The 461,373-nt window shown below is 38.8% G+C and carries 458 protein-coding genes, 5 pseudogenes and 12 riboswitches (2 of these 475 only partly in view); of the genes and pseudogenes, 71 read left to right on the forward strand and 392 right to left on the reverse strand.

Features of this window, described 5'->3' with window-relative positions:
* From gatB to FR7_RS14735, 12 genes are all read right to left on the reverse strand, one after another.
* A protein-coding gene (gene gatB / locus FR7_RS14680) for an Asp-tRNA(Asn)/Glu-tRNA(Gln) amidotransferase subunit GatB (RefSeq protein ID WP_007931758.1) crosses the window boundary here: on the reverse strand, positions 1-266 show its start. The gene continues 1,171 nt to the left of window position 1, outside the view; 266 of the gene's 1,437 nt are visible here — the first part of the coding sequence; it begins with the start codon at positions 264-266; its stop codon lies beyond the left edge, outside the window.
* A gap of 3 nt (positions 267-269) precedes the next feature.
* Complete coding sequence (gatA, locus tag FR7_RS14685) at positions 270-1,733, reverse strand: Asp-tRNA(Asn)/Glu-tRNA(Gln) amidotransferase subunit GatA (RefSeq protein ID WP_007931759.1); 1,464 nt, start codon at positions 1,731-1,733, stop codon at positions 270-272.
* A gap of 11 nt (positions 1,734-1,744) precedes the next feature.
* Positions 1,745-2,035, reverse strand: a complete 291-nt coding sequence (gene gatC, locus FR7_RS14690) for an Asp-tRNA(Asn)/Glu-tRNA(Gln) amidotransferase subunit GatC (protein WP_007931760.1) — start codon at positions 2,033-2,035, stop codon at positions 1,745-1,747.
* Positions 2,036-2,216: 181 nt separating this feature from the next.
* Positions 2,217-3,500, reverse strand: a complete 1,284-nt coding sequence (locus FR7_RS14695; RefSeq protein WP_007931761.1) for a SpoVR family protein — start codon at positions 3,498-3,500, stop codon at positions 2,217-2,219.
* On the reverse strand, positions 3,500-4,684 hold the full coding sequence (gene yhbH, locus FR7_RS14700; RefSeq protein WP_007931762.1) for a sporulation protein YhbH: 1,185 nt from the start codon (positions 4,682-4,684) through the stop codon (positions 3,500-3,502). Before yhbH ends, FR7_RS14695 begins: the two co-directional genes overlap by 1 nt.
* Before the next feature lie 28 nt (positions 4,685-4,712).
* On the reverse strand, positions 4,713-6,641 hold the full coding sequence (locus tag FR7_RS14705; protein WP_007931763.1) for a PrkA family serine protein kinase: 1,929 nt from the start codon (positions 6,639-6,641) through the stop codon (positions 4,713-4,715).
* Positions 6,642-7,084: 443 nt separating this feature from the next.
* Positions 7,085-7,756 (reverse strand): DUF1638 domain-containing protein, encoded by a 672-nt coding sequence (locus FR7_RS14710; protein WP_007931764.1) that lies wholly within the window; start codon positions 7,754-7,756, stop codon positions 7,085-7,087.
* A gap of 72 nt (positions 7,757-7,828) precedes the next feature.
* Positions 7,829-9,499 carry an ASKHA domain-containing protein gene (locus FR7_RS14715; protein WP_007931767.1) on the reverse strand — a complete coding sequence of 557 codons (1,671 nt, stop codon included), beginning with the start codon at positions 9,497-9,499 and terminating at the stop codon, positions 7,829-7,831.
* A gap of 3 nt (positions 9,500-9,502) precedes the next feature.
* Complete coding sequence (locus tag FR7_RS14720; protein WP_007931769.1) at positions 9,503-10,525, reverse strand: methylcobamide--CoM methyltransferase; 1,023 nt, start codon at positions 10,523-10,525, stop codon at positions 9,503-9,505.
* Between the two features lie 31 nt (positions 10,526-10,556).
* Complete coding sequence (locus tag FR7_RS14725; protein WP_007931771.1) at positions 10,557-11,597, reverse strand: uroporphyrinogen decarboxylase family protein; 1,041 nt, start codon at positions 11,595-11,597, stop codon at positions 10,557-10,559.
* A complete protein-coding gene (locus tag FR7_RS14730) occupies positions 11,597-12,259 on the reverse strand; it encodes a corrinoid protein (RefSeq protein WP_007931773.1) in 663 nt (220 codons plus the stop codon). Before FR7_RS14730 ends, FR7_RS14725 begins: the two co-directional genes overlap by 1 nt.
* A 41-nt stretch (positions 12,260-12,300) precedes the next feature.
* Entirely contained in the window at positions 12,301-13,380 is a 1,080-nt protein-coding gene (locus FR7_RS14735) for a uroporphyrinogen decarboxylase family protein (RefSeq protein WP_007931774.1), read from the reverse strand.
* 586 nt (positions 13,381-13,966) lie between these two features.
* Between FR7_RS14735 and FR7_RS14740 the strand changes: the two genes are divergently transcribed.
* A complete protein-coding gene (locus tag FR7_RS14740) occupies positions 13,967-14,527 on the forward strand; it encodes a nitroreductase family protein (RefSeq protein WP_007931775.1) in 561 nt (186 codons plus the stop codon).
* 122 nt (positions 14,528-14,649) lie between these two features.
* On the opposite strand, the gene metA is transcribed toward FR7_RS14740, so the two are convergent.
* The 24 genes from metA to hisG form a co-directional block, all read right to left on the reverse strand.
* Complete coding sequence (gene metA / locus FR7_RS14745; protein ID WP_007931777.1) at positions 14,650-15,603, reverse strand: homoserine O-acetyltransferase MetA; 954 nt, start codon at positions 15,601-15,603, stop codon at positions 14,650-14,652.
* 107 nt (positions 15,604-15,710) lie between these two features.
* The gene (gene ligA, locus FR7_RS14750; protein ID WP_007931778.1) at positions 15,711-17,747 is read right to left on the reverse strand and encodes an NAD-dependent DNA ligase LigA; all 2,037 of its coding nucleotides are present in this window, start codon (positions 17,745-17,747) and stop codon (positions 15,711-15,713) included.
* Between the two features lie 135 nt (positions 17,748-17,882).
* A complete protein-coding gene (gene pcrA, locus FR7_RS14755; protein WP_007931780.1) occupies positions 17,883-20,108 on the reverse strand; it encodes a DNA helicase PcrA in 2,226 nt (741 codons plus the stop codon).
* Between the two features lie 147 nt (positions 20,109-20,255).
* A complete protein-coding gene (locus FR7_RS14760; RefSeq protein WP_007931782.1) occupies positions 20,256-21,893 on the reverse strand; it encodes a putative manganese-dependent inorganic diphosphatase in 1,638 nt (545 codons plus the stop codon).
* Positions 21,894-22,012: 119 nt separating this feature from the next.
* The gene (locus FR7_RS14765) at positions 22,013-22,678 is read right to left on the reverse strand and encodes a TVP38/TMEM64 family protein (RefSeq protein WP_007931784.1); all 666 of its coding nucleotides are present in this window, start codon (positions 22,676-22,678) and stop codon (positions 22,013-22,015) included.
* A gap of 159 nt (positions 22,679-22,837) precedes the next feature.
* Positions 22,838-23,455, reverse strand: coding sequence for a DUF3793 family protein (locus FR7_RS14770; RefSeq protein WP_007931786.1), 618 nt, complete (start codon positions 23,453-23,455; stop codon positions 22,838-22,840).
* Between the two features lie 33 nt (positions 23,456-23,488).
* Positions 23,489-23,779, reverse strand: coding sequence for a DUF2325 domain-containing protein (locus FR7_RS14775; RefSeq protein ID WP_007931788.1), 291 nt, complete (start codon positions 23,777-23,779; stop codon positions 23,489-23,491).
* Positions 23,780-23,890: 111 nt separating this feature from the next.
* On the reverse strand, positions 23,891-24,046 hold the full coding sequence (locus FR7_RS23925; RefSeq protein WP_007931789.1) for a hypothetical protein: 156 nt from the start codon (positions 24,044-24,046) through the stop codon (positions 23,891-23,893).
* Between the two features lie 107 nt (positions 24,047-24,153).
* On the reverse strand, positions 24,154-26,538 hold the full coding sequence (gene feoB / locus FR7_RS14780) for a ferrous iron transport protein B (RefSeq protein WP_007931791.1): 2,385 nt from the start codon (positions 26,536-26,538) through the stop codon (positions 24,154-24,156).
* A gap of 69 nt (positions 26,539-26,607) precedes the next feature.
* Positions 26,608-26,820: a FeoA family protein gene (locus FR7_RS14785; RefSeq protein ID WP_007931793.1), complete on the reverse strand. Its 213-nt coding sequence runs from the start codon at positions 26,818-26,820 to the stop codon at positions 26,608-26,610.
* A gap of 19 nt (positions 26,821-26,839) precedes the next feature.
* On the reverse strand, positions 26,840-27,070 hold the full coding sequence (locus FR7_RS14790) for a FeoA family protein (protein WP_007931796.1): 231 nt from the start codon (positions 27,068-27,070) through the stop codon (positions 26,840-26,842).
* Positions 27,071-27,636: 566 nt separating this feature from the next.
* Positions 27,637-28,860 (reverse strand): divergent polysaccharide deacetylase family protein, encoded by a 1,224-nt coding sequence (locus tag FR7_RS14795; protein ID WP_007931798.1) that lies wholly within the window; start codon positions 28,858-28,860, stop codon positions 27,637-27,639.
* A 32-nt stretch (positions 28,861-28,892) separates the two neighbouring features.
* Positions 28,893-29,570, reverse strand: a complete 678-nt coding sequence (locus tag FR7_RS14800) for a response regulator (protein WP_007931801.1) — start codon at positions 29,568-29,570, stop codon at positions 28,893-28,895.
* Positions 29,571-29,829: 259 nt separating this feature from the next.
* On the reverse strand, positions 29,830-31,086 hold the full coding sequence (locus FR7_RS14805; RefSeq protein WP_007931802.1) for an NAD(P)/FAD-dependent oxidoreductase: 1,257 nt from the start codon (positions 31,084-31,086) through the stop codon (positions 29,830-29,832).
* A gap of 186 nt (positions 31,087-31,272) precedes the next feature.
* Complete coding sequence (gene dcuS / locus FR7_RS14810; RefSeq protein WP_007931803.1) at positions 31,273-32,874, reverse strand: DcuS/MalK family sensor histidine kinase; 1,602 nt, start codon at positions 32,872-32,874, stop codon at positions 31,273-31,275.
* Between the two features lie 165 nt (positions 32,875-33,039).
* Positions 33,040-33,777, reverse strand: a complete 738-nt coding sequence (locus tag FR7_RS14815; RefSeq protein ID WP_007931804.1) for a SagB/ThcOx family dehydrogenase — start codon at positions 33,775-33,777, stop codon at positions 33,040-33,042.
* A 186-nt stretch (positions 33,778-33,963) separates the two neighbouring features.
* Entirely contained in the window at positions 33,964-34,620 is a 657-nt protein-coding gene (gene hisIE / locus FR7_RS14820) for a bifunctional phosphoribosyl-AMP cyclohydrolase/phosphoribosyl-ATP diphosphatase HisIE (RefSeq protein ID WP_007931805.1), read from the reverse strand.
* Positions 34,617-35,375 (reverse strand): imidazole glycerol phosphate synthase subunit HisF, encoded by a 759-nt coding sequence (gene hisF / locus FR7_RS14825; protein ID WP_007931806.1) that lies wholly within the window; start codon positions 35,373-35,375, stop codon positions 34,617-34,619. The genes hisIE and hisF overlap by 4 nt, the downstream gene beginning before the upstream one ends.
* A 4-nt stretch (positions 35,376-35,379) precedes the next feature.
* Positions 35,380-36,108 carry a 1-(5-phosphoribosyl)-5-[(5-phosphoribosylamino)methylideneamino]imidazole-4-carboxamide isomerase gene (hisA, locus tag FR7_RS14830; protein WP_007931808.1) on the reverse strand — a complete coding sequence of 243 codons (729 nt, stop codon included), beginning with the start codon at positions 36,106-36,108 and terminating at the stop codon, positions 35,380-35,382.
* Positions 36,105-36,713: an imidazole glycerol phosphate synthase subunit HisH gene (gene hisH / locus FR7_RS14835; RefSeq protein ID WP_007931810.1), complete on the reverse strand. Its 609-nt coding sequence runs from the start codon at positions 36,711-36,713 to the stop codon at positions 36,105-36,107. Before hisH ends, hisA begins: the two co-directional genes overlap by 4 nt.
* 11 nt (positions 36,714-36,724) lie before the next feature.
* Positions 36,725-37,312: an imidazoleglycerol-phosphate dehydratase HisB gene (gene hisB / locus FR7_RS14840; protein WP_007931813.1), complete on the reverse strand. Its 588-nt coding sequence runs from the start codon at positions 37,310-37,312 to the stop codon at positions 36,725-36,727.
* A gap of 39 nt (positions 37,313-37,351) precedes the next feature.
* The gene (gene hisC, locus FR7_RS14845; RefSeq protein WP_007931814.1) at positions 37,352-38,410 is read right to left on the reverse strand and encodes a histidinol-phosphate transaminase; all 1,059 of its coding nucleotides are present in this window, start codon (positions 38,408-38,410) and stop codon (positions 37,352-37,354) included.
* Positions 38,400-39,749: a histidinol dehydrogenase gene (hisD, locus tag FR7_RS14850; RefSeq protein ID WP_007931815.1), complete on the reverse strand. Its 1,350-nt coding sequence runs from the start codon at positions 39,747-39,749 to the stop codon at positions 38,400-38,402. Before hisD ends, hisC begins: the two co-directional genes overlap by 11 nt.
* On the reverse strand, positions 39,746-40,411 hold the full coding sequence (gene hisG, locus FR7_RS14855; protein WP_007931816.1) for an ATP phosphoribosyltransferase: 666 nt from the start codon (positions 40,409-40,411) through the stop codon (positions 39,746-39,748). Before hisG ends, hisD begins: the two co-directional genes overlap by 4 nt.
* Positions 40,412-40,619: 208 nt before the next feature.
* Between hisG and FR7_RS14860 the strand changes: the two genes are divergently transcribed.
* Positions 40,620-41,570 (forward strand): D-2-hydroxyacid dehydrogenase, encoded by a 951-nt coding sequence (locus FR7_RS14860; protein WP_007931817.1) that lies wholly within the window; start codon positions 40,620-40,622, stop codon positions 41,568-41,570.
* 6 nt (positions 41,571-41,576) lie between these two features.
* Here the strand turns inward: FR7_RS14860 and FR7_RS14865 are convergent, their stop codons facing one another.
* From FR7_RS14865 to FR7_RS14875, 3 genes are read right to left on the reverse strand one after another with little or no spacing between them, the layout of a single operon-like run.
* Positions 41,577-42,104, reverse strand: coding sequence for an HDIG domain-containing metalloprotein (locus tag FR7_RS14865; protein WP_007931818.1), 528 nt, complete (start codon positions 42,102-42,104; stop codon positions 41,577-41,579).
* A 15-nt stretch (positions 42,105-42,119) separates the two neighbouring features.
* Positions 42,120-43,316, reverse strand: coding sequence for an ATP phosphoribosyltransferase regulatory subunit (gene hisZ, locus FR7_RS14870; RefSeq protein ID WP_007931819.1), 1,197 nt, complete (start codon positions 43,314-43,316; stop codon positions 42,120-42,122).
* 52 nt (positions 43,317-43,368) lie between these two features.
* The gene (locus tag FR7_RS14875; RefSeq protein ID WP_007931820.1) at positions 43,369-43,677 is read right to left on the reverse strand and encodes a YerC/YecD family TrpR-related protein; all 309 of its coding nucleotides are present in this window, start codon (positions 43,675-43,677) and stop codon (positions 43,369-43,371) included.
* Between the two features lie 148 nt (positions 43,678-43,825).
* A riboswitch (SAM riboswitch) is annotated at positions 43,826-43,929 on the forward strand.
* An 80-nt stretch (positions 43,930-44,009) separates the two neighbouring features.
* On the opposite strand from FR7_RS14875, the gene FR7_RS14880 reads away from it, so the two are divergent.
* The 4 genes from FR7_RS14880 to FR7_RS14895 all read left to right on the forward strand — a co-directional run bounded on the left by FR7_RS14880 (position 44,010) and on the right by FR7_RS14895 (position 47,412).
* Positions 44,010-45,068 carry a methionine ABC transporter ATP-binding protein gene (locus FR7_RS14880; protein WP_007931821.1) on the forward strand — a complete coding sequence of 353 codons (1,059 nt, stop codon included), beginning with the start codon at positions 44,010-44,012 and terminating at the stop codon, positions 45,066-45,068.
* A complete protein-coding gene (locus FR7_RS14885) occupies positions 45,037-45,690 on the forward strand; it encodes a methionine ABC transporter permease (RefSeq protein WP_007931822.1) in 654 nt (217 codons plus the stop codon). The genes FR7_RS14880 and FR7_RS14885 overlap by 32 nt, the downstream gene beginning before the upstream one ends.
* A 68-nt stretch (positions 45,691-45,758) precedes the next feature.
* A complete protein-coding gene (locus FR7_RS14890; protein ID WP_007931823.1) occupies positions 45,759-46,577 on the forward strand; it encodes a MetQ/NlpA family ABC transporter substrate-binding protein in 819 nt (272 codons plus the stop codon).
* Between the two features lie 19 nt (positions 46,578-46,596).
* Positions 46,597-47,412 carry a MetQ/NlpA family ABC transporter substrate-binding protein gene (locus FR7_RS14895; protein ID WP_007931824.1) on the forward strand — a complete coding sequence of 272 codons (816 nt, stop codon included), beginning with the start codon at positions 46,597-46,599 and terminating at the stop codon, positions 47,410-47,412.
* A gap of 72 nt (positions 47,413-47,484) precedes the next feature.
* Here the strand turns inward: FR7_RS14895 and FR7_RS14900 are convergent, their stop codons facing one another.
* Entirely contained in the window at positions 47,485-48,255 is a 771-nt protein-coding gene (locus tag FR7_RS14900) for a histidinol phosphate phosphatase (protein WP_007931825.1), read from the reverse strand.
* Between the two features lie 449 nt (positions 48,256-48,704).
* Between FR7_RS14900 and FR7_RS23930 the strand changes: the two genes are divergently transcribed.
* Positions 48,705-48,875, forward strand: a complete 171-nt coding sequence (locus FR7_RS23930) for a hypothetical protein (protein ID WP_007931826.1) — start codon at positions 48,705-48,707, stop codon at positions 48,873-48,875.
* Between the two features lie 126 nt (positions 48,876-49,001).
* Here FR7_RS23930 and FR7_RS14905 read toward each other — a convergent pair whose 3' ends face one another.
* The 6 genes from FR7_RS14905 to FR7_RS14930 all read right to left on the reverse strand — a co-directional run bounded on the left by FR7_RS14905 (position 49,002) and on the right by FR7_RS14930 (position 55,074).
* A complete protein-coding gene (locus tag FR7_RS14905) occupies positions 49,002-49,628 on the reverse strand; it encodes a TetR/AcrR family transcriptional regulator (protein WP_007931827.1) in 627 nt (208 codons plus the stop codon).
* Positions 49,629-49,650: 22 nt separating this feature from the next.
* The gene (locus FR7_RS14910; RefSeq protein ID WP_007931828.1) at positions 49,651-50,586 is read right to left on the reverse strand and encodes a dipeptidase; all 936 of its coding nucleotides are present in this window, start codon (positions 50,584-50,586) and stop codon (positions 49,651-49,653) included.
* Between the two features lie 348 nt (positions 50,587-50,934).
* On the reverse strand, positions 50,935-51,873 hold the full coding sequence (cysK, locus tag FR7_RS14915) for a cysteine synthase A (protein WP_007931829.1): 939 nt from the start codon (positions 51,871-51,873) through the stop codon (positions 50,935-50,937).
* A 237-nt stretch (positions 51,874-52,110) separates the two neighbouring features.
* The gene (locus tag FR7_RS14920) at positions 52,111-52,452 is read right to left on the reverse strand and encodes a YezD family protein (protein WP_007931830.1); all 342 of its coding nucleotides are present in this window, start codon (positions 52,450-52,452) and stop codon (positions 52,111-52,113) included.
* Positions 52,453-52,694: 242 nt separating this feature from the next.
* The gene (locus FR7_RS14925) at positions 52,695-53,831 is read right to left on the reverse strand and encodes a trans-sulfuration enzyme family protein (protein WP_007931839.1); all 1,137 of its coding nucleotides are present in this window, start codon (positions 53,829-53,831) and stop codon (positions 52,695-52,697) included.
* A gap of 79 nt (positions 53,832-53,910) precedes the next feature.
* Positions 53,911-54,013, reverse strand: a riboswitch (SAM riboswitch).
* 164 nt (positions 54,014-54,177) lie between these two features.
* Complete coding sequence (locus FR7_RS14930; RefSeq protein WP_007931840.1) at positions 54,178-55,074, reverse strand: YegS/Rv2252/BmrU family lipid kinase; 897 nt, start codon at positions 55,072-55,074, stop codon at positions 54,178-54,180.
* 325 nt (positions 55,075-55,399) lie between these two features.
* Between FR7_RS14930 and FR7_RS14935 the strand changes: the two genes are divergently transcribed.
* Positions 55,400-56,059 carry a C40 family peptidase gene (locus FR7_RS14935; protein WP_007931842.1) on the forward strand — a complete coding sequence of 220 codons (660 nt, stop codon included), beginning with the start codon at positions 55,400-55,402 and terminating at the stop codon, positions 56,057-56,059.
* A 116-nt stretch (positions 56,060-56,175) separates the two neighbouring features.
* On the opposite strand, the gene FR7_RS14940 is transcribed toward FR7_RS14935, so the two are convergent.
* The 7 genes from FR7_RS14940 to FR7_RS14970 form a co-directional block, all read right to left on the reverse strand.
* Positions 56,176-56,646 carry a pyridoxamine 5'-phosphate oxidase family protein gene (locus FR7_RS14940; RefSeq protein ID WP_007931844.1) on the reverse strand — a complete coding sequence of 157 codons (471 nt, stop codon included), beginning with the start codon at positions 56,644-56,646 and terminating at the stop codon, positions 56,176-56,178.
* Positions 56,647-56,681: 35 nt separating this feature from the next.
* Positions 56,682-57,293: a GNAT family N-acetyltransferase gene (locus tag FR7_RS14945; protein WP_007931846.1), complete on the reverse strand. Its 612-nt coding sequence runs from the start codon at positions 57,291-57,293 to the stop codon at positions 56,682-56,684.
* Positions 57,294-57,471: 178 nt separating this feature from the next.
* Positions 57,472-61,014, reverse strand: a complete 3,543-nt coding sequence (gene nifJ / locus FR7_RS14950; protein WP_007931848.1) for a pyruvate:ferredoxin (flavodoxin) oxidoreductase — start codon at positions 61,012-61,014, stop codon at positions 57,472-57,474.
* A gap of 243 nt (positions 61,015-61,257) precedes the next feature.
* Entirely contained in the window at positions 61,258-61,506 is a 249-nt protein-coding gene (locus tag FR7_RS14955; protein WP_007931850.1) for a hypothetical protein, read from the reverse strand.
* Between the two features lie 212 nt (positions 61,507-61,718).
* A complete protein-coding gene (locus tag FR7_RS14960; protein WP_007931851.1) occupies positions 61,719-63,158 on the reverse strand; it encodes an NAD(P)/FAD-dependent oxidoreductase in 1,440 nt (479 codons plus the stop codon).
* Between the two features lie 215 nt (positions 63,159-63,373).
* Positions 63,374-63,700, reverse strand: a complete 327-nt coding sequence (locus FR7_RS14965) for a DUF1904 family protein (RefSeq protein ID WP_007931852.1) — start codon at positions 63,698-63,700, stop codon at positions 63,374-63,376.
* Positions 63,701-63,734: 34 nt separating this feature from the next.
* Positions 63,735-64,922, reverse strand: a complete 1,188-nt coding sequence (locus tag FR7_RS14970; protein ID WP_007931853.1) for an MFS transporter — start codon at positions 64,920-64,922, stop codon at positions 63,735-63,737.
* Between the two features lie 181 nt (positions 64,923-65,103).
* Between FR7_RS14970 and FR7_RS14975 the strand changes: the two genes are divergently transcribed.
* Positions 65,104-65,802 carry a YetF domain-containing protein gene (locus FR7_RS14975; RefSeq protein ID WP_007931854.1) on the forward strand — a complete coding sequence of 233 codons (699 nt, stop codon included), beginning with the start codon at positions 65,104-65,106 and terminating at the stop codon, positions 65,800-65,802.
* Between the two features lie 17 nt (positions 65,803-65,819).
* On the opposite strand, the gene FR7_RS14980 is transcribed toward FR7_RS14975, so the two are convergent.
* Positions 65,820-66,344 (reverse strand): DUF456 family protein, encoded by a 525-nt coding sequence (locus FR7_RS14980; protein ID WP_237769532.1) that lies wholly within the window; start codon positions 66,342-66,344, stop codon positions 65,820-65,822.
* 160 nt (positions 66,345-66,504) lie between these two features.
* Between FR7_RS14980 and FR7_RS14985 the strand changes: the two genes are divergently transcribed.
* Complete coding sequence (locus tag FR7_RS14985) at positions 66,505-66,939, forward strand: universal stress protein (RefSeq protein WP_007931858.1); 435 nt, start codon at positions 66,505-66,507, stop codon at positions 66,937-66,939.
* A gap of 79 nt (positions 66,940-67,018) precedes the next feature.
* On the opposite strand, the gene ddlA is transcribed toward FR7_RS14985, so the two are convergent.
* A complete protein-coding gene (gene ddlA, locus FR7_RS14990) occupies positions 67,019-68,113 on the reverse strand; it encodes a D-alanine--D-alanine ligase (protein ID WP_007931861.1) in 1,095 nt (364 codons plus the stop codon).
* Between the two features lie 139 nt (positions 68,114-68,252).
* On the opposite strand from ddlA, the gene FR7_RS14995 reads away from it, so the two are divergent.
* Entirely contained in the window at positions 68,253-69,176 is a 924-nt protein-coding gene (locus FR7_RS14995; RefSeq protein WP_007931863.1) for an AraC family transcriptional regulator, read from the forward strand.
* An 83-nt stretch (positions 69,177-69,259) separates the two neighbouring features.
* Here FR7_RS14995 and ygiD read toward each other — a convergent pair whose 3' ends face one another.
* The 3 genes from ygiD to FR7_RS15010 form a co-directional block, all read right to left on the reverse strand.
* On the reverse strand, positions 69,260-70,063 hold the full coding sequence (gene ygiD, locus FR7_RS15000) for a 4,5-DOPA-extradiol-dioxygenase (protein ID WP_237714794.1): 804 nt from the start codon (positions 70,061-70,063) through the stop codon (positions 69,260-69,262).
* A gap of 58 nt (positions 70,064-70,121) precedes the next feature.
* The gene (locus tag FR7_RS15005; protein WP_007931867.1) at positions 70,122-70,979 is read right to left on the reverse strand and encodes a Cof-type HAD-IIB family hydrolase; all 858 of its coding nucleotides are present in this window, start codon (positions 70,977-70,979) and stop codon (positions 70,122-70,124) included.
* Positions 70,980-71,064: 85 nt separating this feature from the next.
* Positions 71,065-71,676, reverse strand: coding sequence for a LysE/ArgO family amino acid transporter (locus tag FR7_RS15010; RefSeq protein ID WP_007931869.1), 612 nt, complete (start codon positions 71,674-71,676; stop codon positions 71,065-71,067).
* 128 nt (positions 71,677-71,804) lie between these two features.
* Between FR7_RS15010 and FR7_RS15015 the strand changes: the two genes are divergently transcribed.
* Entirely contained in the window at positions 71,805-73,256 is a 1,452-nt protein-coding gene (locus FR7_RS15015) for an aminotransferase-like domain-containing protein (protein ID WP_007931871.1), read from the forward strand.
* A 122-nt stretch (positions 73,257-73,378) separates the two neighbouring features.
* Here the strand turns inward: FR7_RS15015 and FR7_RS15020 are convergent, their stop codons facing one another.
* Entirely contained in the window at positions 73,379-73,921 is a 543-nt protein-coding gene (locus FR7_RS15020; protein ID WP_007931874.1) for an HDIG domain-containing metalloprotein, read from the reverse strand.
* Positions 73,922-74,288: 367 nt separating this feature from the next.
* Between FR7_RS15020 and FR7_RS15025 the strand changes: the two genes are divergently transcribed.
* Both FR7_RS15025 and FR7_RS15030 read left to right on the forward strand, forming a co-directional pair.
* Entirely contained in the window at positions 74,289-74,708 is a 420-nt protein-coding gene (locus FR7_RS15025) for a C-GCAxxG-C-C family (seleno)protein (protein WP_007931875.1), read from the forward strand.
* 502 nt (positions 74,709-75,210) lie between these two features.
* On the forward strand, positions 75,211-75,681 hold the full coding sequence (locus tag FR7_RS15030) for a MarR family winged helix-turn-helix transcriptional regulator (RefSeq protein WP_007931877.1): 471 nt from the start codon (positions 75,211-75,213) through the stop codon (positions 75,679-75,681).
* A gap of 7 nt (positions 75,682-75,688) precedes the next feature.
* Here the strand turns inward: FR7_RS15030 and FR7_RS15035 are convergent, their stop codons facing one another.
* The 13 genes and pseudogenes from FR7_RS15035 to FR7_RS15095 form a co-directional block, all read right to left on the reverse strand.
* Positions 75,689-76,477 (reverse strand): HipA family kinase, encoded by a 789-nt coding sequence (locus FR7_RS15035; protein ID WP_007931880.1) that lies wholly within the window; start codon positions 76,475-76,477, stop codon positions 75,689-75,691.
* 87 nt (positions 76,478-76,564) lie between these two features.
* Positions 76,565-77,143 (reverse strand): hypothetical protein, encoded by a 579-nt coding sequence (locus FR7_RS15040; RefSeq protein ID WP_007931883.1) that lies wholly within the window; start codon positions 77,141-77,143, stop codon positions 76,565-76,567.
* Between the two features lie 171 nt (positions 77,144-77,314).
* On the reverse strand, positions 77,315-78,127 hold the full coding sequence (gene larE, locus FR7_RS15045) for an ATP-dependent sacrificial sulfur transferase LarE (protein ID WP_007931888.1): 813 nt from the start codon (positions 78,125-78,127) through the stop codon (positions 77,315-77,317).
* Positions 78,128-78,229: 102 nt separating this feature from the next.
* Positions 78,230-78,550, reverse strand: a complete 321-nt coding sequence (locus tag FR7_RS24230; RefSeq protein ID WP_237714795.1) for a hypothetical protein — start codon at positions 78,548-78,550, stop codon at positions 78,230-78,232.
* A riboswitch (SAM riboswitch) is annotated at positions 78,513-78,613 on the reverse strand. (Overlaps the previous gene by 38 nt.)
* 166 nt (positions 78,614-78,779) lie before the next feature.
* Positions 78,780-80,047, reverse strand: a pseudogene (gene purD / locus FR7_RS15055) (phosphoribosylamine--glycine ligase).
* Positions 80,048-80,101: 54 nt separating this feature from the next.
* Positions 80,102-81,643: a bifunctional phosphoribosylaminoimidazolecarboxamide formyltransferase/IMP cyclohydrolase gene (purH, locus tag FR7_RS15060; RefSeq protein ID WP_007931894.1), complete on the reverse strand. Its 1,542-nt coding sequence runs from the start codon at positions 81,641-81,643 to the stop codon at positions 80,102-80,104.
* Positions 81,644-81,662: 19 nt separating this feature from the next.
* The gene (purN, locus tag FR7_RS15065) at positions 81,663-82,271 is read right to left on the reverse strand and encodes a phosphoribosylglycinamide formyltransferase (protein ID WP_007931897.1); all 609 of its coding nucleotides are present in this window, start codon (positions 82,269-82,271) and stop codon (positions 81,663-81,665) included.
* Positions 82,264-83,313, reverse strand: a complete 1,050-nt coding sequence (purM, locus tag FR7_RS15070) for a phosphoribosylformylglycinamidine cyclo-ligase (protein ID WP_007931899.1) — start codon at positions 83,311-83,313, stop codon at positions 82,264-82,266. The genes purN and purM overlap by 8 nt, the downstream gene beginning before the upstream one ends.
* A complete protein-coding gene (gene purF / locus FR7_RS15075; protein WP_007931901.1) occupies positions 83,310-84,749 on the reverse strand; it encodes an amidophosphoribosyltransferase in 1,440 nt (479 codons plus the stop codon). Before purF ends, purM begins: the two co-directional genes overlap by 4 nt.
* Complete coding sequence (purC, locus tag FR7_RS15080) at positions 84,746-85,456, reverse strand: phosphoribosylaminoimidazolesuccinocarboxamide synthase (protein WP_007931903.1); 711 nt, start codon at positions 85,454-85,456, stop codon at positions 84,746-84,748. The genes purF and purC overlap by 4 nt, the downstream gene beginning before the upstream one ends.
* Positions 85,457-85,477: 21 nt before the next feature.
* The gene (purE, locus tag FR7_RS15085) at positions 85,478-85,969 is read right to left on the reverse strand and encodes a 5-(carboxyamino)imidazole ribonucleotide mutase (protein WP_007931905.1); all 492 of its coding nucleotides are present in this window, start codon (positions 85,967-85,969) and stop codon (positions 85,478-85,480) included.
* Positions 85,970-86,116: 147 nt separating this feature from the next.
* A complete protein-coding gene (locus FR7_RS15090; protein WP_007931907.1) occupies positions 86,117-87,484 on the reverse strand; it encodes an NCS2 family permease in 1,368 nt (455 codons plus the stop codon).
* A 256-nt stretch (positions 87,485-87,740) separates the two neighbouring features.
* Positions 87,741-87,842, reverse strand: a riboswitch (purine riboswitch).
* Between the two features lie 101 nt (positions 87,843-87,943).
* On the reverse strand, positions 87,944-88,591 hold the full coding sequence (locus FR7_RS15095) for a TerC family protein (RefSeq protein WP_007931909.1): 648 nt from the start codon (positions 88,589-88,591) through the stop codon (positions 87,944-87,946).
* A 423-nt stretch (positions 88,592-89,014) separates the two neighbouring features.
* Here FR7_RS15095 and trxB point away from each other — a divergent pair, with 423 nt between their 5' ends.
* Together trxB and trxA are read left to right on the forward strand one after the other, a co-directional pair.
* The gene (gene trxB, locus FR7_RS15100; RefSeq protein ID WP_007931911.1) at positions 89,015-89,935 is read left to right on the forward strand and encodes a thioredoxin-disulfide reductase; all 921 of its coding nucleotides are present in this window, start codon (positions 89,015-89,017) and stop codon (positions 89,933-89,935) included.
* A 23-nt stretch (positions 89,936-89,958) separates the two neighbouring features.
* Positions 89,959-90,288 carry a thioredoxin gene (trxA, locus tag FR7_RS15105; RefSeq protein ID WP_007931913.1) on the forward strand — a complete coding sequence of 110 codons (330 nt, stop codon included), beginning with the start codon at positions 89,959-89,961 and terminating at the stop codon, positions 90,286-90,288.
* A gap of 235 nt (positions 90,289-90,523) precedes the next feature.
* Here trxA and thiC read toward each other — a convergent pair whose 3' ends face one another.
* The 14 genes from thiC to FR7_RS15175 all read right to left on the reverse strand — a co-directional run bounded on the left by thiC (position 90,524) and on the right by FR7_RS15175 (position 105,128).
* Positions 90,524-91,822 carry a phosphomethylpyrimidine synthase ThiC gene (gene thiC / locus FR7_RS15110; protein WP_007931915.1) on the reverse strand — a complete coding sequence of 433 codons (1,299 nt, stop codon included), beginning with the start codon at positions 91,820-91,822 and terminating at the stop codon, positions 90,524-90,526.
* Entirely contained in the window at positions 91,822-92,472 is a 651-nt protein-coding gene (gene thiE / locus FR7_RS15115; RefSeq protein ID WP_007931916.1) for a thiamine phosphate synthase, read from the reverse strand. The genes thiC and thiE overlap by 1 nt, the downstream gene beginning before the upstream one ends.
* A gap of 27 nt (positions 92,473-92,499) precedes the next feature.
* Positions 92,500-93,603, reverse strand: coding sequence for a 2-iminoacetate synthase ThiH (thiH, locus tag FR7_RS15120; RefSeq protein WP_007931918.1), 1,104 nt, complete (start codon positions 93,601-93,603; stop codon positions 92,500-92,502).
* Positions 93,604-93,613: 10 nt separating this feature from the next.
* Entirely contained in the window at positions 93,614-94,384 is a 771-nt protein-coding gene (locus FR7_RS15125) for a thiazole synthase (RefSeq protein ID WP_007931920.1), read from the reverse strand.
* Between the two features lie 5 nt (positions 94,385-94,389).
* Positions 94,390-94,590, reverse strand: a complete 201-nt coding sequence (thiS, locus tag FR7_RS15130) for a sulfur carrier protein ThiS (protein WP_007931921.1) — start codon at positions 94,588-94,590, stop codon at positions 94,390-94,392.
* A 69-nt stretch (positions 94,591-94,659) separates the two neighbouring features.
* A riboswitch (TPP riboswitch) is annotated at positions 94,660-94,762 on the reverse strand.
* Positions 94,763-94,825: 63 nt separating this feature from the next.
* Positions 94,826-94,926, reverse strand: a riboswitch (TPP riboswitch).
* A gap of 47 nt (positions 94,927-94,973) precedes the next feature.
* Entirely contained in the window at positions 94,974-95,675 is a 702-nt protein-coding gene (gene deoD / locus FR7_RS15135) for a purine-nucleoside phosphorylase (RefSeq protein WP_007931922.1), read from the reverse strand.
* A gap of 112 nt (positions 95,676-95,787) precedes the next feature.
* Positions 95,788-97,332: a DUF3369 domain-containing protein gene (locus FR7_RS15140; RefSeq protein ID WP_007931923.1), complete on the reverse strand. Its 1,545-nt coding sequence runs from the start codon at positions 97,330-97,332 to the stop codon at positions 95,788-95,790.
* The gene (locus FR7_RS15145) at positions 97,325-99,436 is read right to left on the reverse strand and encodes a sensor histidine kinase (RefSeq protein ID WP_007931924.1); all 2,112 of its coding nucleotides are present in this window, start codon (positions 99,434-99,436) and stop codon (positions 97,325-97,327) included. The genes FR7_RS15140 and FR7_RS15145 overlap by 8 nt, the downstream gene beginning before the upstream one ends.
* Before the next feature lie 264 nt (positions 99,437-99,700).
* Positions 99,701-100,750, reverse strand: coding sequence for an AI-2E family transporter (locus FR7_RS15150; protein WP_007931925.1), 1,050 nt, complete (start codon positions 100,748-100,750; stop codon positions 99,701-99,703).
* A 255-nt stretch (positions 100,751-101,005) separates the two neighbouring features.
* Positions 101,006-101,371 (reverse strand): GNAT family N-acetyltransferase, encoded by a 366-nt coding sequence (locus FR7_RS15155; RefSeq protein WP_017531281.1) that lies wholly within the window; start codon positions 101,369-101,371, stop codon positions 101,006-101,008.
* Between the two features lie 248 nt (positions 101,372-101,619).
* On the reverse strand, positions 101,620-101,781 hold the full coding sequence (locus FR7_RS15160; protein WP_007931929.1) for an aspartyl-phosphate phosphatase Spo0E family protein: 162 nt from the start codon (positions 101,779-101,781) through the stop codon (positions 101,620-101,622).
* A 367-nt stretch (positions 101,782-102,148) separates the two neighbouring features.
* The gene (locus FR7_RS15165; RefSeq protein ID WP_007931931.1) at positions 102,149-103,231 is read right to left on the reverse strand and encodes an acyl-CoA dehydratase activase-related protein; all 1,083 of its coding nucleotides are present in this window, start codon (positions 103,229-103,231) and stop codon (positions 102,149-102,151) included.
* Entirely contained in the window at positions 103,228-104,136 is a 909-nt protein-coding gene (locus tag FR7_RS15170; RefSeq protein ID WP_007931932.1) for an acyl-CoA dehydratase activase-related protein, read from the reverse strand. The genes FR7_RS15165 and FR7_RS15170 overlap by 4 nt, the downstream gene beginning before the upstream one ends.
* A 29-nt stretch (positions 104,137-104,165) precedes the next feature.
* Positions 104,166-105,128, reverse strand: a complete 963-nt coding sequence (locus FR7_RS15175) for an acyl-CoA dehydratase activase (RefSeq protein ID WP_007931934.1) — start codon at positions 105,126-105,128, stop codon at positions 104,166-104,168.
* Between the two features lie 207 nt (positions 105,129-105,335).
* Between FR7_RS15175 and FR7_RS15180 the strand changes: the two genes are divergently transcribed.
* On the forward strand, positions 105,336-105,629 hold the full coding sequence (locus tag FR7_RS15180; RefSeq protein WP_007931941.1) for a hypothetical protein: 294 nt from the start codon (positions 105,336-105,338) through the stop codon (positions 105,627-105,629).
* A gap of 295 nt (positions 105,630-105,924) precedes the next feature.
* Here FR7_RS15180 and guaA read toward each other — a convergent pair whose 3' ends face one another.
* The 32 genes from guaA to hydE form a co-directional block, all read right to left on the reverse strand.
* A complete protein-coding gene (gene guaA / locus FR7_RS15185) occupies positions 105,925-107,466 on the reverse strand; it encodes a glutamine-hydrolyzing GMP synthase (RefSeq protein ID WP_007931949.1) in 1,542 nt (513 codons plus the stop codon).
* 55 nt (positions 107,467-107,521) lie between these two features.
* Entirely contained in the window at positions 107,522-108,343 is an 822-nt protein-coding gene (locus FR7_RS15190; RefSeq protein ID WP_007931955.1) for an MTAP family purine nucleoside phosphorylase, read from the reverse strand.
* 80 nt (positions 108,344-108,423) lie between these two features.
* Complete coding sequence (mqnC, locus tag FR7_RS15195; RefSeq protein ID WP_007931956.1) at positions 108,424-109,458, reverse strand: cyclic dehypoxanthinyl futalosine synthase; 1,035 nt, start codon at positions 109,456-109,458, stop codon at positions 108,424-108,426.
* Positions 109,455-110,294, reverse strand: a complete 840-nt coding sequence (locus FR7_RS15200; RefSeq protein ID WP_007931958.1) for a menaquinone biosynthetic enzyme MqnA/MqnD family protein — start codon at positions 110,292-110,294, stop codon at positions 109,455-109,457. The genes mqnC and FR7_RS15200 overlap by 4 nt, the downstream gene beginning before the upstream one ends.
* Positions 110,287-111,390, reverse strand: coding sequence for an aminofutalosine synthase MqnE (gene mqnE / locus FR7_RS15205; protein ID WP_007931964.1), 1,104 nt, complete (start codon positions 111,388-111,390; stop codon positions 110,287-110,289). Before mqnE ends, FR7_RS15200 begins: the two co-directional genes overlap by 8 nt.
* A 147-nt stretch (positions 111,391-111,537) precedes the next feature.
* Complete coding sequence (gene pdaB / locus FR7_RS15210) at positions 111,538-112,278, reverse strand: polysaccharide deacetylase family sporulation protein PdaB (protein ID WP_007931965.1); 741 nt, start codon at positions 112,276-112,278, stop codon at positions 111,538-111,540.
* A gap of 221 nt (positions 112,279-112,499) precedes the next feature.
* Positions 112,500-114,149, reverse strand: coding sequence for a chaperonin GroEL (gene groL, locus FR7_RS15215; RefSeq protein ID WP_007932107.1), 1,650 nt, complete (start codon positions 114,147-114,149; stop codon positions 112,500-112,502).
* Between the two features lie 27 nt (positions 114,150-114,176).
* Positions 114,177-114,461, reverse strand: coding sequence for a co-chaperone GroES (gene groES, locus FR7_RS15220; RefSeq protein ID WP_007932109.1), 285 nt, complete (start codon positions 114,459-114,461; stop codon positions 114,177-114,179).
* A 247-nt stretch (positions 114,462-114,708) separates the two neighbouring features.
* Positions 114,709-115,290, reverse strand: coding sequence for an ANTAR domain-containing response regulator (locus tag FR7_RS15225; RefSeq protein WP_007932110.1), 582 nt, complete (start codon positions 115,288-115,290; stop codon positions 114,709-114,711).
* 1 nt (position 115,291) lies between these two features.
* Positions 115,292-116,713, reverse strand: a complete 1,422-nt coding sequence (locus FR7_RS15230; RefSeq protein ID WP_007932111.1) for a histidine kinase N-terminal domain-containing protein — start codon at positions 116,711-116,713, stop codon at positions 115,292-115,294.
* A gap of 140 nt (positions 116,714-116,853) precedes the next feature.
* Positions 116,854-117,903, reverse strand: coding sequence for a tRNA (adenosine(37)-N6)-threonylcarbamoyltransferase complex transferase subunit TsaD (gene tsaD, locus FR7_RS15235; protein WP_007932113.1), 1,050 nt, complete (start codon positions 117,901-117,903; stop codon positions 116,854-116,856).
* A 137-nt stretch (positions 117,904-118,040) separates the two neighbouring features.
* The gene (gene rimI, locus FR7_RS15240; RefSeq protein WP_007932115.1) at positions 118,041-118,487 is read right to left on the reverse strand and encodes a ribosomal protein S18-alanine N-acetyltransferase; all 447 of its coding nucleotides are present in this window, start codon (positions 118,485-118,487) and stop codon (positions 118,041-118,043) included.
* Complete coding sequence (gene tsaB, locus FR7_RS15245) at positions 118,484-119,191, reverse strand: tRNA (adenosine(37)-N6)-threonylcarbamoyltransferase complex dimerization subunit type 1 TsaB (protein ID WP_007932117.1); 708 nt, start codon at positions 119,189-119,191, stop codon at positions 118,484-118,486. Before tsaB ends, rimI begins: the two co-directional genes overlap by 4 nt.
* On the reverse strand, positions 119,173-119,664 hold the full coding sequence (gene tsaE / locus FR7_RS15250) for a tRNA (adenosine(37)-N6)-threonylcarbamoyltransferase complex ATPase subunit type 1 TsaE (protein ID WP_007932119.1): 492 nt from the start codon (positions 119,662-119,664) through the stop codon (positions 119,173-119,175). Before tsaE ends, tsaB begins: the two co-directional genes overlap by 19 nt.
* Positions 119,665-119,692: 28 nt before the next feature.
* On the reverse strand, positions 119,693-120,691 hold the full coding sequence (thiL, locus tag FR7_RS15255; protein WP_007932121.1) for a thiamine-phosphate kinase: 999 nt from the start codon (positions 120,689-120,691) through the stop codon (positions 119,693-119,695).
* Between the two features lie 187 nt (positions 120,692-120,878).
* Positions 120,879-121,460 carry a GerMN domain-containing protein gene (locus FR7_RS15260; protein ID WP_007932123.1) on the reverse strand — a complete coding sequence of 194 codons (582 nt, stop codon included), beginning with the start codon at positions 121,458-121,460 and terminating at the stop codon, positions 120,879-120,881.
* Positions 121,460-122,614: an N-acetylmuramoyl-L-alanine amidase family protein gene (locus FR7_RS15265; RefSeq protein ID WP_007932125.1), complete on the reverse strand. Its 1,155-nt coding sequence runs from the start codon at positions 122,612-122,614 to the stop codon at positions 121,460-121,462. The genes FR7_RS15260 and FR7_RS15265 overlap by 1 nt, the downstream gene beginning before the upstream one ends.
* Before the next feature lie 264 nt (positions 122,615-122,878).
* Positions 122,879-123,835 carry a sugar ABC transporter substrate-binding protein gene (locus tag FR7_RS15270; RefSeq protein WP_007932126.1) on the reverse strand — a complete coding sequence of 319 codons (957 nt, stop codon included), beginning with the start codon at positions 123,833-123,835 and terminating at the stop codon, positions 122,879-122,881.
* 293 nt (positions 123,836-124,128) lie between these two features.
* Entirely contained in the window at positions 124,129-125,124 is a 996-nt protein-coding gene (locus FR7_RS15275; RefSeq protein ID WP_007932128.1) for an ABC transporter permease, read from the reverse strand.
* The gene (locus tag FR7_RS15280; RefSeq protein ID WP_007932131.1) at positions 125,114-126,625 is read right to left on the reverse strand and encodes a sugar ABC transporter ATP-binding protein; all 1,512 of its coding nucleotides are present in this window, start codon (positions 126,623-126,625) and stop codon (positions 125,114-125,116) included. The genes FR7_RS15275 and FR7_RS15280 overlap by 11 nt, the downstream gene beginning before the upstream one ends.
* 18 nt (positions 126,626-126,643) lie before the next feature.
* The gene (gene rbsD / locus FR7_RS15285) at positions 126,644-127,039 is read right to left on the reverse strand and encodes a D-ribose pyranase (protein WP_007932133.1); all 396 of its coding nucleotides are present in this window, start codon (positions 127,037-127,039) and stop codon (positions 126,644-126,646) included.
* Entirely contained in the window at positions 127,036-127,965 is a 930-nt protein-coding gene (gene rbsK, locus FR7_RS15290) for a ribokinase (RefSeq protein WP_007932135.1), read from the reverse strand. The genes rbsD and rbsK overlap by 4 nt, the downstream gene beginning before the upstream one ends.
* Complete coding sequence (locus tag FR7_RS15295) at positions 127,962-128,999, reverse strand: LacI family DNA-binding transcriptional regulator (protein WP_007932137.1); 1,038 nt, start codon at positions 128,997-128,999, stop codon at positions 127,962-127,964. The genes rbsK and FR7_RS15295 overlap by 4 nt, the downstream gene beginning before the upstream one ends.
* 176 nt (positions 129,000-129,175) lie before the next feature.
* Positions 129,176-129,403 carry a DUF3006 domain-containing protein gene (locus FR7_RS15300; protein WP_007932139.1) on the reverse strand — a complete coding sequence of 76 codons (228 nt, stop codon included), beginning with the start codon at positions 129,401-129,403 and terminating at the stop codon, positions 129,176-129,178.
* Between the two features lie 3 nt (positions 129,404-129,406).
* On the reverse strand, positions 129,407-130,279 hold the full coding sequence (locus tag FR7_RS15305; RefSeq protein ID WP_007932140.1) for a ComEC/Rec2 family competence protein: 873 nt from the start codon (positions 130,277-130,279) through the stop codon (positions 129,407-129,409).
* A gap of 145 nt (positions 130,280-130,424) precedes the next feature.
* Positions 130,425-130,775, reverse strand: coding sequence for a type II toxin-antitoxin system PemK/MazF family toxin (locus tag FR7_RS15310; protein ID WP_007932142.1), 351 nt, complete (start codon positions 130,773-130,775; stop codon positions 130,425-130,427).
* A gap of 3 nt (positions 130,776-130,778) precedes the next feature.
* Complete coding sequence (locus FR7_RS15315; RefSeq protein ID WP_007932144.1) at positions 130,779-131,084, reverse strand: CopG family ribbon-helix-helix protein; 306 nt, start codon at positions 131,082-131,084, stop codon at positions 130,779-130,781.
* Positions 131,085-131,351: 267 nt separating this feature from the next.
* Complete coding sequence (locus tag FR7_RS15320) at positions 131,352-132,905, reverse strand: bifunctional ADP-dependent NAD(P)H-hydrate dehydratase/NAD(P)H-hydrate epimerase (RefSeq protein WP_007932147.1); 1,554 nt, start codon at positions 132,903-132,905, stop codon at positions 131,352-131,354.
* Between the two features lies 1 nt (position 132,906).
* Positions 132,907-133,284, reverse strand: coding sequence for a holo-ACP synthase (gene acpS / locus FR7_RS15325; protein WP_007932150.1), 378 nt, complete (start codon positions 133,282-133,284; stop codon positions 132,907-132,909).
* Positions 133,285-133,423: 139 nt separating this feature from the next.
* Positions 133,424-134,182: a flagellar motor protein MotB gene (locus tag FR7_RS15330; RefSeq protein ID WP_007932156.1), complete on the reverse strand. Its 759-nt coding sequence runs from the start codon at positions 134,180-134,182 to the stop codon at positions 133,424-133,426.
* On the reverse strand, positions 134,182-134,967 hold the full coding sequence (gene motA / locus FR7_RS15335; protein ID WP_007932157.1) for a flagellar motor stator protein MotA: 786 nt from the start codon (positions 134,965-134,967) through the stop codon (positions 134,182-134,184). The genes FR7_RS15330 and motA overlap by 1 nt, the downstream gene beginning before the upstream one ends.
* A 123-nt stretch (positions 134,968-135,090) precedes the next feature.
* Complete coding sequence (gene hydE, locus FR7_RS15340) at positions 135,091-136,137, reverse strand: [FeFe] hydrogenase H-cluster radical SAM maturase HydE (RefSeq protein ID WP_007932158.1); 1,047 nt, start codon at positions 136,135-136,137, stop codon at positions 135,091-135,093.
* Between the two features lie 451 nt (positions 136,138-136,588).
* Here hydE and FR7_RS15345 point away from each other — a divergent pair, with 451 nt between their 5' ends.
* Entirely contained in the window at positions 136,589-137,158 is a 570-nt protein-coding gene (locus FR7_RS15345) for a xanthine phosphoribosyltransferase (protein ID WP_007932159.1), read from the forward strand.
* A gap of 79 nt (positions 137,159-137,237) precedes the next feature.
* Here FR7_RS15345 and FR7_RS15350 read toward each other — a convergent pair whose 3' ends face one another.
* The gene (locus FR7_RS15350) at positions 137,238-137,519 is read right to left on the reverse strand and encodes a ferredoxin family protein (RefSeq protein WP_007932162.1); all 282 of its coding nucleotides are present in this window, start codon (positions 137,517-137,519) and stop codon (positions 137,238-137,240) included.
* Complete coding sequence (locus FR7_RS15355; RefSeq protein WP_007932163.1) at positions 137,516-138,886, reverse strand: FAD-dependent oxidoreductase; 1,371 nt, start codon at positions 138,884-138,886, stop codon at positions 137,516-137,518. The genes FR7_RS15350 and FR7_RS15355 overlap by 4 nt, the downstream gene beginning before the upstream one ends.
* Before the next feature lie 146 nt (positions 138,887-139,032).
* Here FR7_RS15355 and FR7_RS15360 point away from each other — a divergent pair, with 146 nt between their 5' ends.
* Complete coding sequence (locus FR7_RS15360; protein WP_007932165.1) at positions 139,033-140,265, forward strand: hydrogenase small subunit; 1,233 nt, start codon at positions 139,033-139,035, stop codon at positions 140,263-140,265.
* Between the two features lie 5 nt (positions 140,266-140,270).
* Positions 140,271-141,674 carry a nickel-dependent hydrogenase large subunit gene (locus FR7_RS15365; RefSeq protein WP_007932166.1) on the forward strand — a complete coding sequence of 468 codons (1,404 nt, stop codon included), beginning with the start codon at positions 140,271-140,273 and terminating at the stop codon, positions 141,672-141,674.
* Here the strand turns inward: FR7_RS15365 and FR7_RS15370 are convergent.
* The 10 genes from FR7_RS15370 to pdxR all read right to left on the reverse strand — a co-directional run bounded on the left by FR7_RS15370 (position 141,671) and on the right by pdxR (position 153,210).
* Positions 141,671-142,291, reverse strand: coding sequence for a cytochrome b/b6 domain-containing protein (locus FR7_RS15370; protein WP_007932167.1), 621 nt, complete (start codon positions 142,289-142,291; stop codon positions 141,671-141,673). The genes FR7_RS15365 and FR7_RS15370 overlap by 4 nt on opposite strands.
* 97 nt (positions 142,292-142,388) lie before the next feature.
* A complete protein-coding gene (locus FR7_RS15375; RefSeq protein WP_007932168.1) occupies positions 142,389-142,586 on the reverse strand; it encodes a hypothetical protein in 198 nt (65 codons plus the stop codon).
* 218 nt (positions 142,587-142,804) lie between these two features.
* On the reverse strand, positions 142,805-143,977 hold the full coding sequence (locus FR7_RS15380; RefSeq protein WP_007932169.1) for an MFS transporter: 1,173 nt from the start codon (positions 143,975-143,977) through the stop codon (positions 142,805-142,807).
* A gap of 57 nt (positions 143,978-144,034) precedes the next feature.
* Positions 144,035-145,066, reverse strand: a complete 1,032-nt coding sequence (locus tag FR7_RS15385; RefSeq protein WP_007932171.1) for an ROK family protein — start codon at positions 145,064-145,066, stop codon at positions 144,035-144,037.
* A gap of 174 nt (positions 145,067-145,240) precedes the next feature.
* A complete protein-coding gene (locus FR7_RS15390; protein ID WP_007932174.1) occupies positions 145,241-145,729 on the reverse strand; it encodes a ferritin in 489 nt (162 codons plus the stop codon).
* Between the two features lie 105 nt (positions 145,730-145,834).
* Positions 145,835-147,865, reverse strand: a complete 2,031-nt coding sequence (locus FR7_RS15395) for a thioredoxin domain-containing protein (RefSeq protein ID WP_237769533.1) — start codon at positions 147,863-147,865, stop codon at positions 145,835-145,837.
* 121 nt (positions 147,866-147,986) lie between these two features.
* Positions 147,987-148,583 carry a DJ-1/PfpI family protein gene (locus FR7_RS15400; RefSeq protein WP_007932176.1) on the reverse strand — a complete coding sequence of 199 codons (597 nt, stop codon included), beginning with the start codon at positions 148,581-148,583 and terminating at the stop codon, positions 147,987-147,989.
* A gap of 897 nt (positions 148,584-149,480) precedes the next feature.
* Entirely contained in the window at positions 149,481-150,146 is a 666-nt protein-coding gene (locus tag FR7_RS15405; RefSeq protein ID WP_007932177.1) for a hypothetical protein, read from the reverse strand.
* Between the two features lie 53 nt (positions 150,147-150,199).
* Positions 150,200-151,063 (reverse strand): AraC family transcriptional regulator, encoded by an 864-nt coding sequence (locus FR7_RS15410; protein WP_007932178.1) that lies wholly within the window; start codon positions 151,061-151,063, stop codon positions 150,200-150,202.
* A 596-nt stretch (positions 151,064-151,659) separates the two neighbouring features.
* The gene (pdxR, locus tag FR7_RS15415; RefSeq protein ID WP_237715617.1) at positions 151,660-153,210 is read right to left on the reverse strand and encodes a MocR-like pyridoxine biosynthesis transcription factor PdxR; all 1,551 of its coding nucleotides are present in this window, start codon (positions 153,208-153,210) and stop codon (positions 151,660-151,662) included.
* Between pdxR and FR7_RS15420 the strand changes: the two genes are divergently transcribed.
* The 5 genes from FR7_RS15420 (at position 153,178) to tnpC (ending at position 157,122) form a co-directional block, all read left to right on the forward strand.
* Complete coding sequence (locus FR7_RS15420) at positions 153,178-154,092, forward strand: DMT family transporter (RefSeq protein WP_237714799.1); 915 nt, start codon at positions 153,178-153,180, stop codon at positions 154,090-154,092. The genes pdxR and FR7_RS15420 overlap by 33 nt on opposite strands.
* A 362-nt stretch (positions 154,093-154,454) precedes the next feature.
* Complete coding sequence (locus tag FR7_RS15425) at positions 154,455-154,652, forward strand: hypothetical protein (protein ID WP_007940649.1); 198 nt, start codon at positions 154,455-154,457, stop codon at positions 154,650-154,652.
* A 112-nt stretch (positions 154,653-154,764) separates the two neighbouring features.
* Positions 154,765-155,142 carry an IS66 family insertion sequence element accessory protein TnpA gene (gene tnpA / locus FR7_RS15430; RefSeq protein WP_007936746.1) on the forward strand — a complete coding sequence of 126 codons (378 nt, stop codon included), beginning with the start codon at positions 154,765-154,767 and terminating at the stop codon, positions 155,140-155,142.
* Entirely contained in the window at positions 155,136-155,492 is a 357-nt protein-coding gene (gene tnpB, locus FR7_RS15435; protein WP_007936745.1) for an IS66 family insertion sequence element accessory protein TnpB, read from the forward strand. The genes tnpA and tnpB overlap by 7 nt, the downstream gene beginning before the upstream one ends.
* 94 nt (positions 155,493-155,586) lie before the next feature.
* Positions 155,587-157,122, forward strand: a complete 1,536-nt coding sequence (tnpC, locus tag FR7_RS15440; RefSeq protein WP_064448913.1) for an IS66 family transposase — start codon at positions 155,587-155,589, stop codon at positions 157,120-157,122.
* Positions 157,123-157,394: 272 nt separating this feature from the next.
* Here tnpC and FR7_RS15445 read toward each other — a convergent pair whose 3' ends face one another.
* The 4 genes from FR7_RS15445 to FR7_RS24235 all read right to left on the reverse strand — a co-directional run bounded on the left by FR7_RS15445 (position 157,395) and on the right by FR7_RS24235 (position 161,331).
* Complete coding sequence (locus FR7_RS15445) at positions 157,395-158,543, reverse strand: MFS transporter (RefSeq protein ID WP_237769534.1); 1,149 nt, start codon at positions 158,541-158,543, stop codon at positions 157,395-157,397.
* 135 nt (positions 158,544-158,678) lie between these two features.
* On the reverse strand, positions 158,679-159,395 hold the full coding sequence (locus FR7_RS15450; RefSeq protein WP_007933041.1) for a helix-turn-helix transcriptional regulator: 717 nt from the start codon (positions 159,393-159,395) through the stop codon (positions 158,679-158,681).
* Positions 159,396-159,939: 544 nt separating this feature from the next.
* Positions 159,940-161,124, reverse strand: a complete 1,185-nt coding sequence (locus tag FR7_RS15455; protein ID WP_007933043.1) for an MFS transporter — start codon at positions 161,122-161,124, stop codon at positions 159,940-159,942.
* Positions 161,125-161,160: 36 nt separating this feature from the next.
* Complete coding sequence (locus tag FR7_RS24235; RefSeq protein WP_237715614.1) at positions 161,161-161,331, reverse strand: hypothetical protein; 171 nt, start codon at positions 161,329-161,331, stop codon at positions 161,161-161,163.
* Between the two features lie 754 nt (positions 161,332-162,085).
* Between FR7_RS24235 and FR7_RS15460 the strand changes: the two genes are divergently transcribed.
* Positions 162,086-162,925: a hypothetical protein gene (locus FR7_RS15460; protein ID WP_007933044.1), complete on the forward strand. Its 840-nt coding sequence runs from the start codon at positions 162,086-162,088 to the stop codon at positions 162,923-162,925.
* Between the two features lie 389 nt (positions 162,926-163,314).
* Here the strand turns inward: FR7_RS15460 and FR7_RS15465 are convergent, their stop codons facing one another.
* From FR7_RS15465 to FR7_RS15630, 37 genes and pseudogenes are all read right to left on the reverse strand, one after another.
* Positions 163,315-163,596, reverse strand: a complete 282-nt coding sequence (locus FR7_RS15465) for a type II toxin-antitoxin system RelE/ParE family toxin (RefSeq protein WP_007933045.1) — start codon at positions 163,594-163,596, stop codon at positions 163,315-163,317.
* Positions 163,589-163,927, reverse strand: coding sequence for an AbrB/MazE/SpoVT family DNA-binding domain-containing protein (locus FR7_RS15470; RefSeq protein WP_007933046.1), 339 nt, complete (start codon positions 163,925-163,927; stop codon positions 163,589-163,591). Before FR7_RS15470 ends, FR7_RS15465 begins: the two co-directional genes overlap by 8 nt.
* Before the next feature lie 822 nt (positions 163,928-164,749).
* Positions 164,750-165,376: an HXXEE domain-containing protein gene (locus tag FR7_RS15475; RefSeq protein WP_007933047.1), complete on the reverse strand. Its 627-nt coding sequence runs from the start codon at positions 165,374-165,376 to the stop codon at positions 164,750-164,752.
* A gap of 276 nt (positions 165,377-165,652) precedes the next feature.
* Positions 165,653-166,087, reverse strand: a complete 435-nt coding sequence (locus FR7_RS15480) for a MarR family winged helix-turn-helix transcriptional regulator (protein WP_007933048.1) — start codon at positions 166,085-166,087, stop codon at positions 165,653-165,655.
* 429 nt (positions 166,088-166,516) lie between these two features.
* The gene (locus FR7_RS24240; protein ID WP_237769535.1) at positions 166,517-167,296 is read right to left on the reverse strand and encodes a phospholipase D-like domain-containing protein; all 780 of its coding nucleotides are present in this window, start codon (positions 167,294-167,296) and stop codon (positions 166,517-166,519) included.
* Positions 167,266-169,419, reverse strand: a complete 2,154-nt coding sequence (locus FR7_RS15485) for a TOTE conflict system archaeo-eukaryotic primase domain-containing protein (RefSeq protein ID WP_237769536.1) — start codon at positions 169,417-169,419, stop codon at positions 167,266-167,268. The genes FR7_RS24240 and FR7_RS15485 overlap by 31 nt, the downstream gene beginning before the upstream one ends.
* Before the next feature lie 206 nt (positions 169,420-169,625).
* Positions 169,626-170,033 (reverse strand): HEPN domain-containing protein, encoded by a 408-nt coding sequence (locus tag FR7_RS15490; protein ID WP_007933052.1) that lies wholly within the window; start codon positions 170,031-170,033, stop codon positions 169,626-169,628.
* On the reverse strand, positions 170,023-170,358 hold the full coding sequence (locus FR7_RS15495) for a nucleotidyltransferase domain-containing protein (RefSeq protein ID WP_007933054.1): 336 nt from the start codon (positions 170,356-170,358) through the stop codon (positions 170,023-170,025). Before FR7_RS15495 ends, FR7_RS15490 begins: the two co-directional genes overlap by 11 nt.
* Before the next feature lie 78 nt (positions 170,359-170,436).
* Positions 170,437-170,640, reverse strand: coding sequence for a hypothetical protein (locus FR7_RS15500; RefSeq protein ID WP_007933056.1), 204 nt, complete (start codon positions 170,638-170,640; stop codon positions 170,437-170,439).
* Positions 170,624-170,971 carry a DUF6155 family protein gene (locus FR7_RS15505; protein ID WP_255348814.1) on the reverse strand — a complete coding sequence of 116 codons (348 nt, stop codon included), beginning with the start codon at positions 170,969-170,971 and terminating at the stop codon, positions 170,624-170,626. Before FR7_RS15505 ends, FR7_RS15500 begins: the two co-directional genes overlap by 17 nt.
* Before the next feature lie 612 nt (positions 170,972-171,583).
* Positions 171,584-171,775: a hypothetical protein gene (locus FR7_RS15510; RefSeq protein WP_017531516.1), complete on the reverse strand. Its 192-nt coding sequence runs from the start codon at positions 171,773-171,775 to the stop codon at positions 171,584-171,586.
* The gene (locus FR7_RS15515; protein WP_007933062.1) at positions 171,766-172,353 is read right to left on the reverse strand and encodes a hypothetical protein; all 588 of its coding nucleotides are present in this window, start codon (positions 172,351-172,353) and stop codon (positions 171,766-171,768) included. Before FR7_RS15515 ends, FR7_RS15510 begins: the two co-directional genes overlap by 10 nt.
* 119 nt (positions 172,354-172,472) lie before the next feature.
* Positions 172,473-172,847 carry a low molecular weight protein tyrosine phosphatase family protein gene (locus FR7_RS15520; RefSeq protein ID WP_017531517.1) on the reverse strand — a complete coding sequence of 125 codons (375 nt, stop codon included), beginning with the start codon at positions 172,845-172,847 and terminating at the stop codon, positions 172,473-172,475.
* On the reverse strand, positions 172,840-173,358 hold the full coding sequence (locus FR7_RS15525) for a hypothetical protein (protein ID WP_007933077.1): 519 nt from the start codon (positions 173,356-173,358) through the stop codon (positions 172,840-172,842). Before FR7_RS15525 ends, FR7_RS15520 begins: the two co-directional genes overlap by 8 nt.
* Positions 173,359-173,431: 73 nt before the next feature.
* Positions 173,432-173,980 carry a hypothetical protein gene (locus FR7_RS15530; RefSeq protein ID WP_007933079.1) on the reverse strand — a complete coding sequence of 183 codons (549 nt, stop codon included), beginning with the start codon at positions 173,978-173,980 and terminating at the stop codon, positions 173,432-173,434.
* A gap of 562 nt (positions 173,981-174,542) precedes the next feature.
* Positions 174,543-174,983 (reverse strand): hypothetical protein, encoded by a 441-nt coding sequence (locus FR7_RS15535; RefSeq protein ID WP_007933081.1) that lies wholly within the window; start codon positions 174,981-174,983, stop codon positions 174,543-174,545.
* Between the two features lie 90 nt (positions 174,984-175,073).
* Positions 175,074-175,433: a hypothetical protein gene (locus FR7_RS15540; RefSeq protein WP_007933083.1), complete on the reverse strand. Its 360-nt coding sequence runs from the start codon at positions 175,431-175,433 to the stop codon at positions 175,074-175,076.
* Positions 175,434-175,936: 503 nt separating this feature from the next.
* Positions 175,937-177,406: a nitrilase-related carbon-nitrogen hydrolase gene (locus FR7_RS15545; protein ID WP_007933084.1), complete on the reverse strand. Its 1,470-nt coding sequence runs from the start codon at positions 177,404-177,406 to the stop codon at positions 175,937-175,939.
* 214 nt (positions 177,407-177,620) lie between these two features.
* Positions 177,621-177,782: a DUF255 domain-containing protein gene (locus tag FR7_RS23290; RefSeq protein ID WP_007933090.1), complete on the reverse strand. Its 162-nt coding sequence runs from the start codon at positions 177,780-177,782 to the stop codon at positions 177,621-177,623.
* A gap of 172 nt (positions 177,783-177,954) precedes the next feature.
* Complete coding sequence (locus FR7_RS15550; RefSeq protein ID WP_007933097.1) at positions 177,955-178,260, reverse strand: hypothetical protein; 306 nt, start codon at positions 178,258-178,260, stop codon at positions 177,955-177,957.
* Between the two features lie 96 nt (positions 178,261-178,356).
* A complete protein-coding gene (locus tag FR7_RS15555; protein WP_007933098.1) occupies positions 178,357-178,722 on the reverse strand; it encodes a nucleoside triphosphate pyrophosphohydrolase family protein in 366 nt (121 codons plus the stop codon).
* A gap of 345 nt (positions 178,723-179,067) precedes the next feature.
* Positions 179,068-180,060 (reverse strand): saccharopine dehydrogenase family protein, encoded by a 993-nt coding sequence (locus FR7_RS15560; protein WP_007933099.1) that lies wholly within the window; start codon positions 180,058-180,060, stop codon positions 179,068-179,070.
* 125 nt (positions 180,061-180,185) lie between these two features.
* Positions 180,186-181,109, reverse strand: coding sequence for a helix-turn-helix transcriptional regulator (locus FR7_RS15565; RefSeq protein WP_007933100.1), 924 nt, complete (start codon positions 181,107-181,109; stop codon positions 180,186-180,188).
* Between the two features lie 168 nt (positions 181,110-181,277).
* Entirely contained in the window at positions 181,278-181,469 is a 192-nt protein-coding gene (locus FR7_RS23295; protein ID WP_202800301.1) for a DUF255 domain-containing protein, read from the reverse strand.
* Positions 181,470-181,549: 80 nt separating this feature from the next.
* Positions 181,550-181,966, reverse strand: a complete 417-nt coding sequence (locus FR7_RS15570) for a carboxymuconolactone decarboxylase family protein (protein WP_007940067.1) — start codon at positions 181,964-181,966, stop codon at positions 181,550-181,552.
* A gap of 227 nt (positions 181,967-182,193) precedes the next feature.
* Positions 182,194-182,619 (reverse strand): VOC family protein, encoded by a 426-nt coding sequence (locus FR7_RS15575; protein WP_007933104.1) that lies wholly within the window; start codon positions 182,617-182,619, stop codon positions 182,194-182,196.
* Between the two features lie 555 nt (positions 182,620-183,174).
* Positions 183,175-183,392: pseudogene (locus tag FR7_RS23300) on the reverse strand (helix-turn-helix domain-containing protein).
* 3 nt (positions 183,393-183,395) lie between these two features.
* Positions 183,396-184,196: a nitroreductase family protein gene (locus FR7_RS15585; protein ID WP_007933110.1), complete on the reverse strand. Its 801-nt coding sequence runs from the start codon at positions 184,194-184,196 to the stop codon at positions 183,396-183,398.
* Between the two features lie 179 nt (positions 184,197-184,375).
* The gene (locus FR7_RS15590; RefSeq protein ID WP_007933113.1) at positions 184,376-184,567 is read right to left on the reverse strand and encodes a hypothetical protein; all 192 of its coding nucleotides are present in this window, start codon (positions 184,565-184,567) and stop codon (positions 184,376-184,378) included.
* 144 nt (positions 184,568-184,711) lie between these two features.
* The gene (locus FR7_RS15595) at positions 184,712-185,410 is read right to left on the reverse strand and encodes a CTP synthase C-terminal region-related (seleno)protein (protein ID WP_007933114.1); all 699 of its coding nucleotides are present in this window, start codon (positions 185,408-185,410) and stop codon (positions 184,712-184,714) included.
* A gap of 370 nt (positions 185,411-185,780) precedes the next feature.
* Entirely contained in the window at positions 185,781-186,200 is a 420-nt protein-coding gene (locus FR7_RS15600; RefSeq protein WP_007933116.1) for a pyridoxamine 5'-phosphate oxidase family protein, read from the reverse strand.
* A 109-nt stretch (positions 186,201-186,309) separates the two neighbouring features.
* Positions 186,310-186,669 (reverse strand): winged helix-turn-helix transcriptional regulator, encoded by a 360-nt coding sequence (locus tag FR7_RS15605; RefSeq protein ID WP_007933118.1) that lies wholly within the window; start codon positions 186,667-186,669, stop codon positions 186,310-186,312.
* A 463-nt stretch (positions 186,670-187,132) separates the two neighbouring features.
* Positions 187,133-187,765: a LysE family translocator gene (locus FR7_RS15610; protein ID WP_007933120.1), complete on the reverse strand. Its 633-nt coding sequence runs from the start codon at positions 187,763-187,765 to the stop codon at positions 187,133-187,135.
* A 429-nt stretch (positions 187,766-188,194) separates the two neighbouring features.
* Complete coding sequence (locus FR7_RS15615) at positions 188,195-188,596, reverse strand: hypothetical protein (protein ID WP_007933122.1); 402 nt, start codon at positions 188,594-188,596, stop codon at positions 188,195-188,197.
* 599 nt (positions 188,597-189,195) lie between these two features.
* Positions 189,196-189,633, reverse strand: coding sequence for a DJ-1/PfpI family protein (locus FR7_RS15620; RefSeq protein ID WP_337453689.1), 438 nt, complete (start codon positions 189,631-189,633; stop codon positions 189,196-189,198).
* Positions 189,634-189,636: 3 nt separating this feature from the next.
* A complete protein-coding gene (locus FR7_RS15625) occupies positions 189,637-189,825 on the reverse strand; it encodes a type 1 glutamine amidotransferase family protein (protein WP_139181562.1) in 189 nt (62 codons plus the stop codon).
* A 174-nt stretch (positions 189,826-189,999) separates the two neighbouring features.
* The gene (locus tag FR7_RS15630) at positions 190,000-190,185 is read right to left on the reverse strand and encodes a pyridoxamine 5'-phosphate oxidase family protein (protein ID WP_007933128.1); all 186 of its coding nucleotides are present in this window, start codon (positions 190,183-190,185) and stop codon (positions 190,000-190,002) included.
* A 598-nt stretch (positions 190,186-190,783) separates the two neighbouring features.
* On the opposite strand from FR7_RS15630, the gene FR7_RS15635 reads away from it, so the two are divergent.
* The gene (locus FR7_RS15635; RefSeq protein WP_007933129.1) at positions 190,784-191,245 is read left to right on the forward strand and encodes a GNAT family N-acetyltransferase; all 462 of its coding nucleotides are present in this window, start codon (positions 190,784-190,786) and stop codon (positions 191,243-191,245) included.
* Between the two features lie 86 nt (positions 191,246-191,331).
* Positions 191,332-191,796 (forward strand): GNAT family N-acetyltransferase, encoded by a 465-nt coding sequence (locus FR7_RS15640; protein ID WP_007933130.1) that lies wholly within the window; start codon positions 191,332-191,334, stop codon positions 191,794-191,796.
* Positions 191,797-192,189: 393 nt separating this feature from the next.
* Here FR7_RS15640 and bioC read toward each other — a convergent pair whose 3' ends face one another.
* The 18 genes from bioC to FR7_RS15730 all read right to left on the reverse strand — a co-directional run bounded on the left by bioC (position 192,190) and on the right by FR7_RS15730 (position 212,300).
* Positions 192,190-192,870: a malonyl-ACP O-methyltransferase BioC gene (bioC, locus tag FR7_RS15645; protein WP_007933131.1), complete on the reverse strand. Its 681-nt coding sequence runs from the start codon at positions 192,868-192,870 to the stop codon at positions 192,190-192,192.
* Positions 192,867-193,565: an alpha/beta fold hydrolase gene (locus FR7_RS15650; protein WP_007933132.1), complete on the reverse strand. Its 699-nt coding sequence runs from the start codon at positions 193,563-193,565 to the stop codon at positions 192,867-192,869. Before FR7_RS15650 ends, bioC begins: the two co-directional genes overlap by 4 nt.
* Positions 193,566-194,045: 480 nt before the next feature.
* Positions 194,046-195,170, reverse strand: coding sequence for a radical SAM protein (locus tag FR7_RS15655; protein WP_007933133.1), 1,125 nt, complete (start codon positions 195,168-195,170; stop codon positions 194,046-194,048).
* A gap of 335 nt (positions 195,171-195,505) precedes the next feature.
* Positions 195,506-195,925, reverse strand: a complete 420-nt coding sequence (locus FR7_RS15660; RefSeq protein WP_007933141.1) for a MarR family winged helix-turn-helix transcriptional regulator — start codon at positions 195,923-195,925, stop codon at positions 195,506-195,508.
* A gap of 10 nt (positions 195,926-195,935) precedes the next feature.
* On the reverse strand, positions 195,936-198,203 hold the full coding sequence (locus tag FR7_RS15665; protein WP_007933153.1) for an ATP-binding cassette domain-containing protein: 2,268 nt from the start codon (positions 198,201-198,203) through the stop codon (positions 195,936-195,938).
* A 367-nt stretch (positions 198,204-198,570) separates the two neighbouring features.
* On the reverse strand, positions 198,571-199,026 hold the full coding sequence (locus FR7_RS15670) for an EamA family transporter (protein WP_237714832.1): 456 nt from the start codon (positions 199,024-199,026) through the stop codon (positions 198,571-198,573).
* 75 nt (positions 199,027-199,101) lie between these two features.
* The gene (locus FR7_RS15675; protein WP_007933157.1) at positions 199,102-199,482 is read right to left on the reverse strand and encodes an MmcQ/YjbR family DNA-binding protein; all 381 of its coding nucleotides are present in this window, start codon (positions 199,480-199,482) and stop codon (positions 199,102-199,104) included.
* A gap of 39 nt (positions 199,483-199,521) precedes the next feature.
* Positions 199,522-200,124 carry a DJ-1/PfpI family protein gene (locus tag FR7_RS15680; RefSeq protein ID WP_007933159.1) on the reverse strand — a complete coding sequence of 201 codons (603 nt, stop codon included), beginning with the start codon at positions 200,122-200,124 and terminating at the stop codon, positions 199,522-199,524.
* Between the two features lie 200 nt (positions 200,125-200,324).
* A complete protein-coding gene (locus FR7_RS15685) occupies positions 200,325-202,367 on the reverse strand; it encodes an OPT family oligopeptide transporter (protein ID WP_007933161.1) in 2,043 nt (680 codons plus the stop codon).
* A 561-nt stretch (positions 202,368-202,928) separates the two neighbouring features.
* On the reverse strand, positions 202,929-203,363 hold the full coding sequence (locus FR7_RS15690) for an N-acetyltransferase (protein WP_007933164.1): 435 nt from the start codon (positions 203,361-203,363) through the stop codon (positions 202,929-202,931).
* 91 nt (positions 203,364-203,454) lie between these two features.
* A complete protein-coding gene (locus FR7_RS15695) occupies positions 203,455-204,141 on the reverse strand; it encodes a class I SAM-dependent methyltransferase (RefSeq protein WP_007933165.1) in 687 nt (228 codons plus the stop codon).
* A 270-nt stretch (positions 204,142-204,411) separates the two neighbouring features.
* Positions 204,412-208,068 (reverse strand): dynamin family protein, encoded by a 3,657-nt coding sequence (locus FR7_RS15700; RefSeq protein ID WP_007933175.1) that lies wholly within the window; start codon positions 208,066-208,068, stop codon positions 204,412-204,414.
* Positions 208,069-208,386: 318 nt separating this feature from the next.
* On the reverse strand, positions 208,387-209,109 hold the full coding sequence (locus FR7_RS15705) for a sulfite exporter TauE/SafE family protein (RefSeq protein WP_007933176.1): 723 nt from the start codon (positions 209,107-209,109) through the stop codon (positions 208,387-208,389).
* A gap of 288 nt (positions 209,110-209,397) precedes the next feature.
* A complete protein-coding gene (locus tag FR7_RS15710; protein WP_007933177.1) occupies positions 209,398-209,757 on the reverse strand; it encodes a cupin domain-containing protein in 360 nt (119 codons plus the stop codon).
* A 27-nt stretch (positions 209,758-209,784) separates the two neighbouring features.
* A complete protein-coding gene (locus FR7_RS15715; RefSeq protein WP_007933179.1) occupies positions 209,785-210,324 on the reverse strand; it encodes a nitroreductase family protein in 540 nt (179 codons plus the stop codon).
* 76 nt (positions 210,325-210,400) lie between these two features.
* Positions 210,401-210,964, reverse strand: a complete 564-nt coding sequence (locus tag FR7_RS15720) for an acyloxyacyl hydrolase (RefSeq protein ID WP_007933180.1) — start codon at positions 210,962-210,964, stop codon at positions 210,401-210,403.
* 176 nt (positions 210,965-211,140) lie between these two features.
* Positions 211,141-211,617: a GNAT family N-acetyltransferase gene (locus tag FR7_RS15725; protein ID WP_007933181.1), complete on the reverse strand. Its 477-nt coding sequence runs from the start codon at positions 211,615-211,617 to the stop codon at positions 211,141-211,143.
* A 119-nt stretch (positions 211,618-211,736) separates the two neighbouring features.
* Positions 211,737-212,300 (reverse strand): CGNR zinc finger domain-containing protein, encoded by a 564-nt coding sequence (locus tag FR7_RS15730; protein WP_017531599.1) that lies wholly within the window; start codon positions 212,298-212,300, stop codon positions 211,737-211,739.
* A 118-nt stretch (positions 212,301-212,418) separates the two neighbouring features.
* Here FR7_RS15730 and FR7_RS15735 point away from each other — a divergent pair, with 118 nt between their 5' ends.
* The gene (locus FR7_RS15735; protein ID WP_007933183.1) at positions 212,419-213,336 is read left to right on the forward strand and encodes a 4Fe-4S double cluster binding domain-containing protein; all 918 of its coding nucleotides are present in this window, start codon (positions 212,419-212,421) and stop codon (positions 213,334-213,336) included.
* A 33-nt stretch (positions 213,337-213,369) separates the two neighbouring features.
* Here FR7_RS15735 and FR7_RS15740 read toward each other — a convergent pair whose 3' ends face one another.
* The 5 genes from FR7_RS15740 to FR7_RS15760 form a co-directional block, all read right to left on the reverse strand.
* Positions 213,370-214,527: an MFS transporter gene (locus tag FR7_RS15740; RefSeq protein WP_007933184.1), complete on the reverse strand. Its 1,158-nt coding sequence runs from the start codon at positions 214,525-214,527 to the stop codon at positions 213,370-213,372.
* A 112-nt stretch (positions 214,528-214,639) separates the two neighbouring features.
* Positions 214,640-215,356 (reverse strand): helix-turn-helix transcriptional regulator, encoded by a 717-nt coding sequence (locus FR7_RS15745; RefSeq protein WP_007933185.1) that lies wholly within the window; start codon positions 215,354-215,356, stop codon positions 214,640-214,642.
* Positions 215,357-215,544: 188 nt separating this feature from the next.
* Complete coding sequence (locus FR7_RS15750) at positions 215,545-216,375, reverse strand: arginase family protein (RefSeq protein ID WP_237714833.1); 831 nt, start codon at positions 216,373-216,375, stop codon at positions 215,545-215,547.
* A 128-nt stretch (positions 216,376-216,503) separates the two neighbouring features.
* Positions 216,504-217,541 carry a threonine aldolase family protein gene (locus tag FR7_RS15755; protein ID WP_007933187.1) on the reverse strand — a complete coding sequence of 346 codons (1,038 nt, stop codon included), beginning with the start codon at positions 217,539-217,541 and terminating at the stop codon, positions 216,504-216,506.
* 224 nt (positions 217,542-217,765) lie between these two features.
* Complete coding sequence (locus tag FR7_RS15760; RefSeq protein ID WP_007933189.1) at positions 217,766-218,686, reverse strand: AraC family transcriptional regulator; 921 nt, start codon at positions 218,684-218,686, stop codon at positions 217,766-217,768.
* Positions 218,687-218,852: 166 nt separating this feature from the next.
* Here FR7_RS15760 and FR7_RS15765 point away from each other — a divergent pair, with 166 nt between their 5' ends.
* Complete coding sequence (locus FR7_RS15765) at positions 218,853-219,599, forward strand: SDR family oxidoreductase (protein WP_007933191.1); 747 nt, start codon at positions 218,853-218,855, stop codon at positions 219,597-219,599.
* A 130-nt stretch (positions 219,600-219,729) separates the two neighbouring features.
* Here FR7_RS15765 and FR7_RS15770 read toward each other — a convergent pair whose 3' ends face one another.
* From FR7_RS15770 to FR7_RS23310, 3 genes are all read right to left on the reverse strand, one after another.
* The gene (locus tag FR7_RS15770) at positions 219,730-220,110 is read right to left on the reverse strand and encodes an MmcQ/YjbR family DNA-binding protein (RefSeq protein WP_007933193.1); all 381 of its coding nucleotides are present in this window, start codon (positions 220,108-220,110) and stop codon (positions 219,730-219,732) included.
* Between the two features lie 15 nt (positions 220,111-220,125).
* Complete coding sequence (locus tag FR7_RS15775; protein WP_007933195.1) at positions 220,126-220,938, reverse strand: amidohydrolase family protein; 813 nt, start codon at positions 220,936-220,938, stop codon at positions 220,126-220,128.
* 179 nt (positions 220,939-221,117) lie between these two features.
* Positions 221,118-221,225: a LysR family transcriptional regulator gene (locus FR7_RS23310; RefSeq protein ID WP_007933197.1), complete on the reverse strand. Its 108-nt coding sequence runs from the start codon at positions 221,223-221,225 to the stop codon at positions 221,118-221,120.
* 109 nt (positions 221,226-221,334) lie between these two features.
* Here FR7_RS23310 and FR7_RS15780 point away from each other — a divergent pair, with 109 nt between their 5' ends.
* A complete protein-coding gene (locus FR7_RS15780; protein WP_237714834.1) occupies positions 221,335-221,955 on the forward strand; it encodes a DJ-1/PfpI family protein in 621 nt (206 codons plus the stop codon).
* Positions 221,956-222,060: 105 nt separating this feature from the next.
* On the opposite strand, the gene FR7_RS15785 is transcribed toward FR7_RS15780, so the two are convergent.
* The 6 genes from FR7_RS15785 to FR7_RS15810 all read right to left on the reverse strand — a co-directional run bounded on the left by FR7_RS15785 (position 222,061) and on the right by FR7_RS15810 (position 225,180).
* On the reverse strand, positions 222,061-222,483 hold the full coding sequence (locus FR7_RS15785; RefSeq protein ID WP_007933200.1) for a C-GCAxxG-C-C family protein: 423 nt from the start codon (positions 222,481-222,483) through the stop codon (positions 222,061-222,063).
* Positions 222,484-222,508: 25 nt separating this feature from the next.
* On the reverse strand, positions 222,509-222,814 hold the full coding sequence (locus FR7_RS15790) for an NIPSNAP family protein (RefSeq protein ID WP_007933201.1): 306 nt from the start codon (positions 222,812-222,814) through the stop codon (positions 222,509-222,511).
* Between the two features lie 42 nt (positions 222,815-222,856).
* Positions 222,857-223,288: an Lrp/AsnC family transcriptional regulator gene (locus FR7_RS15795; RefSeq protein ID WP_007933202.1), complete on the reverse strand. Its 432-nt coding sequence runs from the start codon at positions 223,286-223,288 to the stop codon at positions 222,857-222,859.
* A gap of 354 nt (positions 223,289-223,642) precedes the next feature.
* Positions 223,643-224,269: a LysE family translocator gene (locus tag FR7_RS15800; protein ID WP_007933203.1), complete on the reverse strand. Its 627-nt coding sequence runs from the start codon at positions 224,267-224,269 to the stop codon at positions 223,643-223,645.
* Positions 224,270-224,507: 238 nt separating this feature from the next.
* On the reverse strand, positions 224,508-224,840 hold the full coding sequence (locus FR7_RS15805; RefSeq protein ID WP_007933204.1) for an aspartate/glutamate racemase family protein: 333 nt from the start codon (positions 224,838-224,840) through the stop codon (positions 224,508-224,510).
* Between the two features lie 115 nt (positions 224,841-224,955).
* A complete protein-coding gene (locus FR7_RS15810) occupies positions 224,956-225,180 on the reverse strand; it encodes a helix-turn-helix domain-containing protein (protein WP_081490012.1) in 225 nt (74 codons plus the stop codon).
* Between the two features lie 152 nt (positions 225,181-225,332).
* Here FR7_RS15810 and FR7_RS15815 point away from each other — a divergent pair, with 152 nt between their 5' ends.
* On the forward strand, positions 225,333-226,358 hold the full coding sequence (locus FR7_RS15815; protein WP_017531593.1) for a glycosyltransferase family 9 protein: 1,026 nt from the start codon (positions 225,333-225,335) through the stop codon (positions 226,356-226,358).
* A 134-nt stretch (positions 226,359-226,492) separates the two neighbouring features.
* Here FR7_RS15815 and FR7_RS23525 read toward each other — a convergent pair whose 3' ends face one another.
* The 5 genes from FR7_RS23525 to map form a co-directional block, all read right to left on the reverse strand.
* Complete coding sequence (locus tag FR7_RS23525; RefSeq protein WP_139181563.1) at positions 226,493-226,729, reverse strand: hypothetical protein; 237 nt, start codon at positions 226,727-226,729, stop codon at positions 226,493-226,495.
* The gene (locus FR7_RS24635; RefSeq protein ID WP_017531592.1) at positions 226,698-226,814 is read right to left on the reverse strand and encodes a beta-eliminating lyase-related protein; all 117 of its coding nucleotides are present in this window, start codon (positions 226,812-226,814) and stop codon (positions 226,698-226,700) included. The genes FR7_RS23525 and FR7_RS24635 overlap by 32 nt, the downstream gene beginning before the upstream one ends.
* A gap of 36 nt (positions 226,815-226,850) precedes the next feature.
* A complete protein-coding gene (locus FR7_RS15820) occupies positions 226,851-227,306 on the reverse strand; it encodes a MarR family winged helix-turn-helix transcriptional regulator (RefSeq protein ID WP_017531591.1) in 456 nt (151 codons plus the stop codon).
* Positions 227,307-227,486: 180 nt separating this feature from the next.
* Positions 227,487-229,298, reverse strand: coding sequence for an ATP-dependent zinc metalloprotease FtsH (gene ftsH / locus FR7_RS15825; RefSeq protein WP_007933207.1), 1,812 nt, complete (start codon positions 229,296-229,298; stop codon positions 227,487-227,489).
* 161 nt (positions 229,299-229,459) lie between these two features.
* A complete protein-coding gene (gene map, locus FR7_RS15830; protein WP_007933208.1) occupies positions 229,460-230,212 on the reverse strand; it encodes a type I methionyl aminopeptidase in 753 nt (250 codons plus the stop codon).
* Between the two features lie 256 nt (positions 230,213-230,468).
* Here map and FR7_RS15835 point away from each other — a divergent pair, with 256 nt between their 5' ends.
* Positions 230,469-231,338, forward strand: coding sequence for a class I SAM-dependent methyltransferase (locus FR7_RS15835; protein ID WP_007933214.1), 870 nt, complete (start codon positions 230,469-230,471; stop codon positions 231,336-231,338).
* A 415-nt stretch (positions 231,339-231,753) separates the two neighbouring features.
* Here FR7_RS15835 and FR7_RS15840 read toward each other — a convergent pair whose 3' ends face one another.
* The gene (locus FR7_RS15840) at positions 231,754-232,104 is read right to left on the reverse strand and encodes a hypothetical protein (protein ID WP_007933215.1); all 351 of its coding nucleotides are present in this window, start codon (positions 232,102-232,104) and stop codon (positions 231,754-231,756) included.
* 970 nt (positions 232,105-233,074) lie between these two features.
* Between FR7_RS15840 and FR7_RS15845 the strand changes: the two genes are divergently transcribed.
* Positions 233,075-233,635, forward strand: coding sequence for a CBO0543 family protein (locus FR7_RS15845; protein ID WP_007933216.1), 561 nt, complete (start codon positions 233,075-233,077; stop codon positions 233,633-233,635).
* Positions 233,636-233,774: 139 nt separating this feature from the next.
* Here the strand turns inward: FR7_RS15845 and FR7_RS15850 are convergent, their stop codons facing one another.
* The 4 genes from FR7_RS15850 to FR7_RS15865 all read right to left on the reverse strand — a co-directional run bounded on the left by FR7_RS15850 (position 233,775) and on the right by FR7_RS15865 (position 237,435).
* Entirely contained in the window at positions 233,775-234,494 is a 720-nt protein-coding gene (locus tag FR7_RS15850; protein ID WP_007933217.1) for a LutC/YkgG family protein, read from the reverse strand.
* 4 nt (positions 234,495-234,498) lie between these two features.
* Positions 234,499-235,920 (reverse strand): LutB/LldF family L-lactate oxidation iron-sulfur protein, encoded by a 1,422-nt coding sequence (locus tag FR7_RS15855; protein WP_007951580.1) that lies wholly within the window; start codon positions 235,918-235,920, stop codon positions 234,499-234,501.
* A complete protein-coding gene (locus FR7_RS15860; RefSeq protein WP_007933219.1) occupies positions 235,910-236,647 on the reverse strand; it encodes a (Fe-S)-binding protein in 738 nt (245 codons plus the stop codon). The genes FR7_RS15855 and FR7_RS15860 overlap by 11 nt, the downstream gene beginning before the upstream one ends.
* A gap of 539 nt (positions 236,648-237,186) precedes the next feature.
* Positions 237,187-237,435: a DJ-1/PfpI family protein gene (locus FR7_RS15865; RefSeq protein WP_007933220.1), complete on the reverse strand. Its 249-nt coding sequence runs from the start codon at positions 237,433-237,435 to the stop codon at positions 237,187-237,189.
* A gap of 144 nt (positions 237,436-237,579) precedes the next feature.
* Here FR7_RS15865 and FR7_RS15870 point away from each other — a divergent pair, with 144 nt between their 5' ends.
* Together FR7_RS15870 and FR7_RS15875 are read left to right on the forward strand one after the other, a co-directional pair.
* On the forward strand, positions 237,580-239,241 hold the full coding sequence (locus FR7_RS15870) for a PAS domain-containing sensor histidine kinase (RefSeq protein ID WP_007933221.1): 1,662 nt from the start codon (positions 237,580-237,582) through the stop codon (positions 239,239-239,241).
* A gap of 218 nt (positions 239,242-239,459) precedes the next feature.
* Positions 239,460-240,590 (forward strand): cyclic nucleotide-binding domain-containing protein, encoded by a 1,131-nt coding sequence (locus FR7_RS15875; RefSeq protein WP_007933222.1) that lies wholly within the window; start codon positions 239,460-239,462, stop codon positions 240,588-240,590.
* A 132-nt stretch (positions 240,591-240,722) separates the two neighbouring features.
* Here FR7_RS15875 and FR7_RS15880 read toward each other — a convergent pair whose 3' ends face one another.
* From FR7_RS15880 to FR7_RS15895, 4 genes are all read right to left on the reverse strand, one after another.
* Positions 240,723-241,985, reverse strand: coding sequence for an LL-diaminopimelate aminotransferase (locus FR7_RS15880; protein WP_007933223.1), 1,263 nt, complete (start codon positions 241,983-241,985; stop codon positions 240,723-240,725).
* 101 nt (positions 241,986-242,086) lie between these two features.
* Entirely contained in the window at positions 242,087-242,491 is a 405-nt protein-coding gene (locus tag FR7_RS15885; protein ID WP_007933224.1) for a MarR family winged helix-turn-helix transcriptional regulator, read from the reverse strand.
* 222 nt (positions 242,492-242,713) lie between these two features.
* Complete coding sequence (locus FR7_RS15890) at positions 242,714-243,451, reverse strand: DUF169 domain-containing protein (protein ID WP_007933226.1); 738 nt, start codon at positions 243,449-243,451, stop codon at positions 242,714-242,716.
* Between the two features lie 190 nt (positions 243,452-243,641).
* Entirely contained in the window at positions 243,642-244,067 is a 426-nt protein-coding gene (locus FR7_RS15895) for a MarR family winged helix-turn-helix transcriptional regulator (protein ID WP_007933232.1), read from the reverse strand.
* 318 nt (positions 244,068-244,385) lie between these two features.
* Here FR7_RS15895 and FR7_RS15900 point away from each other — a divergent pair, with 318 nt between their 5' ends.
* On the forward strand, positions 244,386-245,765 hold the full coding sequence (locus FR7_RS15900; RefSeq protein ID WP_237769537.1) for a VWA domain-containing protein: 1,380 nt from the start codon (positions 244,386-244,388) through the stop codon (positions 245,763-245,765).
* Between the two features lie 194 nt (positions 245,766-245,959).
* Here the strand turns inward: FR7_RS15900 and FR7_RS15905 are convergent, their stop codons facing one another.
* The 31 genes from FR7_RS15905 to FR7_RS23315 form a co-directional block, all read right to left on the reverse strand.
* Entirely contained in the window at positions 245,960-246,703 is a 744-nt protein-coding gene (locus tag FR7_RS15905) for a sulfite exporter TauE/SafE family protein (protein ID WP_007933234.1), read from the reverse strand.
* 240 nt (positions 246,704-246,943) lie between these two features.
* On the reverse strand, positions 246,944-247,804 hold the full coding sequence (locus tag FR7_RS15910; protein ID WP_237769538.1) for a helix-turn-helix domain-containing protein: 861 nt from the start codon (positions 247,802-247,804) through the stop codon (positions 246,944-246,946).
* Between the two features lie 69 nt (positions 247,805-247,873).
* Entirely contained in the window at positions 247,874-248,890 is a 1,017-nt protein-coding gene (iolC, locus tag FR7_RS15915) for a 5-dehydro-2-deoxygluconokinase (RefSeq protein ID WP_007933236.1), read from the reverse strand.
* A gap of 41 nt (positions 248,891-248,931) precedes the next feature.
* Positions 248,932-250,086 carry an iron-containing alcohol dehydrogenase gene (locus FR7_RS15920; protein ID WP_007933237.1) on the reverse strand — a complete coding sequence of 385 codons (1,155 nt, stop codon included), beginning with the start codon at positions 250,084-250,086 and terminating at the stop codon, positions 248,932-248,934.
* Between the two features lie 99 nt (positions 250,087-250,185).
* On the reverse strand, positions 250,186-251,757 hold the full coding sequence (locus FR7_RS15925) for an acyl CoA:acetate/3-ketoacid CoA transferase (RefSeq protein WP_007933238.1): 1,572 nt from the start codon (positions 251,755-251,757) through the stop codon (positions 250,186-250,188).
* A 184-nt stretch (positions 251,758-251,941) separates the two neighbouring features.
* A complete protein-coding gene (locus FR7_RS15930) occupies positions 251,942-252,787 on the reverse strand; it encodes a class II fructose-bisphosphate aldolase (protein WP_007933239.1) in 846 nt (281 codons plus the stop codon).
* Between the two features lie 27 nt (positions 252,788-252,814).
* Positions 252,815-253,570, reverse strand: a complete 756-nt coding sequence (locus FR7_RS15935; protein WP_007933240.1) for a DeoR/GlpR family DNA-binding transcription regulator — start codon at positions 253,568-253,570, stop codon at positions 252,815-252,817.
* A 299-nt stretch (positions 253,571-253,869) separates the two neighbouring features.
* Positions 253,870-254,889 carry an inositol 2-dehydrogenase gene (iolG, locus tag FR7_RS15940; protein WP_007933241.1) on the reverse strand — a complete coding sequence of 340 codons (1,020 nt, stop codon included), beginning with the start codon at positions 254,887-254,889 and terminating at the stop codon, positions 253,870-253,872.
* A 34-nt stretch (positions 254,890-254,923) separates the two neighbouring features.
* Entirely contained in the window at positions 254,924-255,751 is an 828-nt protein-coding gene (locus FR7_RS15945) for a sugar phosphate isomerase/epimerase family protein (protein ID WP_007933242.1), read from the reverse strand.
* 53 nt (positions 255,752-255,804) lie between these two features.
* Positions 255,805-257,268 carry a sugar porter family MFS transporter gene (locus FR7_RS15950; RefSeq protein ID WP_007933243.1) on the reverse strand — a complete coding sequence of 488 codons (1,464 nt, stop codon included), beginning with the start codon at positions 257,266-257,268 and terminating at the stop codon, positions 255,805-255,807.
* Positions 257,269-257,397: 129 nt separating this feature from the next.
* Positions 257,398-258,219 carry a sugar phosphate isomerase/epimerase family protein gene (locus FR7_RS15955; protein ID WP_007933244.1) on the reverse strand — a complete coding sequence of 274 codons (822 nt, stop codon included), beginning with the start codon at positions 258,217-258,219 and terminating at the stop codon, positions 257,398-257,400.
* A 126-nt stretch (positions 258,220-258,345) separates the two neighbouring features.
* Complete coding sequence (locus FR7_RS15960) at positions 258,346-259,419, reverse strand: zinc-dependent alcohol dehydrogenase (protein ID WP_007933245.1); 1,074 nt, start codon at positions 259,417-259,419, stop codon at positions 258,346-258,348.
* 85 nt (positions 259,420-259,504) lie between these two features.
* Positions 259,505-260,464: a 3-dehydro-scyllo-inosose hydrolase gene (iolN, locus tag FR7_RS15965; protein ID WP_007933246.1), complete on the reverse strand. Its 960-nt coding sequence runs from the start codon at positions 260,462-260,464 to the stop codon at positions 259,505-259,507.
* 30 nt (positions 260,465-260,494) lie between these two features.
* Complete coding sequence (gene iolM / locus FR7_RS15970; protein ID WP_337453688.1) at positions 260,495-261,685, reverse strand: scyllo-inosose 3-dehydrogenase; 1,191 nt, start codon at positions 261,683-261,685, stop codon at positions 260,495-260,497.
* Positions 261,686-262,450: 765 nt separating this feature from the next.
* Entirely contained in the window at positions 262,451-264,172 is a 1,722-nt protein-coding gene (locus FR7_RS15975; RefSeq protein ID WP_007933249.1) for a methyl-accepting chemotaxis protein, read from the reverse strand.
* A 76-nt stretch (positions 264,173-264,248) separates the two neighbouring features.
* Complete coding sequence (locus tag FR7_RS15980) at positions 264,249-265,286, reverse strand: sugar ABC transporter substrate-binding protein (protein ID WP_007933250.1); 1,038 nt, start codon at positions 265,284-265,286, stop codon at positions 264,249-264,251.
* 415 nt (positions 265,287-265,701) lie between these two features.
* Positions 265,702-266,958 (reverse strand): sugar ABC transporter permease, encoded by a 1,257-nt coding sequence (locus FR7_RS15985; RefSeq protein ID WP_007933251.1) that lies wholly within the window; start codon positions 266,956-266,958, stop codon positions 265,702-265,704.
* Between the two features lie 2 nt (positions 266,959-266,960).
* Entirely contained in the window at positions 266,961-268,499 is a 1,539-nt protein-coding gene (locus FR7_RS15990; protein ID WP_007933252.1) for a sugar ABC transporter ATP-binding protein, read from the reverse strand.
* A gap of 137 nt (positions 268,500-268,636) precedes the next feature.
* Positions 268,637-269,740 (reverse strand): sugar ABC transporter substrate-binding protein, encoded by a 1,104-nt coding sequence (locus FR7_RS15995; RefSeq protein ID WP_237714840.1) that lies wholly within the window; start codon positions 269,738-269,740, stop codon positions 268,637-268,639.
* Positions 269,741-270,291: 551 nt separating this feature from the next.
* Positions 270,292-271,149 (reverse strand): helix-turn-helix domain-containing protein, encoded by an 858-nt coding sequence (locus FR7_RS16000; protein ID WP_237769539.1) that lies wholly within the window; start codon positions 271,147-271,149, stop codon positions 270,292-270,294.
* 155 nt (positions 271,150-271,304) lie between these two features.
* The gene (locus FR7_RS16005) at positions 271,305-271,943 is read right to left on the reverse strand and encodes a lactate utilization protein (protein ID WP_007933255.1); all 639 of its coding nucleotides are present in this window, start codon (positions 271,941-271,943) and stop codon (positions 271,305-271,307) included.
* 310 nt (positions 271,944-272,253) lie between these two features.
* Complete coding sequence (locus tag FR7_RS16010; protein ID WP_007933257.1) at positions 272,254-273,696, reverse strand: DHA2 family efflux MFS transporter permease subunit; 1,443 nt, start codon at positions 273,694-273,696, stop codon at positions 272,254-272,256.
* Complete coding sequence (locus FR7_RS16015; RefSeq protein WP_007933258.1) at positions 273,686-274,147, reverse strand: MarR family transcriptional regulator; 462 nt, start codon at positions 274,145-274,147, stop codon at positions 273,686-273,688. The genes FR7_RS16010 and FR7_RS16015 overlap by 11 nt, the downstream gene beginning before the upstream one ends.
* A 188-nt stretch (positions 274,148-274,335) precedes the next feature.
* Positions 274,336-274,902 carry an NADPH-dependent FMN reductase gene (locus tag FR7_RS16020; protein WP_007933259.1) on the reverse strand — a complete coding sequence of 189 codons (567 nt, stop codon included), beginning with the start codon at positions 274,900-274,902 and terminating at the stop codon, positions 274,336-274,338.
* A gap of 81 nt (positions 274,903-274,983) precedes the next feature.
* Positions 274,984-276,561: a DHA2 family efflux MFS transporter permease subunit gene (locus FR7_RS16025; RefSeq protein WP_017531584.1), complete on the reverse strand. Its 1,578-nt coding sequence runs from the start codon at positions 276,559-276,561 to the stop codon at positions 274,984-274,986.
* A gap of 96 nt (positions 276,562-276,657) precedes the next feature.
* Positions 276,658-277,677 (reverse strand): HlyD family secretion protein, encoded by a 1,020-nt coding sequence (locus tag FR7_RS16030; RefSeq protein ID WP_007933261.1) that lies wholly within the window; start codon positions 277,675-277,677, stop codon positions 276,658-276,660.
* Positions 277,678-277,755: 78 nt separating this feature from the next.
* On the reverse strand, positions 277,756-278,115 hold the full coding sequence (locus FR7_RS16035; RefSeq protein WP_007933263.1) for a PadR family transcriptional regulator: 360 nt from the start codon (positions 278,113-278,115) through the stop codon (positions 277,756-277,758).
* Between the two features lie 265 nt (positions 278,116-278,380).
* A complete protein-coding gene (locus FR7_RS16040; protein ID WP_007933267.1) occupies positions 278,381-278,869 on the reverse strand; it encodes a GNAT family N-acetyltransferase in 489 nt (162 codons plus the stop codon).
* A 229-nt stretch (positions 278,870-279,098) separates the two neighbouring features.
* The gene (locus tag FR7_RS16045) at positions 279,099-279,860 is read right to left on the reverse strand and encodes a gamma-glutamyl-gamma-aminobutyrate hydrolase family protein (RefSeq protein WP_007933268.1); all 762 of its coding nucleotides are present in this window, start codon (positions 279,858-279,860) and stop codon (positions 279,099-279,101) included.
* A gap of 199 nt (positions 279,861-280,059) precedes the next feature.
* On the reverse strand, positions 280,060-280,791 hold the full coding sequence (locus FR7_RS16050; RefSeq protein ID WP_007933270.1) for an AAA family ATPase: 732 nt from the start codon (positions 280,789-280,791) through the stop codon (positions 280,060-280,062).
* A gap of 107 nt (positions 280,792-280,898) precedes the next feature.
* The gene (locus FR7_RS23315) at positions 280,899-281,534 is read right to left on the reverse strand and encodes a L,D-transpeptidase family protein (RefSeq protein ID WP_007933272.1); all 636 of its coding nucleotides are present in this window, start codon (positions 281,532-281,534) and stop codon (positions 280,899-280,901) included.
* A 168-nt stretch (positions 281,535-281,702) separates the two neighbouring features.
* On the opposite strand from FR7_RS23315, the gene FR7_RS16060 reads away from it, so the two are divergent.
* Positions 281,703-282,083 carry a hypothetical protein gene (locus FR7_RS16060; protein ID WP_237769540.1) on the forward strand — a complete coding sequence of 127 codons (381 nt, stop codon included), beginning with the start codon at positions 281,703-281,705 and terminating at the stop codon, positions 282,081-282,083.
* 44 nt (positions 282,084-282,127) lie between these two features.
* Here FR7_RS16060 and FR7_RS16065 read toward each other — a convergent pair whose 3' ends face one another.
* Positions 282,128-283,015, reverse strand: a complete 888-nt coding sequence (locus FR7_RS16065) for a LysR family transcriptional regulator (protein ID WP_007933277.1) — start codon at positions 283,013-283,015, stop codon at positions 282,128-282,130.
* Between the two features lie 145 nt (positions 283,016-283,160).
* On the opposite strand from FR7_RS16065, the gene FR7_RS16070 reads away from it, so the two are divergent.
* A complete protein-coding gene (locus tag FR7_RS16070) occupies positions 283,161-284,102 on the forward strand; it encodes a DMT family transporter (RefSeq protein ID WP_007933279.1) in 942 nt (313 codons plus the stop codon).
* A 345-nt stretch (positions 284,103-284,447) separates the two neighbouring features.
* Here the strand turns inward: FR7_RS16070 and FR7_RS16075 are convergent, their stop codons facing one another.
* The 5 genes from FR7_RS16075 to FR7_RS16095 form a co-directional block, all read right to left on the reverse strand.
* Entirely contained in the window at positions 284,448-285,101 is a 654-nt protein-coding gene (locus tag FR7_RS16075) for a bifunctional 4-hydroxy-2-oxoglutarate aldolase/2-dehydro-3-deoxy-phosphogluconate aldolase (protein WP_007933280.1), read from the reverse strand.
* Positions 285,102-285,305: 204 nt separating this feature from the next.
* Positions 285,306-285,476: a hypothetical protein gene (locus tag FR7_RS24245; protein ID WP_017531581.1), complete on the reverse strand. Its 171-nt coding sequence runs from the start codon at positions 285,474-285,476 to the stop codon at positions 285,306-285,308.
* Between the two features lie 216 nt (positions 285,477-285,692).
* On the reverse strand, positions 285,693-287,186 hold the full coding sequence (locus tag FR7_RS16085) for a cbb3-type cytochrome c oxidase subunit I (protein ID WP_007933282.1): 1,494 nt from the start codon (positions 287,184-287,186) through the stop codon (positions 285,693-285,695).
* Between the two features lie 19 nt (positions 287,187-287,205).
* Positions 287,206-287,646 (reverse strand): c-type cytochrome, encoded by a 441-nt coding sequence (locus FR7_RS16090; protein ID WP_237715611.1) that lies wholly within the window; start codon positions 287,644-287,646, stop codon positions 287,206-287,208.
* Between the two features lie 135 nt (positions 287,647-287,781).
* Complete coding sequence (locus tag FR7_RS16095; protein ID WP_007933284.1) at positions 287,782-288,243, reverse strand: pyridoxamine 5'-phosphate oxidase family protein; 462 nt, start codon at positions 288,241-288,243, stop codon at positions 287,782-287,784.
* Between the two features lie 252 nt (positions 288,244-288,495).
* Between FR7_RS16095 and FR7_RS16100 the strand changes: the two genes are divergently transcribed.
* Positions 288,496-288,840, forward strand: coding sequence for a winged helix-turn-helix transcriptional regulator (locus FR7_RS16100; RefSeq protein ID WP_007933285.1), 345 nt, complete (start codon positions 288,496-288,498; stop codon positions 288,838-288,840).
* A 235-nt stretch (positions 288,841-289,075) separates the two neighbouring features.
* On the opposite strand, the gene FR7_RS16105 is transcribed toward FR7_RS16100, so the two are convergent.
* The 6 genes from FR7_RS16105 to FR7_RS16130 form a co-directional block, all read right to left on the reverse strand.
* Complete coding sequence (locus FR7_RS16105) at positions 289,076-290,389, reverse strand: L-cysteine desulfidase family protein (RefSeq protein ID WP_007933287.1); 1,314 nt, start codon at positions 290,387-290,389, stop codon at positions 289,076-289,078.
* Between the two features lie 498 nt (positions 290,390-290,887).
* Positions 290,888-291,721 (reverse strand): PTS system mannose/fructose/sorbose family transporter subunit IID, encoded by an 834-nt coding sequence (locus FR7_RS16110; RefSeq protein ID WP_007933289.1) that lies wholly within the window; start codon positions 291,719-291,721, stop codon positions 290,888-290,890.
* On the reverse strand, positions 291,722-292,483 hold the full coding sequence (locus FR7_RS16115; protein ID WP_007933291.1) for a PTS sugar transporter subunit IIC: 762 nt from the start codon (positions 292,481-292,483) through the stop codon (positions 291,722-291,724).
* Between the two features lie 58 nt (positions 292,484-292,541).
* Complete coding sequence (locus FR7_RS16120; protein WP_007933294.1) at positions 292,542-293,318, reverse strand: SDR family NAD(P)-dependent oxidoreductase; 777 nt, start codon at positions 293,316-293,318, stop codon at positions 292,542-292,544.
* A 32-nt stretch (positions 293,319-293,350) separates the two neighbouring features.
* Positions 293,351-293,827, reverse strand: a complete 477-nt coding sequence (locus tag FR7_RS16125) for a PTS sugar transporter subunit IIB (RefSeq protein ID WP_007933296.1) — start codon at positions 293,825-293,827, stop codon at positions 293,351-293,353.
* A 24-nt stretch (positions 293,828-293,851) separates the two neighbouring features.
* The gene (locus FR7_RS16130; RefSeq protein WP_007933298.1) at positions 293,852-294,271 is read right to left on the reverse strand and encodes a PTS sugar transporter subunit IIA; all 420 of its coding nucleotides are present in this window, start codon (positions 294,269-294,271) and stop codon (positions 293,852-293,854) included.
* A 323-nt stretch (positions 294,272-294,594) separates the two neighbouring features.
* Here FR7_RS16130 and FR7_RS16135 point away from each other — a divergent pair, with 323 nt between their 5' ends.
* Positions 294,595-297,279 (forward strand): sigma-54-dependent transcriptional regulator, encoded by a 2,685-nt coding sequence (locus FR7_RS16135; protein ID WP_237714836.1) that lies wholly within the window; start codon positions 294,595-294,597, stop codon positions 297,277-297,279.
* A 182-nt stretch (positions 297,280-297,461) separates the two neighbouring features.
* Here FR7_RS16135 and FR7_RS16140 read toward each other — a convergent pair whose 3' ends face one another.
* From FR7_RS16140 to FR7_RS16220, 17 genes are all read right to left on the reverse strand, one after another.
* Entirely contained in the window at positions 297,462-298,685 is a 1,224-nt protein-coding gene (locus FR7_RS16140) for an ABC transporter permease (RefSeq protein WP_007933301.1), read from the reverse strand.
* Positions 298,660-299,376, reverse strand: coding sequence for an ABC transporter ATP-binding protein (locus FR7_RS16145; RefSeq protein WP_007933303.1), 717 nt, complete (start codon positions 299,374-299,376; stop codon positions 298,660-298,662). Before FR7_RS16145 ends, FR7_RS16140 begins: the two co-directional genes overlap by 26 nt.
* On the reverse strand, positions 299,376-299,912 hold the full coding sequence (locus FR7_RS16150; RefSeq protein WP_007933305.1) for a hypothetical protein: 537 nt from the start codon (positions 299,910-299,912) through the stop codon (positions 299,376-299,378). The genes FR7_RS16145 and FR7_RS16150 overlap by 1 nt, the downstream gene beginning before the upstream one ends.
* Positions 299,913-299,946: 34 nt before the next feature.
* Positions 299,947-301,761 carry an alkaline phosphatase gene (locus FR7_RS16155; RefSeq protein ID WP_007933306.1) on the reverse strand — a complete coding sequence of 605 codons (1,815 nt, stop codon included), beginning with the start codon at positions 301,759-301,761 and terminating at the stop codon, positions 299,947-299,949.
* Between the two features lie 239 nt (positions 301,762-302,000).
* A complete protein-coding gene (gene nadC, locus FR7_RS16160; protein ID WP_007933308.1) occupies positions 302,001-302,831 on the reverse strand; it encodes a carboxylating nicotinate-nucleotide diphosphorylase in 831 nt (276 codons plus the stop codon).
* A complete protein-coding gene (nadB, locus tag FR7_RS16165; protein WP_007933310.1) occupies positions 302,809-304,422 on the reverse strand; it encodes an L-aspartate oxidase in 1,614 nt (537 codons plus the stop codon). The genes nadC and nadB overlap by 23 nt, the downstream gene beginning before the upstream one ends.
* Positions 304,422-305,327, reverse strand: a complete 906-nt coding sequence (gene nadA / locus FR7_RS16170) for a quinolinate synthase NadA (RefSeq protein WP_007933318.1) — start codon at positions 305,325-305,327, stop codon at positions 304,422-304,424. The genes nadB and nadA overlap by 1 nt, the downstream gene beginning before the upstream one ends.
* A 336-nt stretch (positions 305,328-305,663) precedes the next feature.
* Positions 305,664-308,246, reverse strand: a complete 2,583-nt coding sequence (locus tag FR7_RS16175; protein WP_007933319.1) for a RyR domain-containing protein — start codon at positions 308,244-308,246, stop codon at positions 305,664-305,666.
* Positions 308,247-308,498: 252 nt separating this feature from the next.
* Positions 308,499-309,320, reverse strand: coding sequence for an HAD family hydrolase (locus FR7_RS16180; RefSeq protein ID WP_007933320.1), 822 nt, complete (start codon positions 309,318-309,320; stop codon positions 308,499-308,501).
* Positions 309,321-309,471: 151 nt separating this feature from the next.
* A complete protein-coding gene (locus FR7_RS16185; protein ID WP_007933321.1) occupies positions 309,472-312,180 on the reverse strand; it encodes a sigma-54-dependent transcriptional regulator in 2,709 nt (902 codons plus the stop codon).
* 159 nt (positions 312,181-312,339) lie between these two features.
* Positions 312,340-313,395, reverse strand: coding sequence for an Ldh family oxidoreductase (locus FR7_RS16190; RefSeq protein WP_007933322.1), 1,056 nt, complete (start codon positions 313,393-313,395; stop codon positions 312,340-312,342).
* Positions 313,396-313,446: 51 nt separating this feature from the next.
* Positions 313,447-314,277 carry a PTS system mannose/fructose/sorbose family transporter subunit IID gene (locus FR7_RS16195; protein ID WP_007933323.1) on the reverse strand — a complete coding sequence of 277 codons (831 nt, stop codon included), beginning with the start codon at positions 314,275-314,277 and terminating at the stop codon, positions 313,447-313,449.
* Entirely contained in the window at positions 314,277-315,038 is a 762-nt protein-coding gene (locus FR7_RS16200; protein ID WP_007933324.1) for a PTS mannose/fructose/sorbose/N-acetylgalactosamine transporter subunit IIC, read from the reverse strand. Before FR7_RS16200 ends, FR7_RS16195 begins: the two co-directional genes overlap by 1 nt.
* A gap of 24 nt (positions 315,039-315,062) precedes the next feature.
* On the reverse strand, positions 315,063-315,554 hold the full coding sequence (locus tag FR7_RS16205; protein ID WP_007933325.1) for a PTS sugar transporter subunit IIB: 492 nt from the start codon (positions 315,552-315,554) through the stop codon (positions 315,063-315,065).
* A gap of 62 nt (positions 315,555-315,616) precedes the next feature.
* Positions 315,617-316,054, reverse strand: a complete 438-nt coding sequence (locus FR7_RS16210) for a PTS sugar transporter subunit IIA (protein WP_007933328.1) — start codon at positions 316,052-316,054, stop codon at positions 315,617-315,619.
* Between the two features lie 29 nt (positions 316,055-316,083).
* Positions 316,084-316,740, reverse strand: a complete 657-nt coding sequence (locus FR7_RS16215) for a bifunctional 2-keto-4-hydroxyglutarate aldolase/2-keto-3-deoxy-6-phosphogluconate aldolase (RefSeq protein ID WP_007933329.1) — start codon at positions 316,738-316,740, stop codon at positions 316,084-316,086.
* 24 nt (positions 316,741-316,764) lie between these two features.
* Positions 316,765-317,724, reverse strand: coding sequence for a phosphoglycerate dehydrogenase (locus tag FR7_RS16220; protein ID WP_007933331.1), 960 nt, complete (start codon positions 317,722-317,724; stop codon positions 316,765-316,767).
* 328 nt (positions 317,725-318,052) lie between these two features.
* On the opposite strand from FR7_RS16220, the gene FR7_RS16225 reads away from it, so the two are divergent.
* Positions 318,053-318,898: a serine hydrolase gene (locus FR7_RS16225; RefSeq protein WP_007933332.1), complete on the forward strand. Its 846-nt coding sequence runs from the start codon at positions 318,053-318,055 to the stop codon at positions 318,896-318,898.
* A gap of 61 nt (positions 318,899-318,959) precedes the next feature.
* Here FR7_RS16225 and FR7_RS16230 read toward each other — a convergent pair whose 3' ends face one another.
* The 8 genes from FR7_RS16230 to FR7_RS16265 form a co-directional block, all read right to left on the reverse strand.
* Positions 318,960-319,859 (reverse strand): SDR family oxidoreductase, encoded by a 900-nt coding sequence (locus tag FR7_RS16230; RefSeq protein WP_007933337.1) that lies wholly within the window; start codon positions 319,857-319,859, stop codon positions 318,960-318,962.
* A gap of 393 nt (positions 319,860-320,252) precedes the next feature.
* The gene (locus tag FR7_RS16235; RefSeq protein ID WP_007933339.1) at positions 320,253-320,894 is read right to left on the reverse strand and encodes a hypothetical protein; all 642 of its coding nucleotides are present in this window, start codon (positions 320,892-320,894) and stop codon (positions 320,253-320,255) included.
* 239 nt (positions 320,895-321,133) lie between these two features.
* Positions 321,134-322,498: a (R)-1-hydroxy-2-aminoethylphosphonate ammonia-lyase gene (gene pbfA, locus FR7_RS16240; RefSeq protein ID WP_007933341.1), complete on the reverse strand. Its 1,365-nt coding sequence runs from the start codon at positions 322,496-322,498 to the stop codon at positions 321,134-321,136.
* Positions 322,482-323,303: a phosphonoacetaldehyde hydrolase gene (phnX, locus tag FR7_RS16245; protein ID WP_007933343.1), complete on the reverse strand. Its 822-nt coding sequence runs from the start codon at positions 323,301-323,303 to the stop codon at positions 322,482-322,484. Before phnX ends, pbfA begins: the two co-directional genes overlap by 17 nt.
* Before the next feature lie 3 nt (positions 323,304-323,306).
* Complete coding sequence (phnW, locus tag FR7_RS16250) at positions 323,307-324,392, reverse strand: 2-aminoethylphosphonate--pyruvate transaminase (RefSeq protein ID WP_007933345.1); 1,086 nt, start codon at positions 324,390-324,392, stop codon at positions 323,307-323,309.
* Between the two features lie 31 nt (positions 324,393-324,423).
* Entirely contained in the window at positions 324,424-325,413 is a 990-nt protein-coding gene (locus FR7_RS16255; protein WP_007933348.1) for an extracellular solute-binding protein, read from the reverse strand.
* Positions 325,414-325,456: 43 nt separating this feature from the next.
* Positions 325,457-327,091: an ABC transporter permease subunit gene (locus tag FR7_RS16260; RefSeq protein WP_007933350.1), complete on the reverse strand. Its 1,635-nt coding sequence runs from the start codon at positions 327,089-327,091 to the stop codon at positions 325,457-325,459.
* The gene (locus FR7_RS16265) at positions 327,084-327,836 is read right to left on the reverse strand and encodes an ABC transporter ATP-binding protein (protein ID WP_007933352.1); all 753 of its coding nucleotides are present in this window, start codon (positions 327,834-327,836) and stop codon (positions 327,084-327,086) included. The genes FR7_RS16260 and FR7_RS16265 overlap by 8 nt, the downstream gene beginning before the upstream one ends.
* A gap of 261 nt (positions 327,837-328,097) precedes the next feature.
* Here FR7_RS16265 and FR7_RS16270 point away from each other — a divergent pair, with 261 nt between their 5' ends.
* Positions 328,098-328,868 carry a DeoR/GlpR family DNA-binding transcription regulator gene (locus tag FR7_RS16270; RefSeq protein ID WP_007933354.1) on the forward strand — a complete coding sequence of 257 codons (771 nt, stop codon included), beginning with the start codon at positions 328,098-328,100 and terminating at the stop codon, positions 328,866-328,868.
* A 275-nt stretch (positions 328,869-329,143) separates the two neighbouring features.
* On the opposite strand, the gene FR7_RS16275 is transcribed toward FR7_RS16270, so the two are convergent.
* The 4 genes from FR7_RS16275 to FR7_RS16290 form a co-directional block, all read right to left on the reverse strand.
* On the reverse strand, positions 329,144-330,241 hold the full coding sequence (locus tag FR7_RS16275; RefSeq protein WP_007933358.1) for an ABC transporter ATP-binding protein: 1,098 nt from the start codon (positions 330,239-330,241) through the stop codon (positions 329,144-329,146).
* Entirely contained in the window at positions 330,238-331,920 is a 1,683-nt protein-coding gene (locus FR7_RS16280) for an ABC transporter permease (RefSeq protein WP_007933360.1), read from the reverse strand. Before FR7_RS16280 ends, FR7_RS16275 begins: the two co-directional genes overlap by 4 nt.
* Before the next feature lie 2 nt (positions 331,921-331,922).
* On the reverse strand, positions 331,923-332,960 hold the full coding sequence (locus FR7_RS16285; RefSeq protein WP_007933362.1) for an ABC transporter substrate-binding protein: 1,038 nt from the start codon (positions 332,958-332,960) through the stop codon (positions 331,923-331,925).
* 455 nt (positions 332,961-333,415) lie between these two features.
* Positions 333,416-333,619 carry a hypothetical protein gene (locus FR7_RS16290; RefSeq protein WP_007933365.1) on the reverse strand — a complete coding sequence of 68 codons (204 nt, stop codon included), beginning with the start codon at positions 333,617-333,619 and terminating at the stop codon, positions 333,416-333,418.
* A 154-nt stretch (positions 333,620-333,773) separates the two neighbouring features.
* Between FR7_RS16290 and FR7_RS16295 the strand changes: the two genes are divergently transcribed.
* Positions 333,774-334,739, forward strand: a complete 966-nt coding sequence (locus FR7_RS16295) for a 1,4-dihydroxy-2-naphthoate polyprenyltransferase (protein WP_007933367.1) — start codon at positions 333,774-333,776, stop codon at positions 334,737-334,739.
* An 83-nt stretch (positions 334,740-334,822) separates the two neighbouring features.
* Here the strand turns inward: FR7_RS16295 and FR7_RS16300 are convergent, their stop codons facing one another.
* Entirely contained in the window at positions 334,823-335,254 is a 432-nt protein-coding gene (locus tag FR7_RS16300) for a hypothetical protein (RefSeq protein WP_007933369.1), read from the reverse strand.
* 246 nt (positions 335,255-335,500) lie between these two features.
* On the opposite strand from FR7_RS16300, the gene FR7_RS16305 reads away from it, so the two are divergent.
* On the forward strand, positions 335,501-335,980 hold the full coding sequence (locus FR7_RS16305) for a hypothetical protein (protein WP_007933371.1): 480 nt from the start codon (positions 335,501-335,503) through the stop codon (positions 335,978-335,980).
* Positions 335,981-336,071: 91 nt separating this feature from the next.
* On the opposite strand, the gene FR7_RS16310 is transcribed toward FR7_RS16305, so the two are convergent.
* Entirely contained in the window at positions 336,072-336,575 is a 504-nt protein-coding gene (locus tag FR7_RS16310; protein ID WP_007933373.1) for a ferritin-like domain-containing protein, read from the reverse strand.
* A 202-nt stretch (positions 336,576-336,777) separates the two neighbouring features.
* Entirely contained in the window at positions 336,778-337,617 is an 840-nt protein-coding gene (locus FR7_RS16315; protein ID WP_007933375.1) for a Cof-type HAD-IIB family hydrolase, read from the reverse strand.
* Positions 337,618-337,774: 157 nt separating this feature from the next.
* Between FR7_RS16315 and FR7_RS16320 the strand changes: the two genes are divergently transcribed.
* Positions 337,775-338,266: a GNAT family N-acetyltransferase gene (locus FR7_RS16320; protein WP_007933377.1), complete on the forward strand. Its 492-nt coding sequence runs from the start codon at positions 337,775-337,777 to the stop codon at positions 338,264-338,266.
* 97 nt (positions 338,267-338,363) lie between these two features.
* On the opposite strand, the gene FR7_RS16325 is transcribed toward FR7_RS16320, so the two are convergent.
* From FR7_RS16325 to FR7_RS16375, 10 genes are all read right to left on the reverse strand, one after another.
* Positions 338,364-338,759: a pyridoxamine 5'-phosphate oxidase family protein gene (locus FR7_RS16325; protein WP_007933378.1), complete on the reverse strand. Its 396-nt coding sequence runs from the start codon at positions 338,757-338,759 to the stop codon at positions 338,364-338,366.
* A 145-nt stretch (positions 338,760-338,904) separates the two neighbouring features.
* Positions 338,905-339,843: a DUF1848 domain-containing protein gene (locus FR7_RS16330; protein ID WP_026084561.1), complete on the reverse strand. Its 939-nt coding sequence runs from the start codon at positions 339,841-339,843 to the stop codon at positions 338,905-338,907.
* Between the two features lie 272 nt (positions 339,844-340,115).
* Positions 340,116-340,811: an SIMPL domain-containing protein gene (locus FR7_RS16335; RefSeq protein WP_007933380.1), complete on the reverse strand. Its 696-nt coding sequence runs from the start codon at positions 340,809-340,811 to the stop codon at positions 340,116-340,118.
* A 112-nt stretch (positions 340,812-340,923) separates the two neighbouring features.
* Positions 340,924-341,580: a protease complex subunit PrcB family protein gene (locus FR7_RS16340; protein WP_007933381.1), complete on the reverse strand. Its 657-nt coding sequence runs from the start codon at positions 341,578-341,580 to the stop codon at positions 340,924-340,926.
* Positions 341,581-341,668: 88 nt separating this feature from the next.
* Positions 341,669-342,700, reverse strand: coding sequence for a hypothetical protein (locus tag FR7_RS16345; RefSeq protein WP_007933382.1), 1,032 nt, complete (start codon positions 342,698-342,700; stop codon positions 341,669-341,671).
* A gap of 13 nt (positions 342,701-342,713) precedes the next feature.
* Complete coding sequence (locus FR7_RS16350; RefSeq protein WP_007933383.1) at positions 342,714-343,271, reverse strand: RNA polymerase sigma factor; 558 nt, start codon at positions 343,269-343,271, stop codon at positions 342,714-342,716.
* Positions 343,272-343,949: 678 nt separating this feature from the next.
* Complete coding sequence (locus tag FR7_RS16360) at positions 343,950-344,870, reverse strand: glycyl-radical enzyme activating protein (RefSeq protein WP_007933384.1); 921 nt, start codon at positions 344,868-344,870, stop codon at positions 343,950-343,952.
* Between the two features lie 9 nt (positions 344,871-344,879).
* Complete coding sequence (locus tag FR7_RS16365) at positions 344,880-347,249, reverse strand: glycyl radical protein (protein ID WP_007933386.1); 2,370 nt, start codon at positions 347,247-347,249, stop codon at positions 344,880-344,882.
* Positions 347,250-347,274: 25 nt separating this feature from the next.
* Positions 347,275-347,934: a GntR family transcriptional regulator gene (locus FR7_RS16370; protein ID WP_007950308.1), complete on the reverse strand. Its 660-nt coding sequence runs from the start codon at positions 347,932-347,934 to the stop codon at positions 347,275-347,277.
* 231 nt (positions 347,935-348,165) lie between these two features.
* Positions 348,166-350,133 carry a methyl-accepting chemotaxis protein gene (locus FR7_RS16375; protein ID WP_007933390.1) on the reverse strand — a complete coding sequence of 656 codons (1,968 nt, stop codon included), beginning with the start codon at positions 350,131-350,133 and terminating at the stop codon, positions 348,166-348,168.
* A gap of 98 nt (positions 350,134-350,231) precedes the next feature.
* A riboswitch (cyclic di-GMP riboswitch) is annotated at positions 350,232-350,317 on the reverse strand.
* Positions 350,318-350,603: 286 nt separating this feature from the next.
* Between FR7_RS16375 and FR7_RS16380 the strand changes: the two genes are divergently transcribed.
* The gene (locus tag FR7_RS16380) at positions 350,604-350,957 is read left to right on the forward strand and encodes a hypothetical protein (protein ID WP_007933391.1); all 354 of its coding nucleotides are present in this window, start codon (positions 350,604-350,606) and stop codon (positions 350,955-350,957) included.
* 9 nt (positions 350,958-350,966) lie between these two features.
* Here FR7_RS16380 and crcB read toward each other — a convergent pair whose 3' ends face one another.
* From crcB to FR7_RS16400, 4 genes are all read right to left on the reverse strand, one after another.
* Entirely contained in the window at positions 350,967-351,341 is a 375-nt protein-coding gene (crcB, locus tag FR7_RS16385; RefSeq protein ID WP_007933397.1) for a fluoride efflux transporter CrcB, read from the reverse strand.
* Between the two features lie 111 nt (positions 351,342-351,452).
* Positions 351,453-351,515: riboswitch (Fluoride riboswitch) on the reverse strand.
* Positions 351,516-351,637: 122 nt separating this feature from the next.
* Positions 351,638-354,736 (reverse strand): efflux RND transporter permease subunit, encoded by a 3,099-nt coding sequence (locus FR7_RS16390; RefSeq protein ID WP_007933398.1) that lies wholly within the window; start codon positions 354,734-354,736, stop codon positions 351,638-351,640.
* 11 nt (positions 354,737-354,747) lie between these two features.
* Positions 354,748-355,845, reverse strand: a complete 1,098-nt coding sequence (locus FR7_RS16395) for an efflux RND transporter periplasmic adaptor subunit (protein WP_007933400.1) — start codon at positions 355,843-355,845, stop codon at positions 354,748-354,750.
* A 101-nt stretch (positions 355,846-355,946) separates the two neighbouring features.
* Positions 355,947-356,543: a TetR/AcrR family transcriptional regulator gene (locus FR7_RS16400; RefSeq protein WP_007933402.1), complete on the reverse strand. Its 597-nt coding sequence runs from the start codon at positions 356,541-356,543 to the stop codon at positions 355,947-355,949.
* Positions 356,544-356,790: 247 nt separating this feature from the next.
* On the opposite strand from FR7_RS16400, the gene FR7_RS16405 reads away from it, so the two are divergent.
* From FR7_RS16405 to FR7_RS16415, 3 genes are all read left to right on the forward strand, one after another.
* Entirely contained in the window at positions 356,791-357,372 is a 582-nt protein-coding gene (locus tag FR7_RS16405; RefSeq protein ID WP_007933404.1) for a TetR/AcrR family transcriptional regulator, read from the forward strand.
* A 128-nt stretch (positions 357,373-357,500) separates the two neighbouring features.
* A complete protein-coding gene (locus tag FR7_RS16410) occupies positions 357,501-357,812 on the forward strand; it encodes a DMT family transporter (RefSeq protein WP_071524676.1) in 312 nt (103 codons plus the stop codon).
* On the forward strand, positions 357,812-358,126 hold the full coding sequence (locus tag FR7_RS16415) for a DMT family transporter (protein WP_007933407.1): 315 nt from the start codon (positions 357,812-357,814) through the stop codon (positions 358,124-358,126). The genes FR7_RS16410 and FR7_RS16415 overlap by 1 nt, the downstream gene beginning before the upstream one ends.
* 173 nt (positions 358,127-358,299) lie before the next feature.
* On the opposite strand, the gene glpK is transcribed toward FR7_RS16415, so the two are convergent.
* On the reverse strand, positions 358,300-359,811 hold the full coding sequence (gene glpK / locus FR7_RS16420; protein ID WP_007933408.1) for a glycerol kinase GlpK: 1,512 nt from the start codon (positions 359,809-359,811) through the stop codon (positions 358,300-358,302).
* A gap of 300 nt (positions 359,812-360,111) precedes the next feature.
* Here glpK and FR7_RS16425 point away from each other — a divergent pair, with 300 nt between their 5' ends.
* Complete coding sequence (locus FR7_RS16425; RefSeq protein ID WP_007933409.1) at positions 360,112-360,678, forward strand: nitroreductase family protein; 567 nt, start codon at positions 360,112-360,114, stop codon at positions 360,676-360,678.
* A gap of 25 nt (positions 360,679-360,703) precedes the next feature.
* Here FR7_RS16425 and FR7_RS16430 read toward each other — a convergent pair whose 3' ends face one another.
* The 6 genes from FR7_RS16430 to FR7_RS16450 form a co-directional block, all read right to left on the reverse strand.
* Positions 360,704-361,348 (reverse strand): L,D-transpeptidase, encoded by a 645-nt coding sequence (locus tag FR7_RS16430; protein WP_007933410.1) that lies wholly within the window; start codon positions 361,346-361,348, stop codon positions 360,704-360,706.
* Positions 361,349-361,687: 339 nt separating this feature from the next.
* Positions 361,688-361,831 (reverse strand): L,D-transpeptidase, encoded by a 144-nt coding sequence (locus FR7_RS24250; RefSeq protein ID WP_237769541.1) that lies wholly within the window; start codon positions 361,829-361,831, stop codon positions 361,688-361,690.
* Positions 361,798-362,292: a L,D-transpeptidase gene (locus FR7_RS16435; protein ID WP_237769542.1), complete on the reverse strand. Its 495-nt coding sequence runs from the start codon at positions 362,290-362,292 to the stop codon at positions 361,798-361,800. Before FR7_RS16435 ends, FR7_RS24250 begins: the two co-directional genes overlap by 34 nt.
* A gap of 23 nt (positions 362,293-362,315) precedes the next feature.
* Positions 362,316-363,032, reverse strand: a complete 717-nt coding sequence (locus FR7_RS16440) for a 2-phosphosulfolactate phosphatase (protein WP_007933419.1) — start codon at positions 363,030-363,032, stop codon at positions 362,316-362,318.
* Between the two features lie 148 nt (positions 363,033-363,180).
* Entirely contained in the window at positions 363,181-363,807 is a 627-nt protein-coding gene (locus tag FR7_RS16445; RefSeq protein WP_007933421.1) for a LysR substrate-binding domain-containing protein, read from the reverse strand.
* A 5-nt stretch (positions 363,808-363,812) separates the two neighbouring features.
* Positions 363,813-364,067: a LysR family transcriptional regulator gene (locus FR7_RS16450; protein WP_007933423.1), complete on the reverse strand. Its 255-nt coding sequence runs from the start codon at positions 364,065-364,067 to the stop codon at positions 363,813-363,815.
* Between the two features lie 491 nt (positions 364,068-364,558).
* Here FR7_RS16450 and FR7_RS16455 point away from each other — a divergent pair, with 491 nt between their 5' ends.
* From FR7_RS16455 to htpG, 4 genes are all read left to right on the forward strand, one after another.
* Positions 364,559-366,226 (forward strand): ATP-binding protein, encoded by a 1,668-nt coding sequence (locus FR7_RS16455; RefSeq protein ID WP_007933425.1) that lies wholly within the window; start codon positions 364,559-364,561, stop codon positions 366,224-366,226.
* Positions 366,227-366,453: 227 nt separating this feature from the next.
* Positions 366,454-367,623: a GNAT family N-acyltransferase gene (locus FR7_RS16460; protein ID WP_007933427.1), complete on the forward strand. Its 1,170-nt coding sequence runs from the start codon at positions 366,454-366,456 to the stop codon at positions 367,621-367,623.
* A gap of 364 nt (positions 367,624-367,987) precedes the next feature.
* A complete protein-coding gene (locus FR7_RS16465) occupies positions 367,988-369,652 on the forward strand; it encodes a PAS domain-containing sensor histidine kinase (protein ID WP_007933429.1) in 1,665 nt (554 codons plus the stop codon).
* A 295-nt stretch (positions 369,653-369,947) separates the two neighbouring features.
* Complete coding sequence (gene htpG, locus FR7_RS16470; protein WP_007933436.1) at positions 369,948-371,909, forward strand: molecular chaperone HtpG; 1,962 nt, start codon at positions 369,948-369,950, stop codon at positions 371,907-371,909.
* A gap of 257 nt (positions 371,910-372,166) precedes the next feature.
* Here htpG and FR7_RS16475 read toward each other — a convergent pair whose 3' ends face one another.
* Both FR7_RS16475 and FR7_RS16480 read right to left on the reverse strand, forming a co-directional pair.
* Positions 372,167-372,442, reverse strand: a complete 276-nt coding sequence (locus FR7_RS16475) for a hypothetical protein (RefSeq protein ID WP_007933437.1) — start codon at positions 372,440-372,442, stop codon at positions 372,167-372,169.
* A 178-nt stretch (positions 372,443-372,620) separates the two neighbouring features.
* Positions 372,621-372,914 (reverse strand): hypothetical protein, encoded by a 294-nt coding sequence (locus FR7_RS16480; protein WP_007933439.1) that lies wholly within the window; start codon positions 372,912-372,914, stop codon positions 372,621-372,623.
* A gap of 159 nt (positions 372,915-373,073) precedes the next feature.
* On the opposite strand from FR7_RS16480, the gene FR7_RS16485 reads away from it, so the two are divergent.
* Positions 373,074-373,286: a DUF6471 domain-containing protein gene (locus tag FR7_RS16485; RefSeq protein ID WP_007933440.1), complete on the forward strand. Its 213-nt coding sequence runs from the start codon at positions 373,074-373,076 to the stop codon at positions 373,284-373,286.
* A gap of 127 nt (positions 373,287-373,413) precedes the next feature.
* Here FR7_RS16485 and FR7_RS16490 read toward each other — a convergent pair whose 3' ends face one another.
* The 7 genes from FR7_RS16490 to fabF all read right to left on the reverse strand — a co-directional run bounded on the left by FR7_RS16490 (position 373,414) and on the right by fabF (position 381,308).
* A complete protein-coding gene (locus tag FR7_RS16490) occupies positions 373,414-373,830 on the reverse strand; it encodes a PepSY domain-containing protein (protein ID WP_007933441.1) in 417 nt (138 codons plus the stop codon).
* A gap of 64 nt (positions 373,831-373,894) precedes the next feature.
* The gene (locus FR7_RS16495) at positions 373,895-374,476 is read right to left on the reverse strand and encodes a DMSO/selenate family reductase complex B subunit (protein ID WP_007933442.1); all 582 of its coding nucleotides are present in this window, start codon (positions 374,474-374,476) and stop codon (positions 373,895-373,897) included.
* A 20-nt stretch (positions 374,477-374,496) separates the two neighbouring features.
* A complete protein-coding gene (locus tag FR7_RS16500) occupies positions 374,497-376,872 on the reverse strand; it encodes a DMSO/selenate family reductase complex A subunit (RefSeq protein ID WP_007933443.1) in 2,376 nt (791 codons plus the stop codon).
* A 162-nt stretch (positions 376,873-377,034) separates the two neighbouring features.
* On the reverse strand, positions 377,035-377,730 hold the full coding sequence (locus FR7_RS16505; RefSeq protein WP_007933444.1) for a TorD/DmsD family molecular chaperone: 696 nt from the start codon (positions 377,728-377,730) through the stop codon (positions 377,035-377,037).
* Positions 377,731-377,986: 256 nt separating this feature from the next.
* On the reverse strand, positions 377,987-378,949 hold the full coding sequence (locus FR7_RS16510) for an AEC family transporter (protein WP_007933445.1): 963 nt from the start codon (positions 378,947-378,949) through the stop codon (positions 377,987-377,989).
* A gap of 204 nt (positions 378,950-379,153) precedes the next feature.
* The gene (locus FR7_RS16515; RefSeq protein ID WP_007933447.1) at positions 379,154-380,053 is read right to left on the reverse strand and encodes a helix-turn-helix domain-containing protein; all 900 of its coding nucleotides are present in this window, start codon (positions 380,051-380,053) and stop codon (positions 379,154-379,156) included.
* Positions 380,054-380,075: 22 nt separating this feature from the next.
* Positions 380,076-381,308 carry a beta-ketoacyl-ACP synthase II gene (gene fabF, locus FR7_RS16520; protein ID WP_007933449.1) on the reverse strand — a complete coding sequence of 411 codons (1,233 nt, stop codon included), beginning with the start codon at positions 381,306-381,308 and terminating at the stop codon, positions 380,076-380,078.
* A gap of 228 nt (positions 381,309-381,536) precedes the next feature.
* Between fabF and FR7_RS16525 the strand changes: the two genes are divergently transcribed.
* A complete protein-coding gene (locus tag FR7_RS16525; protein WP_007933452.1) occupies positions 381,537-381,866 on the forward strand; it encodes a tRNA-binding protein in 330 nt (109 codons plus the stop codon).
* A gap of 48 nt (positions 381,867-381,914) precedes the next feature.
* Here the strand turns inward: FR7_RS16525 and FR7_RS23535 are convergent.
* Positions 381,915-382,013 (reverse strand): annotated as a pseudogene (locus FR7_RS23535) (FosX/FosE/FosI family fosfomycin resistance thiol transferase); the annotation flags it as partial.
* A gap of 254 nt (positions 382,014-382,267) precedes the next feature.
* Between FR7_RS23535 and FR7_RS16530 the strand changes: the two are divergent.
* From FR7_RS16530 to FR7_RS16540, 3 genes are all read left to right on the forward strand, one after another.
* A complete protein-coding gene (locus tag FR7_RS16530) occupies positions 382,268-382,807 on the forward strand; it encodes a hypothetical protein (protein WP_007933456.1) in 540 nt (179 codons plus the stop codon).
* 377 nt (positions 382,808-383,184) lie between these two features.
* Entirely contained in the window at positions 383,185-384,174 is a 990-nt protein-coding gene (locus tag FR7_RS16535; protein WP_007933461.1) for a sodium:calcium antiporter, read from the forward strand.
* Positions 384,175-384,362: 188 nt separating this feature from the next.
* Complete coding sequence (locus FR7_RS16540) at positions 384,363-384,812, forward strand: acyl-CoA thioesterase (RefSeq protein ID WP_007933463.1); 450 nt, start codon at positions 384,363-384,365, stop codon at positions 384,810-384,812.
* Positions 384,813-384,956: 144 nt separating this feature from the next.
* Here the strand turns inward: FR7_RS16540 and FR7_RS16545 are convergent, their stop codons facing one another.
* The 10 genes from FR7_RS16545 to FR7_RS16585 form a co-directional block, all read right to left on the reverse strand.
* The gene (locus FR7_RS16545) at positions 384,957-386,714 is read right to left on the reverse strand and encodes a BamA/OMP85 family outer membrane protein (protein WP_007933465.1); all 1,758 of its coding nucleotides are present in this window, start codon (positions 386,712-386,714) and stop codon (positions 384,957-384,959) included.
* A gap of 58 nt (positions 386,715-386,772) precedes the next feature.
* A complete protein-coding gene (locus tag FR7_RS24255; RefSeq protein WP_157221797.1) occupies positions 386,773-386,919 on the reverse strand; it encodes a hypothetical protein in 147 nt (48 codons plus the stop codon).
* Between the two features lie 168 nt (positions 386,920-387,087).
* Positions 387,088-387,873: an alpha/beta hydrolase gene (locus FR7_RS16550; RefSeq protein WP_007933467.1), complete on the reverse strand. Its 786-nt coding sequence runs from the start codon at positions 387,871-387,873 to the stop codon at positions 387,088-387,090.
* A gap of 227 nt (positions 387,874-388,100) precedes the next feature.
* Positions 388,101-389,828 (reverse strand): sulfate adenylyltransferase subunit 1, encoded by a 1,728-nt coding sequence (locus tag FR7_RS16555; protein WP_007933469.1) that lies wholly within the window; start codon positions 389,826-389,828, stop codon positions 388,101-388,103.
* A 45-nt stretch (positions 389,829-389,873) separates the two neighbouring features.
* Entirely contained in the window at positions 389,874-390,674 is an 801-nt protein-coding gene (cysD, locus tag FR7_RS16560; protein WP_007933471.1) for a sulfate adenylyltransferase subunit CysD, read from the reverse strand.
* A gap of 10 nt (positions 390,675-390,684) precedes the next feature.
* Positions 390,685-390,999, reverse strand: coding sequence for a 4Fe-4S dicluster domain-containing protein (locus FR7_RS16565; protein WP_007933473.1), 315 nt, complete (start codon positions 390,997-390,999; stop codon positions 390,685-390,687).
* Positions 390,983-392,671, reverse strand: coding sequence for an adenylyl-sulfate reductase subunit alpha (locus tag FR7_RS16570; protein WP_007933475.1), 1,689 nt, complete (start codon positions 392,669-392,671; stop codon positions 390,983-390,985). Before FR7_RS16570 ends, FR7_RS16565 begins: the two co-directional genes overlap by 17 nt.
* 60 nt (positions 392,672-392,731) lie before the next feature.
* On the reverse strand, positions 392,732-393,526 hold the full coding sequence (locus FR7_RS16575) for an ABC transporter permease (RefSeq protein WP_237714838.1): 795 nt from the start codon (positions 393,524-393,526) through the stop codon (positions 392,732-392,734).
* Entirely contained in the window at positions 393,438-394,277 is an 840-nt protein-coding gene (locus FR7_RS16580; RefSeq protein ID WP_007933479.1) for an ABC transporter ATP-binding protein, read from the reverse strand. The genes FR7_RS16575 and FR7_RS16580 overlap by 89 nt, the downstream gene beginning before the upstream one ends.
* Positions 394,278-394,287: 10 nt before the next feature.
* The gene (locus FR7_RS16585) at positions 394,288-395,331 is read right to left on the reverse strand and encodes an aliphatic sulfonate ABC transporter substrate-binding protein (RefSeq protein WP_007933480.1); all 1,044 of its coding nucleotides are present in this window, start codon (positions 395,329-395,331) and stop codon (positions 394,288-394,290) included.
* A 432-nt stretch (positions 395,332-395,763) separates the two neighbouring features.
* On the opposite strand from FR7_RS16585, the gene FR7_RS16590 reads away from it, so the two are divergent.
* Positions 395,764-396,489, forward strand: coding sequence for an MIP/aquaporin family protein (locus FR7_RS16590; protein ID WP_007933488.1), 726 nt, complete (start codon positions 395,764-395,766; stop codon positions 396,487-396,489).
* Positions 396,490-396,605: 116 nt separating this feature from the next.
* Here FR7_RS16590 and FR7_RS16595 read toward each other — a convergent pair whose 3' ends face one another.
* The 32 genes from FR7_RS16595 to cobS all read right to left on the reverse strand — a co-directional run bounded on the left by FR7_RS16595 (position 396,606) and on the right by cobS (position 429,589).
* Positions 396,606-397,838: a serine hydroxymethyltransferase gene (locus FR7_RS16595; protein ID WP_007933489.1), complete on the reverse strand. Its 1,233-nt coding sequence runs from the start codon at positions 397,836-397,838 to the stop codon at positions 396,606-396,608.
* 54 nt (positions 397,839-397,892) lie between these two features.
* Complete coding sequence (gene lpdA / locus FR7_RS16600; RefSeq protein WP_007933490.1) at positions 397,893-399,290, reverse strand: dihydrolipoyl dehydrogenase; 1,398 nt, start codon at positions 399,288-399,290, stop codon at positions 397,893-397,895.
* A gap of 19 nt (positions 399,291-399,309) precedes the next feature.
* Positions 399,310-400,140, reverse strand: a complete 831-nt coding sequence (locus tag FR7_RS16605) for a lipoate--protein ligase family protein (RefSeq protein ID WP_007933492.1) — start codon at positions 400,138-400,140, stop codon at positions 399,310-399,312.
* A complete protein-coding gene (locus FR7_RS16610) occupies positions 400,121-401,095 on the reverse strand; it encodes a LipS2 family lipoyl synthase (protein WP_007933493.1) in 975 nt (324 codons plus the stop codon). The genes FR7_RS16605 and FR7_RS16610 overlap by 20 nt, the downstream gene beginning before the upstream one ends.
* Positions 401,092-401,964, reverse strand: coding sequence for a LipS1 family lipoyl synthase (locus FR7_RS16615; RefSeq protein ID WP_007950304.1), 873 nt, complete (start codon positions 401,962-401,964; stop codon positions 401,092-401,094). Before FR7_RS16615 ends, FR7_RS16610 begins: the two co-directional genes overlap by 4 nt.
* Entirely contained in the window at positions 401,952-403,403 is a 1,452-nt protein-coding gene (gene gcvPB / locus FR7_RS16620; RefSeq protein WP_007933496.1) for an aminomethyl-transferring glycine dehydrogenase subunit GcvPB, read from the reverse strand. Before gcvPB ends, FR7_RS16615 begins: the two co-directional genes overlap by 13 nt.
* Complete coding sequence (gene gcvPA, locus FR7_RS16625) at positions 403,400-404,746, reverse strand: aminomethyl-transferring glycine dehydrogenase subunit GcvPA (protein WP_007933498.1); 1,347 nt, start codon at positions 404,744-404,746, stop codon at positions 403,400-403,402. The genes gcvPB and gcvPA overlap by 4 nt, the downstream gene beginning before the upstream one ends.
* Before the next feature lie 2 nt (positions 404,747-404,748).
* Positions 404,749-405,138, reverse strand: coding sequence for a glycine cleavage system protein GcvH (gcvH, locus tag FR7_RS16630; RefSeq protein ID WP_007933499.1), 390 nt, complete (start codon positions 405,136-405,138; stop codon positions 404,749-404,751).
* Positions 405,139-405,140: 2 nt separating this feature from the next.
* Positions 405,141-406,241 carry a glycine cleavage system aminomethyltransferase GcvT gene (gcvT, locus tag FR7_RS16635; protein ID WP_007933501.1) on the reverse strand — a complete coding sequence of 367 codons (1,101 nt, stop codon included), beginning with the start codon at positions 406,239-406,241 and terminating at the stop codon, positions 405,141-405,143.
* A gap of 70 nt (positions 406,242-406,311) precedes the next feature.
* A riboswitch (glycine riboswitch) is annotated at positions 406,312-406,394 on the reverse strand.
* 3 nt (positions 406,395-406,397) lie between these two features.
* Positions 406,398-406,487, reverse strand: a riboswitch (glycine riboswitch).
* 131 nt (positions 406,488-406,618) lie between these two features.
* Positions 406,619-406,702: riboswitch (glycine riboswitch) on the reverse strand.
* 349 nt (positions 406,703-407,051) lie between these two features.
* Positions 407,052-407,603, reverse strand: coding sequence for a BMC domain-containing protein (locus FR7_RS16640; RefSeq protein ID WP_007933503.1), 552 nt, complete (start codon positions 407,601-407,603; stop codon positions 407,052-407,054).
* Positions 407,604-407,623: 20 nt separating this feature from the next.
* A complete protein-coding gene (locus FR7_RS16645; protein WP_007933505.1) occupies positions 407,624-408,955 on the reverse strand; it encodes an SLBB domain-containing protein in 1,332 nt (443 codons plus the stop codon).
* A gap of 158 nt (positions 408,956-409,113) precedes the next feature.
* Positions 409,114-410,556 carry an aldehyde dehydrogenase family protein gene (locus FR7_RS16650; protein ID WP_007933507.1) on the reverse strand — a complete coding sequence of 481 codons (1,443 nt, stop codon included), beginning with the start codon at positions 410,554-410,556 and terminating at the stop codon, positions 409,114-409,116.
* 38 nt (positions 410,557-410,594) lie between these two features.
* The gene (locus tag FR7_RS16655; protein ID WP_007933508.1) at positions 410,595-411,578 is read right to left on the reverse strand and encodes a cob(I)yrinic acid a,c-diamide adenosyltransferase; all 984 of its coding nucleotides are present in this window, start codon (positions 411,576-411,578) and stop codon (positions 410,595-410,597) included.
* 51 nt (positions 411,579-411,629) lie between these two features.
* Positions 411,630-412,445 (reverse strand): flavoprotein, encoded by an 816-nt coding sequence (locus tag FR7_RS16660; RefSeq protein WP_007933510.1) that lies wholly within the window; start codon positions 412,443-412,445, stop codon positions 411,630-411,632.
* Between the two features lies 1 nt (position 412,446).
* Positions 412,447-413,112: a phosphate propanoyltransferase gene (gene pduL, locus FR7_RS16665; protein ID WP_007933512.1), complete on the reverse strand. Its 666-nt coding sequence runs from the start codon at positions 413,110-413,112 to the stop codon at positions 412,447-412,449.
* 187 nt (positions 413,113-413,299) lie between these two features.
* Positions 413,300-413,587, reverse strand: coding sequence for an ethanolamine utilization microcompartment protein EutM (gene eutM / locus FR7_RS16670; RefSeq protein ID WP_007933515.1), 288 nt, complete (start codon positions 413,585-413,587; stop codon positions 413,300-413,302).
* Between the two features lies 1 nt (position 413,588).
* The gene (locus FR7_RS24555; protein WP_007933517.1) at positions 413,589-414,161 is read right to left on the reverse strand and encodes a BMC domain-containing protein; all 573 of its coding nucleotides are present in this window, start codon (positions 414,159-414,161) and stop codon (positions 413,589-413,591) included.
* Entirely contained in the window at positions 414,143-414,643 is a 501-nt protein-coding gene (locus tag FR7_RS16680) for a glycerol dehydratase reactivase beta/small subunit family protein (protein WP_237715608.1), read from the reverse strand. The genes FR7_RS24555 and FR7_RS16680 overlap by 19 nt, the downstream gene beginning before the upstream one ends.
* The gene (locus FR7_RS16685; RefSeq protein ID WP_007933521.1) at positions 414,627-416,450 is read right to left on the reverse strand and encodes a diol dehydratase reactivase subunit alpha; all 1,824 of its coding nucleotides are present in this window, start codon (positions 416,448-416,450) and stop codon (positions 414,627-414,629) included. The genes FR7_RS16680 and FR7_RS16685 overlap by 17 nt, the downstream gene beginning before the upstream one ends.
* 12 nt (positions 416,451-416,462) lie before the next feature.
* Positions 416,463-416,990 (reverse strand): diol dehydratase small subunit, encoded by a 528-nt coding sequence (locus FR7_RS16690; RefSeq protein WP_007933523.1) that lies wholly within the window; start codon positions 416,988-416,990, stop codon positions 416,463-416,465.
* Between the two features lie 15 nt (positions 416,991-417,005).
* A complete protein-coding gene (locus FR7_RS16695; protein WP_007933524.1) occupies positions 417,006-417,659 on the reverse strand; it encodes a propanediol/glycerol family dehydratase medium subunit in 654 nt (217 codons plus the stop codon).
* Positions 417,660-417,682: 23 nt separating this feature from the next.
* Positions 417,683-419,353 carry a propanediol/glycerol family dehydratase large subunit gene (locus tag FR7_RS16700; protein WP_007933525.1) on the reverse strand — a complete coding sequence of 557 codons (1,671 nt, stop codon included), beginning with the start codon at positions 419,351-419,353 and terminating at the stop codon, positions 417,683-417,685.
* Positions 419,354-419,371: 18 nt separating this feature from the next.
* On the reverse strand, positions 419,372-420,166 hold the full coding sequence (gene pduB / locus FR7_RS16705) for a propanediol utilization microcompartment protein PduB (RefSeq protein ID WP_007933526.1): 795 nt from the start codon (positions 420,164-420,166) through the stop codon (positions 419,372-419,374).
* Positions 420,167-420,192: 26 nt separating this feature from the next.
* Positions 420,193-420,468 (reverse strand): ethanolamine utilization microcompartment protein EutM, encoded by a 276-nt coding sequence (gene eutM, locus FR7_RS16710; RefSeq protein ID WP_007933527.1) that lies wholly within the window; start codon positions 420,466-420,468, stop codon positions 420,193-420,195.
* On the reverse strand, positions 420,465-420,908 hold the full coding sequence (locus FR7_RS16715; protein ID WP_007933528.1) for a EutP/PduV family microcompartment system protein: 444 nt from the start codon (positions 420,906-420,908) through the stop codon (positions 420,465-420,467). The genes eutM (FR7_RS16710) and FR7_RS16715 overlap by 4 nt, the downstream gene beginning before the upstream one ends.
* A gap of 1 nt (position 420,909) precedes the next feature.
* On the reverse strand, positions 420,910-421,251 hold the full coding sequence (gene eutS, locus FR7_RS16720) for an ethanolamine utilization microcompartment protein EutS (RefSeq protein WP_007933529.1): 342 nt from the start codon (positions 421,249-421,251) through the stop codon (positions 420,910-420,912).
* Positions 421,252-421,560: 309 nt separating this feature from the next.
* Positions 421,561-423,183: a response regulator transcription factor gene (locus FR7_RS16725; RefSeq protein WP_007933530.1), complete on the reverse strand. Its 1,623-nt coding sequence runs from the start codon at positions 423,181-423,183 to the stop codon at positions 421,561-421,563.
* A gap of 24 nt (positions 423,184-423,207) precedes the next feature.
* The gene (locus FR7_RS16730; protein ID WP_007933531.1) at positions 423,208-424,419 is read right to left on the reverse strand and encodes a sensor histidine kinase; all 1,212 of its coding nucleotides are present in this window, start codon (positions 424,417-424,419) and stop codon (positions 423,208-423,210) included.
* Between the two features lie 262 nt (positions 424,420-424,681).
* The gene (locus FR7_RS16735) at positions 424,682-425,716 is read right to left on the reverse strand and encodes a nicotinate-nucleotide--dimethylbenzimidazole phosphoribosyltransferase (protein ID WP_007933532.1); all 1,035 of its coding nucleotides are present in this window, start codon (positions 425,714-425,716) and stop codon (positions 424,682-424,684) included.
* 275 nt (positions 425,717-425,991) lie between these two features.
* Positions 425,992-427,401 (reverse strand): group II intron reverse transcriptase/maturase, encoded by a 1,410-nt coding sequence (gene ltrA, locus FR7_RS16740; protein WP_007937569.1) that lies wholly within the window; start codon positions 427,399-427,401, stop codon positions 425,992-425,994.
* 497 nt (positions 427,402-427,898) lie between these two features.
* A riboswitch (cobalamin riboswitch) is annotated at positions 427,899-428,095 on the reverse strand.
* 105 nt (positions 428,096-428,200) lie between these two features.
* Positions 428,201-428,812: an alpha-ribazole phosphatase gene (cobC, locus tag FR7_RS16745; RefSeq protein ID WP_007933534.1), complete on the reverse strand. Its 612-nt coding sequence runs from the start codon at positions 428,810-428,812 to the stop codon at positions 428,201-428,203.
* Between the two features lie 18 nt (positions 428,813-428,830).
* On the reverse strand, positions 428,831-429,589 hold the full coding sequence (cobS, locus tag FR7_RS16750; RefSeq protein ID WP_007933536.1) for an adenosylcobinamide-GDP ribazoletransferase: 759 nt from the start codon (positions 429,587-429,589) through the stop codon (positions 428,831-428,833).
* Positions 429,590-429,889: 300 nt separating this feature from the next.
* Here cobS and FR7_RS16755 point away from each other — a divergent pair, with 300 nt between their 5' ends.
* The 5 genes from FR7_RS16755 to FR7_RS16775 all read left to right on the forward strand — a co-directional run bounded on the left by FR7_RS16755 (position 429,890) and on the right by FR7_RS16775 (position 434,919).
* On the forward strand, positions 429,890-431,050 hold the full coding sequence (locus FR7_RS16755; RefSeq protein ID WP_007933538.1) for an iron-containing alcohol dehydrogenase: 1,161 nt from the start codon (positions 429,890-429,892) through the stop codon (positions 431,048-431,050).
* A 183-nt stretch (positions 431,051-431,233) separates the two neighbouring features.
* On the forward strand, positions 431,234-431,536 hold the full coding sequence (locus tag FR7_RS16760) for a EutN/CcmL family microcompartment protein (protein WP_007933542.1): 303 nt from the start codon (positions 431,234-431,236) through the stop codon (positions 431,534-431,536).
* A gap of 12 nt (positions 431,537-431,548) precedes the next feature.
* Entirely contained in the window at positions 431,549-432,499 is a 951-nt protein-coding gene (locus tag FR7_RS16765; RefSeq protein WP_007933543.1) for a magnesium transporter CorA family protein, read from the forward strand.
* A gap of 80 nt (positions 432,500-432,579) precedes the next feature.
* Complete coding sequence (locus tag FR7_RS16770) at positions 432,580-433,149, forward strand: DJ-1/PfpI family protein (protein WP_007933544.1); 570 nt, start codon at positions 432,580-432,582, stop codon at positions 433,147-433,149.
* Between the two features lie 318 nt (positions 433,150-433,467).
* Complete coding sequence (locus FR7_RS16775; RefSeq protein ID WP_007933545.1) at positions 433,468-434,919, forward strand: APC family permease; 1,452 nt, start codon at positions 433,468-433,470, stop codon at positions 434,917-434,919.
* A 14-nt stretch (positions 434,920-434,933) separates the two neighbouring features.
* Here the strand turns inward: FR7_RS16775 and FR7_RS24640 are convergent.
* The 11 genes and pseudogenes from FR7_RS24640 to FR7_RS16825 form a co-directional block, all read right to left on the reverse strand.
* Positions 434,934-435,089, reverse strand: a pseudogene (locus FR7_RS24640) (hypothetical protein); the annotation flags it as partial.
* Positions 435,090-435,346: 257 nt separating this feature from the next.
* Positions 435,347-436,768: a DASS family sodium-coupled anion symporter gene (locus FR7_RS16780; protein ID WP_007933548.1), complete on the reverse strand. Its 1,422-nt coding sequence runs from the start codon at positions 436,766-436,768 to the stop codon at positions 435,347-435,349.
* Between the two features lie 27 nt (positions 436,769-436,795).
* Positions 436,796-437,656, reverse strand: a complete 861-nt coding sequence (locus FR7_RS16785) for a fumarate hydratase (protein ID WP_007933550.1) — start codon at positions 437,654-437,656, stop codon at positions 436,796-436,798.
* Positions 437,657-437,666: 10 nt separating this feature from the next.
* On the reverse strand, positions 437,667-438,176 hold the full coding sequence (locus FR7_RS16790) for a fumarate hydratase C-terminal domain-containing protein (protein WP_007933555.1): 510 nt from the start codon (positions 438,174-438,176) through the stop codon (positions 437,667-437,669).
* A 15-nt stretch (positions 438,177-438,191) separates the two neighbouring features.
* A complete protein-coding gene (locus tag FR7_RS16795; RefSeq protein WP_007933557.1) occupies positions 438,192-438,896 on the reverse strand; it encodes an RraA family protein in 705 nt (234 codons plus the stop codon).
* A gap of 40 nt (positions 438,897-438,936) precedes the next feature.
* Complete coding sequence (locus tag FR7_RS16800) at positions 438,937-439,818, reverse strand: DUF1932 domain-containing protein (RefSeq protein WP_007933558.1); 882 nt, start codon at positions 439,816-439,818, stop codon at positions 438,937-438,939.
* A 243-nt stretch (positions 439,819-440,061) separates the two neighbouring features.
* Positions 440,062-440,925, reverse strand: coding sequence for a LysR family transcriptional regulator (locus tag FR7_RS16805; RefSeq protein ID WP_007933559.1), 864 nt, complete (start codon positions 440,923-440,925; stop codon positions 440,062-440,064).
* Between the two features lie 178 nt (positions 440,926-441,103).
* Complete coding sequence (locus FR7_RS16810) at positions 441,104-441,298, reverse strand: hypothetical protein (RefSeq protein ID WP_007933560.1); 195 nt, start codon at positions 441,296-441,298, stop codon at positions 441,104-441,106.
* Positions 441,299-441,602: 304 nt separating this feature from the next.
* Positions 441,603-441,905 carry a type II toxin-antitoxin system RelE/ParE family toxin gene (locus tag FR7_RS16815; RefSeq protein WP_007933561.1) on the reverse strand — a complete coding sequence of 101 codons (303 nt, stop codon included), beginning with the start codon at positions 441,903-441,905 and terminating at the stop codon, positions 441,603-441,605.
* Positions 441,899-442,078: a hypothetical protein gene (locus FR7_RS16820; protein ID WP_007933562.1), complete on the reverse strand. Its 180-nt coding sequence runs from the start codon at positions 442,076-442,078 to the stop codon at positions 441,899-441,901. Before FR7_RS16820 ends, FR7_RS16815 begins: the two co-directional genes overlap by 7 nt.
* A gap of 64 nt (positions 442,079-442,142) precedes the next feature.
* A complete protein-coding gene (locus FR7_RS16825) occupies positions 442,143-442,364 on the reverse strand; it encodes a hypothetical protein (protein ID WP_017531566.1) in 222 nt (73 codons plus the stop codon).
* Positions 442,365-442,696: 332 nt separating this feature from the next.
* Between FR7_RS16825 and FR7_RS24645 the strand changes: the two genes are divergently transcribed.
* The 5 genes and pseudogenes from FR7_RS24645 to FR7_RS16840 all read left to right on the forward strand — a co-directional run bounded on the left by FR7_RS24645 (position 442,697) and on the right by FR7_RS16840 (position 444,426).
* Complete coding sequence (locus FR7_RS24645) at positions 442,697-442,897, forward strand: transposase (RefSeq protein WP_139181579.1); 201 nt, start codon at positions 442,697-442,699, stop codon at positions 442,895-442,897.
* Positions 442,831-443,016 (forward strand): annotated as a pseudogene (locus tag FR7_RS24650) (IS5/IS1182 family transposase); the annotation flags it as partial. The gene FR7_RS24645 and the pseudogene FR7_RS24650, both read left to right, overlap by 67 nt.
* Positions 442,974-443,180, forward strand: a complete 207-nt coding sequence (locus FR7_RS23550) for a transposase (RefSeq protein ID WP_139181564.1) — start codon at positions 442,974-442,976, stop codon at positions 443,178-443,180. The pseudogene FR7_RS24650 and the gene FR7_RS23550, both read left to right, overlap by 43 nt.
* 98 nt (positions 443,181-443,278) lie before the next feature.
* Positions 443,279-444,013, forward strand: coding sequence for an MBL fold metallo-hydrolase (locus FR7_RS16835; RefSeq protein ID WP_007933563.1), 735 nt, complete (start codon positions 443,279-443,281; stop codon positions 444,011-444,013).
* A 224-nt stretch (positions 444,014-444,237) separates the two neighbouring features.
* Positions 444,238-444,426, forward strand: coding sequence for a hypothetical protein (locus FR7_RS16840; protein ID WP_007933564.1), 189 nt, complete (start codon positions 444,238-444,240; stop codon positions 444,424-444,426).
* Positions 444,427-444,739: 313 nt separating this feature from the next.
* Here the strand turns inward: FR7_RS16840 and FR7_RS16845 are convergent, their stop codons facing one another.
* From FR7_RS16845 to FR7_RS16920, 16 genes are all read right to left on the reverse strand, one after another.
* Positions 444,740-445,810, reverse strand: a complete 1,071-nt coding sequence (locus tag FR7_RS16845; RefSeq protein ID WP_007933566.1) for a 2-hydroxyacid dehydrogenase — start codon at positions 445,808-445,810, stop codon at positions 444,740-444,742.
* Entirely contained in the window at positions 445,807-446,502 is a 696-nt protein-coding gene (locus tag FR7_RS16850) for an L-ribulose-5-phosphate 4-epimerase (RefSeq protein WP_007933567.1), read from the reverse strand. Before FR7_RS16850 ends, FR7_RS16845 begins: the two co-directional genes overlap by 4 nt.
* Before the next feature lie 69 nt (positions 446,503-446,571).
* Positions 446,572-447,927, reverse strand: a complete 1,356-nt coding sequence (locus FR7_RS16855) for a sn-glycerol-1-phosphate dehydrogenase (protein WP_007933569.1) — start codon at positions 447,925-447,927, stop codon at positions 446,572-446,574.
* Between the two features lie 145 nt (positions 447,928-448,072).
* A complete protein-coding gene (locus FR7_RS16860) occupies positions 448,073-448,873 on the reverse strand; it encodes an HAD-IIA family hydrolase (protein ID WP_007933572.1) in 801 nt (266 codons plus the stop codon).
* Between the two features lie 28 nt (positions 448,874-448,901).
* Positions 448,902-450,323: a PTS galactitol transporter subunit IIC gene (locus FR7_RS16865; RefSeq protein WP_007933574.1), complete on the reverse strand. Its 1,422-nt coding sequence runs from the start codon at positions 450,321-450,323 to the stop codon at positions 448,902-448,904.
* A gap of 29 nt (positions 450,324-450,352) precedes the next feature.
* Positions 450,353-450,661, reverse strand: a complete 309-nt coding sequence (locus tag FR7_RS16870) for a PTS sugar transporter subunit IIB (RefSeq protein WP_007933592.1) — start codon at positions 450,659-450,661, stop codon at positions 450,353-450,355.
* A 44-nt stretch (positions 450,662-450,705) separates the two neighbouring features.
* Complete coding sequence (locus tag FR7_RS16875) at positions 450,706-451,155, reverse strand: PTS sugar transporter subunit IIA (protein ID WP_007933593.1); 450 nt, start codon at positions 451,153-451,155, stop codon at positions 450,706-450,708.
* Between the two features lie 36 nt (positions 451,156-451,191).
* Positions 451,192-454,068, reverse strand: a complete 2,877-nt coding sequence (locus FR7_RS16880; RefSeq protein WP_007933594.1) for a sigma 54-interacting transcriptional regulator — start codon at positions 454,066-454,068, stop codon at positions 451,192-451,194.
* 637 nt (positions 454,069-454,705) lie between these two features.
* Positions 454,706-455,665 (reverse strand): 6-phosphofructokinase, encoded by a 960-nt coding sequence (gene pfkA / locus FR7_RS16885; protein ID WP_007933595.1) that lies wholly within the window; start codon positions 455,663-455,665, stop codon positions 454,706-454,708.
* 166 nt (positions 455,666-455,831) lie between these two features.
* Positions 455,832-456,764 carry a transketolase family protein gene (locus FR7_RS16890; protein ID WP_007933596.1) on the reverse strand — a complete coding sequence of 311 codons (933 nt, stop codon included), beginning with the start codon at positions 456,762-456,764 and terminating at the stop codon, positions 455,832-455,834.
* A 28-nt stretch (positions 456,765-456,792) separates the two neighbouring features.
* Positions 456,793-457,608, reverse strand: a complete 816-nt coding sequence (locus FR7_RS16895) for a transketolase (RefSeq protein WP_007933597.1) — start codon at positions 457,606-457,608, stop codon at positions 456,793-456,795.
* Between the two features lie 169 nt (positions 457,609-457,777).
* A complete protein-coding gene (rpiB, locus tag FR7_RS16900) occupies positions 457,778-458,236 on the reverse strand; it encodes a ribose 5-phosphate isomerase B (RefSeq protein WP_007933598.1) in 459 nt (152 codons plus the stop codon).
* A gap of 18 nt (positions 458,237-458,254) precedes the next feature.
* Positions 458,255-459,313: a galactitol-1-phosphate 5-dehydrogenase gene (locus FR7_RS16905; RefSeq protein WP_007933599.1), complete on the reverse strand. Its 1,059-nt coding sequence runs from the start codon at positions 459,311-459,313 to the stop codon at positions 458,255-458,257.
* Positions 459,310-459,978 carry a ribulose-phosphate 3-epimerase gene (gene rpe, locus FR7_RS16910; protein ID WP_007933600.1) on the reverse strand — a complete coding sequence of 223 codons (669 nt, stop codon included), beginning with the start codon at positions 459,976-459,978 and terminating at the stop codon, positions 459,310-459,312. The genes FR7_RS16905 and rpe overlap by 4 nt, the downstream gene beginning before the upstream one ends.
* 48 nt (positions 459,979-460,026) lie before the next feature.
* Complete coding sequence (gene deoC / locus FR7_RS16915) at positions 460,027-460,710, reverse strand: deoxyribose-phosphate aldolase (RefSeq protein WP_007933601.1); 684 nt, start codon at positions 460,708-460,710, stop codon at positions 460,027-460,029.
* Between the two features lie 231 nt (positions 460,711-460,941).
* Positions 460,942-461,373, reverse strand: partial view of a zinc-binding dehydrogenase gene (locus FR7_RS16920; RefSeq protein ID WP_007933602.1) — the final stretch only. 597 nt of this gene lie beyond the right edge of the window; only the last 432 of its 1,029 coding nucleotides appear in the window; its start codon lies off the right edge, out of view — the gene reads right to left on this strand; its stop codon occupies positions 460,942-460,944.

Here is a 461,373-nt window from a genome sequence, read left to right on the forward strand (position 1 = left end):
TTTTTCGGCAAATCAGGATAATAATAATTCTTACGGTCGAACTTACTAAACGGCAGGATTTCACAATTGAGAGCCACCCCTGCTTTTATAGCAAATTCCACTACTTTCTCATTAATGACTGGCAATACTCCAGGAAGCCCTAAGCATACCGGACAAACATTGGTGTTTTGTTCTGAGCCAAATTTTGTGCTGCATCCACAGAAAATTTTTGAATTGGTCTTCAGCTCTGTATGAATTTCTAACCCTATTACTATTTCATAATCCATCGATTAAACCTCCCCCAGGGTTGCAAAGCCCTTGTGGTAATCATTATTCTGCTCAAATGTATAGGCAGCGCGAATGATTGTTTCTTCTCCCAGAGGCTTACCGATGATTTGCATACCAATAGGCATGCCAGCTGCAAAGCCACATGGAATGGAAATCGCCGGTACTCCTGACAAATTTACAGGAATCGTACATACATCCTGCAAGTACATGGCAAGGGGATCATTCGTCTTTTCACCCAATTTAAAAGCAGTAGTAGGTGCCGTCGGTGTAATCAATACATCCACTTGCTCAAACGCCTTGTCAAAATCCTGTTTCACCAAGGTGCGAACTTTCAACGCTTTTAAGTAATACGCATCATAATAACCGGAACTTAACGCATATGTACCAAGCATGATACGACGCTTTACTTCTGCGCCAAAGGCTTCACTGCGAGTCTTCTTATACATATCAATAATATCATTGCCTTCTACTCGATGGCCAAAGCTCACTCCATCATAACGGGCCAAATTAGAACTGGCTTCTGCCGGAGCAATCATATAGTAAGCTGACAAAGCATATTCCGTATGGGGCATAGATATTTCTTTATATTCAGCACCTAAGGCTACTAACTGCTCAATGGCCTTATTAATGGCTCTTTCTACTTCAGCATCCATCCCAGCAACAAAATACTCTTTTGGAAGACCAATTTTCAAACCTTTAATATTAGTTACCAATGATTTTGTATAATCAGGCACGCCAGCATTAATTGAAGTCGAATCTTTGGCATCATAACCGGAAATGATATTCATCACATGTGCACTATCCGTAACATCACGGGTAATCGGTCCAATTTGGTCAAGGGAAGAAGCATATGCTACCAGTCCGTAACGGGATACACGACCATAAGTGGGTTTTAGTCCAACTACACCACAATAGGCTGCTGGCTGACGGATCGAACCACCTGTATCGGACCCTAATGCCCAAATTGCTTCTCCTGCAGCCACCGCGGCCGCAGAGCCGCCACTGGAACCACCTGGTACCGTTTCCAGATTCCAAGGATTATGAGTAGGAAAAAATCCTGAGTTTTCTGTAGAACCGCCCATGGCAAACTCATCCATGTTAGCTTTACCAAGGATAACAGCATCTTCTGCTGCTAATTTTTCAGCAACGGTTGCATCATAAGGAGGTACAAAAGTTGCCAATATTTTTGAAGCACAAGTTGTTTTTATTCCTTTGGTGCATATATTATCTTTCAGCGCTCCTGGAATACCAGCAAGCACAGAAACCTTCTCACCACGCTTAATTTTACTATCCACTGCCTGAGCCTGAGCCAAAGCAATCTCACTCGTTCGGGTAATATAAGCTTGTACATCTTTATCGACAGCATCAACCCGTCCTAGCACAGCCTTTGTTAATTCTACAGCTGATATTTCTTTTGCTGCTAATTTTCCATGCAATTGACTCGCTGTATGTTTAAATAACTCCATGCTTATCCTCCTTATCCTTCCATGATCTTAGGGACTTTAAAATAACCATCTTCCTGTTCAGGCGCATTTGACAATGCTAATTCCCGAGACAGAGATGGCTTTGCTTCATCTGCCCGCATTACATTTCTTAGGGGCAACACATGGGCAGTAGGCTGTACATTATCAACATTTAGCTTATTTAAAACATCTGCATATTCCAAAATAGCATCCATCTGTCCAGTAAATGTCTCAAGCTCACTCTCAGAAAATTCCAGTCGTGACAATAAAGCAACATTCGCTACATCTTTACATGTAATCTTCACAATCTCACCATCCAAACTTAGTATTGTTAAGAAATTTCATAATAAACTATATTATACCATGTTTAAGAGAAATTCAAAAATAAAACATTTTGAACCGCAAAAATGCTAGGATTATATTTTTTCACTTATAAACAAAGATTGCTGCAACGCAGATCGGGCGTTGCAGCAATCTTTGTCTTTCTCAATCATGTACATGTACTATTTTACTTTCACTACAACTAATGATTTTAGGAGTATTATCGATCTTGATTCGCAGATCAACTTTTCCGCCCCAAAGGTCAACAACATATTTGATGGTTTCCTGGGCATAGTTTAATTCCAATTCTCGTTGATCACAAACATGCTCTAATAGTAAGGTACCATTTTCCACCTCTACAGGTCTAATAATCGGTATACTCCCTAAGCCAACAGCATTAGCCAAATTATCCCGTACGGTTTTCCAGCCTTCTTCATTGGAAACTTCTGTTACAACGATATCGTCACCTTGTATGCCATAGGAGAACAAATGCAGCTTTTCACACAACTCCTGATTTAAATAACGGCGAATAAAAGACTGATCCCGATCCTCAGACCGTATGGCCATAATCTTCTCTCGCCCACCAGGCTGCTGATCCAAATATTCAAACATCTTAAATCCTACAAAATAGGGATTAATCTGCCCTTGATGGGGACGTATTACCAGATGATGGCGTTGTAAAAATTCCAAGTGAAGTCCCTGTGGCAACTCAAGCTGATTTAAAATTTGATAGTGCCAGTAGCTGGCCCATCCTTCATTCATAATTTTAGTTTCCAATTGGGGAATGAAGTACATGGTCTCTTCCCGTACGATATGAATTAAATCACGTTCCCATTCAGCCAACTTTCCTTTCTCCGCCAGAAAAGCTAATAAATCATCCTTTAGCCGATTTGGTACAGTTTCTTGCTCTTCTTCAGGAATTTGCTTTCTTTCGCCATGCCGGCACGTTTGGAATTTAAGTCCGTGTGCCGCATCCAAAATACGCTCTACTTTATCCGGGCCGATGCTGGGATCTTGTATATATTCTCTGACACGATTCGCATGAGCCTTAAACATTTCCATTTCCAGATTGGCCCGCGTGTCACGCTTAAATAGACGATTATTCTTAAAAAAATCATTATGTCCGTATACGTGAGCCATGGTCAAAATATGAATGAGCAAGGTATTATCCCGCATTAAATAAGCAATGCAAGGGTCAGAATTAATTACCATTTCATAGGGTAATCCAACAAGATTGTATTTATAAAATGTTTTTTGCCTTTCATAAGCTTTACCAAAGCTCCAGTGAGGATAATGGGAAGGCATACCTACGTATGCCTCATAACACAACATGTCTTCATAACTGCATATTTCAAAATGCTGTTCATAACAATCTAATCCTGCATCCCCTACTAACTTTTCAATTTTATCATTCCAATATTCTAATTCGTCTAAGCTATAGGCTGCCATTAGCTGTTACCTCCAGATTCCGTATCTAAGATTTTCTTAAATGCCGGCCAAATATCTGTTTTATCGCCCATCATAACCATAATAAAATTATCCAAGTTTATTCGTTTTTCATATTCCTTGCTAATGGCACTGCCATACATGCTGCTGGTTGTTATTTCTCCATACCCAAATAAATTGCTGATCGTACAAAGCTGATTCACTAACGCAACAGCCTTTTCATTATCTTCACCCCAGTTATCACCATCTGAGCAGTGAAAGATATAAATATTCCAAATGGCTGGATTGTAACGCTGTTCAATAATTTCTAATGCTTTCTCATATCCACTGCTGATATAGGTTCCTCCAGTCTCACCTCGATGAAAGAACTCTTGTTCATTCACCTCTTTAGCAGTTGTCGTATGTGCAATAAATGCTACCTCTACATGTTCATATTTCCAGCGCACAAATTGGTACAGCAAAAAATAAAAACTGCGCGCTAAATATTTTTTGGTTTGATCCATTGATCCAGATGTGTCCATAATGCAAATCACTATCGCATTGGAATGCCTGCGGGTATCTTCTTTTATGCGGCAATAGCGCAAGTCATTTTCATGAAAAGGTATCCGTTCCGCACATTCGTCTTCCTCACTATCCGTATCCGTTTTATCTCGCTGCGCCATTTTTTGACGTTTAATTTTTTCTGCCAATGTTCTTTTCTTATTCAAGTGGGGAGGAATCCCTTTGCGCTGAAAGCTTGAGCGCTTAAACTTGCGTTCTGACTCGATTTGGGCAAACTTTTTCCTTTCCATATCCGGTAATTGTAAATCATCGAAAAGATAACTAGTAAGTTCCTCAATGGTTATTTCAGTCTCATAAACATCTTCACCGGGATTATTACCAGCTTGCCCCTGCCCTGGCTCCTGACCTGGCTGACCGTTCGCCTTGCCAATAACCTGCCCCTTTGCTTCCTGCCCTTCCCCGGAACCTGTGCCGCCGGCATTCTTTCCGTAAATGAATTGATATTCTTTAATTCCTCTGATGGGAATTTTTATTTTTTTATCCTTGCTTTGCCCGATAATACTTTCCTCGGCAATAATGTCACCTAAATTCTTTTTTATGCTTTCCTCTACCAGTTGACGATGCCTTTTGCGATCCCACGCTGAGCGATCTGAACTATTCGTATTTCCATCCTTAAAAATAGCCACAAACTGTCATCTCCCTCCTACCAATCCCTTAGTCCTTCCAAAGATTATTGGCCGCATATTTCAAGATGACATTACAACAATGGTCACAATAACCATTCGCCTTTAATTCCTCACCCATAACATTATATTTGGTATCTTGTTCTTTATCCCGTACTCTCGCCTTCGTAATGATACGTGAAATTTCTTTAACGGCTACCGTTAACTTCTTTTCAATGGCCTCCTTTAAAGGCTCATAACACTGGTAATCAATTTTGCCGCCATTACGCAAGACAGAAAACATATAAGCAGTCACGTCCTGACGAAATCCAGGTGCCGCAGTACTATAAATTCCAACCTGTTCTTCGATTGACTGAAGAAACTTAAGATCAGGTTCCAGTTCTTCGCCTGTATTTTTGTCTTTTATCTTAGTTGAATTAGCAAAAGCCTCCGCATGATCCAAATAGTTATTAAATAAGCTTTCTGCCTGTTCACTATACCCATGTATAAAAGCTCGTGTAATTTCTTTCTCTAAAATCTTATGATACTCTTTTTTAATGGTATCTTGTAAAAAAACTAAATACCGTTTCTTATCATCTTCAGCAATGGCCAATTCTTTAACTGCTTTCGTTAACGTATCTAAAATACTAATTGGGTTAATACAATTATTTTCTGATTCCGATAAGGCAACATCTACAGCCTTCATAATAAAGCGAGTAGAGATCCCGGTCATTCCTTCTCGCTGCGCTTCATCCCTGAGCTCAAAAATATCGATTTTCTTCGTAGAACCTTTTTCCACGATTTCCTCGCCATTATATAGTTTCAATTTTGTTAATGGGTCTACTTTAGCTGACGGACTTAACCGAGTTAAAATGGCAAACATGGATGCCATTTCAATCGTGTGAGGTGCAATATGAGCATCAAAACTGCTGCTTCTTAAAATTTTCTGATAAATCTTTACTTCTTCATCCAGCTCCAGGCAATAAGGAACTTCAACTTTAACAATTCTGTCTAAAATCGCTTCATTCGTATGATCGGATTTAAATTTATTCCATTCCGCTTCATTCGAATGAGCTAAAATGATTCCATCAAAATAAATCATAGAGCCCTTGCCTGGCGACGGTATCGACTTTTCCTGAGTAGCGGTAATCATCGTATGCAAATATTCCACATCATTCTTAAAGACTTCAATAAACTCAACCAATCCCCGATTTCCTACATTAAAAGCTCCGTTTAATGACAATACTCTAGGATCATCTTCGGGATATAAATCCATTTTAGAAATATCAACAGACCCAATCAATACAGAAGTATCTTGATTATTAGGGTCAACTGGGGGTACTGTACCTATGCCTTTACGGGACCGGATGGAAAACTCTGCAGTTTCTACAGGAAAGCGCTCAAACTCACCATGGTATTCATTTTTTAAACGATAGCGGCAGACAGGGCAAAGATCACCTTCAATTTTTACACCTAACAGCTCTTCAAATTGGGGACGAAGATGTTTCGGAATCAAGTGAAGCGGCTCTTCCCGCATTGGACAATCTTTTATGATATAAATAGAGTGGCTCATTTCCAGCATTCGTTTCAAGGCTTCCATTATAGAAGACTTACCCGCACCGACAGGACCAACAAAATAGAGAACTTGCCTAGATTCTTCTCCTTTCATCGCTGCAGAATGAAAATAACGCATAATTTTCATGAGTGTCTTATCGATGCCATAAAAATCATTTTTAAAATATGTGTAGCGCTTTAATAGATCATTACCATAAATTCGTTTTAAACGAGGATGCTCTTCCGTTTTTACTGTTTCTACGCCAGCAGCAATCAGCAAATCATACATGCGCTGATGCGCCAGCATGACGACCTTAGGATTTTCCTTAATGATTGCCAGATAATCAAGAAGCACACCATCAAACTGCCGATGCGTCTTTGCTTCCCGGTCTTGTTGTATAAGACTTGCAAAGTCAAAACTTTTCATAAAATTGCCCCTCCCCTTAATTTACAAGCGTACTCTCAGAAAAAACCAGATATAGCCGCAAACTAGCAAATGAGCATAAAGCGTGGATTAAGCAGCAGGTTCAAGATTTAGTTATGTGCTAATGGCGCTTTCCAAGAGACTATCCTACAATAAAAGATATTTAGAAACAGTTTCCTAGAGGCTTTCGAATAGAAGAAATCTATATTATAGATATGCAAATCCTTGCAAACATTATTACTATAGAATTTTTTAGCATAAGGGTTCTTTAACCTCTTACCTACTGATTTTCATTGAATGCTCCTGAAAAAGGTCAATAAAAACACCTAACTCCTTGGTATAACAAGGTTTCAGGTGTTTTTATCACTAATATGCTTTTAAACAATGTTGTTAGCTGCGATTTCATCATAGGGAGATATTCTTATTATGGATATCGTTGAACTCATTCACATTTCCAATTTCCCTTCATAAAATGCCCACTCATCGATGGATTCCCCAGAAGGAACAGTAATAAAATCCTTCGTATCCCAAGGTCCTTTTACAATCTTTTCAATAAAGGATATTTTCCCCTCTGTGATCTGATGGGTTAATCCCAGCAATTCTGCTATCTGATGTGATCTTTGCAAAAAAAATGCTTCTCTCTCACTGCCTGTTCGGATAAATAGTACCCGTCGATAGCTGCTATACATTCTGCTAAAAACAGCGGTCGCTTTTCTTTCGCCATATTTTTGATAAATGCGATCATATTCTGATAATATGGCTCGTTCACCATTCATCCAGCCGCCTGACAAATACAAAGTGCCTTTCTCTTCTAAACGAAATGTTTCATAAGATGCTGTGGAACCTAAAAGCAGGGGAATACAATCATGCACTTTGGGTATTGTCAACATAAAGCCAACAGCCTTTAAATTTCTAGCTGCTCCACCGCACAATCCAAAGGCTAGGATCACTCTAGAGTACCCTGATAAACCATCAAGAAGATGTTGCAGCTCTTCACCTAATTTTTCTGGATGCAGATGCAATCCCATGGAAATAAACTCGAAATCAATATCACAACCTGATGCTGCTCTTACTAATTCTTCTTTCATAACTTCACAGGCAATAATTTTTATCGTCATACGATCAGCTCCATACTGCGCTCTCCATACTAACTCATTTTATTAGAAAGCAAACTCATTCTATACAATGAGTTATACCGAACTAAATTCCAAACATTTAGCAAATAAGCGATCGAAGTTATCCACTGTTGCCAGCTCAATCACATGAATCGCCTTCACCGCTTCGGCCATCCTGCCTCTGACAAATCGATTCAATAAAAACGCCTGCCCACCAGATTTTGAAGTATTGCCTAAAAATTGAATTTTATTGTGAAAACTTTGAGGCAAAAGTCCGATATGAATCAAACTATCAGGATTGAGATGATAACCAAAAGAACCAGCAATAAATATACGATCAACCTCTTGTCCTGTCACGCCCTGACTCGTTAACAAGGCTTCAATACCAGCTCGAATAGCCCCTTTGGCCAGTTGAACCTGCCGAATATCCTTTTGCGAAAGATAGACATTTTCACCTAATGAAAATACGGTTTTCCCCTCGCGTTTGACCAAATGCTCCGCCAAGTATTCTGGTAGATTACCATCTTTAAGCTTGCCATTCTTACCAATTATGTCATGGACAACGAGTTCACCTACAACATCAATAAGACCGCTGCCACATATTCCAATTGCTGCCCCATCACCAATTGTTTTCATTTTCAGTCCTTCATCAGTAATGGTAAAAGCTTCAATCGCACCAGCCGCTGCTCGCATACCACAGGCAATATTCATTCCTTCAAAAGCCGGACCAGCCGCCGTAGATGTAACAGACAGACTACCGTCTTTACTCAGTGCCATTTCACCATTGGTGCCAATATCAATAAAAAGGCTGATGCCAGTAAGCTCCGTAAGTTGGGCTGCCAAAATACCGGAGGTAATATCTGGTCCTACATAGGCTGAAATAATAGGCGGCAGATAAATACCAGCCAAAGGGGAAGCTTGCAGTCCATGGTCAGCAGCATGAACCTGCTCATGTCCATATAACGCCGGTAAATAAGGGTATTTCCCTAGGCTGGCGGGGTTCACTCGAGTCGCCAGATGCAGCATGCAGGTATTGCCGCTAAACACAATTTCATAGACATGGTGACGATTAATCTTAGCCTTAGCCGCAGCTTCAATCAGCAGGTGATTTAGTTCATTGATCAAGGCAAAATACATCGTATCCAGCCCTTCTGAGGTGGATGCATACTTTATGCGGGAAAGAACATCCTGGGCATAACGGCTCTGAGGATTCAAAGCGGATACTGTCACAAGTTCCTGACCAGAGTGAAGATCAAATAAAGCAAGTACCACCGTAGTTGTTCCAATATCCACAACTGCTCCATAATTAGTTTGAACTGTATCTCCTTCTTCCACCCCTAGGAGTACCCCGTTTGCTATTACTTTTGTCTTACCAACTTGGTTATCATATACTTTTTGAATTGAACACGCCAATTCTACCATAAGATGTTGTCCCGTGCTTAGGATTTGCAGACTTTCGTTGTCAAGCCGATCTATGGTTTCTACTTCTACATCATCCTGCACTTCTGCGCAGCAAGCCAAAGCAATTCCCTGAAATTTTTCTATGTTAGAAAGTCCGAGATTTCCCCTTAATACCATTTTATTGGCGAAATCACCAGTTATTTTCACTTTGCATTTACCGCAGGTTCCATTCCCGTTGCAAGGTGAATCAATCATAACCTCCGCTAAACGCGCTGCTGCCAGTACTGTTGTCCCAGCTATTACGTCTACTACTTTATCATTGCTTTTAAAATACACTACCGGCATACTTCATTTCTCCTTCACAGTACCAGACATCGCTTTTATATTATCCAAAGGGGTTGAGGTACTCAAACCACAAGCTGGAGCAATAATATCAATGCCTTCTTGCAGCAAATGCCTAGTGTTATGGACTACTTTCTCCGGAGTCGCCATCTCTAGCAAATAGGTGCTAACATTCCCCATGGTAACCAACTTGGGGAACTCCTCTTTGAGCTTCCGCAAATTCACCATGGCATCCGTACTAATAGCATCAGCCTTCAATTCTGGTAAAGTATGTTTTACCGCGTTTATATTTCCGCAAATATGTACAATGACAGGTACGCCTTGAGAATGAATCGCCTCAACAATCTTGTTGATATATACCAGAGGGTATTCACAAAAAATGCGAGGTCCTAAGATTTCTCCAGTAGCTGTCGGATCAGCAATGGAAATAACATCCGCACCATTGTCAATCATTAATGCAGCATAAGCAATTAAAAAGTCACTTACATATTCCATTACTTTATGAGCAGCTAACGGATTGCGGCGCAAGTCCTTCAAAAAAACCATGGGATCAACAATAGAAGCCGCTGTACTGACCGGTCCGGTCAGATTGCCAATGACCGGAATATCAGGAAATCGCCTCGCCACACTATAAGTCGCCTGCATCACCGTATTAACCCGTCCTGTTTGGAGCATAACAGCAAATTCGCGGAAATCTACAGCCGATGACGATGAAAAAACTTCTTGCGTAATTTTAGGCTCACATTTCATGCTGCCATAATCAACTGCGCTGCCCAGTACCTCAGGCTCAACAGTCATACAAAAGGGAATACCTAGATTTTCAAAACCAGTGTTAGTAAAAACATCGACAGCCAATTCAGCCATTAATTTGTCATCACTATGAGCGATAGGCAGAACATGCCCGCCCCGGTTCATAACATCTACAATAGCCGCATTCATCATGCCACCAGGGCAAATGACCGGCGGTCTATCTGTCTTTTCTTTATGCAATACTTTCAATAAACGTTCCTTTGGTGTAAAATTGCTCATTCAAACCGCCCTCTTCTTACTCTTTTCACTATTAACTGGGGTCGCCTATTTTTCGCACCGCATCCATCATGGCGTCAATGTTGACAAACGGCGTTTCTGTAGGAAGACTGCAACCGGAAGCCACAATATATCCCTTCGGGCTGTCATAAGCTTGTTGTACACATTGATTCACTGCCACCCTTACATCATGGGGCGTGCCTTGCAGCATAACTTCTGATGGTGCAATGTTCCCCATAAGACGTACTCTATGACCTACTTTCACCTTAGCTTCCAATAGATTGGCGACATTGTCGATGCTAATGCTGTCTGCGCCAGCATCGACCATTAGATCCCACAATTTATCGGTTTTACCACAAATATGCAATGTGACTGTTTTCCCCCGAGAGTGAATGTAATGAATAAGCCTTTTAATATAAGGATAAGAAAACTCCTGAAATTGTTTTGGGCTAATGATGGTTCCCGAGGACATCGCATCTGTCAGGCTAGGCGTACAACCAATATCAACAATCGCCTTTGCATACCGCAGTGCCGTTTCTAATGACAGCTGACACAAGTCGTGCACAGCTTGTGGATTTCTTCCTACAAGCCGGACTAAGTTTTCCGTACCAATCAGAAAAGCTGCATTGGTGAAGGGACCAGTAATTGCCCCAGTAACGGGCACCTCCTTACCTACCGCTTCCAGAGTAAGTTTCATAGCTTCTAGATGTTGAGGCAAATTACCATCCTTATAAGGGTCCGCAGGTTGCAGACTACGAATGTCTGCAATATTGCTAATGGCTGGCACATCAAGATAAGCAGTCTCATCAGCCGGATAATAAACTTTGGCTCCCATTGCCTCAGCCTGCCCATACAAATCCGTAAAAATTCTGATCACATCATAGCGAAATCGACGATAGGCTGCAATTTGTGCCTTCGCTATTAATTTTCCATTTCCCTGGAATTCAGACACCTTGACACCGATTACTCTTGCCGCAGTATTCCCAACAATAGGTACGCAAGGCAATCGATCAATTACCGCTCCCTTATTATAAGCCGCCATTCTCTCTAATGGTGTCATCGCCTCAAAAACCATTAGGCCGCTCCTCCGGTAAGCTGCCGAGCCAAACGTACGGCAGTTGCCGCATTCACAGCGTAACTATCTGCACCGATTTTATCAGCAAAGGCTTGTGAAACGGGCGCACCGCCAATCATGACTTTAAACTGTTCTCGAATATCTTGCTGCTGCAGTAAGCGGATGACTTCTGCCAGCCCATCCATCGTTGTTGTCATTAGCGTGGAAATAGCAATAATTTTAGCATCCTGTTCTTTTGCTGTATCAATAAATTTCTGTGGTGAAATATCCCGCCCAAGATCAATTATCTCATAGCCAGAAGTTTCTAATAAAATCTTCACCAGATTTTTACCAATATCGTGAGTATCACCTTCAATAACTCCAATGACAATTTTGACTTTTTCCTCTGCAGCTCCTTCTTTCGCTTTAAGATGGGGTTTCAAAACACTAAGTCCGGCATACATAGCATCCGAACACATTAACAGTTCAGGAATAAAATATTCTTCCTCTTCAAACAGCCGCCCTGCCACTTCCATACCAGCAGAAAGCCCCTTTTCAATCGCTTCATAGGCATCAATACCTTCCGCTACGATAATTTGGGATAACTCCACCGCTTTTTCTTCATCCATGTCTACCACAGCATCAGCCAACTGTTTGAGTAATTCTTCTTTATTATTTGCCATACTATCCTTCTCCTTTGCTCATACATTCAATTTATATTTTTTTAGCTAAAATTGCTTAATCGTAGTGGATATCTGCCAAATTCCCGGGCTGCCTGAAATAATGCCTGTATGTTTTCCACTGGAGCACCCATCGGCAGCCCGCACCCTAAAGACAATATATAACCTTTGGGATTATCATAACCTTTTGCCAGACACTCTTTAGCATCCTGCCGTACGTCTTTTGGAGTTCCCAGGTACATGGTTGCTGTGGGTTTGACATTGCCAAACAGGGTAACCTGTTCACCAACTGCTTTCTTAGCAGCAGCCAAATCAATCGTATCGTCCAAGCTCAATATACCGGCACCAGTGGCGACCATATCCTGCCAGATCTTCGTAGTATTGCCACAAATATGCAGGGATGGAGCACTGCCAGTCAAATCTTTAATCGTCGTTGTAAGCTTTTGTAAATAGGGAAAAGCAAACTCACGAAATTGTTTTGGACTGATTAATGTCGGTGAAGCAGTGGGGTCAGCGATACTTACTTTAGCTCCCAACTTAGCAGCCTCTTTCACATAGGCAATCGTACTCTCTAAAGAAAACTGCAACAACCGATGTGCAAATTCCGGATTCCGATATAGCTCCCGCAAAAAAGCCTCTGTTCCTCTTATATTAGCTGCTGTAGTAAAGGGACCGGCTACATTACTAGTCACCGGAACAGAGTCACCCAGACGGTCAACTAAAATTTGTAAAGCCCCTAAATGTATGGGCAGCCTCCCATCGAGCCACGGATTGGGGATTTTCAGTTTATCCAAATCTGCTGGCTGTTTCACCGCCACCTCCGTAATATAAGGAGTATTCTCCTCTTTCGGATAATACACGATACTGCCTACAGCCTCAGCAATGCCCGGTAAACCTGGTCCAGCTGCCACTGCTTCAGCACCCAATATGTTGTGAGCGGCAATTTGAGTCTGCGCTGTTTTTTCGCTTGAAAAATAGCATTCCCAATGAGGAATTCCTGCTACTTTTCCCGCCTGATTATGAATCACTACTCCACAAGGCACCCGATCATAGGGTCTTCCTTTCAATACTGCTTCCAGACGTTCCTTCGGTGTCATTTCATCACGAAGACTCAAAACGGCCATCTCTCGCACCTCATTTCATCTTTTTACCTGACATACTAAAAACAAAAAGGCAAAAACTGATTCTACATACGCTAGAATCAATTCTTGCCTTCAGTTTCCTACTGATCGGTCACTATATACTATTTACATACTGTCATTTTAGCAACCTCACATGGAAATAATAAAAAAGCCTGCACAGAAATAACTCTGCCAGGCCTTCAGCTTTTTGCCAATCAGCTTGCTTTAATCACGCTATAGATACAATTATCTTTATTTAACATGATATTAGCACGTATAAATTACGTTGTCAATGGCAATGCAATTGTATCATTACATTTTTAAATGAACCTTGACAGCAGAATTGGTCTGTAGTACTATTAGTTCAATCACTTTCGTAAATAGCAAAATACCCTATAGCTGATCGGGAAAAGCTGAAGGCTAAGTATATTGATATAATATACTTAGCCTTCAATTTTTTTTGCTAAAATGTATCAGTTGTGCAGGTAGGAAAAAGATAAGACTTTCGGATTCATATTAAACAAGCTGCATATCCCAAAGAGAATTGCTATGTAACTTGTTAATATAAAAACAGTAGGAGGACAACAACATGAGTGAAATTGTAAAGGCAATCTTGCAGCGCAGGAGCATTAGAAACTTCAAACAAGAGCAGATTAAGGACAGTGAATTAGCGGTAATTCTCGAAGCAGGCCAATTTGCTCCCAGCGCCCGAAATGAACAATCCTGGCACTTTACTGTAATACAAAACAAGGATTTGCTAGGAAAAATCAACGAAGTCCTTCGGACAATTTTTTTTAATTCAGGAAACCCAGATTTTGCAGAACGAGCCAAAGCCGAAAATTTTAGCCCCTTTTACCATGCACCAACATTAATTATTGTTTCTGGTAATGAAAAAGCAATTGCTCCACAACATAATGGCAGCCTTGCATTAGGAAATTTATTTCTCGCTGCCCATGCTTTGGACATAGGATCTGTTTGGATTCACTCTCTACGCTCTTTGTTTGATATTGAAGAAGGACGATCCTTAAATAGGGAATTAGGTATTCCTGAGGGCTATTCAATCGTTGCTTCCGGAGCATTTGGCTACAATGCCGGCGAAAAACCAACTCCTGCCCCGCGCAAAGAAGGTACAATAACGATTATAAAATAGAAATACGATGGTAGTCATACTATAAATGGCTCCTATGAAAAAGTAGAGGCTGTATTCCATTCATCATGGAATACAGCCTCTACATTACTCCACAGCTGACAAATAACTAGAAAGTGTTTTAGTTAAATCCCATCCCCATCAATACCACGCAATTCATCTTCACTTAAGCGATTCAAATCAAAAGGAGTTCCTTGATATACATAATAATTAAGCCAATTGGAAAACAGTAAATTGGCTGCACTGCGCCAACGCACGATTGGTGTTTTTTGAGGATCATCATTGGGATAATAATTGACTGGAATATTAATAGGCAACCCTTCTGCCACATCACGATCATATTCTGTTTTAAGAGTTAATACATCATATTCAGCATGACCCGTAATAAATAAATGCCGATAGGTTTTGTCAATGACTGCATAAACACCCGCCTCTTCTGACTCAGACAGGATGGATAATTGGGGCACCTTCTCCACATCTTCTTTTTTTATATCTGTATGTCTGGAATGAGGAACATAAAAAACTTCATCAAAGCCCCGAAATAACATTTTTTCTTTCATATTTACAGTGTGAGGAAACACACCAAATAATTTTTGAGGTAAGTCATGTTTAGGAATACCGTAATAATGATACAAAGCAGCTTGAGCTCCCCAGCAAATATGTAGGGTAGAGTAGACATTCTTTCTACTCCAATCCATAATTTCACACAACTCACTCCAATAGACAACTTCCTCATAAGGCATTTTTTCCACTGGCGCACCAGTAATGATCATGCCATCATACTTACGATCTTTCACATCAGCAAAAGTCTCATAGAACTTAACGAGATGTTCATGAGGTGTATTTTTAGGTTCATAGGTCGCTGTGTAGATGAAATCAAATTCTACCTGCAGGGGTGAATTCCCCAATAACCGGAGTAATTGTGTCTCTGTAACAATTTTCGTCGGCATCAAATTTAATAATAATATTCGAAGTGGGCGTATATCTTGCGCATAGGCACGATCTTCATCCATTGTAAAAATATTTTCTTTCTCAAGAATATTTACAGCTGGCAAATTATTGGGGATTTTTATAGGCATATTCTTTGACTCCTTTTCACTTGAAAAATCATTAGAACAATTTACGTAACTTTTATTCTAATGCAATTCTCCAAAAAGTCCTAATATTCCTTTTCACTATTTTTAAATTATTCAACATTCCCAACCATTTTTAGAAAATCTTCTTCCTCTAGCACTTCTATTCCTAACTCCTGAGCTTTATCAAGTTTACTGCCTGCTTCTGTACCAGCAACTACATAATTCGTTTTTTTACTAACTGATCCGGATACTTTACCACCTAATTTTTGAATCATGTCAGCGGCCTGATTACGACTCATTTTATCTAAGGTTCCTGTTAATACAAACGTTTTCCCTGAGAAAAGCTGATTTTCCGTAATTATTTGCTTTTCTTCTGTCATATTTAACCCAGCAGTTTCAAGTCTAGCAACCAGTTCCAAATTTTCTTCAGCAGCAAAATATGCAACGATGCTTTCTGCAATTTTAGTGCCTACTTCATCCAGCTCCAGCAGTTCTTCTACTGAAGCTTGCTTTATATCCTCCATATTACCATAACGCTTTGCTACGATTCCGGCAGCTTTTACGCCAACGTGACGAATGCCTAAAGCAAATAACAATCTGGACAAGCCTGCCTGTTTGCTGTTTTCAATAGCAGTGAGCAGATTTTCTGCTGACTTCTTACCCATTCGTGGTACTGTAAGGACTTGTTCCATTTCTAATCGATACAAGTCTGCCACATCTTTAACAAGGCCAGTATCCACTAAGGCATTTAATACTGCTGGCCCCAAGCCATCAATATTCATAGCATCACGAGATACAAAGTGAATTAAGCCTTCCCGAAAAAGTGCAGGACAATGGGGATTTGTACACTTGTGAGCAGACTCCCCCTCTTGCCTTATTACTTTACCTTTGCATTCAGGACATTCCTCTGGCATAACAAAGGGGATCTCCCCTCCAGTACGTTTCTCCTTTACCACTGCAACAACTTTCGGAATGACTTCTCCTGCTTTATGAATAATTACCGTATCTCCAATACGAATATCTTTTTCTTCTATATAGTCTTGATTATGTAAGGTCGCTCGGCTAACGGTAGAACCGGCTACTCTTACAGGGCGAAGAATTGCTGTTGGCGTCAAAACTCCCGTCCGGCCAAGCCCGACAAAAATATCTTCTACCACAGTAATCGCTTGTTCCGCTGGAAATTTATAAGCAATCGCCCATCTTGGGTCTTTAGCTGTATAACCTAAGATTTGCTGACTGCTTAAATCATTTACCTTTATGACCATCCCATCAATCTCATAAGGAAGTTCATGACGCTTTTCAGCAAAACCCGTACAGTAAGCAATCACATCTTCGATCTGATTAAATATCTGATAATGAGGGTTGGTTTTTAATCCTAGCTGACTGAGATATCCTAGCACCTGTCCATGTGTAGTTAATTCAATACCTGTATAAGTACCAATACCGTATACAAAAACATCTAAGGCTCGATTAGCTGTCACTTTCGGGTCAAGCTGGCGCAAAGACCCTGCAGCAGCATTACGCGGATTTGCTAATAATGCTTCGCCTGCTTCTTCTCGTTCATGATTTAAACGCTCAAATTCCTTACGGGGCATATAAATTTCACCACGCACCTCCAGAAAAGAAGGAATTCCAGCATGATCACCACGCAGCATTAACGGTATTGATTTAATGGTTCGAATATTCGTAGTCACGTCTTCTCCCTGGGTACCATCGCCCCGGGTAACACCACTTACCAAATGACCGTTTTCATAGATTAAATTAATTGCTAAACCATCAATCTTTAGTTCTACTACATATTCAATATCCTGCTCTTCTCCCAGACCATTTTGCACTCGATTATGAAAAGCTAATAATTCATCTGCAGCAAAGCAGTTTCCTAAACTGCGCATGGGTGTAGCATGATTTACACGCTTAAAACCGCCTGCAACCATGCCGCCCACTCGCTGGGTAGGAGAATCCGCCGTGATCAGTTGGGGATAAGATGATTCCAGCTCGATTAAACTGCGCATTAACAGATCAAATTCTCCATCCCCCATTTCAGGATCATCAAGAACATAGTAACGATAGTTGTGATAATGGAGTTGTTCACGCAACTGGATGATTTTGTTTTGAATTTCCTGTATATCATCTAGCTTTTTTTCCACGGCTTTGCTATCACTCCCAAATTAGAATCAGGAAAGCTGCAGCATAGACTGCAGCTTTCTTATATTGTCACAAAGTATCTTTCTTTTATACCAGCTGCACTAACATACAGCCCAAGGCTTACTATTCCTTCTCTATTACACTTTGGTAATCGGCGCCATATTCGCAACGACAAGTTTGATGCCAAGGCCCGGAAACGCAATTTTAAGCTCCTGGCTGTCTCCGCTCCCCTTCACCTCAATGACAGTACCAACTCCCCACTTTGTATGCTGAGCCTTATCAGCGACTTTCCAAGTACCACGGCTTTGCTCTTTTTGAGGATGAGCTTTCACAATAGGAGCTCGCAGGGGACTTTGTACAACGGTGGAACTTGAAGCAGGTGGATTGATGGTCGCCTTACTTCCATTACTGGCAAAACCATAATGATTTTGCCTGCCTGAATATTTTTCCACCATGGCACTCGGAATTTCGCTCAAGAACCGGGATAAAGGAAACATTTGCGTCCTGCCATAAATGGTGCGCATGCGGGCATTGGTCATATATAATTTGCGGCGGGCTCTTGTAATACCTACATAGCAAATTCGCCGTTCTTCTTCAATTTCTTCTTCATTCATTAATGTGCGTGAATGAGGGAAAAGCCCTTCTTCCATACCAGCCATAAAAACGACTGGAAATTCCAATCCTTTTGCAGAGTGCAGTGTCATAAGTGTAACACGGGCCTCTGATATTTCAGCATTATCAATATCAGCAACCAAAGCAACCTGCTCTAAGAACCGTTCTAAAGTTTCTTCCCCGTCACTCTTGGCAAACTCCTTTGCAACACTTAGAAACTCTTTTAAATTGTCCAGCCTATTTTCATCTTGCAAATCAGTGCTCTTTTGCAACTCCTCTACATAACCAGAGTCATGCATTACTTTGTTCACTAATTCTACAACAGACAAGGAATGTACTTGAGCCATTAAGTTAAAAATCAGTTCCGCCAAAAATTCTAACGGAGCTTTTGCTCTTGCAGTAAGTCCTGGTACTAATTCAGGATTACTCACCACATCAAACAATGTCATATTATTCTCTGCAGCATAAGCTGTTAAGCGGCTAATCGTAGTATCTCCAAGTCCCCTCCTAGGCACGTTGATAATTCGCAAAAGACTGACACTATCTGCCGGATTAAAAATAACTCGCAAATAAGCTAAGATATCTTTGATCTCCTTACGGTCATAGAATTTTAATCCTCCTACAATCACATAAGGAATACCAGCCTGCATGAAAGCTTCTTCAATCGCCCTAGACTGGGTATTGGTGCGATATAATATTGCAACGTCACCATAAGACGTACGATACACTGTATTTAGCTTAGTAATAGTATCCCCAATGAACTGGGCTTCATCCTTCTCATGGTGAGCTAAATAGTGAGTAATCAGTTCACCTTGAGGATTTTGCGTCCACAATTCCTTCGGTTTCCGGGAGCTATTGTGCTCAATTACAGCATTGGCAGCATCTAAAATCACCTGAGTCGAACGATAATTTTGCTCTAAGGTAATCATTTTGGCTTCTGGATAATCTTTTTCAAAATCTAAAATATTACGAATATCCGCTCCCCGCCAACCATAAATACTCTGATCCGCATCACCTACAACACAAAGATTGCGATGCTTATCCGCCAGCATACCTGCCAACAAATATTGGGCTCTATTTGTATCTTGGTATTCATCAATCATAATATAGTGAAATTTACGTTGGTATTTTGCCAAAACCTCTTCATTATTCTGTAAGAGCCTCACCGATAACATGAGCAGATCATCAAAATCCAAGGCATTGTTAGTACGTAATTTCTGTTGGTATAACTGATAGATTTCTGCTATTTTTTGTTCATGAAAATTACTGGATAAGGATGTGAATTGCTGTTCATCTTGTAAGGCATTCTTAGCATTGGATATGGCAGCTAAAACACTGCTTGGCTGAAACTGCTTATCATCCAGATTTAATTGTTTTAAACAACTTTTAACGAGAGACTGGGTATCGGAAGTATCATAAATTACAAAATTACTTTTATAACCAGCCATTCCGCTAATCTCCATACGCAGTAATTTAGCACAAAAAGCATGAAACGTACTAAGCCAAATATCTTTGGATTGAGCACCGACCATAGTATGCACGCGCTCTTTCATTTCTGCAGCAGCTTTATTCGTAAAGGTAATGGCTAAAATATTATAAGGCGCTACACCTTGTTCCAAAAGATAGGCAATGCGGCAAGTTAATACCTTGGTCTTACCAGATCCTGCACCCGCCATAATGAGTAGTGGTCCATTGGTATGTAAAACCGCTTCTCTTTGCATGGGATTTAAGCCAGCGATAATATTTTGCATAGTTTCCTCCGTAGTAACACAACTTTTGAGTTTTAATAACCTTAATTAATTCGGCAAAATTGTGATAGTTCCTGTTAATTATAAAAAAATAGATTATATAGAGCATTTTAAGCTCTTCTATAATCTATTTATAGCCAAACCGCTGAACTATATTCTTGCGGCTTCTGACATGGGTGGAATAATCTGCTTCTTTCGCGACATAACGCCCGGGAGGTACAGAACTCGCTCCTTACCCTCGCTGCCAAAGGCTTGCTTTAACAAACTTACAGGCTGCCCAATGTATACTAAATGAGTGCCCTCATTCAAAATATCTGTAACCATTAATAAAACCATATCATAGTTTTCCTTCTGACGCAGTGCTTCCATACTCTGCTGCAATTCTTCTTTTATCGATAGAACTTCATCAGCATCCATAACAGATATTTGTCCAATCGTCATCCGATAATCGCCAATCTGAAATTCCTTAATGTCATTGGCAATAATATCAGCAGTTGACATTCCCTTAATACTAGCTCCTGCTTTTAATATACTCATTCCAAACCCATGAACATCTAGCTGGGCAAGTTCTGCTAATTGCTTAGCAGTTCGTTGATCCTTGTCAGTGCAGGTTGGTGATTTAAATAAAACCGTATCAGATAAAATAGCCGCTAATAATAAACCTGCAATATTTGAGGGTATGGTTATATTACGATGCCAGTACATGTTGGCAACAATTGTAGCTGTGCAGCCAACAGGCTCATGCCGGATAAAGATCGGTTCACTCGTTTGCAAGCCGCCTAAGCGGTGATGGTCAATGATCTCTATAATTTGGGCTTCTTCAATCCCTTCAACAGCCTGCCCGCTTTCATTATGATCTACAAGAATTACTTTTGTCCGCTCCTGCACAATCAATTTATCACGATGAATGGCTCCGACTAATTTTCCATTTTCTACAACTGGATATACCCGGTAATTCGTATCAGCGACTATTTTTTTTATATCAGTAACTAAATCTGTAGGTTTAAAGGTAATTACTTCTTTGCGCATGACCATTTCTAACGGAATACTTTGGTTTATTAAACGGGCACAAGTGTAGGTATCATGAGCCGATTCAATAACCAAAACACCTAATCTGGCTGCTTTTTGAATTACTTCTTCATCCACCTTAACATTGCCTGTAACTACCAGGCAGGAAATACCACAATCTAAACAGGTTAATTGTGCATTCTTGCGGTCCCCTACCAATACAATATCATTCGCACTAACAAATTTTTGTATTAAACTGTGGCTTCCAGCTGCAATATGCACTCTGCCTGCTACTTTACGTTCTAAGTTATCTCCGCAGAGCAGACTACCTTCTAAAGCCTTTAACACACCAGTAAAATCTACACCAGCTTGGCTTAAATCCTGCATTTGCAATTCATCAAAATATAAATTCGCTAAATCACCTACGGTAACAACACCCGTCATGAAACGCTTTTCATCTACAACAGGCACTGATTTCACCTTATGTTGTCTCATAATGCGCCCCAAATCCCGCAATGTATCTTTAGGACCCGCCGTTACTACTTCTGACTGCATAATGTCTTTAACTCTCGGATATAAATCCGTAATCAGTTCGGGCGGAACAAACCCTAGCGTTTCTAAAACAAACTTTGTTTCGCTATTTATTTTTCCAACTCTGGCCGCTACAGCATTTACCCCTCTAACTTGCTGAAAATAAGCATAACCAATTGCCGAGCATATGGAATCTGTATCTGGATTGCGATGCCCGACAACATAAGTCGGTTTAGAAAGTTCTGTCATGATAAGTCCTCCAGTGCTATTTCTTATACTGCTACAATTTTTCCACTTTATATTTTACCTTATTTATTGAAAATTGAATAGGCAAGTTATTAATAAAAATAGAAGGGTTTGCCCAAAAGTCAAACCCTTCTATTTTTATTAAGTAAATGATAGGCCAGCGGAGTAAAAAAAACAAGAGCTGCCAAGGCGATTCCAAATAAAAAGGTGGAAGAAAATATATCCAAAAGAGAATACCCTAAAACATTATAGGCAAAGGCACCAGGAATCATCCCAAGAGTCGTGGCCAAAACATAGTCACGAAAACGAATTTTAGATAATCCAGCTAAGTAACTGACTGGATCATAAGGGAAAATAGGTACAATTCGCATAAATAACATGGTACGAAAACCATTAGCCGCCATCTTGCTCTCAAATATCTGTAAATACGAAAATTTACTTAGGTATTTTTGCATTTTTTTACGCCCTAATAAGCGAGCTATTCCAAAGCACAAACATGCACCTAGTACTCCACCAACTACAACATAAATAGTACCCCACCAAGGGCCAAAAGCTAAACCGCCAGCTAACGTGAGAATAATAGCAGGAAATAAAAGCAAGGGTCTGATACTGTACATAAAAACGTACATTACAGGTCCCCACCAACCAAAAGATACTATTACATTACGAATCGATTCAGGCGTCAGGCGACTGACTCCTACAACATGTACAAATGATAAACCTAAAAAGACTAAAACCAATAAAAAACCAGCTTTCATAGCTGATTTCTTTTCACATAGCATCATCATTATTAAATAAAAACCTCAATTATAGTAAGAATAAAGCCCTAATATCGACTTACAGATTATAACTTTATTCTTACTATAATGTAAAGATAAAAATATTCTTTATAATCAAAAACTCCTTTTACCATAGAACTTTCACTAAACTGGGGAATGAGAAGAGATTTAAGCCGTTTGCGAATAAGGACCGCACAACACATCAGTCACTTTGTAACCTTGCATCATCCAACCAGCAACTTGACTTTTCATCTCTTCCATCCGCTGCATGATACCCAGTGAGGTTTCAGGATCACCATATACTTTCCACATACCCTGACAGGTATGACCTTCTTTACCCATGCCCATAAACCCCATAACATCTTTCAAAGGTATTCCCAATAAAATTCCCATTTCGTGGGGGCACATCGATTGAAAGCGTCCTTTAAAATATAGCAGAAGATCTTCTAAACTCATGCTTGTATGATAACCGAATCTTTCTAAAAAGCGTCGATTTTCTTCATCATTAACATAACTGTTTAATAAATCTACACGATAAAAAAGTATTTTCATGCTATGGGGCTCATTTTTAAGTACCAGCCACTCCACATTACCATTTGCTAATAACGCTTCACCATATTGAAGCCACATTGTCTTCATAAAGATTTTGGAGGAATCCATTAGATTAAGCAATGTACCTGGTTTTTCACCGTAAATTGTCGGTGCTAATTCAACCGCCAGCCACTTAAAGAAAAAGTCAGCATCATTCTTACTACCTTGAACTTGCAAAAATTCTTTCCAACACATATCCATTCCACCTTGTAAAAATAATAATGCTGATTAATTCATCACACCTGCAGAAACTAATTTTTCTTCAACAGACCCCCAAGAACGTTTGGCAAACACCAACGGTACATCCTGCGCTTTAGCAACGGCTTTTACCATCTTAGCAGTATTGTGATTCACATAATCAGTTAAGACTAATACAAACTGGGTTTTTTTAGGGATGCTTATTTTATTTTGATTTGAGACTCGCCTTCCATCAATATGAGTCAATTTAGTTACCCCTAACGAATACAGATTCTTTTCAATAATTCCTAAATAATCGGCTCCAATTACAACAATAGACATATTAATATCCCCTTTTCATTTTATTATTTATTCGTTACTTGTTATTGATTATCATTCTCATTAATTGTTTAAAAAATAAAGTTAGCCTAAAAGCTATCTTCATCCCTTTACCTATTTTTCATCATTATTCTTATCTGTACATTCACAGTCGTTACAACTCTCAGAACTGCAACATGATCCTCCTTTTCCTGTTACTTTTTTCCACACAGTTAAAGCAAAATAACCTAATGCCACTGCACCAATGCTATATAGTATCAGGTTTTCCATCTCAAATTCCTCCTTTTAGCATTACTTAAACTAAGTTTATATTGATAAGGTTTGGGTTTGCACTAAGTGAACTAGTGCAAACCAACAAACCAATATTAATTGTTAAACTAACTGCCAAAGCCTAATAATTTACCACCTTGGTATACAATAAATGTCACAACCCAAGCCAAAGCTGTCCCATAAACCAAGCTAAATGCCGGCCATTTCCATGAATTGGTTTCTCTCTTCATTACTGCAAGAGCAGCTAAACACGGAGAGTAGATTAGTACAAATACCATTAGACTGTAAGCGACCAGTGGATTTAAATTAGGATCTTGTGCTAGTGCATGTTTTAGAGATTTAGAATTTTCATCTGTCTCTCCTAAACTATAAATGGTTCCCATCGTACTTAAGACCACTTCTTTAGCTGTAACTCCGGCAACAAGACTAACACCAACTCGCCAGTCAAAGCCAAGAGGCTGTATGACAGGTTCAACAAATTTTCCCAATTGCCCCGAATAACTTTTTTCAAGTTTTTCACCCGTTTGTTCATTTTCCAAATGAGTCTTTTCTTCTTCCAAAGAAGCAGTAAGCTCAACATACTTTGCAGCACTGGCATATAACTCTGGGTTATCGGTTTCAAATTGTTGCATTTTTTCTGTTTTTGCAGTTTCAAGCTCTGCATACTCTGCACTATCTTCTTCTAATTCTGCTGCAGCTTCATCAAATTCTGCATTAGCGTCTTGAATTTCACCCACTAAAGCTGTAAGTTGTTCATTTTGTTCAATATCTTCAATATTTAGCGGTGCTAATACATCTTCGCCAACTTGTCGAGTATATGTTTCTTCAGCTTGTACTGCTAAAGCATCATAGTCTTTACTATATTCTACCTCACTAGGATAATTAGTCAAGAACCACATTAATATCGATGCTGCTAAAATTATCGTTCCTGCTTTTTTCAAATACAAAGAGCTGCGTTCCCACATATGAAGGATTATACTTTTAAGCGTAGGCACACGGTATGGTGGTAATTCCATAACAAAAGGTTCACTTTCACCCTTGAACAAGGTTTTTCGAAAAATACTCGCCATAATCATCAACAGTACAATTCCTAAAATGTAAATTGAAAATAATACATTACCAGCAACACTCGGATCAAAAAAAGCAGCTATTAAAACGGTATACACTGGTAACTTTGCACTACAGCTCATAAGAGGAGAAACCAATATGGTAATCATTCGATCTCTAGGATTCTCCAGCATCCTAGAGCCCATAATTGCCGGTACACTACAACCGAATCCCAACAATAAAGGAATAAAGGACTTACCATGCAAACCGAACTTACGCATCATTCTATCCATAATAAAAGCTGCTCTAGCCATATATCCCGTATCTTCCAAAATAGAAATCGCTAAAAACAATAGTATAATGCCTGGTACGAAGGTCAGAACTCCACCTACACCTCCGATGATACCATCAACCACCAAGGATTTTAAAGGACCATCCGACATAACACTTCCTATCAATTCACCAAGCTTGCCAAATGCGTCTTCAATCCACCCGGAAGGGACATCACCAATGGTAAATACTAAATTAAAAACAACCCACATCAAACCAAAAAAGATTGGCAATCCAAACAATCGATTTGTTAGAACTTTATCGATTTTATCTGAAGTTGTTATCGCATGTGCATCTCTGACATCTGCAATTTGTTGGTATACCTTTCCTACAAATTGATAACGTTGGCCGGCAACAAACAATTCAACATCTTCACCGATTTTATGACTCAATTCAATCCTGATTTTATCACATTCATTAACAACAGAATCAGAATTCGATAGTTTTGCAAGAGATTGTTTTATATTCGCATCATTTTCTAACAGTTTTAAAGCTAACCACCGCACAGGAAATTTGATTTCATTATGTAAGGCTACCAATAAAGGTTCTAATTTTTTAATCGCCTCTTCGACATCACTTCCATAATCAAGCTTAAAACCATTACTTTGTTTATTATCGCTGGCTTCTGCGGCAGCCAGCAGCATTGCATCGGTTCCTTCATTGCGTACACCTATCGTACGTACAACGGGAGTACCATTTAAACACTGAGAAAGTTTAGAATCATTAATTTTTACCCCTATATCTTCAGCTACATCCACCATGTTTAATGCTAATAATAAAGGATGTTCTAGTTCTAAAAGTTGTATGGCTAAATACAAATTCCTTTCCAAATTAGATGCATCCAGAATATCAATTACCACATCGGGCTTATCATTTACAATAAAATTGCGTGTTACAACTTCTTCTTGTGAATATGCGGTTAAGCTATAAGTTCCTGGTAAATCTATAATTGCAAATTCTTTATCGCCTAAATTCTTATAGCCTTCTTTTTTCTCAACCGTAACACCAGGATAATTACCTACATGCTGGCGTCCCCCAGTCACATTATTAAAGATCGTCGTTTTACCTGAATTCGGATTGCCAACTAACGCAGCCGTTATTTTTTTTCTTGTCATCCTCATGCCCCTTTCAATCAAACACTAAACTGTTAGGAATTAATTCTCATTATCACCTGTAAATGTATATTAACTCACGTGAATTTGATGAGCTAAACATTTTTCTAACATCACCCTAGCACTACCTACTTTCAGCAGCAGGGTCCCATTCATTGAATTCAATATTTCTATAGGACATCCGGGAAAGAGCCCCATGTTCACCATGCGCATACGTATCTCACAAGAACAGGAAAATTTTCTGATTATGCATTTTTGACCTACTCTAGCAAATACTAATGGCATGTTGAAATCACTCCTTTGCTTAAGCCGTTTCCATTTCTATCATTTCAGCTTCTTTTTTTCGTAAAGAAAGATTAAAGCCTTTTACTTTGACTTCCATAGGATCTCCCAAAGGTGCATATTTCTGGACTTCGATTACAGCACCTGCTACAACACCCATATCAATAATGCGTCGTTTGATCATACTATTGCCTGTTACTTTTTTAACGGTCCCTTTTTCCCCTGGCAAAAACTCACTCAGAACCTTGCTCATATTGTTCTCTCCCTTTCAAGAAATGATACCAATTATCATTATCGTGCTTGCATATATATTACCTGAAATTAGGTATAACTGTCAAGCATTCATATTGTATTTGTACCAATAAAATTCATGAAAACGGTGGTGAACATTTGTTATACTCTTTGATAAGCGCTTATATTTAACTTCCGTGACAACCAGAAATATCTTTTAAAAAATAAAGAGAGAAGGTTTTTAACCTTCTCTCAAAAAGCAACCATCCTTACATTAAGTTTCACTTAAAGACAAACCTCAACATCAACCTTTCAGGACGAACTACCTCATTTATTAACCTTTACCAACAGAAAGCAATTCTTACCAATCTTCTCTTACATACTTGGAAATTTCAAAACAAAAAACACTCTACCTCAAACCGACTAATTAACTGCTAAGACTGGGAATCTGGATTCCAATACTCTTTGCATTACCTAAGTCACTTGTAAGGATGGTGCTTGACTAAATAATAACATGGTCATTCTAAATTAGCAAGCTTTTTCTTATGGGTATTTATAACAGATCTTATAAATTTCGAATGAATTTCCTCATTGCAAAAGTTGAGAAACAAAAACTAACTGTATCCCTTGAGATTCAAGCTCCGGTATCATTTCCTTCACTGCTATAGCAGTATTCATCCGGGCATGTCCGATGACGGTTACTGTACTATGTTTGATTGCCATTTCTTGAGCCGTTCGCAATTTGGCTTTAACAGCACTTACCTCGTCTGTATTGTCAAGAAATAATTCATTTTCTCCTGTCTTTATTCCCATCTGTCTCGCGGTCTCAGCTGCTATTGATTGACTATTTGTACGACTATCAACAAAAAACAAATGATTTTCCTTCAAAACAGCAAGTACATCCTTCATCACTCGTCGATCAGCGGTAGCTCTTGAGCCTTGATGGTTATTAACCCCAATGATTCCAGGCACAGATTGAATGGCTTGTTTCACCATGCTTTGAACTTCTTCATCACTCATATTGACGGAGACTGTCAGCTCTTCCGATTGTGCACTTTGCGATAATGGTTCCATCGGCAAATGCAAAATAACCTGGTTCCCCGAACTTAAGCCTTTCGCTGCAGCCTCATTACTAAATGGACGATAGGGTATTACAGCAAAAGTAATCGGACGATTCAGCGCAGCAAATGCAGCAATTGATTCTTGATTATAGCCAAAGTCATCTATGATGATCGCCATTTTTCCTTTGATGCTTCCATCATATTTGGCGTCTATGTTATTTGCAGTCTTTGGACTAAGCGGCTTCCCTTGAGTCAGATAAACCCGATCACTGATGATCGTAACATCTTCTTTTGCTAATTGATCTTTTAAACCAATATCAATTCGAACTACAGCTACTCCTTGATAAGTATCTGGCTGAGAAGAAAAAACTTGACCATCCGCATTATGCACTGCGGATGCAAAGATCTCTTTTATCGATTCAGCAGATGCCTCCGCAGGAACTGTTATTAATAATTGCCTTGTATGCCAACGAATGGTGCCTTCAATATTTTTTCGTGGAACTTCTTTTGTGGTTTCTTTCGTTTCTTTTATAGAGAATCCATTCTTTGCTAAAACCGAGTCAACAGCAGAATGTATTTTTTTAGTCGCATCAGTAAAATCGATTACTGCTCCGGCACCAGTTTTCTCAAGATTGTGTTTGGGAGGAATCTGCTCATTGGAATCATGAAAGAACTTTATATATAAAGTCGTCATCACTAACGCAATAACGATTACTAGCCAAATACTTCTTTTATCATTTACTTTTGCCATATATAGTCTCCCTTCTTAATGCACATTTCCAATTATCGGTTACGATTGCAGCGATATCGATATACAGGTCTTCCTACAGCACCATAACTAATTTCCACATGCAGCAACTCCACGCTTTGGAAATACTTAAGATATTTCCGAATCGAAACAGGTGATAATCCTACATAATTCGCCATTTCCTCAGCCGTAAATTCATCTTTCTGTTCTAGTATATGCTCCCACACGCGCTTAATTGTATTACGATCTAATCCTTTAGGCAGCTCCCCTTCAATTTGAGAATGTCTTGCAAATATTTGCTGATCTAAAAGATTTTGTGACAAATTAGAAGCTTCTCGTATTAACTGAAGACGTTTTTTAAAATTAATTAATGCTGTTTGCATCCGTTCAAATTCAAAAGGCTTAATTAAATAATCAACTGCACCATTTCTAAGAGCCATTTGAATACTTTGATTATCTCGTGCGGCAGAAACTACAATAACATCCACACTATACTCTTGCTGACGAATAGCAGATAATAGCTCTAATCCATTCATATTCGGCATGAAAATATCTAATAACACCAAGTCAATATGCTTTTCCCGCAAAGCCGCTAAGGCTTCCTCGCCATTTTTTACGATACCATAAAACAAAAAACCTTCTACCCGTTCAACATAACGCCGATTCAATTCCGCAACCATAGGATCATCTTCTACAATTAAGACCTTTATCATTCTGATTCCCCTTTACAACGTCTCACTTTTACTTTGTACATCTATTTTCTCATGAATGCAACTATCATAATCACATTTTTTTAAAAACACTTATCCTATTGATAAATTTACAAAATATCTTTTGTCCCTATCGAAACAGAAAGACTTGTCCTATGCTTACCTCAATCCCTAAGCAAAAGTTCAAGTCTTATAACTCACATTGTATTAATTATAATACACTCTATTCTATTTGTATACTTGCAATTTTCTGAATGCTTTTTTATTGCCTAGTAATGATACGCACGACTCTTTCATAAACGAGATAATCCCACATCCATTTTACAAAGACAACTGCCCGATTACGGAAATCAATAAGACGCAAAATATGCACTAAAGACCATATCGACCAAGCAATAAATCCATGGGTTTTGAATGCTCCCATATGCACCACAGCTGCATTACGGCCAATTGTTGCCATATTTCCTACATCTTTGTACACGAACTTTTTAAGTTCTCTGCCACGAATTAAGTTTCGTATATTTTTTGCTGTAATATCAGCCTGTTGTATCGCTACAGGTGCTATCATAGGCAAGGGTCGTTCCCCTTGCACATAATGAGCTGCATCACCAATCACAAACACTTCGGGACGATTTGGCAGTTGTAAGAAATCATTCACAACAGCTCGCCGCATACTGGCTTGTTCAACCTCTAACGTATCCATCAAACCATTGGCTTTTACTCCTGCTGCCCAAATGACGGTATGGGTTGGAATGACTTCGCCACCTTTTAGACTCATTTTTTCTCCATCATAATCGGTAACCTGAACACACATACGCACTTCTACATGTTTGCGGATTAGGGTTTCTACCGTAACCTCCCGCAGCTCTTCTGGCATAGTCGCTAATAATTTGTCAGAAGCTTCAACCAACATAATACGTACTTCTTTAAAGTTCAAATGATGATATTCTCGAACCATTACATGATAAATAAGTTCAGATAAAGCACCAGCTGATTCTACCCCAGTAGGACCGCCGCCTACAATCACAAAGGTCAGTAAGGCTCGACGCTTATCAGCATCTTTTTCATGAGCAGCCAATTCAAACATACGTAGTACATGATTACGAATCGTAACCGATTCATCTAAGGTTTTCATACCAAAGCCATTGGCTTCCATCGATTTCATTCCAAAATAATTTGTCATTCCACCTACTGCGATTATCAGATAATCATAAGCAATATTCCCTGTATTCATGCTCACTACTTTATTATCAAAATCTACATTCGATACCTCCGCTAAGCGAAAGTCCACATTCTTTTGCTCTCTGAAGATGGCTCGGACAGGATAGGCTATGTCATCCACTGACAAACCAGCCGTTGCCACTTGATATAATAAGGGCTGAAATAAATGATAGTTATACTTATCAATAAGGGTAATTTTCACATCCTGTTTTGCTAATGCCCTTGCTGTGCGAATTCCTCCGAAACCAGCACCAATAATTACAACATGCGGCTTATTTACCACCGCTTCATTTTGCATATTTATACACCTCCACTATTTTAATTTGTATGCCCATTTATATAAAAACATTAATTTTTCTCAAAACCAACAATTGTATTGTAATGTAATGTAAAAAATAATTGTACATTATAAATATTTAATAAATAATAACTAACTTAAATAAGTATCTGGTTCTGTAACAACGATTTGTTTTTTAGAATCTATTCATGTTCCTTCTTTAACTTCATAAGGAATATTTACCATGAATATTGTACCTTCCCCTGGTCTACTTTCAAAATCAATAGTTCCTCCAAGACGTTCTAAACTGCGCTGCACTAGATGAAGACCAAATCCCCGGTTCCCCTCCTTGCTGGATATGCCTTTCTCAAATAAAGAACTGCTTACTTCTGGCGAAATTCCCTCACCCGTGTCACTTACGTGAATTGACAATATCCCTTTATCATAATACATATGCAGTTCTATTTCCTTATAAGGACTGTCGGTTACTGCGTCAAAAGCATTCTCTACTAAATTACCAATAATCGTTACCATTTCATGAATCACTTCATTATTCCAAGGCTTAGGAACATAGGTTTCTTCTGCTAGATGCATAATTACATTGTTTTCCCTTGATAAACTTAACTTACTTAGAATAAACCCTGCAAGAAGAGGTTCCCTGATACGTTTGGTTACGAAACTAATTTCTTCTTCATGCTCAGAAGCAATTTTATTAATGTAATTTGCTAATTGCGAGTAACTTTTCAATTTGACTAAACCCAATATAACATGCAACTGATTCATAAATTCGTGGGCCCGCGCCCTAAGAGCATCTACATAATCCTGAACACCTGTAAGCTGCTCTGCAAGATCTTTCACTTCTGTCTTATCCCGAAAAGTAGATATAGCCCCCACCACTTTTCCATTTACAATCATAGGGAGGCAGTTTGCAATAACGGGCGAGCCATGGAAATCTTGTTCTTGATCTACTTGCGCCACACCAGATTCAATTACTTCTAGTAAATTCGTATTTGGTACATAGTTTGTAATGGATTTACCTACCGGACTATCATCTATGCCTGTCAAGCCTAATATGCGAATAGTTTCAGCGTTAACCAACGTAATTACTCCGTGACTGTCGACAGCAAGAATTCCTTCATATACGGACTGCAGCATAGCATTTCGCTCTTCTAATCGATTAGCAATCGCCTCTGGCTCAAGACCAAATAAAATATTTTTTACATTTTTTGATAATAAATAAGCACCGATCATACCAATCATCATACCAATTATAATTGCTAAAAATAACGCCTTTTGCGTCCCTTTCTCCAATATTTTTATATTATCCATTAAGACACCAACGACTACCACCCCTACCTGCTTTCCCTCCGGAGTAAAAACAGGTACAAATGCCCGTAATGCATCTCCTAATGTTCCCTTAGCCACTGAAACATATTCTTTGCCTGCCAGCGCATCCGCCTCATCCCCACCAACAAATTGTTGACCAATCTTTTCAAAATCAGGATGGGATTTGCGAATCCCCTGCATATCTAAAATCACAATGTATTCAACTTCAGCTGCAATTCGACTCTCATTAGCATATGTCTGCATAGCGTCTATATTTTTTTCTTGTGCTAACCCTTCAATTACAAGAGGTGATTTCACAATAAGATGAGCTACACTCGCAGCTTTCCTGGCAGTCCCCTTTTGTGCATCAAATTCAATATTCTGGGATATTAATATATTGGTAATCAACAAGGCTGCAGCTACTACCGCAAATGTTAACAGCATAATCTTAGTTTGCAGCTTTAGACTTTTATTAAAGAACAAAAACACACCACCTTACTTTTCTCTACAGGCTATCTCTATTATAGAAATCTAACGTAGAAAAAACAAGAACAACAGAATGATTTCTAAAAAAATATCCAGAGAGAAAACTTTGTTCTCACTGGACATTTCTTGCTACTTATTATTTTACCCAAATAAGCTCTGCCACTATCTTTTACCCAAAGCAGCTACATATATAATAAATTGTTCCTCACCATCAAGTCCGATTACAGCATTTAGTTGTCCATCATCAAAGGCAGCAACAGCACATGTCCCACAGCCAACAACTTGGGCCGATAAATATAAATTCTGACAAACATGTCCTGCATCTAAATGCAAGTAACGATATCCTCTTTCCCCATAGCGCCATTTCATACGACTGGCTTGTGCCGCCCAAAGAAAGGTTACTGCACTCTTAGCAATAAACTTCTGCCCCAAACACGCCTTTGTTATTTCCGAGGAAATGTGTTCTGCCAAATTCACTTCCATTAATTTATGCTCAAGGGCTAAAAAACGGTATAAACCTGGCTTGATTCCTTCAACATTATGAATAAGTAAGTACGTCTCAAAGGCATGCCGCGCACCTGCTGATGGAACGGTTCGTAACGTAGCCTGATTTCCTAATATTTGCTTAACACCCTGAGTACACCATAATAAATAAGATAGTTCCAGTAAACTGATTGGCACATTCTGATAATCACGTATACTGGATCTGAGTTCAATTAGGGCCATAAAATCAATTGAAATCGGTGGAATTTCCTCTGGCATTGGTAAATCAATGATCTTGTTTTTTTCATCATAAGCCGCTTGCAAAAATGGCTGAGCTACTATACTCTCAGGGTCTTTCTGTTCCATATTCTCATAGCGGGTTTGCACCATAAATTCATTTCCGATGGATTTTAGCATGATCACACCTCTAACTTTTATATGAATAGTTTATTTTAGATACGCTTTTAAATATACTCTTAATTATTCTTTCACCACCTCTTAAAAAAATCCTCCCTGCTTCCAGTTTCGTAAAATAAATAAAACTGCCAACATCCTAATTGAGGATTGACAGTGTTATTTCTCCAAGGTAAACTAACCGTTTTACTATTTTCTTCTTTTTTGCAGCTCTTCCAATAGTTCACTGATACTTACATTATGATACGCTAAAAGCACTAAGCAATGATACCAAAGATCTGCCATTTCATATAGTAATTCTTCTTTGCTATTATTCTTAGAGGCGATAATGGTTTCGGCTGCCTCTTCCCCAACTTTTTTAAGTATTTTATCCTGACCTTTATCAAAGAGATACGTGGTATAAGAACCAACTTGAGGATTGCGCTTGCGATCATTCACTACATGATACAAGTCATGTAAAATAGTGGACACGGATTGTCCATAAACAGAAGGTATCGTTACCGCTGTTTCGCCTTCCACTTTCTGCTGGTCTATTGTACGCCTGAAACAAGACAATGTTCCTTCGTGACATGCAACCCCGACTTGTTCTACTTTGATCAAAAGAGTATCCCCATCGCAATCATAATATATCTGCTGCACCTTTTGCACATGTCCAGAAGTTTCACCCTTTTGCCATAAACTTTGGCGACTGCGACTGAAAAACCAGGTAACTCCTGTTTCTATAGTCTTTCGTAATGATTCCCTATTCATATAAGCCAGCATGAGAACCATTCCGGTTTGTTCCTGTTGGATAATGGCTGGAATTAAGCCATTATCATCAAATTTAATAACGTCTATATTGATCATAGCCGTACCTCCACACCTTTTGATTTTAGATATTGTTTTACCTGACCAACAGTAAATTGTCCAAAGTGAAAAACAGAAGCTGCCAACACGGCATCAGCCTTACCTACAGTAAGCACATCATAAAAATGCACCATTTCCCCTGCGCCTCCTGATGCAATGACAGGTACGCCTACAGCTTCCGAAACAGCCCTGGTCAGTTTAATATCATAACCATCTTTCGTTCCATCCTTATCCATACTGGTCAAGAGAATTTCACCTGCTCCCAGCGCTGTAGCCTGCTTTACCCAATCTAACACGTCCAGCCCCGTGGGAGTGCGTCCTCCATTAATATACACTTCCCACTCTTCTTCACCTCTTTGTCTGGCATCAACAGCCAAAACAATACACTGACGACCAAAGCGCTTTGCTCCTTCGGCAATTAACTCTGGGTTTTTGATGGCTGCTGTATTGAGAGATACCTTATCGGCACCGGCTTTTAACATTTTGCGAATGTCTTCAACTGTTCGAATTCCGCCTCCTACAGTAAAGGGAATAAATACCTGAGATGCAGTTTGCTCTACCATCTGTACCATGGTATCTCTCTGTTCACAAGAAGCTGTAATATCTAAAAATATTAACTCATCTGCAAATTCTTTATCATAGATAGATGCCAATTCCACCGGGTTACCAGCATCTCTAAGTCCTACAAAATTAGTACCCTTAACGACTCTCCCATCCTTCACATCCAGACAGGGAATAATCCTTTTTGTATACATGATTTCACTCTCCCCGCAACAGACGTAAGGCATCAGCAAGGTTCAGACTACCTGTATAAATGGCCTTGCCGACAATCACACCTTCAATACCATCACTCGCTGCCTTTTTTATCGCCTCAATATCAGATAAATCACGAACTCCTCCTGAAGCAATGACTGGAATCCCAGAGGCTTTAGCCACGGCTGCCGTAGCAGAAATGTTTACCCCTGACAAGGTACCATCACGAGAAATATCCGTATAAATAATTCGTGCTACACCAACTTTAGCCATTTTCTCAGCCAATTCTTCCGCCCCAATACCACCTGCGATTCCCCAACCATCTACAGCAACGATACCGTCACGAGCGTCAATTCCCACCACAATACGATCACCATATTTCTCACATGCTGCTGCGACTAAATCCGGCTGCTTAACGGCAACAGATCCTAAAATAACCCGTGCTACCCCAACTTCTAAAAATTGTGCAATCGTGTCTAAATTCCGTATACCGCCACCTAATTGCACAGGAATCCTTACATTTTTGGTTATGTCAGCAATCACATTTAAATTTACAGGCTTACCTGCTAAGGCACCATCCAAATCAACCAAATGTAGATATTCAGCACCTTCATTTACCCAACGAATTGCCATATCCAAAGGATTATCAGCGAATATAGTTTCTTTGTCGAAACGTCCTTCTGTCAACCGAACACATTTTCCATCCCGAATATCAATTGCTGGAAAAAGAATCATGATTTCAACTCCTTAAAGTTAGCCAGCATCGCTAAACCAATACTACCTGATTTTTCCGGATGGAATTGCACAGCCTGTATATTTCCCCGACCAACAGCGGCCGTTACAGCGCCGCCATAATCTGCCACTGCCGTAATCAAACTAGTATCTTCAGGCACAGCATGAAAACTGTGAACAAAATAGACATAAGATTCTTGAGGTATATTCTCAAACAATGGACTCTTAGCAGCAAAAGATAGGCTATTCCACCCCATATGGGGAATTTTTAAAGCAGGAGCCTGTATTTTACGTACCATACCAGGAAAAAGTCCCAGCCCTTTCGTTTCCGGGTCTTCTTCACTGCCTTCAAACAAAACCTGCAAACCCAGACAAATGGAAAGAAACGGTGTTCCTTTCGCAACTACCTCATGGATGGCATCAATCATGTGATAGGCGTTAAGATTCTCCATACAATCACCAAAGGCACCGACGCCTGGCAGTACTACTTTATCAGCTGCTGCGACGATCTTAGGCTCGCTGGTAACTACAACTTCTGCCCCTAACTTAACAAAAGCCTTTTCCACACTATATAAATTACCCATACCATAATCAATAATAGCAATCACAGTTACCCCTCCTATAGCATCCCCTTACTCGACATCACTCCAACAATTCTCTCGTCCATAGACGTGGCTTCATCAAGAGCCCTGCCTAACGCCTTAAATATTGCTTCTACAATATGGTGAGAATTTTTGCCTGACAATAGACGTACATGTAATGTTAATCCCGCATGTACAGATAAAGCCCGTAAAAACTCTTCTGTCAATTCACTGTCAAAATCACCGATTCTTTCCGAAGGTATCGCTACATCAAAAACGAGGAAGGGGCGTCCGCTAATATCTAAAGACACCATTGCTAAGGCTTCGTCCATAGGTACAAAAGCAGTACCATATCGTTTAATACCACTTTTATCACCTAAAGCTTTTGCCAGAGCCTGACCTAAGACAATTCCTGTATCTTCTACAGTATGATGTCCATCTACCTGCAAATCGCCTTGCGCAATGAGCTGCAAATCCATAAAGCCATGTTTGGTTAGCAGCAGTAACATATGGTCAAAAAAACCAATCCCTGTTGCGATTTCACTTTTACCAGTTCCATCAATATTTAATGTAGTTGAGATATTTGTTTCAGCGGTTTGCCGCTTCATTGTCGCAGTACGCATCATTTGGAACCTTCTTTCTTAATTATTTATAAATAGCTTATATTACTCATTCATAAATGTTTTAATAGCCTTATATACATTATCATTCTCTAAAGGCGTTCCAACTGTAATTCTAATGCAGTTGATAAGAAGAGGTGCTGTACTAAAATCTCTAATACCAATATTTTTCTCAGATAAGTAAGCGCTCAGCTTTTGTGCTTTCTCTGTTTTTATTAAAATAAAATTAGTCTCTGAAGGATAGACTGTAATACCTGCTATTGCAGACAGAGAATCCGCTAAGCGCTTGCGTTCCTCAATAATCTGCCCAATGATTGGCATAAACTCATCTCGCATTTGGTATACCACTTGGGCAGTAATCAAAGATAAGGTATTGATGTGATAAGGCATCATAACTTTATTTACCATAGATACACTCTGGGCATTAGACAACATATATCCTACACGAATTGCCGCTAAGCCATAAGCTTTCGATAAGGTTCTTGCTACAATTAAATGGTCGTACTTTTTCATAAGACTAATAGCTGATTTACCATAGAATTCATAATAAGCTTCGTCAACGACAACAGGACACTGTACTTTACTTAGAATATATTCGATATCCTCTTGTGGAATAATTGTACCTGTGGGGTTATTGGGATTGCATAGAATAATCAACTTAGCCTTGGACTGCTCTGCCGCTTCCACAACCTTTTCTGGTGATAGGGAAAAGTCTTCATTTAATGTTACTGGAACGGCTTGACTGTCCGTTAATTGAGTATAAATACCATACATGGAAAAAGAGGGAGTCGGAAAAATAATGCTCCTTCCTGGTCCGCCAAAAGTTTGGCATAGAGCCAATAAGATCTCACTTGATCCATTACCAATTACGATATTTTGAATCGTAGTCGCAAAAGCTTCTGCAATCAATGCTCGTAAATCTAACATTCCGATATCGGGGTAACGGTTAAATGCCATATATTCGATCTGGTTTATAACTCTTTCATGTACTAAAGGGGGCAAATTATTAGGACTTTCATTAGCATCAAGCTTACTATCCCATTCCTTTTCTTCTACTGAATAGGATTTTATATTTTCTAATCCTGGTCGATAATCAAACATCATTCTTTTCCCTCACTCTGATCGCATTGGCATGAGCCTGTAGTCCTTCTGCCTCTGCTAATGTAATTACTTGACTGGCTACTGCCTGCAGCGCTTTTTGGCTATATGCAATAATACTTGTTCTTTTCATAAAGGTTTCTACATTTAACACGGAATAAAAACGAGCTGTTCCCCCGGTTGGCAATACATGATTGGGTCCAGCCAAGTAATCCCCCAATGGTTCTGGCGAATAAGGTCCTAAAAATACAGCGCCTGCATTTTTTACATAAGGCAGCAAGGCAAAAGGCTGCTCGGTTATGATCTCTAAATGTTCTGGTGCTGATATATTAGCCAATTCGATTGCCTGCATACTGTTTTGCGTTATAATCATCAATCCATTTTTCTGCAGTGATGCTTCAGCAATTTCCCTGCGAGGCAGCTTAGCCAACTGGCACTGAAGTTCTATTTCCACTCTACTCGCAAGGTTCCTGCTATCCGTAATTAAAATACTGGACGCCAGTACATCATGCTCAGCCTGACTGAGCATATCAGCAGCAATATAGGAAGGGTCTGCGGTTTCATCCGCAACAATTAAAATCTCGCTTGGTCCCGCTAACATATCAATATCACAATGTCCATACACCGCCTTTTTAGCTAAAGTGACAAAGATATTACCAGGTCCTGTGATTTTATCAACCTTAGGAATCAGCTTGGTACCAAAGGCTAGGGCAGCAATAGCTTGCGCTCCTCCCGCTTTAAATACTCTGGTCACACCCGATTCCCGGGCTGCCGCTAAAATACTGGGATTAACGCTGCCATCCTTGCTAGGCGGAACTACCATAATAATTTCTTTTACACCAGCAACAGCGGCAGGAACTGCGTTCATAATAACAGAGGATGGATAAATAGCAGTACCCCCAGGCACGTACATTCCTACTCTTTCTAAAGGGATACAACTTTGTCCCAGCATCGCTCCATGCTCTCGATAGGTAAGCCAGGTTTTAGGCAGCTGCTCTGTATGGAAAGATCTAACATTGCCAATGGCCTGTCGTATCGCAGCCAATATCTGCTCATCGACCTTTGCCAAAGCCTCTTGAAATTCCGCTTCTGTAACTTCTAATGTTTCTTCACTTAAATTTATGCCATCAATTACCTGGGTATATTGAAGTACTGCTTCATCACCTTTCAGGCGTACATCATGAATAATTTTATCAACTACCTGAGAAGCTGTTAATTCACTGCCGAATACCTTCTTAATATGACTCTTCGCACCTTCTCCTAATATCACCTGATCAAAAGGCGGCTTTATTAATAGCTCGCTTAATTCCTCTAGCGTACTATCTTCTGCATATACAATTTTCATGGAATCACCACACCTTCCAGCAGGGTTCTTAATTCTTCAGTAATTCTATTAATACGATCAAACTTCAGTTTAAAACTTACCCGATTCGCAATAAAGCGAGCCGTAACAGGCTGGATGGTCGCAACCTCCAATAAATTATTCGCTTTTAGTGTACGTCCCGTCTCTACCAAATCTACAATAATTTCTGCTAAACCGACCATAGGCGCCAATTCGATAGAACCATTTAATTTAATAAATTCCATCTGAATGCCCATACTATGAAAAAAGCTTTCTGCTATGCGAGGATATTTAGTAGCTACTCGCATATGCGCATAATCACTTAATTTTTCTCGTTTCAAAGCTTCTGGCACCGCCACCATCATTCGGCACAAACCAAATCTTAAATCTAATAACTCATAAAGATCTTTCTCTTCTTCCAATAATACATCCTTGCCGATAATTCCAATATCGGCTGCACCATATTCAATATACGTTGGCAAATCTGCTGTTTTCGTGATAATAAAATGCAATTTTTCTTTTTCATTGGTGATTACTAATTTACGTGAGTTTTCACTCAGGTCTTCTGCTGTACATCCTACTTTTGCTAACATTTCGGCCGAAGGTGCAAATAGTTTTCCCTTTGGCAAAGCGATCGTAAGATAATCCATGTCACTTGATGTCATGAAGATCCTCCTAAATTACTTTAGTTGTTTAAAGCATTAACATAGTGCTATATTATCATTTGTTAAAATATTCGTCAATATAAATGTAGGATTTTTAGATGCATATGTAGAATCATCTCTCATAAGAATAGTAAAACTTTTATTTTGAACCAGTAAGTTATAGACCCTAAGATTCAGTTTTAAAATATACATAAAGGGGTGTCATCTTATGCCCAACTTAAATATTCTTGTAATCAACAACTTAGCAGACCGTCATATGAAAATAATTCAAAGTAGTGCTCCTAACAGCAACATCATAACATGTGATTATGAAAAAGCTGCAGAGCACATTCGAGACATTGATATTTTAGTTCCTTGGGGGTCCATGGATGTCCGTCCCCTCTACCTTGCTGCCCCTAAATTAACATGGATACATAGCCTAAGCGCAGGAGTTGAAGGTTTGATCTTTCCTGAAATTCAAAATGCCAACACGATAATAACCAATTCAAGAGGTATTCATGGCATTCCGGTTTCAGAACATGTTTTTGCTATGATGCTCGTTTTTACGAGAGGATTGGATGTATTTATTCGGCAGCAAGCAAAGCACCAATGGAAGCGGACAATCGTTGAAGAAATTCATGACAAAACCATCGGTATCGTAGGTCTTGGCAGTATCGGACGAGAAATTGCTAAAAAGGCCAAAGGTCTGGGAATGAAAGTTGTCGCCAGCAAACAAACCATGACAAAAGAGTTATTCGTTGATGAGCTCTATCCTCCTGAAAAACTCCATGAACTGCTTTCACTTTCAGATTTTGTAGTCACAGCCCTGCCTTTATTAAATGAAACGAAACATTTATTTACGATAAACGAGTTTTCCGTTATGAAACCATCTGCTTATTTCATCAACATTGCCCGAGGCGGTATCATTAAACAAGATGATTTGATAACCGCTTTAGAGCAAGGCTTGATAAAAGGTGCATGTCTAGACGTTTTTGATGAAGAGCCTCTTTCTGATTCTTCCCCTCTATGGGATATGCAAAATGTAATCATTACCCCTCATGTAGCAGCCCTATCACCAAGCTACCTGGACAGGGCTGTGAAGCTTTTCGCCGATAACCTGTCCAGATTTCAGCAAAACAAAGAAATGTTAAATATCATTGACAAGATAAAAGGATATTGACCTTTTTCAATGCATATTGTCAGACTCTCTAAGCAGCGTTAACTCCAGTGGATCATTTTCTGCTGGAGTTTTATGATGGTTAGCGATTATATCAATCATCTCAGGACTCTCACCAATTTCCCTCAACATACCAGCACTAATAGCCGCATGATGAAAATAAATATAAAACGCATGGCGAAGATTTGCGACCTTACTTCCTCGCCCCTGCTTTCCCCATTTTCTTAATTGATTTGGGAAAAAACAATCTCCTATAACAGTTATGATTTTATCAACTGTACTAACATCGCCTTTCACTTTTCCTACATCATGAAGTAAGGCGCATTTCACCAATAGATTAATATTTACATTTGAATGATGATCTGCTAAGCGCAGTGCTGTATATGCCACATTCAGAACATGCCGCTGATCTGGCACATTCATCGCCCAAAACAAACTTTGTGCTTTCAAGTTTAAATGCTGCTCAATAAAGTCTCTATCTTTTGGTGTAATCGAAGCGGTAAGTGCAGCAAACACCTGCTTTATTCTATGTAACATCTATTGAACCACCCATTATTCTACGTACACCAGCTTTGCATAGCCTTTACGTTTCTGACTCTCTTTTGCTTGTGCAGAAGATTCCGGAATAACGGCTAATTCTACGCTGCACCCTGAATCACGCAAAGTATCAGCCTGTTTTATTGCTTTCACCAGGTTTTCTTTATTCCATCCAATATAAACACCTTTACAATTTTGAGTACCGTCAATCCCCTGACGCTCTAATGCTAATAGTACTCGTTCAATACCTAAGGCAAAGCCAGTAGCCCCACAATTCATACCAAATGAATTTAACATAGTATCGTACCGCCCACCACCACAGATCGGAAATCCAAGTCCTGCCGTATACCCTTCAAATACCATCCCTGTATAATACTCAAAATCACGAATGATTCCTAAATCAAAGTCAACATATTTGGAAACACCATAGTTCTCTAATAGGTGATAAATATTGGCTAAGTTATCTAAGGCTCTGCGACTTTTATCATTTGTTACCATGCTATAGGCTTGTTTGAGCATATCTTCTCTGCCATGAAGTAATGGAATATGTTTCAGTAAAGTCTGATCACTTTGGCTAAGACCGCTCTTAACGAGTATTTCACCTAATCCCACTAAATCTCGCGTTACCATCGCATGTTTAATCTGCTGCCGCTGCACAAGAGAAAGTTCACTCTGCTCCATAATTCCATTAATAAAATCAACTTGCCCTAAACCAATTTGAAATTTCTGCAAACCAGATTTCAACATCGATTCCACTGCTAAAGCAATGACCTCCGCGTCAGCTGCCGGCTCTGATGCACCCATAATTTCCACTCCGGCCTGATAAAATTCACATTGCCTCCCTGCTTGAGCTTGTTCATAGCGAAAGACATTCGTTATATAAAATAGTTTCATTGGGCTTGGACTACCTTTAAATCGGGTAGCTGCCACACGGGCCATAGGAGTTGTCATATCTGGGCGAAGTGCCAATATACGATTATTTTTATCAAAGAATTTAAACATATGCTGATCTAAGTCGTTGCCTACTCCAACAGTCATCGTTTCCAAATATTCAATTGTGGGAGTAACAACTTCATCATATCCCCAATTTGCAAATAACTGAGCCAAAGCCCCTTCCACAGCACGTTTCTGACTAGCCTCTCTCGGTAAGAAATCTCTTGTTCCATATGGAACCTGAGGAACAAATTCATGTTGCTTCATAAATAGAAACACCCCTATCCCAGTAATTTAATGTTCTCTTAGCAGTACTTTGTATGCTGCTCTTTTATTTGTGATCTTCTTGACCTTCGAGTCTTTCTAACATAAACTTATACCCGTCAGCACCATAATGTAAACAACGCTTTACCCGACTAATTGTTGCAGTACTAGCCCCTGTTTTGTCTACAATGTCATCATACGTATGACCAGCTCTTAACATACGAGCTACTTCCATGCGTTGGGCAAGAGATTTCAATTCACTTACGGTACAAATATCTTCAAAAAATTGATAACATTCTTCTTGATTTTCTAACAATAAAATAGAACGAAATAACTGATCTGTTAGGTCATCTTTCAATTTGGGATTTGTAGGCATTTTTCTTTTCCCCCATTCTATTAAATCCTTTATTACTTTTAAGCTTTACTTAGTGAAATTATATCATTATGATTTCCCATTTGCAAAGTCATTTTTTTCTTGACACTATTTTATAGAACTGCTAATATATTCATTAGCAAGTTAATATCTTTCATCAAGAGCAGTTGAGGGAATGGCCCAATGAAGCTGCGGCAACCATTCACTTTGTGAAACGGTGCCAACTCCACAGGATTAATTCCTGGTAGATGAAGCGCGATTCAGTTCGATAATACGCTTCATTTATGAAGCGGTTTTTTTGTTATTTCAGCAAGAACAGGAAGGGAGCTATTCCATTGATTAAACTGCAGGATATAGAAAAAGTCTATCAAAGCGACAACGGTACCATTCATGCCTTACGAGGCGTTAATTTATCAGTGAAACAAGGAGAAATTTTCGGCATAATTGGAACCAGTGGTGCAGGAAAAAGCACATTGGTTCGCTGCATCAATATGCTAGAAAGCCCTACTAAAGGTATTGTTACAGTAGATGGTCAAGAATTAACTTCATTAAACGAGCAAGAACTCCGAGAACAACGTAAAAAGATTGGCATGATCTTTCAACATTTCAATCTATTATCTTCACGTACTGTATACCAAAACATTGCCTTTCCCTTGGAATTGGCGAAACGCAGTAAAGAAGAAATTGATAAAGAAGTATTGCATCTATTAGAATTGGTAGGGTTAAGTGATAAAAAAGATCAATATCCGGCACAATTAAGTGGCGGACAAAAACAGCGAGTGGGCATTGCAAGAGCTTTGGCTAACCATCCTAAAGTATTATTATGCGATGAAGCGACTTCAGCTCTCGACCCGCAAACCACAAAATCGATTTTAGAGCTCTTAAAAGATATTAATCGTAAATTCCAACTTACCATCGTCCTTATTACCCATGAAATGCAGGTCATTAAAGAGATTTGTAACCAAGTCGCTGTAATTGAGGGTGGTAAGATCATTGAGCAAGGTAAGGTCATTGATATTTTTACCCAGCCGCAATCCAATACCACAAAGGAATTTATTAGTTCTATTATTAATCATAACCTGCCTGACTTTTTTAAAGAGATTACTCTGGCATCGGAACCATCTGCTGACAGTAATTTAATATTGCGCTTGTCTTTTATTGGACATTCTACAGAAGAGCCGGTTATATCCAGCATGATTCGCCGCTTTGCTATTGATGCTAGTATTTTGTACGGAAATATTGATCATATTCAAACCATACCTTTCGGTACATTAATTGTAGAATTGTCGGGCGAGCAAGCCTCTTTGCAGCAAGCCCTTAGTTATTTAAAAACACGTGAATTAGGAATTGAGGTGATTGGCTATGTCGCAAGAAATGCTCGTGCTGTTGGCTAAGTCCTTATGGGAAACCACGTATATGGTTGCTGTGTCTAGTTTTATTTCTGCGCTATTAGGCATACCCCTGGGCATTATACTAGTTACTACTAACAAAGGACATATTTTAGAGAATACGCCTCTCAATCGAATCTTAGGTGCTATTGTAAACGCAACCCGCTCTACACCATTCATTATTCTAATGGTGGCAATTATACCGGTAACCAGGTTACTGGTAGGTACATCCATTGGAACGAATGCCGCCATTGTACCATTAAGTATTGCTGCCATTCCTTTTGTGGCTCGTATCGTAGAATCAGCCCTTAAAGAAGTGGACTACGGCGTAATCGAAGCTGCCCAAGCTATGGGAGCATCCCCAAGAGAAATCATTACAAAGGTTCTCATTCCTGAGTCCTTACCTGCGATTGTTTTAGGACTCACCCTCACTATTATTAGTCTGATTGGCTACTCAGCAATGGCAGGAGCAATTGGCGGCGGTGGTTTAGGTGATTTAGCAATTCGTTATGGTTACCAGCGCTTTCGTGCCGATATCATGTTAATTACGGTGGTTATTTTAATTGCTCAAGTACAAATTGTTCAATCCACTGGTGACTATATATCGAATCGTCTCAACAAGAAATAGAAGCAGCCTAATTTACTGATTTGGGCTTTCTATAAAAAACACCAAATAAACTTAGGAGGGTTATTATTATGAAAAAGCTATTTCTTGTTCTTATTGGAATTCTTAGTCTAGGACTATTAGTAAGCGGTTGCGGTCAAAAAGAAGCTCCTGCTGCTCCTGCTGCTAAAACTACTGTATTAAAAGTTGGTGCTACTCCTGTTCCTCATTCGGAAATTTTAAATGTAGTAAAACCAATCTTAGCTAAAGAGGGAATCGACTTACAGATTGTTGAGTTTACGGATTATGTAAAACCAAATATTGCAGTAGCCGAAAAGGAATTGGATGCAAACTTCTTCCAGCATATTCCTTACTTAAATAAATTCTCGACAGAACGTAATTTGGCATTAACCTATACTGCTGCCGTTCACATTGAGCCAATGGGAATTTATTCAAAGAAAATTAAAAATTTGAATGAATTGGCAACTGGTGCTAAAGTAGCTATCCCTAATGATCCTACAAATGGCGGTCGTGCTCTAGCGATCTTAGAAAAAGCAGGACTTATTAAATTAAAAGACGGCGTAGGCGTTAGCGCTACTGTAAGTGATATTGTAACCAATTCTAAAAACATTCAAATTAGTGAATTAGAGGCTCCTCAACTTCCTCGTGTACTTGAAGATGTGACCATTGCTGTCATCAATACCAACTATGCACTGGAAGCTAAATTGGTACCAACTAAAGATGCTCTCTTCCTCGAACCAAAAGATTCTCCCTATGCGAATATCTTGACCGTACGTAAAGGTGACGAAAATCGCCCTGAAATTCAGAAATTAACTAAAGCTCTAACATCTGACGAAGTTAAAAAATTCATTAATGAAAAATATCAAGGTGCTGTAATACCAGCATTCTAATCATTCTGGAGGGATCTTTATGGGGAAGCGGCTGCAAATCGTTACTACTTTTCTTATACTGGCAAGTATCGCGGCATTGCTGTCATGGCATAGTTCATTACATATGAGTCGTGTATACAGACCAATAAAAGTAGGGGTTTCAGCCGGTCCCCATTTTGCAATTATGAACCTAGTTAAAACGATCGTCGCAAAAGATGGTATTGATCTGCAAATTGTTGTATTTACTGATTATAGCAAGCTCAATGGGTCTTTACACCGCGGAGAAATAAGTCTTAATAGTTTTCAGAATCAACCTTATCTTGATAGAGTTCTTGATGATCACAACTATGCGATTGCTCCGATTGCTAAAACGTTTCTATTCCCGATGGGGATCTATGCTAAAAAAATTCATAATCTTAGCGCATTGCAAACAGGCAGTAAAGCTGCTATTCCCCAGGATTTATGGAATGGCAGTCGAGCCCTGCTGCTATTGGAAAAAGCTGGTCTTATTGTCTGCAGAAAAACAACAGATTCTCTAAGAACCCTTGATGATATTGTAGAGAATCCTAAGAATCTTAGTTTTATACAAATGGATGCCACACAGATCACTTCGGCGATCGATAAGGTAGATATTGTCCTTATCAATGCCAATTATGCTGCGGAAATTGACTTGCTGCCAACCAGAGATGCACTACTATTAGAAGATATATATTCACCATATATAAATCTTTTAGTCGCTGGTACTAAAGATGTCAATCATAATGACCTGAAAAAAATCATTACAGCCTATCAGTCACAGGAGGTTAAAACCTTTGTGGCTGAACATTTTCAAGGTACCGTAATAACAGCTTGGTAAAAGTATCCCCTCCATGAGTATATGGAGGGGATACTTTTACCATCTGGCAATTGGAGGAAGCTGCCCATTCGTTTATTTCTGAAACTGAGGCTTCCCCTCTTTGAAGTATACAACATTCAAATTGGAGCGTTCCGCAATTTCTAACCCTGCCTGTAGATCTCTGCCAACATCATTGACGTGGTGAGCATCGGACCCAATTGTTACAATACGTCCTCCCAGTTCATTAAAGCGCTTATAGATCGGCATTATCGTCTCTACTGCTGCTTTATTCCCCAAGCGTCTAGTATTAATCTCCAGGGCTTTTTCTTTCTGGGCTAAGACCGTTAGAATCTCATCAATACAATCGCTAAATTCATTATAGTAGATTTCTGGATCTGCAAAACGTGCATATCTGGCAATATAATCAATATGTCCTAAACTATGGATACCATCATAACAGGTCACACATTGTTTCATGGCATTAAAATAATGTTCATATGCTTCTTGTTTACTTCTTCCTTGATAAAATTCTGGAGTATATAGATCAATATTATCAATTACATGTACCGACCCAATCACATAGTCAAAAGGATACTTTTCCACTAATCGACAATTTTCTTCTAAACAATCCGAACGCATACCTATTTCTATGCCTAGCAGAACTTTTTCATTACGATACGCAGCATACTGGGAAAAATATTTTTCTACATCAAAAATAAACGCCATCGGTTCAGGATATGCAATATCCATATGTTCCGTAATAATAATTCCTATATTTAATTCCTCTGCCCTTGCTACAGCATCAGTCATTTTCATTTTTGAATCTGTAGAGAAACAGGTGTGCATATGACTATCAAATAACATTTTTTACCTCCTGGATTTTTACATCAATTTTATCTCATTTTCTTATTTTATACAAAAATAAAAAAAATCCTGCTTAGAACCTTTTTACTATTTATCCATAAATTTTTGAAAAATTAATCCACATTGTATCTCATTGTATTTTTATATACTATTAAAATATTTGTCATATATACATTCGAAACTCTTGAAGAATGTTTTTCTTTGTATTATACTTAAGACAAGCTTAATAAATACGCTCCTTTTTAACGTGACTGTATGATATTAATATAGGGGGTGATTCCATTGAACAATGAAGAAGATCTGCCAATGTTAGATGCTAGGGAGATGATTCCAATGTACAAGGTAATGGAATCCATAATTTCATATGTATAACATCAGCCAATGTGCTTGTCACATTGAATAGTACAATAAATATTGTACGGATAATACCACAGCAGGAGGTTTTCACTATGGCCAGAGAAAGGATCAGCGATCTCTTTTCCGCCTTCTGTATTTGGGTAGTTATTCCTTTATTAGCTGCTAGCTTATTATTTCTCTTAGTCCAAAGCGGAAATCCGTTGCTGCTGGTTATTTTCCCTTTATTAGCGGTTGTGTTTTTCATAACCAAACAACTTAATTAAAGCTTTAAGTGCCGCAGCAAAAATCATATAAAATAAGGACTTGCCCCTGCGGGTCAAGTCCTTATTTTTATTCTACCATAACTGCCTTAGACTCTTTGACTGTTCAGTCAATTATTTCCAAATTTTTTACCGTTCAGCTGCGCCATACAAAAAGAGTTCCGCAATGGTATGCGCCGTTTCACCAATATTTTCATCCACAAAATCGCGAAATACAAAGGTAACGATAACACTAAATAAACCATGAGCAGCCCGAGTAGCGTCACAGCTTTCACGAATAAATCCTTTACTTTGGGCTTCTAATAATACTTTTTCAATCATACCAATCGTCTCACAAAAACAGGCTTGATATTTATCTAATTGCTCTTGGGTAAAATTTGATGATCCGGCAGCACCAAATCCACGCACTTCATGCATCATAACACGCCATAAGTTAGCATGCTTTGCATAAAATTCCAGAAATGCTTTAATTATTGTTTCTACTTTTTCTAAAGGAGGCTCAGAAGAATTAACAATACCTTCAATAATGACTTGAAAAGGCATACTGCATTCCTTAATCAGCGTATAAAAAAGCTGTTCTTTATTAACGAAATAATTATATACTGTACCTTTACCAGTATCGGCTAAAGCAATAATTTCATCTACTGTAGCTCTATGATAACCTTTGCTGGAAAATACAGCATAAGCTGCCTCAAGTATCTGCTGTCGTTTATTTTGTGAATCATGGAAACCAATATTTTCACGAATATGCTTCATTTCTGCCTCCAAAGTACGAATTTCATAAACATTCTTTAATAATACTAATTGCATTCTTATAACAAATTTTTTCGATATCGCCTGTGGTAAACCCATTACAAACAAGTGCCTTTATTAATTTATCAATATTGCCAAGATGAGAGATTTCCAACTGGTATTCAATACCGTCGAAATCCGTTCCTAAAGCCACTATATCAATACCGCCAATCTTCACAATATGTTTAATATGGCGTACCATATCATCCACTCTGCTCCAATTTGATCCAGCCAAAAAGTTCCCTGAAAAATTGATTCCCATAATTCCCCCTTTTTGCGCCAGCAGAGTAATCATATCATCTGTCAAATTACGCCGATGCCCCCTGATTGCACGAGCATTAGAATGGGAAGCAACAAAAGGTTTGTTTGACAAGGCAGCAACATCATAAAAGCCTTGATCAGAAAGATGAGAGACATCAATAATCATACCTAGCTGATTCATTTGGACAACTACTTCTTTGCCAAAATCTGTTAAGCCCTGCTCCCCATACTGTTCTTCAATATTGGGATAACCAATCTCATTAGGATAATTCCAGGTCAATGTCAGCAGCCGCACACCCAACCGATAAAAATTCCGCAGATTCTCCAAGCGCCCTTGTAAAGCTCCCCCCTCTTCAATCGTAAGAAAGGCAGATATTTTTCCAGCTTGCTGGTTAGAAAGTAGATCCTGATAATTCAGCGCTAGGGCAATATACGGCTGCTGAATCTTCATTTCCCGATGGAAAATATCAACCATACTTAAACAATATTGTAATGGATTTTGTTGTTCTGCTAAATCAATATACAATGCAAAGAATTGTGCCAAAGCATTACCAGCCTGCAATTTTTCTATATCTACGCTTAGGTTATTATGATATAAATTCAAATGCGGTTGATCCATTAAGTGCAGTATTGTATCACAATGTAAATCAATAATTTGCATATTACATTCACCTTTCCTACATATACCCAAATGATGGTCAAAGCACTAACTTAAACAAAGCTCTGCTGTACGTAAGGCAGAGCTACTTTTAATTTAATTCATTATACCATTCCAAATGGTACCTGACAATGACGAGGAATTATATTTATGCACATTTCCTGAAAATTCTCCCATTTCACGTTTTTTCCCTTGGAATTCTAATTTCCGCGCAATACAAAATACCACAACTCATATCAAAGTATCCCAATGAATGATCATACAGAAATTGGGATACTTAACATGAACTGTGGTATTTCTCACTCTTTTTTAAATGACTAGCGAGCTAAATGGCTCTATCAAAGCTATACCTTAAGACTCTTGTTGGAAAAGTGCTGTAGATAAATAGCGCTCTCCTGAATCAGGTAATAAGACAACAATATTTTTCCCTTTATTCTCAGGACGTGCTGCGATCTGAACAGCTGCATAAACTGCTGCACCACTTGAAATCCCAACCAACAAGCCTTCTGTTTTAGCAAGTTCCCTGGAAGTCGTAAAAGCATCTTCATTATGAACACCAAAAATTTCATCTACAACATCAAGGTTAATTACAGCAGGAACAAATCCAGCACCAATGCCTTGAATTTTATGAGGACCTGGTTTTCCGCCTGATAAAACAGGCGAATCAAAAGGTTCAACAGCAACAATTTTAACACTTGGTTTCTTTTTCTTTAGTACTTCAGCCACACCTGTGACCGTACCGCCAGTACCTACACCAGAAATAAAGATATCGACTTCTCCATCTGTATCTCTCCAGATTTCTTCAGCAGTAGTCTGTCTATGTATTTCCGGATTGGATGGGTTTTTAAATTGTTGCAAAATAATGGAATTGCTATTTTCTGCAGCCAGTTGCTCTGCCTTACCGATAGCTCCTTTCATACCTTCTGCCCCAGGAGTTAAGACCAGTTCAGCGCCTAAAGCTTTTAATAGATTCCGTCTTTCGATACTCATTGTATCTGGCATACACAATACTAATTTATAGCCTCGTGCTGCAGCCACAAAGGCTAAAGCAATACCAGTGTTACCGCTGGTAGGTTCAATTATTATTGTGTCTTTATTAATTAATCCTTGCTTTTCTGCATCCGCAATCATAGCGTAACCAATACGATCTTTTACACTGCTGAGCGGATTGAAGTACTCTAATTTAGCAATTACTTTTGCAGCTAAGCCTTTTTCACCATTATATTTAGTAAGTTCCAGCAGCGGCGTATTGCCAATAAGATCAGTCAACTGTTTTGCAATTTTAGCCATGTTACACGACCTCCATTTTTTTATTTTTTATTTTTTTGACAGAAAAGAAAAAGGCTAAGGAAGTCCTACAAAAGAACGATTCCTTAGCCTTCAGTTTTCTGATCGGCTAACTAATGATATTATAAGTACATTTAATCATAAATACTCCGCTTTGTCAACTTAATATTTAATTTTAAAAAGTAAAATTGCGTTGAAATACGAGTCTTAACCTGTCAAACTCACCTATGTCACTTGCTTTTATATACCATCACCATAGACACCTTCTACCTCTGGGAAACGCCGTTTTTCTGTTTTCTCAATCTGTACCGCTTTACCATCCTTGATTTTTACAACTAGTTGACCATATTGTAAATGCGATAACTCTCCTAAAATTTTTTTACGAAGAAGGTTTATTTCTTCTGTATTCTTTTTCCCTTGCTGAAAGTTCTTCTGACTAGAAATAATAATTTTTTCTGTACGTTCAATTTGAATAATATGTCCGTCTTGAACAATTAAAACAATCTCACCAAAACTAATATTTTGTATACTCTGATCAATTACTGCTAATGCTTTTGCAGGAAATGAGATTTTTTCTTGCATACTCTTACTCCTCCATTGCCGATGTTAAATCTGCCAAAAGATCATTTGCATCTTCTAAGCCTACAGATAATCGCAATTATTTATATTCTTGTGGCTGATCAATAGGTGTACTCACCGCTCTCGTATAGGCATCTACTTCCACTTCGATATGCAATAATTTTGCAGAAAACTCCCTCTCTATCACCCTATTCACCTCTTAATGATTCTATGACTAGTACTTTTTTCTATAACAATGAGTGATTTTAATCCGCTAATGCTTGTTCTAAGTCATTAATGATATCACTGGCATCTTCGATGCCAATTGATAAGCGTAATAAGCAGTCGGATATTCCCAAACGTTCACGAACCTCAATCGGCACATCAGCATGAGTTTGAACCGCCGGTAAAGTAATCAGAGATTCCACGCCACCAAGGCTTTCGGCAAATCGAATCATTTGCACTTTACGCAGTACTTGCTTAACCCTTTCTGGATGATCTACTGCAAAAGACAGCATACCGCCATAACCAGATGATTGACTATCATGTATATCTTTACCTTGATGATCAGCTAATCCTGGGTAATATACTTTAACAACTTTTGGATGACGAGTCAGCCATTGGGCAATAATTTGCGAGTTTTGATTATGCTTTTCCATTCGCAATGCCAGTGTTTTCATACTGCGAATCAATAACCAACTATCATTAGGTCCGAGAATTCCCCCTGTTGAATTTTGGATGTAACGTATCGAGGCACCTAATTCGGCATCCCGAGCAACGACTAATCCGCACACCAAGTCATTATGACCCGCTAAATATTTACTGCCACTGTGAATGACCACATCAGCTCCCAACTCTAAAGGACGTTGAAAATAGGGTGTTAAGAATGTATTATCAACGATAACATGCATCTCATTTCCTTTGGCTAATTTTACAATGGCACGAATATCGACAATTTTCATTAGCGGATTGGTCGGCGTTTCTACCAATATTGCTTTAGTAGCAGGTGTAATACTCTGTGCTACTTCTTCTATATTACTGCCATCTACAAAACTTACTGTTAAGCCAAAATTACTAAATATTTTATCAATGACCCGATATGTACCACCATAGCAGTCTTCTACAACCACCAAGTGATCTCCTGTCTTATACAACATTAATATAGCCGTAATTGCAGCCATCCCTGAAGCAAATGCCAAACCGACTGCACCATTTTCCAGTGCAGCAATCCCTTCTTCTAATACTTTTCTTGTTGGGTTCTGGCTACGGGTATAATCAAACCCCGTGCTCTCACCAAGAGCGGGATGACGAAACGTTGCTGATTGATATACAGGAGTGCTTATTGCTCCCGTTTTTTCATCTGTACAGACCCCAATATGCACAATTTTTGAATCTAATTTCATAAATACCTCCTGAATCTTTATTTTTTTTAAATTAAATAAACCCCTTTCCGAGGAAAGAGGTTTATTAAAGACCATCTTCCTCTTATCTGTCAGGATTCTCATCCTGCTGGAATTAGCACCACTGCATTACTGCCGGTTGCTGGGTGTCATCGGGCCAGTCCCTCGACCACTCTCGATAAGAGTTTATTCATTTCTAAAATTATACCATATGGTATTCTATATGGTCAACATAATTTACATTTTTACAGGCTTTTTAGCGATTTTAGTTTTAATTTTGTTAATCAACTCAGCGAATAAAACATATAAAACGAATTGAACCACAAAGACGCAAAGGACACAAAGGGGTCTATATACTTTCTTGACTAGAACAAAAAACTTCAATTTTTCTGGATAGTATCGTAACATTAAGAGGCAATTTGGGACCCAATTCTCCATCTAAGTCGCTTTCTACTTCTTCAGCACATTCTATATAAATAGTTTCCGCCTGTAGACAAGTTACATATTTACTATTACAGTGAATGCCTTTTAAAAAACTAATAAACAAACTCATTAATTCAGGCAGGTTGCACTTTTTCACAATAAGTACGTCCAGCTTCCCATCATCAATTTTCGCATGAGGTACTAAATTAGGAAATCCGCCAACAGTACCACTATTCATTATTAAAAATAAAAAGACATCTTCCTCAATGACTTGCTGTTCTGTAATAATTCGCATTTTTAATGCTTTAAAATTAGGTAATTCTCCAAGTCCCTTTAAATAATATGCAATTTTCCCCAACGTGTTTTTCAGCATACTATCTGCATTATGAGCTACTGATGTCATCAATCCAGCACTAGCAACATTGAAAAAGTATTCATCATTGACTTTACCTACATCAATCCTCTTTCTCTGTCCCTTTGTAATTGTCTCTACACAAGTATCAATATTTTTATCTAACTGCAAATACACTGCAAAATCGTTAGATGTACCACTTGGAATAATACCTAGGGGCAAGTCTATTTCTTGTTTGAGCATATTATTAATTACACTATGAATTGTACCATCACCACCGGATACGATAATACCATCTACAGCAATTTCTTTTACCAGCATGATAAAAGCATCGCTCTCTTGATCATTGCTAACCCGGAGGGGAATTATGATACAATCTTTTTTTTGAAAAGCCTCGATTACATTGTCCAATTTAAATTTAAAACTAGCATCACCTGATATTGGATTATATACAAGGATAAATTTTCGCAATATGATTCCTCCTCCTTGCCAATCACGAATATGTATAATAGGATTCATATCTTATTATTGTAATTCATTTTTCAGCAGAAAGTCTATAAGAATTATTCAATAACTAAATGATTTGAACGACCTGGCCTATTAATTATAATCATCTGCAAAACCCTCCGAATCCCTCTCATCCTAATCCAATTGTAGATATTTCCTGTTTACATAACACATATTCTCTAGTATCATTATTCTAGTCAGTAACGTTGCCAGTTGATTAATAATTTCAGAGATTATTAGCTCCTGAACCGTCTCTAACAAATCGTACATTGGACTAGGAGGTCATTATATGAAAAAACATTGTATGCCTATTATACTTCTTATCCTTTTCACCTTTTCTTTTACACTGATTATGCCCACAACGCTTGCTATGGCGGCTTCGCCTTTGAATACACTCGCACAAACATCCTCTTCAAACTCAAAAAGCAGCAGTTCTTCCTTTAATCTTCTTAATGTTCTAATTGGCATGTTATTAGGAAATTTATTAGGAAAGAACAATACAACTGAAAATCCTAACGTTAACATTAAGCCGGTGCCATTTCAAGAAACGGCTAGCAATTCAACAACTAGTTCCTCAAAAGGAGATGCAATTATTGCTACTGCGAAAACCTATATGGGCGTTCCTTATGTTTTTGGCGGAGAATCTCCAACTAAAGGACTTGACTGTTCTAGCTTTACACAACTTGTTATGAAGAAAAACGGAATTACCCTTCCTCGAACAGCAGCTGAACAATATAGTAAAGGCACTGCTGTAGATAAAGAAAATCTACAAATAGGTGATTTAGTCTTTTTCACCACCTATAAACCAGGAGCATCTCATGTAGGATTTTATATGGGAAATCAACAATTCATTCATGCAAGTTCTGCGGCCAAACAAGTAACAATCAGTTCTTTAGATGAGGCTTATTACACTGAACACTATATCGGATCACGCCGTTATATTAAGTAAAACAAACCCTCAAAGTAAATTCCGTACCACATAAAGATGGTGCGGAATTTACTTTTACATTTAACAGTGATTATGTTAAGAACACTGTTGCCTTACCATAAGCGTCTTCCAGGAGATTACACTTTATAACCTCTTTTTTTACCGGTATAATTGTCTATTGTTATTTTGCACACAACTGTTTGATCTTTTGCTTTTTCAATATAAACATCACCTTCGGGCACAAAGTTAATACTATATTTCTGCACAAAACCTTTTAGGACTTTTCCCTTTTCGCCCTTTTCTTCTACTCTACTGACCGTCCCAAATACGACCACACTTTCATAATCAGTTGAAAACTGTTCTGGCACAATATTCGTTCTTCCCACCACAGTAAAACATACTTTAGAATTCAAAGCAATATTTTCTAGTTTATGACCATCCAAAGCACAATGAAAATAGATGGTATTGTCACTAACTACATAATTCAGAGGTATCGCATAAGGCTGTCCATCACAATCAACAGTAGCTAAAATACCATAATTACTTTGAAACAGGAGTTCATAGGCTTCTCCCTGTTCCATTTTTCGATCCTTTCTTCGCATCCCCATTATGCTTATCCCCCCTCCATTTTATTTACCTCAGATTACCGATCAGATGGCAACTCTTCTTTTACATCACTAACTAATAAATACACTCCACCTTTATGAGGAATTAGAGGATGCTCTTGTATATCAATGTGTTTTACGATTCTAAAGCCATTGCGTTCATAGGTTCTTCTAGCAACTGTATTATCAGCCATGACCATTAAACTCAATTGTCTGTATCCATTCGCCCTCGCTCTTTGCTTTGTTAATGTAATCAGCTTACTGCCGATACCTGTACCACGGAATTCTTCGTCTACATAAATAGAATCTAAGAACCAGCTATTATCAACCTTTGAATTATAGAATTCCTTTAAAACTGCAAGCTGGTCACTAGGAAAAAAACTTCTGGTACTATCAGTAATGCCATGGAATTTAGATGAATAAGAATAAACAATTCCTATAATATTGCCTTGATACTCTGCAACGGTTGCATTTTCATACGAATCAGTACCTTGTTTCTCCTCTATCGATTTTGCCATCACCTCGGTTCTTGTATGTTGACCTAGTAAATCGTGAAAGAGGAATTCCATAATTCCACCTGAAGCACGATCGATTCCCTCAGCAATTTTCAAACTATCTTCCAGCTTTCCTGTGCGATATACTATTTCCATAACACATATCTCTCCAATCTAGAATAATAGTATCATACTTCTATAAGAATTCAGTAAAGAAGCCTAATATTCATTATTATATTGGATATTATTATACAATATTTTGGTAATACAAGAAAGAGGCATTTGGCAGCTCGCTAGCGAGCTGCCAAATGCCTCTTTTAATTGAAATTACTATTTACGATTGTGCAAGTCTTTTATATGTTGCTAATCTTTCCTTAGCATCTTTTTCTGTTTTCGCAAATAAAGCATCTGCCAAATCTGGATATTGTTTCTTGAGAGACGCAAAGCGTACTTCACCCATTAAGAACTCTTGGAAGTCAGCTGTTGGCTCTTTGGAATCCAGAATGAATGGATTCTTATCTTCTTCTTTCAGTGTTGGGTTATATCTGTACATTCCCCAATACCCGCATTCAACGGCATTTTTAATTTCAAGCTGGCTAAAGCCCATGCCTTTTCTCAGACCATGGCTTATGCAAGGAGCATATGCGATGACAAGAGATGGACCTGGATATGCTTCTGCTTCAGCAATTGCTTTCAATGTCTGATTTTTATCAGCACCCATAGCAATTTGTGCAACATATACATAGCCATAACTCATAGCCATCATACCAAGATCTTTCTTCTTAGTGGTCTTACCGCTAGCAGCAAATTGAGCAATTGCTGCAGCTGGAGTGGACTTGGAAGCCTGTCCGCCGGTATTAGAATAGATTTCAGTATCAAGTACCAAAACATTCACATCTTCACCAGACGCCAATACATGATCCAAACCGCCGTAGCCGATATCATAAGCCCAGCCATCGCCACCAAAGATCCATTGTGATCTTTTCACCAAGAAATCTTTATTTTTATCAATTTCATTCAATAAAGCATTGTCGCCTTTTTCTGCAGCTACAAGACTAGCCACAAGGTTTGCTCTGGAACGGCTTGCTTCACCGCTATCTTTATGCTCCAACCAATCTGCCAATGCAGCTTTTAGTTCCGCACTAATATTAAGTTCAATAGCTTCTTTAACCGTACCCGCTAATTTTTCTCTTAGCGCTTTTACACCTAAATGCATACCAAGACCAAATTCAGCATTATCTTCGAATAAGGAATTCGCCCATGCTGGACCATGTCCTTCATGATTTGTTGTGTATGGTATCGATGGAGCACTGCCACCCCAGATAGATGTACAACCCGTAGCATTAGCAACCATCATACGATCACCAAACAATTGAGTAACAAGTTTAACATAAGGCGTTTCGCCGCAGCCTGCACAAGCACCAGAGAATTCTAACAACGGCTGTTCAAATTGACTGCCTTTTACAGTGTTCTTTTTCAGAGGATTTTCTTTTGGTGAAATATTAGCGAGATAATCCCATAATTTCACTTCATGTAATTGGGTTTCCAACGGTTTCATAATCAATGCTTTTTCTTTTGCAGGACATACCTGTGCGCAGTTACCGCAGCCAGTACAATCAAGAGGAGAAATAGCAAGTCTAAACTGCAAATCTTTTACACCAACGGCTGCTTTTGCAATAAAGCCTTCAGGTACATTTTTCATCTCTTCTTCATTCACCAAGACAGGTCTGATTACAGCATGAGGGCACACAAATGCGCACTGATTACATTGGATACATTTGTCCATTTGCCATTCAGGAACATTAATTGCAATACCACGTTTTTCATAGGCAGCCGTTCCAAGTGGGAATGTACCGTCTTCCATGCTGCCAGTAAAAGCACTAACTGGTAACGAATCGCCTTCTTGTCTATTCATTGGTATAAGGATTTTTTCAATAAATTCAGGTACTTGTTTTTGATTCGCATTGCTGCAAGCACAAGCAAAATGAGCTTCATCTTTTGTACTGTCAGCAGCAGTTTTCCAGCTTTCTGGAATAGTAACTTTGACAATGGATTCCACGCCTTTATCAATAGCAGCATTATTCATGTCAATCACTTTTTGACCTTTATTGCCATAGGAACCAACAACTGCATCTTTCAAGTAGTTAACCGCATCTTCAACTGGAATAATATGAGCAATTTTAAAGAACGCAGACTGCATGATCATATTAATTCTGCCGCCCAATCCAATTTCCTGCGCAATTTTAACAGCATTCAACGTGTAGAAGTTAATATTGTTTTGTGCAATATAACGTTTCATAAAGCCTGGCAATTTTGTTTCTAATTCTTCCTGATCCCAAATACAATTGAGTAAGAAACTGCCATTTGGTTTTAATCCAACTAATACATCATATTTATCTACATAGGATTGATTGTGACAAGCTACAAAATCAGCTTTGTTAATTAAGTATGGAGATTTAATTGGTTTTTTACCAAATCTAAGATGGGAAACTGTAATCCCGCCAGATTTTTTAGAATCATAAGCAAAATAAGCTTGTGCATACATATCCGTTTTATCACCGATAATTTTGATTGCACTCTTATTCGCACCAACTGTACCATCTGAACCAAGACCCCAGAACTTACAAGCTTTTGTTCCTTCAGGAGTCGTATCAACATCTGCAGCAGTTGGCAACGATTTGAAGGTTACGTCATCAACAATACCAATGGTAAATCCATCTTTAGGCGCATCAGCTTTCAAATTTTCATAAACGGCAACAATATGAGCAGGTACTACATCCTTTGAGCCAAGTCCATATCTTCCGCCTACAATCACAGGGTGAGTTTCACGATTATAGAAAGCTGTTTTTACATCAAGATATAAAGGTTCAGCCAAAGAACCAGGCTCTTTTGTTCTGTCAAGAACAGCAATCTTTGTTACTGTTTCAGGAATATACTTAAAGAAGTGTTCAATGGAGAATGGTCTGTACAAATGAACATTCAATAAACCAACTTTTTCACCATTTGCATTCAAATAATCTACCGTTTCTTCAATCGCCTCACAGGCTGAACCCATAGCAATAATCATTCTATCCGCATCTGGTGCACCATAATAATTAAAGAGATGATAATCCCTACCGGTAATTTTATTAATTTCAGCCATGTAATTTTCTACGATTTCAGGTAACGCATCATAGTATTTATTAGAAACTTCTCTTTCTTGGAAATAAATATCAGGATTTTGTGCAGTACCACGAAGTACTGGATGATCTGGATTCAATGCATTTCTTCTGAAAGTATCTACATCATTTAAATCTAATAACTTTGCCAATTCATCATATTCGATAGTTTCAATTTTTTGTATTTCATGAGAAGTTCTAAAACCATCAAAGAAATTGATAAAAGGAACTTTACCCTTTAATGCTGCTAAATGTGCAACAGCACTCAAATCCATAACTTCTTGTACGCTGCTTTCAGCAAGCAATGCACAGCCCGTTTGCCTAGCAGCCATAACATCCTGATGATCGCCAAATATATTAAGCGCATTGGTTGCCAATGCTCTGGCACTAACATGGAAAACAGCTGGAAGTAATTCCCCAGCAACTTTATACATGTTAGGAATCATAAGCAAGAGACCTTGAGATGCAGTGTAAGTCGTAGTCAAAGCACCTGCTTGTAAAGAACCATGCACTGCACCAGCAGCACCAGCCTCTGACTGCATTTCCATAACTTTTACGGTTTGTCCAAAAAGATTTTTCTTTCCTTGAGCCGACCATTCATCAACAGCTTCTGCCATAGGTGAAGATGGGGTAATTGGAAAAATCGCCGCTACATCTGTAAAGGCATAAGAAATATAAGCTGCAGCAGTGTTCCCGTCCATTGTCTTCATTTTTCTCATAAGTATCTCCTTCTTTCTCTTTATGTTACTAAATGCGACAAGTAATTTTGTATACAATATTCATAAATTTTCTTCATGATTCCATACAAAATTACTTCACCACAATTTTCTACTCAGTTATCATTCGACATTGAAATCAAAATTCCTATATAACTGTAAAAAAAATATTTTTTTTTTGCAAACTTTATTGACATTCGCTAAATTTTCTGATAAATTATAAGTTCTATTATTCACTTATTCTTTCTACAAATTGTGAATTCGTAAATTATCTAAGCCATTTTTGTCAAACTCTTCATGGTATTCCTGATGAAAGGCCATTTCTTTTTCAAATCGTTCGCTAATAGACATTTGTAAAATGGCCTCCTCACCATATTTTTTATAAGGCTTTTTTTCCTCCGTTCTTTTTTCTGAATGAGCATGTAGTACCCAGTCACTTAGGTATACCATATCCAAAAATAATTGATACTCTTTTTTAGTAATATTAATCTTCATATTTTTCTCCCTTTTTTTCAAAAAATACATAACTTATTAAATTAGCCATATTTATCTATAAATCCTGCTATAAGCAAAAACCTCTTGAACCCCGGCCTGTTCTTTGCATGTCTTCATGGCCTTCGCAATTCATTATTTTTATACATGCTTTCTATGTATAAAAAAGTAAATAGCCTAACTCTTAATTAGTTAAGGCTATTTACTCTCTGTGTTTACAATTTTATATACTTTCCTCGTTTTGCTCTTTCCGGCAGTCCAGGTGAATCCTTCCCTCGCTGTGTTACTTCCTCTACTGGTATATGAAGTTCACGAGCAATGATTTCCTTTACCCGCGAGCGACAGAATCCACTTTGGCATTTTCCCATACCTGCTCTTGTACGTCTTTTTATCGCATCAATTGATTTGATAGCAATATTACGGTGCAGAGCATCAATAATCTCAGTTTCAGTTACCTGCTCGCATCTACAAATAATATGTTCATCAGGATTTGTGGAATTTATATCACCTTTGAAGTTTTTATCTTTTACTTGAATGATAGGCTTACGATACGCCATAAAATCCTTCTTATTTCTCAGTTCCAAACCTGCCTGCTTTAGCAGCCCAGCGACTTTTAAAGCAATGGCTGGGGAAGCTGTAAGCCCTGGAGAGTCAATGCCTATCAAATTAATAAATCCTGCTACGCGGCTCTCTTCAATAATCCAATCTTTTTTACTGGAAATAGGACGATTCCCAGCAAAGGATGTAATTGCTTGTTTCATATCAAAATCAGGCACAGACATTCTAGCTGTTTTCACTATGTTTTCCAATACATCCTCCGTTGTACCTACGTCATCTTTATCACTTATCTCTTCCGCATTCGGCCCTACCATCAGATTTCCATGATATGTCGTCGTTACCAAGATTCCTTTTCCCAGTTCAGTAGGCACTTGAAAGATTACAGAATTCGCCAGATAATTTTGTTCTTTATCTAATAAAACATATTGACCCCTGCGAGGAATAATATGAAAATCATCAATACCAATTAAACTGGAAATTTTATCACAATATATGCCAGCGGCATTAATAATATATTGGGTTTGTATTTCTCCCTTATTTGTAATTACTTTAAAATAATCCTCTACCTTTTCAATTCCAACGACGGCAGTATTTAATTTTAATTCAACCCCATTTGTTATCGCATTTTCCGCCAAGGCAATAACAAACTCATAAGGAGAAGTTACTCCTGCATTCCTGCAATAAAGAGCAGCCTTTACCTCCTTGCTCACATAAGGCTCTAGCTCTCTTACTTTTTCTCCGTCAATAATGGCAAGCCCACCAACACCATTTTTTATACCATATTGATATAGTTTTTCTAATGTTTTCATATCCTCATCGCGAAAAGCCAATACTACGGAGCCTGTTTCTCGATAGCCGAAATTCAATTCTTTATTTAACTGTTCATACATTCGATTCCCTTTTACACATAACTCTGCTTTTAGAGTACCTGGTTCATCCGAGTAGCCACCATGGACAATCCCGCTATTTGCTTTCGATGCACCACAGCTTACGTCTTCTTCTTTTTCTACAAGACATACACGTATTTGATATTTTGATAATTCCCGCGCAATATTCGTCCCTACAACCCCAGCACCAATAATACATATATCATACATGCTACATCCTCCTCAATTGCTGAATTGTATGCTCTCCTGGATTTAGCAACTATTTAGTTTCTTTAACTGATTTAAACGCCATTTATATCCATTTAATTGTCTGAATAGTTTAATACTAACAAATGAGGCATTAATATGCAACATTCATTTTATTACCCTCAAAAACAGGTCTGCATTATTGCTAACAATAATGCAGACCTGCTTCTCAATGTAAATTAAAGATGTCTTCCATTCTCATAATATTTATTTCGCTCTAAGACAATAAAAAATATTTCTACTTGCTCGTAACCAGCTCGTTTAATATTTTCCGTTAAACTAGTAGCCACTTTATCTTGAATGTCTTGTCCTCTATCAAACCAATTGACCTGCACCATAGGACATTCTGCGATTATATCTCCATCTTTAATCAAGGTGGAATCCACACATTCAATTCTAAAATAATCACGGGGACAACCAATAATTTCTTCCAGTTCATTTACTAGTTGTGTACTGATATTTTGCACCTCTTTTACTTTCATACCTTTAATAAGAAATTGCGGCATTTCATTCTACCCCTTTCGTATTTATTATGTTCATTTATTTACTAACTTGAACGACTAATCCTACTGCTGCCTCCTCTGGTTCTTTCACAAATAAAGTTAATACAAATCCAATAACTGGCAAGCAGGCTAATACCGTAAAAATTAGAGGCATTCCCCAAACATCAGCCACTTTTCCCAATGCCAGTACTCCCATTGCACCTAATCCTACACTTAGGCCAATCGTTAATCCCGAAGCCATCCCTACATTATTGGGCATCATTCTTTGGGCTAAAATCAAGCTGCTGGTAAAGGTTGCAGATAATAATATACTAGCAAGAGACAGCACAACGAAGGCTCCAATATCACCAGCAATAGGGAATAGATACAATAGAACAGAGATGGGTAAAATCGAATAGATCATTACACGTTTACTGCCGTAACGATCACTCATCGCACCGCCCATCAGCGTCCCAAAAGCGCTCGTCGCTAAATACACGGTTAGCAAAGAACTCGCATAAATCTCACTGCCGTGTAAATAAGATACATAATATAGCGGTACAAAGGTACTAATACCCGCAGCTACTGTTGATCTTGACAGTACCATCCCTAAAAGTGATAGTAAGGGCCAATTGATAGATGCCCTGAAGCTTTTCAAGCTCCCAGGCTGTTTGGCTTCTGGTCTGACTAAATTCCGAGTCATTTGTATCAAAGGAATTCCCAGTAATACATAAGGAAAAATATACAGAAGCACTTTTATACTAAATCCGCCGTACAATAGTGTCGCTAATAGCAATGAACCTACGGCAAAACCCGCATTTCCTCCTACAGCAAATAAACTGACTCCTTTGCCTTTCGCTTTGCCACTTAATTGGCTGGCAGTCTTAGCCGCCTCTGGATGAAATGCTGCCATACCAAGCCCTGCAATCGCCGTAAATAACAATGTAAGATAATAGTGAGGAGCCCACAATGAAGCCAGCATCGCCACTCCTGAAAGCAAACAGCCGGCAGGCATAAGCCAAGGACGGGGACTTCGATCACTGAAATATCCAAATAAAGGCTGACTAGCAGAGGATGTTAAATTCTGCATAAGGGCAATCGCACTTACTTGGGCATAGGTTAAGGCAAACTTTGCTTTTAAAAAGGGTAACGCTACTAATAAAGCACCTGCAGACAAATCGGTAACACCATGAGCAATAGCAACAATCCACAAGGCTTTGGGAAGCTTGGAAACAATGGAAAACAATATGATCACTCCTAAAAAATATTAATATATTTTTCACAATTGGTCTACTCTATAATAAAGACCTAATTCTGGTGAAATTTTAACTCTTGTGAGATCTTACTATCATTCAAATAAACGTATCTGGAATAATTTGATAGATCTCTAGTATCATAAAACTTGGTGAATAAGAAGGAGATAGCGCATGATCTGGAATGATTTTTTACGAGATACTTGGCAAACAACTTTAATTTTTGTTACCTTATTGATTCTTACCCGCCTGCTTGACAAAACCCAAGTAGGACAGCTAACCCTTTACGAATACGTTAGCGGTATTACCATAGGATCGCTAGCTGCTACTATTGCTTCATCCGATCCTGACAAAGTATGGAGTGATTATTATGATTTACTACTTTTTGCGGCTCTTACTTACATAGTGTCGATCTGTACCATGAAGAGTCGCCCATTTCGAAAATTGATTGAAGGTTCTCCCAGCATTCTAATTGAAAATGGTCGTATCATCAAAGAAAATATGAAATCGTTGCGCTTTGATATGGATGAGTTGAACACCTTGCTGCGCGGCAAAGATATTGTGGATATAAGCGAAATACAATATGCCATACTGGAAACTACAGGAGAGATGAGTATTATCAAAAAATCAGGTTTCCAGCCATTAACTAAGAGTGATATGAATATTCATCTCCCGGACCCTCTACTTCCAGTAGAATTGATTATGGACGGCGAGATTATTGAAGAAAATTTAAAGAAACAAAATCTTACTCATATCTGGCTCGAAGAACAATTATCATCTCGAAATATTAAAAATGCCTCTCATGTCATGTATGGAGTCATTGATTCAAAAGGACAATTATTCATAAGCGCCAAAGGCAGCCATCAAGATTAACTGAAAACTCATTTGGATTACTGCCATTTTAGCTGATAGATTAATAGAATCGCCATGCCGACTGCAGCAGCTGACTTAATAATAACACCAAAAATTTGTCCTTTTACCACACTTTTAGCCACTTTTCTAGCTTGTGCTAAATCTTTGGTTTTACTATACTCTGCTAACACAGTAACAATGAACGCTCCTAATAAGGCTCCTAACAAAGAACCGATAATCGGCAATACGGCCGTTCCCCCTATCCCTCCCACAATCGTGCCGATAAAAGGAGCAAACATTGCCCTTTTCGATGCTTTTTCTTTTTTTGCACCAATTAACCCTGAAATAAACTCAATAATCTCTCCAATAATAAAAATACCAAATACAATCACCAAAACAGCATAATCCATCCTATCAAAATGATCATAATAGCCATATGCCAGCCCCGTCAATAAAATCAAGGTATTGCCAGGCAAGCCCATTATGGTCATGACAACTCCGGCTAAGATGAAGAGAACACATAGTATACTAATGATCAGCCCTGTATATTCCACAGGCCACACCCTTTCATTCAATGTTGTAATTTGTAGTATTCCCTCTTATCTTCTATTTTACCTTTTAACTAAATTATCGGACTTTTTCATACCACTTTCCCCTTCTTTATGTTACACTATAGATAAGTTAAGAATCACTCTTATCTTAACAATAAATGGGGGTGTAGTGATGTTTAATAAAATTTTAGTTCCTGTTGATGGCTCTGAAGCCGCTTGGCGTGCCTTGGAATATGCTACTGCCTTAGGAGAAAAGTTTCATAGTACCATCACTATTGTTCATGTTGTTCAAGCTCATTATACATTACCAACCGTTGGAATTAATGGAGAAATTCCTTTTATTTCACTTAACATTCAAGAGGTAGAAGCAACAGGTTACAAAATCATTGAATTAGCAAAAGAGCGGATTGGTGACTACCCTACATTCGAAACAAACTTAGAGTTTGGTCATCCAGCAGAACGCATATTATCTTTGGCATCAAATAATGCCTATGATTTAATTATAATCGGCTCCAGAGGCTTGAGCGGCATTAGTGAATTCTTTCTAGGAAGTATTAGCAATAATGTATCGCAATCTTCTCCTGTTCCAGTGATGATCATTAAATAATATACTATTTCTTGTAATAAAAGCAGTCAGGATGATTTATGTATCCTGACTGCTTATTATATTTAGGATCAAAAAATAATTAATAGGATTTTCTGATCCTTTTATCTTTTATATTTCTTTCCAAAGCCAATTGAATTAATCGATCAATCAGATCGGTATAAGAAATACCGCTAATTCCCCATAACTTAGGATACATACTTATTTTTGTAAAGCCTGGAATCGTATTAATCTCATTGATCAAAACATTATGTTCTTTCGTTAAGAAGAAATCAACGCGAGCCATCCCTTCACAGCACAATACCTGAAAGGCTTTGATTGCCAGCTCTTGTACCAATGCAGCTATTTCTTTTGGAATGTCTGCAGGAATTTGAACTGCAGCTCCTTGATCGTCAATATATTTTGCAGCATAAGAATAAAACTCTTGCCGGGGAATAATAGCGCCCACTGCAGAAGCAATCGGATTTTCATTGCCCAATATGGCACATTCAATTTCTTGCCCTTCAATACACTCTTCTATTATAATTTTGTGATCAAAGGCAAAGGCTTCTTTTATCGCCGCAAAAAGTTCATCTTGCTGTTTCACTTTGCTAATCCCCACTGATGAACCAAGACTAGCAGGTTTTACGAAAACTGGCAGTCCTAGCTGCTCCACCACAGTCTCAAAGTCTATTCCAGGCTGTTCCCAGTGCTGGTATGTCAAACTCTTCGCCACTGGAATGCCAGCATCTCTAAGAAGACGTTTGGCAACCTCTTTATCCATCCCAATTCCTGATCCTAAAGAACTTGGTCCTACAAAAGGTATATTGGCTAGAGTTAACAATCCTTGTACTGTACCATCCTCTCCATATGTCCCATGAAGAATGGGAAACACTACATCAATACTCTTCGTAAATGTTTTTTCTGCAAAACAAATAAGCTGTTCTGATTCCTTGCTCATCTGGAAAGCAGCAGCCACACCTTTGTGCTTTAACATAATGTCTTTAGGGCTATCCTCATTGATCAGAAAATCCTCTTGATCGCATAAGAACCATTGCCCTCTTTTATCAATTCCAATTAAAGTAAGTTCGTATTTTTCCTTATCAATTGCATGTATAATATTTTTGGCTGACTGCAAAGAAACTTCATGTTCTGTTGATTTGCCCCCAAACAGTAACGCCACATTGATTTTCATCATTTTTTCAGCTCCTAACTATTCTTTTCTCCTTAGTATAGTAATATTTTTCACTATAATGATTGCTAAAAATGCTCATATTATTGTAAAAAATGCTGTACAATAGTATCACAAGCGCTACACAGAAGAAAGGATGCTCTTTATGGAAATAGAAAGCAAGGAGATACATTATAAAAGGGGTTACTTAGATAAAGATTTTCAATTTTTCCATTTGAAAGATAACAAGAATATCCAGTTCGAATTTCACTACCATGATTTCAATAAAATTATTATTTTTATATCTGGTAAAGTAACCTACTTAATTGAAGGTAAGACCTACAAATTAAAACCTTGGGATATTCTCTTAGTAAACAACAATGAAATTCATAAACCGATAATTGATCAAGGTGAAACCTATGAGCGAATTGTGATTTGGGTAAATTCAGCTTTTTTATTACAACATAGTGATAATGAATGCAATTTGCAAAAATGCTTTGAATTAGCTGCTGAAAAAAAATTGAATTTACTACGGTTAGCTCCTGATGTACTCATTGGGATTAAAGGAATTTTATCTCAATTAGAGGACTCCTGCAAAAGCCGCGAATTTGGCAGTAAAGTGCTAAAGAACTCATTATTTTTGCAATATATTGTTCAGCTAAACAGACTGTATTTAGGCATTGACATTGACACTGAGTATCCAGACATTGAATATGATGAAACCATAGGACGCATATTAGAGTATATCAATACGAATCTTAAAGAAGATTTATCCATGGACAATCTAGCTTCTATTTTTTATCTGAGCAAATACTATTTAATGCGTAAATTTAAACAGCAAACAGGTTATACTGTCCATAATTATATTTTACAAAAAAGGTTAATTGTAGCAAATGCTCTGATTAAAAGAGGCAAGTCTATTACTACTACGTGTATTGAATGCGGCTTTGGTGATTATTCAAACTTTGTAAGATCTTTTAAAAAATCCTTTGGCCTCTCACCGAAAAAGCACTATAAAATGTTTTTAGAACAAGAAAAATCGGCGAATCAATATCATCAGCTTCACCAATCAGATATAAATGACTCATAACAAATCCTTCAATCACAAATAATAAGAGGAAAGTACTTGCTGATCCGCTCAATAAGTACTTTCCTCTTATTATATTAATTTAATTACACTCCAAAAGAAAGGCACCGCATAGACATGGATGCATTCTGAAAACCTTCATAGGTAAAAGCAAGCTCGTCATCTGTATCTTGTAATGCTGCAGCATATAAGAAAGGCAAATAATGATCATCGGTGGGTACGGACAATAAGGCTTCTTTACCCAGTTTTTTATATTCGATCAACGGCTGATGATTGCCAGCTACTAAATGTTCTTTGACTATATTATCAAAATGTACAGCCCATTCAAAAGCTTTGGCCTCCATATTCCAATCAATCAAACGCAAATTGTGCACGATATTGCCGCTGCCAATTATAAGGATGTCATGTTCCCGTAAAGGAGCAAGTTTCTTGGCTAATTCATAATGCTCCTGGGGTGTCTTTTGATAATCGAGACTCATTTCCATTACAGGTATATCCGCTTTAGGATACATATGCTTTAAAACAGACCATGCCGCATGATCTAATCCACGTTGCCCGTCATATTGAACAGAGGCATTCTCAAAGATAGCTGCTGCCTCTTCCAACTGTTTCGTAACTCCTGGACATGCATATTGAATATCGTACAATTCCTGAGGAAAACCATAAAAATCATAAATGGTTTCTGGCTGTTTCTTGGTTGTAATATAGGTACCTTTTGTAAGCCAATGAGCTGATACGACTAAAATCGCGTTTGGTCTAGGAAGAGACTGTCCCAACTGCACTAAACTCGCTGTATACTCATTCTCAAGAATGATATTCATGGGTGAACCGTGACCTAAGAATAATACGGGAGATTTTTTCATATTCAGCCGACCTCCAATTATGCTCATCCTTTGCCGTCCTAAATAAGACTTTCTAAGAAGTCATTAAAAATAGCACTCTTTCACCTTATATAGACATAAATTTTTCGATTGCATGGGCAACACCGTGTTTATCATTGCCATAGGTCACAAAACTGCATAATTTTTTGATATCCTCTTTTGCCGTTCCCATAGCTACACTAAATCCAACAATCTCCATCATAGAAACATCATTGTAGTTATCTCCAATTGCCATTGCCTTATCCAGGGAAATTCCTAAACGATCTGCCACTATTTTTAATGCATTGCCTTTAGAGGCATCCTTATTCCCCAACTCAAAATTATTCGTCATGGATGATGTCATTAAAAACTGCTTCATTCCAGCAAAGTTCTCAATCGCAATTTGCCTTTTTTTATCATCAAAAGAAAAGCAAAAAACCTTATACAGTGCTTCCTCGGCATCCATAGCCTCCTCATAGTTTTTCACAGGAGTCATACCGCTTTGACTGAAGATTTGTTCTACTATTTCTTCAAAATAAGTGGAATCCACTTCAAAGGCTGTGCCTTTTAACCGCTGTGCCTCCCTTTGCAATATTTCTTTCGCATGAAAAGAAATGTAAATTTTCTTATTGGTGGAAACTTCATAATAATAATCTCTTTCCTCCAACCAGTTTACCATATATCTCACGTCATCCCGCCCCATTGTTAAGGATGAAATTTCTTGACCGATCTTATCATGAATCGCCGCACCATTATAGGATATCAAATAGGTATTCAATCCAAATTTCTTACAAATCGAAACAGCATCAAAATAGGTCCTGCCTGTTGCAACAATTACTTCAATTCCCTGCTCTTGCGCACGCTGGATCGCTTTTATATTTTCTTTACTTACTTCATGTTCCTCATTTAATAAAGTTCCATCTAAATCTGTTGCAATTAATCTCATAGTAGTGTCACCTTTCTATATATTGGGATGAACGCTTATATTACTATTTCTTTTTATTTCTCTTCTTCTTTTCGATTATCCTTTTTTACAAAACACTATTGTATATCATATATACAGCGGATAACCACATAAAAATCGCCGATACCTTATTGATATATCCAAATAGCTGAGTAAAGCTCTTTTTCTTTCCCACATTCCATCCAATAGCAGCTAGAAGAAAAAACCAGCACCAAGATACAAGAATACAAGCCATAGTAAATACTATTTTTTCATTTCCTGTATAATGAATCGCACTTGTTCCAATAACACCAATTGTATCAAGTACAGCATGGGGATTGAACAAAGACACTGTAACAGCAAAAACAATCTGCTGTTTGACGCCAAGCCCCTTTCCTGCACCAACATCATTTCCTGCCCATGTGCTATTCCATGTCAACCAGCCCATATATGCCAAAAAACCAACTCCAATCATCAGGAAAAGGATCTTAATCCAGGCAAAACTTGCAATAAATAATGAAACTCCCTGAACTGCTAATACAATCAATACAGTATCACATAGGGAGGCTGTAATGACCACAGGCAATGCTCGTAAAAAGGTTGGCTGGGCTGCTCCTTGTGTAAAAACAAATAAGTTTTGAACTCCTAAAGGCAATATGAGTCCCATAGCCAGAATCATTCCATGAAGAAAAGCTTGCATTACTCTCGCTCCCTATACCGTTTTTCCTCAGTATAGTGAAATTAAACTGAAATGTCTTCAGCCAATTGGATTGTTTTTCTCCCAACCAATTTGTTATAATCAAGAAAACAGCCGGTAAGGAGAAAATTATGCTAACGATTGACTGGGTACCTAATCACAAAGATTCCATGCCCTTATATCGACAAATCATAGAGTATATAAAAAATAAAATCACTCTTGGCGAATGGCCAATTCACAGCAAATTGCCTCCTCAACGCAAGCTCGCTCATATTCTTCAAGTAAATCGCAGTACCCTGACCATTGCACTGGATGAATTAATCGCAGACGGACTATTGGAAACGCGGGCAGGAAGCGGCACTTGGGTAGCCAACAATACCTGGTCAGTGTTAGCATCTACTCCAACTGTGAATTGGAATTCTTACCTAGATAAGGGACTCTACCTTCCTAACCTTCAAATCATTCAAGAAATCAATCAGGCAGAGTTCAAACCCAATATGATCCGTTTAGGCACTGGCGAGCTTTCTCCAGAATTCTTCCCCAGGGACATGATGAGCACGATACTACGAAAATTACCAGAACGTATTCATTCTTTGGGTTATGAAGAACCGAAAGGATTGCTTTTTCTCCGGCAGCAAATCCGTCTTTATTTACGCTCTTTAGGGATTGATACCTCTGCATCATCCATTATGATCGTATCAGGCGCATTGCAGGCTTTGCAACTCATATGCTCAAGCTTACTGCCAAAAGACTCTACTATTTTGCTTGAAAAGCCCTCCTATCTTTTTTCCCTCAAATTGTTCCAATCCATGAATATGCAATTTTCTGGTATTCCTCTTGATGAAGAAGGAATTGAGCTGGCTCCCATTGCATTTCAAAAACAACATAAAAATGCAAATTTACTATATACCATTCCTTGTTTTCACAACCCTACAGGTATCATAATGACAAAGCAAAGACGCAGAGACCTTATCCATTTGTGCCAACAAGAACAATTACCTATTATTGAAGACGATGTATATCGGGAACTTTGGCTCGATTCACCTCCACCTATACCGTTAAAGGCTCTTGAAAGAGAAGGACTTGTGCTCTACATCGGCAGTCTTTCAAAATCACTCAGCCCAGGACTACGAATTGGTTGGATTGTTGGACCTGAGCCGGTTATTGAACGGTTAGCAGATGTGAAGATGCAAAATGATTATGGATCAAGCTCCTTATCCCAATGGGCTGCTGCAGAATGGTTTGCCAGCGGACTGTACCAACAACATCTAGAAGAAGTACGAAAGGCACTGCATATTCGTCGCGAAGCAGCTTGCAAAAGTTTACAAACCTATTTTGCAGATATTGCAACTTGGCAAGTTCCGACAGGTGGCTTTTATATTTGGCTCAGCTTGACCCATCCCCTTTCCATGCAAAAGCTTTTTAACCTTGCCCTGAATGAAGGTCTTTTAATTCATCCTGGAAGTATCTATGACTATTTTTCAAACCGCCATCTCCGCCTATCCTACTCCTATGCCTCATTATCTGAAATGAAAGAAGGGCTGTATCGACTTTCCGTGATTATCAGAACGTTAAAGACGTAGTTCATTATCTATTTGAATCACTATTTCATACCTGGCAGACCAATCAATACACATTTAATACATTGCCATTAAAGTAATAAAAGGTTTGCCTCTTCCCTTATTAAGAGGTAAACCTTTTACTACTATGACATGGAAAAATCTTTTGCTAATGCTGCTGCAACAAACTCAATGTGTTCCTGCAGCTCGATTTCTAACATTTGTGCGCCTTGTACAATGGTTTCACGGTTAACGGCCCTGGCAAATGCTTTATCCTTCATTTTTTTCATAACGGATTTTACTTGCAAATTTGCGATACTTTTATCGGGACGTACCAAAGCACAGGCAATAATAAAACCAGTAAGTTCATCAACTCCGAGCAACACCTTTTGCAATAAGCTTCTTTCTGGTGCCCAATCTCTAGCATGAGATTCTATATCAATGATAAATTGGTCTGAATAGCCGTGAGGCTTTAGCATATTTTTAGCATTGCCTGGATGCTCTTCAGGATATTTCTCAAAATCAACATCATGGAGCAACCCTACAGCTCCCCAGTACTCTACATCTTCACCATATTTTGCAGCATAAGCACGCATAGCAGCTTCTACTGCTAAACAATGATTTAATAGTGGTTTTTCTTGTACATGCTGTGTTAAAATACTCCACGCCTTTTCTCTTGTTGTATCCATTTCTTCTTCCTCCAATACATTTTGGGGTAAGCTTCCCCTTCATTAAGAAATGCTATTCATGATTCTTCTACAAAAGGATGATTGTTTTATCCCAAGATACTTATCGAATCATATCGTCCTATAATGTTGTATAATCATTTGATTATTATAACATAAATGAAGGAATAGTGAGTAGAAAAAATGAATCTGCTGTTAAATCCACTCACATCAATATTTACTGTTTTCATAATGTTACCATAAAAAAAAGAAATGTCTTGGCTCTTTGGAAAGATTTTCTTTATAATATAAGTATCTTTTCTATATTATAAAGAAAATCTTAGTCCATCTAAAAATATGACTGGGATGGAGCACTGGAGGGAAATGGATTATGTTGAGTACTTTGATTGAACAAGGTTATGGAGAACCAGAAGATCTTAACTGTGCCGAAAAAATACTATATGGTGCTAATGAAGTGTATCAATTAGGTTTGACTCCCGAGGCTTTGCGAATTGCATCAGGCTTTGGCGGAGGGATGGCCATTGGCAGTGTATGCGGAGCTCTGACAGCTGCTATTATGGTATTAGGTATCCTGTTTGTTAAAGACAGGGCCCACGAAAGTGACAAAATTAAAATCTTAACACAAGAATTATTTGACACCTATCGGGAACAAATGGGTGATATTGACTGTAATCCCTTAAAAAATCGTTATCGCAGGGAAGATATCAAATGCAGAGATGTAATTGCAAAAGCCGCCGCAGCTCTCGATACTATTATTAAAAAAGAACAAGAAGAAAGCCAACATGCATAAATGAAAAAGAGGAAGCAGAAAGCTTCCTCTTCTTATCGTCGTTACATTATTATCGTAATGGGAAGAGCAATATAGCGCTGCTCTGTTCCCAGTACAACACTAGTTGTACTCATTCGTATTATCGTAACTGACTATATATATAATTGTGGCTCACCCTTCATTAACTGCTGTAATCGAACCACCCCATTCCAATCTCATATTTCTTCCTTCGTACTTTTTACTTTTTATCCTCCTTTCTTGAATTAAGCTTATTATATTACAAATAAACTTAATTTTCAATCTATTTTTTAAAAATTTCATAGTTAAATTTCTACAGTAAATTGATGCTTATGCTTTACTATCTTTGAAATAAATAAACAGTATATATATTTCCATTACTGATAAAGTAACAATCTAAATTGTTTTTATGCATCATTTCTACAAAGAAATTTCAAATTATAGTTGCTCTCTCATTCCTAATGTCGCTATTATATATAGTATAATTGTCTTAAGGAGGAGCAGCATGCAGAAAATACCCTACATTGGAAAATGGATCTCTGGTTTATATAGAATTGGACAATCTTTTTTTGATCATCATTTAGGAACTTACAGTCTAGGAAGCGGTAATGGATATTACGCTTGCCTCACTTTCCTTTATCAGCAGGAAGGAGTTACGCAAGATACAATCAGCAAGCATGTAGCAATTGACAAAACAACCATTGCTCGCGCGATTATGAAATTAGAATCACTAGGATATATTGAACGGCATGTTGATAGACTCGATCGCCGCGCCAACCAAGTATATCTAACCGAAAAAGGCCGATCATTTCAACCGATTCTTGAATCCACGCTAACACAATGGACTACGTCTCTCACACGAGGCTTTACACCGGAAGAAATACAAATGACATATATACTTCTCGAAAAAATGACTCAAAATGCACTTCTCATCAAAGAAAATTTAAATTCTCAAGAAAAATCTTCGCAAAAATAATACTATACTACTCTTTCGATCCACCTCTTGACTTAGGAATTTGTTTATACAATGCTTGTTCAATATTCTTTACCATATCCCGGCGTAAGATCACATAATTGATCAATGCTTGCCGTTCACTATCATCTGGCAGCCATTCTTCTGGAATTTGAGCAACGATTTCACAAATGGATTCATAGCTCATTTCCTTTACTTTTCTCACATAGGGGGAAAAATGCGACGGTGAAAGCCAATCGTTAAGCAATAAGGCATAGGAATAACGATAATATGGTTGGATAATTCTACTGATACGATTAAGAAGAGCAATCGTCCATCTGGTAGTTCGAAATAAATGTGAATTATCAATCGCATATATTTTGTATCCTGATTTTTCCTTGTGCAATAAAAGATTTTTTCTATTATTAGTACGATCTCCATTGTGAAACATAGAATCAAATAATAAGATACCCGCCATTTCAGTAATGTTAACAGCGTTATGCAAATTGTCCTTTCCCACATATTCTGTATGATTCAGATACTGTGAGGCAAAATGCTGCCCTATAGGTGTACCCGCTGCTTGAAGCTTTGGACTTTGCCAGATAATGTCTTCCTCAATTTCAATACTCGAACTTACTGGAAAACATAAACCTAGCATTTCTCCCAGCTTTGCCGCTAAAAATTCATTTACCAATACTTTAGGCCCCAGTCGATTGTTCTGTAACTTAACAACATAAAACTTTCTATCATTAGCACGAAATAGTTGAGGCGCAGTGACTCCTATTCCCACGCTCCCAAAATGCTTCATCGCAATAAGCATATCCTCTACCTTCTCTCAACGTACTGCTAACTAAAAAAGACCCGGTACAAATGCATACCGAGTCTTTGACAATTAAGCATTATGAATTCAACAACATCGATCTCCAGAAACAGAGGTCAAAGCTTCAAGATTAACTACTGCAGATCGAATCCTTGAATCTGAAATCGGATCATTACTGCCCTGAGCAAAAATCTGTGAGTTAGAAATAATTGCCAAGCAATCATCGATGGCAATGAGCGTACCTTCAATAGCAAATCCACCAAGAGTTGTTATTACAACCCCATCACCGACCATACGGCATAATACTTTAACTAAATGGCGACTTTCCGTGCGCTCTGTTGCTTCTTCGGAATCAATTCGAGATGCCTCTGTGTTTAAATTTTCAAAAGGATCATCTACGATAGCGGTCCCTTTAGCAACTATGTTCCACAAATCTACCCGCGTGAAATCCACATGTAAGATTTCTCCCCCTGGAGTAAGAATTTCCACCGCATTGCAATCGGCTTCTATTCCTGGAGAAAGAATGGCAATACGACAATCTTCTACGGCCTGTAGATTACCAAAATATGCGAATCCATCAAAACCAAATAACACTATATCGGTATTTAATTCCCGTTCTAGTTCTCTAACGAGTGATTGATTCCGTAATTCTGTAAAAATGCTCATACACTATATACCCCCCTATGCGGTAATACTATTTAATTTAATTCTTACTATACTGTATGAGTAAGGAACTCATAGTGTTACTGTTTAAATCTGTTTTTAAAAAGTAATAAAAAATAGACAGGAAATTTTCTCCTGCCTATCATCAATATATTAGAATCATATATCTTACTATTAAACTAAAACTTCATTCATACTGCCACTTCGATATCCAGATAAATCAACAGCGACATATGTAAAGCCAATTTTTTTAAGTCCTTGCTCAATTTGCGCTGCTACCTCTGGAACCGTAATCATTCCAATATTTTCTGGTGACACTTCAATACGGGCAATATCTCCATGGTGACGTACTCGAACTTGCCCTGGACAAAACTTTTTTACTAATTCTTCAGCTTTTTCGATTTGACTAAGCCTCTCTGCCGTAATCGAAAGTCCATAAACCACCCTTGAGGAAAGGCAGGCAGCACTTAATTTATTCCAAGTCTGCAAGTTCCATTCCTTAGATATTTCTCGAATATCTTTTTTTGTTAAGCCAGCTTCGACTAAAGGGCTCCTTACATGGTCTAGTTCTTCCACCGCTTTAATCCCAGGACGATAATCGGATAAGTCGTCGACATTCGATCCATCCAATACCCAATTATAATTATTTTCTTTTGCCCATTCAACTAATACTGAAAATCGTTCTTGTTTACAGTAATAACAGCGTTGATTGTTATTCTCGACAAAATCCGGGCTATTTAATTCGCTAATATTTAAAAGTATGTGTTTAATACCAATTTCTTTCGCAATTTCAATTGCTTCTTTTTTTTCACTTTCCGGCAATGTCTCAGAATAAGCAGTAATAGCTATCGCCTTTTCACCAACAGCTCTTACTGCTGCTGCTGCTAAGAAACTGCTATCCACGCCTCCAGAAAAAGCTACGACAATACTCCCCAGTTCAGTTAATAAATGATTCAGTTTCTCCATTTTTTCAGTACTATTTCCCACTGTGATTCTCCTTTGTGCGCCAGTTTATAAGAAAATTCATATATCTTTTATTTACTTCTATATACCACGGCACTTTCCTTCCTGCCAATAAAATTTGATACCTTATATTCCATCCCCATCGACACCTTCCAAGGAAGGATAGTAAATATTCTGTACAAATTTAACCACAACACCGTTTCTTATAGTAATAATAATTTCTTCATTTCCCTGAGGAACTACTTTTATTTTCCTTGATGGTGGTATTACTATTTCTTTTCTATCTTCAACTGCAGCAACTGCAAGATGATTGCTCTGTGCCATTTGAATTCCTCCCTTATAATGCAAAAAAATGTTATTTAAATCTCCCATTTCATCTGAAAGGGGACTCAAATAACATTTTAGTCCTCTCTCATCTGTCAGGATAAATCCTGCTGGAATTAGCACCTCTGCATTGCTGCCGGTTGCCGGGTGTCATCGGGCCAGTCCCTCGACCACTCTTGATAAGAGTTTTCGTATTAAATTATTTATAAATATATCATGAAATAACACAGTTAGCAATCTTTTTCTCTGGCGTCAGTTTGTTTTTTTCATATATCAGCATAGACGTACTAACATAAGAAATGAATCATACTCCGCTCTGTTCTTTTTATCTCTTCGTGACCTTTGCAATTCGTTACTTTTTAATTGCCCGGTATGCAATGTCTTTTCGATAATGCATTCCTTTAAATTTTATAGATCCAATTGCCTGATACGCCTTATCTACTGCTTGTTTAATGGTCGAATCTGTAGCTGTTACACCAAGTACACGCCCACCACTCGTCAGTACCTGTCCGTCGCGGCTAGCGGTGCCAGCATGAAATACATAAGCACCTTGTTCTTCCGCTTTGTCGATACCGCTAATGATGTCACCCTTAGCATATTCTCCAGGGTACCCTCCTGCTGCTAACACTACACATACAGCAGCCTCATTCTTCCAATTAACAGAAGTATCTGCCAATGTACCAGCTATGCAAGCTTTCATAATCGTCACTAAATCGCTATCTAGCAAAGGTAGTACAACCTGGGTTTCAGGATCACCAAATCGGGCATTAAATTCAATGACTTTAGGACCATCTTCAGTCATAATCAGCCCTAAATATAAGCATCCACAATAGAAACATCCTTCACTTTCCATGGCAGCAATTGTAGGCTGCAAAATTTCTTTCAGAACCTGGGCACTGATCGCTGGGGTAATAATCGGAGCAGGTGCATAAGCGCCCATCCCCCCGTATTAGGTCCCTGATCATGATCAAAGACTCGCTTATGATCTTGAGCTGCCACCATCGGGATGATCGTCTTTCCATCAGTAAAAGCTAATATAGAAGCTTCCTCACCCACTAAAAATTCCTCTATGACCACCTGCCTGCCTGCCTGACCAAAGGCTCCGTCACACAGCATCATGTCAACCGCTGCTAGAGCTTCATCAATGGTCATTGCTACCACAACACCTTTACCAGCTGCCAATCCATCGGCCTTTACAACTACAGGCGCTCCTTGAGCGTTTATGTATGCCTTTGCCATATCAGCCTGAGTAAATACGGCAAATTTAGCCGTAGGAATATCATACTTCTTCATTAAATTCTTAGCAAAGGTTTTTGAACTTTCAATCTGGGCAGCAGCCTGGGTAGGACCAAAACAGGCAAGACCATTTGCCTGAAAAACATCTACGATACCATTTGATAAAGGAATTTCAGGACCTACTACAGTAAGTGTAACCTTTTGCTCTTTGGCAAAAACCACAAGGGCAGCATTATCCATGATATCAAGTTCTACGCACTCGGCGATTTTTGCAATCCCTGGATTGCCAGGGATACAGAATATTTTTTCTACATCTTTATTCTCTTTTAATTTAGACACTAATGCATGCTCACGTCCGCCGCCACCAATGACCAATAGATTCATGGCTAATCTCCCTTCCAATGGGCTGTTTGGCAACTGCCCCATAAATTGATATACTTAATGCTTAAAATGTCTTGTTCCTGTAAATACCATAGCAATTCCATGTTCATCAGCAGCTTCAATGGATTCTTGATCACGCACAGAACCGCCAGGCTGAATAATGACTTTGATTCCTGCTTTTGCTGCAGTATCCACCGTATCACGGAAAGGTAGAAATGCATCGGAAGCCATTACTGCACCGAAAGCTTTAGCACCAGCTTGTACTAAGGCAATGGCAGCAGCTCCTACACGATTCATTTGTCCTGCGCCAACACCTAATGTCTGATTCTCGTTAGCAATTACAATGGCATTGGATTTCACATGCTTTACCACTTTCCAAGCAAGCAGCAGCTGTTCCCACTCGTTTGTGCTTGGCTGAACTTTCGTAACAACTTTCATATCGTGACAACTCTCAACCGCTGTGTCTTTATCCTGCACTAACATACCACCTGAAACTGTTTTTATATCCACTTGTTTACTGCCCGCCTGCAGCCTTTCAGCCACGAGAAGACGAAGATTCTGTTTTTTCGTTAACAAATCCAATGCATCTTTGGTATAACCTGGAGCAATAACTGCTTCAGCAAATAATTTACTGATTTGTACAGCTGTTGCCACATCTACATCCCGGTTTAAGCCAATAATTCCACCGAAAGCAGATACGGGATCAGCCTGGTAGGCTTTTGCATAGGCTTCTGCCAAATCAACACCTACTCCCGTACCACATGGATTGGTGTGTTTTATAATCGTAGCTGCCGGTTTTTCAAATTCAGCGACAATGTTATAAGCAGATTCTATATCAACAATATTATTAAACGACAATTCCTTGCCATGCAGTTGCTGTGCATTTGCAACGCCTACAGCAGTAACATGTTTCTCCCGATAAAAGGCTGCCTGCTGCTGAGGATTTTCTCCGTAACGCAACGGCTGTACTTTTTCATAGACTACATGCACGGTTTCTGGAAAAGCTCCCTCTCCCAGCTGCCCTGCCAAGTAAGTTGCAATGCAAGCATCATATTCGGCAGTATGATGAAAAGCCTCTTTTGCTAATGCCATGCGATAGGCAGGTAAAATATCATTGTCTTGCGCCAACTGCTTTAAAATATCACCATATCGTGCTGGATTCACTACCACTGTTACATATTGAAAATTCTTAGATGCTGCACGAATCATAGCCGGACCGCCAATATCAATATTTTCTACAGCATCCTCCAGCAGCACATTCGGACGTTCTATCGTTTGGCGAAAAGGATATAAATTGACAACTACCATATCAATAGCTGAAATGTGATGTTTCTCCATGGCTTCTACATGAGCCTTATTATCACGAACGGCTAATATTCCACCATGAATATAAGGATTTAATGTTTTTACGCGACCATCCATAATTTCCGGAAAGCCAGTAATATCACTCACATATTTGACAGGAATTCCTGCTTCCCGCAATGTTTTCATCGTACCACCAGTAGAGATAATTTCCACACCATACTGATGTAATTGCTGGGCAAATTCAACAATACCTGTTTTATCTGAAACGCTAATAAGGGCACGCTTGATATTCATTTTTACTCCTCACTTGTAGCTATATAATTTTTACATTCCGGCCTTCGATACAAAGGCGCTGTTCACAATACAGACGAATTGCTTGAGGGTATAATTCATGCTCTACTGCCAAAATGCGTTCACTCAAGGTCTCTACCGTATCATCAGCAAGTATGGATACAGCCTGCTGCATGATAATCGGTCCTGTGTCCATACCTTCATCTACGAAATGTATAGTGCAGCCAGAAACTTTTGCTCCATAGGCAATCGCTTGTTCGTGAGCATCCAGCCCAGGAAAGGCAGGCAATAATGATGGATGAATATTCATAATACTGCCTGAGAAAAGATTAACGAAGTACGCACTTAAAATACGCATGAATCCTGCTAATACCACTAAATCTACATGATATAAAGTAAGCTTTTGCGCAATGGCTGCTTCAAACTCTTGTTTTGACGTAAAATTCTTGCGTTCAATGCATATTGCCGGAATGCCCTTAGCCGCTGCATGTTCCAGCACTTTGGCATTTGCCTTGTCACTAATCACTAGACCAACTTTAGCATCAAGCAGTCCAGCATCAATGCTATTACAAATGGCCTGCATATTGCTCCCCCGTCCGGAAGCCAATATACCCAGTATGGTTTTACTCACCAAAGATGCCACCTTTCAGTACCGTCTCCTTGGCTCCCTGCGTTACTTGACCAATGATAAAAGATGCTTCACCTCTTGCAGAAAGATCATCTTGAATCTCTTTGACGTCAGCTGGAGAAACAACCAATATCATACCAATCCCCATATTGAAGGTTCGATACATTTCCGTCCAAGCTACATTTCCCCACTGCTGCAATAGAGCAAATACAGGTGGCTTAGGCCAGCTTTCTGTATCCACCATAGCGCCGCAGCCTTCAGGCAATACGCGAGGAATATTTTCGTAAAAACCACCACCAGTTATATGCACCATGCCTTTTATTGCAAATTTTTCGATTAAAGGCAAACAAGCCTTAGGATATAACTTAGTAGGAATTAATAATTCTTCTCCTAAGGTCTTTTGTAATTCAGGAACGAATTGATTGATATCCATTTGCTTTACATCAAAACAAATCTTTCGTACTAAAGAGTAGCCATTGGAATGCAGCCCGCTGGAAGGCAGACCAATCAGTACATCTCCAGGCTCTATGGTTTGTCCCGTAATTAATTTAGAGCGTTCTGCAACACCTACGGCAAAACCGCCAATATCATATTCTCCATTTTTATAGAAACTTGCCATTTCTGCCGTTTCGCCGCCAATCAGGGAACATCCCGATTCCAGGCAAGCTCCAGCGATACCGCTGACAATAGCCGCTACTTGTTCTGGCGATAATTTGCCCACTGCTAAATAATCCAAGAAGAATAACGGCTCAGCCCCTTGCACCAAAATATCATTTACACACATTGCCACTGCATCCTGACCAATCGTGTCATGTTTATCAGCCATAAAGGCAATACATAATTTCGTACCAACACCATCTGTACCGGAAACCAATACCGGCTGACGATATTTAGCAACATCAAGGGCAAATAGACCGCCAAAGCCGCCAATATCCCCCAGCACTTCCGGACGATAGGTGGAACGAACATGTTTTTTCATTAAATCTACAGCTTTATTACCAGCATCAATGTCAACACCAGCATCACGATATGTTAATTGGCTCATAAAGGGCCCTCCTGTTCAAAGACATACTTATTACCACCACAATGCTGCTCACAAGGCGTGCTTCCTGGATATTCTGAATTAAAACAGGCATAGCACATTTTTTTATCTTGCACTGTTTTAAGAGACGTGGCCAATCCTTCAATCGTAAGATAATGCAGCGAATCAGCACCAATAAAGTCTCGTATTTCTTCTACACTCTTTGTCGCAGCAATGAGCTCTTTACGTACTGACGTGTCGATTCCATAATAACAAGGATAGATAATCGGAGGCGAGCTGACGCACATATGAACGGCAGTCGCCCCAGCTTCACGAATCATCCGCACAATCTTGCCACTGGTTGTACCGCGCACAATGGAATCATCCACCATAATAACGGATTTACCTTTTACTACAGACTTAATCGCATTGAGTTTAATTTTTACACTTCGATCTCTGTCTTTTTGATCAGGCTGAATAAAGGTACGGCCAATATAGCGATTCTTGATTAAACCTTCAGCAAATTGAACTCCTGATTCATGACTAAATCCCAATGCAGCAGTTGTTCCAGAGTCGGGTACAGAGATAACAAGATCTGCTTTAAGACCACTTTGGCGCGCCAAGGTTCGTCCCATTTCAAACCGAGCTTGATACACACTTTGTCCATCAATAATACTGTCTGGACGAGCAAAATAAATATATTCAAATACACACAGCGCTTGATTGGCCTTATCACCAAAACGTTCTGCAGTTATTCCTGTATGATCAATAATAACCATTTCACCTGGCTCTACATCTCTTACAAATTCTGCATCAACTGTATCCAAAGCACAGGATTCGGAAGAAAGGACAAAACCATCCTTCACTTTACCAATACACAATGGGCGAAGTCCATGAGGATCACGTACACCAATTAGTTTTTCCTCGGTCATAATCACTAGACAGTATGCACCTTCAATTTGAGATAAACTCTCTACAATTTTCTCTTCTAATGTAGCTTTACGAGACCTTGCTATCAGATTTACAATCACTTCACTATCAATAGTTGTCTGAAAAATGCTGCCTTGTTCTTCCATCTTCTCGCGCAGCACTCGTGCATTAGTCAGATTCCCATTATGAGCTAAACTAATGTGTCCACCTGAATACTTGACTTTTAAAGGTTGTGTGTTCATTAGAGAACTAGAGCCAGTGGTTGAATAGCGAACATGCCCTATGCCAATATGCTGGTCTGGTAAATCTGGCAGTTGGTGGCGAAATACTTCACTTACCAGCCCCATTCCTCTTGATACATCCATCCAAGAACCATTTGTTACCGCAATGCCTGCGCTTTCTTGCCCGCGATGCTGCAAGGCATATAATCCCCAATAGGTATTTAATGCGACATTATTTTCCCGGGAATATATGCCAAAGACTCCGCATTCTTCCTCCATTTTATCAACTTCCACGAGCCGGTTGATCATGCTTTTTCACCTGTTAAGCGGAACAAAATTTCTTTGTAAGCATCTTCTACGTTGCCAAGATCACGGCGGAAGCGATCTTTATCAAGTTTTTCGCCTGTTTCACTATCCCAAAAACGACAAGTATCTGGTGAAATCTCATCGCCTAATAATACTTGACCATTATGAACACCAAACTCCAATTTAAAATCAATCAGTTCGATTTTCTTTTCCCGTAAATAATTGGTCAAAATTTCATTAATTTTAAAAGCATACTCTTCTAATGTTTTCACTTGTTCTTCCGTAGCCAGTTCTAATATTTTAATATGATGCTGGTTAATTAAAGGATCACCCAACTCATCATTTTTATAATACATTTCAACAATTGGTGCAGGAAGTTTTCTGCCTTCTTCCCAGCCAATACGTTTTGCCAAACTACCTGCTGCAATATTACGTACTACTACCTCTACAGGGAGAATTTTCAAGGACTTAACAAGCTGCTCCCGTTCGCTTACTCTTTTGATAAAGTGGTGAGGAATACCATTTTTGCCTAATAAATCAAAGAAAAATGTTGTAATTTTATTATTGAGTACTCCTTTGCTATCAATCGTACCTTTTTTTAATCCATTAAAAGCTGTGGCATCATCTTTATAATACACTAACAATTCATCAGCCACGTCTGTACTGTAGATTCTCTTTGCTTTGCCTTCATATAATGGTTGCTTTTCCATAATTAACACTCTCCTAATATTTTATCCTAATAATTTAGTAGAAAGTCTAGCTGCTTTTTCTTCTACTTCCTCAGCCATCTTACTACGATTTTCCACTAATTTTTCAGCCAACTCTACATGTTTTCCAGCCATAATCTGTACCGCAAATATAGCTGCATTTTTGGCGCCATTCACTGCCATTGTGGCTACTGGAATACCAGCAGGCATTTGTACAATGCTAAGTAATGCATCAAGCCCATTTAAGCACGTACTATTAATAGGTATTCCAATTACCGGCAGCGTTGTATATGCTGCAATCACTCCCGGCAAATGAGCTGCTGCTCCAGCAGCGGCAATAATCACCTCAACGCCCCGTTCCCGGGCCCCTGCTGCAAATCCATGAACTTTGTCAGGTGTGCGATGAGCTGAAGCTACAACCACTTCTGTGGCTATACCAAATTCTTTTAATACCTCAACTGCTGGCTGCACAATGGACCAATCAGAATCACTTCCCATAATAATAGCTACTTTCATTAAAAGCTCCTCCTTTTTTGATCCTTATCGAAATTTTATATCATCCCTGCATACTTTCATATGATTAGAGAATGGAATATACGTTTTAATTACCGAATGGTAAACCCAGATACTTTTCCATGTTAGTATCTGGGTTTATTACTTTATCTACGCAAGAAAGAACAAGCGCACAACAACCAAAACAGCTAATATATATACAATCCAATGTACTTCCCGGCCACGGCCAGTAATTAATTTTAATAGTGGATATAACACTAGACCAAAAGAAATACCATTGGCAATGCTATAGGTAAAGGGCATCATAATAATGGTCATGAAAGCTGGCATAGCTTCTGTAAAATCACCGAAATCGATGTGTTTTACACTTTCCATCATTAATGAACCTACAATAATAAGAGCAGGAGCAGTCGCAGCATCAGGAATTAAGGCAACAACCGGAGTAAAGAACAATGCTAAAAGAAACAAAATCCCACAGACGACAGCGGTCAAACCAGTACGACCGCCTGCCCCTACACCAGCAGCACTTTCCACAAAGGCAGTAATGGTACTTGTCCCTAAAACAGCTCCAAGACTTACGCCTGTAGCATCTACCAGCATGGCTTTACCGATGCCAGGAATCTTACCATCTTTTTTCATTAAGCCAGCTTTGCTGGTAGTACCAACTAAGGTACCCATAGTATCAAATAATTCAACAAAGGTAAATGTGAAGATAATCGTTGTTAACCCCATACTAATAGCACCAGGAATATCCAGCGCAAAAAAGGCATTGTTGCTAAAGTCAGGAATTGCTACAGGAACAAATCCTGCCGGAACATTAACGATTCCCATTGCAATACCAACAAAGGTACTAATGAGAATACCGAATAACATAGCTCCTTTTACTTTACGTGCCATTAAAATGCTAATGAAAATAAGACCAAAAACAGCTAGTAAAACATGATGATCAGCCAATCTTCCCAGTTCTATAATCGTCTCAAAAGATAGAGGTGATCCATTCCCCTTAGCAGCAACAATTTTTTCCAAAGTCGGTGGAATTAAGGATAAACGAATATTCATAATACCAGAAAGCTTCAATCCAATAATTGTAATAAAAAGTCCAATCCCTACAGTAATTGCATGTTTTAAAGAGTTAGGCATGCCTTCAATTAACAATTGGCGGACTTGGGTTAATGTTAGAATTAAGAAAATAATACCTGAAATAAATACGGCTCCCAAAGCCACTTGCCAAGAAATTCCCATACCAATAACCACTGTAAAGGCATAAAAGGCATTGAGCCCCATACCAGGCGCTAAAGCGATAGGGTAATTCACAAATATCCCCATCATCATCGTAACAATGGCAGAACCAATCGCAGTTGCAAGCAATACTGCATTTTTATCCATTCCAGCAGATCCTAAAATGCTGGGATTGACAAATAATATGTATGCCATTGTCATAAATGTAGTAATACCAGCCATTACCTCCGTTTGTACATTGGTATTACGCTCACTTAACTTAAATAATCTTTCTAACATAGATGACTCTCCTTCAATCCCTTTTTTATATCAATCAACGCTATATGAAAATTTTCATCATTATTAATTTTCTTTTCTATTACTAGTATCACCTCCAACGTAAAAAATAACCCGGGCAGGGAGAATCGCTTCAGGTCATGAGCGAAACCTCCCCGCCCGGGTTTTTATCCCATCGGTGTAACACTGTCATAGTGCCTGTACCACTTGGTCACAGACCATAATAAAACAGAGATTCTCTGTTTTTGTTATGCGGAACCCTAGGTACACTTTCACTCGTAGTCAGACAATTTACGGTTATCTGGTAGAAACGCTTGAGCCTTATTCTCAAAAATATACGAGTTATATTCTGTTTACTGTCTTATTTTATAGCATATCAAAACACCTGTCAATAAACTATGAACATTTTTATTTTTTTATTGTATATTGTTCGGTTTTTATAATTATAGCTACTACGCACTGCTATTTTTTCCCTAGAATTTTACCAATAGCGACAACAAATAAGCCACTAATCCCAGAAATAAGATAATTCGTCCAGAAATAAGAACCCATTAAGAGAACTATATAGTGATCTGATAGGATCATCTGAGCAGCTGTCCACCCTAAAAAGAAGGAACCAAAGCTAATGATAATCGGCCACTTTTGCATTAACGCACAGACGAATTTGCTTCCCCAGATAATGATGGGTATGCTAATAGCGAGTCCGAGGACTAGTAAGCCTACATTGTCCTTTGCTACGCCAATAATGGCTAGTACATTATCAAGGCTCATAACAAAATCAGCAGTGATAATGGTCTTAATCACTCCGCTTACACTTTTCTTTCCGGCCAAACGCTGCTCACAGCCCTTTTGTTCTGCCATCAGCTTAATGGCAATCCATAATAACAAGATACCCGCTATTATCTGCAAATATGGTATTTTCAGTAAGAAAATGGCAATAAAGGTTAAGGCAACCCTAAGAACAATAGCACCAATACAACCATACAGCATAGCCTTTTTCTGCTGATGAAGAGGCAAATTGCGGCTAGCAAGCGCAATGACCAGGGCATTATCGCCGCTGAGCAAAAGATTAATGAGTACAATACTTAACAATTGCAATCCATATTCCATCTCGCCATCCGCCTTTTTATGTAAATTTTTTAATTATAGAGAGACAAGATTTCTTTACTTTGTGCCCCGAATATAATGTAAGAAATTCCTTTTGTAAGAAAGACACTTCGCGTCCTTTTAAAACGTACAGAACAGAATCGAACCGCAGAGGCGCAGAGAACACTGAGAAAAGATAGATAGGGTAAAAAAACTCTCTATGCTCTGTGCTCTCCGCGAACTCTGTGTCCTCTGCGTTCAACATTCCCCTTAAAACTTATACATTCTAATGTAAAAAACATGAAATATATCTTATTGATTAGTATTCCCTTATTATTTATTCCCATGTAGTTTTTAAAGACTCTGTACTACGCTAAATCTGCACATGTACAAAGCATAGTACAGTATTGGAATTTATATATTTTAATACTGCAAAGGAGATTTATCATGCAATCTTATGACGTCATCATTATTGGTGCAGGACCTGCTGGTTTAACCTCAGCCTTATATAGCGCCAGGAGCAAATTGAACACGTTATATCTGGAGAATCTAGGAGCAGGCGGTCAAGTAGCTGCCACAGATGAAATAGAAAATTATCCAGGATTTTCGCGTGGCATCAGTGGTTTTGACTTATCCCTGCAGATGGAAGAGCAAGCGCTGCGATTTGGTGCAAAATCTTTACTTACCAAAGTACTAGGTCTAGAGCTTGCAGATCCATATCGCATTGTTAAAACCACAAAAGGTGATTTCATTGGTAAAATTATCATCATCGCTTCAGGTGCTACACCAAAACCTTTAAACTGCCCAGGTGAGCTTACCTATCGCACTCGTGGCGTATCCTACTGTGCCACTTGTGATGGTCCTTTTTATGAAGCATCTGATATCATCGTCGTAGGCGGGGGAAATTCAGCCGTTGAAGAAGCCTGCTATCTTACTAAATTTGCTAACAAAGTTAGCCTAGTACATCGCAGGGATGCACTTAGAGCTACGAAAATCATCCAAGACAGAGCCCTGACAAATCCCAAATTAGAATTCATCTGGAATACTGTGATTCATGAAATCAGAGGAGACGACATGGTCCAAAACGTCATCCTTAAAAATTTACTAACTGAACAGCTTACTGAAATGCCCGTCAATGGTATTTTTATTTATGTAGGCAATGAACCAAATACCTCTTTTGTTAAGAACCTCATAGAACTTACAGAAGAAGGATATATCCAAACAGACGAGTTTATGCGTACCAATATACCAGGAATTTACGCAGTGGGTGATGTAAGACAAAAACTGTTGCGCCAAGTCGTTACTGCGGTCAGCGATGGTGCCATTGCTGCCTACCATGGAGAAAAATATATAGAAGAACATTTTTAAATATAAATTTAGGGAGGAAAGAAATGATGGACGAAATTATTGAAATCACCAAAGAAAACTTTAAAGAAGAAGTGCTTAAAAGCAAATTACCAGTAGTACTTGATTTTTGGGGCCCCAGATGTATTCCCTGTAAAAGGCTTATGCCAATCTTCGAAGAATTAGCAGCAGATTATTCAGGCAAAGTGAAGTTCTGCAAAATAAATACTTCAGAAAATCGCAGCCTAACTCAACAGTTCAACATAATGAGCATACCGACACTGCACTTTTACAAGGACGGCACAATTAAGAAAACAGTACGTGGCGCAATAAGCCGCGAAGAACTGGAAGAACATTTGAAAGTGATTTTGGATTAAGTAAGAAAAACATTGGGCGTCAAAAGATATTAAGCGAATTGAACCACAAAGGCGCAAAGGACACAAAGGATTTTATTTATATTTTTTGTGTCCTCCTTTGTGTGCCGCCTCAGCGGCATTGTGCCTTTGTGGTTCATAGATCACATCTTTTTCCCTTACAAAAGCTTATAACTTCTACAAAAAAGAAGACAGCTCACAGAATTCATTCTGCAAGCTGCCTTCTTCTCTTCTTTGTTTAAATGTCCACTTCTTCGCCATTCAGGATTTTTTTCATTGTTTTCATAGCGCACATTTTACCGCACATAGTGCAAGTGTCTTCGTGTTCTGGTAAGGATTCTTTGCGGTATCTTCCTGATTTTTCCGGATCAATGGACAACTCAATCATTTTATCAAAATCAATATCAGCCCGAGCCTGACTCATCTGATTATCCCACTCTTGTGCTCCTGGCACTCCCTTGGCAATATCAGCAGCATGAGCAGCAATTCGCGAGGCGATAATCCCTTCTTTCATATCCTCCATGGTTGGCAGCCGCAAATGTTCCGCAGGGGTTACATAACATAAGAAATCGGCACCAGCAGCAGCAGCAATCGCTCCCCCAATGGCACTGGTAATATGATCATATCCGGGTGCCACATCCGTAACCAAAGGTCCCAGTACATAAAATGGCGCACCATGACATAATTTCTTCTGCAGCATCACGTTACCTGTAATTTGATTCAAAGGCATATGACCAGGTCCTTCTACAATGACTTGTACATTCTTTGCCCAAGCTCGTTTAGTCAATTCCCCTAATACAATTAATTCGTGGATTTGAGACGCATCTGTTGCATCTTGAGTACATCCAGGTCTGCAGGCATCTCCCAGACTAATCGTAACATCATATTCAGCACAAATATCTAATACTTTATCGTAATACTCATAAAAAGGGTTCTCCTGATTATTTAATTCCATCCAGGCAAATAGTAACGAGCCACCCCTGGATACAATATTGGTGAGCCTTTTCTCCTGTTTAACTTTCTTTGCTGTCTCACGATTTAGCCCAGCATGAATGGTCATAAAGTCCACGCCATCTTCTGCATGCCTCTTAACCACAGATAAAAATTCTTCCGCAGTTATATGTTTCAGTTCCTTATCTAAAAAACCAACGGCATCATACATAGGAACCGTACCAATCATCGCTGGTGAAAATTCAATCAATCTGCGGCGAAATTCCCGTGTTTTGCCAAAACAGCTTAAATCCATAATCGCGTCTGCTTTTAATTCAATTGCCTTTTTTACTTTACAGATTTCCTGCTCAATATCGCAGCAATCTTCTGACACACCTAAATTAACATTGATTTTTGTACTTAGCCCCTGTCCAACGCCTGCTGGATTAAGTGAAGTATGATTCTTATTCGCAGGTATAGCAACTTTTCCCTGAGCTACTAATTGCAGCAATACAGCAACGTCTACGTTCTCCTTAAGAGCCACCGCAGTCATCTCTTTCGTTATAATGCCTTGTTTCGCTGCATCCATTTGCGTGGTATAAGCCATTATTTTTTCTCCTCTATGCCTTTTATTATTTTTCTGATCCCATTAATCTTTTTGCCAATATCTTGAGCCTGAGTGATTTCCGTTACCATGGCAATACATTTTGCACCACAATGAACAACCTCGATCACATTGCTTTCTTTGATTCCTCCAATCGCCACAAAAGGAATGGCTATATTGTCAACTACATATTTCAAATATTCTAAACCAACTGGATCACACACATTTTTCTTGGTGGAGGTTTTAAAAATGGGCCCTACCCCTATGTAATCAGCCCCGGCTTTGACTGCGCCTTGTGCTTGCTCCGGCGAATGAGTAGAAATACCAATGATCATTTGATCGCCAACCAGCTGTCGTACAGCTTCTAAAGGAAGGTCATCTTGGCCAATGTGTACTCCATCAGCCTGTACCATCATAGCCAAATCAATGTCATCATTTACAATGAACGTAACGTCAGCCTCTTTGGTTAGTTCCCGTATGATCTTGCATTCTTCATACTTTTTTTTCATATCTTTGTCTTTTTCACGATATTGAATTATTTTGATGCCCGCAGCAATCCATTGTTTTACGATCTCAATATTGCTGCGTCCTAATGAATAGTCTTCTGCTGTAATACAATATAAATCAGTAGGTAAAGGATTCTTCCGGTTCATGCCACTCACTCCCCTTTTGCTTCTTCTTTATATAGCTTGCCAATCTTTAAACACAGGCTGATATCCTAATTGCAGGATCGCATCTGACATTTCTTTTACATTGCGAGTGTCAGAGACAGCAAACTGACCAGAGTTTTCCTGACTATCGATATGTCCCCCTACGGCCGTCTGCACACCGGCAGACATTTTGGTAATACCTAATTTGATTGCGTGATTGCGGAATTCTGCATTTTCTCTGGTAGAAAGAGGCATACCCGCCCTTGGCATAAACAAGCGAAAAGCCGTCATAAATTGCACGATGCTTTTATCATTTACACTATTTCCCGTCTCGCAGTTCCCCATAGTAGGACGTATGCGAGGCAAGGAAATACTCACTTCGACACCCGGATATTTATTTTGCAAATAATTAGCATGCAGTCCTGTAAAGAAACCATCCCTCCGCCAATCATCAAGACCTAATAAAGCACCTATATTAACCCCTCTCATACCAGCCCTGCAAGCTCTCTCCGGTGCATCTAAACGGTAACGATAGTCCTTCTTAGGGCCTTTTAGATGGAGACGATCATATAGAAGCGGATTATACGTCTCCTGATACATCGTCATGCTTTCTACCCCTGCTTCCATTAATTCAGCGTATTCTTCTTCTTCCATCGCATAGACTTCGATCGCAATGGATGAAAAATAGCGTTTTAAGATTCCCACACACTCTTTCATATAAGGAACACCCGCAATGGCAGGAGCTTCACCTGTAAGAATAAGAATGTGCTGAATCCCTGAAGCTGCAACCGTTTGCGCTTCTTTTTCCACTTCTTCCATGGTCAATTGCTTACGAGTAAAGGTATTGGTTACGTTAAAGCCACAATACGTACATTTATTCGTGCAGTAATCGGACAAATACATTGGCGTGTAAAGTAAAATGACACGTCCAAAATTCTGTACCGTCAATTCATTCGCTTTTTGTGCCATCCATTCTAAATGTTCTTCTGCTTTAGGTGACAGTAAGGCTAAAAAATCTTTTGGAGTCAATCTGTCTTTACCAATAATCCTTTCAATGTCTGCAGAAGTTGTATGTTGAAAGACTGCTTCCATATCAGCATCTGAATACTGTAAAAACTCATCATAAAAACTCATATTCTCCCCCTCAATTATGTAAAAATCCTGTAAGAGGTGATGACGAACTAGCATATTTCTCAGAGCGGCCTAGTCCTGCTAAATACGCTTTTCGTCCAGCAGCTACAGCCATGCCAAATGCCTCTGCCATTAATTCTGGCTGGTTAGCACTAGCTATGGCAGTATTTAGCAAACAAGCTGCTGCCCCCATTTCCATAGCCTCACAAGCATCTGAAGGCTTACCAATACCTGCATCAACAATTACAGGCAAAGCAATTTCCTCTATCAGAATTCTCAGAAGTTCCTTGGTTTTTAATCCTCGATTACTGCCAATCGGCGCACCCAGGGGCATAACTGCCGCTGCACCAACTTCAACTAGATGCTTAGCTACCATTAAATCCGGACTGATATAGGGCAATACAACAAACCCTTCTCCTGCCAGAACTTCTGTGGCCTTAATGGTTTCATAACCATCGGGCAGCAAATATTTATTATCCGAAATAACTTCTATTTTAATCCAATTACCACATCCTGCCGCTTTTGCTAAGCGGGCAATCCGTATTGCTTCTTGGGCATTTCTGGCCCCAGAAGTATTAGGTAATAACTGCATACCCGAAGGAATATGATCCATCACATTCCCCATAGGAGAATTAAAATCAATCCTGCGCAACGCCACTGTTATAACCTCTGATCCAGATTTTTTAACAACTTCAGGAATCAGCGCATCTGCCGAATACTTACCTGTACCAATAAATAAACGACTCTGCAGGCTTCTACCGCCAATTACTAATTGATCCATCATTTTAATCAACCTCCGCCAACAAATTTCAATACTTCTAAACGATCTTGATCTTGCAGAATAATCGTTTTCCATTCTTGCTTTTTTACAATTACCTCATTATGTTCTACAATAATTGTTTCAAGATCCAGTTCTTTAGAAAGCAAAAACTCCCACAAATTCATCTCCTTATCTACATTCGCAACTGTTCCATTTAACACTACCTCCACCCCATTCACCTCCTCAATATAATAAAAAGCCTATCCAAAAGAGGATAAGCTTTTATCAATATTTATATAAAATATATAAAACAGCTTCCCTACGTTGGTACTAACCACATCAGGTTCAAAGGGTCAGGAATTTTCATTCCCGCTCTGCCAAACGGCTCCCCCAGCCAAGTATTCAATTGTTACCCTAAAATAAAAAAGCTCATCCCCAAAAAGGATAAGCTTATATCAATTGCTATAAATATAATATTAGCTTCCCTACGTTGGTACTAACCACATCAGGTTCAAAGGGTCAGGAATTTCTTCCCGCTCTGCCAAACGGCTCCCCCAGCATTATTATTCGATTGACTCAAGTATAATACAGGTATCTCTAATATGCAATGTTTTTATTCTGCCATCGAAAGAGCAATTTCCATCATTTGCGTAAAAGTGGTTTGACGTTCTGCTGCCGATGTAGCCTCACCTGTTACTAAGCTATCGCTCACTGTAACAATGGTCAAAGCATGTACACCATGTTTGGCAGCTAGAGTATATAACCCTGCCGTCTCCATTTCTACTGCCAAAACACCGAATTTCATCCAACGTTTCCAATCTTCCGGGTCATCATGATAAAACGTATCGGTTGTTAGCACATTTCCCACTTTTGCTTCAATCCCTAAACTCGCAGCAACATCGTATGCTTTTTTTAATAACTGAAAGCTGGCAGTCGGTGCATAGGTCATACCAGCAAAACGTTGAAGATTAATATTGGAATCGTGAGATGCTGCCATAGCCAGAACAACATCTTTGATCTTTACGTGTTCTTGCAGTGAACCGCAAGTACCAATACGAATAATATTTTTCACATCATAACTTGTCATTAGTTCACTAGCATAAATCGATATGGAAGGAATCCCCATTCCAGAGCCTTGTACTGAAACTTTTTTCCCATTATAAAATCCAGTGTATCCATACATGCCCCGAACCTCATTATAGCAAACTGCATCTTCTAAAAAATTCTCAGCAATAAATTTAGCCCTTAGAGGATCACCAGGCATTAACACTGTACTGGCGATTTCACCTTGTTTTGCATTAATATGTAGACTCATTTTCTTTTACCTCCATTTATTTAAGCATGTATTAGTACCTCATCTGCATTAAATACTCTGCTAAATTATCTATAGTTTTAGCACCGATGAGGTACTAGTATTCTGCCTATTTTTAGACATTTGTATGATGAAAATCATCTGCAAACTTTTCCTGCACCTGCAAGAATTCATCTAAATTGCTAAAAAGCAACTCTACCAATTCGGGATCAAACTGCCCTCCTTTAGCTTCCTGGAAATAAGATAATACATCTTCCAATGGCCAAGCTTTCTTATATACTCGGTCACAGCTCAGCGCATCAAACACATCCGCTATGGCTGTTATTCTAGCAAAAATATGAATCTCATTACCTTGTAATCCAGAAGAATATCCTCTTCCATCATATCGCTCATGATGCTCTTTTGCAATAATAGCTGCTGCCTGCAGCATATGCAAATGGGAACCCTTTAACATATCATATCCAATATTAGCATGAAGCTTAATAATTTCAAACTCTTCCGGCGTTAATTTCCCTGGCTTATTTAAAATTTCATCAGGTATACCTAATTTGCCAATATCATGCATGGGGGCCGCTAAGTGAAGAGTATCTACATCTTTTTCTGACAATCCATATTTCATTGCTAAAAGACGAGCATATTCTGCTACACGCCGTACATGATTGCCCGTTTCTTTGGATCTTGTCTCTGCCACCTCCGCCAGACGAAAGAAAACTTCCCGCTGTGTATCATACATTTCTAAATGCAGTTTTAAATTTTCAAAAGCAGAGGAAACATTCAGACAAAAAACATCCAATAGACGTCGGTCCAGATCACTAAGTCTTTGGTCGCCTTCCATGTAAATCAAATATACATGTTCATCAGCACTTTGCCAATATAAAATAAAATAGTCTTCTAAAAAAATACTTTGTTTTGCCGCTAAGACATAATCCAGCTTGTCATGTATATCTTGAGAAAGCTTCTCGTAATTTTGTATGTGAAAATCACCAGTAGCTGCCAATACTTTAATTTCACCATCTTTTTTCCGGGTAGCAGCAAAGCTGGATACTTTTAAATATAAACTGTTTTTGTTTAGCCTTAGCATAGCAATCAGCTGCATTAATACACCAGTTGCAAAATTCTGCATCGATTGCATGCGGAAAATTTCCGGTGAAGACTCAATAATCTTCTCTAAGCCTTTTTTATTCATGGCAATTGTCAGTAAATCTCGATGGGAACGCAAAGCAGAAATCAAAGTTGTCAGCAGCTTTTGTGCTGTCAGCTCTGTCTTTTCTTTATAATCATTAATATCATATTCTACAATGACTCTTGCCTCTGGTGCTTCCCCCGGCTGCCCTGTACGTAATACAATCCGAACCAGGCTATTGCCCATCACTTCCCGAATATACTTCACCAGCTGTAGACCAGCATCCGCCCTTTCCATAACTACATCTAATAAAATAAGGGCAATATCTTCATGCTTAAGTAATACGTCTTTCGCCTCACTGGCAGAGTAAACACTGAGCAGCTCAATCTTTTTTCCTTCAAAAACAAAATCATCTAATACGAGCTTCGTAACAATATGTACTTCTTCTTCATCATCAACGATTAAAACCTTTATCCTATCAACTATCTTTGGCTCTACTACATCGGTCTCATCTGCAAATAATAATTCGTCATACATGATTCGTTTCTCCTTTTCCTCGGATACGTTCAGGAAGCTTTACTGTAAACACAGTACCAACCCCTAGCTGACTGGTACATTCGATCGTACCCTCCATTTTGAAAACAACTAAGTTATATACGATATGCATACCAAGACCAGTACCGCCGGTACCTCGGCGAGTGGTGAAAAAAGGATCAAATATCTTCTTCTGCACCTCCGGCGTCATGCCTTTTCCATCATCTGCATAGGTTAAGGTGATAATCCCAGCTGAGTAGGAAATCTCAATAGTTATCGTACCAGCATCATCTGGCTCATAAGCATGCATGATAGAGTTATTTAACATATTCGAAATGATTTGCCAAAAAGCCCCAGGATACCAATAGACTTTAATTGCCTCTGGACAAATCACATTTACCGTGTGATGGGTCTTTTTTAATTGCGGTCTCAAACTTACCAATACATCCTGTATGTATTCTTCCAATTGAAAACTGCGTCGTTCTTCCACCAATTGATCAACTGCCACTTTTTTGAAACTGCGAATTAATTCAGCTGCCCGTTCCAGATTCGTAAAAATAATCTTACTTACATGATTGGAAGACTCTAAATACAATTGTAAATCTGATTTTTTCATCTGGCCATCTGAAAATTTCCGATCCAACTCACCTGTTTTCTCTGACAAATGGGAAATTGCCGTAATGCTATTCCCTACTGGCGTATTAATTTCATGTGCCACGCCCGCTACTAACTCCCCTAATAAAGCCATCTTTTCTACTTCTACTAAATGACTGCGAGTTTGCTGCAAATCTTCTAAGGTATGCCGCAGAGCAGAATTCGTATCCTGCAATGCCCTTGTTCGCTCGGATACTTGATTCTCTAGTTCCCTATTTAAATGACGAATTTCTTCCTCAACCTTTTTTCGACTGTTTATATTAATCGCCAATATGGCAACCAGCAATAGCAAGATCATGAATACCACTGTTAAGAACCATACTAAATATTTATATGTCTCATAGAAGGTAACAGGACTATTTACGACAACACTGCCTACAGGCAAGGATTCTTTTTTTATTCCAGCCTTGCGCAATGCATGATAATCAAACATATACTGCTGAATACTTTCCTTTATCACAGGCATATTAACTGGAGGAATTCTTTCGAAGACAACTTTCCGAGCTAATTCACCAGCTATTTTCCCTTGATTAAACCCGCTGGTTACCTTTCCGCCCAACATACCAGACTTTAAATAAAAATCCCAAAAACAATATACAGGCACCTTACTATTTGCTCCAATTAGTTCCCCTGCTTCTTCATAGCTAAAAATAGTTTCATCTTTATCCACATTGAAAGTCATTAGCAAGACTACTGTATCATCAGAAAGAGCAGCTATCTTCTCCAGCACTTCAGACATCGCCATTTTCTCTAGAAAAATAAACTGTATTTTGCTATCAAAACTAGGCATGATTTTTTCGAGTAATTGCTTATTGGCTTTGCCAACTGTCGTCTCATCGTTGATAACAACTATTTTTGTCACCTGTGGCTGTAACAATAAAGCCGCTTCAATCGTACTCTTTATATCCACGTCCTCAATGATACCTGTCACCCATGTTTTATCCTGTATAGCCGTCTCGTCAAAATAATTTACACCACAAAAAATGATCGGGGTAGAAGGAAAAAGTGTTTGCTGATATGCTAATGCAAAATCATAAGCTGCATCGTCCGTAACAATAACTGCATCAAATTTCTTTCCTTTGTATTTTTGCTCATAGAGCTTATATAAACTGTCTAAATAGTCAGAAGTAATATTCTGTTTCGTATCCATATAATCAAAATACAGCACTGCCTGTTTATCTTGCTGGAAGACCGACTTAATGCCCTGTTCTTCTAATTTTACCCAAGGCATTTCCGAATGATAGGAATGAAGTACTAAAATCTTTTTTCTGTCTTTACGATATAATTCCTCACGGTCATTAGCCTCGGAATGGACAATATTCCCATCCTTATATCTTGACCAAGGAATGATTTCTCCTGCTATTTCTTGCTTAATAAGCAGAATAAAAGTTCCACCTAATAAAAAAGTAATAATCAACACCGTTAGCAACGTAAAAGAAACTGCATATTTCACAGTTATTTCCCCCTGCGTATCAAACGTTTCAATCCTTTATACAACTTTCGCCATTTTTCATCCAGAACCTTCCTATTCGTTGGAAAATCTTCATATCCAGCCAATCTGTTTATGGCTAAAATTATCGTATTTTATATATGAGATCAGATCTTATTGGACTTTTGGAGAGGGCTTCATTCCCTTATTACTAAAAAAATGAGACTTATAACCTAATCATTAGGTTATAAGTCTCATTTTTCATTTTAAGAGCAAATCGCATAGAAATCACTCATGAAGAGTATTGGATTTATCCAGTAAATGAATTAACCATACTCTACCTACTGCAACCGTTGGTACGGCAAATAACATTCCTGTAATGCCAAAAAGATGACCAAAAAGCAAGATGGTAACCATGATAAATACAGGGTGAACCTTAATCGCTTTGCCGACTACTTTGGGATATATAATATTATGATTTATCTTTAATAAAATAATATAAAATAGCAGTACTTTAAAGGCTAGCAAGGGAGAATAGGACAGGGCAACCAAAGTACCTGGAACCGTGGCTACTATAGAACCAATAACAGGTACAAACTCCGATAAAGCAGATACTAATGCCAAGACATGAGCATAAGGCAGACCAAAGATATAACTTCCCAGGAACACGACAAAACCTGAAAAAATAGAAATTAACATCTGTCCTCTAATATAGCCGCCCAGCACAATATTAATATCACCAAAGAAAGCAGCAAAGCGTTTTACCTGTAAAGGCGGTAAAAAATCTGCAATAGAAGAGGCAATTTTTCGCCCGTCTTTTAATAAGTAAAAAGTTAAGAAAGGTACTGCAATCATTTCTGCAACTCCTGAAAAAGTACGAATTAAAGGTATCACCGATTCTTTTACCATATCCACGGCAAAAACAACCGTATCACGCAGCACCTGATTACCATACTCTGCAAATTCGGCGGGCAGCATATTAACCACAATAGAAGAATCAAAATGAATAATAAAGGCCGGAAACTCGCGGATAAAACCTGCTAAATCAGGTAATATCGTGCGAAAAATCACACTCATCAGCACTGCCAGCACACCAAAAAAACCAAACAATGCCAAGAGTACTGCTACCCCACGAGAAATTGAACGAGAAAGCCGAAGCACTATCGGATCGAGCAAAATAAACAATAATGCAGTAACAAGTAAAAGTATCAATAAGGATTTAGCATATATATATAACACCGATACCAAAACAATAAAAAATAAAAAAAATATAAAAATACAATCTTTCCAGAGAGTCCCCCACTGTAATGGAGTCATTCTCTTACTATCACTAATCATAATTATCTCCCCTTATCAGCATAGTAAAAATACCTATTTTTGATAATCACTGCTCATTTAGCATAAAGATGCATATTCATGCGTTTTAACATGCTGCTTCTTAGTATCCCTATCCTGCGTCTATTTTAGTCTTTCCCCTAATCTCTCAAACACCATTACGGTCTTTAGATTTCAGTGACGCTTCACATTATATAACAATTATTACTACCTTTCTATCTTAGCTATGAATAAAAACGCCACATCTGCTGTGACGTTTTAAAAATTCTTACTCATCTTCACATATTTCATTCCATCTTTTGTTGCAGCCTCTTCTATTTCTTCAAAGCCAAATTTTTTATAGAAATCGATTTTATTCACTCTTGCATTGCACCAAAATGATGTTGCACCTTGTTTTTCTGCCTCTTTTAATACATAATCCAATAACACGCTTCCATAACCTTTCCCTTGCAATTCTTGCAGGGTTGCAAATTTTCTAAATTGGACTACATTATTTTTTTCGAAAAGCGATATTACAGAAATTAGGTCATGATTCACAAATAAACCAAAATGTTTTCCCAATTCATCATCTTTTAATTTTATATATTCGATATCTTTTTCCGGCCACATTACTTTATGTCTCAAATACCATGTCTCTTTTGCAGAAATCTCTTTTACATCAATTTTACTCTCCCCCTTATTAGGCTCTTTTAACTATATCATATATGTCAGTTTTATTACAATTCAATCTCCCTTAAAAAGAATCTTTATAACGAAACAGCATTTTTTAATATGCTTCATAAAAAAGCACCTACAAATCCTTACTAAAGGTTTCTAGGTGCACTAATAAGTGTTTTCCCAACCATCACGCCAGGCAAACATTTAATTCATTCTTATCCAGCTTTTTGAGTTAGTTCAACATTATAAAATTTATTTATTGCCTCATCCAGCCTCTGACTAACCACTAAAACATCTGGATGTGATATTCCCTTTTTGAGTGCCATTACGTGCATTTCTTCCCGTAAGTGATCTATCATATACCATAAAGTTTTCATGACAATTTCCTTTCTATTTTTTATACATTAATCATTATAATGTATACATTAATACAAAATTTGTCGAAGTACAGTTCTCAGATAAACTTTATTTTTCTATTTACATTCAAAAAAACCTTTTCCATCATCATCGTATAAATAGACCTGCTACCCATGACCTTACAGGTATATCTTATACCAACATCTCCACCTTTCACCAGATGCAGCTTGCTCTTAATTATAGTATGCTCATAAAAAAAGCGCCTTGCAAAGCCTTATATCATAAAGGTTGCAAAGCATTTTATTTTATTCCCACTCAGTTTAACGGTATTATGTGGAGTTTATTTATCTGAAATGCTTAGTATTTCTGCTACTTAACCCCTGCTTTTTAAGCCAAATGATGTTTTACACGGCGGTATCTTAACAAGTCGATGAAAGCTTCCAATCGAGTCACTATACCGGCTTCACCAGATTGTTCATCAAAAGCTAAAGATAAAACCGGAATGTCCACATCATTGCTAACTTTAGGTAGAATATTTTTTGCAACAATTTCAGGCATACAGGTGAACGGGAACACATGAATAATGCCGTCATATTTTTCTTGTCCCATATTGACCGTATGAGCGATACTTTTTATGCCGTGGCCACCTACATAATGACCAAGATAGGGTTGAGCCAAATCGGCTAAATATTTAAATTTCTTGAGATATTCCCGCTTTCTAAACAAATGACCATTTATATAGTCGCTCAAATACATGGTTTTATATACTTCTACTCCCATATTTCCTAAACGCCAATCTAAGTTCTGGTTAATAGATGACTCAAGCATAACATAAATTTCACCAACTACACCAATACGCAGTGGTCTAGTTCCAGACTTGAGTTTAACTTCGTCCAGTTCGCTTTCACCCTTATGCCAAGCGGTTCTTAATGTAGAAAGATTTTCTGCGGCATCGATTACATCAACAGTTTGTCGCCAGATAAAATCTGATTCACCCACAGATACCTCCCGCGGTCGTATCATATTCACTTTTCGCTGAATACTATCCATCGCGTGTATTTTAGCCAAAGCCAAGCGAAATGCTAAATAAACCTCCCAAAAATTACGTTTAAAAGCAACCCGGTGTAATTGCTTTATAATATCAACAATATCGGGTTCAACAACTATCATATCAAAATTAAAGCCCAAATTTTTAAGGATGCCCTGCTGTATTTCAGCATAGTAACCTAATCGGCAGGGACCAACCCCTCCGCAAGTTACAATTGTATTTGCCCCTTGTTCAAGGGCTTCAATAAAATTCCCTAAATTGATTTTAAAGGGCAGACAAGCGGTCTCTGGAGAATATTTTATACCCAATTCCAACGTCCTTTTAGAAATGGGCGGAGGAAGCACCACTTGTCGTCCGAGACCGGTGAAAAGCTCCTTAAGGGCTATACTCATATCTCCCATATGGGGAAAAGTAACAATCATGACTGTTTCCTCCGAATTAACATATCCGTAAACGCTTCCAGCCTTGTCACAAAGCCTGCCTCAGCCGTATGTTCGTCTACTGTTAAGAGCATGCATGGGATATTAAGTGCTTGGGCGCGCTGACTGACCAATTCACCTATTAAAGCGTCAGGTCCACAGGTAAAAGAAGTGATAAAAATCAGCCCGTCAACTGGTTGTCCCGATTGTATTAAGGCTAATGCCGCACCTGCCATATGGTCGCCATTAGACCAAAAGATTTTTTTGCCAAGAGTTTTAGCAGCAATAGCAGCTTGGCGATTACTAATCATCTCAGGAGTTATAACATCAATACCAAAGTGATTCAATTTATCAATAATATTCATGCTAATTTGTCGGTCATAAATGATGTAGGGATGACCAATTAAGCCTATACGCTGCCCGTTAGGCTTACTATAGCGGATGGCTTGATCCATGCGCCGATACTGCCAAGCATGATACCATGCATAAAGACTGCTAATCGCATTTTTGCCCAGCATATGTCCTACAGTTATAATCGCCTGATACAAGCTGCGACTATTTTGGCGAAGATTCAAGTTGACATCAATAAGCGGCGGTAAGTTATCAATATTACTACGCAGCATATCCGGCATACCAATAATTTTGGGACATGTATATTGCCCAGCCGCAACGCTGATGATCCTTGGCGTAAATAGATAGTCAACTTGTTTGTATAAATCATTAATATGTCCAAAATATACTTTAGCAGGCAAGCATACCTCGTCCAATCCGCTTCCGCAATTCAGCGTCGCTTTAGAGGTATCGCCAGTAACAACTACCTCAGCCCCCAGTTCTTGCAAAAATTTTTCCCAGATTGATCCATATTGATAATATAGCAACCCCCGTGGTAACCCAATTCTTATCGTCAAGAAACATCATCATCCTTTTTAGCCTTTTCTCAAGCAACTGTTACACTATTACTCCATTTACCACATTGGTCCCCCCAACGCGCTGCTACATTACCGTTCATTTGAATTTCAACGACTTCACACATATTAGCACAGCCACTGCACTCAAAGCTTCGTGGTGTGTAGACAAAATCAATTACATCAAAACCTTGGAAAACAGTTCGTTTTGTCTGAGCAACTTCTTCCTTGGCTAATAAAGCAGAACCAATGGCTCCCATAACATTATGGTAGGGTGAAACCACGACAGGGCAACCTAACGCGTCCTCAAAAGCTCTTTTGATTCCCTTGTTTGCCGCTACCCCGCCTTGGAAGAGAATAGGACTTTGGATTTGCTTTCCTTTGCCTATATTATTGAGGTAGTTTCTTACTAAAGCCTGACATAATCCGTTAAGAATATCTGAAGTTACATGACCAGTCTGCTGTTTATGAATCATGTCAGATTCGGCAAAAACCGCACAGCGTCCCGCAATCCGGACTGGTGTTTTTGACTCTAAAGCCTTGTCGCCAAAATCTTCGATTCCTATATTAAGACGAGCAGCTTGCTGGTCCAAAAAAGATCCTGTACCGGCTGCACATACAGTATTCATAGCAAAATCAGTAACTACTCCATTACGAATAATAATCATTTTAGAGTCTTGTCCGCCAATTTCTAGTACGGTTTGCACATCTGGCATGATATGCATCGCTGCTACTGCATGGGCGGTGATTTCATTCTTTATGCTATCTGCTCCTACTATTACCCCTGTGAGATGCCGGCCACTACCAGTAGTGCCGACACCTTGAACCTTTATTTCAGGGTTACGCTCTTTAATTTGACGTAAGCCATTTTGCACCGCTTCAATCGGTCTCCCTTGCGTACGTATATATAACGTATCGATTACCTTACCAAATTCGTCAAGAGCAGCAACGTTAGTGCTTACTGAACCCACGTCAATACCTAAATATACATGCATCAAAAATGCCTCCCATATAGCGTTTACTTTGATTAGTATACCATATTTTTTATATTTTACCAATTTTAGTAAAATAAAATCAAATTTCGATAAGAAACAGTAATACTCATTTAGCTTTGTGCTTTTGGGACAAAACGTCTTTTACCTCCATTGTTTTACAGGTAATTAATGGTTCTTGTCGAATACTCACTTTAAAGAGGTGAAAATATGCTTAAAACTAAAAGCCCAGGAAAAAATATTAAAGAAGTTTTACGAAAACTTGGCAATAGATACACGATTAAAACAATTGACTTTGAAAATTGCATTTATCTTATGCTTGATAATGGTTATTTTTTTGAAGTAAGCGGCCTAGACAATACGAAAAAATCATTTGATGCTACTATCTACGTTTGGGGAAATACTGAAGGATCAAAAACAATAGAAACAATTCCTAATATTGATTCTCTCGATATGTTGAAAGACTGCTTACAAGAGGCTGAGGGGAAATATTTAAAGCTTTAAAGTAGATACATAATCTCATTGCTTTCCGTCACTAGCGTAGTGGCGGTTTTATTTTTCTCAGGTTGTGGACCACCTTCCTTTCGTAGTAATCCTGCATTCTGGCTTCACGATTACGGGATAAAATGTTCACTTCCTTTACTAAATCCCAGAGACGAGCGCTCCTCCATATCTCCCTTGAAAATACTATGCGATTAGCAAAACAAATGGCTAACAAAAAGTATGTTTTTAGTATGCTTGCATAAAAAAACGCCTTGCAGAACCCTTATAATATAAAGGTCGCAAGGCATTTTATTGTTTATTCCCATTCAATGGTAGAAGGCGGTTTTGATGTAACATCATACACAATGCGATTTACACCTTTTACTTCATTTACAATACGACGAGAAATCTGATCTAGTACTTCATATGGCATTCTTACCCAATCAGCTGTCATACCATCTTCACTGGATACGATACGCAATCCGACTGTATATGCATAGGTACGCTCATCCCCCATAACGCCAACACTCTTCATGGCAGGCAAGATAGCAAAGGATTGCCATACTTTGCGATACATATCCGCCTTCTTAATCTCCTCTTGAACAATTGCATCTGCTTCACGCAAGATTTCCAAACGTTCTTCTGTAATCTCGCCGATAATCCGAATCGCAAGACCAGGACCAGGAAAAGGTTGACGCCATACAATTTCTTCTGGTAAATTCAGTTCTCTAGCCAGCGCCCGAACCTCATCTTTAAATAAATCACGTAATGGTTCCACCAATGCAAACTTCATATCTTCCGGTAAGCCGCCTACATTATGGTGACTTTTAATGACAGCAGCCGTATCCGTACCGCTTTCAATGACATCAGGATACAAAGTACCCTGCACCAAAAAGTCTATGTCTCCTAATTTATTGGCTTCCGTTTCAAATACGCGAATAAATTCATCACCAATAATTTTACGTTTTGCTTCAGGCTCCGTGACCCCGGCAATACGATTCATAAAGCGATCAGGAACATTGGCGTATACCAAATTCATATTGAATCCATCGCGGAAGGTTTTAACCACCTGCTCCGATTCATTCTTACGCATAAAACCGTGGTTAACATATACACAAGTTAATTGATCACCAACAGCCCGATGCACTAGTACAGCAGCTACGGAGGAATCAATACCGCCACTTAAGGCACAAAGCACACGTTTATTGCCTACTTGTTTGCGGATGGCTGCAATCGCCTGATCCACAAAAGAACCCATATTCCAATCGCCACGGCATTGACAGATATCAAATAAGAAGTTCCGGATTATTTTCATTCCTTCTGGCGTATGTACTACTTCTGGATGGAATTGTACGCCATAGATGTTACGCACTGCATTTGCCATTGCTGCTACTGGAGTATTAGCCGTATGTGCTGTAACCACAAAATTAGCTGGAGGCGTTTCAATATAATCACCATGGCTCATCAATACTTGTGTTTCTGATCCTAACTCCGAAAAGATGTCTGTATTCTTATCAATTAATAAACGTGTATTGCCATATTCACGAGATTCAGAATGTGCAACTTTGCCACCTAAGGTGTAAGCTGTTAATTGCATTCCATAACAAATTCCAAAAATAGGAATATTTAAATCAAATATTTGCGGATCACATTTCGGTGCTTTATCCCCATACACACTGGATGGGCCACCAGAAAAAACAATACCAATGGGACTCATAGATTTTATTTTTTCAATTGATGTCTTATATGACACAATTTCACAGTACACGCCGCACTCACGAATCCGTCTGGCAATCAGCTGACTATACTGACCACCAAAGTCCATAATTAAAACTAATTGATTTTGCTTATTTTGCATAGTAAAAAAGATTCCTCCTACATGTAGATATTAAATCAAAATATAGCACACAATGCTACTTATTGTAAATGCCCTTTAGCAAAGTTTCCTTCCGTAAATCGCGGCAGGCACATTTTCCTGTTGCCGACAAATTTCGAATTGTATCTAAAATGATCCTGCTAATCATCGGAGCATCATCATAAAAAATATCTTTTAAATCCTGATGTGACCATTCTTTGACCAATCCTTCACCATAATTGACTACAAAGTAAAGTCCTGCATAACATGCCCCGATTTCCCTTGCCAAATACACCTCTGGGCAGATACTCTGACCAATAATATCAGCATGTCCTTTCATCATCGCAACCTCTGCCGGGCTTTCAAAGTGACGACCATCAGTATTTGCATAAATACCCCGAGTAAAAATCCGACCGTCATAATGCTTGCGAGTAGCTTTTACTAACGTACTGCGCACTTCAGCGCACAATGCTTCTCTCATGATAAGTAGATATTTGCCATCCAGCTCCACATCTTTACGCACAGATAGATCAAGATAATCATCTGGTATTACAAAATCACGAGGATCTAATAGGTGGTTTGCAGTACCTACACCACCTTCGCTGATGATACGCTTTACACCTACCTTACGAAATACCCAAAAGATTTGCCTTGAAGCATCTGCTCGACTTACCCCGCTGCGCCAACCATGCATTTTGCACGTAAGGACTGGGCAATCATCCACGCTAAACAAAGAGAAGATGGGGCTGAGTCCATAGGGTGTAGCAAACTGTACATGATCATCAATCATTACCACCCCCGGATCACTGCTCCCTAAAGGAAAATTACTCGACAAGGTTCCTGAGCCGCCAATTACCGCATAGTCTGCCTGTATATCCACACTAACCATCCTTACTATGTATTGACCTTTTTTTAAAATTACCAATACATATAGATTTTTTTTATTATACTAAAACACTCTTATTCAAAGGTTCGTATTATATTATACTGTGTATCACGCTGCGCTGGTAGTTTGCCAGTTTCACCAATGAGAGTTACCATCTTTTCAATTGACATTTGAAACGATGTCCCTGCAGCTTTAACCACATTTTCCTCTAGCATAATACTGCCTAAATCATTAGCGCCAAAAGCTAATGTCAATTGCCCAATATTCTGTCCTTGGGTCACCCAGGAACCTTGAATATGTTTAATATTGTGGAAATACAATCTAGCTACAGACAGTGTCTTTAAATAGTCCCAAGTAGATACTTTTTTCCCACCCATCTCTGTATTGCCAGGTTGATAGGACCAAATAATAAAGGCGCGAAAGCCTCCTGTTTTCTCCTGAAGATTCCTTATCTTTTCCATGTGCTCCATACGCTGAGCATAGGATTCTCCCATACCAATCACCATTGTCGCTGTTGTTTCAAGCCCTATCTTGTGGGCAGCTTCCATAACCATCAACCAATCTCCAGCGCTAATTTTTTTAGGGCTGACTCTTTGCCGCACCTCATCCACTAAGATCTCAGCACCGCCGCCTGGCAAGGAATCTAAACCCGCTGCTTTCAGCGCTTCTAATATTTCAATTACCGATCGTCCTTCTTTTTTTGCAATATGAACAATTTCTGCAGGGGAAAAAGAGTGAATGGCAATATTAAAATTCTTTTTGATATAGGTAAGTAATTCAACATAATAATCCAAACCTAAGGCTGGATTTAGACCACCTTGGAGCATGACCTGCGTACCGCCTGCTTCAATGGTTTCTTTCAGCTTATCAAAGATAGCAGTTTGAGATAGGGTATAACCGTCAGGATGCCCCTGCCTGCGATAAAAAGCACAAAATCGGCATTCACTTGTACAGATATTTGTATAATTGATATTACGATCAATTATAAAGGTAACTACATTTCCCGGATGCATCTTCTGCCGCATTTTATTTGCTGCCTGTCCCAGTTCTAAAATATCTCCACCAGATAACATTTCTACAGCTTGATTCGTTGCTAGTATCCTACTCATTTTACCACCTTTGCAAACTCAATCTCTGTTATGTTAGGACTTAAACCTAAATCATGAGCCATTCTATAATATGTCAATAAAGCCTGTTCATGAGCAGGGCTGAATTGATAGTTGAGCAAGCCAATATAATGAACAATTTGTGCCGCTGTTAAAGAGAACGTATCTTGTAAGGTACGAGCAGCATCCGCTATATGAGTTAGACCATATTGAAATCCGCCAGTCACTTTCTCATATACCATTTGTACATAGTCTTTATTTAGATCAGCAAACTTACGATTGAGTGCCCATACCGCATATACCATAGGAAGGCCGGTGAGTTTTTTCCACTCCCCTCCCAGATCATAATAATAGTAGCCAGCCAATTGATGATGATAAGCCATAAGAGCATCATCACCAATAAATAATACTGCCTCTGCATCCTCTAATACCCCTTCGTCAAGAGACAAGGGACTGACAAAATATTCCGGGGAAGCTTGATATGCATGATGCATAATGATTTTTAACAAGCCATGAGAAGTCGCTGATTTGGACGTCAGTGCAATACGAGCCTGCTTTAACTGCTCAATTGGATGTTTTGACACTAAGATAATACTCTCTAATGCGTTCTCTGCACTGATGGACACATTGGGCAGCACTACTAATTTCTCACTGTTTTGTGCATATATAATAGAAGACACAGGACTAATATTTAATTGTTCCGTGACTATTAGTTGATTAAGCTGGGCCGGAGTTGCTGAATAGATCGAAAGTTTTTCTCCAAAGCCGCCGTGAGATAACCCATAGTGCAGCGGCAAACAGTTAATAAATTTGATATTTCCTAAGCTTTGATTATCCATATGATTTCACTCCACTTGAGATTTTCAGTGGGCGGTAAAAAGTATCTCTTTCTACTGCAAGGTAACCTGTCTCTTCAACAAAACTGATAATCTCTTTTTTCGTAATTCCTTTTTTTGTAGTAGCACCAGCGGCATGAATGATCTTTTCTTCCACAACCGTTCCATCTAGGTCATCTGCACCAAAAGTTAACGCCAGCTGAGCAATCGGCAGTGTCAGCATCATCCAAAATGCCTTTATATGATCAAAATTATCTAATACCAATCGTGCTAAGGAAATCATCTTCAAATCTTCCCATGAACTTACTCGCTGCAAGTTAGTGAATCCAGTGTTGGCTGGATGAAAAGGAAACGCAATGAAGGCTTGAAATTTGCCTGTCCGATCCTGAATATCCCGCAAGGTAATTAAATGCTGTATCCGCTGTTCGATTGTTTCGACATGACCATAAAGCATCGTAGCATTAGTGGGCAATCCTAGAGAATGCGCCGCTGTAATTACATCAATCCACTCAGCCGTCGTAGCTTTATTGGGACAGATAATCTTACGCACGCTATCATCTAGAATTTCCGCGCCGCCACCTGGCAGGGAATCTAAGCCTGCTGCTTTTAGTTGTTCTAACACTGCCGTTATACCCAGTTGGGAGATGTTAGCAAAATGAACAATTTCCACAGGGGTAAAGGCTTTTAAATGCACTTGGGGTGCTGCCCTTTTCACTGCCGCAACAATATCCAAATAATAAGAAAATGGTTTATCGGGATGTAATGCACTTACCATGTGTATTTCACTAAGATCAGGCGTTTCTCTCATTGTCTGGCTTACAATTTCGATTACTTCCGATTTTTGCATTACATAGGCTCTCTGCTCCTCTGCTTTACAGCCAAAAGCACATAACGGACAACCTGATACACATATATTGGTTAAGTTAATATGCCGATTCACATTATAATACACATATTGTCCGGACTTACGCTCTTTAACCATGCGCGCTAACTCAGCCAGCTTAAGGATATCATTGTGCTGATAGAGTGCCAATGCCTCTGTAAAATTTAAGCGCTCACCTTTATCTATTTTTCTCGAGGCGATCTCGATACTATTCATTTTTTCCTGTCACCTCATTTATCGCATAAAGAAGACGCAGCCATACAATCCACTTCATTGGTTTATGAAACTTATATATCTTCGCGATATTATAACCTTTTCCCTGCCCCAGAATGCAAAAAAATAAGATTGCTCATAAGCAATCTATTAATGTCGTAGTATTCCATTTTCGGCATGCTCATTTAATAGCTGACCCACAGTAACAATTTCATAACCTTCTGCTTTTATTTTATCTAATAAGATAGGCAGAGCATCTGCAGTCTGCACAGGAGTATCTGAGGCATGCATAAGAATAATTCCTCCGGGCTTTAACCGTTTCATTACCCTTTCTATAATAACATCTCTGCCAGGATTTTTCCAATCCAGCGAGTCTATGTTCCAAATAATGGTTTTGTAGCCCAGATCCTCTGTAGCCTTTAGTGACTGCTGATTATAGTGACCGTTTGGAGGTCGAATCAGGGTAGCATCCACCCCTGTGACTTCTTTAATCAATTTATGTGATTTTTCAATATCCTCTGTTACCCATTCTCTCGTCCGATCTCCATAATTCTCATGACGATACCCATGGCTGGCTATCTCATGTCCATCCGTTACCATACGCTTTGCCACATCTGGATATTTTTGTGCCCATGGTCCCATGATAAAGAAGGTCGCCTTCTGATTATGCTGCTTTAAGGTATCCAATATGGACGGTGTAAATTTATTACCCCAAGAATGATCAAAGGTTAACGCTACAACCTTTCGTTCTGTTCGCGTACCAGCAATTGCTATTGGTCCACCAGAAATCAATTCTGCCACTTGTACATAAACAGCACCAATAGCAAAGAGACCCACCATGCCATAAAATAAATGCCGATGATGAAATATTCGCCGCAAATTGAGAACCATAATCTTCCCCCTCCCACCCCATACAATAGTATGTATGCATGCAAAGTGAAAATTATGAAGACAAAAATGAAAAAATACAGCAGAAGAAATATAAAAAGGCTGCCTACAAGTTTGATAGACTTGTAGGCAGCCTGATTTTTACTAATTATGGTAGCAGATTGGTAGCGTTTAATGCTTACCAGCGTTCAAGCCCGTTCCTGCAAAGGGGCTTGAGGCTGCTATTACATCATGCCGCCCATACCACCCATGCCACCCATACCGCCCATGCCACCCATAGCAGCAGCACCAGCACCACCGTCTTTTTCAGGTTTATCAGCTACTAATGTTTCAGTAGTTAATACCATTGCGGCGATACTAGCAGCATTTTGCAATGCAGAGCGAGTAACTTTTGCTGGGTCAACAATACCTGCAGCAATCATGTCAACATATTCTTCAGTTAATGCATTGAAGCCCATGCCTTTACCGGCTTTTTTCACGCCTGCAACAACGATGGAACCTTCAAGGCCTGCATTGTTAGCGATTTGACGTACAGGCTCTTCAATTGCACGTTTTACAATTTCAACACCTGTCTTTTCGTCACCAATTACTTCAATGGCATCAAGAGCTGATAAGATATCGATGAAAGTAGTACCACCACCGGCAACAATACCTTCTTCAACAGCAGCACGAGTTGCATTCAAAGCATCTTCAATACGGTATTTCTTTTCTTTCAGTTCTACTTCTGTTGCAGCACCTACTTGAATTACAGCTACACCGCCAGATAATTTAGCAAGACGTTCTTGAAGTTTTTCTTTATCAAAATCAGAAGTGCTATCTTCGATTTGTGTTTTGATTTGGCTAACGCGAGCTTTGATTAGAGTTACATCACCAGCGCCATCAATAATGGTGGTTTCTTCTTTGGAAACACGTACTTGACGGGCACGTCCAAGATCAACAAGCTCTACGGTGTCAAGTTTGCGGCCAATTTCTTCTGTAACAACAGTACCGCCAGTTAAAGCAGCAATGTCTTCAAGCATTGCTTTACGACGGTCACCAAAACCAGGAGCTTTTACAGCTACAGCTTTAAAGGTACCACGTAATTTATTCACAACCAAAGTTGCTAATGCTTCGCCTTCGATATCTTCAGCAAGGATTAAAAGTTCGCGACCTTGCTGCACCACTTTTTCCAATGTAGGAAGTAAATCTGCGATGGCACCAATTTTACGGTCAGTGATCAAAATATAAGGATCGTTTAAAATCGCTTCCATTTTGTCAGTATCCGTTACCATGTATGGGGAAATGTAGCCACGGTCAAATTGCATACCTTCTACTACATCAAGACTAGTTCCCATACCTTTGGATTCTTCAACAGTAATAACGCCGTCTTTACCCACTTTTTCCATAGCTTCTGCAATCAAATTACCGATTTCTTCGTCAGCTGCGGAAATCGATGCAACTTGTGCAATCGCATCTTTTGTTTCTACTTTCTTAGCAGATTTTTTAATCTCTTCCACTAAGGTTTTTACTGCTTTTTCGATACCTTTTTTAATGATCATAGGGTTTGCGCCTGCTGCTACGTTGCGCATACCTTCACGAATCATAGCTTGTGCAAGTAAAGTTGCAGTAGTAGTACCATCACCAGCCACATCATTGGTTTTGGTAGCAACTTCTTTAACAAGCTGAGCACCCATATTTTCAAACGGATCTTCCAAATCAATGTCACGTGCAATAGTTACACCATCATTTGTAACAGTAGGAGCACCGAATTTTTTATCCAGAACAACATTACGACCCTTAGGTCCAAGTGTTACTTTTACTGCATTTGCAAGTGCATTTACGCCTCTTTCTAATGCGCGACGTGCGTCTTCATCAAATAAAATTTGCTTTGCCATTATATGTAAACCTCCCAAATAATTTTATTATTGTACAACTGCTAAAATATCTCTTTCGCTTACAATCAGATATTCTTGCCCTTCATATTTAACTTCAGTACCTGCATATTTGGAGAATATAATTTTATCGCCAACTTTTACATCAAGAGCTACGCGTTGGCCATTGTCCAATACTTTGCCAGTACCGACCTCGATAATTTCACCTTCTTGTGGCTTTTCCTTAGCAGTATCAGGTAGTACGATACCACTTTTTGTTTTCATCTCGCCTTCTAAAACCTTAATGACGACTCTGTCACCCAATGGCTTAATCATTGAAATTTCCTCCTCCACGATATGTAATGATATTAATCTTGTTAGCACTCATTGTTAGCGAGTGCTAATCACATAATTTATGATATAAAATTCAGCAAGAAAAAGCAAGTGTTTAATAGGAAAAATCCATATTTTTTTCAAAAAAAATTTAGATTCACTTCTCACTGCGTATAATACGTGCAAAAGATAAACGGTGTTTTTGGCTGCTTATAAGTAGAAAAGTGCCCAATTAGGCACTTTAAGCAGGCTATGTTCTTTTCGTTGCTGCTTCTACAATGGATTCAGCAACATCTTTAATCGATTTGCGTTTACTCATACTATATTGTTGAATGCGACGATAGGCTTCTGTTTCGCTAAGATTGTAAGCGTCCATCAAAATCCCCTTCGCACGGTCAAGAATTTTTCGTGTCTCTAGGGATTGTTTCACATTCTCGAGTTCTTGCTCTAACTCAGCAAACTCTTGAAAGCGAGACAAAGCGATCTCGATAGCAGGAAATAAATTCACTTCTTTAACAGGTTTCACTAAATAAGCCAGTACACCTGAATCCTTCGCTTTCTCCACAATATCCTTCTGACTAAATGCTGTTAACAATAGAACAGGAGCAAGCTTCTCATTGGAAATTATTTTTGCTGCTGTAATACCATCCATCTCAGGCATCTTAATATCCATAATAACCAAATCAGGCCGATATTGACGAACTAAATCAACAGCCCTTGATCCGTCAGAGGCTTCTGCTACGACCGTATGCCCTGCCTCTTCCAAAAGCTCTTTTAAATCCATCCGAATAATTGATTCATTATCAGCTATAACAATCCGCAATGATTCCATTCTAAACTCCTCCTTTCGCCTTACGGGGAATGGTAATACAAGCATGAGTACCATTATCCGTGTATAATGCAAAACTACCGCCAACATCACTCTCAATCAGTGTTCGTACAATCTGCAATCCCAAACTGTTGGATAATTGGGGATTAAAGCTCGGTGGCATGCCAATGCCGTTATCATAGATTTCGATTTTATATTCATCTTCCAGGGTACTAATGTCAACCCCGATGATGCCTTCATGCCGACCTACAAAACCATGCTCGATGGAGTTTTGGATCAGCTCATTAATAACCAGAGCCAAACTGCTAGCCTGCTCCGAGGGAAATACCACTGTCTCACCATTAAAAATAGTTTGTAAATTAAAGTCTGGTTCCAGCATATTTTGAATAACTAGGTCGAGAATATTTCTAGCCACTTCTGCTACATCAATAAATTCTGCATCCTGCTGTGATAAAAATTCATGAACAACAGAAATACTCGAAATCCGATTCACACTTTCCCGTAGAGCAGCTTTTACTTCCTGGGATTTCGTACGCCTTGACTGCAGCCGCAGCAAACTGGCAATGGTCTGTAAATTATTTTTCACCCGATGGTGTATTTCTTGAATGACTGCTGATTTTATTAATAATTCTTTTTCTTTCTTTTTTACTTCGGTAACATCCGTTAAAATTACAACTGTACAGGCTGTAACTTGGTTTACAATAATAGGAATTGCCCTTTGTACCAATACCATATTGCCTGCTGACAATTCTGCCTCACAAGGCTCTTGAATGGTCATAGCCTTTTGGGCTAACCCCATATGGGCCTGGCGCTCATAAATGCGCCGTCCGACAATATTTCCTACAGCTAATACTTTATATATACTATCCGCGGTTGAATTAGCAAAAATGATTTTACCATGCTCATTCACAATGAGAATACCATCACTGGCAGACAAGGAACGATATTGCTTACTGCTGCTTGGTATTTTCACTGTCGATAAAAGAAGTTGTGCTGTTTCAACCAAGAGTTGATGCCCATGTACGTGAGCTTCTTCCATGCTAGATTCAAAACTGACAGCAGCAATTACATTGCCGCTAGCATCCCGCACAGGGTAGACCTGCATTTCCATCCACATACCCAGAGCCCATTCCCGTTGTCCATGAATCGCTTCTCCCATGGAGATACTTCGCCATATAAGCGGCTCCTCTAAGGCATAGACAGTTGACCCCAATAAGCTGGGCTTATGCTGCACATAGCTAGTATTGGGTTTTATTTGCGCTGCAATAACCAAAAAGTTCTCCATACGCGCTTTCGTATATAAGGTAACTTGGGCGTGGGCCAAGTCACTTGCTAATCCCAATACGGTGCAAATTGTGTCTAGCACTGCAATTTGCGCTGGGGCTAATGTAGTTACTTTTCGACAAATATCTCCAGCCACTCCCATTTGTACCTCCAACTATTACTTAAAAATAATTGCGAATACCTGCTCTATTACTTTGTTTATACTTATTCCACTTATTATATAAAAATTCCTTGTCGTGGAATTTTCAAACTTTTATTTTACATTTTACTCCATATGTTAAGTCACTGCTTCCCTGCGCCTAATTTTAAAGAAGGTTTTGCATTCAAATGCAAATCGGCATAATCGCCTATTTGATGCTGATAATAGGCCCTGCAAGCAATCATGGCAGCATTGTCAGTGCACAATATAGGATCTGGATAGTAGAAGGATATCCCTGCCTGTTGGCATTCATACCCTAATTTAGCTTTAAGACCACTATTGGCAGCTACACCTCCAGCAAGAACAATCTGCCCTACACCAGAGACAGCCGCAGCTTGAAGACTTTTACTAACCAGTACATCAATGACAGCTGCCTGAAAACTGGCTGCTACATCTGCTGTATTTATTTCTTCTTGTTTTTGCGCTGCACTATTTAAATAGTTTAACACTGCCGATTTTAATCCGCTAAAGCTAAACTCAAAGCTGTTTTTTCCTGATAGTGCTCTAGGAAAAGCAATAGCTTCCGGATTACCTTTAGCAGCCAAAGCATCAATATAAGGACCTCCAGGGTAAGGCAATTTCATCACCCTTGCGACTTTATCAAAAGCCTCTCCTGCCGCATCATCCCGTGTCTGACCCAATAATACAAATTCATTATACCCCTTCACATGTACTAGGGAAGTATGACCTCCCGATACTACTAAAGCCATGAATGGCGGTTCTAAATTCGGGTGAGCCAAAAAATTGGCAAAAATATGCCCCTCTAGATGATTCACGCCAACGAGAGGTATCCCTGCAGCAAAAGATAAGGCTTTTGCTACTGATACACCAACTAATAATGCTCCCACCAGACCTGGTCCGTAAGTAACTCCAATCGCTGAAATATCGGTTAATGCTACCCCAGCCGCCTTTAGTGCTTGATCGATCACGGGGAGTACATTTTCAATATGTTTACGAGAAGCAATCTCAGGCACAACTCCACCATATTTTTGGTGTACTGGAATCTGGGAAGAAATAATATTTGACAAAACAATGCGTCCATCAGCCACTACTGCTGCAGATGTTTCATCACAACTGGTTTCTAGAGCCAGTGTTAAACAAGGTTTTCTGGTTTCCTGCTGCGTATTTTTCAAAACAAAGGCCTCCATCTTTCTATCATTACAATCAATACAATAATAGTCACATTCTTACCCACTATGACATATTGTAAGTATCATCAATCACCCTATAAGCCACGAAAGTGGCTCTTTTTTTATTTATCGAAATTTCTTTATAACTTCTCGCACCACATAATGAGTGCATCTTCTTTGGTATCCGTATAATAATTACGCCGTCTTCCTTGGGATGTAAAACCAAATTTACTATATAGACCTTGAGCAACGGTATTAGAAGCACGCACTTCCAGGGTCATTCTAACCGCTCCCCTATTCTTCGCATGTTCAAGAAGAGCAGACATTAATTTTTCGCCTAATTTTTTCCCTCTATATGCGGGTAAAACCGCTACATTCGTAACATGTGCTTCATCTACAATAAGCCACATACCTGCATAGCCAATGATTTTACCAGCCTCTACCATCACCAAATAATAGGACAATTCATTGTTCATTTCATTAACAAATCCCTCGCGAGACCAGGGAGTCGTAAAGGATTGCTGCTCTACTGCAAGAACACCATCAATATCAAGCGTATTCATACGCCGTACCATCATTACGGTCATTTGGCAACTCCATGACGACACTCCCATAAAACCTCAGCTTCTGAACGTCTAATATATAAAGGTTCTAAACCCATTACATCATGTCGCACTCCTTGCTTGATCAGCTTATAACCTAAACCGGCAACACTGCTGGCTCGCTGGATAACCACATGAGGTGCAGCAAGTATTAGATTTTTTCCAATCTGTTCTATTTTGTCACGATACATGACCGCAGATTCTCCCATTACGATTACAGGTCTTTCCTGCTGACTCAAACTCTCTAAAGCAGCAGTAACCTCTGTCACAATCGCTGGCTGTATCTCTTTTAATTCTCCCTGATGCCATTCAAATAATGCCTGATAGACGTTTCCCTTTTGCGCATCCAGCATAGGAGCCAGAATCACTCCGGGAACCGGACAGCCGTAAGCCATGGCTGCCAGAGTAGGTACGCCAACCACAGGAATCTGTAAAGCATAGGCTAAGGTTTTAGCCGTAGATAAACCAATTCTAAGACCTGTAAAGGAACCAGGTCCAATACTGACAGCTACCCCCTTAAGATCCGATTTAGCCACCTGAGCCATATCCAGTAGTTTAGCAATATGAGGCATTAATAATTCAGAATGTGTTTTTTTTGTTTGTAATGTAATCTCAGCTAATACGTTGTCCACAGTTGCTAAAGCAACACTGGACACTAACGTAGCTGTATCTATCGCAAGAATTGGCATGTCTGTTTCAGCTCCTCACACAGTTGTTCATAAGTAGCTCCAAGTGCCCGTACCTGTAAGACTCTGTCCTCTACGCTACCTTCATTTTTCTCAAAGCTCGAACGTATCTCAATCCATAAATATTCATCAGGCAGCTCTTCAGGAAACTTGTCTGCCCATTCAATGATTGAAAGCCCATCTGCTTCCGTATATTCATAAAAACCAATATCAAACAATTCCTCAGCATTTTCTAATCGGTATAAATCAAAATGATATACAGGAAAGCGTCCTTCATACACATTTAAAATGGTGAAAGTGGGGCTATGTACGCTATCTGCTATGCCCAATCCTTCTGCTAATCCCTGTACCAATAAGGTTTTCCCAGTCCCGAGATCTCCAACCAGACATACTACCTTCCCTGCAGATAGTATCTTGGCCAAACATTTGCCAAACGCCGATGTTTCCTCCGGGGAAGTTGTTTTAAATTCCAGCATACGAAAAAATTCCTCCTAATTACCCAGCCTACTGGCGAAAATGATTATATCCTTTAGGCTCTAGCAGTGACTCTGCTCCTTCTTCATCCACCAATAGCACACCATATCTTTCCTCAATCACTTCTCCAATGACCGTCAGCTTGGTACCAAGGTCAGCTTGGGATACCAGTGAGAATTGCTGGGGTGGAATCGTAAAGACCAATTGATAATCTTCGCCACCATATAATGCGTACTCTAGACCCTCTTTCCCCAAAGCACGGGCTGCAGCGCAGACTTCTGCCGACAAGGGAATCATCTTAGCATAGATTCGCATCCCTACATGACTCGCCCTGGCAATCTCATTAACTTCACTTGCCAAACCATCACTAATATCATTCATACTTGTTGAACCAAAAGACGCAAGCATCGCTCCCGCTGTAACTTGCGGTCTTGGAATTACATGTCTTGTCACTAAAGGCTGAAAGAATTCATAATCAGTCCATTTTCCCTGCTGCAAGAGCTCTAATCCGCATCCCGAGTCACCTAATGAACCCGTTACCACCACTAAGTCTCCCACATCAGCTCCCGAACGCCGCTGAAGCTTCTTTGGATCGATTTCACCCATTGCCGTTACATTAATCACCAATCCATTAGGACTCGATACGGTATCCCCACCAACTATATTAACACCAAATTCATGGCAAATTTCCTTCATTCCCTCATATAAGGATACGACAAAGTCTACAGACAAATAGCTGGGCAAAGCGATAGATATAACAACATGGGTTGGATGTCCTCCCATTGCTGCAATATCACTTAGGTTTACTGCAATCGATTTATACCCTAACTGCCAGGCACTGGTAGTCGATAGATCAAAGTGGACCATCTCTACCAGCATATCAGTAGTAACCAATTGCAATTGATGAGGGGCTGGTATCAGAGCTGCTGCATCATCCCCAATGCCAATCACTACATTTTCCTTGTTATGAATCGTATCGACCTTAATCAGATCAATTAAAGCAAACTCTCCCAGTTTTTTAAATTCCATCTTGCACCTACCTAATCCCCAAACAGTATAAATGTATTAAAGTTCTGTTTTACAAGTTTGAAATCCTGCATATGCAACAATCTTATAAATATTTTTTTTATAGTCATTTGCCTTATTATTCTCCGTATCGATCTGCTAAAATACATAAAAGCAGCAATCTGACTTCAGATTACTGCTTTTAGAAGTATTATTTACTTTTTTTAATTATTTTCTCAGATCGGCTTAAAGGTTCTCCGATATCCATATGACCTGATATCGTATCAATCTTTTTGCCCTCTACCAGAATTTGCACTTTTTGTATATCATGAAACTCGGTTAATGTATTGACAATGGCACCTACCAGCAATATTTCTAAGGCTGAGCCACCCTTATTGTTCTTTATTAAACTATCATTAAAATCAACATAGGCAATATGATCCTTAACCGAAATATTCCGCAACTTGGTTCCTGCCGGAAATACAGCGACTAAATCAGGGTTCTTGGTTCCTGCTATCAATAACTCCATGGCAGTTTGCGCCGGATGACTATTCTTGGGAACCACATATTTCTCACTGATTAAATTCGCCGCATCTTTTGTTGCAAAATATACTGTCATAGTCATCGTATCTTGCCCTGGCTTCACTGTTTTGCCAGACTCTGTTCCTGTTTGGGAATTTTCATTTTGCGCATTCGGCACTGTCGGCGACTGAGGAGCGGCAGTATCGCAGCCCCCCAGCATTATGGACAGCATGAGCAACATGCTTACTAAAGCGATTCTTTTACCAAACACTATAAGCCACCTCCCTTTTTAGCGGCTTGAGCAAAAAAGTCATCTAATCCCTGCACAATCCCTTGCGCCATTTTCTGCTGGAATTGTGGAGTACTCAACAATTTTTCTTCATCAGGATTAGAAATAAAACCTAACTCAGCCAAGACAGAAGGCATTTTGGTTTTTTTAATTACATAAAATCCTGCGGCATTAATTCCACGATCTTGCAGTCCCCCGGTTTTAACCAAGTTGTCTTGAATACAATTTGCCAACAAGATATCGTAATTACTCTTCTGATAATAATAAGTAGCTGTACCGCCTACGCTGGGACTGGTGAAGGCATTAATATGCAGGCTGACAAATACGTCTGCCTTATTGTTATTTGCCCCCAACGTTCTAGCATTTAATTCATCAACGGCGCTAGCATTAGGTCCAAAGACATCTACATCTGTCTTTCTGGTCATTAATACTTTAGCGCCTGCCTTTTCTAGTAAAGCCTGTACCTTTTGTGCTACTGCCAAAGTCACAGTCTTCTCCTGCAATTTGTTGGGACCAATGGCGCCTGGATCACTGCCACCATGCCCAGGGTCAATAGCAATCACTTTATTCCTTAAACCAGCAGTAAAGTTATACTCAACCTTAGGTACGACTTGATTCACATCAATTACCACACGAAAGGTCTTATTATTAATTGCGTCACTTTTCAAAGTAAATACTTTGTAGTCACTATCCTCAATCATAGTAGATAAGTCCACTATAACTTGACTGTTGGTATTATCTTTTTTAATAAATCGAACCTTGTCCGCAATTTTGCCATCTAAATCTACTAAATTATTAACATTTCCCACTGCTGCACCATTAATATCAATGACTAACTGAGAGCCTTTTGTCCCATCCAGCTTGCTGCTGACTCTCACGGCATCCTTGGTATCAATTACTAAGCGTAATTTACTGGTCCCTTCCACAGCATCTTTATGTACTAGCCACCGAACATTGATTAACTGATTGTTACCAGAAAGTTTTGTCTGCGATAGCGCTGTTGCTTTCAGTGAAGTTATAGCTGCCGCTGGTTTAGCCCCTGGTTTATTATCATTTAACGCCGCCATACCAACCTGAGGCACCAAAAATAGCATCAAGAATAGCAGACTTAAGAAAGCAGAACGAAATCGACGCAATTTATAACACCTCCGTTTGTCACCACAAGTTTATTATTTTTATAGGCAAATCACTCTCAATACATATATCATACATAATGTTTCAAAAAAATGCACAGTATGATATATTGTTTTACAATTCGTGCCTACTAACAAAAATCCTGCAGGACTTTCGGGTATAAGGATAAAAAAAACAAAAAAATCTACTTTGCTGATTTTAAAGAGGGCCGCAGCTGCAATAAACCACAGCTACAGCCCTCTTTGTGACACAGGCATATTCTATTTTTATTTCGTGATATTTTCCAATTTAACCATATACTCCATAGGCACCTCTTTCTTATTGATCAAGTCAACGGCATATTTTACACCATAGTAACCTTGATCATCAGGTTTTTGATCCACAGTTGATGCCATTTTTCCTTCTTTAATGTATACTTTCGCTTGGTCTAAAGCATCATACGCTGTTACTATTATTTTCCCGGATTTACCAACGCCATCAATGGCTTGAATGGCACCGAAAGCCATCATATCATTAGCACAAAATACCCCATTAAGATCTGGATTCGCCTGCAGAATGTTTGTCATTACATTGAGACCTTCTTCAGTCTTCCAATTTGCAGATTGAGAAGCGACGATTTGGATATCTTTGTACTCAGCAAATGCTTTTTTAGCTCCATTCTTTCTTCCCTCTGCATTATCGACTCCCTGAATACCTTCTATGATGGCCACTTTCCCTTTCCCTTTCAGCTGCTCAGCCAAATATTTACCTGCAAGATAACCCCCATCAATATTACTGGCACCAACATACGGAATGGGTTTAAGTCCAGCCGCTTTCGCTGCATCCCCATCAATACGATTATCAATATTAATAATTGGAATTCCTGCATCCTGCGCCTTTTTCAAAACAGGTACGATTTCTTTCGAACCGCCTGGAGCAATACATATTGCATCCACTTTTGTCACAATCATATTTTCTACAATGGCAATTTGCTGTTCAATTGAAGTTTCTTCTTGACCTACCTGAACTTCCAATTTCACACCTAATTCTTTCCCAGCCTTTTGAGCGCCTTTCTCCATACTGATAAAAAACGGATTACTTAATGTCTTCATAACAAAGCCAATTTTTAACTCTTTCTTGTCCGTCTTCGCAGCAGGTTTATCGCCGCCGGAACTGCCGCATCCAGTTACTAAAGATGCCATTAGGCCTACTCCCACCAGAATCGCTAATGTTTTTTTGTACATAAGTTGATTCTCCCCCTCTTTTTAAACTCGCTGTGCTACCTGTTCTTGTAAGCAGCAAAGGACTCTTTTGCCGCTTACGATCCTTTTTTGAATCCTCAAAACAAATTGGCTAAATACTTTCACCTTCACAAGAAAGGCTGAGCGTGCCTTAGTCTGATGATTCAAACTCGACTAGGCTAAAATGACGCCAAGCATCATTCTAGTCTTGGCCTTTGGTGTATATAACAACCTTACAAAAGAAATGCAATAAGATTGTTTACCAACAAGGTCTACACAAATTATCTTATACGTTGTCATTGATATGGCTTTGCGGTCCCCATTGCTTGGCTTGGTCGATTCAGTCCCTTGGCTGCACTGCTGTCTTTTTTTGCTCTTCTATACTGATCAAAAAACACAGCACTAACAATAACGGCACCAATCACAATTTGCTGCAGAAAAGGCGAAACATTCAGAAGATTTAAGCCATTGCGCAGCATCCCAATCAGAACCGCTCCCATAAGTGTACCGCCAATAGATCCCTCACCGCCATTTAAACTGGTACCGCCAATGATAACGGCAGCGATGGCATCCAGTTCATAGCCGATTCCTGCAATAGGCTGTGCAGCATTCAAACGACCAGTCAAAATGACAGCACCAATACCGCATGCTATGCCGCAAATGATATAGGCCCATGTTTCTACATACTTCACATTAATTCCCGATAAACGAGCAGCTTCTTTATTTCCTCCAATAGCGTAAATGTGACGGCCAAATTTAGTATAATTTAAAATAAAGATCGCAATCACTACAATAACAAGAGCATAAATGACGGGAATCGGAATACTCATCAGATTTCCAGCACTTATGAAACGAAATTCACTAGGAAACATATGTATTGTCTGCCCGTTTGTAATAAATAAGGCGGCTCCTCTTGCCACACTCATCATACCCAGGGTTGCAATGAATGCTGGAATTTTAAGTTTGGCAATCAATATTCCATTCATAAAGCCTAGTAAACCACCAACTAAAATTCCACTCAGTATCGGTATACCAATACCAATATCTAAATGTAACGTTAAGCCGATTATGACACTGGAAAATGCCGTCAGCGGTCCTACGGATAAATCAATGCCAGAGGTGAGGATAACAAAAGTCATGCCGACGGCAATAATCGTTGAAATCGAAACTTGCAGCAAAATGTTGAGTAGATTGGCAATATCCAGGAAATGAGGACTGCTGACTGACAAAAATATAAACAATGCGACAATTGCAATTCCGATTCCGAATCGATCTGCAATCTTATGAAACATTTCCAACGCCCCCTAACATCAATGGCATAATTCCTTCCTGGGTAATCGTACCATCATTTTCAAATTCACCAGCAATTCTTCCCTGATTCATTACGATAACCCGATTACTGACTCTAATAATTTCAGGTAAATCCGAGGACACCATAATAATGCTTTTGCCCAACTGAGCTAACCCATTTATCAATTTATAAATTTCAGCCCTTGCTCCTACATCGATCCCCCGGGTCGGCTCATCAAAAATTAATATTTGACAATCTGTCAAAAGCCACTTTCCGATGATCACCTTTTGCTGATTTCCCCCGCTTAAAAACTTCACCAATTTATGAATAGAATCGGTAGCTACATTTAAAGCTTGTACGCTATTCTTAGCCTCCAATTGTTCTTTCTTGCGACTAAGGAAAAAGCCATTGCACACTCTGGGCAAATTTGCCATGGTAATATTTTGATCAATCCCCATGCTAAGTACTAACCCATCTCTCTTCCGATCTTCACTGAGATAGCCAATACCATAAGCAATCGCCTCCATTGGAGAAGGAATTTCCACCTGGACTCCCTGAAGCAATATTTTGCCCCCATCCATTTTTTCTGCACCAAAGAGCAGTCTCATCAGCTCACTCCTGCCAGCACCAACCAAACCCGCGAATCCCAAAATTTCACCCTTTCTTAAAATAAAGCTGGCGTTTTGTACAACATTACCCCAGCTAATATTTTTCACTTCCAGCAAGACCTCACCAATATGATCCCTGACTGGTTTATCCATTTTTTCTAATGTCCGTCCCACCATCATCGCAATCAATTGATCAATTGTCACATCTTTCATATTGACAGTTCCTATATCCTGACCATCTCGCATGACAGTGATGCGATCTACAATTTCACTAAGTTCCTGCAGTCGATGAGAAATGTAAATAATCGCCACACCTTGGCTTTTTAGCTTGCGAATGATCCGAAACAATTCATGGGTATCCTTGTCACTAATCGAGGAAGTTGGCTCATCCATGATGATAATTTGACGTTTTTTCACTAATGACCGGGCAATTTCTACCATTTGCTGCTGGGCTGTACTCATTTCCTTAACCAGTCTTTTGGGATTGATGTCGATATTCATTTCACGAAAGATTTCTTCTGCCTGCTTTTCCATTTTTTCTTTATCAACTATATAGAAGGGAGATTTAACAATTTCTTCTCCCAAAAAAATGTTTTCTGCCACACTCATTCCCGGGATTAAACTCATTTCCTGATAAATCGTGCTAATGCCAAGATCACGAGAAATGTGAGCATCTTTAATGTCTACTTCTTTACCGTGCAATAGAACTGTACCGCTGTCTTTTTGATGGGCGCCGCTCATAATTTTAATCAAGGTCGATTTACCTGCTCCATTTTCTCCTAATAAGCAATGAACTTCTCCTTTACGGAGTTCAAAGTTAATATCATTCAAAGCCTGCACTCCAGGAAAAGCCTTATTGATATTCTGCATACGTAAAATAACTTCATGGTCCATACCGTAAATCACCCCCAGTTAAAAGTTGACACCTGAATGCAGTATAATGTTGGCGTAAGGGGTACACTCACCAGTGCGAATCACAGCAACTGCTTTCTGATTCTTTTTCTTAAACTCCTCGTGACTGCATCGATGAATAGGCACAGCCCCTAACAGTGCCTTCACCCCCTCATACATCTTAGGGCTGACAGCTTCCATCTCATTGGCTATCACCGCACTCTCTACTTCTAGTTCTTGCAATACTACACAGAGCGTTTCTAAAAATCCTGGGATACCAGGAGTCAAGGCGATATCAATCCGCCGTATTCCTTGCGGTATTGGCAATCCACAGTCTCCAATAACTAACTGATCTCCGTGTCCCATACCAGCAATCACTTCGCTGATCCCTTGATTTAATACTCCAATTTTCTTCACTGCTGTCCCCCCTGTTTACGAATAAACGCGTCCACTTCATCTCGCCAAGGCAATGATGGCTGGGCTCCGGCCTTCGTCACTGCTATAGCCGCTACAGCTGCTGCAAATTTTGCACTTTCCAGTACTGTTTTCCCCTCTGCTAAGGCAGTAGCTAATGCGCCGACATAGGCATCTCCAGCAGCAGTCGTATCTACTGCGTCTACCTTATAGGGGAGTATCTGCTGCTTCTGTTCTACGGTACAGCATAAGGCCCCTTTATTCCCTAACGTAATAATGACGGCTGCTGCGCCCCTGTCTAACAGTATTTGTGCCGCTTCATCTTCTGCGCCAGCTTTTCCGCCCGTAAGCACTGATGCTTCGGTCTCATTGGGAATCAGAATATCGATCGTGGATAAGAGTTCCTCTGAAATCAAACGGGCTGGTGCAGGATTCAAAATGGTAGTCCATCCTTTCCCCCTGGCAGCCTTAATTGTATATTCCACGATTGTTTCTGGTATTTCATTCTGTACAAGAAGAATTCCAGGCACTTCTGCCGCTTCCAATGCTGAATCTATGTCTTGCTGGCAGCATGCGTAATTAGCTCCCGGCACTACCACGATGGAATTGGCTCCCCTTTGATCCACTGTAATTAATGCTGTACCAGTAGAAGTTTCAGCTGAAGCTATATAGGAAGTAGCTACTCCGCTTTGTGAAAGACTGCACCGTAACCTTTCACCAAATTCATCCCGTCCGACAGCTCCTACCATTGTTACCTTCGATCCCAATTTAGCCGCAGTCACCGCTTGGTTCCCGCCCTTGCCGCCAGGAAAGGTTGTAAACGTTTTCCCGAAAATAGTTTCACCCTTTTGGGGCAGCTCCGCAACGGTTACCACTAAATCCATATTTAGGCTGCCCACAACCAGTATTGGTTTTGTCAATGTGCTCATTTTGATTCCTCCAAACCACCTGAAGATTGACGAATCATCAGTTCAGGTACAAATATCTTTTCATACGAACTGCTTCGTTCACCTGTAATATGCTCTACCAAAAGCTTTATCGCATATTGTCCCATCTCATATACAGGCTGCCGAATCGTAGTTAATAACGGTTTATACCATGTCGCCAATCGTATATCATCAAAACCAACAACGGCTACATCCTCTGGTACCCGGATGCCATACTTGTTCAAACATTCAATTGCACCGATGGCCATGATATCATTCGATGCAAAAATAGCATCGAATTGGTGGCGGCTCAATAACAGATTCTCCGCTGCAGCATAACCGCTCTCATAGGTAAAGGCACCAATAAACGCCAACTTTTTGTCATACTGAATGCTATAGTGAAGAAGGGCATCCTGATAACCACTTGCCCGATCAGCTCCTGAAGAAAGTTTTGGAGATCCGCTAATAAAGGCAATCCGCCGCTTACCTTTCTCAATTAAATGCTTGGTAGCCATAAAGGCCCCTAAACGATTATCCGTACTAACACCACTGGCCTTCATTCCCTCTACTCTCCGATCCAGCAAAACAACAGGAATGCCTAATGAATCTAACAACGCAATATTTTTTTTGTTGTCAACACTTTCAGTAAATGCTATACCATCCACACGTTTACTATACAAAAACTGAATGTATTTTTTCTCTTCGTCTGTTTTTCCATCGGTATTACACAAGATAACAGCATAATTATGTATTTTAGCCGCATCCTGAACCCCCCTAACCAACGCAGGAAAAAAAGGATTTTCGATATCCGGAATAATAAGACCAATACTACGAGATTCTTTTATCTTTAACGCTCTTGCCACATCATTTGGCTGATATTGCAATTCTTTGGCTGCTAGCAAAACACGCTCTGCTAACAATGGTGAAACTCGGTCTTTTCCATTCAAGATTCGCGACACTGTTGCAATGGAAACTTCGGCCCTTTTCGCGACATCTTTAATTGTTACATTTCTAATGTTTTCTTTATCATATGCCATCATAAACTCCTAACCAGTTATCCTTGTAAACGTTTACTTCAGTCTTTCTATCTGATACAGTAAAACTCCTGCTTATTTCTATAAATTAATTGAAAATTTCGATTTATGTATTTTTTCAATTCCTAACTGGCGAACATAGTGAAGCAATGACAGATGCAAAAAAATCAGGAAAGCTTTTAACCTTCCTGATTTCTTTCCAGTATTTCTTTTAATAATCGTTCTGCTTCTGCCTTAGCTGCTATTGTTGCCTCACCATCTATCTGCAGCTCCATGGTTATGAAATCCCCTTCTTGAGCTTCACTTGGCAAACTCTGGCGGGGCCATACGACTTGAACTTCCTCATCACCTAACATCAATACTGCTTTTTTCCCTTCAAAGCGATCGATTACAGCTAAGACCTTCATTTGTTACCTCTCCTTTGTTATGGTATAGGTTGTACCATCGCTGTTGATTGTCACCGTACCATCTAAATCCGTACGATATATTTTCATTTTAGCCTCACCATATTTCTTTAATGTAGAAGGATGAGGATGATGATACTCATTATTCGCACCTACTGAAATAATGGCAGCCTCAGGATTTACGGCTTTTAAGAAGGAAAGGGATGAAGATGTATTGCTGCCATGATGTCCAGCTTTTAAAATCGTACTTTTCAGTTCTTTTTTATACTTTTTCCACATACGTTCTTCTGATTCCTTTTCTGCATCGCCTGTTAGCAACATGGAAAAATCATGATACACCAATTTTGCTACGATAGAGTTATTATTTAACTCTGAGTCTTTTATAAATGGTTTTTCTGGTGCTAAAATTTTTAGTTTTACATCATTTGTAATAGCAATTTCTGTGCCGGCAGTTAGAACTGAAAAAGGTATCTTCCTGCTTTGCACTAAAGATAAATATTTACGATACAATACCGTTGTCGTTGTTTGCCCGCTGTCATAAATTTGATTTACTTTAAAATTATCTAAAATAGCCGACATCCCGCCCAAATGATCCGCATGAGGATGCGTAATAATCACCTTATCAATGGTTGTAATTCCTTCCTTTTTTATGTACGCTGCTAATTTTTCTTTCGTACCAGTATCTCCCGTATCAACCAGTACAGTTTGTCCTGCTGTCCGAATTAAAATAGCATCTCCTTGCCCAATATCTAACACCTTTACAGTCAGAGGAGAAGTTGTCTGTCCTTGACTGACATTTGCAACTCTGTCTTTAACACATCCTGCTGCTACCAGCATAGCAAGGGTTACCAGGAGCACCCCAAACCATTTACGTCCCATCATTTTACCTCCTAAAATAGTACCGCTCCTTCCTTGCAGACATAAGAACGCCTATCTCTCATAACTAAAAAGACTTGGTTTACACCAAGCCTTAGCTGCATGCCGAAATGTTAAAAGAACCGTATCCTTATATGATACAAAAAAATTATACCTCAACCAACCCTAAACTTACTTTAATTGATTCATCAACCATAGACATGATATCTTCACTCAAATGAGAAACCTTTTCTTTTAAACGACGCTTATCAATGGTGCGCAGTTGTTCTAATAGAATCACAGAATCTTTTTCCAAATTCGATTGTTTTGAGTTGATTTCCACATGAGTCGGCAGCTTAGCCTTCGAAATCTGCGAAGTAATGGCTACTACGATAATGGTCGGACTATATTTATTACCAACATCATTTTGGATGACCAAAACGGGACGATGCCCTCCTTGTTCCGAACCCACTACCGGACTTAAATTGGCATAATAAATATCTCCACGTTTTACGACCATCTTTTATTCACGCTCCGCCAGTAGGGTAGGCATTTCAAATAGATCTGCATCAGCTAGCAAGCCTTCCTCTGCTAATGTCAGATTAATCCCAGCCATCTCCTGATATCCCTTACGCATTTTATCATATATTTCCTTACGTCTACGCTCTTCAATACACAGTCGCATGGCATCACGCACAAATTGACTACGGCTTAATTTTTCAATTGCAATAATACCATCTACTTCTTGAAGCAAGCTATTCGGGATACTAATCATAATACGCCTCAATTCTGCCACGCCTTCACCCCCGCCAGTTAACACAACATTCATATAGATAGATTATAGTTTCTTTATATACAAATGTCAATTTTTTTATACACGATTTTATCATCTGGCGAATGATGACCGGCTGCGCAACATATTTAAATAACCAAAGACTTGACTCAATTGGAGTATTAACTCCATCTGATCATAGTCACACTTATCCACCGAAATTAGCCGCTCTACCTGCTGTTTATCGAAAATGGGAGTCTTGAGCGACTTGTCATTGAATAACTCCACTATCATAAGTATGCATGAAACAAGAGAAATTTATGCCTAATCATTTTCTTGAATACCAAATATTGCTGCTGGCAATGCCTTAATGATATCACTTGCGATCATACCAATCATTCCATTTCTGGCGACAATATCTCCAGCTAAACCGTGAATATACACACTAGCCAATGCTGCTTCGTGACTTGACAAGCCTTGGCCCACAAATCCTGCAATGATTCCAGTTAGCACATCACCAGCACCGCCAGTTGCCATACCAGCATTACCACTACTATTAATATATACTTCACCATCTGGAAATGCGACTATTGTACGTGCTCCTTTTAAAATAATAATACTTCCCCACTCAATTGCCGCCTGACGGGCAATATATATGCGATCTTGATTGACCTCTTCGGCAGTTAAGCCGACAAGCCGCGCCATCTCTCCAGGGTGCGGCGTTAGTATCGGTACAGACTTAGCCTCGGTTAATAAAGAGGTATGGTCAATCAGTGCATTTAAGGCATCTGCATCAATTATTAAAGGCCTTTCAACTGTCGTAATCACACGGCGCACAAGTGACATGGTTTCTTCATGACGCCCTAGTCCAGGACCAATTACCACTACATCACTATGCAGGGAAAGTCTTTGAAGTTCAGGAAAAGACTCTTCTCCTAAAACACCTGGACTCACCTCAGCTAACGGACTGGTCATGACTTCTGTTACTTTCATTTCCATGATATCATGCAAGCTTTCAGCAATACCTAAATTTACTGTGCCTGCACCAGAGCGCATAGCAGCACTTGCCGACAGGGCAGCAGCACCTGTTAATCCTCTGGAACCTGCCACTATCAATACTTTGCCACAACTTCCTTTATGGGCATCAGGCTGTCTTTTGCCAAGCATGTTTGTCACATCGCCGCTGGTAATAAGATTCTGCTGAATTGCAATATTTTGTACCAATAATCTAGGAACACCAATATCAGCCACGTACAGTTCACCAACATAAAGAGCACCCGGATATAACAAAAGTCCTTGCTTTGGCAGAGCAAACGTAATGGTATAATTTGCTTTTACCGCTACACTCTGAATCTGGCCTGTATCGCCGTCAACACCTGTTGGTACATCTACGGCAATAATAACCTTATTCATTTTATTCATACATTCTACAACCTGGACCATGTGCTCCCTAAGTTTACCAGTAAAGCCTGTCCCTAGCAGCGCATCTACCAGACAGTCCGTAAAGGTCATAGCAATTTTTACTTTATCCCAGTCGTGCTGATTGATTACTTCTAAAATATCAATTCCCATATTGGTAATGATTTGTAAATTCGTTAATGCATCACCAACTACAGCCGTTTTGCTGCCAATTAAAAAAACTTTGACTTTCGCCCCTTGGTTATGAAGATGCCTAGCAACTACATAACCATCACCGCCATTATTTCCAGTACCAGCAAATACAGAAATCTTTTTATTATGTAAATTTCCTAGTATACTCTCAATTTGCCCAGCTACTTCTACGCCGGCATTCTCCATGAGAACAATACCAGGAATACCATATTCTTCGATTGCTGCCCTTTCTATATCTTTCATTTCAGCAACGGTTATTACTTTCATATTATTTTCCTCCCCATAAAATGACCTGGGCAGCCGCATATTCTCGCGCATGTGTCAATGATATATATGTCATACTAACCCCCATACTTTTAGCTAAAGCGCCAAATTGTCCGCTTAAATTTACATGCGGGCAACCTTTATCATCAAGAATAATTTCAATATCCTTAAGTCTTCCACCTGCCATTCCTGTTCCAAAGGCTTTCATGACTGCTTCCTTACCAGCAAATCGTGCTGCATAAGAAGACGCTTTTTGCATACCCCGACTTTCACAGTATTGCTGTTCCTGCAGGGTGAATACTTTGTCTATAAAAGATTGGCGCGTAATAGCATCTTTTATACGATTGATTTCAATAATGTCAATTCCAGTACCAATAATCACAGATTTCACTCCATATTACCTTTTACTATCATTCATTGTACCAGCATTAACTGTATTTTGCCAATAGATACGGGCAAAATACAAGAAATGAATATAGAAAAGAAAGACTTAGCCTAGGCTAAGTCTTTCTTTTCTATATTCATTTCCTAAAGTTTCTCATGATAAGTACTTCAACTCGTCGATTTTTCGCTCGCCCATCAATTGTATCATTTGCCTCAAGGGGACGATATTGCCCATATCCAATAGCACTAAAGCGCTCAGGCTGTAAACTTTTTTCACTAGATAGGATAAATTTCATAAAGTTAATCGCTCGTTTGGAGCTAAGCTCCCAATTTGAAGGAAATTCAGAAGTATTGATCGGTATACTATCTGTATGTCCTGAAATAACAATCTTCTGACTCAACGGAAGCAATACCTTAGCTATTTCCTCACCAACACGCAAAGATTCGGGACGTAAATCCGCACGTCCTGATGTAAATAAAGCAGAGTCTTTAATACGAATCATTAGCCCATCTTCCGTAAGTATTGTATTTAAATCACCAGTCAATTTATTCTCTTGAATATAATGGTCAATCTGTCTTTTTAATTCCGAAAGCTGCACAGTCTCTTGCAGCTGTTCCTGCCCCATAGTACCTTCAACGGCCTGCTGGTCAGGTATTGCAGTATTTAATTCAGGAGTAATTGCTCGATTATTATCGAAAATCGAAGGACTTCCACTAAAAGCAGTATTAAAAGCATAGGCCATATTATCAAATTTCTTTTGATCGACTTGCGCTGTGGCAAACAATACGATAAATAATGCCAGCAGTAAAGTTAATATATCAGCATAAGGAATGAGCCAAGATTCATCCATATGTTCTTCATGATGAGCTTCATGATGTTTCTTCCTTCTAGACATTATGCTTCCTCCGTTTTAGCCTTCATCTGCTCCCTTTCTGTTTGGGAAATAAACACCTTCAGCTTGGCTTCAATCGCAGTAGGAGAATCTCCTGCCTGCAAGGACAGTATTCCTTCAACCATCATTTTTCTTACATCAACTTCTTTTTTTGACATGATCTTTAACTTATTTGCAAACGGATTCCAGATTACATACCCTGTAAAGATCCCAAGCAAGGTAGCAACAAACGCAGCTGCAATAGAATGTCCCAGAGCATCGACGTCATTGAGATTTCCTAATGCAGCAATCAAACCAACTACTGCACCAAGTACCCCCAGCGTCGGAGCATAGGAACCAGCCTGAGAAAAGATCAACGCGCCGACACGATGACGTTCTTCCATTCCTTGAATCTCAGCTTCTAACACATCACCCACGAAATCTGGGTCAAGTCCATCAATTACCATGCTCAAACCAGTTTTGAGAAAAACATCCGGCACTTCTTCCACACGACTTTCCAAAGCTAGAATACCTTCCCGTCTAGCTGTTTGTGATAATTCCACAAACATCTTTAACATGTCACTTTTTGACATAAATTCAGGTTGTTTAAATAACATTTTAACAAGCGTCGGAAAATTTTTAAGAACTTCCATAGGAAAGGCATTCAATAAGCAAGCTGCCGTACCAGCAATAATAATTAAAAATGCCGCTGGATTTATTAACACTGCTAAACTTGCACCTTTAAGCACCATCCCTACGCCAACAGCCACAAATCCGAGTCCAATACCAATTATTGTTGATAATTCCACAATTCAGATCCCCCTAAACCTAACGATCAGTATAGTTACTTCTAGTTAGCATATATACTTGTAAAAATAAATCCACAATCTGCCTCTTACATATTTCTTTTTTTTTCTGCATATTCCTGCAAATTATTTGTTAATTTTTTGCTTTGGCCGAAAGCCAAATTCGGTAGAGATATGTCTGCCAATTCCTTGAATTTTTCCCGTAATACAGCCTACGCAGTGTTTTGGAGTATCATTAACACAAATTTTACCTGGATATAACATATACATTTTTCGATATTCACCTTCGGTAACATTAGGCATCACTACATTGGCGCCACTTTGAAGGGCAATAATACGTCCATTTTTATCTAATGTTTCCATAGCTGTAGTAGCTGGAATATTAGCATCAGGCAATAACAGCCTAGTAATCGCCATCACTTTTATACTTGTGTTAAAAGTACCCCCTCTCTCTTGCGCCAGCGGTGTATCAGCGTTGGGAATAAAAGGCCCTAACCCGATCATATCAGCATCTAATGATTTGAAAAACAAAATATCATCTGCTAAACATTCCATTGTTTGATTCGGAAGTCCTACTAAACAGCCTGTCCCCAGCTCATATCCAAGATCTTTTAAATCTCGTAAACATCGTAATCGATTTTCAAAACTCATGCCTGGATGCAATTCTTTATAGATCTTTGGATTCGTTGTTTCGATTCTAAGTAAATATCGATCTGCGCCGGCTTCTTTATAGATTTGATATTCATCTCTGCTTTTTTCGCCGAGACTTAGAGTAATGGCTAATCCTAAAGCCTTTATACTCTTAATGATGTATTGCATATCAGCCACAGTATAAGACTGACTTTCACCAGATTGCAGTACAACCGTCTTATAATTATAGCTTTTAGCCTTATTAGCAAGATCAATAATCGTATCTGGGGTCAATTTATACCGCTTCACCTTGGTATTTTCTTTTCTTAACCCACAATAAAAGCAATTCTGTTGACATATGTTTGAGAATTCGATTAAACCACGCAAGTGCACTTGATCTCCCACATATTGGCTACGCACTCTATCAGCGGCTAGAAACAATTGTTGATCATATTCATCACATCGCAGCAAATCCACAATCTCTTCTTTCGTTAAAGAATGGATGGTCTCAGCCTTATTGATTATATCTACTATTTTTGCCACGCTTCTATCCTCCTTACTGTAAAGTTAGCATTTAGTTCTTCATTTCCCCTGGCAATCCCTTTTTCATTATAATATAGTAGATATTCATTCGACATAATGCTATTTAATTTTTATAAATTGCTGATGTATGAACCAATTACTACTAACTATAGAATATTCTACTAATAAATGCCTCTATCTAAAGATATAGATTCGATAAAAATACGCTTTTATTCAACAAAAAAAATGAAAATATGCATCTATTGCCTATGTAATACCTAAAAAAAATCGCCTATCGATTGTTAGACCACCAAGAATGATAGAATCATTATATTTTCCGGGAAATAAAATGTAAAGCAATCTTTGATTTGCCTTTATGTTAATTGACAATAATATTTTAGACTGCTAGAATAAATGCACACATTAATATAACGTAAAAAGACGCAAAGGACAGCGGCATTTAGGAGGCTATATGGAATTATTAAAAAAACGGATTCAATCTGACGGACTGGTCCTAAATGATTCATTGCTCAAAGTGGACTCTTTCCTAAACCAACAAATTGATCCTGATCTTATGCTGAAAATAGGTGAAGAGTTTGCTCACCGCTTCCAAGGAGAGCAAATTACTAAAATATTGACGATTGAATCCTCTGGAATTGCAGTATCTGTGATGGCAGGTTTAGCGCTTAAGATACCAGTGGTTTTTGCCAGAAAGAAAAAATCGGTTACGATCAATGAAGATGTATATTATACAAAAGTTTATTCCTTTACGAAACAAGAGAGCAATGACATTATTGTTTCAAAGCAATTTCTGCAAGAAGACGATCATGTGTTAATTATTGATGACTTTCTAGCTAATGGAGAGGCTGCTGCCGGTTTGGCTGAGATTGTCCATCAAGCTAATGCAAGGGTTGTTGGAATCGGCATTGTAATCGAGAAATCCTTCCAGCCTGGCGCCAAAAAATTAATGGATGCTGGCTACCGAGTGGAATCCTTAGCCCGCATCGCCTCTTTTTCCAACGGCCAGGTATTATTTTTATAACGATTCATCGCATATTCACTAAAATAAGGTAGTCTATGAGCCTTGTATACAAGACTCATAGACTACCTTATTTTACTCTTCACCCTTCTAAAAAAGTAACCCCATACCCGCCTTTCGGATAAGAGAAATCAATATTATCACAAATTAAACGGCATCCACCACATTCTACACATTGTTTATACAAAACCATAAGAGGCTGTTTGGCTTCTGTACTTTCTCTAAATACACCTGACGGACAAAAGGTCAAGCATTGCTTTGCCCTGCATTTCTGGCAAATGGCATCATCTAGAATCAGCACATGCTGCCACTCTTCATCAGGCTGAAAACGAATCACTGCTAGCTGCTCATCGAATTGATTCATCCTCGAACCACCTTTATCACCTTCCAAATGTCACTCGCCATTTTAAGCAAAGGCTGCATACTGGTTATTTTCTTAAAGATAAATATGCGTTTTGCTTTTTTGGGCATCGTATATACTTTGGAAACCTGAAATGCAGTTTCATTTGCGATTTTACTATATAAATCAAATAAATACGGAAGATCCTGCTGTAATTTGGCAATCTTTGCATTCGCTTTTAGATCCTGCATGACAAAACTCTCATCCAGCAATGTACGGTACAAAAATAGTTTTTTTGCTGAGAAATCTCTCTTTTTTTTACTCTCATAAGCCGCCTGGGCAGCAAAGAATCCTGACCACATTGCCAGATTGATACCATGAGTACCGTTCACAAGGGAAGCTGCATCACCAATGATCATTAAACCAGGATGGACAATTTCAGGAATGGCATAATAACCGCCCTCGGGAATTACGGATGCACCGTATTCTACTACTGTCCCCCCCACGAGAAGCGGCCGAATAAACGGATGATTCTTGATACGGCTTAAAAGCTCATAAGGACGAATACCGGAAATGGAAAAATCAGAAATCGTCATTCCCACATTAATATTAATGCTATCTTGAAATGTATGTATAGAACTTGTGCCATTAAAGCCAGCAGTAGGATATCCTAGTAAACCAATTATACTGCCATAACCATAGGCTAGCTGAAATCGTTCTTCAATGACGTTGGCAGGTAAAACAATGGTTTCTTTCACATAAAGAGATATATTTTGAGGTGAGACTCTAGGGATTAGGTTTGATTTTTCAGCAACCATAGAATTGGCACCATCAGCTAAAACAATAATATCTGCAAAAAACTGTTTTTTTTGCGGTGGTGATATTTGTACTCCGATTGCCTGGCTGCCATCAAAGAGCACTTCTGAAACCTTATAGTTGCATTGAAAGGTTACACCGGCGGATATGGCTTTATCCACAAGCCATTGATAAAGAACTCTGCGTTTTACTGTAAAACGGTTATAGGGGGCAGCTGTAAATTTCAAACTTTGAAAAGAAGTGGATAATAAAGAATCCTCTGTCATAATCCAATATGCCTGCTGCATTACAATGCGCTCACATTGGCATTCATCCCAGAAATTTGGAAACAGCTTGTGAGTATGTTCAGCAATTAAAGAAGTTCCACCACAAATTTTTGCACCAGGAAATGGACCACGCTCGAGAAGCAGCACATCAAGACCTTGTTTCGCCATGAAGTAGGCAGCACTAGCACCTGCTGGCCCCGCCCCTACTACAACAACGTCATATTTTTTCACATTGCTAGTATCAATCTCAATATTGCTTTTCTTTTCGCTTTCTACTATTTTTTTAGCTTGATACCAGTGTTTTAACATGCAATCACCCTTGCTATAGTATCTCGCATCCTTATTGTTACTATTCTTGTAATACCAAAGGATTACATAGTACTTTCTTCTCGGATAAATTACCATAGATATGGTAAAACTAAGTGAATAGTACACAAAAAAGGAATGACTCGTAAATGCTTTCAAGACGTGAATTTATTCAACTGTGCATGTCAGCAACCGTTGGAATGAGCCTTACGGAGTACTTAATTCCTGTCATGCAGAGTGCATTTGCACAAAATAAAATTACAAAAGCACCTGTCATTTGGTTAGAACTTGGATCCTGCACCGGTGAGTCTGTGTCTTTGCAAAATGCCATCAATCCTTCTCTTGAACAATTATTAGCAGAATCACTCGATATACGTTATCATTGGCTGATAAATGTCGCCAGCGGGGATGATGTTACTAAGATACTCGAAGATACACTGAAAGAAGAAGAAGGCAACTTTTGGCTCATTGTAGAAGGGTCTGTGATGACAGCAGAAAACGGTCGCTATAATGAAATTTTTATGCGAAATGGAAAAATGGTCACAGGATTGGAAGCCGTACAAGAGATTGCTGAAAAAGCCAAATACGTGATAGCAGTAGGAGACTGTGCTGCTTTTGGCGGACCGGCAGCAGCCTATCCCAATCCTGGAAAAGCTAAAGGAGTATGGGAAGTAGTAAATAAACAAGTTATTAATATTCCTGGATGTCCCACTCATCCAGACTGGATGAGTGGAACCTTTACTCACCTACTGCTCTATGGCATCCCACAACTGGATAGTTATAATCGTCCACTCCTTTTCTTTAGTAAAACCATTCATGATCTATGTCAGCGCCGTCAGCAATTTGAAGACGGCATCTTCGCCGATTCCCCTGGCAGTACAGGATGTTTGTATAAAGTAGGCTGTAAAGGTCCAATCACTCATGCGGACTGCCCTCTGCGGCAGTGGAATCATTCCGTGAACTGGCCAGTGAAAGCTGGTGCTCCTTGCATTGGTTGTGCCAGTCCTCATTTTCCTGATGGAACATCGCCTTTTTATAAGCATTTGCCGGACACTCCAACCTCATTTGGCAGGTTGAACATCAAAAAAATCAGTGCCGGCCTAGTAGCTTTTGGCATTGGAGGCGTCGGTACCCACTTTGCCTTTGCAGTAGTAAAGAAACGAATTCATAAGCATTACATAAAAGGAACAAAACCCCTTGAGACCATACCGCCTGAAACCTTAGAGCAGGCAAAGCAGGAATTAAAAGAATTAACAAAGCAAAATCAAGCTTTGCTTTCCATCACCACAAAATCCGATGCCAAACAAGCGCTGCAGCATCGTAAATGGTGGCGACGTAAATTAGCTGCATTTTTGCATCCCAAAAACAAAGATGGAGAATAATAACGATGACAAAAAAAACAATCTTCCCAGTATCAAGAGTACATGAACCCCTTCGGGCAGATGTAGAAATAGAAAATGGTCAAGTAGTCGATGCAACGGTAGGAGCTACTTTATTTCGAGGATTTGAAAATATAATGATAGGAAGAGATCCCCGTGATGCAGCACTGCTCACTCAGCGCATTTGCGGAATTTGTTCAAGTGCTCATGCCATTGCTGCTGCACTTGCCCTGCAGGAGGCTTTTCATGTAGAGCCTACACCAAATGGACAGCATCTCATGAATTTAATTTTTGCAGCGGATATTATTCAAAATCACCTTCGTCATTTTTATATACTAGCGATTTATGACTATGTCAAAGGTCCTAACATGCCGCCCTACGCCCCCCGCCCAGAAGGTGATTATCGTCTCCCTCAAAAACGCAATGAAGAACTATTGGCACATAGCAAAGAAGGAATGTTAAAAGCAATGCGTGCCCATGAAATGTTAGCAATATTTGGTGCTAAGATCCCAATGCAGCAGACCATTCTAGTTACAGGCGTGACTGAAAGAGCAACTGTTGATCGCATTAGCGCTTACAGAAGCATCCTCCACGAGCTTATAGAGTGGGTAGAACAAGTTTATTTATACGATGTAGCTGTAGTAGCTGATTACTATAAGGATTACTATTCCATTGGCAGTACGACAGGCAATATGATGTCCTACGGCATGTTTCCCCAGCCCATAACTGGAAAAAGAGAGTACGCTCCGGGCATTATCGTGGCAAAAGGCAAAACAGAGCCTTTTGACGTTGCTAAGATAAGCGAAGATATTAAATACAGCTGGTATCAGACCGATATCATCCCTCGCAATCCGCAAGAAGGGACAACAACACCACATCGGGACAAAAAAGATGCCTACTCCTGGATAAAAGCCCCACGGTATGCTGGAAAAGCCTTTGAAGGAGGTCCATTGGCAAGGTCCTGGATTAGCGGTGAATACCAGCGAGGTACAGGGGTTATGGACCGCATCATAACCCGTGCCCAGGAAACCTTAAGCATATGTAAACTGGCAGATGGCTGGCTATCCCAGCTTTCTCTCGATGGTCCGACTTTTTCCAACTACACACCGCCAATGCAAGGTGAAGGCATTGGATTGACAGATGCCATGCGAGGAGGCTTAGGTCACTGGCTGAACATAAAAGATGGTAAGATCGTCCATTATCAAATCGTCACACCGACCACCTGGACCTTTTCCCCTCGGGATGAGCAAGGGCAGCGCGGCCCCGTAGAAGAAGCCCTTCTCGGAACAGCAGTAGAAAATACAGAAGACTTAATCGAAGTAGGGCGGATTATCCGATCCTTCGATCCCTGCTTTACCTGTGCTGTGCATATGATAGATGCCCCTGCAGGTACTCCTTCTATGATTATCTAAGACAATAAGTCCTTTGGCTCATTTGTTTTAGCTTCGACTTCCATTTCTTTGTGAATATATCCTGTAAACATAGCCTGCAAGTTCGCTGGACTTTCTGTAAATACAAGGTATAAGTGCAGCGGAATAGACATCGCAAAAAAAATGGCTACACTATAATGAAGCATTCGAATGGCATTCAATCCCCCTAATTTCCACTGCAGCCACTGAGAACTTCCAGAATAAAGCATTGCGCTTCCAGTAATGGCGACTATGATTACTGCTAAAAACCATAAAGAAAATATTAGCTTTTGTCCTGGATTGTAACGTCCAAAATTAGGATGCCCTTCACTAATAAAGAAAACATAACGCATAAAACTAGGTACGTTCACCCAATCCCGGGGCAAAATTAAAATCTCAGTAATTCTATTCGTATAAAGATAATAATAAAGATGACCTACCAGATTGACAATTAGGATCGAACTAAAAAGCGTATGAGTTTTACGCACCGCTTCCATAGGAAGTTGCAGCCTACTCCAAGGATCATCCATATACAATCCCGTAAACAGCAATACGATTACTGCCGAAGACATGACCCAATGAAAAAGACGTATGGGCAACGGATACAAAAGCAGCTTCATTTTTACTACTCACTCCTAACGTTTTTTATTAAATTTTTCGCCTACTAAAAAAATAGTCTAAAAGCCTTATTAAAGCTTTCGACTATTTTAGATACTGTTAATATGGCTGATGCGTCTTTCCATTTTGTATTGCTTCTTCGGTAATAGCCTGTTCTCCACGTTTTATTGCCTCACGCACCATAGAACCCACTTCACCCGTGGTTACGTCGCTCCAGTCCCCATCTTCTACTTTTTCACCGAAGCCAAGGTCATGGGCTAATTTATATTTTGCATCTTCTGACATTACTTTTCCCATATACAACCACCTCCAGTAATTTTTTCGAGAACCAATTATAGTATTTGCAATACCATCAAAAGTCATTCAGTAAAAAAGTTATGTGCTAACTTCTCATAAATGCTTAGCACATAACTTTTCAACACTGTTATTATTTTCTACCAGCTTTATCGTCTTTAATGAAAGACAGCTAGTAATTTAATCAAATGACGTATACTACGCTACTTACGGCCACTCCTTTAGGATTCAGCAACAACCCGTGAACTGGCTGCCACAACTAACAGCATTGCTGCGACAACCAAAAAAGCAAAGGAAAGGCTCGTTGTATGAGCAATAGCACCAATGAGTGCCGGCCCCACCAGAATACCTGAATAACCAAGGGTTGTAACAGCTGATACTGCCAAGTTTGCCGGCATTGCTTTCTGCCGGCCTAGTACAGAATACAGTACTGGCACAATGTTTGAGGACCCTAACCCGACTAGCCCAAAACCAATAAGAGAAGCGATCCAAGTTGGAATGAATACAGCAATGGCAATTCCTGAGGCCGCACAGATTCCCCCGAATATCAGTATCTTTTTTCCTCCAAATTTTTGAACAATACGATCCCCACTTAACCTCCCTATCATCATCGTAACGGAAAACAGGGAGTAGCCAAGTCCCGCTTGAGAAAAATCAACCCCTCGCAGAGAAGTCAAAAATATGGCACTCCAATCCAACATTGATCCTTCTGCAAGAAAGACTATGAAACATAGAAATCCTATGAAAAGGACAATTCCTTTAGGAAGAACAAACAACGGTCCATCCTTATCTTCAGTTCCATAGGGCAGCAAATACTTTCCGAACGTTAATAAGAGCCCTATAATCACCACTACGACGCACACTACCGCCACTAGTGGTGATACCCCCATCCAAAGAAGACCACTAACACCACCTGCTCCAACAAAGCCACCAACACTCCACAGTCCATGAAATCCGGACATCATTGCTTTACCACTGGCTTTTTCTACAATCACAGCCTGAATATTGACTACCACATCGACAGCACCAATAGCAGCACCAAAGATTAAGAGCACAATCACGAGTGCTGGAACGCTTGCAGCTATTGCAAGAAAAGGCAAAGAAGCACATATAAGTAACGTTGCAGCCCCAATCATTAACCGACAGCCAAAGCGCGCCGCAAGCGCACCAGCGATAGGCATAGTAATAATAGATCCCGCTCCCAGACACAGCAGAAGAAGTCCCAGGACACCCTCATCAAGACCAAGGCGATCCTTAGCATAGGGAATAAGAGGTGCCCATGCTGCAATCCCAAATCCAGCAATGAAAAATGCTATCCTAGTGGAAATCTGCTGCATCCGACCTGGTACCGCCAGGGCACGCTGAGCTAGAAAGCTCTCATTCATTTTATCCATTTCATTACCTACCTATCATATGAATTAAAATACGTAAATCACATTGCGATAGAATCCTTACACTCGTTTTTCTATCAGTTGAATATCACAAGTCAGGCTTTCCAACGTAATCGAAACCAAACCATGAATATAATCACTCTGCATATTCTCTTGTATAATAATCTGCGGCATGTGTGCATGAGGTATTAATGTTTCACAAGAATTAGAAATATCCATCATCATGTCCGCCCTGATTAATCCTCCTGTCACTACAATTGTTTCCGGATTAATCACTGCAATAATGGATACAATTGTTTTCACTATTAAAGGAAAATAAACATCCGCATGATTGATCTGCATGATTTGCTCTTCTCGTAAATGATCAAAAGGCAGATAGGACACTTCACCTGCAAAGTTCGTATAACCTCTAATAATATGCCCATCGACAATGATACCTGCTCCGGAACAATTATCTTGGGGGAAAATTACAACTGCAATCGTCTTATCTTCATCATAATTCTGCCTTTTATAAAATCCATATGAGATTAGATTCATATCATTCTCAACTGTAACTTGCAGATCGTATTTAGCTTTTAACCTCGTGGCTAGCGGAATATCTACTAGTTCTTTAATATCACCCGGTCCAATTACACCTCTATGTATAACCCCTGGTATACCAATGCCAATCGCTTTGATATTCTCATAGCTGCAAATCAGTTGCCCAATCAGACTATCAATAACCTCATAGTTAATTACTTCCACTTCTATGGAATTTTCCTCAATAATCTCACCTGCTAAATTTGTAACTACATGAATCGTTCTATAGATTCCGCCTTCATTACTCACATAAATACAAGCAATATAAGAGTAATTGGCATTATACATAAAGCGGCGTGCTGGTCTTCCACCATTAGGCTGTTCTAAATCAGCTTCTATAACCTCTCCACGTTCTAATAGTTCATTTAGAATGTTGCCACAAGTTGCTACACTTAACCCGGTTGCATTTGCTATTGTTAATTTCGTTCCAAATGTCAAAGCCTTCAAAGCAGTTTTGACAAGCTCAACATTGACCTGTTTAACTCGCATTGTATTATTGATTATTGGAATCATAATGCACCTCTCAATACTTTTTATAATACTTATAAAAAGTATTATCTTTAATTAAGATATCACTTCCTCCTATTTTTTGTCAATCCTTAATATCACAAATACATTCAAATTTTTGCAAGCAGCAAAATAAAAAAGAATCCATCCCATGATTTGAGATGGATTCTTTCATTCTATTTACGCGCGTTTGCCAAGCTCTTTATCAATATAAAGAAGGGAACCGCCTTTATCACCAACAAATTTCAATCTTTCTAAAATAGCAGAAGCAGTTGCTTCTTCTTCTACCTGCTCAGCAATAAACCATTGCAGGAAGATTTGTGCAGCGTAATCTTTTTCTTCTAAGGCCACTTCATACAATTTATTAATTAAATTGCTGACATGTATTTCATGGGCCAATACTTTTTCAAATAATTCTACTGGCGTACCATATTCAGCAGCTGGTGCGTCAATCGCTTGCAGTTTAACGCTGCCGCCTCGTTCTAATAAATAATCGATTAATTTAAAAGCATGACTGTTTTCTTCTTGGTATTGAGCTCTAAGCCAGCTGGCAAAACCACTAAGATTTTTAGCTTCACTTTCTACAGACATTGCTAAGTAAATATGTGCTGAATACATTTCAGCTTGAATTTGATTATTAAATACATCTTGAAGTTTTGTACTAATCATTGATGTTCCCCTTTCATTTCAAAACAATTACATCTTTTATGAGGTTAATTTTAACATATTTCTCAACTCACATCAACAACTTTTTTTATTTATTGATAATAATTATTAATTAAATTCTTTCCCTAATAGATTACATAATTTTTCAGCATCAGTAATAGGTGGCTGACAAGCAAAATTTCTACAGATATAGGCAGTAGCTTTATGATCGATTTCCTTGTATTCAACATTTTCCTGAGAGTGTCGATCGTAAAATCGTATTGCAGAGGAAGGCAAGAAACAGCTGTTAATTACATCAAGCATAGCCTTCGTATCAGCAGCCTCTTTATCACCAGCAATAATAATTTTAGTATTATCAGCTACATAATAATCCACAGCCATCATAAAGTACGTATAACCCGCCGCATACCTACTGACTTCTCCAGCAAAAGAGCTTAGCAATCGCTCTGCTATATCGCTGAAACCTCTATCATCTGTTATATCCCCTAATTTTTGCAATGCTAAGGCTGCAACAGAATTGCCAGAGGGAATTGCACCATCATAGATTTCTTTTGGACGCACAATCAACTCTTCACCATCATTACCATAAAAATAAAAGCCGCCTTCAGTATTATCTCCAAATAATGCTTCCATATCCTTTGCTAATGTCACAGCTCGGTGCAAATACTGATTATTGCAGGTCGCCTCATATACTTCAATCAGAGCCATTAGCAAGAACGCATAATCATCAATATAAGCCTGATGAGCTGCTTCTCCTTCTCGGTAACGTGCCAGCAAACGTCCATCTGCTTTCATGAGTTTTTCATAAATAAACGCTGCCCCTTGCTCCGCCACATTAGCATACTTGCTTTGTTTCAGCACCTTTGCTGCTTTCGCAAATGCAGCAATCATCAATCCATTCCAAGCTGTAAGGATCTTATCATCCTTATGAGGATGAATGCGTTTCTCGCGCACGTGATATAGTTTCTCGCGTCCTTGCTCTAGTAACGCTGATAAAGACTCTACTGTCCACTTAACCTTCCTGGCGTATTCCTCCAGATCCCTTCCAATACGATTTGGAATACTGGTTCCATGTTCAAAATTTCCCTGAGAAGATATCTGATAAAAATCAGCAAAGAGTGTTCCTTCTTCTTCCCCAAGGATCTCTAATACCTCCTTTCTGGTAAAAACATAGAATTTTCCTTCTACACCTTCTGAATCTGCATCTTCTGCCGAATAAAAGCCACCGCTTTTGTCCATCATATCCCGCATCACATAGGTCAAAATTTCTTCAGCAATCCTGGCAAATTCCCCGTTGCCAGTACATTGATATGCTTCTAGGTAACTCGTACACAGTAACGCATTATCATATAACATCTTTTCAAAATGAGGCACTAACCATTTCTGATCTGTAGAATACCTGGCAAAACCATACCCTAAGTGGTCATAGATCCCCCCTTGCCACATAGACATAAGGGTTTTCTCCACCATGGCAAGTGCCTTTGGTTCTTTAAAATGCTGCCAATACCGAAGTAAAAAAGTTATCTTATGAGGCGTAGGAAATTTAGGTGCAGAACCAAAGCCACCACACTGAGAATCATAGCTATTTTCTAATTCCAAATATGCTTGCTTTAATAACTCCTCTCCGACCTGACCTTCTTCACTGGCCGGCTTTGGTCTCTGAAGGATACTGACAATTTCATTACCAGCTTTTATGATTTCACTCCGATTATTTTCCCAATGCTGATGCAATGTTGTTAAAAGCTCCAATAATCCCATCCTGCCCATCTTTCGATGTTTTGGGAAATAAGTTCCTGCAAAGAATGGCTTTTTATTAGGAGCCATAATAATCGTCAGCGGCCAGCCACCTTGCCCCGTCAGTGCCTGACACACAGACATATAAATCCCATCGACATCCGGTCTTTCTTCCCGGTCAACTTTAATAGCAATAAAATGCTGATTCAGTAAATCCGCAACTTCTTGATCTTCAAAACACTCTCTTTCCATTACGTGGCACCAATGGCAGCACGAATATCCACTACTGAAGAACACAGGCTTATCTTCTCGCTTCGCTTTTTCAAACGCTTCATCGCACCAAGGGTGCCAATCTACTGGATTGTAGGCATGTTGGAGCAAATACGGGCTTTTTTCCTTTATCAAACGATTAGGCTTTTTGTCCACGAAATCACCTCTAAATATTAGTTACATTACATGCTACATTCATAGTTAGTATGTACAAAAAAGTATCAGCATTACGCTAATACTTTTGACAAGATATGAATCAAATAATAATATCATACTCCATACGCTTTGCAGTCGTTTTCGCAACATCTTCACCCAATAGCCGCTTAATAATGTGAAATGACATATTTATTCCAGCAGAAATTCCGCCTGAAGTAATAATTGAACCTTCATCAATAAATTTGCAATTACGCTCTACTTTCACATCAGGAAATTCCCTTTCAAGACGGTCAATATCCATCCAATGGGTAGTAGCCCGTTTACCATCAATTAATCCTGCTTTTGCTAACAAAAATGCACCCGTACATACAGAAGTAATTAATTCAACTTTGTTACTTTGCTTTTTAATCCACTGTATTACTATTTCATTATTTATTTCTATTTCTTCTGCTCCATATCCACCAGGAACAATCACAATATCGAAATCAGGTGCATTATCAAAACTAAAATGCGGTTGCACCATCAACCCATTTCGAGTCTTTATCATTTTTTCGTATTGTGATACTGTTTGAACTAAAAATGGTTTGTCTGATTGTCCTGGAATAGAAACTATTGAAAATGCCTCAAACGGACCTGCAAAATCTAATACTTCAACCTCATTAAATAAAAATATCCCTATACGCCAAATTTTCTTCATTCGGATGCCCTCCATTCTCAGTATTCTCTAGATAACTATATTTAAATGCTGATTTAATCTTTTTGAATAATCCTTAATCTGTTATTCATATTATATTTTTCAGTTCGGTAGTGCAAATAACTTTACAGTATTCATTTTGAATATATATATATATTGTTATATCAATTCAATTAATACCTTATTTATCCTCTAAAAATTATAAAGCCAGCATACGAATGCTGGTTTCATTAGAACTAAGTATATTAAAAAATCAGTTCCATGAGGAGACATGTCACCAAGGTCACTTAAAACACTGTTTATAAGTTTTGAAAAGACAGTAAAACCAAGCCCTATAAGGGTCTATTATCCGTTCCATGACGTGCCATTTCTTATTCCATTACATGCCATTGAAAAAACAAAATCCTTTTAAGCGATGAGTCCATGAGCCATCTACTTTAGAGCCTCTTCCAATTCTCTTCTATAACATGTCATGGAAGGACAATCGTCTTGACTGGAGAAAGCTTCGATTCCATAAGTTAATTGGCTTTAAAGCAATTTACTTTCCTTCCATGACATGCCACGCAGTATAATAAAATCATAATGTAAACATTAGTCCACCATTCATGTCAGTGCTTTGATTCGACGAGCCAGAGACATTAATCTACTACAACAAGTATCCCTAATGTTGCAAAAACGATTATTCCAGCAATTTGTCTTACATCTAAACGTTCTTTGAGCATTAAAAATGAGACACCACCATAAAGTCTGGTATCGTGCTAGTTATCATACCAGCCTCCATTGCCTGTTTATGTTTTAGCCCTATCAATATAAAATTGAAAAATGAATTGTCCACAGAATGCCATTATAGAAAAAACAAGTCAATCTTTTCTTATAATTTTTCTTTATATAGAATAAGTTTCAAGTATAGACTTCCTGTCGTTCTACTTTGGCATCAGGAGATACTAATTTAGCATAGGAATATATGTCAGACAAATGCTTAAATATCACATCTTTGGAAATACCTGGTGGCGCATAAACTATAAAAGCAGCTTTTTGTGTTTCAGGTAAAAGTCGAGTACGTAAGTCAGGACCATGTATAATACTTGAAATAATCCCTACTGTATCAGAAACCATCATATCTCCCGGTTTCACAACCTGATCTTTTCCATTAATTAAAATATATTTTTCATTACCTACAGCTATGTCTAATTTTAAGGGAAGCTTCAATGCATCATAATCGTGCCCCGCAGTTAATAGACAATTTTTCAATTCTGCCATAAACATGGCCTCAACAAGTCCCGCAACATGAGGAATTTCTTTACCTTTAAAGATAATTGATTCCAGCTGCTGTAATACATGGTAAGTCTTTTTATACCGTTTGTAATAATCACTATAGACCGTGATTGGAAAATGACCAGATAATTCTTGTTTACTTATAAACCTTGCCCGAAGATCAGTTTCCAATTGTTTCTTGTAATTCTTCAATCCTTCGCATGGCTCTAGATTAAGCACGTTTCCTATCATCATATAGCCTACACTAGCCCCCGGATGCGTTTTCTTCCATAAATCTGTAACATACAACATACTAAACATCTCCTTCTATAAGCATCAAATACAACCACAAAAATTTCAGACGGTTATTTCATTTTACTTCTTTTAGGAGAAAAGTCTTGTATAATATTGCTATATTTATTAGGTGTGATTCCAGTAATTTGCTTGAATTGTTTCGAAAAGTGACTTTGATCTGTAAATCCTATTTCATTAGCAATAAACGAAAGAGAAAATCCTTGTGCCAAAAGAATTCTTGCTCGCTTAATCCGGACTTGTTTAAGATAGGCATGTGGAGGGATTCCAGTAGACTCTTTAAAAACGCGTATTAAGTGAAAAGGACTAAGATTGCAGAGATTAGATAAAAACTTAATAGAAATATTCTGGGTATAAGTATCCTCAATATATTCGCGAGCTAGCTTAACTGCTTGATTTTCTTTACCCACACCTCTTACTCTTAATCGTTCATCCCCATGACGATAAATAAATTCTGTAAGCATCGTTAAAAGATACGATTCCTGTTCCATTAACGGAATAGTCGAGTTCTCTAATAGGAAATGAAACTTCCTGATGAAGCCAGCTAATTTATCATCTTTGATTACGCCAGCTGTAAAAAACGGAGTTTGTTGTACTTTACCAGTTATCTCATGCGCAGCCTGTTCCAACAGTTGCGACTTAAGATAAAACATTCGATATGTCCAGCCTTCATTTGATACGGCAGAACCATCATGAGCTTCCCCGGGAATTACTAAATTGATGTGTCCTGAAGGAGCCACCACTTTTTCGCCTCGGTAAGAGAATTTTAGTGCTCCTTGCTCAATAACACCAATTGCAAAACAATCATGAATGTGTTTTGTAAAGGATTGATTGATGTAGGTTGCATGTAACAATTCAAGATTATTTAATTGCGGTATCATCCAAAAATTAATCTTTTCCGTTTTAGCAACATCCATGATCATCCCCTCCAAATAGCTACTTCCCCGCTACGTTAAATCAGTAAAGTTTTTTGATTGACTTCTTCTATCATAATGTAAAATCCTGCTAGTCCAAATTGGCTAGCAGGATTTTATGTTACTTTCCTTAGCTTATGGTAAACGAAAATGTTACTTTTATGAACATGGCACCAAAGTCACTTAAAACACTGTTTACAAGTCTTGAAAAGCCAGTAAAATAACCACTGCAAGGCTTCACTGTATGTTGCATGACATGTCATTTCTCATTCCATTACATGCCATAAAAAAATAAGATACAATTAAACGATGAGTCAACGAGTCATCTGCATTAGGGGCTCTTCCAATTCTCTTCTATAACATGTCACTGAAAGACAATCGCTCTTGATCGGAGAAGATCTGAGTCCATGATTTGCTTAGCTTTACGCCGCTTTAATCACTTCCATGACATGCCACGGTTTAATCAAACGTCAAGGTAGACATTAGTCAATAATTTGACCAATGTTATTTAAGGTGTAAATCAGAATTACCCAAACCTCCAATCTACACTTAATTCAATTAAGTGTAGATAAATACAATTCTATACTAACTTCTTATATCTACAGATCCAATTCTCTTCTAAGTATAGTTAACCCCCTATCCATTTCTTTTTGAGTAAGCTGAGCATATCCCAAGATGATTTGAGCGATATGTTTCCCCTTAATAATGGAGTGGTTTTCAACAGGTACAATATAAACTCCTGCATTTAGTAGACGTTTCACTAATTCGTCCGTAAAAGCTACGCCTTCAAAATCAGCAACAATATGCATACCAGCATCTCTGCCATATATTTTTACCTTTTCCGGAAAATAATTTTTTAGTAAATTCAGCAATTCATCGCGACGCTTATTGTATATTTTTTTCATCCGCATGATATGGTATTCTAATTCACCGCTTTCAATAAAACGCATTAACGCAAGCTGATAAATTGAATTTGAATGATGGTCTGCAAGACGCTTACATTCACGAATTTGCTTCACAAGCGAAAATGGTACAACAAGATAGCCTAAACGTAAAGACGGAAACATGACTTTGCTGAATGTTCCAACATAAATAATATGCTCTCTATCTAATTCAAACAAAGAATTAGCCGGAAAGCCGTCATATCGAAATTCGCTGTCATAGTCATCTTCCACTAGATAGCACCCTGTCTGTTTAGCAAATTGTACAAGTTCTATCCTTCTTTGAATGGATAAGATACCACCAATTGGAAATTGATGTGAAGGAGTTACAAAAATTATTGTTGGTTTTTTTAATGTTGGAAATTGTTTTGGCTGTATGCCTTCCTTATCAACTTCCACCGGCGTAATTTGATTTGTGTAATAGGAGAATATTTGCTTTACGTTATTATTTGATGGATCTTCTAACCACACTTCACTCTTTGCATTTAATAAGCATTTTGCAACAAGTGATAACCCTTGCTTTGCTCCCGCTGTAACAATAATCTGGTTAGGATGACAAATTATGCCTCTTGTTTTCATCAAATAATTGCATAAAACTTTTCTTAATTCTGGCCTTCCCTGTGGATCATCGTATCCAAGTGCTGAAATTGGAGCTTCTTTAAATGCTTTTGATACAGTCCGACTCCATTTATTTCGTGGAAACAAATCCAAAGCAGGAATTCCGCTATCAAAATTAATTGTGGTTTGCAAAATACAAGTATCAGAAAGCGAAGCAATACTATAATTACTGATTTTCTCCGATAATTGTAAATCGGGAAAATTTAGATTAACGTATATACCAGAGCAGGGAGAGCTATATGCAAATCCTTCTGCTACCAGCATATCATAGGCTGCTAAAACTGTATTTCTTGAGATGACCAGTTCTTTAGACAATTCCCTTGTGGATGGTAATTTTTCCCCTGCTTTCAATTCTCCACTCAGTACTTTAGTACGTATTTGACTATAAATTTGCTTCGCAATAGAACGCTTATGATCTCGTTCAAGTTCTATATATAGCATGATGCTTTTTGCCTCCACATCTGGCTCAATAAAATATACTATTAATTGGATCTTTAATAAACCAGATTTTTGTGTTTTAATTATAACAAATATACATAAGTTTACAAACCAAAGCAGGTGAGTGATTTGAAGATAAGAGATAGCTTTCATCCTTATGCAATGATTACAATTATTTTTTGGTCATTAGCCTATGTGTTAACACGGCTAACTCTGCAATATTTCACAGCGTTTTCTTTAGGTTTTTTACGCTATTTTGCTGCGTCCTGTTCTTTGGCATTCATCGCAATCCTATTCAAAATGAAACCACCGCGCAAAAATGATTTTCTATGGTTCTTATCCGCTGGCACATTTGGCTTTTTCTTTTACATGATTACGTTTAACAAAGGCATGGAAACAGTGACGGCTTCCACCAGTAGCGTTATTATTGCGACTGTCCCAATAATAACAGCCTTGATAGCGCGCTTTATATATAAAGAAAAATTAAATAACATTCAATGGATAGCTATTGTAATTGAATTTATAGGGGTAATTGCTTTAACGTTAATAAACGGAGTATTTTCAATTAATACGGGATTGTTTTGGTTATTACTTGCGGCATTGGCTTTGAGCATTTATAATCTACTACAACGTAAACTTACTAAAACCTATACTGCATTGCAGACTTCTGCTTTTAGCATTTTCTTCGGAACCATAATGCTAACAATTTTTCTGCCAGTTTCAATAGACGAGGCAATGCATGCCCCCTCTATTCAATTATTCTACATTGCAATTCTGGGGATATTCTCAAGTGCAATTGCCTATGTTGCATGGTCGCAAGCCTTTGCAAAAGCTAAACAAACGTCACTAGTCAGTAATTATATGTTCATTACTCCCTTTCTAACAAGCATTTTAGGATTTCTGATTGCCAATGAAATCCCTGATTTTGCAACACTTATTGGTGGAGGAATCATTATATTTGGTGTATTGGTTTTCAATTTTAGCGAAAAAATAAATGGAAGACTAAATCATAAAAATGTAAATTTGAAAAATTAAAGGTTGGCTCACTCAATTAACGTAGAAAATACTAAATGGTTATCTCTTAGGCTACTGATAAAACTAAAAAGTATAGCAAACAACTCAATACAAAATCCTGCTAGCCTAAATATTACACTAGCAGGATTTTTCGTCGTTTTTTCAGATTACCGCAAACAAAAATATTACTTTTATGGACATGGCATCAAAGTCACTTAAAATGAGTATTCCGGTCTCAAAGTCATCACCTGACCGGTGATTGGAAATCAGTATACCGACTAAATGGAAATCAGCATACCGGCAAACAGAAATCAATAATTGCTTGTCCTATAATGAATTTATACATCGAATGATGTAAATTCATTATTAGGAGGGTCAAAATTATGACCAAGTACAGAGAAATCCTTAGGCTGACAAGCCTAGGATTCTCACAACGTAATATCATGCAAAGTTGTGGTGTTGCTCAGAAAACTGTCGTAAAGATTCAACGCCGTGCTAAAGAGCTAGGAATAACATGGCCTTTAGACGAATCAATGACCGACAAATCTTTGGAAAACTTGATGTTTCCAAAAGAACAGTAAGCGTCAAACAACCAAGTGGATAGTTTTCAAGCTAACTCCATGAGATAATATTTCCAAATTAGAGTTTTTCAAGTTTTTAGAGTTGCTTGAAAAACTCCAAGGAGGAGTTATCTTGGATACTCAAAAAATCAAGCAGACTTACCGATTAAATCAATGGACTGACATTGTCCGGCAATGCCGTAGTAGTGGGCAAACTGTTGCTGCTTTTTGTAAAGAACAGAATTTGAAGCCCCAAAGTTATTACTATTGGTTAAAACTTGTTCGTGAAGCTGCCTGCAAAGCACTTCCTGTCATTAGCAACGATACAAACATGATTGTTCCTCTTACGTTTAGAGAACCACCGACTTGCTCAAGTAAGTCGGTGGTAACTTCAAAAATCACACTGCATTATGGAGATTTCTCCTTAGATTTGGAGGAAAATACTTCACCTCTTTTTATTGAAAATACAATTCGCACTTTGATGAGCCTTCAAGAAAAACAATCATGCTAGGAGATATCTCAAAAGCTGAACAGATCTATATTGCCACTGGCTATACGGACATGCGCAAATCGATTGATGGTCTCTGCGCTATTGTGCAACAAAATTTTCAAATGAATCCATTTCAGAAAAACCTTTTTCTTTTCAGCGGCAGAAAACATGATCGTTTAAAAATTCTATACTGGGAAGGCGATGGATTTTTACTTTTATATAAAAGGCTAGAAGGCGGAAAATTTCAATGGCCCAAAGATGCGCAAGCAGCTCGCTCAATCTCAATACAAGAATTCCGCTGGCTCTTAGAAGGCCTCTCTATTGATCAACCCAAAGCTGTAAAGAAAGTAACCATAGCTAAAGTTATATAAAATAAAACGTCGATAAACCCTTGATTTTACTGGGATTATCGACGTTTTCATGGTATAATAAGGATATAAGAAACGTGAAGGAATTATCATTATTATGAGCATAACGATACCAGAATCACCATTAGAAAATCGCATAGCTCAATTAGAATTAGAGAACAAACGTCTGCATGATACGGTTGCCTATTTGACACGCCAACTCTTCGGCAGAAGCTCTGAAAAAACAACGGCTTTATTTGATGGACAACTCTCTCTTTTTGATGAAGCAGAAATAGAGGCTAAGAAAAAAGCTCCTGAACCTGATCTAAAGGATGTCGAGAGTTACCGTCGTAAAACATTCAAAGGTCAGCGTGAAAAACTATTAGAAAATCTTCCCCATACCAAACGCCTTTGTACACTAGTAGCCGAAGACCGTTTCTGCGAAATATGTGAGACACCATTGGTATCTATTGGTGAAGAATTTGTACGTACTGAAATTGAATTCATTCCAGCAAAAGTTATTGTCATCGATTATTACCGTGAAACCTTTGAATGTAGAAAATGTCGTAAAGATGGCCGCGAATACATGGAAAAATCCCCGATGCCATCTCCTGTATTACAGCATTCCATGGCATCACCATCCACAATTGCTTGGGTTATGCATCAAAAGTTCGTCAATGCACTCCCACTTTATCGACAGGAAAAAGAATGGCTCTCGATGGGGGTCGCGCTCAGTCGTGCAACAATGGCAAACTGGATCATGGTTGCCTCGAGGGATTGGCTAATGCCAATCCTGAATCGGATGCATCAAGAAATGATTCAACAAACTCATTTGCATGCAGATGAAACTACCGTTCAAGTCATGAACGAAAAAGACCGGAAGAATACCACAGTTTCCTACATGTGGGTATATTCTACCGGCCAATATTGCAAGACGCCAATACGGATATTCGACTATCAACCAGGAAGACATGGGAAATATCCACAGAAATTCCTGACAGGATTCAAAGGGTATCTCCATACGGATGCTTATTCTGGTTACAATAAAGTACCAGGTATTACACGATGTTTTTGCTGGACGCACCTACGTAGGAATTTTGTAGATGCTCTTCCTAGTGATATCCAAAGTCCGGAATCAACGATTCCACAGCAAGGCATTTTATATATCAATAAACTTTTTGAATTGGAAAAGGGACTTGAATCCTTTAACTCCGAAGAACGAAAAGCACAGCGTCTGAAGCAGGAAATACCTGTTTTAGAGGCCTTTTGGTTATGGATTGATTCTATCAAAGGTCAGATTCTGCCTAAATCAAAGTTAGGATCTGCAGTGAATTATGCCTTAAACCAAAAGGATGGGTTGATGAATTACCTTAAAGATGGTAACTGCTCTATTTCTAACAATTTGGCTGAAAACAGTATTCGTCCCTTTACCATAGGACGCAAAAATTGGCTATTCAGTGGCAGCCCCAAAGGCGCAGCCGCTAGTGCTGCTGTTTACAGCATCATTGAAACTGCAAAAGCCAATGGATTAGATCCTTATAAATATTTGCACTTCATTTTAAAGAATCTTCCTGGAGCACAGTTCCATCGGTATCCTGAACTTCTAGAAGATTATTTACCGTGGAATCCAGAAGTTCAACAAATTTGTAAATAATGAAGCAACCACTAGAGTATATCTCAGTGGTTGCTATTTTTCTACCCACCTAGTTGTTTTACGCTTACCTTTAAAGCAATGATAAGTAAACTTAAAAAGCAATAGATTAAAAATTTTACATAACTATATTTCTTTAGAATAAAAAGAGTCTATCCTTATATCCGTAGAAACTCAGCTCCTATTACTCTTTAAACCATTCCCTTTTGTAGGGGTTCCATTACTTATATGCTATTGATTTTTTCTCCTATAGTTTTTGAAATCTTCTGTAATTCTTATAACACTTCTTTCGTTGCTTGAAAGGGATAAAACTTAGAAGCAAAAAGTACAATAGCTTGTATAACCAACATCTCTGAAAAAATATAGAATCCCAAGCTATAACTATTTTCTTCTATATAACTATTCAAAATCAGAGGACCCCAAAACATACCGATTCCCCAGAAAAGATAATATATTCCTGTAATGGCTCCTTTATTACCATCAGATACTTTTTCATTTAGAAACGCCATCGAAGCTAAGTAATAGGTTCCTAATCCGAAACTAGAAAAACATAAAGCTGCAGTAAGTGCAAAATGATCAAAATATAAAGATATTGCTAATCCTCCCGCTGCTGCTAACATGCCAACTATCATAAAGACTTGACGTCCCAATCTATCAGATAAGCAGCCAATCACTATCTGTGCCATACTAATTGCAATATAAAATAGTGAGAAAAATATGTTAATGTATGATTGACTATAGCCTTTTACAAGAATGAGGAATGCTGGAATTATTGTCATAAATATACCAAATCCCGCTCCATATAAGGCAATACCCGAAAGCACAGCCAGAATTTGTGGATTTCTCGTTAAAGCTAAGAGACTTTTTATTGTTATAGTTTCTGTAACTACATTTTGATTTTTTAGTTTATTTTTCATGCTGCAAGCAATAATAATAGCTCCTGCAACACACAATATAGCATAAAATAAAAAAATTTGGTTATCAGACCAAGTTTTGAATAATACCACTCGTAGAAATGGCCCTATGGTCATCCCTAAGTAAATTGAGGCATTATACACACCAATTGCCTTTCCTTTATTCTCCGGATATCGAAGTGATAACACAGCTGGAGCCAAACTTAGTATTGGTGCCTCACCAATACCTTGTAATATCCTTCCACAAAATATCAAATTCACACTATTAGTAGAGTAGAATAACAGTCCAGCAATAACGCTTAATATATATCCCATCAATACAAAAAATTTGAATCCCCACCGGTCTGCAAATACACCAATAGGAAGTTGTGATGCTACCTGTGCAAAAGCATATGTGGATGCCAAGTATCCAACTAATGAACTTGAATTAGCCAACGTTATAACCGTTTGTGGCAATAACGCAAGAACCATTCCATCTCCCAACATAAGCAAAAAGGCAGCAACACTCAATACTAATAACTGACTATGCTTAAACACTTTTATCCCCCCTCAAATCTTTGTTAATAATAAAAAAAGCAAGGCATCAGCCTTACTTAATTATAATCACAATAAAAATTGTACATTTAACCGCATATAAGATCATTTTTACTTATTTATGGAATTACTACGATAAACACTGGGGGTAATTCCTTCAAACTGCTTAAATATCCTTGTTAATGATGCTTGATGTTCATACCCGACTTCTTGGGCAATCTCCAAAATGGTATAATTCGTTTCTCGTAGTAATTGTTTAGCGCCTTCTATCCTTAATTTTTGTAGATATATCTGCACACTAACTCCCATCTTTTTTTGAAACCACTGGCTGTAATAACCAACATGATAATGTTCTAATAGGGCTAAAGTTTCAAGCGAGATACCAGTATGATAATTCTCATGAAGATAACGAATTGACGGATATTTGTGATTTTGCTGTATCAACTGAAAAGAATAATAAAGTAACTGATTAATCGCAGCCGTATTTGTCTGTTTGTTTTGGCATTCGCTCAGCATCAAAAAACGTAATGCACGCCAGCGTTCATCAAACTCTAAATGTTTCACTTCATCGACTCCATTATGTGAAAACATATTGCGAGGGATAAAAAACACTAAAAATTCATTTCGTTCCTTAGCATAATAACTATGTTCACATGCAGGAGGCAACAACAGGATATGTTGCTGGTCAACGATAATTGATTTCTGGCTCGCCTGTAAGTTTAATGTACCTCGAAGCGGCAGTATTAAATGCCCAAAAGCATGGATATGAGTATGTTTAATATCAATAAAACATACTTTTTCTGCAAATGAAGAGTTAACTTGCCGCACTGCACTAATTCCCCCTCCAATTAAACCGATTTTAAATATTCTTGTAACTCATTCAGATCCTCTTAAATATCAGAGTAAGCCTTTATCTATTACTAGACTTCTTGAATCATATTCTTTTAAACTGCTATTATAAACTTTCATCAATACGGATTACTGTCGATACAATTCTTTCAAGAAACTTTTTATTAATTATTGGATTAGCTATATAATATTATTAAATATTGCAAATAACAAATTCCATTTTTATTATTTTTAGTAATATTATGCCAGATAAAGTGGGAATATAATAAAATTGTCACTCTATGAAGCTTTCTTAGCATAATCCCTTTATTTTACATCGAATATTTTTATAATTAACAAATTGATAATATTTTTTCCACTATCACTGGACATCTTTAACATTCTTCTAGACTAAATGGAGTTTGGTAATATTTGTTTTCTTATAACTATACTTAGTTTAGAAAATTAATATTTTTAAACTAAGTGGAAAACGTCAATTTACATCCACAGTATCTTACCAAATTTATATAATTTTAAGTTTCCATTATTCTTTGACATAAGCTCTATTTGGTACACTTCTTTTAGAATTCATAATTATAGCCATTCCAGATGCAGTAATAATTAATATTACTGCATAAGCAACCAGTGCTAATTTAAAAGTAATATATTGAGCAATCATAGTTAAGACAGGAGGACCAAAGAACATACCGATTCCCCAAAATAAATAGTATGCTCCTGAAATTGTGCCTTTTAAAGATTCCGCCACAGTTTCATTTAAAAATGCCATTGATGCAAGATAAAAAATACCTAAGCCAAGACTAGCAAAGGTTAGCATAATCAATATCCATGATGAATCTAGTAGAGGAACTGAAAATATTCCAACAGCTGCTAAAATTAGCCCTATTATCATAAATAAATTAGGACCAAATTTGTCTGATAAAGAACCTGTAACAACCTGCGAAATACTTATAGCAACATAAAATAATGAAAAGAATATTCCAATGTATACTGAACTAAAACCTTTATCCTGTAATAAAAACGTAGGGATTGACGTAAGAAAAATACCATATCCTGCTCCATACAAAGTGATTCCTACTAGAGCTAATAATGCTTGCCTATCACTTATAAGCTTAAAAATATTATTAAAATCAACAGATTTATTTAATTTAATATCTCGTTTATTAGCACTATCAACAAATAAATAGATTATGACTGCGCCTAATAAACATAATATAGCATAAACGAGAAAAACCTCATTTGCCTTCCACACTTTAGCTAATAATACTCCTAATATAGGGCCTATGGTGAGTCCAAGGTGAATTACTGCATTATACATTCCCATTACTTTTCCCTTTGCAAGAGGAAATTTCAATGATAACAAGGCAGGTGCTAAAGCCCATATTGGTGCTTCTCCAGCCCCTTGAAGAAACCTTGATAAAAAAATCATAATCGAACTACTTGAGATATAAAAGAAGAAACCAGTGATAAAACATAGTAAATATCCAAGTATAAGAAAAGGCTTAAAACCTAACTTATCTGATAAAGTACCTATGGGTACTTGCAGTACAATGTAAGAAATTGCAAAGGTAGATGCTAAAAACCCTACTGACTGACCATTTCCATCCAAATCAATAATCCTTTGAGGCAATAATGCAACAATCATGCCTACTCCTACCATCATTAAAAAGACGGCAGATATTAATCCTAAGAGAGTTTTATCTCGAAACATGTAAATGTCCCTCCTTAGAAATAAAAAGTTATTAATCTACATCATCACAGGTAATTCAGCATACTCTGATACAGAGCATATGAGAAGTTCAATTAATTCACTATCCATAAATTGATAGTCATCGGGAATATTAAGACAGATAATCTTCTTATGGGTAAGACTATCTTTAAACCGTTCTTGCAGCCTTCTTACATGTTTCTTCTCCATTACAAAAATCAAATCTGCCCAACCAATATGCCCACTTGTTATTTTTATACGAGCTTTATCTTCCGTACCTGCTGATCTAACATCATAACCATTAACACCGTGAAATATTTTCTCGGCGGTTAGACTCCGCCACTTATTCTTACTGCATACAAATAATAGTTTAATATTCTCTGCCCCCCTTAATTAGATTAACACTCCTATTCATCCACCTTAGAATTAGCAAGTATATGAATACTCCCTTGGCTACACTATTTGACACTTGAGCCAATTAGCAATAAATAAGATTGTTTACCTGTAACATCATCAAAATTAGATAGATTAAATTTTATTGAAAGATATCCTTCTCCTAAATCAAATATAGGTGATACATACATATTTTAAATACTTTTCCTTTAATTTTCTCTCACGATGACATAGTTCTTCAATTTTGCAATCAAATTCTACATGTTTCGGGCGAATTTATCCATAAGTCATGACGTGAGTCATTTTCAAAAAAATCTTCTACTATTTATTGCTACTTCTTCTAGAAGTTATAAAATCCTTTAAAAAAGTAGCAGCCTACTACAGGTTACCTTAAAGGACATTAACTGATCTCTTTTAGAGTTTTGTGCTTCGTTCTATTACATTTGCTAACACATGGAATTGTTAAAAATTCATACTTATTATATAATTTTGTTGAAAATAGTAAAGACGTTTAAAATCAGAACTACTGGTATAGAATGAACCACTATACCATTGAAGTGAGGAAAGTGTGATGCATATTAAAAGATTGATTACTTTATACCTTTTAGCAACCTTACTTATACTCTGTAGCATTTCGTACGCACAAGAAGCAAGTAACGGTCATAAATTAATTACGGACAGGGATACAGAAAACCTTCTAGGACCAGTAAAAAAGGTTACTAATTTTTTTGGTGAAAGTTCATCTATTGCAAGCATATTTACATATAGAAGTAATGGATACCGCGAAAGTATGGAATTACCAAAATATAACTTGCTGATGACTTATGATGAAAAGGGCCGAATGCTCACAAGCGAAAAAATTACTCCTTCTGGGAGACAGGTGAGTATTAATACAGTTTACGATGATTCGAAGCATACATATACTGTTTATTCAAATTCAAGCAATCCTCCGCAAGTATCTGGCGAACTAACAGAAACCGGATATAGCAAAGGAAGCAGTCACTATAGCCCCACAGGTGATTTCATCGGCTACGGAGTCTATGAGTATGACAAGAATGGATTACTTGTTGGCTGGACCAACTATAACATAAATAGTATTCCTGTTAAAAGAAATGAGTTTGTCCATGACACTAATGGACACATCAAAGAAATAAATATTTATGAAGCCTCCGGTAAAGATCATCCTCAACTAACTCTCTCATCAAAGGAATGTTTCGTCTTTGGTGTTGATGGACGTTTACTAGAGATACGTGATTATAGGGGATCTGATCAAGTATTGTGTAAAATCATCCTTTATAGTGATTATGATAAATATGAAAATTGGTTAAAGCGAACGGAATCATATGTAGCTTATCCTGAAATACGCAGTATGTCTCCCATTCAGATAAGAAAAATTGAGTATCACGAATAAGTAATATTTCTAATTGAATGTATTTTAATCAAAATATTACTTTTATGGACATGGCACCAAGGTCACTTAAAACACAGTTTACAAGTTTTGAAAAGCTAGTAAAACCAAGCCCTGTAAGGCTCTATTGTCTATTCCATGACATGTCATTTCTCATTCCATTACATGCCATAAAAAAAAACAATATCCTATTGAACGATGAGTCCTTAAGTTATCTACCTTTGTGCTTTTTCAATTCAATTCTATTACATGTCACTAGCAGATTTAGATCGAAAACTAATGAAGCTCTAAGTCCATAAATTATCTGGATTTGTGCCTCATAAAACTACTTCCATGACATGTCATGTTGCATAATTTTCTCATTTAGCCACATTCGCTTGAAACTTTTTTAGTTAAACCCGCTTTTTTAGTTCTTCATAGAAATTTTCTCGCGTTCCAATCTGCATAATTACTATGATAATTTCTTGCTCTTTTATTTGATATGCTATCCGATATTCAACACTTGCTATTTTCAAATGATAAGAATAAATCGCTGTCAAATTACCTTTTAACCGCTCCCCAACAAAAGGGTTCTCTGCTATCTTTTCGAGAATTATAATAATTTTATTTTTAATTGGCTTGTCAAGATTTCTAAGTTGCTTTGCTGCCGAATTCAGGATAACTACTTCATACATTTTCATTCTCCTGTTTCAACTTTGCCAAGGATATATATTCTTTTCTACTATATTCCTGCTCGGTTTCAGCAATCATTATATCGAATGCCTTATTTAGCTTTGTTTGATACTTTTGAATGATTTCTTTAGTTATATCTTCACCATTTTTTACAATATCAGCAAGAACTAAGTCTTCTAGTTCATCCGCTATGGTACGCGGTTTAAGAGTAATCGTTTCTCCATCTACAATGATTTTGACTTTACTACCTGCAGATAGTTTAAATTTATCTCGTACTTCCTTAGGTAAAACAAATTGCCCTTTGCTGCTTATTGTTACATCATATTCTATCATAGCCACCTCCGTAAGAAGTAAGATTTCTTACTATAACTATATAACATCTGCGTCAATTTGTAAATAATTAGAGTTCTGCACATAAAAAAAATATTACTTTTATGGACATGGCACCAAGGTCACTTAAAACACTGTTTACAAGTTTAAAAAAGCCAGTAAACCAAACCTTATAAGGCTCTATTGTCTGTTCCATGACATGTCATTTCTTATTCCATTACACGCCATAAAAAAAACAAGCTCCTTTTAAACGATGATTCCACAAGTTATCTGTCTTAGAACCTCCTTTTATATACTTCTATGACATGCCACTGAAGGAGAATCGTTCTTAATTCGAGGAAGCTCTGAGTCCATAAGTTATCTAGCTTTACACCTAATTTCTTTCCTTCCATGACACTTCACATTGCTTGATAAACCTTAAAATAGACATTGGTCAATAATTTGACCAATGTCTATTAAAGTGTGAACCAGAATCACCCATATCCCATAGAAGCACTTTGGATGGCAGTATCCATAAAAATTATATTATCCTATAATTGATAGTCACCATACAACACATTCAATTTCCTGTCTACCATTTTACTTCTTTGCCAAAGCAGATAAACTTATATCCAGATATACTACTAATAATTTTTATCATCCGATTAGAATTAATAGTCATCTCTATTTTTTAGCAATTTCTCAACAACCTAAATACATCAACGCTTCACCTATTAAGCCGAGTTTGTAAAACACTTTACTCTTTTCATCAAACTTTAATTTTATTTTTTTGGTATGGATATTAGTATAGATTGAGGCATATTTATTAAATCCGTAACCACTTCTTCACTTTGCACTATAAGGTCCTAATTGTTTCTTTGTGAAACTAAATTTTGATTGTTCATCTTTCATCCACATGTTGTCTTTAACAATCAGAATATAGGTTGCTACAGCAAAATACGTAATTCCTAACATCCAATCGATAGCAGTCACTAAACCATGCATGGTAATGTAGTTGATATACCAAGTTCCTATTGGGACATGGAGCAATAAAACGGCGAGTAAACCAGGATTATAAATACCCTTTATTTTTATATTGGCAAACAGACCATGCCAGATCAATTGGAAGAAGCCCATAAGTACTGGTGCAAGACCTAGCCATATCTGATCTGTAAAAAAGATTGGGAGCAAATAGAAACCATAGGCAATCAAACCATTGATTACCATAGCCGATTGACCATTTAAAGGATACTTATCTGGAATGGAACTTTTAAATATTACAATATTAAAAATCCCTGGAAAAAAGCCTGGCCAGCGGTACTCTTCAAATTGATGAACGAGGATTGCAACAAAGCTCAGCCATAGAATCACGTTAATTTCTTGCATATTCGGATGGAAAATGAGTAATCCAATGCACACCGCCAAGGCTACTATCCCACCGATATCCTGCCAGTACTTTCTCAAATAATTCATATCCTACACCTTCTTCTTATATTTTTTAAAACTAATTATCCACTTATGTTTAAATACAATGCCCTTTTCTCATCATTTGAATAGAAAATGTGATATTTTTACAGTAGTCGCTACAGATATAATTGTCATTGACAATTATATCTGTAAAAATAATTAGCTGATTTCATCCCAGCTAATTATTGCCATGTACTGGTATATATCCTCAAAAAAAGCTGTTGTATTACATCTAATTGCCAAGCAATGTTCTTAGCATTGTAAAGTCAGCCTTTTCTAGGCTTAGCTGTGGGATTGAATATTACCATACATTTTATGCAATAAACTTTTAAGTTTCTCTACTTCTTTCTCGTCCATATTTTCAACCAACCATTCATTAATTTCATCAGCAATTGGGATAATTTCTTTTTTTATTTCCGCACCTCGCTTAGTCAGATAAATTAACGAAGAACGTTTATCATTCTGACTTTCCTCCTTAAAAATAAGATCATTTCCCTCTAATTTATCGATAAGCCGTGTAGTATAGGGTTTATCTCTAAGTGATACTAACGATAATTCTGTTGGTGAAATTCCTTCTTTTTCCGAAATTTTGGAAAGTAAAACCCATTGTTCAGGAGTAATACAATATTTTTTTAATTTTTTAAGGAATATGTTTTTCATTCTTGCGTATGTTCTACTGATTAAAAAACTAATTGCATCGGTTAGAATATAATTCATTTCCACCTCCATTTAATTGTCATTGACAACTTCTTTTTTAGTATATGTTAAATTATTCTAAAAGTCAACACCAAACGAGTGACATTAGTCTTATGTTATTTTTTATAATGCCACTATTGCAACTAGTCTAAAAAAATTTCAATGCGAAACATATTTATAAAAAACCTCACCAAACCATACTATTAGTTCTAAAAAACTTTTATAATCTATTTCCATGAGTCCAAAATGTTACTTTTATGGACGTGGCACCAAGGTCACTTAAAACACTGTTTACAAGTCTTAAAAGGCCAGCAAAGCCAATAAATTCAAGGCTTACCATATGTTCCATGACATGTCATTTAGCATTCCATTACATGCCACTGAAAAAGCAAACTCTCTTGAACGATGAGTCCACAAGTTATCTGCCTTAAAGACTCTTCCAATTCTCTTCTATAACCTGTCATGCTCTTGCCCAAATTTCTCAATATTTCTCATTAGTTCATTGGCGATATTACCGCTTTCAAGCCGCATTATGCTTTCCTCTGCATTTCCATAACTCAAAAGATTTATGCTTCCATACCATACTATTTTTTGATCAATAATCGCAAATTTCTGGTGTATATTGGACTTGAATAACATATTAATATCTACCCCTTTTAACATATCAAAAGTAGCGTGCAGAGTCTTTTGATCCTTTTCTTTAAAGTCTGCAGCAGGTCTAGTTATAACAGTTACTTTTACCTGTCTGCTTACTGTGGCAGCTAGATACTGAATCATCTGTACAATTCGCCTTTTGGTAACAAATGGACTGATAATGATAACCTCATTAACAGCATTCAAAATATCATTGCTATAAACTGGTAAGAAATTACTCTTGTCAAAAATTATTTCTGTGTGCTCTACTAAAGCACTTCCACTTTTCACTTTGTAACCAATTGCAGCATAGCCATTAAGCCTTCTATGATACATTTTTTCAAGCATTCTTACATGGATATCAACATAATCATATATTTGTACTTCATTCTTATTTTCGTATAATCGATGAAGCCTGCCTGCATACTGCTGCAATGTCCCTTTCCAAGAAATAGGCATCACTAAAAATAAAGTATCAAGGCGTGGCTCGTCAAAACCCTCACCTATATATTTTCCAGTCGCAATGATAGTCAATTGTTTATCAGAAGGTGTCGCAGATATTTCAGCTAGTCTTTCCCGCGTATCCTTAATTCCCATCCCCCTGTTAATACAATCACATCAGGAATTCTCTCACTCAATCTTTTTGCAAGCAATTCTACATGAGCAGTTCTTTCCGTTAACACAATTGAATTTCTATCGTTTTCATAAGCTTTTATTATGTCATCAATTATAAGCTGGTTGCGCATTTCATTAGAAACTACCTCAGCATAAATTTCTTGAATTGATATCTTTTTTTCATCTTTATCTATTGGGACTCTGAAACTGGTAAACCGCGGTATAACATAATGCTCAAAAGGTCTTTTTTCTGCTTGTTTTTTTGCATCAACTTGATACCTATTCGGTCCACAATGCATAAAAATAATCGGATGATGCCCATCCTTTCTTGTGGGCGTAGCAGTTAGTCCATATACATATTTGGCATTTACACTTTTAAGTATCTGTTCAAAACTAAACGCTGAAACGTGGTGACACTCATCAACAATGATCATTCCATAATTTTTAACGCATTCTTTTACTTCACCTCTGCTATTTAACGATTGCATAACTGCAACATCAATAATACCACTTAAATTATCCTTTCCTGCACCAATTTGACCGATTACACTTTGACTCTTTTTTCTGCCCCGCTTTGTTTCCAATACTACTGGCAATTCTTCGTTGATATGTAAAAACTCCGTTAACCTGTCTTTCCACTGAGATAATAACTGCTGCCTATGAACTAAAACAAGTGTATTTACCTTACGCTCAGCAATTAGATTTGCTGCAATAACCGTCTTGCCAAAAGCTGTCGTTGCTGAAAGCACACCGTTATCGCATTTGATCAGCTCATTTACTGCAAGTTGCTGTTCTTCTTTCAACTTTCCATCAAACTCAACATCAATATTCCTACCACAATTCGTTTTATCTACCCAATCTACATCAATTTTGGCTTCATTAAATAATTTGTTTACATCTGCTTCACAACCTCGTGGCAAACACAAATATTCCTCTGTTTCATCCGAACATGATATGATCCTTGGTTTGTTAAAAGTCGGCATACGCATAGCCTGAGCTTTATAAAATTCTGGATTTCTAAAAGCTGCCAACCTTTTTAAGTTATTTAACGCTCTCTGTGAAAAATCCATCTTAAATATATACAGCATATTAGCTTTAACAACTGTGACTTTCTGAGGGAAATCATTTTTTCCCAATTTTGCTAATACGATATTTGTTTCCCATGGTTTTGCCTTTTCTTCATCATCACTTTTCAATGGTCCCAATTCATTTCCTTGACATAAACTCGCAATCAAAGTTTCAATGATATCTTCAGATAGCTTTTTTATATCGCTCAAAAATTCCCATTGATCAACATATGGTGTAAAATTGTCATCGATAAAAACGCTATTACCATCTTTCCTTGCTGCCATTTGCAGTGGAAGCGCAATTAAATTACCTAATCCTCCTTTGGGCATGGTATCTTGATTAGGAAAAAGACGATCATACGATTTAAATGTTATTTCATGTCGTTGATTCATTGCATAGGTAAGTAAAGCTGTTCCAAATTTCCGTGCTAAAGTTGCAGATATTTGCTTTTCAAAGAAAAACCAGGCATGCGCGCCACTTCCGGAACGTGAACGTTCAATTGCAACAGGAATATTATGCTCTTTACATACACCTCTTAGCACTGCAACGTCCTCTTCCCAGCCATCATCATCAAAATCAATCGCTAAAAAATAACAAGTTTCATCAAGACACATCGGATAGATCCCCGCTACAATATTTCCCTTAAGATGTTGCTCAATAACTCTTTCATCTAGGCTCCCATAAGATTTATGAGAGCATTCTGAACATTTCACTTTTGGTTTACAGCATACGCCTGCTTTCCATTCATTCAAACAAACAGGAGTATACCCCGATTTCCCCTCTCTATTTTTCCATCTTTTAGCATAAACGTCATTCCTGCCTCTAAAGAGCGATCGATACAGTTCTATTTTTCGGTTAGCCTCGCTTCTTTGATTGATTACAGATGCAAGCATAGCCTCGGATATTTTATCAGAAATAACAACCGCTGGCTGCTCTATAATACCAAGTTGTCCCTTCAGTTTTTTGTTTTCAGCCCTTAAAGCATTGATTTCAACGAGCAATGACTGATATTTTTTGAACAACTCATCATAATCCATAGTTTTCTCCCTATTAGAGCATTATTATATACGCAACTATTCCAAGTCCACGCATTAATAATTCTAATGCTTTTGATCGTATATTTCCTATTATAACCAATTTTTCTATAAATCCAATTCATATTTTAAATCGAGTATTTTTAATGGAAATGTTTATATTTCATATACAAAAAAAGTATCAGCATTGCGCTAATACCTATTGCATTTTATTTTTTTGAAATTGATTGGTCTGAAAACAATTTTTCTTGCAAGAAAGTTTGTACTCGCTCAGCGCTCGTTATCGCTAATAAAGCATCACTTTCGTTTAGCTCTAAATTAAATGGATATCTTGCATGAACACCATAATCACTTAAGTTTAAGCAATCTTCTTCAATTACTAAAAAAGCGCTGTCATATTCGGAGCAACCTTTATTCAAATCAACCAGATCATGTGTTTTTCGAATGTTACCACCCTTTAGAGAAATAAATCCTTTTAAATATTTTTCAACACTTTGTTGACAATGGTAACAAATAATTTCAACAGGAATCGGCTGCATACCCTGCAAATAATTAGCTGAGGCTAAATCTTGCATAGCATAACGAAACCACTCACGAGCAATAGTCTCATTGTTCATACAGGAGTACTCCTTCTTTGACAATCTTATGCTCCATAGTTGTCGTAAGTATCGATCGTTCATTAAAATCATCATCATCATATACCAGTAAATCGATAGGCATATTTACATCGTGTACCATCGCTTTTCTAATTTTACGTAAAATATCAATTTTACGTAAACCCCGTAAAGAAGTAACGATGCATAAGTCAAGATCGCTTTCATCCGTATATGTGTTATCTGCATAAGAACCAAACAAATATATTTTCTGCGGGTTTACGCTGTTTTGAATAGCAATGATAGCATTTTCCAATGCATCTTTAGCATTTACTTTCTCTTGTCTCATATCAGCACCCCCTTATACTTATATCTTATCACATTTCTAAGGTATTTTACAAAAACTGTGCCTTATGAATTGTTTTTACTATTCTTCTTGCTCTTCAAAATAAGAATAGTATATTTCGGTTAATTCCTTGAAAATCCCCAACCTATTCCGTCCCTTTCTTTCATAACCTTGCGGAATCGTACTTGAAATACGTCTTCTAACGTTGCCTTTTACTACGTAAACGGCTGCACCTTCATACATTGTTAATATTTTATTATAAAAACGCTCATCGATATCTCTCATCGATATCTCCATAGGCATTCGTAAACTGAACACCAAACTCAACACACGAGATCATTAAATCCGCAATATGAGTTGTCGATTTTGAAATTTTTTTAAAACTATTAAGCGCCTTATTCATCTCAGAATACCTTAATTTACCGAATCCTCGTGCCGGAAAAAACTCATTTTCAATTATTTTCTTATATTTCTCTAAAGCTTCTTGTTCAAAATCAGGGACTATATTTGCTGCATAATATTCTTTTACATTCGGAAATATTTTGCATAATTCTAATACTTCTTTAATCAATTCTGTTTGATTTTTACTCGATAAATATTTTTTTAAATCTCCTATTTTAACTGCTGCATGTTAATTAATACCCCAATATAAATTTAATAAATGGCGACAAATTACTCCTATAGTAATATATTATACTTCTTCTTAAAAAAGTCAAAATCCTGCTAGTCAGAGTACTAAACTGGCAGGATTTTATGTCATTTTGTCTGACTATCATAATCAAAAATGTTACTTTCATGGACATGGCACCAAGGTCACTTAAAACACTGTTTACAAGTTTTGAAAAGCCAGTAAAACCAAGCCCTGCATGGCTCTGTAATCTGTTCCATGACATGTCATTTCGTATTCCATTACATGCCATTGAAAAAACAATATTCTTTTAAACGATGAGTCCATGAGTCATCTGGCTTAGAACCTCTTTTTATATACTTCTATAACATGCCACTGAAGGACAAGCGTTCTTAACCGGAGGAAGCTCTGAGTCTATTAGTTCTCTAGCTTTGCGTCTCATGTTATCACTTCCATGACATGCCACGTTGCTTGATAAACCTTAAAATAGACATTATTCAATTTGACCAACGTCTATTTTCACATCATTCTATAATCAATCAGTATCTCTATCTTTTTGCAACCAACCTATGTGTTAATTGATAATCTCTGCAACAGCATTCATATCAAGCTCTTCTTATCCAATATAATTTTTTCAATAGCATCATTAATATGCCGACAAGTTAATGAGTAATATTCAACATTGTTTAATAGATTTGCCAAGTATGATACTGCAGCGAAGTCACCAATTTCTCCAATAATAAAGGTGGCACTAATCCAAGCATCTTTGTCGCTTAATGCTTTTATAGCCAAATCATAGGCACTCTCCATAGATACTCTAAGGCATAGGCTTTTATAGAGAGGTCTCCAAATTCAGCTATTCTACGAATTTCCTCAATATTATCATTTTCAAATTTCTTTAAGACCCAATCAAAATACCATCTTGCTTCAATTCTAGCTGGCAAGTCTATTTTACCTTCCAGTTTTTCAATTGAAAATTTACTAAAAATTAAATCTAAAAAGCCATCTGCCAGTTGAATTCTAAGATGATAATGTTTTTTTCTTGTCCTTACAATAATCTGCCTAAGTTTTGCTGTATCTTTAAATCTTCCATTGATGTATTCAGCAGGTTTACCAACATTATCACGTTGATATTCAATATGTCTACAATTCCCAAATATCAATGTATATTGGTATTTCGTATCAAACATGTATCTTTTTCGTTCAGATTCCGGCCATTCCCGTTCACAAGACAACTCAATAGCTAAAGTTCTGCCGTTACTATATATATTTACATTGTGAATAATGCTGTCATGAAAGTAATCATAAAAAATATATTGCTTCAAATATCTATCATTAATGATCTTGGTTTCATGCTCATAATTTAACATTATTTTTTCTTCCTTTTTAGATAATCATAATACTCATTTGATTGCTATAGAGTTATGCTTCATTAGATATAACATCAATAGAACTACGCCAACAATCTACTATCCAGTTGGTTATTAATCTAAATCATCATAGGTAATTCAATATGTTCTGATACGGAGGATATAAGAAGTTCAATTAATTCACTATCCATAAATTGATAGTCATCCGGAATATTAAGACAGATAATTTTCTTATGGGAAAGGCTATCTTTAAACCGTTCTTGCAGCCTTCTTACATGCTTCTTCTCCATTACAAAAATCAAATCTGCCCAACCAATATGCCCACCTGTTATTTTTACACGAGCTTTATCTTCCGTACCTGCTGACCTAACATCATAACCATTAACACCGTTAAATATTTTCTCGGCAGTTAGACTACGCCACTTATTCTTACTGCATACAAATAATAGTTTAATATTTTCTGCCCCCTTAATTAGATTAACAATCCTATTCATCCACCTTAGAATTAGCAAGTATATGAATACTCCCTTGGCGACACTCATTTGTCAACCACTCTAAATTAACACTTGAACCAATTAGCAACAAATAAGCTTGTTTACCTGTAACATCATCGAAATTAGACAGATTAAATTTTATTGAAAGATATCCTTTTGCTAAATCAAAGATAGGGGATACATATCCTGGATACTTTTCGTTTAGTTTTCTCTCGCGAAGATATAATTCTTCAATTTTACAATCAAATTCTACGTCCAATATGTCTGAATGTCTATTGACCAAATCTGGAACATACCACTCAATATGACTTAGAAAATCGAATGTAATTTGTAGTTTACGCCACTGCCAATGAGAATTGCAATTCTCATTGTTTTCCCAATTATAATAGTCTATAAGCAAAATGCATTTCCGTTCGTTTCCATTACAAGTAACAACTTCGACTTTTCTAATTTCGCTATCATGAAAATTCAAATTCATTAGTTTGTCTTTTAAATTATTTTCAAGTTGCATATATAACCTCTCACATCCGCATTTTACTCAAATTGGAAATTAGCCAATAACCATAAATATTGTTTGGCTATTGCTATTGCATGTCCTCATCTCGTAAAGATGTTCTTTTCCATTCAAATTCATTGATGAGCTTAGATTCAAAGTTATCATACTGCGCATTATAGTTATGCACGTGAGGGGAGGGAATATTAATAGATCCTTTCTTTAAACCCATTTCTTCGATAATATGTATATGTCTCTCAGTAAAGCCATATAAGTAGATGCGATTATGTCGATCATATACGATTGTTGTATTTGTTTCGGGCGAATGTATCCATATGTCATGACGTGGGTCATTTTCAAAAAAGGCTTTGAACCGATTGAGAAGCGTACCGATTTCATCATAGGTAAGAGACGCGCTTTGGTATCTGCCTGGTTCATTATCGGTACGAGGAGTATGTAGAACGTATAGCATATAAAAAGGTTCGGAAAGCACTGACGTCAATTCTAAAACTGTATTAATATGACCTTGCGCTAGTCCAATAATAATCCTTTCATAACTACTACTTTGCTCAATATTATATACATCAGAGTAATTATACTTCTCTAATTTGTTATTTTTGTGATATCCTAATTTAAACATACATTCACATCCTTATAAGATTCAAATACTAATTCTATATTTTCTACTATATATTGCTATTTTCTTCTTGAAGTTATAAAAACCTTTAAAAACAGCAGCAGCCTACTACCCTTTCAAGGTAGTAGGCTGCATTTATTTTATCTTTTTCTCGAATTGCTATATTTTAATGGTGTGAATTCTACCAGACTAAACAAACGAAAAATGTTACTTTTATGGACATGTCACCAATGTCACTTTAAAAACTGTTTACGAATTCTGAGAAACCAACAAATCCAAGACCTGTAAGGCTCTACTGTCTGTTCCATGACATGTCATTTAAAAGCCTGATGTTCCATTACATGCCATTGCTAAAGATATGAAATATTCTTTGGTATCAGTTCCAAGTCCATATATTACCTGACTTTCAAGCTCCTCAATTTACTTCCATAACATGACACGCTGTATAATCGAATATCAAAATCACTCACATCACCCCAAATCATCTAGAAGAACTCGCAAAGTGTAACTAATAATATAGCCAGGATACTCCCACCAGACTCTTTAGATATATTAGTCCCTACTTTTAAATGATTTTACCGTAAATATAGGAATAGATGGAATTAGCACTCACAGTCCCCTCTCGACTAAAAAATTTAGAAGCCCCATTATAAGTTCGAAGTTCATCATATAAATGATCCAACGTCAATCCAATACATTGAAACCCAATACCATGTTCCATCATCTCATGCAATTTATTATCATCAGCTGGATCAAGCTCAAAATTACCTCTCATCGGGTGACGTTTTGCAATAAGTCTTTCAAAATTATCGACTAAAAAATATAACGAATCCTGTTCTGTAATCTTATATACACTTCCATTTTTAAAGAAGCTTCTTTCTAACATAAGTGACTGGAAATTCGTTAATTGAAAACACTGTCCTAATAAACGGTCAAGGGTAGACTTCTGCTCTTCATCATAACTAGTCATATTGAGAGGAGGCGTATATGTGTAATATTCGCGCAAATATTTAAAATCCACAAAAGTTCTACTGATTTCCTTCTCTACGATACATAAGTTGTCCGAGCAAAAAGTATTCTCAAACACGTTACAAACTTAAGTATGATTGATATCCACTAAATCTTCAATATCTAGATTAGAATCTAAACATAGGCTAGATAGCATTCCATGAAACAAACTGTAATATAATAGCAAATAATATGCCGTTATACATTTTGAGCTAAGCGCTAGCTCTGCCTCTTTAAAACATATTGCCGATGCAAATACTTCTTTAATAGCCCTCCACTGTCTTATTTCCCATTCAACCATAGTCAATTTATTATCATCTTTAAATATCAATGAATATTTTTGCATCCAGTTCTGATAGTATTTTTCTTGATCTTTTTCATTACTTAAATTCTGATCGAGAAGATCAAACCGATTAATTATGTATTTAGAGTATTTATTAAAGCTCATTTAATTACCGCCTTGTATGATTTATGGTTCTTGTTTAACATTTTATTAATTCAATATTGGAATAACCATGGAAATACACTATCTCATTATAACATTAATTATTATGAGACATGTTCTATGTTAAAATAGAAATCCTGCTCTACTTATTATAAGTAATGCAGGATTACGCTACTGTTAAAAGATTGGCATAAACAAATTTGTTACTTTCATAGACATCACCACTGTCATTTCAAAAACTGTTTACAAATTTTGAAATGACAGCAAATCCAAGCTCTGTAAGGCTCCATTGTCTGTTCCCTGACATGTCATTTCTTATTCCATGACATGCCATTACAAAAACAAAACGATGAGTCCTTAATTTATCTACCTTTGCATTATATCAATTCACTTCTATTACATGTTATGGAATGGTAATCATCTTGATTGGATAAGGCTTTGAGTCCATAAGTTATCTGACTTTACACTAATTTTCTTTCCTTCCGTGACATGCCACATTCATACTGCTAAGGTTTAGTCAGCAGTTCATTAGGTTTTCTAAGCGACAGAAAAAAACATAGTATAATAAAAGTCCCTAGACATATCCATGCAAAACTATCACCCAATTTGCTATATATTGAGTTTCCTTTCCCAAGCCTTACTTCACCTACTAAAACAGATCCACCATCCTCTACATCACTAGATACCATTTCTATAATACGACCTCTACTATCACTTAAGGTTAATAATCCCCACTGCCCAGCTCGTGCTACTGCGTAATTTCCTTCAACTCCCCGCATAATTGCAACACGCGCATGGCTCCAACCATCATCATGGAAATCCAGTGCAGGAACAAAGACAATATTTACTCCTTGCCTACTGTAATCCAGTGAAGGCTGTGTAAAATCCATATCTTTACAAATTCCAATGCCCCATTTATCTATGATTCCAAGATCAGTTCCTGGAGTATACCTACTTTCAAATGCAGATAGCAGATGTTTTTTATCATATTCTAAAAGCACTTCTCCTAACGGCGAAAAGACATAGGAGGAATTGTAAAGTTTCATTTTATCTTTTCTAGTTACTCCTACAATTAAATTTACTTTATTCTTTTGTGCTGCATTACTCAGGTGCTGAAAATTATCGTCATGAGTCTCTATAGTAATAATCTTTTCTGGCAGCAAGACAACTTCGGCCCCTGACTGTGCAAGAAGATCAATCTTTTGAATATATCGTTGAATAGTGTCTGCAACTTGTTGTTTATCCCTGTTTGTTGCCACGACTAAGTATTGTTCTAAATTAGTAGAGATAGAAGCAATACCGATTTTTATATTGGCCCCCTCAACAGGCGTATGCAAGCGGTAAAATCCAAATAGAATCACAAATAAAAGTAGACTTAATGAAATTAGATTCGCTTTTATGCTTAATCTTCGATTTTGAGGATAATGATAAGTTAAAGCAATACTTGAAGGGAGAAGAGCCATCAAAAAAGTAATTCCCCAGATACCTGTGATTGATGCAATTTGAATAAAAGATAAGTTAGATACTTGTGTATAAGCAATGCTATTCACAGCTCCATGAGGAGAATATAATGAAGCAATGAATTCGTAAGCAGTTAAACCGCTCGCAAAAACAAGGCTTGCATACCCACCTCTCCATCTGACAGCAATATGACGGAAAATAGCAAGTACACTTGCAAATGCAGTTGCATTAATAACAAGCAAAGGCCAGTAAACAGCAAGGGGAAGCACCGCATGAGGATTGCATGATCCAAATAAGTATGAAAAGAATCCCGTCAGAAATGTGGAAACTAATGATCCTTTCAATGCATATGTACAAAGAAGTAAAAGTGTAATCCAAGAAAAATACCAATACTCAGTAGACAAATAATATGAGACTGCACTGAGAAAAATTGTAAAAATACAATGTAGTAGGCTATAAAAATTACTCCACTTGTAACTATTTATAATATTTTTAAAGCTTTTTCCTAATTGCATAAATCATTTCCTTCTTCCCAAAGCTTTTTTCGTGTTACCTCTGATTCATTAATTCGAATTATATACCATATTTTCCCTGACAACAATAAAAACCAGCATATATAATACTGGTTCATACCTGCTTATATTTGCTTTTTATGGATCTAATTTAATACTATCAAAGTGTTACTTTTATGGACATGGCACCAATGGCATGTGCATAATCGACACCACGTCAGCTATACCCAATAGATAAGAAGATAGGTTTATCTTCCGCTTTAGCCTGTTGGAAAGCCTCATCCCCCCACGAGTACCAGTTCACCGGATTATAAGCATGTTGCAGTAGGTATGGAGACTTTTCCTGAGCTAATCTATTGGGTATCTTGTTGTTTGGCATATGACCACCTCCCCTGTATATGTTATTAACTTGGTATGATTATAGTTTATTAACGCTAGCATCTGCAATATCAAAATTTTGATTCACTATACACCTAGATAGGAAAAAACTTCTCAGAACAGCCTAGGCTAATGAGAAGTTTCTTTTCATGACAGGCACCGTCACCAGTCACTTATAAATTATACGCAGGATAACTACTCTCTACCTTGTCGCCGTTGGGCAAATTCATCAGCCGAGTATACACCGTCCTCATAACTGGTGTATACCCGTTTAGTGCCTTATCCTCCTGGCTAACCTTATCCATTTTCTGTCCTATCATAGCACGTAAATCTTTAATAGCAGCCTCGTCCTTACTTCCAGTAACTGCCGCGCTAACGTTAGATAAAATTCCATCAAAAAGGGCATCAAAGAAATCTTGGTCTAATCGTCGCCCCACTTGTTCACAATTCTGTCCATCAGGATATTGACGAGTACACAATAAGGAGATTCACGATGGGAAAAGCACTAAAAACATATTTCATATATAATGTTGTACAAGCTGACCTTGAACTGCTTTCCAGTCCAGTTTGGAAATTTAATATTGTTTTGTCGCGCTCCTTTCGAGCTCAATGTCGAGTCTATCTATGAATGACGTGAAAGCCTCGTTGACATCGATTCCAATGCGATCAGATAATACTAGAATCCACCAAAGACACTCCGCAAGCTTGCCTTTAAGCTCGGAATTCACATCTCCATTATATGCCCATCGCCCCTCAGAAGCCATAATCAGACGGCCGAGGACACCGACATCAGTAGAAAAAGCAAGCATGTCCTCTTCAGTTGTCCATACATTCTCATGGTATTGTTTTTCGAGTTGCTGGTAAAGCCTGCGCACACGCATAGCGCGTTCAGTGGCCTTAGTAAAATCAATTTCAATATGTCTTGGAAATTCTTTACTCATATAATCTCTCCTCCATAATTAAACGTTATTGCACCCTATAAAGTTCCTTTTTTGCGTTATTCTTCTCTGCTAGTGGATTTTTATGCGTTCAATACCCTCATGCGTTACTCCAGGTAACTTGCTATTCGCATTAAGTATTGTTATATAAAAATAGGCTCAATTCATAAAAATTGTTGACGAAGTTCAAAAACAGAAGCCGCCTGAAATGGACGACTTATTAGTGAACATCAACCCATTCACTTGGACTTGCTAAGTCAGCGTGGTCAGGAACAAACGATTCAGGAGCTGTAGCGACAAAGCCTTCAAAAACGCTGATCATCGATGATGATCAGTCTTGGCTTAGGGTCAACGGTCAATAATATGTGAATCAGGAATATCTCTCATGATATTTTCACCATAAGCGGAGCCTGCTGTTTGATACCCAGGCATTAAATCTCCATTTAAGATCCGGCAAGCAACTGCAACAACAGACAACGAAGTTAGTGTATACCCTGAAGGTAGGTCTGCAATTGAATAGGCAGAATCGCCATCGGTCCCAATCACTTCCACAGCTAATTTACTTCTTCCCCCAGCACGTTCTTCGGCTGTTGGCCCATCTGGAAGATTTTCAATATCTGTAGGATTAGTCGTCAGTACAGGTAATTGCAACTGAAAGTATTCTCTTATATTAGGAATTGATGTAGATTTATAGGACACGATAATCCCTCCTAGCGAGGTAGGAAAACACTCTTGCGGTCCTTCACCAAAATCAAAAACCTTTGCGCTAGCTTCGGTGATTTGTTTCAACTCTCCATTATCTCGAATCAGTAAGCCGAGGTCCACGATGTACTTAGAGCTTTTAACAGAGCCTTTCGAAAATCCGCCATAATGTCTAAATGCGACGAAAAGCTGCTGAGCACGTTTCACTCTTTTCGCTGTATGGACAACTAGGGCGTCGTAGGCAACAAACAGGCCCGCTCCGGAGATCATCATGATCCCAGCTTCCTTCGCTTGTTGATCCAGAGATTCAGCGAGTTGGTAAGTTGGCATTTCGGCGCTAATATCCAGATAATGAACTTTGCTTTGAAGGCAAGCATGCATTGCATTCTCGGCAGTAAGGGCAAAAGGTCCAGCCGCATTGATTAAGCATACCCCTCCCCTCAAAGCCTCTTGCCATGCCCCGAAATCACTGGTTTCAAACACGAAGTTGGGCACGTTTAATCGAGAGGACAACTCAGCTACTTTAGCTTTATCTCTCCCTGCAATAGCAAAATTGATATTAAGTTCCTTGAGCCTCAGACAAATTAGTTTACCAGTGTAACCAGTTGCTCCATAAACTAAGACTTTATGATTATCCATCAGTGCCACCCCCACATAATTACGTTTGCTATACTTTTTGCTTATTTTACCTCCATATATTATGTTCCAAAACCATTTTCTTTATTGTACACAAGGTAATAAGACAACAGTATGTCATATTATAATCAGTTTTCATAAATTTTTAATGTTTCCCTTATTCGTCTGACGATTGTTTTTCTGATATGTTCCGGTTCTAGTACCTCCACGAAATTACCAAATGACATAATATAGCTATAGAGCCATTCTCCCTCTGGAAGCAGCGCCACCAGTGTTATACTTCCATCCTCATTCTGGCAGAGAAGTGAATCATCAAAATATTCATAGATACGGTTTAGAACCTTCGTCTGAAAGCGGAGGTTTAATGAAATTAGCGGCTGCGAAGACTCATTTGTCTCTTTAGTTTTCTCTTTAGTTTTCTCTTTAGACGAACTTTTGCGTTCAAACGTTTCAGCCATTACTTCCAAATTTTTCAGACGTGATATCTTAAAAGTCCTCTGCACTTGCCGCTGCCGACAGTAGGACGCTAAATACCAGGCATTACTTTTGAAAATAAGTTTTTGTGGCTCTACCAGTCGATTGCTTTTCTGTCCTTCTCCATTTATATAGTCAAAGCGAATGACATTTCGCCGCAACATGGCCTGTTTAATGTTATCAAACTTGTTTTTTTCGTTCGAGGCACTTCCCCATGGAGAAAAGTCGACTTCCACCCAATCATGATTAGGTATATTTTTAAATAATGCTCCTAGTTTTTCCAATATTCTATCCAATTCTGGATAGTTTATTACCTGCAAAGTTTTAATCGCCATTAGCAAACTTTCACTTTCCTGCTCAGAGATAAGCGTTCTATTTATTGCATAGTTCTCCAGCAAATGAATGCCACCACCTTTGCCCTTGTTCATATATACAGGCACACCAGCCGACGAAAGCACATCAATATCTCGATAGATTGTCCGAGTCGAGACGCTAAAACGATCAGCTAATTCTTGGGCAGTAGCCGTCCCTTTATTAAGCAAAATAGTTACTATCTCAAATAATCGATTCATTTTCATGTTATCACCCAAATTAATTATAGCACTAAATACGACAATGCAATGTCATATTTAGTGCTATATTTTCTGGTGCATTAGCGATTATATTATTGAGTATAATCCAGCACCCAAACTACTTATCGTCAATAAGAAGGCATTCACTACTCGGTGTCGATTACGAACATGCCATCAATGGCAGCACGAATATCCACTACTGAAGAATACTGGCTTATCTTCTCGCTTTGCCTTTTCAAACGCTTCATCGCCCCAAGGGTGCCAATCTACTGGATTGTAGGCGTGTTGGAGCAGATAAGGACTCTTCTCATTTATTAACCGATTTGAGCTTTTGTCCACAAAATCACCCCTATTTTTCAGTTCCATTACATAACATATTCTTATTTATTATGTACAAAAAAAGTATCAGTAATATCCCTGATACTTTGGTTATTTTCTCTATTTAGTTATGCCATTAATTCTTGTAATTTATCAAAAGCAAATCTAGCGTTCGGATAAGTAATAGAACCTCCAGCAATTACACCAATTTTAATAGCTTCAACAATTTCGCTGAAATTTGCTTTTGCATTTAAACAACCTTCTAAATGGTATAAAATACATTCATTACATCTAGTTGCAAGTGAAATGGCCAAACCCATAAGTTCTTTATGCTTCTTACTAATTGCTCCATCTGCATACACTTTATCATCCAGCTTACCAAATTCAGCAAAGAAAGAATCTGCTTCAACCATCACTTTATTATATTGCAGTCGATATTCTTTCATTTCTTCTACCGTCAATATAATCCCCCCAAAAACCAATAATTCATTTATTATATTACTTATTATTCCACATACGTAACTATATCCCTCTTTTAATGCCATTTAAACTATTGGCTATGTTTAGATAATGTGACAATTTTAATGGAAGCCAAGATTAATTCCATTAATTTACATTTAATGAAGATTGTTTATTGAATCTATTCGCTTATAATGAAAATTGGCGAGGGGTTTAATAGTGTTGATTATGTTGTAGTAACAATATAGGTAAGACATCCATCAAACCCGTATTTACAGGAATATCGTGAATTTCCTCTCAATTTCGTGATTTTCTATAACAACGCAAAATGGGCACTCTCGATAATTGATTTCATTTGACATAAGCAAAAAGGGTGTCCGACGGGGTCAAGCATAACTCTCCAATTATTAGAAAATTGCTCATCTGCGATTGTTGCTCCACAATGGATTGCATATTGAACTGCTTTTTCTAAATCATTAACGGCGAAGTCTATATGTGCCATTTGCTGTTGAGCTTCAGGCTCTTCTGGCCACACAGGCGGTTTATACTCAGGATTCCGTTGAAACAATATACAAGGATATGTTCCCTGATTGGTTCCTGGAGCGTATACACATGCCCATTCTTCATCGATAAACATTATTTCCCACTTGAGCAACGCCGCATAAAATTTTGCTAATTCATGCGGTTCTTTGCAATCCACCGTAAATGAGTACATTTTGATTTTCAATTCATCATCCATAACGCTAATACCTCCTAATATAAATAATCTGCTCTACAAATTCCTATTTATCGCTCACAATTTTCTACTATTGTGTCTGTATTTAATTATACAACATAGTAGAGTAAATTTCATATTCATAACCCAATATAAATCAAGAGTCCTAATGACTAAAAAAAGGACTTCACCCCTAAAATTGCATCCCTCTAATTTATACGCCAGAGCAGGGTTATTCATCCTTATCCCCATTCCAACACAATTGTTCGCTTTAATTGACGTTTTACCATTAAAAGTGATTCACTACTTGTTGGCCTAAAGCATAAGCCAGAACAATCATCATCCTGAGAAGAATAAAGCTTTTTGCATATACCACATCTAGGAGTGACTGGCTTTACTTTCTGTTTCACACTATCACCTTCTAACATTATGTAAACTTCCCTATATTAATCGTATCCTCTTACTCACCCTGCGTAAATGGCTCTAGCGCATTTTTATAGAAAAAAATAACCTCCGTCAATCCATTGACAAAGGTTCAATACTGGTTCCTTATTTAATATTCATCCGGTAACAACCTCTTTACCGACTGTGAATATCACAATGAAGTACATCAACCTCTAAACCATCAGCAATAGCAAAAAGAACATCAGTGAGTACGCCTTAGTAGAATTAGGTGCTTCAATTTTACTAAGATAACTTTTGCTAATTGCAATCTTATCAGCTAGTTCATCCTGAGACAGTCCTCGTTTCATACGGTAGTAAGCAATTTTTTTAGCAATCTGTCGATAACGAAACATGCATTAACTTAAAAATGTAACATCTAATGGATTTCTATCTACTAATCGCTTATAACTATACTTAGGATATCCAACCATAACCGCAGCTGTTATCTTTTTTCCTTCTGGAATATTGAATAATTTAAGCATCGGTGAATTCTCAATAAATGCACAAAACTCAAAAATTCCAGCCCAACAGGATCCAAGTCCTAGTGAAGGAGCATATAATTCTAGATAAGTCAAATATGAAACAGAGTTATCTCTGGCACTTCGAAGATCTTTATCTGCAATAGTTATGATTAAGTTAGGAGCACCGCGGAAAATTGAATCAACTCCATCTTCCCTGTAACTTCTGATATCTTCTTCTACTAGATACCTTAATGGGGAATTTTCCATCATCTGAATAGAAATTTCAGTAGCTTTTTCAATTAATTGTTTATTTTCAACTACCACAAAGGATATACCTTGACTATTTTCTGCAGTAGGAGCTAGCCTTGCAATATCAATTAATTTTGTTAATTTCTCTCTAGATACTGACTCGTCTTTATAATTTCTTATGGAACGACGCGACCTTAAAAAATGCTCTACCTGCTGTGCATTTAACTTAGGAAAATCTTTTGTATCAACTTGTTGTATTAAAGGTGTTTTTTTATTATCTATAGCGGCATTAGGGCATATAGCAACACAATGTCCGCAGGCAATACAAGTGGTGTTTGCTATTTCTTCTGGTCCCTTTTCTCCCATTTTTAGAACATATACTGGACATTCTTTAATACAAAGTTCGCATTTAATACATTTCTCTTCATTTACAGTTATAAGTTTCATTTTAATCATTTCCTTTCAAAATAGTTTTTTAGCACTCATATGCTAAAATAAAAAGTGTTAATGCCTTTTTATTCAGTAAATTCAGTAATTTACCGCTGCGATTACTCCAGATATCTTTTTTACACATCATACAAATAATCTTTTGTGCTTTTCTCTGTCATAACTACCTCCTTTAACTACTAAATATTATTGCCCATCTCTTCTGCAAGGACAAGAGCTCTAGTAGATACTATATCTCCTTTACTGTTAACACCTGGAACAACCAAATAACCTCTATCTGACCATTTTTGATAATAGGCAATCTGTTTATATGTGCTAATAATACCGCTAAATACAGATTCATCATCCTCTTCTCCACAAACCAGAAGCATACTTTCCTTTATATTTAGCTTCTTCTCTCCAATTATAAATGAATAAGTTTTGTCTATGACTGCCTTAAGCTGAGTCGGAAATGCATCCGCGTTACTACTTCATTTTCTAATTAGTGCATTATTCATAATAACGATTTAAATTTTTCAGTTTTTTACATAAGATAAATATGCCATAATAAGAGGATGCGGAATTTCATATGTAGAACTTAATTGCGGTTGGAATAATGTTGCAACAAAGAAATTATTTTGTTCTAGAACCATGATACGAGCTTCACCTTCCCCATCAGTACCTATAACCTTGAAACCATTTTGGTCGAGTTTGGCTTGAAATTCTTTGTTCAATCCAAAATTGCAATTATATTTTTCTTCAATTTCTGTAGTACCATAGATATCGTATATTTTAGAGTTTTTAGCGATAAAGATATGCCGTGTTTGTCCTATGAGAGAACACGATAGGGCATTAATGAACATATTGGGCGAATAAGGGTCAAATTCAACATCTTGTATAGCTTTAATTTGCAATACATTCCTAGCATATTCGATGACTGCGTGCTGAAAACCGCCACAAGTCCCGATAAAAGGATAATTGTTTTCTCTTGCAAATCTAATAGCATTAATAGCACCAAGCATACTTTTATAAGGGCTTCCTGGTGCACACCATAATCCATCAAAACTATTTAATTTTTGTTCTACTCCTCCTTCCAAAGACTTCGTAGACAACCATTTTGATTTAAGAGTTAATCCAAATTTGACAGCACAATGTTTTATAGCTTCATCGGTTGCTATATGCGATGGACGTCCATCATAATCGCCAATTATACCTATTTTAATTACAGAACCCATTTCTCTTATCTCCTTAAAAAATTTATGTCAAAATCTCAACTACACAAATTATAAATTGAACGAAACATCTTGAAATAAGACTATATAAAGTTATTAAAATTCATCTACCATCTACCATCTACCAAAATTTCACTAATTATATCATACGCGGTAAATAGAACACTGGATGTATATTCTATATAGCCTTCCGTGTAGGGAGAGATTGCTAGTGATTTATACTTTGCAATGAATGCTTCAAAATCAAATGAAAAGCCAGTAAAACCAAGCCCTATAAGGCTCTATTGTCTGTTCCATGACATGTCATTTCTTATTCCATTACATGCCATGGAAAACAAGATCCTTACACACCCTCCGTTTTTTTAATAGTCATTTAATTAACTTCAAAATTTTCTGATTTAAAATTACTATAAAATCTTCCCTTTTGTGCTGTGAATTTTAAAACGCAATAATCAGGGTCTGATACACCTAAAGGATAATACATTGTATCTCCCTCACGCCAAATCATTTTTTTAGAATCACTATCTTCAAGTACTTCTATCGTTCCCTTTAACATCACCCCTCTGAAAAAGCGTTTATCACAAAAATATACACTTACGTTTGGGCATTCTTTATACTGCCTTACTCTCATAGACGAAGTGTTTGTAGTAAAATAAATATCCCTTATTCCTTCTCTTTTTCTTGGCGGTAGCATAGCTTTCATATTTGGAAATCCTTCACTATCTATAGAGCCTATAAAAGAAACATCTACTTTATCAATTAAGTTACCTACCGTATTCTCTACATCTTTCATCTTAATACCCTCCTTGTGAATTTTACTGCTTTGCCATTTATTACTCATGGTAACATTTAACAGATAGGTAGTAAATTACACACTTTTTTGTGGGTATTCTTACGCTTAATTAATCAATAAATCCTTTCGCCTTTAACACATCTTCCATTCCATTTTCCCGCATAAGCTCAATCCCTATATGTTGCATAATGGTGATGGCTTCAATCATCTTCTCTCCACGTTGTGTTAAAAAATATTCAACCTTTAGAGGGTAACCTTCAAAAACATTTTTATTTATCATGCCACAATCCAAAAGTTCTTTTATATGTTCTATAAGCATTTTTTGATTAATACCTTGTATGTTTTTTTCAAGGCTTGCAAGTGATGTATTACCAAGCCTTAGCTGCCATAATATAATCGGCTTCCATTTGCCCTTGGTAATGTCATGTGTCAGTTCTAATGGACAAGTGTAATCTCCTCTTACTTTCAATGTGTTCACCCCTAAAGAATAATAATTACTAAAAAGAGATTTATAACATAAATTACAATCCACTTCTTTATCAAACAAGAAAAGTCTTTGAAGAATGTACTTCAAAGCAATATTATAGAAACTTATAAACCTTTATCTTTTACCAAAATTCAATTCACCTCAAAATAAGCTCCTTCTGTTAATCGATAATCGTTTTAGTTAGCTTCTGCTGCAGAAATAAAAATCCTGCATCACCTATTACAAGTAATGCAGGATTTTACGTCATTTTCCTCAAACTATCGCAAATAAAAATGTTACTTTTATGGACATGGCACCAAGGGCATGTCCTTCTCCACAAAGGCTGGGGGCTACTACTTTATGATTAAACATACCTTCTTCTGTCCTGGGCGCTTTGAACGTGAGGCAAATGAGTTTGCATGGCAGCTGCTGTTTGATGAGGAGTGCTGTTCTTATAATAATTTTACTATTTTTCACTAAACGCGATTTTCACTCCGATAAACGCAAATAAGGTTCCTTGTAAATGGCTAATCTTTTTAGATATTACTGGATTTTTGCGGAGATACGCCCCTAGTTGCCCTGCAAAAATATTCATTAGACTAAAGATTAGTAAAGTTTGAAGAAAAAATAAAAAACCGTAAATAAGCATTTGTTCGGTAACATCGCTTGTCGAATTATCAACAAACTGTGGTAAAAAAGCTAGAAAGAATAATGAGACTTTTGGATTTAAGAGGTTCATAATTATTCCTCTTCTATATATCGATTTAAAACTAACCTCTATGACGCTCCTCTCTGTATTGTCATTGAGGTCTAAATCACCTTCGCGAAATGTTTTATATGCCAAAAATAATAGGTATGCGGCTCCAGCATATTTTATCAGTGTAAATGCCAGCGACGATTGATAAATTATTGCTGATATTCCAACGGTGGCAGCCGTAATATGAACAATAATACCTGTACACAGTCCAAGTAGCAAAGCCATACCTGCGTTTTTGCCTTTTGAAATACTTTGAGTTAGAACGCAAAGATTATCTGGTCCTGGCATTAGGGTAAGTAATATAGAAATACCCAGAAAAGACATAATCGAGTGTATGTCCACTTCTTATTCCTCCTTTCCTGCATTTTACAACATTATAGCATACAAAATTAAATCAATGTACTATGTTGAACATTGCCGCTTGGTGGCAGGAATGCCCTAGTTAATTGTCGAAGCAATATCGAATTACAAAATATTACCAAATAAACTATCGAAACTATGCATAAACCATACCTATCCTATTTACTCTTCTCATCACTATATCTCTCATTACTCCCGTCCTAGCGTCCTCATCCGGCACCCTCCATCTCAGCTGAGGTTGCGGAAAAAATGTTAATTGACGGCAACAAGCGTTTCCTCTCCGAGAAGTACGCTGACCAATTTATAATAGTTTTTCTCGAAGCCTCGTCTTTATAGCAAGCATGACTTTTTCTCAGTCCAATTGTTTACAATACTTCAACGCTAATTTGAGAATCTCTGTAGCATATCTGCCTATAAGTTCCCCATAACCATGCCAATCTTCATACCATCAAAGAAGCCCTTGTTATAGTGCATGTAGGTAGCCGTTACCATCATTAGAGTAACGGCTTCACTCACTTCCCCCGCCTGCCCTTCTAATAGTAGATCGACTTGCTCCATTAGCCTTGTATATTCACTTGAGAAGTTACTAAATTGCAACTTCTCCTCTGCTTTATCCTGACGCATCAGAATAAATTCCTGCCAATCACGCAGGGCATCCCCTTTATCCATCCATCGTCCGGTAAGCATACTTTTAATAGGTACAGTGATTTCTTCTTGCCCCTTTTGATCTGGGGGCAGAATCTCCTTCATTCTATCTGTCAATTTTCTTTGACAGCGCCGGCTTTTCCTCTTTCGCTTCGCTATTACTGACATCAATTTATATCCCCCCATATTCATACTGCATGGAGCTTCTTCTATTCCTCTAGCTACATATAGGAATAGAAGAAACCAACACACAGCTACTTAATGGGAGAAATTAAAAAGCCCATGCGAGGTTTTTTAAACCTACACATGCGCTTTGCTTCGTCTTGATTGCATGCAGACGCTCAGCTTCTGCCAGAACTACAATCTTACTATCCCGAACATACCATCCCTTGTTTTAAAGGAACGTTCACGGTATAATAAATTGTCGTCGTAGACAGGTAACTGTTACGTGTAGGTGCTTATGCCACCTGCTCGTGCCTGAGAGTGCTCTAACACTCTTAGGACACGGCGACTTTTTAATTTCCACCTATTTCTAATTATATTACTTTTCTTTGGGATTGCAAGCAAAAAGTACTGTGGAAAATCAGCTCTTACAGTAAGACTTAGGCTGCTACAACATGGAAACTAAAAATCCGATATCGTACATTATCTTAATTAAAATATAATCCTGCAAAGCCAAAGCTTTGCAGGATTTTTTTCAGGAACGTAAGTGACTTACGCCAATTATGCAAAATACTTGGCGACGTATTGATAACTCTCTAAAATTCCTATCCAAGAGATTGCATTAGTTTATAAAAATACTGGGTATCTTGTATTTTATGAAGCTGATACCAACAATCTAAGGTCTCATCTGAAAATACATCAAGTCGCTTAAAAACTTGATACGCTAGCTCTATCGGCGCTGTACCACTTGCAGTAATGAGATCACCATCGGTAACTGCACTTTGAAATTGAAAGTTCTCTTCCCCATGATAATTTGGACATTCCTTCTTGAGATATGCAAAATCATTACTAGTGTGCCGATATGTATCTAAAATTCCGGCTGATGCAAGTGCCATAGTAGCACCACAGATGGCGGCTACTGGAATACCTTTATCTAAACAATCTTTTGCCTTTCCTAATATCAAAGCATGACATGAATCCATCCACGTTTCACCGCCAGGTAGTAGTAGCAGAGCACAATCCTGAGTATTAATTTCATCTATACTTCAATCCGGTATGATTCGCAACCCTCCCATGGTTGTAATCGGTTCCTTACTTAAACTGACAGTTTTAATCGTAAATCCTGGTATCCCTTTTTTAAAAAACCGTCCTGTTTTCAATTCAGCGGTTATATAGCCCCACTCCCAATCCGCCATTGTATTGAGAATATACATAAATATAGTGTTTTTACTCATTGAATTGCCGCCCATAACGACCACTCCACTCTTATTGTATTTTTTCGTTTCATTATGTCCATATTATCAATTATCATACTGCTCCCCATGATAATATTCTCTGACTGCTCTATGCTCATCTACATATACATAATCCCGACACGGCGTTATGGAAACACATCGCTATATTGGGATTTATAAGATCTGTTTATACTTATCCAACAACGTTTCTGTCTGAAAATAAACATTTAATCCATCATTCACTATGCTCATAGAGCGCGCTGTTACCCGGTTATCTGCTGAGGTTGCCAATACCCAGTACTTATTGCTCCCTAATACATCCAAGATTTCTTGTTCCAACTGCTCATAATTAAGATCCATAAACTTCCTCCTTCTAGCATGGCTTTACATACATATAAGAACATTTGTTCTGAATACTGTATCAAAAATATAAATTATAGTCAACACTGACAACAAAATGTTACTTTTAAGGACATGCCCCCAATGTCATTAAAACACTGTTTACAAGTTCCAAGCCCATCAAGGCTCTATTGTCTGTTCCATGCCAATATATTTATTCTTCCTATATATTGAAATATAAAATCCACCTAGTTTTACAAGTGTAAATTAGGTGGATTTATTACGTTATCTTTTCAGAAAAATAACATTTAATAGCTGAAAATTGTCAAACTACAACCACATATCTATGATCGACTTCATACAACATTTTTTTATATTAACCTTGGTAATTTAAAAGCATCCCTTATTTTTTGATATTTGCTCTATTAGGTACACCTCTTTCAGAAAATTTTTCTTCACTAAAGAAATTATATTTTTCGATCTACAAACAATGATATCCTCTTGCTCACCCTGCGTAAACGGCTCTAGCGCATTTATATATATTTATTTGTGTATCACTTATTTCCCAAAATAAGGTTATAATGTTAGTCAAAGATAACTTTTAAATGGGGGAGTTAATTTGAAATTTGAATATCTAGTTGAAGACCAAAAATATATACCTTTAATAGCTACTTGGCTACACAAAGAATTTGTAGAAAACTTTAAGCCTGGCATATCATTAGAAAATGTAGTTCAGAAACTTTATAGTCACAAAAAATTAGAATTTCCTATAACTATTATTGCTAAAGAAGGAGATCAGTGCATTGGTACTGTATCGCTATTTGAAAATGACTTTAAAGGAATGAAAGTAAAACCATGGCTTGCTTCACTTATTGTTGACAAGCAACATAGAGGAACTGGTATAGGTAAAGGATTGATTAACGAGATAACAAATGTAGCTCTAAACATGGGCTATAAAAAATTATATTTAAGAACTGAGCATGCAGCAGAATATTATAAAAAACTAGGTTGGCTTTTTATAGATAAAAGAACCGATGACTCTGGGATTGAAACAGAACTTTTTTCAAAAGAAATCAACTAGATTATGTGTCCAATAAAATTTCATGAATAGACATTTCTTCTTTAAAACTAATTTTTAAAATATCATTATAGGAAGGGATTGATGATATGAAAATCATAATAGTTCCAGCCACTCTAAGTCATATAAATGAATGTAAAAACGCGATTATGGATTCAGAGTTAGGAAATCGATATGCTACAAATAATGAACAATCTTCTATACTTTTTACTAAGGGTATAAATGATGAGGAAATTTATATTGCTACTGATATGAATGGTCAGTTCTTAGGTTATATCTGGATTGACTTAGATGGCGTCTTTTCAAATTTTCCATATGTACGAAGTATTGCTGTAAGCAATAAATATCGTGGTCAAGGCATCGGAAGGAAGTTAATATCCCATTTCGAAGAACTAGGGTTCAAGCAAAGTTCTAAATTATTCCTATTAGTTAGCGATTTTAATACACGCGCCAAAAAACTATATACCGAACTCGGTTATCAGGAAATGGCTATTATACCAGATCTATTTAAACCCGAAATAAGTGAGTTCTTAATGATGAAAGTAAAAATATAATTGCTTTAAATTTCCTTAAATTAGTACTAGTAGGTAAAGGCTCTTATATCTTTTTACACCAAAGAACCTCCGTCAAATGATTGACAAAGGTTCAATACTTATTCCTTATTTAGTATTAGTATTCATCCGGTAACAGCATCATACATGAGTCCACTAGCCATCTGCCTTAGACTCTTTCATTTCTCTTCTATAACATGCCACTGAATGGTTATTTCTGAATAACCTTTTTGCTAAAGGTGTCTACCAAATCATAACGCAAGTATTGCCCCCAAAAAGTGCTCTATTTTTTTTTATGGCTGCCATAAATAATATGATATGTAGCAGGTATTTGCCCAAACTGCTCAAATGTATTTTTATAAAAATCCATCATCGATAACATAAGCCGTCGATGAATTAATATATTCTCCCCTTTAGAAGAATTGTTAGCTCCTTTTTTTTTACTGACGTCAAAAACTCCCGAACACCTTTGAACTTTTCTGTTATATTTTCCTCCTCAAGGTGAACTGAAAGCCCTAGACCACAAGTAATATCAGTTAATTTTCTCATAGAAATAAACTCAGGACCATGGTGCACCCTTTTAATTTCTAAAGACCTATGCGCAGCTTGAAAGGACTGATTTAATTCATAAAAAGTTTGTTCACCAAAAGTAGCATAGATAAGACACCCTCCAGGTAATAAATGACGCTCCATTTGCGTAAAAGCCTGCTGATAATCATTAAACCACTGAAACGCAGCATTAGAAACAATCAAATCAAACTTCTCAGACAACTTCAGATTTTCTCCATCTTCCAGCGCAAAACTTACATTCTCATATTGAGATAAGTTTTTAGTAGCCACAGTTAACATTTCTGACGAAATATCGCTCGCGGTAATTTTCGCCATAGGATACCTTTGTGCTAGAAGCGTTGTCAAAAATCCTGTACCGCAGCCAATTTCTAGGATATTCTGAAATACCCCGGCTTCTTTAACCAATTCCAATAAAGAATATCCCATGCTTTTTTGTACAACTGCATATTCATCATAAGCTTGAGACCTTCTGCCAAAATGACAGCTTACCTGGGTTTTGCTAATCATGATACCCCCTCCATTACTAGATCTTTTACATACTTTTCTTGCGTTATAAAGGGAACATGCCCTGTGCCATGCAGCAATCTTAGCTCGGCCTGCGGTAAATGCTGCAACAAGTATTGAGCAGCACTTGGGGGGCAAATCTTATCTTCCATACCATGGATAATGAGACAGGGAAGATTAACTTTCGCCAGTTCCTGCCGTAAATCTTGTTCCATTAAATAAGTAAGCCCTGCTTGCAAACTACTAACATTAATGTTAGAAAAATGAGGCGCTATGTAAGTAATAAATTTTTGGTGCCATTCTTTTTCCATTGGGGAAAACATTAAATGATAAAATTCCATTTGCGTCTCCCACGAATTACGAGCAAGCTTACGGCTTAAGTTTTTTACTACACTTCCAGGTAATCCCCCCTCATAATTCTGGCACAAAGTAAATCGCGGTGTAGTTGATAGAAGAATCAGCTGCGCAATTTTCGCGGTATACTCAGTTGCTAATTGCAACGCTAACATTCCTCCTAAAGACCATCCCACCAGTGTAATTTTTTCCTCTTCCTGCTTGCATATCTCCAAAAAAGTTTTTGTCAAGTGTTGATAATCAGGGTAGTTTGCACAATCATAGATATGCTTTTTCTTCCCTGTAAAGCTTTGCGGCCAAATGGCTTTATTAGTTGCCCAACCATGAATGAAAAGAACTGACATCTAGACACTCCTTTATGCAGTATTGTTAACCTTAAAATTCTTTTTGGTTAACAATACTATTATAGTAATAATTGGAAAAATAATCAAGCTATTAATTTCACACCTGATAATTCATTTTATTCCATAAAAAAAACCTCTCCCATTCTGGAAAAACGGGTATGCGCCACTCTATTCCACAAAAAAAAGAATCCATCCCAGCTACGGAATGGATTGTTGACCTTATCATCTTGCATGATCTCCACTTTTGACTCACCTGTAAAATAAAGACAATTAAAAACGGATCGTTCTAAATTATCTTTATTTATCAGTATGCCAACTAGAAGAGAAGCTACCCATAATAGCTAAGTTCTTATGGGTAGCTTCTCTTTATAAAGGCTAAATCCTTCTATATCTTCACATTATAAGTATAAAAATGTTACTTTTATGGACATGACACCAAGGTCACTTTAAAACACTGTTTACAAGTTTTGTCAACACTCTCTAAAAAATCATCTCTCCTGGTTTATAGCCGTCAGGCAATTCTTCTTCACTTAAAAATTTGAAATTGTCATCACGCAGTATTGGTAAAAATACTTCGTATGGAATCCTGGAAAACTCACCGGCATAATTACTGGCTCCGAACCACTTACCCTCTTTGCTGCTCAAATTTAAATCTCTAGCAAATTTTGTATTGTTTGAGCAATCATGTACTACTAAATCCCATTTATCTTCTTCGGCTATTTTCATGAATTTCATAGTTAATTCTCTACTCCAAATTGGAGATATATAGCCATGTCTGGAAATATACATATTTTCCCCATAATAATTGTCTATGTTATTCTCATTTAAATGTAATTCTGCACAGTTGATAAAATCGAGTTTTGTCTCTAAGATTGCTTGCTTTTTCTTAAAAAAAGCTTCAAAAAACTCAGGAGTCATTGGAGTTTCAATGCCTACATTTTCAATATATTTTTTCGCTATTCCTATATTTTCAATAACTTTGTCTGAACATCTGGCAGCACCCAAGTTGAAACGTATCTCATTAAGACCGGCTTCACCTAATGCTTTCAAGGTCTCTTCCGTAGCTAAAGTACCATTTGTATATAGATGTTGATGAATCTGAGCATCACTAAATTTCTTTATCACCGAATAGTATTTTTCTATTTCCATGAACGGCTCCAAATAAACGTAGGAAATGCCAGTGGGTTTCTGGTGGATGGAAAGAAGTAAATCAATATCCTTCTCATAAAATTTTGTTCCTCCTATTTCCCACATACCTTCGCCAACTGGAGGAATATCTTCTAGTTCTCCATAATTATAACAGAACTTGCACTCTATGTTACATTTGTTCGTTTTCCTAATTGCACTGAGTCCAGTGCCTAACAAACAAGAACGACAGCCTTTTGGGAATTTGTTTTCATTTCCCACAAAAAAAGTTCTATTCTCCAAAGTTTTTAAACTTCTAATTTCCGACATTAACGTATTATTTCTATGATCAATCGCTGCCTCAAGTTGCGCAAAAGTAGCGTAAATGATTTCTTGTTGTTTTATCATAAGTTCCTCTTCCTCAGGCAATATTGAAAAAAATTCAAACCATATCAATGCATCTTTCTTTGAAATTTTCATAATGTATCCTCCTCTAATTAATCCGTTAGTTTAAAAATTTTTACACTGTTTTTTAGATTTTTCTTTATATATCAAAGGTTGCAGAGTTTTTTTACAAAAAAAATAATGATCCCTTTTTTGGTATAATTGAGTTCAACTTACAAAACAAAACTATCTACTAGGATAAGTGTCATTGTTGAACGCAATTATATCATTTTTATTATTATATAATCAATATTTATTAAAACAGATATCTTTGTCGGTGCGTTTTGCCGCAGGATGGCTAATGCTTATGTTGACTGTGGATGTCGTGATTATGGTTCAAGAAGACAATTAAAGCCCTTCAACTCATACAACTAGTCCTCTACATACGAATCGGTAATTTTTTTGCATAACTGTATAAAACAATTCAGCTCTTTTTCTGTCAACGTATTCTCAATTAAATTCATGATTTTATTTCTGAACTTCTCTGATCTTACAAGAAAATCTTTACCATCGGGAGTAATGAGGATATCATAAGCTCTCCGGTCAGTCTCCTGTCGTTTTTGTATGATATAGTTTTTCTCTAAAAGCCTTTTTATTAGTTTAGACATTCCAGCTTGGGAAATCCCACGAATCTCTGCTAACTTCTTAGTGGTTTTAGAGCCTTGCTTATCTAAAATGTCCAATACATTATACTGTGCTGTTGTCACTCCCTGAATATTAAAGCGATTAATATTACTGATAATCATACATTGAAAAGGGATATAGTAATCTTCTAATTCCTTTTTTGCCAAAATAGTCTCCTTACTTAATATATTTTTTTAAATATTGTCCTGTAATGGAGTAATTACAATTTAATAAATCCTTTGATGATCCTTCAAAAATTACATTACCGCCATTTTGTCCTGCAAAAGGTCCTAAATCAATAACCCAATCCGCTTGACTAATAACATTTAAATTATGTTCTATCACAATTACTGTACTGCCTTTTTCAACAAGGTGATCTAAAATCTTAAGAAGCTTTGATATGTCTGACATATGAAGTCCAGTTGTCGGCTCGTCCAGCACATAGATATTCCCTTTGCTTTCCAGTTCAACAGCAAGCTTCACTCTTTGTAATTCTCCGCCAGATAAAGTATTTAATGATTGTCCGAGTTTAATATAATTTATTCCTACATCTGCCAGCCTTTTTAAGGTTGCTGCTATTTCTTTTTCATAGAAAAAGTCTAAGGCTTCTTCAACTGTCATGTTTAAAACATCGCTTATGCTTTTGCCACGTAATTTGTAACTTAATACTTCATCTATAAATCTATTGCCTTGGCAAACCTCACATACATTTACCACCGTATCCATGAATGCCAAATCTGTATATATTACTCCCAACCCCTTACAGTTTGGGCAGGCTCCTTGTGAATTGAAGCTGAATAAAGCAGGCTTTACACCATTTTTTTTTGAAAATAGTTCTCTTATTATATCAAATATTTCTGTAAAAGTAGCGATATTAGAACGCTTTGAGGTTTTGATTGGCTTCTGATCGATAAAAATTGTATCAGGGTAAAATTGGGGTAACACCTGATTGATTAGCGTACTTTTCCCTGAACCTGCAACCCCAGTTACTACCGTCATAACACCTTTAGGAATATTCACATCAACATTTTTAAGGTTATGCAAATGCGCATTTTTTAGTGATAACCATTCAACTGCGTTTCTTATTTTCTTTTTTAAATTTGTTTGATTGCATAAATATTTACCTGTAAGTGTGTCTATTTGCGCCAAGCCATTTAAAGCGCCTTGATATATAATTTTGCCACCATTTGTACCAGCTTTAGGCCCCATATCAATAATATAGTCTGCAATTTTAATAATGTCCGGATCATGCTCGACTATCAATACGGTATTCCCTTTATCACATAAAAGTTTTAATAGAGCATTAATTTTATTTACATCGTGAGGATGTAACCCAATACTTGGTTCATCAAAAATATAAGTAATATCTGTTAAACTGCTTCCTAACTGTCGAACCATTTTTATTCGTTGTGATTCACCGCCCGAAAGAGTTGAGGTTTCACGATTTAAACTCAAATAGCCTAAACCAATCGAAACTAGGTGTTCTAGCCGATTGGTTATAGCCATGACTATGGTTACTGATTTGGGAATATTAATGGTACGGATGAAATCTACCAAATCAGTAATTTGCATTTCAACGCAATCTGCTATATTTTTATTGTTTATTCTGCACTGAAAAACGGTTTGATTTAATCGAGCACCACCGCAAATAGGACATTTTTCTTTACCAACAATCCTAGCTACTTCTTTTTTATATTTGGTCGATTCTCCTTCCTCTTTTTTCAGAAAGCTTCTTGTAATTCTCGGTATAAGGCCTTCATAAAGTGAAGTCTTCGGCCATTCTGGATCAAGGGTGGTTACTTTAATATCTGATTTGTATAAAAGCAACTCTAATTCTTCCTCAGTAAAGTCTTGTATTTTCTTATCATTATCAAAAAACCCTGAATGGATATATCTTTTTAATCTCCATCCTCCCGGCTCAAAGGTAGGAAATAAAATGGATCCCTCATTGAGAGACTTATTTTTATCCAGCAACCGTTCAATACTTATCGTATCAATTTTTCCTAATCCTTCACATTTCGGGCACATTCCCGAAATGTTATTAAATGAGAAAACATCAGAATAACCAACAAAGGGTTCCCCTATACGCGAAAACAATAATCTTAGCAACGAATATATGTCTGTAATCGTTCCAACGGTTGACCTTGCATTTCCTCCGATTCGTTTTTGATCAATAATAATTGCAACAGATAAATTTTCAATAGCGTCCACATTTGGCTGTCCATAGTGCGGCAAGCGATGGCGAATAAAACTTGAATACGTTTCATTTAGCTGTCGTTGTGATTCTGCTGCTATTGTATCGAATACTAAAGATGATTTTCCTGAGCCTGAAACACCGGTAAAGACAGTTATTTTTTTCTTTGGGATTTTCACATCAATATTTTTAAGATTTTTTTCTCTAGCTCCAATTACATGTATATATTCTTCATCATTTTTCTTATCCATAAAATCACCTTTCAAAGCAGCTATCTTAAAGCAGATTGCATTACCGCGTAAATATATAACCGGGTTAAGTATATTTTACTACTTTTCTTTTTTGATTGCAAATTTATAGCACTTGCAATTTACAATCATTACAATAAATCATATTTTAGAAATGGCAACTCTATCTTGTTATCCACTTATAAAACTGAGTATTTATATATCATGACGTGGGGCATTTTCCAAAGAAGTCTTTAAAAACAGTAGCAGCCCACTACCCCATTAAGGTAGTAGGCTGCATTTTTTATCTAGTTCGCGAAGGCTATGAGTCTATAAGGCTACACACGCCAGAATATGGAAATATCCAAAGTGTGCGTTCTTTAAGATATGTCTAATACTTTAAAAGAACTATTCCTGAGGTAATTAGAAAAGCCGCAACAACTTTATAAAATGTCACCTTTTCTCCCAAAAACACGATACCTAAAAGCAGGGCAACTAGCGGAAATGCTGCAACAATCGGTGATACACGACCAACTTCACCTAATTTTAGTGCATAATAATAAGCCAGTTGCCCTAATAAAGCGGCGCAAATACCTTCAAGCACAATATATGTAGTATCTTTTGCTGTTACTTCGGCGATATTACCCCACTGCCCAGACACAGTCATCGTTATAAGAAGAATGACGCTAATAACCAGACTACGAATAGTGAGTGCAACCAACGGTTGCATTTCACCTAGCCCCAATTTCCCAAAGATCGGAGCAATACCCCAAAATACCATCGCCAGACCAGCCATTAGATAGGCATTGAACATTTCATCTCCACTCCCTGCTTCATTTACATTCAAACACTAGATGACTCTAAAAACCATTAGCTCCCGGACCAGGATTCTCAGCATCTTATTTTTGACCGTTAATGAAATTCACCAGTCTTCCTGATCTTCCATCCTCTTTCTCCGGGGAAGTGATTTATATACCAGTTCATAAGAATGATCAATTAAGCCTCTTATTTCTTTTTCTGGAATACTACCGTCGAGCAGTAGCGTATTCCAGTGCTGTTTATTCAAATGGTATCCGGGTGTTATGCTTGGATATTGTTGTCTTAATAGCTCAGAATAGTCAGGATCACATTTCAACGAAAGAATATCCAGACCGTGCCTACGTGATATTAGTGCAAATATCTTGGATGCTACTTTAATAACAATCACATCGGCGCCGAAAGGATAATCCTCAATTGATCCGGGTTTAGTTAGACAGTATAAATACAGGTCTCTTGAATTCAAATTAAGTCTCTTTTCTTCCATACATTCCTCACATCCAAAAAATTTAGTAACATGATATTATTACTTTACAATAATAATATCATACTCCATACGCTTTGCAGTCATTCTCGCAACATTTTCACCCAATAGCCGCTTAATGATGTGAAATGACATATTTATTCCAGCAGAAATTCCGCCAGAAGTAATAATTGAACCTTCATCAATAAATTTGCAATTTCTCTCTACTTTCACATCAGGAAACTCCCTTTCAAGACGTTCAATATCCATCCAATGGGTAGTAGCTCGTTTGCCATTAAGCAATCCTGCCTTCGCTAATAAGAATGCACCTGTACATACAGAAGCAATTAATTCCACTTTATCTTTTTGTTTCTTAATCCACTGTATTACTGTTTCATTATTTATTTCTATTTCTTCAGCTCCATATCCGCCTGGAACAATAAGAATATCGAAATCAGGAGCATTTGCGAAACTAAAATTTGGGTGCACCATCAGACCATTTCGAGTCTTGATCATCTTGCCGTACTGCGATACCGTTTGTACTAAAAATGGCTTATCCAATTGTTTTGGAACAGACGCGATAGAAAAAACCTCAAACGGGCCTGAAAAATCTAATACTTCAACCTCGTCAAATAACAGTATACCTACACGACAATTTTTTCCCATTTGTTTACCCTCCAATTTCAATGTTCTTTAGATAACGATTACACTCTTATCTTCCCTTTACCTTCTATTCATTTCCGACCAAAGACTTTACTTTTTTCAAGAATCTCATATCATACTTTATTTTAATTAAAATACAAACTCCTGCAAAGCTAACTTTGCAGGAGTTTTCACTATTATAGATGATACAGCTCCCTGATTCATTAATTAGTTTTAAATTTTACACTAACAATGCGATAAATAAATATAGCAATCATCGCAATAAATACGAGTAATCCGAGCCAATCGGCTGTGGGGCCAAAGTCTTTACCTACGATTGCCAGCGGCGAATCACTGCCACCGCCTGTTACTGAAAGTACAATAATAATGGCAATGATGACTCCCATTATACTTTCGCCAACTATCAGCCCAGACGCAAACAATACACCATGGCGGTTGCACTTCTCCACATCTTCTTCTATGTTTTTCGGACTCCGCTCAATCGCCCGATTACGTAGATAACGATTCACAAAATAACCCATGACAGCACCTATGATAAGGGGCACTTCCAAAGTAGGCGGCAAATAAATACCCATTCCTACAGCTAACGGCGGCAGACAGTATTTTGCCGAGTTCTTTTTCAATAGTACATCTACAATAATGATTGAAATCCCAACTCCCACGCCGAAAAGAATATAATTCCAATCCAAATTATGACTGAAAATCCCTTGGGCGATCGTAGTCATCAAAGTCGCCTGCGGTGCAGATAGGACTTGGCTTTCGTCCATTCCAGTGCGTGGCATAGCCCCGACAAAACCATACGCCTCATATAATAAATTCAATACCGGTGCAATGGCAAATGCTCCGACGACGCAGCCCACCAACAGAGCTACTTGCTGTTTCCATGGCGTAGCGCCAACAAGATAACCAGTTTTTAAATCTTGCAGATTATCGTTCGAAATAGCAGCAATACTGACAATCACGCTCGTCATGAATATAGCTAAAGCAATGGCGAATTTACTTCCTATTTCTGTGTCAAAAAGATTGACTGCAGTACCTATTCCAAGTACCACAAGAGAAGATACAATAATTCCTAAGATGCCGATCCCCGAAATCGGGCTGGCTGATGTTCCAATTAGTCCGGCCATGTAACCACATGCAGCAGCTACAAAGAATCCCATGCAAATAGAGATAGCAACACCTGTAACAACAAAAATCCCTGTGGTACCTGCTGACAGGTTCGCATCTGCAATAAAGGAATAAAATGTTCCCAGCAACCCAATAACAATAATACTCAAAACCATGGATGTCGTTTTCGGAGACAAATCAGTATCCATGCGGTGCAAACTTTTTCCGGTTTCTGAACGACTCATAGCTTGTATCGAAATGCGCATGCCATCTATGATTGGTTTTATAAGCGTAATAAGTGTCCATATTGCAGCAATCCCTATGGCACCAGCACCGATAAGGCGCACCTTTTGTGCCCATATAGCAGATGCAAACGCACTGGCACTCTGCCCAGCTGCCGGAGACATAACAGATGTAAGATAGGGCACAAATACACCCCATGACAAAATAGTCCCTGCTAACATTGCCATACCACTGGCAATACCTATTAAATAGCCAGCTCCTAATAAAGCAGAAGAAAAGCCGAGAGGCAGCTGCGAAGTAACTTTGCCGAAACTGAACCAATAGTGCACTCCCGACGAAATAGCGTGAAAACCCTCTGCACATAAACTGACAATAGCCGAGAAAATACCACCAAACATAATATCTTTTATACCATTATCTTTGGATCCCGCAGCATTACTACTGCCTACTTTCAAAATTTCTGCAGCTGCGAGCCCCTCAGGGTAAGGCAAATCACTATTGACAATCATAGCACGGCGCAGTGGGATTGTGAACAAAACGCCAAGGCCGCCGCCGCAAGCACAAATCATCAAAGTTTGCCAGAAAGCAAATCCTTGCCAATACCCGAGCATCAGCAAGCCGGGAATAATAAATATAACTGCTGAAAGAGTGCCTGCTGCCGATGCCTGGGTCTGAACCATATTATTTTCCAAAACATTGGAATCTTTAAACATCTTCAAAATTGCCATAGAAATAACAGCTGCAGGAATAGACGACGAAAACGTGAGTCCTACTTTTAAGCCCAAATAAACATTGGATGCCGTAAAAATGACCGTAATTATCATTCCCAGCAATATTCCCCGAAGCGTAAGCTCAGGAACATTTAGTTCATGACTCATAAAATCTACTTGTTTCATACCTATACTCCTCATCTAATAAGTTTTTATCCATCTGGATTGATCACACTTTCCTATAAAAAATTCAAGGGCATTCCCCCAATCTATTACTGCGTTATCATACAAGTTCCTTGTTGAGGGTCGCAGTAAATTGCAATATATTCTCACAAGGCTTATTTTACTCATTTTCTATATTTTTCCACAGAATCCTTCATTATTTTTATGTAACCGCGGCAATTCAATGTAAAAATATGTATAAAATTGTTCAAATCTAAGTCGAGGGAACCTAAAACGCACCTAGTCATTACTATTTTCAACTTCTATCTATATATATTCGAAATCGAAAAAACTAGTATTACATATTAAAGACGAATCTAGAAAAGAAATTTCTTCCTTTGTTCGCGCACAAAAAAAAGTATCAGCATTACACTAATACCTCATAAGATTCAAATCACTGTGCATAATCACGAGACCGACAATAATAGCTAGCGGCAGTGATAACATGATAGAAAAGGGATCAATATAGCTTTTTAACATAGTGTAGAAGATAGCCCCTGTCAAAATGGGGCATGGAACTATCACCTAACTCATTCTATTCCAGAACATTATATACTCTCTAAATGCAGAATCTTCATTGACCTGCTCTGTTTGAAATTCAAAGCCACACCGCTTATAAAAGTCAACTGCACCAATATTGTCTACATAAACGGCTAATTCTAATTTGGGATATAAAGATTTACAGTGATTGATTAGCTTTAAGCCTATCCCTTGGCCCTGATATTCTTTCGCAACAAATAACGCTCCAATAAAAGAGTTGTTAATGATACTGATAAATCCCTTAATGACACTATCCTCTTTATAAACAAAGGTTTCCGATATCGGCAGGTATTGCTCTTTAACAACATTATAGTTATCTATCCAGTATTTCTCTGGCAAAAAATTGTGAGCATTAATATTAGTCGCAAGCCAAATATTCATAACTTCATCTATTTCAGATTTCTCAAATTCTTTAATCATACTTCTCCTTATATATCCTTACATGTCATGTTCGTATTCAGTATGTACAAAAATCATTTTCAGCATTACGTGATACTGATTTAACATGGCATTAATCTTTCTTTTCGCCTATTGCATATATGCGCGAATTACTAATCTCAAAATCATATGGCTTTCTAGTCTCCAGAAACCTAATCGAAAAACCATTATTACTTAAGTAATCTCGAATTTCATCTTCACTAAAATGAGCAAACCATATTTTAGTTTCAAAACCAAGTAATTCTTCTATTTCCGCTTCACTATCCCCCTGCTTCACAACAATCAAGAGTTTTCCGCCCTTTTTTAGCGTTCTATTGAACTCTCTAAAAATCGAGCTTTGATATCGTTTAGGTGTATGAATTATTGAATAAAAACTGATTATGCCATCTAATGAATCATCAACAATATTCATATCTGCCATGTTACCTACTTCAAATCTCATTCCTGGATTTACTTTCCTTGCTATATTTATACACTCTTCCGATATATCTAAGCCCAAAACATCTAATCCTTTATCAAATAAGTAACGTCCTATATGTCCAGAAGGACCACATCCTACGTCGCAGATTAAAGACTTACTCGTAAAACATGTCGCAAACTGATTAAGAAGTTCACAATCATAGTCTTTCTTGCTCATTTCATCATGAAATAATTCATGATATTTTTTTCCCACAATGTTATATGTCCTTCGAACTTCATCCCAAAAATGCAATTTTGTTTTTCGAATGTCTAATTCTAGTTCTAAAGTTGTACGCTCCACCAAAATCCACTCCCATTATATCCTCAATAATAGATGCCTACATCTATATCTTACAAAAGAACTTTCAATTCATTTTTTACTATTTTTGAAATATTTCCCGTAAAAGCACAAAATTCCTGCCACCTTCAAGTTTTCCCTATAAAAAAATTCAAAGTAAAAATTGTCTCATAGAAAAGAGCAGACCTAATAAATCAGTCTGCTCTTTGTTGTGTATTGTATATTCTCCGAGCCTTGACAGCCAAAATTGTTGTTCATTCCTGCTTTCATCCTTTATCTAAGTTCTGTTAAGCTTTGCTGTATTTTCATTAGCTGTTCGGCTGGAACTCCACCATCTAGAGCTGAGAGCAGACTCAAATAAAAGTCATCCGTCTGTTCCGTCATGTGCGAGATTAATTGTTCAAACTCATCTTCCATGACATTTCCATATAGCGTCTGTATCCGTTTTTGCTCATTCTGTAAATACTCATCTGCTGCAGAGCTCAGCACGCGATACATCTCTTCACTCATTAATTTACTTTCATTTTTTTCGAAAAATGATTTTGGATTTTTAAAATAAGTCATTGCTTTGGAAAATAACCCGTATTGAATCTCTTTAAAAGCGACTTCAAAATCAATTTGTGCTTTATTCTCAAATTCAAAAAGGGAAAAAGATAAATCCTGATTCATCTCAAGAATTCGTTCGACAAGCATTGCCTGATACTCTGCTGTTATTTTTTCAGCAAAGCGATCCAGTCTTACCGTCGTTGCTCTCATTTCCTGGGCAAAGTCAAATCCAATTTGTTCGAGTAATTCCTCCAGTGCATTCTGTAAAACTTTTTTCAGATTACGACCATCGTCGCGTAACACTGTAGGATTGAATGCTTCTTTAAAGAAATCATTAAAACGTAAAAATACCCGCTGCTTGATATAATAAATTAATTCTTCTGTTTCCTGATACAGGCGATTTTTTAAATCTTGTGCCGTCTGCTGCACAAGAATTGCATTTATACCCGCTTTCTCTGCGACCATATTTTCCCGTTTCTGCTTTTTAACTGCAGCATCTTCTCTGGTACTATCAATGAGCTTCGCTACCAAACGAGAAACACGGCTTAGTTCATTTTCGGATGCTCGAGCCGCCAAGTTGGCCAAATCATTGGTAATAAAATGATAAAAAGCTTCCTCAAAAGCTGGCATTCCTGATATAGGAAGGGTTGTCCTTTCCTCTTTTTCTTTCAGTGCCTGTAAGCTTGATAATGGATATAAGTGAGGATTTCTGACTCCATATTTTATTAGCTGCTCATGGACATATAGAGTAACGGTTTCCTTATCTTCCTCGTTATCAGCCAGATCAATGGCATTTATCATAAAAAACATTTTATCTAATTGAAAGGAATCTTTTACACGCCCCAGCTGAATTAAAAACTCTCGATCCGCTTTTGAAAATGCATGATTATAGTAGGTTACAAACAAAATCGCATCTGAATTTTTGATAAAGTCAAAGGCCACTCCTGTGTGACGGGCATTAATGGAATCCGCTCCCGGGGTATCGACTAGAGTAATTCCACTCCGGGTTAAGGGACAATCATAATAAAGATCAATCCATTCGACAAAGCAGGATTTCTCTTCTATTGCAACATAATCACTAAATTCTGTTACCGTTTTTTTGATTACTGTACCTAGCTGTTCACTAAAAGCAGCATATCCTCGAGTAAATGCCTGCAGAAAAGCATAATTTGTCTTTTCGGCTGCCCCCTGCTGGCCCAAATGTTCATTGATCTTTTCTACTTTTGTCCTTGCATCGGCTAAGCTCTCCCCATGAAAATCAAATAGCTTCAAGGCATGATTGACCTCTTCGAGCATCGCACTTTCATCTTTAAGCTTAATAAGAACAGTTCCATGTGAATAAGATTCATTAATCGGCTTAATTTTGTTTATTGCGGCCGTCATTGGATTTGGTGAAACAGGTAACACTCTTTCTCCGATTAACGCATTCGCAAAAGAAGATTTACCAGCACTAAATGCCCCGAATAAGGCAACAGTAAAACCTTTATGATCTAATCGCTCCGCTTTTTCCTTGAGTTCACCTGCCAGCTTCTTAAAGCCCGGTAAACCCTGAACAAGCTGCGCTGTCTTCTTTAATTTTTCAGCTGTCTGTTTCATCCGATCTGAGGCGTTAGCGTGTAAAGGAGTTTTTTCTTTTGGGATTGGCTTGTCCATCGGGAGACTCGATTTTTTCTGCACCTCTGGAGCCTGCCTGTTTTCCCCATAAACGACCTCAAATTCCTCTTCTTTCAGATCAAATAAATGAAAACGGTCATCCTCCACTCCATTTGCCTCGTTAAGCAGTGTTTCCAGCAACCTTTGCTCAAGACTCTTTGCTGACTCATATTTTTTCACCTGCTCAAGTGCGGTAATATACCGCTCTAGGCTTGCTGATTTTTGGCTTATTCTTGCCTGGAGGGCTGTATTTCTATCCTGCAGGGCACTGAGTATTTCGATCTTAAGCTCCGCTAAAGCGCTTTTAGCTAAAAGTTTAATTTCAGTTGCCACATTATCCGTGTAATTTATAACAGAAGTGTCTGATAAACGAGCCCCTGTTTTTACAGCGGCAGCTAATAATTCACTTGAAAAATGAACAGTAAAGCTCTGGATTTTGGCAAGCAATTCTTTATTGTCGATCCGTTTCTCCTTTAAAAATCGTAACAGAAAATCACGCAGATGCCACTCTATCTGTGATTTTGTTTTTTCGAGTATTCCCTGGTAAAAGAGATTCAGTCTTTCCTCTCTTGCAGCTAACGTTTTTTGTTTTGTAAACAGCCATCCAACTTTAAATTCGCTCTGACACGATTCAAGATATCCTTGCGCAAGCGCCCTGGTTTCAAACGGCATCAAATAAGCATTTGCCATGATTTTATTGACCTGGGCATCAAATAAGCTTTCTGCCTTTTCCGGCCCCTCGCCTAAAGCGTTTTTCTCTTCACTCAGACTGTTGTAGTTATCTGTTAACTCTTCCTGCTCCTTAGCGGATAATTCATTTAAGGTATCCTTGAACGGCTCTAACTCCAGTTCATTCTTTTTATTTGTTACGTCCAAATGGTCTTTGATGATTTTTTGCAGGGAATGAAAAATAGATTGAAGGAGTAAGCTATCTTTCTCCTTTAATCGCTCCGCCAAAAAAGCCTGCAACTCTAGAAATTGATTATATTCATGGTCATCTTGCTTTAAAGAGGTATAAAAAATATCAGCTGGTTTTACGCCCCATGATGAGAAGGATTCAACCACACTTGTTTTAAATTCCGCAAAGGAAAGTTCCTGATTGGAATGCTTATCAACTTGGTTAATAACAAGATAAACCTCTTTGCCGGCCTCTGTCAGCTCTTTTGTAAACATAAAATTCAATTCGGATTGAACATGATTATAATCCATTACATAAAAAATCAAATCAGCAAGATGAATAGCAGATTCTGTGGCAATACGGTGGGCATCATCTGCAGAATCAATACCGGGAGTATCCATAATAACGGTTTGACTTGGCAGCTGGGAATCCGAATGGCTAATTTCAATTGACTGGATTTGATCCCCATCCTTGCAATAGTTTTTTACCATATTATAATCATAGGGAGCGAGATATAAACGCGGTTTGCCCTTTTTAAAAAATACCTTTACATACTCTTCTCCCGCTTTGACTTTTACAAGATTGGCACTGGTTGGAATCGGGCTTGACGGCAGTAAATTTTCCCCCACCAGGCGATTAATGATCGTTGATTTTCCTGCAGAAAAATGTCCGCAAAATGCAATGGCAAATTCCTCATTTACTAACTTATCAGCTAATTGTTTAACTTTTCCAGCATTTTCTTGATCATTGTATTCTACTAAATATGCATAAACCGCTAAAAGCTTCCCTTTTAATGATTGAATTTTCATTTGCAGATTCGCAGTTTGGATCATAAATAATTTCCCCTTATAACAAACTCTGTAATTCGTTTATTTTACACTATATAGTGACGTATAGGCAATGTTATGTTATCACTACATACAGTATCCCTAGATTAATTATAAAGACCCATATAAAAGAACCCGCGGAATTCACGGGTTCTTGATGATATATAACAATGTAAAATTTTCATAGAAAATGGATTCCCTACAGTCCTCTATCGCCTACGCCAATTGATTTGAATAACCAATTGGCGTAGGCGGCTTGACTATGACCGTTACATAACGTTCAATCTCTCTTTACTAAATTTAGGTCAACAATCATTTAAACTTTTATATTATTCCATTAATAATACTAATTACACCACACAAAAAAATAATCGTTATAGAAATCTTGCGAAAAACACTCATACTAATTTTTACAAAAACTTTTTCTCCTATCCATGCCCCAATTAAAACTCCTGGAACAACGTAAATACTCTCTCTAACTGCATTGATATCTAATGTTTTCATTAAATACATGATTATTAGCGTTGCAATATTAGCAAGGCAAAAGTAATGTACTATATTTTTGCGTAAAGTTTCTTTTTCCTGCTGTTGATTCATAAAAAATAATGCAACAGGAGGGCCGTTGAGACTTGTTGACCCTCCTAGAAAACCGCTTACAATTCCAACAATAATTGCTGCAAGTCTTATCCTTTTAATTTTAATTACATAATTGCCCGCCATAAACATCGCCATAAGCAAAATCAGAATTCCAATACATAATTTAAAAACAGAAGCATCTACTATTTTAAGTAAGTATACACCTGGCAAAATACCAACAAGACTTGCAATAAACATCGGCCATACAAGCTTAGGATCTGATTTTCCTTTTGTTTTATATATAACCCAAAAATTAGATAGTAAAGCTCCAAAAACCGTTAATCCCACAACATAATTGGGATTTATAAAAAATAGCAACAATGGAGCACTTACTGCTGCAAACCCAAATCCCGTTATCGATTGTATAAATGATGCAAAACAAATAATAAAAAAAATAATAATATAATCCATGAATTTCTATTCCTCCATCCTCCAAGTTTCGAGATGATTACTCTTGTTTGTCGGAGTACTATGGGTCTCCCACTGAAACCTCACCAAAGCTTATTATAAACCGGCACTACTAGTAATTCAATGTCGTAAATTTTCAGTAAAGAAAGGGACACGGGGACAGGTTCCTTGTCCCATATAAAGGGTTTTCTGCTCTTGATATTTTCACTTTGTGTCACATAAAAAGCTCCTCCTTGTAGTAAACAGTTTTATTATTTATACTGTCTACCACAAGGAGGAGCATATCAAAAGCTATATTTGATTCAGGTTTTCAACTGTTCTCTCATTTATTATATTACCAGTATTTAAAGTTGTTTTAGGCTCGATAAGCATCACATGTACTTCTTGGTCTGCAACTGGAAGATGCTCAACTCCTTTTGGAATAACAATAAATTCCCCTTCATCCAACGAAACATCTTTATCCTTGAACTTTATTAATAGTTTCCCTTTTACAACAAAAAATAGTTCGTCCTCATCATCATGGTGATGCCAAACAAATTCTCCTTTTAATTTGGCCAGTTTTATGTATGAATCATTTAATTCACCGACAATTTTAGGACTCCAGTGCTCCGCAAAAAGGCTAAATTTCTGTGAAAGAACAACTTTCTCCATATCTCACACTCCCCATTATCTTTTCATTTACCAGTTCTCATAATGGATTATTTCCTCAAGTTCTTTACGTGGACGAGGGGTCGGTTTTTCATCTGTATAGCCAACCGTAATAACACCAACTACATACTTGTCAGAAGGGATATTTAGAATTGGTCTGATTTCCTTTTGGGTAAACCAAGCAACCCAGCAAGTACCTAAATCCAGATTGCTGGCTTCAAGTAAAATGTGCTCTATTGCAATTGACGTATCTCTTATAATTTGCTTAACTTCTTCCTGTGGACTATTTTCATCCAAGGTTAGGTGTATATCACCATTTATTCTGGAACAAATATCTGCAACACAAACAATAAACACTGGAGCGGATAGCATCCATTTTTGGTCATGGGATACTTCAGCTAGCTTTTGTTTGGCCGATTCAGATTTTACAATGATAAAATGCCATGGTTGTGTATTACTTCCTGACGGGGCGAGTCTTGCGCTCTCAATTAATTGAATGATTGTTGCATCCTTTATTGATTTATCAAGATATTTTCTTATACTTCTACGCATCTTAATCTGTTCCATCATATACAGTTACTCCTTTCTATTGTTACTCTATGGTTCTCCCCCAAGGCCAAGACGCGAAACTAGAATTTTTATCGGTTTAAAAATTTGTCACAAAACCTAATGAAACTCCGTGAGCGTTATAGGAAGGATTATGACCTCCAACACCGCCATTAGAAACATGCATTAGCATATACCCGATATTCGCTGAAGAGTTTTCACTGATTTTATAAATGAATTGAGGCCCGACCCGCCACATAAAATTATAATGTCGTCCGCCAGCCGGAAATGTCTTATCATATAGGATAAATCCGCCGCTCATATCGAATGCTGCTGATAGCTTACCGGAGAGTTCTTTCTCCTTGCGAATCATATAAACAGGCCCGATGCCGACTGCAGAGCTGTCTTGATTCTGTTGCTTGTAATCTATACTTCCATACGGCCGTGTGATTGTAATACCTCTATATACAGACTTATTATTTTTTTCGGAAATTTTCTCAAGTATATGTAGTGACACCGTATCAATATCGCGGTTGCTGGTAAATGGAGTGAAGTAGTCCCAATCCAGTTCAAGCTTGGAACCGTCCGCATAACAGTATGACTTTCCCGGCATGAAAATCAGCAAAAAGTTAATGACAATGACTAAACAAATGAATCTACGCACAATACCGACGCCCCCGTATGATTTTTTTATTATTAACCCTATTGTTATCATTGTGCAAAAAATTAACCATAGTTTTCGTTTCAAGAGATAGCTTTTGCGCTAAATAAAATTGTTAATTTGATGATGTTGAAAATAAAACACTTTTACATCCATGTAAAGAGAAAAGGATATTATAATTAGCAGCTTATATCTTTTTTTAATCTGGGCCCAATGGGAGTAAAATTTTCTCGAATATAAAAATCAATGGTACGCTGCCAATTATTTTCATTAGGAGCACCAACTTCTATTCTATGCCATTCTTTGCTTTTACCCAACTTAACAGTTTCCTCTATTAGCAAATTCCCAACCCCACAACTACGATATTCTGGCAACACATAAAACTCATTTATAATGCCAAATCGCCCTCCTGCATATATAGCCATAGATTGTACAACTGTTATTACGCCTATTACCTTTCCCTTATCTAACGCAATAAAAATTCTATTATCATCATTTTCTATGATCCTGCTGCACACTTCAACTGAGCATTCCAGGTTCAAGTCTACGTCCTTTTTATGCAATTCACTAAGTAGACTCTGCACTAAAATCACAATACTATAGGAATCTTTTAACTCAGCTCTTTTTATCTTATAATTCAAATTGACTATACTCATCAATATTTCCTCCTTATTGGTTATCGTTTGTACCCATTTACTATGGAATCCTTAGTCAACATTTTATAACATGCTCTGATAATACTTCAATACAAATTTCTAGAATAAATTTTAGATACTTACTCCAGAGTCCCTGCGGTTTTGGCAATTATCTTTTTTTTGGCCCGAAACTTTCTTACCTTCATCAAACTCGCACATTTATCATCGCACCATCGCTTTGTGCGACTTTTCGTTTCATCATAAAAAAACCATTTGCAATCTGGATTTTCACAAATTTTAATACGATTGTTGTCACCATATTCGATTAATTCGACAAAGGAGGCGGTTATTTCAGCTATAATCCAATTCCAATCAATCGATAACGGCTGTATTGTTATGCGGATTCCATGTTCCCCCTGTTCCACTACCCTTCTACAGGTTGATATTGCTAGATAATGATTTATCCTCTTTATAGCCTCTAACGATATTGAATTCTCTCTCGTATAATCCTCTAGAACTTTTGCCAGAAATGTGCGCAATTCTAACAAACTCTCTATTGTACCAAATGAAAGTGGTATTTCTACTTGCAACTGACGTACTTCCAGAAATTCCTTAAATAATATAGGGTCTGTCAATATCTCCTTATTAAGTTTATGAGTAAGATACCACCGCGTATTTAAAAAATCCAAACTTAATTCCCTCATCATTGTAACTCCTTATCGCATCATTGACAGTTACAAAACTAACCACTATACTTAGTATATCACCGTAACTCTCATTATTCAAATTAAACGTTACACAATGCATTTAGGAGGAATTAGTATGAAGGCACTGACAGCTACATTACTCACAAAGCTAGATCAGAATGGCTGCAAAGGAACACTCGTACCCATCCATCATCTTCATAGCCTACAGCAGGAAATGCTAGAATTATATCAATCCAGGCTTCTGAATAATGAATTGATACACAACTATTTAAATGACTTTCAATACGACTACTCTACAGTACTGCCAAATGCACAATCAATCATTATTGCAGCAGTACCACAGCCAATTACAAGACTTCGCTTTATATGGCGGGGAAAAGAACAAGACATCATTGTACCACCCACTTACATCTATACGGAAGCGGAAAAACTAGTATTACATATTGCTGAAAGTGAATTAAAAAAAAGAAACTTTTCCTTAGTCCGCGCAAAACTTCCTCTGAAACTCCTTGCAGTTAGAAGTGGACTCAGTCAATACGGCAGAAACAATATTTCCTATATTGGCGGTATGGGAAGCTTCTATCGACTGATTGCCCTAGTATCCGAGATGCCTAGCGATTCAGATTCCTGGCGAGACATACAAAGAATGCCGGCTTGTAACAATTGCTGGGCTTGTTTAAATAGTTGCCCTACAAAGTGTATTGACATAAATAGAACTATTATCCATGCTTCAAAGTGTCTTACATATATCAATGAATCTTCTGAAATATTCCCTGACTGGGTTGACTGTACCTGGCATAACTCTTTAGTAGGATGTATGCGCTGCCAGCTAGCCTGCCCTCAAAATCAAAATTACATTCTAACAGCAAATCTCAAAAATATTTTGACTGAATCTGAGATCGATCTTTTATTAAGCAAGAATGATTTTACTGGACTTCCAAAGACCACCTGGGACACGCTTGAAAAATTGAATCTAACTGAATATGAGCTCACTACTCTTCAAAGAAATCTCAAAGCATTGCTTCTACGCTAATCCACCTTTTTTTCTATGTAAGTTATACTTTCGTTACTTGAAAGGGAGAAACTTTGCAACAAAAAGTACAATAGCTTGTACAGCCAGAATCTCTGAAAATATATCAAATCCCAAGCTATAACTATTTTCTTCTATATAGCTGTTCAAAATCAGAGGCCCCCAAAACATACCGATTCCCCAGAAAAGATAGTATATTCCTGTAATGGCTCCTTTATTAGCATTAGATACCTTTTCATTTAGAAATGCCATAGAAGCTAAGTAATAGGTTCCTAACCCGAAACTTGAAAAACATAAAGCTGCAGTAAGTGCAAAATGATCAAAATATGAAGATATTGCTAATCCTCCCGCTGCTGCTAACATACCAACTACCATAAAGATTTGACGTCCCAATCTATCAGACAAACAGCCAATAACGATCTGCGCCATACTAATTGCAATATAAAATAGTGAGAAAAATATGTTAATGTATGATTGACTATAGCCTTTTACAAGAATGATGAATGCTGGAATGATTGTCATAAATATACCAAATCCCGCTCCATATAAGGCAATGCCCGAAAGCACAGCCAGAATTTGTGGATTTCTCGTTAAAGCTAAGAGACTTTTTATTGTTATCGTTTCTGTAACTACATTTTGATTTTTTATTTTATTTTTCATGCTGCAAGCAATAATAATAGCTCCTATAGCACACAAGATAGTATAAAATAAAAAGATTTGATTATCAGACCAGGCTTTGAATACTACCACTCGCAAAAATGGTCCTACAGTCATTCCTAAGTAAATTGAGGCATTATACACGCCTATTGCCTTTCCTTTATGTTCAGAATATCGAAGTGATAACAGGGCTGGAGCCAAACTTAATATTGGTGCCTCACCAATTCCTTGTAATATCCTTCCACAAAATATTAAAGTCACACTATTAGTAGAATAGAATAACAAACCAGCAATGACGCTTACTATATATCCCATCAATACAAAAACTTTGAAACCCCACCGGTCTGCAAATACTCCAATAGGAAGTTGTGATGCTACCTGAGCAAAAGCATACGTGGATGCCAGGTATCCAACTAATGAACTTGAGTTAGCTAACGATATAACCGTTTGTGGCAATAACGCAAGAACCATCCCATCTCCCAACATAAGCAAAAAGGCAGCACTACTCAATACTAATAACTGACTATGCTTAAACACTTTTATCTCCCCCCCTCAAATCTTTGCTAAAAAATAAAAAAAGCAAGGCATCAGCCTTACTTTAGTATAAGCACAATAAAAGTTGTACGTTTAACCGCATATAAGATCCTTTTTACTTATTTATGGGATTACTACGATAAACACTGGGAGTGATTCCTTCAACCTGCTTAAATATCCTTGTTAATGATGCTTGATGTTCATACCCAACTTCTTGGGCAATCTCTAAAATGGTATAATTCGTTTCTCGTAGTAACCGTTTAGCTTCTTCAATCCTCAACTTTTGAAGATATATTTGCACACTAACTCCCATCTTTTTTTGAAACCACTGACTGTAATAACCAACATGATAATGTTCTAATGAAGCTAACATCTCAAGCGAGATACCAGTATGATAATTCTCATGAAGATAACGAATTGACGGATATTTGTGATTTTGCTGTATCAACTGAAAAGAATAATAAAGTAACTGATTCATCGCAGTCGTATTTGTCTGTTTATTTTGACATTCGCTCAGCATCAAAAAACGTAATGCACGCCAGCGTTCATCAAACTCTAAATGTTTCACTTCATCGACTCCATTATGTGAAAACATTGTGTGAGGAATAAAAAACACTAAAAATTCATTTCGTTCCTTAGCATAATAACTATGTTCACATGCAGGAGGCAGCAGCAGGATGTGCTGCTGGTCAACGATAATTGATCTCTGACTCGCCTGCAAGTTTAATGTACCTTGAAGTGGCAGAATTAAATGCCCAAAAGCATGGATATGAGTATGTTTAATATCAATAAAGCATACTTTTTCTGCAAATGAAGAGTAAACTTGCCGCACTAATTCCCCCTCCAATTTAAAGCTATTTTCTCTACATACTTATAGATCATTCTTTTTGAGCTGCTATTGTAAATTTCCATTAATACGAACCACTCGCCGATACATCCGGCTATAATTTAAGTCTCATTATAATACCCTCCTGTTTTAAATATGTCGTTGATTTATAAAGCATCTTTTTCTAATCTATATTAAAGAGCAACTCCCATGTTTATAATCTTCTCCAAAATTTGAAATGTTGGTTTTCCTGCAGGTTGATATTCAACAAGAGATAAACCTAAAATATTAAATTCTCTATCCAGTACTTTTAAGAAACTAGAAAGTGTTTCAATCTTTAATCCACCTACAGCAGGAACTGGAACAAAGGGAAATACTACGGGGTCTATGACATCCAAGTCCATATGAATATAAATATTTTCCGATCCTTTTGATTTAATTGTCTCTAACACATTATTTATATTTGATTCAATATCCTCTACTGTTAATAGTTTAATATTTTTATCTTCGATATACTGTACCTCAGCATCATCAAGTTCTCTACTTCCCAATAATATAATTTGTGAAGGCAGCAGTATAGAAAATGCCTGACTTAAAAGTTTGGAGTCCCCTTCCCCAAGCAGCATTCTAAGTGGCATTCCATGAAAGGCTTTACTATAAGAGGATTCGGGAGTATTGAGATCTCCATGAGCATCAAACCATAGAATCGTAATATCCCCTTTTATTTTGCTATTCAAATAAGATACGGGAACAATGCTAATATCACAGCCACCACCAATAGTGAAAATGGTTGTGGGCTTTTCTTGCATGATCAATTTCTTACATTCCTCTAGCTGCTTCATAATTGATTTATATCCAATGATATTATTTTCGATAAGATAATCATCTTCTAGACTTACTTCAACATCAATAAACGGTTTTGCACTTAGGTATTTCTTTTTGATTTCAATTGCACCTTCATATGTTGATTTATCTTGACCCCCACCTTGCCATTGGGGAAAGAAAATATTCAAATGTTTTTTCATAATCATGCTTCCTTTCGTCATTAAATACATACTAAAGCCCGCCCCTGCCAAAAAGACTACTAGTGAAGCCAGTACCAAAAATTTAATTACACCTGCAATATAACAAAGAAGGATTGATCAAAGGTCCTTTATTGTAATGCCTCAATATCCTTTATCAGAATTTCAACATTTTTCTTCTTCGTAGCCCAGCTGGTGCAAAATCTTACAGCACTGTGTGCAGCATCGACTTTTTCCCAGAAAGAGTAAGAATACTTTTTACTCAATTCCATTAACACATTATCCGGCAAAATTGGAAACTGCTGATTTGTTGTAGAATCATATCGAAAAGAAAAACCTTTTTTAGCAAATGCCTCCCGTATCATAATCGCCATATCCACGGCGTGCTTAGAAATTTCATAGTATAAGCCATCTTCAAATAAGGTCTCAAACTGAATCCCCAATAATCTCCCTTTAGCCAGCATTCCTCCATTTTGCTTGATAAAATACCGGAAATCTTTTTTCAAAGCATCATTTATAATTACTACTGCTTCACCAAATAATGCTCCAATTTTCGTTCCCCCTATATAGAATACATCACATAACCTTGCAATATCTGCCACAGATAAATCATTGCCTTTGGAAGCCAGACCATATCCTAATCTGGCGCCATCCATAACAAGCGGCAAACCGCATTCCCGGCAAACTTTACTTAATGCTTCCAATTCGGATTTACTATAAGTGGTTCCATTCTCGGTAGGATGGGAAATGTAAACCAAACCGGGCTGTACCATATGCTCATGATTAACATCATTCCAATGAGCATCATATAATTCTTTAACCTGTTCTGCCTGAATTTTTCCATCATCACTCGGCAAAGTAAGCACTTTATGGCCAATAGCTTCAATCGCCCCAGTTTCATGTACTGAGATATGTCCAGTAATGGCAGCAACTGCGCCTTGATGCGGGCGCAAAATGGAAGCGATAATAGTAGTATTAGTCTGTGTTCCCCCAACTAAAAAGTGTACATCTGCATTCTCTGCATGACACGCTTTTCTAATATAAGCTCTGGCTTTTTCACAGTGTTCATCCATACCATAACCGGGTGTTTGTTCTTCATTGGTTTCTAATAACCGTTTCATAATTCGCTCATGAGCACCTTCTGTATAATCACTTTCAAATCGTATCATCTTATCTCTTCTCCAATCCATCTAATTTCTTTTGAATTACAACATAGAAGCATGTATTTCTGGTAATTGGAATAAAAACTTTATTTAGTAAGTATAAATGTAAGCCACTTGATTAACAATTATAATCATAAGCACAATCATGAAGGAGATCCTTATGCAAAAAATGGAGAATGCGTTAGGGAAATCATAATAATTCAGCTTATTGCAGCTTTCCCAAATAGTGTTCAAATTAAAGAATCTCGAAGCTGCTTGACATCGCTTATAGGGGGTAAACCAAACTTACGGGCGTATTCCCGGCTAAATTGAGACGGACTTTCATAGCCGACCTGAAATCCAGCTTCTGCTGCACTCAAGGATTCGGTTAGCAGCAAGCGGCGTGCCTCTTGCAATCTTATCAGTTTTTGATATTGCAAAGGACTCATGGCTGTAACTTTTTTAAACTGATTATGCAATGATGAAATGCTCATATTTACGCTTCTTGCTAGCTCTTCAATTCGCAGTGGCTTAGCAAAATCACGATTAACCATTTGAATTACTTTGGCAATGCATTGCGCGTGACTGCCAATCAAGGCAAAGGATTGAATGAGATTGCCCTGCTCATCCTGTAAAATCCGATAAAGGATTTCACGAATAATCAAAGGAGAAAGAATTGAAATATCCTGAGGTGTGTCTAAAAGGCGAACAAGCCTTATCACAGCGTCAAGTAACTCAATTTTAGTCTTATTTACCAACAGCCCTCGCCCTACATCCGTTCTACTTCTCCACATATGATCGGATTCCTTGATGATAGCAAAAATTTGCTCAGAACTAAAACTCAGTTTCACACATAAAAAAGGCGTCTGAGGAGTGGCCTGGATGATTCGTCCTGAAATAGGAAGTCGAACAGAAGCAACCAGATAGGCTGTCGGATCATATTGATAAACTTCACCTGCCAGCATCACAATTTTGGAGCCTTGTGCAATTACTACTAAAGAAGGTTCATAAATAAAATGACGTAACGTTTCAGTTACATTGGATACACGCGACAAACGCAAAGAAGCGATAGCGGTAGTATACGTCCCATCTGAATTGACAAGCCGGCCAATGCGCAAGGCCAATTCTTTTTGTCCTTCTGAAATCTTATCATCTGTTAAGTCGTTATTCATTTTCAAATTCCTTTCAGTGTGGCATTTGCTACTAAAATAATACAATCTTTTGTAGGATCAGGCAATGATAAACGATAAATGGACTACATGGTAACCCTATTCTTAATATATAATGATCTCATAGATATTGGTATGTTACATCTAAAAAACTAAGGAGGATTGTTATATGCGTCTAACGGGGAATACAGTATTAATTTCAGGTGGAGCTTCCGGAATTGGACTCGCTTTAGCCGAACGATTTTTAAGAAATGGTAACAAGGTAATCATTTGTGGCCGCAGGCCGGAAAAGCTGATGGAGGCTAAAGAGAAATTTCCCGAATTACATACTATCGTTTGCGATATATCTGCCGAAGAAGGACGGAAAGATTTATATAATCGGGTTACAAGTACATTTCCAACAATGAATGTGTTAGTCAACAATGCAGGAATCCAGCAACGGATCAATTTATTGGATGCCAGTATGGATTGGGACTACTATCGCCAAGAAATTACCGCAAACTTAGAGGCTCCCATCCATCTGTCAATGCTTTTCATCCAACACTTAACTCGTCAGCAAAAAGCGTCAATTATTAATGTTACATCCGGATTGGCCTTTACTCCTCCTGCCTGGGTTCCTATCTATGGTGCAACGAAAGCTGCCCTGCATTCTTTCACGATGAGTCTAAGATTGCAGTTATCGGATACTGATGTTGAGGTTATCGAAGTGGCCCCGCCTGCAGTTAATACCGATTTAGGCGGTGTGGGACTACATACATTTGGAGCGCCAGTTGATGATTTCGCCCAAGCTGTTTTTAAAGGTTTTGAAGCTGAAGAGAAAGAAATCGGCTTCGGATCGAGCCTAAATGTACTCCGTGCCTCAAGAGATATGTTAGATACAATCGCACAACAAAATTGGGATTCTTTCAAAAAATAACTAATCAATCAGTAGTCTGAAAATAATTGAACCTCCGTTGTCAGTTACAGAGAACCTGACAACGGAGGTTTTAACTATATGCTTCTTCTATTCTTAAATGCAAATAAAAATCCTGTACCGCTTAAATAAATCACCAGTCTTCTTGATATTTCACTCTCTTACTCCGAGGAAGGGATTTATATACTAATTCATAAGAATGATCGATTAAGCCTCTTATTTCACGTTCTGGAATACTACCATCAAGCAGTAACGTGTTCCAATGGCGCTTATTCAAATGGTATCCAGGTATGATGCTTGGATATTGTTGTCTTAATACTTCAGAATAGTAAGGATCACATTTCAACGAAAGATTATCCTGACCAGTTCTGCGTGACAATAGTGCAAATATCTTGGATGCTATCTTCATAACAATGATATCGGGACCAAAAGGGTAATCCTCAATTGATCCAGGCTTCGTTAGGCAGTATAAAAATAGATCTTTCGAATTCATAGTAAGTTTCTTTTCTTCCATGCTATACAACTCCTGTCAAAGACCAAGATCATAAATCCTGTTGGCATTGTCAAAAAACACTTTGTCATGATGCTTTGCGGGAATAATATGTTCAACAAACTCAATATAATTGGAGATGTTAGCCAAGGGCCAATCTGTTCCATACAACAGGCGCTCATAGTTATCCAGGTATTCCAGCCATACTTTTATGAAGTTAATATAGCCTTTCTTTCTTTCAAAAAAATCCGGCATACTATCAATCCGGCCTTCCAAAATTCCCGAAAGGTCGGCAGCTACATTTTCATTTTTCTCAATAACTGCAATAGCGTCTACTAACCATGGATTACCAATATGACACATAACAAACTGAACCTGGGGATAGCGCACCGCTACCTCATCCAAGGTCAAAGGATGACTGTATTTCAACAGGCCATTGCTGGAAGCTGTCAAACCAGTATGGATAGCCACTGGTTTTTTATATTGCATTGCCAGCTGGTAAAACGGGTCAACCACCGAATCGTAAACATAAAAATGATTGTAGCCCGGATATAACTTAATACCGACACAATTTTTTCTTTGCAAATGTTTCTCTACTAAGTAAGCCTGCTGCACCACCTCATCCACGTTAAAGCAGGTGCTATCCAGCCCGATGCAATAGCTAAGATAGTCAGGATACTCGTGTTCGCCCAGCTCCAGACCCCGGTTTCCCATGACCACACCATGAACGATGTTATGCGCAGCATATTGATCTTTCAGATGCGCACCAGTATTTTTATGACCCGCCAATTCTGCAATCTGGTCAAAGTAAGGCTCCCGGCAAAAATGGATGTGGGCATCAATAATCTTCATTGGGCATTAGTCCTTCCTCAAATGTTTTCTTATGCACATATTCCCAGCCTATATTATCCTGCAGTCTATCTTTTAAAGAGTAACCCATATATATTCTTATCATACCATCGTATGCTGCTAATGAGAAGTAGTATCATATAGGTTTTTTTACAGGTACATTGTTTTTTCCTGCCCTTGTCTTATCCTGCACTTATATACTGGAGGCAATATCCTAACCGATCTGCCGCCTGCACAAAGCTGCCCAGTTTTGCGATGAGCGCAAACGTTTTGAGTTGACGAAGTTCCATAAGCCACCTTCTTTAATTCAGTAATATCGAATCTTAGATTCTAAACATTCAATTTTATATTTACTTGCGTCTATGATACGATAAAACATAAGAAAATACAATTAAGGCGGTGATCTTATTGAAAACCAAAAAAATATTACTCTTACTATCCAACGGTTTTGAAGCTTATGAAGCCAGTGTTTTTACCGATGTGATGGGCTGGAATAAGCTAGAAGGAGATGGTTCTACTGAAGTAATAACCTGCGGTCTGCGAAAAGAGTTGAAATGTACCTGGAATTTTACCATAATTCCCGAGATGCAGCTTTCCGAGGTTGATGTAACGATGTTTGATTCCTTGGCTATCCCAGGTGGTTTTGAAGAGGCAGGTTTTTACGTCGATGCTTTTAGCGAGGAATTTCTTTCTGTCATCCGGAAATTTGATCAGGAGGAAAAAATCATCGCATCTGTATGCGTTGGAGCTTTGCCGTTAGGCAAAAGCGGCGTATTGAAAGGTCGCAAAGGTACAACCTATCATTTAAATAATGGCTTGCGTCAACAGCAATTAGCTGCTTTCGGAGTACAAGTAATGAATCAACCTATCGTCGTTGATAGAAATATAATAACATCATCGTGTCCATCTACTGCCTTGGGGGTAGCCTTTACTTTACTTGAAATGCTAACATCCGCAGATAACTGCCGTAGTATCAAAAATCTAATGGGCTTTTACCCACCATACAGTAATACAAATTAGCATGAGTTAAATTGCGGATAAAAATAGGCATTAGTCAATATTTTGACCAATGCCTATAATGGCTTACCAGTTTTCAGAATGGAGCATTTCCAGTCTTTTAATTTACTATCTCATTTTTCTCTCCAAATATTCAGCAGTAAATTTTACAGCTTGATTTGTTAGTCCCTCACATAAATGAGGTGGATTATCTGCCTTAAAACCTTGTGGGCGCAATTGTTGGCATGATAAGCTGCCAAATTCTCCTTCAAATTCTTGTACAAAGCAATAACATACATTAATTATTTCTTCTGCTGGTACCCCTTTCTCTTTTCCCAAAATACCAATCAACATCAAAGAGCCTTCTACCAAGCCACACTGCGCACCAAAACCACCAGCACCATGCATACCGATAGCAGAGTGAATTACTTGCCTATCTAAATCTATTTCATGTAACTCCGCCAATGTGTTTAGCATGGTTGTCGCACAATTAACATTTTCACGCCAATAATAGTCAGATACTCTTTCCTTAATGTACTCCTCTATTTTCATTCCACATCCTCCAGTAAATGAATCATTATTTAAATACAGGCTTTAAAAAACTGCGTTCATAGCTCAAAATACAGCGAGTTGTTTCTGCAAAATCAAAAGCAATCTTGCATGCATCATCAGTTTTAATGATTTCTCTATATCGCTCATATTCAGCAAGACTTGAGAAGCTAAATAAAGCATAAGCAACATTGTTTGCTCCTTCATGAGGCAAAAAGTATCCATGATGAACACCACCTAGTTTATTTACAAGTGGTATCCACATCTTTCCGTATTCTTCAAACTCTGCGACTTTATAAGGATCAATAATATATCGCAAATAACAAGTAACCATTAATTAATCCCCCTTTTAAAATTTGAGAATGCCTGGGATTCATTATAAAACAGTATCAATAACAAAAGTTGTTGATGTTTCTATTATCCCATCAAAATTCCAAACACGATCTAGTATCTTTGTCGCATCTTCCGGTGATGAAATTCTCGTTTTTATTAGCACACACCATTCTCCTGCCAAACGGTGACACTCCTCTATGACTACTCCGTCCATGTCCATGCCAGCTATTTCATCCGCAATTTTGGCAAAATAGCTTCCGTTTATTTTTAGAAATAGTAAGCATCGAATACATGGTGTAACTTTTCGCCAATCAATTAATGCCTTATACCCAGTTATTATCCCCTCTTGTTCTAACTTTTCAACTCGTTTATGTATAGCTGGTCTAGACAAGTGTAATCTTTTAGCAATTTCTTCGTGACTTACTCTACCATTTTGTTCTAGCATTTTAATAATCTCGTTATCAATTTGATCCATAAGTATCCTCCTCGTATAATTGTATCATATTTCATCCCATTACAAACTATAAGTAATTATATGTAGTAAATATTCTACTAATAGTAATCAAATCCTTTAATACTCTATTTTCATTCCATTAAAAGTGGTAAAATCGTAATGAAATAATTAATCTTCATTACGATTCGTAAAAAACATTCAAGAATTATTACGCTTCTTAAACCAAAATCCAGGATTTCGCAAAAATGCTTGAAATCCTGGATTTTTTAGTAATTTTATACTCATACATGCGAATTGAGTTTTAATGACAACCTGCCTTTGACTGGTATCATCTAACATATTTAAGCCCATTACTTTAATTAATGCAGTTTAGTTTTATCGTTCAACCGTTAGAATTTTTACCCCCAAGAGCAAATAAATTCCCCCGCATACTTTGTTCATCATATGGGTCGCTCGACTTCTTTGCCGAAGGAAATTTGTCATACCAGATGAGAAAAAAACGAGTAGTAGGCACCAAAGAGTACCGGTTGTTACAAAAGTAACGCCAAGAAGTATAAAAGGTAAAATACCATAGCTATTCTCTAAGACAATAAACTGGGGAAGAAAAGACAGAAAAAACAGGGCAACCTTGGGATTAAGTACACTGGTTAAAAGCCCCTGTAAATATAAATCTTGATTCGACATGGCTTCTCCATTAGATGAAACGAGTGTACTATCTTTAGCAAGCAAAGTAGTAATACCTAAATAAGCAAGATAACAAGCACCGGCTATCTTGATAATGGTAAATATAAAATAAGATTGAGCTAAGATGACAGATAATCCCAATGCTGCAAGCAGGGTATGAACTAAACCTCCTGTACTAATACCTAATGCAGAATAAATACCCGCCCTATGACCTTGTGAAATGCTGCGACTCAAAACGTATATGGTGTCAGGACCAGGAGTCAAATTCAATATAATACCCGCAAGTAAGAACATCTCATAGTGAACAATTCCAAACATGATTATTCCTCCTTTATCACTTCTTTATTCGTTAGGACATTCGAATTATTACACTAACAGTATGCTTTCATAGATTCTCAAAACCAAACTGCTAATGGTAATAGTTAAACATCTAAATATAGAACTCCTGCCAAAGCAGCACAGATACCAACGACTGTACACAATTAGACGATTATTAGTATTTCGGATCATGGCACCACTGTTATTGAAAAACCTTACAGCACTAAAATTCAGCTAATCAATTTTCAACCGCATACCTTACCACTTCTTTAGCCAAAAGCAAGGTGGGATCAATAGGATTATAATCACCTTCCAGATGTTTAAATAGAAGGGGTATCTCTGTACAGCCCGCAATAAATGATCGTACCCCCATGTTGCAATACCTAGAAATCATATTGCTCATTTTGCCGAGTAATTGATTCTTTTCGATATACCCTGCCTTTACTTGCTCAATGGCGAGGGAAATCAACTTTTGCTCGTCAGTACTAGGAGTAAGGATTTTCAAACCTTTAACCGAAAATCCTTTTTGGTAAATTTCAGTTTTAACCGTAGCATCTGAAGCAAATAACATAATTTTCTCAGTCTTTTTACACCAATTTTTATGTTATCTTCACTGCAGCTAAAGCTATGCATAGAATTTTGGGCTTCTTTATATAAACTCACAAATCTCTCGGCATAATTGATCATCATGATACCAGCATCGTTAAGGTCAATCTCTTTCCCGTTCTCTTGAATAACTGCACATGGAAAGCATCTTCCAAACTGCAAATCTGCGCTGTTATAGCAGGCTGCGAAAAACTAAGCTGTTCCGCCGCCTTTGTAATATTTAAAAGTTTAGCCACTAGAAGAAATGTTTTGAATAGCTTAATTTCCAGACGTACCACCTCACCTTCGTTAATAAAATCAGCCAACCTGGATTTTGATAATTCTGTCGTCTTTTAATTTTTTTGATCATCTTGTATGGACATTGCAGCCAGATCTTTTCTGGTTATAACATCCAGGGAAATTAGGACAGATTATTGGAATAATATTATCAAACAATCCTGGCGGGGTGATATATTTGTTGCTAGATCAATTTCTTAGTCATCAAAAGTTCCCAAGAATCCTAATCCTTCGTTTAAGTTCTATTGGTGATGTCCTGCAGGCTTCCCCCGTCGCTCGTGAACTCCGAAAGGCTTTCCCTTCTGCATATATATCTTGGCTGATAGAGTCGAAATCACAAGAAGTCATTCAAGATAATAGTAATCTTGACAGCGTTTTTGTGTGGCCCCGCAAGGAGTGGAACGCCGAGGCTAAAAAAACAGGTGACTATCATGCTTTAGTCAGAAAAAATCTGGCCTTCGTTAAGCAAATACGAAAGGAGAAGTTTCAGATCAGTATTGATCTGCACGGAATGTTTAGAAGTGGGTTACTAGGTTATCTCAGCGGTGCTAAATACCGACTATGTTTACCCAACTCTCGGGAGTATGCCGAACACTTTGCTAATGTTAAAGTAAAGACTGGAAATTTTCCTACCGTGTTCTCACGGTATTTGAGTGTTCTAAAAGAATTCGGCATTCATAGAACTGAGCCCGAAATGGAGATGCAGATTTCATTATGCGACGAACGATTTGCTATGGAATTTATGGCGAATTACGGCCTTAAGAAGAAAGGTTTCTTTATACTTAATCCTGCGACAAGTCAGCCAAATAAATGCTGGTCTACAGATAAATTCGCAAAGTTAGGAGATATGCTGGTGGACACATACCAGTTGCCAATACTACTCCTTGGTGCTAAAAGCGATCGCCCTCTTACTAAAAAGATAGTAGATGGAATGAGACACAAACCCATCGATGCTACCGGGTTAGTTAATCTAAAGCAGCTGGGAGCCATAACAAAGCAAGCACGTACATTTATCTCCGGTGATACAGGCCCACTCTATATCGCTCAAGCGGTGGGAACACCTACTGTTGCTATATTTGGGCCAACTAATGCCAACTATTATAGCTTAGAAAAGAAAAATCATATTTTCATTCAGGGAAGGGATGCATGCACGAATAATGTAACTATTATTGAACTTTATCGTGCCGTAAGACAGTTAATGCCTTAAAAGTATTTTACTAACTCACTTTCGCTGAGAAAAAAGAGATGACATTTCATCGATAGTTAAGGACCTGTTTGACAAAACCCTGCCGAAAATGTTGAACGCCGAGACTAAGCTACTTTACAGGAGTTTGTCATATATTATATTCCTTTAAATATTCTCGCTATTACGCTAGCGGTGTGACTAATATCGTCTTTCTCTATGCCGTGATGGGTAACAAAACGTATGCTGTACTCTCCAAATACAGCAACCTTAATTCCCTGCTCTCCTAATGATGCTGCCGCCTGCTTGGCCGTAATACCGAATGGAGAAACATCTCCGATAACAATATTGTTTGAACTGTTTTTATATCGATATCCATTCCAATGATACGTCATCACCAACTTCGGCTTGGTACATGGCTTGCCGCATTTCCGAAGTAGGCTTGGTTACTGTATCACTACGTAAATCAACAATTTTCAAAGCAATTCCCCCAATTAAATCTTGTATATACTATCTTCATTCTCGTTCTTCTTTGAAATTCTTTAGTTCTTTCCAATCCTGTTCAATATTTTCACGCATTTTCTTTAATAATCGAAAAACAGCTTCTCTTTCTTCTAAATTAAATCCATGAAAGCAGCTTTCAATATTCTGATTTTCTTCTTGAATAATATAGGAGTAAGCCTCCTTAGCTTTTGCTGACGGAAAAAGGTGCCACATCCGTTTATCATCATTACCACGTTCTCTTTGCACATAGTTCTCATCCATCAGCTTTTGAACCGCCTTGGTTGTTGTTGCTTTGTCCACTTTCAATATATTAGAAAGTTCAACCAGATTAACACCAGGGCACTCGCAAATACGAGTCAGGAAAATAAATTGCCCTCTTTGTAATTTTATTTCTCGGAATTTTATATCACTAATGGACTGAATGCAGCGTGCGAGCATCCCAACTTCCCGTAAGACCTCATTGTTCAATATGTTAATCAGTCATTCCCCCTTTAGGAAATTAAATTTCAATAGCTATAACATATATTTTTTTAGTTGAAATGTCAACTTCTATGCAGCTTATGGAGTCTTTCTTCCGGCAAAATAAAAATAGCCTAAACCCTAATAATAAAGGATTCAAGCTATTAACATCATGGGATCAAACCGATATTAAGACATTGAAGTTACAATACGGGTAAGATCATCTCCAGAAATAGCTTCCTTCTCTTTTAAAAACTGTGCAACTTCATGTAAAACCGCAATGTGTTCGGTTAGAATCTGCTTAGCTGTATTTTGTGCTTCATCCAGCAACCGATGAATTTCTTGATCGATATGTAAAATGGTGGCAGGGCTTAAGTCCTCTCGTCCTGAAACACCACTTCTTAAGTAGGTTCCTGTAGTATTCGCATAACGAACCGGTCCTAGCTTTAGGGACATCCCGAACTCAGTAATCATACGCCGTGCCATTTCTGTCGCACGTTCAAGGTCGTTGGAAGCACCAGTAGAGGCTTCCTGAAAAACAATGAGTTCTGCCGCCCTTCCGCCAAGCATTACGGCGATACGTGCCTTAAGTTCATTCTCTCCGATAAGATAGCGATCTTCTTCCGGCATCTGCATGGTATAGCCCAGCGCACCTTTTGCAGTTGGGATAATGCTGATTTTGTGAACTGGGTCGGTTCCAGGAAGATAATAAGCAGTAAGTGCGTGGCCGACCTCATGATAAGAAACTTTAGACCGAATCGCATCAGAAAGGGGCGTTTTTCGCTGCAGCCCGGCTACAACCCGCTCGATAGCTAAATCAAAATCAGCCATAGAAATTGTCTTAGCCCCTTGCCGGATGGCTAGTAAGGCAGCTTCATTGGCAAGATTGGCTAATTCCGCTCCTGAAAAACCGGCTGTTATCTTAGCGAGACGTTCGAGATTTACATCATCGCCAAGGGGCATGCTGCGAGTATGAATGGTTAGAATTTCAAGACGACCTGGCTCAGTAGGTAAATTTACTTGAATCTGTCGGTCAAAACGGCCTGGTCGTATCAATGCAGCATCCAGGATTTCCGGCCGATTGGTGGCTGCCATGATGACCACACCAGAATTAGCCGCAAATCCGTCCATTTCCGCCAACAACTGATTCAGAGTATTTTCCTGTTCGCTGTTTCCGCCTATCCCTGCTACACTCGTCCGTGCTTGTCCAATGGCATCAATTTCGTCAATAAAGATAATACAGGGAGCCTTCTTTTGTGCCTGTTCGAAAAGATCTCGTACCCTTGCAGCTCCTACCCCGACAAACATTTCAACAAAACTTGAACCGGTAAGAAAGAAAAATGGAACTTCCGCCTCTCCCGCTGTCGCCTTAGCAAGAAGCGTTTTTCCTGTTCCAGGTGAACCAGCAAGAAGCACCCCTTTGGGCAGCTTCGCTCCCATTTTGCTAAACTTCTCTGGATTTTTCAGATATTCAATGATTTCCCGCAATTCAACTTCTGCTTCGCCGACCCCGCCGACATCACTGAATTTAATACCAATCATTTCTCCGCTAATCTCATGCGCTTTACTTTTTCCGAGAGACATGGCGTTAGGCCCCCCGCCTCCCATCCGCTTAAAAATGAAGTACCAGATTAAGAATAAAGGTAGTAGGGGCAGAATAAAACCAAATAGGGTTGAAAGCAAACCTTTCGTTGGAGCTTGAGCCGAAAAAGCTACTCCCGAGGCAATCAGGCGATCCACCAAGTCTGGATCAGTGACTGCCACAACATTAGCGGAAGTTTCTTTTTGATTTTCCGTGGCTTTCAACGTAAAAACAATACGGTCGCCACTCAAAATAACCTCATTAATCTTGTTCTCCTTTAAATCCTGGAGGAAAACATTGTAGCTGACCTCTGTTTCGCGGATAATGAATGGTTTATAAACAAGATCGTTAAAGAGCCAAGTTGCCAGCATGGCGATAATAAGATACCCTGCGGAAAAACTTCGTTGTTTGTTATCCATATGATCCTCCTTTTGGACTTTTCTTATTATCATGTACATGATCGGGGGAAATTATGATTTATTGGGCAAGACTAAAAACCCGCAAAATTCGCGGGTTTAATCAGATTCAACTTGTAATTGTATGAGTCACTGCCAGCCCAGACTATCTATTGGCACAGATATTAGCATGATTGGTTTGTTAAAATAAGTGGTCCATTACTCGTAATAGCAATCGTATGTTCATATTGAGCGGAAAGCTTACCATCAACCGTTCTGGCAGTCCACTCATTCTCATCAATTTTACATTGCCACACACCAGCATTGACCATTGGCTCTATTGTTATCACCATACCTTCTTCTAATCGAATACCTTTACCAGCTTTACCGTAATGAGGGATAGAAGGCTCTTCATGCATATGCGGTCCGACACCATGCCCTGTAAAATCTCTCACAACAGAGAATCCTTCCTTTTCAACAAAGGTTTGAATTGCGTATCCAATATCTCCCACCCGGTTACCAATCTGTACTTGTTCAATACCTTTGTATAAAGACTCTTTAGTGACTGTAAGCAGATGCAGTGCTTTATCTGAGATCGTACCAACTGCATAGCTCCAAGCGGAATCAGCAAGCGCACCATTATAATTAACCACCATATCAATTGTTATAATATCGCCATTTCTAAGTGGTTTCTTATTCGGAAACCCATGGCAAATCTCATCATTAACAGAAGCACAAATCGCATAGGGATATCCCCGATATCCTCTTTGCTCAGGTGTAGCTCTCCATGTGGCTAAATAATCTTCAACGAAGGTATTGATTTCTAAGGTACGAATACCAGGCCTAATAATTTTCTGAATTTCTTTATGACAAGAAGCCAAAATTTCACCTGCTTCCTGCATCATTTTAATTTCTCGTTCACTTTTTAGCACAATCATGCGTAAACCCCCAGTTCTTTACTGCGATTAAAAACCTTATTATGCCTTTCTTCAACCACAAAAATACAAATTCCTGCAAAATTCCACGTAAGTATCCATAATACGATAGATTGTCAACCTATCGTATTATGGATACTTTGCTGGAGTGGCGTAAAGGGAATGGCAAAGCTTTGGCGTAACTATATAGTAGTTAAGCCAAGTCTATTTTTGAGTATTCTATAATACGTTATGCTAAATAGAGAAAGGATGATACCTGATGTCCAGTAACCTAAGTTGGAAAACTGCCTTTCTAGTGGCATCCATGCGATTGATTGAACAGTACCAGCCAAAAGAGACGCAACTGTTTTATGATCCAGTTATTAAACACTTTTTTAGTAAAATCATTCTTTTCCAGATGAAATTCAAATTCATCAGGGATATGGAAATTCTATTTTCTGAACTCATGACAAAAGGTGCTTTTGGCGCATTAATCTGTAGAACTAAATATATTGATGATTTACTTAAAACGGCAATGGCAAATGGCATTGACCAGATCGTTATATTGGGAGCCGGCTTAGACACACGGCCATATCGAATCCCAGGCATCGACAAGCTGAAGGTAATTGAAGTTGATTTACCGATTATGCAAGATATAAAGAAGGAGAAGATACAAAAATTTCTTAGTGCAATGCCTCCCCATGTCACCTTTACCCCCATTGATTTTAATCACCAAACTCTTGATGAAGTATTGAATATTCAGCAACTAGATTTCTCAAAACCAATCTTCTTTATCTGGGAAGGGGTTACTCCCTATATTTCTGAAGAAGGTGTAGTAAGTACACTCGAATTTATTTCAAAAGCCTCCTCAGGAAGCATAGTAGTCTTTTCATACATTTTGAAGAGTATCATCAATCAGACCTCCGATATACCCGGAGCAGATAACGTGTTAAACTATTTCGAGTCAAAATCTCACCCTTGGATTTTTGGACTTGATCCATTAGGTTTAACTGATTTTCTAACGCCATTTCATCTTACCCTAGTCGAGGATATTGGAGCTTCCTATTATCAAGAAAACTATTTAAAGCCTCTAAATAGGAATTTGGCTGTATCAAAAATCGAGCGGATCGCCTATGCAAAAATCATGTAATCATAGTAATAAAAAATTCTTGTACATGGGGGAATTCATTTGAAATTTGAATATCTATCTGAAAATCAGGAATATATCCCATTAGTAGCCACTTGGTTGTATAAAGAAGGGATTTATAATCATACAATCACCTTCTCAGCATGATTATTACCGCAATTATATCTTCATATGCGTAAAATAACAACTATACCGTCAGAAATCACTTATATCTTCATTTTAAAATGCTTTCCCTGTGGTTCACAATATCCGCCTTAAGAACATTGAGCGTCTTTTTGTCATTTGCGAACAGAGTGAAGCAATCTCTGAACAAGTTGGGGATTGCTTCGCCATGCTCGCAATGACAGGCTAATGGTACAAAAAAATGAACCGCTGTCACATTGGCAGAGGTTCATTCAATTCCATTCGTTATATTTTACTATAATTTCTCCATAGCTGTTCCAATCTTCATACCATCGAAAAAGCCTTTGTTATAGTGCATATAGGTAGCTGTCACGACCAGTTGAGTAACGGCTTGACTTACTTTTTCCGGCTGCCCCTCTAGTAGTTGATCGACTTGGTTCATGATTGTTGTATATTCACTAGAGAAGTTACCAAATTGCAACTTTCCTTCTAATTTTTCTTGGCGCATAAGAACAAATTCCTGCCAATCGTGCAGTACATCGCCTTTATCCAGCCATTGCCCAGTGACTATACTTCTAAGGGGTATGTTCATCTCCACGATCCCTTGTTGATTGTGGGGCTGAATGCTCTCTGTTTTCGCTGTCAAATCTCTTTGATGCCGCCGGCTGTTCCTGTTTCTTTTACTTCTTCTTATTGATACCAATGTATATCCCCCCATATTCATACTGTATGAGGCTTCTTCTTACTAAGATACCAGAAGAAGCCAGCACACAGCTAGTGTAATGGGAGAAATTAAAAAGCCCATGCGAGGTTTTTCAAACCTACACATGCGCTTTGCTTCATCTTGATTGCATGCAGACGCTCAGCCTCTGCCAGAACTACAACCCTACTATCCCGAACATACCATCCCTTGTTATCAGGGAAAGATCACGGTATAATAAATTGTCGTCGTAGACAGGTAACTGTTACGTGTAGGTGCTTAGGCCACCTGCTCGTGCCTGAGAGTGTTCCTGCACTCTTGGGACACGGCGACTTTTTAATTTCCACCTATTACTAATTATAGTACTTTTCCTTTGGATTGCAAGCTAAAAGTATAGGGGAAAACTCAGCCTTTTACAGTAAGAATTATGTTCCATTGACACAGAGCTGGGTGAAAGTTTCATGCCAGTGTTAAGCATCATCTGTGACTGGGTAAAAATTACTTGAATCTTCGATTGAAATCTGCCGTTATGTAGCCACTGCCCCATCGATATAACAAGGAAGCTTTTTTTGCCTTAATCAGCAAAGAGAGCTTCCTTATTATATTCCATATGAATTGTGAAATCAAAGAAAAACTTCTGATTTATCTTCGGAACAACAGACAACCATTCTTAAGAGCGCATAAAATCATTTGGCGGTGGAATACTGTTGGCACTATTGCCGGATTCAAATACACTTTTTCGGCATACCGAGCGAATTATCGGCAATTGGGATTACTGGATTATTTTCTAATATTCTATATAACGTACTGGTAAAACAATGGTATTTTAGGATATATCCGGTAGATACTGCAGTCGATATCGGGCTAAAAAATTGGGTTAATCGCTGCCTATTCTACTAATAGGAGAAAAATTCACATGGAAGAGTCACTACACTTAATCAATGAAATTATGGAAGTACATGCCAAGTTTATTCAGCTCAACTATGATCATTGGCTTCATTATGAATTTTATACTTGGCAATGGTGGGTACTTATGTTCATACTGATCGTACCTTGGTTTATATGGTTAGCTGTGCTAGATAAAAAGAAAGTAGTTGAAATCTTTCTTTACGGTCAAATGATTTTTTTATTTACCACAGGTATGGATGCTATCGGTGTAACGTATCGGTTATGGTATTATCCTATTAAAGTATCTCCTAAGTTACCTCATATTTTTCCGTTGGATAGCACGGTATTACCGATCATCTACATGATTATTTATCAACATTGCCCGAGATGGCCTTTATTTCTTAAAGCAACCATTGTGATGGCTGCCGTATTCGCCTTTATTGGAGAACCACTCGTTGAGCGAATGGGGTTTTATACTCCACTAAACTGGTTAATTATCTACTCTTTCCCCATATACATTATAATAGGTGTAGTTTGTAAAAAGTTTATTGACTGGCTCGTTTCGATTCGCCAAAAGCATGAGCGTTGAAAGCCAGTGCAGTATTAGGTTTGAATACTCTAGATCTATCCTATTGTCCTAAAGATGTAATCATTGCAAAATAAAAGACTTCTCAATAATGAGAAGTCTCATAAATAGTATAAGTTGGGGTCAATACCTTCCGTATTCTTTACGCCTCATCCAGGATCAAAGCATAGACATATCTGGAACCATGGACTCCAATGGTTAACACCATTTCTATATCGGTAGTCCGGCTAGGACCAGAAATAAAAGTGGTTGTGGTAGGCAGATTGGTTCCATACCGTTCTTTAAACAACTTCACCACGCCAGTAAATCCATCCACTAATTGAGCTGTTGTAAAGATAGCAATCAGGGTAATTGGCAATACACATACGGTGGTAGGCTGACCGGGCGATGACGAGGGCAATACAAGAGTACCGGTTTCGGCCATTGCAATATCGCTCCAAACAATGCCGGCTTCCATAGAAGCAGCTTTGCCAATCCAATCACTATAGTTTTTTTCTAATGGCCACCGCGATAATGAAGCCTGTGTATCTGAAAATATTTCTTCTAATTTTAGTTTTTCAAGTTCAGGATGATCCCAGCACATTGCCTTTTGAAGCTGTCTCTCTTGAATGATTTGTTTTATTGCTTGTGCTAACTCGACTCGATCCTTAATATTGAAGGCTTTCCCGCCCAAAGTGGTCCATTCCTGAATAAATCGTTCCCGCAGCTCTCGCCGATCTTCAACCGTTGTTTCACGCTGGGTAAATAAGCCATCCATTGGGTTTTCTACGCGTGGAGCTTTCCCGCCAGGCGGAGTTTTTATATTCTGGCGTATGGTAGAAAAGAACGCTTCGCGATTACCTGTTACGATTCCATTTGCCATTTTGCTACTCCTTTCCGTCGTTTTTCATTTCCCGCCATATTTCATGAAAGAATTTCTTCGGAAGGGCTGGCATATCACGATGCTTTAACCAATCAGAAATTGGCGGTGGACCATAGGCAATTTTCTCCGCCTTGACCAGTGGGAATTGAAAGCGCCTAGCCATTCCTATTGAGAAACGATAGCGGCTCATGCTAGCAAAAGCAGCACTCCATCCTTTGTAGGTCATATCTTCGACAAGTCCGCCTGTTTTTTCAAGCTCGACCTTGTCGTTGCGCAGGGCGTAGAGCATATCATGTAATGGAATTTTGACCGGACAGGCAAAGGTACATGCGCCGCACAGTGTTGTCGCATATGCCAGTTCACCATACTTATCCATACCTTGATACAAGGGAGATAAAACTGCTCCAATTGGTCCTGGATATACCCAGCCATAGGCATGACCGCCAATATTCCGATACACCGGACAGGCGTTTAAACAAGATCCGCAGCGAATGCAGTTCAGGATTTTTTCGTATTTTGTCCCTAACTGTTTAGAACGGCCGTTGTCGACAATAACGAGATGAAATTCTTGAGGTCCGTCCAGTTCTTCCGGATTTCGCACTCCCGTAGAAAGGGTATTATATACGGTTAGTTTCTGTCCGGTAGCGCTGCGGGCTAATAGAGAGAGCATCACTGTAAGCTCTTCTAAGCCAGGCAGAATTCGCTCCATTCCCATGATTGTAACCAGCGTGGGAGCTAGTGTGGATATAATACGGGCATTGCCTTCGTTCGTACACAACGTTATCGCTCCCGAATCCGCTAATGCAAAATTACAGCCTGTAATGCCAATATCAATTCCTAAAAACTTTTCCCGCAAATATTTTCTGGCAAAGCCGCATAAATCAGCAATTTCAGTAGAAACTTTTTCTTCACTCACTGCGTTGAAGAGATCGGCCACCTGAAATCTGTTTTTATGCATAGCCGGTGCTATGATATGGGAAGGTGTTTCACCTGCCAGCTGAATAATCCATTCTCCTAAATCAGATTCAATTACATTGCAGCCCTGCTGTTCTAAAGCCGGATTAAGGTGAATTTCCTCCGATACCATTGACTTGGATTTCAAAATGGTCTTAGCATTTTTCTTTTTGGCCAGTTCAGCGATATACTGAACAGCTTCCTCACCTGTTTTTGCAAGGCATACATGCCCGCCATTTTTAATGACGTTATCAACTAGCTGCTCCAAATATTGGTCCAAGTGCTGAATGACATGCAGACGAATCGCTTCCGCTCGATTGCGGAATTCCATCCAGCGATCCGCCCCCACTCCTTCAATGGCCGTAGCCCGCTGTCCTCTTAAACGTCCAGTGCCATTTTTCACGGCTTTTAGCATTGCCGTATCACGCAGTGCCTTGTGATAACGCTTGTGAAAACTCGGTTCAATATGCATTTTTACCACCTCCCTGATCCAGGACTTGTGCCAGATGCATGACTTGCACGGGAACACCCCGGCGGCTTAGACGTCCACCTATATTCATTAGGCAGGTCAAATCAGAACCAACCAATACCTCAGCACCAGTCCCAATGATATTTTCGACTTTTTCTTCGACTATCGCACCGGATATGTCGGCCATTTTCATGGAAAAAGTTCCCCCGAAGCCGCAGCAATCAAAGGAATAGGGCAATTCGATAAAATCAATTCCTTTTACATTCTTAAGTAATGTTTTAGGTTGCTCTTCTACCCCTAGAATACGAGTCATATGACAGCTAGAATGATAGGTTACCTTCTTAGGGAAAGTGGCTCCCACATCAGTAATACCTAGTATATCGACGATAAACTGTGAGAATTCATAGCATTTCGCAACAAATTCCTCTGCCCGTTTTTTCCATATGGGATCATTGGCAAATAGAATTGGATAGCCATGATGTATCATAGCCGCACAAGAGCCAGAGGGAATAACCACCTTTTCGCTCTTTTCAAAAACCTCAATCATCTTTTTGGCTACAATAGCAGTTTCTTTATAGTACCCACTCGAGAAGGCGGGCTGGCCACAACAAGTTTGTCCTTCCGGAAAGTCAAGATCTACCCCGTTGCGTCTTAATACTTGAACTACACTTTTGCCAACGTCTGCGTACATCATATCGGCAATGCAAGTTACAAATAACGATGCTTTCAATTTACTCCCCCCCTGCATACTTTCTATTGTCTGTCTCAATATTATGCCAAAGAACGGGTTCCTTTTATTCTTAGTTGCTTATAAATTGCAAGTAATTTTTTAAAATTTTCCTTTAATCCACAAATGTACTTTTAGCGATCTCCATTCTATAGGCAAAATCTCCTGACAAAATAAAGATGTCGCCTATAGAGTAGACGATAAAAACTGTCTACTCTATAGGGGACATCTCACAATCCCTTAATGACAATAACTCTATGCCGAAAAAAATAAGTCATAATATCATCATGACTTAAATTAAAATCCATATATTCGCCTGCAAAATTCTATCTACATGCATGGAGATCCCTTAGCAGCTGAACTTGGAATGTTTAAATCTTACCACCAAGTTCTCTTATTTGTTGTTTAGCACTTTCGATATTAGGGGTCCGCAGAAGGTGCATGGCGTATAAATAAGCTGTAAGCCTCTAGTGCTTGACCATTAACAAATTTTCACGCAATGGAATGCCATTGACTATGGCACATCAAAAGTAATATCCATTTCATAATGCATCAATATCTACAGCATATTCGATTTTATTGGCAACCTCTTTGGCGAGAGTATTACCAAAAAGAATTTTAAGAATATAAAAGTCAAGTTCTAAGCCTGAGGTCACTCCTGCAGACGTAATTATGTTACCATCACGTACAACTTTGGCTTTTTCTACAGTAATTGTATTATAGGCTTCTAATTCTGCAAATGCAGAGTGATAAGTAGTCGCTTTTTTACCATCAAGCAATTCATCCCGCATATTTTACCAAGTCCTGTAATTTTTACTCGTTCATTTCGTAAAGAAATGATAAATCTTATAGATATTTATGATTTTAAAAAGGAAAATTTCAACTTTTGTGATATAATTCAACTGCAAATAATTGTATCTAAATTAGGAGAAGTTATGGATTATTTTCGCATTATGATAATCGGCGCAATCGCAGGAACACTTTCAATGATACTTGTTTATATTTATTTATATTTCATGTATCGTGAACGATATATTGCGATTTGGACAATTGCTTGGTTTATGCTCTTATTGAGAAATATCTTTTTTGACTCTGGGATATTCGATTGGAAACACTCTATCTTCCCCTTTATGATCTATCAACTATTGTTTATAGGCTGTAGCTTAACATTTGTATGGGGTACCTCGATCTTTGTTGGTCGAACTTTCAAGAAATGGTGGGTGTATGGAGCCGTTAGCGCTTCACTATTAAGTATTGTATCTTTTTTATTGGAATTTCCTATCCTCTATAAATTAATACCGCCTACTTGGTTTGCAGGCATAGTGTTAGCATGGATAGCCATAGCTTTCATTCGTTATGTGGACTTAATCGGAATCGGTAGAATCATAATTGGCATTGCCTTCGCCTTATGGAGTATTCTGACTATAATTATGCCATTTTTCTTTGAAACCTTTCCTTATTTGATTGCTGTCACCGGTGGTATTTTAAGACTACTTATTACCATTAGTACTGTAATGGTCTTTTTAGAAAGAAGTAGCAGAGATTTAATTAATAAGGAAGCTCGTTATCGCTTCTTGATGGAAAACGCTATTGATGTCATTTATTATTATCGTCTACTGCCAATCGCAAAACTGGATTACATCAGCCCAGCGATTTTTCCTATTACAGGCTATACTTCCGAAGAGTATTATGCAGACGAAAAATTAGTTTTCAAATTAATATATCCCGATGATCGTCAAGTATTCGATAATTTTATGAATAATCCTTCCCAGGCTAATAAGTTGCCTATCACATTGCGCCTCATTCGAAAGGACAATACCATATTATGGATAGAGCAACAATGTATCTTAATTTATGATAAAATAGGTAATCTGGCAGCAGTGGAAGGTGTTATTCGCGATATTACCTCTCGAAAAACGTTGGAACAAGTTGCCGCAAGTCTTGATCGTATGAATATGGTAGGAAATATGGCCGTTACTGTAGCTCATGAAATAAGGAATCCAATGACTACCATACGAGGATATCTACAATATCTGGAAAAAAAGAAAGAATATCAAGGCGACAAAGGTACATTTAATTTGATGATTGAAGAAATAGATAGAGCCAATGCTATTATCCGTGAATATCTTGCATTGTCGCGAGAAAAACTAGCCAATTTAGAACTGTGCTCCTTAAATTATGCTATCGAATCATTGTTCCCCTTAATAGAAGCGGATGCTATTGCCTCGAAAGTATCTGTAACTCTTAATCTTACTACCATACCAAAATTATTATTAGATAAAAATGAAATACGTCAGCTTTTACTAAACCTTGTAAGAAATAGTATCGAAGCGATGCCCTTGGGAGGTAAACTAGTTATAAAAACATTCCAAGAGAATAATGATGTTATTCTTTCTATATGTGATCAAGGTTGTGGAATTCCCTCACATATACTCGATAAATTGGGAACGCCGTTTATTACGACTAAAGATACTGGCACTGGTCTTGGCCTTCCAATATGTTACCAAATTGCACATAGGCATAGTGCTTCAGTTGATATCCAAACCAGTATACAGGGAACTATAATTTCTATCTATTTTAAAATTCATACTACCTAGAGTATAAACCCCTTTCCAGAGTATTTTACTCCTGGAAGGGGTTTTTAGCATTTATTCCAGAAAAATCCTTAATTATCTACAAATTAATACATTTTTTGCAAGGGTTAATTGCTGTTTCTCCGTATCCCCCTAATTAGGGGGTGATAGTTATGAAAACGTAACGCTATTTTACAAATCGTCTTACGCTAATGACTATTATTAAAAGGGAGAGACAAATTATGACAATTAATCAATCAGAAACAGTAACTTTAGGTATTGCCACGACTCCAGAGGAAAAACTAGAAATTTACCGTTTACGTTATCAAATTTATGCTGAAGAAATGTCCAAGAGTTTCCCTAATATGGATCATTGTAAAAAATTATTATTTGATGAGCTAGATGATTGGGGCGTACTCCTATACGCTAAGTCCGGATCAGAACTGATCGGCACATTAAGAATCAATATAGGGTTACTTTCAGATTTCTCCCCATTTTGGGTACAAGTTCTTTCCTTAAAAAGGTTTGCACAATTTAGCAAAAACAATCAAAAATTTGCATACACCTCAAAATTTATGGTATCACAATCTTATCGAAACTCAACTGTATCTTATTTGCTTTCATCAAAGAGTTATGAACTTTGTTGCAAAGAGCAAGTACCGTTTAATTTTGGTGTTTGCACGTTCCATTTGTTGCGACTCTACGAACAATTTGGCTTCCGCCGTTTTGGAAGAAATTTCGTTGATGATGGTTATGGCTTGCTAGCTCCTTATGTCTTATTGGTAGATGACATTGAACATTTACGAACGGTACGCTCTCCTTTTTTTCGTCAGGCACGGAAAAGAAATTGCTTGGACAATCAAGCCCTAAAATGGTTTAATACAGAATTTATCGAAACTTCAAATATAATAAACAGTCAACTAGTCAACCAAGAAGATTTATGGATGTTTTTACATGCTCGTTTTGGAGCTTCACCTAATCAAACGATCCCTCTATTACAAGGATTATCTGAAGAGGAGGCAATAAAGTTCATACATTGCTGCGGCATAGTCGTGCAATGCCATCCAGGCGATCATCTTACTTTTCAAGATGATACAAGTTATGCACTCAATATCTTGATTTCGGGCAATCTAAAATCACTACATGCATCACAGCCAGATAGTCATGTCATCTTACCCGGACAATCCTTCGGCGCAAACGGTTTAGTTCATCATCCAATGCACACGGAAGATATTATTTCAGTCACAGATACAGAATTATTGGTATTATCCAGCTTGGCTTTCCCCAAATTCCTCCATTCTTATCCCGATATTGCAAATAAAATAATACAAAACCTAGAATTGGACAATAAAGCTAGATACAAAAAACGTTAAATAACTAATTTTATCTAATCACTTCTCTATAAGCAATCACAAATAAAATTACCGCTACACTTGATACGAGGAATAGTTCAAGTCGTAGCGGTAATTTACTAATATTAATTAAAATCCTTGCTCCACCATGTATTAAAAAGCAAAATTTACTTCACCTAAGCGCTCTGTGATCTCATTAATGATCTTTTTCTCTTCCTCTTCATTCTTTGCTTCAAAAGTAACGGAAAATCGAATATATGCTCCTGCGTCATCCCATGGAACTGTCGAAATTAGTTTTTCCCGAATTAAAAAATCTGAAAAATCTGCTGCTGATACAAAACATCTTCCATCTTGAGTACGTTTAGGAATGGCGACATACAGGTAAAATGATGCTTTAGGCTTCCTGACTGAAAAACCGATACGTTTTAGTGCATTTACTAATAATGTATGTCGACGGGAATATTTCAAAGCAGTTTTTTCCGTTATTTCGGGATGCTGCAAACAATAAACGCCTGCCTTTTGGATTGCAGCGAACTGACCGGAGTCATTATCATCTTTGATCGTTGCAAAACCTTTAATCACGATTGGATTGCCACATACAAAGGCCAGTCGCCATCCCGTCATATTGAACGCCTTGGATAAGGAATGAATTTCTACTCCCACATCTTTAGCGCCTTCCACAGACAAAAAGCTAAGCGGGCGCTCTCCTTCAAAAGTAAGTGCTGCATAGGCAGCATCGGATACAACAATGATCTTGTTTGTTTTAGCAAACTGTACAACTTTTTCAAAGAACTCTTTAGTCGCTGTAGCTCCGGTTGGATTATTCGGATAGTTAATATAGAGCAATTTCGCTCTACGGCGTTGTTCTAAGGTCAAGGAATCTAAATCAGGCAAATAATTGTTAGCAGCTAAGAGTGGTAAATTGACTACCTCTCCCCCTAAGCCTTTCGTCATCGTTCCCATAACAGGATATCCAGGCACCGTCATAATCGTAATATCACCAGGATTAATAAAAGCTAGCGGCAAAAGTGCCAAAATCGACTTGGAACCAATTCCATGATTTACTTCATTAGCTGAATTAAGGCCATGCACTTGATAAACATTCTCCATATACTGAACAGCAGCATCTTTAAATTCTTGGATGCCATTATCAGTATACCCTCTATTTTCTCTCAACTTGGCTTGATTGTATAGGACTTCTACAACGTCATCCTCTGCCATCCAATCTGGTTCACCCACTCCAAGATCAATCAATCTCACATTAGGATTGTTTTTACACGCCTCTCTTTTGGCTCGTTTTATTTTTTCAAATTTGTATAGGACTGCATCGTTCCCAAAATTACTTCCACCGATTCGCTCCGCGAATAATCGCTGAATAAAATTCTCCATCACACTCAATCCCTTCCTTTTATTCAAGTAATTGACTCCTGTGTCATTTACTTCATTTCCTACAGATGTATACTATTTGTATGATACAAGTATCCTACAAAACCTCTCTAATGCATTCCCTTTGCCTATTAATACTTAGCTTTTTCTAAAGCGGTTACAAGCAATTCTACCGCCCCCATGACTTCGCGGACATGACCACGCGGCAGGTTCGATATGATATCTTTATAATAATTTTCAATGCTTTTCTGCAATTGCAGCGCAATCTCTTTACCTTTCTCTGTAAGAACTGCCTCTACAACTCGTTTATCAGATACCCCTCTTTTACGAAGGATAAGGTCATCCCGAACTAAATTGTTCATAATTCTAGTAATTGTACTAATTTCAAGGTGCATTTTTTTACTAATTTCATTAATGGAAAGGCTCTGGTGTTTATATATTTCTAGTAATATATAACATTGAGAGCTGGTAAAACCAGATATTTTAATCTGTTCTCTCTCCAAAATTTGAAACGTTCGTACCGTCTTTTGCAGCAACTCACCTATGTCTTCTACACAACGATTGTATTTTTCTTCTTCACTAACTATTTCTTTTCACTCCCCATCGTTCTTATAGTTATTTGTATCATACAAATAACTATTTGTCAATTCCAGGATATACTAAATATAATTCTAACAGCGAAGTTCATCATTAGTTTTTACACTAACTTGAACCTCGCTGTCTCTTTTAGACTTACATTATTTTTTAGATACACCCATTTACTTTTTTTCTATTCTCGCCGCTACTCTGTGCCACAAGTGTTTCTCTAGGAAACTTCCTTCTATATTTTCTTCTAGATCCAGAAACATCTTATATGGAACAGAAAATGACAGCATGTCAGCTTCGACCATGGGGCGCACTGTAATATCCGTCAAACCCACTACCGCTCTTGGATTTTCCTTCTGTGCTTCCGCGTAGGGTACAAGAAAAACAGACTGACACCCTGAGCTAAAAGGTATCATCACATTTTCAATTCCCGGTCTATAATAGTTTGCAAGTACCGTAAGTGCCGATAACTGATCTGTATTCACATAAAATATGATTAACTCAGGTACTTCCGTCGTCACCTCAACTTGTGACAAAGGCTTAAAGATGACATACTGATAGGGAATGTCAGTTATTGGTAAGCACTCAACGAAATTTCCCCCTAGCTCTGGATCTTTTAAATATCCTTCTCCCTCAAATAGTCCACTTTTACCAACTGACAAAAAATATTCAATCCCATCTGGATAATTAGGAAATTGACCAAATCCTAATCCTGCTTTGCCCCCAAGGCATCCTGTGGTTTTACGTTCAAAAACAGATGTTTTTCCTTTGGCTGCCGCAATCAATAACGGAATAATACAGCTCCACTTTCCTTCTTTACTTTGAAGCGCCCCTTCTGGTTTTTCATTACTAAGCAAAACAGCTACTGGTTCATAACGCAAGCTCAATTCTTTCACTAAACGACTCTCCATGTTCTTTACCTCACTTTATTTTATATTTCTATAATGGCATTCTAAAAACAGTACTTGTCTTTACTAGGATATCTGTATAAGTGTGATTTTAAACAGTCTATCTGTCTAGGAAGCTGCGTTTCTAATGAGCCGGAATGATTACCGTAATATTTAATTTAGTTGTCACGGCAACTAAATTGATAAAAAATAACTACGTAAGATTATCATATATTTGATTTAACAGTTTTTTCATTTCTAGTATTTTATGTTTTTCGATTCCTATTGCTGCCGTCTCTAGTAATTGCATAACTTTAGGAATTAATTCCTTCTTTAATGCCCAGCCTCGATCCGTCAGAAAGATTTGATAAGCTCTTTTATCGATTGGATGAAGTTTTCGTACAATCAATTCTTTCATTTGCAACTTTTCAAGAATACGGTTAGTATTTGGCTTATCTTTAAAGATACGATCTGCCAACTCTTTAGGGGTAACACCTTCTTGTTCCCATAAACAGTTGAGAACAGCCCATTGCTCTGGCGTAACATCATATTCTTTGAATCGCTGAAATAATTCATTCTTAAGTTTTGTATTTGTCTTATTTAGAATAAATCCCAATGAATCATCTAATTTAAAATCCAATTTATATCACCACTTTAGTTGTCTTGACAACTTTATTATACTCACATAAGAATAATAGGTCAATAGGTAATTTCCTGGAAATATATCAGAATTGATAGTGTCAAAATCGACCTTTTTCGTTTTCTAAAAGAACTCTCATTTAGTATAACGAATTTTCATCCAAATTATTGACCACACACAACAATTTTTCATCCTATGCCCATTCGCAAATGATTAAAATTTCTGTAATATTTACAAAGAACGATAAAGGATAAATCAATTACATTGTATAAGTAGAAGTTGGAAAAGGATTGCTTTTTGATAAAACAATCAACGTAAATGATGAAGGGAGGTTGCGTATACCTGTTGGGAATACGCTCAGAAATGATGAGACTACTCATTACTGGAGAAAGGATACAAGTACCGGATAGTATGCTGTCATCACAGTTAGAAGTCGAGGTGCAGCTGCAATCCCAGCAATTGATTGATATCGCTTGTTTTGGACTAGATGACCAACGGAAGCTATCGGATGATCGTTACATGATTTTTTATAACCAAACAAAATCCCCAGGAAATGAAATTTGTTTGCAAGGAACAAATAATCAGGCAGTAAGTTTTGTAATCAACCTAGCCAAAATGGCGCCTACAGTGCATAATTTGGTATTTACGGCAACGATTGATGGCGAAGGGACAATGTCAGAAATATTACCGAGCTATATTCGCTTTAAAACCCAGGGACAAATACTCTTTTCCTATGAGTTTACCGGTAATGATTTTAAAAATGAAAAGACAATTATCCTATCTGAAATCTATTATAAAAATATGTGGAGAATTAATGCCGTAGGAAAAGGCTTTAACGGTGGATTAGGCGTTCTCCTTGAGCACTTTGGCGGAGAAGTTTCTGCAGACTCAGTCTCCAATCAAAGTGATTCTGTAAAGAAAATCGAGTTAGAGAAAAAGTTAGAAAAGCAAGCGCCTCGATTGTTAAATTTAGCTAAAAAAGCAAAAATATCCTTAGAAAAAGTTGGATTGAAAAATCATGATGCAAAGGTTGCGCTGTGCTTGGATATTTCAGGTTCGATGAGCAGCCTATATAAGAAGGGCAAGATTCAGGAATTCGCCGAGCGAATTCTCGCGCTGGCAACGCGCTTTGATGATGATGGAGCAATTGATATTTTTTTGTTTGGCCAAAATGCACATAATGTCGGAGAATTGACAGTTGATAATTTTAGTGGATTTGTCGATCGGATGAACAAGAAATACCCATTGGAGGGAGGAACCTATTATAGCAAAGGCATGAAGCTGATTCGTGAACATTACTTCAAAGAAGCACCATCTCGCAAAACACCCTTTCCCCAAGCCTTACCAGTATATGTCATGTTTATTACAGATGGAGCGACTAGTGACGAAAATAAAACTCGTGCGCAAATAAAAGATTCCTCTTATGAGCCGATTTTTTGGCAGTTTATGGCCATCGGGAAATCCAAGAAAGATCGTAAGAAGCGGAAAGAGCTTGATAGATCCCAATTATTGGCTCGCACGAGCTTTACTTTTCTAGAAGAATTGGACGAGATGGAAGGGCGATTCATCGATAATGCGAATTTTTTCAGTGTCGAAGATCCAGCGCAGATCGCAGATGATGAACTATACGATTTACTCTTAGAAGAATACCCTGAATGGGTGAAAAAAGCTGTTAAGAACAAAGTTCTGGTCAAATAAGCAGCTTGTTCGGTTCGATAAAAATTTGCGTTAGTTTTAAAGAAGTGACACCTTATGATGGGGTGTCACTTCCTGCTTCTGTAGTTCTTATAATGAAAATATTGCTAGAAGATCATATTTCTTCTCTTAGAGCCAGTTCTTCAATTAAGCAGCTCTCTTTAGTATTTTTATCAAGTACAAATATTTTGAAGCACTTACTCTTTAAAGATAAGAGCTTTAACAAAAATACTAAAACCACCCAAAATAAAAGTAGTAATCACCAACTTATTTATAATTTTTTCATCTACTTTTTTATCAATTTTACTGCCCACAAGCACTCCCAGTACTGCTGCAGGTATCGATATGGCAAAAATTTGAAAAACGATTGGTTGAAATACTCCTGTTACTGCATAGACAAAAAAGCGAAATACATTTTCAAAGAGAAATACAAAGCATACATTACTGCGAAATTCGTTTCGATCTATAGCAGTTCGTTCAAAATAAGTTAAAAATAGCATATTAATGCCAAACAAACCTGCCATGAAACCAGAGGAAATGGATATGATGATCTTTAGAACTCTGTTCGATTTTATTGTTTGACTGCGATCCCTAATGACCATTTCTATACCCAACCCAATAATAAATACACCGAGTAATACTTTAATGATCCACGGAGACCCCATTTTTAAAAATAACGTGCCCGGAATGACCCCCAACATAATGAGAATGACAACAGGCATGGTTTTCTTTATGGAAAAAGCTTTGCGATTTTTCCATACAATCCAAGCATTAATCGGTGTATCCAGTAAAAGGTTCGCAGGTGTAATGACCTTATTGTCTAATTGCATTGCCATTAGCGGATTAGATAAAAGAGGGTTTCCAAAACCAACTAGTCCCTTGATAATAAAAGACATAAATTGTACTATAAAGATGTAAATAGCTAGTGTAATAGACATCATGTAAGGTTCTTCCTTTGCATTAATATATTAACTAACGATCTCCGGAAAAGAGTTCTTTAAGATAATGAATGGATCGTATTGCTGTCGTTCCACCACCAGGATAAAAGAACTGTAAAATTCGTCATGAAAAATCGGTTAATTATCAAACAGCAACGAATTTTTCTTTATAAAAAAATAAGAGACTATTTCTAAATGAACCAGTCTCTAAGCATAAAATCAACGATTATATAGCAGATCCTTTTATTTATTTTTTTCCTTGGTATATAAATTGCGATATTTGCTGGGAGGCATACCCACGTATTTCGTAAAGAGAATATTAAAATGATTTGGATTATCATAACCAACAATATTAGCAATCTGTGTAACGGAGTATCGTGTAGTAATCAGCAGGCTCTGCGCTTCACCAATGCGGCGGCGCATGGTGTATTTCATGGGAGAATAGCCGATTGTATCTTTAAATACATGTGCCAGATAATATGGATTGATACGCATTGCATCACTGATGGATTGCAGCGTAAGCGGTTCATCGTAATGAGTGTCAATATATTGCTTGATACGAATGCCCAACAGTTCATAGGTGCTTTTTTTCTTAGCCGGGTCTTCCATTTCAGTTTTGTGGATGATTTGCATTAACAGTGCTACTAAGGAAACAGCAAGATAAGAGCAAGTTTCTTCCATTTGCTCTATGTCCGATGCCAGCAAAAAGTAAATCATACCCATCAAATTGCCCATCGTTTCAAACAATTCATTACTGTGAACAACCGGGCAAGCTGCTTTGTGAATCAAACAGTTTTTATCAAATCCCGTGATCTCTACATTCGTCAATGTACAGCAATAAGTATTCAAGTTTTTGCTCTGAGTAGGGTCCTCATCATGCAGAACATTGCAATTGCAAATGATGATATCGCCTTTTTGAATGGAATAGCGCTTTTCATCCACAATGTATACGCCACTGCCACTGCGTACTAACAGGATTTCCAGCATGTCTTCATGTTTATGCAAGATACGTGGATACACGCTGTAACTAGCATCTATCTTGCTGGCTGAAAATAGACGAGGCAATTTCCCATTTTTAAAATGGGAAATATAATCTGGTTTCATAAAACATTGTATCATAGCAACACCTTCTAACACTTTAAAGAATTCCTATGTAATTTTCAATAATCTCTACTACATTCTTGCTACCATGTCACCGTATTTTTCCTTGCTTTCTCTGATAAATTCTTTTACTTCATCTGCTGTCGGCATTGCTTCTGAGCAGCTATGACTTGCCACCAACATAGCAGCCGATGCACTGCCAAATTCTAAACAGTCAATCATGTCCCAACCTTCCAGCAGTCCATAGATAAAGGCTGATGCATAAGCGTCGCCTCCGCCAAAGGATTTAAGAAGTTTAACGGGAAATGGTTTAATATTATATTTTTTTCCATCTGTCGTGTAAGCGGTTGAACCATCTTTTCCATGCTTAATCACAACAATTTTATTTCCATATGCAAGCCATCGTTTCGCAGTCTCTTCATCACTGCTTTCTTTGGTCATCAGTCCTTGCATCAGATCAAACTCTTCTCTTGATCCTATAATTAAATCACTGCTCTTACCAACGATAGAATAATAAATGGCAATCTCGTCTTTATTCAGCCATGAATATGCACGATAATCAACATCAAAAATAACCACGGTGTTGTGTTTCTTCGCATATTCCAAAACCTTTAATACGGCTTCCCTGGAAGGGCTTTTTGCCAATGCAGTTCCGGATACAACAATTGCTTTCACATTTTTTATATACTCTTCATCAATTTCTTCTACTGCTAAACTTAAATCAGCAATGTCATTTCGATACATGAGAATGCTACTTTCCGTAGGGCTCAATATTTCCGTGAAAGTAAGACCTAATGATTCACCATTTTTTGCCTTATAAATTTGTGATGTATCGATTCCTTCTTTATTAAAATAATCAATAATAAATTCGCCAAATCGATCTTTTGATACTTTTCCTATGAATCCTACTTTTTTACCTAATCTAGCTAAACCTACTGCTATATTAGCTGGCGATCCACCTAGGTACTTTTTAAAAGTTGTACTTTCGGCAAGGGTTCTATTTATATCCACAGGATTAAAGTCAATTGCGGCTCTCCCTATCGGTACAATGTCAAATTTTCTGCTGTTATCAAATTCAAGATGTTTCATTTTATCCTCCTTTTTTTGCTTTGTATTTATCTTTTATCAATTTACTTCCATAACGATTTGTAAATATTGATTATGTCTTCTTTTCCAACGTTTCTTATTGTATTTTGCGGGCTGCCGCTCTTTAAGGCATCTTCCGCCATCTTATCTAACTGATCAAAGAATTTTTTCTTATCTACGCCAAACTGTTCCGGTGTGCTAACCTGCAATTGAGCGCATAATTTTTCTACTTCTGTTATAAAGGCTTGCCCGCCTTGCAAGTCACTCATATTGTTTTCATAAATTCCCGTTGCTCTTGCTAAATCACAAAACCGTTCCGGAGTTCCAGCCAATGCAAATTTTAAACATTCTGAAAGCAGCATTGCATTTGATAAACCGTGAGGCACATGAAAAAGTGCTCCTATAGGCCTGCTCATTCCATGGACGATTGTTACGGAAGAGTTATTAAAAGCAATACCAGCTTCAAGTGCAGCTATGGACATTTCTTTCCTTGCTTCCATGTCCTTGCCATCTTTATATGCTGTTAACAAATTTTTAAAAACCCTTTTAACTGCTGACACTGCAAAAGTATCTGACATCGGCTGGGATTTCTTCGATGTATAGGCTTCTATGGCATGAGTTAAAGCATCAATGCCAGTCGCTGCCGTAACGTTGGGCGGTGAAGTAAGGGTTAACTCTGGATCTACAATCGCTAATGCAGGTAATAAGGGGGCTCCTTTTAGCAGCATTTTTACCTCAGTTTGTGTATCTGATATGATGGTGAATTGGGTCGCCTCTGAACCAGTTCCAGCCGTTGTTGGTATGGCAATTAACGTAGGGGGCAGCGTAGTGATTTCTTTTCCCATATAGTCGGCTAATGTTCCTGGATTTGTCAGCATGGCACCAATTGCTTTCATCGTATCAATCGGACTGCCCCCGCCTATAGCGATCAGAAAATCACATTTCGTTTCTTTATACGTTTTAACCCCTTGATAAACCATTTTATCGGTAGGTTCACTATTGATTTCTGCAAATATTTCATATTCAATATTCTGTTCATTCAATATGTTACTTAATTTCTGTACATTTCCAATCGTAACCATGATTTTATCAGTAACAATAAGTGCTTTTTTCCCAGACCTTTTTAAATAAGAAGCCGATTTTGCCAATGCTTCTTTCCCCGTAATAATCGTACGAGGAATTAAAAATACATTTGCCATAATTATCATCCCTTTGTGCATTCACATGCTTAATTATTATTTTCATTACATTTTCAATCATATTTTTACATTACTTTGGCCCTGTAAGGCGAATTTTTATCACTTTCCACATCTGGACACCATCTCACCAAGCCCCATTTTTTCATTTCTGAAAATGCGATAATCCATCGTTTTCAGCTCAGGAGAGATAATCGGTTTAAAGTCCATATGGGCTAATACATCCGTTTCCAGATTGATCCCCGGAGCGATTTCAGTCAACACCATACCAGCAGATGTTAAGCGAAATACAGCACGTTCCGTAATATACATGACAGATTGTTGATTATCCTGCGCATATTTACCACTGAAAGTAATCTGCTCCACATGATCTAGAAATTTTTTATTTCGTCCTTCTGTAATGATGTTTAATTTACCATCCGCAACCTTAATCTTTAATCCTCCTGCCATAAAGGTTCCAAGGAAAATTACTTCTTTTGTATTCTGGGTAATGTTAATAAAACCACCACAGCCAGCCACACGGCCCTTAAATTTACTTACATTAATATTGCCATGTTGATCGGCTTCAGCTAATCCCAGAAAAGCTAAATCCAGACCGCCACCATCATAAAAGTCAAATTGATAAGGTTGGTCTAATATGGCCTCCGAATTACTAGAAGCGCCAAAATTTAAACTACCAGCAGGAATCCCCCCCACTGGACCAGCTTCAACGGTAAGGGTCATAGTGTCCCCCATACCTTCTTCGTTTGCTATCATTGATACCCCTTCTGGAATACCAATGCCAAGATTCACAATCGCATTGGGAATCAGCTCCATAGCAGCACGACGGGCAATAACCTTGCGTTCGTCTAAAGCCATAAAACAATTATCTGACAAGGATGATACACATATCTCCCCTGAATAAGCAGGATTATACTGTTCAATAAAGGTCTGCTTGTGATTGGCTGGTTCTGATACCACAATATAGTCAACAATAATTCCTGGGACTTTTACATTCATTGGATGTAAACTACCAGCTTTAACGATACGCTCTACTTGTACGATAACAATGCCACCCGAATTTTTAGCAGCTTGGGCGATGGAGAGAATCTCTAATGAAACAGCTTCCTTTTCAATGGAGATATTGCCCCTTTCATCTGCAGAAGTTCCCCGGATTAAAGCCACATCAACTGGAAAAGGCTTATACCATAGCCATTCTTCGCCACCTAATTGAATAACTTCCACAAGATCCTCTGTGGTTTTTTTGTTTAATTTCCCGCCTTCAATTCTTGGATCAACAAAGGTATTCAAACCGACTTTCGTTATAACACCTGGCTTTTTGCCAGCTACGTTACGAAACCAATGGGTAAGCGTCCCTTGAGGAAAATTATACGCTTCAATCTTTTCATCAACGGCTAATTGGCTCAACTTTGGAGCTGTATTAAAATGTCCGCCGACTACCCTTTTCATCATATTCTCGTGACCAAAATGATTGGCACCGCCATCCTTGCCATCACCTTGTCCAGCACAATAAACAAGGGTTAAATTACGCGGTTTTTCTTCTTTAAGAAATCGTTCTTCCAACGCAGCAGTTAGCGCCTCAGGAATTGCACTGCCAACAAAGCCACTTGTAGCAACGGTAGCAGCATCTTTAATGAGGTTAGCCGCTTCTGCCGCACTTATTATCTGGACCATAACACACCCCTCTCTCTATATATAAGTAAAATTATACCTAACATAAACAAATATGATGATAAACTTTACTCATTTTACTACAGTCTATTGGGAAGGAAGCCCAAGTAATATTAGTGGAATAAGCATTCCCACCCCAAGTTTTATTGCAATACTCCTTATCTACGATTATCGAAGTATCATAATTTTAAGCTTGATTCTCACTTTGAAACGCTTTAATGTGATCGGTCACACTTTCATAGGCAGATTGAATTGTCTGTTGATGATAGGTAAAGTAGTCTACCTTTGGATTTTTTTCTAATAACCTCCTGGAACCTTCCACCACTTTGTTAAGCGTAGCTGTCATTACATTAATCTTTACTATTCCATATTGAATGCACGCTCTAAAATCAGCCACAGTAATACCAGAGCCACCATGTAAAACTAAAGGAGCCTTTACTATTTTATCGATTTCCTTTAATCTATCAAACTGCAACTGAGGTGTACTTTTATAAATGCCATGAGCATTACCGATAGCTACTGCCAAAGCATCTACACCAGTGCATTCATAAAACTGTTTTGCTTCTTCTATGGATGTTGCCATGATTTCTAAATCTTCCGAATCGTCTTCACTACCACCAACAAGACCTAATTCCGCTTCCGTTACAGCACCATATTGTTTAGCTAATTGCATAACTTCTATGGTTTTCTTAATATTTTTCTCCACTGGCAATTTTGATCCATCAAACATGATCGATGTAAAACCTAAATCCAGTGCCTGCTTGATCGTTTCTATCGTTAGGCCATGATCCAAATGCACAGCAACTGGCACTTTTGCTTTTTTAGCAGCGTCTATCATAACTGGCCCAATTAAATGTAGCGGTGAATATTTCAACCTACCTTCGGCAATTTGAAGAATAATCGGTGCATTTAATTCTTCTGCTGCTTGTATCGTTCCCATTATCATTTCTAAACTGGCAACACTGAAGGAACCAACTCCATACTTGTGTATATCTGCTTTTTTTAAAAGATCATCCATTTTAACAAGTGCCATTAATTCTCCCCCTCATCATATAAAGTTCTACTCAATAATTAATCTAACGTTATTGGCAGAAAAAAAATCACAATACTTCTTAGATGGCCGTTGATCAGTAACAAAGTAATCCAACTCATCTAATCTGCAAAAAGTTTTCAAAGACACAACATCTACCTTGGAGGAATCTAGTAATAAAATATTAGTTTCTCCTCTCTCAATCAAGTAGCGTTTAATTTCATATTCTAATGGAAAAGCACTCGTAACTCCATTGGTAAGTGAGACACCAGAAGAGGAAAAAAATCTCTTGGAGATATTGTAGTTTTGCAGAAAATTTATAACAGCGGACCCGACAAAAGCATTGGATGGCCGATGAAGGATACCACCAGTAGAGATAATATTTAATTGAGGATACTCTAACGCTGCGCTGATAACGTATAAGTTGGCTGTTATTATTGTCAAGTTCATACGCTTTGACAAGAAAGGAATTAAATACATATTTGTAGTACCAGAATCAATGTAAATAACATCACCATTCACTACTAGGTCACTGGCTAATTTCGCAGCATTTCTTTTGCATTTTATGCTTTTTTCGCTGAGTTGAAAATGTTGCTGTGAGTCTTTTTGACTAAGCATAATACCGCCGTAAATCTTTTTGATAGAACCATGTTTTTCTAACTCATTAACGTCACGACGAATGGTAGCTTTTGACACCTGAAATAAGTCACATAATTTATCCAGAGACACGATTTCCTCTTCCCGTAATAATTTTTCAATTTCATCTATCCTCTTAAGTTTTATCATTGTCCTCACCTATGGAATTTTCTTACTATTTTTTTCATCAGGTACAAGTACTTAAAGCCTTTGCTCTTTTAAAATAAGCGTTTTTATCAAAATACTGATACCACCTAAGATAAAAGTAGGAATTACCAATTGATTTACTCTTTAGAGCGGTGTTAGGTTTTATATTTTTCAATCTTTCAATCCCATATCATAAAACAGATGTCACTGCAAAAAGCTATATACAAATGAATATCAATACCTCAAAAAACTTTCGCAGTGACATCATCATTACAATTGTATTAACGAAAACGAATCATTGATTAAGCGAATTCTGTTAATTTGACAGTGCGGCCTTCATCCAATGATTTTTGTGCGGCTTTGGCAATCAATACAGGCATTAGCCCATCTATTCCTGTAACAGAAGGCTCGGTATTATTTAAAACCGCAGCCGTAAATTCTTGTGCTTCGGCGATAAACGCTTGATTATAACGTTCGAGGAAAAACCATTTTGGCCGTTCGCTGCGAACCCCGTCCTTCGTACTGATTATCGTCGTATCAATGAGATCATTGTAATCTTGTACGCAGCCTTTGTCGCAATGCACCTCAACACGCTGGTCATAACCATAGCGAGCAGCGCGACTATTATCGATTACTCCAATAGCACCGTTCTCGAATTTAAGCAGCACAATCGCCGTATCAACATCGGAAAATTCTCGGATTCTTTCGTCAATTTTAATAGCACCGATTGCCGTGACCTCAGTTACCTCACTACCAGAAAGATAACGCACCATATCAAAATCATGTATCATCATGTCGAGAAAAATGCCACCTGATGTACTTACGTATTCTATGGATTGCGGCTCAGGATCACGAGAAGTCACTTTTACGATATGGGGAGCTCCCATTTGTCCTGAAGCTACAACATCTCTGACTTTTTTGTGGTTATGATCAAACCGGCGCACAAAACCAACTTGTAGTTTAACGCCTGCTTTTTCTACAGCATTAAGCGCCTTGCGAATCTGATCGGCATCGGTATGAATTGGTTTTTCGCAGAAAATGTGTTTTTTTGCTGCTGCCGCTTGAATAATTAAGTCGGCATGCGCTTCTGACGATGAGCAGATGAATACTGCTTCAATTGCCGGATCAGAAAAAATCTGTGCCGGATTATTATAAATTTTCTGTACTCCCAGCCCTTGAGCCCAAGCGCGCATTTCATCATTTAGAAAGAGATCGGCTACCGCTTCAATTTTTGAATTAGGCACAGAAAACGCTAAATTGTTACCATGCAGCTTACCAATTCTGCCCATTCCGATTATGCCAATTTTTAACTGTTTTGTCATTTGCTTTTCCTCCTAAAAATATATTAATTATTTATTATAAAAATTGCTTTGTTTTCTCCGCTGCCAATCGGAAGACATCATCCGGATCCATCGCCCAATATTCTGGCCGGAAAAGCTCTACCGAAGCAATGCCATCATAACCTTTTTCATGAAGTTTTTGTGTAATTGCCGCAAGAGGGATAACACCGTCACCGGGAAACAATCTGTGGCAATGATCTAACACTGACAACGGCAAGTCTTCACTGTCATCAATGTGATAAACAAAGATCTTTTCTGCCGGAACGAGTTCAAGGGAATCAATATTCTGCAGCTTATTGTAAAGAAAGAGATTAAACGCATCCAACGCCACACCAACATTCTTTCGATCTACAGCATTGATAATATCCATACATTGTTCTAGATTTCGGACACACCAACGGGAATTTCCGATAGGCTCAAACGCCAATTTCATTTCATACTGAGTGGCGATATCGGATAACTTTCGCAGTGCTTCAACACTATCGTCAAATATTTCCTTTTCCGTCTTTTGCATCATATCGTCACCCATTGTGGGGACAACAACAATATAAGGATTGCCAATTTTTTGCCCCATCTCACAAGCGAAGGTAAATAGTGCAACTACTTCTTCCCATTGTCGCTCTGTGCGAAAATTAATATCTTCGATAGAATTAAATGCATACGGTTTGACATGACTTGTTTTAAAAAAATTTTGCAATTCTTCGATTGAATGTCGCTGCAAATAATCTTTTAGCATATCCAGCCTAATTTCGATATAACTATAATGATACTTTTCACAAAGCAGTAAGTCTTTTTCCAATGTAGAATTTTCTTTGCAGGTAGCTTCATTTATACCGAGTTTCATAGCTATTTTCCTCCTCCTAACTGTATTAAAATTTGCTTTTTTACTCCAATTCTCTACAATAATTTTCTACAATCAATATTTTTGTAATCTCGGAAACATTGTTCCAATTGTTCAAGAGAACGTCCCTTTGTTTCGGGAAGCCATTTAGCAACAAATATGATAGCCATTAATCCGCCAAAGGCAAATGTAAAGAAGGTCTGTGACAAACCAATGCTACTCAATAAAACAGGAAAACCTAATCCGACAGTAAAATTAGCTATCCATGAAAAAAACACTACCGTACCCATTCCCAGCCCCCGTAGACGCAAGGGAAATATTTCCGACATAATAAGCCAGGTAACAGGCGCGCTGCATCCTTGCTGAAAGGCCATAAAGGTAACTGTCATCGAAAGAATAAGATAAGGAAAATAAGATTGATCAGATAATGTCATTGAAAAAATGCCAATGAGACATTGTGTAATAGTCGTCATTGTAAGCCCTATGAGGAAAATTTTTCGTCGACCGAGTCTTCCCAATAACCACATACCCACTAAAGTCGCCGTTACTGAAATAGCACCATTTGCTGTATTGGCAATCAAAGCTGCCTGCATAGTAAAGCCAGCCTCTTTCAGAATTTGCGTTCCATAATAATTAATAGCATTTACACCCGTAATTTGTTGAACAATTCCAACTCCAATTCCAATAAATAAAAGCCGACGAATCCAAGGTGTTACAGCAAACTCCTTTGCACTTGCTTTTTCTAAATGCGCTTCAGCATCAGAAAGATCTTTAATCTCCTTTAATTCAACAACTGCACACGCTTCATCCCGTACGCGTTTTAATACATTTAAAGCCTCGCTGATCTTTCCTTTTGATACCAGCCAACGCGGACTCTCTGGCATTGCAAGCATACCCACCCACAAAATCACAGCGGGTATCGTAGCAATAGACAACATATAGCGCCAAATATGACTGGTTGATCCAAAAAGATTCCCCAGAATCGCATTCATAAGAAAGGCTAAAAATTGTCCTGTTACGATCATCAATTCATTTTGTGTAACCACGCGACCACGATCTTCCGCTGGAGACATTTCTGCTAAGTATGTTGGCACTGTAACAGACGCACCACCTACAGCCAAACCAAGTAAAAAACGAAACCCAATCATGACATCCGAATTTGGAGCTAACGCACAGCCGACTGTCGCAAAGAAAAATACGATAGCCAGATAAAGAATATTTTTTCTCCGACCATATTTATCGGATAGACGCCCCCCCATTACAGCTCCAATAGCCGCTCCAAAAAGAAGAGAGCTTGCCACAAGCCCTTCCATAAAGGGATTAAGATTTAATTGATCCGGGCGTGCCATATATAGCAAAGCACCATTAACAACACCTGTATCATACCCAAAGAGCAATCCTCCGAATGTCGATATAAGTGTTATAATCCTTAAATTTGATTTTGGTGTGGGTTTATTTTTATTTAATGTTTGATCTGTTGGTTGTAACGCTATCTCTTCTTTTGTATTTTGATTATCCATGAGCTTTATCATCCCCTTCTACTACTTGATAAAACTTGACCTAGCGGTCATTTTTTTTGCATTGTAATCAGCTATGTTGTCATCCTATTCTGAATATTTTAAATGATTTTTTTAAAAAATTATATAAAGTCATTCTTTAAATAATTTTTTTAAAAAAACAGAGGCTTTTTCTGCCGCAGTCTGCCCATCCGGCTCTGGCAGGCATTCTACGGATAAATACCCCTCATAACCGATTTCGTCTAATGTTTTTAAAATCCTCTGAAAATCAAACTGCCCACTTCCGGGATAACGCCGCGAATTATCAGCAAAATGCATATAACCGAGCTTTCCTTTACACCTTTGAATTGCAGTGACCGGATCACATTCGTCAATCCCCATATGGAAGGTATCCAAATGCACATAGCAGTTGTCTATTTTATAGTGTTCTAAAAAACCCATTGTTTCTTCAGCCGTTGTGAATACATTAACCTCATAGCGGTTAATGACTTCAAGATTTAATTTCACATTACGCTCTGCTCCATAATCCACAAGTTCCCTCAAATGCTTTGCCAATCTATCCATATATTTGTCACGTTTACCGCCAGGTGGAATATTACCTTTGACCCAGCCAACCACAAGATCAGCATGAAGTTTTTGTGCCATATCAATATACTGTTTCATACCTTCCATCGCAGCTTTGGTAATATAAGGAGCATCGTCAATCAAATTGCAGCGACCTTCCGTGTTCAGTCGCCCTGTAATAACCATACAAATTTTTGTGCCGCACTCCTTTACGGTTTGTGCAATTGCAGAATAATTTAAATCTGCGGTTTCTCTGGTATGTACTTCAATCGCATCATAGCCTAAACGAGCTGCCTCTCGTAGATTGTTGCAAATATCACCCTGTAGTAAAATCGGCGCAGTATTCGGTGCTTCGTCAGCAGAAGATACCGCAAGTTTCCACTGTTTCAACCTTATCCCCCCCTTCTTTAAACGTTGATTGCTTGAGTAGTCAGAAAGAGTGAAGCATAACACTCACCCTTTCCAATTTCATACTCAAATTTTGTATTTGTAGAAAATCAGGTAAAGTAGATACCTTTAATCTTTAAAGGTCAGCATAACTTTGCGGGCGATATCTTTATGGTGGCAGGCAAGATCCATAGCCTTATCCAGCTCAAAGAAATCATAGTGATGAGAATTCAAGGCGGCAAAATCATATTTGTCTTTAATACGTGACATAAAGCGAATTGTTCTAGGGAACCATTTATTCGTACCGCCGGAACCAGAAAGACGGAGAGTTTTCCAGATGGTTTTGCCGATTTCTACGGGAACTTTGCGCCCAATAGAATGTCCTACTACACCAACGCGGGCAGAATGACCAGCGATATCGAACAATGAGGCAATACCGATGTCATTACCGGAACATTCAATAACTACGGAGGGACCGCGTCCATTGGTCAATTCTTTTAATTTTTCTTCTACATTGCAAGTAATCGGATCTACCACATGATTTGCGCCATAATTCAAGATATTCTGACGTCTTTTTTCCAAAGGATCAATGGCGATAACATTAGCACCAGAAGCCGCACAAACCATTGCCGCACACATACCAATCGGTCCTGCACCGATGATGGCAATATCATCGGAAGCATCGGGACTGCAATCATTGCCCCATACACCCCAATAACCGACATTAAAAGTTTCCACCCAAGCTCCTAATTCATAACTCCAATCATCAGGAATTACATGGGTATATTGTTCTTCCAAAATCATATATTCACCCCAACCACCGGGGGAATCCGGACGAAAACCAAGTTCGCGCATATTCAGGCAGGCAGAAGGCATTTTGCCGTCTTTACAATTTGCACAATTGTTACAAGGCAGTACGCAGTCACCAACAACTTTATTGCCCACCTCTACTGAAGTTACAGCGCTGCCGATTTCTACAGCTTGTCCTGCCCATTCATGACCAGGCACATATGGCGCTATATCGTAACGCCCTTCAGCGGATTCACCTTCATAGCATTCAACATCGGAACCACATATACCGCAAGCTTTAAGTTTTATCAGCACCTGATAAGGTTGCAGCGGCGGCAATTCCAATTCCTCAATTCTTAAATCTTTAGGACCATACATAAACGCAGCTTTACATTTTGTTGGACGGTTTTTCATTCTTCCTATCTCCTTTTTTTATTCTTAATATAGAATGCTATTGAGCGATTCTAACTACCTAACTACTAAACGGAAAAGCCAAGTGTCAATAGGTCAACGTATAAATATGGCGACCGCCGTTAGTCGGTCCTTTGATAACAGCTTCGATGTCTTCCCGGTTGCGTTGGGTCATTTTTTCAATAGGTGGAAGCTCACCAGCTGGATATTTTTCTATAATATCATTAACTAATTTCTCCAAATAGTTTAATGTTCTTTCCACACCAACTCGTGCTTTTTCAGCATCTGCTAAGGTAGGATCACCGATTATCCCTTCTGGCGTGCAGATACACTCCATACCAACCGAACCGAAAGCATTGTACCACTTGATCGGACCTACGCCGCGTTCGGCCGAGTTGTTGATATGTCCCGGCGGCAGCATGGGCGCTGCTTTGGTTGCAACAGCATATTCTTGTTTGCAAAGCTCAGGGAATAATGCCAAGGACCATGATTGTTCCACCTCATCAGCGTGGATAAACGGTGTATCGTAAGGGCCGCCGTTTTCTTTGATATCAAGTTGTTCTTTTGCACAATTCCAGAAATGAACATATAAAACAATGCCGGGAACTTGAAATTTCTTACCAAACTTATGGATTGCCAATGGAATTACATAATCCTGTCCATGCCCGTTGACAACAATCATCTTCCGAAAACCAGTATTCCAGAATCCAGCGAATACATAGCAAAGATAGTCTGCCAGTGTTTCTTCCGGTATCATGATAGTGCCAGGCATTCCCAAATGATGATAGGGATGCGAGCCGTACCAGATTGGCTGCGCTACCGTGCAGCCAGTTGCTTTTGCCACTTGTTCACAAAGGCGAGTATCAAGATACGTGTCTTCACCGTAAGGGGAGTTCGGTCCATGATTTTCCGTGGAACCGACGGGAATTAAAATGACGTCATTCTTTTTGAGTCTCTCCGCCACCTCCCTGTTCGTCATATTCTGATAATAGATTCCGTTATCGGCTTCCATATTGCCGCCTTTTGCGGGAATTTGCCATTTTGACATTGTTACATTCCTCCTAAATTATAGTAATTTTCAGCTTCGTTTTTCATATGCTGTTGAAACCAGAACCTTTCCAGCAGTAATCTTCATTCCTTCTTCAATCTCTTCCAGCGGATAGCGTCCCGTGACCATTTTACGCATATCAATACGACCTGACGCCATTAATGCAATAACATCTGGATAAATCCCCTGACCGGATTGTCCGTTAGAGCCGCTGATGCTAGCTGCATTCCATTGCCAGTTAAAAATATCAACTGGTGTAAGACCAATGGTATGCCCAATTTGAATGGTTTTGCCACCGATGGCTAGTGACTTACCCATCACCGGATAGGTAAATTTCGTTGCGCCCGCACATTCGGCAAACAGCGAAATCCCAACTCCATTGGTAAGTTCCATGAGCATTTGTGCCTGATCGTCCGGCGATTTAAAATCTAGCGGATTGTAGACTGCGTCGGCACCACATTGTTTAGCCAATTCTACCCTTTCAGGAACGCTTTCAAAGCAAATCAATTTTGCCGCACCTGCTGTTTTCATCAGTGAAATTGCAGCAAGCCCAATTGGACCTGCACCAAACACCACCACATGCCCGCCAGGTCGAACACCACCACCGCGTACAAACAAGCCATTATATGCGACGCCTGTTGGTTCAATCAGCGCCCCTAACTCTAACGCCGTCATTTTATCGCCATAATAATTGACAATATCATTGAGCGGATAACAATATTTTGTTCTTACAGCAGCATACTCGGCAAACCCACCATCATAGGTAAGTCCTGGTTCCTCTAAATCCTTACATTGATTGAACATCCCGCGGCGGCAAGCGTCGCATTCGCCACACCAATGCATGGATTCCACACCGACTAAATCGCCCACTTTTAATTTTTTGACCTTTTTACCAACTTCAACGATTTCTCCCGAGAATTCATGTCCCGTGATAATCGGATACTTAGAATGTCCGTCATATTTGGAATAGCCGTTCTCATCCTGGCGCAGAAGATGTGCATCCGTGCCACAGATACCTGCTGCTCCAACTTTAATTAATACTTGATCGTCGTCGTATTTGGGTATGGGACGGTTAACTACGGATCCTTTAATATTCTTCCAAATGGAATTGCCCCTCAGTGCCCGCTTAGTGCTCAGCTCACGCTCGGACAACTGGTATCCCTCCTTGGGAGCCCAGTCTGCTTCAACATAAAAAGCTCTCATTTTTGTCCCCCTTTTCATATCCGATTTACACCTTAATCATAAATTTATTCTGCATTTCTTTCTATATAATTCTTGTTTTTCTTATAATTCTTACAATTCAGCTTTGTTTATAATATAGTAAAAAATTCAGTTAATTTATTGCTACAGTTTTTGTAATTTCTATACAATCTTGCTATTTATATTTTTATACTGTAAACTGGTTGGCACAATCTGTTAACTCAAGGCAAATAGTAAAAAAGTTATTCTGTTTATATGATTCTTGTTTTCCTATAACTCTTATTATACAAGTTTATCTGAAATGCACTTGAAAATTCAGCCACTTTTGTTTCTACCGTTTCTACACAATCTTGCGATTTATATTTTATACTGTAAATTTTGCAATCATAATTCGTTTGTACAAGTCAAGCTGCAAAAAAATTTCCATCCTATCAATTATTGTTTTTGTTATAATTGTTGTAATTCTTATAATTGGAATTTACTTGAAATATGCTAAATCTTTCAGCTACTTTTGCTTCTATAGTTTCTATATAATCTTGTGATTTATATTTTTACGCTGTAAAATTCGTAGTTAAAACCTAGTTATTCAAGCCAATCAAGAGAGGCATTGCAAAACCCTAACTTGGTTTTGCAATGCCTTCTTTGTTTGACGCTCGCTATAATAATTCTACTCTACACCTAAACTTATGAGTTGAAAAATGTAATTCATCAGCCAATTTTGCCAGTTCATTGCTTGCTGACAACATTTCATCCATGGTAGATGCTTGTTCTTCACTAAAGAACTGATCAAATGGAAAACTTTCTAATTGCCGCTTGAAGTTCCTCTGCCATTTTGGATAACGCTTGGCTAGATGAGGCGATTTCTTCTATAGCTGCCGATTGCTCTTCTGTCGCCGCTGATACAGTCTGTGCCTGCCCAGCACTATTCCGACTTTCCTTGTCAATTTCCTTCACAGCACTTACAACCTGTTGACTGCCATGATGTACCTCATTTATGGTAGCAGATATTTGATGAATTTGTTCGGATATTTCTCGAATCATTTTGAGTATTTCGCGAAAACTTCTTCCAGCCACATCTACGACATCTGTACCTATATCAACTTCTTTTTTGCTCTCTTTCATAAAAGCAACCGCATTATTGGTTTTCTGTTGAACTTCACCAATTAAGTTAGCAATTTGTTTTGCTGCTCCATTTGATTGTTCAGCCAGTTCACGAACTTCATCTGCAACAACTGCAAACCCCCTTCCGATTTCTCCTGCTCTTGCCGCCTCAATTGCCGCATTTAATGCCAAAAGGTTTGTTTGCCCAGCAATATTCGATATAGCCCCAACAATCTGACCAATTTGTTTTGATTTTTCCTCTAATTCGCCGATTACATTAGCGGTGGCATTAGTTTTTTGCTCAATAACGCTCATTTGATTTATCACTTGCTCTACTGCTTGTCCACCGTCATTTGCCACCTTTTCTGTTCTTTTTGCTGAATCGGATACTGTCATAGCACTTTCAGTAACTTGATTAATCTTATTAGACATTTGTCCGACAATTTCCGTTGTAGAATTCACCAGACTCTGCTGTTTTTCCGCTCCTTGTGCTACTTCCGTAATCGAACCGGCAACTTGGTTGGCAACCTGAGCGGATTGTTCTGCACTTGCGGTAAGTTCTTCAGAAGAAGCAGATACCGTCTCTATCGATTGAGTGACTTGCCTTACTAATTCGCGTAAATTTTTAGCCATATCATTAAAAGCCTTACTTATTTGACCGATCTCATCTTTTGAAATTGCATTGAATTCCTTAACTGCTAAATTACCGGCAGAGATTTTTTGTACCTCCAGAATCATAGCTTTAAGTGGATTAACAATTAACTTGGCAGTAAAACTCCCCAATACAGAAGCAACCAAAACCGAAAATACTGTAATAATTAGCATGATATGATTGGCAAATTCACTGACCTCTTTAGCTTCTTCTTCATTATAGTAAACTAAATCAGATAGTAAAATATTTACCGCACTAATATGTGGCGAAGCATTTCTGATAGAAGTAATGTAAGCTTCATTCAGTTGCTGTTCAGATAGCAATTTTACTATTGTCTCCCAGTTGGTTTTATAAATTTGCAGTTCCTCTTTGGCCCTATTATATTTCTCAGCCTCATATTCACTCATATTCTTTTTTTCGTATTTTTCTAATAAGAGATCGGCATCATTTATTCTCTGCGTCATTTCTAACTGTAAATTAAAAGCACGAGCTTTACTTGTATTAGGATGGATAATCTCCATATTTAGTGCTTCCACCGCTCGCAAATCACTTCGCACTTCGTTTAGCCAGACTACTGGAAGCAATTGTTCTTGATATAGGTCATTCATACCGTAATAAGCTACACAACCAACCACCATCAGTAATAATACCATTACTGACACAAGCCCGATAATTTTAACCTTTGTTGGCAGATCTTGGAACCATTGTAAATTGGTGTTGACTACTTGTTTTACTTTGGAACTATGTAAATGCATCAGAGCAAACTCCTTTTTTTCCTATTGGATTATAAATAAATATGTATACATCTTAAATAGACAAAGGTACTAATGATTAATTAGTAACAATATCCTCTTTGTTTAGATATCCACTGTAAACTAACATCTGCATAATATTCGATTTATCTACAAAATCCGGTGGCAAGAGAATGGATGGAACATCCATTTTGTTATTATTGACTTTGCCATTAGTAGTTGGAACTTGTCCTTTAGCGAGTTTAATAGCAGCAGAAAATGCAGTTTTACCCAGTTCTCTAGTATCCTTAAAAACGGTCATATTTTGCGTTCCGGCAATAATCCGTTTTACGGCCGCAGTTTCAGCATCTTGTCCGCTTATCGGCACCTTGCCTGCCATGCCATGAGCCGCCAAAATCCCTATAACTCCACCTGCAGTTTCATCGTTTGGAGCAAGTACTGCCTGGATATTGTTATTTTGGGCAGCTAATGCAACTACTATATGTTTTGCAGCCTCTTCATGTGAATAGTCTTTACATGCCTGATCGTATACGATTTGAATTCTCCCTTTGTCAACTAGTGGCTTAATAATTTTCATTGCACCTGCTTTATACAATTTGGCATTATTGTCGTTAGGATCACCGGAGAGTATTACATAATTACCGCTAGGCGCCTTATCCACTAAGTATTGTGCTTGTAGCTCACCAACTTTTTCATTGTCAAAGGATAAATATAAATCCACATCGCTGTCTATGATTAGCCCGTCATACGCGATTACCCTTATGCCGGCGGCATGTGCTTTTGACACAATTGCGGCACTTGCTTTAGCGTCACATGGCGCCAAAATAATAACCTTGACATTTTGTTTAATTAACTCATCACATTGCAATGCTTGTTTTACACTGTCATCACCGGCGACCTGCACAAGCAACTCAATACCAAGTTTTTTTGCTTCGGCCTCAATAGCCTCTTTATCTTTGTTCCATCTTTCCACATCTTTTGGTAAAGATACTCCAATTTTTACTTTATTATCATCGAAATGGCCGTTTATTGTCTTATTGCTTTTACAGCCGATAAACATAGATACTATTATACTAATCATTAAAATAAAGGTACAAATTTTTACTATCTTCTTCATTACTTGCCTCCTAAAATAGCTCTAATTAATTGCAATGATGTCATTTAGCCTGGTGACTAATTTGGCCATTCAGTAACAGTAGCCAGCATGTAGTCCATTTTAAGTTATATTATTTACAACTGGTACAACCATGCCCACAGAAAGTTGTCCTGTTGTCTTTGAAGGTACCTGATGGGAAATAAAGGCCTTCTTTGTTTGCATAACCTCTTCGCTTTCTTGTATATTTACTCATATTCAATGAAAATACAATTCCCCAGGCAGCCGGAGCATTCACACTATCGCAAATACTGCCACCCCGCCTAGGGAATGATTTACTAAGAAACAACGAATAACTTCGATTGTAATACCATTTTATATTTCAGATGATTTCACAGAACGGCTTTCTTTCAAAGGCTTGTTGACAGCCATTGAAACTTTAGATCTTAGCCTTTCCTATACAGTTTGTCTCTGTAATGCCATTACTATTTGAGCTGTCTGTATCTACTTTGACTTTTGAACTACCTTTTTTGGTCTTAATATCAAACCAAACAGCAGCACCCAAAATTAAACCTTTCACTATATACTGCCAATATGCATCTAAGTTCATCATACTCATACCGTTGTCGATAGTAGCCATAATTAAAGCTCCTAAAATCGCACCAACTACTTTACCAACACCACCTGTCATACTCGTCCCGCCAATAACCGCCGCAGCTATCGCGTCCAATTCAAGGTTTAAACCCGCCTCTGGCGTTCCTGCATTGAGACGCGCTGCTAATATTAAACCAGCTACTGCGGCCAGCAATCCGTTTAGAGCATATACGAAGGCAATATTTCTTTCAACATTTATTCCAGAATATTTTGCCGCATCAATATTGCCGCCAATGGCGTAAACCCTGCGCCCAAATGTTGTTTTCTCAGCGATAAATGTTACTATGATAACAAGCACTAACATGATTAGAACAGGAATAGGAATACCTCTATAACTGTTCAGTATTGCCACGGTAGCCACAACCAGTGCGCTGTAAACAATGCAACGCACTATCATCTTATTCAAAGGTTCATTTAAATTATTGTATTTTTCTTTAGTTTTGCGCCTTACAATTTCGCTGCCAACTAAAAACACTATAGCAACTACAGCAATAACAGGACTAATCACTTCACTTAAATACGATTGCCCAAAATAAACCATTGACTTTTGCAACGGTGCGACGGTAGTGCCATGTGTAATACCAAGAACCCCACCTCTAAACACAAGCATGCCGCCAAGTGTTATGATAAAAGCTGGTACCCCTGTATAGGCTATCAGGCTACCTTCAAGAAGACCAATTAAAGCTCCAAGAGAAAGGCATATAAAAATTACCTCTGTCGTACTCATACCATGCCATACTTGAAGCGCGGCACCAATACAGCCAACAAAACCCATAACTGACCCTACTGAAAGGTCAATTCCCCCTGTAACGATTACCAATACCATACCTGTCCCCATTATTCCTACAATAGCCATCTGACGGACAAGATTTGATATATTTCTTGATGTGATAAAGGAACCGTCCATATCCGTAAAACCCTTGCTCGTTAAATACGTAAATCCAATCCACATAAGTATTAGCGCAGCGATCATTGTATAAGTTCTTATATCGAATTTTTCTGCGCTAAACAGCTTTTGCCCACTTGAAGCTTTTTTCAACATAATTAACCCGCCCTTCCTGCCGACGCATGCATCAGTCTTTCCTGAGTAGCTTCACAAACATCAAATTCTCCAGTCACCATGCCATTACTCATCGTTATTATCCGATCGCTCATACCTAATATTTCTTCCATCTCCGAAGAAATCATAATGATTGTCACACCTTCATCTACCAGCTGATTCATAATCTTGTAGATCTCATATTTTGCGCCAACATCAATACCACGTGTGGGTTCATCCAGTATCATAACTTTAGGTCCCATCATCAAGCCCTTAGAAATAACAACTTTTTGCTGATTACCACCGCTCAACGTATTGACTAAAGCCTCAACACTGGGAGTTTTGATTTTAAGATCTTGAATATATTTATTTGCCTCAGAGACTGCTTGATCGTTGTTTATCACCCCAAGGCTGGATACTTTATCAAAGGAAGACAAAATAACATTTTCTTTAATACTCATAATAAGATTGAGCCCTAGCTTTTTCCTGTCTTCACTTAATAGAAACAGTCCGCTTTTTAAAGCATCTATGGGGCTTTTAATATCAACTTTCTTACCGTCAATGTAAACTTCACCTACGGCCGGTGCATTAAAAGCGCCATAAATCGCTGTAAACAATTCCGTCCTTCCAGCTCCAACCAGACCGATAATGCCTAGTATTTCACCCCGATAAGCTTTAATATTTACACCCTTTAGTAACATCCTTCCAGGAATATCCGGATGATGTACGCTGTAATGTCTAATTTCAAAAGAAACGTCGCCTCTAGTATGTGGCACTCTTGGAAACATATTTTTAAGTTCACGACCCACCATTAACGTTATCATGGTATCCTTGCTCATGTTTATTTTTTCACGGGTTTCTATCGTCTGACCATCTCTTAGGACCGTAATTGTATCACAAATTCTCATTACTTCATCAAGCTTATGAGATATATAAATACATGTAACACCTTTTTTTCTTAGACCATCAAGAATATTTAAAAGAATTTCAGCCTCAGCTTCTGACAACGCAGCAGTAGGCTCATCTAAAATCAACAGTTGTGCATTCGTAGATAGAGCTTTCGCAATTTCAACAAGTTGTTTATGACCAATCCCAAGATTTTTGATCTTATCATTGGGATTTACACAAACTCCTGAATCAGATTCTAAGCCTATTTCTTTAAGTAATTTTGCTGTCCTTTTGAACATCTCGTCAAAATTGACAATGCCATATTTACTCGGTTTACTATTTAAAAAAATATTTTCGGAAATACTAAGTTCGGGCACTAGGTTTAACTCCTGATGAATGCAAGCAATACCAGCATCCTCAACAGTTTTAATGGAATGAAACTGCTTCTCCTCTCCATGTAAAATAATCTGGCCTCCATATGAACCATAAGGGTATACGCCGCATAAAATCTTTATTAGTGTAGATTTTCCTGCGCCATTTTCACCAACCAGAGCATGTATTTCTCCTTTTTTGACATTAAGGCTCACATTACTTAACGCTTTAACCCCTGGAAACTCTTTAGTTATATTTTTCATCTGTAATAAATATTCTTGCACCCTTACACCTCCTAATCAAAGACAACATAAAACAAATATGCTGATATTGGAAAGCATATTGATGGTGTATAGAAGAAAACTAAACTCTATACACCGTCAATATCTTAAGAAATTAATATTTGAAAAATCAGACTATTTTATATGCTAGGCCATTTATCTTTAGGAACATTTTTGTAGACTTCTTCTACTTTTTGGAATTTATCTTGTTTGATAAGAATCTCATCTATATTATTTTTATCAATGGCGATAACATCAACAGAAAAACTATCAACATCCTTAGTTTTATTATTCAGTTTTGTCCACTGACCCAGCTTCGAATCAACTGCAGTCTTAGCATCTTTGCCGGTAGCAAGAGCAACAGCAACATCCATAGCCACTTGATTCAGTTTGGCAATAGGCTTATAAACAGTTCCTGTCTGAATACCTTCAACAATTCTCTGACAGGCAGCAAGGTCAGCATCCTGACCAGCGATTGGTACCTTTCCTGCAAGTCCTTGCGCAGCCATAGCCTGAATAGCTCCGCCAGCAGTACCATCATTCGATGCTATAATACCCTGAACATTATTTTGTGCTGCAGTAAGACCGTTTTCTACATGTTTGAGAGCCTCATTAGGATCCCATCCTTTACACCACTGTTCAAGAATTATCTTTATATCCCCCTTATCTATATAAGGTTGAAGTACATTCCTCTGGCCCTGTGCAACTAAGTGAGCATTATTATCTTCAGGACCGCCCTTCAACCAAATATAGTTGCCTTTTGGAGCCTTTTCCACAACGAATTTAGCTTCAACTTCACCAACTTTTACAGAATCAAAGGTAATATAATAATCAAGATCAGCGTTCATGATAAACCTGTCATAAGAAACAACCGGAATTTTAGCTTCATGAGCTGCGTTAACAATGGGAGCAGCAGCATCTGCATTAATGGACTGGATGACAAGAACATCAATACCCTGATTTATAAGGTTTTCGCACTGGGAAACCTGTTTTTGGGCATCGTCCTCTGCCGACTGGACAAGCACCTGGAATCCCTTATCTTTTGCATAAGTCTTAAACATATCAATTTCACGCTGCCAACGCTCCTGCTTAAGTGTACCAACTGAAACACCTATTTTAATATCCTTGATGTCTTTGGCTACTTTACTTCCTGAAGAGTTTGTGGAAGAACCGGTGTCTTTGCTACATCCAGCAGCAACAAAAACCATTACCAAAACTAGTAATAATGCCGAGATCTTTTTCATGATTTTCAATTAATAGCCCCCTCTAATTTTTTTATTATTCTATATCCGGCGTGACCGGATACAAAGAATAACCAAAATATTACCTTTTTAACTGACATTAAACTGACATTAAATTAAATAAATTATCAGGGAGGGAAATTTCTTTACAGACTGTCTCCTTTTCATTTCCATTTATACCTTTATCATAGATTTATTTCGCATAATTTTCTATATAATTGTTGTTTTCTTATAATTCTTTTAATTCACTCAATTCTTTTAATTCACACATTATTTGATATACATTGAAAATTTATGTTAATTTTCTTTTTTATAGTTTCTATACAATCTTGCGATTTATGTTTTTACGCTGTAAGAATCTACCGTCAAATCTGTTATTCCAGTCAAGCAGCAAAGAAGATTGTACTATTCGTCGTAAGGAGCTATTCCTAAAAGCTTTCAACGTACAAAAGCCAAGAGACCAGTTCCAAAGAACCAGTCTCTTGGTCTATATGCGCTTTAATGTCCATTGAAATTGTGGAAGATCGTCAGATAATACATCGTGAATCTTGCGATTATTTTTTTTCTTTGGTATATGAATTACGATATTTGCTGGGAGGCATACCCACGTATTTCGTAAAGAGAATATTAAAATGATTTGGATTATCATAACCAACGATATTGGCAATTTGTGTAACGGAGTATCGTGTAGTAATCAGCAGAGTCTGTGATTCACCAATGCGGCGGCGCATAATGTACCTCATGGGAGAATAGCCGATTGTATCTTTAAATACATGAGCCAGATAATATGAATTGATATGCATTGCATCACTGATGGATTGCAGCGTAAGCGGTTCATCGTAATGAGTGTCAATATATTGCTTGATACGAATGCCAAGTAATTCATAGGTGCTTTTTTTCTTAGCCGGGTCTTCGATTTCAGTTTTGTGGATGATTTGCATTAACAGTGCTACTAAAGAAACAGCAAGGTGAGAGCAAGTTTCTTCCATTTGCTCTATGTCCGATGCCAGCAAGAAATAAATCATACCCATCAAATTTTCCAACGTTTCAAACAATTCATTACTGTGAACAACCGGGCAAGCTGTTTTATGAATCAGACAGTTTTTATCAAATCCCGTGATCTCTACATTCGTCAATGTACAGCAATAAGTATTCAAATTTTTACTCTGTGTAGGGTCCTCATCATGCAGAACATTGCAATTACAAATGATGATATCGCCTTTTTGAATGGAGTAACGCTTTTCATCCACAATGTATACGCCACTGCCACTGCGTACTAACAGAATTTCCAGCATGTCTTCATGTTTATGCAAGATACGTGGATACACACTGTAACTAGCATCTATCTTGCTGGCCGAAAATAAACGAGGCAAGCTCCCTTTTGACAAATAGGAAGTGTAATCTGTTTTCATAAAACATTGTATCATCGTAACACCTTCCAACACTTTAAAGATTCCTATAGATTTATTTTAGCTTTATATGCAATAAAAATATAGTTTTTTATTTTTATAATCTTAAAGTATTAAAAAGTCTCCATGTCCTAAAAATCAGAATCGATCAACGGTTATCAATATCCAGCACTTTCTCCTACAACGACTACCGTTATATCTGTCACCATCGGTTTTTTTCTCATTACCGAGTATACTCTGCAAATTCTAGTTTTAGCTTGACAATTCATACAGGAACCTGTTCTCGTACAGGGATTTGGCATGTCAAGCCTTTTATTATTCATGGGTGCAGCAATACTTTCTAATCTTTCAAAAGCAGCTTTTTCATCTCTGCATATTTTATCTGTGCTAACGACTATCACTACTTTTTTAGGACCAAAAGTCATGGCACTTACCCGATTTCCCATTCCGTCTATATTGACCAGCAAACCATCTAAGGTAATTGCATTGCTGCTGCATAAGAATAAGTCACTTACCAATTCTTCCCGTGCAGTAGCGATCTTCTCTTCCATAGTCAGGCCTGCTGCACCATGATCGATCACCTTTCCGCCAGCAGCCTTTATCTGCTCTTGAATTGCCATGCTGTCGATTGTCATTGATCCGCCAAACCCCACCGTAGTCCCTGGTTTTACATGTTCCATAATAAAAGCTGCTGCCTCTTTTATCGTTGCAAAATATACGGCGTCGAACTCATTTTTCAGTAAAGCATCCACCGCTTTTTTCCCGATTGCTTCGTTATGCCAACTTTTTACTGCCAATTCCGATTCCCCCTAAAATTAATTTATTGCTGAGTGATTTTATTTTTCTCTTTAAATATACTCTTACATTTATAATAATAGATACTAAAGTTTAAATCAGCAAGTAGGCACTTAATTGTTTTATAGTATCCAATTTTATACTAAACTACTTCCCCACAGTCCGTTATAACCGTTGACATGGAGCCGTTGGCGGCCTCTCTTCAGCCAGAACATGCAAGGATAATCCCATTGTAAACAGGGATAAGAATAGACACAACGTAAAACAAATATATCGTTTCTTCAAGTGAAGCACCATCCTTTCATTCTTGTATTAGGTACAAATCGTATTTTTTCGCACAAACAATGCCAATATCAAACCGATAACAGACAAAATCAGAAAAACCATGAAATTCTGCTGGGTTCCAAAGGCAATCGACTGAGCGATACCATCTGTCGTCATATTGGAAAATCCTTGGGAATATTTTACACTGTTCATCGTTAAAATACTTGAGGCAAGTGCGGTTCCCACAGCGCCGGCCACTTGCTGCAATGTGCCCATAATGGCAGCTCCATCTGCATAGTATTCCTGGGAAAGCTGATTGAGACTATTGGTTTGCGCCGGCATTGCCAGCATAGAAGCACCAAACATGAAAACAGTATAGATAATGGTTAATTCGACGAATGTAATCGACACAAATGAAAAAAGAAGCAGGGTAATACTTAGCAGCAAGAAGCCTGTGGAAAGTAAAAGTCTGGGACCATGTGTATCGTAAAACTTGCCGGTAAGCGGAGACATGATCCCATTTACGGCCGCACCGGGCAGCATTGCCAAAGCTGCTGCAATGCTGGAATATCCTAATGATTTTTGTATATACAATGGCAGCACAAAGCCTGCCGCCAAGACACTCATCATGCTGATCATGACAATACATGCACCTATGGTAAACATGGAATTGGAAAATACACGCACCTGAATCAACGGCTTAGTCAATCGTAGCTGCCTATACGCGAATGCAGCCAGACTAAGCCCTCCCATCATAATATAGCCAAATACGGCAGGACTGCTCCAGCCTACGTCAGCGGATATACTCACTCCATAGACAATCCCCACAAAAGCAATAGTGGACAAAAGAACAGAGAGATAATCAACCGTTATTTTGTCTTTCGAATGAATGTCAGGAATATAGCTGCTGCCCATCATGAAGGAGACCACAAGTATTGGCAGCATACTGATAAAAATCCAGTGCCAGTTTATCCATTCAATAATAAACCCGCCAAAAGTAGGACCCAATGCAGGTGCAAAACTAGTGACAAGTCCAACGATTCCCATACATTTGCCTCGCTTAGCAATCGGAATTTTTTCTAAAATGATGTTCATCATTAATGGAAAGGAAATACTGGTTCCTATTGCCTGAACAATTCTTCCGAGGAACAGCATTTCAAAATTCAGTGTAAAGGCGCAAAGAAGTGTTCCAAAGGTAAAAATGGTGACTGCTGCCTGAAATAATCCTTTTGTCCGAAAATGCTTCACAAATAGTGGTGAAAGCGGCAGCAGGATGGATAACGTCAACAGATACCCTGTAGTCAGCCATTGAATGACAACTGCTGATACGCCAAATTCATTCATTAATAAAGCATAGGCAATATTTAATGCTGTTTCTGAGAGAATGCCGATAAAGGTAACAATCGCAATGGATACAACAGCGATCATTATATTACGCTCAGGCACGTGAGATTCTGTTGTCATTTCCATACCTTTACTCTTAGAATCCATCACTTTTTTTCTCCGATACCTCTTTCATCGATTGATAAATAAATTCTACCGTCTCTATCATGGAGAGGTATTTTCCCTGATCAAATTCAGAAAAATAATCCGCCAGCTTTGCATGATAATCTAAAACATACTTTTGTACACATTCTTTGCCAAAGGAGGTAGGTTCCACCAGTACAATTCTTTTATCATCATCAGCCATTGTTTTTTTTACCGTTCCTATATCAACTAGTTCGTTTATCAGCTTTGTAATGCTAGGCTTGGTAATCTGCATAGCCATACTTACATCAGTGACCCGAACGCTCCCGTTTTGATTGTACTTTTTATAAATCACATCCAGTACACGAATATGACTAGGTTTCATATCCTTAGGTAGTTCCGGCATACACTCTAGTGCTTTTTTCGCAAGCCACAACGCCTCTAATATTGGAATGACCATATCATCCTTAGCCATGCTATCCCTCTTTTCCTAATATTATAAATAGTTACCTATAGTAATTATTATATATAACTAAGTGTAATTTATCAAGTACTTATTAGGTATCAGGTCTTTGCGGAGACTGACTGCTGCAGCTACTAGAAAATAAAAGGCTCCATAGAGACTTACTCTCTACGGAGCCTTTTATCTTGTTTAGCATCTGCTCAAGACTTCTTCGATGTATGAGTCACAATCCAAACTGTAAAAGCATCTATAAACTTTTGCAAGAATTCCTGAGTTCTCTCATCTCTTAAAGTGCCCTTTTCATCAAGGAGTGTTGCGACATTTGCAATATAGGACTCGGGCATCGGCATAACGGGAACATTCAGAACGACAAGCGCTTGTCTCAAGTGATGATTTGCGCCAAAGCCGCCTAATCCGCCTGGGGATACACTGACCACTGCACCGGGTTTACCATTCCATACATTTTCACTATAGGGCCGCGATCCTATATCAATGGCATTCTTTATTACTGCAGGAACTGACCGATTATACTCGGGCGTTACAAAAAGAACCGCATCGTATTTTTTCATGCTGTCACGAAAAGCTGTCCAAGATGCAGGAGGAGTGCCTTCATCATCAAAATCTTGATTATACATGGAAAGTTCGTCGATCTCGACCTCCTCCATCTCAAAAGATGAAGGCAGCATCCTTGTCAATGCCTTGGCTATCTTCCTGCTAAATGAGTCCTTGCGAAGACTCCCTATAATGACCCCTATTTTCTTCGTCACGGTGTAAACCTCCCTTAAATTAAGTGTTGCTTATAGTAATACTTGATTTGATAAGATATTCCTTTATTAATAGGCTTGATTTCATTCCGGTGAATTAGAATGGGAAACAACTGTTTTCTTTTGAATGAACAGTGCTATGATGCCGCCGCATAAGCACAAGAATGCGATAGTATGAAAAACGTCCTGAAAGGACAGGATTGTCGCTTGTTTAGCCACCATTTGACTTAAGATTGCTTTTAGCATGACATATTGCTGAGGCAATAGTCCTTGCCCCGTTAGCCATCCATGAGCGGCTTCAGATAACATCGTACTATCCATTCCTTGATTTCCCCACAATCCACGCAGCAATTTAAATAGTTCTTGCGAGGAATGAGTCGCCGCATTTAAGTATTCTTTTAATATTGCGGTATGATAAATTTCCCGTCGAGTCAGCAGTGTCTCTGCAAAGACCACACCAATACTGCCGCCAATAATTTTCGCCAGATTAAATATTCCGGAACCAACCCCTATTTTGTCTCTCGGCAGCGATCCAATGGCACAGTTACTCAATGGTGACATGGTAAAACCAAGCCCCATGCCAAACAATGTAAGCCTAAAAAAGAAATCACGTGCCGAATAATCAGGACTGATTGTGTCAAGTGAATATAACGCACCCGAAATCATTAAAATTCCGACGAAGGCCGGGAGACGAGAGCCAAAACAGTCGGCTAACCGTCCTCCAATCGGAGCAAAAATAACCATGGTTGCCGTCATCGGGAGCATTACTAATCCTGCAGTAGTAGAACTATAATCCAGAATCGACTTCAGAAAAAACGGCATTAAAAACATGCCGCCATAAAATGCCACGAAGGAAATAAAGCCTACCAGATTGGCAATCGTAAAATTGATATTACGGAATAAATCAACCTCAATCATCGGATTTGCGACTTTTAGTTCAAAAGCAACAAATAAGACAGCAGAAGCAAAACTCAAGTAAAACAACAGCACGATATAAAGAGAATCCCAACCTTCTTTTTGTCCTTGATTTAGAGCAATCAAAAGGGAGCTGATGCTGCTAATTAAGAGAGCTGCGCCAAAATAATCAATTTTTGTTGCCAAATTGCGCTTTGATTTCGGTATAACGGCAAGGGCATAGCCGATGCTAATGATACAAAAAGGTATCACCGAAAAAAAGATGGATCGCCAATCAAAATTTTCGATTAAATACCCACCGATTGTCGGCCCCATTGCGCTCCCTGCGGCAGCCATTGCACTCCATATTCCTAAAGCAGCCCCCCGCTCGTGAGCATCGAAAGTCGCTGCAACAATCGCCATGGCATTAGGCAGCAGCATACCCGCTCCCACTCCCTGTACAATGCGAAAAAAGAGCATGCCCACTGAATTGGTTGCAATGCCACACAAAAAAGACGCAATTGTGAATATAATAAGTCCAATAATATAGACCTTCTTTGCCCCAAACTGATCTCCTAACTTACCAGTTAAAGGAAGTGTTGAACCATACGGCAGCATGTATGCTAATGAAACCCATACAACAGAATCCATGTTGAAATTCAATGCTGCCATTATATTCGGCAGCGCAATGTTCACACAGCTGCTCACATAAGCACTCAATATAGTTCCCAAGCAAACTGCACATAGAATAGCATATTTCTTAAACATCGAGCAACTACCTTCCTTTTTGAAAAAACAAAAACGCATCTGCATAAAGAAGACCTAATTTACATTTAGAGCTTAACCGTATAAGAGCACTTTTATTTACTTTGTACTAATGCTTATTACCGCAGACATCCCCGGTTTAAGAATATATTCGGATTCGTCAGCTTGTATTTTAATAGGCAGCCGCTGTGTAACTTTAGTGAAATTACTGGAACTATTTTCAGTTGACAATAGGGCGAATTGAGATCCTGTCGCTGAACCAACCTCTATTACATGACCGATAAACTTCTTGCCAGGAAAAGCGTCTATCGTAAATTCTACTGGTTGATCGACTTTGATTCGGCCAATATAGGTTTCTTCTATGTTAGCATTAATCCAAACATCTGCAAGGTTCGTTATACTAAAGAGCTGCTGTCCAGCAGAAACAACTTCACCATCTTCTACAGATTTTAAAGCCACAACTCCCGAGACAGGTGCCTTTACCGTTGCATTTGCCAATTGAATTTCAAGATTGGTTAGTGCCGCCTGAGCCTGACGGACTTGAGCCTGTGCTACTTGAATATCCTCTGGTCGTGAGCCTTCAGCAGACAAACTGTACTGCTCTTTGGCAGCAGCATACTGTGCCTGGGCAACATCTAAAGCAGTTTTAGCAGTTTCAAGCTGCTGGATTGATATAGCGCCTTGATGATACAGAGCCTCAGCCCGTTCATAGTTTTTCTGGGCATTATAAAGATTTGCCGCTGCTTGGCTAGCAGCAGCATTCGCTGCCGCAACCTCTTGGTGCCGATTACCTGCAATTACAGCTGCCAATTTTGCCTTTGTCATCTCCAAATTCGCATTGGCCTGCTCAACCTGAGCTTCAAATTCTTCCTTCTCTAATGTTGCTATGACCTGTCCGGTTTGGATACTATCTCCTTCTTTAACCAAAACTTTTTCCACTCTGCCAGATACTTTTGCGCTTACCGCGACAATAGTTCCCTTTACTCTGGCATCATCCGTAGAAACAATCCGCCCAGAACGAATCCACCACCATACTCCACCAACTACTAAGATCCCCACAAGCACACTTACAATGATCATCATGCTGCGATTACTTAGCCTTGAATTTGCTTGAGTCATCAACTTTCACCTCATTAAACTATCGAAATCAATATGTATTCTTTTTACTGTATCCACTATGCAAGCATCTACTGGATATTATTGTCTAAGCAAATCCGTCCGCAATATTCTCATCCTTCGTTCCACCTCAGTAATCCGTTCTTGCAGCATTATTTCCAATGCAGGTACGCGAGCAATACCAACATCTGTAATGGTGAAGATTCGTTTGCCGCGAGTCATAGGGCTATCCCATTCGCCGACGATATATCCCCTTTCTTCCATCTTCCGAAGAAGCGGATACAGAGCATTTGTATTTGGAGTATAGGAATCTTGAGTACGCCGCTTAATCTCCGCAGCTAACTTATTTCCATATGCAGGTTCCTGTTGAAGTATTTTCAGTATGTATAAACCAATAATAAGATTCATTAGTGTCTCATAATTGCTTTTTTTCTTTGGCATGTAATCCTCCTTATTTATATTAAAAATATCTTTATTAATTTTATCAAGAATAATTAAGAGTGTCAATTAACAATTGCGATTATAGATTCATAATCCGAACCATAGAATTCATTAAAAAAGGCTGTACTCCAAAATCATGGAATACAGCCTCTAGAATTAACTAGTCAGTTGATTAGTTAATTCTATTATATTTTTATAATTCTTGTCAAAGGTTATCTTAACAATAAGACCTTCAGTAAGGGGAAGGCATCTGTATAACATCTATTTAAAGCCTCGTCTTATAAAATCTTGTATCCACTTTCATAATCGGAAATGCATCTGGCAATACCTCTTTTGCTATTTGAACAAAATTATTTTTTTCATAAAAACGATGTGCAGCTACAAATTTCTCGGTGGTCCCCAGGTAAATTTCACGTATGTTATGCTCACTAGCCCATGACGTTAACTGTAATAGCAGCAGCTTGGCTATATTATGCCCTTTTCCTCGATAATCCGCTTTCACAAACATTTTTCTTAATGCGCCTTGCTGATTTCCAATAGCGATCAGCGCAATCGTTCCTACAATCTGCTGCTCATAAATAGCAATCCAAAAATTCCCCCCTCCAGACTGATAGAAGTTAGGTATGTCACTTAAATCCGGCTGATCTTCTTTGCTGATCGGAATGTTAAACTCACTTCGCTGAATGGTGAGAATTAAGTCAATCACTTCATCTTGATATTCTTTAGAATATTTCTCTACAATAACAGTTTCCAATTTTTATTCACCTCTTTATAAAATGACCTCTTTGCAGTATAAATTCCCGTACTTCTTGCTACGAATCAACTCCAATAGTAAGTATGCTCACTTCTCAAAGAGTTCGATATTTAATTTTGCCATGCAAAAGGATCCATTTAAGTAGTTGACATTTCAACTACTTAAATTCTAATACCAACTAGTTGAAATGTCAACCAGTTGGTATTAGAATATTTTTTATAAAATAATCTTATTTCTCGAAGCTAGATACAACAACTGTTTTCTTTGCCGCTTCGACGAAAGCTCTGAAAAGAGGCAACATATCAGGAGACTGGGTAATCATCATTTCCGGATGCCACTGAACCCCTACAATAAAGCTTCCTTCCCTTTTCTCAATTCCTTCAACTATACCATCTTTTGCTCTGGCATTCACAATAAATCCCGGTGCGATTTCCTTAACAGACTGATGATGAAAGCTGTTTGTCACAATGGAATCTTTCGGAAAAATTTGAGACAATACCGTATTTTGAGTCAATTCTACCGTATGAGTAGGCACATGTCTTTCTCCCTTTTGAAAATGCTTTAAACACTTGCTGGAACATTGAGCTGCTATATCTTGATACAATGTGCCGCCAAAAGCTACGTTGAGAACTTGTAAACCGCGGCAAATTCCTAATATGGGCTTTCCCAATGCAGCTGCAATGTTAGCACTTCGTATATGGTGATCATCCATCTCCGGAAAGATTGTATCTAATTCTCGCAATGGTTCTTCACCATATAGCAACGGATTGATGTCGTATCCACCTGATAATAATAAGCCATCTACCTGCTTTAACTGCGCTTTAATACTTTCTTCATCATCAATAGCTGGCAATAGAAGCGGTACTCCTCCAGCCGATACAATTGCCTGTACATAATCATGACTCACTGCTGCTTTCTTCATTCCTGAAAACAAACCATCCTCAAGAAAAAGTATAGAAACCAGTATACCTATAATGGGTTTCTTAATCACAATCTCCTCCCTCATAATAGATTAAAGGTCAAAAAAAGTGTCTATAATTCCACTTCTTTTGACCTTTAGTTTCAATCAGCTGTTTATGGTGATAGCTTAAACACAATATCTTGGTAAGATAATAACACCCCTAATCAGCATTGTCAATGAACTAAGAAAGCAGTAATAACAACAAATGAATGCTACGCAATTACTTCAATCATTCCATCAATACGTCTAACATTTTCTTACGATTATTTATAAATTCTTTCATTATGATATAATGCTCTGTTTCTTCATATGCAATCGCTTCAATCTTATTATTTGTTATTTGTAAAATCGTTGCACCCGGATACCCCATTATGATAGGCGAATGAGTTGCAATAATAAATTGGGATTGTTGATCCGCCAAGTCATGCATTCTTAAAATCATAGCCATTTGCCTCATGGGAGATAAGGCAGCTTCTGGCTCATCCAATAGGTATAGTCCTTTACCTTTAAATTTATTCATGAAAGTCGCAAAGAAAGCTTCCCCATGAGATTGTTCATGCAATGACTTTCCTCCGTAGAAATGACTCACTTGAAGCTCATCAATTTGCGTTGCCAGATTATAAAAGGTTTCGGCACGTAAGAAAAATTCATTCTTAGGTTTTCTTATACCTCGAATTAAACGAATGCATTCATGTAACTGAGAATGGGAATTTCTCGTAGAAAAATTAAAGTTGCGAGTTCCGCCCTCAGGATTAAACCCCCAGGCAATCGCAATTGCCTCTAGCAGTGTAGATTTTCCCGTACCGTTTTCCCCCACAATAAATGTCACTTGTGGATGAAATTTCAACTCATCTAAATCACGGAAAATTGGCAAGGAAAAGGGATATTGATCGAAGCTTTCAACTTGATCTCGCAATAATTTTATGGAACGCAAATAATGTTCTGTGCTTAATTTATCCATACGATTCTCCTACTCATTACCCATTCATTAATTACTTAACTACTATATTACTGCAGCAAGCTGTCATAATACAACTACATTTACTAGCAAACATACGAGTGATGATGTTATCGAATCATCACCGGTGTACCGACTCTGACCATTGCAAATAATTCTTCAGCATGATGGTTATGCATACGAACACAGCCTAGAGAGACCAATTGACCGATTGACCAGGGAGCACGGTTGCCATGTATGCCATAATTAGGATCAAAATTCAGTCCCATCCAACGTGTCCCCAACATACCTCCAGGATTTAAAATCTTAGTAGCAATCGCATAATCTCCTTCCGGTGTAGGTGTTGACGGTTTGCCGATAGCCACCGGATAGCTGCGTAATTGATTATTTCCGTTAAACAAGGTAAGCTGACGAGTTGGTTTGTGAATTAAAATCCGACCTCGTGCCAAGGTCAGGTCGGCTCTGTAGCGATTATCTTTTATTGGGTTTATTTCTACAATATCAGCACCATATAAACGACAATAAGTGATTGGATCTAAACTGCCTGTTGGGACCAACTTCTCTGATTTTTGAAACTGCAAAATGGCCCCGCCTATTTCATCAGTGTAGGTATTTTGCTCAATACCTTGATAGAAGCCCTTTATTTTGAGAAGGTGCTGAATCTGCCCTAGTATAGGCTGTCTGATTCCCCTTGAAAGATTCATTTCGGCCAATGAATATGGTAAATACATTTTTCTAATATTCATATAGTCGTCCTCCATATAACAATTCTGATCATGAACCATTATATGCTTGGACAAGTATTTCTGGTGTTTTTAAGAATGATCGTTCTTGATACTTTTGGCACTATTTTCTCGAAGACGATCTACTATTAATAGGAGTGATAGCATTAAAAATGGCTATAATAGTAGTAGATGATATCATCTTCGAATCATGTTGTTGGTGACAAAATAATAGGAATAATAATAGGGGTGAAGAAAACTATGCAGGCAATGAACCGTGTTATCTGTCCAAGCTGTAACGATGACCATCTTATATTAAAATATGTGGCTACATATGAATATTCATATATTCTGGATTCAGATGCTCCCGGGCTTAAAAATACGAATGAGCTTCTTCCCCATATGTACGATAAACGCGAACAAAAAGATACGCAGCAGTATATAGAATGCAGAACCTGTGGAATCAGCTATCCCTGCTATTTTGACAGATGGACTGAGAGAATGAATAAGAAAGCGCTGCAAGACGCTGTCAATTCCGCCTACTTGGCAAAACAGCATCTTGATAATACCTAGTTGATTTTAGGTTTTGCTTGCATAAGCCAAGCCTCCTTATATCATTAAAAATCTAACAGCCCTTGCCGACCTAACCAGGATTTGATACAAGTTAAAAATTTTCTTGCAGCAGGGGAAGCATTCTTAATAGAGTTAAGAGCAATACCAATGGTTCGATATGCAGGTTTTTCGAGATTTGCAATATGTACATCATGCAAATTGCGATATAGCACCATCTCAGGAAGAATGCTTATACCTAGACCATTTTGCACCATTGCAATAATAGCCTGATCTTCTATCACTTCATATTTGATTCTCGTTTTCAGATTATTTTCAAGTAAAATACGCCGTACGTCTCCAGTATTACCCCATTTAGGCATGATAAATGCCTCTTTTTTTATTTGTTCAAAAGAAATTTCATTTTGCTGCCCTAAAGGATGCTCCGTTGGCAGAATACAGAGCATTTTATCCTTTTTTAATGGTATAAATTCAAATGACTGAATTACGGGTAAAGACACAAATCCAAAATCAACAGCGCCATTCAATATCCACCGATGAATATCATCATAATACCCTTCATTTAATTTAATTTCAATGGCCGGATGCTGCTTATGAAATTCTTTTATAATACCAGGAAGCCATTGGGAAGACACGCTGGTAAAGGTGCCAATTCGTACGGTTCCAATTTCCAGTCCCTTAATTTCAGCTACTTTCTGTCTTAAGCGCTCATTGCACTGCAAGGTTTCCCGAACGTATTTCAATATCATTTCACCATTACTCGTTAAGGTTACACCTGCCCTGTCACGGGTAAGCAGTAAAAATCCCAATTCTGCTTCCAGACTGGCAATGGCATGACTAACACCCGATTGTGTCAGATTCAAACTTTCTGCCGCTTTTGTCAAACTCCCTAATTCAACCACTCCATGAAAAATCTCATATTTAGAAATCGTCATACTAATTATCTTCTCCTCTTACATGAGTAACTCTCATGAATCCCATTAAAAACATTCTCTTTTCTAATGGTAATTATATATTTATACTAATGATTAAACAATCTAAATCTTAAAAAACAGGATTTTGTTAAGTGGGGGATTCAATATGAAAACAAGGTGCACGGCAAATACAATGCTGCTGATAGTGACAATCTTCTGGGGCTTTTCCTATTTGTTTATGAAAATGGGCTTGAATTCGTTGCAGGAATATAATCTAATTGCATTACGCTTTGGTATCGCATTTTTCTTAGCAGCTGCTATCTTTCCAATGCGCTTACTAAAAGCAAATATAAAAACAATTCGTTATGCTTTTGTCTTAGGTTCGATTTTATTTTTAGTTTTTACTTGTATAACTTTCGGGATAAAATTTACTTCAACCTCCAATGCAGCGTTTCTCGTAAGTCTCACAGTTATTTTCGTTCCAATATTGACCGCCCTTATTGTTAAAAAGGTTCCTGAGACCAACGTCATCGTTGGAGTGATCTTTGCACTGCTAGGAGTAGGTCTGTTAACACTAAATAGTCGTCTCATGATTAACTTCGGTGATTTATTATGCGTTGCTGGTGCACTCTTTTATGCAACGCATATCATTGTTACCGAAAGGCTGACAAAAACGGTAGATTCGATTACGCTTGGGGTCATGCAGCTCGGATTTGCAGGAGCCTTAGGATTTATTTTCTCCTTACTTTTTGAAGCCCCCATATTCCCCATTACTGCTGGTGAGTGGCTGCCGATCTTAGTCTTGAGCATATTGTGCAGTGCCATAGGCTTTATCGTACAAACAGTTGCGCAGCAGCATACCACTTCTACGAATACAGGTCTCATTTTTTCCTTAGAGCCTGTCTTTGCAGCAATATTTGGCTTTCTGTTTTTAGACGAAATTCTTTCTGTTCAAGGTTGGATCGGTGCATTATTTGTATTATTCGGCGTAATCCACTCACAAGTGAATTGGGGAGCTATTTTCACACAAGACTTGCATTACACTCGTCTGATTCACTATCTGCACCAGATCAATAAAACCACATTTTCTACTAACAAAACGAAATAAGATTACCTCTAAACTTACGACCTCCATAAAGGAAATAATGAGGCACCTGCTGTAGACTCTGTTACTCCCATTATACGTTTCGTTACTGAAATGAACAGAGAAAAGAAGAGTCACGACTCATCAATCCAAATGATAAGTCGTGACTCTTCTTATGTTATAAAACCAGCTAGCGATCTACAACCGGGTATTTACGGAGAAAATCATCGAGTTCTTCAATACCTCCTAGGGGTACACCAATGACATCAACCCAAAATAGTATCGCAGCAATCCAGTTTTTAAGATGCTCAACCCTCGGCCAGTTACCAAATAGCCAGGTTAAATACACCTACATGGTGTAAACCAAAATTAATACTCCATTACTACTTTTGAAAATCCTTTAGCCCGTTCTGTAAATGTTTCAAACTCTCCTGTGGTGATAAGTTTTCGATCTGTAAGCCTTCCACCTATCCCGGCACCTGCAAAACCAAGTTTTAAATACTCTGGGAGTATTTCTTCCGTAACTCCTCCTGTAGCAATAAGCTTCACATGGCTGATAGGAGCCATAATGTTTTTTATGTAATCAAATCCAAGGTTTCCTGCTGGAAACAGTTTTACAAAATCAGCTCCGTTGTTATGCGCTGTTAAGATTTCTGATGGTGTCATTGCTCCAGGAATTGAAACAAGTCCTAATTCCTTTGTGTATTTTATAATCTCCACATCAACATTTGGAGAAATAATATAACTTCCTCCTGCATCTTTTGTCGCTCTTACCTGCTCTTTTGTAAGAACCGTTCCTGCACCGATTTTCATAGAGCTTCCGAAATTTTCAACTAACATACGGATCGCCTCAGCAGTCTTGTTAATGCAGTCCGGATCACTTTGGTCAAAGGTCACTTCGACCATGTTCATTCCACCTTGATGCAATGCCCTGACTAAATTAAGCAAATCCTGTCCATAAAGTCTACGACATATCGTAATTACCTTATGTTTTTGAATAAAATCTGCAATTTCTATACTCATTTCCGATTCCCCCTCATATTTATATTAACTTTTTTTGTTGTGCCCTTATGAATTATATCTAACGTTTTACTAAATGCAATATATCATTCCCATTCCATAAATTCAATCCTTTTTGTAATTTCATTCTATTTGATAAATCCATTCTTTTCAGCGAAATGTCGCAGCAATCATAAAAAAAGAGCCCTCAGGCTCTTATTGATCGATTTAGTATTTTCCAAGTGCTCCACGAACAAAATGTAAGACAGAGCATTTCGAAGTATTTTTATTTTCAGTAGGATGCTCAGAACCTCTTATTACAAGACCACATTGAGGACAGCGGGTAAAAAATTTTTTATCCATCATTCCAACGGGCGTAATATCCACCTTCTCAAACATAGTACTACCACAATAGCACTTGTTCTTGCCCAATTTACCACCTTCTTTATCTTTTTTTCATAGTATCATGACCCCAGCCTTCATTGCAAATCCTTATTGCTCCAAAATACACCGTGACAATCAACTATAGCTTATCCTATCTGCTTTTCCCTCGTTTTATGTCTAATATTAGCAGTATATGCATTCTATTCCTTTCATACTCCTTTTCCTTCTCTTTTATTTTTCTTTATCAAAGAGAAGCAGCCTCTGGTAAAGAACTTGAATTCTCTTCAGCAGCGGCTCTATTTTTTTTTCCTCTTGCAGTAACTCTTCCACTAACCCATGCATACGGTGCAAATCATCACACTTTACGATAGAAAGTCGCCCTTCACTTTGAAAGATTACCTGTATCTTCGGCCATATGCTTTTTATGACAACGAAGGTTAACGTTAAGCTTCCTATGGCGTATAAAAAACCGCCAAATGCCCTAATAAAAAGATAGGGTCTAATGAATTCATTTGTTTCTCCAATACTGAGCCCAATCACGCGCCAGAAATAAACTTGTAGTCCGCCAGCGATTAATAACCCAAGCCCCATCGTTAATAATCCGGCATTTAAAGAAATGATTGCACCCCAACACCAGCGATACATTTTCTTGCCAAGCATGATTTCTGTAAATAGGATGTGAAAGCAAACTGCTAACACTAAAAAACCAAATACACCAAATAATGCAAGGTGGGAATGAGCAGACGTAATATAGGTCCCATGTACATATCGGTTTAATGGTGGATAAGCCATGAGAAACCCTAAAAATCCAGCACCGAATATATGGTAGAACATACTGGAGCCGATGAGAAACATCGTTATTTTATCCCGATAGGACAAATCAAAAATACCCTTGAATGTTATCGATTTTACCGTCGTATACAATAGTACAATCGCGGGCAGTACTTGCATTGCGCTAAAAGTGCCGCCCAGCCAAAGCCAATATGATGGTACCCCGATCCAATAATAATGATGTCCTGTTGCTATAATCCCAGCTAAGACCGCGAATGTAATGTCTAAATATATAGCTGTTTCTACAGCCTGTCGCTTAACCTTTGTCACCTGAATCAGCAAGGCAGCCAATACCCCCGTGCCGATAAGCTCCAAAGACATTTCTTCCCATATATGTACCACCATAAATTTAGCGATTTCATCAACTGTCGGGTGAGCATAGGATACGATATTCGGCACGTAAAAAATGATTAATGTGACACTTCCTGTTACCATGCTAATTAATGTTGCCCTACTCCTAGGCATATCGGAAGCCAGATAGGTCGTAAGCAAATTAAAGCACAGCAGAATCGTACAAGCTGCCGTTGCTAGTTTCAAGGGCCAGATTGCCTCTAGATATTCTCTCCCTTCATTGAAACCAAGCAATAACGATCCTAATATTAGGCCTAGCGTGCCAGCCAGCATCCAAAAGTTAATGGTAATTAGTTTCAAACTGTAAAATTCCCGCTCCGCTTCTTGGCAAAAAAAGAAATACATGGCGCCAATCATTCCAATCAACGGCCAATAGATACTCACATTCAAATGAAAAGCTCTTCCGGATGCAAAGGGAATCGGATTGCCAAGATCAGGAAAGAGAAGATCAATTGCTCCGCCCGATGCTACCAACCCTTGAAGACCAAAGAGGAAGTAGGCAAATAAAGCATATTTATAACTCAGGTGCTGAGATCGAAACAACTTTTCTAACCCCTTTTCATTACTTTACTCCAGGTTCCTCTTTTTTATCATATACAGGTCTTGGCGGCCAATCCATATTAGGAATTGACTGCAGGAAACGAAAATATGCAGTAATTTCCTCTGCTTCTTCATTACTCAAGTAAATATGCCGTTTTTTCTTTGCTCCACTAAGCAATGGAGGCTGGGTTAAATATTCTCTTAATCCATTGCTTCCAAACTTTTCATATGCCTTAGTAAGATCGCCTCCGTAATATCCCCCGTTACCAAATACGGTATGACATTCAATACAAGCTCTTTTCTGAAATACCATTTTACCTTTGACTGCCTCAGAAGGTACATTTTGCAAATTATTACCTGCCATCGAGTCATATATAACAAAAAAGAATAACGCCAGGGAAAGAACTACGGTTGCTAAAAAGATTTTCAAGGGAAGCTGCATCGCCGACTCCTTACTAAACATTTCTTCTTATTATCAATTATGTTGAATGTTTCTATACATGTTCTACTAATAAAATCCAGAAAGCAACATAATGAGTTTGCTTAAAAGTTAGAGGTGGGAGGGAGTATGCTCCCTTCCACCTCTAGCTTTTCTCTGTTATCTTCGCTTCTTACCTGTAATATGTTCTACATCAATACGTATCACTGAACATTTATCTTTAAAAGCATCAATTACTTTCAACCCTTTATCATAATATTCAGGACTAAATTTTCTCACTAATGCCTTTAACATATTGATTTTTTCCGTTCCTTCTACCAAAGTCCCTTTTCCAAAAACGATAACACTTTCATAGTTTGCAGTAAAGGAACTAGGCAGCACTTGTGTATATCCAACAACAGTAAAGCACACTTTATCATTGTAAGAAAGATTGTCCAGTATATGCCCTTCCAAGTCACAATGCAGATAAATAGCATCATCTAACATAATATAATGTAATGGCAATCCATAAGGATATCCATCTTTATTCATTGTGGAGAGCACTCCATATTCGCCTTGTCCCAGCATCTCCATCGCCTCATCATGAGTGATCTGTTTGTTAATATCCCGAATACTTCTCATCGTTTTGCCTCCTATAAGATGAACGTTACATCATTTGCTATATTACTTAAAAGATTTTAACCTGTAATTTTCGCGATCCCTCGCTTAATAATCGGGGGAATAAATGTTGCATAATGTAATTGGCACTACGTATTGCCTACAAGTACATTTGTTACTATAATAAGAGCGAAAGTTACTTTTTGCAATAAGGCACTATTTCGTTCAATACAAACGGGATGGTAAGTATTATTGAATTTACTGGAGGCTGACACTTTGAATATTAAAGTCTGTCCTATCGAAGAAGCAATCAATTTAATAGGACATAAATGGAAAGTCCTTATTATAAGAAACTTACTAACTACAGATCATCAACGCTTTGGCTGCCTTCAGAAAGGAATAAACGGAATCAGTCAAAAAATGCTTACACAGCAGCTTCGGCAGCTAGAAAACGATGAGCTGATTTCCCGCAAGGTCTTTGCTGAAGTTCCCCCCAAAGTTGAATATTCTTTGACCGATCTTGGAAGAAGTCTTCAGCCAATCTTAGAATCCATAAGTACTTGGGGAAAAGGATATTTAGAAACCAAAGGAACGGATTCGAAAGATTTTATTGATGACTAAATTATTATTCCTTCCAGCTATTTAATCACTAGAAGAGACATATAACAATCTTTATTAACGTCTTTAAAGCATTTAGAACGGATCGAACCACAAAGACGCAAAGTACACAAAGGGATTATATTTTTGTGTTCTCCTTTGTGATTCATAAAATCTTATATACCTACAAAACTTATAGCTTCTAGTATTAGTAAAAAAGTATCAGCGTAATCATGCTGATACTTTTTTATGATGTATTTTATTGTTTATTCAGCATGATTTGCAAAATTTGTCCGTCGGTCTGAACCATTCCCTGGCAGGCTAATTGTCCCAAGTTGGCAATGGATTGATCCACATCTTCCGCGACAATCCCTTCATTTTCTGTAACACGAATTCCTTCAAGAGCCATTAACACAGCTTTATACCCAGACATCACCGACGTAGACACCTTCATGGCACAGCTATTGGATGCTCCATCACAAATAAGTCCTGCCACATCACCAATCATGTTGGAAATAGCCATGCTAACCGTCTTAAAATCTCCTTTCAGCAGCCAGGCCATTCCTGCTGCTGATCCCATTGAAGCGGTGGTAACAGCACATAATGCTGATAACTTGGGAAGTTTATCATGGATGTAGATTGCCATCATATGAGATAGCATTAATGCTCTTGTAAGAGTTTCTTCATTTGCCTTTACATGCTCGGCTACCACTACAACAGGCATCGTTGCCGATATACCCTGATTGCCGGAGCCAGAATTAGTCATGGCAGGCAATGCTGCCCCACCCATTCGTGCATCAGAAGCTGCCGTTGTACGCATCAGTATCTGGGTCAAAAGGCCATCGGATAAGAGTCCCTGATTTCTATGATGCTCCATCGTGGCGCCAATGCGCAGCCCATAATTCCCGTTCATCCCTTCCTGGGATAATGAACTATTTAGGATAGCCGCTTCGCGGATAAAATCAATCATCTCTAACGGTGCTTGAGTAGCAAAATCGAATACATCCCGTGCCTTTACTCCAGCTATCGAATATTCATCTTCCTTATCATCAGCGTTACAAACCTCAGGTTCTATTTGAAATACTACTTTGCCACATTCTTCAATTCGTATCACTTGTGTGTGGCTGTCGGCAATAGAAACCGTCACCCATTCTTCTCCGTGTATAACCTTTGCTTCCGAATACAAAATCTGAGGGACATCCGCGATCGTAATCTGAACCCGTCCCTGAGCAATCATCAGCTTACTCTCTTCAACCTGGGCTGCTGTCAGATGTTTTAGTACCTCCAGCTTTCCTTCCGGATCACCACCAATGGCACCTACAGCCGCCGCAATGAAAAGTCCAGTAGTACAAGTTCCTGGCACAGTAACCCCCATACCATTTTTCATCAAATTAGCCGATACTTTCGCTTTAATTTTCTCAACCGGTTTCCCTAGTCTCTGGGCTGCAATAGCAGCTGCCAATGCTAAAGAAATCGGCTCCGTACAGCCTAAAGCAGGTACTACTTCTTTTTTTACAATGTTGATGAATCTCAGCCACAAGGGGTTCACCGATTTCAAAGATGCATTCTTCATATTGAAACATTCCTTTCTGCCATATTCACTGGCGAAAACCGACTACTATACAATGAATCTCTGCTGCCTCAGATGATCCGTCAAATTCTCTTGATCCTTAGTATACACCAAAATTGCTGCCCATTGCGGTAAAAGATTTTGATTGAATCTGAATCTTTTGGTAATTTACTGCCAACTGCAGAGGGCGAGACAATCATGATCAGCAGATAATTGCATATGCAATAATGGAAAGGGTTTGCCCGTACCATTATTGTAGGACCTCAGGATATCTTCTTTTTCAGAAAACATGATCCATTCTATAATTTTAGTATTTACCGTTGAAATGTAAAACTCCTGCAGTATTATGAGAAAGCAGTTCTTGCCCTCTTGAGGTTTCAATCCGGTCTTCATAGACATAATATTTGCGTTATATATACATTTCAGATTTTTTCTATAAGCTTATAAAAAATCTAACAGCAGTAGTCATGAAAACTACTGCTGTCAATATGAACAATCTGTTTAGAAAATTCCTAACGCTGCACCTATACCTGAAATACCAGCAATTATGCATAATACTGTTGTTGACTTCATTTTCCTGTTCAATAAGTGAAGCGTAAATAATGTCATTACCAGTGGTAATAAGCCTAATAGCAATTTATCCAAAACATCCGCCTGCAGTTTCAATACAGATTCACCTAAGTGAAAGGAAACAGGAGAAGACAATGTAACAAAGCTTGCTGTAAGGCCGCCTAATACGATCCCCCCCATCGTTTGCGCTACTGTCATTACTTTTTGAATCATATTTCCTGCCATGAGTTTTTGCAGACCTTCACGCCCGAGGAAATACCCTTTCATCCATAAGTTATATGCAATCGTGAACATGATCAACGGCATTAGAATCATATATAAACCTACGCCTATCAAATTTCCCTGAGCAGAGATACTCAAGGCAAAGGACAAGAGAATCGGTGTCAATGTACCCTGCCATAACGTATCTCCGATACCGGCAAGAGGTCCCATTAAACCTGTTTTTAAACCATTGATCATCTGATCGCTAATGGGCTTACCTTTCGCTCGTTGTTCTTCCAGTGCAATCGTCATACCACCGATGATGCTGCCAAAATGTGGTTCTGTATTAAAAAATGCCAAGTGACGCTGCAATGCTGCTTTCATCTCTTCTTTGTCATGTCCATACAATTTTTTTAAAACTGGCGATAATGCATGAACAAAGCCATTTGCCATCAATCGTTCATAGTTGTAATTGGAAACGTAGAAAAACATCCAGAGCCAAAAGGATTTTACTACATCACTCTTCTTAAGCAAATTTTGTTCCATTTTTTCTTGCTCAGACATTTATCTCGCCCCCTGATCTTTCATTGAAAGTTCTGTATAAAGTATTGCAATGATAAATCCAATAATGGAAATCGTAATAATTGGAACATGGAAATATACCTGTAAGATGAAACCAATCAGAAAGAATAAGATGATGTACTTATTGACGATTGCTCTTAGGTTCATTGCAATCCCCAATGCTGGCAATACACCGCCAATAACAGTGAGTACGTGGAGCGGTGTTCCGCTGAGTGATTGAATAATCATCGTCATGATATCGGCGCCATAATATACACCTAGTGTTACAGGCACAATCGTTATAAATGCCAGGAATAATTGCGATGGTACAACATTAAAGAAGTTAACTTTCTTGTAATTACCTTCTGCTGCAGCCTTGTCTGCCATATGAACAAATGCGATATCTACCGTCATTCTCAACGTAAATAGCATCGTCCCTAATAATCCGATTGGTACTGCCAGTGATACAGCTACCTGAGGTGTTGCTCCCGCTGCCATGGCCAGCGCCGTTCCCATCGTTCCAGCTAGACCCGGATCCATCGGAACAGTACCTCCTGCAGAAATATAAGCCAGATAAGGTAAGTTAATAGCCGCACCAATAATGCATCCGGTAACTGGATCTCCGAGAATAAATCCGACTAAGGTCCCGGCAATTAAAGGTCTGTTTGCAATGGTTGCCCCTAAATTGGTCAACCATGGAGTTCCGTTAAAACCCAAATAGTATACCACGCCAATTAATATGGCCTGAAAAATATCTATGGACATTGAGCATCCCCCTCTTTTTTCATGTGGTGTGGATAGTTTGCTTTATACGCTTACGTTATTAATGCATTAAGCTGCCACCTGTTAGATTTAGCGCTTGGCCTGTCATGTATTCCGATTTATCACTAGCAAGGAAAATTGCCATATCGGTAAAGTTTTTATAACTGCAAACGCGTCCCATTGGAATGGTCTTGCAGAAATATGGCATAACGTCTTCTGGTTTCAAATTACGTTTACGCGCATAATCGGCAATCTGCTTATCCCACATTGGCGTTTGTACAACGCCTGGGCAGATAGAATTTGCACGTATTCCTTGTTGAGCGTATTCTAATGCAATGGACTGTGTAAGTCCGATCACACCGAATTTACTGGCGCAATATGCCTGATACTGTGCGCCTGCTTTTTTACCCGATTGGGATGACATGTTAATGATGACGCCACCGTTATTTTTGAGCATATGCGTTACTGCACTCTGGCAGCAGAAGAACATGCCTTTGAGATTGACATTAAGCGTCAGATCCCAGATTTCTTCTGTACAATCGAGAAATGGTAATATTTTCGATACTCCTGCGCAGTTCATCCAAACATCAATGCCGCCAAATGTATCAGCTGCTGCTTCGCCAGCTCCAAAAACCGAACCTTTATCTGCTACATTTACTTTTTGATACATTGCTTCGCCGCCTTCTGCGATGATTTTATCTGCTGTGCATTTGGCTGCTGCTTCATCAAGATCTAGCACTGTAATTTTGGCGCCTTCCTTTGAAAAAGCTATTGCTGCTGATCTGCCAAGGCCGCTGCCTGCACCCGTAACAACAATAGATTTTCCTCTCAATAACATTGAATACATCTCCTCTCTTTTGACTTGTAGGCTTATTTTAAATATTCTTCCACGCCAACAGCTTGCTGGTCAGGAATAATATGAATTACTAATTTTGTACCGTGAGCCGTGATCTTCTTAAAGGATTCTCTTTCTGTATCGGAAGCTGAAATATTCTTATAGAATTTCGTGCGTTTTGTATTTGCCCCCATGCCGCCGATAATGATCTTTTCAAGGGGAAGTCCTGTTTCGATTACAGTTAAGAAACTTTCCGGAACTTTTGCTAGGATCATGAGTTTTTCATCATCACTCATTTTTTTAATCTCTGCTGCTGCTTCCTCGCAATGGTAAATATGCAGCTTAATTTCTCTTGGAACAGCCATTTCAATAATGGATTTTAGAAAGTCATCGGATGCTGTTTCATCATCGATGATTACGATGTGATTTGCTCCTACATATTGCAGCCAAGCTGTCATTACCTGTCCATGAATTAATCTGTCATCAATACGTGCTAGCACAACTGTCGCCATTGTAACTCTTCTCCTTATAGCCTATTAGGCTTTCTTTTTGTTCAACTCGCCAATTAAATCTTTAATTCCATATTTTCCGGATTCTATAAGAGCATCTACCATGCTATCCAGATCTTCTTGTGCCATTCTTTTTCCAATTGCTTCTAGCAGCATCGGAAGGTTGACACCAGTAATTGCTTTGAATTTGTATTCTCTTAACAGAGGATAATTTAATGCTACCTGATTCGCCGGGCTTGCCGAAAACAAATCCGTAAATACCAAAACCCCATCACCATCATCCAATTCACCAACCTCCTTACAAATTAATTTTCCAAATGCTGTGATATCATCTCCATGATATAATCCTAATACTTTGCATTTTTCCTGCTTTCCTATAATCAGTTCAGCTGCATTTAAAAGCCCTGCTGCCAATTCTCCATGTGTTGCAATCAATATACCGACCATTCTTTCGCCTCCAAAATTTATAACAGCAACGATATCTACATATCCTCATTACATTGCTTCTCTGCTTTATATACTTGCAAGTACTGTGCCAATTCAAATAAACGTCTATGTGTGTTATAAAAACATAATTAATTTGATAAAAAACTGCATATTTTTCATTATAAAAATTCACGTGTGTCAAAAAGTCTGGTATTTCAAAATTAAGTATTTGTTTTCCCCATCTGTGTCAACAATATTATTATTTTATAGTCTGTGTCATTTTACTGTGTCACAAATATGGCGTTTCAGTTATAATGAAAAGTGAACTGTGTTGAAATGAAAGGGTGAAAAGTTTGCACTATGAGAAGAATTTAAAGCGAAAAGACCGAATTTATCAATTATTGAATAAAAATCTTGAAAAGCAAGAAATCCAAGAGACGGCACAGATCTTTAATTATGGTCTGCATGCCGGCAAAATTTCTACTGAGCTGCATATTGACCGCTCCAATGTCAGCAGAGAATTAAATCAACTGGTAAAAGAAACTTCTGTGATTAAAATCTCTGGCAAGCCAGTATTATATTTTTCAAGGAAAGTCATCGAGTGTCTTTTTCACGTAAAAATTTCACAATATGTATTTTATAGCAAAACCCTTTTTTTACAAATTCTAGATCCCCATGTTGATATAGTTACTTTGTCTGAGACAAAACAAAACAGATATTCCATGCCATCACTTCCAAAAAAAGATAAAATCGCAACAGAATCTTTTAAAAAGATTTTTGACACCCTTATCGGTACAGATTCCAGCTTAAAGAATCAAATCAAACAGGCTATCGCTGCCATCATCTACCCGCCTAACGGCCTGCATACTTTTTTGATGGGACCTACCGGTGTAGGTAAAACAACTTTTGCTGAGCTCATGTACCGTTATGCCGTCGCAATAGAAAAACTAAGATCAGATGCGCCTTATATCATCTTCAACTGCGCTGATTATGCAGGAAATTCTCAATTGCTTTTGTCTTATCTGTTCGGCCATGTCAAAGGTGCCTTTACCGGTGCTGACAAAGAAAAGCCAGGTTTAATCGACGCTGCTGATGGAGGCATTTTATTCTTAGATGAAGTTCACCGTCTTTCACCAGAAGGACAGGAGATGTTGTTTTCCTTGATGGATCGGGGAATTTTTCGCAGACTAGGTGAATCTGACAATCTTCATAAAGCCAATGTTCGCTTAATTTTAGCCACAACAGAAAATCCAGAAAAAGCGGTGTTAACAACCTTCTTGCGCAGAATTCCCTGTGTAATCAAAATCCCTAGTCTTTCCGAACGACCAATGAAGGAACGGATGCAACTCATTTGTGCCTTCTTCATCGAAGAATCAAAAAAAATAAAACTTCCAGTCACAGTATCAACAGAAGTTCTAAAGTTATTTTTATTATATGACTGTAAGGGAAACATCGGACAGTTGAGAAATGATATTCAAATTACCTGTGCTAATGCTTTTGTCGATTATCTCACCGAAAACAAAGATACAATCTATATCAAGCTCTCTCAGATGGCAAACCGATTCACAGAAGGTCTTTTTATAATGGATCAAAAACGTGAAGAGCTAGTTCAAAGTTTTGATTTGAATTCTATCGTTGACCTTACATTCAGTGCAGAAACGATAGAAGATGAAGACCCTTTAAAAAAAATCATATTTCACGATGATTATAAAACAGAAGAAGATTTTTATGAAAGCATCTTACACAATTCCAGAAAATATTTCGATGAAGGAAAATCTATTGCAGAAATTAAGAATAACATTAATTTACAGGTAGTAGAATATTTCAATAAATTTCCTCCACAAAAAATAAACAAAACGAATAACGAACATGATTCCATGTTATATAAAATTATCCAGGAAGAAGTAATAAATGTCGTCAGAGAAATTCTAGCTGAAGTTGCAGCAGATCTTAATATTTGTATTGATTCCAGGATTATTTACAGTTTGGCACTACATATAGAGACATTAATGGAACGGCTCAAAACTGGAGTTCATGTATATAATTCAAGTTTGCTAATGAATCAGACTCACCTAACGGATGAATATGAAATGTCATTAAGAATTAAAAACAAACTTGAAAAGAAACTTCATATAAAGATTCCAAATGAGGAAGCGGATTTCATTGCTATGTTCCTTTATGCCCTGAAGAATAGTGAACATCAGAATTATATCAGCGTCATTGTAATGACTCATGGAAATTCAACGGCAAGCAGCATGGCAAGCGTCGCAAATGAACTGCTCCAAACGGATCATATTAAAGCAATCGATATGCCCTTAAAAAAAACAGTAAATGATACCTTACAAAATGCTATTGAATTGGTACGGGACATCAGCCCTCAAAAAGGTGTATTACTCTTAGTAGATATGGGCTCTTTAGCGACCTTTTCCGAGTCAATTACGAAAGAAACAGGAATTTTAACAGATACGATAAAAATGGTAAGTACACCTATGGTGATTGAAGCGGCAAGAAAATCTATGATGCCAAACATGACATTGGAACTTCTAGTTGAAGAAGTAGAGAAAACCAGCATTTTCATTGGACAAAGTATGAGTATTTCGGCTAACAAAAGAAACAGCGGGATCGGCGCCAATAAAAATATTGCAACATCAGCCACTGAATTGGATTATTTTGACCATGACCATGATAAAATGATGACGCTGTTAGGTCGAGTACTTACTTTTTTAAATCCAGTGAAAGCTTATGATTTGCTCAATCAGGTATATACTGCTCTTTTGAAACAGTTAGAGATTGCACCTGACAGAGGACTAAAAATCAAATTTATGTTTCACAATATGGGTATGATTGAACGGCTTATATCAAAAGAAATATTTGAATATACAAAATTAAAAGATTTGAAAAAAAGGAAAAAATCGATTTTTATTACGATAAAAACCGAATATAAAATTATCGAAAATGCATTCGGCATCCATATTCCCGATAGCGAATTTGCCTATATTATAGAAATGCTGAGTCCCTATTATGAATAAACACAGGATACTGCCTTTAACCCAGCATAAAGCATCAGGCGGGATCGATCCATATTATGATCCTTTTTAATAAAGATAGTTCGCCTATCCGTTTTAGTATCATCAGAATTTTGTACAAAAAAAGGCTCTACAAGCAGGAAAATGCTGCAATGTTGAGCCTTTCTCTCTATCTATGGCAGATATCACAAATATTTTGCAACATCCATCTTATAGGTAAGTACTGCAGGAATCAGTCCAGCCAGGATACCAAATAAAGTACCGCCAATGATGATGTATATTTCTTCCAGAGTAACTCCTGATGTCAAAACAATTGCTGTTTTACTTTCCATAACCTTCACCAATCCTAAATAGATTCCATGTCCTGTTAGTATGCCAATCACGACGCCAAGAATCGTCAAAAGAGCACTTTCAGCCAGAATGACAGTAAAAATATCCCTGGCACTGGCTCCTAATGCCCGTAGGATAGACCGGTCCCGGGCACGTCCAAGAGCCGACCAATACACAGAAAGCGCCATAATCATTAATCCCATCACAATAATTACATAGGCGATACTCCTTAGCATCTGCTCCCCCTGCCCTAAGATACTAAATAGCTGAACAATAACCTGAGCAGGAAAAATCATCTGGGCTCCCTTTTCCTGCTGAAACTGCTGGTACAGGCGCATCGCTTCACTGTAGCCCTTGGGTTTTACCAGAATGGCAGTAACTTCATGTTCATGCTCGTGTTCATGTTCATGACTATCTTCAACAGCCTCTCCCTCATCCTTAGATTCATGCTTCTCATGTGCCAGCCAGATACTTTCAATCGGAACTAAAACAGCCTGATCATAGGGACCATTCACTGGCTGAAGTATACCCACAACCTGATACGCTTGGTCATGTGTATGGCCCCCAGGTATAAAACCATGAGCTGATTTAAACTCATCTCCTAGCTTTAGCCCCAGCTCCTGAGCAGCTTTTGCTCCGACAACAGCCTCAAATGGCACAGAAAAGGGACGTCCTGCCGCTAATTGCAGCCATTCTCCCTGACCAACCTTGGGTTCATGGGAAAAGATACCACTCCCGCTGCCTACTATGGTATATCCTTTATAGTTATCACCAAAGGCCAGTGGAATAGCCGAAGCCACTAGTGGATTCTCTGACAATTTTTCATAAATCTCATGACTCACATTGCCAATAGGCACATCCTTTAAAAAAACCGTATTTAAGACAAGCTGATTTGGGCTGCCTTTGGCCCCGACAATGAGGTCAAAAGGTTCTGTAGCTCTAACCAAGCCAGCATGAGTACCAGCGGATAGCAAGGTCACCACTGCCAGCATGGCGATGGTAGCAGCTACGATAAGTACGGTCAAGCCACTTTGAACCGGCTTTGCCAGCAAATTACGCCAGGCGATTAGAAGTCGCACTTCCAATCACCTCCTCTGGCTGTTTCCTTAGGGAACAAATTCGTTCAAATTGATTTATGATTTGTCTGTCATGAGTAGATACCACTAAGGTGCTGCCTGATTCTTTGGCAAACTGCCGCAGCATATCAAGTACCAGCAACCCATTATCCTGATCTAAACTGGCAGTTGGTTCGTCAGCCAAAATCAGGCTGGGCTTATTAATGACGGCTCTGGCAGCAGCCACTCGCTGTTGCTCTCCCATGCTGAGCTGGTGAGGAAACTTACCAAGTTTGTCGGATACCCCCACCTGGTCTAGCAATTGAATCGCCCATTGTCGCTGATCTTTCTTTGGAATCACATTTGCAAAACTCATAGCAACTAATAAATTATCCAAAACAGTTAGGCTGGAAAGAAGATTTAATTTCTGAAAAACGTAACCGACTGCCTTGGCCCGCCATGTATCCCGCCAAGTCTCCGGCATAGATGAAAGAACAATATCATTGAATTTTATCTCACCAGCAGTCGGTGTTAAGAGTCCTGAGATGAGATGTAACAGCGTAGTTTTTCCCGAACCGCTTGGACCAACCAATGCTATCTGCTCGCCAGTCTGTATCATAAGATGATCAACAGCAACAGCCGTTATTGTCTGCAAAACATCACGGTATTCTTTTCTAACCTGATTGAGTTCTAACATCTTCTCATCTCCATCCATTAATTAGCCTCTTCGATGTTATCGGCAACGATGCGCACCAAACTGACAAAACCAGTTTCCTCATCCATCTGATAACCTAATTCTAATTGCCCTGTCACGGTAATAGGTCGATCAAAAGGCAGTGCAGTGACCGCTTTTGAAAGCTTGATCAACACAATATCATCCGGCCAGTCAGCATCAGTTGAACAAAAAGGACAGATCGCCATAGGCACTTTTGTCAAAACAAAAAAGTTTAGCGTTGGTTTAAGAGGCGGTGCCATAAAGCCGCTTATTCGTACCTTTTTTCCTTTCAGACCTTCTAATTTCGGTGATAGCTCCAACCCCAGCGCCGAAGCACCACTATAAAATTCACTAAATTCAAGAGGGGCAGCTTCCTCACCAAACCATGGCAGCCATGCCGGGGCCGCTTGAGCACGAGTGCAGAACAGGGACGATTCATTCCGAATCGTCCCATTCTGCCCTAACCAGTTTAGTGGCACCCAGATTAACATCATAGCAATAATGACTCTGCTGATTCGTCTAGTTAATTTGTCCATATATTGCCTCCGGGTTATTTATTCATTTTTTTCGTTATTTCTTTTCTTTGCGACCGTCAAGTCCCAGGGCACGTACAATACCGTGAAACACTTCCGTATTATCCATAATACCCTTAAAGTAATCTGCCCCAGGACCTTCAGCTGTTAAGGGTACATCATCAGCGGAATGGACTTCTGACGGATCAGAAGCAGGAATATTACCCACTTTCAAATCCCCGCCTTGGGGAGCCCGTTTCGGATTGGCAATCGCTTTACCATCAGCCATAATAGCCGGTGAAGTAGGAACGTCCTGGAACTTTTCGTTCTCATAATAATCGGGATGATTGGCGAACTGAACTGCCAATGTTACATCCGGATTGGGATCGTCAGGAAAACCATCTCCGTCGGCATCAGCAAAAGTAGGCCAGCCAGCATTAGCATAAATGCGAACTGCTTCGCGGCCAGTTTTACCGTCTTTTTCATGGTAAGTGCCGGTAATGCTGGCGCCATGAGCATGATCCGCTACGACAATAATCAGCGTATCGCCATTCTTTTTGGCAAACTCTTTAGCAATGCCTACCGCTTTATCCATTTCGATCGTATCATAGGTAGCTCGCTGCCAGTCCATGGCATGAAGTTGTTTGTCAATCGAAGCGCCTTCTACCATGAGGAAAAAGCCCTTCTGATTCTTACTTAATACGTTAATGGCAGTCTTCGTCATGTCCATAAGAGTCGGCTGATCCGTGAATTTGCCGAGAACGGCGGGATTTTTGGTTACCTCACGGTCAATATATACATCCATGTTATCCAGCTGGAAAAGGCCAAGTAGTTTATCCGGTGTGCCAGCCTGTTTTAATTGCGTCTTATTCGTTGCGATAGGATATCCCTGCTCTTTAAATTCTTCTATTATATTGCGTTCATCGCTCCGTTTGGAACCTGGTACACTTTTCGGTAAAAAGTGACGAGAACCGCCTCCTAAAATAACATCCGGCCGATGCAATGGATTCAGCATTTCCTGCGCAATGAAATTCTGTTCACTTCGTTTGCGGGTATGAGCTAACATAGCTGCCGGAGTTGCATCCGTTATATTGGCAGTCGAGACAATACCAGTCGACATACCGCGAGTGCGTTTTACCAATTCAATAATATTTTCTACTTTGGGATCATCAAAAGGATCTTTGGTGCTGTCCGCATATACTCCCATAGCATTTACAGTACTTTTATGACCAGTAGCATAGGCTGAAGCACTGTTGGCGGAATCCGTTACCAATGAATCATTACCTGATGTTGTGATTAAAGCCAAATTTGACATTTTTTCCATTTCAAGAAGGTCATTATATTTGCCTTCGGTAATACCTTTAGAAAGAATACGGGCCATTTGCCTTGCCTGCAGACTCATTCCATCTCCTACAAAAAGGATGACATTTTTCGCAGGTTTTTTAATCTTATCAGCAGGAACCTCGTAGTTTACGGTACGTTTTTCGGTACCTTTTTCGGTTTTCACGGTCACTGTCACAGTTACTTTTCCCGTTTGCGGAAAAGCAACTTCGTTAATGCGGTACGTACTCATGTTGTCAAACTTAACAACTGCTTGCTTGCCAAAGAACGTTTCAGCTTCTTTACCATTTACCAGAACTTCAATAGCCCTGGCAGGAGCATCTGTTTTTGCTTCAATGGCAAAATCAAATTTTTGACCGACAAGAAATTTTGCCCGGTCAATGGGCATAATGTTGATGTTTGGTACTTTTGGCGCACTGTAAGCAGCATAGGATACTGTTACGCCAGACATAAGAGATGTTGCTACCAGCAGTGCCACTAACAATCGAAAACACCGTGACAGGCATAAAACAGACATTTTAGGATTATACACAAGACACCTCCAACATATTTTATATTTGACAGGCTCGGTCCTTGCTCTCATTATGGCACTAAATTAGGTACAAAGGATTAATAATTTGTTAACGTTGTGTTAAAGTATTCCATTTACATTTTTCCAGATTTGCGTACTTAAAAGGACTGCTCTTTACAGAACAGCCCTTTTTCTTATATTTTCAGATTTATTTGTCATCTATTAAGAAATTGATTAAATCACCTTCCAGTTTCTATATTTTACGATAATCTCATGCTAATGTCAGCTGTCTTTACCGAATGAGTCAGCTCACCGCTTGAAATAATATCCACTCCAGCAGCAGCCAGCTCTGCTATTCTTTCTAAAACCACATTTCCTGAAACTTCAACCAAAGCTTTCCCATCGACCATCTTTACAGCCTGCTCGATCATCCGAATGTGCATATTATCCAGCATAATAATGTCTGCACCCACTGACAAAGCTTCTTCTACCTGCTGCAAATCTTCAACTTCTACTTCTATTTTTCTAAAAAATGCACCTTGACTGCGCACACGTTGTACTGCAATAGCAATACCTCCTGCAGCCTGAATATGATTATCTTTTATTAGTACCATAGAGTCCAATCCATAGCGGTGATTTTTCCCACCGCCAACCGTTACAGCATATTTCTCCAACATACGTAAGCCAGGCGTAGTTTTACGTGTATCCACGATAACTGCAGGAAAATCCTTTACAGCTTCGACATAACGCCTAGTATGAGTTGCGATTCCCGACATTCGCTGCAGCAAATTAAGAGCAACTCGTTCTCCCGCTAATAAGGAACGAGTATTTCCTGCCAGACTTGCTATTTTCTCTCCTGCTGGAATTGCAGTACCGTCGGCATGACAGGGATTAATCTGGATCTGAGAATCCAGTAAGGCAAAAACTTGAGCAAATACCTGCATTCCTGCTAAAATGAGATTTTGCTTCGCCAGAAGAAACCCTTGGGATATATGGTCCTCAGGGAAAATCGCTTCACTGGTAATATCACCAAAGCCAATATCTTCCAATAAAGACCTGCGCAGCAGATCATCTAATGCTAACTTGTTCATGTAAAACACTCCCTTTTCCCCATTGCTGGACCACATGCTTAGAAAAATCTGCATCTTTTTTTTCAGGGTAATCCTCGCGGTAATGCGTCCCTCTGCTCTCACACCGCAGCAACGCTGCTTTTAGTACTAATTCCGCCAACTGACAAGCATTATACCCATGATACTCCTGAATACTAGTAACATAAGAACTATCTCTATTTTCTTCTTGCTGTAACACCTTCAGCGCTGAACACATAGACTCACCTTTGCGTACTACTCCTGCTACTTTATCTAAAGTGATTCCTAACTTCTTAGTATCACACCAATGACGCAATATTGTGCCGTCAATCATGGCTTTCCTGCGAATTAGGGAATGGATGGCAGGAAATCCTTGATTTATAGCCTGAGCCACTCTCCGTCCAAAGACAACGCCCTCCAGCAGTGAATTGCTGGCAAGCCGGTTTGCACCATGCAAACCTGTAGCTGCCACTTCCCCACAGGCAAACAAACATGGCAATGTCGTCTGCCCCCAAAGATTCGTAGCGATACCGCCAATGGTATAATGAGCTGCTGGTGCTATGGGTATTAAATCTTTTTCCATATAATAACCATTTCCCAGCAATTCCCCATAGACCTGCCGAAAGCGATCTATTAAAAATTCTTTTCCAAGATGCCGGGCATCTAGGAATACAACCTCTTGCTTAACAGACTGCAACTCGGTAACAATGGCGCGAGAAACTTCATCCCGGGGAGCCAGTTCACCGTCCCCATGATAAGAAAACATAAATCGTTCCCCTGCTGCATTACGCAGTATGGCCCCTTCCCCTCGAAGCGCTTCTGTTAATAAAAATATATCCCCTGATAATGTGGCAAAGGACGTCGGATGAAACTGGACAAATTCCATATCCGCAATGGCAGCTCCGGCTCGATATGCCGCAGCAATTCCATCACCATTTGCCGTGATGCTATTGGTAGAACGGGCAAATAAGCCGCTATAACCACCAGTAGCCATTACGACAGCATAGGCACGAAGTGTAACTAATTTTTCAGAATGTAGAACAATACAACCATAACACTGATCATTCTGCGTTAAAAGATCGACTACAAAACAATGATCAAGCATCTCTATATTTTCCTGCATTTGAATTTGTTTTGCCATCGTCTCTGCAATATGCCGCCCTGTTGAATCATAGTAATGTACAATTCGGTGGTGAGAATGCCCTGCTTCTTTACCCAAATACAGCCCGTCTTCCCCCCGGTTAAAATCAGCACCTAAAGACTGCAAGAAATCCAGTGAATTCGGCGCTTCTCTTATTGTGGTCTCCACTGCTGGTTCATGGCACAAACCTCTGCCTACCCGCAGTGTATCAGCAATGTGCTCTTCTAAGCTGTCATCAGCCCCTAAAGAAATCGCCATCCCTCCTTGGGCTTTATAAGTGCTGCTTTCCTCAAGATGTTCCTTACTAACAAGGGCTACCTTAAGCTTCGGATCTAAAGACAGGGCAACTGTCATGCCTGCAATTCCTGCACCAATAATGATAACATCATAATTTATGTCATCCAACTCAGCAATATTTATCTCAGGTGATACAATATAGCTTCGTTCTGCCATTACACTACCTCCAGCATTTTTTGCAATGTGATCTGTGCCCGTAAAGCATATTCCGACTCCACATGAATTTCATATTGCTGATCATTTAATGCTCGATAGATACTTTCCAGTCTAGTCTTTTTCATATTAGGACATATCAACCCCGGATGCAGTAAGAAAAAATGCTTGCTAGGCAAAGTCTCTTTGAGGGTACATACAACTCCCATTTCTGTGCCAATCACAAATGTGCTTTCCTCAGAGAGTTGTGCATAACGAATAATCTCGGATGTACTGCCAACAAAGTCAGCTAAAGCAGCTACTGCCGGATTGCACTCCGGATGAATTAAAATTTTTGCTGTAGGATATAATTCTCGAACCTGATGTACATCTTTAGGTTGTACTTTAGCATGGGTAACACAGTGACCTTTCCAAAGAATTAACTCCTTGTCCGGCACTTGTTTGGCAACATAATCGCCCAAATTCTCATCGGGAACGAAAATAACCTTACGATCAGGCAGAGAGGCAACAATTTTAACTGCATTAGCCGAAGTGCAGCATATATCACTCTCGGCCTTTACCTCTGCCGATGAATTAATATAGCAGACGACCGGTACACCAGGATGCTCAGATTTTAAAATACGTAAGCCTTCTGCTGTAATCATTTCTGCTAATGGACAGCCAGCATCCTTTTCTGGTAATAATACAGTTTTTGTTGGCGATACGATTTTGGCTGTTTCCGCCATAAAGCGAACACCACAAAACACAATTACATCCTGTTGGCTGTTAGCTGCCAATTTACTTAAATAAAAAGAATCTCCGACATAGTCTGCAACCTTTTGCACCTCTTCTAATTGATAATTATGTGCTAAAATCACCGCATTGCGTTCTTGTTTCAAACGCTGAATCTCCCTTGTTAACTCCAGCAATATTTTCACTCCTTATTCCCTAATTTATAATCTTCCTCTGTACTTCTTTCCATTTTAAAAACTAGATTCATTCTTACTATACCTACGATTTACTCAGTGACTAATTTCAAAGTCAGCCATTCGTCCAGATTAAGTCTTCTTCAACTCATTGTAAGCTATCGTCTTCACTTATGTCAATGCAGGTGTAAAGACACCACTGCCAAAAAAAAATATCTTGATACTCGAAAAAAGCCCCATACATCTAGAATCGTTTCTAATCGATTTTAAATGTATGGGGTCTTTTGATTGATAAGCAATTTGTCTATACAGTGTAATATACTATTTATTCTTAACAGATTACATTTCCGTCTCACAATCGCATAAAAATTTAAGTCGTTCCATCTTAAAATTTGCATTTGCCAGAATTTCCGGCCAAATCGTCACCATTTGGTAAATTTTATATTGGTTCTCCTTAGGCAGACTATTCCACTTGACAAGGGTTGGATCTGTTTTTTTCGTCTTGTCTTTTACATTCCCCTTTTTCCAGCCAGCCCCTTTACGATAGCGGCACCAGTGAGTATGTTCATATGCAGCAAGCATATCCAATTCTCTTTGTGTAAACTCTACAATAGGTGGAGTTTCCTTAACAGAAATAACATCATAGTTAATTGTCAGCAAAGCATTGGGAATATTTCTTGCCTGATTACGAGCAGATTCTTTAAGATCTTCATCAAGATCTTCCCATTTTTTTAGTAATTCAGAATCTACATTTGTATGATGATGATTGAGTTCTCTATATTTCTCATGAATGGCAATCGCCAGACTTTCAATTTTCTCACTAAAAAAAGTATCATGCATCAAGTGGCGCAGGAATTCCTCTTCATCAACATGTAATCTCAGCTGCTCTTGGGACGGCAAGTATGATTGTTCCCATTTTTTTGCATTGGTGAGCAGACTCATTTCCAGTATGGCTTCCATTGATCTTGATTCATGCTTATACCTTGGAATTTTAAGCATTGCCCGCAATACTCCATTATCAATTTGGGCTTCGCCTTTATCTTTAATAAGGTGAGGCACCTTTCTCTCTAACAGGGCACGCAGCAGCATCGCCCGGCGAATAATAAACAATTGATCGTTGTGCTGATTGGTCTGATTGGGACCCAATATATTGACATAGCCTCTTAAGCGGCTTAAGAAATCCGGCCCCTTTGCCCCTTTGAAATCTAGTAAAAATCGTTTACGTTCCTCTTCATCTTCAATATCTTCACCACAAAAGTCTTGGAGAGTACTGCTTGTGCCGCCAGCAAATACAAAGATCGCTTTACCAATCGAATGAAGAGAGTCCCCTTCCCTAAATACACCATCCTGCATAGGTGCTAAAAAGTATTTTAGCCAGCCCAGTTTTTCTCCAAAAGGAGAATCAAATTCATCAAAAAATACGAGGGGAAGCTTACCTTCCAAACACACATCCCTTACCTTGTGAAAGGCATTGATTAACTCTAAGGGAGTGCTTAGCTGGGATAGATTAAAATTCAGTTTCTTAATGAGCCTGGGTGCAATACTGGAGGCGATTTCTGTTACGCCAAAGGACTTTCCTGACCCGGGAGTTCCAAAGACTGCCATACATAGCGGACGAGGTGCATTATTCGTAGAAATATACTCCGTCATTAGGTTCTTAATACTTCTGTAACTTTCAATTTCTCCCCTATCCACAGTTTGTAAATTTCCAAACTGGGCAATCGGTATAAATTTAAGCGCATGTTGTACACCATTTTTGACAATGTTATATGCAATTTCTGCCAAGTTGGTTGAGCTGTTATCTTTGAGTATATACCAGCAAGATTGGCAGCTGACATTGTCTGCAAGCCGTATGACTACATCTTGTACATGTTCTTTATATATAAAGTCATCTTCGCCTTCTAAGAAGATGTCAGGATTAGGAAAGGGAGCAACTCCCATATTTTTACCGAACCCTTCGATAAAGTATTTCTGCGCAGCAACAATTCCTTCCCGTATTCCTTCACCTATTGACGCCGCCAACTCTTCGTTATTCTCATGCCCCATCACAATGCTGCGTGCAATTCCAGACACAAAGCATGAAGTAAAACCAGACATTTTTCCTTGACTATCTGTAATAAATTCTCCTTCAAACTCGTAAGGCAAAAAATACAAACACGATTCAGGCACACTCTCATTTTTATAATAAATGGCACCTTCCAGACCAAAAAGAACAACAAGGTGACGGCATTGCGTCAAAAAAGCAAGATTCGGACTATTGTTAATCTGCCACACGAAATCCTGTGCAGTCCTTTCCCATGAAAGACTTCTGCTAATGTTAACCCCTTTTGAACGTAAATCATCACTATTGATAATAACGATCGTTCTATCCATATGATTCTTCTCGAGATTTTTCCAAAGAAGAGTTGTATTGATTGGGTTACTCATTTTATATAAAATAGTTGGTGACTTATCAGGCATTTTTAAGGCTAGGGGCCAAAACTCTTCATTCGAATGATATCCGTTATTTTCATCATCAATAATAACCATCTCAGCATTTGCGTCATCATTGGCAATTGGCAGCAATTTAGGTACGCCAGAAGCCGGTCCTGCAAACCCCAGTAGACGTTTCACTCTGTACACTTTATCATTATTCTTTTTATTACCAAACACAGGAAACAGTTCTACTTCTGCCATTGCTCTTAGATATTCCTTTGATGCAATCGATTCAAGGTCATGTATGTGAGGAGAGAGTACACAAGACCCTGTTGCTAACGTTACTAGCTTCGCTAATAACAGTGCTTCACCGGGCATTAAAACACTATGTATGTTTAAACTGTTTTGCCAATTCAGCCCTTTACTATTTTGAGGATCTGTAGTCCAATATAGAGAGTTTATGCATATATCTCCAGAAATAACAATTTTTAAATTATTACATTGCATAGTCATTGCTCCTTGCAAGGTTATTTTTCTGCCCTTAGCTGGGCACAAATAGTCTATAGAAGGACTTATGTATCCGATAAATACATTATATGTTAATTATTATAGAGTATCCACTTATTTCGCATACATGAAAGACACTATTTGCATAATCAGCAAATAGTGTCTTTTATCGTATACGATATAATTCATTTAACCTTGCTAAAGGTTTGTTTTCCCTCTTACTGGTATTGAACAATCTCGAATTCACATCCATTAACCTTTACCAAGAATGTACTGGTGAATCGCATAGGCAACACCATCTTCATTATTAGACAGCGTCACATACTTCGCAGCCTGCTTCACTTGTTCTTCCGCATTGGCTACCGCTATTGGATAACCTGCCAGTTCCATCATGCTGATATCGTTATAATTATCACCAAATACCACTGTTTTAGCAAGATCAATGTCATATTTTTCAGTAAAAACCCGCAGCGCCTCTCCTTTGGAAGTACATTGCGCCATTATATCCAGACCATTTTTCTCAGATGAAACAATGGTAAGTCCTCCATCCGGGTTATGAAGCTGTACAAATTCATCGATCTGACTTGCATTAAGTTTCCATATAAATAATTTCAATAACTTTCCCAGAGGCATAGCATCAGGTTGAGTCATCTCTTTTAACGGTACCCGCAAGGCGGGCTGTACCTTTGCATTATATTGGTGAAACACAGCAACTCGTTCACTATTTTTCTGATGATAAATACAATCATAACTACTGACAGTAAAATCATAACCCTTTGCCATGCAATATTCAATGATTTTACGGTCAGTTGGTGAAGGAAGATGCTTACTATAAAGGACCTCTCCCGTATCTTGCCAGCGTACCAAGCCACCATTACAAGAAATAATCGGCGTGGATATCCCCAATTGACGGGCTATGTCTTTAACATAAAGATCATTTCGTCCAGTAGCCAACACCACAATAACCCCACGTTCCTGTAATATGCGTATGGCACTGATGTTTGCATCGCTAAGCGTCATCGATGAATGGAGAAGTGTGCCATCCAAATCACATACGCAGCATTCAACATTCATATCATTTCTCCTTCAAATAGGTTTCAGGTTTTACGTCTTCTGCGCTTATAATGTCATTTATTTATAACAGGAAGTGTACTTAGAAAATAGCAGGTTTCAGAATCAGGAACCTCTACCCTCAGAGTAATCGCAGCATAATCTACAATATTTTTTAATTGCTGAAAATCGATCTGTCTCTCGCTTTTAATCTGTTCACTCCAATCCGGAGGCTGCAATGCTTCACCAGCATGAATACGGTCAAACAGGCAGCATGCAAATAAATGCGAACGATGGCATCTTGTGATATTTTCCCATTGAAAAAATAATGTTCAATTTTTTCAACTAACTCTTCACAACAAGCTTTAACTTGATTTACCGATAATGTCTTTACAAATTTATTAAGTTGCCCAGCGACTAATGCATATGCCTCGCCCTTTGCATATTCATCCAGACTTATCTGATTTTCTTCTATTAAGTCCAACTTTAGCAAGGCACAAATACGATTAATGCCATCTTGTGAAAATAATTCGCTGACATGAACAAAAGGTATCCCTTCTAACTTTGGATCAATACTGCCAATAGCAATTCGCAAATTCTCTCCAACCTCTGCAGCCATCCCTTGTATGTCGCTCATGGCCCCCGCCGTAATAAAGTTCATATTGTGAGTTTCCGGAATATTGTCAAGCAATATTTCTTTAATTTTTTTAGCTACCCCTTCCCCGCTGGAGCAAGTCACTAAAATAATTCCTTTACCGTCTTTACCATCAACCTTAGACTGTCTTTTCTGCCTTAAGGTCAACGTATATTCATCATATGAGGTGTAAATATTAGTTACTGCCTGTTCTAGATTATCATCGGTTGTTAATACTCGTCTTCCTGCTTCCAAGACCAATGCAGTAGTAACATTAGGAATAATTTTTAGGGGAACACGAGTCGCCTTGGCAAGCATATTCTCCATTGTAACTAAGAAACCCATGTCAACCAGAATAATAACTCCGCGACCTTCATTGGCCTTTAATACAACCTCTTGTAATTCTTCCACCGTTTTTGAATTACTTTTATTTAAGGGAATATCATAGGATTTCACATGATCTGTACCTAATAAGTTATTAGCTACTTCCGCCATATTTTGCGCAGTTCCCCGACCATGAGCCACAATAATCAAACCGATTCTGGATGTGGCGATATCATCAGAGCCATGAATTAAAAACATGGCGATAAAACCAATCTCATCAGGAGACATCGTGATACCGAGCTTTCTTGTTAAAACTGCAACATTATCCTGTACTATGCTGTATGCCTGCCCATGCTCCGCTTTGATGGCTTTAAGATTGGGATTATAAACCACACGCCCTGACGCGACCCGTTCCTTAAATTGCTGCAAGTGCAGTGCTAAGGCCACTAATGTCTTTCGTCCATATTTCCGATTCAGCTTACCTGCTGCATCATTTAAAAGCAAATTTGCAGCTTCCCAGAAATTTTGCTGAATAATACTGATTGGCATATCGGAATGTTCAGGCTTGAAAAATGCCTGGACAACTGATTCAAAATATTTTTCTAAATCTTTTCCAACCTGATGTTCAACGTCTTCATCCGACATTTGCATCTGCCGGTGACTGGCAATTTTCTTATCAATAAAGCTGTAAAGGTCAATGGGCAAATCATAATTATTGGATAAATTTTGCGTTAAAGGCTGCCCTCCAGGTTCAACAGCAAGACCATCTTTAAAGAGTTTATTAATGGAAGCATCAATCACCTCTTGATGTCTGACCATTGAAAATATCCGTTGTGGTATCACATTCGTATCAATGGTTAGCTTATCCACTGCTGACGCCAAATAGGATAAATAGCTTCTTGCACAACATAATTGCAAATCATTGCGCAATTCACCAATATTGGCCGGGCAATTATAATATGTAAAGGTACGTAAAGCTTCCCCTGAAATCCAGATTGGCAAATCTAAACGTATGGCTTCTTGTTTTACAAACAGAACAATTAAAGCAATTCTTTCTTTTACCGGCCTTTCGCTAATTCTGGGCAAGGTAATTTGTACTGGTATACGACGCCGAAATGTCATCAACAATGAACTGGAAATATCCTCTGAAGTTGCGCAGATCAGCATTACTTGTGCTTTTCGCTCTTCTCGGCTCTCACCAAGTCTCCGATAGATTCCCTTGTCCACTAACGTAAAGAGCAGTTCCTGCCCCGCTGGAGGAAGCCTATGTATCTCATCTAAAAACAGGATGCCACCGCTTGCACGATCCACCAGCCCCTCGTGCTCTTCATTAGCACCTGTAAAAGCACCTTTGACATACCCAAAGAGTTGGGAAAGCAACAGTTGGGAATTATCCGCATAATCAGCACAACTAAAGGTAACAAAAGGAACCTTTGCATTCTCCTGTCCTCTTTGCGACCATATTTGAGCTGCATACCGCCACATTGCTTCCGCCATTAAGCTTTTGCCAACACCACTTTCACCGCAAATCAAAGTATGCAGACCATTAGGCGGATATACTACAGCGGCTTTCGCCAGCTCAATTTGAGCCTTGATACTGCCTTTACTTCCAATGATATTCGAAAAAGGAATCTCATGGTTTGCATTGTTATCCTTATTTTCTGAATTTTTCATACCTGAGGCTTGCGATTCTTTAGCCTGATTTTTTCTATTCCTAATTGAAACGTACATGACTGGCCGTGTACCATTTTTTTCAACATAACCTAATTTACATAATTTATTAAGATCTGCCGAGGCATCGCTGCGTTGAATTTCTAACTCCGCGGCAACGGCAGCAGCACTTACACCTGCTGTTTTGTCCTTTTCGCTACCTTCTTTTGTGATACGTTCCACATATTCCAGTACCCTATCCATTCTAGCAGCCATTACTTTCACTCCTTACCTAAAAGACGCAAATTACGATACTGCTCTTTTTCCTTTGGCCCGGATGATCGATCTCTTTGCAATTTCTCTTCTAATACTATAATAATGGCTGCCAACAATCAATGCTAACATCAACCATTGGCAACCATTCATACGTGCAGCCTATGCTCCAACCAAAGGCACTCCATACTCATGAGCAATGTCCTTTAATTCCGCAAGTAATTTGTTAGGAATTTCAATTCCTTTTACTAATAAACTTTTTTCTAAAATCTGCTCTCGTTCTCCCGGCAAATATATTTCACCAACACCAGCAGCTTTTTCGACAGCCTTGATTTCCTCACAAAATTTTTCAGTACGTTCATAATAGTCGGCCATGCTGATAAACCCATCGATTTTTATCACAATAATAAGATGTCCAACGTCAGCCTGATTATGTGTACCGCTATAGGATGCAACATCTTTGCCAAAAGCAGCTCCAGTCAGTACGCCGCTTAAATGATCAACAGCAAGTGCTAATGCGTAGCCTTTAGGTCCAGCCATTGGCAAAATCATCCCCAGCAGTGCTTCTTCCGCATTCGTGGTCGGACGCCCTTCTTTATCCAGTGCCCAGCCTTCTGGAATCGATAGCCCCTGTTTTGCAGCTGTAATAATTTTTCCTCTTGCAACAATACTAGTGGCTAAATCAATTATAACTGGATTTTTTGCTAACCGGGGAAACCCTATAGCAATAGGATTTGTACCTAGATAAGCTTCCTTGCCGCCCCAAGGGGGAATTGCCGATAACGCATTTGTGAAAACAATGGCAAGGTAATTACGCTTAGCTGCCAAATCACAATAAAATCCTGCCGTGCCAAAATGATTGCTTCCTCTGACGCCCACAGCACACAAGCCAAAGCTGTCTGCTGCTTTTATTGCCGCTTCCATCGCCTTGACCGCAACCACCGAACCGAGCCCATTATCACCATCCACGGCAAGTAGTGCAGGCCAAAGTTTGTTAATGGTAATAGCAGGCCGAGAATTGATCGATCCATCCTTTATTCTCATAAGATATCGGGGAAAACGGCTGATCCCATGTGTTCCAACACCCCACAAATCAGCTTTTAAAAGATTGTCAGCAACAATTTCACTGTCTGCAATAGGCACACCAGCTTTCACCAGTACCTGTACAACAAATTGATGCAGTGAACTAACAGAAAATATATTTTGCTCGCTGCTCATACAATAATCTCCCCTTAACTCTACTCAATTATGAATCCGCATGGTAGCAGTTTATTTAATAATGCCTAATGCCCCGCCAATCAATGCAAAAGCAAACAGGCATAAGAGTACGTTAATAACACGATACCCTTTCATAATCGCTCGCCAGCTAACAATAGTTAGGGCTAAAGGCAATGCTTTGGGCACAATCTGGTCAAATAATTCTTTAAAGACAATTTTCTTACCCGCTACCACCGTCTGCAAAGCAACATCAACGGTTATAAACTTACAAACCATGATCCCCAATACAAACAGACCCATGATGGAGAAGAAAGTTGTTAATTTTTTGAATAATCCGCCTTCCAGTATGGTTGTTACTGCAGTTGTACCCAGTTGGTAACCTTTTCGGATGCTTAAGCGAGTAATCGTGTAATCATACCCCAGCATACCAATTGCAAAAACCAATGGTCCTAGAAAACTGCCAGTCGATGCCCAGCCAAGGCAGATACCTAGTAATACGGGCTTATAAAGTGCCCCCGATATCGTATCGCCAATTCCCGCCAGAGGTCCCATCAAAGAACTTTTTAAATCTATAATCGTTTCTTCTGAGATATCCTCCCCCTTGGCTTTTTGTTCTTCCAATGCAATGGTTATGCCATGAATAACAGCTCCCCAGCGAGGTTCCGTATTGAAAAACATCATATGCCTTTTTAAGCCAGCAATTACTTCCTCTGGTTTATCAGGATATAATTTTTGCATGATTGGACCGATCATAGATGCAAAGCCTCCAGCCTGCATTCTTTGATAGTTATAGGATAAATGACTCATCAACCACCAACGCAATGTAGCCATTTCAATATCTTTTGGGGTTAAGGCGACTCCTGTCTCTACTTTCTCTGCCATTATATTTCATCCTCCTCTCTTGCATTAACGGTTACTTCTTTTGGCTGCAATGAAATGTAAATATACCCCATAGCAGCACCAATAAATGCCCCAAATAATAAATTATTCATACCCATATAAGCACTTACTGCAAAACCAAGACCGAAAAACACCAGTAAATCATTACGTGCCATATATTTTAACAACATGGCAACCCCCACAGCCGGCAACACTTTACCTACTGTGTTAAACCCAGCTATCCCCCAGGCTGGTACTGCAGCCAATAATCCGTCAATAACAGTTGGTCCATAAAAAGCCGCCAAAAAGGCAGGAACTCCTCTTACGAGTATTACGACAGCCTGAGAAGGTATAGCCTGAATCAGCATAATACCTCGAACATCGCCTTTTTCTGCATACTTATCCTGTATAGAAGGCAGCATTGAATTGATGGACATAAATAAAATCCAAGCATAATTGCCAATAACTCCAATGGAGACTGCCACTACAACGGCCTGCTCCGTACTCATATTACTTTGTATGGCCACTGCCGTACCCAGTAATCCTGCTGAATAAAGATCCGAGGGGTTGGCCCCCCCAGTACTGTTCCAACCTAAAAAGGCTACATTAATTGCCGCGCCGATAATCAGTCCTTCAACTGGTTTCCCATAGATCAGTCCTACCCAGAATCCCGCCATCAGCGGTTCTCTAATTAACCACCACCCCAAAGGGTTTGATGAAGATTGCGCCCAAGCCAGCAATCCTACTAAAACAGCTTGAATCATAATTTCTCCTCCTTATTTACGACTTTAAAAACTTACGCTTTCCATTACTTTTTCGTATTCCATCTGCTTGTCTTCAGGAGTCGCCTGGAAAAATACATTTACGCCTCCGCTGCTCATCTCCGTTAGCATAGCAGCGTCCTCTGGATTTAATGTCATATTGAGATAAACTGCTTTTCTCCCCGGTCCTGCACCCAGTCCGCCGATTTGCAGTTGTTCAATAGGAAAGCCTTTTTTCCAAACTTCAAGTGTGGTGTGAACATCTTTAAATAAAACCAATGCATTCCCTTCGCCCAGCTGATTTTTGTTCCATGCTGCTATGAACGTATCAATACCCACTACACTGCATTTCACATCAGCCGGTGTAGCCATTTTATAAATATTACTCATTACTGGGTCCTTCGCCAACGTATTATTGACAACAATGATCTTAGTGGCTTGAATTGTTTTTAGCCACTTCGCCACTACTTGTCCATGGATCAGGCGAAAGTCGATTCTGATTAAAGAAAGTTTAGCCATATATTTTCATCCTTCCTAACGGTTTTTATATTTTAACAACTGGGATGCTCCGATGATTGATCTCACAAACTATCTAATTCCTGCACTTCAACCAGGATGTTTTGACATCCTTCGCGTCCTGCCTGAATCACGGCCTTTGCCAATGCTTCCCCTCGCAGCCCCATCCGGGCCGTTACTGCTTCAATAACCATACCAAGACTTAAGCCAGCAACCGCACTCACTTTTCTGGTGGTTGAAATAGCTGCTGAAACATTAGCTGGAGTACCGCCAAATAAATCGCTGATCAGCAAAGATCCATCAGCCATGGGCTCTAATACCCGATTAATCTCAGCCATAAAATCAGCCGGTTCCATGCCTGGCATCAGAGATAATGCTCTCACACTTTCCATTGGCCCCATGATCATTTCAGCACTTTTTACTAATTCTTCGCCAAATTTTCCATGAGTCACAATAACGATACCTGGGATACGCTCTTCCAATTCGTTATTGGAATCTGCCACTATAATCGCCTCCTTATCGTACTATTTGCTTACTTACCTTGTTGACGCGCCTTTTGAATTGCCTCAACAAACTCTCTGGCAGCTAGTGTAACTTTGTTGTAGTCACCATCTTTTTTATGAGCTTTCGTCACGTAACTGCCTACGCCGATCGCATCGCAGCCTGCGTGAATCCACTCATGTACATTTTGCGGCGTTGCTCCGCCGGTAGGCACAATGGATGCTTGGGGAATCGGTGCTTTGATGGTTTTTACATACTGAACACCTAAGAAATCTGCAGGGAATAGCTTCACCATATCAGCACCAGCTTCCAGGGTTTCAATGACTTCTTTAGGAGTCATCGCACCAACGATGGAAATAGCCTGATAGCGGTTGCTTACTTTCACCATATCAACATTTAAATGAGGACTCACTAAAAGCTCAGCTCCAGCTAAAATCGCTGCTCTTGCTGTTTCTGCATCTAAAATAGTTCCGGCACCGATAACAACTTCACCATTTTTATAGGTTTGGGATAAAGATTCAATAATTTTTAATGCGCCAGGCACACTCATCGTAACTTCTACTGCCCCAACCCCGCCTTTAATGCAGGCTTCAGCAATTTTTTGCGCTTCCTCAGTATTATCGCTGCGAATAATAACTACAATACCACCATCAATTATTTTACGTAAATTTTCAAACTTTTTACTCATCGTTAATTCCTCCTAATTTTTATATTATAATTTGACAACTGAATATTTAGGCTCAGAGCCGGATAAAACTCGTACTACTTCTTCCGCTGCCATGACGCCAGCACCCACAATTGCCTCATTGGTATACGCACCAGCATGAGAGGTAAAGACTACGTTTTTCAGTTCCATCAAAGGAGAATCTTTGGGCGGTTCCTGAGCAAATACATCCAAAGCAGCGCCGGCAATTAATCCCTGAGTTAGTGCTTTATACAAATCATCTTCGACAATGAGTTCTCCTCTAGCCGTATTAATAATATAGGAGGTCTTTTTCATCTTGGAAAGCCGCTCTATATTAACCATGCCAACAGTTTGTGCCATTGCAGGTGCATGCAGGGAGACAAAATCCGCCTTTGCAAATACCTCATCCAGAGGTAAATAGGTTACACCATAATTGTCAATAAATTCTTGTCTGGGGTATACATCATAGGCAAGAATTTTCATACCAAAACCATAAGCACGTTTGGCTACTTCCCCACCGATATTGCCCATTCCAATGATGCCCAGAACTTCCCCCCCCAGCTCAACACCAGTATGACGATACCAGCCTCCATTTCGTATGGAAAGATCCATCTGGGGAATTTGTCGAGCTGCTGCCATGATCAACCCCATTGCCAAATCAGCCACTGACTTACTGTTGGCACCTGGTGTAATTGTAACCGCCACACCATGTTCTTTAGCAGCATCCACATTGATCGTGTTATATCCCACGCCTTGTTTAGCAATGACCTTAAGTGTCGGAGCCCCTGCAGCAATTACCGCTGCTGTGACTTTTTCACTTCCTGCAATCATCCCCTCGACTCCCTTAATCATTTCGAGGAGCTCGTCCTCTGTTAATGCACGATCATAAGGGTTTAATACTAGTTCATAACCTTGTGCATTCAAAATTCTCATAGCCTCTAGTGAGCGGGAACGCTCTCTTGATCCTATCAGGACTTTTTTCTTCATGCAAGCAACTCCTTTTTAGAAATATCTAACCTCTTGAGAAGTGTATTTCCCTACAATTAGAATTCAGCTATATTATTATGCAAGATCCATGCCACTACACTTCACTCCGGAATCCGCTCTCTGCTTTACATCATTCACTACAGAAAAGTAGAAAGTAGTGTAGCACTGCCACTACACTACTTTCTACTTTCCTGTATCTGGCTTATCAAATGTCACCATTAACAACCATTGCCAGTATATTTTTCACTTTAACGGAGGATACTCCCCTATAGTAGTACTCTTTAAGTTCTTAAATAAAAGAAATATTTACATTTTAGGAGATGACAAAATGAACAAGGCTATATTCATACTTTTTTCCATGGTATTACTATTTTTGCTCAGTGCTTGTGGTGCTTTAAATGCTCCTCAGGAAAAACCAGAGATAGAAACACCACCGCCGATTGCCAGTCAGCCATTGCCTGATCAAGAATCTTCTTTGCAGCTTATTAACGAATTGAAACAATTTAATGGCGAAATCGGCCTATATGCACGAAACCTTAAAACTAATCAAACGCTTCAATATAACGAAAATATGATCTTTCCCACAGCATCCACCCATAAATTAGTCGTTGCAATTGCGATCTATAAATATCTATATCCCAATGCCTCGACTAGCGAAAAGCAGCTCTATGATGAGAATATCAAACAAATGATGATCGTTAGCGATAATCCTGCTTTTTATGAACTTTTGGATATTATCGAAGCAAAGCAGCCGGATGCCCTTACTCGTGTGCTAAGCGACCTAAATCTTGTCAATACTAGAATCCATAGCCGTGAGGCCTTCAAGGAATATGGATATCACAGTGTTACAACCCCTTATGAGATGTCCCTAGTTTTTGAAACAATCTATAATGAGACCTATCTTGGAAAAGACTTTTCATCCATTTTAAAAGAAGAATTGAGCAATACCATATTTCAAGAAGAAATTCCCCGATTCCTGCAAGGCAAAAAAGTGCTGCACAAAGTTGGAGAGCTTCCGGGAGTCCAATGTGATGTGGGTATTATTGATGACGGACAGAACGTGATTCTAATCAGTCTGTATACTACAACTCAGCAGCCGCCACCCTATGCCAGTAATTTTATTGCAGATATTTCGGCTAAAACTTATAATGCACTCAAGCCCTCAACTCCTTAGGATTCTCTTTGGACAGTCCAGCAGCATGCTTGGTCATGGCACTTGGCTCCACTAGATACTATTACGACCCAGTAATAGTTCCACCATTGACATGCAATACCTGCCCAGAAACATAATATGAATCTTGGGAGGCTAGATATACATAGGTTGGTGCTAATTCAAAGGGCTGGCCTGCTCTTTTCATTGGAGTCTCCGTGCCAAAGGTCATAATATAATCTGCCGGCCAGCTTGATGGCTGCAGCGGAGTCCATATAGGACCTGGGGCCACTGCATTTACACGAATTCCACAGGATTGCAGTGAAAGAGATAATGAGCGAGTGAAGCTTACGATAGCACCTTTCGTGGCAGAGTAATCGAGAAGATACTTATTTCCCTCATATGCGGTTACAGAAGCGGTATTAATAATAGCACTTCCAGGAGGTAAATGAGGCAATACTGCCTTTGTCATATAAAAGAAACCATATATATTCGTACGAAAGGTATCATCCAATTGTTCTGCTGTAATATCCATTATGCTGCACTGAGGAAATTGTACTCCATGATTGTTAACCAATACATCAATTTTACCAAAAATTCGTATTGTCTGTTCAACTACATGGTACGAAAATGCTTCTTCTCGCAGATCGCCAGCAATTGTTAAACACCTCTGTCCGATTTCTTCAATCCGCTCTTGGGTTTCTCTTGCATCACGATGCTCATACAAATATACGATAGCAACATCTGCACCTTCTTTTGCATAAGCGATCGCAGCAGCACGTCCAATTCCACTATCTCCACCAGTAATAATCGCTACTTTACCTTCTAATTTCCCACTCCCCCTATACTCACAATTCTCCGAAATTGGCAGCGGGTCCATTAGGTATTCCAATCCTGGTTGACGCTCCTGGTGCTGCGGAGGAAAAGAGATTGGCTGTTCTTTACATTTTTGAATTTTATTGTAATAGGAATATTGTGGATACATAAAAATTCTCCTTATTATAATTTTTATAATATTCTATTCCATTTACTAATTTTATGTAACCAATCGCAGTAACAAAGAAAAACACAACCAGCAAGTGGTTGCGCTTTATACAGATACTTATTCAGATTTAGCTGCCAGAATTGGTGGAGCCTTCTTTTCAGCCTTTTTCTTCTTTTTTTCCTTGTTCTTTGGGCTTTTGTCTCCCATGTCGAACATCTCCTTTTTTATCGTAAACCTAGGTTTATTATACCATAGTCTACCATTTTACAGCGTGATTTATACAATCACATTCAGGCATACTTCATTCCATGGGCCGTTGAAACATGTAAATATTGTGTTTTTCATTAAATATCTTACTATCTCATGAGATACCTGTCTATTCTTCATTAGCGATCATTCCTTTTCATGACTCATTTCAACGGTTATATATACAAATCCGCCACCAAGCCTGGTGGTCTCCAGCCAAAGACCCAAATCAAAAGTAAGTAAACGGCCTCCGTCATAACAAGTAGCCAGATAACGATTCTCACTTTCTTTATAAGACAAAGACACCAGAACAATCCAATGCCAGCTTTCTAAGGATGCCACTCGTCCTTTTTGCAAATTCAAAAATGCAATAGGACAATCAGAGGTGAGACCTTTCTTCAAAAATTTTACAACCTCAGAAAGTGATGCCCGCTTAAATTTAAATGCAGAAAGGCTAAGCTCACGGCATTGCCAACTTAGTCCATAATGTGCTGCAAGAGCCTCTACTCCCCTGCAGAATTTCTTAGTACTATTGAGCCCTAACAACCACCCAGGAGTTACAAAATTCCAGACATCCTCCAATACTTGAGTTATAGAGGAAATACTGTCGCTTTGGTATGGCAGTGCTCCAGCTTCACGTCTATTCAGATATAAAAGCAGCATGGCAGCAGCTGTAGGTCCGCAGCCTCTCGTCTTCTGAAAAGAAGTCTTATACCACTCTTGATTGTAACCGTATAATATAGGTTTACTAGTTTTTATCTGTAACCATTCAGGATGCTTGATTTCCATCTTTCATTCCCCCTTTCATCGTTCAGCATAAAAGTATCTATCAATTATAGTATTATTATCTGCTAAAACAGTTAATTGCATAATTCCTCTTAAGCCTCTATTCTCACAAGAATTTAAGCCGTGTTCTTAGAAGAAGATACACTTATTCTTTAGTATATTTAATAAGCCACTCTTTTTATCCTGCAAATAAAAAAACAGCAGCAAAAAATGCTGCGCTAATATGCAAGAAAGGCATGTCTTTAATCATACAAACTACAATGCTTAATTGCCTCCTCAAATATATGAAAAGCAAAAGTTAGCTGCTCCTTTGTTACAATGAGCGGAGGATGCCACGTAATACAGTTACCAGATGATACCTTAAATGATAGCCCTTGTTTCAGACAGTAATAGAGTATCTTTTCAGCAAGCTCATCATGTTTTTCTTTTGTATATCGATCTTTCACTAGTTCAAAAGATAGTAAAAGACCAGCTATCCGATAATCTCCGATACACTCATATGTATCATACAGATTCTTTGAGCATTGTAAGGCAAATTCTGATTGTATTCTACAATTAGCTAGAAGTTTGTACTCATCAATATATTGAATGGCAGCACAGATTGCTGCACATCCCACGGTGGGCTTTTCATGAGTATAATGTCCAAGTGAGATATCCTGTGCCTTATCATATTTGGATTTAATGAGGATAGCTGCCTGGGGTATGACTGCTCCACCAAGCCCTTTGCCCAATATAAGCATATCTGGTTCAACGCCGAAATTCTGGTGCACATAAAACATCCCACTTCTGCCAAGGGCTGTTGGAATTTCATCAAAAATTAGCAATATACCATTTTGATCACAGATTTCACGAAGCCTTTCAAAATAAATGTGGGGAGGAATATGGGTATCAGTTGCTCGAATTGGTTCTAGTATAATTGCGCCTATATCGCCTTCATTTTTGATAATATATTCAATATAATCCACAGAAAACGCAGCAACCCTTTGTGGACAACTGCTATTTATAAGATTCCGATACGCATTATAGGGTATCGCTCTTATACATCCAGGCAGAAGCGGTCCCATATCCTTCCGAAAGACAGCCTCTCCTCCCACAGAAATCGCATCAAGCCCCGCCCCATGAAAGGATTCCCACATGGATATCACTTTATGCCTGCCTGTAATTTTACGGGCCATTTTAAGTGCAATTCCTACAGCCGCACTGCCTGATGGCGTAAATAAAATCTTATAATCTTTTGATATTGTTTTATCAATCAATGCTTTGCCTGCTGTTACGACTATTTCTGACGTATATCTTCTAGGTATGAAAGGCAGTGTATCTAACTGCTGCTTAACCGCTTTAATTACATACGGATTCTGATAGCCAACTTGATGTATACTGTTTCCATGAAAGTCAAGGTATTGTTTTCCATTCGCATCGAATATAGAACAACCTTCTGCTTTTATAATCACATTCATGCAAGGCGTTGACATAGATTGTTTTATAAATGTATCTTCATCTGCTTTTAATACTTCCATGCTTTTTTCATCAAGAGTATTGATCCATTTTTTTCTTTGCTGGCTGGAATTAACGTCACCTTCCCTATTTATTTCAATCGGATTTGACATTTGGTCTTTTTCCCCTTTCGAGCAGGGTATTAATCCTTGCAATTAACTGGGGAAGTTCTTTCATTGTCACTATAGTAAAATCTGCACCATAACCGCAAAATGCCTGTTTCGTATTTTTAATTGCTTGCTTTTTTTCGATTTCAGATAGACTTTCAAATTCATCATAATTAAGCCCCATCTGTGAACTGCCAACAATCACTCCTACAGACCAAACTCCAGCATTTAATCCTTCTTTAATATCTGCCGCCGTATCTCCAATTTTAATTACTTTCCATGGCGCAGACAATTTCAAAGCCTCCATATTCCTAAATATCATATATGGATATGGCCTTCCATGACAATTTGTAGAATCAGGCGTGATCCAAAAATCAGGTTCATAGCCCTTTTCTTTTGCACCCATAGTTACAATCTTCATCATAGAGTCAGTATAACCTGTTGTTGAACCAATTTTTAGCCCCTGATCCCTGAGCTTCTTCACAGTTTCTACTACATCAGGGAGAGGATTTGTATATTCTGCAAGAGAAGCGAGAAGTAAAGACTCAAAACTTGAATATAACTCATCAATATCTTTTTCATTAAAATATCTGTCATATTGTTCTTCCCATGCTCTGTTGATTCTTGGCATTTCCAGCATAGCCTTAATATGGTCTCTTTTCAGCATCCCCATTGGAACCCTTGCTTCATCGACAGTTACCTCTACACCTGCAGCTTTAAAAATCTTAATAAATACATTGACAGGTGCAAAGCATCCAAAATCAACAACAGTTCCAGCCCAGTCAAATATTACGCCATCAATTTTATTCATGACCTATGCCCTCACATATTCTTCAATTATATTGCATAGTTGCAAAATATCCTGTTTGTGTATTTCACCAATATTACCAATTCGAAAAGTATCTACATCTGTCAGCTTACCAGGGTACAAAACAAAGCCTCTTTCCTTAGCATGATGATAAAACGTGTTAAAGTCAAAATCCTCTGTTGGAAAACGGAATGTAGTAATGATAGGAGATTGAAACGCTTCTTTTATATAGGAAACAATGCCAATCTCTTTGAGTTTTCCTCGTAAAAGCCTATTATTACTTTCATAGCGTTTACTTCGTGCGAAAACGCCGCCCTCTTCTGCCAATTCATCAAGAGCTTTTGAAAATGCGGCAACTACATGTGTTGGTGAAGTATATCGCCACTTGCCATCCTGGTCCATGTGCTTCCATTGCTCATATAAATCTAAGGATAAACATCTTGCGTTACCTCGGCACTTTAAAAGTTTTTCGCGTTTAGCCACTACGAAACAAAAGCCAGGCACCCCCTGAATGCATTTGTTTGCACTGCTTATTAGATAATCAATACCTAAATCCTGAATATTCATTTCAATTCCGCCAAAACTACTCATAGCATCAACAATTAAAGTTTTTCCATACGCTTTAGAAATATCAGCTATATCTTGAATCGGATTTAGGATACCTGTTGTTGTTTCGCAATGAACCATTGCGATATGGGTAATACCCACATCATTTTCAAGAATATTTTTTATGTCATTAGCATTAGGAATCATATCATATTGAACACGATAAACAACATGATTCGTACCAATACATTTTGCCATAGATGCTATTCTTTCTCCATAAGCACCGTTAATAATGATAAGGCATTTCTCTTCCTTACTTATGCATGTCATTAATACAGCTTCTACGCCAAAACTTCCACTCCCCTGCATCAGCACTGCAGTATATGCATTGGGCGCTGCTGCTGCTATCTCAAGGAGTTGGCCTCGAATCTTTTGTGTTATGTTTTTATATTCATCATCCCAGGTACAGCGGTCAAAGAGCATTTCTTTTTTAACTCCACTTGTCGTTGTCAAAGGACCTGGGGTTAAAAGTTTATAACCTTTCATCTAACTTTCCCCCTCCATTTCTTGCTATTATTTATTTTGCAGCTTTGAAAAACTCTTGATGAGCTTCAAGAAGTTCTACTGTCAATGGTTTCTCAAAGTTTTTTAAATTACCAGCTTTATTTACATCCGTTACCACTTCTCCTTGATATAGGGCTACAGGATAATCTTTAATTAATTCAGGTCTGGCTTTTTCAATGATTATTTTTGCCATTTCCATAGCAAGTTGTGTAGTAGCTGTATCTGCCTTTTTAACGACTGCAATGGATTCTGTAAGCGTATAATTACCTTCTATTGGATCGATATAATCCATTGGCTTTCCGGCAACCTTATCTGCTACGGCTTGATGACGAAGTCCAAATCCTGCTGCAACTTCTCCAACTCTTACCTTTTTAATCGGACCTGAACCAGAAGTTTCAATATGGGGACCACAATTTTGAATAAGCTTATTGAGTACCATCTTACCTTCCACTTCTCCATATTCACTGATAATTGCCTGCATTAAAAGCCATGCCGTTGAAGAATTCATTATGTTAGGAATTGAAACTAACCCTTTATATTCATCCTTCGTTAAATCTTTTATAGATTTTGGAATAGCCAGTCCCTTATCTTTTATAACCTGAGTATTAATAAATATGGCGCCTGTATTTGCCAGTATCGGAGTATAATAAGCTGGATACTTTTCAAGTGCTTTCGTTTCAAAATTCAATTCAGCAAACATTTTATGCTTTTGTTGAGCACTTTCTACAAAGTAAGAACTCATTGTTACTAAATTGGCTTCAATTTTGTCACCTTCAGCCATAAGCTTGCCACCAAGTTCAGATGTGCCCATGCTTTGCAGCACATATTTCCCTTCATATCCTGCAGTATTAAGGCTATTTTGCATGGCTTGTACTGCTTCTTTATCTGCATTGGTATAGATAACTACTTTCTGCGGCTTGCTATTACTTGCGCATCCCACCAAACCAATCAACATCGAAGCTAACATGAGACATAGAATAAGATTCTTGAATATCTTTTTCATAATACGACCTCTCCTTTTTTGTTATAATCTTTTATTTATTATTTCATCCTCGTTGATTCATTAATGATAACTTTTTATGCAAAAACGTACTGAAAATTTTCATAGCTATATTGGTTAGAAAAATAAGTATCGATAATACAAAGATTTCATTAAAATTTGCAAAATGCTGAAGCTCTTTTATTTTGCTTGTTACAACTGACGTTCGTGCAGTAACCAAAAAAATAACCGCACTAATGGTAACCATGGAGTTTATAAAATAGTAGCCAAACATCTCCACTAATGTCGATATGGAATTGGGAATAATCACTCTAATGATCGTATGAATCCAAGTATCACCCATTAATTCCCCTGTAATCTCCCAAGATGGGTTCATTTTGGAAAGAGAATTTTTTGCCATAAGATAAGGAGTGGTAAAGAAGTGCACTATATTGCAAATGATGATTATGAAAAAGGTGCCCTTTAGATCACTGTTATTAAACAGCAGCAAATACGCCAGCCCTAAGACCATCCCTGGCACAGTATTCGTTACCATGGAAAACACATCAATACTCAATTTCATATGTTTACTCATCTGGGTACGAACATTTATGATGGCTGCACTATAACAAAGAGCTGTTCCAAGCAAGGCAGAAACGACTGCAACGAATAATGAGTTTTCGTATACATCCACTATTGATGAAGAAAAAAAAGTATCCTTAAAAAAGCTAGTGGTAAAACTCATATCATAGGGAAAGTTTTTTACAAATGGGGTTATGAACATTACTAGAAAGATCAGCATAATACTAAGGATTGTTGTCATGGAAATACTGGCTAAATAAACATCACGCATCCTATTCTTAATAATCTCGATATTCGTAAACTTGTCATAGTGGAAATTGAATTTTCCAAGATAATTTAAAAATAAAACACCAAATATTGCCGGTATAAGCATAATCATGGCTATTGCTGAGCCACTATTAAAGTTTGGAATGGCACCTAACATCACTTGATATAACTGAGTTGCAACAACGCTATAGGTTCCTCCTACCGAGGCAGGTATTCCAAAATCAGTGAAACTTAAAATGAAAGCGATGACAAATGCGCCCCCTAAAGTACCGACCAATGGGCGGAGGATTGTATTAGTAAAACTTCTAAAAAATCCATCCCCCATAAGTGTAGAAACAATAATGAATTTCTTATCAATATAGCCGAAAGAATTATCAATCAGCAGAAAAGCTGAAGGCAAGGTATAAATAACATATCCCATTAAAAGCCCGTTAAATCCATAAATCTGAAATAGTTCTCTGCCAAAAAGCTGTGTTAATAAGCCTTGTTTACCAAAAGAGTATATAATGGCAAAGCCATAGGTGATCGTCGGCAGCAGCATAGGTAATACGATTCCAATTTTTATGATTTCTTTTATCGCTTTATATATGTTTGTACAGTTTACGGCGTAAGCGAGGATAAAAGCCAAAATGGTTGTTATCAATGCTGTAAGCGCTGAAACATATATACTATTTTTGATTGCAATTAAAATATCTTGACCATAAATAATGGAAACGTAATTGGAAAAACCTATGCCATGCCCAGTTTTAACAGAATTCATCAGCAGTATAAATAAAGGAGCAAAGAGAAAGACAATGAAGAATATTGCAACTGTTATATAAATAAGTTGTGTTTCCAGTCTTTCTTTACGCATGGCAGCCTTCGAATAAATTATAAATGTTATCCCTTTTTATTCTTAGCTGACGCAAGATAAACTCCTCTACAAAGTTATTTTGAGGCTGATGAATTACCTGGTTAGGTGTGCCAAATTGCGAAACTTTTCCTTGATCAATAATTAATACTTTATCCGACATGGTCAAAGCTTCTTCTGGATCGTGGGTTACAATGATAGTAGTCAAATGATACTCTCTTGTAATGGCTTTAATTCTATCCTTAATGGTTTCCTTTATGACGCCATCAAGAGCACTTAAAGGCTCATCCAAGAGAAGTATTTTAGGCTTCGTAGCTAAAGTACGAGCAAGTGCTACCCTTTGCTTTTGCCCGCCGGATAGCTGACTAATCTGTTTGGACAAATGAGGCTCTAACTCCAAAAAATCAATTAGTCCATCCAGTTCCTCCTTGCTTATTAAATCAGGCCTATTTTTCACTCCATAAATAATGTTTTTATAAGCATTAAGATTGGGAAAAAGCGCATAATCTTGAAAAACAATATTAAAGCCACGCTCTTTCATTGATAGTTTGCTTATATCTTTGTCATTAAAAATGATTGTGCCGCTGTCCATTGATGTCAAACCCAATATTATATTCAGCAATGTAGTTTTACCGCTTCCGCTAGGTCCTAGCATAGAAACAATCTCACCATTGGCAATTTCGACATCAATTCCATTTAGCACTACTTTGCCATCAAATTGTTTCCGTATTTTTTTTAATACCAACAAAAAATTCACCCCCTATATGTCTAAAACAAATTCTTCTTGCCTCTTTACTATACATGCCTTTAGGCATACATATGTTATGGACATGTTAATATATAGTTAAAACATCGTCATTTTTGGTAACTTTATTACTATGTTTTTACTATATAATCATCATATCATGACTAACTCGTTATATTTAAATCATTTTCTTCTTGAACATTGTCATTTTTTCTATTATACTTTGTCTATGTTAACATATTAACTTTGATAAGGATGATATTCATGTTACCAAGTGAAAGACAAAAAAAAATGTTAGAGCTGTTAGCAACAAAAGATGTTGTTACCATTCCCGAATTTATTACCGAATTTAACATCTCCATCGAAACTGTACGAAGAGACTTAGGTATTTTAGAAAAGCAAGGCAGTATTCAAAAGGTTTATGGTGGGGCGAAACTCAATATTTCCATCTTTTCTGAGCCGACTATGGAAAGCAGAATGATTCATAAATTATTGCAAAAGGAATCCATCGGAAAGAAATGCTGTGAGTTTATTAATGATGGAGACTGTATCTTTATCGATAGCGGCTCCACGACATATCATATTGCCAAATACCTTATGAATAAGAAGAATCTCACTATCATTACCAACTCCATTCCTGTGGTGAATGAGTTAATGAGTACTGATTTTGAGATTATTATAATCGGAGGAAAAATAAGACATAATGAACGTTCTGTTGTTACCTATGATTACATCTTCAACTTTTCACAACTAAACATTCAAAAAAGTTTTATTTGTGCCGGAGGTATAACCGCAGAAAATGGAGTTTCTGATTTCAATATGCAAGAAGCAGTTACCAGAAAAATAATTATCGAACGATCAAAAGAATTATTTGTGGCAGCAGACAGCAGCAAATTTGATAGAGATGTCACCATAAGCATAGCACCACTGCATAAAATCAATTATATTATTACCGACTCATCCTTAAGCAAAAATGTGGCAAGCAGTTTTAAGAAAACAGCAACGATACTGGTCTTGGCAGAAAATGAAAATTAAATCTTTGTACCAAAAAGACCCAACAAACAGATGTTGGGCCTTCATATCTATTTTATCCTTCTCATCCAATATGCTGAGAAAGCTGGGCGCTGGGTTATGCAAGACATCCAGTACACGTTCACGCAAACACGTCTTTTCAACATTACCTGCTGATTCCAGCAAATAATGATAACTATCCTGTACAATTTCTGATGCTTTTGCCATATCCAAAGGCAGCATAGCTTGGCATTTTGCCAATGACAAAGTCATACATACTCTCCTTACATTTATATTTATCATTCACTTGTCTTTATACTCCAGGCATCTTTCACTTTCAGGAAGATGCTGTCACCTACTCTTTTGGAAATAGTGTTCTGAGTGGATACCCGCAAAGGTATACCTTGCCATTCTAGTGAATAATCTGTATAGGCTCCCATAAAGCGGCTGTCCGTAATACGCGCATTGGACATATCTTCTCGTTCCTGTATATCCACCCATGAGGGACGGATGAATACCCTCACTCTTTCCCCACTGGTCAAAGAAGATTGTGTCCGCGCCAAAATGAATATATGGTCACCAATTCTTATGCAGCATAATCCATTGCCCTGATTTTCGACTACACTGCCAACCAGTTCATTCACTTCACCAAAGAAATTTGCCACAAAAGAATTATTGGGAGAATGAAAAATATCATATGGCGTTCCTGCCTGCTGAATTTTTCCTTCATTCAGCACAATAAGACGATCAGCCAATTTCACCGCCTCATCTTGATCATGAGTAACATAAAGGACTGTCGGCTGCCATTCCTTATGCATAATCAACAATTCATCCTGAATCCTTTTGCGTAAAGCTACATCCAGACTGGATAATGGTTCATCCATTAACAATAAAGCCGGCTGCCCGACCAGAGCCCGGGCCAGCGCTACTCGCTGCCGTTGGCCTCCTGACAATTCTGCCGGGTATCGATGCTGATGCTCCTGCAATCCGAATTTCATAATTGCTTCATCCACTCGCTGCTCCCTTTGCAGAGCAGTAAACCGTTTTTGTTCCAGAGGGAAGGTAATATTGGCTTTGACCGTCATATGGGGCCACAAGGCATAGGATTGAAAAACAAAACCTACATCTCTTTCTTCAGGAGGTATACAAACACCGCCAGCAGTTGCTGCTATTCTTTTTCCAATAACAATTTCACCTTGCTGAAGCTGTGTAAAACCAGCAATCAATCTTAACAATGTACTTTTGCCGCAGCCGCTTGGTCCAATGATTACAACAAACTCCCCCGACCTGACAGCAAGATCGAAATCCTGCAAAACCCACTGTGACGAATTACTGTAACGCACCGCCAGCTTTCGTATGGTTAATGCTTGCTGCCGCTCTCGAAAATCTGCATTCATATCTTGGTCTCCTTTTCTTCCGAGTTTTTTTCGTCAAGCAAGTATTTGCAAACGCCAGCTGATAATCCTAGTGTCAGCAACGTCAGCACGGTACCTAATGCCGCACTTTCCAGAGCACGTCCTGCCGTTTCCATGCTGAAAACAATAACTCCTAATGTAGGAAACTGCGAGCCAGCCAGCAGCGAAGAAAGAGTCAACTCGGTAAAAGCTAACAAAAAAATAAGTGTACCACCGCCTAACGCTTCTTCACGAAACATTGGCAGCGTAATCCTACGGGTAACTGTCATGGGACCAGCCCCTGCCACATGTCCCGCCTCCTCCATGTGCAAAGAAAATCGCGCCCACGCCGTGGTCCACGTTCGGATGCCGAAAGTATAAAATCGGGGTATATAGGCCAAAAGCAAAATTGTCATACCGCCATACAAACTAAAGGATGTCCCGGGAATCGGATGAATCCAAGTCAGCAGTACAGCTAATCCTACTACCATTCCCGGCAGACAGTAAGGTACAGCTGCAATCCCATCCAGAAAAGTAACCAACGAAGAGGGAGCAAGTACAATTCTCCTTGCCAAGGGCCAAGCGAGTAATAAAACCACTACTGTCGATATTAGGGCCAGCAGCAGGCTATTTTTCAGACCTGCAGCCACCACCGGTGTTTCCGTCCACAAGGAAATATAGTGAGCAAAGGTAAGATTGCCTAAGGTCAAAGGAACGCCATAAGCAGGTGCCAGAGACAGCAACAGCATGGCTATGCAAGGTCCAATAACGGTTACCCCTTGCCATATGCCTATTAATAATACCAATAACCATTTCCACTTTCCCATAAGGTAGATTCTTTTTTCCCTGTTCCCCTCTTCCCGAGAATACTTCGGTCCATGAAAAATCTTGCCCTGAAAATATACAGGTATCATGGATAGCAGTCCTGTTACCACTGCCAAAGCTGCCGCCTGCTCAAATTGGCCGTTTCCCAGTCCAATGACTTTTTGATAAATCAGCGTGCTAAGAACTGTAATACCAGATGGTATGCCGATAAAAGCAGGAATACCGAAATTATCCAAAGCACTTGCAAAACATAATAAGGCAGCATTGGCCAGCGCTGGAACCGTTAATGGTAAGACTACAGAGGTGAATACTGTAACAGGCCGGGCACCTGCAATGCGAGCAGCGTCTTCCAAATGTCCGGGAATTGCATTAATAGCAGATCGTACCAGTAAATAAGCAATCGGCATATGAGAAATGGCCATTACAATGACAATTTCATGAATCCCCGCAAAATTCCATATTGTTGTCCCCAAAACATGCTGTAACCAGCCGTTTACCAAACCAACAGGACCTGCCCAGTGCTGCCAGGCAATGGAAATTACATAGGATGGTAAAAGCACTGGAAGGATAAAAACAAGACGCCAGCCCTGGCGTCCCGGTATATCTGTCTTTTCAGTAAGTATGGCAGCCATGGCTCCCATGAATAAGGAAGCGATTGTGGAAACAACAGCAATATACAAGGTATTTTGAATTACAGTCGGCAATTGTGGATCTTGGAGCAATTGACCGTATGCAGTTAAGGATATCCCTTGCTGCATAGTGGATACTCCCAAGGAAACAGTCAGCAAATTCCATAGGGGATAAATGATGAAAAGGATCGGTAGCATGAGCAGGCACCATGATACTATACGTTTCATGGCTACCCACCAAATAACACAGTGAAGTCTTTTTTGTCGGCATCTCGCTGTTCAACCAGCTTTTTAATTGGTGCATTTAAGATTTTCAAGGCAGCGGCGGCCGATCTGCCTTCTGGCGCATTCACATCCTTGTTGACTGGCAAATAGCCTTGCTGTACTGCTAATTGCTGACCTTCAGCAGAAAGCACAAAATCTACAAAGGCTTTAGCTGCTGCTGCATTTTGTGTGGTTTTCACAATTCCAACAGGCTCCGTAATAACGGCAGAACCAGTCTTAGGATAAACAAAGGCAACGGGTGATCCTTGTTTAGCAGCATTAAAGGCCATAAAATCCACCACTATGCCAAAACTTTTTTCCCCGCTGGCTACACGTTTAATGACGTCGCCATTGCCTTTTACCACCATCACCTGATTATCTTTTAGCTTTTCATAATAATTCCAGCCCAGTTCAGATTGATTTCTAAATATACCCAGATTATAGGCTGCTGCTCCCGAATACAAAGGGCTGGGCATAACTGTTTGTCCTTTGTTCTCAGATTCAGACAAAGTATTCCAGTCAACCTTGTCTAACTCCTTCACTTTATTGGTATTGATCACAATTCCGATAGGAATCATTTTGGTTGGAAAATACATATGATCAGTATCCAGCAGTTCTTGCTTCACGCCTTTAAGCTCGCCTGATTGATAATCCAGCAGCAAATTCTGCACTTTAAGCGCCTCAAATGTAGGAGCATCTGCTAAAAACAATACATCCGCTCCTATCTTTCCGGCTTTCATTTCTGTATTAATTCGTGCAATTACTTCTTCCGTACCCGATCGAAATACTTCTACTTGAACCTGAGGATATTTTTTCGTAAACCCAGCCGCTAATTTACTAATATCACTATCCGGCTGTGATGTATACACTTGTAACTTACCGCTTATTTCTCCGCTTTTTTCGGTAGTAGCCGCAGGCTGCTGCGCTCCACACCCTGCCAACAGAATTGTCGTCATAAAAAGTAACCATAGCAGCAGGGACTGTATCTTTCCTGGTTTGATCATGAAAAAATGCCTCCTTGGAGTTGTTATTTAGTTCAGTATAAAACAACCTGTCTGGCAGCTTGTTAAGGGAATGTTAATATCTGTTTAATTCTACTTTTCCACATGCCTTGCTGGACAAATGTAAAACCCCGTTCAGCTTATTGACTGAGCGGGGTTTTACATGAAGAGAATCTCTGCAGTTTTAGTCATTCAGTTTCTCACTTAGACGATATAAATATAATAAAAATCCAACCGTCAAAACAAGATGCAATACATTGTATAACCAGGACTCTATAACAAACATAACATCGTCTCCTTTTCGAAAATTCAAATATTTCCTATTATTACTATTATCGTAATAAATAGAAGATTTTCACACATGCAAAACGTCATAGTTTCCTAGGTCTTTTGTCCTTTTTTCTTGTATAATAAGGTCGTCTTACCTGCAAGGTCAGGCGACCTTATGTATCCATGGCCTAATCCATGTCATCACCAACGATCTCCAGTATTTTAGCATTATGATCTGAATCCATATCACAAATAACATATTTATCTTTATATTTATTACTATCTTCATTTGGTAAAACGACAGTTTTCTCAGTGTCATCCATAAAAACAATATTGATGATGATTGTATTTCCTTCCTCTACAACATTTGTGACTTTCCCTGTACTGACCATTCCTACACCTCCTTTCGGTTCATTGTATTTTTCATAAATAGGATTCTAGAATGCGATCTGTATATGTCCTATGAAGAATGAAGATAAAGGACTTTTCTCGATAATATGGAACTATATAAAAAAATGATAATAATATAGAAGAAGGTGTCAGAATATGCATACACCGCAACAAGTCAGACAACCGATACAGGCACTTACTCCAGTTATTAGACAGAAATGGAGTATTTGGTGGAAACTACTTCGTCCGCACACCCTAACAGCCTCTTTTGTTCCAGTAGCTATTGGCACCGTTTTAGCCCTGTCTTCTCATCAAATCCGTCTGGACTTACTCTTTATTATGCTCTTAGCAAGTATTCTCATTCAAGTTGCAACAAATATATTTAATGAATATTACGATTACAAGCGTGGTTTGGACCACGAACATTCTTTGGGGATCGGTGGTGCTATTGTTAGATATGGCGCTGACCCCCGGCAAATCTTAGCTGTTGCACAATGCACCGTGGCTACTGCGATCTTACTGGGACTCTATCTTTGCCAGGAAAGCAATTGGTGGCTGCTGCCCATTGGTCTTTGCTGTGCTGCTGTAGGCTATCTCTATTCCGGCGGTCCCTTTCCCCTTTCAGCAACACCTTTTGGTGAGCTGATTTCAGGTACTTGTATGGGACTCGTCATTATTGTGATTTCCTTTTATCTTCAAGCTGGTACTATCACTACCATAGCTGTCATGGGCTCTATATCTACTTCAACATTAATCGGAGCTATTTTAATGTCTAATAATCTGCGTGATTTAGAAGACGATAGAAGACATGGCCGACAAACGCTGGCGATTCTTTTAAAGCGAACCAAAGCAACCTACTGTTTAATCGGAATGTTTATCTTTTCTTACTTATGGATCTTATTCTTAGTGACGATTGACCTGCTGCCCCTTTGGTCGCTTTTATGTTTTATAAGTATACCCAGGGCCTTCCAAGCTTCACGAATTTTTCTTAAGAATACAACTCCAGAATCCCTAGCACCAGCTATGGTAGCAACAGCACAAACCAATACTCTTTTTGGCTTTGCTTTGGTTCTGGGGCTGCTCATCCAGTATTGGTCTTCCCACTATACTATGACTTTATAGCCTCTGCACCCATGAACAAAAAACTCCTGCAGCTCATATCTCACATGAGTCTGACAGGAGTTTTTCGTTTATCATTATTAGTTTTAGCAAAGTACGGCCAAAGCAATGATTTGATCGAGGCTGATCCAAACGATCTGTCCTGGGGTAAATGGAAACGACGGACATGTCAAAGACAAAATCACAAATTCTTGCGTTGTTTTGATTTCATCTTTAGGTTCCCCACAGTCCGTTTGATAGTAGGATTTCTGTTCTTCCCAGCCATGTTGTTGACAACAGCAGTTTTCTGCTTCCTTTTTACTATCATCTTGAAACGTACTTAAGCCATCCACAGAAACCAGTACCTGTTTGGGACTCCTGTTTAATCTGAGCTGAGATTCTTCAAGAACAACGCCAGTAAATACACCTTGCCCATTTACTCGCTTGCAATGTTTGGTGTCGGCAACGGCAGTCGTAAGAATTGTTACTGTCGAACCGAAATCAAGTTTAAATCCATTAGGACGCTGCTTTATCGACAAAATGTTCAACTCCCTAATCATATTTTTGTTTACTTTATTCTATTCAATAGAAATGGGAACGTGATGATTAGAATTTTTTTTGTAAAGAAATTAACACCATTGTAAGGCAGCATTAACCGTTCTTTGAAAATCATCTGGACAATAAAATTTATGTTGTCATATCTAGTTCACAAGTAACGATTACATAACTAGTTTCATATTATAGAGTAAGCAGTAAATTAAATTGTATAAAGGAGAGATATCAATATGGGATTCCCCAAAGATTTTGATTTCGGTGGTTGCCTTCATGTAACCTTAGTTCTTCGTGATTATCAGGTGCTGACTGGGCGTTTTAGAGGCTTAATCGGTGATCGTCCAGGACACGACTGTTGCGACAAAGAACACAAACATGAAGATGAAAAATGTAAAAAAGACGATAAGTACTGTAAACCGCCAAAATTGGATATCGATGTAAAAGTCGAAGAAGATTGTGAATTTATTCTATTAGAGTTGACAAGACCAGCTGCCGCTATCAATCTCAGCTCATTTACCTGTAATATTTTCGACGACATTATTACCGAAATCGATTTTGTTGTATCAGGCACAACATTCCCAGTGGGAACATGCGTTGCCATCAATGTTTGTAATATTCTATATGCAGGTCCGGGTGCCGATTTCTGTGATATACCTTTTACAATTGGTGGAGCCGCTGCTGGCAGCGGCCTAACGATATCACTGAAAAAGTAGTTAAATCATGATGATAGACAATATGCTTGCCAGATACGCTGTTATAAGAAAAGGCATGAAGAAAGGCACTAGCATGTAGTGCCTTTCTTTATTAATATGCATCTCTTTTAGGGTTGAACTCTGCTGCCTCTACCCAATCATTAACATGGTTTAGCATGTCAATAATATTTTCAATCACTTCTACATGTTTTTCTTCTTCCTGCATCAATTTTTCAAAAATAAGTTTTGCTTCTGGCTGTTTTGAATCCTCTTGTAGTTTTCTATAAAGTGCAACACTCTCTTCTTCTTTTAGCAGCGCTGCACGATAAACATCAGATTGCTCATCTTTCAGCTTTGCAATAAGGTCCTTTTCCGGAACAAACGCTTTATCTTTATTTCTAGAGAAAACATTGGGTATGCTGCTTAAAGAAGAATCAGCAATGGAATTAAATGTTTGACTTTGCGCTAACTGAATAATTTTATAATGACGCTGCTCATCCTCTGCAAGACCCTCCAAAACTTTTTTAAGATCATCATGTTTTACTTTCTCAGCCAAATCCCGATAATACTTTTCACCATCTAATTCCATTTGCAATGCGAAATCAAAAATATCCATGATCTATCCTCTCCTATTTTCAGATTATGAACCCATCCTAGGTGAGTAATTTTCCCTAATTTATCCTGTTATTATCCTTTTAAAATAAACTGTTATTACTCCTATTTACCATAAAATACAAAATTCCTGCAAGATGTTATTATTCTTTCTTTAAATGATCATTCTTAAATACCTTCTAGGCCAAGCTATATTTACGATTGATTCAAAAGCGATCATTTAAAACAAACTTATTAATGGCATTCGCTACGCCCTCATTGTCATTGGAATCGGTTATGTAATCCGCCTTTGCTTTTACGATATCCAAAGCATTTCCCATAGCAATACCCATGCCGGCAAATTCAATCATCGATATATCGTTTGCACTATCGCCTATGGTAATGATCTCTTCTCGCTTTAGTTTATAAAATTCCGCCAGCATTGCTACCGCTTTGCCTTTAGAAACTCCTTTGCGGGTAATTTCGATATTATATCTGGAAGAATCAACGATTTCTAATTGTGGCACATTCATTAATTCATTCCTTAAGGCAGAAACTAACGCAGGATTTCTATAAATAACCTCGCTTTTTACAATATTATCTTGCTCTTTATGTAATACCTTCTGCCACTGACCCCAGGAAAATACATACTGCAGGTCCAGTTTGTTGCTCCTTACACCCCATATTTGGCTTCCTAAATAGAAAAGTTTAAACATAATATTACCATAATAAAATTTATGGGGTGTACAGAAATAAGGCTTTATTTGATGTTTGCGAAAAATCTTCAGCAGTTCTAATGATACCTCTGAACCAAGGACATCCTTGTAAATTACTATATCGTTATTTTTTTCTTTTATAAATGCTCCATTTGATGCTATTACTGGAGACTGTACACCAAGAAGATTGGAGTAATATTCTGCATCCGTATACATTCGTCCAGTACTAATGACGATATGAACCCCCAGTTCATGTGCTTTCATGAGGATGTCTTTTGTTCTTTTGGTAATGGTATGCTTTTTAGTAAGAAGTGTTCCATCAATATCAATACAGACTAATTTATATGCCATATCAACACCCCTGCTCCTCTTATGCCTTCAATATTACATGTATCTATAGTATATACAAAAAGCATCCGCATTACGATTTCATTCTCTCTTTGCCTTTATAATCTATGGTATAATGGAGATCTCATTATTTATAATACTTGTTCTTAGGAGGATATGTATGATAGAAATAACAATTCGAAACGTTCAACCAGAGGATTTTGAGCGTGTAGCTGAAATAGAAACGATTTGCTTTCCTGCAGCGGAAGCAGCAACACGTGAGTCATTAAAGGCAAGGATTGCGGCCTTTCCCGAATGCTTTTTTATAGCTGAAAAAGAGGGAGTTATAATCGGCTTTGTGAACGGATGCATCACCAATAGTCCTGTAATCTATGATGAACTATTTTCCAGCACACAGCATCATATACCAAATGGGCAAAACCTAGCTGTTTTTGGTCTGGATGTAATTCCAGAGTACCGTCGCAAGGGAATCGCGGCTCAATTAATGAATCATTTGATCCTGGCCGCTAAGAATACAGGGCGAAAAAGCGTTATTCTGACGTGTAAAGATCAGTTAGTCCATTATTATGAATCATTGGGCTACGTGAACAACGGGCTTTCTAAATCAACACACGGCGGCTCCCAGTGGTTTGACATGACGCTTACATTCTGAGGATCTTACTGATATGTAAATTTAACAATAAGAAGCAATGAGGAAATTCCTTCATTGCTTCTTATTGTCTTTCTATGATAGATATGTAACTCTTGTATTAAAATTGAACGGTTTTAGAATCACCCTTCATCGTGCGAAATGTAGCCTCTGCTTCTTCAATATAAAATAATTCAAAGATAGCATCATCAACACTATAGATTTGGCTTAAAAAAGGTGCAGAATCGAAAGCTGCCTGCTTAGATTGCTTGTTCGTATTAAAAACGGCTTTACCTTTCAAACGCAGCCATTCACCGGTTTGAGATGTTGTAGATACTTCAAAATGTGGATTTGCTTTGAGCTGCTTGTACACATCTTTTTGGTTGCTGGTACCAAAATGCAGCTTACCTTCATAATTCATAACAAACCCGAAGGGCCGTACTTTAGGTATATTCCCATCAACAGTGGCAAGATAAAACGTTGGATTGTCTTTCAGAAAGTTAAGTACTTCATTCATCGCAATTACTCCTTTTTTCATTTTTTTGTATACTTATTATTATACTCCTAAATAATAGTATACAGCTAGTTTTTTCAAAAAATACTACCGTACTCTTAATTTCATTTAGTCTTTCACTCTTACGTGCAATATACGCTATATTTACTTAGAACAATGAAACTTGTCCGTTTTTCAGAGAGGTAACTATGCGATCCTTTACTTTATAATCCGTATAGGGTGGATCAAAGAGCAGAGGCGAATGACGGTCATGCCGCCGCATATTCTGGTAGATCCTATTTTCATTCGATGCAGCATAGCAATAAACACAGCCATGAGAGCAACAATCGTAGGCACCGATATCGATACTTTCGATACAGCCGCAATGCGGTCTTTGATTCAGATCTCTCTTTCCATTGATAGAATACCCGATAATAGTTTCAATTGTTGTTTGATTGATACAGGAAGAATGCATAATACCATAGTTACTAAGATCTATTTTTTCCGAACATGTTTCTAACGAAAGTTTGTGACCTTTTGCGATTTCAGAGAAAGCATAAGCGATCTTATTCCGCTTCTCAAAATCGACTTCCTGATCAATGATACCTTTTGTGCGCTTCTTTATTTTGTCATATAATTCTACAAAGCTGAAAATACATTTTGTTGTGTAGTCCTTAAGGGAACTGCACATGTTGTAAAATTGTTCAAGATGATATTCCTCTGAAAAGCTGCTACTTATAATAACAGGATCATAGCGCCAGATTACTCTCTGCCTGCCAATTTTCTCACTCAATGCCTTAAACCCTTCCGTAATTTTAGTTTTATCCGCCAAGTTCTGCTCTATCCTATGATCATAAGGAGTAATCGTAAATTGAAAATAATAGGAATAACCCATCCCATTGATGACATCCAGCTTATTTAATATCGGCTGGGCATTTTTTGTCCAAAAAACAATGCAATCCACAACATCGGCAGTTAGAGGGACTTTACTAACCTGCTTAGGATTCATTGGGCTCACCGTATATACAAAGCCTTCTTTTAAGCGATTCACAATCCAATCAGAATAGAATGCTGGAATATCGGTGCGTCTGCTGGCACTTATAATCAGTTTCTCTCACCACCAATAGCAAAATTTTCGTATATAATCAATCTTTCTATAACTATAAGTATTTGCCAAATGCTAAGATTAACCTGCTTCTATTTAGAAGCTTACTTTATCCAAAGTAAAAAGAGTACACAAGCAGCATTACGCTGTTGTGTACTCCTAGTAGTCGTCTCCTTACAGATTCCCGATTTGCGCGGCTTCTCCGCCTTGCTGGTCGAAAAAATCTTCACTAAATTATCTATAGTTTTAACGCAGACGAGGAACTAAATTGATTTCTATTCTAACTCAATCGTTACCTGTACAGTTGCTCCTACGGTTACCTTTCCAGCTGGAATATTCGGTGCTGCTCCGTCGCTAGAGGCTTTTAACATCCTGCTTTCCATCATGACCGGGCGATAAAATACACCTGATTCATTTACGAGTGTTACATTCGCAACTCTTTTATTCAATGCTGCGGCAATTACGTCTGCCTTTTTCAAAGCATCTCCAATAGCATCTCTCAATGCTTCATTTTTGCTGTCTGTTTCGTTTGCTGTTTCAAATCGAATGGAGTTTATTTCATTAGCACCTGCATTTGTAATTTCATTCACCAAAATTCCCACATTATCAATTGAAGTACGAATTTCAAGGGTATTGGTTACACGGTATCCTTCTAATTTTGGTAACTTTTCTTTTTCATAGTTATAAACCGGGTCAACTTGGTATGTATTGGTTTTGATTTGCTCTTGTGTAATTCCCTGCTCTTTTAAATTAGCAAATACTTGATTTGCAATTTGAGTATTATCATTCTTTGCTTTTTCCAGCTTGGCGTTCACCGAGTTGATGGAAAAAGTAATCCGCGCCACATCAGGATTAACTTCTTTTTGGCTGTTTCCTGTTACCTGTATCACTGTTTTGGGAGCCTCATTTGCAAAGACTGGGACGGCTATTAATACACTCATCGCAATTAATAAAATAATCTTTTTTAACATTTCATATACCTCCAATAATTTTAACCTTCTAAGCAGCAAAAGCCATTTCTTGCTGCCCTTCTATAATGTAAAACGTCTTACTCTGAAATAAGTAACGGCTTTTTTTCTACTATTATTCTTTTTTTATCTTCAGCTTGTCTTTGCCGATGATCGTCCCATTCTGGTCAATAAAGGTGATCTTCATCGTACCTTGCCCTTCAATAAGGCTGCGATCAATCGCAACGTAATCATCTGGATAGATGATATTCATCGTAATAAACTGGTCAGGATGCGGGCTTTTTGTATGGACATATACAGTCATATTCCTGCCGCTTACTGTTACTTTCTCAATGCCAATATCCGATTGCGCTGAAGACGCTCCCATATTTGCAAATAATATAAGCTTATTTGTAAACTTTGATTCTTTAAACTGATTTACTATTTCCTTTGAAATACGATTGTTATAAGTTAACCGTCCATTATGATTGTCAATGGCAGTAAAAGACATCTCTTGCGGATACTCAGACCGATAGAATTTCCAATCTTTATACTTGTTCGTTTTAAACAATACCTTTGTTTTTACCGATTTATCAGAGGTATCACATTCTGAAGGGCTAGCCAGCTCTATCTTGCTGGTATTTCGATTTATAGCTTCTGCACTGGCAAAAATGGATGATTCCAAATCAACTGTTTTCACAGCAGCATCGACATAACTGGGCATTAACATCTGCATTCCAATGGAAGTCACAATCGCTGCCCCTGCCGCAAATTGTTTTAAATTCCTGTTCATCTTTTTCCTCCTTATGACGATTTAGTCATTCATAGATATAAACGTAATATAATCCAAAAGGTAACGGATTGTATTACGTTTATTTACATTATGGCTTTATTTCTTTTACCGTTAAAGAATCGGCAATCTTTTGCAGTTCTTCTGCTGATTTTTTGCCTTCAATTGTAATATCATATTTGTCAACCTTCACTGTGATACTGTTCATACTTTCTCCTGCCTTTTTCATAAAAGGTTCCATTGCTGCACTTTCTACAGTATCCTGGGCTGTGCCTTGTTTTATCTTCGCTTTACTCTTTATCTGATTATCATCTGACATTTTTTGAGTAATGATAATTTCATCATTACTCCCTATATGATAGACTTGCTGCACAACTCTGCGGACATCATCTATCTTTATAGACTGTGCTTCCAGGTTCGGGATTACCACCATTGTATCAATTTTAGACTGATTCTGCTCTTCTGCTTTAGGAGAATCAACTATCTTCTCATCCATGAATAATCGTCTTTGCCTGGCTATCTCTTGAGGTGCATCTTGCTGAAGAGCAGCTATCTGATTCGATTTGTCCTCTTTGGGCGGTGCTTCTGTTCCTTGGAATATTTCTGCAATTACCTTCGGCAGCGAATCAGCAGCCTTTTTGTCTGTCATATTAGAGTTGGAAGATTCCTCCTTCTGGTCTGCTTCCACCTGTTTGGAAGTACTTTCCTCCCTCGGTTGTGCAATATCCAAATTAGCAGCTTGATCCGTAATCGCTGCGAATTGCTGCTTTTCTATGCTATCGTCTGTTGTCTGTGCACTATTAGAATTAGGTGTCTGCGGCAATAAGAATTGTAGAAAACCAGCTATAAATACTGCAGCTACAGTACCAATAACACCACCATACAGCCAATTTTTGCGCCGTTTTATCTTTTGTGCCCCTAATTCTGCCGACAACGTATCGGCCATTTCACCAATTAATCCTCTTGGCAGCTCCTCTTGCTGATAAGACTGTTTAACAGCAGCAGCTAGCTTTATCAATTCCTTCACTTCCTCATCCTGTAGAGCAGACTGTTTACCATCATGTAACTGATCTAAACCTTGTGAAAGTTCTTCTTCCTGATCATATTCTTTATCTTTTAACATCCGCTCCACCTCCTCATTGTAGTATGCCGACACGTAAACACATTTTTCGTAAATTTTTCAAAGCTCGCTGCTGAAGCATCTTAATTGCTGACTCCGTCTTATTCATCTGCATGGCAGCATCATGAATGGATAATCCTAAAATAATTCGTAATTTTATCGCCTGACGCTGCTCCTCTGGCAAACTTTCAACTAAATTGACAATCTGCTCTTGTCCTTCCATACGCAAAATATATTCTTCAGGATTCTCCCTGCTATCAATAATGGCTTCCTGAAATTCAGTAAGGTTAACAATCTGAGGTGCTCGCCCATTCTTACGCCAAAAATCAGTCACTGAATTTATGGCAATTCTCGCCAGATAGCTTTTAAATGGTACATCAAGGATTTTATATCGAGGTAATGAGCGAAATGCCTTCATAAACGTTTCCTGGGTCAAGTCCCTTGCATCATCCTCATTACCGGTCTTACTATATATAAGTCTATAGACCGGCTGCCAATAATGTAAAATCAATGTATTTAGGGCTTCCCGATCTCCATCTTTTGCTTTTGTAATTAATCTGTTTTCATCGGTCACGTAACAATCACCATCTCCTAAGTAAAAAACATTCCCTATCTATCCTAACGTTATAAATGCCCAAAAAGTAACGCCATCTTTTAATACTACATTTCCCCAATCCTACTTATCGTATAAAAAACAGCTGCATTAAAAGAAAAGACATCATCTCTACTACCATATACTCCAAATTCTATTCAATCCCTGCACACCCTTTTGTCATTGCATACGGACTGAAGGAATTGGGATTGCTTCGCTATGCTCGCAACGGCCATGAAATAAATCATAGGAGTGTCAGAAAAGACATCCGATACTTTTTTAAGGAGCTTTTTTGATAATGACAAACAGAGCAAATAGAACGATTTAACCGCAGAGACGCAGAGGGCGCTGAGGAAATTTTTAACCCTATCTATCTTTTCTCTGTGTTCTCTGCGTCTCTGCGGTTCGATTATTTTTTTCCACGCATTTTCTATACCCTTTTTAAAGGGCTTTTCTTGATAATGACAAAGAGAAAAGAAATCTAACCACAAAGACGCAAAGGACACAAAGGGTTTTATTTTTTGTGCACTCCTTTGTGGTTCATAAAATCTTTTCTACCTATAAAACTTATACATCCAAATAGATACTATAATAAAAGTGCCTACAGTATTGAACTGAAGGCACTTTTATATACGGTTCGTAATGAGCTGCACAATAAAGTCATTTAAAATCGATATTCTGAATGCTGTATTCTGCTATGATTTTTTTTACCTGTTCCATTTTTTCTGCATCAGGTGTGCTGAAGCTTTCCCATCCCTCACGATCTAAGGCATTCATCTTACTATGCCCAAGCGAATGATAAGGAAGAAGCTCTACACCAAGAATCCTGGTATTTTCCTGAAGAAATTGGCACATTTGTTCAATATTCTTTCGATCATCATTCACCCCGCTGATTAAAGGTACACGAATGATAACCTCGTGATGTTTCTGAGAGATTCTAAGGACATTCTCAAGGATTTTCCGATTACTAACGCCAGTCAGCCTTTTATGAACTTCTTCATCCATATGTTTAATGTCTATAAATACAGTATCTAATTCTTTAATACTATCTTCTGCATCTTTCCACTCAAAATATCCGCTGGTTTCAACCGCAGTATCAATTGCAAGCCTTTTACAAGCTAGAATCAGTTCTCTCAAAAACTCACTTTGAGCAAATGGCTCTCCTCCAGAAAAGGTAACTCCCCCTTTCGATTCCCGATAGAAAATGCTGTCTCGCTTAAGGATCTTGATGACTTCCTCTACTGTCATTAATGATCCGATCATCTTCTTTGCGCCATTGGGGCAGACTTCACAGCAATCACCACAACAGCAGCATTTCTCTCTGGCAAAAGAAAGAGGAATGCCCCCATCCATTGGAATTGCCTGATGATTACAAGCCAAGGAACATTGTGCACATCCTGTACATCGATCCCGAAAGTATAAGATTTCAGGATTGATATTCCAGGATTCAGGATTAGCACACCATTTGCATCGTAAAGGACATCCTTTTAGAAAAACAGTACTTCGAATTCCATCACCATCGTGAACTGACCATCGCTGAATTTGAAATACACTGCCAGCAATCTGATCACTATCCTTCATAGGATCACGCTATAGACTTTCATAGGTTGTTCTTTCGATAATTGCATCTTGCGCTTCCCTGGAAAGATTAACAAATTGTGTACTATAACCTGCCACCCTAACCAGCAAATCTTTATAATCATTTGGCTGTTCTTGTGCTTTTCGTAATATTTCCGTGGAAATAACGTTAAATTGAACATGAAATGCACCCAGAGAAAAATAAGCGCGAATGATAGAAGCAAGGTTCTTTTTGTTCCTCTGCGTTTTTAACAGATCTGGCGAAAATTTAACATTCAGCAGAGTACCTCCGGAATGTACATCATGATTGATTTTAGCAGCAGACCGCATCGCAGCCGTTGGACTGGTAATATCCGTGCCGGCATGCGGCGATACCCCTTCTGTTAAAGGAGTCATGGATTTCCTGCCATCAGGGGTTGCACCAATAATACTTCCTGCGGGGATGTAATTGGAAATCCCCATGAATGCAGAGTTAAATGGCGATCCAAAATAATCCTTATAGGATTTAATTTCTTTATTATAAAAATCAGTAATTTCTACAGCAATACTGTCAACTTCATCTTCATCATTACCATACTTAGGACAAGCCAGTACGTCTTTTCTCATCTCTTCATACCCCTTCCAGTTGACAGCCAGTGCTTTACCCAACTCTTCTAAGGTATATTTCTTTTCTTCAAAAATCAACTTTTTGATAACGATCAGAGAATTAGCAGCATCAGCCACTCCGATTCCAGTAATGACTGGACCAACATTATATTTGGCTCCCCCTTTACTCAAATCAACACCTTTATCCATACAACCATCTACGAGCATAGAAAGATAGGGGCGAGGCACCATTTCTGCGTGTATTTGCTGGGCGGTTACCGTTCCGATGACAGAATGCTTAATCAAATGAGAAAGCTGCCGCAAAAAAGCCTCTTTAACCTCATCATAACTCTTAAACGCAGCAATATCTTTTTCCAGAAGTCCCATCACTTTGCCGGTGATCCGGCTTTTTCCGCTGTTTAGGGCATATTCAACAGCAGCAGCTAAATTTAGATTAACTGCTGAGGTCCATTCGCCAACTTTTCTAAAATGAGGTACTACGCAGCCGCAATTACTCCAGTCCCGTGCATCCTCCGGCGATAATCCTGCAGCCAAGAGCATCTGGGAACCAACCCGATCATTGTGAACTGCCGGAAATCCAGTTCCGACACTAATAAGATCACATACCGCCAATAAAAATTCATCAGGACTGTCCGGATGAATGCGCACACTAAGTCCAGGCTGGTGGGTTTTCACATTTTCCGTAGCTTTTAAGCACATATACGAAAGTTCGTTGGTTGCATCTTTTCCATCTCTCGTTCTTCCGCCAATGGTTAAATTTTGAAACGAATTGTAGCCTGCAAAAAATTGAGCCGTATTGCTTGAAATTGCCCAGACCCATTCAGAAAGTTTCAACCAAAGGGATTCGATTAATTCTTGTGCCTGCGCTTCATTAATAATCCCTGCTTTTACGTCATGAGTAAAAAAAGGATACATATATTGATCAAATCTGCCCAAATTGAGAGCTAATGAATTCTCTGACAGTATAGAACCTAGCTGTGTAAACCAAACCATTTGAATTGCTTCATGGAAGGTCTCAGGAGGATACTGCGGAACTTTTCTGCAGATCCGTGCCACTTCCAAAAGTTCGTTTTTCCGTTTGGAATCCCTCTCCTCTTCTGCCAATTCCAATGCGTTATCGGAATAGCGGTGAGCAAAAGTAATAATACCGTCACAAACTAAGACAGCAGCCTTGTAAAAATCAATTTTTTCCAGTGCCTCTTTGGTGGTAGGCTCTAATTCTTGTATACAATTTATTGCATGCCTCTTTAGCTCCTCAAAACCTTTTTTGAAAATAATATCTTGATAGTCCGCAGTAATTTCACCAACTGCACTTCTCCACTTAGAATCATTATCGATAACACCTGTATCAATTAAAAGTTTGGCTGTTTCGTCGTTAATTCGTAATAGGAATGTTTCTTCCAGTGATTTGCCCCGCCAGTAAGGAAAGATCTCCCTTCGAAGGATCTCTTTGTCTCCTTCGTTAATCTGATATTGATCCTGGCTCCGAGTACTAAAAGAATCCATTTCCTGCTCAACCCATTTCCAGGAATATTCCGGGCAGACAATTCCTGATCTTTGAAATTCGCCAATTGATCCTATAATGAGTTCATTATCAAAAATAGTGATTGGAATACTGCTGCATACAGCATGAAATGCTTTTGCTCTTCGAATAATCACCGATTGCCCCTCTGTTTCCTTGTGGGATTGAGTAAAAGCAACCGCCCGATGAATACTGATCGAAGGTTTAGAATGAATATAGGATTGTTTAAACTTTTCAATTCTGTGACTGGACATTTTGCTGCCTCCTATCAAAAAATAGTTAGGATAGAAACTCCGATAAACGCTCACTGGCATCAGCCATATGCTTCTTTAGTATTTTCTTAGCTAATTTAGCATCCTTGTTCTTACAAGCATTAAGTAAATCCCAATGCTGTTTTTGAGATGTGAGCTGATAATTCATTGATACAAGATACAAGCGCATATAGCGCTCAACATTGTTATGCATGACTTGAATTAGTTTCAGTAAGCGGGGCCGTCTTGCCTGCCGATATAAAATTTCATGAAACTGTTTATTTAACTCGCCCCATTGACTGCTATTCCTCTCATTCTCTAGCTGCTTTAAAACTATCGCTGCTTCTTCTAAGTCAATTGTGGTCAACTGAGGAACCGATAACTCTAATGCACCGATTTCAAGAAATTGACGAATATCAAATATTTCTCTTGCTTCCTCTGCGCTCAGTTCACTCACAATAGCCCCTCTGTTAGGATAGAATTTTACTAAATCCTCCGCTTCCAAATTTTTTAATGCTTCTCGCAGGGCACTCATGCTTACATTGAACTGCAGAGCTAATTCTTCTTGTTTTAACTGTATTCCCCCCTGCAGATCACCATTTAAAATTCTTTCACGAAGAGCTTCTGTAATAGCAGTAGGTATACTGCGGTGTGAGATTGTATTCGTTTTATAATTATTATTTTTCATAGCATTATTATAACATGTAACAAATTTAATTTCGATTTTCGAAAATCTTTTCTTTATTATACGCTTCCCTGCCAATACAGTAAATAATATTATCGATTGTATACAGTATATATTCGATAATTATTGTTACTTTCATCTTCTAAAACTATTGATTCTGCACTATAAAAATGGGATATTTAGATTCTCACAGAATCTAAATATCCCTCTGGTGCTCTAGTTTTTTATAAAATCTTATATGGAGAACTTTCTTATTTCTTGTTGCAATTCTCCTGCCATGTTAGCTAATGCATGACTGGAAGAAGCGATTTCCTGCATGGATGCGGACTGTTCTTCTGTCGCTGCTGAGATGCTTTGTGTTTCGCCGGAAGTATTTTTCATAATACTTTCAATATCCTGTACAGCAGTAACAATTCTTTGACTGCCAGTCTTCATTTGTCCGATGGAATCGGTTATCTGATATACTTGACTGGCTACCTGACCAATAAGCAATTCAATCTGTTTAAAAGCTGCACCTGCAGCGCTTACAACTTCATTGCCAATCTCAACTTCTCTTGTACCATCCTTCATTGTTACTACAGCTTCATCTGTATCTGCTTGAATTTCATTAATCATATCCGCAATTTGTTTAGCCGCCTGCTGGGATTGTTCTGCTAATTTCCGCACTTCTTCTGCTACAACAGCAAATCCGCGTCCTTGTTCACCTGCACGTGCCGCCTCAATAGCCGCATTTAAGGCCAGCAAGTTGGTTTGCCCTGCAATTCCTGAAATGGTATCTACAATTTGTCCAATTTCTTTTGATCGTTCCCCTAACTTGGCTACGACTCCTGCAGATCCTGAAATTGTCTTTTCAATAATATTCATTTGATTTACAGCATTGAAAACAGCCTTACTTCCCTGACCTGCAGCCGCTGCGGCCTCTTCTGAAGTCAAATTAACGGTTGCAGCATTTGTGACAACAGACTGTATACTAGCCGACATATCCTCTACAGCCGCAGAAGTTCCATTGATTGCTTGCAGCTGCAATTCTGCCCCCTGTGCTACCTCCGTAATTGAAGCAGCCACTTGAGTAGATGCATGGGCAGATTGTTCCGCGCTGGCTGTAAGTTCTTCTGATGAAGCAGCTACATGTTCTGCTGTTTGAGCGATCGCCCTAATTAGATTACGCAGATTTTCTGCCATAGTAGAAAAATCTGCAGCAAGTTGGCCAATCTCATCATTTGTCTGAATCGTAAGGTTTTGTTCCGAAAGATCTCCTCCAGCCATACGTTGTGCAGATTGAGATAAGATTGCAACATTTTTGGTAATTCCGCTCGACAATCTCCAAGAAGCAGTCGCTGACAATAAGATGCCAAGCAAAGCAGTTAGTCCAAATTGATATCCTAAAGCCGTGACCTGACCATATACATCTTTTACGTCAACGGTGATCCCCATTGTCCAGCCAGTAGCAGGAATCTTGGTATAAATCATTAACTTCTCTGCTCCGTTTGCCTCATAGGTTTGCATACCTTTATCCTGGGCCAGCATTTCTTTTGCAAATTTTTGCAATACAGGATCTTCATGAATGTTCTTTGAAACTTGGACAGCATCCGGATGAGCTAAAATAATCCCCTGCTGATCAATAATGGTGCCATACCCTTTTCCATTTACCTTAACGTCTTTAATCTTTTCACTCAGCAAATCTAGGGCTATATCAATGCCAACAACACCGCGAAAATTTCCTGCCTCACTTTTTAATGGTACCCCTGCGGACACAATATATTTTTTGGTAAATGCATCAACATATGCATCCGTAAAGACGAGTTTATTTTTTTCTTTTGTCTGCTGATACCACCCACGTTTACGGGGATCATACCCTTCAGGCAGTGTCGTTCCTGAACCATCAATCATTTTACCATCTTCTAATCCGGCATATAGATCCAGTAAACTAGGATCTGCTTTGTAGTTTTGTACAAAAGAAACCGGGATTTCCCTATCACCTAACACAACTCGAATATTCTCACTTGTTGTCACTGCGGTTTGCGCCTTCGCCAATAACCAGCCGTCTAATTGAGTTGAATAGGTATTGGCAACTGAGAACATTTCATTCTTAATATTTTCCTCTACCTGACTTTTCGCATAAAAATACCCCATCGTCGTAGCTACTAATAAGACCAGACTCGTAATCGCCATCATCATTAAAAATTTCATTTTTAATTTCATATATACGCCCTCTCCTCTCTCCTAACATTCCAATAAATAAAATACTGAAATAAGTGCCTCAATATAAAAGATTGCCAAGTTACATCATAATCAACAAACGATGCAACCTGGCAATCATAGATGTAACATCCTTAGACCCATGGCTTTGCGTCCCCACCTTTAGGTTGGTTTGCTCATTATGGTATTTTCTTCTATGTTTTTCGACATTTTTCTTCAATTTCCTTTCGCTTTACCAAAAAAATAATAGAACCTCCCAATTGAAGCGGTCTGCTATGTACCATATTTACCGTTCGTTCATACTATAAACAGCCTAGTACTTCATCTGCATTAAAAACGCTGCTGCTTTAGCAGTCTTTTTCCGTACTGCTTCGTTGTCTCCGCCTTGCAGATCAAAAAAAATCCTCGCTAAATTATCTATAGTTTTAACGCAGATGAGGTACTAGAATGCTTAATGTAAGGGAAGTGTTATCTTGGTTTTAAAATCTGATTTTCAAGATACCTTAGAGTTTTTCATTTTCTCAAATCTTCCCATCCTTATGAACCCAGGTAACGCTATGAATGTAGTTGTTTCCAATGAAATCATTCCTACAGCTCCCACTCCTCCTCTTACTCCTACATCTGCGGTTCCAACTGTCGCCACAGCACCTGTACTTGTTATTACACCAGAGACGTTAAAAGCATTGCAATCGTATACGATAAACAATTATCCCGATATAGGACTTCCTCAGGATATTGCCCAAATCGCCAAAGATTTCATTGCAAATCTTCCCCCGCTCATCCCCATTACCCAAACTACAGCTGTTAGCACAGCTGTAACTATATAAGATATCGTATCAAACAAGTCTTGCAACGCCAATTCCGATCCATGTAGCTGCAAATCCAAGCAGAAGATTAAGCCCTATATTATATAACGCTATTATCACATTAGAGTCCTCCAGTACACGAAAGGTTTCGTAACTAAAAGATGAAAACGTAGTTAAACCACCAACAAAACCAACGGTAACCAGTAGCCGCCAATAGGGATTTACAATGAAACGTTCTGTCGTCAGCGTCATAAATATGCCGATAATAAAACACCCTGCCACATTTACAATAAGTGTTCCATAAGGAAAATCAGCTCCAAACCGCTCAGAAGCCCATAGGGAAACTAAATACCGAGCTGTCGCTCCAATACTTCCTCCAACGGCCACCGCTATGATTCTCAACATTCTTATCACCACCTCATCCTTTACGCATTATACTTTTATCCACGACCTCCAGCAAAAATTAAAAAGGATCTTTCTCTGCGTTTATTTACAAAAAAATAGACTCCTACCAATATGTTGGTAGGAGTCATTACTGCATCAGCAGATTTAATGGCGAACCCCATCGCCCCCAGTAACTTATCAGCACAAAATCAGTGAATACTGACGCAAGGTACTAGTTTATGAATTTTGCTGCTTTCATTATAGCAGACCTCTTAAATCGGCGTCAATAGGACACTTTTGTTGTCCATTTCTATTATTCAAATCGGTTCTTCTTTTGTTACTTTTTCCAATGGTGGAATTGTAACATCTACCTTTACTCTTCTTTTCATAAAATCATCCAATAATGAATATACAACTGGTACAACCACTAAGGTCAAAATAGTTGAGGTAACCAAACCGCCAATAATCGCATGAGCCATAGGAGCACGTGCTTCAGCTCCTGGTCCAATTCCTAATGCTAGTGGAAGCATCCCAAAAATCATTGCTGCAGTTGTCATCAGAATCGGACGCATCCGAACTACAGCCGCTTCTACTAATGCCTGATTTCGTTCGATTCCTTCTCCCATACGTTGTTTGGCAAAGTCAATCAGCAAAATCGCATTTTTGGTTACGAGACCCATCAACATAATAATCCCAATGAGAGACATCATGCTAAGCATACTGCCAGCAATTAGGAGACCCAATATTGCACCAATGATTGCCAGCGGTAAAGCCAGCATAATAGCGAAAGGCTCAATATAGCTTTCAAATTGAGCGGCAAGTACAAAAAAGATGAAGAGCACCGCAGCAGCCAATGCCATTAAAATACCGCTAAAGGCATCTGCCATCTGCTGTGATTGTCCGGTAGTTACAAACTTGTAGCCTTCTGGCAATTTAACCTCTGCTAACCTTTTGTCTAGCGCTGTGTTGAAATCCCCAAGAGAGACTCCACTTAAATTTGCGGAAATAGTAATTTGTCCCTGACGGTCATATCGCTTGATTTGGGTCGGACTTGTGGCATATACCATCTTAGTTACCTGTGACAGAGGAACCATAATCGCCTGCCCATTTTTATCTCGATTCGAGCTTGCTGCATAGATATTGTTTATATCTGCTAAACTCGTACGGTCACTATGTGCTAAAATAAGCCTCACGTCGTACGAATCATCTTCATCTCGGTACTGTGTTACCACTGTTCCGTTAAACATAGTTTGAAGAGTAGTCGCAATATTGGAAGTAGACACACCAAGATCAGAAGCCTTATCATGGTCTACTACGATTTGCGCATCAGGTTTTCCAGCTTCATAGCTAGAAGTAACATCAATTGCACCATGAGTGCTTGCTACAATTTGCTCTACTTGTTCTGCAATGTCTGCTAATGTATCCAAGGATGTTCCCTGGATAACAAGGGAGACTGGTTTACCGTTGGACATACCTGATTTTTTTGAAACACTGACTTGTACTCCCGCAATACCGCTTAATTTTTCACGAAGCACAGTTACAATTTGATTGTCACTCACCTTACGTTCACTTTTCTCCGTTAACTTCGTCAAAATGTTAATGTTGTTTATATCGGCAGTACTGTAAGTTAACGTTACCTCTGGTATGGTGCGGATAATTTGTACCATATTGTCGGCAATTTCCCCGACAGCTTGAGGGCTCTTACCTGGATCAACACTTGCAGACACTGTAATTTCACCAGCGTCGGAATCCGGAACAAAGGTCGAACCAAGGAAAGGTATCAGCATTAAGCTGCCCACAAATAATGCACCGGCAAGTACCATAATTTTCTTGCGATGTCCTAACGCATATCTTAAAAATTCGCCATAGCGCCCTGTCCAATATTCAAATTTTTCGTTCCATTTATTCCATTTTTCTCCTAATTTACTGGTAGATTTCTTATGTTCACCGGATAAGTATTTGGCCGACAACATAGGAGTCAATGTAAATGCAACAAATAGGGAAACCAAAACACTGACCGCCACCGTTATACCAAATTGTTTAAAAAATTGTCCTATGATACCAGTCATCATACCGACTGGCAAGAATACAGCAACTAAAGTAAGAGTTGTTGCGGTAACAGCCAAACCAATCTCCGCAGTTCCTTCAGAAGCGGCTTTAAATTTGTCCTTACCCATCTCAAGATGACGGACTATATTCTCGATGACAACGATCGCATCATCAATTAACAAGCCGACTGCTAGGGACAAGGCTAATAAGGACATCGTATTTAACGTAAAGTCTAACATTTTCATTGCTAGAAAAGAGGTAATAATAGAAGTCGGAATAGCAATCGCCGCAATCATTGTGCTGCGCCAATTACCTAAGAACAAGAATACTATGGCAACAGCCAATAAACCGCCGATAACTAAATTAAACAATACATCATGAATGGATTCATTAATATTTTTGGAATTATCCCGTACCAATACCAATTCAACGCCGGCTGGTAAATCTTTTTTGATATTCTCTAGTTCTTTCTTGGCGTTTTCCACAACTTGTACGGTGTTACTACCTGACTGTTTCATAATATCCAAGCCAATAGAGGTTTTATCATTGAGTTTTGTAACAGCAGTAACATCTTTTGTTGAATCTTCTACCGTAGCAATATTTTTGACATACAGTTGTACTCCGTTTCTTTGAGCAATAGGGAGATCTAACAACTGATTGGGAGAAGTAAGATTACCTACTGATCGTAAACTAGTTTCCCGTTTGCCATCCGTTACCTTACCTCCAGGGGTATCCATATTTTCACTGCGTATACTGTTCATTACTTCTGAAACACTCAGATTATAGGCAGCAACTTTATTACTATCCATATTAATTTTGATTTCACGATCCACCCCACCCTGTACATTTACCGCTGCAACCCCATTGATTGCTTCTAATCGTTTAACAACGATATCATCAGCAACAATGGTTAATTCCCTTGGGCTGAGGCTACCTGTGACTGCAATGGAAGCAACAGCTGTATCCGATGGATCGAACCTTGTAACAATAGGATCATCTGCCTCATCTGGCAATACACCTTGCATTCTGCCAACTTTATCACGAACATCCTGAGCAGCAGTTGCTGCTGAAGTTTCAATGGTAAATTGGATAACGGTTGTAGAAACCCCTTCTTTTACCGTAGACGTTACATGTTCTATCCCAGGCACAACGCTTACAGTTTCTTCCACCTTTTGGGTAATTTTTGATTCAACCTGCTCCGGAGAAGCTCCTGGATAAGTTACTGTAACAGCTACAACCGGAATTTCAACGTTTGGATATTCATCTACATTCAGAGAAATATAGCTAAATAATCCTAAAACGACAAGTGCCAGAATCGTTACTGTTGCGAAGACTGGACGTTTTAAGCTTATATCTGTCAGTATCATAGCTAACTCCTCTACTCTACAATTTGAACTACGTCACCATCTTTAAGTTGGCTCACATTACTTACGGCTAACTTATCACCTGGCTGTAGTCCAGATTTAATCTCAATACTATCGCCTGAAGTTGCGCCAACTTCAACTTGATGACGGATGACTTTATCATTTTCAACGACAAAGACGTAATAAATACCTTGTTTTTGAATGATAGCGGCTTGTGGTATTGTCAAAATTTGCGCAGCATCACCAGTAGCGAGCTGTATTTTGCTGAACATACCGCTTTTCAAAGAGCCATCTTCATTATTGATCTTTACCTTTGTACGGAACATTCGATTGGTAGAACCAGCCTCAGGGTTAATCATTTCAACAGTACCGGAAAATACTTTGCCGGCATAAGTATCAACAGTGACTTCTGCTGGCTGCCCCTGTTTAATCAAACCTAAATCTTTTTGTTCAACATTGACAACCGCATATACTTGACTAATATCTTGAACATTCATCAGCTCGGCACCAGGTGAAACAACCTGACCGACAGTGACAGTTACATTAGCAACCACACCATCTACTGGTGCTGTAATGACACCATAGCCATACTGCTGCTCAGCATTACTTTTGCTGCTCACTGCACTAGACAAGTCTGCTTGCGCAATTCTTTTCTTCCCCTCAGCATTATCTAATGTTTGTTGAGATGTAGCCCCTTGATCAAACAAAGTCTGATAACGATTATAATCTTTCACTGCCATTTCATAATTAACTTGCGCTTTACTTACAGCATCCTGTGCCGTCCGCACGGAATTTGCTAATTCAATACTTTCTAATCTGGCTAAAGGATCGCCAGCTTGCACCTGCTGCCCTTCTTGTACCATGACTTCTTCAATACGTCCCGCTAGCTTAGCACTAATCGCCGCTGCAGTTTTCCCCTCAATTGATCCATTCAGCATTAATTTGGGGATAGTGTCTATATATTGTGCTTCTGCAATTTTTACATTTACTCCAGTCGTATTGGTTTGCAATTGAGTCTTCTCGCTGGAAAATGCACCACTGCGGAATACAACAACTAATCCAATAAATATCACAACTGGTACTATCCAATATTTTAGTTTGAAGCCCTTCATCAAGCATATCCTCCTAAATCAATATCATATTTAAGTCTAAGTAAATACTCTAGCGCCTACACATACCGACTGGTCGGTATGTGTAGGGTAAAGGAACTCATTCATTCCTTTACATCGTTCACCCCAATAAGCTGCCAAAGACTGTCTATCATCTGCTGGTGCATATCTGGGTTAATTATATTCTTACCTAAAACATTCAGCCCGCTGGAAACAGAAAGTACAATGGTCGCTACGACCTTAGCATCTAAGTCTCCTCTGGTTTCGCCTGTTTCTTGAGCTGCCTGTAATTTTTCTTTTATTATATTACGCAATCTCAGCTGCCCCTGATCAATTTGTTCTTGGATTTCAGGAAAATTGTGCATGATCTCTAATGCAAGACTTGCATTATTAGCACGATAATCCCCTGGCTTAATATTGAGCAATCCTTCCATATAAGCGTCTTGTTCTCCGCTTAGCAAAAGGTTCAAGGTTCCTCGGAATGTTTTTTCTTTGCTTAAAAATTCGGTATATCTTCCTCCGAAATAGTCAAATAGATAACCAATACTTGCGCGAAATAATTCTTCTTTGCTTCCAAAGTAATGGTATATTCCACCTTTAGTAATGCCAATTTCATTTGCTACATCCATGAGAGACACATTCCTGTATCCACGTAATAAAAATAATCGTAAAGCAGCTACTATTATATTGTCTTTCGTCAAAATTTCTCCCCCTCGAAACGTACCTACCAGTCGGTATGTTTTTATTATCTATCAAATCATGCCCAGCTGTCAATATAAATTTTAATAATTCCTGCACTTCTCTAACATTGTAAAGTAAGTTATATGAAAAAACTTGATAATATCCATTTTCTAAAAATAGAGAATCGCCTGTTCAGACAAAATTGACAATATTTGAGAAATAAGTTATAATGAATGACAGTCAGTCATATATCGTAAGGAGAGAGTCGTGAAAGAATTGGATGATAAAAAAAGTCGTTTACTATCTGCTGCTAAGGAAGTGCTTGCTGAAAAAGGCTTAGAAAAAGCTACTATTTCTGACATTGTTAAAAGAGCTGGTATGGCACAAGGAACATTTTATTTATATTTTTCCTCAAAAAATGCTTTGATCCCTGCAATCGCAAATGATCTTTTGCAGACTATGCTGCATAAAATAAAAAAAGAGCAAGTACTCTCAGATGACATTTGGAGCTTTTTTCATAAAATGATTACAGTAACATTTCAAGTTACTAATTCATATAAAGAAGTACTATCACTTTGTTATTCTGGTTTAGCGATTGATAATACCCTTAGTGAGTGGGATCGTATATACAATCCTTACTATTCTTGGCTCGCGGAAATTATTGCTAAAGGTATTGAGCAAAAAGCCATTCGCCAGGATGTAGATCCTCTGGTTGCGGCTAGGATGGTGATTGGCTTGATTGAAAGCTCTGCTGAACAAATCTATTTATTTAATAAGCTAGATAAACCCCTTCCTGAACATCAACAAGATTTATTTACTTTCATTCATCATGCTTTAGAGCATAGATGATTTTTACAGCAAAATGACTGACGATCATTCATTGTTGAAATAAGACTAATTCAGTTGAGTTATCCCCGTCGATTTTTGGGGATGATTTTTAGACTAAAATTTTTTAAGGATGTGTTATTATGGGCTGAATTCTTGTCTTCGCGGCAGCAATATTAGAAATTCTATGGGCATCAATGTTGAAAGATGCCGACTCGGTAATGATGTGGATACTGATTTTCATTTTAATTGTCGCAAGCTTCTTGCTGCTGATTAAAGCTTATAAATTCATTCCTATTGGCATTGCTTATGCTGTTTTCGTTGGTATTGGTACGGTAGGAACCTATATCGTTAGCATAACGATTCTTGGAGAAGCAACTTCCAAGCAGCAAGTCGCATTCTTAATTCTCTTACTTATTGGAATCATTGGCCTAAAATTGACCACTAAGGAGGAGCGAGAATAATGGCTTGGATTTATATTTTATTAGCTGGATTGGAAGAAGTCATTAGTGTAGTTGCCATGAAATATGTTGATGGGTTTAAACATAAAAAACCCATTGCTGTGATGGGTGTTGGATTTATGGCTAGCTTTTATTTTTTGTCGCAAGCAATGCAGGAAATTGCAATCGGTATCGCATATGCTGCATGGTCTGGCATTGGCACCATTGGAATTGCAATTGTTGGTATTCTGCGATTTAAAGAAAAGATGAATATCCTGCAATTTATATTCTTAAGTTTGATTCTAGTTGGCGTAGTTGGGTTACAGCTTGCCTCATAACATAGATTTATAGCCCGAAAGGGCTTTTTTTATAGCTAGTTTCTTAAGTCTGCCCAGCGTCTTCTTCTTTTCTAATTCTTATCTTAACCTTTAATCTATCTAATCGAAATCCATGTACCCTTACTAAATTAGTAAGGGTACATGACTTGAGGTTTCTTAAGTGCTCCTTGGCTTTAATCGACCCAATCCATAGCACGTTTAACAGCTTTTTGCCAACCTTTATATAATGCTGTACTTTGTGCAGCATCCATCCTAGGCTCGAAGCGAGTATCAAGCTGCCAGGTTTCTATAAGTTCTTCTTTTGTTTTCCATATGCCAACAGCCAAACCAGCAAGATATGCTGCACCAAGAGCTGTAGTCTCTGTTATTTTAGGACGATCAACACAAACGCCCAAAATATCGGCCTGGAATTGCATTAGCAAGTTGTTCAGAGCAGCACTTCCATCGACTTTTAGCGTTTGCAATCGAATACCTGAATCGGCTTCCATGGCACTCAATACATCTTTAGTTTGATAGGATATCGAGTTTAATGTTGCACGAACAACGTGAGATTTACTCGTTCCGCGAGTCAGCCCTAAAATTGCGCCACATGCTTTCATATCCCAATATGGTGCACCAAGCCCAGCAAAAGCAGGTACTACATATACACCAGCTGTATCTTTTACTTTTTGAGCATAATATTCAGAATCAGGAGCAGCTTCTAATATTTTCAAATCATCACGCAGCCATTCAATGGCGGACCCGGCAACAAAAACACTGCCTTCTAACGCGTAGGTTACAGTGCCGTCAAGACCCCAGGCAATGGTCGTCAATAAACCATTTTTAGATTCAACTAATTTTGTGCCTGTGTTCATCAATAAAAAACAGCCTGTGCTATAGGTATTCTTCGCCATTCCAGGGTTAAAACAAGTTTGACCAAATAACGCCGCCTGTTTATCTCCTGCAGCACCTGCAATCGGTACGGCATTTCCGAAGATGTTGGGATCTGTTTTTCCGTATACTTCGCTGGAAGACTTGACCTCTGGAAGCATGCATACAGGTACGGTTAGATATTCCAGCAGTTTTTCATCCCATTTCAATTCACGAATATTGTACATTAAGGTACGAGACGCATTGGAATAATCGGTAACATGTATTCTCCCATCTGTTAATTTCCAGATGAGCCAGGTATCAATGGTCCCAAATAATAATTCACCTTTTTCTGCTTTTTCGCGAGCACCTTCCACATGATCTAAAATCCATTTTACTTTTGTTCCGGAAAAGTAAGCATCAATCACTAAACCTGTCTTTTGCTGAAATTCCGGTTCTAATCCTTTTGCTTTTAATTCAGTGCAAATGTCTACCGTCTGACGGGATTGCCAAACAATAGCATTATAGATCGGCCTGCCTGTTTTTTTCTCCCAGACTACTGCAGTCTCTCGTTGATTCGTGATACCAATAGCGGAAAGATCAGAAGCATTAAGACCCGCCTTTTCCAAAACCTGTTTTATCGCATCCATTTGGGTACTCCAAATTTCATCTGCATCATGCTCAACCCAGCCTACTTTTGGAAAAATCTGCGAAAATTCTTTTTGTGCCACAGCAATTATATTCGAGTTTTGATCAAAAATAATAGCCCTGCTGCTGGTTGTCCCTGCATCAAGCGCCAGTATGTATTTTCCAGTCAAAAAACCACCCCTTATCATTTTGGCATACTGTCATCCTCTACAATATGCCTCTTCCTTTTCGATCATACCATTTTACATTATATGCTCTTTTACAAAAAAACAAAAATACCTACAAAGAGAGCCAAAAGGCTTATTCTAGGAGTATCCTGCTATTTTAGTTATATTGCTTCTATTTTGGCTCAAATTTAATTGGTATCTCAATATTGGTACTTTCACCATGATTCCTCTTTCTTATTCTTTTCAATTGATCTTTTTTTGCAAAGTATATATGATGACAATATAAAAATGAAAAGCACATTAAAACCATGGAGGGATTTTGTGGATATCAAACAAGCAATCTTGGATAGAAGAAGTATTCGATCGTATCAGGACCGACCAGTTCCACGAGAAATGATCGAAGAATTATTAGAACTGGCTATCAAAGCTCCTTCAGGGAAAAATCGTCAGCCATGGAGGTTTGTTATCTTAGAACGTCAAAAGAAAGATATGTTAGTTACCATCATGACTGACAAAATTCATTCCCGAAAACAGCAAGGCTTGGATATTGGCAGTTGTGAGACAAGTATAAGTGCCATTCAACAAGCGTCATCAGTAATTTTAGTGTTTAATGCCTTCTCTAATTTTGAAAAGGATTATAATCACTATCGTTTATTAACAGATACCCAATCCATTGGGGCCGCCATTCAAACCATAATCTTAGCTGCACAGGATTTGGGGCTAGGAACGCTTTGGATCTGTGATATTTTTTATTCAGAAGGTGAGATATGTTCTTGGTTAGAATATAATGATGAACTTATAGCAGCGGTAGCTATCGGTTATCCTAATCAATCTCCCTATCCACGTCCTCGAAAATCATGGACAGAAGTCACCGAATGGCTGCGCTAAGAAGAAGAACAATTACAATGTTCGACTAGCCTTTACCTCGCTCCCCGATTTTGATTTCATGACGCACTTGATCATTGGGCAAATCCCAATTAGTAAGGAGTTTATACTTTTTAGCGTAAGGCTTAAATAGTTCTGAAACTTTTGCTTTGCTGGCGTCATTATTATGATAGATATCAGGTAAAACGGTAAGATAAATGGACTTATTGCGTTCTTTTAGAATCAAGGTCTGGTAAGTAACCGTTACAGGTGTCTCCACATCTACCAATTCATATAATTCTTCAACGTCAGTATTGTGCATGCGGATACACCCACCAGAAACAGGATATTGGATATCCCAATCTTTATTGGTACCATGAATTCCATAACCAGGGCTAAATTCCATCCATCGGCTGCCCAGAGGATTATCTGGTCCTGGAGGCACTGGGGTCTTATCGGAAAAACCAGAACCAGGAATCCATGTAGGATTTTGTTCTTTGTAAGATATCTTATAATTACCCACAGGGGTCTTTTCATAAGAGGTCCCCAGGGCAACAGGATATTCTTTGACCAACTTGCCATTATCGTATACCCTTAGCATCAGCTCAGGAATGTTAATACGAATTTCAGGCGAAGCCCAAACAACGGCTTGAAAGTAACTAAGTAACAGCGCAACCATCATCAAGATTCTCATTTAATTTCTCCTTTCGGGCAGCACCGATACTATGTAATACCAATCAGATCTGATTCGGTAACACATTCTTACTGCAGGTAGTAACGTCTTCAATGTCCATACGATACTGTAATCTTTTTATAGTGTAAAAGATTCTGCACGGCAGACTAGACATAACATATCTATTCGTCATAAATAAATTCCTTTCCTTGTAGAAATATTTAACAGTCATCATTTTCCCATATACTTCCAACACGTTGAATCCCTTGTTTTGAGCTTCTCCTTAAAAATCTGCAAAAAAATAAGAATCGTATAGTAATAACGACTCTTAAAAGACTTGCTCTCTATCAGCCCTGCTGCTTAAGCAACAATAATCACAGTTGTTCCATACTGAACCATTCTATACAGTTCCGTTAAATCATCATCCTGCAATGCCAGGCAACCTTCGGTCCAATTGATCTTCTTTTCTGTTAAATCATCTCGTCCCCATGAATTCCGATCCATCCTCCAAGTGCAGTATCTTGAGGCGGCTGCACCTTTTGCTCATTCGCCAAGATAATCTCCTGATACTGGCTTACACTAATCAAATTCTGCTCCATTCCTTTTTGAGCATGGACTGGGTCAGGATAACTTAAACCAATCCACTTACGCCCCAGGTAGGGGTCATCCTGTAACAGTTCTTTGTCCGTGATAAAAAACGTTCCTTCCGGTGTACGATTATCCCCTTGCCTCTGTTTGTCACCTTGTGTATTTACACCTGATACGCATAAGAACCTTTTCACAGGATTCCCTTGATAAAATACGGTCATTGCATTAGCAGCTTTCTCTACCAATACAACCACATCTTGCTGCATTGTGATTTCTTGCCATTGGGGCACAGGAGCTGCTTCAACTGCAGAAGCCCTGAGCAAGAAACCACTAAATAGTATGATTGCACTAAAGACAAGTACTACTTGCTTGTTCACTGGTCATTACACCAACTTTGTTATTATTTATTTTCCAGCACAATCTTTCCCGCTATATATTGAGGTACAATCGTAAACAAATCTGCGCTAAGACAATATTCTACATCATCCATACGACGCAAGTCGTATAATCGTTTGCCATTTCGACTTTGGACAGCAGTCTCAACTAGCGTATCCTTGGCTTGAGCATATAACAGTAAGGCTGCAAGAGCCGAGTCACTCAATGTAACTTCACATTCCGCTTTAAGCAGTTGAACTAACAATCCTGCGCAGAGGGTGTCTTCCAGTGAAAAAAGCCCATCTGTTCCAGCACATACAATTACAAGATCTTTGCCATGTTGTTTTGCCTGCCTACAAACAGCTTTCGCATTCACAAATGATCCGATGAATGTACGATATGCCTTTTCTGCTGCCTTTATGGCAATCGTACCATTCGTAGTTGTCATGACAATATTTCTACCCGTTACTTTCTCCTTACAAAATTCAAAAGGCGAGTTTCCAAACTCATACCCCTCAATCTTTATCGACTGCCGCTCACCGGCAAACAATACTGCCCCTATTTGACTAGCCAGTTTCTGTGCATCCTCAATGGATAAGGCGGGAGTAATCGCTTTGCACCCATTCGCAAGAGCAGTGACAATCGTGGTCGTTGCACGGAATATATCTAAAACGATACAAACACTATCAGAAAGATCCAGAGCAGCAGTCTCTTTTGGTAAAAGTATAACATCAATTTTCATTAATTTGTTCTTCTCCTTTATCTAAATCCTACAGATGTATAACAAACCCATTACTTCTTTGTATATCTGTAAATACTATTTTATCCCTTGCAGCTATATTTATCAACTCACCAATGTATTCACATTATGGATCTAGTGTATTTAAAATTCAACTACAGTCATAGTGCTTTTTAGCAAATAGTATGAACTCACGAGCAGCAAAGGATAAATATCTTCCCTTTTTCCAAACTAAAGCCAATCGCAGCCATGGCTTAGGATCTGAAAACGGTCGAGAGGCAATGATCTTAGCATCCAAACTTCTACATATTTTGCTCGGCAGCAATGCAATACCGAGATTGTCCATTACCATTTGCATCATCCACTCGCGTTGTGAAGTTTCCAAAATAACCTTGGGCTGAAATCCAGCTTGTTTACATGCATTGATGATCATGTCGTGTAAATGATACTCGTTATTGTATAAAATAAAGTGTTCATCAATCAGTTTATGATAATCCATAACCTCATATTGGGCCAGCCTATTTGTTGGGTGCATAACGACTTCAAGAGGGTCTTCCTCAAACCAAATCTTTTCGTAGATTTCATTATCTTCAGCAGGTGTAAATATACCAATATCTAAAAGACCGTCTTGAATTGACGCCTCTACCTTCTTAGGACCAAACTCGTACAATTGAATATGAATATTAGGATACTCTTTCCTAAAGGAATGGATCATCTTCGAAAAAGTCGTAATCGCAGTAATTTGAGGTAAACCAATATAGATTTTCCCTGATTGCATTTTCCTTAAGTCTCCGAGCTGAGAAGTGATATTTTGAAAAGATGATACAATTTGTTGTGCTGCTGCAAAATGATTTCTCCTGCATCCGTCAGCTCCACAGACTTCGTATCACGATAGAATAAAACAACACCAAATTGGCTTTCCAACTCTTTAATCGCCCTGCTAATGGAGGGCTGGGAAATATACATCATCTCTGCCGCTTTACTAAAACTTTTATGACGGGCAACTTCCATAAAACATTCTAAATTTCTTATATCCAAAGTTCTTCCTCCTATATTTTCTGTATATTTTTTAGAAGCAACTTTATTTGTACAAGTTAAGAGAATCTAATTAAGAACCATAAACTATGACTTTCCTATTTCTTCTTCAAAACATTTTTAAATGTGCATCATCATTTTTTTGAGAACATCTCTTTATAAATCATAGCTCTATTTATCTGTCCTAGCTAGCAACATATTTTCTGTAATACATTAACAGATTCTTGTCTGCTAATAAATTCCTCTACCACCAAACACTAGAAACATTCGTGATTGGTAAAATAATACCTCCCATTAATGGTATTCAAATTTTATAAAGATTTAAATAAACACTAAATATCTTTGACTTAGAGGCAATTAATTTTTAGCATAGATTGTCAATCTCTATATTTTTTATTAATTAAAATGTTAAATCGCTAAGTAAGAAGGAAGTTTTATACTTTTTGTAGAACGAATAGCTTGTATGCGTCAAATTAACCATCATAGGAGTACTTATGGATATTGTTCGTTTATCAGTATTGGCTTCATCAATTGGAACCATTGCGATCGTTTTTATTTACATTTATTTATATCTATTATATCGTGAACGCTACATGGGAATATGGTCAATAAGCTGGATCATCCTTCTTTCACGATATGTAATTTTTGATTCAGGGATACTCCCTTGGAAGCAGTCCGCCCTGGGCATGTTTATATATCAAATACTAATAATTATTAGCGTTCTAATGTTTGTATGGGGTACTCACAGCTTTATGAACAAACCCTTTAGTAAGTGGTGGTTATATGGTGCAGCTCTCGTCTCTATAGTAAGTACTATATTGTGCTTCTTATTTTCATCCTTGGTCTATAAATTAATGCTCCCTATTTTTATCTGCTGCTTTATAGGTATATGGACTGGCATAACTTTTATACAGCATTTACAATTAAAGGGAATTGGTTGTTTAATTACTGGTTATGCTTACATCCTTTGGAGCCTTCTCAATTTTTCTATGCCTTTTACAATTAGTATCTTATGGTTTGCCCCCTGGGGTTATGCCATTGGCGGAATATTACGCTTTGCTATTGCAATCGGTACACTAATGGTATACTTTGAAAAAACCAGAACGGATTTAACAAACAAGGAAACCCAATATCGTTTATTAGCAGAGAATGCTATTGATATCATCTTTTCTTATCAATTTTTTCCTGAAAGAAAAATTAAATATATAAGTCCATCTGCTTTGACAGTTACAGGATATTCTGCTGAAGAATATTACGCAAATAGTAACTTAATATTAGAGTTGATACATCCTGATGACATCTCTATATTTAATGAATTTATTACTAATCTTCCATGCTCCCTTGAAATACCTTTGACATTGCGTCTCGTTCGAAAAGATAATACTACTCTATGGATTGAACAAAAGTGTGTCCCTTTCTATAATGAAAACGGTTATCTCATAGCATTACAAGGTATTATTCGCGATATCACTTTGCGGAAGAAATTAGAACAAATGTCTTCTGTATTTGATCGGATGAATATGGTTGGCAGTATGGCTGCAACTGTTGCTCATGAAATTCGCAATCCGATGACTACGGTGCGCGGTTATTTACAAGTGATGGGAAGAAAGCACGAATATCAAAAGGATAAAGATAAATTCAAATTAATGCTTGAAGAAATTGATAGAGCCAACTCCATTATCAAAGAATATCTTTCATTGTCGAGAGAAAAGCTAGTTATTTTAAAACAATGTTCTTTAAACGGTATAATAGAAGCATTATTCCCTTTAATTCAAGCAGATGCTACTTCTTCAAAAGTATATGTCAATCTTGATCTTGCCCCTGTTCCCGAGTTACTACTAGATGAAAATGAACTGCGGCAACTACTACTGAATTTAGTACGTAATAGCATCGAGGCGATGCCTGCAGGTGGTGATTTATTAATTCGCACATTTCAGGAAGATTGTAAGGTTGTTTTATCCATTAGTGATCAGGGAGAAGGAATTCCTTCTCATATACTCGACAAGCTGGGCACACCTTTTATAACTACAAAAGACACTGGTACAGGTTTAGGTCTTCCTATTTGCTATCAAATAGCCCATCGTCACAAAGCTATAATTAAAATCAGTACCAGCCATGAAGGAACTACCTTTTTTGTTTATTTCACTCCACAAATATCATAAAAGCCATAATTAATACATAAGCCCTTTTTCAGTTTATATATGCTGAAAAAGGGCTTTTCATTTCAAAATTATATATATATCTACTTTTTATCCTATTTTTCTACATGTTTTTACAAGGATTAAAATCCCTTCTCTCCGTATCCCCTAATTAGGGGGTGATAGTTATGAACATATAAGATCCTTATAGCTAAAGTTCTTACTATAACTATTATGAAGGAGAGAAAAATATGACAACTACCAATCCAAACTCAATGACAAACATCACAGAATCACCAGAAAGCACAATCAAAATTAGTATAGCAGTTACCCCAGAAGAAAAAAGGGAAATTTACCATTTTCGTTACCAAACTTATGTAGAAGAAATGTCTAAGCATCTTGAAGATATAGACCCTGTGAACAAACTACTATATGATGAACTTGACAAATGGACTATTTTGTTATACGCAACTATTGGCTCAACAATAATTGCCACTACACGGCTGAATATTGGAACGCTTGAAGATTTTCCAGAAAAGCTAGCATTAACTCTATCTTTGAATGATTTTCAAGGTTCTTATACGAAAAATGTTGATCACAAATTTGCCTTTATCACAAAAGTAATGGTTGCTCCTTCTTATAGGAGTTCACCTGCACTATATCTTCTTATAGTAAAATGTTATGAGATTTGCTGCAATAATGAGGTCCAATTTGGTTTTGGTGCTTGCAATGTTCACTTATTGCGGCTTTATGAACAAATGGGTTTCCATCGTTATAGCAAAAATTTTGTTGACCCTGGCTACGGCTTATTGGTACCCATTGTCATGCTCGCAGATGATATACAACATTTTCGAACAGTAAATTCTCCTCTTTTTCGCATAGCTCGGCGTAAAAAAGGAACTGTAAACACTCAAGCCGTTGAATGGTTTCATAAACAATTCGTTAGAAAATCTCCAATTATAAATAGTAAACTCATTACAGAGGACGAGCTATGGTCTATTGTATGCAAGTTTCTGCATCATCCGCCAATGGAAGCAATCGCCATACTTCATGGATTATCAGAAACAGAAGCAAAAAAATTCCTTCATTCTTGCGGCAGTCTTGTGCAATGCGATACAGGAGATGTCATTACCAATCAAGGAGATATTAGCTATTCCTATAATATATTGCTTTCTGGAAAGCTAAAATCATTGACTTTTCATCACCCTATTAAAGAATATACCGTATCTGGACAACACTTCGGCGCAAATGGCTTAACAGAACACAATAAAAATACAGAGGATATTGCTGCAATTACTCCTACCCAAATCTTAATATTGTCTGGTATGGCTTTCCCACGCTTTTTCCACTCCCAGCCCGATATTGCTCATAAGATTGTACAAACTATGAGAAGTCTAACCAATAAGTTGGTTAATATGTAACAATAATCATCAATAACTCTTCTACCTCGCTTGAAGTAATCAATAAAACATAAAGACCAGAGGCCAGCTAATAAAAAAAGGGAAAATAATCTAGAGGATCTTATCTTCAGGTTAATTTCCCCTCTTTTTTTATATCATTTGATATTTTTTTATGACGTACCCTCTTTTACATGTCTTATGAAAAAAACCTTCCTCGCTATTAGAGTATAGAAAAGTCTTAGCCATTAATCTCTTTTACCAAAAAAGTCCTAAGACGACATATAATTATCATTTATTACATAAATTGTTAAACCATTGGAAGGAAGTTTGTTTTTTTTATAGAAAGGTAATTTATGTATATTTAATAGCTGATGTAGGAGTAATCATGGATATTATTCACTTATCGTTAATTGGTTCATCAATTGGAACAATTTCGATCGTTCTAGTCTTCATATACCTATATTTATTATATCGTGAACGATACATGGGCATATGGGTAATTAGTTGGCTCATCCTTTTTTCACGATATATTATTTTTGATGCAGGACTTCTGCAATGGAAGCAATCCACCTTATATTTAACTGCATATCAAGTGCTAATTTTTATCAGCGTTCTGCTGTTTGTATGGGGTACTTATAGCTTTATGAATAAGCCATTTAACAAATGGTGGATATATGGTACAGTTATGCTCTCCATCATAAGCGCCGGGTTAAACGTCTTTTTTTCCTCCTTGGTTTATAAATTACTACTACCTATCTACATCTGCTGCCTAATAGGTATATGGGTCGGTTTAATTTATATACGCAATTTACAACTGCAGGGAATTGGTCGTTATATTACCGGCTATGCCTACATACTATGGAGTCTTATCAATTTAACTGCACCTTTTATAATGAACGGCTCAAATTATCTTCCTTTAGCTTACACAATTGGTGGAGTAATACGCCTCTTCATAGCAACTGGTACTTTAATGGTATATTTAGAAAAAACTAGAGCAGATTTAATTAATAAGGAAACTCAATATCGTTTGTTAGCAGAGAATGCTATTGATGTAATTTATTCTTATCAACTACAGCCTAAAAAAAGAATTGAGTATATAAGTCCGTCTGCGTTAATGTTCACTGGCTATACCTCCGAAGAATTTTACGCCAACAACAATTTAATTTTCGATTTGATACATCCTGATGAACATTCACAGTTTAACGATTTCATCTATAATCTACCATACTCTATTGAATTACCATTAACTTTACGCCTGGTTCGAAAGGATAAAACAATTCTATGGATTGAGCAAAAATGTGTTCCTATTTATGATAAATCCGGTCAGCTCTCAGCCTTACAAGGAATCATTCGTGATATAACTTTGCGAAAAAAATTGGAACAAATGTCCTCCTTATTTGACAGGATGAATATGGTAGGCAGCATGGCTGCCACTGTCGCTCATGAAATTAGAAATCCTATGACTACGGTACGAGGTTATTTACAAGTGATGGATAGAAAGCATGAATACCAAAAAGATAAAGAAAAAATCAAACTAATGATCGAGGAAATAGATCGAGCTAATGCTATTATTCGTGAGTACCTTTCTTTGTCCAGGGAAAAGCTAGTCATTTTTAAACAATGTTCTTTAAATACTATTATTGAAGCTTTATTTCCCTTAATCCAGGCAGATGCCACTGCTTCCAAAGTATCTGTAAATCTTAACATTAGTGCAGTTCCCGAATTGCTATTGGATGAAAATGAAATTCGTCAATTGCTGCTAAATTTGGTACGCAATAGTATTGAAGCAATGCCAGCCGGCGGCAACTTGGATATTCACACCTTCTTGGAAGATCACAAGGTTGTTTTATCTATTAGTGATCAGGGCACGGGAATACCCGCCCACATACTTGATAAATTAGGAACACCATTTATTACTACGAAAGATACAGGCACAGGCTTAGGACTTCCCATCTGTTACCAAATAGCCCACAGGCACAATGCCACTATTAAAATCAATACCAGTCATGAAGGAACAACTTTTTTTGTATATTTTAATCTCGGAAATTAATATATATTGTCCTTTTCATCAAAAAAACCACTTTTTGAGAAAGGGCTTTTTTATATGCAAAGTAACTATATATTTTCAGTCTAAAAAGGGCGAACCACACAAAATATATAAATTCTATAGTAAATTCAATATAAATGGTAAAAAAATGCTATTATTGCCTAATTTTAATGAAAAAAAAGTATTTGATTTCAAATACTAATCAAGGTATTATAGAGAAAGAGAGTTAGCACTCACTTAAAGAGAGTGCTAATAAAAGAAAATGTACATATAAATTTTATAAAAGGAGACTTCTTACATGAGCCAAGAACCAATTAATAAGCAAACCAGAGAATTCCAAGCGGAAACTAAGCAATTATTAGACTTAATGATTCATTCCATTTATACAAATAAGGAGATTTTTTTACGAGAGCTGATCTCCAACGCTTCCGATGCCATTGATAAAATTCGTTTTGAATCCTTAACCAATCATGATCTATTAGAAGGACAATCCGACTTTGAAATTTTCATTGTCCCTGATGAATCGACACATACTCTAACAATCTCAGATAATGGTATTGGTATGACCTATGACGAAGTAGTCGAAAATATTGGAACCATCGCTAAATCAGGCACTAAGTCCTTTCTTGAAAAATTAAAAGAGAAAGAAACAGCAACCGATAATGAACTAATCGGTCAATTTGGCGTTGGCTTTTATTCTGCTTTTATGGTTTCTGACAAAGTCACCTTGATCACTCGTGCTCCTGGACAAGCCAAAGGGGTTAAGTGGCAATCCAGCGGTGATGGTACATACACCATTGAAGAAGTGGAAAAAGAAACACGAGGTACTACCATTATTATCACTCTCAATGATGAATTTACTACCGCTGACGGCTCCAAAGAAAATTTCTTAGACCGCTACACCATTGAAAATTTGATCAAAAAATATTCAGACTATATCCGCTATCCTATTAAAATGAGCTTCATCAAGGAAGAAAAGCCCAAAGATGAAGAAGGCAAGGTAATTGAAGACGCTCCAGCAACACAGACCGTAGAGGTTCGGACCTTGAATTCCATGACGCCTCTATGGACTCGCAATAAGAATGACATTTCGGCAGAAGAGTACCATACCTTCTACAAAAATCTCTTCCACGACTGGGAAGATCCTCTAAAACTGATTCATTCCAAAGCAGAAGGCACTGTAGAATACACAAGTCTATTGTTTATTCCTTCTCGTGCTCCTTTTGATTTGTACACGCAAAAATCATCCTCTGGAATCCGCCTCTATTCAAAACAGATTTTCATCATGGACAACTGCCAAGATCTCCTCCCTGAATATCTGCGATTTGTGAAAGGCTTAGTGGATTCTCCCGATTTTTCCCTCAATATATCTCGCGAGCTGCTGCAGCATAGCAAACAGTTAAAATTAATTGGAAAGAATCTTGAAAAAAGCGTGCTGAAAACCTTAGAAAATCTCCTCACTAATGAGCGACCTACCTATGAAAAATTCTGGAAAGAATTTGGCAAAGCTCTTAAAGTAGGAGCCTATACAGATTTCCAAAGTCGCGATAAATTAAAAGATTTATTACTATTCTCTTCCTCCCACGCAACGGAAGAATTGACAACCTTACATGATTACATCGAACGCATGTCAGAAAATCAAAAAGTCATCTACTATGCTACAGGTAAAGACCGTGCTTCCGTAGAGCGTTTACCACAAATGGAACTGCTGAAAGAAAAAGGTATTGAAGTTCTCTATCTGTATGATCAGGTTGATGAGTTTACGATTGATGCATTACAGGAATATAAAGAGAAGAAATTCCAATCCATCAGCCGCGGCGAACTAAACCTGGACGATATCGATTCCCCCGAAGCTAAAAAAGATACAGAAGCGATTTTGAAAGAAAATGAATCCTTAATCAAAGCAATCAAAGAGCATTTGAAAGGGAAAATAGCTGATGTTAAGATTAGTAATCGATTAAAATCCAGTGCGGTTTGTCTTGTTAGTGATGATAACGGCATCAGTCTTTCCATGGAGCAAATTTTATCAGAAATGAATAATACCATGTATAAGGCTAGCCGAATCCTGGAATTAAATCCAAATCATGATGTCTTCACTGTCTTAAAAGATTTACACGAAGCAACCCCTGATTCTGAAGCCTTCAAGGATTATTGCGACCTATTATACGTACAAGCAATGCTTATTGAAGGTCTGCTCCCAGAAGATCCAATCAGCTTTGCTAATAAAGTATCTAACTTAATGGCACGTAAGGATAAATAGTTCCCAAGGATACTATAAAAAGCTTGAACCATATTCAAAATGGTTCAAGCTTTTTTATGCACTAACGATATGCAATTTTTCATTCATAGTATAACCTCCTCTTATGAATAATGTGCTTTCACTACCTATATACTCCTAACCGTTTATCTTTTAACGAACTTTATAGTAATGACTATATAATAAATCTTTTTAAACTCATTAGCAAAAATTAAAGGAGCAACGGCAGGGTTCCATTACTCCAATTCATGCAAAAATATTCAAGCTCTTTTTTCTTTTACTCTTTCTAATCGGATGATCTTTGCCTCTTGTTTAAAAATTCTTCGATTTAACGCTTCAATGTCGTCACTTAACTCGGCTATGGACTCCTTAGTTGCTGTTCGTTCCAGTATAGCGATTATATCCTTTTGTTGTTCCGTAATGACTTTATCTAAATCAGCTTTGGTTGGCATATCGTCTAATCGTTGATTAATTTTTTCTATTTCATTAAATAAATTTCTTTGCCCTTCAAGTATTTGCAGTAATATTTTTTCCACATTTACCCCTCCAGATATTTAATCCCCGTTACATTTTAATTTATTCTATCACAAGTCCTTATTTATGAACAGTGCTAATCCTTGTTGTTCTGCTTAACCTGTTTGACGAACTAAAGAAGCTAGTTCAATCGCCCTCTGCCTTGAGTAAGAGAAACATTGCAACCACCGTTCCAAAAGCTTATCGTCTCGATGTCTCCCAGGATAATGCCTGCATAAAAAATCGTACTGAATCGGAAAATCCCTGCTTATAGCTAAGAGCTATACTTGCAGCTTCCATTTCATTATGTTTATCAATTAGTTGACATAATGTCCAATGTAAACTTTGAGGTAGCGCTGCACGTAGTTCGCCCTCATATTCCTTAGCCGCTATATTAGAATAATAATATTCGCTTGATACTTCCTGCAGCGGTATGTTTAGACTAACCATCTCCATCGATTCCATAGCACTTTCAAAAAGGTTTTTCTTTTTCACAATATCCTCTCCTCACTATTTATTCCTTATCATTCGCTTACAGTTTTTACACTTCATAGTTAAATATTAAACCAATAAGTTTAAACTGTCAAGTTTTATTTTAAACTCTTTTACTTATCTTTAAACCCTATGGTATAATCATTGCGAAGGAGTGATATCGTGGGAGTAAAAGAAGATATTAAAGCAATTATCGTACAGTCGGGCTGGACTATGAGCAATCTCGTTCAAGCTCTAAATGAAAAATTTGATCGCAATGACACTGTTCAAAACTTGAGCAACAAACTTTCGCGAGGCACATTAAAATATAAAGAAGCCTTGGAAATTGCCGAAGTTTTAGGACTTAAAATTGAATGGAGAAAAAATCCAGACTAAGCTAGCATACAGACAACTCCTGAAATTCAGTATTTCACTGATTTTCAGGAGTTATTTTTACCTTTAGGGATTTTTTCATCTGCAATTATTTAACAGATATGTAATTCATCTATTATCGTAACATGGTTTAAGTTTTATTTTTAAATTGTGCTTTTACTAATGGTATAGAAAGATAGAGACCGGTGAGCGTGAGGATTATAATCCCAATTGCTAAAACATTGACGATCCAGCGAAAGTTTTGGCTATTGATAATTCCCTGGTGTAGTTGCTTTATAAAGACTAGAGAGCTTACATCACCGGATATTTGTTTGGCATGTTCTTCTGCTTTTCTTGAATCTTCCGCTGTGAAGTTTTGATTCATATTGGCGGGGATTTTTCTTTCTTCAGTCGAAATGTGAGAATGCTGTACATGAGCTGTCTTTCCCGCTCCAATAAGAGTCGGTTCGGAAAGAATCAAACCAGTTACCGCCTCTGTTAACAAAAAAAGAGTCAGAGCTAGCCCCAGCCATAAATGCAAATTACGTACAACTTGAAAATATTTCATCTTAACCAATCCTTCCTTTCGCAGTGCACAAAATTCATTCTTTTGTTTTCAAGATAATTGCTCCTTACTTAGAAATCGCATCACGGTGAGGGGTAATCACCAGTGCCGGCTGAGTAATATCTGCACTCGGCATGCCATTGGTCTGGTTAAGTGCTCCATATTTTTGCCGCAGCACATCGAGTGTTCCATAGTCCAATACCCGCAACGGGCAGGAAGACACGCACGCTGGTGCTTTACCTTCACTTAGCAAATCACGGCAAAAGTCACATTTACCTACTTTTTGGGTAGCTGGATTATACTGCGGCGCATCATAAGGACAATAGTTAACACACTGTTGGCAGCCAATGCATCTATCTTGCTCAATATAGACGATCCCATCTTCTGACCGTTTCTGCAGCGCTGCCGTTGGGCAATGCTCCACACATACTGGATTCACACAATGGTTGCAGCTAATCGATAACCAAAAAGCATATATATTAGGAATAACAGCAGCACCTTTTCTTTCATAAGTGCCACCTTCGAATTCATTCACTTTTCGAAATAATTGTCCCACTGCCAAATCATTCTTATCTTTGCAGGCAATCTGACAAGTTTTGCAGCCTACACAATGTTTCTGTTCAAAATAAAATGCCAGCTGTTTCCCCATATCGTATCAGGCTCCTTTCTTCATGCCTTTGTAATTTGCACTAAATTTGTATGTGTTGGATTGCCAAAAGCTAATGGTGTAGGGTGATATTTAGTCAATGTATTGATACTACCCCGTCGATCTACGCCTTCGGCATCTGGAGTCCACCATGCGCCTTGCGGCACAGATGCTACTCCGGGCATGATGCGAGAGGTAAGCTTAACTGGCAATACAATAACGCCCCGGTCATTATAAACTTTTACCAGATCACCGTTTTTCAGATCCCGTTCAGTTGCGTCTAATGTATTTACCCATACTTCCTGCTTCCCGACTTCCTCCATCCAGCCCACATTATCAAATGTGGAATGCACCCTTCGTTTATAATGGTGTCCAATACATTGAAGTGGATAGGTCTCCTTGATCGGGTCTTCAGGTCCTTCCCAAGCGGCAACATATTTAGGGACAGCAGGAATTTCACGAAGATTTTTCATATTCCACAAACGGGGTGAAAAAATTTCAATTTTTCCTGAAGGTGTAGGAAACAAGTTATTTTTTGGATCTTCAATTTGCTTTTGAAAAGCAATGGCTGGCTCTTTGTGCTCCCAGCGATATACTCCCTTTGCTTTAAATTCTTCATAAGTTGGAAACCCAGGATTCTTTTTGGCTGTTTCCTCTACAAGATAACGCATCCATTGTTCCAATGTCCGGCCTTCTGTGAACTTCTCCTTAATATTCAGCCTAGAAGCAAGATCACTAATCCAATCATACCCATTACGGCATTCAAACACAGTATCAACTGCCTTATTCATATACAATACATAATCACCATAGCCCCAAGGTGTAACGATATCATCACGTTCCATCATATTATCAGCTGGCAAAAGAATATCAGCGAACTTTGCGCTGGGTGTAAGGAAATGCTCACTCACTACAAGAAGTTCTACCAGACTTTCGTCTGCCAATATTTTAGCAGTTCCATTATTATCAGCATGTTGTGTTACCAAACAATTTCCACCCAAATTAAATATCATTTTTATATTGGAGTTTAATTGTGCTACACCTTTCACACTCAGCTCAGGTCCCATCCCCTTACCACGCGTAATTGCATCAGGCCAGCTGAATACCGAAATTTGCGCTTTACTTAAATTTGTAGAAGGAATGGATGCCACAAAATTTCCACGTGCTTGATATCCATTACCCGATGCCCAGCCACCCTTTACACCAACATTACCAGTCACTGCCGCCAACACTGTTCCGCTGCGCACCACTTGCTCACCGTAGGCGTGCCGTTGTGGTCCATACCCTTCAATCAGCGCTCCCGGACGATTTGTGGCATATTCTCGCGCCAACTGGATAATGGTTTCCTGAGGTATGCCAGTAATGACCTCTGCCCAGGCAGGCGTCTTCGGTATATGATCTTCACTGTCGCCTAGTACATAACTTTTATATGAGTTTCCAGCTGGGACACCAGGTGGCATATGTTCTTCATCAAAGCCAAGGGAGTATGTATCCAAGAATTGTTGATCATGGAGATTTTCCATAATCATGACATAAGCCATGGCATCAAGTAAGGCACTGTCAGTTGTCGGGCGGATTGGAATCCACTGATCGGCTAAGCTAATTGCCGTATTCGAATAAATCGGATCAATACTTATAATTTTTGCTCCTGCTGCTTTTGCTTTTTTTAAATAATAGGACGTATTAGTCCCATGAATGGTTTCAGCAGGATTCCACCCCAATAAAATAATGATTTTGGAATTCACCCAATCTTCTCGATTGTTTCCGGTATTGGCAGTGCCATAAGTATATGGCGTAGCCATCTGGGTGCAGGCAGTGCTATAGCTTCCATAGTAGGATAGATACCCACTATACATTCCCATAAGCCGCCCCATCCAAACTCGTTCAGATACTTTCCCAGCATTTCCTGTGGCATATTGTAAATAGATTGCATCCGGACCATATTGCGGTACGATTCGCTTTATATGATTAGCAATGGTATCCAGGGCTTCATCCCAAGTAATACGTTCGAATTTACCTTCGCCTCGTGCTCCAGCCCGTTTCATTGGATATTTAAGGCGATCGGGATGATACAGCCGCTCCCGATAAGAACGGCAGCGCAAGCAGCCGCGCAACTGAGGTTTTTCTGGTGTATCAGCAATATCATCCTCTGTAGAAATGCGAACAATTCGCCCATCTCGAACATGTACCTGAATTAAGCATCGACCCCCGCAATTGTGACTGCCTGAGGTACGCACAATTTTTTCAGATATTACTTCTTCGCCAGTAACTGCTGTCAGGGTGAATCCATCTTTCCAAAATAAGTAACTCCCTGTTGCCAATCCGGCTACTGCTGCCCCTAATGTTAAAAATTTTCGTCGCGTGATAGGGTGCTTCCATAGTACTTCTGGGTTTGACATCCTCTTCATCCCTCTCATACATTTAAATCTATGGTTAAATAAAAATAAAAAGCTAAAGACATTTACGTCTCCAGCTTTTCTTCCGGTCAACCTACTGCAATATCGTAGTATCATTTAATTGAAATCATCATAGCAAAGTGTAAGCGAATTGTCAATATATATCTATTTTACCAATATCTTTAAAATACTTTCTGTTTCAACAGCATCCTCTTTAAGCCATTGAGTTGTTAGAAAAGCCAGACCGCGAAAAAATTCTGACTCGGCGGCTTTTTCTATATCATTACATAAGGCAGGAACCCATTCCAATAAATGCTCGTTTAAAAAACGAGTTTGTCCGGAAATATAAAGAATACGATCTTCCACGCTTATATGAGGGTCTGCAGCTTGTTTACAGAGCCAAGCCATAAATTCCAATTCTAAGCTAATATGATCATCAGGCTCATTATGATGTTTATTACTTTTTAAGCCAAAGGAACGGTAAATCTCTCGTACAGCTACTGTTTGTTCGCCAAACACCAGTCTCTCTTTAGAACGATATACCGACTCCCAGGGCGGCGCTTCCAAGTGACCAGGACCGACAAATAATCGGTCAAAATCAGCTTGTAACCCTTCCAGATAGCCAGCAAGATTGCTACTATTACTATCTAATTCATCCTGCATCCCTTTGAGGGCTGTATATAGATCGAATTGCTCCTGCTCTTCAATTCGTGCATACTCTTCACACCAACTAGCCAGTATTTGGTTTTGAGATAACGTTTTCAGCAAATCACTGGTAGGTGTGGCCTGGTATAGGCTGGTTAGCAAATAATAAGTTATTTGACGCTCTTGCAGCCATTGGATTAATAACTCTTTATTCATTACGATCCTCCAAACTTTATAATATTTCTACACTAACAAAAAAGGCTAAGATTATCGTAAAGATAATCTTAGCCTTCAGTCTATTCTGACCAGCCATTTAGCAAATTTAAATTCATGTCAAAAAATTAATTTTATATAAGAAATGAAAGGGGCACCGAATACGAAAGATAAAATACACATTATCATAACAGTAGCATAGACTCCTAATCTAGTCAATCGCTACACTCTTTTTTTCCGCAAACGCATTATTTTAAATTCAATGAACCAAACTGCTCGTTGTAATCCAAAAAAACAATATCGGATACACCAGCACTAAAAAGACTGCTGTAGTTAATACAAAGGCTGCACCAGAGACATGTAAATTCAGACCATACAGCCTGGCGGTCACAATGGCATTTATTCCTGTAGGTACACTGGCTAAAATCAAAATCGTACCAAGCAAAGCTTGATCATTAAAAACCTCCCGAGCTAACAGGTATCCGATTATCGGCGTAATTACAAGCTTTATCGGTACCAGATCAAAAGTAGAGCTATAATACTCTTTCATTCCTGAAAAGTTAATACTATATCCTGCTGGAATCAAAGCCGTCCAGGCTGCAATATGTACCAAAGGGTCGAATACTGCACCAAAAAAGACAGGACGCGGCACGCCACTTACGCAGAGGATTATGCCAATGATGAGTCCTACAACCGGTAACTGATTCCGATTCAAAAACATAGAAGCAAACGTAATTTTTTGTTTTTCTATTGCAGAGCAGCTTTGCTGCTGATAATACTGTGCCATAGGAAAACAAAATAAAAACAATACTAAATTTTGCGCTAAGCCAACGATCTGCGTGTAGGCAAAAGCCGCTTCTCCAAATATAATATAGGCACAAAGCCCGCCCAGGGTTCCAGAATTGGATAAAATCGCCGACGCTAAGTAGCTTCCTTTCTCCAGACAATTCGTATACTTGTTTTTTGATGCAAAATAGGCAGCAGTTCCAGGAATGATACTCAGCAGGATTCCAAAAAAGGGCAGCCACATTAACTCCCATCTCAAAGGTAAAGCCCAGAAACTAAGAATGGATAAAGCCGTAGAGATTACTAGAATATTAACTACGATCAATTTATCACAATTTTTCTCGCTCAAGTATTGCCTGCGTCGAAAAAAGTACCCCAGCATGAGGGGAAGTAAAAGATCCATAAAAACATATACCAATTTTAACTTTATATCCATGATCGAACCTCTTTTTTATCACTTATACACCATTTATGTTCTATTCTGCTATAAATTGTATTTTCCTTCCACTGATTTTTCATGTCATAAAATATTGACGCATCCTTTTGTCATTGCGAGCACAGCGAAGCAATGACAAATAGCTGGTGATTTAACTTTGATCACTACAAAAAATTGAATGCCCTTGATTCACATTCAATTTGATTATGATAACCCATTTCTGACATTTTCCATAATGGGCTGATATATATCGAGTTCACAATAATTATCTTTTGATATTGCGGTATCGATGTATTCAAAGCGAAAGGTATCGGCGAATTTAAAGCCGGACTTAAAAATCCATTTGGAATACATATGGACTAGCAATCGACCGACTTGCCTGCCATTAATATCATTGGGATGAAAAAATCCAACAAAACGAAAGGCTACATATTTATGGGCCGGTATTGTAATTCCCTTCATGCCTTCCGGTATATGGGATAAATCATGTACTTGAAGAGAGGGAATATAATAAATATATCCCTCATCATTCCTGCTCCAATCTGTATAGCCAAAATATACTTGCGGATTAACCGGATTTACAATTTTATGCTTATAGTTATAATAAAAATCATTCCCATAGCTATTGGCAGTCTTATCTCCAGATTTACTTACGATCTTATGTTGATTGCCAACCAAATAAATCTTTGGTTTATAAATGAAAAAGGGTTTGTAGATAATCGAATTATTAACGGACAAAATATCATGTATATTTAATTTTTCCTTAATGATGAGTGACAGATTATCCACACGTACTTTTAAGGGGGTATGCCCAAACTTTTTACGAAAAGCTCTGATATAAGACTGTTCATAATCAAAACCATACTCTAAAGCAATATCAATCATTCTCATATTGGTATGAAGAAGTTCGTTAACACTTGCTGAAAGTTTTCGCGATTGAACATATTCCATTAAGGATTCACCCGTTAAGGATTTAAACATTCTATGCAAATGATATTTTGAGATCCCTGCATGCTGGACAATATCATCTAAGGTGATCTTCTCATTCAGATTATTTTCAATATAATTTACACATGCAGCTACTGTCTCTTTCATATCAATCATCTGTTTGAACAGCCCCCAAACGTTAAAAAGCCTTTAATACCAGTGTTGCATTGTGCCCGCCAAAGCCAAAAGAATTTGTCAAAGCATAGGATAAAACTGCTTTTCTTCCTTCGTTTGGAACATAGTCAAGATCACATCCCTGATCGGGCGTTTTGTAATTAATCGTTGGCGGTAAAAATCCCTCTTTTAGGGCAGATGCCGTAATAATGGCTTCAATAGCTCCCGCCGCTCCTAATAAGTGACCCGTCATGGATTTTGTTGAACTTACTGCAAGCTCATATGCATGCTTTCCAAAAACAGTTTTTATAGCACTTGTTTCATTTTTATCCCCTAACGGCGTGGATGTGCCATGGGCATTGATATAACCAATATCCTGAGGCTGCACATTTGCATCCTCAATTGCCAGCTTCATGCATTCCGCCGCCCCTTCTCCACCTTCAGCAGGTGCAGTAATATGATATGCATCATTAGTGCAGCCATAGCCTACGATTTCTGCAATAATGGTTGCGCCTCGCTCTAAAGCATGATTTAGTTCTTCGACAACCAGGATGCCTGCACCTTCTCCCAGTACAAATCCGTCACGTTCTAAATCAAAAGGTCTAGAAGCAGAGGCGGCATCCTGATTCGTAGTCATTGCTTTCATGGCGCAAAAACCAGCCATTGCTAATCTTGTAATGGATGCTTCCGTACCACCTGCAATCATCACATCAGCAGCATTTCTTTGAATGATTTTATAAGCGTCACCAATTGCATTGGTAGAAGAGGCACAGGCTGAAACAGTACATTCTGCAAATCCCTTAAGACCGTATCGAATCGCAACCAACCCCGCAGCCATATTGGGCAGCATCATCGGTACCAAAAAAGGGCTGATTCTGCCGGTCCCTTTTTCTAAAAGCAAACTATGCTGACTTTCAATGGTTTCGATACCACCAATCCCCGTTCCAATCATAACACCAATCCGTTTTTTGTTTTCTTTAGCAAAGTCAATCTTTGCTTCTTCAACTGCCATTTGCGTGGCAGCTATGGCATATTGTGTGAATCGGTCCATCCGTTTTACTTCTTTCCTGTCTAGAAACGGATTGGGGTCAAAGTCCCTTATCTCAGCCCCAACTTGCGTAGGTAAATCAGAGACGTCAATTCTCTCAATTCTGCTAATGCCGGATTTCCCTTGTTTAATGGACTGCCAGAGAGCATCCGCGCCACATCCTAACGAAGATACGGCTCCCATCCCTGTAATTACTACACGTCTATTCATTGTATATCCTCCTATGCTCACTTTATACGTTTTTTCGTGTCACAAGACAACATTTGATCAGATATTTTTGTATTATACCTTACTAACTGTAACATATGTATTTTTAAATAATGAACAATTCTTGCTACTATCCATAGTCATGATCAAGCAGGATTCTAAGTATAAATTCGAGAAGACAAGGTAATAGATACATCTAAAATCAAAATTGAAAATAGGAGAATACAAAATATGGCTACAATTAATGATTTTATGGAACTAGACATTCGAGTCGGGGAAATTATTCAGGTAGAGATCTTTGAAAAAGCCAGAAAGCCAGCTTATCAGTTATGGGTTGATTTTGGTGATGAAATCGGCACCAAAAAGTCCAGTGCTCAAATTACACAATGTTATACCAAAGAGGAACTGATGGGCAAACAAGTCCTAGGAGTGGTCAATTTTCCGCCAAGAAAGATTGCTGATTTCACATCAGAAGTTCTGGTCTTAGGAGTATACGCACAGCAAGGAGTCATTTTAATCCAACCAGAGCAATTGGTCAAGAAGGGTGATAAGTTAGGATAGTATATATTCTATTATTCAAAAAGACTTACTAACAAGATAAGTCTTTTTTTATTTTTTATAACGCTTTAATCGCTCAGTCAGAGTTCCTGTATGCAATTCAAACAGGTGATTATCATAATCATAAAAATATAAAGATCGTCCTTCTCCTTCCATTACGAAGATCTCCTTTGTCAGAGATAAAATGACTATATAGTCATTTTTTTCTCTTTGTCATACTTTTGTCATACTTCCATGTTATTCTAAATCCATCAACTGATCGGCACAGCATCGGTTCACTGAGAAATCATATTACATCCTTTACCCAATAATCCGATGCAAAGCCGATCGTTTACATATATCAAATCAATGTTAGTCTTTTTTATAAAAGAGACACTACTTACGAATTTTTAGGGGGATTACTCATGAAAAAGAAAATATTCACTCTTATGGCAGGTACTATGTTGGCTACCAGCATTGGATATGCTGCACCGCTTACGGATCTTGCTCCAGGAGAAACCACAATTGGGTATAATCATTATAATTTGGATCAAAATGGACACGGTATAGACGATGACAGCGTATATATAGAACATGCTCTTTCAGATAAATTTACTGCAGGGATCGAAAGAAATGGTTATTCATCATACTATGGCGGCTCCCACACTACCGATGTATATGTTCACTATAAATTAGACAATAACGTACGCCTGATTGCCGGTGATAGAAATTATAGTGGAGAATCGGATAAATTCTTCTATGGTGTCGGCGTGAGTGCAAATTTAGCTCCTAGATTAGATGGCTATGCATCTGTAATCACAAGCAGTGCAGAGACTGGATGGCAAACAGGATTAAACTATGCGATGGATGGTAAAACCTCTCTTAATCTTGGATATAAATCCGATAAACACGACCATTCGTCAACGCGAGATGGTGTAGGCTTTGGTATTAACCACAAATTTTAAGACAGTATACGATCAGACTGACAACACTCCTGTTGCCAGTCTAATCTTTTTATATAGACTTTTGTCATCCCTAGTCCTCCTTATTTTCTTTTACACCATAGTTTCTGGAATTTCATGATAATTCCTGCTTTCTGGCTATGTTTTTATCGGATAACACTTCTTCTAATTTGCATAGCCCCGCTCAATCTTGACGATAATAAGAAAAAGCATTATACTTAGGTTTATCAAAGGGGAGTAATTAATATAGGTGCTGTCAACATAATGGTGTAACAACCTGGTAGTACCCGCTATTTGCGTAATGAGACTTTTGGTGCTTTTTAAGAGCACCAGAAGTCTTTTTTTATTTGCCCTTACATATCAAAATTGGAGGTAGTTATATGCTGAGTCTTTATGTAACATTATTAGTAGCTATTATCGTGATCTATTACAGCTGTGAATTGTTTGTCAATGCCATTGAATGGGTTGGCAGGAAATTTAACGTTGCACAATGCGCCGTAGGAACTATTTTGGCAGCCTTTGGGACTGCTTTGCCGGAAAGTGTTGTAACCCTGATGGCAGTCGCCTTTAATTCCAGTGCTGAGCAAAAAGATATTGGTATTGGAGCCGCTTTGGGTGGTCCTCTTGTACTTGGTACCATTTCTTATGCGGTGGTGGGACTCTGTATTATCTTTTTCCGCAAGAAGCGGGATTTAGGAGTCGAGATTGATATTGACAGCAAAAAATTGAGTCGAGACCAGCTATGGTTTGTATCCATCTTTATCTTTAAAGTATTAATGGGTCTTTTCATCTTTAGTCTCAAGCCCTTGGCAGGCATCTTATTTTTAGCAGCCTATGCATTTTATTTTTACAAAGAGATGGGAGCAGAGTGTGTTCTTTCAGAAGAGGTCATGGAGCCATTGACCTTTCAGCCCAAAAAGAAAGATCCAACTGTATTTTGGGTATTATCCCAGACCTTTATTTCATTAATGCTTATTTTTATCAGTTCTCATCTTTTTGTTAAAAATTTAGAAGCTCTTAGTGTCTCTTGGAATATGTCCCCATTAATTGTTTCTCTATTGATCAGTCCGATTGCTACGGAATTGCCTGAAATATTAAATGCGGTAATATGGGTAAAGCAAGGAAAAGAAACTCTTGCCTTAGGTAATATTAGTGGCGCAATGATGATACAGGCGACCATTCCAACTGCCTTAGGATTATTTTTTACTCCTTGGTTATTTGATTTTCATCTTATCTGGGCGGGCTGTATGACGCTGCTCTCTATTTTTTACTTATTACTAACTTTAAAACAGGACAAACTATCACCCCAGCGTTTAGTATACGCAGGCGGTTTTTATATCCTATTTTCCTGTATTTTCTTTATAAAATAAGGTATGCTATTCATAATTCACCGACTCTTATCAAAAATTACATAGCAATTCCAAGTAAATGGCTTTATACTCTAAGTAGAATTTCAAAAAATCTTTTGACACACAACTTCTTCCTATCCTATAAAAACAAAAAGGGGTAATGGCAATTGCAAACTAAAACAATTCATGATTCCGCGGTGGATATATCCATGGTTATGCTTCCACATCAAGCAAATGTTGCTGGAAATGTTCATGGTGGAGAAATAATGAAATTGATGGACAATGCAGCTTACGTAGTTGCCCACAGGCATGCCCGTTCTAATGTCGTAACGGCACGAGTCGACGAACTAACCTTCCATCAACCCATATATGTAGGCAATTTAGTAAATTGTCATGCATATTTAACCTTTGTTGGTAAATCTTCTATGGAAGTTTCCGTAATCGTTGAGGTAGAAGATCTCTTTAAAGATTCTCCGCGCAAATGTGCCTTAACAGCGCTTTTTACCATGGTAGCTTTAAATGCCGGAGGCCATACCTGTGCGGTTCCTCTTCTTGAACTTACCACTGATGCGGAACGAGCCAGATTCGAAGAAGGTGCACAGCGTTATAAAGTAAATCGCGCCAAGGCAAAAACATGCCCTATACCAGAAAGACTGTAGCTGGAATATTACATAGTCATCCAATTAAACTAACGTTTTATAAACCTAGAATATAACTAAGAGGATAGCCGATTTTAATTAAAATCGGCTATCCTCTTTAATATCTAACCACTATGTCGAACCACTTATATATTCCATAACAACTTAGAATTGAGTACCAAAGCTAAAATGGCACTTTCCGCCTTCTTTCCCATATCCATAATCAACACGTATTGGTCCTACAGGTGTGTTTACTCGTATTCCTGCTCCGATACTATACTTCAAGTCATTTAAGTTGTAACTACCACTCCAGGCGTTACCAGCATCTGCAAAAACAACACCTTGTACCTTGTTTGCTATTGGATAGCGATATTCGGCTGTAGCGGTAAACATTTTATCGCCTTTGAATTCATTATCTTCATAACCACGCAGCGTATCGATACCACCTACAGAAAATTTGCTGGCATCAGGCAGGTCTCCCGAACTGGTACCGGCTGTTACTTGTAATGCAACAACTTGCTGACTACCAACTTTAAAGTATTTGCGTCCGTCAAGGATATATTTATTGAAATCAAATTCACCGCCAAGAGCTTTTCCCGCAAATTCACTTGTTAGGGAAATACGATGTCCTTCTGTGGGACTAAAAATATTGTCACGAGTATCGTATACTCTTGCAAAGGTCACGCTATGTACTTCACCAAAATTCTTCTTAAGATAGTCTGCATTATAATCAGCGTTGTAGTCTGTATCCCCCACAGAAGCTGAATAGTCTACATCTCCAGACTCATGCTCGATATAAAGATCTTTTCGTTTGGTAAGAGTAATATAATTCTTTACATACTCACCCTCAGGCCGTCCTAATGTAATGTTAAAGCCTCGGGATCTGCGATAATAGGTAGAGCGAAGCTTTGTATTGTCGCCATCCAGACCATAGTCACTCACTTCATTAACTGAATTAAATAGGTCCACACTTAATGATGTTTCTTTTTTATCGATATAAGGATTCGTAAAATTGAGATTCCAGCCTGTACCGGCGATACTGGAGTAACCATGCTGGAAGTTCACATTGACCTTATTGCCAGATCCGTTAAAATTAGTATCTCCTACCCCGATAGCCGCTGTCACTCCATCACTTTCACTGTATCCTCCGCCAATCGTAAAGGTTCCGGTTTTTTGTTCCTTAACGTCTACCTGAACTACAACTGCATTCGGCTCTCTGCCAGGATTTAATTTCATATTTACATCTTCAAAGAATCCAAGATTATTCAGTCTTTGTAAACTCCGCTTTGCATCCTTGGAATTAAAAACCTCTTGTTCTTTTACCTTTATTTCACGAGTAATAACATGCTTTTTTGTTTTCTCATTGCCTTTTATAATAATACCTTCAACCATACCTTCATTGATGAAAACCTTAAGTATTCCCTCTTGATCCATCGTGATATTACTCACCTTGGCTAATATATATCCTTGATCGTGATAATACTGCTCAATGGCTTGTACTTTTTCATCGATGATTTGGTTATCGCTAAGATTGCCAATCATTCCCTTGGATAGATTCTGCAGGGTTTCATTTGAAACTGCTTTATTTCCTACAAAATCAATACTTTTTATCATCATTTTCTCAGTAACAACATATACCACTTTAATACCTTCTGGCACTTCAATAAAATTAGCCTGTACATCATAAAAACTGCCAAGATCATAAATGGTTTTTATATCCTGCTGAATAACCTCGACATTGAATGTGTCTCCTGGTTTTAGTTTCACCACAGAAAGATCGTGTAATGTTTTATTATCACTAATACTTACATCAACAATTTGCTTGCCCGTAAAATCCGCAGCATAAACCAAAGCACCAGGCAGACCTGTTATAATGGATATCGCTGCTATTACTACATACCGACTATACCATCTTTTTTTCATTTATTTCTCCTCAATTACGTTTAGCCAAACCATTCATCACTTTACCACAGCCTATCCCTTAGCCCCGGTCCATGCCGCCAAGAACCATAAAGAGGACCCCATCCCCACCAAAAATCATCATTATTAAATATAATCCGATTTCTTCCCTCCTATATCTTTTCCACAAATCAAGCTTACCAAGAAAAGTAACTTCCTTATTTTTCATATTATAAAAGAAATTTGTTACTGTTTTGTTACAATCTATCGACAATTATATATTCATTCTATTTGAATATTCTTTTTTATTTTCGATTGTTACGGAAAAAAGGATGTACCCAAATGTACACCCTTTTTATCTGCATTTATTCTATTAAGCAATTTACTCTATTTCTTGTCACAAAGCAGCATGGTCTTTAAGCCAATGTAAAATAAGCTCACTCAGTTCTTTTTTCCATGTCGCTGAGCAGTAACAATGATCCGCATCTTTTATAATCTTTAAATCACTATGTCCTTCTGTCCGTTGCTCTAATCTTTTTTGATATTGATATGCATTGTCCAAGGGTGTCTCCAGATCTTCACTTCCATGAATCAATAATACATTCTTATGAAACTTATGAATTTCAGCTAAAGGCCGCAGTTCGGCTAACGACAAAAATAACGTTCTCCCTAGTTCAAAGCCTTCAAAATTAACACTGCTTTCTTCTAAGCATTTTTGATACCGCTCTTGTCCTATAATTTTTACAATATCGTCAAAGGGATTTGCCACAGGTGATAGCAAAATCAATTGCTGAATTCTTCCATCTGACGCTGCCACACTCGTAGCAATCGCTCCTCCCAGACTATGCCCTAGTAATGTAATATTGGTAAGATCAATCTCAGGGTACTCCTCTAATGAGTCAATGACTTTAACGGCTTCTTTTATTTGCTGAGTCGTTGTAATATCCTGGTATTCCCCTGAGCTTTCCCCACATCCACTGAAATCAAATCGTAAGACTGCATACCCAGCCAGGCAGAGGTTACGAGCCAATGTTACAAAAAGTCTATGCTGCCCAACTTTACTGCTGATAAAACCATGACAGATGACGATGACAGGTCTCTTTTCATCTTTATTGCAATCGGGTATATGCAGCACACCGCTTAATTGCTGAGAATCTGTATGAATACTAACTTGTTTTTCCATAAATTATCTCTTCTCCTTACAAAATCATCCCCTCTAAATTACCTAGTACCTCGACTAAATTATCTATAGTTCTAACGCAGATGAGGTAGTAGCGGGTCTTTTTTTATAATAAACTAATTTTGTATAATACGTAGTATATCTTGTTTTGTCCATAAGAGAAAAGGACTAAGAGCATATCTTGACGATATGTCTTAGCCTTTGGTGTTCCAATCAGCAATTCGTTGTATCTATATTTGGTATTCAATTTCTAAAGACTTGGTTGCAGTCAAATAGCGGATTTGCCTAAATTTCATAAAATCAAACCATTGATTGGCAAAAGCTGCCGTCCTGCTGACTTCCGATTGTTGCAATTTTTCAAGATCTGCTGCAAAGTTGTTAAAATCCTCTTGAGAATGAATCTTAATAAAAGCACCTTGTGAATCAATGAAAGGACTCTGATCATAGGTTAAATGCTTGAGTGAGATGATATCCTGCAATTTAGATTTTCTAATGATTGCCGTAAGACTTGTTCTTATATCTACTACATTGAAATCTGCTGGATATTCATAGGTTACACCCGTGGAAGGTATAACATCCCCTATGTTAAAAGAATGAGGCACACCTTCAATTTTCTTAATCCCGCCTTCCGTAAATACATAGTAATATTCATCAAAGCACTTAGCTACGATTTCATCATCTTGTTTTACGAATTTGCTGGCAGATTGTCTTTCTTGTGCTAAGCCAGTAACGATCCCGCCGCCACAGACATCATAACCATCCACGATGACAAATCTGCCTGTATTTTGATTGTTTCTAAATTCATCAAAACAGATTTCTCTTTTGGTCTTAATTGTTACTTCCGCTACATCATTGGTTTTTGCCTGATTGGCATTTTCCAGGTTTTCTAATGTAGTCGCATCAATTACTTTATTAATCGCATAAATTTCACACTCTACTTCTTGTGTGGCTAATTTGAGCTTGTATTCCTTATTTTTTACTAAATCATTTTTCCCCATCCAAAAGAGAGAAACTTTAAAGGTATCAGAAGTAATTGGTGCATCATAGGTATGAGAGATAAATTCACCCCGTTGGTTAAAAAACTCATCCTCAACAGTAATCCCCACAGACATTCCCGCAGAGATCTGATCTACTTTATCTTTTTCCACCCAATACTCTATACTTTTCACTTTTGTTACCTTATTACTGGGAGAGATTAAAATTTCATCTCCTGTTCGTAAGGTACCGGCTTCAATTCTTCCTGCAATAATTCTCCGGCTATCAAACTTATATACATCTTGTATGGGGAAACGCAAAGGTTTACCTTCCAGCCCCTTATCCTTTTCAAATAAATCAATGGCTTTTAAAACGGGCTCTCCCTTATACCATGGCATTTTATCCGATGAAGCCGTTATATTTTCTCCATGAAAAGCAGAAACGGGTATATATTTTAATGGATAGACATGGAGACTCGTTAAAAACTCATTCATTTCCTGCTTAATCGCATTAAACTTTTCTTCGGAATACTGTATTAGATCCATCTTATTCACTAATACATAGGCTTTTTGAATTCCTAAGAGTGATAAGATATAACCATGCCGTTTGGATTGTTCCTGAATGCCTTCATTCGCATCAATAATTAAGAGTGCAGCTTCGGCACTGGCAGCTCCGGATATCATATTCTTCAAAAATTCCTTATGACCAGGCGCATCAATGATCACATAGTCTCGTTTATCCGTACGGAATTGAAGCTGTGTCGTATCAATTGTAATACCTTGTTTTTGTTCCTCTTCAAAAGCGTCCAATAAATATGCGTATTCAAAAGGTTTTCCCTTTTCCTTTGCAATTCTCTTGACCCGATCGATAGCACCTTCTGGAAGGGATTTTGTATCATATAGCAAACGACCGATTACTGTAGATTTCCCATGGTCTACATGTCCGACAACAACAATATTTAATACTTCTCTAGCAATATCCATTGACTTTCCTCCTACACGATTCTCTCATTACTCCACAGGCCGATCTTACATGTATCCATCTTTACGGAGTTTTTGCATGGCATATGAATCTTCCTGATCTTGAGCCCTGCCTGCTCTTTCGCCCACTTTCGTATTTTTCAATTCTTCAATAATTTGAGCAACGGTAACCGCATTGGAATCAATCTGCCCTGTACATGGAGCACATCCCAGACTTCTGTATCGTTTGCCATTTTTAGCGAAATATAAATCTACTAATTCGATTTTTTCCCTTTCAATGTAAGCCCAAATGTCCATTTCATTCCAGTGAAGAATAGGATGTACTCTAATATGATTCCCTTTAGGAAAGTCGGTCTTAAATTGATCCCATAATTCGGGTGCCTGATTTGTATAGTCCCATTCTGAATCTTTGTTTCGTTCACTGAAGACTCGCTCTTTGGAACGTGATCCTTCTTCATCCCGGCGAATCCCTAAAATTAGACCTTCAAATTCATACTTGGTAACGACTTGCTGCAGACCATCTGTTTTCAGTGCCTTACAACAGACCAATCGACCTTTGTCGGGCCCCATGCCTGCATCTAAAGCCTCTTGATTGGTATGAACAATCAATTCGATATTGTATTCTTTCGCCATGCGGTCACGAAAAGCGATCATTTCAGGTATCTTATGAGTCGTATCCACATGAATAAAAGGAAACGGACAATGACCAAAGAACGCCTTCTTAGCCAGCCACAACATCACCGTTGAGTCCTTGCCGATTGACCATAACATTCCCAGCTTACCAAATTTTTTATAGGCTTCCCGCAATATAAAAATACTCTGAGCCTCGAGTCTATCTAAATGATCCATACTTTTCCTCCTAATAGGCATTAGCCTGTCTCTTATCAATGGTGAGTATCTGCTTTCTGCCATCTGGTGCAACGATGATCCAATGTAAGAGTTGACCTTCTTGCTTTGTGTACAGATAACTCCCCTTGCCGCCCATATCCGCTCCCAGATAATACTGGATTGCATTAAAGTTGCATTCCTTGACACAGGAAGTACAGCCCCAACATTCTTTAGGATATTTGATCTGGGTTTTTCCTGCAGGATCTTCTGCTAACAAACTACCAGGACAAACCTCCCGACATTTTCCACAGCCGGTGCATTTATGACGATCAATCTTTATGCTCATAGATGTCATCCTTCTTTACTAAATCTCGCAGTATGATTTTAACTTCGCCTTCAGAAAAACGTGAATTTACATATTTCAGCCAATTGGCATCATCTCGCTCAGGATAATCAGCATTTTCTTGAAACGTATGCCATCGCGTCTCTTTTCTTGCGCCTAAATGCTGAATTAATGTATCACAAACATACAATCGGTCAATTACTTCGTAAATCAGCATCAGTTCGTGTAAATCATGGGCTTTAAGCTTATAACTAAGCTGCAATAAGTCTTTAATCTGTCTTTTTGCAACTTGCAGTTTACTAAGGTTAAAAACATAGCCGGAAGAAATGCCGCCTGCATATTGATCCATAACTTTTTGCATAGCCTCTTCGATTTGTTCCACAGTATAAAGACCTTGTTCGTTTGTAAAAAAAGCATTAACAGCTCTTGCTTTTCTTTCAACATCCTGTAATTCGGGTGAAGTGATTGCTTTACCTTGTATATAAGCTACAGCAGCAACGGCTGCAATTTCACCTTCGGCAAAACATCCTGTTACATATTTTTGAGGACTGCCTCCAGCCACGTCGCCCGCAGCATAAAGCCCCTGAATCGTTGTGGCCCTGTTCGTATCTATCCAATACCCACTTGCTGTATGACCGCCAACAATATAAGGTTCCGTTCCTTCAATTTCAACATTCTCATTAGCAGGTCCCTTGCCATTTTCCAGCCATGACAAGGTCTGGGCTGGAGCCATATTTAAATAGGCTTTATATAGGTCCTGTTCTTGTTCTTGACTAATCCCTGCTGTTTGCAAATAACAAGGACCTTTGCCTTTTTGGTTTTCCATTACGGTAGAGTACATCCGAATTGAAGTCTTTGGAATACCGTAGTTCTTCTCGTATTCTTCTCCCTTACTATTCGTCTGCTGTGCTCCAATTCCTTGAGCAATGGTTCCAGTTGGAGCAATGGTATCTTTACAGCGAAGTGCAATAAACCGCATTTCAAACGTTGTCATTTCAGCGCCAGCTCGAATGCCCATGGCATATCCAGCCCCTGTATTAAAGGGAGAGTACCACATTTTGTGTTTAGAAAATCCAGGATTATTGGGCTTATAAAGCCCTGCAGCCCCTCCCGTAGTACAGACAACAGCTTTTGCCGAAATTACATATAAAACAGCGGTATCAAGAGAAAATCCATATGCTCCTATAATTTTTCCATCCTGCAGGATATAGTCAATGATATTCATACGATTGATTACAGTAACGTTAGGAAGCTTACTCACCGCATCCGCCAGAATGGGTTTTATATTTTCACCATTTATTTTGATATTGCGATTGCCGCGGGAAACATACTCTCCAGCTTCATCCTTTAAAATAACAAGGCCCAAATCCTCAACCTTTTTTGTCACCTGATTCAATTTTTGGGCAATCGTATAAACAAGATCTTCCCTTACCACGCCTTCTGCATCATTTTTGGCATACGTAAGATAGTTCTCAGGAGTCTGCCCCTTTACAATGTAGGCATTTAGTGCATTGACCCCTGCTGCTAAGCAGCCGCTGCGTTTTATATTTGCTTTTTCTGCAATCATTACTTTCGCATCGGAATTCTCAGCTATGGTGATTGCAGCAAAACAGCCTGCTGTTCCGCCCCCAACGATTAGAATATCAGTCTCAAGATTCTTAGTTTTCAAATTCATCGATATGCTACCTACCTTCTCTTGACAGTACTTACCTTCCACATAGCTCTTTTCTTATTCTTACGCTTTATCTAAGCCCCATTTTTGTCTAATATTGATTTCCATTCTACCAAAGATCAGCTTATCTACCGCAACTCCCAGAATGACAATCACAATCATAATCGCCATAACCTGACTGATATCAGCTAAATCCCGTCCGACCATGAGAACCTGCCCCAGGCCTTTCGTAGCAGAGAGCATTTCTCCTGCCATAAGAGCTCTCCAGGCAAAAGACCAGCCTTGCTTTAGTCCTGAAATAATACTAGGAAGGCTCGCTGGAATAATCACATTCCAATAGAGACTAAAACCCTTGGCACCCATGGTTTTTGCAGCCCTCACAAACAAAGGATTTATATTCTTCATACCTGATTCGATGGCAATGGACACCGCGAAGGTTGACCCAATGGTGATAACAAAGATGATAGCGCTTTCATTTAACCCATACCAAAGGATAGAAAAAGGCAGCCAGCAAATACTCGGCAAGGTTTGTAGTCCTAAGATCAATGGACTTACATTTTCATCTAAATATTTAAACCGAACAATCGCCAGACCAACAAAAATCCCTATGATAATGGATAACATATAACCCAGAAAAATTCGCTTCGCACTTGCAAATACGGCAATACCCATCGTTCCATCTATGATTAAGCTCCATAAGGTGGTAAGTACGGCGATGGGAGAAGGAAATATATACGGCTTCCATAACCTGAGCCAATCTACTCCTATCTTATATGCCAGTTCCCATATCGCTATCAGAATCAGGTAAAATAAGATCTTTTTTACTAGTCCAATTAGTGTCGAATTCAGCTTTGGCAACCTTCTCCACCTCCTCTTTTAATTCTTTCATGATATCAGCTGCCAGATAAGCTAAATCAATATTTTCTGGCTGCCTTGGACGAGCAAGCTGGATATGAAACTCTTTTTTTATCGTTCCTGGGTTAGCTGACATAACAATAACCCGATCGGCTAAGAGAACTGCCTCTTCCACATTATGAGTAACAAAGATAATGTTTTTTTTCGTTTCCAGCCAAATCTGCTGCAATTCTAACTGCAGAATATTCTTCGTCTGGCTATCCAGTGCAGCAAAGGGTTCATCCATCAGCAGAATATCTGAATCAAGGGTCAGTGCTCTGGCCAAGGCTACCCTCTGCCTCATACCGCCTGATAATTCGTGTATATAACAGTTTTGAAAGCGGGTAAGATGCACCATTTTTAAATACTTCATGGCTTTTTCTCTTCGTTCATCCTTAGGAATACCAGCTAGTTTCATGCCAAATTCAACATTATCAATTACTTTTAACCAGGGAAACAGGGCCGGTTCCTGAAACATAACGACTCGATCAGGACCGGCTCCTTTGACTTCTTTCCCATTGCAAATCACTCTGCCTGAGGTTTCCTTCTCTAATCCAGCGATAATATTGAGCAAAGTAGACTTCCCACACCCGGAGGGACCTAGAATACAAACAAACTCTCCTTTATGAAACTCAATATTAATGTTACTAAGAGTATTTATCGTATCATTTTTAGTAATAAAGCTCTTACTGATATTTTCTACTACTACACTCATCCACAGCACCTCAGTCCCCTATTTCTTGCAGCCCTTTTTCTTTTAAAACTTTATTTAGAAGTGTAAGATTAAACAAATCTTTTAAATCCGGTGCAGTCTTGATAAAGCCTGCATCTACCGATAATTTTACAAAACCGATTACAGACTCTTTTTCTGGATCATTGGTGACGGTCAATCTTGTAAAGGAAGAATCTAAGACTTCTTTCGCCAGCGGTTTGCCAGTTAACTCTTTGATTTGGCTATTTACTGTATCCTTAGCCTTATCAGGATTTTTATTAATGTAATCGGTTAATTCCACATGAGTCCGCAGAAATTTTCCCACTAGATCCGGATGTTCTTTGATGAATTTTGAATTTGCTACTACAACGGCTGTAGTATAGTTTCCATCTCTCCAGACTTGTTTATGATCTAATAAGATATTGGCTTTCACTTCACTGACAAGACGAGCGCCCCATGGCTCTGGAACAAGAGCCGCATCAATGTCGCCTTTATCTAATAACGTTTTAATATCAGGATTGTCAGCCTGTCTTACTTCCACAGTGCCGCCTTTTGTAGTATCTTTCAAACCATTTTCCTGTAAAATATGCCGTAAAGATAAATCCTGGGTATTGCCAAACTGAGGAATTGCAACCCTTTTGCCGCTAAGTTCTCCTACATTCTTTAGCACTAAATCTTTTCTTGTTACTAAAATAGCTCCTGCATCAGTTGCCCCAGCAATAATTTGTAAATCACCATTTGATTTTGTATAACCATTAATAGCAGGGCCTGGTCCAATATAACCGATATCAACTTCTCCTGCAAATAAAGCCTCAATTTCCGCTGGACCTGCATTGAAAGTTTTCCAGTCAATCGGATTTTCATCCCCTAACGCTTTTTGAAACTGACCATCCGCTCTACCAACAAGAGCCTGAGAATGAGTAATATTAGGGAAATGAGCAACTCTAACTTTTGTACCTTTGTGTTCTGCAGTATTCGTAGTACTAGAGCATCCACTCAAGCCCCCTGCGACTGCAAGAACTAACGCCATAACTACACCAAACTTTACTAACTTCATAGTGACCCTCCTTATATTCTTATGCTATCTTATAAAATAAAAAAGACTAAGAATGCCTCTGCTAGAGAGGAGCATTCTTAGCCTTTGGTTTTCCAATCGGCTGTTCATTTAATTTTTCTCAGTATATCATCCGGATTTCTTTGTGTCAATAAGAATATTCTATTTTTCCCGAATCCCATTTTTGTAATCATACGATTCTATAGCATCTTTAAAAGTTTATTTTTGGTGAATGTCGGCAATAATATCCTATATTCTTTGTTTAAACCATAATTCTGAGGATTTCGGAAAATCACCTTGAATTTTCTAGGAATTACCACGGCAAGAATGTAATGGAAAGAAGCAATTTTTACTGCAGGTTGTTACAGAAAATTCGCAAATACAGATATATGTGAAAACAAAAAATATTGCAAAAAGAAGGAGGATTTTAATTTTATGGCAACTCCATTTTTAGGAGAATTTGTAGGTACCACAGTTCTTATTATTTTTGGTAATGGGGTGGTTGCAAATTCACTATTAAAAGGTTCAAAAGCAGAAGGCGCTGGTTGGCTGAATATCATTGCAGGCTGGGCAGTAGCTGTACTTATGGGAGTATTTGCATCTGTTGCTTTAGGTGGTCAGGGAGATCTCAATCCGGCAGTAACCTTTGCCAAGATGTTAAACGGCGGTTATGCAGCTGGCGAGGCAATCACCCTCATGCTTGTTCAAATCGCTGGTGGCGTACTTGGTGGTTGCATTACCTGGTTATTTTTCCGCGGCCACTGGGAAATTACAGAAGATAAGGGCGTAAAGTTAGCTGTTTTTTGTACTGGACCCGCCATTCGCAATTATTCCCAGAATCTGATTTGTGAGATTATAGCTACCTTTATGCTCATATTTTCCGTATTTGCTATGTTCTCCAAGAATGTAGGCGCAATGAGTCCCGGCTACGGCCCTTATATGGTCGCTGTTTTGATTTTTGGTTTAGGCGCCTGCCTCGGCGGAACAACAGGATATGCGCTAAATCCTGCCCGGGATTTAGGACCTCGTATTGCACATGCAATATGTCCCATTGCTGGCAAAGGAGATTCCGATTGGTCCTATTCCTGGGTTCCTATTGTTGGACCTATGATCGGTGGATTAGCCGCATTTGTTGTATCCAAAGGTCTTGGCATTATCTAAGATACTATGACAATTTTGGTTTTTCGTAAAAAAGGGGCAGCTATCGATTAAAGCTGCTCCTTTTTTGTTATGCTTTTTCCTATACTAACGTTTCAAGATGAATGACATTTTTACTCTTAATAAAGGGGAAATTCCTGGCAAAGTAAACGTACTTCCCCTTTAGCTCGCTCATGCACTTCTTTGCTTTCAGGATTTTCAAGTACTGCCCCTATGGCTTCCCCAATTTTCTTCATCGCTGTTTCTTCCATACCCCGTGTGGTTACCGCCGCCGTACCAATCCGAATTCCACTTGTTATAAAGGGACTTGTTGTCTCAAAAGGAATGGTGTTTTTATTCACCGTAATACCGACTTCATCCAGTAATCTTTCGGCTGCCTTTCCCGTAAGATTCTGCTTCCTAACATCGACAAGCATCAGATGATTGTCCGTTCCGCCAGATACCAGATCAAAACCTGTATTCTTTAGAGTTTGCGCCAATGCCTTTGCGTTACTGACCACTTGCTTTTGGTAGTCGCAAAATTCCGGAAGCATTGCCTCTTTTAATGCAACTGCTTTTGCGGCAATGACATGCATGAGCGGACCACCTTGAATCCCAGGGAACACTGCTTTGTCTATCGCTTTTGCATACTCCTCCTTGCAAAGAATAATACCGCCCCGAGGCCCTCTCAAGGTTTTGTGAGTCGTGGTAGTCACAATATCAGCATGAGGAATCGGGCTGGGATGAATTCCGGCTGCTACCAACCCTGCAATATGTGCCATATCTACAAACAGCATTGCGCCAGCTTCTCTTGCGATTTCACCAAACCATTTAAAATCAATCACTCTGGAATATGCACTTGCTCCAGCCACAAGCATCTTCGGCCGGTGAGTCAGAGCCAACTCCCGTACTTCATCATAATCAATCAGATGGCTGTCAGGATTAACTCCGTAGGAAACCACATTAAAGTACTTACCGGAAATACTGACAGGACTCCCGTGAGTCAAATGTCCTCCATGGGATAAGTTCATTCCCATAATGGTATCGCCAGGTTTTAAAAAAGCAAAATATACTGCGGTATTTGCTGTCGCTCCGGAATGAGGCTGGACATTGGCATGCTGCGCCCCAAATATTTTCTTTGCCCGCTCAATCGCCAGCCTTTCAACAATGTCTACATATTCACACCCGCCGTAGTAGCGATGACCAGGATATCCTTCCGCATACTTATTGGTCAATACCGTTCCCATCGCTTCCATAACCATTGGGGTTACAAAATTTTCCGAAGCAATTAGCTCCAATTTATTCTGCTGCCTGTTTTTCTCAAGCTCGATCGCTTCAGCAAGTTCAGGGTCAAATTCTTTCAATTTGATCATTGCTTTTCCTCCACCTTCTATATTTACTGGCTTTTCTTCAACTGAATCATCCAGTTACGCCTTTCTTTTCACTTGATGTACAATGGCGCCGTTAATTCCATGGGCACATTCCATAATGGTTTCGGACAAACTGGGATGAGGATGGATGGTATGGGCAATTGCCTTCACTGGCAGTTTGTTTTGAATTGCCAGTACCCCTTCCATAATTAAGTCACTGGCATGGGCGCCTAGAATATGCATTCCCAAAACCTCATCCGTTATCGTATCGGCAATGATTTTAACCATGCCGTCGGTTTCACCCATTGATACTGCTTTACTATTCGCAGCGAAATTAAACTTACTTACTTTAAACTCTTTCCCCTGAGCTAGTGCTTCCTGTTCGGTTAGTCCCACCATAGCCACTTCCGGTGTCGTGTATATACACCCCGGAACTGCCTTGTAGTCTACCGTTACATTTTGTCCGCAGGCATTTTCTGCAGCAATCATCCCCGCAGCCGAGGCAGCATGTGCCCACATGAATTCTCCTGTGACATCTCCAATTGCATAAACGCCCTCAACGTTTGTCTCCATTTTTGCGTTGACCTTAATCCCCTTGGAAGTGTACTCAATTCCGACCTCATCTAAACCTAACCCAGAAACCACCGGAATTCTTCCGATTGAGGCCAGCACCTTTTCCGTTTCAATTTGCTGCGTAGTGGTTCCATTAGAAATCTCTACAATGGCGCCCCTATCTCCAGGTTTAATTCCAGTCACACGGGTATTGGCCAACATGTTAATTCCCTGCTTGCGCAAGAGCAGCGCCATACGTTTTACGATTTCATTATCGATATTTGGCAATATGTTCGGCAGCATTTCAATCACAGTAACGTTGCAGCCAAACGACTGGAAAATTGCTGCAAATTCAATTCCAACTGCTCCGGCACCAATAACAACCATATTCCCAGGCACCTGGTTCATTGCCAATAATTGATCACTATTGATAACCGCTGGCAATTCCCTTCCCGGTACTGGCAAACCCATTGGCGCAGAGCCAGTTGCCAATATGATGTTCCGAGCAGAATACTGCTCAGTCCCTGAATTCGTGTTTACGCTTATTTGATTACGTGCTGTAAGACTTGCCCTTCCGACTTTATAATCAATCCCATTACTTTTTATCAATTGTCCAATACCTTTTTGCATCTGCTCTACTACCTGATTCACGCGCTTGGTGACCAATTTAAAATCAAAACCAAGATTGTCGGCCATAAGACCAAGTTCATTGCAATGTTTTAAATCACGCCATTTCTCGGCGCTTTTCAAGAGCGTCTTAGTCGGAATGCAGCCCCGGTTTAAGCAGACACCGCCCAATTGATCTTTTTCTATCAAAAGAACCTTAGCGCCTAACTGAGCCGCCCGAATAGCAGCTACATATCCTCCCGGACCGCCGCCAATAACGGCTACATCATAACTCATGCCTTTCCCCCTTCTCTCATTAACGCAGTAAATTCCATTGGGATTGACTATATTTGGATTCTGTGAGCATATTGCTGGTTTCTACTTCTTTTTGGGTCAGGCATCCTCTTTGGGTATCAACACCGATCTTCGGACCAAATTCAGCCATTACAGCATCACGCGTCTCCTCCCATGTTGTATGACACCCTCGAATTTGATCAATCGATGTCACGCCGCTAGACAGCATGCCAATCATGAATTGTCGTCTCTGGGAGGAAGAAACCTTCAATACAGCGGCAAGTTTTTCAGCAGAGAACTGTAACAAAATTGATCCATGCTGAAGTATAACGCCATGCTTACGAACTTGGGCACTGCCAACCAGCTTGCGTCCCTCATAAGTAATTTCATAATGGGATGGAGCATCAAAACATGCGGCAGATGAATGTTGATTCTTTTCTCTTACCTTACCATATGCCCCGCGTGGCATACTCATCTGCGCTCTGATCCCCATCTTTTCCAAGCCGGCAAGAATTCCATTACTAAAATACCGATATGATGCCGATATGGTTTGGGGTATGAGAGGATCATCTTCTTTGACGACAATACTGTAGGTCAATTCCGTTTCGTGCAATACTGCCCGACCTCCCGTCAATCTTCTCACTACATCAATGCCCAATGTATCGCATTGTTCCAGATCAATCTCGGATTTTGCTTTTTGAAAATATCCCAAACTTACTGCAGCTGGCTTCCAGCCGTAAAACCGGAGGGTAGGAGGAACATCTCCCGTGCTATGAGCCAACAGAATTGCTTCATCGATTGCCATATTCAAGGCAGCATCATTTATGCCAGTGTCAAGAACACGCCAGACCATAAGATTCACCGCCTATACCGCTCTCCGTTATCGCTTGCTCAACTTCCCTTCTAGTGAGCGGCCGGGGATAATTATACATTATTCCGCCAGGCCGTTCATTATAGTAAGGTCGATTGCAGTCAGCGCAGCCGGTGGTTTCAAAAGCCTTTCCATCGGCCAGCATCTTAGCTAAATCTGAAACGTTGTAACTGCTAATTTTTCCGTTGGCAAAGCGGATTGCACTGCGGCAATAGCCCTTACGCATAAGATAATGAGCAATTTGCACCCGCCGGTAGTGAGAGACGGAAGGGGGCCTCTTGTCAGCCATAGCCGTACCTGGTATCGGCGTAAAAGCAAATAACCCTACAGTGATTCCGAGTTCAATACAATCAGCGATAAAATTCACCGCTTCTTCTTCCGTCTCACCAAGTCCGACGATCAGGTGCGTCGTTAGAACTCCCGGAAAAGTACCGGCACACTCTTGTAACAGACGGATTCTTTCTTCCCAGTCTGGACCTTTAACACGTTGATAGATCTCCGAAGTGGCAGCATCCATTGCAATACAAATTCTTTCTGCTCCTGCTGCAATCATTTCGGCGGCCTGCCCGGTGTCCGCAATATGATTTGACACGCAGATAGGCTTAGCACCATCAGCACTTAATTTTCGTACTGCTTCTAACGTAGCATCCCAGCTATTTTCGCTGTTAACAACCTGGAGGCAGACTCTTTTTAGATTTCCTTTCGAATAGGCTGAGGAAATACCTGATGTAATTTCATTCGCATCAAAGGCAGGCCATGTTACTCTAGATAAAAGATCTCCTCTTGCAGTGCTGCTCTGAGACTGGGAACAAAAGCTGCAGTTGTTGCGACATTTTTCCCCCAGCATAATATAGGCGGTATTGGGAAGCGCTTCACTTTTGATTCGTTTTTTACCAATTACACTGGCTGTTCCCGCAGATAACTTCCATAACGTCATAATACACAGCACTCCTCTCGCCGCTCTATCGTCAATCCGAGATTTTGAGCCAACCGTACCGCTCCTGAAACCGGATTTACAATACCGTTGATCCCTAAGCGAACTGCCCATAAGTCTAATTCCTGACGATAAGCACCTCCTGGCCGCATGCATCCAAGATGAATCGGCAGCGCGGGAAGCTCTCTTCTCGCGCTGGCCAGTATGTTTAATACATCTTCAATAGAAGGGGGCTTGCAATCGGCAAAACGTGTCCCCTTCGTTGGAGTAAATACAATAAAAGTAATCCCGTCTACGCCAAGTGCTTTCAGGTGCCTGATCGCTTCGTATTCACCTCTAATCTCGCCGCCATGAAGTCCAATGCATATATGGGGAATCACAGAACAACTTTTCTTAAGTTTCTGATAGCATGCAACATAATCTGAAACGGTACGATCAATTCCTAAAACTTCTTTTATCGTTGCATCATCCCCGATAAAATCAAAAGAAACTTTGTCCGCTACCTTAGCTATTTCCTGGATGTCTTCCTCGTCAACCAGACCAACATGTACGTTATACTTCATATTTTGTTTCATTGCCGCAATTTGGGCTATATGCTCAGCGATGGGAACCTTGCCTTCGGCTGTACACCCGCCGCTGATTAAAAGGCTGCGTGCTGTAAGTCCATTCCCCTCCGGACCCTCCGGAATATCTTTAAGTGCCTTCATCCCCTTTAAATAGTGACCTCCGCAATGTGCGCAGTTTAACTCGCATTTGCCTCCTGTAACACTTACAGCTTTGGTTTCATTTGGATATGAAAATTTAATATTTGACTGAAAATTTTTCTGCCTGATCCGCCACCCCTCTTGGGCCAGCAAATCTAAGGTTTCCATCTTACTACCGGTTTCCGTGCCGCCGCAGTTTCATCAAGCCTTCCCACAACGGTGTCGTGGGGAGCATTAAGAATTTGCGTTACGTCAGTTCTCGCTTCTTTCGCTATTTCCCGCATAGCCTTAATAAAACCATCCAGCGTTTCTTTGCTTTCCGTCTCGGTAGGTTCAATCATGATCGCTTCCTCTACGATAAGCGGAAAGTAAATGGTTGGCGGGTGATACCCATAATCCAATAGTCGTTTTGCAATATCCAGCGTCTTTACTCCAAACTGCTTTTGATTTTTAGAGGTGATTATGCATTCATGCATGCTATACCGGTCAAAGGGAGCATAGTAGTCTTCTCTTAATTGACTCAAACAATAATTTGCATTTAGAACGGCATCTTCACTTGCTTGCCGAAGTCCATCTGGTCCCATCGTCCGGATATAGGCATAGGCCCTAACAATCACTCCAAAATTACCGTAAAAAGAATGCATTCTTCCAATGGAGAGCGGTCGATCATATTCCAGATCGTATTTCTTCCCATTGTAGGTTACTATGGGAACAGGTAAAAATGGAATTAACTCTTGTTTTACACCGACAGGTCCGGAGCCAGGTCCGCCGCCGCCGTGAGGCGTGGAAAACGTCTTATGGAGGTTAATATGCACTACATCAAATCCCATATCGCCAGGACGCACAATCCCCATTACTGCGTTCGTATTAGCCCCGTCGTAATATAACAGTCCTCCGGCAGCATGAACGATTTGGGCAATTTCTTTGATGTTTTTTTCGAACAACCCTAACGTACTCGGGTTAGTAAGCATAAATGCCGCAGTATCCAAACCCACAGCAGCTTTTAGCGCATCCAGGTTAATTGAGCCGTCATCATTGGACTTAATTTCAACGATTTCCAGCCCACAAACAGTTGCGGTAGCCGGATTTGTACCATGAGCAGAGTCAGGAACAATCACCTTAGTTCTTACTTCCCCCCGCGAGCGATGATACTGCCTGATGAGTTTTAATCCTGTCAACTCACCATGGGCACCCGCCACCGGCTGCATTGTAACCGCATCCATTCCGGCAATTTCTGCTAAATATTGTTCCATTTGATATAGAAGTTCTAACGCGCCTTGGATTGACTCAACATCCTGCAAAGGATGAATATCTGCAAAGCCCGGATACCGGCAAACATCTTCATTCACTTTAGGATTATACTTCATCGTACATGAACCAAGAGGGTAGAATCCCGAGTCAACACCAAAGTTTCGCCTCGAAAGAGCGGTATAATGCCTTATTAAATCAGGTTGGCTTACTTCCGGAAGTTGGGCGTATTTGGATCTCAAAAGATCAGATGGTACAAGTGTTTCCATCTCATAGGCGGGAACGTCACTTTTAGGCAAATCTAAGGCGAAACGCCCAGGTTTGCTTATTTCGAATATAGTCGATTGTTTTGTTTTCATAACACTTCCCCCATTTCACGAACCAACCAGTCTATCTCTTCTTTGGTACGTTTTTCAGTAACGCAGATGAGCATGCAGTTTTCAAGTTCGGGATAGTATTTACCAAGGTCTAGTCCCCCTAAGATTTTTTTAGCCAACAATTTTTTATTGATATCGGAAACTGGTTTGTTTAGTCTGACAGTGAATTCTTTAAAAAATGCTCCCGAGAATACCGGTTCACATCCTTTTAAACTTGTCAGTGAACGATATGCATAATGGGCTTTTTGAATGCATTGTGCTGCAACCTCCCGTAAACCTGCTTTGCCCAAAGTACTCATGTAAACGGCAGATGTCAAAGCACAAAGTGCTTCGTTGGAACAAATATTTGAAGTTGCCTTTTCGCGGCGAATATGTTGTTCACGAGCTTGAAGCGTCAGTACAAAGCCACGATTGCCTCTATTGTCCACAGTCTGACCGACAATTCGACCGGGCATTTTTCTCATGAGCTTTTCCGTTGTTGCAAAGAAACCGAGATACGGACCGCCAAAAGATATTGGAATTCCCAAGCCTTGGCCTTCCCCAACTACAATATCTGCACCTAGCGCACCGGGAGATTCCAGAAGCCCCATAGAAATAGGGTCAACGACAGCAATCAGATATGCTCCCTTAGCGTGGGCAATTTCTGCGATGCTTTTCAAATCCTCAATGCAGCCAAAAAAATTGGAAAATTGCACGACAACAGCCGCTGTCGAATCATCTATCAGCTGGGGTATCTTGTTTAAATCAGTCAAACCATCGCTATATGGTGCCAATTTAAGCTCGATCTTTTTATCCTTGGCATAGGTCAGAAATGTCTCCCGATAATGGGGATGGACAGTCTCGGCCATTACAATTGCCGTTTTCTTAGAACTGGCACACGCCATCATAGCGGCTTCAGCAACGGCAGTACCGCCATCATACATGGAGGCATTGGCCACTTCCATGCCTGTAATCTCGCAGATCATTGACTGGTATTCCCATAACGCCTGCAAGTAGCCCTGGGAAATCTCCGGCTGATATTGCGTGTAGGCAGTGTAAAATTCAGAGCGTCCAATGATATGATGAACTACACTGGGAATATAATGGTCATAAGCTCCTGCACCTAGAAAGCAGGTTAATTCCTGAAGATTGGCATTCGCTTTTGCCAGTGCTTTGAGATGTTTAACTAAGCCCTGTTCAGGCAGGGCTGGCGGCAAATTTAATGTCCTGGTCATTCGCAAATCAGCTGGTACGTCTTCAAATAATTTTTCCACTGAATCAACGCCAACAGCATCTAGCATCTCACGTCTATCAGCTTTTGTATGAGGAAGATAACTCCAAGCCATTTCTAGTGTCCTCCCTCCGCCGCCAACTGAGCATATGCATCGCTATCTAAAAGATCATCTAATTCACTGCTGTCAGACATTTCAATAACAACGATCCAACCTTCACCATAAGGTTCTTGATTGATCAGGTCGGGAGAATCCGTAAGTGCTTGGTTCACTTTTACAATTTTTCCGGAAACCGGAGCATAAATATCCGATACTGCTTTTACTGACTCAATGACAGAAAAGCTATCGCCCACTTTCACTGTACTTAACTCATCTGGCAATTCTACAAATACAACATCACCTAACTGTGATTGAGCAAAATCAGTTACCCCAATAATAGCAACGTTACCTTCTACCTTGACCCATTCGTGATCTTTGGAGTACTTTAGTTCTTTTGGAATATTCATTATTACTTCCCCTCTCTTTTATAAAATGGTTTGGAAATGACTTGGGCGGATACATTCTTGCCGCGAATTTCAATATCTATTTTTTGTCCAACCTTTGCATATTCAGCTTGAATTATACCCAAACCAAGGTTTTTATCAAGGGATGGAGCGTAAGTTCCTGTCGTTACCACTCCAACATAGCTGCCCTCTACTAAAATCGGATATTCAGCCCGTGCTACTCCACGGTCAATCATCTCAAAACCAACTATTCTGCGTTTTGGTCCATTGGTTTTCTGTTCCTGCAGCGTTCCTTGTCCGTTAAATTCCCCCTTATCAAGCTTTACAAATATTCCGAGTCCTGCCTCAATGGGCGAAATATCGGCCGAAAGTTCGTGCCCATATAAAGGAAAACAAACTTCAAATCTCAATGTGTCACGACAACCTAAACCAGCGGGAAGCAATCCAAGGGGGCGCCCGACTTCCATGATTGTATCCCATAAATATGTAGCATCATCCGGGCAGCAGTAAATTTCAAATCCATCTTCTCCCGTATATCCAGTTCGCGATAACAATACTTTTTTGCCAGCAATATCGATTTCAGGCATAAACCAGTAATATTTTAGTTCGGAAAGCGGTGCATCAGTCAATTTCGATACAATCGTCTCTGATAATGGTCCTTGCAGGGCGATCTGGGCTGTTTCATTAGAAATATTGGTAAGATTAACGTCAAATTCTTCGGCATTCTCCCGCATCCAATTCCAATCTTTTTCAATGTTTGCCGCATTAATAACCAGGAGATAATGATCAGCATCCTTTTTGTAAACTAATAGATCGTCTACGGTTCCCCCATGCTTATAGCACATGGGTGTGTAGAGTATTTGATTTCTTTCCAGTTTGGAGACATCGTTGGTTACTAACCTTTGCAGAAAGGCTAGTGCATCTGGTCCATTAACTACTACTTCTCCCATATGGGATACGTCAAATACTCCTGCTTTTGTTCTGACGGTCTGATGTTCATTCTTGATTCCAGTGTACTGGACCGGGAGAGACCAACCGCCAAACTCAACAATTCTGCCACCATACCGCAAATGCGTCTCATAAAGCGGTGTCTGTTTTACTGTCATGAAAACCACTCCAATCTTTCTTTAATACATTAAAAAGGACAGAGAACAAGAGTGAAGACTCACTCTTGTTCTCTGTCCTTTTACCTGAGAGATTCGCCCGCAGCGGGGCTCCCCATCGGCGACACTTTCAGTTACGAAGTGTACTCTCCAGAGTTCGGTCCAGTTACGGTTTTTTTACCTGAGAGTTTGAACAAAGCTTTGCTCCTTCGGTGACGCTAGTTAAGCGTTCTCTCCCGCAACCATCATTCCGTATGTAGTTAATCCCAAACCGAAAAAGACAGAAACCAACGTAGTTGGCCTCTGTCTTATTTACCTCCAGAGAATCCCGAATATCTCGGTTACTCTTTGGGTGCCGCATAGCGATCTTTCCAGAGTTCCATTAGAATACGGTCCTTTTGCCTGAGAGTTTATTGCCTTTGCTCCTTCGGCGCCTGAAATCAGATCTCTCCCGCATCCCTCACATGGAATATTATTAAGTTTGTGAATAATTCGAATTTTCAATGTTATGGTTTTTAGTATATAGGATTGCTCTTAACCTGTCAACACTTGTGTTTAATTTGTGAGGATCGATCATTTCCGTCTGCAATTCTATTTTATTAAGCTTTTAATCAAATTATGCCACTCTTTTATAACCACCTCTGGGACATAGGGACAGGTTCCTTGTCCCACAATCATTCTTTTCTAGGAAGTTCCTGTAAAAAAGAAGCCACGAAATTCACGGCTTCTAACCAATCGGGTTGGATATGACATTCTCTGTATCTTTGAATTTTCCAGTCAAGACACGATCTTTAGGTTTAGTGGAATTTACTATTAAAATAAGACTTTATGTAAAGCACTGTGAGGTGCTGGCAATACGAGTTGATCGACTAAAAATCCGCTGTCATGTATGGCATTGCTGCCAGCCTTAACGGCAGCAGTTACCGCTCCTACATCGCCAGTTAATGTCACCATAGCTTTGCCGCCCATTCCTCTTGCCAGGCGGACTTCGATCAATTCTACATTGGAAGCTTTTACTGCCGTATCTGCTGCAATAATCGCAGACGCTACAGAATAGCTTTCAATTACCCCCAGAGATCTTACTTCTTTGACTTCGGTACAGCCTGACAATGCTGGGAAAATACTGTCATGCAAATTAGGAAGTATAAATTCATCCACAACATTTTCAGCGCCGCTTACTGCCGTTCCGCTTTTGACTGCGCTTTGGACAGCTCCCACATCACCTGCAACCATGACAACATACTTGCCAGGGCACATGGCTTGTGCCATGAGGATCTCTACATTAGCTGCCTTTAGCATGGCATCTGCTGCTAAAAGACCTCTGGTAATATTCTTTAATTCTAATAAACCAATAGCACGCTTCATCTTATGTCCCCCCTGTTATCCTAAACCGCCCGAATACCAATACGAGTGTCTACTCTACAGATCTCTCCTGATATACTGGCATGTAAATTAGCTCCTACCGCTGCACCTTCAGGTATAGTTCCAATTAAATCACCTTTTTTAACTATATCTCCTACTTTAACAATTGGTAAAGCTGGCGCTCCAATATGCTGAGAGAGAGGCAACGTAACTTCTTTTGCAATCACTTCGTTTGCACTCAATGGTGCTTTTACATCATATTGAGCAATACCGAGACGGGCTGTCAAACGTTTGGTAGGAATTAAACGATTTATACGGGTTGACAGAGCCTGCTGTGGTTTATTGTTATGAGGATTCTTTATCCCGGCTTTTCCCAATTGCTTTTTCAATTCTGCATTCACTCTGCGGGGAGATAAACCCATGGAACAGCCAAAGGTATCACATGCACCACATTCTGAACACAGCAAAGCACGAGAAAAAATAGCCGACTCACCTATCTGCCCTTTACCAATCGCCTGCATGATACGATGAGGTTCCAAACTATGACCTAACAGGTGGCGCGGGCAAACATCAGTACAGGCCAAACAATTACAGCATACTGCCTTCGCCCGATTGGCAATCATCTGCCATGTTGTATTTTTTTGTGTAATTAAGGAATGATCCACAGGTAAAACCAAGATACCTCCTGTAGTTTTGGTAACGGGTGCATCTGAGGTAATTAATTTGCCCATCATCGGACCACCGTCAATGATCGCATAAGGATTCACAAGTGCTCCTCCTGCCAGAGCAATCAGTTCCTGTACTTTCATACCAATGGGTACTTTTAATGTGATTGGTTTCGCCACAGCACCGCCAACTGTAACATATTTATCCGTTACGCCTTGGCCTTTTAAAGCGTCTGCAATATTGATTAGGGTCTCAACATTCGCCACGACCACTCCTACGTGGAGAGGTATACCGCCTTCAGGTACAATTCGGCCCGTGACTTCATGAACAAGTACTTGTTCATCCCCAGCTGGATAAATATCAGGTAAAAAAAACAATTCAATTTCCTGATCATCTATCTCTTTTATAGCAGTCTGGAGGTTTTTCGTGGCTTCTTCGTACTTACGTTTTAGGCCAATATAACCGCGTTTTGCCCCAGTGGCCAGCATCACTGTTTTCAAGCCTAAAACCATCTTTGTACTTTCTGCTGCCATGATATGCTGATGAGCTCTTAATAAGGGTTCGCATTCCGCACCATTAACAATCACAAATTCAACAGCAGCGTTGATTTTAACATGGGTAGGGAAACCAGCTCCGCCAGCACCCACTACACCTGCTGCTTTTACCGCGGCGACAATCTCGTCACGCATTTTCTATCAGCTCCCAAACTTTCATCTATCCACTGACTAAATCGCTCTAAGACTCCCAATTATACAATTGGAAGCACTAGAGCGACTAAGCCTGAAGGATAAGTACAACCCAGATTCAGATGAAGTAAAGACTCCATCTGAATCAAGAATTTTCCAAATTAGACAATGGAGAAAGCATCAACGAGAACGCATCGTCTTTGCCGGGTAAAGCTGCGTGGTGAGGTTATTCCTTCACCCGTTGGACCAGCAAGAGTAAAGCTGGTAAAGCCTTCTCCGCCCACTCCAATTCCTGCATAGGAAGGAGCATTCTTGACAAAAATGGTCGTTTCAACCGCTCTGGCAAATCGGGTTAAGTGATCAACGTTTTTAGAGTGCATCGCTGCTGTATGACGATTGCCATGCTCTACTCTTACAGCCACTTCAATGGCTTCATCAATGTCTTTTACCTGCACTACTGGTAATACTGGCATCATTAGCTCTTCAATAACAAAAGGATGATCTGCTGGTGTTTCGCATAGAACGACTCGCACACTATCCGGTACATCAATACCAATTTTACTTAGTAGATACTTTGCATCTTTACCAACATAATCTTTATTAATACCATAGCTTCTTTTCGGCTTATCGGTGCAGCCTTCTGCTATCTTTTCTTCCTGCACTGTCATGATAACGTCAAGCAGGCGATCAATATTGGATCCTGAAATCAGATATGCACCATATTTTTGCATGTAGGTAATCAATCGATCTGCAATCGATCCTATGGCAATTACTTCTTTTTCTGCGATACAAGGCAAGTTATTATCAAAGGAGCATCCTGCAACAATATCCCGAGCTGCCTTTTCAATATCTGCAGTTTCATCTACGATGACAGGAGGATTGCCAGCCCCTGCACCAATGGCTTTCTTACCAGAAGATAAGACTGCCTTAACGACTCCAGGACCACCTGTTGCTACTAACATATTGATTCCTGGATGTTTCATCATTTCATTAGCTGCCTTGATGGAAGGATTCGCCACTGAAGTTAATAGGTTATTTGGACCACCAGCTTTAACAATGGCTTGATTCAACAGTGTGATGATCTTCATGGATGTATTTTTTGCAGTAGGATGCGGGCTGAAGAATACAGTATTCCCTGCTGCAATCATGCCAATTCCATTGCAGATAACCGTTTCTGTTGGATTTGTGGTAGGGGTAATGGCACCAATGACACCATAAGGTCCCATTTCAATTAATGTTAAACCGTTGTCGCCGCTCCAAGCCTGGGTAGTTAAATCTTCTGTGCCAGGTGTTTTAAGAGCAGCTACCTGATTCTTGATAATTTTATCAGATACTCTTCCCATACCGGATTCGTCTACAGCCATTTGCGCCAGAATTGTGGCATTTTCATAGGCTACATCCCGCATTGCTTTGATGAGTACTTCTCTTTTTTCTAAAGATAGAGTCTTTAACTCCTGATATGCTTTGCGGGCTGCAGCCACGGCTTCATCAACCGTTTCAAAAATTCCGTCACCATAACCAGCTGGAGCTGCCTTTGCTCCGGTTTGCATTTTTGTTAAAATTTCTAATGTTATTTTCTCAATTAAAGCTTGATCAATACTCATATAATCTCCTCCTACTAGTACCATCTACTATCTACTACTTAATAAGCAGCTAGAGCGGCCCTAGCAACTGTTATGTCTTCCTCAACTGTACCGCCGCTTACACCTAACCCGCCAATTACATTTCCTCCATCAACAAGAGGAAATCCACCGCCAAAAGTGATAAATCTACCATTATTTGATGTATTTAAACCAAAGAGTGGCTGTCCTGGCGCTACCACAGAAGCAACTTCTTCTGTAGACATTTTTAAGGCAAGAGCAGTGTAGGCTTTATCAAGGGCTATCGAAATACTTCCAAGCAGGGCACCATCCATACGATGCTGTGCTACCAGATTTCCCCCTGCATCGACTACCGCAATTACCATGGGTACTCCTATTTCTGCTGCTTTTTGTTCCGCTGCTGCGATCAGTTGTTTTGCTTTTCCTAATACACTTACGTGTTCTTCTGCTTTATTCTGTGATTTTTCACCTTCCAATGCTGCTAATACCTTGCTCTTAACAGTCAGTATGATTTCTTCTTGTTCTACACATCGTGCTAAAACATACAAGAAATCGGAAAGGCGGTTTAAATATAAGGATACTGGTACAGTTACTTTTTCTTCTCTTTTCAGACGAATAACACAACGTTCTGCCCGCCGTACCATTGTTCGTGCCAGATCCAGTGCTGCACTGGCAGAACAAGTGCCAGGCGTTATAAAATAGTTTTGAGGAATGCGCTTTTGCTCTAACAGGTCAATCATCGACTCAAGTCCGGCAACATGTGCTTCTGTAATACGGTAGTCAGCAACTTCTAACGATTCCGTTGCCAAGTCTGCATTTAAGGCAATTAACTCTTTCTGAACAGAATCAAGCATGTTAACGGCCCAAGGTGAATGATGACTTAAAGACTTGCCTAAGCCCATAGCAGAAGTTGCTTCATCTACTGTTCCATAAGCCTCTACCCGTAAACTATCCTTATATACTCGCTGCTTACTCAGCAAGCTGGTTTGTCCTTCATCTCCCGTTTTTGTATATACTTTCATCATACACTACTCCTCGAGTAAAGCTGTATTTAACTCGATCTTATCATTTTGACTTTACCCCTGCACAAGTTCTACACCACATTCTCGGGCGACATCCCTAGCCAGTGGTGTTAGAATGGTCCCTTTGGGAACCGTGATACTCTTCGTACCATTTTGGGCAGCAGTCTGTATTGCGGCTGCATCCAGCACTGCCTTTTTATGAGCTGGCTTACCTACTGCCGGCTCCGCTGTATGATTCACTGCCATCTGCTCTTTTTGGCATAATCGTTTTTGACTGACTTTTGCGATGCTGTCCACAGGAACGAGTTCCATACCAAAGTCTGCTAATTTCTGCAGATTTCCCTGCAAGGCTTTTATAAGACCTGGGGATGAGTTGCCCATAGTATATTGTGCCCGCCAGCTGTCCAAAGGATCGGCAGCATTACATGCTGCAACTACCGGTTTTCCCATCATTAATCCTTGCAGAATCAGCGTTGAAACCATGGTATCGGATAAGGTATGGGCTACCTTTGCTGCTGTATTTTGAGTAAGTACAGGAATGATCACAATATCGGCTTCCCGCAATATCTTTCCTGGATACGGCGAATGGGCAGTAACAATGTCAATGTGACTGCCCAGTGCCTCTGTTACTCTTTCAATTCCCAAGATTTGTTCAGCAGATGCAGATAAAACTGCTGTTACCGCAAAACAAAGGCCCTGTAATTTTTTAATTTCGGCTAAACCTTGTTCAAATCCAATGGTTCCACCAGTGAAAATAATTAAAGCCTTATGTTGAGATGGAAGGGATTGTCCCTGGGTAATAACAGGATTTTGTTGCAATTGACGCAGAATTTCCTTTGTAACAAGCTGCACCATTTCTTCATTATCCATGTTACACCTCCCGGCATCGAGCTAAGGTTACCACGTCACCACTTTTTAGACCAGTGGCGTTTGCCTCATCCGTATCAATATGAAATTCCAAGCAAAAATCAGGCTTTACACGCACTAGCACATTCTTTAATATTGTCGATCTAGTTCCACTAGTCTCGACCCATACACGCTCTCCATCTGAAACACCAAAATGCCGAGCATCATCTGTATGCATGTGAATATGTCTGGTTGCACAGATCAAACCTTCTGATAAAGTAACTGAACCCTGAGTACCAACAATCGTTATACTTGCTGATTGTTCAATATCACCTGAATCACGTAAAGGCGGCACAACACCAAGACTAAATCCGTCAGTTCGGGATATTTCAGCTTGTGTTGTTTTGCGCACAGGTCCTAAAACCCGTACACCTCGAATGACACCTTTTGGTCCCACCATAGTGACCGTTTCCGCTGCAGCAAATTCACCCACTTGTTTTAGATCTTTTTGCCGCGTTAAGGTATGACCAGCACCAAACAATATTTCAATATGCTCAGCAGAGAGGTGGATGTGACGGTTCGATACTCCCACAGGAATGTCCATACTTCTTGGCTCTTGTGAGGTAGTCTTCTCCAGAGCCTGCATGACTTGTTTTACAACTTCATCCAATATATTTTTTTCCACTATCACACCTCAATCCACCTATTTTTCTACTTTTATTCAAAAACTGCTAAATCACTCTACTGCTTCCCTCTTTCGCAAGTGGAAGTATTAGTACAGCATCAACTCTAATTTATACTTACAGTTTTAGAGTTGATACTGTCCCAGTGCAGTTACGATTACCTGGAATTAAAACGTTCTAATGAATCGTAATTCTTTATAAAGATTCGTCAATTTTAGGAAGAATTTTCTCAATATCGGTATGAGGACGTGGAATGACATGAACTGAAATCAGTTCACCCACTCGTTGAGCTGCTGCAGCTCCTGTATCAGTAGCTGCTTTTACTGCTCCTACATCACCACGTACTAAAACAGTCACCAAACCAGATCCAATTTTTTCATAACCCACTAATATTACATTAGCCGCCTTAACCATTGCATCTGCAGCTTCTATTGCACCTACTAAACCTTTTGTTTCTACCATTCCTAAAGCTTCTCCGCGCATATTATTCCGCCTCCTTATTATTTCTATCATAATGAATACAAGTTATCTTAGGGTCACCCTTGACTCTAGGGCAAGCAGGATCGCCGCAAATGTTACAATAACCGGATACCTTTTTCGGTTGTTCTGCAACTGGCAATTGTTCACTCGGCGCTATCTTTTTTTTTTCTGCTGCTTCGATTTCCTCTTGTACTTCTAACTGCAGTTCATCTACTGCAACAATTTCTTTATCCTTCTGAATTTCTTCAGATTTTTCTTTTTCAACGACCGAATTCTTTTTTTCTTTGAATCCCACTGTATCCTTGGTTGTTACAATGCCGGACAACGTTTCATGGGGTCTAGGTATAATATGAGTAGCAAATACCTTATTGACCTTACTGCCAGCTGCTTTACCAGCTTGAACAGCAGCTGAAACTGCACCAACGTTGCCAGTCAATTTAATAACTACCATTCCGCCACCTTTTGTCATCTCATAACCAATTAACTGTACATTGGCTGCTTTCAGTGCCGCATCAGCGGCTTCCAATGCTGCAGCTAACCCAACGATTTCAATGAGACCTAAAGCGTTTTGGACCATGCTTTCACCTCCCCATGGCCTTGTGCACTTTCTTGAAGAACCTTTTGGACGATACGGTAGACTATCTGGTATAAGTCATCCCGATTTGTTTCATAGTTTTCATTTTTTGACGGTCTGTCTTTAAAGGGAATTCCTTTTACTAAACGTGCAGCATTATAGCCAAAATGCCGCCACTGGGCAGGACTTCCGGCTTCTTGTAAGGAAAAGAGCGGTTTTTGGGCAGGCAGCTTGACATAATGAATGCATAGGTCTTCCGATCCAATTCCGACTCCCACTCCCAGTTTTGACTTAGAAGCCCCTTCATAAGATAGTGCTGCAGCATTTGTTTCATTACTTTGCACCACAGTATAAGGTATTCCTTCTTCTTCCATTCCCGCTTGTACTTCGCGTAACTTCTCTTCACCGCCTGGGTGAGGAGCTAAATAGATGAGAATACAAGGTTTATTTTGATCTGGCAGCATAGCATCACGCCTCTCTGTCAAGATATGACAGTACCAGTCCAGTAGCTACTGCATTGCGTGAACCTTCGGAACCTCTAATATTTCCTCGTCCGCATACAATGCTATATTCAGCCAATGCATCGGTCACCATATCTCCTACTTCAAAATCCATGGCAGATCCTCCAACTAGTACAACAAACTCAATGTGGCGAATATTGCCTGTAGGTGCCACGCGGCTTAAAGACCGAATTGCATTTGTTACGAAAACACGTTTTTTAGCCTCCCGCCTTACGTGACGAATCTTATCCAAAGGATGAGAGCTGGGGATTGGGACCATTTCGCCATCTTTTAGAATTACCACGCGAGAAAAAACCTGTGGCGGAAGGTGCTGTTCATAAAAACGAACGGTTCCATCTTCCAGCCTGATATGATATAAACTTTCGACTTTAGCCAATGGATATTTTTTAATATCCTCTGCCAGATCGAAATCATTTAATCCCAGCTCAGAATTGATCAGCATAGTAACCATATCACCGGCACCAGCCAAATGGATGGACAATACACGTTCGTCCCTCGTAATAATTGCCGCATCTGTTGATCCGCCGCCCATATCAAGGATTGCCAAAGGCTTATCCGTACCGGGAGTTGTTAACGCTCCGCGAATCGCCATATTTGCCTCAACCCCTGCAATGACCACGTCTACACCCAAATTACTTCTCAATTGATTTGCAATTTGTTCCATAGGAAGGCGGCTTGTTTTTACCATAGCCGCTAAAGCCACAGCATTTTCCAGAGCAAATTCTCCTGCTAAACCGCCTTGTACTTTTTGCGGCACAAAGGTATCAACAGCCAGAATATCTTGTATTTTCATATCGCCAAGGTGCTGCTTGGTAAGCTCACTCATAACCTGGCGAACCCTTTCTAACATTCCACTTACATGAGTGCCGGCTTCGCCTTGCACATCAAGAACCGGCTGTACTCTTTCCACCGTTTCCATAATTTTTCCAGCCCCAGATTCAACATCAATATCAGCTTTACCCTTTGACCCAAAGATGGTAATAAATCCTGCAGGGATGGTTCGTGCTTTTACATCACCTTGGGGGGTGCGCACAACAACCGCTGAACGATTGCCAATTAAGGCACGAGCAATGGGTACCACCATCTTTGTATCGCCAGCTGATAATTCAAATACTGTGGCGATTCCGTAGGGGTTTGATAAGGTTCTAATGGTTTGTCCCGGCTCTGCCACTTCTACGGCGGCCAGCATCCCAATAGGAACCTTTTCAATCATTGTTACTTCATCCACTACGGGTATTATTTTCTGCAAACGATTTGCAATAAGTACTGCATCATCTTGACGTACAATGACTCCCTGTAGGTCAATTCCTCGTGCTAATGCTTGATTCAGAATGCGAGCAGCATCTTCAAAATCAATGTTTTCGGGGATGACACAAATCACTTTTTCTCCAGAAGCAAGGCTTTCCAGCTGACTGAAGGAAACGGTCTGCCCAACGCCTAAACCTACACCGCCTGGGGTAGATGGATTATGTCCAATCATTGTGGATTCTGTAATAATTGTTTCGGTAATGGTTTCCATTGCCAAGTCACCAATTACAGGTGTTGCTTCATTCAACCTGATTTCAGACAAGTCCGCCATTGTCATTCCAGATTTTTTCAACGCTTCTTCTAAAGCTATGACAATGCCTGGAATATTTTCCAGCGTACCTTTTATGCCTGTAGTCTTGACAATACTACTGGTATAAAACTTTGTTACCTTTGCTGATTCCATTGCAGCTAAGCAAACTTCTGTTGTAGAATTCCCAATATCTACACCTGCAATTATAGCCATGAAAATTCCACCTTACTCCGCTCTGAGACGATTACGCCGTTCGTATACTCCTGCAGCCTCTCTCACAAAAGCGGCATTTATTTTTGCATTATATTTCGTATCTAATTCGTCTGCAATAGCTATTAATTCTGCTCTAGTGGACCGATAAGGACGAAGAGCATTGTAAATTTGCAGTATTCGTTCATCAGGAATGGCCGTTAATTCAGCAGCCCTGCGCAAATTGTCACCAAACTGCGTTCTGCCAACGCCATCTGCGATTTCACCTTGCATACGTAATGTTTCCGGAGCAATACGTACATCCTGGGGTTTAACATCACCATTTAACACATTTGCTAAAGTAATATCTGAAAGTTTCTTTCCTGTAGGAGATTTTAATAACTCCGGTCTTTTGGTAGCTAAAGGATAGTCACGATCCGGATTTAATCCTTGAGCAGCCACTGTTGGAGCAGCCTGGGCTGTTTGCGCTGCTGGTGCACTGCCTTTCGTCATGGATTTTAATACTTCACGAACCATATCCTCAATCATTTTTTCTTGAGACATATCAATCACCTCCGCTTAGTTAAATTTCACTTCGATTTCGACTGGCTTAGCGCCTTGAATTACATGTTCGGTTTCTTTTATGTGCAATACGGCTGCTTTTGCCTGAAACTTTGGTCTCGCCATTTGATCATTTTTCGTTGGTACTGGCACAGGAGATTCACCCTTTGCATATTTTGCCGCATTGCGCCCAATGGCACGATAGGCTGGCAAATCAAGTAAAGGAGATTGGGAGAAAAGTTCCAGATTACTAAGTGGCGGCAAATCTTTCTGATGAATTACCGTTGTCCCTCTGGATTGTATACCAATAGCAATTCCAGATCCGCTTAGCTTAGTACCATCATGTGCATCAAAAGCAACGTCAGATGTACGCAGTACTCTTATTACTCTGGCAATTAACCCTTCTTCTTCAATGCCTGCGATCATTTCACGCAATACATCACTGTGAGGAATATTTACAATGGTTTTATTTTGATATTTCCCAAAAGCTGGAGCCAAGGCAATTACCACTTCATCGGCTCTTGTGCCTGGACGTGCTTCCCCTTTTTCCACTAAGGTCATAGGACGTCCTGCAATAGCAGCTGTTGCTGTACTTGTAGTAGGTTTAGGCTGTTCCATACCTTGCAGCACTTGCAGAATGATTTCTCGAATCACTTGCTCGTTAATTTGCATTACACTACACCTCTCTTTCTAACTTAAGCATCATAATCAGACGGATTGATTGCCTGACTGATGTTTTTGATTTCATTCCATCTTTCATTACTAATTTGGTAGCCAGTTCCTGGACCTTGATAGTCATTACGGCTGTTTACCGCACTGATAACATTAAAGTTTTTGTCCAGAATCGCGGATGTATGGAGATAATCTCCGGAAATACGCTGTTTCAAAATATTTAAGATATGTTCCGCCAAATCGGTAAAGCCAGTTTTAGCCAATGCTTTGACGATATCGATGCCTGTAATGCCGCGGCTCATTAGCTCTTGAGCAGCTTTTAAATCTTCAACTACATTACGTGCCGGCACATCTTTACTGCCGTGAGCATAAGTCGCAGCTTCCACTTCTTCATCGGTAATTGCCGGGAAGCCCAGTTCCTTAAATACAGCTTGAAGTCCTTTGGCTGCCTTATTACGAACTGCGATGACTTCTTCTTCTAAAGCCGGACGCAAGCCGCCGTCTACTTTCAAGTCGCGCTGCAAGATATTCCAATCATCATAATCATCAACATCCCAGTTTGAACCAGCAAACATATTATCATAGTTGGGTACACCGCTATAGCCGGAGCAGATAAAGTCTGTACCAGGAAGGAACTGCATTAAGGTACGGGCAGTTTTACGAATATCCGAATGTGTAAAGGTTTGGTCGTTACTGGATGCTACTTCCATGTCTAACATCGCTGCGCAAAGGTTTTCTGCCAATACAGCGCGAATCCCCGATGGCACAGCAGCCGGCACGCCAATACAACTTACAGAGCCATTCTGCAGACCTTGTACTCCAGCGCCTCTGGTAAGCATGATGCAGCGAATTTCCAAATACAGCATGGATTTTCCTTCTGCGTAGCCCATTTGTACTTCTGAGCCAGTACCGGAAGTAAATCTCATTTTCAAGCCCCGTGAAGCATAGGCTGAAGCAAGAAATGCTTTTGACCAAGGTGTATCATCACCATCAACAAATACATTTTCTGTACCATATACGGATATCGTTTCTGCATAGGCAGTAATACCGCGCATACCAAGTTCCAGTTCCGTTGCTTCTTCCAAAGCACATTGAATCAGTGTTCCACCTCGACCAGCCTGGCTGCCGATTAATAATGCCAAGGCATTAAAAGGAGCATAACGTACAACAGCAACGGTAGTTTCCATTTCATCAAAACCACGCAATGCAGCTTCTGCACCATCAGCAGCAATCAAAACTGGATTATCATTTACATTCGTAATATGACATTGGTTAGAAGGAATTTTGCGAGCCCGCATTTTCTGCATAGCCATCATCATTTCTACTACATTCATGGTATTAAACACAGCTGTCAGTTTGGCAGCGGTTAAACCGCGCACAATGTCAACTACTTCTTTTCTCGAAACATTTACATCAACAAGCATTTTGGCAATTTGGCTAGCTTCCATTGCCATTGCTTTTTCAGCAATCTTTACATCAATCGCATAATCGGCAATGAACTGCTCAATAAAATCGAAATTACTGCGAGCAACGCCGTCCATTTCTACGATTTTGCCATTCTCAATTTTGATACTAGGCACCGGATCGTTAGGGCTGCCCATAGCGATCAGGCCAACCTCCGGCCATTCTTTTACGAAACCGTCCTGATTTACAGGGCGGGCAGCTAAGACTTCAAAACGTTTTGATTTCTTCATTGTTTTCCCCTCCCTGCTTTAGATATACGGTTTAGTTGATGATGGAGCCGGACCAGCCATAGCTTCCAATAATTTGATGCCTACTTCTTTAGCGGCAAGTACTGCTTGGCGTACGGCACCAGAATCACCAGTAACCTGAAGTATCACTTCATTGGAATAACTCGTCCCGCCTGCTGGACTGCCATAGCCAACTACTTCAACATTAGCTGTTTTTACAGCAACATCAGACATAAGTACGCCAATGGCAGCAGGAGCACCAACAATCAATCCAAATGCTTTTCCCACTGGAGCACCAAAGGCTTTATTAATTGCATAGCTTGCCCGAGCCGTATATTGCAGCTCAATATGCCCAGCATCATTGCCATATACATCGCCAAACGTACGATCCAGTTCTTTTAGTGCAACTTCAATTGCACGGCGGGCATCTGATACTTCTTCCGCGCCAAAGAGAATCAACGATCCATGTCCTGCTCCACCTTTGGTGTCACGAGGCAATTCAATGGTAATAATCTCAGTATTGGTTGCCTTTACAGCTTCATCAGCAGCCATAATATGTGGGCCAGCACCAGTACGAGCACCTAAAATACCAATGGAACGATATTTAGGATCGATTTTCATTTTTTCATGCAGCATAGGATCGACATTTGCAATCACTAAACCAATGGTATCGCCAATTGCAGTTCCCACAAATTCAGTGATACCAGGATTTGCTGAAGCTTTAGGTTTTTCTTGAGCCCCTTGCGCAGCAGGAGTATGATTCTCCATACGCTTTTTAATTTCATCCATAACCTTATCAATTAATTGCTCTTGCATATAATTTCTACCTCCACATTAAATTCCTATTTTATTTTGGGAAGAATTTTTTCCACATCGGTATGGGGACGCGGAATAACGTGAATAGACACGACTTCGCCAACTTTTTGAGCCGCTGCGGCACCTGCATCGGTTGCCGCTTTAATGGCACCAACATCACCGCGCACCATTACTGTCACTAAGCCAGAGCCAATTTTTTCATAACCCACTAATTCAACGTTTGCTGCCTTTACCATAGCATCGGCAGCTTCAATAGCACCTACTAATCCTTTTGTTTCAATCATCCCTAATGCTTCGCTCATGAACTACACCTCCCTTCCCCAAAGTGTGCAATTAATTCTTCTATCCCTTCTCCAGTACGAGAAGAAACGAAGAAGATTGGTTCTTTAACACCGACTTCCATTAAGCGAGATTTAGCTTTTTCTCGATCAATGCCAGGTACATCGACTTTTGTTACTACCCCAATAACAGGGCGGGAAAACATTCCGGCAAATCCAGGCGGCAGAGTTACTTTCAGATTTGTTGCATCCTGCACAACAACGACAACAGATGCTTGCATAGCTGTTGTCATTAATGCCGAATAGAAACGCGGTATCTGAGCATATTCTCCCGGAGTGTCAATGGCTCCATCTGAAAACTGGATACTTTGGGTCTTTTCAGCTGACCGGACATCTTTTTGCAGCGTATGAATCAAAGATGTCTTGCCTGCCCCTATGGCCCCAACTAACATTACCTTCTGCATATCATGACTTCGTTTGTTTGGGACCACTAAATCCCAAACTATTGACTAATAAATTGGTTACTTGCTTAAGGGCTGCTTCCACATTGGATACGGTACCGACCAGTACCAGCGATCCTGTAAAACGGTCCATAAAGCCAATTTTTACATCTGCTGCTTTTGTTGCCACATCCGCTGCAATAATGGCAGCTTCACTAGGGGTAATGGTTAAGATTCCAATCGCCGAAGTGCTCTCTAACCCTAGCTTGTCACATAACTCCTTTTTGGGATTGGATATGAGATGGGCTAAGGTCACTTGTTTGCCTGGTACATATTCTTGAACCACTCTTACCTTTTCTTCCGACATACCATTTCCTCGCATTCCTTACATTAGTTTGACAATTATAACTATTTCCCGTTTTTAGTTTTTTACCTTGCATATTTATTGCTTAGCCACTGGACATAATTGCTGCATCCATCTCAACCATAATCTGGATATTTTTTTCACATTTATCTTGCAGGATTATTTTGTTTTTTTATTCAAATTTTTCTACCATAAAAGCAAAATAGGACTACTTTACCGTAGTCCTATTTTATCTTTCATAATCCTTTTTTATTCAGAATTATCTTTTATTCTTTTTTTGCTCTGATATGGAACTTTTTTGCATTCGTTTTTTTACTCTTGCTTGGTATTACGAATTTCATTTCGATATTGATTTGGTGTCATCCCCATTGTCTGACGAAATACACGGCTAAAGTAACTAGCATCTTGATACCCTACCTCTGCAGCAATTCGCACCGCCGTAAAATCGGGATTCTGCAGCATTTTCTTCGCTTTTTCAATTCTTACTTTCGTTAGAAAATCCACAAAATTAAAACCCTTCTCTTGTTTGAAAAGCCTGCTAAAATAAAACGGACTTAAATGCACCGTTTGGGCAACTTCTTCTAAGGATATATTCTTATGATAATTTTTCACAATATAATCGCATGCTTTATTAATGACTCTAAGGTTCATACTGCTTCTATTTTCAAGCATATTGTCCATAAAGTGATCCAAAGAAGCAAACATCCATGCCTCTACCTGTGTTTTATTATTACACTCATTCAAGTGATTAATACAATTTAAATTTAATAGTGTTAATTGTTCTACATTGGCACCACCCTCTACGGCTGACCGAGACAATACAATTAACAATTCCAGCACACATGCTTTAATCGTGTCCATATTAGCCTTACTGGCAAATATTCCATCTAACAATTCATGCAGTGCTTCTTTTGCTTGCTTTCGATCACCGCATCGCACCTTGTCAAGCACATTTCGCTCATAGTGAAAAGGATAGTTAAAAGGTCCTGTAGTCAGATAGGGTACATCCTCCACGTGAATGATCTGACTATCACCTAAATAAAATCGCTGCTGCTGGGCATGCAAAGCTTCTAAATAGGACTTATGAATTTCTCTTGGATCACTGTAATATCGCCCAATTCCGATGGTAATACTGATATTCATGGCTTGCGCAATACATTCTTGTATATCTACAGCAATTTTTTGGGCATTACTTTTTATTCTTTCTTCGCTTTCCACTTCAGCAAAGCCTAATAAAACAATCAAATTGTCACTGCCAAATGGGGTAACCAGTGCATAATCGCCAGCAACACTACAAATAAGTTTGTAAATTTTTTGTTTAATCATTTGCTTTTCTAATTCACTATCACTAGAGGTAAGCTGCTTAAAATTATCAACATCAATAACCAAGACAACACCAGGGTCTACTTTCATTCCCAAAAAACGTGATCGTTCTTGAAAATGCTCCATTTCTTTAATATTTCCAGAAATCAAATCATAGACAAAAGACATTTGAATAAAGGGGATGGCATCTTCTACGCTTTTCCGTAAAGAAGCTTCTTCTTGTTTTTTCCTCTTCAATTCATCCACTTTTTGAATGGTAAGTTCTAAGGTATGCATAATGTCATCCGGGCGAACAGGCTTTAAGAGATACTCTACGACTCCAATCGTTAATGCTTGTTTTGCATAACTAAATTCATCAAAAGCCGTAAGCATGATAATTACAGTATCAGGCGATAAAGCACGAATGCGCTTTGCCGCTTCCAGCCCGTTCATTTCCGGCATGCGGATATCCATTAAAACAATATCCGGTCTTTGCGCCGCAGCAATCTGAACAGCACTCTTTCCATCTCCCGTTTCGCCAATTACCTTTATGGCAGGACATTTTTGCGTAACAATAAAATGCAAGGCCTGCCTTTCTAATTGTTCATCATCTACAATCAATAATGTATACATTCTTTTCTCCTTGCTGCACTGCTCTTACATTGGACTGTAGGGAAGGCGGATGTAAATGCTAGTCCCTTCTCCTAGTTTGCTCTCCATCGTAAGACCGTATTCATTACCGAAGTAATGCTGAATTCGCTTGTGAACATTAATAATTCCCAAGCCTGTCGTCTGCCCATGAATTTGTTTACGTTTTTCTGCACGAAAAATAGCTGCAACTTCCTCGGATGATATACCAATACCAGTATCCCTGACAATGAGAATAACCTCTTCCTCCTCAAGTCGCCCGCTAATGTGAACCACCCCACCTTCCACCTTACTTTCCAGTCCGTGAATAATGGCATTCTCCACTAAAGGCTGAAGAGTCAGAGGAGGAATTTTTATTTCCATAATGGACGCATCCACATCAATATAGGTCTGTATACGTTCGCCAAAACGCATCTTCTGGATCAGCAAATAATCTTTAATGGATTTTACTTCTTGTTCTAAGGTTCTTAATATTTCTATATCCCGCAAATTATTACGTAATAAATCCGATAGAGCATAGACTACTTCCTGAGTCTGACTCGCTCCCTCCAGCATTGCTAAACGAGCTATAGTATTTAAGGTATTAAATAAAAAATGCGGGTTGACCTGAGATTGCAGTGCTTTTAATTCCGTAGCACGGAGCATTGTTTCTAATTCCGCCTTGGCCTTTATCTCTTTTACAAGGTGCTTGCCCGCAAGATTGGCCACACCAATTTCTACAATATAATTTGACATAATGTAGATTAGATCTGCTGCCGCCTTTATGCGTTTCTCCGGCACGACTTCCACGATATCAAAAAATTCCGATAATCGTTCTGCCTCCAGTCCCAAATCATCTGTACAGCAGAACATATTGCTTTTAACATCATCATCTTCCTGGAGCAAAATAACTTGTCCTGCGAGAAATGCACCAATATATTGATTCTCTACAACTATAGGAGCCGCTAGATCCGTCAAGCCAGCATGACATGTATACACAAAAGGTTTCTGATTACGACGCCCTCCCTTATCATCACATTGCACACATCGGGTTAGCCCTTGAGGAAGAGAACGAACATAGCTGCAAAACTTTGTGAAATTACTGGGTTTTGTAATCGGATTGCCTTCAGGATCAACAATCACTGCCGCCAATCCCGTTGCTTCAGAGAATTTATCTTGTATTTCTTGTAAAATTTGAGTATTGACAATTTCGCCTAAGGTAAATCGATTTAATGCTTGCACTCGCAATCCTCCCCTTATCAAAACTTCTATACTATATCATTTGTTGCTATCATCCAACAACCAAACCACTCCAAGACCCCCATCTTTGACAAGCGGGGCCTTAGAGCGGCTGCATCGTTTGATAATAGGGCTTAATACAGCTAATATGAAAAAATATCAGCTGTATTAAGCCTTCCTTAACATGATAAGTATTAGATAAAAGGGAAACCAGTTCCTGCAAACAGCAATATTTTACTATATTATAGCAAGCAAAGACGATGTATTATACGGCAGCAGTCTGTGCTGACGCGGGTTCACTTAATACAAAATCGGAAAGTCTTGCCATGTTCTGCATAGTGTATGACATGGTTTTCAGCATAGAGACCATTAGAATCGCGCCTGTCCCCTCACCTAAAGCCATGTTGGCATGAAGAATCACATCCTCTGCCGGAATATTCCCCAACAATAGTGAGTAAGCCATACCTGGTTCTTTTGACATATGAGAAGGAATTCCGTACTTTTCAATTGTATTGTCTATACGAAATGCACAGGCATAGGCTACTGCTGTGATAAATCCATCAATTACAAAAGGAACACCCAGTTTGGCACATTGCAGCATCCCAGAACAAATACCTACAATGTCAAATCCTCCTACACAGCGTAGAATTTCTTCGACTTTTTGCATTTTATTTTTATGACGCTCTACACCTTTTGCTACTATATTTCGCTTATGCTTTAAAAATTCGCTGCTGCTCAATCCAGCTCCATAGCCAACAATGAATTCCGGCGGCATTCCTGTAAGAGCATGTAAAACAGCCGACGAGGTTGTCGTATTGCCAATCCCCATTTCACCAAAAGAGAAGATATTCACTCCTTCCCGCTGAATAAGGTCTGCTACTACTTCTTTTCCAACCGCCCAAGCCCGATCAAATTCTTCTTGTGTCATAGCCTCTTCTTTCATAAAATTTTTCGTTCCAAAGGCTACTTTATGATGAATACCAGCTTCTTTCTCGTTATTAATACCAATATCAATGACGCTGTAAGGTATTTGATTACATTGGCAAAAACAGCTTATCGTCGCTCTGCCGTCTGCCATATTCTTGGCTTGCAGATAGGTAATTTCCCCAGGGTAATTGACAACACCTTCTTCAATAATTCCATTATCAGCTGCAAAGATGATATGATGCGGTTTCATCTCCGAGTGAATTTCTCCCCATGCCATTATTACTTTCTTGAGGTGTTTTTCTAATTTTCCCAAACTCTGAGGTGGTTTCGCCGCCCCATTCAGCAATTCATCCACTCTGGCTTCCAAATCCATATCTGCCCCTCCTAAAATTATAATAGATAAGAAAAGCGTTAACACATTCTTTGAAACATATAAAACAGAATCGAACCGCAGAGGCGCAGAGAACACTGAGAAAAGATAGATATTTAATTTTTTCTCTGTGTCCTCCGCGGATCTCTGTGCCCTCTGTGTTCAACGTTTCCTCCAATCGCTGATATTAAAAATCGAGTAAGAGGCTACCCATTAGTTGAGTAGCCGACTTCTCACACCACCGTACGTACCGTTCGGTATACGGCGGTTCAACAGAATTAGTGTACTAGTGAATACCTTTCACTTATGGTGATGAAGCCGATTTTCCTGAGGTATTCATTGGTTAACGTCCGAGAAAGGATTGGGCTATTGGCTGTGTGCCAGTAGCTCTTTCTTGTATTGGCGTATTCCCACGCTTTGCGGTTATCTATGCCATGAGCAACAAGATTATCGTGCTTCGTCCCAATTTTCTTCCATTGCTTCCACAAGCACATTCGAATCCTTCTTCTCAGCCATTCATCCAATGCTTTAGCTAGGGTTTTCATATCAGCCATTCCAAAGTAGTTCATCCAGCCCACAATGCACTGCCGGAGCTTTTCCGCTCTTTGCTCCATGCTCATAGCATTGCTTCGTCCTGTTATTTCCTTCAGCTTTTGCTTGAATTTCTTTACAGGCTTAGGGTGAACTCTAATTCCTAATCCACCTTTTTTGTGATAGAACGAAAAACCTAGAAATTTCAGCTTCCACGGCCTGTCTACTGTACTCTTTTCTTGATTGACTTTGAGCCTTAATTTTTGCTCAAGAAATCGCGTGATACTTGCCATGACCCGTTCTGCCGCTTTCCGGCTTTTGACGTAAATATTCTGATCATCAGCATAACGACAGAATTTTAAGCCCCGTCTCGTGAGTTCAGTGTCCAGTTCATTCAGCATGACGTTACTCAGAAGTGGAGAAAGATTGCCCCCTTGAGGACAGCCTTCCTCGCTCTCCTGTACCACGCCATTTATCATGACTCCTGATTTCAGATATTTGCGTATCAGCGACAGCACTCGGCTATCTTCGATGGTTTCTGAAAGCAAGCGCATGAGTTTATCGTGATTTACGGTATCAAAATACTTTGCCAAGTCGATATCAACTGTCCAGGTGTATCCTGCCTCGATATATTCCTTGCATTTTACTACCGCTTGTTTTGCACTTCTGCCGGGTCTAAACCCGTAGCTATTTGCCGAAAACTGCATTTCATAGATTGGGGTTAATATTTGAGCTATAGCTTGTTGTATCACTCTGTCAACTACAGTAGGTATACCAAGTAGCCTTTTCCCCCCGTCCGGTTTCGGTATTTCTATCCGTCTGACCGGCTCGGGCTTATAGGTCCCTTCTAGTATGGATTGCCTGAGTTGGTTGCCGTTTTGTTTCAGGAATTGTAAAAGTTCATTTACTGTCATTCCGTCGACTCCATGGCTTCCTTTGTTACCCTTCACTCGCTTATAAGCAAGATTCATGTTATCTCGGTGAAGGATTTTCTCCAGCAATCCACCGGCGTATTCATTGTCACCGTTTCTTCCTCTTTCGGGCATGGGAGAAATGCTCGGCACTCCTACATTACCTCTGAGTTCCACTCTTGTCTCCTGTAGGCAGCCTTCTTTGTGAAGTTGTCTGCTTTCTACGCATTTCTTCGTACCTTTCAAAATTCGGAAACCTCCTATTGTTCGGTCCTTCCCAGAGCGTATATAGCCGCTCTGGTAGTATGACCTCTGCTGACTTCTGACAGCTCAGTCGTACATTACTGCACGGGTTGCCGTTTTCAAATTCATATCCACAGCTTGACTGTCAGATCTCCCCAGGTAAGAACGCTTACTTTCACTCCACCTATCTGCTACATTTACATCGCCCGCTTCGGATAGTTTAGGGCTTCGTTTTGTGCGGCAAACTCACCCAGCTGACATATGCCTTGTATGTAGTTCGTCTTCCTCAGACCGGAGTTTTGCCGCCGACTTCCTTCAGATTCCACCTCGCGATGGACACCCTTGTCTTAGGCTAACGGTTGGCACTATCAACCCCCGTATTGGACTTTCACCAACTAGTAAGCGCCCATGCTGGGCACACCACAAAAATACCTAGCCCAAAAGGCTAGGTATTTTATATAAAAATCCCATCCTTCTGGCATTACCCCTTACGCGAGGGTAGATGACAGCCATAACAGGCAGGTCTCCTGACTTACGGATCTTTAAAATTCCTGCGCCTTCCTGGTTTCCCAGTGGCATTTGCAGGACTTTCTCCCCGATTACAGTGGCGCGACCGCGTCGTTTAAGGAATATGCTTCCCTTCCGAACTTCCCTATTCTCCTCTAGTTAAAGAGGCACCTGTTTGGTGGCAATTTATTCTGTTATCACAATAGTACTACAGTTTATCTCATTCTCCTATCCACTATTCGCAGATGAGCAATATAATCAAGTAGTTCGTTAAAAAAATCCCATTTAGCCTGTATCAAATATCTTTGACGTGCCAAGTGTCATTCACTAACGCTACTACTGCTCGATTATCAATATAATCAATTATATTGATTGCGGAGCTATCCTGTCGCATAGACCACATTTTATCTAAACCGATTCCCAATGCAGCACAAAGCAGTACTCTCATCGTTCCCCCATGGGAAACAAGCACAATGGTCTGCTCTTGATGCTTTTTGACACACTCTTGCAGTGCGTGAGTTACACGTTGTTTAACAACCTGAAAGCTTTCCCCTTGAGGCGGACCGATTTCACCTGGCTTAGAATACATTGCAGTTAAGATTTCTGACCAATCTGCCATAATTTCTTGATAGGTAAGTCCTTCCCAAATGCCAAAATTAATTTCACGAAACTCCGGCTTGGTTATAACGGGCAATTCATGATACTTGGCAATAGCCTCAGCAGTCTGCTGTGCCCGCAATAAATCGCTGCTATAGATTGCGCTTATTTTTTCCTTCGCTAAGCGTTTTGCTACTAAATTTCCTTGTTTTATTCCTCTTTCATTTAATGAAATATCGCTATGCCCTTGATATTTCCCCTCTTGATTCCAGGAAGTCTGACCGTGACGCACAAAAATTACCCGAGTCAAAGAATCACCTTCTTTCCGCTATGAATAAATAATGAATACCAACAAGGTAACAATTTCCGTCAGTTCAATCGTCGCCCCATATACATCCCCTGTTAAACCGCCGAGACGTTTACTGACATATTCAGAAAGAAGAAACGCAAAACCTATACCGATAACTCCACTTACGATTACAATTTTACCCAAAGGAATTAGCAGCAATGCTGCTAATATTCCGGCCACATAAAGGGTATACTTATGTGAAGATTGATAAAATGCCTTTCCTAGCCCTTCCGGCCTGGCATAAGGATAGAATGTAATCGGAATGACAACGGCTGTCCGTCCTACAATCGGCATAACTAAAACGGCTAAGGGTAACAACTTAGGATCCATATCCATAAGCAAAGAATATTTTACAAAGATTAACAGACAAAAAGACATTGCACCAAAAGCACCGACTCTGCTGTCTTTCATAATCTCTAACATTTTTTCACGAGGTTTTCCTGAAAAAACACCGTCAATGGTGTCCATTAACCCATCACAGTGTAAACCCCCGGTCAATATGATTTCAAACAAAATCAATCCGATTGCCAGAAGGTGCATCGGTATTTTTACTCCCAAAAGCCCTTGCGCTCCATATACAATCCCAGCTAAAATCAAACCAATAATCCCGCCAATAAGCGGGAAATATTTAACACTCTGACTAAAGCTATTTGGCGACCATTGGGTTTGTGCTTTGATTGGAATTCGTGTCAAAAATTGAAACCCGGTAATAAAATCGCCAATCACATTTCCAAACAAACTTTTTGCCTCCCTCATACCTTGCTGCACTTTCCATATAATAATCATTCCGTAACGTGAAGTTTCTTTCCTTCTTACATTTAGACATTTAGCAATTTTTTTTCGTAAGATGTTAATAAAATTCCATAGTCTGATTTACTCTTACAACTGGCAAAGTAAAATCATATATAGGTTCTCCTTTGTTATCTTGTATTGATTTATTGCTCAATCACCAAAACTAGCCATAATAACCCTTGCTGAAATAAAATAGCAATGTTATGGTTATTTTAACTACGCTGATATAAGGAGGTTAAGAAAAATATGAACAAAAAAGTCATTGAATATTTTATGACACCTATAAGTATTTTAGGCGTTGGCTGCTTGGATCAAATCGTAAACTATATAAAGCCTATGGCATTTCGCAAGGCTCTTATTGTAAGCGATAAAATACTAGTGGAAATGAAATTAATTGATAAATTAACAGATGTTTTAAAAAGTGCGGGTGTATTTTACATCATCCATGATGATGTTTCCCCTAATCCAACAATCCCGCAAGTAGATTATGGCTTAAAATTGTTTCAGGATAATGGTTGTGATTTTCTGATTTCCTTTGGCGGAGGTTCACCTCATGACTGCGCTAAAGCCATTGCTTTACTCGCAACCAATGGAGGGGAGATCAAGAACTATGTAGGACTTAATAAATCCAAAAAGACCTCTGCTCCTTTAATTGCCATCAATACAACTGCCGGCACGGGCAGCGAATTGACTCGGTTTTGTGTAATTACGGATGAAAAAAATCACATTAAAATGACAATTACCGATTGGCATGTAACACCGATTATCGCCGTAAATGATGCAGAACTTATGTTAGGAATGCCGCCCGGTCTTACTGCTGCTACAGGAATGGATGCATTGACTCATGCGATTGAAGCCTATGTATCTACCAATGCCACCCCTGTCACAGATTGTAAAGCTCTAAAAGCCATTGAACTGATTGCGGGTTATCTTAAAACTGCCTTTTCAAATGGCAGTGATATACATGCAAGAGAAATGATGGTTTACGCCGAATATTTAGCTGGAATTGCCTTTAATAATGCCAGCTTAGGCTATGTACATGCTCTAGCACACCAACTAGGCGGAATGTATAACTTGCCCCATGGTTTAGCCAATTCGATCATGCTGCCTTATGTTGTCGACTATAATCGCCATGCTGTACCTCATCACTATGCTGCCATTGCCCGTGCTTTAGGTAAGGATACTAAAGATCTATCAGACGAAGCTGCGGCTTTGCTGGCAGTAGCTGCAATTAAAGAACTAATTCAGGATCTTAAGATCCCTAAGACCCTTTCTGAAGTACGGGGATTTAATGAAAAAGATATTCCAACTCTTGCAGCAAACGCTCTCAAAGACATTTGCTGCGTAACCAATCCTCGCCAAGGTCCTCAGGAGGAAATCGAAGGCATCTTTAGATCCGCCATCTAAGGAAAATACAAAACTTATACTTGTAAAATATCATTTCCAAGATAATCCCTTTTATGTTTAATTTGCAAAACAATAATATTCCATGGTGACACAAAATAATACAAAGGGAATTGTAATCTTTTATCCAATAAAGACAATAGATAAGGAAAAGACTAAACCGAAAAAGGATTGGGAGGAAATTTTATGTGGCTTGGCAAAGTGGTAGGAACCGTTGTGGCCCCGACTAAAAATGAAAGTTTAATCGGCAATAAGTTATTAGTGGTTCAACCCTTAAATTTAGACGGAATGAACACCATCAGCCTGCAAGTTGCAGTCGATACTGTAGGAGCAGGCAATAGCGATACGGTGTTAGTATCTACTGGAAGCTCTGCACGGCGGGTAATGAACAACGACAATAGTGCTGTTGACGCAGCCATTGTCGGAATTGTAGAAAATATCGATTTAGAAGGTATTTCTAAGGCACAATATTGGGTGCAAAAAGGCTAATAGGAGAAGAATATGCTGACAACCTACAAAACATTGCAAGACAAGCTCCAGGAAGTTTCATGGGACCCTTCTGAAAAGGGAGTTTGGATAAAGCTCATCGACCCAACAGTAGAAGAGATCTTACAACTGTCAGCTGCCGCTCAAATCCCTGAATACTTTTTTCGCTTTGCAATCGATGAAGATGACTGTCCTAGAATCATCTTAGGACAAAACTGTATTCTTGCTATTATTCACGTACCCCTTTCTCTCGGCGAGGATCGTTATGAAACATCCCCTCTCAGCATTATACTAACTCCGCATACAACGATCACCATCAGTGATCATTTAGTCCAAGTGCTCCCTGAACATAACGATCGAAGCCGTTTCTTATTTGACACTGCCAGGAGAACCCAATTTTTCTTTCAAATATTGTATCATGCAGATACAGTTTTTTTGAAGTACATACGCCAAATCCGCAGACGGACAGATGAAATTGAACTTAACTTACGCAAATCAACAACAAATGAAGAAGTCTTTCAGCTCCTTGACCTGGAAAAAGGACTCACTTATTTTACCGCTGCTTTGCGCGGCAATGTAATTGTGGCTGAGACAATACTTCGTATGCGCTCAGACCCACAAATGCGCCCTTTACTGCAAATGCATGAAGAGGATGAAGACGTCTTAGAAAGCGTTATTATTGAAAATAAACGGGCCTTAGAACTCGTACAGACCTATAGTGAAATTCTAAGCAGTATGATGGATGCCTTTTCTTCTGTCATCAATAACAATCTAAATCATATTATGAAATTCTTGGCTTCCGCAACCATATTGATCTCCATTCCAACGATGATTTCAAGCTTTTGGAGTATGACCGTTCCTGTACCTGGAAACGATACAGCGATAGGTTTTTGGCTCGTTTTATTTTTTGCCCTTACTACCAGCTGCTGCGTTGGTCTTTATCTTAGAAAAAAAGGTATACTTTAATCATTAGGGGATGATGCATGCAGGAAAGATAGCTTAGGATCTAGAAATCCTACGGTAATCAAAAAGGAGGTTTTACAATCATGACAAAAAAGATCTTATTGTTAACGGGTGACTGTGCAGAAGACTATGAAGTGAAAGTACCTCAACAAGCATTAATGATGCTAGGCTATCAAGTAGATGTCGCCGCTCCAAACAAAAAAGCAGGTGACACATTACAGCTAGTCGTACATGATTTTGTAAATCTAGATACCTATATCGAATTAACTGGTCATCGTATCCCCGTAGATATAGCAACCGTCGATGTAAATCCCGATGATTATATAGGTCTTGTCATTCCAGGCGGACGGGCACCTGAATATATTAGAATGTATGATGAAAGCATTGCCATCGTTCAAGCATTTTTCACAGCAGACAAACCTGTTGCCGCTGTTTGCCACGGCACCCAGCTTCTCGCTGCTGCTGGTGTATTATCGGATCGCAATGTTACCTCGTACCCTGCCTGCTCTGCAGAATGCCGCCTGGCTGGAGCCACTTGGCAAGATCAGCCCGTTGTCACCTGCGGCAAATTAGTCACCGCTCAAGCATGGCCCAATCATCCTGCTTGGCTCAAAGCTTTTGTTGACTTGTTAGGTGCTCAGATTACAATTTAATTCAGTTGAAGGTATCAGCAGCATGCTGATACCTTCTTTTTTAAAATTTTATAATTTTTATCCATTAAATACGTCCACATATAGGACGTATTTTCCACATACAGTGTACTATTACTGAAAATATTACTTTAATCTAATCTTTTTGCAATTCATATTTGTTATAATTGTTTTACTATAAAAAACTTGAGTTTCCTTCCACAAGCTCAAATCATTCTAATGCAATCAGTCCTAATCTTAAGGCTGATTGCCTCCTTTCTAAAAGAATGATAGAATAAATTGTCTTCTCAGAGAAGACAATTTGAAAGGAGAGATTTATCTATGGCTCAGGACGGGGTAAAAAAACTAAGGTGGTATAATCTTGCTCTTATGGGTTTTATCATGGTTTGGGGTTTTGGCAATGTAGTTAATAACTATGCCAATCAAGGACTCACAGTTATCGTTTCATGGATACTCATCATTGGACTTTATTTTGTTCCCTACGTGTTAATGGTCGGTGAAATGGGTTCTACCTTTAAAGATGGAAAAGCAGGTGTCAGTACCTGGATTCGCTCAACCACAGGTCCTTTACTTGCTTATTTCGCTGGCTGGACCTATTGGGCGGTGCATGTACCGTATCTTGCACAAAAACCACAAGCAGCATTAGTAGCCCTAGGCTGGGGCATCTTTCAAGATGGAAAGTTTATCAAGGCATTTAGCCCCATGACTTTACAACTTATGACATTAGCAATCTTTCTATTTTTCCTCTGGGTTGCATCCAGGGGGATTACATCATTAAAACGCATCGGAACTGTTGCAGGTCTCTCCATGTTGGTAATGTCTTTCTTATATGTAATTTTAATGATTGCGGCACCAGCTATTCGAGGTGCTGCTGTAGCAACCACAGACCTAAGTTATCATACATTTATTCCCAACTTTGACTTTACTTACTTTACTACGATTTCCATGCTAGTGTTTGCAGTTGGCGGGGCTGAAAAGATATCTCCTTACGTAAATAATACGAATAATCCTACTAAAGAGTTTCCCCGTGGAATGATTATTGTTGCTGTTTTAGTAGCTCTTTCTGCATTGTTAGGTTCTGTCGCCATGGGTATGATGTTTGATGCCAACAACATACCCAAAGATTTAAAAATGAATGGCCAATATTATGCTTTCCAAATGCTGGGACAATATTATGGGGTAGGTAATTTTCTCCTTATCTTGTATGCAATTGCCAGTGCTCTCGGTCAGCTTTCTGCTCTCGTATTTTCGATCGATGCTCCACTTAAAGTATTACTGGCAGAAGGTGACTCTAAGTATATCCCAGCTATTTTGACCAAAACCAACAAATACGATGCCCCCATCAACGGATATAAATTAACTGCCATACTTGTCGGAATCATGATTATTATTCCAGCCTTAGGAATCGGTGATATGAATTCTTTATACAATTGGCTACTCGACTTAAATTCCATAGTCATGCCTTTGCGCTACTTGTGGGTGTTTGTTGCCTATATGGCACTACGCCGTCTTGTTGGAAAATTCAATTCTGAATACAAATTTATCCAAAACTCCAGGCTTGCAATCACGATTGGCTTGTGGTGTTTCCTCTTTACCGCTTTCGCCTGTATCATGGGTATGTTCCCGAAAGGCGTGCAGCTTTATACCTCACAATGGTATTTCCAATTGTCCCTTAATTTATTGACACCTTTTGTTCTTTTAGGCTTAGGGTTCATACTGCCTTCAATCGCTAAATGGAATAATCGGAAAGATACTAAGACAATTTCAAACTAAAAATAAAGAAGCTGTTATGGTTTGGTGGCAGCCCCTTGGGTGCTTAGATATACGCCGGAAATAATCCACAAGCCGTCCATAATCTCACTCCGCCCTAGAGGTTCCCCAAAAAATACAACGCCAAAAATCATTCCCGCAATCGGAACGATATTAAAGAAGATCGACGCTTTGCTGGGTCCTACAACTTAAACTCCGTTATTCCACCAAGTCATCGCCAAAATTCCACCACTAATGGCCATGGATGCTACTCCGCTTACGATTATCTAAATCCGACATACAATAATGCATCTTTATAAGATGTAAGCAAATTCTTCTCTTTCAGGAAACGCTGCGTCAAAACCAGAAAGAGGCCGTCTGGAGAAAAGCATTCCCTCCAGACGGCCTCTTTTATTATCTATACGGCCATGCCCTAGACTTATGAGAGCAGTTAGATAATCCCTAAAAGCTTCCACCATCCGTATCCTATCGTCATTGTAACGACGAAACAGACAATCGCTATTACAGCACCTACAATCCACCAAGTCTTAACGGTGTTATAGCCTGCACCAAAGATGATGGGGGCCGCTCCCCCTCCATAATGCGTCAGGGATCCGCCATATGAATTCGTCCCTGCCAATACCAAGGCCAATGACATCGGTTCGATACCCGCAACCTTACCAACAGTAAGCAGAACCGGCAACATAGCAACCGCATACGAACTAGCCGATGCAAAGAAATATCGGATAACTATGCTGAAAAAACCGATAATAACCAAAGCAAGAAAAGGATTATTGCCAAAATTGATATTATCCTTAATAACATCTGCAAGCCATGGGAAAAACTTGGCTTTGTCAAGCGCACTAGCAAGTCCTATGATGCCGCCAAACCAAATCAGCGTGTTCCATGCTCCCTTATTGTCCAAAAATTCATCCCAGCCAATAACACCAAGCAAGAAACATAAGCTCATGCTGACAATGGCGACAGCCGTTTCATTGATGACAAGTTTGATGCCGAAAAGGCCAAAAACAGAGGGAAGCGCCCATCCTAAAAGAGCGAAGATAAATATCCCCACCAAAATTTTTTCTTTTTTTTGCATCGGGCCTAAATCCCTAAGGCCTTCTTCAACAAGCTTTTTATTATCAATTTTAGTGAGTTCCGGCTTATCCATATAATAGCCAATCAGGGGAACTAAAACCAGTAGTACCAGTCCAGGTACCAGCATAGCCACAGCCCACAAGCCCCAATCAAGCTGCACCCCTAAAATTTTCTTACTAAATTCGATCATAAGAAGATTGGGCGCCATGGCCGTAGCAAACATAAAACTGGTAACCTTCATAACAAAATAGATATTTAACATCAAATAAGAACCAGCTTTTTTTGCTGTTGCTCCCGGTTCAGAACCTATGGTTTTTACCACTGAAAGGATGATCGGAAATACAATCCCTCCGCTACGTGCTGTATTCGAAGGTGTGATAGGCGATATCACAAGATCCAAAAGGGCAGTAACATAGCCGAGCCGCAGCGTCGTATTCCCGAAGGAGCGGGTCATGCTGTAAGCAATACGTCTTCCAAGACCTGTTTTTATAAAGGCAACACCAAAACCAAAAGCTGAAAACACCAGCCATACAGTTGTCGAAGCATATCCAGCGAGAATAATGCTCACATTGTTCAAAAATAGACCTGCAGCCCCAACGGTTGATAGAAGAACCAAAGCTTCTGAGAACGGCTTTAAAATCAGCCCCACAATTGCTGATAAATAAAATCCAAAAAGACGCCATGCACTCACTGTCAAACCTTCCGGTGGTGTAATAAACCATATAGCAAGAGGTATAATTACCATGGGAATAACTCGCCAAGCTCCATTTTTCATTTTATTCCTCCCCACTCAATCTGTCCGTTAAAATTCACAGAATGCCTTCCGCGGACCCACACAACATTCTGTTCGCAAAGAAACAACCCTCCAGCCACTAGCCCGTTGCATACCAATTTTTACAAACGTAGCCAACACAGAACTTTCTCCACCCAATCCAAGTGCGCCAATATGTTCTGCCGATACCTTTTCTGTGATACTTTTCTCAATTTCACTTTGTTCATCAAAATTAGCATCTTTTAAAGCTTCAACTGCCAATGCGGAAGCCTCGAAATTGGTTCTGCCTACACCAAAAGCCAGTATGGCCGGTTGACATCCAAGTAACGCCACCGCTTCTTTTGCCCATGCGACCATTTCATCTAACACAACATCAAAATTATGCTTGTGAAAAACACGCAGTGTTTTTCCTCGCAATTCCGGACCACCGCCTAACATGAGAACATGCACTTTAATTTTATCTCCTGTCACACGAATGATTCGTACTGGTGCCATAGCTAAATAACCAGGATCCTCTGACAACCCCTTTTCTTGAGAAATACGCTCCTTCTCATTACCCAAAACCCCCATCGCACGGGCAGGCAGTCGACGAAGCCCCTCTGCAACGCCCTGCTCGACAGCATTGAGAAAATAACCTGGCAATATCGCATTTTCACCTAACTCAATAATAACATGTGGCGTTCCTGTATCATCACACAGCGGAGCTGAACGTTCCTCTGCAATCTGTGAATTCTCAATTAATTTTTCAAGAACCCATTTTGCATTTTCATTCGTTTCTCTTGCGATAGCTCTCTCATAAGCACGAATTTGATCTGAGGCAAACGTAGAACTTGCTTTTACCAAAGTATCCGCCACACGATCTATAATCACATCAACCTGTAAATTTTCCATTTCATCCTCCTCACTTTCTGTCAAAAATTGATTCTCCATGTGCAATTGCAACAATCGCAGGGAAATCCTCTATTATCAGTTCATATAGAGCCTCAATACCTTCTTCAGGAAAAGCAGCAACTTTTTTATGTCTCATTTTAGCGGTCAAAAGAGCTGAAACAGGTGGTGTGACGGCGAAGATTGCACCTTCCTCCTTTAGGGCACGAACGGTTTCATCGGTAAGCTTTCCTTTACCCAAATGAATTTTTATCCCGGCCTTTGATAAAAGAGGAATGGACTCCTCAATTTCCAGTTTATTGCTCGATGTCGGACCTATCCCGGCATCACTAACCGCAGTATGAAAAATCACACCGCCCTCTAAATAAATACCATTTTTTTCTAATTCTTGTTTTTTATAAAGCTTCATTAATTTTGGCAAAGCTGCATCTCTGCCAGCATATATTTTTCCAGTGATTGTAATCTGATCGTTTATTTTTAATTTATTAATAACTTCTTGTGTTAAAGGCGTTCTTAATTCCATAAAGGTTATCCTCCATTATTTTTTATTCAACATGTCCAATACCCAGCCTGGAGCCAAATTAGGAAGAGGGGTTCCCTCGACCTTGCATTTCTCATATGCTGCAATATCTTCACGGCGCTTCACCTCATAGGAATCTTTCGCCTCCGCAGCCGCCAATACTTCTTCAATCATATCTCTTGGGATAACCGTAACGCCATCATAATCTCCAACGACTAAATCACCTGGGATTACTCGAATACCTGCACATTCAACTTCCGTATTAATGCGGCCCGGACCAATTTTCGCTGGAGAACGCTGCATAAACCCTCTTGAATATACTGGAATCGGCAAATCTCTAAGCCCATGCTTATCACGTACACAACCGTCGACAACGAGTCCATTTAACCCAATGGCTGCTGCTGCACCAGCCATTAAATCACCAAGATAAGCTCTTTCCATATAGGCTTTACCTGCAATAACCAGCACATATCCAGGTTTTCCTTGATAAATTGCCACATGAATCGGAAAGTTATCTCCCTCCATAGTATCCACAGTACATGCTGTGCCAATCATCAGCTTATCCGGATCTACCGGCATCAAAGCAGCATCCATACAGCCACTTCTCGGAATCCCTAATTTTTCCATGCCATCGCACAACTGCGCTGGACTTAATTTTTTCACACGCTCAATCAATTCATCGGAAATCAATTCTGGTAATTCATTATAAATTGCATTTTGCATTGTAAATCCCCCTACAATTTTATTTTTTATAATTTTATTCTCATTTTAAATTCATATATTTTTTCATTGCATCCTGATAACCGAGCTTGCTGCCGCCCTCGCCCAGTAAGTTCATCCAATCTTGCCCTGCCATTTGATCTAATTTTGCAACAGTTGCTTTAGACATAGATGCATCTACATTCAGTGTTTCTAATGTGTTTACAACATCTTTCATTTCAGCACTGCGGCGTGCAGCGTGAATCAGCGTTCTTGCAATAAAGGTATCTGCTAACTTCTGTATACTTTTTCCTTCCAACGAGCCGCGCAGAGATTCCACTAAAATGTCCAAAACCCCATATTTTTGTGCCCCTTCAAAGGACTCAAACATCAATTGCGGTAACCCTTTCATAACAACGCTCTTAAACATTTTAATAGCAGAAGCGCCCCCTGCCGGAGCCTCCAGCACTGTTAAATTCATACCGAAAGATGCAAATTTTTCAGCAAAGGCAGTCGCACCATCTCCAGAAAGAAACATAGGAACCTTATGTCGATTACCTGGAACCGTTCCCATAACCCCCGCATCACAGAAGAGTACGCCTTCAGCTCTCGGTAATCTTTCTATCTGTTCTTCAACAGTCGGTGCAGCAGAATTCATGTCGATATAAACCTGCCCTTTTTTCAAATATTGAAAAGCATCCTTAGCGACCGCAACAGCGTCTTTCGCACTTGTCAAAGAAAAAATGAACTCACCATTTTGACAGGCTTCACTCAAATCATCGAACAAAACAACACCTAGTTCCTTTGCTCTTTCAAGAATAAGCTTCCCTCGAATCGGATCCTTTGCACATACATCAAAAGCTCCCATCTCTCCAAAGCCTTCTGACTTTAATCCAACTGCAATATTATAAGCAGCTTCGCCAAAACCAATAAAAACTAATTTCATAACATCGACCTCCAAATTTTGTAAAATACAACTTTCCTTTATATTTGAAATTTTTACCAAATAGACATTTATGCAACCCAAAAATTCTGATTAATACGTCCTGCATTAAATGCCTAAATAAAATTCAGAATAAATCAATAAATTCTAAATTTTAAATATTTTTTTATCATCTTATCATTAATTTTACATATAGAAAAATACGCATTTCTTATCGTCTCCATAAGAAATGCGTATTTCAAAAAATCAGACTATATAATTTTTAACAAAATCATAAAATACTTTTGGAACCGGTCTTTGCAAAATATTATCCTTGCAAATCATCCATGTATGACGGGAAAATGGCTGTCCAGCTGCATCTATCAACGGATGCACATATAAATGATGCTTGTCCGGCAACACCAGATTAGGTAAAATCCCATATCCCAATCCGGCAAAAATCATCTCACGGCAACTTTCTAAATCACTTACCTGGACACTGGTAACTCCCGGCTGTTTAAAATGGCTGTTCCACCATTCTTCCAAAAAGTTATGATAGTAATTGTCCGTTCGGTAATCAATTCGCTTCAATCTCGGAAGATCCTGCAGTTCAAATTTTTCACGATACACAATAGAAATTCCGCTTGACTCTATCCGAACCATATTCTCCGGTTTAAGTTCAAGACTGTTGCGTATAAATCCAAAATGATAAAAATGCGATTTTAAGTAATTTGCAACTTCCCCACTATGTATAGTTGAAATATCGAAAGTAACCATGGGATGCAATTTTTGAAATTCCAAAATCATCTTTGGCAATTGATATTTTACAACCACATAAGGTGCAACAATGCGCAAATTGCCAACCATTGCATAAGTCATAGAATGAATATCCTCTTTAAACATCCTAAAATCATTGAACCGCTCTTGTGCATACTGTGCCACATAATTCCCTATAGAAGTAAACTCAATTCCCTTATTGTTCCTCTCAATCAAAGTAACTCCCAGTTCTTCTTCTATCGCTTTGATTTTCGTTGTCAGTCGCGGCTGTGAAACATATAATTCTTTTGCTGTTTTCGTAATATTTTTATACAGAAACAACTTATAAATAATCTCCCAATCCTGTGTATCCATAAATACCTCCCTAGTATTAATATTAGACAACCCAATATAAACTGTTCACGTATCCTTCAAATTTTTTAGATAATTATTCTCGTGGGAGTCGGAGTGCTACGGTACCCTCCCTGAGACCTATTCTCGATATTAAGAGTGTAGCCCCGGCTTTGCGAGAGTTTACGCATGAGCTGGATGTTTAAAAAATAGCCTTTAATATACAGATGCCTTCCAACTTTTCAGAAATCTCTTGATAGATTTCTTTTATAGCATTATTCAACTTTTGTACATTGTCTTGCTTATTCCATACATCAGCAGACCCATTAATTGTTAGCTGCCAGCTACTTAGCGGCATATCTTCGAGCGGCTTAACGATCTCTTTGTATTCCAACACATATATAACCTCAATATAAGAATTCTCTTGCTGTATATCCTTTATTTAGAATTATAACAAACCCGCATGACATTGTGTAAAAAAGCAAGACGTTTAGCACACACTTACTGCCCCAATCGCCCTGCTTTTTTACAGTACCATACATTTTAAATCATCACCGAAAAAAGAGTTGTTCACCACATCATGGCAAACAACTCTTTTTCAGTTCGAATTCACTTTCCGGATTTAGCTGGTGAAGGCGATCCGCACCAGCTAAATCCCACATCCTATTCCACAATCTGGAATTCTGCTAATTCAGTTCCTCTTAGTTTTGTGGCTCTGGAAGCACATCCGCTGCCGATTCTCTTCGAACATGCACAATTGCCAGTACTTCAACCTGACCCAAGGCAACTCGGTAAATCAGGCGATAAGAGTAAATGATCAACTCCCTAACGCTAGGGTCATCAAGTTCAGGGATGATTCGCCCCATTTCAGGAAAACTTTGCAATGCTTCAGAACGGGTTACAAAATCCATAGCAACCTTTTTAGCATAGCGTTCTGAATCTCTCGCAATAAAATCATGAATCTGCTTCAAATCCCGTTTTGCTGGCTCGGACCATTTTACCATGAGCCAATCTCTGCCTTTAAATCAGCAACGGAAATACTTTCACCACGTTTGATTGCATCTAGTCCTTTTTTCACTCTATCAATGACATATAGTCTATACATGATTTCTTCAAGGTTAGCTGTTTCGGGCAGCTTAGAAATGGCATCAATCGCTTCTTGTTTTAGGGTTTGCATTAAGCTACCTCCTCACATGTAGCAAATTTGATAAATTGATAATACTATCGTTGTAATGATTATATCATATCCAATTTTCTAAGTAAAACAAGTTGATCTCTCCCAATAGGACAAGTATCGTTTTTGAAATAGTTCCATGCTCAACTACATCATCATTGTCCCCAAGCAGACGGTAGTAGATTATCTCACCTTGCACTGCGTATTGCAGCAAATAGTCTGTTCCATCTTTCATTTCAGCATCAATCCATTCATCATCAGGAACGCTGTCCACATCACTGAAATACAATCGTCCACAGTTTCAGAAAATGATTCTAGACAGTACTTTGGGCACTTTCCAATACATCATTATGCATAGGCTTGATCAATCATATTGGAAAGTGTGCTGGAAGGCATGACGGAATATTACTCCAAAAATCTGACGCGGGAAGTGATGAAAGGAATGCAGGAAACGGCACTGCAAACATACAGGTGGCATCCCGCCTCTTGGCTATGATATCGGGTCAGATAGACAATATGTGATTAACCAAACCGAGGCTGAAGCGATAAAATTTATATTTAACCAGTATTCTGCCGGATATGGATATAAACCTATAATCGCTGCCCTAAAGGAAAAAGGCCATAGAATTTACTGATTATGAAGGAAAACTCATTCGCGTGGTTACCAATTTATATCATGTTTCTGTAGAAATGGTAGCCAATATATACAAATCTCGCTGGGGTATGGAATTATTTTTTCATTGGACAATCAGTATCTTCATATCGCTGGGAACAGAAATAGTTTTTCCAAAACAGGTCCGGATGCAACTTTTATGCGAATGAAAGAAGATGCCGTGAAAAGTGGGCAATTAAAACCAGCATACAATCTTCAGTTGGGCATAGATTCTGAATATGCTGTGTGGACAACCGTTGGACCACAGCCAACGGATATGACTACGCTATTCCATTCTTAGATGTTTTGAAGCAAAAACGAGAAGAATCCTTAAAGCGAATACAAACGGAAGACGGGAAACTACTTCGAATGAATCGTAGCATCCAAGCGGAAGGTGCTTTTGGAGAAGTAAAAGAAGATATTAATGCGGCAGCCCCTTCATTTTTAAAATAGCGGGACTAATGCTATAATGATTTTAAAGCAAATGAATACTCTTTAAAATGACTTTTAAAAAGGTTATCGTAATAAAAAATAGTTATGAGGTGAATAAAATGAATCCTTCGAAAGCAAAAATTACTTACTTATTCCATAGTGGCTATGCTGTAGAAACGGCAAATCATTTTATTATTTTCGATTATTATCAGCCTTTTTCCGGTAATAATCGTAGTATCGCGGATGGAGTGATTACCAGCGAATTTCTAAAAAACAAAAAAAACGTAATGGTGTTTTCTTCTCATGCCCATGCCGATCACTTTGATCCAACGATACTAAAATGGGGAAAAGACAACCCCAATATTCATTACATACTCAGCAGCGATATACAGACTACGAGTGATAGCCAGCATCTCCGTATTGTTTCTGCATATGAAGAGCTGACAGTCGACAACATCATCATTGAAACCTTTGGCTCCACAGATCAGGGTATTTCCTTTCTCATTCAGGCAGATGGTATATCTATTTTCCACGCAGGAGATTTGAACTGGTGGCATTGGTCGGGAGAGGCAAAAAAAGAGCGAGACTATGCTGAAAAAATCTTCAAGGAGGAAATGAAACGAATCGAAGGAAAGAAAGTGGATATTGCTTTCTTTCCTGTAGACCGTCGTCTAGAAGAAGCATATTCCATGGGAGCAGAATATTTTGCTGAAAAAGTCAAGCCTGAACTATTGCTGCCCATGCATTTTGGCAACGACTATGGTGCCAGTAAAGAATTTACCAAAAGAGCTAAACTACTAGGAATCACTACAACCCAAATTAGTCATAAAGGGCAAGAAATCATTTTTTCATAAGATAACGAAGACTAAGATTCAGATGGGTTTTAACTCCACCTGAATCTTAGTCGCACTCATCCAGGGACTAAACCGCTCTAAAATTACCATTTATTGTAAACAGGAGTTTTAGAGCGGTTTAGTCATCGGATAAATAGTTCTCTTATTACGTGGCACACTATTCATAATGAAGACTCATTTTTTTCAGGTAACCACGTAATTATCGAGGAGGTATATGATTTATTATGAAAAAAAGTAAGCCTGCCTATGCTCCCAATAAAAGAGGCTTTTTCGAGCAAAAGCCTCGATTTATGAAATCCTACTCTCAAAAAGATTACACATTATTGCCTGATCCAGTAAGAGATCCCATTGTATCAAACAACATTTCCAATGTAGAATTTGATTATACCTATGACCGCGGAGAGCAAATATGAAATCCTACCAATGATATGAAACTAGGTGCGAAGAGTCATTCTTCGCACCTAGTTTCTGTCATTGCGAGCAGGGTGAAGCAATCCCCTGCTTGGAGATTGCTTCACTCTGTTCGCAATGACAAAACTTATACTTTCTATTTTTTATAAGTAATAGAAAGTATAAGTTTTGTAAGGGAAACACATAAGATTCTACGAACCACAAAGGCACAATGCCGCTAACGCAGCACACAAAGGGGAACACAAAAAGATCACTAAAACCCTTTGCGTCCTTTGCGTCTTTGCGGTTCAAAAGGCTTTATTACATCTACTTTCTTCAAGGCATCCAGCCCCTCCAATTGATACGATTATAATTTACTACCATATCGGTTTTTCCATGATCTAAGAACGCAATCATCTCATTGACTAATAACTTGGGAGCTTTAGGTATGGCATCGATGGTATCTCCTGCTATGTGGGAGGTTAACGTTACATTTTCCAGTTTTAAAAGGGGATGATCCTCGGGGAGGGGCTCCTGCCAGAACACATCTAATGCTGCACCTGCAATCTTCTTTTCCTGCAGGACCTTAATAATAGCATCTTCATCTAAAATGCCCGCCCGTGCTGTATTAATCAGGTAAGAGCTCGGTTTCATGAGAGAAAGCAATTTTAGATTTACCAATTTTTCCGTTTCATCCGTTAATCGAATATGTAATGATACAATATCCGCTTCTTGAAACAATTCCGTGAGAGAAACTAAGTCAATCGGAATGCCTTCTTGCTCCAACTGCTCTTTTGTAATGTAAGGGTCATGAGCAATCACCTGAATCCCCAGATTGCTCATTTTCTTTGCAACTAACTTTCCAATAGCACCTAATCCTAATAGACCAATCTTCTTTTCTAAAAGAACAGTACTAAAGGTACTATTCGGAAATGCCTTAAGCCATAATCCTTTCTTGATGGCTTCATGACTCCGTGTTATATTCCTGCATTCATTTAAGATTAGACCAAGGGTAAACTCCGCTACTGGCTCTGCATTTCGAATGACGTGAACCACAGGAATATTTCTCTTTGTTGCCGCTTCTACATCAATATGCTCTACACCGCCCCGGCACGTAGCAATCAGTTTTAATTGCTTTGCATTGTCCAATGTCTCTTCTGACAAAGGGGCAAAGTGACCGAGAAAAATTTCTGCTCTTTCTAATTCTTTCATAATGGGCTCAGATAATGGCCTCGCCCGAGAACCATTTTTCTCTAAATCAAAAATGATTTTTTGAAATTCTTTTTTGGTTGTTACTTCCCAATCAAATTTTACAATCTCTTTATCAATGCCTGGAAATAGTCTTTTCGCTTGCTCTTCCATATAGTCAGCACTGACTAAGGTATCTCCTACTACTACGATTTTCATAATGTGCCTTGCCCATAATAGGCGTTTTTCCCATGCTTTCTTAAAAAATGCTTATCAAGCAGCACCTGATCAATTGCCTCAATTTCTTTATTTAAAGCACAAGTATGAAGAGCCATTTTAGCAAGCTCCTCTAATACTACGCCATGATAAACAGCTTCATGAGCATCTTTCCCCCAGGAAAACGGGCCATGGTTCGCTACTAAAATTCCCGGAACATGAACAGGAACTCTTCCCTTCATAGTCTCTACAATAACGTTTCCAGTTTCATCTTCATAGCTTCCTTCAACTTCTGCTGATTTTAATTTACGAGTACATGGAACCTCACCATAAAAATAATCTGCATGAGTCGTACCAAATGTTGGAATGCCTCTGCCGGCTTGAGACCAAATCGTAGCGTAGGTAGAATGGGTATGAACAATGCCTCCAATACCAGAAAATTCCCGATATAGCACTAAATGAGTGGGAGTATCAGATGAAGGCCGAAGCCCCCCTTCCACTTGGTTCCCTGCCAAATCCACTACTACCATATCCTTGGGTTCTAATTTCTCATACTCAACACCGCTGGGTTTGATAACAACCAATCCGCTTTCCTTGTCAAAGCCGCTTGCATTACCCCAAGTATATAAGACGAGTCCTCTTTTTTGCAGTTCTAAATTAGCTTCCCATACTTGTACTTTAAGTTCCTCCAGCAAATGACACCCTCTCCTTCCACTTTTTGTATAAAGAATCTTTTTTCCCCTGTCGAACTTGCCTTCAGAAGATTATAAATAGTACTTAGCAGTAATCATTTCTGCTACCTCTTCCAGGAGTCCTAAATCATCCAGCATTTGCATCACACCGAACCGCTGACGAATTTCTTTTGCCGTAACTAGGCTTAAACGGAAGGTTTCCCTATCAAGCTTAAGATCTAATGGACCCAGGTGCGATCCTGCATCTTCCATCATTTTACGGTAAGAAGACGGTGATGGCATTTTTAAGAAAACATGTTCTTTCATCTGCTCCCATTTTTCCACAATATGCTTGGCAGCTTCTTCGCGAGCCGCTTCATTAAACTTCACATAAGGTTCCTTCCGTTTGATAATTTGAGGTGCAACATCGCCAAATAATTGCTTTATATGGCTCTCCCATTTCTCCCGTGTAAAGGATCTGAATTTCCCGTCCGCATATACTTTGTGTATATCCAGCTGTAATAAAAATTGGTATACATGAAGGATAATTTCCGTCCCGATCCCTACTTGATTGCCATGTAAGTGGGTTTCCTGCCCACGAATGAGCCCCAACATCTCCCAGGTATGAGATAAAAGATGTTCTTCACCTGAAGCTGGACGGGAACTTCCTGTCATTCCGATACACATACCCGATAAAATTAAACCTTCAATGATACTGCGAATGGACTCTGGTGACCTTGTCATAATAGCAGGAGCACTGGAAACGCACTGCTCAACAGCCTTTTCTACCAACTGGGCTGTAATCTCGCAATAATATTCATCATGAAGAATACTCGCTAATTTCCAATCTGCCAAAGCACTGTATTTTCCTGCAATATCGCCAAGTCCTGCATGAATCATATGGAATGGTGCCTCTTTCATAATGCTAAGATCGGCAATGATGGAATATGGATACACTGCATTATAGGTAACCTTAACACCCTTGATAATCATCGGTGACACCATGGAAGCATAACCATCCATAGAAGGCGCAGTACACACTACAATATAGGGAACTTTTGTTTCAAAACTGACATAGCGGGTAATATCATTCAGTGTTCCTGAACCCACAACAACAATTCCTGTTATATCTGAATTCATGGCTGATCGAAGCTGCTCTACTGACGCTTCATCCGGATGGAGATGAGGATTGGAGAAAATCAGTTTTTCCAGTTGGAAGGTCTTGCTAAGGATGTCTTCAACCTCTCTTCCTCCCGCCTCAAAGGTATTACAATCGGCAACCAGCAGCAATGTCCCTTTTGGAAAAGACTGCAGAGAATCGACAATGTCTGTAAGGATGTGATTACCAATGCGAACATCGTTAATATCAATACTATGGGTTTTTCCGCAGGAACACACAAATTCCAAACCTGCCAACTCTTGCGGATTTTTCTGCAATAATTCATTCATATCACGAACCACCCCGTATTCTTATTTATATAACTTGTTACTTGTATAAAGGCTGCTGCAAGGAGCTCCGTTAGTGCTTCTTGCAGCACTTCTTAATATTTTTTACATTATACTGGGATTCAATTGAACCCCAGTATTTTTACAATTAGCATACTTCTTGTAAGGCATTCTTTACTTCTTTAAGAGAGTCAAAGATCAGGGTTGGCTGTATGTCTGATCCCTGTAAATCCTGCAATTTGGTTTCCCCGGACAATACAAGAATCGTAATCGCATCATTGCCTTGACCGATAGCGATGTCTGTATACAATCGATCTCCTACAAAAGCAATCTCCTCTGCCTTAAGTCCAGTATGATTTAAAATATATTGCAAGGTATGAATGGATGGTTTGCCAAAATACTCTGGTTTTACTCCCGTAGATGCCGTAATCATCGCACAAATTGACCCGCAGTCCGGGATAAAGCCATTTTCAATCGGGCAATTAAAATCCGGATGTACTCCGAGAAAAACTGCACCATTTCTAATAAATTTGCAAGCTTTCGAGACATTCTCATACACTAAGGATGTATCAAAGCCAACCACAACAACATCAGGATCCTCTTCTACTACATTAATATCAGCGTAAATAAAATCACTCTTTAGATATTCATTACCTAGAACAAAGACTTTTTTATCCTGCATTGTATTTTGTATATGATTGATGATAACTTGATTGGAAATCAACATCATGTCATCTTTCGCAGCATACCCCATACTTCTTATCTTCTTCACATAAAATTTTGCATTTTTAGATGAGTTATTGGTAAAAAACTTGAACTGTATGTTTTTTTCTCCTAAGATTTCTAAAAAATCCATTGAACCATCCAGCACTTTTTTTCCTAAGTAAACCGTTCCATCTAAATCAAGAATAAAGCACTTTATCTGTTTTAATACCTGTAAATTATCCACCCTGCATCTCCTTTCTGCTTTTATGTATTTATGCAGATATTTCTGATTTTGCTTCTTCTGCTGTATTTTTCAGGGCATTTTGATCCAAATAATCATATACAGCTTCTTTGTTCTTTCTGAATAAGACGTACAAGATCAGATACACTGCTACTGCAATACCAATCAAAACCGGAGATTGACTGAGGAAAGCTAAAAAGACTAAACCCATCAAAGGTTTTCCTAAGATATTAAAGCTGGTAATCAATAAAGCACCTACTGGTAAATGAACGCCTACGGATGCACAAATATCAGTAAACATAGGTGCTGTATAGGTACACATATACAAACCAGCACTAAACCATATGGTACCAGTAATCAGTACTTTAAAGATATTGCCGTTTACCAGGGGCACAATCCCTTGTACCATGAAAGGCAATGCTAACAAATCAACGACGGGCAATACCTGATTGCCTGGTAAGGCAAGAGCCATGAAGACCATAATGGGAATGAGAATGATACCGGAAATTAACGTCGCAGGTTCACCATAACCAGTAGCATCATTTACGCCAAGATACCATTTACGTGACTTACTGCCGTTCTTAACGGATTTCTTAGCAGCATCGGTTATTGGCAGAAAGGCTTGGGCAAATAAGCCTGCAACACGAGGAAAAATCGCCATGATCGCACTTGTAGCAATCCCCATTGTCGCAACTTGCCCCCATGCAGCCAATGTACCTAAGGCTTTGAAATTCCCCATGATGCCGATAAAGATGCCCAGCAATAAACCAAGGGAAACAGGTTCACCAAAAAAACCCAATTTTTTTTGCAGTTCCTCAGGACTTAATTTAATTTTATTCAAACCAAAAGCGTTTAATATCGGATCAAAGGCTACTGTGAACAGTGCCGCTTCAATATTATGCATAGCAATAATTGTACAATTGGGGTATTTATAATAGGTTGACCAGCGTTTGGCGATGAGCTCTGCGATGAGCAGACTATACATATTCAATAAAATCATACATCCTAATGATAGAATCATATTTTTAGTTACCATATAAATCATCGAACCCCATACCATGTAGGAATAGTTATTCCATAAGTCACCAGGCTGAAATACATCGGTCCATCTGGTTAGAAACAGTACCGTCTGTACTAATAATCCAACTCCTAGAAAAATCATGCCAGCTTCGGTAGAGTAAGCTACCAATGCGGTAGCCTGCCAGCCTACATCAAATACAGGAAGTTGAATCCCCGTATTTTCTACCATGCTTTTGACTACGGGTGTAATAATCGGTGTAAATGCATTCAGCAGAAGTGTAAATCCTTCTAACCCAACTCCAGCATATAAGGCAGAGAAGAAAGCTTTTTTATTATTCACTTTTAATATTTTCGAAATAATAAAAATGATAACTGGAACGAATACAGGCGATCCAAAGGTCTGAAAAACTTCTTTTAAGGTTTCAAAGAACATATTGATTTCCCCCTTCAACTTTATTTATTTCATGATTTACTTTCGATTTCTTTGATGACACGCATAACCTCTTCTAAGAATTCATCCTCGCCAAAGCCAGTAAGAAAACCGACGGCATCAATGGTAGGAACAGGGTAATTGCCCTTTGGCAGCGGACTTGTATGGGTAATAAAATCATAATTACCACCTTCGGATAATTGCAGTGCCTCCGTTGGTTTTGCCTCTGTCGCCGTAATTTTGATCCCTTGCTCCTCCATTGCTTCCTTTAGTTTCTCGGCGATCATCGATGAAGTAACTGTACCAGAACCGCACACTGATAGTACATTAAACTTTCTCATTTCATTGCCCCCTTCTAACTCTTACTTTATTACATTGCCTTGGCTTACTGGGCAAGGCAACTTAATAACTCTGAAATCTCTTCTTTGGAGCTGGCATCCCGAACTTTGATCAGCAGCTCTTTATTCTGAAAAACAGACATTAGATTTTTTAGTAATTGAATTTGTAAGTTGGGATCTTTCACAGCTAATAAAAATACGACTTCTACATTTAATTTTTCTTCTGGGTTTACCATCGAATGAAATACAGATGGTTTTTTCAGCGTTGTTATGGCAATGTTCGATTGATTCACATGACCCGAATCCGTATGAGGTATCGCTACGCAAAAATCACCAATAGGAAGGCCTGTAGGAAGATTTCTTTCCCTTTCCAGTACCGCTTCAATATAACTATCCTTCACATAGCCTTTCGATAGCATCAAGGCTCCTAAGTTTTGAATAATTTCATTTGAAGTTTCTGCTTCCATATGTAATACAACTAAATCCAAATCCAGCATAATGTGTAACCACTCCTTAAATTAAATATCTTCCTCTTATTCTTTCATTTTTCCATAAAGCACTTCTTTAAATTGATTCATATCCCTTATCTCTTTCCAGTTCTCTATAAAATCCAGATTCAAAAAAGGTTTTAAAAGACTCTTTACAATTTTTTTATCATTAATTTTAAACGCAGGTAAGCATACAACATTTACATAACCTCTGCCCCACTGAATAGGCTCTTTTAATTTAGCAACCACAATCGCCGATTTCATAACGATGTGGGAGTCACCATGAGGAACAGCAATTCCCCCTTTCAAAAAGGTAGGTGACATCTCTTCACGCTGCACGACAGATTCCAAAAATTCTTTTTTTACATAGCCTTTATTAATCAGTAATAAGCACATCACTTCGATTAACTCTTTTTGGGAGCACCTATCAGATTCAAAAACAAGTAAATCTTCTTTGGGAAAATCCGCCCATGCATTTGCTTCATTTAAAAATACCTCAAACTCTCGTATACCACTATTGAGCAAGCAGGGTTCATATACGACAAAGTTGATTCCTTCAATCTCCGGATTAATGGTTCCGATGATTGCCAATACTTTATATTTCTCTTGAAGCTCTTTTATTTTTTCTTTTAAATGTTCATCCATAATGCCCATTTGCACCACGGTAACATTGGCATATTTTTTTTCAATCACCTGTCTAATGTGCTGGGCTGTCCCTTCACCAGTAAGACACAAGGCAATTAACGCCATTGGTTTGCTGGTTTCTTCTATGCTCAATAAAGGATAGTTATAGCGTGTCTTCACTAAGCTAGAATAGATTTGTGTCAAATTATTTTCAGGGATGGATGCCTTGCGCACCGCTTCTATTACCGTAAGCAAATCTACCCGGTCAAGAGTCTTAGTCGGTATCGCCAGCTTATCAGTAACCATCTTACCGATATCCACAAGGGAACCCATGTCCACTAAAAACAAGATCCCTCTTCCCTCATCCACAATTCTTGAAATCCCGATAATTTTTTCATAGATTACGGACGGGCTTTCATCTAGTGGCATATCAATAGCAATGGGAAAATTCACATTCAGCAATGCTCTCACTACGTTGATAATTTCCGTAGCAATACGTCCATGTGATACTACGATAACACCTACCCTGTTTTGAGGCAGTTTATTTTGAAGAGCTGCCTTCACATACATGGCAATAAAGCCAATTTCATCTTCTGGTATTTCTACCTTCTTCAATTCCTGCAGCCAGGCAGCAACTTGAATGGCAATTTCATATTCTTTAATAAAATCTTTTTTTATTTTTGCTAAATTTATATTTATAATTTGCTGTTTCAATCGGACTCTTTTGATGGTTTCATTTAGATGAATGGCTAAGTAAATAAAGATATTTTCATTAATGTCATTATGCATATGCTCATTTAGTAATAGCAGCCTTACTTTTTTCACCAAATCAATAATATCTTTGTCTACTATATTTACTAATTCATTTAGGGAATAATATTTGTGATTGCTCGTAGATTTGGGTTCAAGATTGCTAAATTTATTGATAATAAAAGTCCATAATATTTCCTCTACTTCCGAAAAATCGATATGCAGTTTGGTTAATTCATAATACTTCTTCTCAATCTGTCGATAGAAATCTTCTGGCAGCAGGCTTTCGCCATCTTGATTTCGTTTTATTACATTCACGTGATTCTTGACAAAGGGGATAAACAACATATCCTGGATATAATTTCTGATTTCTAAGATATTGATATCTTCTAAAATAAAATCATGCTGGATGCTGTTAGTTTCCAATATATCCTCATACCCGATGCTGATAATATCTTGATCCTTTCCTATATTTTTCATAAAGGCTCTAGCGCAAACCACTTGAATTGTACTTTTTAATTGACCGATGTTACCACTAAATCGCTTCAATGTTAAAATTTCGATTACTTTCGACTGCACAAAAATTTTCACATTAATCCGATTGCATTCCTGTTGGAAAAACTCATATATAATCTCAACTTTTTCTACGAAGACGCGTTCATGCAGAGACGGAATGGTAATGATCATGGGTATACGTCTTCTGAAACTTAACAGTAGGCTTGATTCCAAATTTTCTGTAGTAGCACCAATAAACATGATTTTTACTTTTCTTTCATCTCTAGTTTCACCTAATCTTCTGAATTTCCCCCGGTCTAATATTGAGAAAAGAATTTCTTGACCTTTCGGCGGCAGCCTATGTATTTCATCTAAAAATAAAATACCGTTATTGGCATGCTCCACCAGCCCCTCCGTATCATTATCAGCACCAGTAAAAGCACCTTTTTTGTAACCATATAATAGCGACAATAAAAGCTGGGGATTATCGCTGTAATCAGCACAGTTAAAAACGATAAAAGGTACGTTATCGCCTATGATTAGCTGCTGCTTTGCAAAATGATACATACATTCAGCAAATTGTGTTTTCCCAACGCCGCTTTCCCCGATAATCAGCGTAGACAGCCCAAAGGGAGGATATAAGATTGCCGATTTTGATTGTGTAATACTTTGTTCCAGGCTGCCATCATGACCCACCAACTTTGAAAAAGGATCTTGCAATACGCGGGTCTCCTCTTGTACTTGAAACTCACCGCCATTTACTTCACTAAAAAATTCTTCTACTACATGTCTGGATATATCAAAACCAGACTCCATTAGCCTCTTCGTAAGTTCAGCAATATTCAGCTTTCCATTTTCCGCTATGATTCTTTCCATTGCTTTTTTCAAATGAGGTCGACGCCGTTCTCTTGAATTGCCAATCCCTAACTCTTTGCGCAAAATAGTAATTTGTTCCCTTGTGGTAGATAGCATTTTCCCTAACTTTGCATCTGTAAATGGTTCCTTTCCATTTTCCGTTTTTATAATACTTAGCATCTTTTCCTTTACATCCATCACAAAACCCCTCTTCTGCTTATATAATACGCAAGTCCCGTGCCATACAAAAAATGATTTTTCACATTCTCACAATCCGCATTTTCCCTGTACTCAAATAACTTTTCACCTTTTTCTGAAAATTTCGTACATAATATCATAGTAAAAATCAGTAAATGTATACAAAAAGGCTGTACATTCTTTTTTCATTGCGAACAGAGAGATAAAGAAAAACGATTGAAACGCGAAGACGCAAAGACGCTTACGCGTACACGAAGGACACAAAGGAGGATTTTAAATTTTTCTCTGTGTCCTTTGCGTTTACCGTTTCCCTTAAAAAAGCTTATACTTTCTAGATTATTAAAGAAACTCATTAAAATTCCATATAATGGTTAATCCACTATCCCAAACACATTATATAACGATTCACATGAGTCAAAAAGATTATATGCTAGAAATAAAAAAACACTTCTCCGCGTTCTCTGTGGATCTCTGTGCCCTCTGTGTTTATCGTTCTTTTAAAAGCAACTTATAAAATAACCCGATATGATAGTGCCACATCGAATTAAGCGCAACAATACCAAGGGACTGCCTCGCCACGATTTTTTTAAAATCGCGGCGAAGCAGCCCCTTGGTTCTTATTGTATTTTATGAATTTTTATATTGACAAGATTTGAGATAAATTATACATTTCGTGATCAAATACTTTTGTTTTGCTAAGTGCCTTCATCATATCAATATCAATCAAACGATTGTCTTTTATACCAATTGCACGATTGGATTTTCCTTCAATTAATAAATTTACAGCCTTAGCGCCCATTTTACTTGCTAAAATTCGGTCAAAAGCCGTTGGAACCCCGCCCCGCTGTAAATATCCAAGTACCGTAACCCGCGATTCAATACCCGTAATGGCAAATATCTCTTTTTGCAGCTCTACAGCCGATTCCCTGCCTTCAGCCAAAATAATAATACTGTGAGCTTTCCCCCGTTTTTTCCCCTGTAACATTTTCTCACAGATTTTAGTTGCTTCATATTTTTCTTCTGGAACTAAGATGCTTTCTGCTCCTCCAGCAAGACCTGCATAAAGAGCGATATCCCCGCAGCACCTTCCCATCACTTCAATAATAGTTACTTTCTCATGAGACATGGATGTATCTCTTATTTTACTAATGGAATCAAGTACGGTATTGACTGCCGTATCAAAACCAATTGTATAATCGGTGTATGCTAAATCATTATCAATCGTACCTGGAATTCCTACAACTTTTATACCAGTCTGGCTAATTTTATTGGCTCCCTGAAAAGAGCCATCTCCTCCAATTACAATCAATCCATCAATTTCATTTTTTTCTAATATACCAATAGCTTCGTTGATACCAGCTTCCGTTCTCATTTTCTCGCATCTTGAGGTTTTAAGAACGGTTCCGCCCCTGTGAATAATATCTCCCACAGATGAGATATGCATTTCTTTTATCTCACCATCTAAGAGTCCCGTATAACCTCTTTGGATTCCAACGACCTTAATATCGTTATATATGGCGGTTCTCACAATGGCTCGAATAGCGGCATTCATGCCTGGGGCATCCCCTCCACTGGTTAATACTCCTATTTTCTTCACGAATCAGATCTCCTTTTCCATCTATGCTCCAAATCGATATTGAAGCTTTATGATGTAAGAATTTATGAACCACAAAGGCGCAATGCCGCTGAACCCCTTTGTGCCCTTTGCGTCTTTGTGGTTCAATTCATTTTATTACTTGAAAGGATGCGCAGTGTTTTTCTATTTACTTTTTGCTATTCACTGTCTTTTGTGCTGTATCATAAATATTTTCAACGGTTAATCCATATTTGGTTAATAGCTCTTCTGGTTTTCCTGATTCACCAAAGGTATCATTCATGCCGATTTTCACGACTTGTACCGGATAATGCGTCGATAGTACATCGCAAACTGCGCTGCCCAGACCGCCAATAACAGAATGCTCTTCTACAGTTAGAATTCGCTTTGTTTCTTTTGCCGCTTGAATAATCAGTTCCTCATCAATGGGCTTAATTGTTGAAATATTAATTACCCTAGCAGAAATACCCTCTTGTTTTAAAAGTTCTGCTGCTTTTAAACATTTACTAATCATTAGCCCCATACCAATAATGGTAATATCCTTACCATCCTTTAGGACATTTCCTTTACCAAAGGTAAACGTGTGGCTTTCATCAAAAATCGGCGGCACTCCCAAGCGCCCTAAACGCAGGTAGACTGGACCATCAATATGAGCTGCTGCTCTAACTGCCTGCCTTGTTTCCACATCATCTGCAGGTACTATGATCTTCATGTTGGGTAAGGATCTCATAATGGCAATATCCTCAATGGACTGATGAGAACCCCCATCTTCTCCTACTGTAATTCCTGCATGGGTTGCAGCAATTTTCACATTCAGCTTTGGGTAACAAATGGAATTTCTAATGATTTCAAAAGCTCTGCCTGTAGCAAAAACAGCAAAGGTACTGGCAAAAGGAATTTTTCCTGTAGTGGCGAGTCCTGCTGCCATTCCCATCAAATTCTGCTCGGCAATGCCTGCATTAATAAAGCGTTTTGGAAAGTGCTTTGCAAATCCTGCTGTCTTAGTGGATTTGGATAAATCCGCATCCAAGACTACGATATCTTTATTTTCTTTTCCCAATTCAATTAAAATATTTCCATAGGATTCTCTTGTAGCAATCATATTGTTTCCCCCTAGGTATTATTATCGACTATCGAATATTTCGTTCCAGTTCTTCAATGGCTTTAGCTCGTTCTACCTCTGACGGGGCTACCCCATGCCAGCCTACTTGATTCTCCATGAAGGAAACACCTTTTCCCTTACTGGTTTTCGCAATAATTGCCGTTGGCCTTCCTTTAACTTCTTTTGCCTGTTTAAATGATCTTTCAATCTCTGTAAAGCAATGTCCATCAATCTCTATCACATTCCAGCCAAAGCTTTCCCATTTTTCTTTTAATGGATTAACTTTCATAACCTCATCATTCGTCCCATCAATTTGTAAACCATTATTATCAATGATCGCCACTAGATTATCCAATTTATAATGGGAAGCCGCCATGGCAGCTTCCCAAACGATTCCTTCTTGAAGCTCTCCATCACCTAATAAGGTATAAATCCGATATGATTTCTCATCGATTTTACCTCCTAATGCCACACCTACTGATGCGGAAAAACCTTGCCCCAATGATCCTGTTGACATTTCTACGCCAGGAACTTTCAGCATATCAGGATGCCCCTGCAGAAAACTTCCCAGCTTTCTCAAGTTTGTCAATTCACTAGTATTAAAAAAGCCTTTCATGGCAAGAGTTCCATATAGTACTGGAGCTGCATGCCCTTTACTCAATATAAACCGATCTCGATCCGGATTGTCTTTGTCTTCACTATCGATCTTCATTTCTTTAAAATACAGGTAGATCAAAAGATCGGCTGCTGATAAGGCTCCTCCCGGATGCCCAGACCCCGCTGCGGCTAACATATTGATAATATGGATTCGTAATTGATTTGCATATATTTTCATTGGCTCCATAAGAAAACCTCCCTATATAATTAATAGTCTCTTGGAAAACAACTATCTATAGCCACAAACAGGCAAAGGATGAGCATAACTATAAGCGTAGGTTAAGTACAACGGCGAAGCGTTAGCTATGCTCATCCTTTGCCGTCCTAAATGAGATTTTCCAAAAGACTACATTTACTTACTGCTGGTTTCCAAGTTCATAATCAAGAATAAACTGTATCCGCTGTGCATGCTTACCTGCATCAAAGGATGCTGCAAGCCATTCCTTCGTAATCTCCAGTGCCAAGCCACTGCCGATTACTCTTTCTCCCATACATAATATATTAGAATCATTATGTGCTCTTGTGGCTTTAGCAGAAAAAGTATCGTGCACCACAGCAGCCCGGATCCCTTTTACCTTATTAGCCATAATTGACATTCCTATGCCAGTACCACAAATTAGAATCCCTTTCCAATCATCATTACCGGCAACTTTCTCAGCTACGCGCTTTGCAATCGGTCCATAATTAACACTGTCTGCAGAATAAGCACCTACATCTTCCACTTCTATTTTCAATTCTTTTAACAGACTAATAACCTTTTCTTTGAGTCTAAAACCCGCATGATCACTGCCAATTATGATTTTTGTATTTTCCATTTCATTCTCGTCCCTTCCTTAACACTCTTTCCCCTCGGGAAAAACGATGACTTTACCAAAAAAACTATCACGTTTATATATTTTTTCAAAAGTTTCAGGGATTTGATCAAGAGAAATCCGATGTGTTACCATAGGCTTAACCTTTATCTTACCTTCTTTCATGAAATGCAGTGTAGTTGGCCATTCTTTCCCGGGAAATGGACCAGAAACTGCATTCCAGGAACCTAATACTGTTAGTTCATTTCGCACTATTTTTTCAAAATGTTCCCGGGAAATCGCCACATCCCCATAAGGAATTCCCATGAATACAACAGTACCACCCTTTTTAGGCAGCGATAAAACCTGTGCACTCGTAAATGGGTTTCCTGCAGATTCTACAGCAATATCAACACCACTGCCTCCTGTCATCTCTTTGACAACCTGTATTGGATCAATGTCTTTGGCATTAATGCACAAATCGGCACCTAGCTCTTTAGCAATCTCTAACTTTTCATCAAAGACATCAATGGCAATTACTTTTGTGGCACCAAATATTTTGGCACATTGCACGGCAAATAACCCAATAGGACCTACACCCAAAACAGCTACCGTATCACCGGCTTGAATCTTCGTACGATAAAAACCATGCATTACCACACAAGCTGGTTCCATACCGCAAGCTGTCTCAAAGTCTAGACCTTCAGGCATTTTTAGTACACTTCTGGAATGCAGCCTTACATATTCGGCAAATCCCCCATCTTCTTTTGCTCCGATTACCTGTAGGGATTCACATTTTGAATATTTGCCCAACTGGCAATACTCGCAGTGAAAACATGGTGTTGTTGGGCAGACAACCACGCCATCGCCTACTTTTACATTGGTTACCTGTTCACCAATTTCCACAATCTCCCCGGAAAGTTCATGCCCAAATATGGCTCCCACTGTATGTGGTCCTAATTTCCCATATCTTGATATATCGGAGCCGCAAAATCCTACAGCCTTTACTTTAACAATTATATCTTCTGGAGTCTTAATTTCTGGAATAGGACACTCTTCTACTCTTATATCTCGAATTCCATATATCTTTGCACCTTTCACAGTGTCACCTCATTTACTATTTTTAGAAAGTCTTCTATATTTTGCTTCGTTTTGTTTTTTTGAAAGGCAGCTGAGCCAATGACAATATTCGTTGCTCCTGCGTGTATTACGTCACGAATCGTAGACAAGTTAATTCCACCATCTACTTGAATTTCAAAAGAATAACCACCCGCTCGTTTCATATCAGCAAGTTCTTTTATTTTCTGATTCATTGCTGTAATATTCTTTTGGCCGCCATAACCTGGATTTACGGTCATAATAAGTACTAAATCCAGCATCTCATATACATGAGAAAGAACTCCAATAGGGGTAGCAGGATTTAATGCCACGCCAGCCTTCATGCCAAAGCTTTTGATCACTTGTATGGATCTGTGCAAATGAGTACAAGCTTCGGCATGAACAGTAATACAATCAGCCCCTGCATCCACAAAGGAAGAGATAAAACGGTCTGGATTTTGAACCATCATATGAACGTCAAAATGCATGCTGCTTATGGGTCGGAGCATACTCACCTGATCTGGACCAAAAGCTATATTAGGAACAAAAGTTCCATCCATCACGTCAATATGCAGTGAATCGATACCACACGATTCCACAGTTTTTAACTCTTGTTCCAAATTCCCCATGTCTGCTGCTAATAAAGATGGAGAAATGATAATATCCATAAGACCTCCAATCTCAGCTATCATTACTGCTTGTTATAATTTTTTTGATTAATATCCGTTATTATTAGAATCAGAGCCGGTCTTGCCTGTTATGATCGCTATTGCATTGCTTGTTCCAATCCGATTTGCACCAGCTTTTACAATCTTAATCGCATCATCGTAAGTTCTGATTCCTCCAGCTGCTTTTACGCCAAAGTCTTTACCAACTACGGATCGTAATAGTTCAACATCCTCTACCGTTGCTCCACCGCCATTAAACCCAGTAGCGGTTTTAACAAAGTCAGCACCGGCCTCCCTGATTAAGCTGCAGGCAATTTTTTTCTCTTCCTGAGTCAAAAGTGCCGTTTCTATAATAACCTTGGTAACTAAACCTTGAGAGGCTTTGACAACTTCCGTTATATCATATTTCACAACATTATATTCCTTGGACTTTAAAGCTCCTAAATTAATCAGCATATCGATTTCTCGTGCACCATTATCTATGGCATCTACGGTTTCTGCCACTTTCACTTTCGTAGTAGCACCTCCCAGAGAAAAGCCAATGGGCACACCTACTTTAATATTATGATCTTTCAGCAACTGATTGGCGAAGGAAACATAATACGGATTAACAAATACCGTTTTAAAACCATGTGTGATCGTCTCTTGACAAAATATCTGAATATGCTCTTTAGTCGCAATAGGATTCAATAAGGTATAGTCAATCATCTCGATTAAAGCTTCTTGATTCATTACAAACACCTACTTATCATATTTTCGTAAATTAAAAACTTTTTGCACATTTCTTTCTATATAAGATCCAACCCGCACTATGCACACTGAAGGATCATTTCTTTCAAAGTTATATGGTTTGAAATCAAAAAATTGCTATTGAGCTCAGTAACAGATCTTTTCTTTATTCTGAACAGTTAGGCCTAACTGAATCAGCTTATTTAGTCAAACTATGATACTTGGATACTTCATTTATTCAACCGTTAATACAACTTTAATGGCATCCCCTTTTTTGATGGTCTCATATGCTTTGTCCCATTCTGTAATATTGAATTGATGTGAAACTAATGCTTTGGCATTCACCAGGTTTTGATTCATAAGCTGCAAGGATGGTTCCCAATCACTTGGTTTTTGGCTTCGGCAGCCTGTTATTTTAATTTCTTTTTGAATAATTTTTTCAAAATCAGTAAGAATTTCTGCTGTTGGGAAAATCCCAACCTGCACATATTCGCCTTGTTTCGTAAGAATATCCAAACCTAAATTTACGGATGGCGGGGCCCCTGTGCATTCGAATACAATATCGGCACCATATCCATCGCTAAGCTCGTCTACTATCTGCTTAACATCTTGATTCTGAATGTCAACGGATACATCAATTCCCAATTCTTTTGCTTTATCTAAGCG

Source organism: Pelosinus fermentans DSM 17108 (genome assembly GCF_000271485.2).
GTDB lineage: Bacteria > Bacillota > Negativicutes > DSM-13327 > DSM-13327 > Pelosinus > Pelosinus fermentans.

What these genes read in the sequence shown, in the direction of transcription:
- FR7_RS15005 (WP_007931867.1), bottom strand. Translation starts at nt 70,979, where the DNA reads ATGAGATTAATTGCAACAGATTTAGATGGAACTTTATTAAATGAGGAA.
- FR7_RS15735 (WP_007933183.1), top strand. Translation starts at nt 212,419, where the DNA reads ATGAAGGCACTGACAGCTACATTACTCACAAAGCTAGATCAGAATGGC.
- FR7_RS16220 (WP_007933331.1), bottom strand. Translation starts at nt 317,724, where the DNA reads ATGAAGAAAAAAGTCCTGATAGGATCAAGAGAGCGTTCCCGCTCACTA.
- metA (WP_007931777.1), bottom strand. Translation starts at nt 15,603, where the DNA reads ATGCCTATAAAAATCCCCAATAATTTGCCAGCTGTAAATATTCTTGAG.
- FR7_RS16655 (WP_007933508.1), bottom strand. Translation starts at nt 411,578, where the DNA reads ATGATGAAAGTATATACAAAAACGGGAGATGAAGGACAAACCAGCTTG.
- FR7_RS16515 (WP_007933447.1), bottom strand. Translation starts at nt 380,053, where the DNA reads ATGATTGATATGAAAGAGACAGTAGCTGCATGTGTAAATTATATTGAA.
- FR7_RS16800 (WP_007933558.1), bottom strand. Translation starts at nt 439,818, where the DNA reads ATGAAATTAGTTTTTATTGGTTTTGGCGAAGCTGCTTATAATATTGCA.
- mqnE (WP_007931964.1), bottom strand. Translation starts at nt 111,390, where the DNA reads ATGAATAGTATCGAGATCGCCTCGAGAAAAATAGATAAAGGTGAGCGC.
- FR7_RS16145 (WP_007933303.1), bottom strand. Translation starts at nt 299,376, where the DNA reads ATGGATGGAGATGAGAAGATGTTAGAACTCAATCAGGTTAGAAAAGAA.
- FR7_RS23925 (WP_007931789.1), bottom strand. Translation starts at nt 24,046, where the DNA reads ATGGAAAACCTGATACTATATAGCATTGGTGCAGTGGCATTAGGTTAT.
- FR7_RS16105 (WP_007933287.1), bottom strand. Translation starts at nt 290,389, where the DNA reads ATGAAGAATGCATCTTTGAAATCGGTGAACCCCTTGTGGCTGAGATTC.
- purC (WP_007931903.1), bottom strand. Translation starts at nt 85,456, where the DNA reads ATGGAAAAGCAACCATTATATGAAGGCAAAGCAAAGAGAATCTACAGT.
- FR7_RS15330 (WP_007932156.1), bottom strand. Translation starts at nt 134,182, where the DNA reads ATGTCTAGAAGGAAGAAACATCATGAAGCTCATCATGAAGAACATATG.
- FR7_RS16755 (WP_007933538.1), top strand. Translation starts at nt 429,890, where the DNA reads ATGAACAAAAAAGTCATTGAATATTTTATGACACCTATAAGTATTTTA.
- FR7_RS14920 (WP_007931830.1), bottom strand. Translation starts at nt 52,452, where the DNA reads ATGCAAGAAAAAATCTCATTTCCTGCAAAAGCATTAGCAGTAATTGAT.
- FR7_RS16065 (WP_007933277.1), bottom strand. Translation starts at nt 283,015, where the DNA reads ATGACGATTTCTAAATATGAGATTTTTCATGGAGTGGTTGAATTAGGG.
- FR7_RS15585 (WP_007933110.1), bottom strand. Translation starts at nt 184,196, where the DNA reads ATGAAACTTATAACTGTAAATGAAGAGAAATGTATTAAATGCGAACTT.
- purE (WP_007931905.1), bottom strand. Translation starts at nt 85,969, where the DNA reads ATGAAAGTAGCTATTATTATGGGAAGTGATTCTGATTGGTCCATTGTG.
- FR7_RS16780 (WP_007933548.1), bottom strand. Translation starts at nt 436,768, where the DNA reads ATGAAAAATGGAGCTTGGCGAGTTATTCCCATGGTAATTATACCTCTT.
- FR7_RS16595 (WP_007933489.1), bottom strand. Translation starts at nt 397,838, where the DNA reads ATGATCAAATTGAAAGAATTTGACCCTGAACTTGCTGAAGCGATCGAG.
- FR7_RS16775 (WP_007933545.1), top strand. Translation starts at nt 433,468, where the DNA reads ATGGCTCAGGACGGGGTAAAAAAACTAAGGTGGTATAATCTTGCTCTT.
- hisB (WP_007931813.1), bottom strand. Translation starts at nt 37,312, where the DNA reads ATGATGCGTACTGCGACAATGAAGCGGCAAACCGCTGAAACAAATATC.
- FR7_RS15675 (WP_007933157.1), bottom strand. Translation starts at nt 199,482, where the DNA reads ATGGAAGAAAAGAGACTTAATTTGAATTCAAGAGACCTGTATTTATAC.
- FR7_RS15855 (WP_007951580.1), bottom strand. Translation starts at nt 235,920, where the DNA reads ATGCATATTGAACCGAGTTTTCACAAGCGTTATCACAAGGCACTGCGT.
- FR7_RS16010 (WP_007933257.1), bottom strand. Translation starts at nt 273,696, where the DNA reads ATGGATTCTAAGAGTAAAGGTATGGAAATGACAACAGAATCTCACGTG.
- hisG (WP_007931816.1), bottom strand. Translation starts at nt 40,411, where the DNA reads ATGACATCAAGTGACATGGATTATCTTACGATCGCTTTGCCAAAGGGA.
- FR7_RS15850 (WP_007933217.1), bottom strand. Translation starts at nt 234,494, where the DNA reads ATGGCAAATGGAATCGTAACAGGTAATCGCGAAGCGTTCTTTTCTACC.
- FR7_RS15390 (WP_007932174.1), bottom strand. Translation starts at nt 145,729, where the DNA reads ATGATTAGTACAAAACTTCAAGATGTATTTAATAATCAAATTCAAGCT.
- FR7_RS15805 (WP_007933204.1), bottom strand. Translation starts at nt 224,840, where the DNA reads ATGTTATTTGCTTCAGATGCTACGGTTAAAACTGAAATTTACCAAAAA.
- FR7_RS14965 (WP_007931852.1), bottom strand. Translation starts at nt 63,700, where the DNA reads ATGCCGCAATTTCTTATTAAAGGTATGAAAGTAAAAGAGGTGCAAAAT.
- FR7_RS14985 (WP_007931858.1), top strand. Translation starts at nt 66,505, where the DNA reads ATGTTTAATAAAATTTTAGTTCCTGTTGATGGCTCTGAAGCCGCTTGG.
- FR7_RS15770 (WP_007933193.1), bottom strand. Translation starts at nt 220,110, where the DNA reads ATGGAAGAAAAGAAACTTACTATGAATTCGAAAGATCTATTTTTATAC.
- FR7_RS16530 (WP_007933456.1), top strand. Translation starts at nt 382,268, where the DNA reads ATGAAAAAGAAAATATTCACTCTTATGGCAGGTACTATGTTGGCTACC.
- FR7_RS15755 (WP_007933187.1), bottom strand. Translation starts at nt 217,541, where the DNA reads ATGATACGATTTGAAAGTGATTATACAGAAGGTGCTCATGAGCGAATT.
- FR7_RS14860 (WP_007931817.1), top strand. Translation starts at nt 40,620, where the DNA reads ATGCCCAACTTAAATATTCTTGTAATCAACAACTTAGCAGACCGTCAT.
- FR7_RS15960 (WP_007933245.1), bottom strand. Translation starts at nt 259,419, where the DNA reads ATGAAAAACCGTCCAACAAAATGTAAAGCTGCGTTTATGTATGGTCCT.
- FR7_RS16500 (WP_007933443.1), bottom strand. Translation starts at nt 376,872, where the DNA reads ATGTCAAACCCAGAAGTACTATGGAAGCACCCTATCACGCGACGAAAA.
- FR7_RS16110 (WP_007933289.1), bottom strand. Translation starts at nt 291,721, where the DNA reads ATGTCTGAGCAAGAAAAAATGGAACAAAATTTGCTTAAGAAGAGTGAT.
- FR7_RS15790 (WP_007933201.1), bottom strand. Translation starts at nt 222,814, where the DNA reads ATGGTTACTTGTTATTTGCGATATATTATTGATCCTTATAAAGTCGCA.
- FR7_RS24235 (WP_237715614.1), bottom strand. Translation starts at nt 161,331, where the DNA reads ATGGAGAAGAAACATGTAAGAAGGCTGCAAGAACGGTTTAAAGATAGT.
- FR7_RS16395 (WP_007933400.1), bottom strand. Translation starts at nt 355,845, where the DNA reads ATGAAGGGCTTCAAACTAAAATATTGGATAGTACCAGTTGTGATATTT.
- FR7_RS16030 (WP_007933261.1), bottom strand. Translation starts at nt 277,677, where the DNA reads ATGACTCAAGCAAATTCAAGGCTAAGTAATCGCAGCATGATGATCATT.
- FR7_RS16795 (WP_007933557.1), bottom strand. Translation starts at nt 438,896, where the DNA reads ATGCAAAATGCAATTTATAATGAATTACCAGAATTGATTTCCGATGAA.
- FR7_RS15630 (WP_007933128.1), bottom strand. Translation starts at nt 190,185, where the DNA reads ATGGATCTTAATTATGAGCAGTTGGAACAAGAAATCTTGGATGTATTA.
- FR7_RS15525 (WP_007933077.1), bottom strand. Translation starts at nt 173,358, where the DNA reads ATGCAACTTGAAAATAATTTAAAAGACAAACTAATGAATTTGAATTTT.
- FR7_RS15725 (WP_007933181.1), bottom strand. Translation starts at nt 211,617, where the DNA reads ATGAGTATAGTCAATTTGAATTATAAGATAAAAAGAGCTGAGTTAAAA.
- FR7_RS16025 (WP_017531584.1), bottom strand. Translation starts at nt 276,561, where the DNA reads ATGTTTAAGAAATATGCTATTCTATGTGCAGTTTGCTTGGGAACTATA.
- FR7_RS16460 (WP_007933427.1), top strand. Translation starts at nt 366,454, where the DNA reads ATGACAACTACCAATCCAAACTCAATGACAAACATCACAGAATCACCA.
- FR7_RS16895 (WP_007933597.1), bottom strand. Translation starts at nt 457,608, where the DNA reads ATGGAGCCAATGAAAATATATGCAAATCAATTACGAATCCATATTATC.
- ygiD (WP_237714794.1), bottom strand. Translation starts at nt 70,063, where the DNA reads ATGAGCATAATTGGAGGTCGGCTGAATATGAAAAAATCTCCCGTATTA.
- mqnC (WP_007931956.1), bottom strand. Translation starts at nt 109,458, where the DNA reads ATGAGTAGGATACTAGCAACGAATCAAGCTGTAGAAATGTTATCTGGT.
- FR7_RS16535 (WP_007933461.1), top strand. Translation starts at nt 383,185, where the DNA reads ATGCTGAGTCTTTATGTAACATTATTAGTAGCTATTATCGTGATCTAT.
- FR7_RS15520 (WP_017531517.1), bottom strand. Translation starts at nt 172,847, where the DNA reads ATGAATAGGATTGTTAATCTAATTAAGGGGGCAGAAAATATTAAACTA.
- FR7_RS16430 (WP_007933410.1), bottom strand. Translation starts at nt 361,348, where the DNA reads ATGAGAATCTTGATGATGGTTGCGCTGTTACTTAGTTACTTTCAAGCC.
- FR7_RS16095 (WP_007933284.1), bottom strand. Translation starts at nt 288,243, where the DNA reads ATGAGAAGTATTCGGGATATTAACAAACAGATCACTCATGATGAGGCG.
- FR7_RS15590 (WP_007933113.1), bottom strand. Translation starts at nt 184,567, where the DNA reads ATGCTTCTGGTTTGTGGAGAAGAGGATGATGAATCTGTATTTAGCGGT.
- FR7_RS15270 (WP_007932126.1), bottom strand. Translation starts at nt 123,835, where the DNA reads ATGTACAAAAAAACATTAGCGATTCTGGTGGGAGTAGGCCTAATGGCA.
- FR7_RS16360 (WP_007933384.1), bottom strand. Translation starts at nt 344,870, where the DNA reads ATGAAGGATAGTGATCAGATTGCTGGCAGTGTATTTCAAATTCAGCGA.
- cysK (WP_007931829.1), bottom strand. Translation starts at nt 51,873, where the DNA reads ATGGCTAAAATTGCAAAACAGTTGACTGATCTTATTGGCAATACGCCG.
- FR7_RS16320 (WP_007933377.1), top strand. Translation starts at nt 337,775, where the DNA reads ATGATAGAAATAACAATTCGAAACGTTCAACCAGAGGATTTTGAGCGT.
- FR7_RS14905 (WP_007931827.1), bottom strand. Translation starts at nt 49,628, where the DNA reads ATGAAGCATATTCGTGAAAATATTGGTTTCCATGATTCACAAAATAAA.
- crcB (WP_007933397.1), bottom strand. Translation starts at nt 351,341, where the DNA reads ATGTTGAGAATCATAGCGGTGGCCGTTGGAGGAAGTATTGGAGCGACA.
- FR7_RS15945 (WP_007933242.1), bottom strand. Translation starts at nt 255,751, where the DNA reads ATGAAACTCGGTATAAATGAAGCTACCTGCAAAGAAAATTCTACATTG.
- FR7_RS15570 (WP_007940067.1), bottom strand. Translation starts at nt 181,966, where the DNA reads ATGGCATTAAAAGAGGGATATAGTTACGTATGTGGAATAATAAGTAAT.
- nadC (WP_007933308.1), bottom strand. Translation starts at nt 302,831, where the DNA reads ATGAACAAGTTAGCATTAGATGATCTGCTGCGCAGGTCTTTATTGGAA.
- FR7_RS15160 (WP_007931929.1), bottom strand. Translation starts at nt 101,781, where the DNA reads ATGAAAACTTTATGGTATATGATAGATCACTTACGGGAAGAAATGCAC.
- FR7_RS15490 (WP_007933052.1), bottom strand. Translation starts at nt 170,033, where the DNA reads ATGAACAATGAGACTATTGCTCGTGAGTGGTTTCGTTATGCTATGCAA.
- nadB (WP_007933310.1), bottom strand. Translation starts at nt 304,422, where the DNA reads ATGGCAGAACGAAGCTATATTGTATCACCTGAGATAAATATTGCTGAG.
- hisC (WP_007931814.1), bottom strand. Translation starts at nt 38,410, where the DNA reads ATGATGTTTGATTATCGACCAGGATTAGAAAATATAAAATCCTATTCA.
- FR7_RS16505 (WP_007933444.1), bottom strand. Translation starts at nt 377,730, where the DNA reads ATGAATAAAGAGTTATTAATCCAATGGCTGCAAGAGCGTCAAATAACT.
- FR7_RS23310 (WP_007933197.1), bottom strand. Translation starts at nt 221,225, where the DNA reads ATGGAACTTCGTCAACTCAAAACGTTTGCGCTCATCGCAAAACTGGGC.
- FR7_RS14815 (WP_007931804.1), bottom strand. Translation starts at nt 33,777, where the DNA reads ATGCTAAAATCCATCGGAAATGAATTTATGGTGCAAACCCGCTATGAG.
- FR7_RS14945 (WP_007931846.1), bottom strand. Translation starts at nt 57,293, where the DNA reads ATGGAAATAGTATATCGCACAGGAAAGCTGGAAGATAGTTTGAAAATT.
- FR7_RS15685 (WP_007933161.1), bottom strand. Translation starts at nt 202,367, where the DNA reads ATGAAACAAGTAGATTTTATGAGTCATGAACTAAATGTTCCTGAGCTT.
- FR7_RS15700 (WP_007933175.1), bottom strand. Translation starts at nt 208,068, where the DNA reads ATGATCCAAACTGCGAATCTGCAAATGAAAATTCAATCATTAAAAGGG.
- FR7_RS16770 (WP_007933544.1), top strand. Translation starts at nt 432,580, where the DNA reads ATGACAAAAAAGATCTTATTGTTAACGGGTGACTGTGCAGAAGACTAT.
- FR7_RS16555 (WP_007933469.1), bottom strand. Translation starts at nt 389,828, where the DNA reads ATGGATATTGCTAGAGAAGTATTAAATATTGTTGTTGTCGGACATGTA.
- FR7_RS15315 (WP_007932144.1), bottom strand. Translation starts at nt 131,084, where the DNA reads ATGAATGTTGTGTTAACTGGCGGGGGTGAAGGCGTGGCAGAATTGAGG.
- FR7_RS14865 (WP_007931818.1), bottom strand. Translation starts at nt 42,104, where the DNA reads ATGTTACATAGAATAAAGCAGGTGTTTGCTGCACTTACCGCTTCGATT.
- FR7_RS16090 (WP_237715611.1), bottom strand. Translation starts at nt 287,646, where the DNA reads ATGTTTAGTAAGGAGTCGGCGATGCAGCTTCCCTTGAAAATCTTTTTA.
- FR7_RS16070 (WP_007933279.1), top strand. Translation starts at nt 283,161, where the DNA reads ATGAAAACAAGGTGCACGGCAAATACAATGCTGCTGATAGTGACAATC.
- FR7_RS24245 (WP_017531581.1), bottom strand. Translation starts at nt 285,476, where the DNA reads ATGTTTGAGAAGGTGGATATTACGCCCGTTGGAATGATGGATAAAAAA.
- glpK (WP_007933408.1), bottom strand. Translation starts at nt 359,811, where the DNA reads ATGATAAGGGGTGGTTTTTTGACTGGAAAATACATACTGGCGCTTGAT.
- FR7_RS16760 (WP_007933542.1), top strand. Translation starts at nt 431,234, where the DNA reads ATGTGGCTTGGCAAAGTGGTAGGAACCGTTGTGGCCCCGACTAAAAAT.
- FR7_RS16465 (WP_007933429.1), top strand. Translation starts at nt 367,988, where the DNA reads ATGGATATTATTCACTTATCGTTAATTGGTTCATCAATTGGAACAATT.
- FR7_RS15200 (WP_007931958.1), bottom strand. Translation starts at nt 110,294, where the DNA reads ATGGATAATCAAAGCTTAGGAAATATCAAATTTATTAACTGTTTGCCG.
- FR7_RS15030 (WP_007931877.1), top strand. Translation starts at nt 75,211, where the DNA reads ATGCAGAAAATACCCTACATTGGAAAATGGATCTCTGGTTTATATAGA.
- FR7_RS15470 (WP_007933046.1), bottom strand. Translation starts at nt 163,927, where the DNA reads ATGATAGAATATGATGTAACAATAAGCAGCAAAGGGCAATTTGTTTTA.
- FR7_RS15680 (WP_007933159.1), bottom strand. Translation starts at nt 200,124, where the DNA reads ATGGGAAAAAATTGTCGTGTAGGTATACTGTTATTTGACGAGGTTGAA.
- FR7_RS16615 (WP_007950304.1), bottom strand. Translation starts at nt 401,964, where the DNA reads ATGGAAACCTTAGATTTGCTGGCCCAAGAGGGGTGGCGGATCAGGCAG.
- FR7_RS15930 (WP_007933239.1), bottom strand. Translation starts at nt 252,787, where the DNA reads ATGGCACTTGTTAAAATGGATGATCTTTTAAAAAAAGCAGATATACAC.
- hisD (WP_007931815.1), bottom strand. Translation starts at nt 39,749, where the DNA reads ATGAAAATTGTATATGCAGAAGATAGTACGCTAGAGGAATTAAGCGAG.
- FR7_RS16035 (WP_007933263.1), bottom strand. Translation starts at nt 278,115, where the DNA reads ATGCCAAAGAAAAAAAGCAATTATGAGACACTAATGAATCTTATTATT.
- FR7_RS15890 (WP_007933226.1), bottom strand. Translation starts at nt 243,451, where the DNA reads ATGGAGAGTCGTTTAGTGAAAGAATTGAGCTTGCGTTATGAACCAGTA.
- FR7_RS15365 (WP_007932166.1), top strand. Translation starts at nt 140,271, where the DNA reads ATGACAAAAAAAACAATCTTCCCAGTATCAAGAGTACATGAACCCCTT.
- FR7_RS15905 (WP_007933234.1), bottom strand. Translation starts at nt 246,703, where the DNA reads ATGATGTCTATTACACTAGCTATTTACATCTTTATAGTACAATTTATG.
- gcvPB (WP_007933496.1), bottom strand. Translation starts at nt 403,403, where the DNA reads ATGAAAACAAAACAATCGACTATATTCGAAATAAGCAAACCTGGGCGT.
- FR7_RS15530 (WP_007933079.1), bottom strand. Translation starts at nt 173,980, where the DNA reads ATGTTTAAATTAGGATATCACAAAAATAACAAATTAGAGAAGTATAAT.
- cysD (WP_007933471.1), bottom strand. Translation starts at nt 390,674, where the DNA reads ATGGATCATTTAGATAGACTCGAGGCTCAGAGTATTTTTATATTGCGG.
- FR7_RS15995 (WP_237714840.1), bottom strand. Translation starts at nt 269,740, where the DNA reads ATGAAAAAGATCTCGGCATTATTACTAGTTTTGGTAATGGTTTTTGTT.
- phnX (WP_007933343.1), bottom strand. Translation starts at nt 323,303, where the DNA reads ATGAATAAAATTGATGGCGTAATATTTGACTGGGCTGGAACTGTTGTT.
- FR7_RS15180 (WP_007931941.1), top strand. Translation starts at nt 105,336, where the DNA reads ATGCTTAAAACTAAAAGCCCAGGAAAAAATATTAAAGAAGTTTTACGA.
- gcvT (WP_007933501.1), bottom strand. Translation starts at nt 406,241, where the DNA reads ATGACAGTAAAACAGACACCGCTTTATGAGACGCATTTGCGGTATGGT.
- FR7_RS15715 (WP_007933179.1), bottom strand. Translation starts at nt 210,324, where the DNA reads ATGATGGAACAGATTAAGATGCGTAGAAGTATAAGAAAATATCTTGAT.
- FR7_RS15750 (WP_237714833.1), bottom strand. Translation starts at nt 216,375, where the DNA reads ATGAAAAAACATTTGAATATTTTCTTTCCCCAATGGCAAGGTGGGGGT.
- FR7_RS15785 (WP_007933200.1), bottom strand. Translation starts at nt 222,483, where the DNA reads ATGAAAATAGAGGAGTACATTAAGGAAAGAGTATCTGACTATTATTGG.
- FR7_RS16715 (WP_007933528.1), bottom strand. Translation starts at nt 420,908, where the DNA reads ATGCAGAAGGTAATGTTAGTTGGGGCCATAGGGGCAGGCAAGACATCT.
- FR7_RS16290 (WP_007933365.1), bottom strand. Translation starts at nt 333,619, where the DNA reads ATGGTCAGTACAGGGAAAGTCACAAATGTTGTAGAGGAAGGAAATACA.
- FR7_RS15515 (WP_007933062.1), bottom strand. Translation starts at nt 172,353, where the DNA reads ATGTTAAATTATGAGCATGAAACCAAGATCATTAATGATAGATATTTG.
- FR7_RS16060 (WP_237769540.1), top strand. Translation starts at nt 281,703, where the DNA reads ATGATATCATCTTCGAATCATGTTGTTGGTGACAAAATAATAGGAATA.
- FR7_RS15560 (WP_007933099.1), bottom strand. Translation starts at nt 180,060, where the DNA reads ATGGATAATCATAAAGTCTTAGTTTATGGAGCAACTGGTTACACTGGT.
- FR7_RS15280 (WP_007932131.1), bottom strand. Translation starts at nt 126,625, where the DNA reads ATGGACCATGAAGTTATTTTACGTATGCAGAATATCAATAAGGCTTTT.
- purH (WP_007931894.1), bottom strand. Translation starts at nt 81,643, where the DNA reads ATGAATATCAAGCGTGCCCTTATTAGCGTTTCAGATAAAACAGGTATT.
- FR7_RS15975 (WP_007933249.1), bottom strand. Translation starts at nt 264,172, where the DNA reads ATGCATTTACATAGTTCCAAAGTAAAACAAGTAGTCAACACCAATTTA.
- FR7_RS14960 (WP_007931851.1), bottom strand. Translation starts at nt 63,158, where the DNA reads ATGTATGATATATGTATTATTGGTGCTGGGGTTGTAGGGACGAATATT.
- pbfA (WP_007933341.1), bottom strand. Translation starts at nt 322,498, where the DNA reads ATGTCAAATCCGATTGAAATAAATAGGGAAGGTGACGTTAATTCCAGC.
- FR7_RS14975 (WP_007931854.1), top strand. Translation starts at nt 65,104, where the DNA reads ATGATCTGGAATGATTTTTTACGAGATACTTGGCAAACAACTTTAATT.
- FR7_RS16610 (WP_007933493.1), bottom strand. Translation starts at nt 401,095, where the DNA reads ATGACGTTATGGAAGTTATCTGCGGGAACAGCCAGTGTAATTGGTAAA.
- FR7_RS14710 (WP_007931764.1), bottom strand. Translation starts at nt 7,756, where the DNA reads ATGACGATAAAAATTATTGCCTGTGAAGTTATGAAAGAAGAATTAGTA.
- FR7_RS16000 (WP_237769539.1), bottom strand. Translation starts at nt 271,149, where the DNA reads ATGAAAACAGATTACACTTCCTATTTGTCAAAAGGGAGCTTGCCTCGT.
- FR7_RS15320 (WP_007932147.1), bottom strand. Translation starts at nt 132,905, where the DNA reads ATGAAAGTAATAACCGTTGCTGAAATGAAAGATATAGAAAGGGCAGCA.
- FR7_RS16120 (WP_007933294.1), bottom strand. Translation starts at nt 293,318, where the DNA reads ATGTTATTGAGAGGAAAATCTATTGTTGTTACGGGTGCAGGCAGCGGC.
- FR7_RS15910 (WP_237769538.1), bottom strand. Translation starts at nt 247,804, where the DNA reads ATGAAACCAGATTATATTTCCCATTTTAAAAATGGGAAATTGCCTCGT.
- FR7_RS14770 (WP_007931786.1), bottom strand. Translation starts at nt 23,455, where the DNA reads ATGTGTTGGAAAGAATTTTTGCAAGTTCAAGGTAGTAAGAATGATGCT.
- FR7_RS15555 (WP_007933098.1), bottom strand. Translation starts at nt 178,722, where the DNA reads ATGAGTAAAGAATTTCCAAGACATATTGAAATTGATTTTACTAAGGCC.
- FR7_RS24240 (WP_237769535.1), bottom strand. Translation starts at nt 167,296, where the DNA reads ATGGGAATTAAGGATACGCGGGAAAGACTAGCTGAAATATCTGCGACA.
- rpe (WP_007933600.1), bottom strand. Translation starts at nt 459,978, where the DNA reads ATGGATATTATCATTTCTCCATCTTTATTAGCAGCAGACATGGGGAAT.
- gcvPA (WP_007933498.1), bottom strand. Translation starts at nt 404,746, where the DNA reads ATGGCTTGGAGTTATCTTCCTCATACAAAAGCTGATAGACGTGAGATG.
- FR7_RS15300 (WP_007932139.1), bottom strand. Translation starts at nt 129,403, where the DNA reads ATGAAGGTCTTAGCTGTAATCGATCGCTTTGAAGGGAAAAAAGCAGTA.
- FR7_RS15455 (WP_007933043.1), bottom strand. Translation starts at nt 161,124, where the DNA reads ATGTTTCGAGATAAAACTCTCTTAGGATTAATATCTGCCGTCTTTTTA.
- eutM (WP_007933527.1), bottom strand. Translation starts at nt 420,468, where the DNA reads ATGAGCGAAGCATTAGGGATGATTGAAACAAAAGGATTAGTAGGTGCT.
- FR7_RS16180 (WP_007933320.1), bottom strand. Translation starts at nt 309,320, where the DNA reads ATGAATGTTGAATGCTGCGTATGTGATTTGGATGGCACACTTCTCCAT.
- FR7_RS14890 (WP_007931823.1), top strand. Translation starts at nt 45,759, where the DNA reads ATGAAAAAGCTATTTCTTGTTCTTATTGGAATTCTTAGTCTAGGACTA.
- FR7_RS15360 (WP_007932165.1), top strand. Translation starts at nt 139,033, where the DNA reads ATGCTTTCAAGACGTGAATTTATTCAACTGTGCATGTCAGCAACCGTT.
- FR7_RS15380 (WP_007932169.1), bottom strand. Translation starts at nt 143,977, where the DNA reads ATGGATAAAATGAATGAGAGCTTTCTAGCTCAGCGTGCCCTGGCGGTA.
- FR7_RS16790 (WP_007933555.1), bottom strand. Translation starts at nt 438,176, where the DNA reads ATGGAATTAAGAACGCCTTTAACACAAGAAGTTATTAATAAATTAAAA.
- FR7_RS16490 (WP_007933441.1), bottom strand. Translation starts at nt 373,830, where the DNA reads ATGAAATATTTTCAAGTTGTACGTAATTTGCATTTATGGCTGGGGCTA.
- FR7_RS15710 (WP_007933177.1), bottom strand. Translation starts at nt 209,757, where the DNA reads ATGGAGAAAGTTGTTCTTTCACAGAAATTTAGCCTTTTTGCGGAGCAC.
- FR7_RS15370 (WP_007932167.1), bottom strand. Translation starts at nt 142,291, where the DNA reads ATGAAGCTGCTTTTGTATCCGTTGCCCATACGTCTTTTTCATTGGGTC.
- FR7_RS15730 (WP_017531599.1), bottom strand. Translation starts at nt 212,300, where the DNA reads ATGAGGGAATTAAGTTTGGATTTTTTAAATACGCGGTGGTATCTTACT.
- FR7_RS15865 (WP_007933220.1), bottom strand. Translation starts at nt 237,435, where the DNA reads ATGCGGGATGAATTGCTTGATGGTAAAAAAGCGACTACTTATCACTCT.
- pduB (WP_007933526.1), bottom strand. Translation starts at nt 420,166, where the DNA reads ATGCAAGAGCAATTAATTGATAAGGTTATGGATGAAATTAAAAAGCGT.
- iolC (WP_007933236.1), bottom strand. Translation starts at nt 248,890, where the DNA reads ATGAAACATCTTGAATTTGATAACAGCAGAAAATTTGACATTGTACCG.
- FR7_RS15305 (WP_007932140.1), bottom strand. Translation starts at nt 130,279, where the DNA reads ATGGGACGTAAATGGTTTGGGGTGCTCCTGGTAACCCTTGCTATGCTG.
- FR7_RS16270 (WP_007933354.1), top strand. Translation starts at nt 328,098, where the DNA reads ATGTTACCAAGTGAAAGACAAAAAAAAATGTTAGAGCTGTTAGCAACA.
- FR7_RS14775 (WP_007931788.1), bottom strand. Translation starts at nt 23,779, where the DNA reads ATGTCTATTGTTGTAATTGGAGCCGATTATTTAGGAATTATTGAAAAG.
- FR7_RS14730 (WP_007931773.1), bottom strand. Translation starts at nt 12,259, where the DNA reads ATGGCAAATAATAAAGAAGAATTACTCAAACAGTTGGCTGATGCTGTG.
- thiC (WP_007931915.1), bottom strand. Translation starts at nt 91,822, where the DNA reads ATGGCTTATACCACGCAAATGGATGCAGCGAAACAAGGCATTATAACG.
- FR7_RS16310 (WP_007933373.1), bottom strand. Translation starts at nt 336,575, where the DNA reads ATGGATATTTTTGATTTCGCATTGCAAATGGAATTAGATGGTGAAAAG.
- FR7_RS14805 (WP_007931802.1), bottom strand. Translation starts at nt 31,086, where the DNA reads ATGCAAAATGAAGCGGTGGTAAATAAGCCGCATGTTGTAATTATTGGT.
- groL (WP_007932107.1), bottom strand. Translation starts at nt 114,149, where the DNA reads ATGGCAAAGCAAATTTTATTTGATGAAGACGCACGTCGCGCATTAGAA.
- FR7_RS15565 (WP_007933100.1), bottom strand. Translation starts at nt 181,109, where the DNA reads ATGAAAATGAATCGATTATTTGAGATAGTAACTATTTTGCTTAATAAA.
- FR7_RS23295 (WP_202800301.1), bottom strand. Translation starts at nt 181,469, where the DNA reads ATGGAACTGAAAAATAGGGGTGATTTTGTGGACAAAAGCTCAAATCGG.
- FR7_RS16375 (WP_007933390.1), bottom strand. Translation starts at nt 350,133, where the DNA reads ATGAAATTAAAAATGAAATTTTTAATGATGATGGCGATTACGAGTCTG.
- FR7_RS15760 (WP_007933189.1), bottom strand. Translation starts at nt 218,686, where the DNA reads ATGAATAACGACTTAACAGATGATAAGATTTCAGAAGGACAAAAAGAA.
- FR7_RS14735 (WP_007931774.1), bottom strand. Translation starts at nt 13,380, where the DNA reads ATGGCCGTTTTGAGTCTTCGTGATGAAATGACACCGAAGGAACGTCTG.
- FR7_RS16880 (WP_007933594.1), bottom strand. Translation starts at nt 454,068, where the DNA reads ATGGATGTAAAGGAAAAGATGCTAAGTATTATAAAAACGGAAAATGGA.
- FR7_RS14760 (WP_007931782.1), bottom strand. Translation starts at nt 21,893, where the DNA reads ATGACAGAACTTTCTAAACCGACTTATGTTGTCGGGCATCGCAATCCA.
- FR7_RS16765 (WP_007933543.1), top strand. Translation starts at nt 431,549, where the DNA reads ATGCTGACAACCTACAAAACATTGCAAGACAAGCTCCAGGAAGTTTCA.
- FR7_RS15595 (WP_007933114.1), bottom strand. Translation starts at nt 185,410, where the DNA reads ATGGGTTCTGTAATTAAAATAGGTATAATTGGCGATTATGATGGACGT.
- FR7_RS15775 (WP_007933195.1), bottom strand. Translation starts at nt 220,938, where the DNA reads ATGAAGATTATTGATGCCCACATCCATTTTTGCCGGGAGCCTTACTTT.
- FR7_RS14910 (WP_007931828.1), bottom strand. Translation starts at nt 50,586, where the DNA reads ATGCAAATTATTGATTTACATTGTGATACAATACTGCACTTAATGGAT.
- FR7_RS15385 (WP_007932171.1), bottom strand. Translation starts at nt 145,066, where the DNA reads ATGATTCCAATAATCAATAATACAATGCGAGTTAAACAGGTCAATGTT.
- FR7_RS16580 (WP_007933479.1), bottom strand. Translation starts at nt 394,277, where the DNA reads ATGAGTGTAGTAGTAGAAAATATCAGTAAGAGCTTTATTACTAAAAAT.
- FR7_RS14895 (WP_007931824.1), top strand. Translation starts at nt 46,597, where the DNA reads ATGGGGAAGCGGCTGCAAATCGTTACTACTTTTCTTATACTGGCAAGT.
- map (WP_007933208.1), bottom strand. Translation starts at nt 230,212, where the DNA reads ATGATTGTGCTAAAAAGTGAACGAGAAATTAAAATGATGCAGGAAGCA.
- FR7_RS24250 (WP_237769541.1), bottom strand. Translation starts at nt 361,831, where the DNA reads ATGGATCGGAATTCATGGGGACGAGATGATTTAACAGAAAAGAAGATC.
- FR7_RS14705 (WP_007931763.1), bottom strand. Translation starts at nt 6,641, where the DNA reads ATGAAAAGTTTTGACTTTGCAAGTCTTATACAACAAGACCGGGAAGCA.
- FR7_RS14955 (WP_007931850.1), bottom strand. Translation starts at nt 61,506, where the DNA reads ATGAAGATTAATATTACTAAAAAAGAGTATCAATTATTTTTGGATATG.
- FR7_RS15425 (WP_007940649.1), top strand. Translation starts at nt 154,455, where the DNA reads ATGACCAAGTACAGAGAAATCCTTAGGCTGACAAGCCTAGGATTCTCA.
- deoC (WP_007933601.1), bottom strand. Translation starts at nt 460,710, where the DNA reads ATGAATCAAGAAGCTTTAATCGAGATGATTGACTATACCTTATTGAAT.
- FR7_RS16340 (WP_007933381.1), bottom strand. Translation starts at nt 341,580, where the DNA reads ATGAACAGGAATTTAAAACAATTTGCGGCAGGGGCAGCGATTGTGACT.
- FR7_RS16540 (WP_007933463.1), top strand. Translation starts at nt 384,363, where the DNA reads ATGGTTATGCTTCCACATCAAGCAAATGTTGCTGGAAATGTTCATGGT.
- FR7_RS16545 (WP_007933465.1), bottom strand. Translation starts at nt 386,714, where the DNA reads ATGAAAAAAAGATGGTATAGTCGGTATGTAGTAATAGCAGCGATATCC.
- FR7_RS15650 (WP_007933132.1), bottom strand. Translation starts at nt 193,565, where the DNA reads ATGTCAGTTCTTTTCATTCATGGTTGGGCAACTAATAAAGCCATTTGG.
- FR7_RS16295 (WP_007933367.1), top strand. Translation starts at nt 333,774, where the DNA reads ATGCATACACCGCAACAAGTCAGACAACCGATACAGGCACTTACTCCA.
- FR7_RS16305 (WP_007933371.1), top strand. Translation starts at nt 335,501, where the DNA reads ATGGGATTCCCCAAAGATTTTGATTTCGGTGGTTGCCTTCATGTAACC.
- FR7_RS16650 (WP_007933507.1), bottom strand. Translation starts at nt 410,556, where the DNA reads ATGAGTATTGATCAAGCTTTAATTGAGAAAATAACATTAGAAATTTTA.
- tsaB (WP_007932117.1), bottom strand. Translation starts at nt 119,191, where the DNA reads ATGCCAATTCTTGCGATAGATACAGCTACGTTAGTGTCCAGTGTTGCT.
- FR7_RS16590 (WP_007933488.1), top strand. Translation starts at nt 395,764, where the DNA reads ATGGCAACTCCATTTTTAGGAGAATTTGTAGGTACCACAGTTCTTATT.
- rimI (WP_007932115.1), bottom strand. Translation starts at nt 118,487, where the DNA reads ATGACCGTAATGATGGTACGGCGTATGAATACGCTTGATATTGATGGT.
- FR7_RS15035 (WP_007931880.1), bottom strand. Translation starts at nt 76,477, where the DNA reads ATGCTTATTGCGATGAAGCATTTTGGGAGCGTGGGAATAGGAGTCACT.
- FR7_RS15350 (WP_007932162.1), bottom strand. Translation starts at nt 137,519, where the DNA reads ATGAATCAATTCGATGAGCAGCTAGCAGTGATTCGTTTTCAGCCTGAT.
- FR7_RS15985 (WP_007933251.1), bottom strand. Translation starts at nt 266,958, where the DNA reads ATGTTGAAAAAAGCTTCAAGTGGGCAAAAGCTGTTTAGCGCAGAAAAA.
- FR7_RS14800 (WP_007931801.1), bottom strand. Translation starts at nt 29,570, where the DNA reads ATGATAAAGGTCTTAATTGTAGAAGATGATCCTATGGTTGCGGAATTG.
- FR7_RS16735 (WP_007933532.1), bottom strand. Translation starts at nt 425,716, where the DNA reads ATGGATTTGGAAGCCAGAGTGGATGAATTGCTGAATGGGGCGGCGAAA.
- FR7_RS16870 (WP_007933592.1), bottom strand. Translation starts at nt 450,661, where the DNA reads ATGAGAAAGTTTAATGTACTATCAGTGTGCGGTTCTGGTACAGTTACT.
- FR7_RS16345 (WP_007933382.1), bottom strand. Translation starts at nt 342,700, where the DNA reads ATGTTAAAAGATAAAGAATATGATCAGGAAGAAGAACTTTCACAAGGT.
- FR7_RS16390 (WP_007933398.1), bottom strand. Translation starts at nt 354,736, where the DNA reads ATGATACTGACAGATATAAGCTTAAAACGTCCAGTCTTCGCAACAGTA.
- guaA (WP_007931949.1), bottom strand. Translation starts at nt 107,466, where the DNA reads ATGCAAAATAAGCAAAATCAATTAGTTTTAATTATGGACTTTGGTGGT.
- FR7_RS15345 (WP_007932159.1), top strand. Translation starts at nt 136,589, where the DNA reads ATGGAATTATTAAAAAAACGGATTCAATCTGACGGACTGGTCCTAAAT.
- trxB (WP_007931911.1), top strand. Translation starts at nt 89,015, where the DNA reads ATGCAATCTTATGACGTCATCATTATTGGTGCAGGACCTGCTGGTTTA.
- tnpC (WP_064448913.1), top strand. Translation starts at nt 155,587, where the DNA reads ATGAGCATAACGATACCAGAATCACCATTAGAAAATCGCATAGCTCAA.
- pdxR (WP_237715617.1), bottom strand. Translation starts at nt 153,210, where the DNA reads ATGAAAGCTATCTCTTATCTTCAAATCACTCACCTGCTTTGGTTTGTA.
- FR7_RS16125 (WP_007933296.1), bottom strand. Translation starts at nt 293,827, where the DNA reads ATGGCGACAGTTGTGCTAGCACGTATTGATGACAGATTAATTCATGGA.
- FR7_RS15175 (WP_007931934.1), bottom strand. Translation starts at nt 105,128, where the DNA reads ATGCATGTATATTTAGGTATTGACGTGGGTTCAGTAAGCACTAACGTT.
- FR7_RS14935 (WP_007931842.1), top strand. Translation starts at nt 55,400, where the DNA reads ATGAAAAAACATTGTATGCCTATTATACTTCTTATCCTTTTCACCTTT.
- FR7_RS16200 (WP_007933324.1), bottom strand. Translation starts at nt 315,038, where the DNA reads ATGATTCAAGCTGTTTTAGTAGGATTGCTGGCTTGGGCGCAATCTTCA.
- FR7_RS16690 (WP_007933523.1), bottom strand. Translation starts at nt 416,990, where the DNA reads ATGTCTCAAGAAAAAATGATTGAGGATATGGTTCGTGAAGTATTAAAA.
- FR7_RS16285 (WP_007933362.1), bottom strand. Translation starts at nt 332,960, where the DNA reads ATGATCAAACCAGGAAAGATACAGTCCCTGCTGCTATGGTTACTTTTT.
- ddlA (WP_007931861.1), bottom strand. Translation starts at nt 68,113, where the DNA reads ATGATGAAAATCAATGTGGCGTTACTGTTTGGGGGCAAATCAACAGAA.
- FR7_RS15640 (WP_007933130.1), top strand. Translation starts at nt 191,332, where the DNA reads ATGAAAATCATAATAGTTCCAGCCACTCTAAGTCATATAAATGAATGT.
- pcrA (WP_007931780.1), bottom strand. Translation starts at nt 20,108, where the DNA reads ATGCAAAATATTATCGCTGGCTTAAATCCCATGCAAAGAGAAGCGGTT.
- FR7_RS15540 (WP_007933083.1), bottom strand. Translation starts at nt 175,433, where the DNA reads ATGAGCTTTAATAAATACTCTAAATACATAATTAATCGGTTTGATCTT.
- FR7_RS14995 (WP_007931863.1), top strand. Translation starts at nt 68,253, where the DNA reads ATGGAAATAGAAAGCAAGGAGATACATTATAAAAGGGGTTACTTAGAT.
- FR7_RS16495 (WP_007933442.1), bottom strand. Translation starts at nt 374,476, where the DNA reads ATGGGGAAACAGCTGGCATTTTATTTTGAACAGAAACATTGTGTAGGC.
- FR7_RS14925 (WP_007931839.1), bottom strand. Translation starts at nt 53,831, where the DNA reads ATGAAATTAGATTCAAAAATTGTGCATATTGGGGTCTGTACAGATGAA.
- eutM (WP_007933515.1), bottom strand. Translation starts at nt 413,587, where the DNA reads ATGCGCGGAGAAGCTTTAGGAATGGTAGAAACAAAAGGTTTAGTAGGT.
- FR7_RS16855 (WP_007933569.1), bottom strand. Translation starts at nt 447,927, where the DNA reads ATGAATGAATTATTGCAGAAAAATCCGCAAGAGTTGGCAGGTTTGGAA.
- FR7_RS16315 (WP_007933375.1), bottom strand. Translation starts at nt 337,617, where the DNA reads ATGGCATATAAATTAGTCTGTATTGATATTGATGGAACACTTCTTACT.
- lpdA (WP_007933490.1), bottom strand. Translation starts at nt 399,290, where the DNA reads ATGAGTTATGATGTAGCCGTTATTGGCGGCGGTCCGGGAGGATATGTA.
- FR7_RS15020 (WP_007931874.1), bottom strand. Translation starts at nt 73,921, where the DNA reads ATGGATACAACAAGAGAAAAGGCGTGGAGTATTTTAACACAGCATGTA.
- FR7_RS15485 (WP_237769536.1), bottom strand. Translation starts at nt 169,419, where the DNA reads ATGGATTATGATGAGTTGTTCAAAAAATATCAGTCATTGCTCGTTGAA.
- FR7_RS14740 (WP_007931775.1), top strand. Translation starts at nt 13,967, where the DNA reads ATGAGTGAAATTGTAAAGGCAATCTTGCAGCGCAGGAGCATTAGAAAC.
- FR7_RS16050 (WP_007933270.1), bottom strand. Translation starts at nt 280,791, where the DNA reads ATGGATAAATTAAGCACAGAACATTATTTGCGTTCCATAAAATTATTG.
- phnW (WP_007933345.1), bottom strand. Translation starts at nt 324,392, where the DNA reads ATGAAAGGTTATAAACTTTTAACCCCAGGTCCTTTGACAACGACAAGT.
- FR7_RS16365 (WP_007933386.1), bottom strand. Translation starts at nt 347,249, where the DNA reads ATGTCCAGTCACAGAATTGAAAAGTTTAAACAATCCTATATTCATTCT.
- eutS (WP_007933529.1), bottom strand. Translation starts at nt 421,251, where the DNA reads ATGTCGGAAGAAAAGGTAAGAGTGGTTCAAGAATATGTACCAGGCAAA.
- FR7_RS14765 (WP_007931784.1), bottom strand. Translation starts at nt 22,678, where the DNA reads ATGATGATGCTATGTGAAAAGAAATCAGCTATGAAAGCTGGTTTTTTA.
- FR7_RS15875 (WP_007933222.1), top strand. Translation starts at nt 239,460, where the DNA reads ATGACAATTAATCAATCAGAAACAGTAACTTTAGGTATTGCCACGACT.
- FR7_RS15375 (WP_007932168.1), bottom strand. Translation starts at nt 142,586, where the DNA reads ATGGGAAAAGTAATGTCAGAAGATGCAAAATATAAATTAGCCCATGAC.
- FR7_RS16015 (WP_007933258.1), bottom strand. Translation starts at nt 274,147, where the DNA reads ATGGCTAAGGATGATATGGTCATTCCAATATTAGAGGCGTTGTGGCTT.
- FR7_RS15355 (WP_007932163.1), bottom strand. Translation starts at nt 138,886, where the DNA reads ATGTTAAAACACTGGTATCAAGCTAAAAAAATAGTAGAAAGCGAAAAG.
- FR7_RS15310 (WP_007932142.1), bottom strand. Translation starts at nt 130,775, where the DNA reads ATGGTCGTAAAACGTGGAGATATTTATTATGCCAATTTAAGTCCGGTA.
- FR7_RS14940 (WP_007931844.1), bottom strand. Translation starts at nt 56,646, where the DNA reads ATGGGGATGCGAAGAAAGGATCGAAAAATGGAACAGGGAGAAGCCTAT.
- FR7_RS16225 (WP_007933332.1), top strand. Translation starts at nt 318,053, where the DNA reads ATGAACAAGGCTATATTCATACTTTTTTCCATGGTATTACTATTTTTG.
- FR7_RS15795 (WP_007933202.1), bottom strand. Translation starts at nt 223,288, where the DNA reads ATGGATCAAATTGATAACGAGATTATTAAAATGCTAGAACAAAATGGT.
- FR7_RS16570 (WP_007933475.1), bottom strand. Translation starts at nt 392,671, where the DNA reads ATGAATTTGAAAACTAAGAATCTTGAGACTGATATTCTAATCGTTGGG.
- FR7_RS16845 (WP_007933566.1), bottom strand. Translation starts at nt 445,810, where the DNA reads ATGAAAATCGTAGTAGTAGGAGATACCTTAGTCAGTGCTGACTATATG.
- tnpB (WP_007936745.1), top strand. Translation starts at nt 155,136, where the DNA reads ATGCTAGGAGATATCTCAAAAGCTGAACAGATCTATATTGCCACTGGC.
- FR7_RS15165 (WP_007931931.1), bottom strand. Translation starts at nt 103,231, where the DNA reads ATGATTGTTACTTTTCCCCATATGGGAGATATGAGTATAGCCCTTAAG.
- iolG (WP_007933241.1), bottom strand. Translation starts at nt 254,889, where the DNA reads ATGACAAAACAGTTAAAAATTGGCATAATCGGAATGGGCAGAATTGGT.
- FR7_RS14695 (WP_007931761.1), bottom strand. Translation starts at nt 3,500, where the DNA reads ATGGCAGCCTATAGCTTAGACGAATTAGAATATTGGAATGATAAAATT.
- FR7_RS15765 (WP_007933191.1), top strand. Translation starts at nt 218,853, where the DNA reads ATGCGTCTAACGGGGAATACAGTATTAATTTCAGGTGGAGCTTCCGGA.
- FR7_RS16130 (WP_007933298.1), bottom strand. Translation starts at nt 294,271, where the DNA reads ATGGTCGGTATATTGATTGCAACACATGGAGAATTGGCAGCAGGGCTT.
- FR7_RS16255 (WP_007933348.1), bottom strand. Translation starts at nt 325,413, where the DNA reads ATGAAAAAGATATTCAAGAATCTTATTCTATGTCTCATGTTAGCTTCG.
- FR7_RS15545 (WP_007933084.1), bottom strand. Translation starts at nt 177,406, where the DNA reads ATGCAATTAGGAAAAAGCTTTAAAAATATTATAAATAGTTACAAGTGG.
- FR7_RS14900 (WP_007931825.1), bottom strand. Translation starts at nt 48,255, where the DNA reads ATGTTATTTGATAGTCATATGCACACCTGTTTCTCTACAGATTCAAAA.
- FR7_RS15845 (WP_007933216.1), top strand. Translation starts at nt 233,075, where the DNA reads ATGGAAGAGTCACTACACTTAATCAATGAAATTATGGAAGTACATGCC.
- FR7_RS15150 (WP_007931925.1), bottom strand. Translation starts at nt 100,750, where the DNA reads ATGATTAGTGATAGTAAGAGAATGACTCCATTACAGTGGGGGACTCTC.
- FR7_RS15600 (WP_007933116.1), bottom strand. Translation starts at nt 186,200, where the DNA reads ATGAAAGATGTAGAGAATACGGTAGGTAACTTAATTGATAAAGTAGAT.
- FR7_RS14720 (WP_007931769.1), bottom strand. Translation starts at nt 10,525, where the DNA reads ATGAGCAATTTTACACCAAAGGAACGTTTATTGAAAGTATTGCATAAA.
- FR7_RS16195 (WP_007933323.1), bottom strand. Translation starts at nt 314,277, where the DNA reads ATGGCAGAGAAAGTAGAGACAGGAGTCGCCTTAACCCCAAAAGATATT.
- FR7_RS16605 (WP_007933492.1), bottom strand. Translation starts at nt 400,140, where the DNA reads ATGGTCTGGCGTGTTCTTGACACTGGCATAAATGATGCTGCCTTGAAT.
- FR7_RS16075 (WP_007933280.1), bottom strand. Translation starts at nt 285,101, where the DNA reads ATGAGTATAGAAATTGCAGATTTTATTCAAAAACATAAGGTAATTACG.
- thiH (WP_007931918.1), bottom strand. Translation starts at nt 93,603, where the DNA reads ATGAGTTTTTATGATGAGTTTTTACAGTATTCAGATGCTGATATGGAA.
- FR7_RS14785 (WP_007931793.1), bottom strand. Translation starts at nt 26,820, where the DNA reads ATGCCATTAGTATTTGCTAGAGTAGGTCAAAAATGCATAATCAGAAAA.
- FR7_RS16660 (WP_007933510.1), bottom strand. Translation starts at nt 412,445, where the DNA reads ATGGATAATGAAGAAATGGTGCAGCTTGTTACAAAGGAAATTCTGCGT.
- FR7_RS23525 (WP_139181563.1), bottom strand. Translation starts at nt 226,729, where the DNA reads ATGACGTATCATTGGAATGGATATCGATATAAAAACAGTTCAAACAAT.
- FR7_RS16260 (WP_007933350.1), bottom strand. Translation starts at nt 327,091, where the DNA reads ATGCGTAAAGAAAGACTGGAAACACAACTTATTTATATAACAGTTGCA.
- FR7_RS15225 (WP_007932110.1), bottom strand. Translation starts at nt 115,290, where the DNA reads ATGGAATCATTGCGGATTGTTATAGCTGATAATGAATCAATTATTCGG.
- FR7_RS16700 (WP_007933525.1), bottom strand. Translation starts at nt 419,353, where the DNA reads ATGAAGAAATCAAAACGTTTTGAAGTCTTAGCTGCCCGCCCTGTAAAT.
- FR7_RS16645 (WP_007933505.1), bottom strand. Translation starts at nt 408,955, where the DNA reads ATGCGTGACGAGATTGTCGCCGCGGTAAAAGCAGCAGGTGTAGTGGGT.
- bioC (WP_007933131.1), bottom strand. Translation starts at nt 192,870, where the DNA reads ATGATTAGCAAAACCCAGGTAAGCTGTCATTTTGGCAGAAGGTCTCAA.
- feoB (WP_007931791.1), bottom strand. Translation starts at nt 26,538, where the DNA reads ATGACAAGAAAAAAAATAACGGCTGCGTTAGTTGGCAATCCGAATTCA.
- FR7_RS15800 (WP_007933203.1), bottom strand. Translation starts at nt 224,269, where the DNA reads ATGTTTGGAATTGTTCACTATGAGATGTTCTTACTTGCGGGTATTATA.
- FR7_RS16335 (WP_007933380.1), bottom strand. Translation starts at nt 340,811, where the DNA reads ATGTTAAAAAAGATTATTTTATTAATTGCGATGAGTGTATTAATAGCC.
- FR7_RS16640 (WP_007933503.1), bottom strand. Translation starts at nt 407,603, where the DNA reads ATGAAGCGTGCTATTGGTTTATTAGAATTAAAGAATATTACCAGAGGT.
- FR7_RS16325 (WP_007933378.1), bottom strand. Translation starts at nt 338,759, where the DNA reads ATGAATGAAGTACTTAACTTTCTGAAAGACAATCCAACGTTTTATCTT.
- FR7_RS15465 (WP_007933045.1), bottom strand. Translation starts at nt 163,596, where the DNA reads ATGTATGAAGTAGTTATCCTGAATTCGGCAGCAAAGCAACTTAGAAAT.
- FR7_RS16440 (WP_007933419.1), bottom strand. Translation starts at nt 363,032, where the DNA reads ATGAAAATTGATGTTATACTTTTACCAAAAGAGACTGCTGCTCTGGAT.
- FR7_RS16890 (WP_007933596.1), bottom strand. Translation starts at nt 456,764, where the DNA reads ATGATTGCTACAAGAGAATCCTATGGAAATATTTTAATTGAATTGGGA.
- FR7_RS15835 (WP_007933214.1), top strand. Translation starts at nt 230,469, where the DNA reads ATGTCCAGTAACCTAAGTTGGAAAACTGCCTTTCTAGTGGCATCCATG.
- FR7_RS16215 (WP_007933329.1), bottom strand. Translation starts at nt 316,740, where the DNA reads ATGAGTAAAAAGTTTGAAAATTTACGTAAAATAATTGATGGTGGTATT.
- FR7_RS16415 (WP_007933407.1), top strand. Translation starts at nt 357,812, where the DNA reads ATGGCTTGGATTTATATTTTATTAGCTGGATTGGAAGAAGTCATTAGT.
- FR7_RS15925 (WP_007933238.1), bottom strand. Translation starts at nt 251,757, where the DNA reads ATGGTCCAGATAATAAGTGCGGCAGAAGCGGCTAACCTCATTAAAGAT.
- FR7_RS15410 (WP_007932178.1), bottom strand. Translation starts at nt 151,063, where the DNA reads ATGGATGTTGCTAAAACGGAAAAGATTAATTTTTGGATGATACCGCAA.
- FR7_RS15090 (WP_007931907.1), bottom strand. Translation starts at nt 87,484, where the DNA reads ATGTTAGAAAGATTATTTAAGTTAAGTGAGCGTAATACCAATGTACAA.
- FR7_RS16205 (WP_007933325.1), bottom strand. Translation starts at nt 315,554, where the DNA reads ATGGCTAAACTTTCTTTAATCAGAATCGACTTTCGCCTGATCCATGGA.
- htpG (WP_007933436.1), top strand. Translation starts at nt 369,948, where the DNA reads ATGAGCCAAGAACCAATTAATAAGCAAACCAGAGAATTCCAAGCGGAA.
- FR7_RS15575 (WP_007933104.1), bottom strand. Translation starts at nt 182,619, where the DNA reads ATGGATGATGAATTGAAAATCAAAATGTACTCATTTACGGTGGATTGC.
- FR7_RS15295 (WP_007932137.1), bottom strand. Translation starts at nt 128,999, where the DNA reads ATGGCATATGATAAAGAAAACATTAGAAATGTAACAATTAAAGATGTC.
- nifJ (WP_007931848.1), bottom strand. Translation starts at nt 61,014, where the DNA reads ATGAGAAAAATGAAGACAATGGACGGGAACACTGCTGCAGCTTATATT.
- FR7_RS16510 (WP_007933445.1), bottom strand. Translation starts at nt 378,949, where the DNA reads ATGGATATAAAGTTAAAATTGGTATATGTTTTTATGGATCTTTTACTT.
- FR7_RS15950 (WP_007933243.1), bottom strand. Translation starts at nt 257,268, where the DNA reads ATGGATAATCAAAATACAAAAGAAGAGATAGCGTTACAACCAACAGAT.
- purF (WP_007931901.1), bottom strand. Translation starts at nt 84,749, where the DNA reads ATGATCAACCGGCTCGTGGAAGTTGATAAAATGGAGGAAGAATGCGGA.
- FR7_RS15690 (WP_007933164.1), bottom strand. Translation starts at nt 203,363, where the DNA reads ATGATTAAAGAATTTGAGAAATCTGAAATAGATGAAGTTATGAATATT.
- tsaE (WP_007932119.1), bottom strand. Translation starts at nt 119,664, where the DNA reads ATGCTGGAATTTAAAACAACTTCCCCGGAGGAAACATCGGCGTTTGGC.
- iolM (WP_337453688.1), bottom strand. Translation starts at nt 261,685, where the DNA reads ATGAAAAGGGGGACAAAAATGAGAGCTTTTTATGTTGAAGCAGACTGG.
- gatA (WP_007931759.1), bottom strand. Translation starts at nt 1,733, where the DNA reads ATGGAGTTATTTAAACATACAGCGAGTCAATTGCATGGAAAATTAGCA.
- FR7_RS16455 (WP_007933425.1), top strand. Translation starts at nt 364,559, where the DNA reads ATGGATATTGTTCGTTTATCAGTATTGGCTTCATCAATTGGAACCATT.
- FR7_RS16115 (WP_007933291.1), bottom strand. Translation starts at nt 292,483, where the DNA reads ATGTCCATAGATATTTTTCAGGCCATATTAATTGGCGTGGTATACTAT.
- FR7_RS16370 (WP_007950308.1), bottom strand. Translation starts at nt 347,934, where the DNA reads ATGAAAAATAATAATTATAAAACGAATACAATCTCACACCGCAGTATA.
- FR7_RS16175 (WP_007933319.1), bottom strand. Translation starts at nt 308,246, where the DNA reads ATGCAATGTAATAATTTAAAAATTGTTATTTCTGGAGATATATGCATA.
- FR7_RS16235 (WP_007933339.1), bottom strand. Translation starts at nt 320,894, where the DNA reads ATGGAAATCAAGCATCCTGAATGGTTACAGATAAAAACTAGTAAACCT.
- FR7_RS15615 (WP_007933122.1), bottom strand. Translation starts at nt 188,596, where the DNA reads ATGTCAGTAATAGCGAAGCGAAAGAGGAAAAGCCGGCGCTGTCAAAGA.
- hisIE (WP_007931805.1), bottom strand. Translation starts at nt 34,620, where the DNA reads ATGATCAATATAGACGTTATTAAATTTGATGATAATGGCTTAATTCCA.
- FR7_RS16785 (WP_007933550.1), bottom strand. Translation starts at nt 437,656, where the DNA reads ATGGAAAATTTACAGGTTGATGTGATTATAGATCGTGTGGCGGATACT.
- FR7_RS14790 (WP_007931796.1), bottom strand. Translation starts at nt 27,070, where the DNA reads ATGAGCAAGGTTCTGAGTGAGTTTTTGCCAGGGGAAAAAGGGACCGTT.
- FR7_RS16185 (WP_007933321.1), bottom strand. Translation starts at nt 312,180, where the DNA reads ATGGCTGCTAGAATGGATAGGGTACTGGAATATGTGGAACGTATCACA.
- FR7_RS15495 (WP_007933054.1), bottom strand. Translation starts at nt 170,358, where the DNA reads ATGAGACAAGAGAAAGTAAATGCTAAAGATGCATTGGAAAATGCTATC.
- FR7_RS15705 (WP_007933176.1), bottom strand. Translation starts at nt 209,109, where the DNA reads ATGGATTATATTATTATTTTTTTTATTATTTGTTTTGCATCATTTATA.
- FR7_RS16280 (WP_007933360.1), bottom strand. Translation starts at nt 331,920, where the DNA reads ATGAAACGTATAGTATCATGGTGCCTGCTCATGCTACCGATCCTTTTC.
- FR7_RS14725 (WP_007931771.1), bottom strand. Translation starts at nt 11,597, where the DNA reads ATGGTTTTTGAGGCGATGACACCATTAGAGAGAATGGCGGCTTATAAT.
- groES (WP_007932109.1), bottom strand. Translation starts at nt 114,461, where the DNA reads ATGATTAAGCCATTGGGTGACAGAGTCGTCATTAAGGTTTTAGAAGGC.
- deoD (WP_007931922.1), bottom strand. Translation starts at nt 95,675, where the DNA reads ATGAGTCTACATATTAATGCAAAACAAGGTGAAATCGCCAGTACAGTG.
- thiL (WP_007932121.1), bottom strand. Translation starts at nt 120,691, where the DNA reads ATGGAATTTAAAAAACTGGGAGAGTTTGCTTTAATTGATCTGATTAAG.
- FR7_RS15040 (WP_007931883.1), bottom strand. Translation starts at nt 77,143, where the DNA reads ATGAGCATTTTTACAGAATTACGGAATCAATCACTCGTTAGAGAACTA.
- rpiB (WP_007933598.1), bottom strand. Translation starts at nt 458,236, where the DNA reads ATGGAAAATACAAAAATCATAATTGGCAGTGATCATGCGGGTTTTAGA.
- FR7_RS15900 (WP_237769537.1), top strand. Translation starts at nt 244,386, where the DNA reads ATGATGAAGGGAGGTTGCGTATACCTGTTGGGAATACGCTCAGAAATG.
- FR7_RS15010 (WP_007931869.1), bottom strand. Translation starts at nt 71,676, where the DNA reads ATGCAAGCTTTTCTTCATGGAATGATTCTGGCTATGGGACTCATATTG.
- FR7_RS16150 (WP_007933305.1), bottom strand. Translation starts at nt 299,912, where the DNA reads ATGGACAAATTAACTAGACGAATCAGCAGAGTCATTATTGCTATGATG.
- FR7_RS15230 (WP_007932111.1), bottom strand. Translation starts at nt 116,713, where the DNA reads ATGGGAGTGGCTGGAGATATTTGTCGAAAAGTAACTACATTAGCCCCA.
- FR7_RS15275 (WP_007932128.1), bottom strand. Translation starts at nt 125,124, where the DNA reads ATGTTTCATAAGATTGCAGATCGATTCGGAATCGGAATTGCAATTGTC.
- FR7_RS14885 (WP_007931822.1), top strand. Translation starts at nt 45,037, where the DNA reads ATGTCGCAAGAAATGCTCGTGCTGTTGGCTAAGTCCTTATGGGAAACC.
- FR7_RS24255 (WP_157221797.1), bottom strand. Translation starts at nt 386,919, where the DNA reads ATGAAAAATAAGGAAGTTACTTTTCTTGGTAAGCTTGATTTGTGGAAA.
- FR7_RS15095 (WP_007931909.1), bottom strand. Translation starts at nt 88,591, where the DNA reads ATGGAATATGGATTGCAATTGTTAAGTATTGTACTCATTAATCTTTTG.
- FR7_RS16550 (WP_007933467.1), bottom strand. Translation starts at nt 387,873, where the DNA reads ATGGAAAAACAAGTTAGTATTCATACAGATTCTCAGCAATTAAGCGGT.
- thiE (WP_007931916.1), bottom strand. Translation starts at nt 92,472, where the DNA reads ATGAACCGGAAGAATCCTTTACCTACTGATTTATATTGTATTACAGCA.
- FR7_RS16685 (WP_007933521.1), bottom strand. Translation starts at nt 416,450, where the DNA reads ATGGCTATAATTGCAGGTGTAGATATTGGGAATTCTACAACAGAAGTT.
- FR7_RS15625 (WP_139181562.1), bottom strand. Translation starts at nt 189,825, where the DNA reads ATGAGTAAAAACACTATATTTATGTATATTCTCAATACAATGGCGGAT.
- trxA (WP_007931913.1), top strand. Translation starts at nt 89,959, where the DNA reads ATGATGGACGAAATTATTGAAATCACCAAAGAAAACTTTAAAGAAGAA.
- FR7_RS16585 (WP_007933480.1), bottom strand. Translation starts at nt 395,331, where the DNA reads ATGAAGTTAGTAAAGTTTGGTGTAGTTATGGCGTTAGTTCTTGCAGTC.
- FR7_RS23930 (WP_007931826.1), top strand. Translation starts at nt 48,705, where the DNA reads ATGGCCAGAGAAAGGATCAGCGATCTCTTTTCCGCCTTCTGTATTTGG.
- ftsH (WP_007933207.1), bottom strand. Translation starts at nt 229,298, where the DNA reads ATGGATAACAAACAACGAAGTTTTTCCGCAGGGTATCTTATTATCGCC.
- FR7_RS16840 (WP_007933564.1), top strand. Translation starts at nt 444,238, where the DNA reads ATGAAAAAAAGTAAGCCTGCCTATGCTCCCAATAAAAGAGGCTTTTTC.
- FR7_RS23315 (WP_007933272.1), bottom strand. Translation starts at nt 281,534, where the DNA reads ATGAATATTAGAAAAATGTATTTACCATATTCATTGGCCGAAATGAAT.
- pdaB (WP_007931965.1), bottom strand. Translation starts at nt 112,278, where the DNA reads ATGGTTCTCAATTTGCGGCGAATATTTCATCATCGGCATTTATTTTAT.
- FR7_RS15140 (WP_007931923.1), bottom strand. Translation starts at nt 97,332, where the DNA reads ATGTATGACGAATTATTATTTGCAGATGAGACCGATGTAGTAGAGCCA.
- FR7_RS16865 (WP_007933574.1), bottom strand. Translation starts at nt 450,323, where the DNA reads ATGTTCTTTGAAACCTTAAAAGAAGTTTTTCAGACCTTTGGATCGCCT.
- FR7_RS15500 (WP_007933056.1), bottom strand. Translation starts at nt 170,640, where the DNA reads ATGAGAGATATCGATGAGCGTTTTTATAATAAAATATTAACAATGTAT.
- FR7_RS15920 (WP_007933237.1), bottom strand. Translation starts at nt 250,086, where the DNA reads ATGGCAAATGTATTTTTAATTCCTCGTACGATTATTACGGGGAAAGAA.
- FR7_RS16230 (WP_007933337.1), bottom strand. Translation starts at nt 319,859, where the DNA reads ATGTATCCACAATATTCCTATTACAATAAAATTCAAAAATGTAAAGAA.
- FR7_RS15405 (WP_007932177.1), bottom strand. Translation starts at nt 150,146, where the DNA reads ATGTTGTATGTTACAGATTTATGGAAGAAAACGCATCCGGGGGCTAGT.
- hisF (WP_007931806.1), bottom strand. Translation starts at nt 35,375, where the DNA reads ATGTATACAAAAAGGATTATTCCCTGTCTGGATGTGAAGGATGGGAGA.
- FR7_RS15665 (WP_007933153.1), bottom strand. Translation starts at nt 198,203, where the DNA reads ATGGATAAGAAAAATGATGAAGAATATATACATGTAATTGGAGCTAGA.
- FR7_RS15460 (WP_007933044.1), top strand. Translation starts at nt 162,086, where the DNA reads ATGCATATTAAAAGATTGATTACTTTATACCTTTTAGCAACCTTACTT.
- FR7_RS15935 (WP_007933240.1), bottom strand. Translation starts at nt 253,570, where the DNA reads ATGATAAAACTTAAGAGGATAGATGAAATTGAAAAATTATTACGGGAA.
- FR7_RS15870 (WP_007933221.1), top strand. Translation starts at nt 237,580, where the DNA reads ATGGATTATTTTCGCATTATGATAATCGGCGCAATCGCAGGAACACTT.
- FR7_RS14875 (WP_007931820.1), bottom strand. Translation starts at nt 43,677, where the DNA reads ATGCCTACAAATCCCAAATTGAAAGATGACCTAACAGATCAGTTATTT.
- rbsK (WP_007932135.1), bottom strand. Translation starts at nt 127,965, where the DNA reads ATGAGCACATTGACAAAACCAATACTGGTTGTGGGCAGCCTAAATATG.
- gcvH (WP_007933499.1), bottom strand. Translation starts at nt 405,138, where the DNA reads ATGAATATTCCAAAAGAACTAAAGTACTCCAAAGATCACGAATGGGTC.
- FR7_RS23290 (WP_007933090.1), bottom strand. Translation starts at nt 177,782, where the DNA reads ATGCCAAACAACAAGATACCCAATAGATTAGCTCAGGAAAAGTCTCCA.
- FR7_RS14715 (WP_007931767.1), bottom strand. Translation starts at nt 9,499, where the DNA reads ATGCCGGTAGTGTATTTTAAAAGCAATGATAAAGTAGTAGACGTAATA.
- FR7_RS15475 (WP_007933047.1), bottom strand. Translation starts at nt 165,376, where the DNA reads ATGAATTATTTGAGAAAGTACTGGCAGGATATCGGTGGGATAGTAGCC.
- FR7_RS16275 (WP_007933358.1), bottom strand. Translation starts at nt 330,241, where the DNA reads ATGAATGCAGATTTTCGAGAGCGGCAGCAAGCATTAACCATACGAAAG.
- FR7_RS16805 (WP_007933559.1), bottom strand. Translation starts at nt 440,925, where the DNA reads ATGGATACACAGGATTGGGAGATTATTTATAAGTTGTTTCTGTATAAA.
- FR7_RS16525 (WP_007933452.1), top strand. Translation starts at nt 381,537, where the DNA reads ATGGCTACAATTAATGATTTTATGGAACTAGACATTCGAGTCGGGGAA.
- FR7_RS16565 (WP_007933473.1), bottom strand. Translation starts at nt 390,999, where the DNA reads ATGAGCATAAAGATTGATCGTCATAAATGCACCGGCTGTGGAAAATGT.
- hisA (WP_007931808.1), bottom strand. Translation starts at nt 36,108, where the DNA reads ATGATTCTTTTTCCAGCAATTGATATTCGGGATGGAAAATGTGTTCGG.
- FR7_RS16820 (WP_007933562.1), bottom strand. Translation starts at nt 442,078, where the DNA reads ATGCAAACCCTAAAACAAGAAGCGATTGATGCCATTTCTAAGCTGCCC.
- FR7_RS16815 (WP_007933561.1), bottom strand. Translation starts at nt 441,905, where the DNA reads ATGGTAAAATGGTCCGAGCCAGCAAAACGGGATTTGAAGCAGATTCAT.
- purM (WP_007931899.1), bottom strand. Translation starts at nt 83,313, where the DNA reads ATGAGCCAATTAACATATCGTGATGCTGGTGTTGACATTGATGCTGGT.
- FR7_RS16835 (WP_007933563.1), top strand. Translation starts at nt 443,279, where the DNA reads ATGAATCCTTCGAAAGCAAAAATTACTTACTTATTCCATAGTGGCTAT.
- FR7_RS15655 (WP_007933133.1), bottom strand. Translation starts at nt 195,170, where the DNA reads ATGAAAATTTCAAAGAAAGATGCATTGATATGGTTTGAATTTTTTTCA.
- fabF (WP_007933449.1), bottom strand. Translation starts at nt 381,308, where the DNA reads ATGAATAGACGTGTAGTAATTACAGGGATGGGAGCCGTATCTTCGTTA.
- FR7_RS14795 (WP_007931798.1), bottom strand. Translation starts at nt 28,860, where the DNA reads ATGGCAAAAGTAAATGATAAAAGAAGTATTTGGCTAGTAATCGTTATT.
- FR7_RS15015 (WP_007931871.1), top strand. Translation starts at nt 71,805, where the DNA reads ATGCTAACGATTGACTGGGTACCTAATCACAAAGATTCCATGCCCTTA.
- FR7_RS16695 (WP_007933524.1), bottom strand. Translation starts at nt 417,659, where the DNA reads ATGCAAATTAACGAGCAAGTGATTCGAGAAATCATTCTGCAAGTGCTG.
- FR7_RS16190 (WP_007933322.1), bottom strand. Translation starts at nt 313,395, where the DNA reads ATGAGCAGCGAGCAAAATATATTTTCTGTTAGTTCACTGCATCAATTT.
- FR7_RS16445 (WP_007933421.1), bottom strand. Translation starts at nt 363,807, where the DNA reads ATGCAATCAGGGAAAATCTATATTGGTTTACCTCAAATTACTGCGATT.
- iolN (WP_007933246.1), bottom strand. Translation starts at nt 260,464, where the DNA reads ATGTCAAAATGGCAAATTCCCGCAAAAGGCGGCAATATGGAAGCCGAT.
- FR7_RS15980 (WP_007933250.1), bottom strand. Translation starts at nt 265,286, where the DNA reads ATGAAGAAGATAGTAAAAATTTGTACCTTTATTTTAATGATTAGTATA.
- FR7_RS15125 (WP_007931920.1), bottom strand. Translation starts at nt 94,384, where the DNA reads ATGATGGATCAATTAGTAATTGGCGGTAGAAGCCTGCAGAGTCGTTTA.
- FR7_RS16875 (WP_007933593.1), bottom strand. Translation starts at nt 451,155, where the DNA reads ATGCTGGATTTGGATTTAGTTGTATTACATATGGAAGCAGAAACTTCA.
- FR7_RS15480 (WP_007933048.1), bottom strand. Translation starts at nt 166,087, where the DNA reads ATGAATTATATTCTAACCGATGCAATTAGTTTTTTAATCAGTAGAACA.
- FR7_RS24555 (WP_007933517.1), bottom strand. Translation starts at nt 414,161, where the DNA reads ATGGTCCAAAACGCTTTAGGTCTCATTGAAATCGTTGGGTTAGCTGCA.
- FR7_RS16725 (WP_007933530.1), bottom strand. Translation starts at nt 423,183, where the DNA reads ATGTATACATTATTGATTGTAGATGATGAACAATTAGAAAGGCAGGCC.
- FR7_RS15400 (WP_007932176.1), bottom strand. Translation starts at nt 148,583, where the DNA reads ATGAAGAAAATTTGGCGTATAGGGATATTTTTATTTAATGAGGTTGAA.
- FR7_RS15025 (WP_007931875.1), top strand. Translation starts at nt 74,289, where the DNA reads ATGTTGAGTACTTTGATTGAACAAGGTTATGGAGAACCAGAAGATCTT.